Annotated in this window: 446 protein-coding genes, 13 tRNA genes, 3 rRNA genes and 8 pseudogenes (2 of these 470 only partly in view); 204 read left to right on the top strand and 266 right to left on the bottom strand. The window is 60.8% G+C overall.

What is annotated here, in order from left to right:
* From fleQ to D8767_RS09075, 32 genes are all read right to left on the bottom strand, one after another.
* Window positions 1-25 carry the beginning of a transcriptional regulator FleQ gene (fleQ, locus tag D8767_RS09230; RefSeq protein WP_016711795.1) on the bottom strand. Its footprint begins 1,451 nt before the window's first position, so the window shows 25 of its 1,476 coding nt (coding positions 1-25); the start codon lies at window positions 23-25; the stop codon falls past the left edge of the window.
* Between the two features lie 167 nt (window positions 26-192).
* The gene (locus D8767_RS09225) at window positions 193-489 is read right to left on the bottom strand and encodes a hypothetical protein (RefSeq protein WP_016711796.1); all 297 of its coding nucleotides are present in this window, start codon (window positions 487-489) and stop codon (window positions 193-195) included.
* Between the two features lie 14 nt (window positions 490-503).
* Complete coding sequence (gene fliS / locus D8767_RS09220) at window positions 504-899, bottom strand: flagellar export chaperone FliS (RefSeq protein ID WP_016711797.1); 396 nt, start codon at window positions 897-899, stop codon at window positions 504-506.
* Between the two features lie 137 nt (window positions 900-1,036).
* A complete protein-coding gene (gene fliD, locus D8767_RS09215; RefSeq protein WP_016711798.1) occupies window positions 1,037-2,449 on the bottom strand; it encodes a flagellar filament capping protein FliD in 1,413 nt (470 codons plus the stop codon).
* Window positions 2,450-2,530: 81 nt separating this feature from the next.
* Entirely contained in the window at window positions 2,531-2,908 is a 378-nt protein-coding gene (locus D8767_RS09210; RefSeq protein ID WP_016711799.1) for a flagellar protein FlaG, read from the bottom strand.
* Between the two features lie 71 nt (window positions 2,909-2,979).
* Complete coding sequence (locus D8767_RS09205; RefSeq protein WP_012051619.1) at window positions 2,980-3,831, bottom strand: flagellin domain-containing protein; 852 nt, start codon at window positions 3,829-3,831, stop codon at window positions 2,980-2,982.
* 252 nt (window positions 3,832-4,083) lie between these two features.
* The gene (locus D8767_RS09200; RefSeq protein ID WP_016711800.1) at window positions 4,084-5,019 is read right to left on the bottom strand and encodes a ketoacyl-ACP synthase III; all 936 of its coding nucleotides are present in this window, start codon (window positions 5,017-5,019) and stop codon (window positions 4,084-4,086) included.
* Window positions 5,020-5,242: 223 nt separating this feature from the next.
* On the bottom strand, window positions 5,243-6,148 hold the full coding sequence (locus D8767_RS09195) for a class I SAM-dependent methyltransferase (protein ID WP_029380211.1): 906 nt from the start codon (window positions 6,146-6,148) through the stop codon (window positions 5,243-5,245).
* 70 nt (window positions 6,149-6,218) lie between these two features.
* Window positions 6,219-7,172, bottom strand: coding sequence for an NAD(P)-dependent oxidoreductase (locus D8767_RS09190; RefSeq protein ID WP_016711802.1), 954 nt, complete (start codon window positions 7,170-7,172; stop codon window positions 6,219-6,221).
* Window positions 7,172-8,302 (bottom strand): FkbM family methyltransferase, encoded by a 1,131-nt coding sequence (locus D8767_RS09185; protein WP_016711803.1) that lies wholly within the window; start codon window positions 8,300-8,302, stop codon window positions 7,172-7,174. The genes D8767_RS09190 and D8767_RS09185 overlap by 1 nt, the downstream gene beginning before the upstream one ends.
* On the bottom strand, window positions 8,302-10,131 hold the full coding sequence (locus D8767_RS09180; RefSeq protein ID WP_231115638.1) for a thiamine pyrophosphate-binding protein: 1,830 nt from the start codon (window positions 10,129-10,131) through the stop codon (window positions 8,302-8,304). The genes D8767_RS09185 and D8767_RS09180 overlap by 1 nt, the downstream gene beginning before the upstream one ends.
* A gap of 2 nt (window positions 10,132-10,133) precedes the next feature.
* Window positions 10,134-11,243, bottom strand: coding sequence for an N-acetylneuraminate synthase family protein (locus D8767_RS09175; RefSeq protein ID WP_012051613.1), 1,110 nt, complete (start codon window positions 11,241-11,243; stop codon window positions 10,134-10,136).
* Window positions 11,244-11,394: 151 nt separating this feature from the next.
* Window positions 11,395-14,877: a glycosyltransferase gene (locus tag D8767_RS09170; RefSeq protein ID WP_232859887.1), complete on the bottom strand. Its 3,483-nt coding sequence runs from the start codon at window positions 14,875-14,877 to the stop codon at window positions 11,395-11,397.
* A 100-nt stretch (window positions 14,878-14,977) separates the two neighbouring features.
* On the bottom strand, window positions 14,978-16,300 hold the full coding sequence (rfbH, locus tag D8767_RS09165) for a lipopolysaccharide biosynthesis protein RfbH (RefSeq protein ID WP_016711806.1): 1,323 nt from the start codon (window positions 16,298-16,300) through the stop codon (window positions 14,978-14,980).
* On the bottom strand, window positions 16,293-17,369 hold the full coding sequence (gene rfbG / locus D8767_RS09160) for a CDP-glucose 4,6-dehydratase (protein WP_196765146.1): 1,077 nt from the start codon (window positions 17,367-17,369) through the stop codon (window positions 16,293-16,295). Before rfbG ends, rfbH begins: the two co-directional genes overlap by 8 nt.
* Window positions 17,351-18,121 (bottom strand): glucose-1-phosphate cytidylyltransferase, encoded by a 771-nt coding sequence (gene rfbF / locus D8767_RS09155; protein WP_016711808.1) that lies wholly within the window; start codon window positions 18,119-18,121, stop codon window positions 17,351-17,353. The genes rfbG and rfbF overlap by 19 nt, the downstream gene beginning before the upstream one ends.
* Before the next feature lie 247 nt (window positions 18,122-18,368).
* Window positions 18,369-21,086, bottom strand: coding sequence for a glycosyltransferase (locus D8767_RS09150; protein ID WP_016711809.1), 2,718 nt, complete (start codon window positions 21,084-21,086; stop codon window positions 18,369-18,371).
* 52 nt (window positions 21,087-21,138) lie between these two features.
* Entirely contained in the window at window positions 21,139-24,717 is a 3,579-nt protein-coding gene (locus D8767_RS09145; protein WP_016711810.1) for a glycosyltransferase, read from the bottom strand.
* Between the two features lie 139 nt (window positions 24,718-24,856).
* Complete coding sequence (locus D8767_RS09140) at window positions 24,857-26,422, bottom strand: flagellar hook-associated protein 3 (protein WP_016711811.1); 1,566 nt, start codon at window positions 26,420-26,422, stop codon at window positions 24,857-24,859.
* 13 nt (window positions 26,423-26,435) lie between these two features.
* Window positions 26,436-28,466, bottom strand: coding sequence for a flagellar hook-associated protein FlgK (gene flgK / locus D8767_RS09135; protein ID WP_027615309.1), 2,031 nt, complete (start codon window positions 28,464-28,466; stop codon window positions 26,436-26,438).
* A 12-nt stretch (window positions 28,467-28,478) separates the two neighbouring features.
* Entirely contained in the window at window positions 28,479-29,633 is a 1,155-nt protein-coding gene (gene flgJ, locus D8767_RS09130; RefSeq protein WP_016711813.1) for a flagellar assembly peptidoglycan hydrolase FlgJ, read from the bottom strand.
* A gap of 11 nt (window positions 29,634-29,644) precedes the next feature.
* Window positions 29,645-30,754 carry a flagellar basal body P-ring protein FlgI gene (locus D8767_RS09125; RefSeq protein ID WP_027609424.1) on the bottom strand — a complete coding sequence of 370 codons (1,110 nt, stop codon included), beginning with the start codon at window positions 30,752-30,754 and terminating at the stop codon, window positions 29,645-29,647.
* Window positions 30,755-30,766: 12 nt separating this feature from the next.
* Window positions 30,767-31,462 (bottom strand): flagellar basal body L-ring protein FlgH, encoded by a 696-nt coding sequence (gene flgH, locus D8767_RS09120; protein WP_016711815.1) that lies wholly within the window; start codon window positions 31,460-31,462, stop codon window positions 30,767-30,769.
* Window positions 31,463-31,498: 36 nt separating this feature from the next.
* The gene (gene flgG / locus D8767_RS09115) at window positions 31,499-32,284 is read right to left on the bottom strand and encodes a flagellar basal-body rod protein FlgG (RefSeq protein ID WP_012051601.1); all 786 of its coding nucleotides are present in this window, start codon (window positions 32,282-32,284) and stop codon (window positions 31,499-31,501) included.
* Window positions 32,285-32,332: 48 nt separating this feature from the next.
* Complete coding sequence (locus D8767_RS09110) at window positions 32,333-33,073, bottom strand: flagellar basal body rod protein FlgF (RefSeq protein ID WP_027609423.1); 741 nt, start codon at window positions 33,071-33,073, stop codon at window positions 32,333-32,335.
* Window positions 33,074-33,278: 205 nt separating this feature from the next.
* On the bottom strand, window positions 33,279-33,467 hold the full coding sequence (locus D8767_RS09105) for a hypothetical protein (RefSeq protein ID WP_016711817.1): 189 nt from the start codon (window positions 33,465-33,467) through the stop codon (window positions 33,279-33,281).
* A 72-nt stretch (window positions 33,468-33,539) separates the two neighbouring features.
* Window positions 33,540-35,294, bottom strand: a complete 1,755-nt coding sequence (locus D8767_RS09100; RefSeq protein ID WP_016711818.1) for a flagellar hook-basal body complex protein — start codon at window positions 35,292-35,294, stop codon at window positions 33,540-33,542.
* 31 nt (window positions 35,295-35,325) lie between these two features.
* Window positions 35,326-36,030, bottom strand: a complete 705-nt coding sequence (gene flgD, locus D8767_RS09095; RefSeq protein WP_016711819.1) for a flagellar hook assembly protein FlgD — start codon at window positions 36,028-36,030, stop codon at window positions 35,326-35,328.
* A 15-nt stretch (window positions 36,031-36,045) separates the two neighbouring features.
* On the bottom strand, window positions 36,046-36,489 hold the full coding sequence (gene flgC, locus D8767_RS09090; protein ID WP_027609421.1) for a flagellar basal body rod protein FlgC: 444 nt from the start codon (window positions 36,487-36,489) through the stop codon (window positions 36,046-36,048).
* A gap of 2 nt (window positions 36,490-36,491) precedes the next feature.
* On the bottom strand, window positions 36,492-36,902 hold the full coding sequence (gene flgB, locus D8767_RS09085; protein ID WP_016711821.1) for a flagellar basal body rod protein FlgB: 411 nt from the start codon (window positions 36,900-36,902) through the stop codon (window positions 36,492-36,494).
* A 305-nt stretch (window positions 36,903-37,207) separates the two neighbouring features.
* The gene (cheR, locus tag D8767_RS09080; RefSeq protein ID WP_004575768.1) at window positions 37,208-38,035 is read right to left on the bottom strand and encodes a protein-glutamate O-methyltransferase CheR; all 828 of its coding nucleotides are present in this window, start codon (window positions 38,033-38,035) and stop codon (window positions 37,208-37,210) included.
* A gap of 51 nt (window positions 38,036-38,086) precedes the next feature.
* The gene (locus D8767_RS09075; protein WP_010955104.1) at window positions 38,087-39,016 is read right to left on the bottom strand and encodes a chemotaxis protein CheV; all 930 of its coding nucleotides are present in this window, start codon (window positions 39,014-39,016) and stop codon (window positions 38,087-38,089) included.
* 77 nt (window positions 39,017-39,093) lie between these two features.
* On the opposite strand from D8767_RS09075, the gene flgA reads away from it, so the two are divergent.
* From flgA to D8767_RS09055, 4 genes are all read left to right on the top strand, one after another.
* On the top strand, window positions 39,094-39,846 hold the full coding sequence (gene flgA, locus D8767_RS09070) for a flagellar basal body P-ring formation chaperone FlgA (protein WP_016711822.1): 753 nt from the start codon (window positions 39,094-39,096) through the stop codon (window positions 39,844-39,846).
* Between the two features lie 165 nt (window positions 39,847-40,011).
* A complete protein-coding gene (gene flgM / locus D8767_RS09065) occupies window positions 40,012-40,326 on the top strand; it encodes a flagellar biosynthesis anti-sigma factor FlgM (RefSeq protein ID WP_016711823.1) in 315 nt (104 codons plus the stop codon).
* Window positions 40,327-40,375: 49 nt separating this feature from the next.
* Complete coding sequence (locus D8767_RS09060) at window positions 40,376-40,843, top strand: flagella synthesis protein FlgN (RefSeq protein ID WP_016711824.1); 468 nt, start codon at window positions 40,376-40,378, stop codon at window positions 40,841-40,843.
* A gap of 79 nt (window positions 40,844-40,922) precedes the next feature.
* Complete coding sequence (locus tag D8767_RS09055) at window positions 40,923-41,666, top strand: flagellar brake protein (RefSeq protein ID WP_016711825.1); 744 nt, start codon at window positions 40,923-40,925, stop codon at window positions 41,664-41,666.
* 90 nt (window positions 41,667-41,756) lie between these two features.
* Here D8767_RS09055 and D8767_RS09050 read toward each other — a convergent pair whose 3' ends face one another.
* From D8767_RS09050 to bkdR, 3 genes are all read right to left on the bottom strand, one after another.
* A complete protein-coding gene (locus tag D8767_RS09050; RefSeq protein WP_016711826.1) occupies window positions 41,757-43,097 on the bottom strand; it encodes an MFS transporter in 1,341 nt (446 codons plus the stop codon).
* A gap of 128 nt (window positions 43,098-43,225) precedes the next feature.
* Window positions 43,226-44,467 (bottom strand): glutamine synthetase family protein, encoded by a 1,242-nt coding sequence (locus D8767_RS09045; protein ID WP_161775525.1) that lies wholly within the window; start codon window positions 44,465-44,467, stop codon window positions 43,226-43,228.
* Window positions 44,468-44,638: 171 nt separating this feature from the next.
* Window positions 44,639-45,124 (bottom strand): Bkd operon transcriptional regulator BkdR, encoded by a 486-nt coding sequence (gene bkdR / locus D8767_RS09040; RefSeq protein WP_012273540.1) that lies wholly within the window; start codon window positions 45,122-45,124, stop codon window positions 44,639-44,641.
* A gap of 198 nt (window positions 45,125-45,322) precedes the next feature.
* Here bkdR and D8767_RS09035 point away from each other — a divergent pair, with 198 nt between their 5' ends.
* Genes D8767_RS09035 through lpdA form a run of 4 tightly spaced genes read left to right on the top strand, consistent with a single transcriptional unit; the run spans window position 45,323 to window position 50,269 of the window.
* Window positions 45,323-46,555, top strand: a complete 1,233-nt coding sequence (locus D8767_RS09035) for a 3-methyl-2-oxobutanoate dehydrogenase (2-methylpropanoyl-transferring) subunit alpha (protein ID WP_016711828.1) — start codon at window positions 45,323-45,325, stop codon at window positions 46,553-46,555.
* 1 nt (window position 46,556) lies between these two features.
* On the top strand, window positions 46,557-47,615 hold the full coding sequence (locus tag D8767_RS09030) for an alpha-ketoacid dehydrogenase subunit beta (RefSeq protein WP_012273542.1): 1,059 nt from the start codon (window positions 46,557-46,559) through the stop codon (window positions 47,613-47,615).
* Window positions 47,616-48,887: a dihydrolipoamide acetyltransferase family protein gene (locus tag D8767_RS09025; RefSeq protein ID WP_016711829.1), complete on the top strand. Its 1,272-nt coding sequence runs from the start codon at window positions 47,616-47,618 to the stop codon at window positions 48,885-48,887.
* A 2-nt stretch (window positions 48,888-48,889) separates the two neighbouring features.
* Window positions 48,890-50,269 carry a dihydrolipoyl dehydrogenase gene (gene lpdA / locus D8767_RS09020; RefSeq protein WP_016711830.1) on the top strand — a complete coding sequence of 460 codons (1,380 nt, stop codon included), beginning with the start codon at window positions 48,890-48,892 and terminating at the stop codon, window positions 50,267-50,269.
* 81 nt (window positions 50,270-50,350) lie between these two features.
* Here lpdA and D8767_RS09015 read toward each other — a convergent pair whose 3' ends face one another.
* Window positions 50,351-51,349, bottom strand: coding sequence for a sensor domain-containing diguanylate cyclase (locus D8767_RS09015; RefSeq protein ID WP_016711831.1), 999 nt, complete (start codon window positions 51,347-51,349; stop codon window positions 50,351-50,353).
* A gap of 215 nt (window positions 51,350-51,564) precedes the next feature.
* Between D8767_RS09015 and D8767_RS09010 the strand changes: the two genes are divergently transcribed.
* Complete coding sequence (locus tag D8767_RS09010; protein ID WP_016711833.1) at window positions 51,565-52,092, top strand: hypothetical protein; 528 nt, start codon at window positions 51,565-51,567, stop codon at window positions 52,090-52,092.
* Window positions 52,093-52,144: 52 nt separating this feature from the next.
* On the opposite strand, the gene D8767_RS09005 is transcribed toward D8767_RS09010, so the two are convergent.
* Window positions 52,145-53,023, bottom strand: a complete 879-nt coding sequence (locus D8767_RS09005; RefSeq protein WP_016711834.1) for a LysR family transcriptional regulator — start codon at window positions 53,021-53,023, stop codon at window positions 52,145-52,147.
* Window positions 53,024-53,141: 118 nt separating this feature from the next.
* Between D8767_RS09005 and D8767_RS09000 the strand changes: the two genes are divergently transcribed.
* The gene (locus D8767_RS09000; RefSeq protein ID WP_016711835.1) at window positions 53,142-53,876 is read left to right on the top strand and encodes an AzlC family ABC transporter permease; all 735 of its coding nucleotides are present in this window, start codon (window positions 53,142-53,144) and stop codon (window positions 53,874-53,876) included.
* Complete coding sequence (locus tag D8767_RS08995; RefSeq protein WP_016711836.1) at window positions 53,873-54,199, top strand: AzlD domain-containing protein; 327 nt, start codon at window positions 53,873-53,875, stop codon at window positions 54,197-54,199. The genes D8767_RS09000 and D8767_RS08995 overlap by 4 nt, the downstream gene beginning before the upstream one ends.
* 189 nt (window positions 54,200-54,388) lie before the next feature.
* Here D8767_RS08995 and D8767_RS08990 read toward each other — a convergent pair.
* Both D8767_RS08990 and phnN read right to left on the bottom strand, forming a co-directional pair.
* A tRNA-Arg gene (locus tag D8767_RS08990) sits at window positions 54,389-54,465 on the bottom strand.
* A gap of 111 nt (window positions 54,466-54,576) precedes the next feature.
* Window positions 54,577-55,170 carry a phosphonate metabolism protein/1,5-bisphosphokinase (PRPP-forming) PhnN gene (gene phnN, locus D8767_RS08985; protein ID WP_016711837.1) on the bottom strand — a complete coding sequence of 198 codons (594 nt, stop codon included), beginning with the start codon at window positions 55,168-55,170 and terminating at the stop codon, window positions 54,577-54,579.
* A gap of 345 nt (window positions 55,171-55,515) precedes the next feature.
* Here phnN and D8767_RS08980 point away from each other — a divergent pair, with 345 nt between their 5' ends.
* Window positions 55,516-55,842, top strand: coding sequence for an Arc family DNA-binding protein (locus tag D8767_RS08980; protein ID WP_003254499.1), 327 nt, complete (start codon window positions 55,516-55,518; stop codon window positions 55,840-55,842).
* Between the two features lie 132 nt (window positions 55,843-55,974).
* On the opposite strand, the gene mgtE is transcribed toward D8767_RS08980, so the two are convergent.
* The 9 genes from mgtE to alaS form a co-directional block, all read right to left on the bottom strand.
* Window positions 55,975-57,417, bottom strand: a complete 1,443-nt coding sequence (gene mgtE, locus D8767_RS08975; protein WP_016711838.1) for a magnesium transporter — start codon at window positions 57,415-57,417, stop codon at window positions 55,975-55,977.
* 397 nt (window positions 57,418-57,814) lie between these two features.
* Window positions 57,815-57,891 (bottom strand) — tRNA-Arg (locus D8767_RS08970).
* Between the two features lie 73 nt (window positions 57,892-57,964).
* A tRNA-Arg gene (locus tag D8767_RS08965) sits at window positions 57,965-58,041 on the bottom strand.
* 73 nt (window positions 58,042-58,114) lie between these two features.
* Window positions 58,115-58,191: transfer RNA gene (locus D8767_RS08960), tRNA-Arg, on the bottom strand.
* Window positions 58,192-58,264: 73 nt separating this feature from the next.
* Window positions 58,265-58,341 (bottom strand) — tRNA-Arg (locus D8767_RS08955).
* A 106-nt stretch (window positions 58,342-58,447) separates the two neighbouring features.
* A tRNA-Ser gene (locus tag D8767_RS08950) sits at window positions 58,448-58,538 on the bottom strand.
* A 72-nt stretch (window positions 58,539-58,610) separates the two neighbouring features.
* Window positions 58,611-58,799, bottom strand: coding sequence for a carbon storage regulator CsrA (gene csrA / locus D8767_RS08945; protein WP_003254503.1), 189 nt, complete (start codon window positions 58,797-58,799; stop codon window positions 58,611-58,613).
* A 167-nt stretch (window positions 58,800-58,966) separates the two neighbouring features.
* Entirely contained in the window at window positions 58,967-60,202 is a 1,236-nt protein-coding gene (locus D8767_RS08940) for an aspartate kinase (protein WP_016711842.1), read from the bottom strand.
* A gap of 84 nt (window positions 60,203-60,286) precedes the next feature.
* Window positions 60,287-62,911, bottom strand: a complete 2,625-nt coding sequence (gene alaS, locus D8767_RS08935; RefSeq protein WP_025753867.1) for an alanine--tRNA ligase — start codon at window positions 62,909-62,911, stop codon at window positions 60,287-60,289.
* A gap of 282 nt (window positions 62,912-63,193) precedes the next feature.
* Between alaS and D8767_RS08930 the strand changes: the two genes are divergently transcribed.
* Entirely contained in the window at window positions 63,194-63,976 is a 783-nt protein-coding gene (locus tag D8767_RS08930; protein WP_033723940.1) for a hypothetical protein, read from the top strand.
* 6 nt (window positions 63,977-63,982) lie between these two features.
* On the opposite strand, the gene astE is transcribed toward D8767_RS08930, so the two are convergent.
* The 13 genes from astE to acs form a co-directional block, all read right to left on the bottom strand.
* Window positions 63,983-64,990: a succinylglutamate desuccinylase gene (astE, locus tag D8767_RS08925; protein ID WP_016711844.1), complete on the bottom strand. Its 1,008-nt coding sequence runs from the start codon at window positions 64,988-64,990 to the stop codon at window positions 63,983-63,985.
* Between the two features lie 10 nt (window positions 64,991-65,000).
* Window positions 65,001-65,291 carry a topoisomerase II gene (locus D8767_RS08920; RefSeq protein WP_003256592.1) on the bottom strand — a complete coding sequence of 97 codons (291 nt, stop codon included), beginning with the start codon at window positions 65,289-65,291 and terminating at the stop codon, window positions 65,001-65,003.
* 14 nt (window positions 65,292-65,305) lie between these two features.
* Window positions 65,306-66,655, bottom strand: a complete 1,350-nt coding sequence (gene astB, locus D8767_RS08915) for an N-succinylarginine dihydrolase (RefSeq protein ID WP_016711845.1) — start codon at window positions 66,653-66,655, stop codon at window positions 65,306-65,308.
* A gap of 23 nt (window positions 66,656-66,678) precedes the next feature.
* A complete protein-coding gene (astD, locus tag D8767_RS08910) occupies window positions 66,679-68,142 on the bottom strand; it encodes a succinylglutamate-semialdehyde dehydrogenase (RefSeq protein WP_016711846.1) in 1,464 nt (487 codons plus the stop codon).
* On the bottom strand, window positions 68,143-69,171 hold the full coding sequence (gene astA / locus D8767_RS08905; RefSeq protein WP_016711847.1) for an arginine N-succinyltransferase: 1,029 nt from the start codon (window positions 69,169-69,171) through the stop codon (window positions 68,143-68,145).
* Between the two features lie 78 nt (window positions 69,172-69,249).
* A complete protein-coding gene (gene aruF / locus D8767_RS08900; protein WP_016711848.1) occupies window positions 69,250-70,269 on the bottom strand; it encodes an arginine/ornithine succinyltransferase subunit alpha in 1,020 nt (339 codons plus the stop codon).
* A gap of 135 nt (window positions 70,270-70,404) precedes the next feature.
* A complete protein-coding gene (locus tag D8767_RS08895) occupies window positions 70,405-71,625 on the bottom strand; it encodes an aspartate aminotransferase family protein (protein WP_016711849.1) in 1,221 nt (406 codons plus the stop codon).
* Window positions 71,626-72,180: 555 nt separating this feature from the next.
* On the bottom strand, window positions 72,181-73,161 hold the full coding sequence (gene argR / locus D8767_RS08890; RefSeq protein ID WP_016711850.1) for a transcriptional regulator ArgR: 981 nt from the start codon (window positions 73,159-73,161) through the stop codon (window positions 72,181-72,183).
* Between the two features lie 98 nt (window positions 73,162-73,259).
* A complete protein-coding gene (locus tag D8767_RS08885; protein ID WP_016711851.1) occupies window positions 73,260-74,024 on the bottom strand; it encodes an ABC transporter ATP-binding protein in 765 nt (254 codons plus the stop codon).
* Window positions 74,025-74,046: 22 nt separating this feature from the next.
* Window positions 74,047-74,745 carry an ABC transporter permease gene (locus D8767_RS08880; RefSeq protein WP_016711852.1) on the bottom strand — a complete coding sequence of 233 codons (699 nt, stop codon included), beginning with the start codon at window positions 74,743-74,745 and terminating at the stop codon, window positions 74,047-74,049.
* A complete protein-coding gene (locus D8767_RS08875; protein ID WP_003254523.1) occupies window positions 74,742-75,431 on the bottom strand; it encodes an ABC transporter permease in 690 nt (229 codons plus the stop codon). Before D8767_RS08875 ends, D8767_RS08880 begins: the two co-directional genes overlap by 4 nt.
* Window positions 75,432-75,519: 88 nt before the next feature.
* Window positions 75,520-76,305, bottom strand: coding sequence for an ABC transporter substrate-binding protein (locus tag D8767_RS08870; RefSeq protein WP_016711853.1), 786 nt, complete (start codon window positions 76,303-76,305; stop codon window positions 75,520-75,522).
* Window positions 76,306-76,796: 491 nt separating this feature from the next.
* Window positions 76,797-78,758: an acetate--CoA ligase gene (gene acs, locus D8767_RS08865; RefSeq protein WP_016711854.1), complete on the bottom strand. Its 1,962-nt coding sequence runs from the start codon at window positions 78,756-78,758 to the stop codon at window positions 76,797-76,799.
* 398 nt (window positions 78,759-79,156) lie between these two features.
* On the opposite strand from acs, the gene D8767_RS08860 reads away from it, so the two are divergent.
* Window positions 79,157-79,411 carry a DUF2790 domain-containing protein gene (locus tag D8767_RS08860; protein WP_003260110.1) on the top strand — a complete coding sequence of 85 codons (255 nt, stop codon included), beginning with the start codon at window positions 79,157-79,159 and terminating at the stop codon, window positions 79,409-79,411.
* A gap of 53 nt (window positions 79,412-79,464) precedes the next feature.
* Here the strand turns inward: D8767_RS08860 and D8767_RS08855 are convergent, their stop codons facing one another.
* On the bottom strand, window positions 79,465-81,024 hold the full coding sequence (locus tag D8767_RS08855; RefSeq protein WP_016711855.1) for a sigma-54-dependent phenylalanine hydroxylase transcriptional regulator PhhR: 1,560 nt from the start codon (window positions 81,022-81,024) through the stop codon (window positions 79,465-79,467).
* Between the two features lie 255 nt (window positions 81,025-81,279).
* On the opposite strand from D8767_RS08855, the gene phhA reads away from it, so the two are divergent.
* From phhA to D8767_RS08835, 4 genes are all read left to right on the top strand, one after another.
* Window positions 81,280-82,068, top strand: coding sequence for a phenylalanine 4-monooxygenase (gene phhA / locus D8767_RS08845; protein ID WP_016711856.1), 789 nt, complete (start codon window positions 81,280-81,282; stop codon window positions 82,066-82,068).
* A 38-nt stretch (window positions 82,069-82,106) separates the two neighbouring features.
* Entirely contained in the window at window positions 82,107-82,463 is a 357-nt protein-coding gene (locus D8767_RS08840) for a 4a-hydroxytetrahydrobiopterin dehydratase (protein ID WP_003254532.1), read from the top strand.
* A 190-nt stretch (window positions 82,464-82,653) separates the two neighbouring features.
* Window positions 82,654-82,782: a hypothetical protein gene (locus D8767_RS29135; RefSeq protein WP_016488505.1), complete on the top strand. Its 129-nt coding sequence runs from the start codon at window positions 82,654-82,656 to the stop codon at window positions 82,780-82,782.
* Window positions 82,783-82,874: 92 nt separating this feature from the next.
* Entirely contained in the window at window positions 82,875-84,062 is a 1,188-nt protein-coding gene (locus tag D8767_RS08835; protein ID WP_063977406.1) for an MFS transporter, read from the top strand.
* A 39-nt stretch (window positions 84,063-84,101) separates the two neighbouring features.
* On the opposite strand, the gene D8767_RS08830 is transcribed toward D8767_RS08835, so the two are convergent.
* The gene (locus tag D8767_RS08830; protein ID WP_063977405.1) at window positions 84,102-87,122 is read right to left on the bottom strand and encodes an FAD-binding and (Fe-S)-binding domain-containing protein; all 3,021 of its coding nucleotides are present in this window, start codon (window positions 87,120-87,122) and stop codon (window positions 84,102-84,104) included.
* Window positions 87,123-87,274: 152 nt separating this feature from the next.
* Here D8767_RS08830 and D8767_RS08825 point away from each other — a divergent pair, with 152 nt between their 5' ends.
* Complete coding sequence (locus D8767_RS08825) at window positions 87,275-88,159, top strand: LysR substrate-binding domain-containing protein (protein ID WP_016711859.1); 885 nt, start codon at window positions 87,275-87,277, stop codon at window positions 88,157-88,159.
* Between the two features lie 77 nt (window positions 88,160-88,236).
* Here the strand turns inward: D8767_RS08825 and D8767_RS08820 are convergent, their stop codons facing one another.
* From D8767_RS08820 to D8767_RS08795, 6 genes are all read right to left on the bottom strand, one after another.
* Complete coding sequence (locus D8767_RS08820) at window positions 88,237-89,655, bottom strand: amino acid permease (protein ID WP_161775524.1); 1,419 nt, start codon at window positions 89,653-89,655, stop codon at window positions 88,237-88,239.
* Between the two features lie 637 nt (window positions 89,656-90,292).
* Window positions 90,293-91,360, bottom strand: coding sequence for a 23S rRNA pseudouridine(2605) synthase RluB (gene rluB / locus D8767_RS08815; RefSeq protein WP_012273579.1), 1,068 nt, complete (start codon window positions 91,358-91,360; stop codon window positions 90,293-90,295).
* Window positions 91,361-91,525: 165 nt separating this feature from the next.
* Complete coding sequence (gene scpB, locus D8767_RS08810) at window positions 91,526-92,296, bottom strand: SMC-Scp complex subunit ScpB (protein ID WP_016711861.1); 771 nt, start codon at window positions 92,294-92,296, stop codon at window positions 91,526-91,528.
* Window positions 92,283-93,008: a ScpA family protein gene (locus D8767_RS08805; protein WP_161751096.1), complete on the bottom strand. Its 726-nt coding sequence runs from the start codon at window positions 93,006-93,008 to the stop codon at window positions 92,283-92,285. Before D8767_RS08805 ends, scpB begins: the two co-directional genes overlap by 14 nt.
* 125 nt (window positions 93,009-93,133) lie before the next feature.
* Entirely contained in the window at window positions 93,134-93,763 is a 630-nt protein-coding gene (locus D8767_RS08800) for an L-threonylcarbamoyladenylate synthase (protein WP_033723943.1), read from the bottom strand.
* Between the two features lie 13 nt (window positions 93,764-93,776).
* Complete coding sequence (locus D8767_RS08795; RefSeq protein WP_016711864.1) at window positions 93,777-94,637, bottom strand: PHP domain-containing protein; 861 nt, start codon at window positions 94,635-94,637, stop codon at window positions 93,777-93,779.
* Between the two features lie 67 nt (window positions 94,638-94,704).
* Between D8767_RS08795 and D8767_RS08790 the strand changes: the two genes are divergently transcribed.
* The 5 genes from D8767_RS08790 to D8767_RS08770 all read left to right on the top strand — a co-directional run bounded on the left by D8767_RS08790 (window position 94,705) and on the right by D8767_RS08770 (window position 98,337).
* Window positions 94,705-95,298, top strand: a complete 594-nt coding sequence (locus D8767_RS08790; RefSeq protein ID WP_016711865.1) for a septation protein A — start codon at window positions 94,705-94,707, stop codon at window positions 95,296-95,298.
* A gap of 1 nt (window position 95,299) precedes the next feature.
* On the top strand, window positions 95,300-95,599 hold the full coding sequence (locus D8767_RS08785) for a YciI family protein (protein WP_012273585.1): 300 nt from the start codon (window positions 95,300-95,302) through the stop codon (window positions 95,597-95,599).
* A 143-nt stretch (window positions 95,600-95,742) separates the two neighbouring features.
* Complete coding sequence (locus D8767_RS08780; RefSeq protein WP_016711866.1) at window positions 95,743-96,420, top strand: response regulator transcription factor; 678 nt, start codon at window positions 95,743-95,745, stop codon at window positions 96,418-96,420.
* Between the two features lie 101 nt (window positions 96,421-96,521).
* Window positions 96,522-96,938 (top strand): Spy/CpxP family protein refolding chaperone, encoded by a 417-nt coding sequence (locus tag D8767_RS08775; RefSeq protein ID WP_016711867.1) that lies wholly within the window; start codon window positions 96,522-96,524, stop codon window positions 96,936-96,938.
* 58 nt (window positions 96,939-96,996) lie between these two features.
* On the top strand, window positions 96,997-98,337 hold the full coding sequence (locus D8767_RS08770; RefSeq protein WP_122048294.1) for a HAMP domain-containing sensor histidine kinase: 1,341 nt from the start codon (window positions 96,997-96,999) through the stop codon (window positions 98,335-98,337).
* Window positions 98,338-98,422: 85 nt separating this feature from the next.
* Here the strand turns inward: D8767_RS08770 and D8767_RS08765 are convergent, their stop codons facing one another.
* Complete coding sequence (locus D8767_RS08765; protein ID WP_016711869.1) at window positions 98,423-98,980, bottom strand: NAD(P)H nitroreductase; 558 nt, start codon at window positions 98,978-98,980, stop codon at window positions 98,423-98,425.
* A 102-nt stretch (window positions 98,981-99,082) separates the two neighbouring features.
* Here D8767_RS08765 and D8767_RS08760 point away from each other — a divergent pair, with 102 nt between their 5' ends.
* A complete protein-coding gene (locus tag D8767_RS08760) occupies window positions 99,083-100,537 on the top strand; it encodes a TrkH family potassium uptake protein (protein ID WP_016711870.1) in 1,455 nt (484 codons plus the stop codon).
* Here D8767_RS08760 and D8767_RS08755 read toward each other — a convergent pair.
* On the bottom strand, window positions 100,494-101,555 hold the full coding sequence (locus D8767_RS08755) for an AraC family transcriptional regulator (RefSeq protein ID WP_016711871.1): 1,062 nt from the start codon (window positions 101,553-101,555) through the stop codon (window positions 100,494-100,496). The two genes, D8767_RS08760 and D8767_RS08755, sit on opposite strands and share 44 nt — an antisense overlap.
* Window positions 101,556-101,709: 154 nt before the next feature.
* On the opposite strand from D8767_RS08755, the gene D8767_RS08750 reads away from it, so the two are divergent.
* Complete coding sequence (locus D8767_RS08750) at window positions 101,710-102,021, top strand: DUF962 domain-containing protein (protein WP_016711872.1); 312 nt, start codon at window positions 101,710-101,712, stop codon at window positions 102,019-102,021.
* 24 nt (window positions 102,022-102,045) lie between these two features.
* Here the strand turns inward: D8767_RS08750 and D8767_RS08745 are convergent, their stop codons facing one another.
* Complete coding sequence (locus D8767_RS08745; RefSeq protein ID WP_016711873.1) at window positions 102,046-102,858, bottom strand: UDP-2,3-diacylglucosamine diphosphatase; 813 nt, start codon at window positions 102,856-102,858, stop codon at window positions 102,046-102,048.
* A 435-nt stretch (window positions 102,859-103,293) separates the two neighbouring features.
* Here D8767_RS08745 and D8767_RS08740 point away from each other — a divergent pair, with 435 nt between their 5' ends.
* The gene (locus D8767_RS08740; protein ID WP_016711874.1) at window positions 103,294-104,181 is read left to right on the top strand and encodes a DMT family transporter; all 888 of its coding nucleotides are present in this window, start codon (window positions 103,294-103,296) and stop codon (window positions 104,179-104,181) included.
* Here the strand turns inward: D8767_RS08740 and D8767_RS08735 are convergent, their stop codons facing one another.
* Window positions 104,182-104,463, bottom strand: a complete 282-nt coding sequence (locus D8767_RS08735) for a SelT/SelW/SelH family protein (protein ID WP_003259082.1) — start codon at window positions 104,461-104,463, stop codon at window positions 104,182-104,184.
* Window positions 104,464-104,530: 67 nt separating this feature from the next.
* Here D8767_RS08735 and D8767_RS08730 point away from each other — a divergent pair, with 67 nt between their 5' ends.
* A complete protein-coding gene (locus tag D8767_RS08730) occupies window positions 104,531-106,714 on the top strand; it encodes a patatin-like phospholipase family protein (protein ID WP_121757739.1) in 2,184 nt (727 codons plus the stop codon).
* A gap of 32 nt (window positions 106,715-106,746) precedes the next feature.
* On the opposite strand, the gene D8767_RS08725 is transcribed toward D8767_RS08730, so the two are convergent.
* Together D8767_RS08725 and recQ are read right to left on the bottom strand one after the other, a co-directional pair.
* Window positions 106,747-107,184 (bottom strand): MarR family transcriptional regulator, encoded by a 438-nt coding sequence (locus tag D8767_RS08725; protein ID WP_016711876.1) that lies wholly within the window; start codon window positions 107,182-107,184, stop codon window positions 106,747-106,749.
* A gap of 150 nt (window positions 107,185-107,334) precedes the next feature.
* A complete protein-coding gene (gene recQ / locus D8767_RS08720) occupies window positions 107,335-109,482 on the bottom strand; it encodes a DNA helicase RecQ (protein WP_016711877.1) in 2,148 nt (715 codons plus the stop codon).
* Window positions 109,483-109,726: 244 nt separating this feature from the next.
* On the opposite strand from recQ, the gene D8767_RS08710 reads away from it, so the two are divergent.
* The 3 genes from D8767_RS08710 (at window position 109,727) to D8767_RS08700 (ending at window position 112,357) form a co-directional block, all read left to right on the top strand.
* A complete protein-coding gene (locus D8767_RS08710) occupies window positions 109,727-110,314 on the top strand; it encodes a YecA family protein (protein WP_016711878.1) in 588 nt (195 codons plus the stop codon).
* Between the two features lie 7 nt (window positions 110,315-110,321).
* Window positions 110,322-110,687, top strand: coding sequence for a YbaN family protein (locus D8767_RS08705; RefSeq protein ID WP_016711879.1), 366 nt, complete (start codon window positions 110,322-110,324; stop codon window positions 110,685-110,687).
* A 311-nt stretch (window positions 110,688-110,998) separates the two neighbouring features.
* Window positions 110,999-112,357, top strand: coding sequence for a TolC family outer membrane protein (locus D8767_RS08700; RefSeq protein ID WP_016711880.1), 1,359 nt, complete (start codon window positions 110,999-111,001; stop codon window positions 112,355-112,357).
* 41 nt (window positions 112,358-112,398) lie between these two features.
* On the opposite strand, the gene D8767_RS08695 is transcribed toward D8767_RS08700, so the two are convergent.
* The 3 genes from D8767_RS08695 to D8767_RS08685 all read right to left on the bottom strand — a co-directional run bounded on the left by D8767_RS08695 (window position 112,399) and on the right by D8767_RS08685 (window position 115,659).
* Complete coding sequence (locus D8767_RS08695) at window positions 112,399-112,998, bottom strand: tRNA-uridine aminocarboxypropyltransferase (RefSeq protein ID WP_016711881.1); 600 nt, start codon at window positions 112,996-112,998, stop codon at window positions 112,399-112,401.
* A 65-nt stretch (window positions 112,999-113,063) separates the two neighbouring features.
* Window positions 113,064-114,629, bottom strand: coding sequence for a PAS domain-containing methyl-accepting chemotaxis protein (locus tag D8767_RS08690; RefSeq protein WP_016711882.1), 1,566 nt, complete (start codon window positions 114,627-114,629; stop codon window positions 113,064-113,066).
* A gap of 136 nt (window positions 114,630-114,765) precedes the next feature.
* Complete coding sequence (locus D8767_RS08685; protein ID WP_016711883.1) at window positions 114,766-115,659, bottom strand: LysR family transcriptional regulator; 894 nt, start codon at window positions 115,657-115,659, stop codon at window positions 114,766-114,768.
* 226 nt (window positions 115,660-115,885) lie between these two features.
* Between D8767_RS08685 and speB the strand changes: the two genes are divergently transcribed.
* The gene (speB, locus tag D8767_RS08680) at window positions 115,886-116,836 is read left to right on the top strand and encodes an agmatinase (RefSeq protein WP_003254586.1); all 951 of its coding nucleotides are present in this window, start codon (window positions 115,886-115,888) and stop codon (window positions 116,834-116,836) included.
* A 133-nt stretch (window positions 116,837-116,969) separates the two neighbouring features.
* Window positions 116,970-118,349: a sodium:solute symporter gene (locus tag D8767_RS08675; RefSeq protein WP_016711884.1), complete on the top strand. Its 1,380-nt coding sequence runs from the start codon at window positions 116,970-116,972 to the stop codon at window positions 118,347-118,349.
* Window positions 118,350-118,419: 70 nt separating this feature from the next.
* Here the strand turns inward: D8767_RS08675 and D8767_RS29130 are convergent, their stop codons facing one another.
* Window positions 118,420-118,548 carry a PA1414 family protein gene (locus D8767_RS29130; RefSeq protein ID WP_009683677.1) on the bottom strand — a complete coding sequence of 43 codons (129 nt, stop codon included), beginning with the start codon at window positions 118,546-118,548 and terminating at the stop codon, window positions 118,420-118,422.
* Between the two features lie 124 nt (window positions 118,549-118,672).
* Window positions 118,673-119,566, bottom strand: a complete 894-nt coding sequence (locus tag D8767_RS08670) for a LysR family transcriptional regulator (protein WP_016711885.1) — start codon at window positions 119,564-119,566, stop codon at window positions 118,673-118,675.
* A gap of 106 nt (window positions 119,567-119,672) precedes the next feature.
* On the opposite strand from D8767_RS08670, the gene D8767_RS08665 reads away from it, so the two are divergent.
* Window positions 119,673-120,839 carry an MFS transporter gene (locus tag D8767_RS08665; RefSeq protein ID WP_016711886.1) on the top strand — a complete coding sequence of 389 codons (1,167 nt, stop codon included), beginning with the start codon at window positions 119,673-119,675 and terminating at the stop codon, window positions 120,837-120,839.
* Here the strand turns inward: D8767_RS08665 and D8767_RS08660 are convergent.
* Together D8767_RS08660 and D8767_RS08655 are read right to left on the bottom strand one after the other, a co-directional pair.
* On the bottom strand, window positions 120,836-121,762 hold the full coding sequence (locus D8767_RS08660; protein ID WP_016711887.1) for a DMT family transporter: 927 nt from the start codon (window positions 121,760-121,762) through the stop codon (window positions 120,836-120,838). The two genes, D8767_RS08665 and D8767_RS08660, sit on opposite strands and share 4 nt — an antisense overlap.
* A gap of 106 nt (window positions 121,763-121,868) precedes the next feature.
* Complete coding sequence (locus tag D8767_RS08655; protein WP_016711888.1) at window positions 121,869-122,264, bottom strand: hypothetical protein; 396 nt, start codon at window positions 122,262-122,264, stop codon at window positions 121,869-121,871.
* 207 nt (window positions 122,265-122,471) lie between these two features.
* Here D8767_RS08655 and D8767_RS08650 point away from each other — a divergent pair, with 207 nt between their 5' ends.
* Window positions 122,472-122,744 (top strand): hypothetical protein, encoded by a 273-nt coding sequence (locus D8767_RS08650; protein ID WP_016711889.1) that lies wholly within the window; start codon window positions 122,472-122,474, stop codon window positions 122,742-122,744.
* Window positions 122,745-122,807: 63 nt separating this feature from the next.
* Here the strand turns inward: D8767_RS08650 and D8767_RS08645 are convergent, their stop codons facing one another.
* Window positions 122,808-124,169 (bottom strand): DEAD/DEAH box helicase, encoded by a 1,362-nt coding sequence (locus D8767_RS08645; protein WP_016711890.1) that lies wholly within the window; start codon window positions 124,167-124,169, stop codon window positions 122,808-122,810.
* A 103-nt stretch (window positions 124,170-124,272) separates the two neighbouring features.
* On the opposite strand from D8767_RS08645, the gene D8767_RS08640 reads away from it, so the two are divergent.
* Window positions 124,273-125,574: a mechanosensitive ion channel family protein gene (locus tag D8767_RS08640; protein WP_016711891.1), complete on the top strand. Its 1,302-nt coding sequence runs from the start codon at window positions 124,273-124,275 to the stop codon at window positions 125,572-125,574.
* A gap of 44 nt (window positions 125,575-125,618) precedes the next feature.
* On the opposite strand, the gene D8767_RS08635 is transcribed toward D8767_RS08640, so the two are convergent.
* From D8767_RS08635 to D8767_RS08615, 5 genes are all read right to left on the bottom strand, one after another.
* Window positions 125,619-126,995, bottom strand: a complete 1,377-nt coding sequence (locus D8767_RS08635) for a cytosine permease (RefSeq protein WP_050545237.1) — start codon at window positions 126,993-126,995, stop codon at window positions 125,619-125,621.
* Window positions 126,996-127,177: 182 nt separating this feature from the next.
* The gene (locus D8767_RS08630) at window positions 127,178-128,116 is read right to left on the bottom strand and encodes an AEC family transporter (RefSeq protein WP_016711893.1); all 939 of its coding nucleotides are present in this window, start codon (window positions 128,114-128,116) and stop codon (window positions 127,178-127,180) included.
* 1 nt (window position 128,117) lies between these two features.
* Complete coding sequence (locus tag D8767_RS08625) at window positions 128,118-128,993, bottom strand: carboxylate/amino acid/amine transporter (RefSeq protein ID WP_016711894.1); 876 nt, start codon at window positions 128,991-128,993, stop codon at window positions 128,118-128,120.
* A 184-nt stretch (window positions 128,994-129,177) separates the two neighbouring features.
* Entirely contained in the window at window positions 129,178-129,777 is a 600-nt protein-coding gene (locus D8767_RS08620) for an FMN-dependent NADH-azoreductase (protein ID WP_016711895.1), read from the bottom strand.
* Between the two features lie 109 nt (window positions 129,778-129,886).
* Complete coding sequence (locus D8767_RS08615) at window positions 129,887-130,201, bottom strand: hypothetical protein (RefSeq protein ID WP_025753884.1); 315 nt, start codon at window positions 130,199-130,201, stop codon at window positions 129,887-129,889.
* 48 nt (window positions 130,202-130,249) lie between these two features.
* Here D8767_RS08615 and D8767_RS08610 point away from each other — a divergent pair, with 48 nt between their 5' ends.
* From D8767_RS08610 to D8767_RS08595, 4 genes are all read left to right on the top strand, one after another.
* Window positions 130,250-131,173 carry a LysR family transcriptional regulator gene (locus D8767_RS08610; protein WP_016711896.1) on the top strand — a complete coding sequence of 308 codons (924 nt, stop codon included), beginning with the start codon at window positions 130,250-130,252 and terminating at the stop codon, window positions 131,171-131,173.
* Window positions 131,174-131,186: 13 nt separating this feature from the next.
* A complete protein-coding gene (locus D8767_RS08605) occupies window positions 131,187-131,999 on the top strand; it encodes an alpha/beta fold hydrolase (RefSeq protein WP_016711897.1) in 813 nt (270 codons plus the stop codon).
* A complete protein-coding gene (locus D8767_RS08600; protein WP_012273622.1) occupies window positions 131,993-132,550 on the top strand; it encodes a peptidylprolyl isomerase A in 558 nt (185 codons plus the stop codon). Before D8767_RS08605 ends, D8767_RS08600 begins: the two co-directional genes overlap by 7 nt.
* A gap of 63 nt (window positions 132,551-132,613) precedes the next feature.
* Complete coding sequence (locus D8767_RS08595; RefSeq protein ID WP_016711898.1) at window positions 132,614-134,446, top strand: ABC transporter ATP-binding protein; 1,833 nt, start codon at window positions 132,614-132,616, stop codon at window positions 134,444-134,446.
* A 63-nt stretch (window positions 134,447-134,509) separates the two neighbouring features.
* Here D8767_RS08595 and D8767_RS08590 read toward each other — a convergent pair whose 3' ends face one another.
* Complete coding sequence (locus tag D8767_RS08590) at window positions 134,510-135,637, bottom strand: GNAT family N-acetyltransferase (RefSeq protein ID WP_026020483.1); 1,128 nt, start codon at window positions 135,635-135,637, stop codon at window positions 134,510-134,512.
* 262 nt (window positions 135,638-135,899) lie between these two features.
* Here D8767_RS08590 and D8767_RS08585 point away from each other — a divergent pair, with 262 nt between their 5' ends.
* Complete coding sequence (locus D8767_RS08585) at window positions 135,900-137,144, top strand: putative porin (protein ID WP_016711900.1); 1,245 nt, start codon at window positions 135,900-135,902, stop codon at window positions 137,142-137,144.
* 137 nt (window positions 137,145-137,281) lie between these two features.
* On the opposite strand, the gene D8767_RS08580 is transcribed toward D8767_RS08585, so the two are convergent.
* Window positions 137,282-138,403 (bottom strand): beta-ketoacyl-ACP synthase III, encoded by a 1,122-nt coding sequence (locus D8767_RS08580; protein WP_016711901.1) that lies wholly within the window; start codon window positions 138,401-138,403, stop codon window positions 137,282-137,284.
* Window positions 138,404-138,577: 174 nt separating this feature from the next.
* The gene (gene hrpA, locus D8767_RS08575; protein ID WP_016711902.1) at window positions 138,578-142,483 is read right to left on the bottom strand and encodes an ATP-dependent RNA helicase HrpA; all 3,906 of its coding nucleotides are present in this window, start codon (window positions 142,481-142,483) and stop codon (window positions 138,578-138,580) included.
* A 495-nt stretch (window positions 142,484-142,978) separates the two neighbouring features.
* Between hrpA and D8767_RS08565 the strand changes: the two genes are divergently transcribed.
* Window positions 142,979-144,343, top strand: a complete 1,365-nt coding sequence (locus D8767_RS08565; RefSeq protein WP_028700270.1) for a glutamine synthetase family protein — start codon at window positions 142,979-142,981, stop codon at window positions 144,341-144,343.
* A 24-nt stretch (window positions 144,344-144,367) separates the two neighbouring features.
* Complete coding sequence (locus D8767_RS08560) at window positions 144,368-145,675, top strand: FAD-binding oxidoreductase (RefSeq protein ID WP_016711905.1); 1,308 nt, start codon at window positions 144,368-144,370, stop codon at window positions 145,673-145,675.
* A gap of 65 nt (window positions 145,676-145,740) precedes the next feature.
* Here D8767_RS08560 and fadD1 read toward each other — a convergent pair whose 3' ends face one another.
* On the bottom strand, window positions 145,741-147,438 hold the full coding sequence (gene fadD1, locus D8767_RS08555; protein WP_016711906.1) for a long-chain-fatty-acid--CoA ligase FadD1: 1,698 nt from the start codon (window positions 147,436-147,438) through the stop codon (window positions 145,741-145,743).
* Between the two features lie 311 nt (window positions 147,439-147,749).
* Window positions 147,750-149,438, bottom strand: coding sequence for a long-chain-fatty-acid--CoA ligase FadD2 (gene fadD2 / locus D8767_RS08550; RefSeq protein WP_016711907.1), 1,689 nt, complete (start codon window positions 149,436-149,438; stop codon window positions 147,750-147,752).
* 218 nt (window positions 149,439-149,656) lie between these two features.
* On the opposite strand from fadD2, the gene D8767_RS08545 reads away from it, so the two are divergent.
* Window positions 149,657-150,601 carry an alpha/beta hydrolase gene (locus D8767_RS08545; protein WP_016711908.1) on the top strand — a complete coding sequence of 315 codons (945 nt, stop codon included), beginning with the start codon at window positions 149,657-149,659 and terminating at the stop codon, window positions 150,599-150,601.
* 34 nt (window positions 150,602-150,635) lie between these two features.
* Entirely contained in the window at window positions 150,636-151,106 is a 471-nt protein-coding gene (locus tag D8767_RS08540) for a MaoC family dehydratase (RefSeq protein WP_016711909.1), read from the top strand.
* 65 nt (window positions 151,107-151,171) lie between these two features.
* Here D8767_RS08540 and D8767_RS08535 read toward each other — a convergent pair whose 3' ends face one another.
* The 5 genes from D8767_RS08535 to D8767_RS08515 all read right to left on the bottom strand — a co-directional run bounded on the left by D8767_RS08535 (window position 151,172) and on the right by D8767_RS08515 (window position 154,207).
* Window positions 151,172-152,410 carry an RNA polymerase sigma factor gene (locus tag D8767_RS08535; protein ID WP_016711910.1) on the bottom strand — a complete coding sequence of 413 codons (1,239 nt, stop codon included), beginning with the start codon at window positions 152,408-152,410 and terminating at the stop codon, window positions 151,172-151,174.
* On the bottom strand, window positions 152,410-152,895 hold the full coding sequence (locus tag D8767_RS08530; protein WP_016711911.1) for an SRPBCC family protein: 486 nt from the start codon (window positions 152,893-152,895) through the stop codon (window positions 152,410-152,412). The genes D8767_RS08535 and D8767_RS08530 overlap by 1 nt, the downstream gene beginning before the upstream one ends.
* A 21-nt stretch (window positions 152,896-152,916) precedes the next feature.
* Window positions 152,917-153,261: a YciI family protein gene (locus tag D8767_RS08525; RefSeq protein WP_016711912.1), complete on the bottom strand. Its 345-nt coding sequence runs from the start codon at window positions 153,259-153,261 to the stop codon at window positions 152,917-152,919.
* A 44-nt stretch (window positions 153,262-153,305) separates the two neighbouring features.
* A complete protein-coding gene (locus tag D8767_RS08520; RefSeq protein WP_016711913.1) occupies window positions 153,306-153,731 on the bottom strand; it encodes a nuclear transport factor 2 family protein in 426 nt (141 codons plus the stop codon).
* A 218-nt stretch (window positions 153,732-153,949) separates the two neighbouring features.
* Complete coding sequence (locus D8767_RS08515) at window positions 153,950-154,207, bottom strand: DUF2790 domain-containing protein (RefSeq protein ID WP_016711914.1); 258 nt, start codon at window positions 154,205-154,207, stop codon at window positions 153,950-153,952.
* 357 nt (window positions 154,208-154,564) lie between these two features.
* Between D8767_RS08515 and D8767_RS08510 the strand changes: the two genes are divergently transcribed.
* Window positions 154,565-154,891 carry a GNAT family N-acetyltransferase gene (locus D8767_RS08510; protein WP_016711915.1) on the top strand — a complete coding sequence of 109 codons (327 nt, stop codon included), beginning with the start codon at window positions 154,565-154,567 and terminating at the stop codon, window positions 154,889-154,891.
* Here D8767_RS08510 and def read toward each other — a convergent pair.
* From def to D8767_RS08495, 3 genes are all read right to left on the bottom strand, one after another.
* The gene (def, locus tag D8767_RS08505; protein WP_016711916.1) at window positions 154,888-155,424 is read right to left on the bottom strand and encodes a peptide deformylase; all 537 of its coding nucleotides are present in this window, start codon (window positions 155,422-155,424) and stop codon (window positions 154,888-154,890) included. The two genes, D8767_RS08510 and def, sit on opposite strands and share 4 nt — an antisense overlap.
* Window positions 155,421-156,380: a YihY/virulence factor BrkB family protein gene (locus D8767_RS08500; RefSeq protein ID WP_016711917.1), complete on the bottom strand. Its 960-nt coding sequence runs from the start codon at window positions 156,378-156,380 to the stop codon at window positions 155,421-155,423. Before D8767_RS08500 ends, def begins: the two co-directional genes overlap by 4 nt.
* Before the next feature lie 159 nt (window positions 156,381-156,539).
* On the bottom strand, window positions 156,540-156,719 hold the full coding sequence (locus D8767_RS08495; RefSeq protein ID WP_016711918.1) for a CsbD family protein: 180 nt from the start codon (window positions 156,717-156,719) through the stop codon (window positions 156,540-156,542).
* A 244-nt stretch (window positions 156,720-156,963) separates the two neighbouring features.
* Between D8767_RS08495 and D8767_RS08490 the strand changes: the two genes are divergently transcribed.
* Together D8767_RS08490 and D8767_RS08485 are read left to right on the top strand one after the other, a co-directional pair.
* Window positions 156,964-158,436: a nitrous oxide reductase family maturation protein NosD gene (locus tag D8767_RS08490; protein ID WP_016711919.1), complete on the top strand. Its 1,473-nt coding sequence runs from the start codon at window positions 156,964-156,966 to the stop codon at window positions 158,434-158,436.
* Window positions 158,437-158,565: 129 nt separating this feature from the next.
* Entirely contained in the window at window positions 158,566-158,946 is a 381-nt protein-coding gene (locus D8767_RS08485) for a hypothetical protein (protein WP_003254641.1), read from the top strand.
* A gap of 6 nt (window positions 158,947-158,952) precedes the next feature.
* On the opposite strand, the gene D8767_RS08480 is transcribed toward D8767_RS08485, so the two are convergent.
* The gene (locus D8767_RS08480; RefSeq protein ID WP_016711920.1) at window positions 158,953-159,789 is read right to left on the bottom strand and encodes a S1 RNA-binding domain-containing protein; all 837 of its coding nucleotides are present in this window, start codon (window positions 159,787-159,789) and stop codon (window positions 158,953-158,955) included.
* Window positions 159,790-159,918: 129 nt separating this feature from the next.
* On the opposite strand from D8767_RS08480, the gene D8767_RS08475 reads away from it, so the two are divergent.
* The gene (locus D8767_RS08475) at window positions 159,919-160,779 is read left to right on the top strand and encodes a DUF6279 family lipoprotein (protein WP_016711921.1); all 861 of its coding nucleotides are present in this window, start codon (window positions 159,919-159,921) and stop codon (window positions 160,777-160,779) included.
* Window positions 160,780-160,825: 46 nt separating this feature from the next.
* Here the strand turns inward: D8767_RS08475 and aceK are convergent, their stop codons facing one another.
* A complete protein-coding gene (aceK, locus tag D8767_RS08470) occupies window positions 160,826-162,535 on the bottom strand; it encodes a bifunctional isocitrate dehydrogenase kinase/phosphatase (RefSeq protein WP_016711922.1) in 1,710 nt (569 codons plus the stop codon).
* 126 nt (window positions 162,536-162,661) lie between these two features.
* Between aceK and D8767_RS08465 the strand changes: the two genes are divergently transcribed.
* Window positions 162,662-163,537: a DMT family transporter gene (locus D8767_RS08465; protein ID WP_019098513.1), complete on the top strand. Its 876-nt coding sequence runs from the start codon at window positions 162,662-162,664 to the stop codon at window positions 163,535-163,537.
* Window positions 163,538-163,550: 13 nt separating this feature from the next.
* A complete protein-coding gene (locus D8767_RS08460) occupies window positions 163,551-164,009 on the top strand; it encodes a DUF4265 domain-containing protein (protein ID WP_016711924.1) in 459 nt (152 codons plus the stop codon).
* Between the two features lie 3 nt (window positions 164,010-164,012).
* On the opposite strand, the gene D8767_RS08455 is transcribed toward D8767_RS08460, so the two are convergent.
* The 4 genes from D8767_RS08455 to cysK form a co-directional block, all read right to left on the bottom strand.
* Window positions 164,013-164,894, bottom strand: coding sequence for a DMT family transporter (locus D8767_RS08455; RefSeq protein ID WP_016711925.1), 882 nt, complete (start codon window positions 164,892-164,894; stop codon window positions 164,013-164,015).
* Between the two features lie 114 nt (window positions 164,895-165,008).
* Window positions 165,009-165,170 carry a hypothetical protein gene (locus D8767_RS28665; RefSeq protein WP_016711926.1) on the bottom strand — a complete coding sequence of 54 codons (162 nt, stop codon included), beginning with the start codon at window positions 165,168-165,170 and terminating at the stop codon, window positions 165,009-165,011.
* A 115-nt stretch (window positions 165,171-165,285) separates the two neighbouring features.
* Window positions 165,286-166,221, bottom strand: coding sequence for an aspartyl/asparaginyl beta-hydroxylase domain-containing protein (locus D8767_RS08450; protein ID WP_016711927.1), 936 nt, complete (start codon window positions 166,219-166,221; stop codon window positions 165,286-165,288).
* A gap of 173 nt (window positions 166,222-166,394) precedes the next feature.
* Window positions 166,395-167,369, bottom strand: coding sequence for a cysteine synthase A (gene cysK, locus D8767_RS08445; RefSeq protein WP_016711928.1), 975 nt, complete (start codon window positions 167,367-167,369; stop codon window positions 166,395-166,397).
* A 222-nt stretch (window positions 167,370-167,591) separates the two neighbouring features.
* Between cysK and D8767_RS08440 the strand changes: the two genes are divergently transcribed.
* Together D8767_RS08440 and D8767_RS08435 are read left to right on the top strand one after the other, a co-directional pair.
* Window positions 167,592-168,437, top strand: a complete 846-nt coding sequence (locus tag D8767_RS08440; RefSeq protein WP_012273667.1) for a MoxR family ATPase — start codon at window positions 167,592-167,594, stop codon at window positions 168,435-168,437.
* A gap of 13 nt (window positions 168,438-168,450) precedes the next feature.
* Window positions 168,451-169,629 (top strand): VWA domain-containing protein, encoded by a 1,179-nt coding sequence (locus tag D8767_RS08435; protein WP_016711929.1) that lies wholly within the window; start codon window positions 168,451-168,453, stop codon window positions 169,627-169,629.
* Between the two features lie 30 nt (window positions 169,630-169,659).
* Here D8767_RS08435 and D8767_RS08430 read toward each other — a convergent pair whose 3' ends face one another.
* The 4 genes from D8767_RS08430 to D8767_RS08415 are packed head-to-tail and all read right to left on the bottom strand — an operon-like array spanning window position 169,660 to window position 173,332.
* Window positions 169,660-170,577 carry a biotin-dependent carboxyltransferase family protein gene (locus D8767_RS08430; RefSeq protein WP_016711930.1) on the bottom strand — a complete coding sequence of 306 codons (918 nt, stop codon included), beginning with the start codon at window positions 170,575-170,577 and terminating at the stop codon, window positions 169,660-169,662.
* Window positions 170,574-171,260: a 5-oxoprolinase subunit PxpB gene (gene pxpB / locus D8767_RS08425; protein WP_016711931.1), complete on the bottom strand. Its 687-nt coding sequence runs from the start codon at window positions 171,258-171,260 to the stop codon at window positions 170,574-170,576. The genes D8767_RS08430 and pxpB overlap by 4 nt, the downstream gene beginning before the upstream one ends.
* On the bottom strand, window positions 171,257-172,036 hold the full coding sequence (locus D8767_RS08420) for a 5-oxoprolinase subunit PxpA (RefSeq protein WP_016711932.1): 780 nt from the start codon (window positions 172,034-172,036) through the stop codon (window positions 171,257-171,259). Before D8767_RS08420 ends, pxpB begins: the two co-directional genes overlap by 4 nt.
* A gap of 9 nt (window positions 172,037-172,045) precedes the next feature.
* The gene (locus D8767_RS08415; RefSeq protein WP_016711933.1) at window positions 172,046-173,332 is read right to left on the bottom strand and encodes an MFS transporter; all 1,287 of its coding nucleotides are present in this window, start codon (window positions 173,330-173,332) and stop codon (window positions 172,046-172,048) included.
* A gap of 131 nt (window positions 173,333-173,463) precedes the next feature.
* Here D8767_RS08415 and D8767_RS08410 point away from each other — a divergent pair, with 131 nt between their 5' ends.
* Complete coding sequence (locus tag D8767_RS08410; protein ID WP_016711934.1) at window positions 173,464-174,378, top strand: LysR family transcriptional regulator; 915 nt, start codon at window positions 173,464-173,466, stop codon at window positions 174,376-174,378.
* Between the two features lie 45 nt (window positions 174,379-174,423).
* Here the strand turns inward: D8767_RS08410 and D8767_RS08405 are convergent, their stop codons facing one another.
* The 3 genes from D8767_RS08405 to D8767_RS08395 are packed head-to-tail and all read right to left on the bottom strand — an operon-like array spanning window position 174,424 to window position 176,243.
* The gene (locus D8767_RS08405; protein WP_016711935.1) at window positions 174,424-174,945 is read right to left on the bottom strand and encodes a DUF2937 family protein; all 522 of its coding nucleotides are present in this window, start codon (window positions 174,943-174,945) and stop codon (window positions 174,424-174,426) included.
* A 9-nt stretch (window positions 174,946-174,954) separates the two neighbouring features.
* The gene (locus D8767_RS08400) at window positions 174,955-175,728 is read right to left on the bottom strand and encodes a class II glutamine amidotransferase (protein WP_016711936.1); all 774 of its coding nucleotides are present in this window, start codon (window positions 175,726-175,728) and stop codon (window positions 174,955-174,957) included.
* A gap of 17 nt (window positions 175,729-175,745) precedes the next feature.
* Window positions 175,746-176,243: a hypothetical protein gene (locus tag D8767_RS08395; protein ID WP_016711937.1), complete on the bottom strand. Its 498-nt coding sequence runs from the start codon at window positions 176,241-176,243 to the stop codon at window positions 175,746-175,748.
* A gap of 92 nt (window positions 176,244-176,335) precedes the next feature.
* Between D8767_RS08395 and D8767_RS08390 the strand changes: the two genes are divergently transcribed.
* Complete coding sequence (locus D8767_RS08390) at window positions 176,336-178,378, top strand: S9 family peptidase (RefSeq protein WP_016711938.1); 2,043 nt, start codon at window positions 176,336-176,338, stop codon at window positions 178,376-178,378.
* A gap of 102 nt (window positions 178,379-178,480) precedes the next feature.
* Here the strand turns inward: D8767_RS08390 and D8767_RS08385 are convergent, their stop codons facing one another.
* Window positions 178,481-178,759, bottom strand: coding sequence for a hypothetical protein (locus tag D8767_RS08385; protein WP_016711939.1), 279 nt, complete (start codon window positions 178,757-178,759; stop codon window positions 178,481-178,483).
* Window positions 178,760-178,891: 132 nt separating this feature from the next.
* Here D8767_RS08385 and D8767_RS08380 point away from each other — a divergent pair, with 132 nt between their 5' ends.
* The 3 genes from D8767_RS08380 (at window position 178,892) to D8767_RS08370 (ending at window position 180,329) form a co-directional block, all read left to right on the top strand.
* Window positions 178,892-179,263: a YajD family HNH nuclease gene (locus D8767_RS08380; RefSeq protein WP_016711940.1), complete on the top strand. Its 372-nt coding sequence runs from the start codon at window positions 178,892-178,894 to the stop codon at window positions 179,261-179,263.
* A gap of 71 nt (window positions 179,264-179,334) precedes the next feature.
* Window positions 179,335-179,805 carry an RNA methyltransferase gene (locus D8767_RS08375; RefSeq protein ID WP_016711941.1) on the top strand — a complete coding sequence of 157 codons (471 nt, stop codon included), beginning with the start codon at window positions 179,335-179,337 and terminating at the stop codon, window positions 179,803-179,805.
* Window positions 179,806-179,999: 194 nt separating this feature from the next.
* Window positions 180,000-180,329, top strand: coding sequence for a DUF2892 domain-containing protein (locus tag D8767_RS08370; protein WP_016711942.1), 330 nt, complete (start codon window positions 180,000-180,002; stop codon window positions 180,327-180,329).
* A gap of 51 nt (window positions 180,330-180,380) precedes the next feature.
* On the opposite strand, the gene D8767_RS08365 is transcribed toward D8767_RS08370, so the two are convergent.
* Window positions 180,381-181,589, bottom strand: coding sequence for a hypothetical protein (locus tag D8767_RS08365; RefSeq protein ID WP_016711943.1), 1,209 nt, complete (start codon window positions 181,587-181,589; stop codon window positions 180,381-180,383).
* 41 nt (window positions 181,590-181,630) lie between these two features.
* The gene (locus tag D8767_RS08360) at window positions 181,631-182,080 is read right to left on the bottom strand and encodes a YcgN family cysteine cluster protein (protein WP_028700257.1); all 450 of its coding nucleotides are present in this window, start codon (window positions 182,078-182,080) and stop codon (window positions 181,631-181,633) included.
* Between the two features lie 143 nt (window positions 182,081-182,223).
* Here D8767_RS08360 and D8767_RS08355 point away from each other — a divergent pair, with 143 nt between their 5' ends.
* Window positions 182,224-182,817, top strand: a complete 594-nt coding sequence (locus tag D8767_RS08355) for a nitroreductase family protein (RefSeq protein WP_016711945.1) — start codon at window positions 182,224-182,226, stop codon at window positions 182,815-182,817.
* A gap of 68 nt (window positions 182,818-182,885) precedes the next feature.
* Here D8767_RS08355 and D8767_RS08350 read toward each other — a convergent pair whose 3' ends face one another.
* The 4 genes from D8767_RS08350 to D8767_RS08335 form a co-directional block, all read right to left on the bottom strand.
* Window positions 182,886-183,818 (bottom strand): D-2-hydroxyacid dehydrogenase, encoded by a 933-nt coding sequence (locus D8767_RS08350; protein ID WP_063977624.1) that lies wholly within the window; start codon window positions 183,816-183,818, stop codon window positions 182,886-182,888.
* A gap of 2 nt (window positions 183,819-183,820) precedes the next feature.
* On the bottom strand, window positions 183,821-184,114 hold the full coding sequence (locus D8767_RS08345; protein ID WP_016711947.1) for a YcgL domain-containing protein: 294 nt from the start codon (window positions 184,112-184,114) through the stop codon (window positions 183,821-183,823).
* The gene (rnd, locus tag D8767_RS08340) at window positions 184,111-185,244 is read right to left on the bottom strand and encodes a ribonuclease D (RefSeq protein ID WP_016711948.1); all 1,134 of its coding nucleotides are present in this window, start codon (window positions 185,242-185,244) and stop codon (window positions 184,111-184,113) included. The genes D8767_RS08345 and rnd overlap by 4 nt, the downstream gene beginning before the upstream one ends.
* 101 nt (window positions 185,245-185,345) lie before the next feature.
* Entirely contained in the window at window positions 185,346-186,983 is a 1,638-nt protein-coding gene (locus tag D8767_RS08335; RefSeq protein WP_016711949.1) for a phosphoethanolamine transferase, read from the bottom strand.
* Between the two features lie 252 nt (window positions 186,984-187,235).
* Between D8767_RS08335 and D8767_RS08330 the strand changes: the two genes are divergently transcribed.
* Window positions 187,236-187,472, top strand: coding sequence for a YdcH family protein (locus tag D8767_RS08330; protein WP_016711950.1), 237 nt, complete (start codon window positions 187,236-187,238; stop codon window positions 187,470-187,472).
* A gap of 61 nt (window positions 187,473-187,533) precedes the next feature.
* Here the strand turns inward: D8767_RS08330 and D8767_RS08325 are convergent, their stop codons facing one another.
* The gene (locus D8767_RS08325) at window positions 187,534-188,715 is read right to left on the bottom strand and encodes a PLP-dependent aspartate aminotransferase family protein (protein ID WP_063977623.1); all 1,182 of its coding nucleotides are present in this window, start codon (window positions 188,713-188,715) and stop codon (window positions 187,534-187,536) included.
* A 91-nt stretch (window positions 188,716-188,806) separates the two neighbouring features.
* Here D8767_RS08325 and D8767_RS08320 point away from each other — a divergent pair, with 91 nt between their 5' ends.
* Window positions 188,807-189,268, top strand: coding sequence for an Lrp/AsnC family transcriptional regulator (locus tag D8767_RS08320; protein WP_016498365.1), 462 nt, complete (start codon window positions 188,807-188,809; stop codon window positions 189,266-189,268).
* Between the two features lie 56 nt (window positions 189,269-189,324).
* Here D8767_RS08320 and D8767_RS08315 read toward each other — a convergent pair whose 3' ends face one another.
* Window positions 189,325-191,655 carry an FdhF/YdeP family oxidoreductase gene (locus D8767_RS08315; protein WP_016711952.1) on the bottom strand — a complete coding sequence of 777 codons (2,331 nt, stop codon included), beginning with the start codon at window positions 191,653-191,655 and terminating at the stop codon, window positions 189,325-189,327.
* A 234-nt stretch (window positions 191,656-191,889) separates the two neighbouring features.
* Here D8767_RS08315 and moaA point away from each other — a divergent pair, with 234 nt between their 5' ends.
* Complete coding sequence (gene moaA, locus D8767_RS08310; protein WP_016711953.1) at window positions 191,890-192,894, top strand: GTP 3',8-cyclase MoaA; 1,005 nt, start codon at window positions 191,890-191,892, stop codon at window positions 192,892-192,894.
* Between the two features lie 20 nt (window positions 192,895-192,914).
* On the top strand, window positions 192,915-193,814 hold the full coding sequence (locus tag D8767_RS08305) for a bestrophin family protein (RefSeq protein WP_016711954.1): 900 nt from the start codon (window positions 192,915-192,917) through the stop codon (window positions 193,812-193,814).
* A 20-nt stretch (window positions 193,815-193,834) separates the two neighbouring features.
* Here D8767_RS08305 and moaB read toward each other — a convergent pair whose 3' ends face one another.
* Window positions 193,835-194,374: a molybdenum cofactor biosynthesis protein B gene (gene moaB, locus D8767_RS08300; RefSeq protein WP_012273701.1), complete on the bottom strand. Its 540-nt coding sequence runs from the start codon at window positions 194,372-194,374 to the stop codon at window positions 193,835-193,837.
* Between the two features lie 141 nt (window positions 194,375-194,515).
* Here moaB and D8767_RS08295 point away from each other — a divergent pair, with 141 nt between their 5' ends.
* Window positions 194,516-195,403 carry a LysR family transcriptional regulator gene (locus D8767_RS08295; RefSeq protein WP_016711955.1) on the top strand — a complete coding sequence of 296 codons (888 nt, stop codon included), beginning with the start codon at window positions 194,516-194,518 and terminating at the stop codon, window positions 195,401-195,403.
* Window positions 195,404-195,561: 158 nt separating this feature from the next.
* Entirely contained in the window at window positions 195,562-196,458 is an 897-nt protein-coding gene (locus D8767_RS08290; RefSeq protein ID WP_016711956.1) for a DUF6216 family protein, read from the top strand.
* Here the strand turns inward: D8767_RS08290 and D8767_RS08285 are convergent.
* The gene (locus D8767_RS08285; RefSeq protein WP_016711957.1) at window positions 196,421-197,194 is read right to left on the bottom strand and encodes an AraC family transcriptional regulator; all 774 of its coding nucleotides are present in this window, start codon (window positions 197,192-197,194) and stop codon (window positions 196,421-196,423) included. The two genes, D8767_RS08290 and D8767_RS08285, sit on opposite strands and share 38 nt — an antisense overlap.
* Window positions 197,195-197,488: 294 nt before the next feature.
* Between D8767_RS08285 and D8767_RS08280 the strand changes: the two genes are divergently transcribed.
* From D8767_RS08280 to D8767_RS08260, 5 genes are all read left to right on the top strand, one after another.
* Window positions 197,489-199,102 carry an APC family permease gene (locus D8767_RS08280; RefSeq protein ID WP_016711958.1) on the top strand — a complete coding sequence of 538 codons (1,614 nt, stop codon included), beginning with the start codon at window positions 197,489-197,491 and terminating at the stop codon, window positions 199,100-199,102.
* A 23-nt stretch (window positions 199,103-199,125) separates the two neighbouring features.
* Window positions 199,126-200,052, top strand: coding sequence for a 4-hydroxyproline epimerase (locus D8767_RS08275; RefSeq protein WP_016711959.1), 927 nt, complete (start codon window positions 199,126-199,128; stop codon window positions 200,050-200,052).
* Between the two features lie 41 nt (window positions 200,053-200,093).
* Complete coding sequence (locus tag D8767_RS08270) at window positions 200,094-201,041, top strand: dihydrodipicolinate synthase family protein (RefSeq protein WP_016711960.1); 948 nt, start codon at window positions 200,094-200,096, stop codon at window positions 201,039-201,041.
* A gap of 109 nt (window positions 201,042-201,150) precedes the next feature.
* A complete protein-coding gene (locus D8767_RS08265) occupies window positions 201,151-202,728 on the top strand; it encodes an aldehyde dehydrogenase (NADP(+)) (RefSeq protein ID WP_016711961.1) in 1,578 nt (525 codons plus the stop codon).
* Window positions 202,729-202,730: 2 nt separating this feature from the next.
* Window positions 202,731-203,978: an FAD-binding oxidoreductase gene (locus tag D8767_RS08260; protein ID WP_016711962.1), complete on the top strand. Its 1,248-nt coding sequence runs from the start codon at window positions 202,731-202,733 to the stop codon at window positions 203,976-203,978.
* A 33-nt stretch (window positions 203,979-204,011) separates the two neighbouring features.
* On the opposite strand, the gene xenA is transcribed toward D8767_RS08260, so the two are convergent.
* The gene (gene xenA / locus D8767_RS08255) at window positions 204,012-205,103 is read right to left on the bottom strand and encodes a xenobiotic reductase XenA (RefSeq protein WP_016711963.1); all 1,092 of its coding nucleotides are present in this window, start codon (window positions 205,101-205,103) and stop codon (window positions 204,012-204,014) included.
* A gap of 85 nt (window positions 205,104-205,188) precedes the next feature.
* Between xenA and D8767_RS08250 the strand changes: the two genes are divergently transcribed.
* Complete coding sequence (locus tag D8767_RS08250) at window positions 205,189-205,488, top strand: helix-turn-helix transcriptional regulator (protein ID WP_025753907.1); 300 nt, start codon at window positions 205,189-205,191, stop codon at window positions 205,486-205,488.
* Window positions 205,489-205,573: 85 nt separating this feature from the next.
* Here the strand turns inward: D8767_RS08250 and mqo are convergent, their stop codons facing one another.
* Together mqo and D8767_RS08240 are read right to left on the bottom strand one after the other, a co-directional pair.
* Window positions 205,574-207,211, bottom strand: a complete 1,638-nt coding sequence (mqo, locus tag D8767_RS08245; protein ID WP_019098485.1) for a malate dehydrogenase (quinone) — start codon at window positions 207,209-207,211, stop codon at window positions 205,574-205,576.
* A 327-nt stretch (window positions 207,212-207,538) separates the two neighbouring features.
* On the bottom strand, window positions 207,539-207,730 hold the full coding sequence (locus tag D8767_RS08240) for a YhfL family protein (RefSeq protein ID WP_003254720.1): 192 nt from the start codon (window positions 207,728-207,730) through the stop codon (window positions 207,539-207,541).
* A 189-nt stretch (window positions 207,731-207,919) separates the two neighbouring features.
* On the opposite strand from D8767_RS08240, the gene D8767_RS08235 reads away from it, so the two are divergent.
* The gene (locus tag D8767_RS08235) at window positions 207,920-208,537 is read left to right on the top strand and encodes a LysE family transporter (protein ID WP_121757741.1); all 618 of its coding nucleotides are present in this window, start codon (window positions 207,920-207,922) and stop codon (window positions 208,535-208,537) included.
* 78 nt (window positions 208,538-208,615) lie between these two features.
* Here D8767_RS08235 and D8767_RS08230 read toward each other — a convergent pair whose 3' ends face one another.
* Genes D8767_RS08230 through D8767_RS08220 form a run of 3 tightly spaced genes read right to left on the bottom strand, consistent with a single transcriptional unit; the run spans window position 208,616 to window position 212,593 of the window.
* Window positions 208,616-209,824 (bottom strand): hypothetical protein, encoded by a 1,209-nt coding sequence (locus D8767_RS08230; RefSeq protein WP_016711966.1) that lies wholly within the window; start codon window positions 209,822-209,824, stop codon window positions 208,616-208,618.
* Window positions 209,825-209,834: 10 nt separating this feature from the next.
* Window positions 209,835-211,724, bottom strand: coding sequence for a hypothetical protein (locus tag D8767_RS08225; RefSeq protein WP_016711967.1), 1,890 nt, complete (start codon window positions 211,722-211,724; stop codon window positions 209,835-209,837).
* Window positions 211,725-211,732: 8 nt separating this feature from the next.
* The gene (locus D8767_RS08220; RefSeq protein ID WP_016711968.1) at window positions 211,733-212,593 is read right to left on the bottom strand and encodes an SH3 domain-containing protein; all 861 of its coding nucleotides are present in this window, start codon (window positions 212,591-212,593) and stop codon (window positions 211,733-211,735) included.
* A 673-nt stretch (window positions 212,594-213,266) separates the two neighbouring features.
* On the opposite strand from D8767_RS08220, the gene D8767_RS08210 reads away from it, so the two are divergent.
* The 4 genes and pseudogenes from D8767_RS08210 (at window position 213,267) to D8767_RS28660 (ending at window position 214,745) form a co-directional block, all read left to right on the top strand.
* On the top strand, window positions 213,267-213,530 hold the full coding sequence (locus D8767_RS08210; protein ID WP_029380217.1) for a hypothetical protein: 264 nt from the start codon (window positions 213,267-213,269) through the stop codon (window positions 213,528-213,530).
* A 137-nt stretch (window positions 213,531-213,667) separates the two neighbouring features.
* Window positions 213,668-213,940, top strand: a complete 273-nt coding sequence (locus D8767_RS08205) for a DUF3077 domain-containing protein (RefSeq protein WP_016711970.1) — start codon at window positions 213,668-213,670, stop codon at window positions 213,938-213,940.
* A pseudogene (locus D8767_RS08200) lies at window positions 213,937-214,113 on the top strand (putative addiction module antidote protein); the annotation flags it as partial. The gene D8767_RS08205 and the pseudogene D8767_RS08200, both read left to right, overlap by 4 nt.
* Window positions 214,114-214,586: 473 nt before the next feature.
* Entirely contained in the window at window positions 214,587-214,745 is a 159-nt protein-coding gene (locus tag D8767_RS28660; protein ID WP_162998280.1) for a hypothetical protein, read from the top strand.
* 57 nt (window positions 214,746-214,802) lie between these two features.
* Here the strand turns inward: D8767_RS28660 and D8767_RS08195 are convergent, their stop codons facing one another.
* The 48 genes from D8767_RS08195 to D8767_RS07945 all read right to left on the bottom strand — a co-directional run bounded on the left by D8767_RS08195 (window position 214,803) and on the right by D8767_RS07945 (window position 250,920).
* Window positions 214,803-215,063 (bottom strand): hypothetical protein, encoded by a 261-nt coding sequence (locus D8767_RS08195; protein ID WP_121757742.1) that lies wholly within the window; start codon window positions 215,061-215,063, stop codon window positions 214,803-214,805.
* A complete protein-coding gene (locus tag D8767_RS08190) occupies window positions 215,060-215,443 on the bottom strand; it encodes a hypothetical protein (protein ID WP_121757743.1) in 384 nt (127 codons plus the stop codon). Before D8767_RS08190 ends, D8767_RS08195 begins: the two co-directional genes overlap by 4 nt.
* Entirely contained in the window at window positions 215,440-215,886 is a 447-nt protein-coding gene (locus D8767_RS08185; protein WP_121757744.1) for a structural protein P5, read from the bottom strand. The genes D8767_RS08190 and D8767_RS08185 overlap by 4 nt, the downstream gene beginning before the upstream one ends.
* The gene (locus tag D8767_RS08180; protein ID WP_121757745.1) at window positions 215,883-216,101 is read right to left on the bottom strand and encodes a hypothetical protein; all 219 of its coding nucleotides are present in this window, start codon (window positions 216,099-216,101) and stop codon (window positions 215,883-215,885) included. Before D8767_RS08180 ends, D8767_RS08185 begins: the two co-directional genes overlap by 4 nt.
* A 61-nt stretch (window positions 216,102-216,162) precedes the next feature.
* Window positions 216,163-216,747 (bottom strand): tail fiber assembly protein, encoded by a 585-nt coding sequence (locus D8767_RS08175; protein WP_121757746.1) that lies wholly within the window; start codon window positions 216,745-216,747, stop codon window positions 216,163-216,165.
* A gap of 8 nt (window positions 216,748-216,755) precedes the next feature.
* The gene (locus D8767_RS08170) at window positions 216,756-217,241 is read right to left on the bottom strand and encodes a hypothetical protein (protein ID WP_121757747.1); all 486 of its coding nucleotides are present in this window, start codon (window positions 217,239-217,241) and stop codon (window positions 216,756-216,758) included.
* A gap of 9 nt (window positions 217,242-217,250) precedes the next feature.
* On the bottom strand, window positions 217,251-218,306 hold the full coding sequence (locus tag D8767_RS08165; protein WP_121757748.1) for a hypothetical protein: 1,056 nt from the start codon (window positions 218,304-218,306) through the stop codon (window positions 217,251-217,253).
* On the bottom strand, window positions 218,306-223,978 hold the full coding sequence (locus D8767_RS29125) for a DUF1983 domain-containing protein (RefSeq protein ID WP_232859867.1): 5,673 nt from the start codon (window positions 223,976-223,978) through the stop codon (window positions 218,306-218,308). Before D8767_RS29125 ends, D8767_RS08165 begins: the two co-directional genes overlap by 1 nt.
* 55 nt (window positions 223,979-224,033) lie before the next feature.
* On the bottom strand, window positions 224,034-224,630 hold the full coding sequence (locus D8767_RS08150; RefSeq protein ID WP_232859868.1) for a tail assembly protein: 597 nt from the start codon (window positions 224,628-224,630) through the stop codon (window positions 224,034-224,036).
* Window positions 224,630-225,406 (bottom strand): C40 family peptidase, encoded by a 777-nt coding sequence (locus tag D8767_RS08145; protein WP_162998281.1) that lies wholly within the window; start codon window positions 225,404-225,406, stop codon window positions 224,630-224,632. The genes D8767_RS08150 and D8767_RS08145 overlap by 1 nt, the downstream gene beginning before the upstream one ends.
* Window positions 225,403-226,086 carry a phage minor tail protein L gene (locus D8767_RS08140; protein ID WP_100413836.1) on the bottom strand — a complete coding sequence of 228 codons (684 nt, stop codon included), beginning with the start codon at window positions 226,084-226,086 and terminating at the stop codon, window positions 225,403-225,405. The genes D8767_RS08145 and D8767_RS08140 overlap by 4 nt, the downstream gene beginning before the upstream one ends.
* A 7-nt stretch (window positions 226,087-226,093) precedes the next feature.
* The gene (locus tag D8767_RS08135; protein WP_100413835.1) at window positions 226,094-226,432 is read right to left on the bottom strand and encodes a phage tail protein; all 339 of its coding nucleotides are present in this window, start codon (window positions 226,430-226,432) and stop codon (window positions 226,094-226,096) included.
* A complete protein-coding gene (locus tag D8767_RS08130) occupies window positions 226,432-229,623 on the bottom strand; it encodes a tape measure protein (RefSeq protein WP_162998282.1) in 3,192 nt (1,063 codons plus the stop codon). Before D8767_RS08130 ends, D8767_RS08135 begins: the two co-directional genes overlap by 1 nt.
* A 223-nt stretch (window positions 229,624-229,846) precedes the next feature.
* Complete coding sequence (locus tag D8767_RS08125; RefSeq protein WP_121757750.1) at window positions 229,847-230,203, bottom strand: hypothetical protein; 357 nt, start codon at window positions 230,201-230,203, stop codon at window positions 229,847-229,849.
* A 62-nt stretch (window positions 230,204-230,265) separates the two neighbouring features.
* Window positions 230,266-230,571 (bottom strand): DUF4035 domain-containing protein, encoded by a 306-nt coding sequence (locus D8767_RS08120; RefSeq protein WP_202982206.1) that lies wholly within the window; start codon window positions 230,569-230,571, stop codon window positions 230,266-230,268.
* Between the two features lie 14 nt (window positions 230,572-230,585).
* Window positions 230,586-231,053 (bottom strand): phage tail assembly chaperone, encoded by a 468-nt coding sequence (locus tag D8767_RS08115; protein ID WP_100413833.1) that lies wholly within the window; start codon window positions 231,051-231,053, stop codon window positions 230,586-230,588.
* The gene (locus D8767_RS08110) at window positions 231,053-231,523 is read right to left on the bottom strand and encodes a phage tail tube protein (protein WP_100413832.1); all 471 of its coding nucleotides are present in this window, start codon (window positions 231,521-231,523) and stop codon (window positions 231,053-231,055) included. The genes D8767_RS08115 and D8767_RS08110 overlap by 1 nt, the downstream gene beginning before the upstream one ends.
* Window positions 231,524-231,531: 8 nt before the next feature.
* A complete protein-coding gene (locus D8767_RS08105) occupies window positions 231,532-231,879 on the bottom strand; it encodes a DUF3168 domain-containing protein (RefSeq protein ID WP_100413831.1) in 348 nt (115 codons plus the stop codon).
* A gap of 4 nt (window positions 231,880-231,883) precedes the next feature.
* Window positions 231,884-232,354 carry an HK97-gp10 family putative phage morphogenesis protein gene (locus D8767_RS08100; protein ID WP_102059540.1) on the bottom strand — a complete coding sequence of 157 codons (471 nt, stop codon included), beginning with the start codon at window positions 232,352-232,354 and terminating at the stop codon, window positions 231,884-231,886.
* Window positions 232,351-232,671 carry a phage head closure protein gene (locus tag D8767_RS08095; protein ID WP_232859869.1) on the bottom strand — a complete coding sequence of 107 codons (321 nt, stop codon included), beginning with the start codon at window positions 232,669-232,671 and terminating at the stop codon, window positions 232,351-232,353. The genes D8767_RS08100 and D8767_RS08095 overlap by 4 nt, the downstream gene beginning before the upstream one ends.
* Complete coding sequence (locus tag D8767_RS08090) at window positions 232,671-233,147, bottom strand: head-tail connector protein (protein WP_102059539.1); 477 nt, start codon at window positions 233,145-233,147, stop codon at window positions 232,671-232,673. Before D8767_RS08090 ends, D8767_RS08095 begins: the two co-directional genes overlap by 1 nt.
* A 3-nt stretch (window positions 233,148-233,150) precedes the next feature.
* Window positions 233,151-233,540: a hypothetical protein gene (locus D8767_RS08085; protein ID WP_102059538.1), complete on the bottom strand. Its 390-nt coding sequence runs from the start codon at window positions 233,538-233,540 to the stop codon at window positions 233,151-233,153.
* A gap of 42 nt (window positions 233,541-233,582) precedes the next feature.
* Entirely contained in the window at window positions 233,583-234,797 is a 1,215-nt protein-coding gene (locus D8767_RS08080) for a phage major capsid protein (RefSeq protein WP_102059537.1), read from the bottom strand.
* Window positions 234,798-234,811: 14 nt separating this feature from the next.
* Entirely contained in the window at window positions 234,812-235,687 is an 876-nt protein-coding gene (locus D8767_RS08075; RefSeq protein ID WP_102059536.1) for a head maturation protease, ClpP-related, read from the bottom strand.
* A gap of 13 nt (window positions 235,688-235,700) precedes the next feature.
* Window positions 235,701-237,098 (bottom strand): phage portal protein, encoded by a 1,398-nt coding sequence (locus tag D8767_RS08070; RefSeq protein ID WP_232859870.1) that lies wholly within the window; start codon window positions 237,096-237,098, stop codon window positions 235,701-235,703.
* Entirely contained in the window at window positions 237,098-238,795 is a 1,698-nt protein-coding gene (locus D8767_RS08065; protein ID WP_102059534.1) for a terminase large subunit, read from the bottom strand. The genes D8767_RS08070 and D8767_RS08065 overlap by 1 nt, the downstream gene beginning before the upstream one ends.
* A complete protein-coding gene (locus D8767_RS08060; protein ID WP_102059533.1) occupies window positions 238,792-239,265 on the bottom strand; it encodes a terminase small subunit in 474 nt (157 codons plus the stop codon). The genes D8767_RS08065 and D8767_RS08060 overlap by 4 nt, the downstream gene beginning before the upstream one ends.
* A 105-nt stretch (window positions 239,266-239,370) precedes the next feature.
* Entirely contained in the window at window positions 239,371-239,895 is a 525-nt protein-coding gene (locus tag D8767_RS29580) for an HNH endonuclease (protein WP_121757751.1), read from the bottom strand.
* 13 nt (window positions 239,896-239,908) lie between these two features.
* The gene (locus tag D8767_RS08050; protein ID WP_121757752.1) at window positions 239,909-240,241 is read right to left on the bottom strand and encodes an HNH endonuclease; all 333 of its coding nucleotides are present in this window, start codon (window positions 240,239-240,241) and stop codon (window positions 239,909-239,911) included.
* Window positions 240,241-240,606: a hypothetical protein gene (locus D8767_RS29445; RefSeq protein ID WP_269805885.1), complete on the bottom strand. Its 366-nt coding sequence runs from the start codon at window positions 240,604-240,606 to the stop codon at window positions 240,241-240,243. The genes D8767_RS08050 and D8767_RS29445 overlap by 1 nt, the downstream gene beginning before the upstream one ends.
* A gap of 57 nt (window positions 240,607-240,663) precedes the next feature.
* On the bottom strand, window positions 240,664-241,146 hold the full coding sequence (locus D8767_RS08035) for an HNH endonuclease signature motif containing protein (protein ID WP_162998283.1): 483 nt from the start codon (window positions 241,144-241,146) through the stop codon (window positions 240,664-240,666).
* 49 nt (window positions 241,147-241,195) lie between these two features.
* Window positions 241,196-241,408: a hypothetical protein gene (locus D8767_RS08030; RefSeq protein ID WP_121757755.1), complete on the bottom strand. Its 213-nt coding sequence runs from the start codon at window positions 241,406-241,408 to the stop codon at window positions 241,196-241,198.
* Window positions 241,409-241,457: 49 nt separating this feature from the next.
* On the bottom strand, window positions 241,458-241,790 hold the full coding sequence (locus D8767_RS08025; RefSeq protein WP_121757756.1) for a phage holin, lambda family: 333 nt from the start codon (window positions 241,788-241,790) through the stop codon (window positions 241,458-241,460).
* 257 nt (window positions 241,791-242,047) lie between these two features.
* Complete coding sequence (locus D8767_RS08020) at window positions 242,048-242,557, bottom strand: acyloxyacyl hydrolase (protein ID WP_121757757.1); 510 nt, start codon at window positions 242,555-242,557, stop codon at window positions 242,048-242,050.
* 225 nt (window positions 242,558-242,782) lie between these two features.
* Window positions 242,783-243,172, bottom strand: coding sequence for an antiterminator Q family protein (locus D8767_RS08015; RefSeq protein ID WP_054881541.1), 390 nt, complete (start codon window positions 243,170-243,172; stop codon window positions 242,783-242,785).
* Window positions 243,169-243,456 (bottom strand): hypothetical protein, encoded by a 288-nt coding sequence (locus D8767_RS08010; RefSeq protein ID WP_121757758.1) that lies wholly within the window; start codon window positions 243,454-243,456, stop codon window positions 243,169-243,171. Before D8767_RS08010 ends, D8767_RS08015 begins: the two co-directional genes overlap by 4 nt.
* Window positions 243,449-244,783, bottom strand: coding sequence for a site-specific integrase (locus D8767_RS08005; RefSeq protein WP_121757759.1), 1,335 nt, complete (start codon window positions 244,781-244,783; stop codon window positions 243,449-243,451). Before D8767_RS08005 ends, D8767_RS08010 begins: the two co-directional genes overlap by 8 nt.
* Window positions 244,780-245,124 carry a Lar family restriction alleviation protein gene (locus D8767_RS08000; protein WP_121757760.1) on the bottom strand — a complete coding sequence of 115 codons (345 nt, stop codon included), beginning with the start codon at window positions 245,122-245,124 and terminating at the stop codon, window positions 244,780-244,782. Before D8767_RS08000 ends, D8767_RS08005 begins: the two co-directional genes overlap by 4 nt.
* Window positions 245,121-246,503 (bottom strand): DnaB-like helicase C-terminal domain-containing protein, encoded by a 1,383-nt coding sequence (locus tag D8767_RS07995; protein ID WP_121757761.1) that lies wholly within the window; start codon window positions 246,501-246,503, stop codon window positions 245,121-245,123. The genes D8767_RS08000 and D8767_RS07995 overlap by 4 nt, the downstream gene beginning before the upstream one ends.
* The gene (locus tag D8767_RS07990) at window positions 246,500-247,300 is read right to left on the bottom strand and encodes an ATP-binding protein (protein WP_121757762.1); all 801 of its coding nucleotides are present in this window, start codon (window positions 247,298-247,300) and stop codon (window positions 246,500-246,502) included. Before D8767_RS07990 ends, D8767_RS07995 begins: the two co-directional genes overlap by 4 nt.
* Window positions 247,281-248,045 carry a helix-turn-helix domain-containing protein gene (locus tag D8767_RS07980; protein ID WP_177412717.1) on the bottom strand — a complete coding sequence of 255 codons (765 nt, stop codon included), beginning with the start codon at window positions 248,043-248,045 and terminating at the stop codon, window positions 247,281-247,283. The genes D8767_RS07990 and D8767_RS07980 overlap by 20 nt, the downstream gene beginning before the upstream one ends.
* Window positions 248,042-248,269 (bottom strand): hypothetical protein, encoded by a 228-nt coding sequence (locus D8767_RS07975; protein ID WP_121757763.1) that lies wholly within the window; start codon window positions 248,267-248,269, stop codon window positions 248,042-248,044. The genes D8767_RS07980 and D8767_RS07975 overlap by 4 nt, the downstream gene beginning before the upstream one ends.
* Window positions 248,266-248,658, bottom strand: a complete 393-nt coding sequence (locus D8767_RS07970; RefSeq protein ID WP_121757764.1) for a hypothetical protein — start codon at window positions 248,656-248,658, stop codon at window positions 248,266-248,268. Before D8767_RS07970 ends, D8767_RS07975 begins: the two co-directional genes overlap by 4 nt.
* Window positions 248,655-249,422 carry a BRO family protein gene (locus D8767_RS07965; RefSeq protein WP_121757765.1) on the bottom strand — a complete coding sequence of 256 codons (768 nt, stop codon included), beginning with the start codon at window positions 249,420-249,422 and terminating at the stop codon, window positions 248,655-248,657. The genes D8767_RS07970 and D8767_RS07965 overlap by 4 nt, the downstream gene beginning before the upstream one ends.
* Window positions 249,419-249,715: a hypothetical protein gene (locus D8767_RS07960; protein ID WP_121757766.1), complete on the bottom strand. Its 297-nt coding sequence runs from the start codon at window positions 249,713-249,715 to the stop codon at window positions 249,419-249,421. Before D8767_RS07960 ends, D8767_RS07965 begins: the two co-directional genes overlap by 4 nt.
* Window positions 249,712-249,945 carry a hypothetical protein gene (locus tag D8767_RS07955; protein WP_121757767.1) on the bottom strand — a complete coding sequence of 78 codons (234 nt, stop codon included), beginning with the start codon at window positions 249,943-249,945 and terminating at the stop codon, window positions 249,712-249,714. The genes D8767_RS07960 and D8767_RS07955 overlap by 4 nt, the downstream gene beginning before the upstream one ends.
* Before the next feature lie 8 nt (window positions 249,946-249,953).
* The gene (locus tag D8767_RS07950) at window positions 249,954-250,301 is read right to left on the bottom strand and encodes a hypothetical protein (protein ID WP_121757768.1); all 348 of its coding nucleotides are present in this window, start codon (window positions 250,299-250,301) and stop codon (window positions 249,954-249,956) included.
* Window positions 250,302-250,620: 319 nt separating this feature from the next.
* Window positions 250,621-250,920 carry a Cro/CI family transcriptional regulator gene (locus tag D8767_RS07945; RefSeq protein ID WP_121757769.1) on the bottom strand — a complete coding sequence of 100 codons (300 nt, stop codon included), beginning with the start codon at window positions 250,918-250,920 and terminating at the stop codon, window positions 250,621-250,623.
* 91 nt (window positions 250,921-251,011) lie between these two features.
* On the opposite strand from D8767_RS07945, the gene D8767_RS07940 reads away from it, so the two are divergent.
* Window positions 251,012-251,842, top strand: coding sequence for an XRE family transcriptional regulator (locus D8767_RS07940; RefSeq protein ID WP_121757770.1), 831 nt, complete (start codon window positions 251,012-251,014; stop codon window positions 251,840-251,842).
* A 35-nt stretch (window positions 251,843-251,877) separates the two neighbouring features.
* On the opposite strand, the gene D8767_RS07935 is transcribed toward D8767_RS07940, so the two are convergent.
* Complete coding sequence (locus D8767_RS07935) at window positions 251,878-252,195, bottom strand: DUF1654 domain-containing protein (RefSeq protein ID WP_121757771.1); 318 nt, start codon at window positions 252,193-252,195, stop codon at window positions 251,878-251,880.
* A gap of 157 nt (window positions 252,196-252,352) precedes the next feature.
* Here D8767_RS07935 and D8767_RS07930 point away from each other — a divergent pair, with 157 nt between their 5' ends.
* From D8767_RS07930 to D8767_RS07890, 9 genes and pseudogenes are all read left to right on the top strand, one after another.
* Complete coding sequence (locus tag D8767_RS07930) at window positions 252,353-252,733, top strand: LuxR C-terminal-related transcriptional regulator (RefSeq protein ID WP_019438270.1); 381 nt, start codon at window positions 252,353-252,355, stop codon at window positions 252,731-252,733.
* An 83-nt stretch (window positions 252,734-252,816) separates the two neighbouring features.
* Window positions 252,817-253,065: a hypothetical protein gene (locus D8767_RS07925; RefSeq protein WP_121757772.1), complete on the top strand. Its 249-nt coding sequence runs from the start codon at window positions 252,817-252,819 to the stop codon at window positions 253,063-253,065.
* Window positions 253,062-253,895, top strand: a complete 834-nt coding sequence (locus D8767_RS07920; RefSeq protein WP_121757773.1) for an SPFH domain-containing protein — start codon at window positions 253,062-253,064, stop codon at window positions 253,893-253,895. The genes D8767_RS07925 and D8767_RS07920 overlap by 4 nt, the downstream gene beginning before the upstream one ends.
* 52 nt (window positions 253,896-253,947) lie before the next feature.
* A pseudogene (gene csrA, locus D8767_RS29120) lies at window positions 253,948-254,124 on the top strand (carbon storage regulator CsrA); the annotation flags it as partial.
* Between the two features lie 127 nt (window positions 254,125-254,251).
* Complete coding sequence (locus tag D8767_RS07910) at window positions 254,252-254,587, top strand: hypothetical protein (RefSeq protein ID WP_121757775.1); 336 nt, start codon at window positions 254,252-254,254, stop codon at window positions 254,585-254,587.
* Complete coding sequence (locus tag D8767_RS28655; protein WP_162998284.1) at window positions 254,584-254,727, top strand: hypothetical protein; 144 nt, start codon at window positions 254,584-254,586, stop codon at window positions 254,725-254,727. Before D8767_RS07910 ends, D8767_RS28655 begins: the two co-directional genes overlap by 4 nt.
* A 351-nt stretch (window positions 254,728-255,078) precedes the next feature.
* The gene (locus D8767_RS07900) at window positions 255,079-255,636 is read left to right on the top strand and encodes an HNH endonuclease signature motif containing protein (RefSeq protein ID WP_121757777.1); all 558 of its coding nucleotides are present in this window, start codon (window positions 255,079-255,081) and stop codon (window positions 255,634-255,636) included.
* Window positions 255,626-255,868 carry a hypothetical protein gene (locus tag D8767_RS07895; RefSeq protein ID WP_122048293.1) on the top strand — a complete coding sequence of 81 codons (243 nt, stop codon included), beginning with the start codon at window positions 255,626-255,628 and terminating at the stop codon, window positions 255,866-255,868. The genes D8767_RS07900 and D8767_RS07895 overlap by 11 nt, the downstream gene beginning before the upstream one ends.
* A gap of 54 nt (window positions 255,869-255,922) precedes the next feature.
* A complete protein-coding gene (locus D8767_RS07890) occupies window positions 255,923-256,171 on the top strand; it encodes an AlpA family transcriptional regulator (RefSeq protein WP_121757778.1) in 249 nt (82 codons plus the stop codon).
* A 20-nt stretch (window positions 256,172-256,191) separates the two neighbouring features.
* Here D8767_RS07890 and D8767_RS07885 read toward each other — a convergent pair whose 3' ends face one another.
* The 9 genes from D8767_RS07885 to dapA form a co-directional block, all read right to left on the bottom strand.
* Window positions 256,192-256,710: a hypothetical protein gene (locus D8767_RS07885; protein ID WP_162998256.1), complete on the bottom strand. Its 519-nt coding sequence runs from the start codon at window positions 256,708-256,710 to the stop codon at window positions 256,192-256,194.
* A 14-nt stretch (window positions 256,711-256,724) separates the two neighbouring features.
* Window positions 256,725-257,348 (bottom strand): hypothetical protein, encoded by a 624-nt coding sequence (locus D8767_RS07880; protein ID WP_121757780.1) that lies wholly within the window; start codon window positions 257,346-257,348, stop codon window positions 256,725-256,727.
* Window positions 257,341-258,078, bottom strand: a complete 738-nt coding sequence (locus tag D8767_RS07875; RefSeq protein WP_121757781.1) for a hypothetical protein — start codon at window positions 258,076-258,078, stop codon at window positions 257,341-257,343. Before D8767_RS07875 ends, D8767_RS07880 begins: the two co-directional genes overlap by 8 nt.
* Window positions 258,079-258,110: 32 nt before the next feature.
* Entirely contained in the window at window positions 258,111-259,088 is a 978-nt protein-coding gene (locus D8767_RS07870) for a site-specific integrase (RefSeq protein ID WP_162998285.1), read from the bottom strand.
* Between the two features lie 111 nt (window positions 259,089-259,199).
* A tRNA-Ser gene (locus tag D8767_RS07865) sits at window positions 259,200-259,289 on the bottom strand.
* A gap of 90 nt (window positions 259,290-259,379) precedes the next feature.
* A complete protein-coding gene (purC, locus tag D8767_RS07860) occupies window positions 259,380-260,090 on the bottom strand; it encodes a phosphoribosylaminoimidazolesuccinocarboxamide synthase (RefSeq protein WP_016711978.1) in 711 nt (236 codons plus the stop codon).
* A gap of 30 nt (window positions 260,091-260,120) precedes the next feature.
* The gene (locus tag D8767_RS07855; RefSeq protein ID WP_015271459.1) at window positions 260,121-260,879 is read right to left on the bottom strand and encodes an MBL fold metallo-hydrolase; all 759 of its coding nucleotides are present in this window, start codon (window positions 260,877-260,879) and stop codon (window positions 260,121-260,123) included.
* On the bottom strand, window positions 260,880-262,001 hold the full coding sequence (bamC, locus tag D8767_RS07850) for an outer membrane protein assembly factor BamC (RefSeq protein WP_016711979.1): 1,122 nt from the start codon (window positions 261,999-262,001) through the stop codon (window positions 260,880-260,882). It lies immediately after the preceding gene.
* A gap of 15 nt (window positions 262,002-262,016) precedes the next feature.
* Complete coding sequence (gene dapA, locus D8767_RS07845) at window positions 262,017-262,904, bottom strand: 4-hydroxy-tetrahydrodipicolinate synthase (RefSeq protein WP_016711980.1); 888 nt, start codon at window positions 262,902-262,904, stop codon at window positions 262,017-262,019.
* Window positions 262,905-263,163: 259 nt separating this feature from the next.
* On the opposite strand from dapA, the gene D8767_RS07840 reads away from it, so the two are divergent.
* Entirely contained in the window at window positions 263,164-263,724 is a 561-nt protein-coding gene (locus D8767_RS07840) for a glycine cleavage system protein R (protein WP_003254741.1), read from the top strand.
* 10 nt (window positions 263,725-263,734) lie between these two features.
* Window positions 263,735-264,208 (top strand): peroxiredoxin, encoded by a 474-nt coding sequence (locus D8767_RS07835; protein WP_016711981.1) that lies wholly within the window; start codon window positions 263,735-263,737, stop codon window positions 264,206-264,208.
* Between the two features lie 34 nt (window positions 264,209-264,242).
* Here the strand turns inward: D8767_RS07835 and D8767_RS07830 are convergent, their stop codons facing one another.
* Window positions 264,243-265,313, bottom strand: a complete 1,071-nt coding sequence (locus D8767_RS07830; RefSeq protein WP_016711982.1) for an AI-2E family transporter — start codon at window positions 265,311-265,313, stop codon at window positions 264,243-264,245.
* A gap of 20 nt (window positions 265,314-265,333) precedes the next feature.
* The gene (locus tag D8767_RS07825; protein WP_008097503.1) at window positions 265,334-265,573 is read right to left on the bottom strand and encodes a sulfurtransferase TusA family protein; all 240 of its coding nucleotides are present in this window, start codon (window positions 265,571-265,573) and stop codon (window positions 265,334-265,336) included.
* A gap of 121 nt (window positions 265,574-265,694) precedes the next feature.
* Between D8767_RS07825 and D8767_RS07820 the strand changes: the two genes are divergently transcribed.
* Window positions 265,695-267,131, top strand: a complete 1,437-nt coding sequence (locus D8767_RS07820) for a M48 family metalloprotease (RefSeq protein WP_016711983.1) — start codon at window positions 265,695-265,697, stop codon at window positions 267,129-267,131.
* Between the two features lie 46 nt (window positions 267,132-267,177).
* On the opposite strand, the gene nadA is transcribed toward D8767_RS07820, so the two are convergent.
* On the bottom strand, window positions 267,178-268,236 hold the full coding sequence (gene nadA, locus D8767_RS07815; RefSeq protein ID WP_016711984.1) for a quinolinate synthase NadA: 1,059 nt from the start codon (window positions 268,234-268,236) through the stop codon (window positions 267,178-267,180).
* A gap of 215 nt (window positions 268,237-268,451) precedes the next feature.
* A complete protein-coding gene (locus D8767_RS07810; RefSeq protein WP_016711985.1) occupies window positions 268,452-269,960 on the bottom strand; it encodes a YdgA family protein in 1,509 nt (502 codons plus the stop codon).
* 441 nt (window positions 269,961-270,401) lie between these two features.
* On the opposite strand from D8767_RS07810, the gene D8767_RS07805 reads away from it, so the two are divergent.
* The 20 genes and pseudogenes from D8767_RS07805 to D8767_RS07710 all read left to right on the top strand — a co-directional run bounded on the left by D8767_RS07805 (window position 270,402) and on the right by D8767_RS07710 (window position 288,150).
* Window positions 270,402-271,754 carry an APC family permease gene (locus D8767_RS07805; RefSeq protein WP_016711986.1) on the top strand — a complete coding sequence of 451 codons (1,353 nt, stop codon included), beginning with the start codon at window positions 270,402-270,404 and terminating at the stop codon, window positions 271,752-271,754.
* A 66-nt stretch (window positions 271,755-271,820) separates the two neighbouring features.
* Window positions 271,821-273,029, top strand: a pseudogene (locus tag D8767_RS29575) (HAMP domain-containing protein); the annotation flags it as partial.
* 102 nt (window positions 273,030-273,131) lie between these two features.
* Entirely contained in the window at window positions 273,132-273,887 is a 756-nt protein-coding gene (locus tag D8767_RS29570; protein WP_371058798.1) for a methyl-accepting chemotaxis protein, read from the top strand.
* A 91-nt stretch (window positions 273,888-273,978) separates the two neighbouring features.
* Window positions 273,979-274,938: a cation diffusion facilitator family transporter gene (locus D8767_RS07795; protein ID WP_016711988.1), complete on the top strand. Its 960-nt coding sequence runs from the start codon at window positions 273,979-273,981 to the stop codon at window positions 274,936-274,938.
* Between the two features lie 225 nt (window positions 274,939-275,163).
* The gene (locus D8767_RS07790) at window positions 275,164-276,051 is read left to right on the top strand and encodes a ParA family protein (RefSeq protein ID WP_055985452.1); all 888 of its coding nucleotides are present in this window, start codon (window positions 275,164-275,166) and stop codon (window positions 276,049-276,051) included.
* A complete protein-coding gene (locus tag D8767_RS07785) occupies window positions 276,044-276,796 on the top strand; it encodes a hypothetical protein (RefSeq protein WP_023660690.1) in 753 nt (250 codons plus the stop codon). Before D8767_RS07790 ends, D8767_RS07785 begins: the two co-directional genes overlap by 8 nt.
* Window positions 276,793-277,035, top strand: coding sequence for a hypothetical protein (locus tag D8767_RS07780; protein ID WP_023660691.1), 243 nt, complete (start codon window positions 276,793-276,795; stop codon window positions 277,033-277,035). Before D8767_RS07785 ends, D8767_RS07780 begins: the two co-directional genes overlap by 4 nt.
* Window positions 277,035-277,733: a DUF2786 domain-containing protein gene (locus D8767_RS07775; RefSeq protein WP_031324260.1), complete on the top strand. Its 699-nt coding sequence runs from the start codon at window positions 277,035-277,037 to the stop codon at window positions 277,731-277,733. The genes D8767_RS07780 and D8767_RS07775 overlap by 1 nt, the downstream gene beginning before the upstream one ends.
* Entirely contained in the window at window positions 277,730-279,076 is a 1,347-nt protein-coding gene (dnaB, locus tag D8767_RS07770) for a replicative DNA helicase (protein ID WP_023660693.1), read from the top strand. The genes D8767_RS07775 and dnaB overlap by 4 nt, the downstream gene beginning before the upstream one ends.
* 174 nt (window positions 279,077-279,250) lie before the next feature.
* Window positions 279,251-279,778: a hypothetical protein gene (locus D8767_RS07760; RefSeq protein WP_023660694.1), complete on the top strand. Its 528-nt coding sequence runs from the start codon at window positions 279,251-279,253 to the stop codon at window positions 279,776-279,778.
* Entirely contained in the window at window positions 279,771-280,004 is a 234-nt protein-coding gene (locus D8767_RS07755) for a hypothetical protein (RefSeq protein WP_060546216.1), read from the top strand. Before D8767_RS07760 ends, D8767_RS07755 begins: the two co-directional genes overlap by 8 nt.
* Window positions 280,004-281,008 carry a nucleoid-associated protein YejK gene (yejK, locus tag D8767_RS07750; protein ID WP_023660696.1) on the top strand — a complete coding sequence of 335 codons (1,005 nt, stop codon included), beginning with the start codon at window positions 280,004-280,006 and terminating at the stop codon, window positions 281,006-281,008. The genes D8767_RS07755 and yejK overlap by 1 nt, the downstream gene beginning before the upstream one ends.
* Before the next feature lie 10 nt (window positions 281,009-281,018).
* Window positions 281,019-281,363 carry an Arc family DNA-binding protein gene (locus D8767_RS07745; RefSeq protein WP_023660697.1) on the top strand — a complete coding sequence of 115 codons (345 nt, stop codon included), beginning with the start codon at window positions 281,019-281,021 and terminating at the stop codon, window positions 281,361-281,363.
* A gap of 1 nt (window position 281,364) precedes the next feature.
* Window positions 281,365-283,071 carry a ParB family protein gene (locus tag D8767_RS07740; RefSeq protein ID WP_023660698.1) on the top strand — a complete coding sequence of 569 codons (1,707 nt, stop codon included), beginning with the start codon at window positions 281,365-281,367 and terminating at the stop codon, window positions 283,069-283,071.
* 32 nt (window positions 283,072-283,103) lie between these two features.
* Window positions 283,104-283,799 carry a DUF2857 domain-containing protein gene (locus D8767_RS07735; protein WP_023660699.1) on the top strand — a complete coding sequence of 232 codons (696 nt, stop codon included), beginning with the start codon at window positions 283,104-283,106 and terminating at the stop codon, window positions 283,797-283,799.
* A complete protein-coding gene (locus D8767_RS07730; RefSeq protein WP_060546214.1) occupies window positions 283,796-285,097 on the top strand; it encodes an STY4528 family pathogenicity island replication protein in 1,302 nt (433 codons plus the stop codon). The genes D8767_RS07735 and D8767_RS07730 overlap by 4 nt, the downstream gene beginning before the upstream one ends.
* Complete coding sequence (locus D8767_RS07725) at window positions 285,090-285,812, top strand: A24 family peptidase (protein WP_055985449.1); 723 nt, start codon at window positions 285,090-285,092, stop codon at window positions 285,810-285,812. The genes D8767_RS07730 and D8767_RS07725 overlap by 8 nt, the downstream gene beginning before the upstream one ends.
* 549 nt (window positions 285,813-286,361) lie before the next feature.
* On the top strand, window positions 286,362-287,087 hold the full coding sequence (locus D8767_RS07720; RefSeq protein ID WP_023660701.1) for a PFL_4669 family integrating conjugative element protein: 726 nt from the start codon (window positions 286,362-286,364) through the stop codon (window positions 287,085-287,087).
* Entirely contained in the window at window positions 287,084-287,629 is a 546-nt protein-coding gene (locus tag D8767_RS07715; RefSeq protein ID WP_023660702.1) for a DUF3158 family protein, read from the top strand. The genes D8767_RS07720 and D8767_RS07715 overlap by 4 nt, the downstream gene beginning before the upstream one ends.
* 14 nt (window positions 287,630-287,643) lie before the next feature.
* Window positions 287,644-288,150, top strand: a complete 507-nt coding sequence (locus D8767_RS07710) for a single-stranded DNA-binding protein (protein ID WP_023660703.1) — start codon at window positions 287,644-287,646, stop codon at window positions 288,148-288,150.
* 72 nt (window positions 288,151-288,222) lie between these two features.
* Here D8767_RS07710 and pobA read toward each other — a convergent pair whose 3' ends face one another.
* The 10 genes from pobA to fdhA form a co-directional block, all read right to left on the bottom strand.
* Window positions 288,223-289,407, bottom strand: coding sequence for a 4-hydroxybenzoate 3-monooxygenase (gene pobA, locus D8767_RS07705; protein ID WP_003137454.1), 1,185 nt, complete (start codon window positions 289,405-289,407; stop codon window positions 288,223-288,225).
* Window positions 289,408-289,542: 135 nt separating this feature from the next.
* A complete protein-coding gene (locus D8767_RS07700; protein ID WP_019486330.1) occupies window positions 289,543-291,063 on the bottom strand; it encodes an aldehyde dehydrogenase family protein in 1,521 nt (506 codons plus the stop codon).
* A 39-nt stretch (window positions 291,064-291,102) separates the two neighbouring features.
* Complete coding sequence (locus D8767_RS07695; RefSeq protein WP_003137455.1) at window positions 291,103-292,575, bottom strand: aldehyde dehydrogenase family protein; 1,473 nt, start codon at window positions 292,573-292,575, stop codon at window positions 291,103-291,105.
* Window positions 292,575-293,609, bottom strand: a complete 1,035-nt coding sequence (locus D8767_RS07690; RefSeq protein ID WP_023094434.1) for an oxygenase MpaB family protein — start codon at window positions 293,607-293,609, stop codon at window positions 292,575-292,577. The genes D8767_RS07695 and D8767_RS07690 overlap by 1 nt, the downstream gene beginning before the upstream one ends.
* A 47-nt stretch (window positions 293,610-293,656) precedes the next feature.
* Window positions 293,657-294,331 carry an OmpW family protein gene (locus D8767_RS07685; protein WP_019486331.1) on the bottom strand — a complete coding sequence of 225 codons (675 nt, stop codon included), beginning with the start codon at window positions 294,329-294,331 and terminating at the stop codon, window positions 293,657-293,659.
* A gap of 85 nt (window positions 294,332-294,416) precedes the next feature.
* A complete protein-coding gene (locus D8767_RS07680) occupies window positions 294,417-295,490 on the bottom strand; it encodes an aromatic ring-hydroxylating dioxygenase subunit alpha (RefSeq protein ID WP_019486332.1) in 1,074 nt (357 codons plus the stop codon).
* Window positions 295,491-295,526: 36 nt separating this feature from the next.
* The gene (locus D8767_RS07675) at window positions 295,527-296,480 is read right to left on the bottom strand and encodes a PDR/VanB family oxidoreductase (RefSeq protein ID WP_003137458.1); all 954 of its coding nucleotides are present in this window, start codon (window positions 296,478-296,480) and stop codon (window positions 295,527-295,529) included.
* A gap of 381 nt (window positions 296,481-296,861) precedes the next feature.
* Complete coding sequence (locus D8767_RS07670) at window positions 296,862-298,139, bottom strand: OprD family porin (protein WP_023094435.1); 1,278 nt, start codon at window positions 298,137-298,139, stop codon at window positions 296,862-296,864.
* Between the two features lie 36 nt (window positions 298,140-298,175).
* Window positions 298,176-299,507, bottom strand: a complete 1,332-nt coding sequence (locus D8767_RS07665) for an MFS transporter (RefSeq protein ID WP_003137460.1) — start codon at window positions 299,505-299,507, stop codon at window positions 298,176-298,178.
* Between the two features lie 170 nt (window positions 299,508-299,677).
* A complete protein-coding gene (fdhA, locus tag D8767_RS07660; RefSeq protein WP_019486334.1) occupies window positions 299,678-300,874 on the bottom strand; it encodes a formaldehyde dehydrogenase, glutathione-independent in 1,197 nt (398 codons plus the stop codon).
* A 362-nt stretch (window positions 300,875-301,236) separates the two neighbouring features.
* On the opposite strand from fdhA, the gene D8767_RS07655 reads away from it, so the two are divergent.
* The 6 genes from D8767_RS07655 to D8767_RS07630 all read left to right on the top strand — a co-directional run bounded on the left by D8767_RS07655 (window position 301,237) and on the right by D8767_RS07630 (window position 307,561).
* On the top strand, window positions 301,237-301,704 hold the full coding sequence (locus D8767_RS07655) for a MarR family winged helix-turn-helix transcriptional regulator (protein ID WP_019486335.1): 468 nt from the start codon (window positions 301,237-301,239) through the stop codon (window positions 301,702-301,704).
* A gap of 420 nt (window positions 301,705-302,124) precedes the next feature.
* Entirely contained in the window at window positions 302,125-302,511 is a 387-nt protein-coding gene (locus tag D8767_RS07650; RefSeq protein WP_023660704.1) for a hypothetical protein, read from the top strand.
* Window positions 302,512-302,928: 417 nt separating this feature from the next.
* Entirely contained in the window at window positions 302,929-303,126 is a 198-nt protein-coding gene (locus D8767_RS07645; RefSeq protein WP_023660706.1) for a CrpP family ICE-associated protein, read from the top strand.
* Window positions 303,127-303,246: 120 nt separating this feature from the next.
* A complete protein-coding gene (locus tag D8767_RS07640; protein ID WP_023660707.1) occupies window positions 303,247-305,157 on the top strand; it encodes a DNA topoisomerase in 1,911 nt (636 codons plus the stop codon).
* 137 nt (window positions 305,158-305,294) lie between these two features.
* A complete protein-coding gene (locus tag D8767_RS07635) occupies window positions 305,295-305,597 on the top strand; it encodes a hypothetical protein (RefSeq protein ID WP_023660708.1) in 303 nt (100 codons plus the stop codon).
* Window positions 305,594-307,561 carry a DEAD/DEAH box helicase gene (locus D8767_RS07630; protein ID WP_023660709.1) on the top strand — a complete coding sequence of 656 codons (1,968 nt, stop codon included), beginning with the start codon at window positions 305,594-305,596 and terminating at the stop codon, window positions 307,559-307,561. Before D8767_RS07635 ends, D8767_RS07630 begins: the two co-directional genes overlap by 4 nt.
* On the opposite strand, the gene D8767_RS07625 is transcribed toward D8767_RS07630, so the two are convergent.
* On the bottom strand, window positions 307,551-308,225 hold the full coding sequence (locus D8767_RS07625) for a DUF6710 family protein (protein WP_023660710.1): 675 nt from the start codon (window positions 308,223-308,225) through the stop codon (window positions 307,551-307,553). The genes D8767_RS07630 and D8767_RS07625 overlap by 11 nt on opposite strands.
* A gap of 176 nt (window positions 308,226-308,401) precedes the next feature.
* Between D8767_RS07625 and D8767_RS07620 the strand changes: the two genes are divergently transcribed.
* The 21 genes from D8767_RS07620 (at window position 308,402) to D8767_RS07520 (ending at window position 330,070) form a co-directional block, all read left to right on the top strand.
* Window positions 308,402-309,541: a TcpQ domain-containing protein gene (locus tag D8767_RS07620; protein WP_060546224.1), complete on the top strand. Its 1,140-nt coding sequence runs from the start codon at window positions 308,402-308,404 to the stop codon at window positions 309,539-309,541.
* Window positions 309,538-311,358, top strand: a complete 1,821-nt coding sequence (locus tag D8767_RS07615) for a PilN family type IVB pilus formation outer membrane protein (protein WP_060546212.1) — start codon at window positions 309,538-309,540, stop codon at window positions 311,356-311,358. Before D8767_RS07620 ends, D8767_RS07615 begins: the two co-directional genes overlap by 4 nt.
* Window positions 311,359-311,368: 10 nt before the next feature.
* Window positions 311,369-312,697: a type 4b pilus protein PilO2 gene (gene pilO2 / locus D8767_RS07610; RefSeq protein ID WP_031324269.1), complete on the top strand. Its 1,329-nt coding sequence runs from the start codon at window positions 311,369-311,371 to the stop codon at window positions 312,695-312,697.
* Complete coding sequence (gene pilP / locus D8767_RS07605; protein WP_023660714.1) at window positions 312,687-313,244, top strand: type IV pilus biogenesis protein PilP; 558 nt, start codon at window positions 312,687-312,689, stop codon at window positions 313,242-313,244. The genes pilO2 and pilP overlap by 11 nt, the downstream gene beginning before the upstream one ends.
* Window positions 313,245-313,465: 221 nt before the next feature.
* Window positions 313,466-314,809 carry a GspE/PulE family protein gene (locus D8767_RS07600; protein ID WP_225624741.1) on the top strand — a complete coding sequence of 448 codons (1,344 nt, stop codon included), beginning with the start codon at window positions 313,466-313,468 and terminating at the stop codon, window positions 314,807-314,809.
* The gene (locus D8767_RS07595) at window positions 314,802-315,968 is read left to right on the top strand and encodes a type II secretion system F family protein (RefSeq protein ID WP_023660716.1); all 1,167 of its coding nucleotides are present in this window, start codon (window positions 314,802-314,804) and stop codon (window positions 315,966-315,968) included. The genes D8767_RS07600 and D8767_RS07595 overlap by 8 nt, the downstream gene beginning before the upstream one ends.
* Before the next feature lie 23 nt (window positions 315,969-315,991).
* Window positions 315,992-316,507, top strand: a complete 516-nt coding sequence (locus D8767_RS07590; RefSeq protein ID WP_060546210.1) for a type 4 pilus major pilin — start codon at window positions 315,992-315,994, stop codon at window positions 316,505-316,507.
* Window positions 316,508-316,518: 11 nt separating this feature from the next.
* Window positions 316,519-317,460, top strand: a complete 942-nt coding sequence (locus D8767_RS07585; RefSeq protein WP_060546208.1) for an ATPase, T2SS/T4P/T4SS family — start codon at window positions 316,519-316,521, stop codon at window positions 317,458-317,460.
* Complete coding sequence (gene pilV, locus D8767_RS07580) at window positions 317,450-318,736, top strand: shufflon system plasmid conjugative transfer pilus tip adhesin PilV (RefSeq protein WP_060546206.1); 1,287 nt, start codon at window positions 317,450-317,452, stop codon at window positions 318,734-318,736. Before D8767_RS07585 ends, pilV begins: the two co-directional genes overlap by 11 nt.
* Window positions 318,737-318,862: 126 nt before the next feature.
* On the top strand, window positions 318,863-319,516 hold the full coding sequence (locus D8767_RS07575) for a hypothetical protein (RefSeq protein WP_081259040.1): 654 nt from the start codon (window positions 318,863-318,865) through the stop codon (window positions 319,514-319,516).
* A 109-nt stretch (window positions 319,517-319,625) separates the two neighbouring features.
* On the top strand, window positions 319,626-320,066 hold the full coding sequence (pilM, locus tag D8767_RS07570) for a type IV pilus biogenesis protein PilM (protein WP_060546202.1): 441 nt from the start codon (window positions 319,626-319,628) through the stop codon (window positions 320,064-320,066).
* Between the two features lie 1,065 nt (window positions 320,067-321,131).
* Window positions 321,132-321,488 carry a hypothetical protein gene (locus D8767_RS07565; protein ID WP_060546200.1) on the top strand — a complete coding sequence of 119 codons (357 nt, stop codon included), beginning with the start codon at window positions 321,132-321,134 and terminating at the stop codon, window positions 321,486-321,488.
* Window positions 321,489-322,186: 698 nt separating this feature from the next.
* Entirely contained in the window at window positions 322,187-322,732 is a 546-nt protein-coding gene (locus D8767_RS07560; RefSeq protein ID WP_060546198.1) for an STY4534 family ICE replication protein, read from the top strand.
* Window positions 322,733-323,114: 382 nt separating this feature from the next.
* Window positions 323,115-323,465, top strand: coding sequence for a hypothetical protein (locus D8767_RS07555; RefSeq protein ID WP_060546196.1), 351 nt, complete (start codon window positions 323,115-323,117; stop codon window positions 323,463-323,465).
* A 306-nt stretch (window positions 323,466-323,771) separates the two neighbouring features.
* Complete coding sequence (locus tag D8767_RS07550; RefSeq protein WP_081259041.1) at window positions 323,772-324,092, top strand: hypothetical protein; 321 nt, start codon at window positions 323,772-323,774, stop codon at window positions 324,090-324,092.
* Between the two features lie 68 nt (window positions 324,093-324,160).
* A complete protein-coding gene (locus D8767_RS07545; protein ID WP_060546193.1) occupies window positions 324,161-324,571 on the top strand; it encodes a hypothetical protein in 411 nt (136 codons plus the stop codon).
* 62 nt (window positions 324,572-324,633) lie between these two features.
* Window positions 324,634-325,239, top strand: a complete 606-nt coding sequence (locus tag D8767_RS07540) for a DUF3275 family protein (RefSeq protein ID WP_023660732.1) — start codon at window positions 324,634-324,636, stop codon at window positions 325,237-325,239.
* 93 nt (window positions 325,240-325,332) lie between these two features.
* A complete protein-coding gene (locus D8767_RS07535) occupies window positions 325,333-325,587 on the top strand; it encodes a hypothetical protein (protein WP_023660733.1) in 255 nt (84 codons plus the stop codon).
* Window positions 325,588-325,652: 65 nt separating this feature from the next.
* A complete protein-coding gene (locus D8767_RS07530; protein ID WP_232109481.1) occupies window positions 325,653-326,255 on the top strand; it encodes a hypothetical protein in 603 nt (200 codons plus the stop codon).
* Window positions 326,256-326,283: 28 nt separating this feature from the next.
* Window positions 326,284-327,723 carry a DUF6094 domain-containing protein gene (locus tag D8767_RS07525; protein WP_023660735.1) on the top strand — a complete coding sequence of 480 codons (1,440 nt, stop codon included), beginning with the start codon at window positions 326,284-326,286 and terminating at the stop codon, window positions 327,721-327,723.
* Between the two features lie 97 nt (window positions 327,724-327,820).
* Entirely contained in the window at window positions 327,821-330,070 is a 2,250-nt protein-coding gene (locus D8767_RS07520) for a DEAD/DEAH box helicase (RefSeq protein WP_031324274.1), read from the top strand.
* A 322-nt stretch (window positions 330,071-330,392) separates the two neighbouring features.
* Here D8767_RS07520 and D8767_RS29115 read toward each other — a convergent pair whose 3' ends face one another.
* Entirely contained in the window at window positions 330,393-330,848 is a 456-nt protein-coding gene (locus D8767_RS29115) for a glyoxalase superfamily protein (protein WP_023660738.1), read from the bottom strand.
* 254 nt (window positions 330,849-331,102) lie between these two features.
* On the opposite strand from D8767_RS29115, the pseudogene D8767_RS29110 reads away from it, so the two are divergent.
* The 22 genes and pseudogenes from D8767_RS29110 to D8767_RS07400 all read left to right on the top strand — a co-directional run.
* Window positions 331,103-331,327: pseudogene (locus D8767_RS29110) on the top strand (DUF4113 domain-containing protein); the annotation flags it as partial.
* 936 nt (window positions 331,328-332,263) lie between these two features.
* Entirely contained in the window at window positions 332,264-332,962 is a 699-nt protein-coding gene (locus D8767_RS07505; protein WP_031324277.1) for a hypothetical protein, read from the top strand.
* A gap of 10 nt (window positions 332,963-332,972) precedes the next feature.
* Window positions 332,973-333,731: a TIGR03759 family integrating conjugative element protein gene (locus D8767_RS07500; protein WP_055985437.1), complete on the top strand. Its 759-nt coding sequence runs from the start codon at window positions 332,973-332,975 to the stop codon at window positions 333,729-333,731.
* Window positions 333,716-334,276 (top strand): hypothetical protein, encoded by a 561-nt coding sequence (locus tag D8767_RS07495; protein ID WP_060546191.1) that lies wholly within the window; start codon window positions 333,716-333,718, stop codon window positions 334,274-334,276. Before D8767_RS07500 ends, D8767_RS07495 begins: the two co-directional genes overlap by 16 nt.
* A gap of 50 nt (window positions 334,277-334,326) precedes the next feature.
* Window positions 334,327-334,803 carry an integrating conjugative element protein gene (locus D8767_RS07490; RefSeq protein ID WP_031324279.1) on the top strand — a complete coding sequence of 159 codons (477 nt, stop codon included), beginning with the start codon at window positions 334,327-334,329 and terminating at the stop codon, window positions 334,801-334,803.
* A 35-nt stretch (window positions 334,804-334,838) separates the two neighbouring features.
* Window positions 334,839-335,060 (top strand): hypothetical protein, encoded by a 222-nt coding sequence (locus D8767_RS07485; protein ID WP_009402022.1) that lies wholly within the window; start codon window positions 334,839-334,841, stop codon window positions 335,058-335,060.
* Between the two features lies 1 nt (window position 335,061).
* Window positions 335,062-337,278, top strand: coding sequence for a type IV conjugative transfer system coupling protein TraD (traD, locus tag D8767_RS07480; protein ID WP_023660741.1), 2,217 nt, complete (start codon window positions 335,062-335,064; stop codon window positions 337,276-337,278).
* 10 nt (window positions 337,279-337,288) lie between these two features.
* Window positions 337,289-338,038, top strand: coding sequence for a TIGR03747 family integrating conjugative element membrane protein (locus D8767_RS07475; protein ID WP_023660742.1), 750 nt, complete (start codon window positions 337,289-337,291; stop codon window positions 338,036-338,038).
* 11 nt (window positions 338,039-338,049) lie between these two features.
* Window positions 338,050-339,519, top strand: a complete 1,470-nt coding sequence (locus tag D8767_RS07470) for a UvrD-helicase domain-containing protein (protein ID WP_023660743.1) — start codon at window positions 338,050-338,052, stop codon at window positions 339,517-339,519.
* 18 nt (window positions 339,520-339,537) lie between these two features.
* Entirely contained in the window at window positions 339,538-339,861 is a 324-nt protein-coding gene (locus D8767_RS07465) for a hypothetical protein (RefSeq protein WP_023660744.1), read from the top strand.
* A gap of 520 nt (window positions 339,862-340,381) precedes the next feature.
* Complete coding sequence (locus D8767_RS07455; RefSeq protein WP_028690570.1) at window positions 340,382-340,699, top strand: RAQPRD family integrative conjugative element protein; 318 nt, start codon at window positions 340,382-340,384, stop codon at window positions 340,697-340,699.
* Between the two features lie 2 nt (window positions 340,700-340,701).
* Entirely contained in the window at window positions 340,702-340,935 is a 234-nt protein-coding gene (locus D8767_RS07450) for a TIGR03758 family integrating conjugative element protein (protein ID WP_023660746.1), read from the top strand.
* A 60-nt stretch (window positions 340,936-340,995) separates the two neighbouring features.
* A complete protein-coding gene (locus D8767_RS07445) occupies window positions 340,996-341,301 on the top strand; it encodes a TIGR03745 family integrating conjugative element membrane protein (RefSeq protein ID WP_225624753.1) in 306 nt (101 codons plus the stop codon).
* A 13-nt stretch (window positions 341,302-341,314) separates the two neighbouring features.
* Window positions 341,315-341,698, top strand: a complete 384-nt coding sequence (locus D8767_RS07440) for a TIGR03750 family conjugal transfer protein (protein WP_023660748.1) — start codon at window positions 341,315-341,317, stop codon at window positions 341,696-341,698.
* Between the two features lie 8 nt (window positions 341,699-341,706).
* Window positions 341,707-342,357, top strand: coding sequence for a PFL_4703 family integrating conjugative element protein (locus tag D8767_RS07435; protein ID WP_023660749.1), 651 nt, complete (start codon window positions 341,707-341,709; stop codon window positions 342,355-342,357).
* Window positions 342,354-343,247, top strand: a complete 894-nt coding sequence (locus tag D8767_RS07430) for a TIGR03749 family integrating conjugative element protein (RefSeq protein WP_023660750.1) — start codon at window positions 342,354-342,356, stop codon at window positions 343,245-343,247. Before D8767_RS07435 ends, D8767_RS07430 begins: the two co-directional genes overlap by 4 nt.
* Window positions 343,228-344,727: a TIGR03752 family integrating conjugative element protein gene (locus tag D8767_RS07425; protein WP_023660751.1), complete on the top strand. Its 1,500-nt coding sequence runs from the start codon at window positions 343,228-343,230 to the stop codon at window positions 344,725-344,727. The genes D8767_RS07430 and D8767_RS07425 overlap by 20 nt, the downstream gene beginning before the upstream one ends.
* Window positions 344,705-345,154 carry a TIGR03751 family conjugal transfer lipoprotein gene (locus D8767_RS07420; RefSeq protein WP_023660752.1) on the top strand — a complete coding sequence of 150 codons (450 nt, stop codon included), beginning with the start codon at window positions 344,705-344,707 and terminating at the stop codon, window positions 345,152-345,154. Before D8767_RS07425 ends, D8767_RS07420 begins: the two co-directional genes overlap by 23 nt.
* On the top strand, window positions 345,154-348,147 hold the full coding sequence (locus D8767_RS07415; RefSeq protein ID WP_225624740.1) for a conjugative transfer ATPase: 2,994 nt from the start codon (window positions 345,154-345,156) through the stop codon (window positions 348,145-348,147). The genes D8767_RS07420 and D8767_RS07415 overlap by 1 nt, the downstream gene beginning before the upstream one ends.
* Window positions 348,144-348,449, top strand: coding sequence for a hypothetical protein (locus tag D8767_RS07410; RefSeq protein WP_023660753.1), 306 nt, complete (start codon window positions 348,144-348,146; stop codon window positions 348,447-348,449). Before D8767_RS07415 ends, D8767_RS07410 begins: the two co-directional genes overlap by 4 nt.
* Window positions 348,442-349,086 carry a thioredoxin domain-containing protein gene (locus tag D8767_RS07405; protein ID WP_023660754.1) on the top strand — a complete coding sequence of 215 codons (645 nt, stop codon included), beginning with the start codon at window positions 348,442-348,444 and terminating at the stop codon, window positions 349,084-349,086. The genes D8767_RS07410 and D8767_RS07405 overlap by 8 nt, the downstream gene beginning before the upstream one ends.
* Before the next feature lie 8 nt (window positions 349,087-349,094).
* Window positions 349,095-349,415: a hypothetical protein gene (locus D8767_RS07400; RefSeq protein WP_023660755.1), complete on the top strand. Its 321-nt coding sequence runs from the start codon at window positions 349,095-349,097 to the stop codon at window positions 349,413-349,415.
* Between the two features lie 325 nt (window positions 349,416-349,740).
* On the opposite strand, the gene D8767_RS07395 is transcribed toward D8767_RS07400, so the two are convergent.
* Window positions 349,741-349,962, bottom strand: coding sequence for a hypothetical protein (locus D8767_RS07395; RefSeq protein WP_060495291.1), 222 nt, complete (start codon window positions 349,960-349,962; stop codon window positions 349,741-349,743).
* Window positions 349,963-350,508: 546 nt separating this feature from the next.
* Here D8767_RS07395 and D8767_RS07385 point away from each other — a divergent pair.
* The 5 genes from D8767_RS07385 to D8767_RS07365 are packed head-to-tail and all read left to right on the top strand — an operon-like array spanning window position 350,509 to window position 355,141.
* Window positions 350,509-350,928 (top strand): TIGR03757 family integrating conjugative element protein, encoded by a 420-nt coding sequence (locus tag D8767_RS07385; protein ID WP_023662957.1) that lies wholly within the window; start codon window positions 350,509-350,511, stop codon window positions 350,926-350,928.
* On the top strand, window positions 350,928-351,863 hold the full coding sequence (locus D8767_RS07380) for a TIGR03756 family integrating conjugative element protein (RefSeq protein WP_023662956.1): 936 nt from the start codon (window positions 350,928-350,930) through the stop codon (window positions 351,861-351,863). The genes D8767_RS07385 and D8767_RS07380 overlap by 1 nt, the downstream gene beginning before the upstream one ends.
* Before the next feature lie 19 nt (window positions 351,864-351,882).
* Complete coding sequence (locus D8767_RS07375; RefSeq protein ID WP_023662955.1) at window positions 351,883-353,244, top strand: integrating conjugative element protein; 1,362 nt, start codon at window positions 351,883-351,885, stop codon at window positions 353,242-353,244.
* A gap of 2 nt (window positions 353,245-353,246) precedes the next feature.
* Window positions 353,247-353,603, top strand: coding sequence for a hypothetical protein (locus D8767_RS07370; RefSeq protein WP_023662954.1), 357 nt, complete (start codon window positions 353,247-353,249; stop codon window positions 353,601-353,603).
* The gene (locus D8767_RS07365) at window positions 353,600-355,141 is read left to right on the top strand and encodes a conjugal transfer protein TraG N-terminal domain-containing protein (protein ID WP_023662953.1); all 1,542 of its coding nucleotides are present in this window, start codon (window positions 353,600-353,602) and stop codon (window positions 355,139-355,141) included. The genes D8767_RS07370 and D8767_RS07365 overlap by 4 nt, the downstream gene beginning before the upstream one ends.
* Window positions 355,142-355,189: 48 nt before the next feature.
* Here the strand turns inward: D8767_RS07365 and D8767_RS07360 are convergent, their stop codons facing one another.
* Window positions 355,190-355,516: a hypothetical protein gene (locus tag D8767_RS07360; protein WP_023662952.1), complete on the bottom strand. Its 327-nt coding sequence runs from the start codon at window positions 355,514-355,516 to the stop codon at window positions 355,190-355,192.
* Window positions 355,517-355,628: 112 nt separating this feature from the next.
* On the opposite strand from D8767_RS07360, the gene D8767_RS07355 reads away from it, so the two are divergent.
* The 3 genes from D8767_RS07355 to D8767_RS07345 all read left to right on the top strand — a co-directional run bounded on the left by D8767_RS07355 (window position 355,629) and on the right by D8767_RS07345 (window position 356,861).
* Complete coding sequence (locus D8767_RS07355; RefSeq protein WP_009402065.1) at window positions 355,629-355,907, top strand: type II toxin-antitoxin system ParD family antitoxin; 279 nt, start codon at window positions 355,629-355,631, stop codon at window positions 355,905-355,907.
* An 8-nt stretch (window positions 355,908-355,915) separates the two neighbouring features.
* Window positions 355,916-356,269 carry a type II toxin-antitoxin system RelE/ParE family toxin gene (locus D8767_RS07350; RefSeq protein WP_023662951.1) on the top strand — a complete coding sequence of 118 codons (354 nt, stop codon included), beginning with the start codon at window positions 355,916-355,918 and terminating at the stop codon, window positions 356,267-356,269.
* A gap of 118 nt (window positions 356,270-356,387) precedes the next feature.
* Window positions 356,388-356,861 carry a hypothetical protein gene (locus tag D8767_RS07345; protein WP_122048292.1) on the top strand — a complete coding sequence of 158 codons (474 nt, stop codon included), beginning with the start codon at window positions 356,388-356,390 and terminating at the stop codon, window positions 356,859-356,861.
* A gap of 157 nt (window positions 356,862-357,018) precedes the next feature.
* Here D8767_RS07345 and D8767_RS07340 read toward each other — a convergent pair whose 3' ends face one another.
* The 7 genes and pseudogenes from D8767_RS07340 to D8767_RS07310 form a co-directional block, all read right to left on the bottom strand.
* A complete protein-coding gene (locus D8767_RS07340) occupies window positions 357,019-357,888 on the bottom strand; it encodes an HD-GYP domain-containing protein (RefSeq protein ID WP_223198360.1) in 870 nt (289 codons plus the stop codon).
* Window positions 357,889-357,979: 91 nt separating this feature from the next.
* Window positions 357,980-358,282 (bottom strand): DUF3391 domain-containing protein, encoded by a 303-nt coding sequence (locus D8767_RS07335; protein ID WP_254177186.1) that lies wholly within the window; start codon window positions 358,280-358,282, stop codon window positions 357,980-357,982.
* A 156-nt stretch (window positions 358,283-358,438) separates the two neighbouring features.
* The gene (locus tag D8767_RS07330; RefSeq protein ID WP_001054412.1) at window positions 358,439-358,819 is read right to left on the bottom strand and encodes a hypothetical protein; all 381 of its coding nucleotides are present in this window, start codon (window positions 358,817-358,819) and stop codon (window positions 358,439-358,441) included.
* Entirely contained in the window at window positions 358,816-359,142 is a 327-nt protein-coding gene (locus tag D8767_RS07325; RefSeq protein WP_000091614.1) for a hypothetical protein, read from the bottom strand. The genes D8767_RS07330 and D8767_RS07325 overlap by 4 nt, the downstream gene beginning before the upstream one ends.
* Window positions 359,143-359,165: 23 nt before the next feature.
* A complete protein-coding gene (locus D8767_RS07320) occupies window positions 359,166-359,501 on the bottom strand; it encodes a hypothetical protein (RefSeq protein ID WP_000741275.1) in 336 nt (111 codons plus the stop codon).
* 14 nt (window positions 359,502-359,515) lie between these two features.
* On the bottom strand, window positions 359,516-359,851 hold the full coding sequence (locus D8767_RS07315; RefSeq protein ID WP_001172026.1) for a helix-turn-helix domain-containing protein: 336 nt from the start codon (window positions 359,849-359,851) through the stop codon (window positions 359,516-359,518).
* Window positions 359,832-360,210 (bottom strand): annotated as a pseudogene (locus D8767_RS07310) (type II toxin-antitoxin system RelE/ParE family toxin). The gene D8767_RS07315 and the pseudogene D8767_RS07310 overlap by 20 nt, the downstream one beginning before the upstream one ends.
* Window positions 360,211-362,004: 1,794 nt before the next feature.
* On the opposite strand from D8767_RS07310, the gene D8767_RS07305 reads away from it, so the two are divergent.
* The 7 genes and pseudogenes from D8767_RS07305 to xerC all read left to right on the top strand — a co-directional run bounded on the left by D8767_RS07305 (window position 362,005) and on the right by xerC (window position 368,544).
* Window positions 362,005-362,982, top strand: a complete 978-nt coding sequence (locus D8767_RS07305) for an IS5 family transposase (RefSeq protein ID WP_033902000.1) — start codon at window positions 362,005-362,007, stop codon at window positions 362,980-362,982.
* A 199-nt stretch (window positions 362,983-363,181) separates the two neighbouring features.
* A pseudogene (locus D8767_RS29565) lies at window positions 363,182-363,946 on the top strand (PAS domain-containing protein); the annotation flags it as partial.
* Between the two features lie 87 nt (window positions 363,947-364,033).
* Window positions 364,034-364,492, top strand: coding sequence for a methyl-accepting chemotaxis protein (locus D8767_RS29560; protein ID WP_372237803.1), 459 nt, complete (start codon window positions 364,034-364,036; stop codon window positions 364,490-364,492).
* Between the two features lie 20 nt (window positions 364,493-364,512).
* A pseudogene (locus tag D8767_RS07295) lies at window positions 364,513-364,775 on the top strand (Tn3 family transposase); the annotation flags it as partial.
* 33 nt (window positions 364,776-364,808) lie between these two features.
* Window positions 364,809-365,123, top strand: a pseudogene (locus D8767_RS07290) (Tn3 family transposase); the annotation flags it as partial.
* 287 nt (window positions 365,124-365,410) lie between these two features.
* Complete coding sequence (gene mobH / locus D8767_RS07285) at window positions 365,411-367,294, top strand: MobH family relaxase (protein WP_023662950.1); 1,884 nt, start codon at window positions 365,411-365,413, stop codon at window positions 367,292-367,294.
* On the top strand, window positions 367,291-368,544 hold the full coding sequence (gene xerC, locus D8767_RS07280) for a tyrosine recombinase XerC (protein ID WP_023662949.1): 1,254 nt from the start codon (window positions 367,291-367,293) through the stop codon (window positions 368,542-368,544). The genes mobH and xerC overlap by 4 nt, the downstream gene beginning before the upstream one ends.
* A gap of 338 nt (window positions 368,545-368,882) precedes the next feature.
* Here xerC and D8767_RS07275 read toward each other — a convergent pair.
* The 18 genes from D8767_RS07275 to D8767_RS07190 all read right to left on the bottom strand — a co-directional run bounded on the left by D8767_RS07275 (window position 368,883) and on the right by D8767_RS07190 (window position 382,460).
* Window positions 368,883-368,958, bottom strand: a tRNA-Lys gene (locus tag D8767_RS07275).
* A gap of 63 nt (window positions 368,959-369,021) precedes the next feature.
* Window positions 369,022-369,696 (bottom strand): 7-cyano-7-deazaguanine synthase QueC, encoded by a 675-nt coding sequence (gene queC / locus D8767_RS07270; RefSeq protein ID WP_016711989.1) that lies wholly within the window; start codon window positions 369,694-369,696, stop codon window positions 369,022-369,024.
* Window positions 369,697-369,713: 17 nt separating this feature from the next.
* Window positions 369,714-370,361, bottom strand: a complete 648-nt coding sequence (queE, locus tag D8767_RS07265; protein WP_016711990.1) for a 7-carboxy-7-deazaguanine synthase QueE — start codon at window positions 370,359-370,361, stop codon at window positions 369,714-369,716.
* A gap of 168 nt (window positions 370,362-370,529) precedes the next feature.
* Window positions 370,530-371,336 (bottom strand): tol-pal system protein YbgF, encoded by an 807-nt coding sequence (gene ybgF, locus D8767_RS07260; RefSeq protein WP_016711991.1) that lies wholly within the window; start codon window positions 371,334-371,336, stop codon window positions 370,530-370,532.
* A gap of 6 nt (window positions 371,337-371,342) precedes the next feature.
* Window positions 371,343-371,843 (bottom strand): peptidoglycan-associated lipoprotein Pal, encoded by a 501-nt coding sequence (gene pal, locus D8767_RS07255; RefSeq protein WP_003254755.1) that lies wholly within the window; start codon window positions 371,841-371,843, stop codon window positions 371,343-371,345.
* A 54-nt stretch (window positions 371,844-371,897) separates the two neighbouring features.
* Window positions 371,898-373,169, bottom strand: coding sequence for a Tol-Pal system beta propeller repeat protein TolB (gene tolB / locus D8767_RS07250; RefSeq protein WP_019098470.1), 1,272 nt, complete (start codon window positions 373,167-373,169; stop codon window positions 371,898-371,900).
* Window positions 373,170-373,195: 26 nt separating this feature from the next.
* Complete coding sequence (gene tolA, locus D8767_RS07245; protein ID WP_016711993.1) at window positions 373,196-374,314, bottom strand: cell envelope integrity protein TolA; 1,119 nt, start codon at window positions 374,312-374,314, stop codon at window positions 373,196-373,198.
* On the bottom strand, window positions 374,314-374,766 hold the full coding sequence (gene tolR / locus D8767_RS07240) for a protein TolR (protein WP_003254760.1): 453 nt from the start codon (window positions 374,764-374,766) through the stop codon (window positions 374,314-374,316). Before tolR ends, tolA begins: the two co-directional genes overlap by 1 nt.
* Before the next feature lie 14 nt (window positions 374,767-374,780).
* Entirely contained in the window at window positions 374,781-375,476 is a 696-nt protein-coding gene (gene tolQ, locus D8767_RS07235) for a protein TolQ (RefSeq protein WP_010952367.1), read from the bottom strand.
* Window positions 375,477-375,478: 2 nt separating this feature from the next.
* A complete protein-coding gene (gene ybgC / locus D8767_RS07230; RefSeq protein WP_016711994.1) occupies window positions 375,479-375,931 on the bottom strand; it encodes a tol-pal system-associated acyl-CoA thioesterase in 453 nt (150 codons plus the stop codon).
* Between the two features lie 125 nt (window positions 375,932-376,056).
* Complete coding sequence (gene ruvB / locus D8767_RS07225) at window positions 376,057-377,103, bottom strand: Holliday junction branch migration DNA helicase RuvB (protein WP_016711995.1); 1,047 nt, start codon at window positions 377,101-377,103, stop codon at window positions 376,057-376,059.
* A complete protein-coding gene (ruvA, locus tag D8767_RS07220; protein ID WP_016711996.1) occupies window positions 377,100-377,717 on the bottom strand; it encodes a Holliday junction branch migration protein RuvA in 618 nt (205 codons plus the stop codon). The genes ruvB and ruvA overlap by 4 nt, the downstream gene beginning before the upstream one ends.
* Window positions 377,718-377,826: 109 nt before the next feature.
* Complete coding sequence (gene ruvC / locus D8767_RS07215; protein ID WP_003254769.1) at window positions 377,827-378,351, bottom strand: crossover junction endodeoxyribonuclease RuvC; 525 nt, start codon at window positions 378,349-378,351, stop codon at window positions 377,827-377,829.
* Between the two features lie 121 nt (window positions 378,352-378,472).
* Window positions 378,473-379,219 (bottom strand): YebC/PmpR family DNA-binding transcriptional regulator, encoded by a 747-nt coding sequence (locus tag D8767_RS07210; protein ID WP_016711997.1) that lies wholly within the window; start codon window positions 379,217-379,219, stop codon window positions 378,473-378,475.
* A 113-nt stretch (window positions 379,220-379,332) separates the two neighbouring features.
* Entirely contained in the window at window positions 379,333-381,108 is a 1,776-nt protein-coding gene (aspS, locus tag D8767_RS07205; RefSeq protein WP_019098464.1) for an aspartate--tRNA ligase, read from the bottom strand.
* Window positions 381,109-381,201: 93 nt separating this feature from the next.
* On the bottom strand, window positions 381,202-381,423 hold the full coding sequence (locus D8767_RS07200) for an FmdB family zinc ribbon protein (RefSeq protein WP_003254776.1): 222 nt from the start codon (window positions 381,421-381,423) through the stop codon (window positions 381,202-381,204).
* 92 nt (window positions 381,424-381,515) lie between these two features.
* Entirely contained in the window at window positions 381,516-381,845 is a 330-nt protein-coding gene (locus D8767_RS07195) for a ribbon-helix-helix domain-containing protein (RefSeq protein ID WP_016711999.1), read from the bottom strand.
* 141 nt (window positions 381,846-381,986) lie between these two features.
* Window positions 381,987-382,460, bottom strand: coding sequence for a Dps family protein (locus tag D8767_RS07190; protein WP_016712000.1), 474 nt, complete (start codon window positions 382,458-382,460; stop codon window positions 381,987-381,989).
* Window positions 382,461-382,741: 281 nt separating this feature from the next.
* On the opposite strand from D8767_RS07190, the gene D8767_RS29435 reads away from it, so the two are divergent.
* Entirely contained in the window at window positions 382,742-383,335 is a 594-nt protein-coding gene (locus D8767_RS29435; protein WP_016712001.1) for a cold-shock protein, read from the top strand.
* 60 nt (window positions 383,336-383,395) lie between these two features.
* On the opposite strand, the gene D8767_RS07180 is transcribed toward D8767_RS29435, so the two are convergent.
* Entirely contained in the window at window positions 383,396-383,602 is a 207-nt protein-coding gene (locus tag D8767_RS07180; protein WP_016712002.1) for a SlyX family protein, read from the bottom strand.
* Between the two features lies 1 nt (window position 383,603).
* A complete protein-coding gene (locus D8767_RS07175) occupies window positions 383,604-384,023 on the bottom strand; it encodes an HIT domain-containing protein (protein ID WP_028700138.1) in 420 nt (139 codons plus the stop codon).
* Between the two features lie 691 nt (window positions 384,024-384,714).
* Between D8767_RS07175 and D8767_RS07170 the strand changes: the two genes are divergently transcribed.
* From D8767_RS07170 to D8767_RS07160, 3 genes are all read left to right on the top strand, one after another.
* On the top strand, window positions 384,715-385,995 hold the full coding sequence (locus D8767_RS07170; protein WP_016712004.1) for an OprD family porin: 1,281 nt from the start codon (window positions 384,715-384,717) through the stop codon (window positions 385,993-385,995).
* 160 nt (window positions 385,996-386,155) lie between these two features.
* The gene (locus tag D8767_RS07165) at window positions 386,156-387,871 is read left to right on the top strand and encodes a proline--tRNA ligase (RefSeq protein ID WP_016712005.1); all 1,716 of its coding nucleotides are present in this window, start codon (window positions 386,156-386,158) and stop codon (window positions 387,869-387,871) included.
* A gap of 20 nt (window positions 387,872-387,891) precedes the next feature.
* On the top strand, window positions 387,892-388,842 hold the full coding sequence (locus tag D8767_RS07160) for a hypothetical protein (protein ID WP_016712006.1): 951 nt from the start codon (window positions 387,892-387,894) through the stop codon (window positions 388,840-388,842).
* 40 nt (window positions 388,843-388,882) lie between these two features.
* Here D8767_RS07160 and dinB read toward each other — a convergent pair whose 3' ends face one another.
* Window positions 388,883-389,947, bottom strand: a complete 1,065-nt coding sequence (dinB, locus tag D8767_RS07155) for a DNA polymerase IV (RefSeq protein WP_016712007.1) — start codon at window positions 389,945-389,947, stop codon at window positions 388,883-388,885.
* A gap of 214 nt (window positions 389,948-390,161) precedes the next feature.
* On the opposite strand from dinB, the gene D8767_RS07150 reads away from it, so the two are divergent.
* From D8767_RS07150 to D8767_RS07130, 5 genes are all read left to right on the top strand, one after another.
* Window positions 390,162-390,238, top strand: a tRNA-Met gene (locus D8767_RS07150).
* 134 nt (window positions 390,239-390,372) lie between these two features.
* Window positions 390,373-390,449 (top strand) — tRNA-Met (locus D8767_RS07145).
* A gap of 134 nt (window positions 390,450-390,583) precedes the next feature.
* A tRNA-Met gene (locus tag D8767_RS07140) sits at window positions 390,584-390,660 on the top strand.
* A gap of 261 nt (window positions 390,661-390,921) precedes the next feature.
* Complete coding sequence (gene mprF, locus D8767_RS07135; RefSeq protein ID WP_063977408.1) at window positions 390,922-393,564, top strand: bifunctional lysylphosphatidylglycerol flippase/synthetase MprF; 2,643 nt, start codon at window positions 390,922-390,924, stop codon at window positions 393,562-393,564.
* Window positions 393,564-394,856: a virulence factor family protein gene (locus D8767_RS07130; protein ID WP_016712009.1), complete on the top strand. Its 1,293-nt coding sequence runs from the start codon at window positions 393,564-393,566 to the stop codon at window positions 394,854-394,856. Before mprF ends, D8767_RS07130 begins: the two co-directional genes overlap by 1 nt.
* Before the next feature lie 34 nt (window positions 394,857-394,890).
* Here the strand turns inward: D8767_RS07130 and D8767_RS07125 are convergent, their stop codons facing one another.
* Entirely contained in the window at window positions 394,891-396,801 is a 1,911-nt protein-coding gene (locus D8767_RS07125; protein WP_016712010.1) for a potassium transporter Kup, read from the bottom strand.
* A gap of 234 nt (window positions 396,802-397,035) precedes the next feature.
* Between D8767_RS07125 and rimO the strand changes: the two genes are divergently transcribed.
* On the top strand, window positions 397,036-398,367 hold the full coding sequence (rimO, locus tag D8767_RS07115; RefSeq protein WP_016712011.1) for a 30S ribosomal protein S12 methylthiotransferase RimO: 1,332 nt from the start codon (window positions 397,036-397,038) through the stop codon (window positions 398,365-398,367).
* A 57-nt stretch (window positions 398,368-398,424) separates the two neighbouring features.
* Here rimO and D8767_RS07110 read toward each other — a convergent pair whose 3' ends face one another.
* The 4 genes from D8767_RS07110 to D8767_RS07095 are packed head-to-tail and all read right to left on the bottom strand — an operon-like array spanning window position 398,425 to window position 402,368.
* On the bottom strand, window positions 398,425-399,174 hold the full coding sequence (locus tag D8767_RS07110; RefSeq protein ID WP_033723964.1) for a transporter: 750 nt from the start codon (window positions 399,172-399,174) through the stop codon (window positions 398,425-398,427).
* A 54-nt stretch (window positions 399,175-399,228) separates the two neighbouring features.
* Window positions 399,229-400,893 carry a DUF5666 domain-containing protein gene (locus D8767_RS07105; RefSeq protein ID WP_122048290.1) on the bottom strand — a complete coding sequence of 555 codons (1,665 nt, stop codon included), beginning with the start codon at window positions 400,891-400,893 and terminating at the stop codon, window positions 399,229-399,231.
* Complete coding sequence (locus D8767_RS07100; protein WP_016712014.1) at window positions 400,890-401,684, bottom strand: DUF6502 family protein; 795 nt, start codon at window positions 401,682-401,684, stop codon at window positions 400,890-400,892. Before D8767_RS07100 ends, D8767_RS07105 begins: the two co-directional genes overlap by 4 nt.
* Before the next feature lie 57 nt (window positions 401,685-401,741).
* The gene (locus tag D8767_RS07095) at window positions 401,742-402,368 is read right to left on the bottom strand and encodes a hypothetical protein (RefSeq protein ID WP_081259044.1); all 627 of its coding nucleotides are present in this window, start codon (window positions 402,366-402,368) and stop codon (window positions 401,742-401,744) included.
* A 197-nt stretch (window positions 402,369-402,565) separates the two neighbouring features.
* Between D8767_RS07095 and D8767_RS07090 the strand changes: the two genes are divergently transcribed.
* The 4 genes from D8767_RS07090 (at window position 402,566) to tsaA (ending at window position 405,014) form a co-directional block, all read left to right on the top strand.
* A complete protein-coding gene (locus D8767_RS07090; RefSeq protein WP_016712017.1) occupies window positions 402,566-403,018 on the top strand; it encodes a GNAT family N-acetyltransferase in 453 nt (150 codons plus the stop codon).
* Window positions 403,019-403,095: 77 nt separating this feature from the next.
* Window positions 403,096-403,806 carry an rRNA pseudouridine synthase gene (locus tag D8767_RS07085; protein WP_016712018.1) on the top strand — a complete coding sequence of 237 codons (711 nt, stop codon included), beginning with the start codon at window positions 403,096-403,098 and terminating at the stop codon, window positions 403,804-403,806.
* A gap of 47 nt (window positions 403,807-403,853) precedes the next feature.
* Window positions 403,854-404,315, top strand: coding sequence for a DUF1456 family protein (locus D8767_RS07080; RefSeq protein ID WP_016712019.1), 462 nt, complete (start codon window positions 403,854-403,856; stop codon window positions 404,313-404,315).
* Between the two features lie 6 nt (window positions 404,316-404,321).
* Entirely contained in the window at window positions 404,322-405,014 is a 693-nt protein-coding gene (gene tsaA, locus D8767_RS07075) for a tRNA (N6-threonylcarbamoyladenosine(37)-N6)-methyltransferase TrmO (RefSeq protein WP_016712020.1), read from the top strand.
* Window positions 405,015-405,077: 63 nt separating this feature from the next.
* On the opposite strand, the gene D8767_RS07070 is transcribed toward tsaA, so the two are convergent.
* The 4 genes from D8767_RS07070 to D8767_RS07055 form a co-directional block, all read right to left on the bottom strand.
* Window positions 405,078-406,400: a dicarboxylate/amino acid:cation symporter gene (locus tag D8767_RS07070; RefSeq protein WP_016712021.1), complete on the bottom strand. Its 1,323-nt coding sequence runs from the start codon at window positions 406,398-406,400 to the stop codon at window positions 405,078-405,080.
* A gap of 349 nt (window positions 406,401-406,749) precedes the next feature.
* Window positions 406,750-408,096, bottom strand: a complete 1,347-nt coding sequence (locus D8767_RS07065; RefSeq protein ID WP_016712022.1) for an ATP-binding protein — start codon at window positions 408,094-408,096, stop codon at window positions 406,750-406,752.
* On the bottom strand, window positions 408,093-408,770 hold the full coding sequence (locus tag D8767_RS07060) for a response regulator (RefSeq protein ID WP_016712023.1): 678 nt from the start codon (window positions 408,768-408,770) through the stop codon (window positions 408,093-408,095). Before D8767_RS07060 ends, D8767_RS07065 begins: the two co-directional genes overlap by 4 nt.
* An 88-nt stretch (window positions 408,771-408,858) precedes the next feature.
* Window positions 408,859-409,464 (bottom strand): outer membrane beta-barrel protein, encoded by a 606-nt coding sequence (locus D8767_RS07055; RefSeq protein ID WP_016712024.1) that lies wholly within the window; start codon window positions 409,462-409,464, stop codon window positions 408,859-408,861.
* A gap of 129 nt (window positions 409,465-409,593) precedes the next feature.
* Between D8767_RS07055 and D8767_RS07050 the strand changes: the two genes are divergently transcribed.
* Both D8767_RS07050 and D8767_RS07045 read left to right on the top strand, forming a co-directional pair.
* The gene (locus D8767_RS07050; RefSeq protein ID WP_016712025.1) at window positions 409,594-410,385 is read left to right on the top strand and encodes a dienelactone hydrolase family protein; all 792 of its coding nucleotides are present in this window, start codon (window positions 409,594-409,596) and stop codon (window positions 410,383-410,385) included.
* Between the two features lie 54 nt (window positions 410,386-410,439).
* Window positions 410,440-411,141: a 4'-phosphopantetheinyl transferase gene (locus D8767_RS07045; RefSeq protein ID WP_019098120.1), complete on the top strand. Its 702-nt coding sequence runs from the start codon at window positions 410,440-410,442 to the stop codon at window positions 411,139-411,141.
* 3 nt (window positions 411,142-411,144) lie between these two features.
* On the opposite strand, the gene D8767_RS07040 is transcribed toward D8767_RS07045, so the two are convergent.
* Window positions 411,145-412,752, bottom strand: a complete 1,608-nt coding sequence (locus tag D8767_RS07040) for an ATP-binding protein (protein WP_016712027.1) — start codon at window positions 412,750-412,752, stop codon at window positions 411,145-411,147.
* On the bottom strand, window positions 412,749-413,447 hold the full coding sequence (locus D8767_RS07035; RefSeq protein ID WP_016712028.1) for a response regulator transcription factor: 699 nt from the start codon (window positions 413,445-413,447) through the stop codon (window positions 412,749-412,751). The genes D8767_RS07040 and D8767_RS07035 overlap by 4 nt, the downstream gene beginning before the upstream one ends.
* A 748-nt stretch (window positions 413,448-414,195) precedes the next feature.
* Between D8767_RS07035 and D8767_RS07030 the strand changes: the two genes are divergently transcribed.
* From D8767_RS07030 to D8767_RS07025, 3 genes are all read left to right on the top strand, one after another.
* Window positions 414,196-417,075 carry a ribonucleoside-diphosphate reductase subunit alpha gene (locus tag D8767_RS07030; protein ID WP_016712029.1) on the top strand — a complete coding sequence of 960 codons (2,880 nt, stop codon included), beginning with the start codon at window positions 414,196-414,198 and terminating at the stop codon, window positions 417,073-417,075.
* Between the two features lie 139 nt (window positions 417,076-417,214).
* Window positions 417,215-417,346 (top strand): hypothetical protein, encoded by a 132-nt coding sequence (locus D8767_RS29090; protein WP_016712030.1) that lies wholly within the window; start codon window positions 417,215-417,217, stop codon window positions 417,344-417,346.
* A gap of 446 nt (window positions 417,347-417,792) precedes the next feature.
* Window positions 417,793-419,043, top strand: coding sequence for a ribonucleotide-diphosphate reductase subunit beta (locus tag D8767_RS07025; protein ID WP_016712031.1), 1,251 nt, complete (start codon window positions 417,793-417,795; stop codon window positions 419,041-419,043).
* A 113-nt stretch (window positions 419,044-419,156) separates the two neighbouring features.
* On the opposite strand, the gene D8767_RS07020 is transcribed toward D8767_RS07025, so the two are convergent.
* Both D8767_RS07020 and D8767_RS07015 read right to left on the bottom strand, forming a co-directional pair.
* Complete coding sequence (locus D8767_RS07020) at window positions 419,157-419,444, bottom strand: type II toxin-antitoxin system RelE/ParE family toxin (protein ID WP_016712032.1); 288 nt, start codon at window positions 419,442-419,444, stop codon at window positions 419,157-419,159.
* Window positions 419,434-419,673, bottom strand: a complete 240-nt coding sequence (locus tag D8767_RS07015; RefSeq protein ID WP_028700126.1) for a type II toxin-antitoxin system RelB/DinJ family antitoxin — start codon at window positions 419,671-419,673, stop codon at window positions 419,434-419,436. The genes D8767_RS07020 and D8767_RS07015 overlap by 11 nt, the downstream gene beginning before the upstream one ends.
* Before the next feature lie 600 nt (window positions 419,674-420,273).
* Here D8767_RS07015 and D8767_RS07010 point away from each other — a divergent pair.
* The 8 genes from D8767_RS07010 (at window position 420,274) to D8767_RS06975 (ending at window position 428,175) form a co-directional block, all read left to right on the top strand.
* Window positions 420,274-421,512, top strand: a complete 1,239-nt coding sequence (locus tag D8767_RS07010; protein WP_016712034.1) for an OprD family porin — start codon at window positions 420,274-420,276, stop codon at window positions 421,510-421,512.
* A gap of 163 nt (window positions 421,513-421,675) precedes the next feature.
* Window positions 421,676-422,482 carry an NAD(P)-dependent oxidoreductase gene (locus tag D8767_RS07005; RefSeq protein ID WP_122048289.1) on the top strand — a complete coding sequence of 269 codons (807 nt, stop codon included), beginning with the start codon at window positions 421,676-421,678 and terminating at the stop codon, window positions 422,480-422,482.
* A 26-nt stretch (window positions 422,483-422,508) separates the two neighbouring features.
* The gene (locus D8767_RS07000; RefSeq protein ID WP_016712036.1) at window positions 422,509-423,390 is read left to right on the top strand and encodes an SMP-30/gluconolactonase/LRE family protein; all 882 of its coding nucleotides are present in this window, start codon (window positions 422,509-422,511) and stop codon (window positions 423,388-423,390) included.
* 65 nt (window positions 423,391-423,455) lie between these two features.
* Window positions 423,456-424,427 carry a TRAP transporter substrate-binding protein gene (locus D8767_RS06995; protein ID WP_063977227.1) on the top strand — a complete coding sequence of 324 codons (972 nt, stop codon included), beginning with the start codon at window positions 423,456-423,458 and terminating at the stop codon, window positions 424,425-424,427.
* A 66-nt stretch (window positions 424,428-424,493) separates the two neighbouring features.
* A complete protein-coding gene (locus tag D8767_RS06990) occupies window positions 424,494-425,021 on the top strand; it encodes a TRAP transporter small permease (protein WP_016712038.1) in 528 nt (175 codons plus the stop codon).
* The gene (locus tag D8767_RS06985; protein WP_016712039.1) at window positions 425,022-426,302 is read left to right on the top strand and encodes a TRAP transporter large permease; all 1,281 of its coding nucleotides are present in this window, start codon (window positions 425,022-425,024) and stop codon (window positions 426,300-426,302) included.
* Between the two features lie 55 nt (window positions 426,303-426,357).
* Window positions 426,358-427,281 (top strand): EamA family transporter, encoded by a 924-nt coding sequence (locus tag D8767_RS06980; protein WP_016712040.1) that lies wholly within the window; start codon window positions 426,358-426,360, stop codon window positions 427,279-427,281.
* 24 nt (window positions 427,282-427,305) lie between these two features.
* Window positions 427,306-428,175: an aldose 1-epimerase gene (locus tag D8767_RS06975; protein WP_016712041.1), complete on the top strand. Its 870-nt coding sequence runs from the start codon at window positions 427,306-427,308 to the stop codon at window positions 428,173-428,175.
* Between the two features lie 49 nt (window positions 428,176-428,224).
* Here the strand turns inward: D8767_RS06975 and D8767_RS06970 are convergent, their stop codons facing one another.
* The 4 genes from D8767_RS06970 to D8767_RS06955 form a co-directional block, all read right to left on the bottom strand.
* Window positions 428,225-429,520, bottom strand: coding sequence for an MFS transporter (locus tag D8767_RS06970; RefSeq protein ID WP_063977226.1), 1,296 nt, complete (start codon window positions 429,518-429,520; stop codon window positions 428,225-428,227).
* A 157-nt stretch (window positions 429,521-429,677) separates the two neighbouring features.
* Window positions 429,678-430,574: a LysR family transcriptional regulator gene (locus D8767_RS06965; protein ID WP_016712043.1), complete on the bottom strand. Its 897-nt coding sequence runs from the start codon at window positions 430,572-430,574 to the stop codon at window positions 429,678-429,680.
* 84 nt (window positions 430,575-430,658) lie between these two features.
* Window positions 430,659-432,695 carry a pyridoxamine 5'-phosphate oxidase family protein gene (locus tag D8767_RS06960; protein ID WP_016712044.1) on the bottom strand — a complete coding sequence of 679 codons (2,037 nt, stop codon included), beginning with the start codon at window positions 432,693-432,695 and terminating at the stop codon, window positions 430,659-430,661.
* A 27-nt stretch (window positions 432,696-432,722) separates the two neighbouring features.
* Window positions 432,723-433,352 (bottom strand): glutathione S-transferase family protein, encoded by a 630-nt coding sequence (locus D8767_RS06955; RefSeq protein WP_016712045.1) that lies wholly within the window; start codon window positions 433,350-433,352, stop codon window positions 432,723-432,725.
* Window positions 433,353-433,386: 34 nt separating this feature from the next.
* On the opposite strand from D8767_RS06955, the gene D8767_RS06950 reads away from it, so the two are divergent.
* Window positions 433,387-433,578: a hypothetical protein gene (locus tag D8767_RS06950; RefSeq protein ID WP_016712046.1), complete on the top strand. Its 192-nt coding sequence runs from the start codon at window positions 433,387-433,389 to the stop codon at window positions 433,576-433,578.
* A 78-nt stretch (window positions 433,579-433,656) separates the two neighbouring features.
* Here D8767_RS06950 and D8767_RS06945 read toward each other — a convergent pair whose 3' ends face one another.
* The 11 genes from D8767_RS06945 to D8767_RS06895 form a co-directional block, all read right to left on the bottom strand.
* Window positions 433,657-434,208 (bottom strand): UPF0149 family protein, encoded by a 552-nt coding sequence (locus D8767_RS06945; RefSeq protein WP_016712047.1) that lies wholly within the window; start codon window positions 434,206-434,208, stop codon window positions 433,657-433,659.
* Window positions 434,209-434,299: 91 nt separating this feature from the next.
* Entirely contained in the window at window positions 434,300-435,289 is a 990-nt protein-coding gene (locus D8767_RS06940; protein ID WP_016712048.1) for an asparaginase, read from the bottom strand.
* On the bottom strand, window positions 435,286-436,440 hold the full coding sequence (locus D8767_RS06935; protein ID WP_016712049.1) for a hypothetical protein: 1,155 nt from the start codon (window positions 436,438-436,440) through the stop codon (window positions 435,286-435,288). Before D8767_RS06935 ends, D8767_RS06940 begins: the two co-directional genes overlap by 4 nt.
* Before the next feature lie 10 nt (window positions 436,441-436,450).
* On the bottom strand, window positions 436,451-437,347 hold the full coding sequence (locus D8767_RS06930; RefSeq protein ID WP_016712050.1) for a nitrilase family protein: 897 nt from the start codon (window positions 437,345-437,347) through the stop codon (window positions 436,451-436,453).
* A gap of 145 nt (window positions 437,348-437,492) precedes the next feature.
* Complete coding sequence (locus tag D8767_RS06925) at window positions 437,493-439,310, bottom strand: FAD-dependent oxidoreductase (RefSeq protein WP_231115624.1); 1,818 nt, start codon at window positions 439,308-439,310, stop codon at window positions 437,493-437,495.
* Between the two features lie 266 nt (window positions 439,311-439,576).
* Window positions 439,577-441,220: an acetolactate synthase large subunit gene (locus D8767_RS06920; protein ID WP_042131426.1), complete on the bottom strand. Its 1,644-nt coding sequence runs from the start codon at window positions 441,218-441,220 to the stop codon at window positions 439,577-439,579.
* 228 nt (window positions 441,221-441,448) lie between these two features.
* Window positions 441,449-441,564: ribosomal RNA gene (gene rrf / locus D8767_RS06915) — 5S ribosomal RNA — on the bottom strand.
* A gap of 133 nt (window positions 441,565-441,697) precedes the next feature.
* Window positions 441,698-444,590 (bottom strand): 23S ribosomal RNA (locus D8767_RS06910).
* A gap of 243 nt (window positions 444,591-444,833) precedes the next feature.
* A tRNA-Ala gene (locus D8767_RS06905) sits at window positions 444,834-444,909 on the bottom strand.
* A 24-nt stretch (window positions 444,910-444,933) separates the two neighbouring features.
* Window positions 444,934-445,010: transfer RNA gene (locus D8767_RS06900), tRNA-Ile, on the bottom strand.
* 85 nt (window positions 445,011-445,095) lie between these two features.
* Window positions 445,096-446,632 (bottom strand): 16S ribosomal RNA (locus tag D8767_RS06895).
* Together the 16S, 23S and 5S rRNA genes with 2 tRNA genes alongside form the textbook arrangement of a ribosomal RNA operon.
* Before the next feature lie 459 nt (window positions 446,633-447,091).
* Here D8767_RS06895 and D8767_RS06885 point away from each other — a divergent pair.
* On the top strand, window positions 447,092-447,988 hold the full coding sequence (locus D8767_RS06885) for a formate/nitrite transporter family protein (RefSeq protein ID WP_016713813.1): 897 nt from the start codon (window positions 447,092-447,094) through the stop codon (window positions 447,986-447,988).
* A 3-nt stretch (window positions 447,989-447,991) separates the two neighbouring features.
* On the opposite strand, the gene D8767_RS06880 is transcribed toward D8767_RS06885, so the two are convergent.
* Window positions 447,992-449,083, bottom strand: a complete 1,092-nt coding sequence (locus tag D8767_RS06880) for an MBL fold metallo-hydrolase (RefSeq protein ID WP_016713812.1) — start codon at window positions 449,081-449,083, stop codon at window positions 447,992-447,994.
* Between the two features lie 130 nt (window positions 449,084-449,213).
* On the opposite strand from D8767_RS06880, the gene D8767_RS06875 reads away from it, so the two are divergent.
* Both D8767_RS06875 and D8767_RS06870 read left to right on the top strand, forming a co-directional pair.
* Window positions 449,214-450,287 (top strand): diguanylate cyclase, encoded by a 1,074-nt coding sequence (locus D8767_RS06875; RefSeq protein ID WP_029380285.1) that lies wholly within the window; start codon window positions 449,214-449,216, stop codon window positions 450,285-450,287.
* A 51-nt stretch (window positions 450,288-450,338) separates the two neighbouring features.
* A complete protein-coding gene (locus D8767_RS06870) occupies window positions 450,339-452,924 on the top strand; it encodes an EAL domain-containing protein (RefSeq protein ID WP_063977474.1) in 2,586 nt (861 codons plus the stop codon).
* Window positions 452,925-453,011: 87 nt separating this feature from the next.
* Here D8767_RS06870 and D8767_RS06865 read toward each other — a convergent pair whose 3' ends face one another.
* Both D8767_RS06865 and D8767_RS06860 read right to left on the bottom strand, forming a co-directional pair.
* Window positions 453,012-453,338 (bottom strand): DUF2025 family protein, encoded by a 327-nt coding sequence (locus D8767_RS06865; protein WP_016713809.1) that lies wholly within the window; start codon window positions 453,336-453,338, stop codon window positions 453,012-453,014.
* A gap of 150 nt (window positions 453,339-453,488) precedes the next feature.
* On the bottom strand, window positions 453,489-453,642 hold the final stretch of the coding sequence (locus D8767_RS06860) for an HlyD family secretion protein (protein WP_016713808.1). Its footprint extends 716 nt past the window's final position; only the last 154 of its 870 coding nucleotides appear in the window; its start codon lies beyond the right edge, outside the window; its stop codon occupies window positions 453,489-453,491.

The raw sequence follows: 453,642 nt of genomic DNA, 5'->3' as shown, positions 1-453,642 counted from the left end.
GCAGAATCTTGGTTTCACGCCACATGCAATAGCAACTTCCCTAGTCATATCGGCGCCCTGCGGGCGTGCTCGACATCATTCCGACTGAATGGTCAGTGTTCGGACGTCTGAAATTCGAAAACAGCCACTAGTAAAGTCAAAAAACACCGGTCAGTCAAATTAATGGCGCTCGGCTTTTTGCAACATCGGTGGTCAGGTGAACAAATGGTATACCTTTGCCGCGTTCTTCGCCTGACGGATTTTCGTCATTTCATCGACCAAGGATTGACGCTCACCACTTGCAACCTCGATTAGTTGGCGGTACACGGCCAGCAATTGCTCGAGGCTGGCACTGACATCCGCCTCATTGCCTTTGGCTTCGGACACCATGTCGCCAATGCGCAAGCGGCATTCCAGGTCCAGCTCCCCCACCGCTTCCCAGTTGCGTTCGGCCAGCGCCGCCAGCAGCATGTCCCGGGTTTGTTCGATGCGGGCGATTACTTCGCTCATGTCATGCTCCTTTATCAGGAAGCCGACGACTGATCGCCGATTGCGTCCCAACCTTCCTTCACAGTGATCAGCAGGCGCGCGACCTCGTCGATGATGGCCGGGTCACCCTTGAGATTGGCTTCGGTCAGGCGGCGGCTCATGTAGACATACAGGCTATCCAGCTCAGCCAGGTTGTCAGCATGGTTTTCCAGGTCCAGCCCTTCACGCAACCCACCGATGATGTCGATGGCCTTGCCGAGCAGAATACCGCGCTGCGCGATGTCATTACGCGCGATGGCACCTTTGGCCTGGGCCATACGATCAAGACCGCCCTGCATGAGCATCTGTACCAGCCGGTGCGGACTGGCTTCGGACGTCTGCGCCACGCCGTTGACTTTCTGGTATTGACGAAGGGCCAACATCGGGTTCATGGATCTACCTCGTTGCAGCGAAAAGGTTGCTTGTACCTCTGTATCGCCTGAGCGTCAAAAAACTTTAGTGCCAACGCAAAAAGCCCGGAGCGACACGAGGCGCTGCCGGGCTTGTGCGTGGCAAAAGGCGAGAACGATCAGGAGTTCTTGGCCTGCGCGTTGATAGCGTCGAAAACCGATTTGATCTGGTCGGCCTGGGCATTGAGCTTGGCCACAGCGGTGTCCATTGCCACCCACTTCTTGGTCAGCGACTCGGTCAAAGCCTCGGTCCGGCGATCCAGCGCGGTCTGCTGGTCTGCCAGGTTCTTCGCCACCTTATCCAGGTTGCTTTTGCGCGTGGCCAGGCTGCCGTCCGTGGAGTTGTACGGATCGATGGCCTTGTTCATGCGCTCGATCAACCCATTGGAGCCGGTGAACAACTCCTGAACTTCGGAGCCCAGCTTCTTGTCGTTCATCGCCGCGGTGAACTTGGTCGAGTTGAATTCGAGGGTACCATCTTTCGTGGTGTTGATACCCAGCTGGCTCAGGGTCGTCAACTGGTCGCCCGCCCCCACCTCGGACAGCACCTTGCGAATATCGTTGACCAGCGAACGGGTGGTCGGGTCGTTGCTCAACGGGCCGAGCGACAGGTTGTCATCTTCGTCACGCGTGGAGGTTGTGAGCGCAGTAATGGTTTTCTGCAACGTGTTGTAGGCATCGACGAACGACTGAATCGACTTCTTCAGGCCATCATTGTCCTGCGACACCGAGACGTTGGTTGGCACGCCGTCGGTGCCCGACCTGGCGCTGACGCCCGTCAGCTCCAGCGTGATACCACTGATGGCATCGGTGATGGTGTTCTTCTTGCTGGTGACCACCAGGCCGTCGATGGTCAGCTCGGCATCCTGCGCCTTGGCGGTAATGAACCCGGCGCCGGTGTCCGACATCTGCTGAGTACCGTCGATCTCGAGCTCAGGGACACCACTGACCATCAGGTCGGTTTGGGCACCGGTGGTGGTGGAGCTGAACACCAGCCGCGCACCGTCCTTGCCGTTCACGATGTTGGCAGAGATACCCTGAACACCCAGCTCTTTGTTGATCTGGTCGCGCACGGACTGCAACGAGGCGCCATCCTCAACTTCGAGCTCATAGATGTTGCCATTCTGCTCGATGGTCAGCGTACCGCCCGTCACCGTTGCAGCCGCACCGCCGGCAATCGGGGCACTGGCCACTTTCGAGCCGGTCGCCAGCTTGTTGACCACAATGTCGTAGCTGCCTGCCACCGCCGTGTTGCCAGCCGTAACCTTGACCACTGACTCATTGGCCGACTTGGCGGCGTATGCATTGAACGCAGGACTGGTGGAGCTGTTCAGCTTCGCCATGGCGTCCTGAAACGCCGTCAGGGCACTGCGCAGCGAGCCCACACCGGAAATCATCGCGGTATTGTTGCTGGTCTGCCGAGTGATCTGCGCCTTCTTGGCTGCTGTGTCAGCATTAACCAACGCCGCGACCATTTCGGTGATGTTCAGCCCCGTACCTTGACCGATACTGGAAACCAGGGTGCCCGCCATACAGTTATCCCTCTTTGTTGACCGTCAGCACCTGCTCCTGCAAGCCCGACGTGATTCCTGCCTTAGCACATTCTCCGCCGATCAGACCTTGGCGTCGAACAAAATACTGTTTACATCGCTCAGGTTATGCGCAATCCGCAATGCCTCTTCAGAAGGCAATTGGCGGATCAACTCGCCGGTTTCACTGGCGATGACCTTGACGACGATCTTTCCGGATTCTTCGTCCGTGGAGAATTCCAGGTTGCGTCGGGTGGAGCTGAGAAACTTTTCGATTTCCGAAACAGCGTTTTTCACCTTTTCGGCATCATTGCTGTGCTCGGCAGCACTGATGGCATTGGGTACCAGCGTTTCACTGCCGCTACGCGACGCTTGCTCGGCGCGGTCAACCGGTTTTTCGCCAGCCTGTTCAGCGGGGCGGGATGCCGGATAGGACAGATTCAGCTTGACGCTCATGTCCATGTCTACCACCTCATAACGAAAAGGCGGGGAAGCGCCTTAGAATGCACTCCCCCGCCGATCACCATCAGCGATTACTGAAGCAGCTTCAGTACGGCGGATGGCAGTTGGTTGGCCTGGGCCAGAATCGAAGTGGAAGCTTGCTGCAGGGTCTGCTGCTTGGTCAGCTGGGCAGTTTCAGCGGCGAAGTCGGTGTCCTGTACACGGCCACGGGCGGCTTCGGCGTTTTCGTTGATGTTCTGCAGGTTGTTGATGGTGCTGGTCAGACGGTTCTGAACGGCACCCAGGTCGGCACGGGTGCTGTTGATCGCGTTCAGTGCGTCGTCGATGGCGCTCAGGGCGGCGGTGAAGGTGGCTTCGGCAGCGGCGCTGTCGGCACCGGTGATGCTCTGGCCACTCAGGCCGCTCAGCGCGCCAGTGGTGTTCATGGCATCGCTCAGGCTGATGGTGATCTGGTTGTCGCTACCGGTGTTGGAGCCAACCTGGAAGGTCATGTCGCTGGCGCTACCGTCCAGCAGGTTCTTGCCGTTCAGCTGGGTCGAACCGGCGATACGGTCGATCTCTTTGAGCATCGACTGGAATTCTTTATCCAGTGCATCGCGGTCTGCTTCGCTGTTGTTGTCGTTTCGCGACTGAACAGCCAGTTCACGCATACGCTGCAGGATGTTGGTCTGCTCTTGCATCGCGCCTTCAGCAGTCTGGGCGATGGAGATGGCGTCGTTGGCGTTTTTGATCGCCATGGTCTGGCCACGGATCTGCGAAGTCATGCGGGTAGCGATCTGCAGGCCGGCAGCGTCGTCTTTGGCGCTGTTGATTTTCAGGCCGGAGGACAGACGGGTCATCGAGGTGCCCAGTGCATCGGAAGCCCGGTTCAGGTTCTTCTGAACGCCCAGGGAGGTGGTGTTGGTGTTTACAGTCAAAGCCATGACGAATTCCTCGTTGGATTGGGTACTACGGCTTCCGGCCTTGGCAATTCGCCGGAGGTGGCACAGAGAACCTTCGTAATAGTTATCGTCGTCAGGGCGGCTTGCTTTAGCGGAATTTCAAAAAAAATTGCTGGCATCGTGCCAGCCCAATGAAATCAAGGAGTTGACGCCAATTTACAGGCGTCACAGTGATGCAGGATAGAAAGTAAAACGCCGTCAGATGATGACGGCGTTATTGGAGGCGACGAACGGTCAGTCACAACGTTCGATTATGGCCGAGCCCCACGACAAGCCCACCCCGAAGCCACTCAGCGCCACGCGCTTGCAGCTGGAGCCAAGTACGTGCTTTTCCAGCAGCAGCGGTATGCTGGACGACACGGTATTGCCCGTCTCGACCATATCCTTGACGAACTTCTGCTTGTGCTCGCCTTCATCGAAGCGCGACGAAACGGCATCGACGATCGCCGCACTGCCCTGGTGCAGGCAATACAGGTCGATATCCTCGGCCTGGAGTGCGCTGGCTTCAAGCAGCTGCTGCAAGTGCGCCGGCACCTTGACCAAGGCAAAGTTGTAGACCTGGCGACCATTCATGAAGAACTTGCCATCGGTGGTACGCAGATGCTCGGCCCCCGCGCCATCGCTGCCGAACAACGATTTGCCCAATTGCCAGGCAGCGTCCTCGCCCATCCAGGTGGCGGTAGCGGCGTCACCGAACAGCATGGTGGTATTGCGATCTTCCGGGTCGACAATCTTCGAGTAAGGGTCTGCAGTGATCAGCAGGCCATTCTTAAGGCCTGCGGCCTCCATGAAACCTTTCATGGCATACAAGCCATACACATAGCCCGAGCAGCCCAGGGAAATGTCAAAGGCCGCGACGGCTGTGGACAGCCCGAGCTTGTGCTGAACGATCGCCGCAGTGTGTGGCAGCCCTTCGGCATCGCCGTTCTGGGTGACCACGATCACGGCATCGATGGCAGCAGGATCCAGCGACGGGTTGGCGGCAAACAATGCTTGGGCTGCCTCGACACAAAGATCGGATGTTTCCTGGTTGGCATCCTTGCGCGGCAAGAAGGTGGAACCGATCTTGCCGAAAATGAACTCTTGATCCTTGCCGAATTTCGCACCTTGGGCGTAGTTGTCTACACCATTCACAGGTACGTAACTGGCGATGCTTTTAATGCCAATCATTGTGGCTTCCCGGTTGACATGGCGGATAGTGCGGGATCGGGCCTGAAACTGGCCTCGTCAGGCCATCGACGTGGCTGCCCGCTGACTTGATAGATTAAAGATGCACGTTTCGACTGCCAAGTCACGGTTATACGACCAAAGCTGCGAATGCCGCAATGCCGGGGCTGCTTTTGCGTGGCGCTCACGCAGCCGGACGACCTCATACCCACACACAACCCTACGGTCACGCGCCCTCGGAAGGTGCCTTTTTCACAATCGCCTGCAGCAGGTGTACTGCCGAACCCAGCTTGGCATTGCTGGTAAACGCGGTTGACTGAATATCCACGACGGTGAAACCGCCAAGCGCGAACAGATTGGTAAGCGCCGCCACCGAGAAGAAGTTGATATGCTCATGCCAGTGCCGCTTTTGCTCAGCGCAAACCTGATCGTTGCCAACCATCACTGCCTCGTGGGGTAACTCCACGTACAGCAGCGTGTCGTCGTGCATGCAGTCGCGTATCTGCGCAAGTGTGTCCGTTGGATAAGGAACATGCTCCAGCACATGCCGGCACACGATCAGGTCGTAAGTGCGTCCTCGCACTTCTTCCCTGGTCACGCTGCGGGTACCGGGCACGGTGGTTTTTTTGTCGATATCGTAGATATCGGTCGAGTAGCCCTGCCCTTTGAACGGTGTATTGGAGCCATCACCTCCGCCCCAGTCCAGGACCTGCGTGGGCGCAATATGCCGAAGAATGTAAGAACGGGTCAGGCCAAGCAGCTCGCTGGGCGCGCTCAGCGCTTTGTTGCGCTCCCTGAAGCCCGGCTCATAGTGTTCTCGCAAATCTTCATAAGCCTTGCCGTAGTAACCATCATAGAGGCGCTGCATTTCCCGGTCCGAAAACCGGATATCCAGAAACAGGAATTCACACTCCGCGCAATGCAGGGTATTGCACACGCAGTAGGCCGTGCCCTGAGGGATACTGTTCAACCCCCAGCTGGCATCGATGACTGCAGGCGCCCAACCCAGTGCCCGATGCGACACAAACGGCATCAGCACTGCCGGGGACTGAGACAACTGCGCTGATCCACAGCAAACGCATCGGGTGGCAACGCGTTCGCGTGCACAGGCGGGAAACACATCGTTGATCATGAAGTCAGACCTAGCACGTCCAGGTAAAAATGGGAGTATTGCGCCTCGGCCAGCTCAACCGGGCAGCCCTCTAAATTGCCGCATCCCTGATCGACTGCTGCAAACCATGGCGCAGTTGCAACCCGAGTTCCGAGCGCGCCTTGTCGATGCAGGGTACATACCGGTTCCGGAAACTTCCCGGGGTAGCCTGAGCAGCTGCAATGTGCACCGTTTTTTGGGGGGACAGCACGTCACGCACCTGGTGAGCGAGCTCAGCGATTGTCATCGCCTCGTCCGAGCCGACGTTGTAAGCAGTGCCCGCGCGCCCTTGGCGCAGCATCACATCCAGCCAGTGAGCCAGATCACGCTGGTCCATGTAGGACCGCACAGGCGTTCCATCCCCGCTGACGCAAATGGCGGGCGACTCAAGGGCATCGCGGATGAAGTTGCCTATCGCGAAGTGCACATCGCGCGGCAGGTCCCTGCCGACAAACGCGAAACAGCGGGCGATGATCACCTCCAGACCAAACTGGTGCTGGTACAGGATGCACAGATGCTCGGCGCAGCGTTTGGCAACGCTGTAGGCATGGGCAGGCTCCAGCGGGTCGGGCAACCCATGGTAATCCTCGGGGATCTGCTCCAGCCCCTGCGGCTGGGGGCCGTACACACCGCCGGAACTGGTCATCAACAAGCGCGGGATACGCTGCCTGACGGAATAATCCAGCACATGACGGGTACCCTCGACGATCTGGGTATACCGCTGCAATGGGCTGAGCTGAGCCCCGGCTGTCGAGTCGGCTGCCGCATGCAACACATGCGTGAAGCCGCCCGTTTCAGGAAACGACGCAGGCTGCAGAATGTCGCCCTGCTGCAGCCGCAGCCACGCCAGGCCGGAAAACTCAGGATGCCTGGCCAGAAAGGCCACTGGCGCTCGGCTCAATACCGTGACCAACGGCACCTGCAAACCTGCATTGGCGATGCCCAGCCAGTGGCGTAGCAGCGCCTTGCCAAAAAAGCCGGTACCGCCGGTCAATAGCAGGTTCATCAGTTCGGCACTGCGTACAAGACTGACTCGAACGTGTTCGGGCAGTGTTGCCGGATATGGAACCGGTAATCGGAGCAAAACTCGAACAGCAACTCCGGCAGCTCCCACAAATCCTGAGGGTTGTGGTACAGCGACACAATCAGTACCGGGCGGCAACGCCGAATGATCTGTTCAGCACCACGCAACACCTGGGCCTCAGCGCCCTCGACATCCAGCTTGATCAGGTCGACCGGCGCACTTGGCAGCATCTGGTCCAGCGCAACGGCTGCAATCGATACGCCCCCACCTTGCTGGCTGATAGAGCAAGCCTCACCTTGGCCAGCATTGAACGTAAGAATGCTGTAATGCTCAGCGGCCGCCAATGGCAAACAAATTGCGCGGGTATCTTCAGCCCCAATCCGCTGCACCAAGCGGGTGAAATTTTCAGGGTCAGGCTCAAGCAGAAACGCTCGGCTGCAGGAGATTTCGGGCCAGGCAATCAACTCTTCATAGCTGTCACCGTCATAGGCACCACAGTCCACGTAGGTGATATCGCGCCCCTGCAAGGCCGGCAACGTCAGCGCGTTGATGTAACGCTCCTCCTCCGACAGAAAGCTGGCGTACTCAAGGTCAACCCCGAGCCGGAATGCGCACATCCGATAAAGAACCTGCTTGCTTTCGTTATCAGCCAGCTTGTCTGCCACGCGCCCGATACGTTCCATGGCGTCCAGCAGGTAATTACGGCTACTCAGCCAGAACCGCCACCCCAAGGCCGCAGCGAACTGTTCGTACAACTCCCAAGGCATCAATGGCTTGGCGAAGCCTGCCTCGGCAACGATCGACAACAACTCATCGTAAGGCGCATCGCGGTTGAAAATACCGAGTGCAAGTTGCGCTTCGGGCGCCTGGCGGGCCAGCGCCTGCCAGTTCAATACGGGCAACCCCTGGGCCGTATCGATGCGTGGCGATGTCTCTACAAAGCCGGCAACCGCAATACCTTGCTGCTGTGCGGCGGTGGCCAGGCTACGACCGAAGTTCCCGGCGCCGAAGATCCACAACGGCCGCTGTGGATCAATGCGCGCCGGTACCACGTCAGCTGCCCGGTCACGCAGTGCAATGAAGTCTTGGAAGCGATCTATCTTCTCAGCCATTACATACCCCTTTTATCGGTGGTGGGGACGGCACGCAGCGCTGCAGCTTCTGCACGAATCTGCGCCATGGTTTCCGGCTCCAGGAACGGGTGCATGTCATCGAGCTCCGGGGTGACGAAAGCACCGTTGGCATCGACCCGCGACTTGATACGCGGCACGAACTCCTGCCGAGGGTCGACGTGCAGGTCGATCAGCATCGGGCCATCACTTTCCAGAAGTGCATCGAGACGCGCCAGGTCGCCCTGCGTAGCGATGCTCTCGGCGCGCAGGCCATAAGCGCTGGCCACGGCAGTGAAGTCGGGGAAATCCACGCCCGATTCGGGCGTGGCGCCGATCACCCGGCCAAAGAAGTTTTCGTGTGTTTGCCAGATCGAGAGGTAACCGCGATTGTTGAGCACGATTACGATCACATTGACGCCGATGGTCTTGAGCGTTTGCAGTTCCTGAATGTTCATCTGCAGGCTGCCGTCGCCCGCAAAGCAGATCACGCGGCGTGCACCTGCCGCTTTGGCTGCCGTCGCCGCACCAATGGCCGCAGGCAGGTCATAGCCCATCGACGCGGAGCCCGAGTTGCTGAACAGGCGCTGGCCCTTTTGCAAGGCGCCGATCTGGAATGGCAGGATGCAGGCTGACGCATTGCCACATACCACGATGTCATCCGCACGCATCTGCGCAAAAATGCGCTGCACCATCAGGTACGGGTTCAAAGGCCCATCGGCTTTTTGCGTGTGCTCCGCCGATGCCGGATAGGTACGCCCTATGTGCTGGCACCATTGCACCCACGGCGCAAAACTCTGCAGGGTGGCCTTTGCCAGCTCTTGCTCGAAAACATCGAGGAAGTCTGCCAGGTCGGCGGTAACGCCGAAGTCCGGGCGCACGGTGGGCTTGTTCAGTTCGGCGGCGTCGATATCGACCTGAGCCACCCAAGCGTGCTTGGCGAATGCCTGCCAGTTATAACTGGTTTGTCGCACATTCAGACGCGACCCCAGCACCAGCACAAAATCAGCCGCCTGCAAGCAGAAGTTGCCGGCACGGGTCCCGATAGTGCCAGGGCGGCCGGCGAACAGCGGGTGGTCGGACGCGATCAGATCATGGGTCCAGGCGGTCGCCAGGGGGATGCCGTAGCGCTCCACCAGCGCCAGTAGCCGTTGTTCGGTACGTGAAAGGCGTACGCCGGTGCCGCCAAGCACAACTGGGCGGTGCGATTGCAACAGCTTGCCGACGATATCACGGCAGGCGGCGCGCAAATCCTCAGCACGCGGCGGCTGGATCAACGATGACGCCGGGATATCGAGTGGCACTTGGGATTGCTGGATATCCAGTGGAATATCGAGCCAGACAGGCCCGGGGCGACCGCCCACGGCTTCGGCGAATGCCTTGGGCAGCATGACCTCCACATCCTGCTCCGAACGCACGATCTGCGCGTACTTGCACACCGGGCTGGCCATGGCGATGGTCGGCCCCTCCTGGTCACCCAGTTGGCGCAGGCCAGGCACATCCTGGAAAGACACACAGGTCTCGCGCTTGATCTGGCCGGACAGCACGATCATGGGAATGGAGTCGGTGAACGCCCCATGCACCCCGTTGAGCGCGTTGATAGAGCCCGGGCCGGTCGTCAACATCACCACGGCCGGCTTGCCGGTGATGCGCGCATAACCCTCGGCGGCCATGGCACAAGCCTGCTCATGGTGCATGAACGTGCAGCGCAGTTGCTCATGGCCACCCAAGGCCTGGTTGAGGAACATGGCACCGCCGCCGGTGACGGTGAAAACCTGTTCAACCCCTTGCTGAACCAGCCATTGCGCAATTTGCTGAGATACAGTCGCCATCATCACAGTCCTCGGCCCAGGATCAGTTCTTTCAGTGCCGGAGTTTCACTGTAAGGCCCGTCAATGTGGTCGATGGTCAGGCGTTCGTTTGCCTTGATCGGCTGCAGCAGCGTTTCACCGTTCATCACTTCCCGGCAGGACAGCTGCCCTTTGTGCAGCGGGATGGCAAGGTAGAAGTCCTTTTCAAACTCGTCCCGGTTCAGCACGTAGCCTGGCGACAGGTCCCGACGTGCATAGGCACCGCGCACGAGTGCGTTGAGGTATTCGGTTTCCTTGCGCGAAATGATGCGTCGAGTGCCGCTGACACCCCCGCACATTTCCTTGGCCTTGTGGAACGCCTTGTACCAGGTATCGCACTGTTCAGGGAGCGAGCAGTAGTTGGAAACCGGCACCCCTTGGTACTGGATATCAATGTGCCGTTCCCAGGTACGTACACCTTTGCCGTAGGAAATGAGCATGGAAGAGTGCCAGTCGTGGTACTCATGGGTCGACAAGCCAATGACATGCCCAGGGTAACGGTTGCGCAGGTAGTCGATCTGGTCGAGCTGCAGTTCGTCGTCCTCGCTGGGGTACAGCGAAACGCAATGGTTGATGGCCAGCGGGATATCACGCTTTTCGAAGTAGCGGACGATATCGTCCAGGTCTTTTTCCGATGCACCACCTGTGGAAATGATGGTTGGCCGGCGGGTAGACGCGATTTTCTCGATAAGCGGCCAGTCGTTCATGTCGGAACTGGCGATCTTGATGATCGGCATGTCGAATTCGACGCACAGGTCAACCGAGGCTTCGTCGAACGGCGTCGCCATGGGAATGCAGCTCAGGTTGCGGACTTCTTCCACCATGCGGGCAAACTCCGCCTTGGTCAGGCGGGTGTCCTCGGTCTTCTTCACATAGCGAAGGTCTGCAGTCCCTTTGAAGTCAGGATGGATGAACTCGTCGACATCGCGGAACTGCAGCTTGATGGCAGCCTTGACGTTGTTGTAACGCGCAATCGTGCCGTGGTCGCGGACAATTTTCAGGCCGCGCTCCAGCTTGCCCCAATGATTGTTGGCGAGCTCCAGTACGAACAGGTTTTCAAACAGATCTTTGTCACGCTGACTAATGGTTTTCACCGGATACTCCCCTGGTTGCCGTGGGCCAGGTTGATGTGGCGCCAAGGCATGCTGTGTTCTGTTTATGGCTGATGCGGGCATTGCACGCCGCCTTGGGACGTACCTGGCGGCTATTGGAATAGTTGACTCTCTATCGGTGTCTGGTCTGCCCTCAACCTGGCAGCCAGGCGTCAAGCCACTGGCGTGCATAGCCTTCATCCAGCATGTGCCGTGCCAGCACCTGCTCGCGCAACGCTTGCGCGCCCTTTGCACTGGCTGCAGGCTCGGCAAGGTGCGCCTGGATAGCACTGACCCAGTCCCCGGCCGTGTTCCTGACCCTGGTCACGGGCAACCCTTGATAGGGCAATACGTCACTGCACACCACCGGATAACCGCAGGCGGCATATTCCAGAAGCCGCACATTGCTGCGACACGCGTCGAGCCAGCCATCGCCAAGCGGGGCCAACGCCAGATCGAGCCCCAGCGACATGAGTTTCTGCGGGTAGTCATCGTAAGGCACCGGGCCATGTATCTCGCGCAGGTAGGGCCGTAGCGGGGGCGGGCATTCACCAAGGCAGACCCAATCCACATCCGCGTGCAAGGCCTGAACAATCTCCAGCATCAGGCGTTGAACGCTGGTGCCGAACTGATCACCCACCCACCCGATACGAGGGCGGCTACCCGGCTGCCGTTGAGTGGCCAACGCCCCCCAACGCGCCGGGTGCAGACGATCCGGCATGACACGAATATCGGCACAGAAGCCTTGCAGTGCTTCGGCCAATGCAGGGGTTGGCACCACCAGCCGGTCTACAACGCCGGCAGACCACCGCAGCGCACCTGCAAGATCGCCGTCAGCCAGGCCAGGCAAGTCGGCATTCACTTCGCCCACCTTGAATGCGCGGCTGAACCGGGCATTGCGACGCAACGCGTCAATCTGGGCCTCGCTGGCCGGCCGCCGCATCACCCAGCTGTCGGGCTGCAACCGCTCCAGCTCAGCGGGCAAATACGGCCGCAAAGCCAGCCGGACATCCGCCAGGCCGGCGATACTCATGGACAACGCCGGATCGACAACCCGACTGCGAGCAGTGCCGGCAAGTTCGCCCGGCATGCTCAGCAGCACAGGCAACGGGCGCCAGCTCAATGGGTTCCACGACAGGCCCGGGTCAGTCTCAAGCTCAAAACCAGCCCCCTGCAAAGACAGGTTGCGGTTGTAGGCCGGATCGCGGGCGATGACAGGCAGCCATTTGCCATACAACGCGTCCTGTTCGGCTTCGACCGCTTCGGCAGGCACGAGCTCGCCCTGCCCTTCGCACACCAGCACAGCATGCGGCGTCCACACCGTGAGATAACCGGCCTGGCGCGCCTTGAGGCAAAGATCGAGACTGGCACCGGTGCGCTGCGCCAGGCCTTCGTCCATTCCACCCACATCCAGGTAAAGCGCCCGGCGAATCAGCAGACAAGCGCCAGACACGGCACTCACGTTCTGGTCCAGCTCAAGCCGGCGCATGTACCCCTCATCGTGCGGCAACCCGGAAAACGCCGAGTTGCCAGGGCCATTCAAGCCCAGCACCTGCACAGCCTGTTCGACCATGCCATTGGGGTGCATCAACTGCGCGCCGACGATGCCTACTTCCGGGCGTTGCCCGTGATTGAGCAACGCGTCCAGCCAGTCATCGTGCATGATCACGGTATCCTCGTGCAGCAGCACCAGGTACTCGCCCTGCGCATGCCTGGCCGCCAGATTACAGGCAGTGGCATGGTCACGTACCGACGCTTCACTCAGTACGCTGACCCGGTTTTGCTCCCGCGCCACAAGGCCATCCAGCCAGGCACGGGTAGCCGGGCTACTGCTGCGATCGTTAACCAGCAGAATCTCGAAGTGGGGGTAACGGGTCTTTTCAATCAACGCATGCACGCAGCGCTGTACGTGATCGAGACGCCCATTGCATGGCACGACCAACGAAACCAATGGCTGCTCGGCGTGCCCATAATCAATGCGATGAATGCCTGGCCGATGCATGCGCACCTGCGCCTGGGAATAGCCGCGCCGCTGCAAATGGCGCAGCAGCACCGCCTGTTCCTGAGGGCTGTGGACAGGCGCTTCGCTGGGTGATATGCACACGGGTTCGCTGACATGAGCCAGCCCGTCGAGGCCATCGGCATCTTCGATCAAGTGCAACAGCAACGCGAGCTCGGCCGCCCCCGCGCAGGCCAGGTCGAAACCGCCCGCCTCGAGGAATACCTCACGTCGATAGAACCAATGCCGCGCTAGCTGGGCCGGGCTGGCCAGCAGCATGTCGAGATTGAAGTCGGGGCGCAGCAGCGCCTGCCGGGTCCCCTGTGGCGTGGTCACCAGCTCATCGGCATACACCGCACGCACCTGGTCGCCCTCGAGCAACTCCAGCGCGAGCATCAACAACCCGAACGGTGTGAACGTGGTGCCTGCACGCACAAAGCAGAGCCACTGCCCGGTGCCTTGCTGCAAGACCAGTTGGTTAAGCGTGGCAAGCTCACAATCGACCGGCACATGGACGGCGAGCTGCTGGTACATCTGCCCTTGCAGGCTTTGGCGCGTGGCCTCGACCGCAGCTGGCGGGCCGTCTGGGAGGATGACGAAATCGAACGTGGGCAAGTCCATGCGCCTGTCTTCCAGACGCTGGGCGATCAACGCCGCCTGTGCGTCAGTAGGGCGACGGGAGCGCAGCCACTGGGCAACCTGTGCTTCTGGCCCACCTGCAGCCCCCTGCATGGCGTCTGGTTGCAGGTCGGTGCAAGGCATGGCCTGGGTCTGCTCGATGAAACTGGCCAACTGGTCCCAGAACCGGCCCTGCAAGTCAGCATACTTTTGCTGGACGATGGGCAAGCCCGATCTGGCATGCTCGATAGCCTCGGGCGCGTCTTCGAAGGCCAGGCCATGTGTGCCGAATTCGCCAACCCCAAGCGGTGTGCCATCAAAGAAGGGCGACTTGAGTACCACGGCCGGGCAACCACACAACATGGCTTCCAGCGCAGTTGCAGTGGAAGAAAAGCAATAAATACCTTCACTGCGCCGGAACAGCTCGGCCATTTCCTGGGGGGTGGCTGGCCATTCGTTGGTAATGAGCGTGCACCTCGCCGCCAGCTCGGGGTGCTCCTGAAGCGCATGGGTATGGCGCCCAGGGTAGATCAGCCAACCTTTGCGATGGCTGTCATAGGCGTTGTCAAGGTTGTTGAACAGCGATGTATCGATCGGTGGCAGGAACAATATACGCTCAGCCCCAGCGCCCTTGGGCAACAGATGCTCTCCATAGGCAAAGATCATCTCCGAGTCGGCAAACTCCGTATCCCCTGCGATCAACCCCGGTACGTTGAGCAGATAACGCACGACCGACCTTGCCTTGGTCGGGTTGCCTGACACCACTTCCGGGTACACCACGATAGGCTGGCGACCCGCCTGCTCATGCTGTTGCCTCAGCTCATTGGTGAGCAGCGGGGTGTGCCACATCGGGTTGGTCGTGGAGCTGTACAGGTAGGCGTCCTGGCCGCACCGGTTAAGCAAGTGACACAACATGTGCATCACCCGGATACCGGCTGAGTTATGCCGGTAGGCGGGCGCAACGATGTAATACGGGCGCGGCGACGCAACGTGCAATGGCGGATAGTGCTGAGTGCTCACGAGCTGAATCCTGGATGTGGCAAGGACGGGCGTGCGCCGCTGGCTCGGGCGAACAACCTGTGGCCGCGCCCGGCAATTCGTTCACACGCGAAGGCGCTCATCAGCGCAGCCTCCGCACATAGGCTTCGATGCTGCCGGCCACATGCTCGAGGTGGTCTTCGCCAAGCCCGGGCCACAGGCCGACCCAGAAGGTGTCCTTCATGATCTTGTCCGTCACGGCCAGGTCACTGGCTACCCGGTATTGCTGGTCCTTCATGTAGGGCTGTCGGGTAAGGTTGCCAGCGAACAGCAGGCGAGTACCCACCTTCTGCGCATCGAGATGACGCAAAAGGTCCAGACGCTCGACACCACAACCATCACGCAGCGTCAGCGGGAAACCAAACCAGGACGGGGCACTGTTGGGCGTGGCGTGCGGCAGGATCAGTTGGTCCACACACCCGGACAAGCGCTCGCTAAGCCAGGCAAAGTTGCGTTTGCGTGCAGCGATGAAATCATCCACCCGGTCCATCTGCGCCAACGCACAGGCGGCCTGCATGTCGGTGATCTTCAGGTTGTAGCCCAGGTGGGAATAGGTGTACTTGTGGTCGTAACCTTGCGGCAGGTCGCCCAGCTGCCAGCAGAAACGCTTGCTGCAGGTGTTGTCTTCACCTGGCCCGCAATAGCAGTCACGCCCCCAGTCACGGAACGATTCGACGATACGCTTGAGCAGCGGGGAATCGGTGAAAACCGCCCCGCCCTCGCCCATGGTGATATGGTGGGCCGGATAGAAACTGAGCGTACCCAGGTCGCCGAAGCTGCCCACCTGGCGGCCATCATAGGTGGCACCCAGCGCATCGCAGCAGTCCTCGATCAGCCACAAACCGTAGCGGTCGCACAAGTCTCGCACCACGGCCAGGTTGAACGGGTTACCCAGCGTATGGGCCAACATGATCGCCTTTGTCCGCGGGCTGATCGCCGCCTCGATCAAGGCCGGGTCGACGTTATACGTACCCATCTCGATATCGACGAAGACCGGCACGGCACCAAACTGCAGGATCGGGTTGACGGTGGTAGGGAAACCCGCTGCCACGCCAATGACCTCGTCCCCCTTGCGAATGGCTCGATCTCCCAGGCGTGGCGACGTCAAGGCGGAAAACGCCAACAGGTTCGCCGAAGAGCCGGAGTTGGCGGTGAGCACGCCACGCCGCCCCAGATAACGTGCCAGGCGTTTTTCGAATGCCTGGTTGAAGCGCCCGGTGGTCAACCAGCCGTCCAGTACCGCTTCCGTCATGGCCTGTAGTTCGGGTGCACCAATGACTTTGCCAGAGGGCGGAACCGCATGCTGGCCAGGTACAAAACCGGGCGCGGCCAGTTCCAGCTCGGCGTAACGGCCAACGAGCTCGGTAATTTGCTGGCGCAACTGCTGCGCCGTTTGATCAGTCATTGAACTCACCTTCGTGTGCCGCTATTTGCGTGCGGCAGTATTGCTGCATGTCTTGGCCATCGCGCCAGGCGTGATGCCATTCAAGGGTGTGACGCAACGATTGCTTCAACCCCCACTTGGGCCGCCAGCCCATACGTTGACGCGCCCTGGAGGAGTCGAGGGTCAACAAGCCTGCTTCGTGGGGCTGCAAGTTCGGCTCGACCGTCCATCCCGCCTCGCCTGGCCACAACTGCGCCATGGCATGCACCAACTCACCAACGGTTGCCGTCCCGCTACTGTCAGGGCCGAAATTCCAGGCCTCTGCCACGTCCTGGCCACGCTCGATCAACGCCTGGGCCAACAGCAGGTAGCCTTGAAGCGGGTCGAGTACGTGTTGCCACGGGCGCACGGCATCGGGGTAGCGCAAGGTCACCGACTCCCCGGCTTCCCAGGCGCGCAGGATATCGGGCAGCAACCGGTCTGCTGACCAGTCACCGCCACCGATCACGTTGCCCGCACGCGCGGTCGCAAGCGCCACACCGCGCTCGCGCAGGAACGACTCGCGCCACGAGGCGCAAAGCAGCTCGACGCACGCCTTGCTGCTGCTGTAGGGGTCATGACCCCCCAAGGCATCCTGCTCACGGTATGGCCATTGCCACTCGCGGTTCTCGTAGCATTTGTCACTGGTGACCACCAGCACAGCACGCACCGTGTCGCACTGCCGCACGGCTTCAAGCAGGTTGAGCGTGCCGGTAACATTGGTGGCGTACGTTTGTGCCGGGCTGCGATAGGATTCACGCACCAGCGGCTGCGCAGCCAGGTGCAAGACAACCTCTGGGCGAAATGCCGCCACGCTACGCAGCAACCGGTCAGCATCACGAATATCGGCAAACTCGCCAGCCACGCACTCGGCTAGCCGGGCGCTGTCATAAAGCGAAGGCGCGGTATCGGGGGCCAGGGAGTAGCCATATACTTCGGCGCCCATCTCGCGCAGGCAAAGGGCTAGCCAGCCGCCTTTGAAGCCGCTGTGCCCTGTCAGAAAAACCCGACGCCCCGACCAGAAGCTACGGCTCATGACCAAATGCGCCATTGTGCTTCATCGGCCTTCCAGCGCTCCTCCAGGTAACTGCGATCACGCAGCGTGTCCATGGCCTGCCAGAAGCCACGGTGCACGTGGGTCATCAGCTGACCATCCTGCGCCAAGGCACGCATGGGCTCGTATTCCCATGTGGTGACGTCGCCCTCGATGTAGTCGAAGACCCCGGGTTCAAGCACGAAGAAACCGCCATTGATCCAGCCACCATCACCCAGTGGTTTTTCCTGGAAGCCATGCACCTGCTCGCCCCGCACATCCAGCGCGCCGTAACGCCCGGGGGGCTGAACGGCAGTGACCGTGGCCAGCTTGCCATGACGGTTGTGGAAATCGATCAAGGCTGGCAGGTCCACATCGGCAACGCCGTCGCCGTAAGTCAGGCAGAAGGTTTCGTCGCCAACGTAATCGCGTACCCGCTTGAGGCGCCCGCCAGTTGCCGTATTCTCGCCAGTGTCCACCAGCGTGACCCGCCAAGGCTCGGCATGCCGGTTATGGATATGCATCTGGTTTTCCGACATGTCGAAGGTGACATCAGACATGTGCAGAAAATAGTTCGCGAAGTATTCCTTGATCACATAGCCCTTGTAACCGAGGCAAATCACGAAATCGTTGATCCCGTAATGGGAGTAGATTTTCATGATGTGCCAAATGATGGGCTTGCCACCAATTTCGATCATCGGTTTCGGGCGCAGATGCGACTCTTCACTGATACGGGTACCCAGGCCTCCGGCCAGGATGACTGCTTTCATTGTCGACACACCTTGACAGGCTGACGCCCATAGCGGGCTGACAAAATACTGACCAATTCAGTAAGTTGCCGTTATCTAGCAAAAAGATTGCCAATCAGCCTGACCGGGCAAGGTAAATGCGCGTGCAGCGGGAGATACCGCTCAAGTGTGGAGCCGGCCTTGATCGGCCCGGCTCGCGGGTATTGTCGAAACAGGCAGGACAGGGCTGCGATCTCAGCTTGCAGCCCTGTCAATAATCCGCCTCGGCCTACTCGACCTGTTCCAGCCAACCTAATGGCGTCGCTGCCTGCTCGCTGAAGGCCGAGGGCCAGCGTTCGAACAGCACCTGCGCCAACGCATAATCCGCTTCAGGCTGGGCGCTGAGCAGCAGCCTGGCCTGCGGCGTCCAGACCACCAGTTGCCCGGCCTCGATAACGGCCCGGCACAGGTCGATATCGGCACCGTGGACAACCTGCAAGCCCGCGCAATGCTCGAACACCTCCTTGCTCACCATCAGGCAGTCGGCACTGACCGCCTGACAACCGCGCACTGCCAATGGCCACCGGGCTTCAGCACACGCTTGCGGCTTCAGGCCCAGCCAGGGCGAAACCACCTGCGGCCCCTGCAGCAAGGCGTAACCCGCATGCACAAGCGCAGTATCGCCCCCCTCGAGGCAGGCTCCGACCACACCCACTTCTGGACGCTGAGCCTCATTGAGCAGCGCCTCGATCCAGGCCGGGGTAATGACCTGGCTGCGCGCAGACACCAGCACCAGGTAGGCCCCTCGTGCCTGGCTAGCCGCCAGGTTCAGCCAACTGCTGCGCGACTCGCCTGGCTGGCCGACCAGCACATGCACCTTGCCGGCGAACGGCTGCAGCGCCGCAACCTCGTGCTCGGCACACACCACCAGCACTTCGTAGCGCGGGTAACGGGTACGCTGCAGCACGCTACGCAGGCAATCCTGCAGCTGCGCGGCATCGCCTTCACTTGCCACAAGCACGCTTACCAACGGCGTGGACGAATGCCGGTAGTCGATGGACAATCCATCATTCGCCTGTATCTTCACCTGTGCGCGATAACCCAGTTGCGTCAGGTGTCGGCCAACCACCTTGGCAGCTTCCTCATCCAGTGCACTGCCGCCCTGCTCACCGATTACCAGGTATTCGGCCATGTGCGCCAGGCTGCTCAAGCCTTGGGCCTCCACCAGACGCAGCAGCAGGTCGAGCTCCAGCGCCTCACGGCAGGTTTCACTGTAGCCACCCAGATCCAGCACCGCCTGGCGGCGCACCAGCCAATGCCGAGACATCAACCCAGGCTGGCTGCGCAACAGATCGAGGTCTGCACCTGGGCGTTCGACGCTGTGCAAACGCCCTTCACCGTCGCGCTGTACTTCATTGGCGGCGATGGCCTGGCAGGCAGGTGCATCGACAAGCTCCACCGACAGGCGCAACAGGCCTCCGGCAAGCAGCACATCGCCGGCACTCAGCAGCATCAGCCAGGCGCTTGGCAACTGACGCACCGCCTGGTTCAGGTGTGTCACCCAATTGCTGTCACTGACCTGTATGAAATGCAGCGTGTCGCGCGGCGTGGTGATGGCCGGTGGCTTGCCAGCCTTGAGCACCAGCAGCTTGAAGTTGCGTATGCCGCTGGCCAGCAGGCTGTCGAACGTGGCCTGAAGCGCTTGATCGTCGTTTTCCAGGTCGAGAACCACAAAGGCGATCTGCTCGGCCGGGTGCTTGCCCAGGTAGCGGAGAACGCGCTGGCGTCCAGCCTCATCCGGTGTAGCAGCCGAGATGGCCTCGATCACCTGACCCGACGGGGTGCCCTGCAAACGGCACTGTTCATCAATACCCGGGACCTGTTCGAGGCGTGCAAGCCAATCCGTCAGCTCACGGACATGCGCAGCTTCTTCTGCCCTGTCCAGCGTGGACAACAGCCGATGGCAGACTTCGCGATTGAACAGGCTCAACGCCAAGGCCTGCCAGTAGCGGTGGCTCAAGCTTTCTGCGGTATCGTTGGGGTGCTCCTGCAACAAGTCACGCTGCTGCACCCAGATCCCTTCCAGCGCACGTTGCTGCTGCGGGCTGGTCGGCCATGCGTGGCAAAGAAACTCAAGCTCGGTCAACCGCGCAAACAGTGCACCGTTGTAATAGGGCAGCTGTACGTCCTGATGCGGCTCGAACAACCGCTCGGGGTCATCGATCACACTGCGCCAGCTGGATGTGAAGATCAACGACGCCGCACCCAGATCGTAGGTGTTGCGCACAAGCCGGTTGAGGGCCGTGAAGCCTTGTTCGTCACCCCATAGCCGATACAGCCCGGCATCCCACTGGCGCAAGCCGCGTACCAGCTGCGTCAGGCGCTCTTCACGCTCCACCGGGCTGTAGCCGGCGGGCTCATGCTCACTCACCACATCGGTCTGGGCCAGGTGTGCAACCGGCCCTTGCGCCAACACGGCAAGGGACATTGCCACACGCACGGCAGGCGCATCCAGGTTGTCTGGCAACGCCGCCAGCACGGCTTGCAAAGTCGACACACGCATGACGGCACGCCAGGCCTGCTGCCCCGCCTGAGCGTACTGCAACAGCCTGGCTGTAGCGGTTTCGGCAATGGCAGATGCAAATGCCGAGCCTACGCGGTAGTACTCGACCTTGCCACTCCCCGGCCTGTAGCCCAACAACTGGCCTTGCGCAGCCACCACCCCAGGTTGCGCGTGCAGGCACGCCGCTGCAGTATCCAGAGCCGGGGCCAGCACGAAGTCGGTATCCAGCGCCAGCACCACATAAGCCGTGGCAAGCCCTTCCAGGCATTCTGCGAGGGCCTGAGCGAACCCGGCCGAGCTCGACCCAGCCGGCAAGTCAAACGCCACACAGGGTACGCAAGCCTGCTGGTAGTAGTGCTGCGCGCGGGCGCGGCTGTGCGCCTGATGCTCGCCCAGCAAAACAACGGTCACATCATTGCGCGAGCCGATTGCGGTATCGATCATATAGCACCTGTCCAATTGTCAATCAGGCGCGGGCATCGCCCCACGCCAACGTTCAGTCTGCCAACCAGGCGTTGGCCCAATGCTGCAAATGGTGCGGCATCAGCATGTAGTCACGCAGCACTTCCGCGCGCAGGGCATCGCCCTGGCGGTAGCTGGCCTGCGGGTCAGCCAGGTGCATGCGAATCGCATCCAGCCATTGCTCGGCGGTGTTGTCCTTGACCCGGGTACATGGCAGGTAGCCGGCGTAGGCCTTGGTGTCGCTACAGACCACCGGAAAACCACACGCCCCGTACTCCAGCAAGCGCAGGTTGCTCTTGCAGTCGTTGAACAGGTTCTGCTCCAACGGCGCCAGCGCCAGGTCGAGGTTGAGGCTGGCGAGCTTGCGCGGGTAATCAGCCAATTGAACCGCCTTGTGAAACTCTTTCACATAGGGGCGCAAGGGGTCCGGACACATACCGAAGAAGACCCAGTCAACCTCGTTGGCAAGCGCCTTCACAACGTCTTGCAACAGCTCCAGATCACCACGATGGCTCGTACCACCCGCCCACCCGACGCGCGGTCGGATACTGGTCTGACGCTGGCTGAAAAGGCCAGCCCAGAGCGCGGCAGACAACATGTTGGGCACGACGCGGATGTCCTTGTGCATGCTGGATAGCGCATCGGCCAGTGGCTCGGTCGAACACACCAGCCGATCACACTGCCCGATGCCTTGGGCCACCAACTCGGCAAGGTTGCTGGGCAGGTTGCGGGCATGGTCGTTTTTTTTCGGCGGATCGATGATGTAGTCGTCCAGCTCGTAGATCATCCGCGCCTTCGAAAAACGTTTGAACTGCGCCATTTCCCGGATGTTGCCCGGCATGTAACGACACTGCAGGATCATCACATCGGGCTTTTCGCGCTCGAGCTCGATAATACCCGGGGAGACGTGGTTGACCCGCCCCTGGATCCAGCCCGCCCGCTCAAGCTCGGTGAACGGCTGGATAACCCGGTAGTGCCCCACTGCCGTGGTATTGACCGGCAACGCCAGCACGGACGGCATGGCACGGGCAATGAAAGGGTCCCAGCCACTGCGCAGGCCTGGCTCCAGGTTGAAATTGGCGAACTTGAGGCTCAGGTTGTCGTTGTAGGCCGGGTCCCGCGCAATGCGGCTCAGCCAACGGTCGTAAGCAACGTCCCGGTCGGCCCTGGCAAGCTCGTCAGCCAGCTCGGCAGCTTCACCACCCGGCAGCCTCATGACACGAGCAAACGGTGTCCCGACCGACAGGAAACCTTTTTCACGCGCACGCAGGCAGAGGTCAACGTCAAACAAGGCGACCTGGAAGGCCGAGGTATCCAGCCCCTCAAGCTCCTCGAACAGCGCCCGGCGAATGAGCAGGCAGTCCAGGCTCAGTGCGCTCCAGTTCTGTACCAGTTGCTGGCGCCCCATGTAACCTTCGGCTGACAGGATTCTGCCCGGAAACGGGCTACCCGCTGTACCGCCGCCAAGGCCGAGCACCAGGCCGGAAGACACCAGCTCGCCGTTGCTGCCACACAGCGCCGGCCCCACCAGGCCGACCTCGGGACGCTGCGCCTGGCTCATCAAGGTACTGAGCCAACGCGGTTCGAACAGCGCACACTCCGGTGCGAGCAATAGCAAATACTCTCCCTGCGCATGGCGACTGGCCTGGTTGAGCATCGCCGCCCTGCCCTGCGCCTGCACATCGATGACGCGCAACTGGTCACTGCCCAGGCCACGCATCGCCGCCAACCACTCGGTGACAGCCCGCGGCTCGTCGCCATTGGCGATGACCAGCGCTTCGAACGGGCTGTATTCGGTGTACTGGAACAGCGACTCGACGCAACGCCTGAGCGCGTTCAGGTTGGCCCCTGCGGGGATCAGTACCGATACACTTGCCTGCTGCTCATGCCGATAGGTCACACGCGTGACCAAGCTGCCAGCAGTGCCCTCCACCAAGGCATCGACGCCTATACGACGCAGGTGTGCCTCGACCACACGCGCCGCCTCCGCCTGCCCTGCCGGCTCGCTCATCCAGTCCGCGTACCCCGACTGGCAATGTACCAGCATCTGCGCGACGTGCTCTATCACATGCAAGCCATGAGCCTCGACCATTCGCCACAGCAGATCCTGTGGCGCCAGGCTCTCGAACCGGGTATCGAACCCTTCCAGCGCCAGCAGTGCAGTACGCTTGAATGCCAGGGTACGGCCCACATAGGGCACGCTGCGCATCAGGTCGAGGTTGAAGTCCGGCTTGAAAACCGGGTTGCCGGGCGCCAGGGCACCAAAGGTGTCTTCGTCGGTATACAGGCACGTGCTCTCGTCGCGCAGTGCCATGCGCTCGGCCATTACCACCAGCGCATGCGGCCGCAGGCGATCACCGGCACGCAACAGCAGCACCCAGTCGGCGACGTGTGTGCCTGCCAGCCACTGATTGAGTTGAGCGTAGCCACTGCCGCTCAAGGCCAGGTATTGCACGCCTGGCGCGTCAAACCTGTCGAAGCCATCCGGCACCAGCACCAATACCTGGCTGGCGGCATAGGATTGTGCAGCCAGGCAATCCAGGGTGGCGCGCAGTGCGCTTTCATCGCCCTCGCGACAGGTTACGATCGGGACGATGGCGGGCTGTACCGGCCACTGCTCGACCCGCTTTGGCAGCAACCGCAACTGCCCGTCAGACAGGTTGCGGCAAGCCAGCCATTCGGCATAGAGCTCGGTAAAGCTGAGGGCGTTGCTGCCTACCTGCTGCGAGAAATTGGCGACCTGGCCGGCATGGAAGCGGCGGATGTCCAACTCCTCCCAGGCTGAGTCGGCCCCTGGGTCGTAAGCCTCCAGCGGCAGGTAACGCACCCAGCCATTGGCCGGCGCCGACTCGCCGGTGCGCGCCGCCAGCATCTGCTGCAGCCACTCGGTTTCATGCTTGTAGGCCTCGGTCATGCTCGAGTGATGACTGAGCCGGCCTGGGTGAATGCGCTCCACACTCAGTATGCGCTCCAGGCTCGCCAGGTGCCCGCGGCGCAGCAGGCAGGCGTACAAGGCCAGGTCCAACCGTGCGGCGAACCCTTGACCACCCTGTACCAGTTGCGGCAAGTATTCCAGCACCTGAGCACGACGGAACAGCACATGGCTGATGCCACCAAACAGGTTAGGGACGTTCTCGGCGATGCTGGCCAGCAAGTCCGTACCGACAAGCACGGCACTTTGCGGGGCGATCACACTGTTGAGCGCACGGGAAGGCAAGAGGATGTCATCAGCCGACCAGAGCAGACGCTGACCGATCACCATGCTGAGCTGAGGCCATTGCGTCAAAACCTGCGCTTGCCGGCTGATGCAACTGTCGAGCAACAGGTCGTCATCACACAGGAACTTCACCAACTCCCCGTTGGCCTGCTCCAAGCACGCTTGCAGGTTACGTGCAAACCCCAAGCGGACAGGGTTGCGCGTATAGCGCAAAGGCACCGCAGCACCGTTGCCCAGCGCCTGGCAGATAGCCTCGATCTCGCCGCCGGCGCTGTCATCGCAAATGACGACTTCCAGGTTGGGGTAGTCCTGGCCAAGCGCACTGACCAAGGTTGCTTGAAAAAAATCGGCATTGAAGGCAGGAATGGCGATACTGACGAGTGGCTGCTCTGACACGATGACGACCTTGCTGGAGAGGCGGTGCGCTTGGGAATAGGCGGGCGTTCAACCTGGGCGACACAAGGGCAAGCCGGCCGGTCGTTATCAACCCAGGCCGGCGTGCCCGTGCGTCATGACGGGCAAACGCCCGCGAGGATCAGATGTAATTGACCAGCGAGAGACCGGCAATCTTGGCGTAGGCCTGCAACGAGGCCTGCAACATGTTGGATTGCATCTGAAGGCGAATCATCACCTCAGCCGGATCGCTCTCACGAATCGAGCTCTGGGTCTTGGCGTTTTCGCCACTCAGGGCCTCATTGGTTTCCACTTGCACATCGATTGCCTGACCGCGGCCGCCGATCGACGAAATGGAGGAACTGACCTGATTGGTGGCGCTGGCGATGTTGCCAATCGCCGAGTCCAGCGATGCCAGGAAGTTCTGCCTGGCCACGGGGTCGTTGTCGACCGGGGTGGCCAGCGCCGCGCGCAACTGGCTGATGGTATCGAGGACGTTCTGGGTCTGGTGCGTGTCGACCTTGATACCAAAGCTGTCGCCTGCGCTGGGCGTGTCCGAAAGCGTGAACTCGACCCCCATGGCGGTCGCTGTGTTGCCACTGAGCGTGCCCTTGGAAATCGGTTTGCTGTCGGCACTCACGGGGGAGGCATAAAGCTCGAACTCGGTAGCACTGGTGAACTTGAGTACCGCCCCCTCAGGGAACGCAGACTTGTATTTCTCAGCATCGGTGATGGTAGCGCCGGTCACCTGGGCAGACGAGCTGTTGCCCGCACTGCGGGTGCCAGAGATTTCATCCGCCTTGGAGCTCAGGCTGAAGACATGGCCGGCAATGGCCGCGTCGGGGTCGGCGGCGTCGCCGTCCTGGAAGGTGATGTCCAGACGCAGGTCAACACCACGGAAATTGACCGTGGTGTTCTTGCCATTGGGGTCGAAGGTGCCCCCCTGGCTGGCTTCCAGCGTCACGTCCTTGCCGTCGGCATCGGTGATCTTGAACTGGGTGCTGCTGGTGAACTCGATGGTGTACGGCTCGCCGCTGCGGAAGCGGTCGTTGTACGTTGCGCTGCCGCTCACCTGGCCATTGGACAAGTTGATCCGGCCATCGTCGGTGGCCGGCGACACAAGGCTGGTTTCGCTGCGGCTGGTATTGAGCGCTTGCTCGAAGGCATCGTAGCCAGTTTCGTTGGCTGCCAGGGTGAGCATGTCACCCACTTGCAGGTTCAGTTTACCCTGGTCGCCCTGGTAGGTATAAGTGCCATCAGCGTTGCGCACATAAGGCGGTGTATCGCCTTTGGACCCCGAGAACAGGTACGCACCGCTTTCATCCTTGCTGTTCATCAACGAGAACAGCTGGTCCTCCAGCGACGCCAGCTCGGTGGCATTGGCCTTGCGGTCTGCATCGGTGAAACCGGCGTTACCCGAGCTGACGGCCAGCTCGTTGACGCGCTGCAAGATGGTGCCAATCGCATTCAGCGTGCTTTCTGCGGTGCCCAGGGCGTTGCGCACATTGGTGACGTTGCGGGTGTACTGGTCGAGCATGTTCTGTTGCTGCTGCAGTTGCAGCAGACGTGCCGCACCTACCGGATCGTCAGCCCCACGACGTACCCGAATGCCGTCAGAGGCCTCTTGCCGAGTCTTGTCGAGGTTGGAGAAGCTGCGCTGGTAATTGGCGCTGTTGCTGCTGTAGAACTGCGAAGTGGAAATGCGCATGGTCTACGCCTCCTTAAAGAGCATTGATCAAGGTGGTGAAGGTTTCCTGTGCCGCCTTGATAATCTGCGACGACGCGGTGTAGTACTGCTGGAACTTGACCAGGTTGCCGACCTCTTCATCGACCGACACGCCGGAAAGGCTGTTGCGGCTGTCCAGCGCAGAGCTGTGCAGCGCATTGGTGGCATCACTGTCCATTTCCGCCTGGCCAGCTTTTCCGCCAACGTTTGAAACCAGCTTGGCATAGGCATCGGTAAAGCTGATGCCCTTACCGTTGGCCCCGACTTCAACCGTGGATTTGGTCTGGAGGTCGATCACCGACTGGGCGTTGCGGTTGTCGGCCGAGCCAGCCCCCGTCAACGACACGGTGTAGCTGTCGCCGTTCTGTGGCGCGCCGGAAACGCTCATTTCGAAGGTGAAGCTGCTACCGGTCGCATTGCCACTGCCATCGACCATCGGCACCGACAGCTTCAGCTTGTTCTCCTGGCCCGGCACGATGGTGCCGCTGCCGATTTCCGTACCCTTGGCGTCGTACAGCTTGTAAGCCTGGGGCGAAGTGGTTTCGTCACCAAACACCAGCTTGACCGGGGTGGAATTCTTCAGGCCTGCCTGCAACTGCGAACGCTGCGTGGCATCGTAGATATCCAGCTGCGAGGTCAAGGTCGGCTGGGTGATCACCCCGGTGCCCTTGTTGCCAGCACCGTTGGTGGCGGTCAGGGGTGACGCCAGCGCCAGGCGTTTGGGGTCGGTGAGGACCGTCTCGATATTGGCGGCCGCGTTGCGAGTGGGTGTGATCTTGAAGCTGTCGCCAGCGCTCAAACCGCCGCCGTTGAGCGACAAGGTAAAGCCATCGATGACCGGCGGTGGCGTGTCGTTAAGGTCGTAGCTGCCCATTTCAGTGCCTTCCGGCAGCTTGCGCACACTGTAGCCTGTGGCGCTGGTGAAGGTCACCTGGTAGTCGCTGGTAGTCAGTTTGCCGGTGTCCTTGATGCTGACATCCAGGTTGCCGGACCCGATGCTGTTGCCGAGTTTGGCGACGCTGCGCTCACTCATGGCCTTGGCGCTGTTGATGTCACCGAACAGGGTGGCGCCAAAGTTGCCATCCTTGTCGATACCCTGGGCCAACTGGCTATTGATCTGGTCTGCCAACACCAGGGCCACGCGCCCCAGCTCGTTAAGCGCAGGGTCGAGGGTTTCACTACGGTAGCGGATCAACCCACCCAGCTCGCCTCCGGTGGCACTGCTGGTGATGTCCATCTTGGTCGAGCCGCGGTTGAGCACCAGGCTCAAACGGCCCGGGTCGCTCGCCGTAGGCTCCACACCCACCGTCTGGGTGGTGTTGCCCAGCACCAGCGCCTGGCCGTTCTTGAGATAGACATCGTAGGTGCCGTCACGCTCGACCACATCCGTGCCGATCAGCTTGTTCAACTCACGCACCGCACCATCACGCTGGTCCAGCAAGTCGTTGGGCTGACCGGAAACAGCGCCCACCCGGGCGATTTGCTCGTTCAACCCGGCGATGGTCTTGGTCAGGTTGTTGATCTGGTCGGTAATCGCCGTCATGTTGCTGTTGATATTGCTCAGTTGCTGATTCAACTGCGACGACAAGGTATTGAAACGCTTGGCCAGCGACTGGGCGCTGGTCAGCAATAGCTGACGCGACGCGTCTTCGGTTGGCTTGGACGCCGCATCCTGCATGGAGGTGAAAAAGCTCTGCAGCGCAGCCGTAATACCGGTATCGCTACTGGACAGCGAAGTATCCAGCGGCGTGATCTGATCCAGGTACGAGGACGCCTCACTGCTCAGCGAGGTGGTGGTACGCAGCTGGTTCTCGATGAACGCGTTGTACACCCGGCGCACGTCCGCCAACGTAGTGCCCGTGCCAATGAACACCTGGCCGACTTGTTGCCCGCCCTTGGTCTTTTGCACGTTCTGTTGGCGCGAGTAGCTTTCGACATCGGCGTTGGCGATGTTGTTACCGAGGGTGTACATCCCCGACTGCGCGGCACCCAGCCCCGACATACCAATGTTGATCAGACTCGCCATGGTTCCATACCCTTAAAGTTTTGTTGCGGTACCGAGCATTGCGTAGTGCTCGTACGACTTCATCTGTCTTGCGATCTGCGAGATCTTGCTGGCGTAATTCGGGTCGGTGGCATACCCGGCCTTTTGCAACTCTTGCACGAACTGTTCTGGTTTATCGGCGGCCTTCACCGCATCTTGATAGCGTGAATTGTTCTGCAGCAGGCTGACCAGGTCGTGGAAGCTGTCCTGGTAGGAATCGTACGAACGGAACGCCGCCGTCTCCTTGACGAACTGGCCATCACGGTACTCGCTGGTAATCGCCCTCGCCTCGCCGCCGTCCCAGTTGCCAGTGGCCTTGATACCGAAAAGGTTGTGGCTGCTGCTGCCGTCGGTGTTGCGCATGACCGACTTGCCCCACCCGGTTTCCAGTGCGGCCTGGGCCACCAGGTAGCGTGGGTCGATACCAATGCGCTTGGCCGCCTGTTCGGCCATCGGCAGCATGGTGGCGACGAATTCATCGCTGTCGCCAAAGGCTTTGTTCGGCGCCAGCGGCGGCTGGGCCACGGCGCGGCCGACGATGCGCAGGCCGTTGTCCGGCACAGCGAAGGCCTTGGCCACTTGCTGGCCGTCACGGGCAGGCACAGTGGCGGTGTTGGCAGTGGCCGCCGACGGCACGATGCCGGCCAGCAAGCGGTCGGTGAGTTTGCTCGGCAGTGCCAGGCGCCGTGAATTGAGTGCTGCGACGTCGTTGCGGGTCGCGGTCGACTGGGCGGCATGCACCGGCTCGGCCACCTTGTTGCCCCACAACGCAGGGGCATTGCCCTCGGTACGTGCGAACGGGCTGGTGCTGGCCGGGCTGGCCTTGTTCTTCGACAGCTGGCGCACCAGCACATCCTGCAGCCCGATACCGCCACCTTCGCGCGACATGCTCACAGCCAGTTGCTGGTCATACATGTCACGGTACTGCTTCACCGTTTCGGTGTTCATCGGGTTGTCGTCGGCCAGCACGTCGCTGGCCTTGCGCGAGGCCTTGAGCATTTCGCTGATGAACAGCGACTCGAACTCCTGGGCGACCTTGCGCACGTTGGCATCGCTGTCGCGGTCGCCATGCTTGAGCGAGCTCAGGCGATTGAGGTCGGTGTAGGCACCGCTGTCGGCGCTGCCGGAAACCAAGCTTTTGCTGTTCATCCGCGCCGTCCTCAGATCACGATCAGGTCGGCCTGCAAGGCGCCGGCCTGTTTCAGGGCTTCAAGGATCGCCATCAGGTCGCCAGGCGCTGCGCCCACCTGGTTTACCGCGCGGACGATTTCATCCAGCGTGGTGCCCGGCCCGAACTTGAACATGGGCTTGGCTTCCTGCTCGGCATTGACCCGCGAACGCGGCACCACGGCGGTCTGGCCGTTGGAGAACGGCCCGGGCTGGCTTACGATCGGGTCTTCGGTAATGGTCACGGTCAGGCTGCCGTGGGTGACCGCCGCTGGCGACACCTTGACGTTCTGGCCGATGACGATGGTGCCGGTGCGCGAGTTGATGATTACCTTGGCCACGGCCTGGCCCGGGTCGATTTCGAGGTTTTCCAGGATCGACAGGTAATCCACGCGCTGGCTTGGATCCATCGGGGCACTGACGCGCACCGAACCACCGTCCACGGCCTGTGCCACACCAGGGCCGAGCAGGTCGTTGACCTTGTCGACGATACGCTTGGCGGTGGTGAAGTCGGGGCGATTGAGGTTCAGGGTCAGGGTATTACCCTGGTTGAAGCCGCTCGGCACCGCACGCTCGACACTGGCACCACCCGGAATACGGCCGGCCGACGGAACGTTGACGGTGATCTTCGAGCCGTCACGGCCTTCTGCATCAAAGCCGCCGACGACCAGGTTGCCTTGGGCAATGGCGTAGACGTTGCCATCGATACCCTTGAGCGGGGTCATCAGCAGGCTGCCGCCGCGCAGGCTCTTCGAGTTACCGATCGAGGAAACGGTAATGTCCACCACCTGGCCAGGCTTGGCGAACGCCGGCAGGTCGGCATGCACCGACACCGCCGCGACGTTTTTCAGCTGCACGTTGCCGGAGCCGGCCGGCACCTTGATGCCGAACTGCGACAGCATGTTGTTGAAGGTTTGCAGGGTGAATGGCGTCTGGGTGGTCTGGTCACCCGTGCCGTTCAGCCCTACCACCAAGCCGTAACCGATCAACTGGTTGGAACGCACGCCAGAGATGCTGGCAATGTCCTTCAGGCGCTCGGCCTGGGCAGCGAACGCACAGGACAAGAGCAGGGTTGTGGCAATCAGCTGCCTCACGTTGAACATGGTCATCCGTACTCAGAAAGGCCAAAGCGGGCTGATGAAGAAGCGGTCCAGCCACCCGGGCTGGCTGGCATCGGCGAACGAGCCGGTACCGGAATAGGTGATGCGCGCGTCGGCCACACGGGTGGACGGCACGGTGTTGTCAGTGGCGATATCGTCAGCGCGGATCATGCCGGCAATACGCACCAGCTCTTCGCCTGTGTTCAGGGTCAGCCACTTCTCGCCACGCACGGCGATGATGCCGTTGGGCAGCACTTCGGCCACGGTGACGGTGATGGAGCCGGTCAGGGTGTTGCCCTGGGTAGCCTTGCTATCCCCCTTGGTGGTGCGCTCGCCGTTGTAGCCGGCCTCCAGTGACAGATCACCGCCGCCAAACGGGTTGTTGGTGTTTGGCGTAGTGCCGAACAGCGAAGTCAGGCCGATATTGGCGTTGCTGTTTTTCTGGATCTGCGAACCGGCGTTCTTGCTGGCGGACGTGCGCTCGTTGAGCGTGATGGTGATGATGTCACCCACCCGGAACGCCTTGCGGTCGCTGTACAGGTTCTGCTCGAAACCGGCCTGGTAGATCGAACCGTTGTTGGCCGCCGCCGGCAACGGGGTGCGCGGCAGGACCGGCGCATAGTACGGGTCGTTGGGCTTGGGCGTCGGGCCGACGCAACCTGCCAGCAACACCGCCCCCCCCAGGGCGAACACGGACAACAGACGATTCATGATGCATACCTCACGGGTGTAACGAAGCGACAGGGCTTAGAGCTGTTGGGTCACGAACGACAGCATCTGGTCGGCGGTGGAGATGACCTTGGAGTTCATCTCGTAGGCACGCTGGGTGGTGATCATGTTCACCAGCTCTTCCACCGTGCTGACGTTGGAGTTTTCCAGCGTCTGCTGCAGGGTAGTGCCGAAGCCGTTGAGGCCTGGGGTGCCGACCTGCGGCGCACCACTGGCAGCGGTTTCCAGGAACAGGTTGTTACCCATTGCCTGCAGGCCAGCCGGGTTGATGAAGTCGGCGGTCTGAATGTTGCCGATAACCTGCGCAGCCGGGTTGCCGGCGGTGGTGATCGACACGGTGCCGTCCTGGCCGACCGTGAAGGTCTGGGCGTCGTTCGGGACCACGATGGCAGGCTCCAGCGCCAGGCCATCGGCGTTGACGATCTGGCCGTCGGAGTTCAGGTGGAACGTACCGTCGCGGGTGTAGGAGACGGTGCCGTCAGGTTGCAGGATCTGGAAGAAGCCACGGCCATTGACGGCCATGTCCAACGGGTTCTCCGTGGTCTGCAAGCTGCCGGTCTGGAAGTTTTTCTGCGTGCCGACAATGCGCACACCGGTACCGACCTGCAGGCCCGACGGCAGCTCGCTGTCCTGGGTAGACTGCGCACCTGGCTGACGCTTGATCTGGTACAGCAGGTCCTGGAATTCGGCACGATCACGCTTGAAGCCGGTGGTCGAGACGTTGGCCAGGTTGTTGGAGATGACCGTCAGGTTGGTGTCCTGTGCGGACAGGCCGGTTTTAGCGACCCAGAGAGCCGGAAGCATTTAGTGTTCTCCTCGTGCGCCTGATTTACGGCACCCGTTCAAATGTGGTTAGCCGAGTTGCAAAACACGCGCCATGGCTTCATCGCCTTCCTTGGCCGCGTTCATCATCTTGACGTGCAGTTCGAACTGACGGGACAGCGCCAGTACAGAGGTCATTTCCTCGACAGCGTTGACGTTGCTGCCTTGCAGAAAGCCCGATACCACCCGCACGTTGATGTCGGCATCGGCGGGTTGGCCAGACGTGGTGTGAATCAGCCCGTCCTGGCCTTTGGTCAGGCCTTTGGTGTCGGGGTTGACCAGCTTGATGCGGTCGACTTCTGCCATCACCCGTGGGTCTTCACCCATGGAGCGGATGCTGATGGTGCCATCGGAGCCGACTTCGACCTTTTGCTCTGGCGGGATGGCAATAGGGCCGCCGTTGCCGAGCACAGGCATGCCGTTGCCAGCACGCAACACCCCGAGGGCGTCGATGTTCAGGCTACCGGTACGCACATACGCTTCACTGCCATCTGGCGCTTGCACGGCGATGAAACCATTACCGCTCACGGTCACATCCAGGTCGCGGCCGGTTTCCACCATCGGGCCTTCACTGAAATCGGTGCCCGGGCGCTCGGTCATGGCAAAGGCACGCGCCGGAAAGCTGTCACCGAACACCGGCATCGAACGCGCCTGCTCCAGGTCACGCTGAAAACCATTGGTAGAAATGTTGGCCAGGTTGTTGGCATGCGCCTTCTGCGCCAGCGCGTTCTGGCTGGCCCCGGTCATGGCCACATAAAGCATCTTGTCCACAATCATCCTCCGTTGCACTGGCGGCCGGTTGCCGTTCGCCGTTGCTCTACAGGGGCTAAAGCAAGTTCCGAACCAACTTGCCAAAAGCACGAAAAAGCCCATGAATACGGGCAATTGGGAAAGCCCGGGCGGCGACAGCCGCCGGTTATCCGGCGCTGCTTTGCCGCTGGCGGCAAAACGGGTTCATCTACAGGCAACCCCGTGCCTACGGCAGGTCACGGCAACGCGCATTGTTGTAAGGCCCGGCAAAGCGCCTCCAGCCCTCACCTGGCGACCACTGCGAACACACCAGACGCCCATCCACCAGGCTTTCCCATCGCCAGTAAGGCGCTGGCGCCGCCTGCAGCTGACCAAGACAGCAGGCAACCAGCATTGCGACAAACAGCCTTTTCATCACCCCTCCTGCAAAAACGACGAACCCCTTCACGAGAAAGGGGTTCGCCTGTACGCACTCAAACAATCACGATCAAGTCATCTGAATGATGGTCTGCATGACGGTACTTTCGGTCGAAATGGTCTTGGCGTTCGCCTGGTAGTAGCTCTGCGCCTTGATCAGATCAACCAGCTCCTGCGTCAGGTTGACGTTGGAGCCTTCCAGCGAGTTGGACTCGATCGCGCCCAAGGTACCGGTTTTCGGCGAGTCGATACCCGGAATGCCCGAGTTGTAGGTCTCGGTCCAACGGGTACTGCCGATTTGCTGCAGCCCCTGCTCGTTGGCGAAACTCGCCAGCGCTACCTGACCAATGGCGCGCGACTGGCCATTGCTGAAGGAGGCGAACAATACACCCGTCGCGTCGATGCTCAGGTTGGACAGGATGCCCGTGGCATAACCGTCTTGGGACTGAGACATACGCGCCGTTTCAGTGTTGTAGGAGGTGGTGCTGGCCATCGACATTTTCATGCCGGCAGCATCGCCCACCGCACCGTTGGCACTCCAGTTACCCGAAGCATCTTCGGCTGCCGGCACCCAGCCAATCATGCTGAAGGTATTGTTGACGACCGTGAACGAGGTGCCCGCTGGGTGCCCGGTGTTGTCGGCTGTCATCGAGTTGACCGAGCCATCGCTGTTGAATGCGATCGTGCCCACCAGCGGCTCTGTGCTGCCCGGATTGAAAGGGTTGCGCCCGTCAACGAGGGTGTACATGGTCCACTCGTTGGTACCGGTCTTGCGATAGAACTGCTCCATGGTGTGTTCGTTGCCCTGGCTGTCATACACCTTGGTCGGGAACGAGCGGGTATAGGTCGTATCGTCGGAAGGGTCGAACGGCTTGTTCGCCACCAAGGCAGGCGAGGTGACACCCAGCGACTGGTCGGTACCTGCCGCACCACTGGCAACCCAGTCACCATTGGCATCCTGAGTGGCCGGCACCCAGCCGGTCATGGCAAACGCGCCATTGCTGACCGTGAACGAAGCACCACTTGGCACGCCCGTGGTGTCAGCCACCATGGAGCCGATGGTGCCATCACTGTTGTAGTTGATGGTGCCGGCCAGCGGGGTGGTACTGGCCGGGTCGAACGGGTTGCGACCGTCGACCAGCGTGTACATGGTCCATTCGTTGGTGTCGGTCTTGCGGTAGTACTGCTGCACTTCGTGCTGAACACCGTTAGCATCCAGCACGGTACTGGTGCTGGAGCGCTGATAAGTGCTTGGGTCCGCCGGGTCGAATGCAGCCATGGACGGCGGCTTGGTGTTGTCATACACCAGGAAAGGAATCGAGGCCGCCGAGGAGTTCAGATTGATGCCCTGGTCGATCAACGAGGTCGGCTTGGGCTGCAATGCCGACGTATCGATCTTCAGGTCGGTCAGGACGCCTTTCTGGATCTTGCCGGTGGCATCCGCCATGTAACCTTGCAGGCGCAGGCCATCGGAGGTTTCGACGAAGTTGTCCTTGCTTGGCTGGAAGGAGCCCGCCCGGGTGTATACCTTCGAGCCGTTGTCAGACAGCACGAAGAAGCCCTGCCCCTGGATGCCCATGTCCAGCACGTTGCCCGTGGTGTTTACATCACCTTGGGTGAACTGCTGAGAAATGGCCGCCAGCCGCACACCATTGCCCACCTGATTCTTGCCCACACCCAGGCGGTTGGCGCCTGCATACACATCCGCGAACTCGGCGCGCGAGGACTTGAAGCCCGTGGTATTGACGTTGGCGATGTTGTTGCCGGTGACATCCAGCTGCTTGTTGGCTGCGTACAGACCGCTAAGGCCGATATTGAAAGACATGAATTCGCTCCTTTTGCCGCTCTAGCGGGCCTTAGATACCGATGGTTTGCACGTCGGAGAGGGAGACCTTGCCTACACCGGCAAGGTTGAGCACCATTTCGCCCGAGGCACTGAAGCTGACACTGGTGACCTTGGCCGGCAACAGCGTGCTCATTTGCACCGCCTTGCCATCGACTGTGGTGCTTGCAGTGAAGGTGTAAGTGCCCGGGTCCACTTTCTCGCCACTGTTGTTGGTACCGTCCCAGATGAAGTCGGCGTAACCGGCTTTCTGCTCACCCAACTCGATGGTCTTGACCGTGTTGCCGTCCTTGTCCTTGATGGTGATCTTCGCTTCACTGATGGCCTGGGGCACAACGAACTGGGCATTGAAGCTTTCAGCGGTGTCAACCACGGCCTTGTCGTTCTGAACCACCACCGACCGCCCTACCAGCGACGATGCCTGAAGCGCCTGGGACGAAGCCATGGCACTGGTGATGGCGCTGACCGAGTCGTTCAGCGAGGTAATACCTTCCAGGCTGCTGAACTGCGCCAGCTGGGCAACGAACTCGCCGTTATCCTGCGGGTCCAGCGGGTTCTGGTGCTGCATCTGGGTGACAAGCAACTGCAGGAAAGCATCTTTGCCGAGCGAATCGGTGCCAGTCTTGGATGCAGTGTCCGTGGTCTTTTTGGTGCTGGTGCCCACGCCCGACGCCGACAGCACGTCATTGAGGTTCACACCGTTAGTATCGATTGCCATGGTCCGAATTCCTTATCACTGCCCCAGGGTCAGCACTTTCTGCATCATGGTCTTGGCCGTGTTCATCAGTTCGGCATTGGTCTGGAACGCGCGGCTGGCAGAGATCATGTCAGCCATCTCCTCGACCACGTTGACGTTCGGGTAGTAGACGTAGCCGTCCTTGTTCGCCGCCGGGTGGTTCGGCTCGTAACGGGCCTCCAGGGTGCTCTGGTCTTCGACGATGCCTTTTACCTGCACGCCCTGCCCTGCCTCACCCTGGTCTTCGAACAGCGACTGGCTGCTGCCGGCCTGTGCGTCCTGGAAGGTGGTGGCGAACACCGGGTGGCGAGCGCGGTAGGTCTGGTCGATGCTCGAAGACACGGTCTCGGCGTTGGCGATGTTGGACGCCACGGTATTCAGGCGCGTGTTCTGCGCGCTCATACCGCTACCGGCAATGTTGAAAACACTGGAAAGGGACATGGTCATTCTCCCCGCAGGGCGGAAACCAGCCCTTTGAATTTACTGTTGAGCAACGTGAAGCTGGCCTGGAAGCCGATGGCGTTTTCGGTGTAGTTCGATTGCTCGATCTGCGCGTCCACGGTGTTCTGGTCGATCGACGGCTGCAGCGGCGTGCGGTACTTGAGGGTATCGTCAGCGGCGATGGCGAGGCCTTCGGCTTCGATGTGCCGGCTGTTGGTACGGTCCATGGCGAAGCGGCCGCTTTGCTGCTTGCTGGTTTCGGCGGCGAGCACCGAAGAAAAGTCCATGTCACGCGCCTTGTAGTTGGGCGTGTCGGCGTTGGCGATGTTGTTGGCCAGCACTTCAGCGCGCTGGGCGCGGAAGCCCAGTGCCTTTTCGTGAATGCCAAGCGCCTTGTCGAAGCTGATGCTCATGTCGGGGAAACCTTCAGAGGTTGACCGGAATGTCGTTGAGCAAGGTATAGCAAGGGCTGTGCCAACGCGTGAAAAGCCCGGAAACACAGGCTTTCGAGGGACGGTGGTGTCAGGGTGATGCCAGAAAAGCGGCAAAGGCCTTCCGCCTTGGGCGGTGAAAGCGGCAATTGGCGGGTGGCAAAAGCGGCAAATCAAAAAATTGACGTCAGTCTTTCCCCTGTACCGGCCTCTTCGCGGGCGCGCCCGCGAAGAGGCCGGTACAGGCAAACAAAAAGGCCGGCAACTTTCGCTGCCGGCCTTTGTGCTTACTTGGCCTGGTAGATGATCCCCGGGCTGCACTGCACCATCTGGTAATGATCCGGCAACCCGTTCAGGGCTTCCGAGGCGCCGAGGAACAGGTAGCCACCCGGCTTCAGGGTGCTGTGAATGCGCAGCAGGATGTCCTTCTTCACCTGCGCCGAGAAGTAGATCAGCACGTTGCGACAGAACACGATGTCGAACTTGCCCAGGCTGGCATAGCTGTCGAGCAGGTTGAACGAGCGGAACTCGACGCGGCTGCGAATGGCCGGCTTCACCGCCCAGCGTCCTGGCCCCTTGGGGTCGAAGTAGCGCTGCAGGCGCTCCTGCGACAGGCCGCGGGCAATCGCCAGGCTGTCGTACTCACCGGTCTTACAGTTGGTGAGCATGGTGCCTGACAGGTCGGTGGCCACAATCTGCGCCCCCATCTTCAGCTGGCCCAGATTGCTGCGCTCGAACTCGTCGATGGCCATCGAGATGGAATACGGCTCCTGCCCCGACGAACAGGCCGCCGACCACATGCGCAGGCGCTGGCCAGGGTTGTTGCGGATGAACTCGGGAATCACCTTGTTCTTCAACACTTCGAACGGGTAGGTATCGCGAAACCACAGGGTCTCGTTGGTGGTCATGGCATCCACCACCTGCTCGCGCAAACCGCCGCGCGGCTGGGCCTGGATGCGCTGTACCAGCTCGCCCAGACTCTTAATGCCCTGTTGTTCCATCAGCTTGTTGAGACGGCTGGAAACCAGGTACTGCTTATTCTCGCCCAGCAGGATGCCACAGGCTTTCTCCAGGAATACCCGGAACTGTTCGAAATCCAAATTACCCGTAGACACTACTGCCGCCTCTTTTCAATCACTGGTGCCGGGGGCCTGCCCCCGGCTGCTTCAATGCGCTGCCTTGATCCGGTCGACCACCCGCTGGGCCAGGTCGTCCGGCTTGAACTTGGCCAGGAAGTCATCGGCGCCGACCTTCTTGACCATTGCCTGGTTGAACACCCCGGAGAGCGAAGTATGCAGGCAGATGTGCAATTTTTGCATGCGCGGGTCGCTGCGGATCTCCGCCGTTAGCGTATAGCCGTCCATTTCCGGCATTTCAATGTCCGAGATCATCATCAGGAACTCTTCTTCCGGCTTTTTGCCCTCGTCCACCAGCTGACGCAGGTAGTTCAGGGCCTGACGGCCATCATTGAGCGCCACCACCTCCACCCCCACGGTCTGCAGGCAACGGCTGACCTGCTTGCGCGCTACCGACGAATCGTCGACGGTCAGCACCCTCATCAGCACGGCCTTGTCCTGCACTTCGGCGTCGATCACCCCGGCCGATACCGATTCCGACGATGGCGACACTTCGGCCAGCACCTTCTCTACATCGATGATCTCGACCATCCGGTTGTCCACCCGGGTGACCGCCGTCAGGTAGTGGTCACGGCCAGTGCCCTTGGGTGGCGGATGGATCTCTTCCCAGTTCATGTTGACGATGCGCTCCACCGAGTGCACCAGGAAGCCCTGGGTCTTGGTGTTGTACTCAGTGATGATCACGAAGCTGTTGCGCGTGTCTTCCTGCAGCGGCCGCAACCCGGTGGCCATCGACAGGTCGAGAATCGGGATGGTCGCCCCGCGAATGTTGGCAACGCCACGCACCACCGGGTGCGCCTTGGGCAGCAGGGTCAGCGCAGGGCATTGCAGCACTTCCCTGACCTTGAACACGTTGATGCCGTAAAGCTGCTCGCCATTGAGGCGAAACAGCAGCAATTCCAGGCGATTCTGCCCCACCAGCTGCGTGCGCTGGTTGACCGAATCCATAACACCCGCCATGCCAGACTCCTTAATCTTTCAGCCTTTCGTTGCAACTCAGCTAGCGAGTCGGCACGGGCTTTGCTTTTTTGAGCGTCATGCACACGAAAACGACATTTTTCCGACGATTGACGCGCCTGCTGACCGGCTTGCTGGCCACGCTGTGCCTGCTGGCGCCCGGCGTTCGTACGTTAGCGGACGCGTTCACCTTGCCTGAACAACTTATCGGTGTCACCCAAGGGTTTCTTGAATTCACCGTAGAAGATTACCTGGCCACCACCCAGACCGCAGGCCGTTACGAAATCCAGGTCAACCCGCTGGACCCGCGCCTGCGCATGCCGCTGTGCAGCCAGCCACTGGACGCCTCGCTGGAAAGCCCCGCGCAGCCACTGGGACGGGTGACGGTGCGGGTTCGCTGCGACAGCGCAGCCCCGTGGACAGTGTTTGTGCCGGCTACCGTACGGCTGTTCCGCGACGTGGTGGTGGTAACCCGCCCGCTCAAGCGCGACAACACGGTTGGCGAAGGCGACGTGGCCCTGCGCGAGCGCGATGTCGGCACCCTTGGCCAGGGCTTTCTGACTGAACTGGACCAGGCAGTGGGCATGAAGATGCTGCGCCCCACGGTGATCGACCAGGTGCTCACCCCACAACACCTGGAACAGGCCGAAGTGGTCCGCAAGGGTGACCAGGTGGTGATCATTGCCCGCAGCGGCAGCCTGAGCGTGCGCATGCCGGGCGAGGCCCTGAGCAAGGGCGGCCTGAGCGAGCAGATCCGGGTACGCAACCTCAATTCCAAGCGGGTGGTCAAGGCCAGAGTGACCGGCCCCGGCCAGGTCGAGGTCAGTATGTAAGCCAGCCGCCCGATTGCGCTGGCGGTGAGGAACCGCATTTCCTAAACTGTGTCAGAAAACGGGTTACGCGAGCCTGCCGACAGGCGGCGATGCATTTGTGCCTAAAGTTTCTATCGGGTTGGCCGAAAACAAGGCAAGCGTCCAAATACCCAGAGGTTTCTGATCATGGTCATCGACTTCAGTCGTTTGAATAACTCGCCGTCCGTCACGGGCGGTGTGCGCGGCAACTCCGCGTCGGGCAGCGCCGAAAAGCCGGCAGCCAGCCAGGAAGCGGCCAGCGCCACCAGCGCCAGCGGAGAAGCGGTGCACCTCAGCCAAGAGGCCCAGCAGTTGCAGAAGATCAGCGACAAGCTGCGCGACGAGCCCGTGGTCAACAGCGCCCGCGTGGCCCAGTTGAAACAGGCGATCGCCGACGGCAGCTACCAGGTCGATGCTGGCCGGGTCGCCAGCAAACTGCTCGATTTCGAAGCCCAGCGCTGACCGTACGGCGCGCTGACTTCACGGACGCTAGAAAAGCCAAGAGTTAGCCATGCACGACATCACCTTGCTGCAACTGATCGAAGACGACATTGCCCCGATGCAGGAACTGCTCGACCTCCTGCAAAAGGAGTCTGTAGCCCTGCATGGCCGCGATATGGCCCCGCTGGAAAATATTCTGGCCCGCAAGCAGTCATTGATCGTGTTGCTCGAGCAGCAAGGCCTGCGGCGCAACAACCTGCTTACCAGCCTTGGCCTGAGCGCAGACCGCGCCGGTGTGGAGGCGGTGGCGGCACAATCGCCCAACGGTGAGTTGATCCTGCAACAACTCGACGTGATCAGCCAGTTGATGCAAGCCTGCCAACAGCTTAACGAGACCAATGGCCGGATCATCCAGGTGCAGCAACACGTCACCAGCAACCAGATCCGGATCCTCATGGGCGGCGATTCGCCGTCGCTGTACGACAGCCGCGGCAGCACCTCGCCGCTGGCCAAGCCACGGGCCCTCAGCCAAGTGTGATTTTTCTATCAAGGCACGGAACATACTGGCAAAATGCCGTTACTTGCGTGTGTCGCTTTTGCCTGGAGAACGATAAGCCGTGTTCAATGAATCCGATGCCCCGCAACCGCCAAAGGTGCTGAGCACCCCTTTGGAGATTGCGGCCAACTTGCGGCAGCTGCAGGAAAGCCACGACCCCCTCATCATCACCTTCCACGACCGTAGCCAGCGCTTTCAGAGCTATGTGGTGCACGTGGACCGTGAAAGCAACACCCTGGCCCTGGACGAAATGATCCCCCGCGATGGTGAGAAGTTCATCGAGAACGGCGAGCACTTCCGCATCGAAGGTTTCCACGATGGCGTGCGCATCGCCTGGGAATGCAACCACGCGCTGAAGATTACCGAAGTCGACGGCCACCGCTGCTACAGCGGCCCCATGCCAGAAGAGATGACCTACCACCAGCGCCGCAATGCCTTCCGCGCCGCGCTGAAGTTGTCGCAGCTGGTCGATATCATCCTCGACGGCGCCCACCTGAAGGGCAACGGCGCCCTGCGCGGCAAACTGCTGGATATCTCGGCTACCGGCTGCAAACTGCGCTTTGAAGGCAATGTCGAAGACCGCCTGCAACTGGGCCAGGTGTACGAGCGTTTCAAGGCGGGCAACCCGCTGGGCCTGGTGGACACCATGGTCGAACTGCGCCACCTGCACTATGAAGAGCGCATCAACACCACCTTTGCCGGCGTACGCTTCCATAACCTGAGCGGGCAGGCACAGCGCAAGATCGAGAGCTTTGTGTACCAGCTGCAGCGTGAGGCGCGGCGGTTCGACAAGGACGACTACTGATCGTCGGCTAGCTGTTAAGCAAAAACGCCACCTGCTGAGGTGGCGTTTTCATTTGTGCTCTTCCTGCCCCGCGAAGAGGCCGGTACTGGCTTACACCGACTTGCTGGCCTCCTGCGGTTCAGCGGCCTGTGGCTCAGCCCCCTTCTCTTCATCCTCGGTATCTTCAGCCGCTACCGGCGCCTGCATCATGTCCTGTACGGTCTGCTCATCCACCCGTGGGTCCAGCGCTGCCGACAACGGCGAACCGGCCGCCGGCATCGCCACGTGGCCCAGCGGCGCATCCTGAACCTGGTGCAGCCCGGTAACCGCTTTCGGCCGAATGCGCCACACCAGCACCAGGGCGAAGAACACAAAGAACGCATACAGCATCTGTGCGCCCAGCACCTTCATCAGCACGCCCGCCGCCAGTGGCCCGATGCACGCACCCACACCGTAGGTCACCAGCAGCATGGCGGTCAGCGACACCCGCCGCTCGCTTTCCACGTGGTCGTTGGAAAACGCCACCGCCAGCGGGTACAGGCAGAACTGCAGCAACGAAATCAAAAAGCCGATACCGAACAGCAACTCCAGCGGCACACTGGGCAGTATCGCCAAGGGCGCAGCGGCCAACGCCAGGCCTATTGCCACGCTGCGAATCAGCACCGCCCGGTCGTAACGGTCAGACAACCAGCCCAGTGGCCACTGCACCAAAAGGCCAGCGAAAATACAGCTACCCATGAACAGACCGACCTGCTCGGTGGTCATCCCTTGGCTGGAGGCATACAAGGGCGCCAGGCCGTAGAACGAGCCGACGATCAATCCCGAGCCCAATACCGTACTGAGCGATTGCGGCACACGCTTGATGAAGAACTTCGGCTCCATCGGCGCCGGGCGCAAGGGCGCCGGGTGAATGCGCCGGGTCATCGCCACCGGCACCAGGCACAAGGCAAAGCACATCGCCACCAGCATCAGCAGCTCCGGGCCAAGCGCGGGGTGCACCACCAGGATCAGCTGGCCAAGCACCAGCCCCAGGTACGATGCGATCATGTAGCCGCTGAACACCGCGCCACGGTGCTTCACGTCAGCCTGCTCGTTGAGCCAGCTCTCGATGACCATGTATTGGCACATCATGCCCAGGCCCACGATCATGCGCAGCCCGACCCAGGCCGGCAGCCAGCTGGTCAGGCCATGGCCAAGCACTGCCGCACCGACGATGCCGGCGCAGGTGGCATAGGCGCGAATGTGCCCTACCCGGCCGATCAGCCGGTGGCCGACCTTGCCGCCCACCGCCAGGCCAAAATAGTTGGCCGCCATCAACGCGCCCACCCACAGGCTGTCGACGTGGTCGGCCGCCAGGCGCAACGCCAGGTAGGTACTGAGCAGGCCCGAGCCGATCAACATCATCAGCGCGGCGAAATACAACGACTGAAACGGCTTCCATACATTTCGCATACGTCCCGCAATGCTCCCTGGTCAGGTGGCGGTAGGTGCTAGCAGCATAAGGGCAAACGCCGGTCAGTGCAGGCCCCCGACTGCAAAATGGTGCAGCCGGGGCGTGTCCGGTGCAGGTCGTGTCGCGATCAGGCCTGTGCCGCCAGCACCCGGCGCTCCCACGGGGTGATTTCGTCGAAGAAATCGGTCAGCTCCAGGGTCTTGCTGGCGATGTAGCCTTCGATGAACTCACCGCCGAACAGTTCCCGCGCCAGCGCGCTGCGCTTGAGACGCTCCAGCGCCGCATGGAGGGTGCATGGCAAGCTCAAGTGCTCCGGCACTTCGAACTCGCCCTGAATCGCCGGCGAAGGTTGCAGGCGCTGCTCGATGCCATGCAACCCCGCGGCCAGGGAGGCGGCGATGGCCAGGTAGGGGTTGGCGTCGGCGCCGGGCAAGCGGTTTTCCACCCGCCGCGCTACCGGTGCACTGGCCGGGATGCGCAGGCCTGCTGCACGATTGTCCTCGGACCAGCAGGCGTTGTTCGGCGAAGCATAGGGGTGGCACAGCCGCTGGTACGAGTTGACGTTGGGCGCAAACAGCGCAGTGAAGTCGGCCATGCATGCCTGCAGGCCGCCAATGAAATGGTGGAAGGTTTCGGTAGGCTGGCCCTGCTCATCGCTGAACACGTTACGCCCGCTGCCGGTATCGACCAGGCTCTGGTGAATATGCATGGAACTGCCAGGCGTGCGCGCCAGCGGTTTGGCCATGCACACCACGGTCAGCCCGTGCTTGAGTGCCACTTCCTTGAGCAGGTGTTTGAACAGGAAGGTCTGGTCGGCCAGCAGCAGCGGGTCGCCGTGCAGCAGGTTGATCTCGAACTGGCTGACACCCATTTCATGCATGAAGGTGTCGCGCGGCAGGCCGAGCGCGGCCATGCACCGGTACACCTCCTTGAAGAACGGGCGCAGGCCGTTGTTGGAACTGATACTGAACGCCGAGTGGCCAAGCTCACGGCGGCCATCGATGCCTACGGGGGGCTGGAACGGTTGCTGCGGGTCGCTGTTGGGGGCAAAGACAAAGAATTCGAGCTCGGTCGCCACCACTGGGGCCAGGCCCAGCGCCGCATAGCGGGCGATCACGGCCTTGAGCTGGCCACGGGTGGACAGTGCCGAGGGACGACCATCCAGTTCATTGGCGTCGCAAATGGCCAGGGCGCGGCCGTCGTTGCTCCAGGGCAGGCGATGGACCTGGCTGGGTTCGGCGACCAGTGCCAGGTCGCCGTCGTCGCTGCCATAGAACTTCGCCGGCGGGTAACCGCCCATGATGCATTGCAGCAACACCCCGCGTGCCATCTGCAGACGGCGGCCTTCGAGGAAGCCCTCGGCGGTCATCACCTTGCCGCGCGGCACGCCGTTGAGGTCGGGGGTGACGCATTCGATTTCATCGATGCCCTGAAGCTGAGCGGTGCTCATGACGCTTGTCCTTGTTGTTGTGCGCTGACAACAACATAGGCTGGGGGTGTTTAAAATATCAAGCACCCTCTTTAACACCTGTGCTGGCCACTACTCCCGCAAGGTCATGCCATTGGCCGGCAGGGGCAAAGCGGTTTTGTACCGCACCTGCTTCAAGGCAAAACTCGAGCGTATATTCGCCACCCCCGGCAACCGCGTGAGGTAATCGAGAAACCGCTCCAGCGCCTGAATACTCGGCAGCAGTACCCGCAACAGGTAATCCGGGTCGCCCGTCATCAGGTAGCACTCCATCACCTCGGGCCGTTCGGCAATTTCTTCCTCGAAGCGGTGCAGCGACTGCTCTACCTGCTTTTCCAGGCTGACATGGATGAACACATTCACATCCAGCCCCAACGCCTCGGGCGACAACAAGGTCACCTGCTGGCGGATCACCCCCAGCTCTTCCATGGCCCGCACCCGGTTGAAACAGGGCGTGGGCGACAGGTTGACCGAGCGTGCCAGCTCGGCGTTGGTGATGCGGGCGTTTTCCTGCAGGCTGTTGAGAATGCCGATATCGGTACGATCGAGTTTGCGCATGAGACAAAATCACCGGTTTTTTGTGTTTATGCGGAATGTTTATCTGCCCCGCTCGGCAAAGGCAATCAACTTGAGAGAAAAATTCTCCTGCCGGACCACTAAGATGTAGGGGACGCTGACTTACCAGTCACAAGCCGGTACTCAGCGGCGGCCGCTTCAGAGCTCACAAAAACAAATACCCGAGCGAGCGTAAAAAGCATGAACGAGTACGCCCCCCTGCGTTTGCATGTGCCCGAGCCCACCGGCCGGCCAGGCTGCCAGACCGATTTTTCCTACCTGCGCCTGAACGATGCAGGTCAAGCCCGTAAACCCCCTATCGATGTCGACGCTGCCGACACCGCCGACCTGTCCTACAGCCTGGTCCGCGTGCTCGACGAGCAAGGCGACGCCCAAGGCCCGTGGGCCGAAGACATCGACCCACAGATCCTGCGCCAAGGCATGCGCGCCATGCTCAAGACGCGGATTTTCGACAGCCGCATGGTGGTTGCCCAGCGCCAGAAGAAGATGTCCTTCTACATGCAGAGCCTGGGCGAAGAAGCCATCGGCAGCGGCCAGGCGCTGGCGCTTAACCGCACCGACATGTGCTTCCCCACCTACCGTCAGCAAAGCATCCTGATGGCCCGCGACGTGTCGCTGGTGGAGATGATCTGCCAGTTGCTGTCCAACGAACGCGACCCCCTCAAGGGCCGCCAGCTGCCGATCATGTACTCGGTGCGCGAGGCTGGCTTCTTCACCATCAGCGGCAACCTGGCGACCCAGTTCGTGCAGGCCGTCGGCTGGGCCATGGCCTCGGCCATCAAGGGCGATACCAAGATTGCCTCGGCCTGGATCGGTGACGGCGCCACGGCCGAGTCAGACTTCCACACCGCCCTCACCTTTGCCCACGTTTACCGCGCCCCCGTGATCCTCAACGTGGTCAACAACCAGTGGGCCATCTCAACCTTCCAGGCCATCGCCGGTGGCGAGTCGACCACCTTCGCCGGCCGTGGCGTGGGCTGCGGCATCGCTTCGCTGCGGGTGGACGGCAACGACTTCGTCGCCGTTTACGCCGCTTCGCGCTGGGCTGCCGAACGTGCCCGCCGTGGTTTGGGCCCGAGCCTGATCGAGTGGGTCACCTACCGTGCCGGCCCGCACTCGACCTCGGACGACCCGTCCAAGTACCGCCCTGCCGATGACTGGAGCCACTTCCCGCTGGGTGACCCGATCGCCCGCCTGAAGCAGCACCTGATCAAGATCGGCCACTGGTCCGAAGAAGAACACCAGGCCACCACGGCCGAGTTCGAAGCGGCCGTGATTGCTGCGCAAAAAGAAGCCGAGCAGTACGGCACCCTGGCCAACGGTCACATCCCGAGCGCCGCCTCGATGTTCGAGGACGTGTACAAGGAGATGCCCGACCACCTGCGCCGCCAACGCCAGGAACTGGGGGTTTGAGATGAACGACCACAACAACAGCATCAACCCGGAAACCGCCATGGCCACCACTACCATGACCATGATCCAGGCCCTGCGCTCGGCCATGGATGTCATGCTTGAGCGCGACGACAATGTGGTGGTGTACGGCCAGGACGTCGGCTACTTCGGCGGCGTGTTCCGCTGCACCGAAGGCCTGCAGACCAAGTACGGCAAGTCCCGCGTGTTCGACGCGCCCATCTCTGAAAGCGGGATCGTCGGCACCGCCGTGGGCATGGGTGCCTACGGCCTGCGCCCGGTGGTGGAAATCCAGTTCGCTGACTACTTCTACCCGGCCTCCGACCAGATCGTTTCTGAAATGGCCCGCCTGCGCTACCGTTCGGCCGGCGAGTTCATCGCCCCGCTGACCCTGCGCATGCCCTGCGGTGGCGGTATCTATGGCGGCCAGACCCACAGCCAGAGCCCGGAAGCGATGTTCACTCAGGTGTGCGGCCTGCGCACCGTGATGCCATCTAACCCGTACGACGCCAAAGGCCTGCTGATTGCCTCGATCGAATGCGACGACCCGGTGATCTTCCTGGAGCCCAAGCGCCTGTACAACGGCCCGTTCGACGGCCACCATGACCGCCCGGTTACGCCGTGGTCGAAACACCCGCACAGCGCCGTGCCCGATGGCTACTACACCGTGCCACTGGACAAGGCCGCCATCACCCGCCCCGGCAATGACGTGACCGTGCTCACCTATGGCACCACCGTGTACGTGGCCCAGGTGGCCGCCGAAGAAAGTGGCGTGGATGCCGAAGTGATCGACCTGCGCAGCCTGTGGCCGCTAGACCTGGACACCATCGTCGAGTCGGTAAAAAAGACCGGCCGTTGCGTGGTAGTACACGAGGCCACCCGTACCTGTGGCTTTGGCGCAGAACTGGTGTCGCTGGTGCAGGAGCACTGCTTCCACCACCTGGAGGCGCCGATCGAGCGCGTCACCGGTTGGGACACCCCCTACCCTCACGCGCAGGAATGGGCTTACTTCCCAGGGCCTTCGCGGGTAGGTGCGGCATTGAAAAAGGTCATGGAGGTCTGAATGGGCACGCACGTCATCAAGATGCCGGACATTGGCGAAGGCATCGCGCAGGTCGAGTTGGTGGAATGGTTCGTCAAGGTGGGCGACATCATCGCCGAGGACCAGGTAGTAGCCGACGTCATGACCGACAAGGCCACCGTGGAAATCCCGTCGCCGGTCAGCGGCAAGGTGCTGGCCTTAGGTGGCCAGCCAGGTGAAGTGATGGCGGTCGGCAGTGAGCTGATCCGCATCGAAGTGGAAGGCAGCGGCAACCATGTGGATGTGCCGCAAGCCAAGCCGGCCGAAGTGCCTGCGGCACCGGTAGCCGCTAAACCTGAACCACAGAAAGACGTTAAACCGGCGGCGTACCAGGCGTCAGCCAGCCACGAGGCAGCGCCCATCGTGCCGCGCCAGCCGGGCGACAAGCCGCTGGCCTCGCCGGCGGTGCGCAAACGTGCCCTCGATGCCGGCATCGAATTGCGTTATGTACACGGCAGCGGCCCGGCCGGGCGCATCCTGCACGAAGACCTCGACGCGTTCATGAGCAAACCGCAAAGCGCTGCCGGGCAAACCCCCAATGGCTATGCCAGGCGCACCGACAGCGAGCAGGTGCCGGTGATCGGCCTGCGCCGCAAGATCGCCCAGCGCATGCAGGACGCCAAGCGCCGGGTCGCGCACTTCAGCTATGTGGAAGAAATCGACGTCACCGCCCTGGAAGCCCTGCGCCAGCAGCTCAACAGCAAGCATGGCGACAGCCGCGGCAAGCTGACACTGCTGCCGTTCCTGGTGCGCGCCCTGGTCGTGGCGCTGCGTGACTTCCCGCAGATCAACGCCACCTACGATGACGAAGCGCAGATCATCACCCGCCATGGCGCGGTGCATGTGGGCATCGCCACACAAGGTGACAACGGCCTGATGGTACCTGTGCTGCGCCACGCCGAAGCGGGCAGCCTGTGGGCCAATGCCGGTGAGATTTCACGCCTGGCCAACGCTGCGCGCAACAACAAGGCCAGCCGCGAAGAGCTGTCCGGTTCGACCATTACCCTGACCAGCCTCGGCGCCCTGGGCGGCATCGTCAGCACGCCGGTGGTCAACACCCCGGAAGTGGCAATCGTCGGTGTCAACCGCATGGTTGAGCGGCCCGTGGTGATCGACGGCCAGATCGTCGTGCGCAAGATGATGAACCTGTCCAGCTCGTTCGACCACCGCGTGGTCGATGGCATGGACGCCGCCCTGTTCATCCAGGCCGTGCGTGGCCTGCTCGAACAACCCGCCTGCCTGTTCGTGGAGTGAGCATGCAACAGACTATCCAGACAACCCTGTTGATCATCGGCGGCGGCCCTGGCGGCTATGTGGCGGCCATCCGCGCTGGGCAACTGGGCATCCCTACCGTGCTGGTGGAAGGCCAGGCGCTGGGCGGTACCTGCCTGAACATCGGCTGCATTCCGTCCAAGGCGCTGATCCATGTGGCCGAGCAGTTCCACCAGGCCTCGCGCTTTACCGAACCCTCGCCGCTGGGCATCAGCGTGGCTTCGCCACGCCTGGACATCGGCCAGAGCGTGGCCTGGAAAGACGGCATCGTCGACCGCCTCACCACCGGTGTCGCCGGCCTGCTGAAAAAGCACGGGGTGAAGGTGGTGCACGGCTGGGCCAAGGTGCTTGATGGCAAGCAGGTCGAGGTGGATGGCCAGCGCATCCAGTGCGAGCACCTGTTGCTGGCCACGGGCTCCAGCAGTGTCGAACTGCCGATGCTGCCCTTGGGTGGGCCGGTGATTTCCTCAACCGAGGCCCTGGCACCGAAAGCCCTGCCGCAACACCTGGTGGTGGTGGGCGGTGGCTACATCGGCCTGGAGCTGGGCATCGCCTACCGCAAGCTCGGCGCGCAGGTCAGCGTGGTGGAAGCGCGCGAGCGCATCCTGCCGACTTACGACAGCGAACTGACCGCCCCGGTGGCCGAGTCGCTGAAAAAGCTGGGTATCGCCCTGCACCTTGGCCACAGCGTCGAAGGTTACGAAAATGGCTGCCTGCTGGCCAACGATGGCAAGGGCGGACAACTGCGCCTGGAAGCCGACCAGGTGCTGGTAGCCGTGGGCCGCCGCCCACGCACCAAGGGCTTCAACCTGGAATGCCTGGACCTGAAGATGAATGGTGCCGCCATTGCCATCGACGAGCGCTGCCAGACCAGCATGCACAACGTCTGGGCCATCGGCGACGTGGCCGGCGAACCGATGCTGGCGCACCGGGCCATGGCCCAGGGCGAGATGGTGGCCGAGATCATCGCCGGCAAAGCACGCCGCTTCGAACCCGCTGCGATAGCCGCCGTGTGCTTCACCGACCCGGAAGTGGTCGTGGTCGGCAAGACGCCGGAACAGGCCAGTCAGCAAGGCCTGGACTGCATCGTCGCGCAGTTCCCGTTCGCCGCCAACGGGCGGGCCATGAGCCTGGAGTCGAAAAGCGGTTTCGTGCGCGTGGTCGCGCGGCGTGACAACCACCTGATCCTGGGCTGGCAAGCGGTTGGCGTGGCGGTTTCCGAGCTGTCCACGGCGTTTGCCCAGTCGCTGGAGATGGGTGCCTGCCTGGAGGATGTGGCCGGTACCATCCATGCCCACCCGACCCTGGGTGAAGCGGTACAGGAAGCGGCACTGCGTGCCCTGGGCCACGCCCTGCATATCTGACACTGAAGCGGCCGAGGCCGATTTGGCCCGCCGCGCCGAGAGGCGCTGCGGGTCTTTTTTCATTCATGCGGCCAGCACCGGTTACTCTGCAATGGCGTTCTTGCCAGCCCCCTTGGCCCGGTACAGCGCCTTGTCAGCCCGTGCCAGCAGTGCATGCTGGTCCTCCCCTTCCTGCCACTGCACCACGCCATAACTCATGGTCAGTCGGCATTCGCCCACCGGCTCCAGTTGCGCCATCACCTGGCGCAAGCGCCCGGCGACATCCAGCGCCTCGCCCAGCGTGCTCTGCGGCATTACGATAACGAACTCGTCCCCGCCCCAGCGCGCCAACAGGTCCAGTTCGCGCAGGCAGGTCCGCAGGCTGTCGACCATCCGCACCAGCGCTGCATCGCCCCGGGCATGCCCGTAGCGGTCGTTGATCGGTTTGAAATCATCCAGGTCCATGGCGATCAGCGACAACGGCTGGCGGAAACGCTGAGCCCGCTCGCACTCCAGCTGCAAGGCCTTTTCCAACCGATAGCGGTTGGCAATGCGGGTTAACGCATCGCGCTCGGCCAACTCACGGTTCTCGTCCAGTTGCCGCTGCAACTGCTGGTTCACCCGGGACAACTCACGGGTGCGCTCGGCCACTTGCCCTTCCAGCGACTGGTTCTTCTGCTCCAGCTGCGCCACCAGGCGTTTGCCGGCGTCGATGTTGCGGTGCGCACCGAGCATGCGCGCCACCGAACCGTCTTCGTTACGGTCGATGATGTAGCCGCTGTCTTCGATCCACAGGTAGCTGCCATCGTGGCAACGGCAGCGGTATTCGATGAGGTAGCGCTCGTTGCGCTGACTGATGTACGCCTCGAAATGCGCCATTACCCGTGGGTAGTCTTCCGGGTGAATCACGCTTTCCCAGGTCAGTACCGAGTTGGCCATGGAGTGGCTGGCGTAGCCGAGCATCGCGTACCAGCCCGGGTTGCGATAGACGTAGCCGGTGTTGGCATTCCAGTCCCAGATGCCATCGCTGATCAACTCGAACAATGTGTGCAACTGCTGTTCACTGAAGCCAGCGGGGGCCGGCCTGGTTTCCTGATTCATGGACGCTCTCCCTGATGCCCAGCAACTGCGCTCCGGTCAAGGGGCTGCCGACAATGGTGGTTATTGCCGCACGCGGCAAAATCATGCCTGTGACGGGCAAGCATATGCCCGCCAGCGTGCAACCGGAATAGCTCCAACGCCCAATTTCCAGCCGGCATAGCGCTGGCATGGCTTTTGCGCTTAACGCCTACCAACACGATTTCCAAGGAGGAAACATGATAATCGCCCACAACGGCGTCAGCTGGCAGCCCACGCTCCATCAACCACAGCGCACCAACGATGAACAGGCTGTGGCGCAGGCTACGGATTTCCGTACGGCAATCACCACCGCCAGCAAGACAGCCCAGCAGCAAAACCAAGGCAACACGGCGCAGCAGAACGCTGAGGATGCCCGGGAGGAGGCTTTCGCCAAACTCAAGGTGATGCTGCAAAACCTTGGCTCTGGCGTAACCGGGCAGGACAGCACGGAGCAACTGACCACCAGCACTGCCCGGCAAGCGTTTCAGGAGCTGATGTCCAAATCGCACGGCGAGATGATCAAGGAAAAACTGCTCAGCGAAATTGGCCTGACCGAAGCGCAGTACGAAGCCCTGCCGCCAGAGGTGAAGGCCAAGGTCGGCGAGTTGATCGCTCAGCGCTTGCAAGAGGAGATCGAGAACCAGGTCCAGGAGAAAGCACAAGAACAGCTCTCCCAGGCAGACGGCACATCAGATGGCAATGAAGACGCGATAAGCCACGTGTGAGGATTGGCGACGAGGCCTGTCGGGGGCGCCACCCGACAGGCAGCGCCAAGGCTCAAGCCAACTGCAGCAGCGCCTCCTCCACCGCAGCCACCACCTGGTTGCCCTTGGCACCCGGTAATCGCCACGCGGCAATGGTCATGCCCAAAGGCACCGCGCAGTCGATGGGCGCCACCAGTTCGCCGCTGTCCAGATAGCGTTGCACCAGGCTTCTGCGCCCGATCAGCACACCGGCAGCCAGCAACGCCTGCTGCAATGCAATCGAGTACAGGGAAAAACCCGGCCCACGGGCCACGAAATTGTGCCCCGGCATGGCTGCGCCGGCCCACACCGCCCAGTCATTCCAGCCTACGTCAGCAATGCAACGGGCATTGGCAAGGTCCGCAGGGGTGATGATGCTCTCTGCCAAGGCGGGTACGCATACGGGCAACACTTCTTCCGTGGCGATCCTGCGCTGCCAGCGTTCGGGTTTTTCGGTGTAGAACAGGCACAGGTCGAATGGGCTGCGTTTGAGGTTGGGCGGCTCATCCACCGCCGTAACCGAAATCTCGATGGGCGCCAGCAGGCGGGTCAGTTCCGGCAGGCGGGGCCCTATCCACAACTGCGCCAGGGCCGGCGACGTTACAATGTGAACACGCTGCGGCGCAGCCAGCCGCCGTAACGTGCGCGCGGCAGCTTCCACTGCATCGAACGCCTCGGTGAACTGGCTTTTCACGCTCTCACCCAGGGGCGTCAGGCGTACGCCCTTGGCATGGCGCTCGAACAACGCAGCGCCGTATTCGTTTTCCAGCGTCTTGACCAAGGCGGCGATGGCCCCTGGGGTGACCTTGAGTTCGAGGGCGGCACGCGCGAAACCGCCCAGGCGCGCAGACGCCTCGAAGGCACGCAAGGCATTGAGCTGGAGCGAGTGCCGGGTGGGGCTGTCGAGATACACGGTATGAGGCCTATATTTTTTAGGCCTACTATTTCAGAAATCTGACGTTGTGGCCAACTGTCAGGCGCATTAACGTGAGGGTGTCCATGCACCCTCCGAACAGCTTCAAGGAACTCCCATGCAGTCCCCAAGCGCGACCCAAGCATTCAAGCAGGGCGCACAAAGCGTTCTGCCGTTGACCTCCGGCATTGTGCCTTTTGGCCTGATCACTGGGGTTACGGCAATCGGCATGGGCCTGTCACCCGCCGACGCCATTGGCATGACCTTGCTGTTCTACTCCGGCTCTGCGCAAATGGTGGTGATGCAATTGATGCAAAACGCCGCCCTGCCAGTGACGATGGTGGTCACCGCACTGGTGATCAACCTGCGTTTTCTGATGTACAGCGCCAGCCTGGCCCCACACCTGGGCCACCTCCCGCGCCGTCACAAATGGCCAATGGCGTTCATGCTGTCGGATCAGTCCTTCGCCCTGTGCACACTGAAAATGGGCACAGGCGGACTAGGCCAGCATGCCTACCCCTATTACGCCGGCACGGCGATCACCATGTGGTTCGGCTGGAACCTCTCGGTACTGGCGGGCATGTACCTGGGCGCAGGCATTCCGGAAGACTGGTCACTGGGTTTTGCCATACCGTTGTCTTTTCTGGCCTTGCTGATACCCGGCATTCGCAATACCGCCATGCTCGGCGCCGCGCTGACCGGTGGCGTGCTTGCGGTGCTGGCCGTTGACCTGCCCTACAACCTTGGCCTGCTGACCGGTGCCGTCGGCGGAATCATCGCCGGGCTGGCCATCGAGAGTCGGCAAAAACAACACGCCGTACCTGAAGCCCATACAGAGCAGAAAGCATCATGAGCGAAACGACCCAGTGGATAACCTTCGTGCTGATTGGCCTGGGCACCTTCGCCATCCGGCTGTCGTTCATCGAACTGCACACGGTGTTGCGCATCCCGCCTCTGTTTCGCCGCGCATTGGCCTATGTGCCGGCCAGTGTACTGGCTGCGCTGGTGTTGCCGGCCGTGGTCTTCCCTGACCGGCATGCCGGGTTCGACTGGACGAACCCGCAGATACCCGCGGCGGTCCTGGCTGCGTTGGTAGCCTGGCGCACACGCAGCACGATGCTGACGCTGGTTGTGGGCATGGGGGTGTTGTGGGCGTTGAAGCACTGGGGGCTTTAGGAGAAAGTGTCAGCCGTGCGACATGAAGCGCAACAGTCCTTAGGAAAAATCAGCAGGATGTTGTGCATAGAAATCGTTTGAGGTCCTTGGCCTTATTGTCCATGGTGGCAGCCTGGTAGCTATTTGCCACGCGTGGACGCAGGCGCACGACAGTGCCTGCTTAGGGGAACGTTGTCGGCAAACAGGAAATGGCGTCCCAGGCAGGAATTGAACCTGCAACCTTCCCCTTAGGAGGGGGATGCTCTATCCAATTGAGCTACTGAGACGCAAGCACCGGCAGCGAGCGCTGCACAGCGGGACGGCCAGCATGTTAACCAGCATGCTGGCGTTTGTCATGCCTCTACCTGGCTTTTTCGCGTAATCCTTTTCTGGCACTGCTACACCGGCGGCAGCACACCTTCATCGCGAAGCAACCCGAACAGGGCCGCGACCGCTGCCTCCAGGCTTGTCGAGTTGTCCAGCACATGCACCGAAGGATCGGACAACACCTGCAAACGAGCACTGCGCGCCAACCGCTGTTCAACCTCCTCGACGCTTTCGCGGCCCCGGGCTAGCAAGCGCTGGCGCAGCACCTCCGGCCTGACCTCGACCAGCACTGCCAACATGTCCGGGTAACGCTGACGCGCTTCGGGCAGGTAAGCCCGCGAGCCATTCACCAGCACCGCCTTGCCCGCCGCCAACCACTCATCCACCTGCCGAGGAATGCCATACCCCAGGCCATTGGCCCACCAGCACATGGCAAATGCCCCCTGCTCACGCAGGGTTTCAAACTGTTCCGCCGTAACCCCTTGGGCAGCTTCGCCCTTGGCTTCGGCCGAGCGGGTAATGACCCGACGGGCAACCTCTACCCCGGCGGCCGCCAGCCGCTCACGCGAAGCGTCGATCAGGGAATCTTTTCCCGAACCTGACGGTCCTACCAGAAATATCAGCCGGCCTGTCCCTGATCGGCGGTCGCTTGCGTCATGTTGCATAGCCACTATGCTCTATGGAGGTAAACCGGCGCATTCTAGGGGTTTTCCTGTCCTTTTGCTGTGTTTTACCAGTTTTTGACGGCAAAAGACTGACGGTCAGGCAAGCCGGAGCATGTAAAACTTTTCAAACCAGTGCTCATTTCTGATAATTGGTACTGGCATAAAGCCTCTATCCGGCCCACTATTTGTCACAGAATTGACGCCAAGGAAACGGCGACCATGAGGCAAGATGAGCATCCATTTTTCACTGACGGTTGAACATTTTGTCGTCGCCACGGTCGTATTTCCACCCCGTGCGGCCAATTTGAGAACCGCTTCCCCTGAACCAAACTCCGGTCAATTTATATGCGCCCAATGAAACAGGCTATTTATTCGAGCCGCACCGCTGACAAGTTCGTCGTCCGCCTGCCAGACGGAATGCGTGAGCGCATTGCCGAGGTAGCGCGCAACCATCACCGCAGCATGAACTCCGAAATCATCGCGCGCCTGGAGCAGAGCCTTATCCAGGAAGGTGCGTTGGGTGACGAGCTGAGCATGCGCCTGGACAGCCCTGAGCTGTCCTTGCATGAGCGCGAGTTGCTGCAGCGCTTCCGCCAACTGTCCCACCGCCAGCAGAATGCCTTGGTCGCCCTCATCGCTCACGATGTGGAAATGGCCGCCGACGCCTCCTGAGGCCTGCAAGCGAGCACAAAAAAGCCAGCGTAAGCTGGCTTTTTTTATGGGGCTATCTGAAGCAAACGCAGCCCTTTTCAGGAGCGGCCTTTCGTGGCACAAGGCCGCTCCTGCAAAGGATTGTGTATGGGCTTAGAGAAGGAACAATGTGGCCAGGCCAAGGAAGATGAAGAAGCCGCCACTGTCGGTCACGGCAGTGATCATCACACTCGCCCCCATCGCCGGGTCGCGCCCCAAGCGGGCCAACGTCATCGGGATGAGCACACCCATCAGCGCCGCCAGTAACAGGTTCAAGGTCATCGCTGCAGTCATCACCACGCCCAGCGACCAGCTGCCGTATAACCAGAAAGCCACGGCACCAATCACTCCGCCCCACACCAGGCCGTTGATCAGCGACACCGCCAGTTCTTTTCGCATCAGGCGGCTGGTATTGCCCGGCGATACCTGGTCCAGGGCCATGGCGCGGACAATCATGGTGATGGTCTGGTTACCCGAGTTGCCACCAATACCCGCAACAATCGGCATCAACGCAGCCAACGCCACCAGCTTCTCGATCGAACCCTCGAACACCCCGATCACTCGCGAAGCGAGGAACGCGGTAATCAGATTGATCGCCAGCCACGCCCAGCGGTTGCGGAACGAGCGCCAGACCGAGGCGAAGATGTCTTCCTCTTCACGCAGACCCGCCATGTTGAGGACTTCGCTCTCGCTCTCTTCACGGATCAGGTCGACCATCTCGTCAATGGTCAAACGGCCGATCAGGCGCTCGCCCTTGTCTACGACAGGTGCCGATACCAGGTCGTAACGCTCGAAAGCCTGCGCCGCATCATAGGCATCTTCCTCGGGCTGGAAGGATACCGGGTCGGTCGCCATGACCTCCGCCACCTTCTTCTCCGGGTCGTTGACCAGCAGGCGCTTGATAGGCAACACACCCTTGAGGATGCCGTCGTAATCGACCACGAACAGTTTGTCGGTGTGGTTGGGCAGCTCTTTCAGGCGGCGCAGGTAGCGCAGCACCACTTCCAGGCTGACGTCTTCGCGGATGGTGACCATCTCGAAGTCCATCAGCGCACCGACCTGCTCCTCGTCGTAGCTCAGCGCCGAACGCACACGTTCGCGTTGCTGGGCATCGAGGGTTTCCATCAGCTCATGGATAACGTCGCGCGGTAGCTCTGGGGCCAGGTCGGCCAGCTCGTCGGCGTCCATTTCCTTGGCGGCGGCCAGCAGCTCGTGATCGTCCATGTCAGCGATCAGCGATTGACGAACCGAGTCGGATACTTCCAGCAGGATGTCGCCATCGCGGTCCGAGCGCACCAGCTGCCAGACCGTCAGGCGGTCTTCCAGGGGCAAGGCTTCGAGGATATAGGCGATGTCGGCGGGGTGCAGGTCATCGAGCTTACGCTGCAGCTCGACGAGGTTCTGGCGGTGGACGAGGTTTTCCACCAGGTCGTTGTGCGCGCCTTCCTGGCGGTGAGTCAGGTCTTCGACCACACGCTGGCGCTGCAGCAGTTCGACCACCTGAGCCAGGCGATCCTGCAGGCTCTCTTGCGCTTTTTTTACTTCTACTTCAGTCATAGGCGAGCTCCACTCCCAGCAGCGGAGCACGCCGGGGGAATCAATCGGTCAGATCTTTCTGTATGAATCGTGTTAGCGAGTAACTACTGGGTAAGTCCATGGTGGTTTTCCACAAGCCCCGGCGGGGCTGACGGGCGCAATCATACACTGCTAAAGCTGTCAGATCGCTTAAATTTTTGGCCAGAACAATCGTTTGCGTGATAAAGCTAGGACAACGCTCGAAGCTATCAGTGCGACGGTTGTTGTGGATGGGAAAGCACATTTGTTTTGGTTGCCGCACGGCGGCGCCAAGCTACACCACAATCATTACAGAAGAGCGTAGATCGACATCACCAACAATTCATTGGCGCAGAAAAACAAAAAGCCCGCTCAAATGAGCGGGCTTCTTGATGGGGTATGGCGGACTCAGCAGGATTCGAACCTGCGACCGCTCGGTTCGTAGCCGAGTACTCTATCCAGCTGAGCTATGAGTCCGTGGTGGTAGTTTTAGACCAGGTTACCACTGGTTGACTGAAACAGCTTTGCAAGCAGAGCCACTTCAAGAAAGTGGCGGACTCAGCAGGATTCGAACCTGCGACCGCTCGGTTCGTAGCCGAGTACTCTATCCAGCTGAGCTATGAGTCCGTGGTGGTAGTTTTAGACCAGGTTACCACTGGTTGACTGAAACAGCTTTGCAAGCAGAGCCACTTCAAGAAAGTGGCGGACTCAGCAGGATTCGAACCTGCGACCGCTCGGTTCGTAGCCGAGTACTCTATCCAGCTGAGCTATGAGTCCGTGGTGGTAGTTTTAGACCAGGTTACCACTGGTTGACTGAAACAGCTTTGCAAGCAGAGCCACTTCAAGAAAGTGGCGGACTCAGCAGGATTCGAACCTGCGACCGCTCGGTTCGTAGCCGAGTACTCTATCCAGCTGAGCTATGAGTCCGTGTCTTGCCGCGCATTATAGGTCGCTGAAACATTTTTGCAAGAACGTTTTCGTTTAAAATCAACGACTTAGCGTTCTTACTGTTTACAGCGCCCTACGCAAATAATGGCGGTGAAGGGGGGATTCGAACCCCCGATACCCTTATGAGGTATACTCCCTTAGCAGGGGAGCGCCTTCGGCCACTCGGCCACCTCACCGCAACACGAGGCGAATATTAAAGAACCTCTTTCACCTTTGCAACCCTTTTTTTGAAAAAAACTTCAAAAAAATTAAAGGCTTGGCTCTTCATCCTTCTCCTTCTTGATCCGCAGGTAGATTTCCTCGCGGTGAACAGCCACTTCTTTCGGGGCGCTGACGCCAATACGCACCTGGTTGCCTTTGACGCCAAGCACCGTCACGGTGATCTCGCCGTCTCCAATGATCAGGCTCTCGGCGCACCGACGAGTCAGAATCAACATAGCTTTCTCCTTACGCAAAACATTCAGGGGTAACAGTCTTGGGTATCAGGGCCAGTCGTGGACGACGACGGGACCCCGGTTACGCGCCACACAGGGCAGGACAGGGCCTGCGTGGCGAGCAGAAACGCGAAGGGCGCGGCACCAGCCGCGCCCTTCCAGGCAGCGCCTTACTCGCCCTGTCGGGCAGGAGCGTCGAGCTCGAACGCGGTGTGCAGCGCGCGTACGGCCAGCTCCAGGTACTTCTCTTCGATCACTACCGAGACCTTGATCTCGGAGGTGGAGATCATCTGGATGTTGATGCTCTCCTTGGCCAGGGCTTCAAACATGCGGCTGGCCACACCGGCGTGCGAACGCATGCCGACGCCAACGATCGAGACCTTGGCGATCTTGGTGTCGCCGATCACTTCACGGGCACCGATTTCGCGAGCAGTGTTTTCCAGCACGCTTTGCGCCTTCTCGTACTCGTTGCGGTGTACGGTGAAGGTGAAGTCGGTGGTGTTATCGTGGGCAACGTTCTGCACGATCATGTCCACTTCGATGTTCGAAGCGCTGATCGGGCCGAGGATCTTGAAGGCCACGCCCGGGGTGTCCGGCACGCCGCGAATGGTCAGCTTGGCTTCATCACGGTTGAAGGCGATACCGGAAATGATCGGCTGTTCCATGGATTCCTCTTCATCAATGGTAATGAGGGTACCCGGACCCTCCTTGAAGCTGTGCAGCACGCGCAGCGGGACGTTGTACTTGCCGGCGAACTCCACCGAACGGATCTGCAGCACCTTGGAACCGAGGCTGGCCATTTCCAGCATCTCTTCGAAGGTGATCTTCTCCAGGCGCTGGGCCTGCGGCACGACGCGTGGGTCGGTGGTGTAGACGCCATCGACGTCGGTGTAGATCTGGCACTCGTCCGCCTTCAGCGCTGCCGCCAGGGCCACGCCGGTGGTGTCGGAGCCGCCACGGCCCAGGGTGGTGATGTTGCCGTGCTCGTCCACACCCTGGAAGCCCGCCACCACGACCACGCGGCCTTCCTTGAGGTCGGCGCGAATCTTCTGGTCGTCGATCTGCAGGATGCGCGCCTTGTTGTGCGCGCTATCGGTAAGGATGCGCACCTGGTTGCCGGTGTAGGACACCGCTGGCACACCACGCTTGATCAAGGCCATGGTCAGCAGGGCGATGGTGACCTGCTCACCGGTCGACACGATCACGTCCAGTTCACGCGGAACTGGCTGATCAGTGATCTGCTTGGCCAGGTCGATCAGGCGATTGGTTTCACCGCTCATGGCCGACAATACAACCACCAGGTCGTCGCCCGCTTCACGGTGTTTCTTGACCTTTTCGGCTACCTGCTCGATCCGCTCGATGGAACCGACAGAGGTGCCGCCAAATTTCTGTACGATCAACGCCATTTCAATGGTGCCTCAGCCCATACAGGGCCCCAAAAAACAATCCAACATGAAGAGGCCGGCGACTAGACCGCCGGCGCCTTCATCTCAAAGTCCCTGCTCTGCGAATGGCACGGCCAGCGCCAGGGCCTGGTCCAGTGCAGCGACATCGACGCCACCACCCTGGGCCATGTCCGGACGGCCACCGCCCTTGCCACCCACCGCCGCAGCGGCTTGTTTCATCAGATCGCCAGCCTTGAGTTGGCTGGAGAGGTCCTTGGTTACGCCGGCCACCAGCACAACCTTGCCCTCATGCTCGCTGCCCAGCAGGATCACTGCGTGGCCGAGCTTGTTCTTCAGCTGATCGACCAGGGCCAGCAGGGCCTTGCCGTCCTGCCCATCCAGGCGGGCAGCAAGCACCTTGGCGCCCTTGACCTCAACGGCCGCGTTGGAGAGATCGTCCCCGGCGGCGCTGGCGGCCTTGGCCTGCAGCTGCTCCAGCTGCTTCTCCAGCTGGCGGTTGCGCTCAAGCACAGCCGACAGCTTGTCGATCAGGTTGTCGCGGTTACCTTTCACCAGTTGCGCGGCTTCCTTGACCTGCTCTTCGGCAGCGTTCAGGTAGGCCAGCGCTGCTGCGCCGGTAACGGCTTCGATACGGCGTACGCCAGAGGCCACGCCGCCTTCGCTGATGATCTTGAACAGACTGATGTCACCGGTGCGCTTGGCATGGATACCGCCGCACAGCTCCACCGAGAAATCACCGCCCATGCTCAGTACACGCACGGTGTCGCCGTACTTCTCACCGAACAGCGCCATGGCGCCTTTGGCCTTGGCGGTTTCGATGTCGGTCAGCTCGGTTTCTACCGGGGTGTTCTTGCGCACTTCGCGGTTGACAATGTCTTCCAGGGCCTTGATCTGCTCCGGTTTTACCGCCTCGAAGTGGCTGAAGTCGAAACGCAGGCGCTGGCTGTCGACCAGCGAGCCCTTCTGCTGTACGTGCTCGCCCAGCACCTGGCGCAGCGCTTCGTGCAGCAGGTGGGTGGCGGAGTGGTTCAGCGAGGTGGCGTGCTGCACGTCGGCATCGACCTTGGCCTCGACCGGCGAGCCGATTACCAGCGCACCGCTGGCGACCACGCCGTGGTGCAGGAAGGCACCACCAGTCTTGGTGGTGTCGCGCACGTCGAAGCGCGCAGCGCCAGCCTGCAGGAAGCCGGTGTCACCCACCTGGCCACCGGATTCGGCGTAGAACGGCGTACGGTCGAGCACAACCACGCCCTGCTCGCCTTCACCCAATTGGTCGACGGACTGGCCGTCCTTGTACAAGGCGATGATCTTGCCCTGGCCTTCAGTGGCGTCGTAGCCGAGGAACTCGGTGGCACTGTCGACCTTGACCAGGCTGTTGTAGTCCATGCCGAAGGCGCTGGCGGAACGGGCGCGCTCACGCTGGGCGTCCATTTCGCGCTCGAAGCCGGCTTCGTCGATGGTCAGCTCGCGCTCACGGGCGATGTCGGCGGTCAGGTCCATCGGGAAGCCGTAGGTGTCGTACAACTTGAACACCACGTCACCCGGTACCACGTCGCCTTTGAGCTGGGCCAGGTCTTGCTCAAGAATGCGCAAGCCCTGCTCCAGGGTCTTGGCAAACTGCTCTTCCTCGGCCTTGAGCACGCGCTCGATGTGCGCCTGCTGGCTTTTCAGCTCTGGGAAGGCCTCGCCCATTTCGGCGGCCAGTGCGGCGACGATCTGGTAGAAGAAGCTGCCCTTGGCGCCCAGCTTGTTACCGTGACGGCAGGCGCGGCGAATGATGCGGCGCAGCACATAGCCACGGCCTTCGTTGGACGGCAGCACGCCGTCGGCGATCAGGAAGCCGCACGAACGGATATGGTCGGCCACCACTTTCAGCGAGGCCTGGCCGTCGTTGCTGCAACCGATGGCCTTGGCAGCCGCCGCCAGCAGGTTCTGGAACAGGTCGATCTCGTAGTTCGAGTGCACGTGCTGCAGCACGGCGCTGACACGTTCCAGGCCCATGCCGGTGTCTACCGACGGCGCTGGCAGCGGGTGCAGGACGCCGTCGGCGGTGCGGTTGAACTGCATGAAAACGTTGTTCCAGATCTCGATGTAACGGTCGCCGTCTTCTTCTGGCGAGCCGGGTGGGCCGCCCCAGATGTCTGCGCCGTGGTCGTAGAAGATCTCGGTGCATGGGCCGCACGGGCCAGTGTCACCCATGGTCCAGAAGTTGTCGGAAGCGTACGGGGCACCTTTGTTGTCGCCGATACGCACCATGCGCTCTTCCGGCACACCGACTTCCTTGGTCCAGATGTCGTAGGCTTCGTCGTCAGTGGCGTAGACGGTGACCCAGAGCTTTTCCTTGGGCAGGTTCAGCCATTTGTCCGAGGTCAGGAAGGTCCAGGCGAAGGTGATGGCATCGCGCTTGAAATAGTCGCCGAAGCTGAAGTTGCCCAGCATTTCGAAGAAGGTGTGGTGACGCGCGGTGTAACCAACGTTTTCCAGGTCGTTGTGCTTACCACCAGCGCGCACGCACTTCTGGCTGCTGACAGCACGGGTGTAGGCGCGCTTCTCCGCACCGAGGAAGCAGTCCTTGAACTGGTTCATGCCGGCATTGGTGAACAGCAGGGTCGGGTCGTTGTTCGGAATCAGCGAACTGGAGGCGACTCGGGTATGGCCCTGCTCTTCGAAGAAGCGAAGGAAGGCTTCACGGATTTCTGCGCTTTTCATAGGTTCTTCCACGGATACGGCGGCGTCGGGGTGACGAAACGACGGCAAAGGGCGCCATTATATCCAGCCTGATGCCTGGGTGTAGTGTGTTTATACGATATAAACCGTCAATCGGAGCATGAAATGCGCTTAATGTCGATGTCATTCGCCCGACGACAACGACTAGGCGCTGATCGGCAGGTATCAGGGCGCCAGGCGCAAGAGATGAACCGTGCGTCAATTATGTACCAACTGCCTCGCAGCGCTCTCGACACACTGATCTCCCACCTCAGGAGATACATCATGACCAACCCGACTCCAAGTGTGCTCCTCAATGGCCGTAGCACAGCGTGCAGCGGTCTATGCTATGTCGAGCTGAACGAAGGCACGACGCCCTATCGGCAGGATCAGGACATTTACCCGTTGCTTGAGACCCCAGAGGTAGAGATTCAACGGCGACTCACAGACGCGAAGAATGACTTCGAACCAGTGGCCAGCCGTGATGAGATCGTCATCTGGTCCAAAACCGACAACATCCGGGTGAGCGAAGTCCGCTGCATTCGCATCGAGATTGCCGGCCAACCCTACCTGATCGAGCCAAGCTCGGACCAGCAAGAACTGGTACTGCAGTTTGCAGGCAAGCAGGCGCCAACCGGTATTGACGCGCACTTTAGCGGCTCGCTACGCCTGGACACCGAAGCGACTCAGGACAAAACCCTGATCGACACACAAATACCCAACCTTTCGATCTACGGAACGCCACAGTTCCAGTTTCGCGTGCTCGCGCAACTTGCCCTGCTGGCTGGGCAGCCCGCGCTGAGAGAGCTACTGCAATCTGCTCGCAAAGGCGACCCACAAGGTGAGCGGTTGATCCTGATGCAGCTGTATGCCGGGAATAATGCTGTGCATGGCCAGGGTTGGGACCCCAGGACAGGTGTAGAGGGGGCTACAGCCATCACCAGCATACTGTACGACCCCTATGCCCATGGAGAGGATGCCGTCACCGCACTGTTCACGGTACTGTACAGTGCTCTTGTCGATCTCAGTGTTGGTGATCCGACCGGGGAAGTGGCATTTCCAGACTGAGCAGCGTCAGGACAGGCGCGCGCCAGAATCCGGTACGATGAGAATCCCGGCCCGAAGCCCATTCTTCACCTTCGGGTTCGGGAAGATGATACGCGCCCCCTCCTCCTCTACCACCCAGCGCGTCTCGGCCAGGTCTTCGGCCAGCAGGTAACCCTTGCTCAGCTCGGAGAAATTCTCGATGTCCGCGGGCAGGTGCAGGTGGAAGCTGTCGCTGTGCTTGATGATCTCGCGAGACACGCTAAACAGTTGCAGGCCATCCAGCGAACCCTCGCCCTCTGGCTCGGTCGCCTCGATGATGCGGACCAGCCGCTCTTCCAGCTTGTCGAGGTTGACTTGCTCGTTCTGACCGAACGGGCGAGCCTTGCCAAGCTCAAGGGTGAAGGCTTCAGCATCCAGCTGTTCATAGGTGAAGGCACTGAAGGTGATGGAGGATTTGCTCTGCAACAGCACCGCCTCCATGCCCGCTGCCGCCAAGCGCGCCAACTCACGACGGGAATGCTTGCGCCCCTCTTTATAAGGGTACAAGGCGAATTGCTCGATCTTCGAACCGCGAATGGCGGTATGCAGGTCGTAATGCAGGCGGCTACGCCCCGGCTTGCTGAAGAACACCCGGGCGAACTGTTCCAGTTCGGCGGCACGCAATGCCTCGAAACCACTGGAAAGCTCATGGCGGCCGTTGAACAGCCGGTTGATGTCCTGCTCGATGAAGCGCTCGCCCTTGCGGATGGCCGCCGGGTTGCCGAACAGGAACAGTAACCGTGCCCTGGGCTTGATCTTGCCATTGGCCACGCCGTGCAGCAGCCGCTCGAGCAATTCGATCGGCGCCGTTTCGTTGCCATGGATGCCGGCGGACAACAGCAAGTCCAGCCCACAGTCCTCGTTCTCGGCAGGGCGCACTTCCAGCGCGCCCTCCCCCAGCCAGCGCAAACGCGCGCCCTTGGGTGTCACTTGGGTCTTCTCGGCCGGTTCGTGATCGGTGAGGGTCAGCTCAAGCAATTTGCCAAGGGCGAGCATAGGGGCTTCCTTAGTGGTGGTGGCCGCAGTCGGGGCCATGGACGTGATCGTCGTCTTCGCCAACCTCAGCCGGCTCCATTTCCAGCTGCAGGCTGACCAAATTGGTGGCCATCGGGCGCAGCAGCAGGTTGGCATACTCGGTGTCGTCTTCCTCGACGTCCACACCGATCAGCAGCTGGCCACGGCCGTCCTGCTGAATCCACACTTCCTTGCCTTGCCAGACCACGGCAAAACGGGTGCAGGAGGTTTCCAGCTGGGTGCCGTCTTCATCTTCGAGGATCAGGCGCAGGGCGTCGGTCATTGCAAAGTCTCTCTTCAAGGTTGTCGTTGGAACGGGTACACCGAACCCAACTTCAGGATCTGGGTCAATTCGTCCAGTGCCGTACGGCATTCCACCAGCAGTTGTGGGTCGGCCAGGTCCGCGTCGCTCAAGCGATCGCGATAATGCTTGTCGACCCACCCCACCAAGGTGTCGTACAGCGGGGCGGTCATGATAACGCCTTGGTTGACCGCTGCCAGTTCCGATTCCTTCAACGCCACACGCAAACGCAGGCAAGCCGGGCCACCACCGTTCTGCATGCTCTGCTTGAGGTCGAACACCTTGACCTCCTTCACCGGGCCGCCCTGACTGGTCAGCTGGCCCAGGTAGGCCCAGACCCGCTCGTTGTTGCGGCACTCTTCCGGCACCACCAGCAGCATGGAGCCGTCGTCGCGGCTGAGCAGCTGGCTATTGAACAGGTAGGAACGCACCGCATCCTCAACCGTCACCGCCGCCCGTGGCACACAGATAGCCTGGAAGTTGCCACCCTTGCTGGCCAGTTTAGCTCGCAGCTGGCCAAGCACCGTGTCGGTCTCCAGGAAGGCGTCCTCGTGGTAAAACAGCACCTCGCCGTTGCCCACCGAAATCACATCGTTGTGGAACACGCCCTGGTCGATCACCGCAGGGTTCTGTTGAGCGTAGACCACACCATCATCACTCAGCCCATGCAGCCGGGCCACGGCCTGCGAGGCCTCCAGGGTTTGCCGGGCCGGGTACTTCTGCGGCGCTGGGTAGCGGCTGTCGAAGGCACTGCGGCCGTAAACGAAGAACTCCACGCCCGCCTCGCCATAGGCACGGCAGAAGCGCGTGTGGTTGGCCGCGCCCTCGTCACCGAACTGTGCCACGGCAGGCAATGCTGCGTGGTGAGCAAAGTGTTTCTCGTTGTTGAACATGGCGCCCAGCACACGGCTGGTGGTCGGGTGCTCGATGCTGCGGTGGTACTTGCAGTTCAGGTTGGCAGCGGTGAAATGTACGCGGCCATCCGCGGTGTCGGCACTGGGGCTGACCGTGGCCGCGTTGGCCACCCACATGCTCGACGCCGAGCAACTGGCCACCAGCAGCGGCATCGCTTCTTTAGCCGCACGCCGGATCACTTCGGCATCGCTGCCGCTGAAGCCCAGGCGGCGCAGGGCGGCCACATCCGGGCGCTCCTGCGGCGCCAGCACGCCTTGCTTGAAGCCCAGGTCGGCCAGGGCCTTCATTTTCGCCAGGCCCTGGCGTGCGGCTTCGCGCGGGCTGGAACCCTGCTGGCTGTTGCTTTGCGAAGCCACGTTGCCGTAGGACAGGCCGCCATAGTTGTGGGTAGGCCCCACCAGGCCATCAAAATTCACTTCATAGGATTTCATCGGCTAGGCTCCGTGACCTGTTGTTATAGGGTGACGCCCGGCGTCAACGTCGCCGGCAAGGCAAGGCTGGCGGTCTCCAGCGAAGCCACGGGGTAAGCGCAATAGTCAGCCGCGTAATAGGCACTGGCGCGGTGGTTGCCACTGGCCCCCACACCACCGAACGGCGCGCTGCTGGCGGCACCGGTCAGTTGCTTGTTCCAGTTGACGATGCCGGCACGGCTGCGCAGCCAGAAGTACTGGTAGCGGGCGCGGGAGTCGGACAACAACCCGGCGGCCAGGCCGTACTGGGTGTTGTTGGCTTCATCGATGGCCGCATCGAAGTCGGCATAACGGATGACTTGCAGCAGTGGGCCGAAGAACTCTTCGTCCGGTCGCCCGGCCACGCCAGTGACATCGACGATGCCCGGGGTCAGCAGCGCGGCATCGGCCTGCGGCTGGGTCATTTCCAGCAGCTTCACGCCGCCTTTGGCAACCAGCTCGGCCTGGGCCGCCATCAGCGCCTGCGCCGCTTGCAGCGAGATCACCGAGCCCATGAACGGCGCCGGTTGCTCATCGAACGCACCTACCGTAATGGTTTTGCATACCTCGACCAGGCGCGCGATCAGCGCATCACCCCAGGCACCTTGCGGCACCAGCAGGCGCCGGGCACAGGTGCAGCGCTGGCCGGCAGAAATGAACGCCGACTGGATAATGGTGTACACCGCCGCGTCTATGTCCTTGACCTCGTCCACCACCAGCGGGTTGTTGCCCCCCATTTCCAGTGCCAGGATCTTGTCCGGGCGACCGGCGAACTGCTGGTGCAGTAGGTTGCCGGTGCGGCTGGAACCGGTGAAGAACAAACCATCGATACCCGGGTTCGCAGCCAGCGCCACACCGGTTTCGCGTGCGCCCTGCACCAGGTTCAGCACACCCGCCGGCAACCCAGCGGCGATCCAGCAATTGACGGTCAGCTCGGCCACCTTTGGGGTCAGCTCACTGGGCTTGAACACCACGCAATTGCCTGCCAACAACGCCGGCACAATGTGGCCGTTAGGCAAGTGACCGGGGAAGTTGTATGGGCCGAAGACTGCCACCACGCCGTGGGGCTTGTGCCGCAACACCGCCGTGGCATCGGCCAGCGGGCCGCTCTTTTCGCCGGTGCGCTCGCGGTAGCTTTGCACCGAAATCGCCACTTTGTTGATCATGCTGGTGACTTCGGTTGCCGATTCCCACAGCGGCTTGCCGGTTTCCTCGCCGATGCACTGAGCCATGGCTTCGGCGTGCGCTTTCAATTGCGCCGCGAACTTCTCCAGCACATCGATGCGCGCTTCCAGGCTCAATTGCGCCCAGGCCGGGAAAGCCTGGCGCGCGGCCCGCACGGCAGCGTCCACCTGGCTGGCATCGGCGCCCTGCCCTTGCCAGATCACGGCCTGGGTCACCGGGTTCAGCGACTGCAGGGTTTCGCCCTGGCCGGCCTGCCACTTGCCAGCGATGAAATGCGTGGTCATTTATTGGGCCTCCCGGCTAGCCGACAGCGGCACCGCACGCACATTGTCGCCGGCGCCCATGCGCAGGCGCTTGGCGGTCAGCGGGTCGACCACCAGGGTGCCGGCGGCCAATCGCGCAGGTGCAGCCGTGATACGGCAGTCGTCGCGCTTGCGGTTATGGATGATGTAAGGGGTGGCGTCATCGCCCGGCGTGCCGACCGCCAGCACCAGGGTCTGGCTCTCGCGCACGGCGCGGATCTTGGCGGTGTCGCATTCGATGGCCGGGCCAGCATCGAAGATATCGACGTAGCCCTGGTAGTTGAAGCCTTCCTGCTTGAGCATGGCCAGCGCCGGCTCGGTGTCCTTGTGCACACGGCCGATCACATTGCGCGCGGCCTCTGACAGGAAGCAGGTGTACAGCGGGAACTTGGGCATCAGCTCGGCGATGAACGACTTGTTGCCCACGCCAGTGAGGTAGTCAGCCTGGCTGAACTCCATCTTGAAGAAGTGCCGGCCCAGGCTTTCCCAGAACGGCGAACGCCCCTGCTCGTCCGACATGCCGCGCATCTCGGCAATGATTTTCTTGCCGAACAGCTCGGGGAACTCGGCAATGAACAGCATGCGCGCGCGCGACAGCAGGCGGCCATTCAGCCCGGAGCGGTAGTCGCTGCGCAGGAACAGCGAGCACAGCTCGGAGTTGCCGGTCAGGTCGTTGGCCAGAAACAGGGTGGGGATTTCGCGGTAGATCTTCAGCTCCTGCGAGGCACTGACGGTCAGGCCGACCCGGTAGTTGTACCAAGGCTCGCGCAGGCCGACGGCACCGGCAATGGCACTGATGCCCACCACCAGGCCTTCGTCGTTTTCCAGCACGAACAGGTAGTCGGTGTCGCCACGCTCGGCCTCGCCACGGAAGCTTTTTTCCGCCCAGCCAACGCGATGCCTCAGGCGCTCTTCGTTGGCCGGCAGCGTGGTCAGCCCGGTGGTACCGGTGCTGCGTGCCAATTCGATCAACGCAGGCAAATCGCTGCTGCGTACAGGACGAACGATCATGCTATCTCCTTGTGCGACGGCATCGGCCGGCGCGAAACTCTGCTAACGCATCAATCCCGAAACGTCTGTCACCAGACCTCAGACCGCCACCAGGCGCACGCTGGCGCCCTCACCCACACCCAGTGCATCGGCTGCCGCCACGCTCAGGCTTACCGGTTTGCCGGGTACCCAGTCCAGGTCCAGCAGCACCGCGCGGTAGTCCTGGAGCTGGCCGTTGCACACCAGGTACGGGCGCCCGCCCTTGGCTGGCGCTTCTTCGATTTTCACCGGCACTACCCGGCTCTGAGCGATCGAGCGAATGCCCGAAGTACGCGCATGCAAGGTCGGGCCGCCGTCGAAGATGTCGATGTAGTGCTCGGTCTCGAAGCCTTCGCGCATGAGGATGTCGAAGGTGATCTGCGCGCGCGGGTGCACCTGGCCCATGGCTTCCTGCGCTTCATCAGGCAGCAGCGGCACATAGATCGGGTAGTGCGGCATCAGTTCGGCGAGGAAGGTGCGGCTTTTAAGGCCACACAGGCGCTCGGCGTCGGCATAGTTGAGGTCAAAGAAATTGCGGCCGATGGCATCCCAGAAAGGCGATTCGCCCTGCTCGTCGCTGAAACCGACGATTTCGGTCACGACCGAGTCGGCGAAACGCTCCGGGTGCGAAGCCATGAACAGCAGGCGACCGCGCGAGTTGAGCTCGGCCCAGCCACTGTTCACCAGCTCTGGCAATACATAGAAGCTGGTCAGCAGGCTGTTGCCGGTCAGGTCATGACACAGCGACAGCACGTGAATCTTGTTGTGAATCTTCAGCTCGCGGGAGGCATGCACGAAAGTCTCGTTGCGAAAGCTGTAGAACGGCTCGGAGTAGCCCGCCGACGCCACAATGGCCGAGCAGCCAGCCAGCTTGCCGGTTTCGCTGTCTTCGAGCACGAAGAAGTAGCTTTCTTCACCGTTGAAGCTGACCTCGGCGGCGAAGGAAGTCTCGGAAGCGGCGATCTTGTCGCCCAGGCGAGCAGCGTCGTCCGGCAGCGAGGTGACACCAATGGGGCTGTCTGCAGCCATGCGCTGCACTTCGTTCAGATCAGCCATTTGCGCGGGGCGCATCACCAGCATGGTGTCACTCCTTTGGAATACGGGCCGCTTACGGCGGCACGGAAAAACGGCAGGTGCACAGGCACCTGCACTGGAATCGGGTATCGCCGGCCCGACTCAGCCAGGGCTGGGGCCGGCGAAGTGGCCGCAGGCGGATCAGCCTTTGGTCAGCGTGGCCACGGCGCGCTCGAAGCGCTCCAGGCCTTCATCGATGTCGGCGTCTTCAACCACCAGGCTTGGCGCAAAGCGAACCACGTCCGGGCCGGCCTGCAGCACCATCACGCCTTCTTTTTCGGCAGCGTTGAGTACGTCCTTGGCCTTGCCTTGCCAGGCTGCGGTCAGCACGCAGCCCAGCAGCAGGCCAACGCCACGTACCTGGCTGAACAGGTTGTACTTCTGGCCAATCTGCTCCAGACGGGTCTTGAAGCGCTCATGCTTGGCCTTGATGCCGGCCAGGGTTTCCGGGGTATTGACCACATCCAGCACGGCACAGGCAACGGCGCAGCCCAGCGGGTTGCCGCCATAGGTGGTGCCGTGGGTGCCGACAGCCAGGTGTTTGGCCAGCTCGGTGGTGGTCAGCATGGCGCCGATCGGGAAGCCGCCGCCCAGGCTCTTGGCGCTGGTCAGGATGTCTGGCGTCACGCCGTAGTGCTGGTAGGCATACAGCGAACCGGTACGGCCCACGCCGGTTTGCACTTCGTCGAAGATCAGCAGGGCGTTGTGCTCGTCGCACAGCTTGCGCGCGCCTTCCAGGTAGGCCTTGTCGGCCGGCACCACGCCGCTCTCGCCCTGGATCGGCTCGATCACCACGGCGCAGGTCTTGTCGGAAATCTGTGCCTTCAGCGCTTCCAGGTCGTTGTAGGGCACGTGGCTGATGCCGGTGATCTTCGGGCCGAAGCCATCGGAGTACTTCGGCTGGCCACCGACGCTGACGGTAAACAAAGTGCGGCCGTGGAAGCTGTTCACGGTGGCGATGATTTCGTGTTTTTCCGGGCCGAAGCGGTCATGTGCAACGCGACGGGCCAGCTTGAAAGCAGCCTCGTTGGATTCGGCGCCGGAGTTGCAGAAGAACGCCCGGTCGGCAAAGGTAGCATCCACCAGTTTGTGGGCCAGGCGCAGGGCCGGCTCGTTGGTGAACACGTTGGATACGTGCCAGAGGGTATTGGCCTGCTCGGTCAGGGCCTTGACCAGCGCCGGGTGGCAATGGCCCAGGGCGTTTACCGCGATGCCACCGGCAAAGTCGATCAGCTCGCGACCCGACTGGTCCCAGACGCGGGAACCCTCGCCTCGCACAGGAATGAAGGCCGCCGGAGAATAGTTGGGGACCATGACCTGGTCGAAATCGGCACGTTGCACCGGGGCTTGCTCAACGGACATCTGAGTCTCCTGAAGAGGAACGCTGGCCTGGAAGTGGCGAGCGATGGGGGGATTGTAAGGACTGATCCGCGCCTGTCCTTGCGGCCAAGCGACAACTTGTTACAGCGCAAAACCCAGTTTTGACAAGGTTTTCGGCAATGCGACAAACACTGTCGCAATCGCGCAGTGTACGGGAGAGAGGGGGCTGGGTGAACGGGTGTTCACAAGGGATTGAGTGGGTGTGGGTGTATGTCGATATTAGGGTAGTGCCTGGAAGATCGAGCGCCGCCCGCGCGGCGCTTCGCGGGGCAAGCCCGCTCCCACATTTGTTGCAACGTGGCCACGCCTGTGGAAGAGGCGTTGCCGGCCTTGGCGCAAGGTTTGAGACAAGTGGGGCTGCAGCAATGCCAACTCAGAAATCCAGCCAGCCGAACAAGGCGGACAACCATGGCCTGTCAGGTTCGGCACGTTGCAACAAATGTGGGAGCGGGCTTGCCCCGCGAAGCGCCGCGCGGGCGGCGCTCGATTTCAGCACCATCATCAAACCCAAGGCATACACCCGAACCCACCCAAATATCAGCCCTTTTCGGCCGGCGCCGAGCTCAGCTCGAACGGGCTGCTGCTACGCCGCTGGTTACGGTCTTCCCGTGGCGTCGCGCCAAAGAAGTTGCGGTAGGCGCTGGAAAAATGCGGCCCCGAGGAGAAACCACAGGACAGCCCGATCTGGATGATCGACTTGCTGGTCTGCATCAGCATCTGCCGCGCCTTGTTAAGCCGCAGCTCTAGATAATACTGGCTCGGCACGCGGTTCAGGTACTGCTTGAAGATGCGCTCCAGCTGCCGGCGCGACACACACACATGCTGGGCAATCTCATCGGTGGTCAGCGGCTCTTCGATGTTGGCTTCCATCAACAGCACCGCCTGGGTCAGCTTGGGGTGACTGGAGCCCAGGCGGTTCTGCAGCGGAATGCGCTGGCGCTCACCACCCTCGCGGATGCGCTCTACCACCAACTCTTCCGAAACAGCCCCCGCCAGCTCCGCCCCATGATCGCGGGCCAGCACGGCCAGCAGCAGGTCGGTTACAGCCATGCCGCCACAGGCCGTCAGGCGGTCGCGGTCCCAGTCGAACAGGTGACTGGTGGCAATGACCTTGGGGAAGCGCTCGGCAAAATCATCCTGCCAGCGCCAGTGCACGGCAGCACGATAACCGTCGAGCAAGCCCAGCATCGCCAAAGGATAAACACCGGCTGACAGGCCACCGATCATGCAACCGCTGCGCGCCTGCTGCTTGAGAGCAGCCGACAAGGCTGCCCCTACTGCCGCAGGCGGCTCGTCAGCAACCAGAAACAGCTTGTGGCACCCCTCCAGGCGGCCAGTCCACGGGTCGCCCGGCAGGCGCCAGCCCCCCTCTTGCGCCGGCTCCGCCTGCAGGAAGGCCATTTCGTAGACCACATCCGGGTGTACCCGCTGCGCCACCAGCAACACTTCCTCGGCCAGCGCCAGGGTCAAGGGCCTGGTGCTAGGCCAGATGAGAAAACCGATTCGCTGGGTGGTCATAGGGTACGGTCCGAAACCTGAGGTCGTTCGAGTCTGTGCGCCGGGTCAGGCTGCGCTCGCCGCGCAGCATGCCCTATTCTGGTGCAAAAATGCAGCTTTTACTTCAGGCTGCCGGAGAGGAACTGCTTCAGGCGCTCCGACTGCGGGTTGGCCAGCACTTCACGCGGGCAGCCGGTTTCTTCCACCAGGCCTTTGTGCAGGAACACCAACTGGTTGGACACCTCACGGGCAAAGCCCATTTCGTGGGTCACCACCACCATGGTGCGGCCTTCCTGGGCCAGCGCCTGCATCACCTTGAGCACATCGCCCACCAGTTCAGGGTCCAGTGCCGAGGTCGGCTCGTCGAACAGCATAACCTCCGGCTCCATGGCCAGCGCGCGGGCAATTGCCACACGCTGTTGCTCGCCACCCGACATATGCCCGGGGAAGGCGTCCTTGCGGTGGGCAACACCGACCTTGGCCAGGTAATGCTCGGCCTTCTCCAGCGCCTCCTTCTTGTTCACACCCAACACATGCACCGGCGCTTCGATGATGTTTTCCAGTGCGGTCATGTGCGACCACAGGTTGAAGTGCTGGAACACCATCGACAGGCGCGAGCGCATGCGCTGCAACTGACGCGGGTCGGCAGCCTTCAGCGCGCCATCCTTGCCGGCCACCAGCTTGAGCTCTTCGTTGTTGAGCAGGATCTTGCCCGCGTGCGGCTGCTCCAGCAGGTTGATGCAGCGCAGGAAGGTCGACTTGCCCGAACCACTGGAGCCGATGATGCTGATGACGTCGCCGGCCTTGGCCGCCAGCGACACGCCCTTGAGCACTTCGTGGCTGCCGTAGCGCTTGTGCAGGTCTTGGACTTCGAGTTTGTACATGCTGTCGATTCTCACAGAGCGGTCAGTGCTTGCGCGGCGCCAGGTAGCCGAGCCAGCGGCGTTCGGCCATCTTGAACAGGCGCACCAGGATGAAGGTCAGGCACAGGTAGAACACGCCCGCCGTGATGTAGGCCTCGAAAGGCAGGTAGTACTGGGCGTTGACCGTGCGTGCGGCACCGGTGATGTCGATCAGGGTAACGATCGACGCCAGGCTGGTGGTTTGCAGCATCATGATCACTTCGTTGCTGTATTGCGGCAGCGCCCGGCGCAGGGCCGAGGGCAGCAGGATGCGCCGGTACATTTTCATGCGCGACATGCCCATGGCCTTGGCCGCCTCGATCTCGCCATGCGGCGTGGCCTTGAGGCTGCCGGCAATGATTTCGGCGGTGTAGGCGCTGGTGTTGATGCCGAACGCCAGGCACGCGCAGAAGGTGGCGCTGGACAGCAGCGGCCAGAGGAAGCTCTCGCGCACCGCCTCGAACTGCGCCAGGCCGTAGTAGATCAGGAACAGCTGCACCAGCATGGGTGTGCCGCGGATCACGTAGGTGTACAGCCACGCAGTCAGGTTGATCGCCGGCTGTTTCGACACGCGCATCAGGCCGAGCGGGATGGCCGCCAGCAGCCCGAAGAACAGCGAAATCGCCAACAGCTTGAGGGTGGTCAGCAGGCCGCCGAAGTACATCGGCAATGCCTCCCAGACGACGTTGTAGTCGAAGATCATAGTTCAGCCACCTTGACGCCCACCGAGTAGCGGCGCTCCAGATACTTCAGGGCCAGCAGCGAGACGCTGGTCAGCACCAGGTACAGTGCCGCCACCGCCAGGAAGAAGGTGAAAGGCTCGCGGGTGGCATCGGCCGCCTGCTTGGCCTTGAACATCATGTCCTGCAGGCCGACGACCGAGATCAGTGCGGTGGCCTTGGTGAGTACCAGCCAGTTGTTGGTGAAGCCCGGGATCGCCAGGCGAATCATTTGCGGCACCTGGATGCGGAAGAACACCTGGCGCGGGCTCATGCCATACGCCACGCCCGCCTCGGCCTGGCCCTTGGGAATACCCAGGAAGGCACCGCGGAAGGTTTCCGACAGGTAGGCGCCAAAGATGAAGCCCAGGGTACCGATACCGGCAATCAGCGGGTTCAGGTCAATGTAGTCTTCGTAGCCGAGCAGCGGTGCCACCCGGTTGATGATGTCTTGCCCGCCGTAGAAGATCAGCAGGATCAGGACCAGGTCCGGAATACCACGGATCACCGTGGAATACAGGTCGCCCAGCCAGGCCAGCCAGCGCACCGGCGACAAGCGCAGCGCCACACCGATCAGGCCGAGCACGATGGCCAGGGCCATCGACGACAGGGCGAGCTGAAGCGTCAGCCACGCCCCGTCGAGGATGACTGCCCCGTAGCCTTTCAACATGATGAGGTCCTCGACCTAAAGAATGAAAAATGGTGCAAACCTCAGAGCCTCTGCTGTTTGCACCATTGCACAGGTGAAACCCGACGTCTTAGTTCGAGTCTGGACCGTAGATGTCGAAGTTGAAGTACTTCTTCTCGATTTCTTTGTACTTGCCGTTGGCACGGATGGCATCGATGGCCGCGTTGATGCGGTCGACGTTGGCCTTGTCCCCTTTGCGCACAGCAATACCGATACCGTCACCGAAGTACTTGGCGTCGGTGAAGGACGGGCCTACGAAGGCGAAGCCTTTACCCGCGTCGGTCTTGAGGAAGCCGTCTTCCAGCAGGGTGGCGTCGGCCACGGTGCCGTCCAGGCGGCCGGCGGCCACATCCAGGTAGATTTCGTTCTGAGTGCCGTAAGGCACCACGGTGGCACCTTTGGCGCCCAGCACTTCCTTGGCGAAGCGGTCATGGATCGAGCCGCGCTGCACGCCGATCTTCTTGCCTTTCAGCTCATCCAGGCTTTCGCTGACAGCGGTGCCTTCCTTCATCACCAGGCGCGCCGGGGTGAGGTAGTAGCGCTTGGTGAAGTCGACCGACTTCTTGCGGTCCTCGGTGATCGACATGGACGACAGGATGGCGTCGATCTTGCGCACTTTCAGCGCCGGGATCAGGCCGTCGAACTCCTGCTCGACCCAGGTGCACTTGGCTTTCATCTCTTCGCACAGGGCGTTGCCGATGTCGTAGTCGAAACCGGCGATGCTGCCATCGGGCTGCTTGAAGGCGAAGGGTGGGTAGGCGGCTTCAATGCCGATTTTCAGCGGTTTTTCATCGGCCTGCGACACCAGGGAAAATACGGAGAGCGCCAGGGCGCCAAGCAGTGCGAGCTTCTTCATCAGGTAACTCCATCGGTACGGGGCAATACAAGGCAGGTAACGGCTGCCCGATATGCGAATGGGTACAACGCGAGCCGCGCAGGGTTCGACCAAGGTCGCAGACCACGAGCGAGTGAGTGGCATTTTAGCGACAGCCCGGTAGTCGATATTTCTTCAAAGCGACAACTACTTACAGAAGCGCCTGAAACCGCTGCGGGCGATGTTGACGACCAGCGCAAAATATGCGAAGGCACAAGAAATAGAACCAATAGACCTAGCAATTCCTGGGCCTATTATTGGCAAAGCCTTGTACTACGGCAAGTGTAGCGTGCCGCGTTGTACAAAATGGCTGGAGGAGCGCACCGAAACAGGTCCGTGTTGTTTCCTCGCGCCCCGAACGTGTGCAAGGTGGGTGACAGAACAGTTACCGATGAATGTCGGGTAACAGTAAAGCAAAAACCCCGCCCGGTTGCCCGGGCGGGGTTTTCTGTTCACACGGCCCTGCTTCGCTATCAGGCCGAGGCCAGGTTCATGGCCTTGTGGGTATCGATCAGGTGTTGCACCACGCCCGGGTCGGCCAGGGTCGAGATATCGCCCAACGCATCGTACTCACCGGTGGCAATCTTGCGCAGGATACGGCGCATGATCTTGCCCGAACGGGTTTTCGGCAGCCCCGGTGCCCACTGGATCACATCCGGCGAGGCGATCGGGCCGATTTCCTTGCGCACCCAGTTCTTCAGCTCCAGGCGCAGCTGCTCGCTGGCCTCAATACCGGCATTGAGGGTGACATACACATAGATGCCCTGCCCTTTGATGTCGTGCGGCACGCCAACCACTGCAGCCTCGGCCACCTTCGCGTGGGCCACCATGGCACTTTCGATCTCGGCGGTACCCATGCGGTGCCCGGATACGTTGAGCACGTCATCCACACGGCCCGTGATCCAGTAATAGCCATCCTCGTCACGGCGCGCACCGTCACCGGTGAAGTACATGCCACGGAAGGTCTTGAAGTAGGTGTCGACGAAACGATCGTGGTCGCCGAACAGCGAACGCGACTGGCCCGGCCAGGAGTCGAGGATCACCAGGTTGCCCTCGGCAGCACCGTCGATCAGGTTACCCAGGTTGTCCACCAGCGCTGGCACCACGCCGAAGAACGGACGGGTAGCCGACCCCGGCTTCAGGCCGGTAGCACCCGGCAGCGGGCTGATCAGAATGCCACCGGTCTCGGTCTGCCACCAGGTATCGACGATCGGGCAACGCTCCTTGCCCACGGTCTTGTAGTACCAGTTCCAGGCTTCGGGGTTGATCGGCTCGCCCACCGAGCCGAGCAGGCGCAGACTGGAGCCGTCGGCACCTTCAACAGCTGCCTGCCCTTCGGCCATCATCGCGCGGATGGCAGTGGGCGCGGTGTAGAGGATGTTGACCTTGTGCTTGTCGACGATCTTCGACACGCGGGTGATGTCAGGATAGTTCGGCACCCCCTCGAACAGCAGGGTAGTGGCGCCGTTGGCCAGCGGGCCGTACACGATGTAGCTGTGGCCGGTGACCCAGCCCACGTCAGCAGTGCACCAGTACACTTCACCCGGGCGGTAGTCGAATACCCGCTCATGGGTCAGTGCGGCATACACCAGGTAACCGCCGGTGGTGTGCAGCACACCTTTCGGCTTGCCGGTAGAACCGGAGGTGTAGAGGATGAACAGCGCTTCCTCGGCCCCCATTTCTTTCGGCGCGCAATGGCTGGAGGCCACTTTCATCAAGTCTTCGTACCAGATGTCGCGGTGCTGGTGCCAGGCAATGTCGCCACCGGTGCGCTTGCACACGATGATTTTCTGCACGCTGTTGGTTTCAGGGTTGGTCAGCGCCAGGTCGACGTTGGCCTTGAGCGGGGTGCGGCGGCCGCCACGCAGGCCCTCGTCGGCAGTGATCACCACCTTGGACTTGCAATCGATGATACGGCCAGCCAGCGCCTCGGGCGAGAAACCACCGAACACCACCGAGTGGATCGCACCGATGCGGGCGCAGGCCAGCATGGCGACCACGGCTTCGGGGATCATCGGCATGTAGATGGTGACCACATCACCCCGGTGCACGTCCTGGCCACGCAGGGCGTTGGCGAACTTGCACACCTGCTCGTGCAGTTCGCGGTAGGTGATGTTGCGGTGTTCGGAAGGGTCGTCGCCTTCCCAGATGATGGCCAGCTGGTCGCCGCGCTCTTCAAGGTGGCGGTCCAGGCAGTTGGAGGAAACGTTCAGAGTGCCGTCGGCGAACCATTTGATATCGACGTGATGGTCGTCGAAGGAGGTCTGCTTGACCTTGGTGAACGGCTTGATCCAGTCGATCCGCTGGGCCTGCTCGCGCCAGAAGCCGTCCGGGTTGATCACCGATTGCTGGTACATGGCCTTGTAGGTGGCCTCGTCGGTCAGGGTAGTGGCCGCAACCTCGGGACGAACGGGATACAGTGGAGCCGCACTCATCTGTGTTACCTCGGTGTAATAGTTGTTTTTGTATGGAACCGTTTGTAACTGTATCAGAGCGACAAAAGCCATTCGACGTTGGTAGTAATTTGGTACGCCCGTTCCGCCAAAGTGCTCTAGCATGCGGATTACAGCCCTGACCACGAAAAAACGGGGTGCCTTACCAGAGGATTGTTACAGATTCTGTCAAAACACTTTATCAAAAGACCCACTGTTTCGGCCTTGGCCACAACCCTAAAATTCACCTCGCCAGCAACGGCAAGGCGATTAACAACTGGTAACAGCCCCCACGAAGGCAAACGTTAATCTCCCTCTAATCCCGATAGTTAAAACTAGCAGTACTCGCGGCGCCATAAGCGCCGCGTGCCCCCTCACGACCTTAGACAGGTAAATAGAAAATGAAAGCTTTACTGGTATTGGTACTTGGCAGTCTTTGCGGCGCGGCAATGGCCGGCGAAGCCAAAGATGCCGAGCAGATTCCGGTTGAACAGTACAGTTACTCGCAGCACCTGGACATTGCCCGCGTCATCTCCATGAGCGAAGTGCCCAATGTGTGCGAAGTCGTGCCAGCCCGCATGACCTACGAAGACTCCAAGGGCCAGAAGCACATTCTCGAATACCGCGTGATGGGGAACGGCTGCTCTAACGGCTGATACCTTCTGAATCAGGGGCCCTACGGGCCCCTTTCACCTTTTGCAAAGCCCAATTAATCGGCAGACTTGCCAAGCGAATAATCCCTTAACTTGTTTGCGATGGTTGTATGCGAAACGCCCAGCCTTTTCCCTAAAGCCCGGCTACTCGGAAACGCCCCCATCAAACTTTCCAGCACCGCTTTTTCAAAGCGCCCGACAATCTGCGAAAGATCGCCCTCCAGCGAAAACTCACCCAACGGTTGCCGCGCGCCATAATCCGGCAAACGTATATGCTCGCTTTTAACCACGCCGCCTTCGCATAAAGAAACCGCCTGGAACAATACGTTTTCCAACTGCCTTACATTGCCCGGCCAATGGTATTGCCCAAGTTTGTCCATCGCGGCCGGCGCCAGGCGCGGCATGGCACAGCCGATTTGTCGGCTGGCCTGGTCGAGAAAGTGCTGCACCAGCCCTTCCAGGCCATCCATGCATTCGCGCAAAGGCGGAATGTGCAGCGACAACACGTTCAGGCGGTGATAAAGGTCCTGACGAAACTCGCCGCGCGCGCACAACTCGGACAAATCCACCTGGGTCGCGCAGATCACCCGCACATCCAGGTACACCTCTTCATCGCTGCCTACCCGACGGAAACAGCCGTCCTGCAAAAAGCGCAGCAACTTCACTTGCAGGCGCGGGCTCATCTCCCCTACCCCGTCAAGGAAGAGCGTGCCGCCTGCTGTCAGTTCCAGCAGCCCCAGCTTGCCCTCTGCCCGCGCACCTTCGAATGCCCCGGGGCCGTAACCGAACAGCTCGGTTTCGGCCATCGACTCGGGCAAGCCGGCGCAATTGAGCGCCATCAGCGGCGACTGCCCACGGGGGCTGGCCAGGTGGCAGGCGCGCGCCAGCAGCTCCTTGCCGGTGCCGGTCTCACCCTCGATCAGCAGCGGCGCATCCAGCGGCGCCATGCGGCGGGCCTCGCGCACCACGGCAGCCATCACCCGCGAGCTTTGGAAGATGCTGTCGAAGCCTCGCAATTCCTGCTTGCGCACGTTGTAGATGCGTTCGCCAATGCGGTCGGCACGGTGCAGGGTGAGCACGGCGCCAGCCAACGCCTCGCTGTCGTCGTGTTCGGACTGCAGCGGTGCGATATCCGCCAGGAACACATCACCTTTGACCTTGATACGCAGGCCATTGATGCGCGACTTGTTGGCCCGCACCAACTCCGGCAGATCGAAGTCTTCCACATAGCGCGCCAGCGGCATGCCCGGCACCTCATCCACGCGCACCCCCAGCAACTGCGCTGCCGTGCGGTTGGCGGCGACGATGCTTCCGCCCATGTCGATCGACAGCACCGGGAAGTCCAGCGCCCCGAGCAAGGCATTCAGCTCCATGTGCCGGCGTTCGCTGGGCATCAGGCCCACGCGCTTGACGCCAAATACCCCGGCAATCGCCTCGAATTTCGGTCGCAAGGCCTGGAACTGCAGGTTGATCAGGTTCGGGCAGTGCAGGTAGATGGCATTGCCATGGTCACCGCCCACCTCGCCGCGAAGGACGTTGATGCCGTACTCCACCAGCAGGTTGAGGATGTCGCGCAGGATGCCAATGCGGTTCTGGCAGTGCACTTTGATACGCATGAGGGCTCTCGAAGCGCCAATGTTTTTCAACATCGCGCGGAAAAGTCGTAAAGATAAGCTGACAAAAACTGCGCAACCATCAGCCGTATGCCCCGAATTTTCCGACACCCGGGCCATTTTGTAAAATTATCGTTACGAAATCCGCTTCACCCGCTGGCGCGGCAGCGGCTTGCACCCGTGCAAAACGGCCAGTGAAGGGATATTCCTTAGGCATGTCCTGCACATAACAAGAAAAGCCCTCACCAGGAGAGCCTCATGAAACAGACGCACTACGTGGCACGTGAGCCCGATGCGCATGGTTTTATCGATTACCCGCAGCAAGAGCATGCGGTATGGAACACCCTGATCACCCGTCAGCTGAAAGTGATCGAAGGCCGCGCGTGCCAGGAATACCTGGACGGCATCGACCAGCTCAAGCTGCCCCACGACCGTATCCCGCAACTGGGCGAGATCAACAAGGTGCTGGGTGCCACCACCGGCTGGCAGGTTGCCCGGGTTCCGGCGCTGATTCCCTTCCAGACCTTCTTCGAATTACTGGCCAGCAAACGCTTCCCGGTCGCCACGTTCATCCGCACCCCGCAAGAGCTGGACTACCTGCAAGAGCCCGATATCTTCCACGAGATTTTCGGCCACTGCCCGCTGCTGACCAACCCATGGTTCGCCGAATTCACCCACACCTACGGCAAGCTCGGCCTGGCGGCAACCAAGGAACAACGCGTGTACCTGGCGCGCCTGTACTGGATGACCATCGAGTTTGGCCTGATGGAAACCGCCCAGGGCCGCAAGATCTATGGCGGCGGCATCCTCTCGTCACCGAAAGAGACCGTCTACAGTCTGTCTGGCGAGCCTGAACACCAGGCCTTCGACCCGATCGAAGCCATGCGTACCCCGTACCGTATCGACATCCTGCAGCCGCTGTATTTCGTGCTCCCCAACATGAAGTGCCTGTTCGACCTGGCCCACGAAGACATCATGGGCATGGTCCACAAGGCCATGCAGCTGGGCCTGCACGCACCGAAGTTTCCACCCAAGGTCGCTGCCTGAGCGACCCTGCCGATAACAACTCGAACCGGAAAACACCCATGAATGCCTTGAACCAAGCCCATTGCGAAGCCTGCCGCGCTGACGCTCCAAAAGTCACCGACGAAGAGCTGGCCGAGCTGATTCGCGAAATCCCGGACTGGAACATCGAAGTACGTGACGGCCACATGGAGCTGGAGCGCGTCTTCCTGTTCAAGAACTTCAAGCACGCCCTGGCGTTCACCAACGCCGTAGGCGAAATCGCCGAGGCCGAAGGCCACCACCCTGGGCTGCTGACCGAGTGGGGCAAAGTTACCGTGACCTGGTGGAGCCACTCGATCAAGGGCCTGCACCGCAACGACTTCATCATGTGCGCCCGCACCGACAAGGTGGCGGAAACGGCCGAAGGCCGGAAGTGATCGCTGAAAAACGGGGCCGCAATCGGCCCCGTTTTTTTATGAATAATGTGCGCTGTTCGCCCGCAAAACCGACAAACGAGCGGTAAAAAAACCAAACTGTCATCCAGACTTGTGTATCCTGCCCCAGCTTTGCGAAGCTTCAACCGCGCCTGGCGCAGACTTTTCACTCACACTTGCGAGGAACGACGAGATGCACGAAATCCCGAATCTTCCCTTCCCAAGCCTGAACCCAGAAGAGCCATCCGTGACCGTTCACGCCGAACCGGCAGCTGCCGTCGAGCAGGATGGTGACGATCAATCCAGCGCTGACCAGGAATAAATCGCGCAACCTCCAACAGTGTGAAAACGGCTGACCTGCGGGCTACCCCCGTCATCACGTTTTCACACTGTCCAGAACCCTCGCAGGCCCCCATGCCCGAATCACCGCGCCCCCTTGCGGTCACACTGCAAGTCGTCTCCATCGTCCTTTTCACCTTCATTGGCTACCTCAACATCGGCATCCCGCTGGCCGTGTTGCCCGGCTATGTGCACAACGACCTGGGGTTCAGCGCCGTGGTCGCGGGCCTTGTGATCAGCGTGCAGTACCTCGCCACGCTGCTCAGCCGCCCCTCCGCCAGCCGCATCATCGACAACCACGGCAGCAAGAAGGCGGTCATGTACGGCCTTGTAGGCTGCGGGCTTAGCGGGGTGTTCATGCTGGCCTGCGCCTTCCTCACCCACCAGCCCTGGCTGAGCCTGGCCTGTCTGCTGGTCGGGCGGCTAGCACTGGGCAGCGCCGAAAGCCTGGTAGGTGCGGGCGCGATTGGCTGGGGCATCGGTCGGGTGGGCGCTGAAAACACCGCCAAGGTCATCTCCTGGAACGGCATCGCCAGCTATGGCGCACTGGCCGTCGGTGCACCGCTGGGCGTGCTGATGGTCAAGAGCCTGGGGCTGTGGAGCATGGGCGTCAGCATTATCCTGCTGTGCATCCTCGGCCTGCTGCTGGCCTGGCCGAAACAGGCCGCCCCTATCGTCAGTGGCGTACGCCTGCCGTTCCTGCGCGTGCTGGGCAAGGTGTTCCCGCACGGTTCGGGACTGGCCCTGGGCTCGATCGGCTTTGGCACCATCGCCACGTTCATCACCTTGTACTACGCCAGCCGCGGCTGGGCCAATGCCGCGCTGACCTTGAGCCTGTTCGGCGCCAGCTTCATCAGTGCGCGGCTGCTGTTTGGCAACCTGATCAACCGCATTGGCGGGTTCCGGGTGGCGATTGCCTGCCTGTCGGTGGAAACACTGGGGTTGTTGATGCTATGGCTGGCGCCCAGCGCCGAGTTGGCCTTGGCAGGGGCAGCGCTTAGCGGGTTTGGCTTCTCGCTGGTGTTCCCGGCGCTGGGTGTGGAGGCGGTGAATCAGGTGTCGGCGGCCAACCGCGGGGCGGCTGTGGGGGCGTATTCGCTGTTCATTGACTTGTCGCTGGGGGTGACCGGGCCACTGGTGGGCGCGGTGGCGGCGGGGTTCGGGTTTGCTTCGATGTTTCTGTTTGCGGCGGGTGCGGCGGGTTGTGGGCTGGTGTTGAGCCTGTATCTGTACAGGCAGGTGCGGCGGCATCGAGATCATTGAAAGCCGGGGGCTGCCTGGCAGCCCCCGAAGCCCTGAACGTTAACGCTGGGCGTACTGCAACACCACTTCAAGCGGGTGGCGCATCTTGCGCTCGGTCATGCGCTTGACCTGGCTGCGGCACGAGTAACCGGTCGCCAGCGGCTCTCCTTCCTTGTCCAGCTTGGTTGCCCAGCTTTGCTCGAAGATGGTCCGCGAAGTCTCCTGGTTACGCGCCTCGTGGCCGTAGGTCCCCGACATACCGCAGCAACCCGTCGCCTCGGTCACCAGCTTCAGGCCCAGGCGGGCAAACACCTGCTCCCACTGTTTGGTACTGGCCGGCACGTTGGTCTTCTCGGTGCAGTGCGCCATCAGCCGGAAGTTGCCCGGTGCGGTCGGCGCCTGCTCGGGCAGCACGTCCATCAGCCATTCCTGCGGCAACAGCACCTTCGGGCAACCGTCCAGCCCCGGCACTTTCTGGTACTCCTGGCGGTACACCAGGGTCATCGCCGGGTCCAGCCCCACCAGAGGCACACCGCAGTCGGCCAGGGCCTTGAGCTGGGTAGCGTTACGGATCGCCGCCTTGGCGAACGCCCCCAGGAAGCCCTGTACATGCAAAGGCTTGCCGTTGGCACTGTAAGGCGCCAGGAATACCCGGTGGCCCAGGCGGTGGGCCAGGTCGATGAAGGCTGACAGCAGCGGGGTCTCGAAATAGCGGGTGAAGGCGTCCTGCACCAGCACGATGCTGCGCTCGCGCTGGGCCGGGGTCAGTTCACGCAGGGCCGGCACACTGGCCACGCCGACACGGCAACGGGTCAGCGTGGCCTGGAAGTTGAAGCGGCTGATCAACGGGCTGTCGACCATGCCAATGTTGTCGGCCAGCAGCTTGCTGACCCACTTAGAGCCCATGACCGCGTTGTACAGGCCCGGTGCGTGGGCCAGGTACGGGATGGTGAATTCCAGCGAGCCGATCAGGTAGTCACGCAGCGGGCGCTGATAGCGGCCGTGGTACAGCTCGAGGAAGCGCGAACGGAAGTCCGGCACGTTGACTTTGATCGGGCACTGCCCGGCGCACGACTTGCACGCCAGGCAGCCGGCCATGGCGTCGTACACTTCGTGGGAGAAGTCTTCCTGCCCCTGGCTGCGCGCGCGGTTGTTGCGCAGGCGTGCCGGGAGGCCCTTGAGCCACGACACCTTGTTGCGGGCTGCGGCCAACACGTCGATGTTCGCTTCGCCTTGCAGGCGCAGCCACTCGCGCATCAGCGAGGCGCGGCCCTTGGGCGAATGCTGGCGCTCACGGGTGGCCTTCCACGACGGGCACATGGCGTCGTTGGGGTCGTAGTTGTAGCAGGCGCCGTTGCCGTTGCAGTGCACGGCACTGGGGAAGTCCTGCCACACGCGCTCGTCGATGGTGCGGTCGAGGTCGCCGCGCAGGGTTACGCCATCGACCGGTGTCAGGCCCTCGGCACTGCCCAGCGGTGTGCAGATCTTGCCGGGGTTGAGCTGGTTGTGCGGGTCGAAGGCACCTTTCAGGCGCTGCAGCGCCGGATACAGCTCACCAAAGTACTCCGGCACGTATTCCGAACGCAGGCCTTTGCCGTGCTCGCCCCACAGCAGGCCGCCATAGCTTTTGGTCAGCGCGGCCACGGCGTCGGAGATCGGCTTCACCAGCGCGGCCTGGGCCGGGTCCTTCATGTCCAGCGCCGGGCGCACGTGCAGCACACCAGCATCGACGTGGCCGAACATGCCGTAGGCCAGGCCGTAACCGTCCAGCAGGGCGCGGAAGTCGGCGATGTAGTCGGCCAGTTGCTCTGGCGGTACCGCCGTGTCTTCCACGAACGGCTGCGGGCGCACCTCGCCCTCGACGTTACCCAGCAAGCCCACCGAACGCTTGCGCATCACGTAGACGCGGGTCACCGCCTCGGCGCCTTCAGCCAGCGTATGCCCCAGGCGCTCGACACTGGTATCCGCCTGCAAGTGCTCGACGAAGGCTTGCACCCGGGCGTTGACCTCAGCCGGCTCATCGCCGCAGAACTCCACCAGGTTGATACCCAGGGTCGGGCGGTCGGGGTCGGCCGGGAAGTACTCGGCAACGCTGTGCCAAACGATGTCCTTCATCGCCAGCATCAGCACCTTGGAGTCGACGGTCTCGATCGACAGCGGCTTGTGCGCCATCAGCGCATTGGCATCACGCAGGGCATCCATGAAGCTGGTGTAGCGCACGTTCACCAGTACCGCATATTTGGGTATCGGCAGCACGTTGAGCTTGGCTTCCACCACATAGCCCAGCGAGCCCTCGGCACCACACAGCACGCTGTTGAGGTTGAAGCGGCCCTGCTCATCGCGCAGGTGCGCCAGGTCATAACCGGTCAGGCAGCGGTTCAGCTTGGGAAAAGTGGTTTCGATCAGTTCAGCCTGGGTTTCCTGGATCTCCCGGGCCATGCGGTACACCTCGCCAACCCGGCCAGGTGCGGCACAGGCCTGTGCCAGCGCGGCATCGTCGATTGGCAGGCTGTGCAGGCGTTCGCCGCCGAGCAGCACGCTGTGCAGCTCCAGCACATGGTCGCGGGTTTTGCCGTAGGTGCAGCTGCCTTGGCCACTGGCGTCGGTGTTGATCATGCCGCCGACAGTGGCACGGTTGGAGGTGGACAGCTCAGGGGCGAAGAACAGCCCGTGCGGCTTGAGCGCGGCATTGAGCTGGTCCTTGACCGTACCGGCCTGCACCCGCACCCAACGTTCCTCGACGTTGATTTCGAGGATCTTGTTCATATGGCGCGATAGGTCGACGACGATGCCGTCGGTCAGCGACTGGCCATTGGTGCCGGTGCCACCGCCGCGCGGGGTCAGCTTGACGTTCTGGAAACGCGCCTCGCCCATCAGTGTGGCAACCCGCGCCACATCGTCGGCATCCAGCGGGAACACTGCGGCCTGGGGCAAGCGCTGGTAAATCGAGTTGTCGGTGGCCAACACCGTGCGGGTGCCGTAGTCGGCACTGATCTGGCCACGGAAGCCGCTGTTGCGCAGGGCTTCGAGGAATTCGGGGTAGTTGGCGCTCGGTGCAACGGTCGGCAGCTGGGCGATCATCGAAGGATGGCCTCTTGATATTGGCTAATTCACGGGATTCCTGTCGCTCCGGCATGGGTTGATGCATGCAGGGATGACGTATACGCCAATGTTCCTGTAGTTTCGCTTCAGGAGCAAACGGATAATCCTGCCGCTATCAATGACTTTTATGAATGAATTACCGCCACCTGACACCGTCCATGTCGCTGCTGCTGGCCTTCGAGGCCGCCGCCCGCCATGAAAGCTACACCCGCGCCGCCGCCGAACTGTCGCTGACGCAAAGCGCGGTCAGCCGCCAGGTGCAGGCGCTGGAACAGCAACTGGGCCTCACCTTGTTCCGCCGCGAAGGCCGCCAGGTACAGCTGACGGATGTGGGTCGCCTTTACCAACGCGAGCTCAGCGAGGCGCTGGGGCGCATCCGCAGTGCCACCTTGCAGGCGCTGGCGTACCAGTCGGGGGTCGGCACCTTGCGCCTGGCTACCCTGCCAACGTTCGGCTCGAAATGGCTGCTGCCAAGGCTGCATGCATTCTACAGCGCCCACCCGGGCATGCTGGTGCACATCCATTCACGTATCGAAGCCATCAACTTCGACACCAGCGAAATCGACGCCGCCATCGGTGTGGCCAGCCACGACCTGCCGGGGCTGATCTGCCATCGCCTGCATGCCGAGGAACTGGTGGTGATCCTGCCACCGGAGGCCGGGGCCGACAGCCAGGGCTGGAGCCCGGCACGGATCAGTGAAGAGGTGCTGTTGAATGTGGCCAACAACCCGCATGCCTGGGGCGAGTGGTTCTCGCACCATGGCCTGCCGCACCGGGCAATGCGCCTGGGGCCGAGCTTCGAGCTGACCTCGCACCTGATCCAGGCGGTGCGGGCCGGGATTGGTATCGGGCTGGTGCCGCGCATTCTGGTGGAAGAGGAATTGGCCAAGGGTGAGCTGCACAGCCCAGGCGTGGCGTTTGCCAGCCAGCGTAGTTATTACCTGATCTACCCGCCCAGGAATGAGGCCTTGCCGTCGTTGCGGGCATTCAGGGGCTGGTTGCTGGAGCAGATCTGATGTGTTGCCTGCACAGGCAACAAAAAACCCGAAGCCAGTCACCTGACTTCGGGTTTTTGCATACGGCCTTGAGTTGCTTACTTGGCCACGTGACCCACAGCCCCACCGGCATTCACCCGGCGGCGCGGCTTGACCATGTAGACCACAAACATCCCGAACAACCAAACCGGCATGACATACACCGAAACCTGAATACCTGGAATCATCAGCATGATGCCGAGGATCAGCACCACGAAGGCCAGCACCACGTAGTTACCGTAGGGGTACCACAGCGCCTTGAACAGCGGCTTCTGGCCGGTACGGTCCAGGTGCTGGCGGAACTTCAGGTGCGAATAGCTGATCATCGCCCAGTTGATCACCAGGGTAGCCACCACCAGCGACATCAGCAGCTCCAGGGCATTCTGCGGCATCAGGTAGTTAAGCAGTACGGCCACGAAGGTAACGGCAGCCGACACCAGGATCGAACGCACAGGCACGCCACGTTTGTCGACCTTGGCCAGCGACGCCGGGGCATCGCCCTGCTCGGCCATGCCCAGCAGCATGCGCGCATTGCAGTAGGTACCGCTGTTGTAAACCGACAGTGCGGCTGTCAGGACCACGAAGTTCAGCAAGTGGGCAGCAACGTCACTGCCCAGCAGCGAGAACACTTGCACGAACGGGCTGCTGCCATAGCTGCCACCCGAGGCATCGATGCTGGCGACCAGGTTGTCCCATGGCGTCAACGACAGCAATACCACCAAGGCGCCCACGTAGAAGATCAGGATGCGCCAGATGACCTGGTTGATCGCTTTGGGGATCACGGTCTTCGGCTTGTCGGCTTCGGCAGCGGTGAAACCGAGCATTTCCAGGCCACCGAAGGAGAACATGATGAACGCCAGGGCCATCACCAGCCCGCTGACACCATTCGGGAAGAAGCCGCCGTGGGACCACAGGTTGGCGATGGTCGCATCCGGCCCGCCGCTGCCGCTGGTGAGCAGGTAGGCACCCAGGCCAATCATGCTGACGATGGCCACGACCTTGATGATGGCGAACCAGAATTCGGCTTCACCGAAGAACTTCACGTTCATCAGGTTGATGGCGTTGATCAACACGAAGAACGCCGCCGCAGTGACCCAGGTCGGGATCTCCGGCCACCAGTAGTGGACATACTTGCCAACCGCCGAAAGCTCCGACATGCCCACCAGGATGTACAGCACCCAGCAGTTCCAACCCGACAGGAAGCCGGCGAAGCCGCCCCAGTAGGTGTGTGCAAAGTGGCTGAACGAGCCGGCCACCGGCTCTTCGACAATCATCTCGCCAAGCTGGCGCATGATCATGAAGGCGATGAAGCCGCAGATGGCGTAGCCAAGGATCATCGACGGGCCGGCGGATTTCATCACGCCTGCCGAGCCGAGGAACAGGCCGGTACCAATTGCACCACCCAGGGCGATCAACTGGATATGGCGGTTCTTCAGGCCCCGCTTGAGCTCGCCTGAATGCATGTTTTGTCCACTCATGAACGAAGTCACCTGCATTGTTTTTATCTGTGACGGAATCGGACCCACCGCGCTCGTGGCGCAGCGGAATGGGCAAGGTGGTTACCTTGGGTTTCTTGACCTCAGGTGCCGCCGAAGCGGGTCAACCCGGCGTGATCAAGAGTGCGCGGTACGCAAAAGGGTCACAGGTAAAACGCGGCGCACTGTATACCCCTGCAAGCGCGCAGGCGTCAACGCGTTGCGCTCTTCCATCCGGAAATAACGCAGCGATCCTGTGGTATGGGCCTTCAAAGGCGGAGTGATCGGCGTACATGGCGCCTCCATTTGTTGTTTTGTCAGCCAGGCTCTGTGGACGGGCTCTTGCACACGGCAATGGCGGCTATAACACCGTGGGGACGGGGGTTTGGGCAAGGGAGGGCAAGGTGGAGGTAGCGGGTTTGGCACATCGGTGTCGGCAAGGTTTGTTTACACGATTGGGTTAAATCTGGAATCAGGGCTGAAACCGGCCACATTTGTATAAATTTCTTTACAAGCCGGTTAAAGAACTTGCCAGTCGTCAGAAAAATTCTTTTTGTTCAATATCTTGCCGTGCCCGCAATACATCGCAGGCATAAAAAAACCAGCCCGAAGGCTGGTTTCTCATCACCACGCAGGCCGATCAGCCACGCGGTTTACCGCGACCACGGCCTGCCGGCTTGTCACCTTCAGGCTTGGCCGGACGCTTGCGCATTTCGCTCGGGCGCTCGGCCACCGTGCTGCCGCGGGTGTTTTTACGCGGAGCCTCTTCACGCGGCTGACGCGCCGGGCGTTCACCGGTAGCGGCACCTTCGTGGGCCGGGCGCAGGTTGCGCACGCGCTCGCCACGGCCCAGCGGGCGGGTCGACTTGCGCTGCAGGCGCTCCATCTTGTCCTTGGCCTTGAGCTTCATGGCGGGCAGCGCAACCGGCTGCAGGCCCACTTCGGCGGCCAGGATGTCGATTTCGCCCTGGGTCATTTCACGCCAGCGGCCCATCGGCAGGTCGGAATTGAGGAACACCGGGCCGAAACGCACGCGCTTCAGGCGGCTGACCACCATGCCCTGGGATTCCCACAGGCGACGCACCTCACGGTTACGGCCTTCCATCACCACACAGTGGTACCAGTGGTTGAAGCCTTCACCACCCGGTGCCTTCTGGATGTCGGTGAACTTGGCCGGGCCGTCTTCCAGCATCACACCGGCTTTCAGGCGCTCGATCATCTCGTCATCGACTTCACCGCGCACACGCACCGCATACTCACGGTCCATCTCGTAGGACGGGTGCATCAGACGGTTGGCCAGTTCACCGTCGGTGGTGAACAGCAGCAGGCCAGTGGTGTTGATGTCGAGGCGGCCGATGTTGATCCAGCGGCCTTCTTTTGGCCGTGGCAGGCGGTCGAACACGGTGGGGCGGCCTTCCGGGTCGTCACGGGTGCAGATTTCGCCATCGGGCTTGTTGTACATGATCACCCGGCGAGTGGCCTCGGCGGCCTCCTCACGCTTGATCAGCTTGCCGTCTACGGCAATGGCGTCGTGCAGGTCGACGCGCTGGCCAAGGGTGGCCTCGACGCCGTTCACCTTGATGCGGCCCTGGCTGATCCAGGCTTCGACGTCACGGCGCGAACCCACGCCAATGCGTGCCAGCACTTTTTGCAGCTTTTCGCCGGATGGCGGGGTGATTTCGGTATCTTGCAGGTCTTGCTCACTCATCTGGGCACCTCCCGGTGTAGGAATGAAAACAGGTTTTTTGGCGACGAGTGCGCCAAAAGGCCGCGCATCATACGCGGTTCCGGGGAGGAACGCACTGGAGGGTAGAGGGTTTTGTGGGCTTTGGCTGGGGTTTCTGCCTAACGGTGGTGTATGGGCAACAGCAGATCAGGGCTGTAACTTGCCCTCTTCTTCCACCGAAGCCTCTGGTTCTTCCTCGCGCAAATCATCAAAGTCGGTCTTCAACCCTTCTTCCATGGCATCCAGCTCCACCAGCAAGCTACGGAAGCTGGTTTCCTCCTTCGGCTCAACACCCTCTTCTTCCTCCCCAAGGCTGGCATCTGCCAACGCCTGCAGGTGCGCCGGCACTGGCGCATCGTCCGGGTCGAGCACCGGCTCCGGCTCCATCTCGCGCAGCTCGGCCAAGGCCGGCAGCTCATCCAGGCTCTTGAGGTTGAAGTGGTCAAGAAACGCCTTGGTGGTGGCAAACATCGCCGGCCGCCCCGGCACTTCGCGGTAGCCGACCACGCGAATCCACTCGCGCTCCATCATGGTCTTGATGATGTTGCTGTTCACCGCCACGCCCCGCACGTCCTCGATCTCGCCACGGGTGATGGGCTGGCGGTAGGCAATCAGCGCCAGGGTTTCGAGCAGCGCACGTGAATAGCGTTGCGGGCGCTCTTCCCACAGGCGCCCGACCCAGGGCGCATAGTCCTCGCGGATTTGCAGGCGGTAGCCGCTGGCCACTTCCTTGAGCTCGAACGCTCGGCCATTGCACGACTTGCCCAGCACGTCCAGGGCCTGCTTGAACACCTTGGGTTCTGGGCGCTCGGCCTCTTCGAACAGCTCGTACAGGCGCTCCAGAGACTGCGGTTTGCCCGACGCCAGCAAGAAAGCTTCGATCAGCGACGCCAGGTCGCGGGGGTCATTCAGGTTCATCAGGTTCTTCAACAAGCGCCGGGCGGAGCCGCACGTGAATGGCGGCGAAAGGTTCATTCTGCACCAGTTCGATCAGCGATTCCTTCACCAGCTCGAGAATCGCCATGAAGGTGACCACCACGCCCAGCTTGCCCTCTTCGGCGGCAAACAACTCGACGAACGGCACAAAAGCACCGCCCTTGAGGCGCTCCAGCACCTGGCTCATGCGCTCGCGGGTAGACAGCGTTTCACGGGTGATCTGGTGGCTTTCGAACAGGTCGTTGCGGCGCATCACCTCGGCCATGGACACCAGCAACTCTTCCAGGCTGACTTGCGGCAACAGCTTGCGCACCTTGGCCTGCGGCGCCTCCAGGCGTGGCACCACCACATCGCGGCCTACCCGTGGCAATTCATCGATGCCTTCGGCGGCGGCCTTGAAACGCTCGTACTCCTGCAGGCGGCGGATCAGTTCGGCGCGTGGGTCGCCCTCCTCTTCCTCGACATCGGCCGAACGCGGCAGCAGCATGCGCGACTTGATCTCGGCGAGCATGGCGGCCATCACCAGGTACTCGGCGGCCAGTTCAAGGCGCACGCTTTTCATCAGCTCCACGTAGCCCATGTACTGGCGGGTGATTTCCGCCACCGGGATGTCGAGAATGTCGATGTTCTGCTTGCGGATCAGGTACAGAAGCAGGTCCAACGGGCCTTCAAAGGCCTCGAGGATGACTTCCAGCGCGTCCGGCGGGATGTACAGGTCCAGCGGCAGCTCGGTCAGGGCTTCGCCGTAGACCAGGGCCAACTGCAACTGCCGAGGCGCTTCGGCCTGTTCGGCCGGTGCCTCGGGCGTTTCCACCTGGCTCACGCGTTGACCAGGAACGGCGTGGGGTCGCCGCAGCCTTCGCGGATCAGCGCAGGCTCATCGCCTGTGAGGTCAATGATGGTCGACGCCTTGAGGTCGCCATAACCGCCATCGATGATCAGGTCGACATGGTGCTCCAGGCTCTGCCGGATCTCGTAGGGGTCGGTCATCGGCTCTGTCTCGGGCGGCAAGATCAGGCTCACGCTCATCAACGGCTCGCCCAGCTCTGCTAGCAGAGCCAGCACGATCGGGTTGGATGGCACGCGCAATCCAATGGTCCGCCGCTTCTCGTGCATCAGCAGCCGCGGTACTTCGCGGGTGGCATTGAGAATGAAGGTGTAAGGCCCGGGAACGTGCGCCTTGAGCAGGCGGAACGTAGAAGTATCGATCTTGGCAAACAGCCCCATTTGCGACAGGTCGCAGCACAACAGGGTGAAGTTGTGTTGCTTGTCCAGCTTGCGCAAGGTGCGCACACGCTCAATTGCGCCCTTGTCACCCATCTGGCAACCCAGCGCATAGGCCGAGTCGGTCGGATACACCACCACGCCACCCTTGCGGATGATCTCAACGGCCTGTTTTATCAGGCGCGCCTGCGGGTTCTCCGGATGAATCTGGAAAAATTGGCTCACGTAGTCGTCCTGTTCATAGCGCCAAAGGCTGTTCATGGCTGAATCGACGCCACAGAGGTGGCAAGTCCTCGGGCAAAGGCCGATAGGCACCGATCTCGCCCCAGGTGCCGGGGCCGTGGAAGTCACTGCCAGCGCTTGCCAGCAGGCCGAACTCACGGGTAAGGATGGACAGGGTGCCCACCTGCTCGGCCGGCATCATTCCGTTGACCACCTCAAGTGCCTGCCCGCCTGCCTGAATATAGTCGGCAATCAGCCGTCTGCGCTTGCTGCGGGTCAGATCGTAATGCATGGGGTGCGCCAGGCTCACCCACGCTTTGGACTGGCGCAGGGTGGCGACAGTTTCGTCCAGGGTCGGCCAGTGCTGCTTGACGTCGCCCAGCTTGCCGGCGCCCAGCCACTTGCGAAACGCTTCGCCACGGTCCTTGACGTGCCCGGCGCGCACCAGGTACTCGGCAAAATGCGGGCGCGCCGGGGCGTTGCCGCTGTCGCCCAGCTCGTGCTGCACGGCACGGGCGCCTTCGAGGGTGCCAGGCATGCCCTTGGCGGCCAGCCGTTTGTCGATTTCTTCGGCGCGCAGCCAGCGGCCACGGTGCAACGCTTCGATTGCCGCCAGCAAAGGCGGCGCGTCGAGCGGGAAGTCATAGCCCAGCACATGGATGGTCGCACCACCCCAGGTGCACGACAGCTCGACGCCGCTCACCCAGCGCATGCCCCGCTCGGTGCAGGCCTGGCGTGCTTCGGGCAGGCCTTCGATGGTGTCATGGTCGGTCAGTGCCAGCGTTTGCACCCCGTGCTCATGGGCCCGGGCAACCAGTACCGAGGGCGACAGGGCGCCGTCGGAGGCCGTGCTGTGACAGTGCAGATCAACATTCATGGAGGAGCGCTTTCGCTGGAATCGATGTTTGTTATTATGCCGTCACATCCCGATTCTGGCTGCCATTGTGAAACAATTCATCGATTTCATCCCGCTGCTGCTGTTCTTCATCGTCTACAAGCTGGACCCGCGCCCCCTGGAAGTCGCCGGCCACAGCTTCGAATTCGGCGGCATCTACAGCGCCACGGCTATGCTGATCATCAGCTCGCTGGTGGTGTATGGCGCGCTGTTCCTGCGCCAGCGCAAGCTTGAAAAGGGCCAGTGGCTGACCCTGGTGGCCTGCCTGGTGTTCGGCGGCCTGACCCTGACGTTCCACAGCGAAACCTTCCTGAAGTGGAAGGCGCCGGTGGTGAACTGGCTGTTCGCCCTGGGCTTTGCCGGCAGCCACTTCATCGGTGACCGGGTGCTTATCAAGCGCATCATGGGCCACGCGCTGACCTTGCCCGATGCCATCTGGGCGCGCCTGAACGTGGCGTGGATTGCCTTCTTCCTGTTCTGCGGCGCGGCCAACCTGTTCGTCGCCTTCACCTTCCAGGACTTCTGGGTGGACTTCAAGGTGTTCGGCAGCCTGGGCATGACCGTGATCTTCCTGGTGGCGCAAGGCGTGTACCTGTCGCGCCACCTGCACGACGACCCTTCTACCTCCAAACCCAAGGATTGACATGCTCTACGCCATCATCGCCAGCGACGTCGCAAACTCCCTGGAAAAACGCCTGGCTGCCCGCCCGGCGCATATCGAACGCCTGCAGCAGCTCAAAGCCGAAGGCCGCGTGGTGCTGGCCGGCCCGCACCCGGCCATCGACAGCAACGACCCGGGCGAAGCGGGTTTCAGCGGTAGCCTGATCGTTGCCGAGTTCGAGTCCCTGGCTGCGGCGCAGGCTTGGGCAGATGCCGATCCTTACATTGCTGCGGGCGTTTACGACAAAGTCGTGGTCAAGCCATTCAAGCAAGTACTGCCGTGATCCAAGACCGTGTCGCCTGCTTCGCGGTCTCGCCCGCGAAGCAGGCGACGCGGTAGAGGCAGTTACACAGTTGCCATCAGTCTGCGGTATCTTTGCCACTGGCGGGCCGAATAGCCGCCGTCAATGGTTGAAATGAGTGAGTCATGAGCGAGCTGTTACTGATTGATGATGACCAGGAGCTGTGCGAGCTGCTCAGCAGCTGGCTGACCCAGGAAGGGTTCACCGTACGTGCCTGCCACGATGGCCAGAGCGCACGCCAGGCCCTGGCCGAACACGCCCCGGCGGCCGTGGTGCTGGATGTCATGCTGCCCGACGGCAGCGGCCTGGAACTGCTCAAGCAGTTGCGCAGCGAACATACCGAACTGCCGGTATTGATGCTCTCCGCCCGTGGCGAGCCGCTGGACCGCATCCTTGGCCTCGAACTGGGTGCCGACGACTACCTGGCCAAACCCTGCGACCCACGTGAACTCACCGCCCGCCTGCGCGCCGTACTGCGCCGCAGCCACCCCACCGCCACCACCAGCCAGGTGGAGCTGGGCGACCTGGTGTACAGCCCTGCCCGTGGCGTGGCCAGTATCGATGGCCGCGAAATGACCCTGACCCTGTCCGAAAGCCGCATTCTCGAAGCGCTGCTGCGCCAGCCCGGCGAGCCGCTGGACAAGCAGGAACTGGCGCAGATCGGCCTGGGCCGCAAGCTGACCCTGTACGACCGCAGCCTGGACATGCATGTCAGCAACCTGCGCAAGAAGATTGGCCCCCACGCCGATGGCCGGCCACGCATCGTGGCGTTGCGCAGCCGTGGCTATTACTACTGCCTCTGAGCATCTTTACCGAGCCTTTACCATCTCCTGACTGCGCTTGACGGTGATCTCCCTAGACTGTGCTCATCCGGTAACCACCGGCCTATGAAAGGAGAGACACCATGCGCAAGACCCTTATCGCCCTGATGTTCGCCGCCGCCCTGCCGACCGTGGCCATGGCCATGCCTGACGGCGGCCCACGTCACGACGGCCCGCATCATCGCGGTGATGCGCCTTTCCATCAGCTGGACCTGAGCCGCGAGCAGCGCCAGCAGATCGGCAAGCTGATGGGCGAGCAGATGCAACAGCGCCGCGACATCACCGAGCGCTACCTGTCCAAGCTGCCGGCCGCCGACCAGAAAGCCATGAAGGACGAGCTGAAAGCCAGCCGCGACAAGACCGACAGCGCCGTGCGCAACCTGCTCAAGCCTGAGCAGCAAAAGCAGTTCGACGAACTGCAAAAGGAACGCGCCGCCAAGAAAGCCGAGTGGCAGGAGTTCCAGGCCTGGAAAGCTGAAAAAGGCACCAAGGCTCAGTAAGCTGTCTGCCCAATGCCCGGCCCGCATCACTGCGGGCCGGGCTTTTCCCGTTTAGGAGGTGCACTTGCGTTCACTGTTCTGGCGCATCCTGGCCAGTTTCTGGCTGGCCATTACCCTGGTCGCAGGCCTGTCGATCCTGTTGGGCCACATGCTCAACCAGGACGCCTGGATCCTCAGCCGTCACCCGGGCCTGAATACCTTGGCCAGCAAGTGGGCCAAGCATTACGAGCAAGAAGGCCTGGATTCGGCACAGCACTTCCTGGAACGGCGTAAAGACCGCTACAAGATCGACGTGCAAGTGCTCGACGACAGTGGCGAAGCCGTGGTGCCCGGTACCTTCCCGCGCCGTGCAGCGGCCTTCGAAGCGCGCCAGCACAATGACCAGCGGCGCCTGCCGTGGCGCAGACTGACCGAGGAATACACCAGCCCCGACACCGGCGAAACCTACCTGCTGATCTACCGCATTCCCCACCCGGCACTGGATGCCTGGCACCGCGAAAGCCTAATGTGGCCGCTCAGTGCTCTGGGCATCGCCCTGGTTGTGCTAACGTTGTTCAGCCTGCTGGTGACCCTGTCCATTACCCGCCCGCTCAGCCGCCTGCGCAGCGCGGTGCATGACCTGGGGCAGACCACCTACCAGCAGAACAGCCTGGCGCGGCTGGCAGCGCGGCGCGACGAGTTCGGTGTGCTGGCCAAGGACTTCAACAAGATGGGCGCGCGCCTGCAAAGCACCATCGGCAGCCAGCGCCAGTTGCTGCGCGATGTGTCCCACGAGTTGCGTTCCCCATTGGCCCGACTGCGTATTGCCCTGGCGCTGGCCGAGCGCGCCGGGCCCGAGCAGCGGGAAACCCTGTGGCCACGCCTGACCCGCGAGTGCGACCGCCTGGAAGACCTGATCAGCGAAATTCTGGCCCTGGCCCGGGTGGATGCCGAGCAGGCCCATGCCGAACCGGTCGACCTCAACGCCCTGCTGGGCAGCGTGCGTAAGGATGCCCTGCTCAGCGCGCCCGACCAGGATGTGCGCCTCGAGGCGCAGCCTGGGTTGACCTTGCAAGGTTGGCCGACGCTGATCGAGCGGGCCGTGGACAACCTGCTGCGCAATGCCTTGCGCTTCAATCCGGTCGGGCAGCCGGTAGAACTGAGTGCAGTGCGTGAGCAGGACCGCATAGTGATAAGCGTGCGTGACCATGGACCGGGGGCTGCAGCGGAACACCTGGCGCAGCTGGGCGAACCCTTCTTCCGCGCGCCGGGGCAGGAAGCGCCGGGGCATGGGCTGGGGCTGGCGATTGCACGCAAGGCGGCGGAGCGCCATGGCGGCAGCCTGTTGCTGGACAATCATCCACAGGGTGGATTTGTGGCCAGGCTGGAGTTGCCTGCGGCTGAGGCTGCTGGCAGTTGAGGTGATGTAAAGGCCACCGGCCTCTTCGCGGGCACGCCCGCGAAGAGGCCGGTGGCCCTGATACGACAATCAGCCCAAAACGGCGTTACTCGCCCCAGACGCTGACGAAATCAGCCGTTTCCAGAATCGGCGCCGTACGCGGCTCGGTCAGCGGCGTGCCGACATACAGGTACCCGATCAACTCCTCGTTCTCGGCCAACCCCAACCCCTTGTGCACATGGGCATCGAACGCCATGTCCCCGGTTCGCCACACCGCGCCGATACCCTGCGCATGCGCGGCAATCAGAATGCCATGCGCCGCACAGCCCGCCGCCAGGCGCTGTTCGGACTTCGGCACCTTGAAGTGATCCTGCAGCTTGGCCACCACCACAATCAGCAGCGGCGCCCGCAACGGCATGGCGCGGGCCTTGTCCAGCGCGGCCTGGCTGGCGTCGCCCTTGCTCTGCACGGCTTCGGCAAACAGCTCGCCCAGCTTCTCACGGCCCTGGCCTTCGATGGTCAGAAAGCGCCAGGGGCGCAGCTGGCCGTGGTCCGGGGCGCGCAAGGCGGCCTGGAACAGCGCCTCGCGCTGGGCAGCGTTCGGCGCCGGGTCGGTCAGGCGTGGCACGGAAACACGGTTGAGCAATGCGTCGAGAGCCTCCATCGGCTACCCTCCTGGCAGTTGAATGTGCAGCCATTCTAGCGTTTACATCACCAGACCCATAGGTAGAATGGCGCCCTTCCGAATCGAGTCAGAGCAGATCACATGGCGTTGCCGACCTTAAGGATCATTGGTTTCATCATCGGCATCTTCCTGATTACCCTCGCCGTCAGCATGGCCGTGCCCATGGCGACCCTGGTAATTTTCGAACGCACCGGTGACATGCCGTCGTTCCTCTGGTCGAGCCTGATCACCTTCATCGCCGGGCTGGCCCTGGTGGTGCAGGGGCGCCCCGAACATGTGCACCTGCGCCCACGCGACATGTACCTGCTGACGGTCAGCAGCTGGCTGGTGGTGTGCGTGTTCGCCGCCCTGCCGTTCCTGCTGACCCAGCACATCAGCTACACCGACGCCTTCTTCGAAAGCATGTCGGGCATCACCGCTACCGGCGCCACCGTGCTCAGCGGGCTCGACACCATGTCACCCGGCATTCTCATGTGGCGCTCGATGCTGCACTGGCTTGGCGGTATCGGCTTCATCGCCATGGCGGTGGCGATCCTGCCGCTGCTGCGCATCGGTGGCATGCGCCTGTTCCAGACCGAGTCGTCCGACCGCTCGGAAAAGGTCATGCCGCGCTCGCACATGGTCGCCAAGTCGATCGTGGGGGTGTACGTCGGCTTCTCGATCCTTGGCTCGCTGGCCTTCTGGTGGGCAGGCATGAGCCCGTTCGATGCGATCAACCACGCCATGTCGGCGATCTCTACCGGCGGTTTCTCCACCTCTGACCAGTCGCTGGCGAAATGGGACATCCCGGCCGTGCATTGGGTGGCGGTTGTGGTGATGATCATGGGCAGCCTGCCGTTCACCCTGTATGTGGCCACCCTGCGCGGCAACCGCAAGGCGCTGATCCGCGACCAGCAGGTGCAGGGCTTGCTGGGCATGCTGGTGGTTACCTGGATAGTGCTGGGCACCTGGTACTGGTACAGCACCAACCTGCACTGGCTCGACGCCTTGCGCCATGTGGCGCTGAACGTGACCTCGGTGGTCACTACCACCGGCTTCGCCCTGGGCGACTACAGCCTGTGGGGCAACTTCTCGCTGATGCTGTTCTTTTACCTGGGTTTCGTGGGCGGCTGCTCCGGCTCGACGGCGGGCGGTATCAAGATTTTCCGCTTCCAGGTGGCCTACATCCTACTCAAGGCCAGCCTTAACCAACTGATCCACCCGCGCGCGGTGATCAAGCAGAAATACAACGGCCACCGCCTCGATGAAGACATCGTGCGTTCGATCCTGACGTTTTCGTTCTTCTTCGCCATCACCATCTGCGTCATGGCCCTGCTGCTGTCGTTGCTGGGCGTGGACTGGATGACCGCGTTGACCGGTGCCGCCGGTACGGTTTCGGGTGTGGGCCCCGGGCTGGGCGAAGTGATCGGCCCGTCGGGCAACTACGCCACGCTGCCGGACGCAGCCAAGTGGATTCTGGCGGCCGGCATGCTGCTCGGCCGACTCGAAATCATTACGGTGCTGGTGCTGTGTATGCCGGCGTTCTGGCGTCACTGACCGCTTCGGCCTCAGCGCCCATACGGGCACGGTACTCACTCGGCGTGGCATCGAACCAGCGGCGGAATGCCCGGTAGAAGTTGCTGGGGTCGGCAAAGCCCAGCAGGTACGCGACCTCCAGCAGGGTCATGCCCGGCTGGGCCAGGTACTGCTCGGCCAATTCGCGGCGGGTGTCGTCGAGCAAGGCCTGGAAGCTGGTGCCCTCCTCCTGCAGCCGCCGCTGCAAGGTACGTTGCGACAGGTGCAGGGCCTGCGCCAGGGTCTCGCGCTTGGGCTCGCCCTGCGGCAGGATGCGGCACAGCACCTGGCGCACGCGGTGGGTAACCCGGCTTTCGGAAAAACGGGCCAGATACTCCCCGGCAAAACGGTCATGCAACACCGCCATGGCCTCGTTGGCGGTTGGCAACGGCGCCTCCATGTCGGCCCGCTCGAACACCAGTGCATCGTGCGGCGCACCAAACACCAGCGGCGAATGAAACGCCACCTTGTACGGTTCGATATTCTTCGGCTGAGGCCCCTGCACCAGCACCCGCCTCGGCTGCACCGGGCGGCCGCTGAGCCATTTGCACAGTGCCAGCGCGCAAGCCAGCGAGGCCTCGGCGCTGTGCCGCGTGGGCGGCAGGTGGTCGCCATGTACGGTCAGGATCAGGGAATAACCTTCAGGGCCAAGCACGAAGCTCAGGTCCGAGCTTTCGGCGATGATGCGCTGGTAACGCACCAGGCGCTCGAAGCCTTCGGCCAGCGTGCGGCTGGACATCAACGCATAGCCCACCACATGGAACGACGCCGGGCGTACCACACGCGCCATGTTCAAGCCGATGGCCTCATTACCCGAAAGCTCCACCGCCAGCTGCCAGAGCCGGGTCATGGAGTCCTGCGGGAAGCGGGCGTCAGGGTCGTCGAGGGCCGCGAAGTCCAGCCCCAGCTGCTTGAACATGGCCTGGCAGTCCAGCCCTTCCAGTTCGAGTGCCTTCACAATCCCTGATGCCCAGCTGGCTGACGTGGTTCTTTCGCTCATGACAGGCTTCTTTCTACCGACCGCTCCTGCGGTGAACCCCAAGGATATTCAATTGGCGCCTATTGTCACTGGTAGGCCCCGCCAATCACTCTAGACTCGAATCAGGCTCCACGCCGTGCATCTTGTCCAGAAGTATTAATCCCGGAGCACTGCCATGAACCGCACAGCGCAGTTTCGCAGTTTTGCCGAGTTCTATCCGTACTACCTGGGGGAACACAGCAACCCCACCTGCCGCCGCCTGCACTTTGTCGGCACCAGCCTGGTGATTGCCTTGCTGGCCTATACCATTGGCAGTGGCAAGTGGTTGCTGTTGTTGGCCGTGCCACTGTTCGGCTACGGCTTTGCCTGGGTCGGGCATTTCTTTTTCGAAAAGAACCGACCGGCAACCTTTACCTATCCGCTTTACAGCCTGATAGGGGATTTCGTGATGTTCAGGGATATCCTGCTGGGCAAAATCAGCCTGTAAGCAACTGGGCTGCATAGCAGCCCTCTATGCCGGTTCTCGCATCGCCGCGGCTACCTGCGCTTCCCGTGCCTGGGCATCCGCCAGGCGGTACAGCTCGATGCTGCCATCCCAATGCTCGATCAGCGCCGTGCATGACTCCACCCAATCGCCGCAATTGAGGTACTCCACCTCTCCTACCTTGCGGATTTCAGCGTGATGAATATGCCCACACACCACACCGTGAAAACCACGTCGGGTGCATTCGTGGGCAATGGCATCCTCGAAATCGCTGATAAAGTTCACCGCGCCTTTTACCTTGTGCTTGAGGTACGCCGACAGCGACCAGTAGCCATAGCCGTACCGCGCACGCCAGTGATTGAGCCAGCGGTTAAGCACCAAGGTGAACTCGTAGGCGCGGTCACCGAGGAACGCCAGCCAGCGGTGGTAACGGGTAATCACGTCGAACTGGTCGCCATGAATCACCAGCAGCCGGCGACCATCAGCGGTCAGGTGCTCGGCCTCGTCCACCAGCTGGATATTGCCCAGTATCAGCTTGGAGTAACGGCGCAGGAATTCATCATGATTGCCGGTGACATAGATCACCTCGGTACCGCGCTTGCTCATGGTCAGCAGCCGGCGGATCACGTTGGTGTGAGCTTGTGGCCAGTAGATGCCGCCGCGCAGCTTCCAGCCATCAATGATATCGCCGACCAGGTACACCCGGTCGGCCTGGTAGCCCTTGAGGAACTGCGACAGGTGTTCGGCCTGGCAGTCACGAGTGCCCAAGTGCACGTCGGAGATCCACAGGGTGCGCACACGTTGCTTGCGCGAGGGGCGGGACAGTTCGGCATGGGTCATGGGCAGGCTCCGGCGCAGTTTGCTGGAGACTGGCAGGCGTGCGTGACAGCGCCGTGGCAAAACGGTGACGAGTGATGGTGTGCAGCGAATGAGGCACAATGGCTGAATGTGGCGAGCGTTATCGCCTCGGCATGTCGAGCGCCTGCGAGATCGAGCGCCGCCCGCGCGGCGCATCGCGAGCTGGCGCTCGCTCCTACGTTTGTTTCGGGCCGATTATTCCTGCGGGATTTACGCGCGAACGCTTTGCCGCATGGCTCGATATCGCGTCGTACAATCAAGGCGGTCGCGCGCGCCTGTCACAGGCGTTACTGGCCGGAAACGAACGTAGGAGCGAGCGCCAGCTCGCGATGCGCCGCGCGGGCGGCGCTCGATCTCGCAGGCGCTGAAATGCCGGAGCGTGCGCAGAGCAAATAAAGATCTTGAGCAAGGATCACCATGAACCACCGCACCGCCCTCGGCGCCCTGCACATTGGCGCGCTGTTCTTCGGCCTGACCGGCGTCTTCGGCAAACTGGCCGCCAGCGCCAGCCCGGCAATCATCGTGTTCGGCCGCGCCGCCTTCGCCGTGCTTGCCCTGGCCCTGTTCGCCAGCCTCGCCGGCCCGGGCTGGCAACGCCTGAGCAGTCAGGACATCCGCCGCCTGCTGCTCGGTGGTGTGCTGCTGGCCGGCCATTGGGTCAGCTTCTTCATCGCCGTCAAAGTCGGCGGCGTGGCCATCGCCACCCTCGGCTTCGCCAGTTTCCCGGCCTTTACCGTCATCCTCGAAGGCCTGCTGTTCCGCGAACGCATCCGCCGCAACGAGGCCGTGCTGGTACTGCTGGTCAGCATAGGCCTGGTCCTGGTCACACCGGCCTTCGATCTGGCCAGCGAAGCCACAGGCGGCCTGCTCTGGGCACTGCTTTCCGGGTTGCTGTTCTCGCTGCTGTCACTCACCAACCGCGCCGGCTCCGGGCGCTTGCCTGCGGTTCAGGCTGCGCTGTGGCAAAACCTGGTGGTGGGCCTGTGCCTGCTGCCCTTCGCAGCACCGGGCCTGGCAGACGTGGCAGCCATGGACTGGCTGTGGATCGCCCTGCTCGGCATCTTCTGCACCGGCGTGGCGCACAGCCTGTTCGTGGCCAGCCTGGCGGTAATCAAGGCGCGTACCGCTGCCGTGGTGTTCGGCATGGAACCGGTCTACGGCATTGCCGTGGCCTGGGTCGTGTTCGCCGAAACCCCCACGCTGCGCATGCTACTGGGCGGCGCGCTGATCATCTTCGCCATCGTGCTGTCCAGCCGCCTGGCCGCCGAGCAGCCGCCCAAGCAGCCACTGCCCGAAGGTGCGTGATCAGCGGTCGTTATGGCCAAGGTCACGCTGAGGGTCGATCTGGTCACGTACCCGCTGCTTCAGCACCTTGGCCTCGGGGAAGCCGCCGTCGGCCTTGCGCTCCCAGATCTGCACACCATTGCAGGTGATGCGGAAGATACCGCCAGTGCCTGGCTCCAGGGCTACCCGGCCAAGGTCGTCGGCGAAGGTGCTGAGCAGTTCCTGGGCCAGCCAGGCGGCACGCAGCAGCCATTGGCACTGGGTGCAATAAGTGATGACGATTTCCGGCTTGCTGTCGGCCATGGTGGCGCATCTCCAGGTAAGGGGCCGCTTATACTAGCGGTCTTTAGCCCACGGTTTGAGACTCACGATGCGCCGTTTGCTGTTCTGCTTTCTGCTCACCCTCACCAGCCTCACGGCAATTGCCGCCGAACCGGCCAGGCCCAAGGTCGGGCTGGTGTTGTCTGGTGGCGCGGCCCGTGGCCTGGCCCATATCGGCGTGCTCAAGGCCTTGGAAGAACAAGGCGTGCGCATTGACGCCATCGCCGGCACCAGCATGGGGGCTGTGGTCGGCGGGTTGTACGCCTCGGGATACAGCGTCGAAGAGCTGGAAAAGCTCGCCACCACACTGGACTGGCAACAGGCCCTGTCCGATGCCCCACCGCGCAAGGATGTGCCGTTCCGGCGCAAGCAGGATGACCGTGATTTCCTCGTCAAACAGAAGCTCAGCTTTCGCGACGACGGCAGCCTGGGCCTGCCGCTGGGGGTCATTCAGGGCCAGAACCTCGCGCTGCTGCTGGAGAGCAAGCTGGCGCACACCGCCGACACACGCGACTTCGACAAGCTGCCCATCCCCTTCCGCGCCGTGGCCACCGACATTGCCAGTGGCGAAAAAGTGGTGTTCCGTCGCGGCCACCTGCCCCAGGTAATCCGTGCCAGCATGTCGATCCCCGCCGTGTTCGCCCCGGTCGAACTGGAGGGTTGCCTGCTGGTGGACGGCGGCATGGTCGACAACATCCCGCTGGACGTGGCCCGGGAAATGGGCGTGGACCTGGCCATCGTGGTCGACATCGGCACCCCGCTGCGTGACCGCAAGCAACTGGCCACGGTGGTCGACGTGCTCAACCAGTCGATCACCCTGATGACCCGGCGCAACTCGGAAGAACAGCTGGCCAGCCTGCACCGCGACGACATCCTCATCCAGCCTTCGCTGACCGCGTTTGGTGTAACCGACTTCGGCCGCGCCCGGGACATGATCGACGCTGGCTACCGCGCCACCCGCCTGCTCGACTCGCGCCTTGCCAGCCTGCGCCAGCCCGAAGACAGCAGCCTGGCCGTGGCCCGCTCGCCGCGTCAGCGTACACCGGTGATTACCGCGATCCGGATCGAGAACGACTCCAAGGTCAGCGACGATGTGATCCGCTCGTACATTCGCCAGCCGATCGATGCCCCGCTGGAACTGGACCGCCTGCAGACCGACATGGGCACGCTGTACGGCCTGGACTACTTCGACCGGGTGCAGTACCGCGTGGTGCACAAGGGCGACGACAACACGCTGGTGATCAATGCCCGCGGCCGACGCGGCGGTACCGACTACCTGCGCCTGGGCCTGAACCTGTCGGACGACCTGCGTGGCGACAGCGCCTTCAACCTGGGTGCCAGCTACCGGGTCAACGGCATCAACAGCCTGGGTGCCGAATGGCTGACCCGTGGCCAGATCGGAGACCAGCAAGAGCTGTACAGTGAGTTCTACCAGCCGCTGGACGTGGGCTCACGCTACTTCATCGCACCGTACCTGGACTTCGGCTCGCAGAACATCGAAGCCACCCTGGACAACGACCCCATCGCCGAGTACCGCCTGGAGCGCTACGGTTTTGGCCTGAATGTTGGCCGGCAGATCGGCACCAACGGCGAAGTGCGCCTGGGCGTAGGCAAGGCGTGGGGCGAGGCCGAGGTGCGCATTGGCGACCAGGACCTGCCCAAAGTCAGCTTCAACGAAGGCTTCTACGAGCTGAAGTACTCGTTCGACACCCTCGACAACGTGTACTTCCCCCACAGCGGCGAGGACATAGGCCTGACCCTGCGCAAGTACGACAAGTCGCTGGACTCGGACCAGGATTATCGGCAGTGGTTGTTCAACCTGGACAAGGCCATCAGCAGCGGGCCGAACACCTTCGTGCTGGGCGGGCGCTACGGGCGCACGCTGGATGACGCCGAAGTGGTGACGTCAAGCTTCGTGATCGGTGGCGCACGGCAGCTGTCAGGGTTCCGCCAGGACTCGGTGTCGGGGCAGAACGTGAGCCTGATGCGCATGGTCTACTACCGTCGGCTGACGCCACGGGCCTACGTGCCGCTGGACTTCCCGCTGTACATTGGCGGGTCGCTGGAACGTGGGCGGGCGTGGAACAACGACAATGAGTTCGACAGCGGGTACATCAATGCGGCGAGTATCTTCCTGGGGCTGGAGACGCCGCTGGGGCCGCTGAACTTCAGTTATGGCACCAACAGTGCGCATGAACAGGCGGTTTACCTGAACCTTGGGCATACCTTCTGAACAATGGGGCCGCTTTGCGGCCCCAAGGGCCCTCAGGATTTCTCGAGGTTGGCCAGAATCTTCGCATGCACCCGCATGCACACCTGCAAGTCCGCCTCATCCACCCCGGTAAACAGCTCCACCCGCAGTTGATTGGCAATGGTCTCGATCTGGTCGATCAGTGGCTTGGCCGGCGGGCACAGTACAATCTTCTTCGCCCGCCGGTCCTCCAGCACCGCCTGCCGACGTACCAGCCCTTGCGCCTCCAGGCTGTCGAGCAGGCGCGCCAGGGTCGGGCCTTCAACGCCCACGCTCTGGGCCAGCTCACGCTGGGTCGGGGCCTCTTCGAAACGGGCCAGGTGCAGCAACACCAGCCAGCGCGCCTGGGACAGGTTGAGCCCGGCCAGGCGGCGATCCAGTTCGGCACGCCAACCCCGGGACATCTGGGCCAGCTGCATGCCAAAGCGGTGTTGGTTGTCGGTCAGGGGCATAAGGAACTCATTGAATAGATCTAATTATTAGGCAGCTAACCATGGCCGGCGCCACGAGGCAAGGCTCGGGTACGCGGGCGTGTACGATAATCGTCAAAAAGCATGACAAAGGTCAGCAGATGGCGCTTCTGCCTTCGATTCTGCCGCCGTTTACAGCTCGAACTCCGCCGCCAACGCTGCACGCACGCAATACAGCACGCCCTCCGGCACCCGAGCGCCGAACAACGGCGCAATGGCCGACACCGCTGGCAGCTCGCCTTCGCCATCCAGGAAGGCGTCCTGCACTTCCATCAGCAGGTCTTCCGGCAGGTCGAGGGCCTGGTCCAGGCTCAGCTCCTGGCGGCCCAGTGCCTCGGCCAGCAGGCTATACACGTTCTTCTCGCTGCAGTTGAGCTGCCCGGCGATCTGCGCCGGCGTCATGCCGGCGCGCGCCAGGCTAACCAACTCGTGGCGCAGGTCGAGCACCACTTTCGGCGCCTCGTCGGTGCCGCCACTGTTGTTCAGCACTTCGAGGAATGCCTGGCCATAGCGCTCCAGCTTGCGCGCACCCACGCCGCTGACCTGGGCCATGTCACTGAGGCTGACTGGCTGGCTGCGCAGCATTTCCAGCAACGTCGAGTCGGGGAAGATGACATAGGGTGGCACGCTGTGCTCCTCCGCCAGCTTGCGCCGCAAGGTACGCAGCGCTTCCCAGAGCTCGCGCTCTTCGGCACGCACCAGCTGGCTGGCCGGGCTGCCGCCGCTGGAGGACGAAGCCTTGGCCGTGGTCTGCGGCTTGAGGTCGCGGCGCAATTGCAGGGTGACCTCGCCACGCAGCAGCGGCCGGCAGCTGTCGGACAAGCGCAAGCCGCCATAGCCCTCCAGGTCGATATCGACCAGGCCCCGCGCCACCAGCTGGCGGAACAGCGAACGCCACTCGACCTCGGCCAGGCCCTTGCCAACGCCGAAAACCGACAGCTTCTCGTGGCCGAAATTGCGTACCTTCTCGGTGTCCTTGCCCAGCAACACATCGACCAGGTGGCCGACACCGTAGCGCTGGCCTGTGCGGAACACCGCCGACAGGGCCTGGCGGGCCGGCTCTGTGGCGTCCCAGGTCTGGATCTTGTCGACACAGTTGTCGCAATGCCCACAGGGCTGTTCGAGGGTTTCATCGAAGTAGGCCAACAGAGACTGGCGGCGGCAGCGGGTTTCCTCGCACAGCGCCAGCATGGCATCGAGCTTGTGCTGCTCGATGCGTTTGTGGCGCTCGTCACCCTCGGAGTTCTGCAGCATCTGCTTGAGCATCACCATGTCCTGCAGGCCGTAGGCCATCCAGGCATCGGAGGGCAGGCCGTCACGGCCGGCACGACCGGTTTCCTGGTAATAGGCCTCAAGCGACTTGGGCAGGTCGAGGTGGGCAACGAAGCGCACGTTGGGCTTGTCGATGCCCATGCCAAACGCAATGGTGGCGACCATGATCAGCCCCTCCTCGTTGAGGAAGCGGTGCTGGTTAGCCGCGCGCGTCTCGGCAGCCAGGCCAGCGTGGTACGGCAATGCCGGGAAGCCTTGGTCACAGAGGAAGGCGGCGGTTTCGTCGACCTTCTTGCGCGACAGGCAGTAGACGATGCCTGCGTTGCCGCGGCGCTCGCCCAGGAAGGCCATCAGCTGCTTGCGCGGCGCTTCCTTGGGCACGATGCGGTAGAAAATGTTGGGCCGGTCGAAGCTCGACAGGAAGCGTTCGGCGCCTTGCAGGTGCAGGCGCTGGACGATTTCCTCGCGGGTTCGCATGTCGGCGGTGGCGGTGAGCGCAATACGCGGCACATGCGGGAACAGCTCGGCCAACTGGCCCAGTTGCAGGTATTCGGGGCGGAAGTCGTGGCCCCATTGCGAGACGCAGTGGGCTTCGTCAATGGCAAACAGCGAAATGTCCAGGTCGCGCAGGAAGTCGAGCATGCGCGGCTGCACCAGGCGCTCCGGCGCCAGGTACAGCATCTTCACTTCGCCACGGCGCAGGCGCCCGGCCAGGTCACGCTGCTGCTCAGGTGTCAGCGTGGAGTTCAACGCAGCCGCCGACACGCCCAGCTCGTCAAGGGTGGCAACCTGGTCATCCATCAACGCTATCAGTGGCGAAACCACCACCGTCAGGCCGGGGCGCAGCAGCCCCGGTACCTGGAAGCACAACGACTTGCCGCCGCCGGTGGGCATCAGCACCAAGGCATCGCCGCCGTTGGCCACGCATTCGATGATTGCTGCCTGGCGCCCTCGGAAACTGTCGTAGCCGAAGATGTCCTTGAGAACGCGCTGAGCCTGTTCGAGCATGTGCAACTCCAAATCGCCGTACCATCCTGGAAACAGGCTGGACGAAAAACCCGCCCCGCACACGCCAAAAGCGTAAGCGGTTTTTGCCAGGCGACCGGTAAACCCTGCCCCTGGATGAAAAACCGCGGAGTATACCGCAGCACCGCACCGCGCAGGGCACCACGGTGATAGACGTTCCCTTTGCCCCGCTGCCGCTGCAAGGTGCTAGAATTCGTTATCGTTTATTCCCCAAGGTAGCCCTGTAATGTCCTTCGCCGAGCAACTGACCCGCCTGCAAGCCTTCCTCGACGCCGACGAGCTGCACGAAGAAGCGCTGGACTATGTCGCCGCACACGGCTACCTCACCGCCCTGTCGATCAACGCCGAGGATGTACCGGAGCGCGAGTGGATCGACGCCCTGTTCGCCGAAGAGCCGCACTACAGCAGCGATGCACAGCGCACTGAAATCGAGGCGACGCTGGTTGCCCTCAAGGCGCACATCGCCCGCCAGCTGGCCAGCGACGACGAATTCGAACTGCCGTGCGACCTGGACCTGACCGACGAGCCGGACGATTCCGACCTGCGCGGCTGGTGCATCGGCTTCATGGAAGGCGTGTTCCTGCGTGAAGAAGCCTGGTTCGAGAACGCCGAAGAAGAAGTGAGCGAGATGCTGCTGCCGATCATGGTCGGCTCGGGCCTGTTCGACGAACAGCCAGAGTTCGCCGACATCGCCAGCAACGCCAGCCTGCAGGACGACATGATCGTACAGATCCCCGAAGCGCTGACCGCGCTGTTCCTGCTGTTGCACGCCCCTGACGAAAAACCGGCGCTGCTCAAACCACGCCACCACTAATCTGCCTGTGCGCTACCTGCTGCTGGCCATCGGCTGGCTCAGCGTTGCGCTGGGGGTGTTGGGGATTTTCCTGCCGGTACTGCCCACCACCCCCTTCCTCCTATTGGCGGCAGCCTGCTTTGCCCGCAGCTCGCCACGCTTTCACCACTGGCTGGTCAACCACCCCAAGCTCGGGCCGTGGATTCGCGACTACCTCAGTGGTGAAGGCATTCCCCTCAAGGGCAAGGTCTACGCTATCGGCATGATGTGGGCCAGCATTGGTCTATCGTGCTATCTGGTTCCCCTCTTCTGGGCGCGCACATTCATGCTGACAAGCGCCGTGTTGGTCAGCCTGTATATCCTCAGACAGAAAACCCTGCACAAGCCAAAGTGACATTTTTTTGTCGCCAAATATCACTTTCGCCTAACGGATATTCCCTTTATCCAGAATAATTCTGGAACCTCGCGAAAGCCTTGCAGGCACTGGCTTTGAAAGCGTTACGCGCATTCGCCATCAGCACTTATTGGTATCTTTTTTAGACAATATGGGTATTATATGGCAATTTGATATGAATAAATCTTCTTACTTATTGCATTGAATGTACTTAGCTGTGTTGTTAAAAACCTGCAACACTATACGCGACAACATTATCGTCATTTTTTTGGCGAGCAGCAGGATCAATTCCAGGATCAGGGAGATGTACCATGCGCGTTTTGAACCCCATCACCAGTGCTTTACTGTTGGCCCTGGCGAGTGCCAACGTACAGGCGATGTCGATCACCGAGGCCGTCCAGAGCGCCGTGGACTACCACCCACAAGTCAGCTCCAACCGCAACAGCAAGCTGTCGGCCGATGAGGACGTGAAATTTGCGCGTGGTGGCTACTACCCTTCCGTGGATTTGGTCGCTGGCTATGGCCGCCAGCGTTCGGACAACACCACTACCCGTGCCGAGGGTAACCACAACAAGGAAACCCTCAACTACACCCAGTCCGAGCTGCGCCTGCGGCAGATGATCTTCGACGGCTTCAACACCTCGAATGAAGTGGGCCGTACCGAGGCAGTCTCCACCTCCCGTGCCTACTACACCCAGGCCGTTGCTCAGGATGTCGCCTTGCGTGCCGTGGAGGTGTACCTGGAAGTGCTCAAGCGCCGCGAGCTGGTAACCCTGGCCAAGAACAACCTGCAAGCTCACCTGCGCGTCAACGACCAGATCAGCCTGCGTAACGAGCGCGGCGTTGGCAGCACCGCCGACCTCGACCAGTCCCGCGCACGTCGCGCCCTGGCAGAAAACAATTTGGACACCGCCGAAGTCGACCTGGCCGATGCCGAGGCCAACTTCTTCAGCGTGATCGGCCGCATGCCGGACGAACTGGAAAGCCCGCAGACCATCAAGGCCGAGGTGCCTGAAACCCTCGACGGCGCGCGCGACAGCATGCGTCAGAACAACCCCTACATCAAATCTGCCCAGGCTGACGTCAACGCGGCCGAGCAGCAGTACGAAGTGGGCAAGTCGACTTTCTACCCGCGCTTCGACGCCATTCTGGCAACCGGTGCCAACAACAACACCGGCGGCGAGAAAGGCCACAACAACAACGACTGGCAGGCCGGTGTAGAGATGAACTACAACCTGTTCCGCGGTGGCAGTGACAAGGCCCGCCTGCAGTCTGACGCGCACAAGATCAACCAGGCCCTGGACATCCGCAACAACGCCCTGCGTGAGCTGACCGAAAACCTGAGCCTGGCATGGAACGCCATGAACAACGCCAGCAAGCAGCTGCCGACCGCGCGTGAATATGCCGAGACCACCAAGCGCGTGCGTGCTGCCTACCAGGACCAGTTCGGCCTGGGCCAGCGTACCCTGCTGGACGTGCTGGACAGTGAAAACGAACTGTACAACGCCGACCGCCGCTACACCGAAGTGCGTTATACCGAGGAGTTCTCGCGCTACCGCGTGCTGGCGACCATGGGTGAGTTGCTGAGCAAGCAACACATCTCGCTGCCGCCAGAGGCATTGGCTACCACTGAAGTACGCACCGAGGCGCGCCTGCCCGAGATGCGTTGATTGGATTTGAGATTCGGGGGCCGCTTTGCGGCCCCCAGCCCTCACTCGGTGCCATGGTTACGCTCAAACGTCTCCATCCCCATCGCCTTGATCTGCCCTTCGATCAACGCCTCGAACGGCGCCAGCAGTGCATCGAAGCAGGAAGGCTGCTCCAGCGTATTCAATGCCCCCACCACCGCCTCGATAGTCGACAATGCCCCCGCTTCCGGCGCCTTGCGCAGCCGGTAACGTGAAGGCGTGACGGCCCCCAAGGTGACTCTCGGCAACCCCTCCAGCAACGGATTCATGTACAAAAGCTTGCGCGCCTTGCGCCAGGTGCCGTCGGGCACGATCAGCAGCAAGGGTTTGTCTTCGGCTTCGCTATACGCCGCGAGCACCTGGGCGTCGTCACCCGGGAATAGCAGAGCCGGCCGGTAACCGGGCGTCGCCAACAGTTCACTCACGTCCTCGAACACCTCTCCAATCCGCAACTCGGCATTGTTCAAGCCAAGGGCCGCGAGGCGCGCGGTGTTCAGGGCATGGGCCGTTTCACTGGGGTGCTGCAGCAGGATGACGCGGGTGCGGCTGTCGAGCGCGGGGATCAGTGGGCAGAGGCAATGGTCGAGCGGGCGCTGGCAGCGCTCGCAGCGGGGTCTGGGCATGGGGTTCTCCTTGGCGCAGACAGTTTGCCACAGAACCGGGGCCCGCTTGGCGGGCCCCACTTCGCTTAACGATTGAACCGCTCCGCCAGGCTATGCAGGTACTCCGCCATGCGCTCCAGATCCTGGCTGATTTCAGCCCCCTGCCGTGCCTGCCCAGCACTCTGGTCGCACAGCTGGGCAATCCTCACGATCTGCTGGTTGATGTCCTCGGCCACATGGCTCTGCTGCTCCGACGCCGTCGCCATCTGCTGGCTCATGCCGGTGATACGGCTGACTGCCTGGGCTATCCCGCTCAACGCAGCCTGCACGGCCTCGACACTGTGCACGCTGTCTCGCGAGATCTGCTCGCCCCGGTTGGCGGTGCTCACCGCCCGCTCTGCACCTGCGCGCAGCGAGGCGATGATGTGGTGGATCTCATCGGTGGAAGCACGGGTGCGCTGGGCCAGCGAACGCACCTCATCGGCGACCACGGCAAAACCACGGCCTTGCTCGCCGGCGCGCGCCGCCTCGATGGCCGCATTGAGCGCCAGCAGATTGGTCTGCTCGGCAATCGAGGTAATGACATCGACCACACTGCCGATCGACTGGGTCTGCTCGGCCAAGGCATTGACTGCCAGGCCGATGTCATTGACCGCATCGCTCATGCTGCCCATGGCCTTGAGGCTCTGCAGCGCCAGTTCGCTACCCTGCTGCGCCAACTGGTCGGCATCTCCCGCCGCATGAGCCGTACTTTGCACGTTGTGGGTGACTTGCTGGATGGTCGCTGCCATCTGCGCGATGGCCGTGGCCGATTGGTCGGTTTCACTGCGCTGGCGGTCGAGCATCTGCGCCTGGGCGTCAGACAAATCGGACGACTGCGCCGCCCTCGACTTCACCCCTACCCCGGCGTCCACCAGCCGAGTGAGAGCCGTTTGCAAGCGTGCTTCCTCGCTGATGATGGCGAGGTCAAGCTGGCCTTGCAGGCCCGGGTTGTCGCTGTAGGTCAGTGCCACCAGCGGGCTGGTGAAGGCCTTGGGGTGCTCGGCCAGCGTGCGGCGGATGGCCTGGTTCTGCCGGTGCTCGACCAGGTACCAGGCCAGCAGGAGGCTGGCCATCAGCACCCCGAGCGCGGCATAGGGCGGCAACCACAGGTAACCGGCTGCCGACAACAGGCCTGCGCCAATCAACGGCCAGCCATGGCCCAGCCCATGCCCCAACCGCGCCGCCCATGGTACGGCAGCCCTGCCGCCCCGCAGGCGGGCATACAGCGCCTCGGCACGGCGGATCTGCTCGCGCGTGGGTACCGAGCGCACCGACTCGTAGCCACTGATGCGGCCCTGCTCGTAGATCGCCGTGACATAGGCGCTGACCCAGTAATAGTCCCCGTTCTTGGCCCGGTTCTTGACCACGCCCATCCACGGTTTGCCCTGCTTGATGGTCTCCCACATATGCCCGAATACCGCCGGCGGCATATCCGGGTGGCGCACCAGGTTGTGGGGTTGGCCGACCAGCTCGTCGTACGTGAAACCGCTGATCGCCACGAAGGCGTCGTTGCAGTAGGTGATGCAGCTGTTCAGGTCCGTGGTGGAAATCAGGCGTTGATCGCTGGAAAAGGTTCTTTCGTGCTCAGTGACGGGCAAATTCATGCGCATCTTGGGCGATCCTTGCAGGATGAAATGAGGAAAAATCATCAGCGCAAGTTGATATGTAGCAGAGCGCTATCAGGTTAGCGGTTTGCTTTTGCCGGAATTTAGCGCCTCCCGACGGAATGCATGAGCACCTTGCTTCTCAGCCCACATTGAGCTGGCTTTTCAGCAGGTCGCGGAAGGTCTGGATCAGGGGTTCACGGCTACGCCCGCGACGGATGATCAGCGAAAACGGGGCCTGGTAACCAAACGTCGACGGCGACAGCACACGCAAGTCGCCCTTGTCGACCCAGGCCTGGGCGTAATGTTCGGGCAAATAGCCGATATAGGCCCCGGACAGAATCAGGATCAGCTGCGCCTCCATACTCTCCACCGTCGCCGCGCTGTGCTTGAAACCATGCCGGGCCAACTCGGCCTGGCTCCAGTAGCCACGCCCGACCATGCGTTGCTGCGTCACCACCGGCTCAGGGATACGCCGCTCGGTATACAGCGGGTGACGGCTGCTGCAGTACAACCAGTGCTGCTCACGGTACAACGGCTGGTATAGCAGGCCGCTCATGCGCGAGGAGAATGCGCCAATGGCCAGGTCCAGGCGGTTGTCCTGTACACCCAGTTGCAGCTCGTAGGGGCTGGACACCGACAGGTGCAGGTGCACCGCCGGGTGCTCCTGGCTATAGGCGCCAATGGCTTCGGCCAGCGGCAAGGCCCGGTCACCGACCGTGGAGTCGATCACCCCAAGGTTGAGGGTGCCGCGCAGTTCACCCTTGAGGGCAGCGGCATACTGCTCGAAGCCGTCCAGCTCGGCCAACAGGCGCAGGGTTTCCTGGTGGAACAGTTCGCCTTTGCTGGTGAGGCTGAAGCCGCCCCGGCCACGGTGACACAGCACGATACCCAAGGCCCCCTCCAACTGGCTCATGTAAGTGCTGATGGCCGAGGTTGAAAGGTTCAGCTCGCGCTGGGCGTTGGCAAAGCCCTGGTGGCGCACCACGCTGATAAAGATGCGCAGCAGTTTCAGGTCGGGCAAGGTCGAGGCCATGGTGCAACGGTTCCGCAGGGTTATTTGCGCGCAGTCTAACCATTCTGCCCGCCTTTAGTTCAGAAATTCCTGAACTAAGTTTTTGTCGGTAGCGATTCTTCCCCGCCACTACCTTCAGCAGACTTGGCCGAAATGTCCCTGCCCGCCGGCAAAACCACACTTGAAATGGCGCGCGGCGGCACAGGTTCGAACAAACAGAACAATCGACCGACTGATGAGGCCCACCGTGGACAAGACTCTCCACCAACCACTGGGCGGCAACGAAATGCCGCGTTTCGGCGGCATCGCCACCATGCTCCGTCTTCCCCACCTGCAGAGCGCCGAAGGCCTGGATGCCGCCTTCATTGGCGTGCCGCTGGACATCGGCACCTCGCTGCGCTCCGGCACCCGCTTCGGCCCACGGCAGATTCGCGCCGAGTCGGTGATGATCCGCCCGTACAACATGGCCACCGGTGCTGCACCGTTCGACTCGCTGTCGGTGGCCGACATCGGCGACGTAGCGATCAACACCTTCAACCTGCTGGACGCCGTGCGCATCATCGAAGAAGCGTATGACGAGATCGTCGAGCACAATGTCATCCCGATGACCCTGGGTGGCGACCACACCATCACCCTGCCGATCCTGCGCGCACTGCACAAGAAGCACGGCAAGATCGGCCTGGTGCACATCGATGCCCACGCCGACGTCAACGACCACATGTTCGGCGAGAAGATCGCCCACGGCACCACCTTCCGCCGCGCTGTGGAAGAAGGCCTGCTCGATTGCGACCGCGTGGTGCAGATCGGCCTGCGCGCTCAGGGCTATACCGCTGACGACTTCAACTGGAGCCGCCGCCAGGGTTTCCGTGTGGTGCAGGCCGAAGAGTGCTGGCACAAGTCGCTGGAGCCACTGATGGCCGAAGTGCGGGAAAAAGTCGGCGGCGGCCCGGTTTACCTGTCGTTCGACATCGACGGCATCGACCCGGCCTGGGCACCTGGCACCGGCACCCCGGAAATCGGCGGCTTGACCACCATCCAGGCGATGGAGATCATTCGCGGCTGCCACGGCCTGGACCTGATCGGCTGTGACCTTGTCGAAGTCTCCCCGCCTTACGACACCACCGGCAACACCTCGCTGCTCGGTGCCAACCTGCTGTTCGAAATGCTCTGCGTGCTACCGGGCGTAGTGCGTCGCTAATACCGCTACACCCCGGCAGGAGCCATGAGGGAGGGCCACTGAGGCCCGCCAACAACACGACAAGACCGCCGGGCGCCGTGCAACCGCCCGCGTGGTCGATCTCGCCATAATAAAGATAATCGGGAGACCCCCAATGGCCTTGGACATCATTGTTGTAATGATCTATACCGCCGGCATGCTCGGGCTTGGCTGGTATGGCATGCGGCGCGCGAAAACCCACGAAGACTACCTGGTAGCCGGGCGCAACCTCGGCCCTGTCCTGTACATGGGCACCATGGCCACGACCGTGCTGGGTGGTGCTTCTACCGTTGGCACCGTACGCCTGGGCTACGTCCACGGCATTTCCGGTTTCTGGCTATGTGCAGCCTTGGGCCTGGGCATCATCGCCATCAACCTGTTCCTCGCCAAACCGTTGCTGCGCCTGCGCATCTTCACCGTGACTCAGGTGCTGGAGCAGCGCTACAACCCGACCGCTCGCCAGGCCAGCGCCGTGATCATGCTGGCTTACGCGCTGATGATCGGCGTGACCTCCACCCTGGCCATGGCCACCGTACTGCAAGTGCTGCTGGACCTGCCATTCTGGGCCTCGCTGATGCTCGGCGGCGGTGTAGTGGTGCTGTACTCCACCATTGGCGGCATGTGGTCGCTGACCCTGACCGACATCGTGCAGTTCGTGATCAAAACCGTCGGCCTGATGTTCATCCTGCTGCCAGTGTGCCTGTACAAGGCCGGTGGCTGGGACACCCTGGTGGCCAAGCTGCCGGCGGCCAGCTTCCAGCTGACCACCATTGGCTGGGACACCATCATCACCTACTTCCTGATCTACTTCTTCGGCATCCTCATCGGCCAGGACATCTGGCAGCGGGTGTTCACCGCTCGTGACGAGAAAGTCTGCCAGCGTGCCGGTACCACCGCTGGTGTGTACTGCGTGCTGTACGGCCTGGCCTGCGCCGCGATCGGCATGGCTGCACATGTGCTGATGCCCGACCTGGCCAACCCGAACAATGCGTTCGCCGAAATGATCAAGACCACCCTGCCCGATGGCATCCGTGGCCTGCTGATGGCGGCAGCGCTGGCAGCCATGATGTCCACCGCCAGTGCCGGCCTGCTGGCGGCCTCGACTACCGTGACCGAAGACCTGCTGCCCAAGCTGCGTGGCGGCAAGCAGTCGAGCCTTGGCGTCAGCCGCCTGTTCACCCTGCTCACCGGCCTGGTGGTACTGGGTATCGCGCTGATGGTGAACGACGTGATCAACGCACTGACCCTGGCCTACAACCTGCTGGTCGGCGGCATGCTGATCCCGCTGATCGGGGCGATCTTCTGGAAGCGGGCGACCACCGCCGGCGCCATTGCCAGCATGTCGCTGGGCTTTGCCACCGCGCTGCTGTTCATGTTCAAGGACGGGCTGGAGGCCAATACGCCGATCTACTACAGCCTGGCTGTTGGCCTGGTGAGCTTTGTGGTGGTTAGCCTGATGTCCCGTAAACCCGTCGGTGCAGTGAATCTGGCCTGACAGGCAATAAACAATCAGCAGACACAAAAAGGCCGCTGCACCTACTCAGGTGCAGCGGCCTTTGTTTTTGTCAGCGACGACGCGGCTGACGCTTGCGCTGCTCTTCATCAGTCGGGATCGGCACCGGCTGCAAGGGCGGTGGAATCAGCCCCAAGGCAACCGCCAGGTCGTGGAGCCAGTTGGACAGTGGTTTATTCATAATGCCCCCTTGACGGGTCAGCCTCACGGCAAATCAATCCTGCGATGTTTCATACAGATCATAGCCCGATGTCCTGTATTACGCATGCTTCTGATCTTACAGATAAGGGCCATTTTGACGCGGATCAAGCCGTAACGGCGCATTCCGACGACTGGTTAATCGTTTCGCTTTGTTGCAGGTCGATCCATGCCTGCAAATTGGCACCGCGCATACCCTGACGCCACATCAGCCAGGTGACCGCCTGATCGAACGGTGCTTGCAGACGGTGCACCCTTACCCGGTCGCGCCCAGGCAAGCTGTCGAGCATCGACTGGGCCATCATCGCCACGCCTGCGCCGGCAATCACGCAGGCCAGCATGCTCTGGTAAGACTCGATCTCCATGACCCGGCCCATAGGGGTATGCGCATGGGCATACCAGGCCTCCAGGCGCATGCGGTACGAGCAGCCCTGGCGGAACGTGAACACGGCCTTCCCTGCCACATCCTTGGCGGTATGCACTGCCGGGTGCTCCGGGCTGGTGATCAGCACCAGATGCTCGTCACACAACGGCACACCATCCAGCCCGGCCAGGTTCAGCGGCCCATCCACCAGGGCAGCATCCAGGCGGTGGCTTAGCAAGCCTTCCAGCAACTCGCCGCTAGGGGCAGCGCGCACCTGCAGGTTCACCGCCGGGTAGGCCTGGTGATAGCGCGCCAGCAACGCCGGCAAATGGGTTGCCGCCGTGCTGTACATGGTCCCCAGCACAAAATCCCCGGCCGGTTGGCCGCCCCGCACGGCAGCCAGCGCCTCATCGCGCAAGGCCGACATGCGGTGTGCGTAGTCCAGCAGCACCTTGCCCGCCGGCGATAGCTGCAGGCGCTGACGTTCACGCAGGAACAGCTCGACGCCCAATTGCTCTTCCAGTTGGCGCAGGCGCGTCGACAGGTTTGACGGCACTCGATGCAGACGCTCTGCGGCACGGGTGACCGAGCCTTCCTCGGCAACGGCCTGGAAGATACGGAGCTGGCTGAATTCCACGGCATTCTCCAAAACAGAACAACTTGATCATCATTATTCAATTTTATTGAAAAAGGAACCGCCCTAACCTGCCGGCTATCGCTTACATCCGTGCAGGAGACTTGTCATGTCGCCACTTATCCAACTGCTGGCCAGCGCCGTGGCGCTGATGATGGCCATGGGCATCGGCCGTTTCGCCCTCACGCCACAATTGCCGCAACTGATCACCGAAGGCCAGTTCGACCTGGCGGTTGCCGGGCTGGTCGCGGCAGCCAACTACCTGGGCTATTTCATTGGCGCGGTAGATGCCATGTTCACCCGCTCACCCGGCCAGGTGCGACTGCGCCTGCAGGGAGGGCTGTGGCTGTGCGTGCTGCTGACCCTGGCCTCATGGGCCGCTGATGGGTTGTGGAGCCACCTGCTGCTGCGCTTTGGTACCGGCGTGGCCAGTGCCTGGGTGCTGGTGATGATCACCAGCCTCAGCCAGCAAGTGGCCAATGCACACAACCGCCAGCGCCAAGGCGCCCTGGTGTTCGCCGGGCCAGGCCTGGGCATTGCCATGACCGGGCTGCTGGCCTTGGTGTCGCATGTGCTGGGGCTGGGCTCGGCAGCCCTGTGGCTGATCTATGCCCTGGCTGCGCTGATGATGTTGCTGGCCGTGCGGCCATGGCTGCCACGCGCCCTGCAAGTGGCGCCAGCCCCGTCGCCAGTGCGCCAAGGCCCGACCCGCAGCGTGGGCATTGGCCGCCTGGGGCTGGTGTATGCGCTGTACGGCGTGGGTTACATCCTGCCGGCCACCTTCCTGTCGCAAATGGCCAGCCAACAGTTCCGGGGGCAGTGGCAGGCCGACCTGTTCTGGCCGGCGTTTGGCCTGGCGGCGGCCTTGGGCGTGCTGCTGGTAAGCCTGCGCCGTGGCGGCCGCACCTCAACCTGGCTGACCGCCACGCTGTGGCTGCAAGGGGTCGGCGTGCTGGCCTGCCTGTTGGGCGGGGGCATCGGACTGGCGCTGGGCGTGGTGCTGTGTGGCGGGCCGTTCCTGGCCTGCATGCAACTGGTGATGCAACGCTCGCGAGAGCTGGCACCCCATGCCACGCAACGCAATGCCGGGCTATTGACCGCATGCTTTGCCCTGGGGCAGCTGAGTGGCCCGCTGCTGGCAGCACTCAGCATCCAGTACAGCGGCGGGCTGCAGCCGGCGCTGATGGCGGCGGCAGGTGGGTTGGTGGTGGCCGGGGGGCTGGTGCGGTTGGCACGCAGCGAGCGGGCCGGCGGCGCCTGCCCGGCAAACCTTTAACCTACATACCGCCGTAACTGCTTCTTCACCCAAGACTCGGCACTTACCAGAATCACCCCGAGCAGCACCATCAACGCGCCAATCACAAAGTTGACGCTCAGCGGCTCATCCAGCAGCAGTACACCAAAGGTCACCCCGAACAGCGGGGTGATGAACGAAAACACAGCGAGGTTTGATGCCAGGTACTTGCGCAGCAACCAGAACCAGGTCAGGTAGCTGACGAACGACACCACAATCCCCTGGAACAGCACACTGCCCATGGCCAATGGCGTCAGCGACACGGCCCCGATCTGCCCACTGAGCAAGGCGATCAGCAACAGCCCGGCAAAACCCACCGCCAGCTGATAGAACAGGGTCAAGGTCGCCGGCGCCTCCGACAGCCGTGAGCAGCGCACCACCACCGTGGTCGCGCCCCAGGCCAGGCCGGCGATTACACCGAAGGCATCACCCAGCAGCATGCGGCCATCCATCTCCTCGAACGACATGCCACCGGCAAACGCCATGGCAATGCCACCAAATGCCAGCAAAATCCCCAGCCACTGCAACAGCCTCAGGCGCTCGCTGGGTAACCGGAAATGCAAGCCCAACGCGGTAAACACCGGTGCGGTATAGAGGAACACCGACATGTGCGCGGCCGACGTCAGCTTCAGCCCCTCGGCAATGAACAGGAATTCAAGGCCGAACAACCCACCCGCCACCACCCCGGCGCGCCATGTACTGCCGACCTGTTCCCAGCCACCGCGCCAGCACAACATCAGGCCTACCAGAACGGCAGCGATACCATTGCGCAGGGCCGCTTGCATCACCGGGGCGATATCCACGGCGGCGGTTTTGATCAGCACCTGCTGGCAACCCCAGATCAGGCACAGCCCCAGCATCACCTGGAAAGCGAAGGCGTCAGGGTTCTTGCGGACCGCGCTCATGGGCGGGCCTCTGGGATGATCGTCGGCATGGGCAAGGGCTCGGCAGTATTCAGAAGTTACCGATTATCGGGTTTGCGTGCCCACCCTTGCCAGCCTCAAAACGACCTCAAGCAATCTGCGCCTTCGCTGACACCTGTTCGAAGGTGGCTTCATCCAGCGCATCCGCCTGCTCGTCCAGCACCTGACGCGGGTGCTCGAAGCCGGGGATGCTGCTATCGATCAGGCTCATCAGGCGCAAACCGCGCTCGGTCAACACAAAGTTTTCGCCATTGCCGCCCTCTTCTTCAGGCCGGCTTGCGATGAAGCCACGCTTGAACAGCAGCTTCTCGTACTCACAGGCCAGGGTTTTAAGCAGGTCCAGGTCTCCCACCGGCTCACCTTTGGCAGCCAGCGCTGCGGCGTGCTGCTCGGCATAGGGGCGTGGGGTAAAGCTGTGACCAGCGCCGTTCTGCACCTCGTGCAACAAGCGCTCGATCAGGTCCCAGTCGTAGGGGATGCTCATGGTGATGGGCTCCAGCTGTGGACGGAAGGGGTACACAGGTTGGGACCGGAGAGTGAGTGGTGACGTTCCGGAAAGTTAAATGAGAGCCACGATATGAGTGCCCCACCTCGCTGGATGACTAACCGTTATCGCCATCGGTCGCAATCGCTGAACTTGCCCGCGCCTTTTGCCCTCCACCGCGCATAACCACCGCTGGAGGTAAAAAGGATGAAACCGCTGCTGCCCCTTACTTGCGCCATCGCCCTGACCTGCGCCCTGCCCGCCTGGGCCTGCACACCGGAAGAAGCAACGCAAAAACGTGAAGAGTTGGCCGGGCTGGTTCCCCAGTTGACCGAGCAGAACCCGCAGAAGGCAAAGGAGATCAATGACGAGCTTCAGGGGATGGACCTGGAGACGGCGAGCAAGGACTTGCCCGACAAGTGTCAGCTGATTGACCAGCGGATCAAGGAGTTGAAAACGGCGGAGAAGAAGGCTGAGTAGTTGGCGCCTGTGCTGGCCTCTTCGCGGGCAAGCCCGCGAAGAGGCCAACACCGCTACTGAATGTTACTCAGTAGCCGGCTTGCGCTTTTTCAGTGGCGCCAGGCCATCAGCGCTGGCCAGCGGTGCATTTGGCCTCGGTTTGGCGGTCGGCTTGCGCTTGGCGGCAGCTTTCTTATCGCCGCCCTTCTTGTCTACCTTCTTCTTCTTGGCCCCAACAGCCTTGCCCGACGCCTTGACCTTCTTCGGCCCGCTGTAAGTACCCTTCACTTCCTTGATCACCCGGCGCTCGAACTGCTGCTTGAGGTAGCGCTCGATGCTCGACATCAGGTTCCAGTCATTGTGGGTGATCAGCGAGATTGCCAGGCCTTCGCCACCGGCGCGGCCGGTACGGCCCACACGGTGCACGTACTCGTCACCGCTGCGTGGCATGTCGAAGTTGATCACCAGGTCCAGGCCGTCGATGTCCAGGCCGCGGGCTGCGACGTCGGTGGCCACGAGCACCTTGGAGCTGCCTTGCTTGAAGCGCTCGATGGCCAGCTTGCGGTCCTTCTGGTCCTTTTCGCCGTGCAGCACGAATGCCTTCACGTCCTTGGCCACCAGGTGGCCGTAGATACGGTCGGCCAGGGCGCGGGTGTTGGTGAAGATGATCGCCTTGTCGAAGGTTTCGTTGGCCAGCAGCCACTGCACGATGGCTTCTTTGTGCTGGTCGTGGTCGGCGGTGATGATTTGCTGGCGGGTGCCTTCGGCCAGCTGCGACACGCTGTTGAGCATCAAGTGCTCAGGGTCTTTCAGCACCTTGCCGATGATATCGCGCAGGGCCGCGCCACCGGTGGTGGCCGAGAACAGCAGGGTTTGCTCGCGGTTCTCGCACTCCTTGCACAGGCGCTCCATGTCTTCGGCGAAGCCCATGTCGAGCATGCGGTCGGCCTCGTCGAGGATCAGCACCTGCACGTGGGACAGGTCCAGGTTACCGGCATTGAGCTGCTCCAGCAGGCGGCCCGGGGTGCCGATCAGCACGTCCGGCACCTTGCGCAGCATGGCGGCCTGTTCCTTGAAGTCTTCACCGCCGGTGACCAGGCCCGCCTTGATGTAGGTGAACTGCGAGAACAGCTGCACTTGCTTGAGGGTCTGCTGGGCCAGCTCGCGGGTCGGCAGCAGGATCAGCGAGCGGATCTCTACCCGTCCACCTTTCAGGTCGACCAGGCGGTTCAGCAGCGGCAGCACGAAGGCTGCCGTTTTACCGCTGCCGGTCTGCGCGGTCACGCGCAGGTCACGCCCTTGCAGGGCCAGGGGGATGGCCGCGGCCTGCACCGGGGTTGGCTCGACAAATTTAAGCTCGGCCACGGCTTTAAGCAGGCGTTCATGCAGGGCGAATTGGGAGAACACGGAGGTAACCTCGGGCAAGTGCGGGAAATTCAGTTGCATAGGGTAACGTTTTCTGCCGGCTTAGCCGAATTTCTTTTGGCAACTTTGCCGCCATCCGCGCTCTAATGGCACTTCGTTTCGCAACAAGACTGTACGCAAGCCCATGGATATCCAACGAATCTGGCGTGACTCCCTCGACCTGTGGGGCACCCTCGACCAACACCCTATGCTGCACGCGGCCATTGGCCTGGCGGTGCTGCTGCTGATTTCCCTGGTCATCGGCCGGCTGGCACGCTTCCTGGTACTGCACAGCGCCCGCCTGCTGGCACGCCAACCGGCGCTGAAGTGGTTGGACGACCTGCGCCACAACAAGGTGTTCCATCGCCTGGCACAAACCACACCGTCGCTGGTGCTGCAGTTTGGCCTGAAGCTGGTGCCAGAGCTGTCCGACACCGCCCAGCACTTCCTCGGCAATGTCGCCCTGGCCTTCACGCTGCTGTTCATGACCCTGGCGCTGTCGTGCCTGCTGGATGCCCTGCTCGACATCTACGCCCGCACCGAACACGCCCGCACCCGCTCGATCAAGGGCTACGTGCAGTTGGCCAAGATGATGCTGTGGATTTTCGCCGCCATCGTCATCATCGCCACCCTGATCGACCGCTCGCCGCTGTTGCTGCTGTCTGGCCTGGGTGCCATGTCGGCGGTGCTGCTGTTGGTGTACAAGGACACCCTGCTGTCGTTCGTCGCCAGCGTGCAGCTGACCAGCAACGACATGCTGCATGTGGGCGACTGGATCGAAATGCCGCAGGTGGGTGCCGATGGCGATGTGGTGGACATCACCCTTCACACCGTCAAGGTACAGAACTTCGACAAGACCATCGTCTCCATCCCCACCTGGCGCCTGATGAGCGAGTCGTTCCGCAACTACCGCGGCATGCAGCAGTCCGGTGGCCGGCGGATCAAGCGCAGCTTGTTCATTGATGCCGCTGGGGTACGCTTCCTCACCCGCGAAGAGGAACAGCGCCTGAGCCAGGTGCAGCTGCTGGGCGACTACCTGGCCGGCAAGCGCCAGGAGCTGCAAAACTGGAACGAGGCCCTGGGGCCGGTGGCGGAGCTGGCGGCCAACCGCCGCAAACTGACCAACATCGGCACCTTCCGCGCCTTTGCCCTGGCCTACCTTAAGAACCACCCCAACGTGCACCCGAACATGACCTGCATGGTGCGACAGATGCAGACCACCGCCGAGGGTGTGCCGCTGGAGATCTACTGCTTCACCACCACCACGGTATGGGCAGACTACGAACGCATCCAGGGGGATATTTTCGACTATCTGCTGGCCGTGTTGCCGGAGTTCGGCTTGGGCCTTTATCAGCAGCCAAGTGGCAATGACATGCGGGCCGGGTTGGCGGGGCGCACAACGCCGGAATCGGCGCCGCGCCGCCTGGAAGCGATGAGCGAGGCTTGAATCACAGGGGCTGCATTGCAGCCCTTTCGCTTTTCAAGGCAGCCCTAGGGCGCACATTCCAGGGTTGTCGAAAGCGGCTTGCTTTCGCGCCCGTGGACCATGCAGTACAGCGCGCCGGCCAGGATCAAGCCCATGGCCCAACTGATGTCCACACCCAGCCATTCGGCCACGAAACCCGTGTAGAACGACAGTTTCATGAACGGGATGGTGCCGATGATCGACACGGCGTACACCGCCAGGCTTCGACGATTGAAACGTCCGTAGCGCCCCTTGGCGTCATACAGCGCTCCCACATCATAGTGACCCCGGCACACCCAGTAGTAGTCCACCAGGTTGATCGCGCTCCAAGGGATAAGCAGGTACAACTGGCCGATCAGGATGTCGGCAAAGAATGTGTCGAAGTTGTACTGGGTGGCGATGGCGATCACCGTTGCCGCTGCGGTCAGGCAGGCCATTACCATGGCTTTGGCAGTTGAGGTCACGTGAGCGATCGTCTTGAACGCACCGAAGATCGTGACTGACGACATGTACGCGCTGTACAGGCACAGGACGTTGTACTGGATCACCCCCAGTGCGATCACTGCCAGCGCCAACGGCGCCAACGGGCCAAACAACGCGGCAATGGCCGTTGCAGGGTCATGCCCCAGTGCGGCGGGTAGTTCCACGGCCACCAGCGCACCCAATGCCATCATGGCGAAGGAGCCCAGCGCACAACCGCAATAGGTAGCCCAGAACGTGGCGCGAGGGTTGACGTTGGCCGGGAGGTACCGCGAGTAGTCGGCCACATAGGGGCCATAGCCCAGCGTCCAGGAGGCAGACTGGGCAACGATCAGGTTGAAGGCGGCGAACGAAAAGCCTGTGCTCACCGCCGTTGTGCTTTCGAGGCCGCCCTGGTGCAGCAGGATCAGCACCAGGGCGCCAGCAAAAACCAGGGTGGACAGCAGGCTCATCCAAGCCCCCAGGCGGTGGATGAGTTCGTAGCCGATAAAGCCAATGATAAAGGTCAGTACGCCCACCACCACAATGGCTTGGCCATCGCTCATGGGCATCAGCGCCTGCAGCGCTTCACGCATCAGCACGCCGCTTGCGGCGAGGAACAAGACGGCAGCCGTGACCATCACCAGCAACGGGATCGCCGCGCCGTGAACACCGAATTGGGCCCGGCTCTGGATCATCTGTGGCACGCCAAGGTGAGGGCCCTGGGCAGAGTGCGCCGCCATGAACACGGTGCCGATCAGGTTGCCGACCAGCAGGCCCAACAATGTCCAGCCAAAACTTAGCCCCGACGCGGCTCCGAGGGTGCCGACCATCAGTGCGGTTATCTGGAAGTTGGAGCTGAACCAGATGGTGAACAGTCGTTTAGGCGTGCCATAACGCTCAGCGTGTGGGACAAATTCGATACTTCGCGTTTCTAGCTTCACGCCGGTCTCCCGATTCATTTTCATGATTATCGGGTAGGCACCGGCGTGATTTGGGCTCAGTAACGAACGCGTCATAGCTGGTTGCGCCATGGCATGCTCGATAACGTCAGGGCCGATGAGCGGCCCCGCACCGACAGGAAAACGCATTGTTTGTAGGCGCGAGTTTACTCGCAAAGAGGCCTTCAGCTACCCGCATACCCCAGCAGATACAACAGCCCGGTCAAGGTCACCAGCGAAGCCACGGTCGATAACAGGATCGTCCGCGATATCAGCCCCGCCTCGCGGTTGTAATACTCCGCCAGCATGAACGGCCCGGTCCCTGTCGGCAGTGCCGCCAACAGCACCGCCGAAGCCGCCCACATGCTCGGCAGGCTGAACACCTTGTACGCCAGCACCCAGGTCAGCGCCGGCTGCCCTACCAGCTTCAACCCCACCAACGGCCACGGACTGGCCTGTGCGCCGGTACGCTTTTCCGCCAGGAACGCGCCCAGCGATATCAAGGCGCACGGCGTGGTAGCCAACGCCAGCATGTCGAGAAAGTGCATCACCGGCTCGGCCAGCCCCAACCCGGTCATGGCCCAGCCAGCACCCGCCAGCGGCGAAATCACCAGCGGGTTCTTCGCCAGCGCCTTGCCCACCACCACGATGGCGCGGCCAATATGCCGCTCTTCCTGCAAACCGATCTCGATCAGTGTCAGCGAAATGGCGAACACCAGGCACACAACGATCAACGACGAGATCAGGGCCGGCTGCAAGCCTGCCTGACCGAACAGCAACAGACACAAGGGGATGCCGATATAGCCGGTATTGGCATAGCCCGCACTGAGTCCGTCGATGCTCGATGCCACCAGGCCATGGCCGCTGTACAGCCGCCACGCCAGCGTGACCACGAACATGGCCAAGGCACCCGCACCAAAGGCCACGATGAACCCAGGATGCCAGATCTCACTCCAGGTGGCGGTGGCGGTGACCTTGAACAGCAACGCCGGCAGGCACAGCCAGACCACCATCTTATTGATTTCGGCGGCGGCCTTGTCGCCGAGTTTGTTGGTCTTGCGGCACAAGTAGCCAACCAGGATCAAAGCGAAGATCGGCGCAACAATGACGAAAATGGTGTGCATGTCAGGCTTTGCCGACCAGCGGAGACTGCGCGCGCGCCCCCAGACGGCTCAACCACACCGACGCCAGGATGATTCCGCCGCCGATGAACAGCCGCCCCAGCGGCTCGTGCTGGTTCCAGATCAACAGGTTCAGCAGCAGCCCTACCGGTACATGCAGGTTGTTCATCACCGCCAACGTACCGCCAGACACCAGGCACGCGCCCTTGTTCCACCAGTACAGGCCCAGCGCCGTCGGGCACAGGCCCAGGAACAGGAGCACCAGCCATTGCACATCGGTGCTCGGCAGGTGCTGGGCGTTGCCGAACAGCAGGAAGGCCGGCAACACCACCAGCAAGGCGCCCAGGTAGAAGTAGCCAAAGCGCGCATAATGTGGCAGGTCGCTGGGGTGGCGCGCGACCAGGTGGCGGTACAGCACCTGGCCAGCGGCATAGGTGAAGTTGGCCAGTTGCAGCAGCAGGAAGCCGATGAAGAACTCGCCGCTGATGCTGTCGAAGCGGATCACCGCCGCACCGCCCACGGCAACCAGCGCGGCCAGCAGCGCCCACGGGTTGAAACGCCGGTTCATGGCGTCTTCGATCAGCGTCACATGCAGTGGCGTGAGGATGGTGAACAGCAGCACTTCCGGCACGGTCAGCACGCGGAAGCTTAGGTACAGGCAGACGTAGGTGATGCCGTACTGCAGCGCGCCGATCAACAGCATCGAGCGCATGAAGCGCGGCTCGACCTGGCGCCAGCGGGTCAATGGCAGGAACACCAGGCCTGCCAGCACCACCCGTGCGAGCACAGCAAAATAGCTGTCGACGTGCCCGGCCAGGTACTCGCCGATCAGGCTGAAGGAAAACGCCTGGATCAGCGCGACGATTATCAGGTAGCCCATGGTTGTCTCTCGTGAATCAAGGCCGCGACCTTAGCGGGTTGCGGCAAATGAGTTCAACCATGAGGAATGTAAGGGCTGAACCGGCCCCCACAGAAGCCCAGGCATAAAAAAGCCCGGCCATTGGCCGGGCAGGTACACCCAAAGGAGCAACAAACAGGTGTCAGGGTTGGGAATTCGTTGAACCTCAGGCCACGGCCGCCAGTTTGGCCTTGGCCTGGTTGACGCCCTTCTCATGGAACTCGCCGCTCATGTTCAGGCCTTCGGCATGGATGAAATCGACATCGTGAATACCGATGAAGGCCATCACCTGACGCAGGTACGGTTCCTGGTGGTCGCTGCTGGCACCGGCGTGAATGCCGCCACGGGCAGTCAGTACGATGACGCGCTTGCCGGTCAGCAGGCCCTGCGGGCCGGTCGGGGTGTACTTGAAGGTGATGCCGGCGCGCAGTACATGATCCAGCCAGGCCTTGAGGGTGCTGGGGATGGTGAAGTTGTACATCGGCGCGGCCATTACCAGCACATCAGCCGCCAGCACTTCATCGGTCAATTCGTTGGAACGGGCCAGGGCCTCCAGTTCGGCGGCACTGCGCTGCTCTTCGGGCTTCATCCAGCCACCCAGCAGGTTGGCATCCAGGTGCGGCACCGGGTTCACCGCCAGGTCGCGCACCGTGATCTGATCGGCCGGGTGAGCGGCCTGCCATTGCTGGATGAAATCACGGGTCAGCTGACGGGAAACGGAATCCTGCTGGCGGGCGCTGCTTTCGATGATCAGTACGCGGGACATGGGGTGCCTCCATCGGCAAAAAGGGTTGAGATTCGATGGAGGTGAGATTAAGGCTTGACCTATCGATAAAAAAGCGTAAAAAGTGGGTTCAATCAATCGATTAATCAGTTCATTCCGCGCTACAGCTCAAGGCGATACGCAGTTTGATGATCTGCCGGTTGAACTTGGCGGTGACATCGACGCTTTTACCGGCCGGTACATTCACCCGGCGAACTCTGGGTGCTTCAGGGCCATTGCGGAAGGTCACCTTGCAGGCCGCCGGTACCTGCCCATAGTTGTTGAGGGTAATGGCGCCAATGTCGTAGGCCGTGTCATAGGCGGTGTAGTCAAGCTTTACCCCGGTCAGTTCCTTCTCCACATCGATGGGATAGGCCATGGCCCCTAGGGGCAGGCACATCAGTATTGCCGCACAACATTTCTTCATGGGCCGCTCTCCTTGAAAGAGGGCAGCTTAGGACAACAGGAGCGAAAGATGAAAGCGCCGCGCGTAACCCTTGACCAGTGGCGAACCCTGCAAGCAGTGGTCGATCACGGCGGGTTTGCCCAGGCCGCCGAGGCACTGCATCGCTCGCAGTCCTCGGTCAGCTACACCGTGGCCCGCATGCAAGAGCAACTGGGCGTGCCACTGCTGCGTATCGACGGCCGCAAGGCGGTGCTTACCGACGCTGGCAACGTGCTACTACGCCGCTCGCGCCATCTGGTGAAGCAGGCCAGCCAGCTCGAGGACCTCGCCCACCACATGGAACAAGGCTGGGAAGCCGAAGTACGCCTGGTGGTCGATGCCGCCTACCCCAGCGCCCGCCTGGTACGTGCCCTGGCAGCGTTCATGCCGCAAAGCCGTGGCTGCCGGGTGCGCCTGCGTGAAGAAGTGCTGTCTGGCGTGGAAGAAGTCATGCATGAAGGCATCGCCGACCTGGCCATCAGCAGCTACAGCATCGGTGGCTACCTGGGCGCCGAACTGAGTGCAGTGGAGTTCGTCGCCGTCGCCCACCCTGAGCACAGCCTGCACCGCCTGGGCCGCGAGCTGACCTTCCAGGACCTGGAAAGCCAGTTGCAGGTGGTAATCCGCGACTCCGGCCGCGCTCAGCCGCGCGATGTCGGCTGGCTGGGTGCAGAGCAGCGCTGGACCGTCGGCAGCCTGGGCACCGCCGCTACCTTCGTCAGCAGCGGCTTGGGCTTTGCCTGGCTGCCCCGGCACATGATCGAGCGTGAGCTGCGCGAAGGCGTGCTCAAGCCGTTGCCGCTGGATCAGGGTGGCAGCCGCCATCCACTGTTCTACCTTTATTCGAGCAAAGAGAAGACCCTGGGCCCGGCCACGCAGATTCTCATCGACCTGCTGCGCAACTTCGACACCGCGCCACTGGACGTGCCCTTCGCAGCCCCCCCACAAGCTTGAGAGGACCGCGCCCATGGCCTATTTCGAACACGAAGGATGCACACTGCATTACGAGGAATATGGCCAGGGCGAACCACTGGTACTGCTGCACGGTCTGGGCTCCAGTTGCCAGGACTGGGAGCTGCAGGTGCCGGCGCTCAGCCGCCACTACCGGGTGATCCTCATGGACATTCGCGGCCACGGCCGCTCCGACAAACCCCGCGACGGCTACCAGATCGCGACCTTCAGTGCCGACCTGCTCGCCCTGCTCGAACACCTGCACACCGGCCCCGTGCACTTCGTCGGCCTGTCCATGGGCGGCATGGTCGGCTTCCAGTTTGCCGTCGACCACCCGCAATGGCTGCGCAGCCTGTGCATTGTCAACAGCGCCCCCGAGGTCAAGCGCCGCACCCGCAGTGACTGGATATGGTGGCTAAAGCGCTGGGGCCTGGCGCGGCTGCTCAGTGTCGAAACCGTCGGCAAGGGCCTGGCTGAACGCCTGTTCCCCAAACCTCATCAAGCCGAACTGCGACAGAAGATGGCCCAACGCTGGGCGCGTAACGACAAGCGCGCCTACCTCAAGAGCTTCGACGCCATCGTCGACTGGGGCGTGCAGGAACGCATCGGGCAGGTCCACTGTCCTACCCTGATCATTGCCGCCGACCACGATTACACCCCGATACAACTGAAAGAGCGCTATGTCGCGCTGATGCCCAACGCCAGGCTGGTCGTCGTCGACGATTCCCGGCACGCTACGCCCCTCGATCAACCCGAGGTCTTCAACCAGACCCTGCTGCAGTTCCTCGCAGCCGCTTCCACCTCTCAAGGATCTTTGAGCCCATGCTGAAAAAACTCCTGCTCACCGCCTGCTCGGTCGCCTTCGCTACCAGCGTCATGGCCTCCGACAAGACCCCGCACGTTCTGCTGGACACCAGCTTCGGCCAGGTCGAAATCGAGCTGAACGCCGAGAAGGCGCCGGTCAGTACCAAGAATTTCCTGCAGTACGTTGACAGCGGCTTCTACAACAACACCATTTTCCACCGTGTGATCCCGGGGTTCATGGTCCAGGGCGGTGGTTTCACTGACCAGATGGTGCAAAAAAACACCAACGACCCAATCAAGAACGAAGCCAGCAACGGCCTGCTGAACACCCGCGGCACCCTGTCGATGGCGCGCACCTCGGACCCGAACTCGGCCACCAGCCAGTTCTTCATCAATGTGGCCGACAACGACTTCCTCAACCCGGGGCGTGACCGTGGCTATGCCGTGTTCGGCAAGGTGACCAAAGGCATGGAGGTGGTCGACCAGATCGTCAACTCGCCGACCACCATCAAGAAAGGCATGCGTGATGTACCGGCCGATCCGGTCTACATCAAGTCGGCCAAACGCATCGACTGACCGCAGGCTTCACAGGGACGTGAAACCGCCTGAGGGCAGGATGGAACAGGAGTGTCGTTACCCATGCTGTACCGCCGTTTCGAACAACTGATCGATATTTTCCGCGAAGCACCCAGTGAATCGCCGCCGACCACCGTGTGGCCGTTCTACCTGTATTACCTGCGCCAGGTATGGCCCAGTTTTCTTGCCCTGCTGGTGGTCGGCCTGTTCGCCTCGCTGATCGAGGTGGCCATGTTCAGCTACCTCAGCCGCATCATCGACCTTGCCCAGGGCACGCCCAATGCCAACTTCTTCAGCGAACACAGTGGCGAGCTGATCTGGATGCTGGTGGTGATCCTGCTGTTGCGGCCGGTGTTCTTCGGCCTGCATGACCTGCTGGTGCACCAGACCATCAACCCCGGCATGACCAGCCTGATCCGCTGGCAAAACCACACCTACGTGCTCAAGCAGAGCCTGAACTTCTTCCAGAGCGACTTTGCCGGGCGCATCGCCCAGCGCATCATGCAGACCGGCAACTCGCTGCGCGACTCCGCCGTGCAGGCGGTGGACGCGCTATGGCATGTGCTGATCTACGCCATTACCTCGCTGGTGCTGTTCGCCGAGGCCGACTGGCGCCTGATGCTGCCGCTGCTGGTATGGATCGTCGGCTACATCGCCGCGCTCTTCTACTTCGTGCCAAGGGTGAAGGAGCGTTCAGTGATCTCTTCCGACGCCCGTTCCAAGCTCATGGGGCGTATCGTCGATGGCTACACCAACATCGCCACCCTGAAGCTGTTCGCCCACACCGACTACGAGCAGCAGTACGCGCGCGAAGCGATCAGCGAACAGACAGAAAAAACCCAACTGGCAGCGCGCGTGGTCACCAGCATGGACGTGGTCATCACCAGCCTCAACGGCCTGCTGGTGGTCACCACCACGGGCCTGGCGCTGTGGCTGTGGAGCCAGTCGCTGATTACCGTCGGCGCCATTGCCCTGGCCACCGGTCTGGTGATCCGCATCGTCAACATGTCGGGCTGGATCATGTGGGTGGTCAACGGCATTTTCGAGAACATCGGCATGGTCCAGGACGGCCTGCAGACCATTGCCCAGCCGGTCACCGTCACCGACCAGCCCAATGCGCCGGCGCTGAAGGTGAGCCGTGGCGCGGTGCGGTTCGATGACGTGGACTTCCACTACGGCAAGGCTGCCAACGTGATCGAAGGGCTCGACCTGAACATCCGCCCAGGCGAAAAAATCGGTTTGATCGGCCCGTCCGGCGCGGGCAAGTCGACCCTGGTCAACCTGCTGCTGCGGCTGTACGACGTGCAGGGCGGGCGTATCCTTATCGATGGCCAGGACATTGCCGAGGTGAGCCAGGCCAGCCTGCGCGCACAAATCGGCATGATCACCCAGGACACGTCGCTGCTGCACCGCTCGATCCGCGACAACCTGCTGTATGGCCGCCCCGGCGCCAGTGAGGCGGAGTTGCTCGACGCCGTGCGCCGCGCCCGCGCCGACGAGTTTATCCCGCAGCTGTCAGACGCACAGGGGCGCACCGGCTTCGATGCCCATGTGGGTGAACGTGGGGTGAAACTGTCGGGTGGCCAGCGCCAGCGCATCGCCATTGCTCGGGTTCTATTGAAGAATGCGCCGATCCTGATCATGGACGAAGCCACTTCGGCGCTGGACTCGGAGGTGGAAGCAGCCATTCAGGAAAGCCTGGAAACGCTGATGCAGGGCAAGACGGTGATCGCGATCGCCCACCGGTTGTCCACCATTGCGCGGATGGACCGGCTGGTGGTGCTGGACAAGGGACGGATTGTCGAGAGTGGCAGCCACAGTGAGCTGCTGGAACAGCAGGGGTTGTATGCCCGATTGTGGCATCACCAGACCGGGGGGTTTGTCGGGGTGGACTGAAACCTGTGCTGGTCTCTTCGCGGGTGAACCCGCGAAGAGACCAGCACAGGCAATACAAATGGATCAGTCCCGACGATAAGGCAACATCCCCCTCGCCTCCTCGGCATACCCCCTCACCCCTTCCCGCTCCTGCACCAGAAAATCCTCCACCGCCCGCCGCAACCCGGGGTGCAGCAGGTAATGCCACGACCGCGTCAACACCGGCTCGAACCCGCGTATCAGCTTGTGCTCCCCCTGCGCCCCGGCATCGAAACGCTGGTAGCCCTCGGCAATGGCAAAGTCCATCCCCTGATAGAAACACGTTTCGAAATGCAGCCGGTCGAACTCATCCAGGCAGCCCCAGTAACGGCCAAACAGGCTGTCGCCCCCCACCAGGCTCAGCGCCATCGCCACATCGCGCCCCCCCTGACGCGCCATTACCACCCGCACAGCCTCGGGCATGCGTTCGGCCAGCAGGCTGAAAAACGCGCGAGTCAGATAAGGCGCCCGGCGGCGTACGGCATAGGTGTTGGCGTAACAGAGGAAGACGAAATCCCACTGGGCTTCATCCAGTTCATCGCCTCGGTACCAGCGAAAATCAATGCCCTGCCCCGCCACCTGCTCACGCTCCTTGCGCATCTGCTTGCGCTTGCGCGAACTCAGGCTGTCGAGAAAGTCCTGGAAATCTCGATACCCCCGATTTTGCCAATGGAACTGGCAACCCAAGCGCTCCATCCAGCCCGGCTGGGCTGCCAGTTGTTCGTCCAGCGCCGAGTCGGTGAAATTGATGTGCGCTCCGGATAGCCCACCCTTGGCCAAATACTCAGGCAGGGCCTGCAACATCATCAAACCGTCAGCCGGATCGGCCGCAAAAAGGCGTGGGCCGCTCACAGGGCTGAACGGCACGGCTCCCAACAGCTTGGGATAGTAGGCAATGCCGGCCCGCTCACAGGCATCGGCCCAGCCATGGTCGAACACATACTCGCCATAGGAGTGCCACTTGCGGTACGCCGGCATCAGCGCCCGCACCTGCCCCTCACGCTCCAGGACCAAGTGCTCGGCAGCCCAGCCAGTGTTTCGCTGGACGCTGCCACTGTCTTCCATTGCACTGAGAAAGGCATGGCGCAGGAACGGCTGACCCGCTGGCACCAGGGCATCCCAGGTGGCCGCCGGAAGATCATGCAAGTTGGCAAGGCTGTACAGGCTGGTCACGGTTTCGGCTCGCTGTGAGAAGGCCTTCAGTATCCCCAAGGAAGGCCCGGCACTCAAATGACGAACGCCGGGCTGATCCTTTTATTCTCAATTACTTAACCTCAGTGCCACTAATTAGACATTAATCTGTCATTGGCCCCCGCAATACTTGCGCCTGTTTTCCGGAACCTCAGAACCTGTCTAGTCAGGCCCTTTCCGAAGACATGCCAACGCAGGGGCAGGCGCTTGAGCCTCCCCCATTTTTTTCAGTAGGGAGAACCTTATGCGTCTTGTTTCTACACTTACCGGAGTGAGCCTCACCGGCATGATGCTGGCTCTGAGCGCCCCGGCCAGTGCTGCTGTCGACGCCAAGCTGCTCGAAATGCTCCGCGCCAACGGCTCGATCAATCAGGCGCAGTACAACGAACTGCAGGGCGACCTGGCAAAAGAAACCAAGGAAAGGGCCGACCAGAAAGCTCAGTCTGAACGGATGAGCAACTTCGAACAGAAAGTGGCATGGGCCGCCAAGACCCAGATCAAGGGTGATGTGCGCCTGCGTTACGAAGACGTCAACGTCGACAACCCGATCTCCCGCAGCGGCAACCAGGACCGTGAGCGTGTACGTGCCCGTGTCGGCTTCTACAGCGAGATCAACCCGCAGGTTGACGCCGGCGTGCGTGTGGCCACCGGCAGCAGCGCCGATGCCCGTTCGACCAACCAGAGCCTGGACAACTACTTCGAGAAGAAATCGCTGTGGGTCGACCTGGCCTACCTCGACTGGCACCCGACTGCCGTGCCCAACCTGCACCTGATTGGCGGCAAGATGATGCAGCCATGGGTGAGCATGGGCGACATCATCTGGGACAGCGACATCAACCCGGAAGGCGTGGCAGCTACCTACAAGACCAACCTCGGCCCGGCCGAAGTGTTCGGCAGCATCGGCCACTACAACCTGAAGGACAACGTCGACGGCGACGGCGTGCAGTTCAAGCACGACGCGCAGCTGTACGCGGCCCAGCTGGGTACCAAGTTCAACGCGGCTGACACCGTCAAGGTTACCGTTGGCGGCAGCGTATACGGCTACGACAACGACAAGGCCTCGGCTGCTCTGCGCTCGCTGGGCAACACCACCGACGAGTTCAACCTGGTTGAAGGCTTCGGTCAGGTCGATTTCACCGGTTTCGCCATTCCACTGTCGGCTTACGGCCAGTTCGTCAAGAACACCGAAAGCACCGATGGCAAGGACAAGGCCTGGCTGGCTGGTTTGAAGAGCAAGATCGGTGCCTGGAGCCTGGACTACAACTACCGCGACGTGCAGCGTAACGGTGTAGTGAGCCTGTTCACCGACTCCGACTTCGGTAACGGCTTTACCGGTTCCCGTGGCCACAAGTTCAAAGTGGGCTACGAAATCGACAAGAACTTCGCCCTGGGCGCGGCCTACATGATGGCCAAGACCGACTACTCCAACCTGCCGAACAGCGATGCGGATGTAGACACGCTGCAGGTGGACCTGGAAGCCAAGTTCTAAGCGACACCCTCTTCTGCTTCACCTGAAGCGGGAAATGCCGACCCCATCCGGCGTTTCCCGCTTTTTTTGCCTGTGAGAAATGCACCGGCCTCTTCGCGGGCGAGCCCGCGAAGAGGCCGGTACAGGCTGACTAAGGATCAGCGCTTGCGCAGAATCACGCTACCAATCGAATACCCCGCACCAAACGAGCTCAATACGCCCAACGAACCCTTGGCCAGGTCATCCTGATACAGGTGGAAGGCAATCACCGACCCCGCCGAACTGGTATTGGCATAGCGGTCCAGAATCACCGGTGCATCTTCCTCGGCCACCTCACGCCCCAGCAACTTCTTGACGATCAGGTGGTTCATGCTGAGGTTGGCCTGGTGCAGCCAGAAACGCTTCACATCGCTCGGTTGCAGGCCATTTCCCTGCAGGTGCTCACCGATCAGCTCGGCCACCTTCGGGCACACCTCACGGAACACCTTGCGGCCTTCCTGGATGAACAGCTTGTCTGCGGCGCCCTCGCCCTCTTCCGCTGCCCGGTTGAGGAAGCCGAAGTTGTTGCGGATGTTGTTGGAGAACTCGGTCCACAGCTTGGTGCTGACGATGTCGAACTGGTGCGCCGAGGTGGCCTTGTCGGCACGCTCGAGCAACACCGCAGTGGCGGCATCACCGAAAATGAAATGGCTGTCGCGGTCACGGAAGTTCAGGTGCCCGGTGCACACCTCGGGGTTGACCATCAGCACCGCGCGCGCCTGGCCCAGGGCCACGCTGTTGGCAGCGGTCTGGATGCCGAAGGTGGCCGACGAGCAGGCCACGTTCATGTCGAAGGCAAAGCCCTGGATGCCCAGCGCCTGTTGCACTTCGATGGCGATGGCCGGGTACGGGCGCTGCAGGTTGGAGCAGGCGACGATCACGCCATCGACATCGGCAGCCGTGCGGCCGGCGCGCTCCAGGGCCTGGCGGGCAGCGGCCACGGCCATTTCGCAGAGCACCGAGGGCTCGTCATTGGAACGCTCGGGCAGGCGTGGTTTCATGCGCTGCGGGTCGAGGATGCCGGCCTTGTCCATCACGAAGCGGCTCTTGATGCCCGAGGCCTTTTCGATAAAGGCCGCATCGGACAGCGGCGCTGCTTCAACTTCGCCGCGCTCGATGGCAGCGGCGTTGTCCTGGTTGAACTGCTGCGACCAGGCGTTGAAGGAAGCCACCAGTTCTTCGTTGGAAATGCTCTGGGCCGGGGTGTACAGGCCGGTGCCGCTGATCACGACGTTATGCACGGTCGTTCCTCTGGTCAAAGGCCATCGCCACGGGGCGCTGGCTGGGAATAGGAGAATTTAGTGGCACTTTAGTACCAAATCAGGGGCGTACGTTACCCCTGTGGGAGCGGGCTCACCCGCGAAGGGCCGCAACGCGGCCCCAAACTCCCTGAAGTTTGCCACAAATTGGGCAGGTTAGCCTTCCACCTGGCTCCACTGTTTGCTCAATCTTTTGTCGGAAATCGGCACCTTGGTGCCCAACTGCTGGGCAAACAGCGACACCCGGTATTCCTCCAGCCACCAGCGGTACAACGTCAGTTGCTCATCGCGCTTGCCTTCCTGGGCATGCTTGTCGGCACGGGCCTTGTACTGTGCCCACAAGTTGGCCAGCTCACCGCTCCATACCCGGTCCTTCTGCACCTGCGAACCCAGCTTCTCCAGGCGCAATTCCACCGCCTTGAGGTAACGCGGCAGCTCCTTGAACCAAACCCCGGGCGTTTCACGCACAAAGCCCGGGTACACAAGGTTGCCCAGCTGTTGCTTGATGTCGTTCAGCGCCACCGCCTGGCTCAGGTCGATCTTGCCCTTGAAGCGCTTCTGCAGCCCATGCCACAGTTTCAGCACCTCCAGCGTCTGGCGCGCCAACCGCTCGGCATGCTCGGCCCAGCTGCCGCGCTTGCGCTCAGCCAGCCCGGCCAAGGCCGCACCATCACGCGGCAACGGCTGTTCGCCTTCAAGGATGCAGCTGTCCAGGCTGGCCAGCAGGATGTCCTCGACCAGTGCCTCGACCCTGCCCATTTCACGGTACAGCAGGCCAAGCTCGGTCAGGCCCGGCAGCTTGCCGCGCAGGTACTTGGCCGGCTCGGCCAGTTGCTGCAACAACAGGCGCTGCAGGGCACGGCGGTGCTGGAACTCGGCTTCGGCCTGGGTCGAGAAGCGCCCTTCGCGCACGCTACCGCCCTCTTCCACCAACGCCGGGTACACGGTCATCGACAGGCCGGCAATCTTCTGTTGGGCGGTCTGCTTCACTTCGCTGAAAGCCTTCGCCTGCACCGGCTGCTCGCTCTTTTCAGTGCGCGGCACCGCCAGGGCAGCCTGGCTGGCGGCAGCAAAGCGCGCGGTCAGCTCGGCCAGGTCGCGGCCTTCGCCAAGGAACTTGCCCTGGCCGTCGACCACTTCGATGTTCATGCGCAGGTGGCCTTCGACCAGCTGGACCGACTCGTCCCAGGCTTCGTCGGACACCCGCGCACCGGTCATGCGCAGCAGCTCCTGGCCCAAGGCCTGCGGCAGTGCGCCCTGACCGAAGGTCATACGCGCCAGCGAAGCCTTGACGAAGTCCGGCACCGGCACGAAGTTCTTGCGCAAGGCCTTGGGCAGGTTGCGTATCAGCGCCACGCACTTGGCCTCCAGCAAGCCTGGCACCAGCCATTCCAGGCGCTCGCCGGGCAGGCTTGGCAGCAACGGTGCCGGCACCCGCACGGTCACGCCGTCACGCGGGTGGCCGGGTTCGAAGTGATAGCTCAGCGGCAGGCGCAGCTCGCCGACCTGCATGCTGTCAGGGTACTGCGCGGCAGTGACTTCGCTAGCCTCACGGGCCAGCACGTCTTCCTCACGCATGATCAGCAGGTTGGCATCCTTCTGGCTGCCCATGCGGTACCAGCTGTCGAAGGTCGCGGTCTGGTGGATTTCCGCCGGCAGGCGCGCTTCGTAGAAGGCGTACAGCGTTTCTTCGTCAGCCAGAATGTCGCGCCGGCGGGCCTTGGCCTCCAGCTCGTCGAGTTCTTCGAGCAGGCGTTTGTTGGCCGCCAGGCACTTGGCCCGCGACTGTATTTCGCCACCCACCAGGCCCTCGCGTATGAACAGCTCACGCGAAGTGACCGGGTCGATCGGGCCAAAGTGCACAGGGCGGCGGCCGACCAGAATAAGGCCGTACAGGGTGATCTGCTCATAGGCCACCACTTGACCGCGCTTCTTCTCCCAGTGCGGTTCGAAGTGGTTTTTCTTGACCAGGTGGCCAGCCAGCGGCTCGATCCAGTCCGGCTCGATCTTGGCGACCATGCGCGCATACAGCTTGGTGGTCTCGACCAGTTCGGCGGCCATGACCCACTGCGGTCGCTTGCGCCCCAGGCCCGAAGACGGGTGCACCCAGAAGCGCCGTTGACGCGCCCCCTGGTAGTCGCCCTCTTCGGTCTTCTGGCCGATCTGGCTGAGCAGGCCACTGAGGATGGCCTTGTGCATCTTCTGGTAGTCGGACGGTTCTTTGTTCACCGTCAACTGCAGGTCACGGCAGATCAGCGCCAGCTGGCGGTGGGCATCGCGCCACTCGCGCAGGCGCAAGTAGTTCAGGAAATGCTTGCGGCACCAGTTGCGCAGCGGGTTGGCCGTCAGCGCCTGGCGCTGCTCTTCAAAACCGCGCCACAGGTTGACCAGCGCGGCGAAGTCGGAGTCCACGTCCTTCCATTGCGCATGGGCCTGATCAGCCGCCTGCTGACGCTCTGGCGGGCGCTCGCGTGGGTCCTGCACCGACAGTGCGCTGGTAACGATCAGCACTTCCTGCAGGCTGCCCAATCGGGCGCCTTCGAGTAGCATGCGGCCCAGTCGTGGGTCGATGGGCAGGCGGGCCAGTTGGCGGCCAATCGGCGTCAACTGGTTTTCGCGGTTGACCGCCGACAGTTCCTGCAGCAGGTTGAAACCATCGCTGATGGCCTTGCCATCCGGCGGCTCGATGAACGGGAACGCATCGATCGCGCCCAGGCGCAGGTGCAACATCTGCAGGATCACCGCCGCCAGGTTGGTGCGCAGAATCTCCGGGTCGGTAAACGCCGGCCGGCTGTTGAAGTCCTCTTCGCTGTACAGACGTACGCAAATGCCCGGCTCGACCCGGCCGCAACGGCCTTTACGCTGGTTGGCGCTGGCTTGGGACACCGCTTCGATGGGCAGGCGCTGCACTTTGGCGCGGTAGCTGTAGCGGCTGATGCGTGCGGTGCCGGTGTCGATCACGTAGCGGATGCCCGGCACGGTGAGCGAGGTTTCGGCCACGTTGGTGGCCAGCACCACGCGGCGCCCGGTGTGCGGCTGGAAGATGCGCTGTTGCTCGGCCGGCGACAGGCGTGCATACAGCGGCAGGATCTCGGTGTGACGCAACTGCGCCTTGCGCAGGATTTCAGCGGCATCGCGGATTTCCCGCTCGCCGGGCAGGAAGATCAGCACATCGCCCGGGCCTTTGCCTTCGCTGCGTTCGTGGTGCGCCAGCTCATCCAGAGTGGCGAGGATGGCCTGGTCGACGGTGAGGTCGTCCTCGATCTGGTTGCCTTCTTCATCCTGCTCGCTGGTGAGCGGGCGGTACCAGGTTTCCACCGGGAATGTGCGCCCGGACACCTCGATGATCGGCGCGCCATCGAAGTGTTTGGAAAAGCGTTCCAGGTCGATGGTGGCCGACGTGATGATCAGTTTCAGGTCCGGCCGGCGATGCAGCAGTGTCTTCAGGTAGCCAAGCAGGAAGTCGATGTTCAGGCTGCGTTCGTGGGCTTCGTCGACGATGATCGTGTCGTAGCGCTCAAGAAAGCGGTCGTGCTGGGTTTCGGCCAGCAGGATGCCATCGGTCATCAGTTTGACCAGGGTATTGGCATCGCTTTGGTCTTCGAAACGTACCTGGTAGCCGACCAGCCCGCCCAGCGGCGTGCCCAGTTCTTCGGCAACCCGCGCCGCCACGCTGCGCGCGGCGATCCGGCGTGGCTGGGTGTGGGCGATCAGGCCATGGCTGCCACGGCCCAGTTCCAGGCAAATCTTCGGCAGCTGGGTGGTCTTGCCCGAACCGGTTTCACCGGCGATCACCAGCACCTGGTTTTCGGCCAGGGCCTTTTTGATTTCGTCACGCTTGGCGGCGATCGGCAGGTTGTCGTCGTAGCGCACGGTCGGCACGCTTTGCTGACGTGCAGTGACCTGGGCGCAGGAGGCCTGGACCTTTTCCACCCACTGCGAAAGCTTCGCCTCGTCGGGGCGCTTGCGCAGTTCGTGCAGTTGCCGGCGCAGACGATGGCGGTCTGCAATCATGGCGTGGTCGAGGTTTTGCAGCAGTTTGTCGATGGCGTGGTCAGTCATGGGGCTTTTTAATGATGCAGGTGGCCCTGCTTTTTCATGATCGGCATTCGAAGGATGCGCGATTGTCGCAGATTTGGGCCTACTTTGCTGTCATGGTAGGAGAGCAGCCTTGTGCCGCAGCCCTTCGCGGCACAAGGCCGCTCCTACAGGGATCGTATAGCGGCTGAAAGTTTAGCAAGGGTATATGTAAAGGTTGCCATTCACTGCTTTAATCAACCTTACGCCGCATGTGAGTATCAAAAGCATGACTCCCGTCCAGCCCATCGCCCCACCGTCGTCCCGCCCTTCGTTACCGAAGGCACGGAGCCGTGCCGGGGAAAATCCGCTGGTGCACATCATCCTCGCCTTCTGGGCCTTGTGGCACTGCCGCCACGCACGCCCACCGGACTGCTCGCTCACGCCTTTGTGACCAAACCCGGCCATCGTCTGGCCGTTTGACTCAACTGGACCGCGCGTTTTGCGCGAACGTCCTGTGCGCTTGTGAGCGAATACATCATGCACTTTGCACCTGTAGAGCAGGCTACCCGTTTCCTGGCCGACAACCCCGATATCGAGTTGTTCGAGCTGTTCATCCTCGACGCCAACGGCGTACCACGCGGCAAGCTGCTGCACCGTGATGAACTGCTGGCCGTGTACCAAACCGGCCGGCCGCTGCCCAGCACCATCCTTGGCCTGACCCTGAACGGTGACGACGTGGAAAATTCGGGCCTGGTGTGGGACGTGGGCGACATCGACTGCCGCGCCTACCCACTCGAAGGCAGCCTGGTGCGCCTGCCCTGGCGCCGGGTGCCGACCGCCGCCGTGCAGGTCAGCATGCATCCGAGCGAAGGCCTACCAGCCAGCATCGCCGACCCGCGCCATGTGCTGCTGCGCACCATCGACGCCCTGAAAGCCGACGGCTACCACCCCGTAATGGCCTGCGAGCTGGAGTTCTACCTGCTCGACCAGCAACGCGATGCACAGGGCCGCCCGCAACCGGCGCTGGACAATGACGGTGGCCGCCCACGCACCACCCAGGTCTATGGCCTGCGCGAGCTGGAACAGATCGAACCCTTCCTCGCCGACCTGTACGCCGCCTGCAAGGCGCAGGGCATTCCGGCGCGCACTGCGATTTCCGAGTACGCCCCCGGCCAGGTGGAAATCACCCTCGAACACGGCGACGCCCTGCAGGCAATGGATCAGGCCGTGCGTTACAAGCGCCTGGTAAAGGGCGTGGCCCATGCCCACGGCATGCAGGCCTGCTTCATGGCCAAGCCGTTTGCCAACCTGGCCGGCACCGGCATGCACATGCACCTGAGCCTGGCCGACAGCGCGGGCAACAACCTGTTCGCCAGCGAAGACAAGGCCGGCACCCCGCTGCTGCGCCAGGCCGTGGCGGGCATGCTGCGCCACCTGCGCGACTCGCTGCTGCTGTTTTGCCCCAATGCCAACTCGTTCCGTCGCTTCCAGGCCAACAGCTATGCGCCGCTGGCCCCGACCTGGGGCGTGGACAACCGCACCGTGAGCCTGCGCGTGCCCGGCGGCCCGGCCAACAGCCGGCATGTAGAGCATCGCATTTGCGGCGCCGACGCCAACCCTTACCTGGCTGCCGCAGCGATCCTCGCCGCCAGCCATCGCGGCATCCGCGAACAGCTGGACCCAGGCGCACCGGTGGAAGGCAACGGCTATGCCCAGGCCACCGAGCACTTGCCCACCGACTGGCTGACCGCCCTCGATGCCCTGCAGCATTCCCATTGGGCTCGCGAAGCCTTGGGCGACGACTTCCTTGGCGTGTACCTGAAGGTAAAGCGTGCCGAGTACCGCCAGTTCATGGCCGAAGTCAGCGAGCAGGACTGGCGTTGGTACCTGCACCAGGCCTGAGCCCCTACCTAACAAGGAACACCCATGAACGCAGCATTGAACAAAGGCCCGGCGCAGCGTGCGCCGTCCTATTACACCGCCTCCCTCAACGACCACACCGAGTACCCGCAACTCAAGGGCACGGTGCAGGTGGATGTGGCCATCATCGGCGGCGGCTTTACCGGCGTGGCCACTGCGGTGGAGCTGGCCGAGCGTGGCCTGAAAGTGGCCATCGTCGAAACCAACCGCATCGGCTGGGGCGCCAGCGGGCGCAATGGCGGCCAGGTCACCGGCAGCCTATCGGGTGATGAGGCCATGCGCTCGCAGATGCGCAACCACCTGGGTGCCGAAGTCGACGACTTCATCTGGCACTTGCGCTGGCGTGGTCATCAGGTGATTGAGCAGCGCGTGGCGCGCTATGGCATCGACTGCGACCTCAAGCGCGGCCACCTGCATGCGGCAATGAAACCTTCGCACATGGACGAACTGCGTGCCTTCGAGGCCGAGGCCCACCGCCGTGGCATGGGCGAGCAGGTGCAATTGCTGGACCGTGCGGCAGTGGCCGAGCACCTGCAAAGCCCGCTGTACCTGGGCGCACTGAAAAACCTGCGCAACCTGCACCTGCACCCGCTCAACCTGTGCCTGGGTGAAGCCCGTGCGGCCCACAGCCTGGGTGCACTGATCTTCGAGAACTCCGAGGTGCTGGACATCGTTCACGGCCCGCGCCCGGCAGTGGTCACTGCCCATGGCCGGGTCGAAGCGCGCCAGGTAATGCTGGCCGGCGATGTGTATCACAAGCTGGAAAAGCGCCAGCTCAAGGGCAAGATCTTCCCGGCCATGGGCGGCATCGTCACCACCGCGCCGCTGGGTGAGCTGGCCGAGCAGATCAACCCGCAGGACCTGGCGGTATACGACTGTCGCTTCGTGCTCGACTACTACCGCCTGACCGCCGACAAACGCCTGCTGTTTGGTGGCGGCGCCAATTACTCGGGCAAGGACTCACGCGACATCGAAGGCGAGCTGCGCCCGTGCATCGAACGCACCTTCCCGGCGCTCAAGGGCGTGCCGATCGAGTTCCAATGGAGCTGTGCCATGGGCATCGTGGTCAACCGCATTCCGCAGTTGGGCAAGCTGTCGGACAACGTATGGTATTGCCAGGGTTACTCGGGGCATGGCATTGCCACCAGCCACATCATGGGCGAGATCATGGCCGAGGCATTGACCGGGACGCTGGAGAAGTTCGACACCTTCGCGCAATGCAAGCATGTGCGGGTGCCGATGGGGGACTTGCTGGGGAACCCGCTGCTGGCGGCGGGGATGTGGTACTACCAGATGCTTGAAAAGCTGCGCTGATTTCACTGGCCTCTTCGCGGGTAAACCCGCGAAGAGGCCAGTAAGGCCAGCATAGATTCAGAAGGTCAGGCGATCTTCTTCAGGCCCTGCTTCTTCAGCTCTTCATCACGCAACTCGCGACGCAGGATCTTGCCCACGTTGGTAGTTGGCAACGAATCACGGAATTCGATCATGCGCGGCACCTTGTAGCCGGTAACGTTGGCACGCATGTGCTCCATCACCTGCTCCTTGGTCAGGGTCATGCCCGGCTTGACCACGATGAACACCTTGATCACCTCACCCGACTTCTCGTCCGGCACACCAATGGCCGCGCACTGCAACACACCCGGCAAGGCCGCCAGCACATCTTCCAACTCGTTGGGGTACACGTTGAAGCCCGAGACCAGGATCATGTCCTTCTTGCGGTCGACGATGCGCATGTAGCCGTCCGCCTGGATCAGGGCGATGTCACCGGTCTTCAGCCAGCCTTCGCTGTCCAGAATTTCGGCGGTGGCGTCTTCGCGCTGCCAGTAGCCCTTCATCACCTGCGGGCCCTTGACGCACAGCTCGCCCACTTCGCCCAACGGCAGCTCGTTGCCGGCGTCGTCGATGATCTTGCACAGGGTCGAAGGCACCGGAATACCGATGGTACCCACCTGGTTGGCCTCTGCCGGGTTCACTGCCGCCACCGGGCTGGTTTCGGTCATGCCGTAACCTTCGCAGATGGCGCAGCCGGTAACGGCCTTCCAGCGTTCGGCCACGCTCAGTTGCAAAGCCATGCCGCCAGACAGGGTGATTTTCAGCGCCGAAAAGTCCAGGGCGCGGAACGCCTCGTTGTTGCACAGGGCAACGAACAAGGTGTTGAGGCCGACAAAGCCGCTGAACTTCCACTTGCCCAGTTCCTTGACCATGGCCGGCAGGTCACGCGGGTTGCTGATCAGCACGTTGTGGTTGCCGATCAGCATCATCGCCATGCAATGGAAGGTAAAGGCATAGATGTGGTACAGCGGCAGCGGCGTGATAAGGATTTCGCAGCCTTCGTGCAGGTTGGAGCCCATCAGCGCCCGGCACTGCAGCATGTTGGCCACCAGGTTGCGGTGGGTGAGCATTGCCCCCTTCGCCACGCCCGTGGTGCCGCCGGTGTACTGCAGCACCGCCACGTCGTTGGCCTGCGGGTTGGCCTCGGTTACCGGCTGGCCCTTGCCCAATGCCAACGCGTCGTTGAAGCGTATGGCACGCGGCAGGTTGTAGGCCGGTACCATCTTCTTCACGTACTTGATCACGCTGTTGATCAGCAAGCGCTTGAGCGGCGGCAGCAGGTCGGCCACTTCGGTGACGATAACGTGCTTGACCTGGGTCTTGGGCACCACCTTTTCAGCCAGGTGGGCCATGTTGGCCAGACACACCAGGGCCTTGGCGCCGGAGTCGTTGAACTGGTGTTCCATCTCCCGCACGGTGTACAGCGGGTTGGTGTTGACCACGATCAGCCCGGCACGCATGGCACCGAATACCGCGACCGGGTATTGCAGGACATTGGGCAGTTGCACGGCAATGCGGTCACCCGGCTTGAGGTCGGTATGCTGCTGCAGCCAGGCCGCAAACGCCCCCGACAGCGCATACAACTCGCCATAAGTGATAGTCTTGCCCAGGTTGCTAAAGGCCGGTTTGTCGGCAAAGCGTTGGCAGGATTGCTTGAGTACTGCCTGGATATTGGGGAATTCGTCAGGATTGATTTCCGCCGTAATCCCGGCTGGGTACTTATCCTTCCAAAAATGTTCGATCATGGAAGCCCACTCCTTCAGCAACAGCGAAGTTCGATTGGCGCGTCGATGCGCTTATTATTGATATGAGACGGCGGTTCGTTGCAAACCGGATCGTCTGAAAGCGGGCCGAGAGTAACAGCTTTGCCTGGGGTCGCCTAGAGGCCAAAATAGGCCTTGCAGTCACAAAAATGACTCAATGAACAATACAAGTCATTTTTAGAGTTTTTAACCAAAATGTCGCGGATGGCTTGAGTTTTGTAAGGTTTCGCAGATCGAGCGCCGCCCGCGCGGCGCTCGATCTCAACAACACCACTAAGCCAAAGCCATACCCATCAAGCGATATCCCGCAGTTCCCGCCGCAAGATCTTGCCCACAGGCGTCATCGGCAACGACTCGCGCAGCACAATGTGCTTGGGCACCTTGTAGCCGGTAAAGTTGGCCTTGCAGTAGGCCTTGAGCTCATCCACGCTCAGCCCCCCCTCACGCGGCACTACGAACAGCTTCACCGCCTCGCCGGAACGCTCGTCCGGCACACCGATGGCTGCACAGTTGGCGACCTTGGGGTGGCCCATCACCACATCCTCGATCTCGTTGGGGTAAACATTGAAGCCCGAGACGATGATCATGTCTTTCTTGCGGTCGACGATGCGAGTGAAACCGTCCGGGTCGATCACCGCAATATCGCCGGTCTTGAACCAGCCGTCCGCATCCAGGGCCTGGGCCGTGGCCTCGGGCTGCTGCCAGTAGCCCTTCATCACCTGCGGGCCCTTGATGCACAACTCGCCCCGCTCGCCCAGCGGCATCTCGTTGCCGTCATCGTCGATCACCTTGAACGCGGTACCCGCCACCGGGATGCCCACCGTACCCAGTCGGGCAAGCTTGCCATAGGGGTTGGTGCTGGCCACCGGCGAGGTTTCGGTCAGGCCGTAGCCCTCGACGATGCGACACCCCGTAAGCGCTTCCCAGCGCTCGGCAGTGGCCTTGACCAGCGCCGTGCCGCCGGAGTTGGTGACCTTCAGCGCCGAGAAGTCCAGCTGACGGAAGCCCGGGTGATCCATCAGCGCAACAAACAGGGTATTCAGCCCCAGCAGCGCGGAGAAACGCCACTTGCCCAGCTCCTTGATGAAGCCCGGGATGTCCCGTGGGTTGGTGATCAGCACGTTGTGGTTACCGGTGACCATCATGCACATGCAGTTCGCGGTAAAGGCATAGATGTGGTAGAGCGGCAGCGGCGCGATCATCACCTCCTGCCCGTCCTTGAGCAGCTTCTGCCCGTCGGGGCCATGCTGCGAGAAGCAGGCCAGCACCTGCAGCATGTTGGCCACCAGGTTGCCGTGGGTGAGCATCGCGCCTTTGGCAAGGCCAGTGGTACCGCCGGTGTATTGCAGCACGGCGATGTCGTCCAGGCTCAGCGGCACCGGTTTGTGCGACAGCTCGCGCCCTTGGCGCAGCGCCTGTTTGAACGATACCGCCTGGGGCAAGTGATAGGCCGGCACCATCTTCTTCACTTTGTCGACCACCGTGTTGATCAGCCAGCCTTTGGCGGTGGGCAGCAGGTCGCCCATCTTCGCCTCGATCAGGTATTCGATGCCGGTATCGGGCAACACCTCCTGCACACGCTTGCCGAACATGTTCAGGTACACCAGTGCGCGCGCGCCGCTGTCCTTGAACTGGTGGCGCATTTCGCGCTCGGTGTACAGCGGGTTGGTGTTGACCACGATCAGGCCGGCGCGCATGGCGCCGAAGACGGCGATGGGGTATTGCAGCACGTTGGGCATCTGCACCGCGATGCGGTCGCCCGGTTTGAGGTCGGTGTGCTGCTGCAACCAGCCGGCGAAGGCGGCTGAATGGCGCTCCAGCTCGGCGTAGGTCAGGGTCACGCCCAGGTTGCTGAACGCCGGGCGGTCGGCAAAGCGCTTGCAGGAGCGCTCGAACACCTCGACGACCGAGGCGTAGGCATTGATGTCGATGGTGGAAGGCACGCCCGCCGGGCGCTTGTCATTCCAGAAGTCGGCTTGCATTTATTATTGTTCCTCTGCCTGGACCTGCACTGCGTCCTTTAGTCCATTACCTGATCGCCAGCCGGCGAAAAGGCGTTGATCCGACGTTAACAGGTAAGTCCAAGGTGGCATATACGCCAAGTGCCGCCATTAACATTGTGAATCTTATTTGTGCCCTTCCTGCAATCCGGCCGGTTGTGCATACACTGTTCGGGTACCTGTGCGCACAAGGACCCGCCATGCCTAACGACGCCTTCTGGCTACCCGCCAGCGAGCACTGCAGCCTGTACGTGCACCAATGGCTGCCGGCCAAACCGGTGAAAGCCGTGGTGCTGCTGGCCCATGGCATGGCCGAGCATGCCGGGCGCTACCAACGCCTTGGGCAGGCCCTGAGCGAGGCGGGCTTTGCCCTGTTCGCGGCCGACCAGCGCGGCCACGGGCGCACTGCCGAGCAGGGCAGCCTCGGCCTGTTCGCCCGCCATCATGGCTGGAATGCCGTGGTCAACGACCTCGGCCGGGTGGCCCAGCACATCGGTCAGCAATACCCGTGCACGCCGCTGTTCCTGTTCGGCCACAGCATGGGCAGCTACATCGCCCAGGCCTACCTGCTGCACCACAGTGCCAGCCTGCACGGGGCTATCCTGAGTGGCTCCAACTACCAGCCGGCAACGCTTTACCGGGTGGCCCGGCAGATTGCCCGGCTGGAAGCCTGGCGTCAGGGGCCGTTGGGCAAAAGTGCATTGATCGAGTGGTTGTCGTTCGGCTCGTTCAACAAGGCTTTCAAGCCCAACCGCACCGCATTCGACTGGCTCAGCCGCGACCCGGCCGAAGTCGACCTGTACGTCAACGACCCGTTGTGCGGCTTTCGTTGCAGCAACCAGCTGTGGCTCGACCTGTTACAAGGCTTGGCGCAGATCAGCCAGCCGAGTAACCTCGCGCAGATCGATCCGAACCTACCCATGCTGGTGATCGGTGGTGAATGTGATCCGGTCAGTGCCGGCAAGCGTCTCACCCATCTGGCCGACGCCCTGCGCGCGACCGGCAATCGACATGTACAGCTGCGCGTCTATCCTCAAGCGCGGCATGAAGTACTCAACGAAACCAACCGTGACGAGGTCACCGCCGATATCCTCGGCTGGCTTGAACAGGCGCTGGCCCTTGGCCGCCCCGTGCGCAGTGAATGATAGCCACCCTCGCCTAACGCTTAAGGAAGCACCGATGTCCCAGGTCACCAACACGCCTTACGAAGCCCTCGAAGTCGGCCAGAAGGCCGAGTACAAGAAGTCCGTTGAAGAACGCGACATCCAGCTGTTCGCCGCGATGTCCGGTGACCACAACCCGGTTCACCTGGATGCCGAGTTCGCCGCCAAGAGCATGTTCCGCGAACGTATTGCACACGGCATGTTCAGCGGCGCGCTGATCAGTGCAGCAGTGGCCTGCACCCTGCCAGGCCCTGGCACCATCTACCTGGGCCAGCAAATGAGCTTCCAGAAGCCGGTGAAAATTGGCGATACCCTGACCGTGCGCCTGGAAATCCTCGAGAAGCTGCCGAAGTTCAAGGTGCGTATCGCCACCAATGTGTACAACCAAAACGATGAGCTGGTGGTCGAGGGTGAGGCCGAGATCCTGGCACCGCGCAAGCAGCAGACCGTCGAGCTGGTGTCGCCGCCGAATTTTGTGGCTAGCTGAAGATCGATATAGCCAGTACCGGCCTCTTCGCGGGCGTGCCCACGAAGAGGCCGGCACAGAAAACATCATTCAATGGCCTGAAGCCGCCGCTCAATGTGCCTGCGCTCCGGCTCCTGCCGGGTCAGCGCCAGCGCCTGCCGCCAAGCCGCACGGGCCTCCTCGACCTGCCCCAGTTGATAGTGCAACTCCGCCCGAGCCACATGCGCCAGGTGATAGTCCAGCAGCTCCCCTCGCGCCATAATCCCCTCGACCACCTGCAAGCCAACCTCCGGTCCATCCCTCTTGGCCACTGCCACCGCCCGGTTCAGCTCCACCACGGCTGAAGGCCAATGCCGCTGCAACACGTCATAAAGCCCGACAATCTCCGCCCAGTCCGTCTCCGCTGCCGTCGATGCTTCGGCATGCACCGCGGCAATCGCCGCCTGCACCGTATAGGCGCCGAACGCCCGGCTTTGCAGCGCCTGGCGCACCAGCTCGCAGCCTTCCTCAATGCGTTGCCGGTCCCACAGGCTGCGGTCTTGCTGCTCCAACACCACCAGGTTGCCCTGGGCATCGGTTCGCGCCTGCTGCCGGGACGCCTGCAGCAGCATCAAGGCCAGCAGGCCAACCGCCTCCGGGTCGGGCAGTAACTGCACCAGCAACCGCGCCAGGCGGATCGCTTCATCGCTTAGGTCCTGCTGCAGCAGCGCCTCGCCCGATGACGCCGAATAGCCTTCGTTGAACACCAGGTAGATAACCCGCAAAACGCTCTCCAGCCGTTCGGGCAGTTCGTTCAATTCCGGTACCTGGTACGGGATGCCTGCATCGCGAATCTTGGCCTTGGCGCGGACAATGCGCTGGGCGATGGTGGCCGGGCTTTGCAGGAAGGCGTGGGCAATCTGTTCAGTGGTCAGGTCGCAGACTTCGCGCAGGGTCAGCGGTACCTGGGCATCGGCGGACAATGCCGGGTGGCAGCAGGTGAAGATCAGGCGCAGGCGGTCATCGGCCAGCAACTCTTCTTCGCTGGGGTCCTGTGCCTGGGCGTCGAGCAGCATGCTCAGGTCGGCCTGGGAGCGGTCGAAACGGGCGCGTCGGCGCAGCGCATCAATGGCCTTGAAGCGCCCGGTGGAAACCAGCCACGCCCTTGGGTTTTCGGGTATGCCGTCGCGCTGCCAACGCTCGACAGCGATGAAGAAGGCATCATGCATGGCCTCCTCGGCCAGGTCGAAATCACCCAGCAAGCGGATCAACGTTGCCAAAATGCGCCGCGACTCCCGCCGGTACACCGCCTCGACTTCGGTACGCACTTGCGCCAGTGCCGCCATCAGTCGGGCATCCGCTGGGTCACCACCTCCACCAGGCGGTCCAGGCTTTCTCCCCAGCCCTGGTGAAAGCCCATTTCCTCATGGGCCCGGCAGTCGGCGGCATTCCAGTGCCAGGCGCGGGCGGTGTAGCGGGTTTTGCCTTGCTCCTCGTCAAAGCTGATCACGGCGGTCATGAAGGCCTTGTTCGAGGGCACCCAGCCGGGGCCGAAGGCATCGGTGAACACCAGCCGCCGTGGTGCGGCAATTTCCAGAAACACACCCTGGTTCGGGTACTCGCTGCCATCCGGCGCGCGCATCAGGGTGCGGAACAGGCCGCCGGCCCACAACTGCATCTCGCACTCCGGTGTGGTCATGCCGTGCGGCCCCCACCACTGCATCAGCCACTGGGGTTCGGTCCAGGCGCGGAACACCTTGGCCGGGGGTGCGTCGATCAAGCGGCTGATGGACAACTCATGTTGGGCAGGTGCAGGTTGGGCAAGGCTCATTGTTGTTGTGCTCCTTGGCTGTCAGGGTTGCAGTTGGCGCACGGGCCTTACCTCGACGCTACCGACCCGTGCGGCAGGAATACCCTTGGCGATGTTCAGCGCCTCGTTCAAGTCGCGGGCCTCGACCAGGTAAAAACCCGCCAGTTGCTCTTTGGTTTCGGCGAACGGGCCGTCGGTCAGGCTCATGTGCCCGTTGCGCACCCGTACCGTGGTGGCGGTCTGCACAGGCTTGAGCGCCTCGGCCGCCAGCATTCGCCCGGAGCCCTGGATGGCTTCGGCATACGCCATGCATTCGGCGTCTTCCGGGCTGTCGGGCAGGCTGTGCAGCAGCCCCTCGTCACAATAGACCAGGCACAGGTATTTCATGGTCGCCTCCAGGGCATTGGCAAAGTGCGTTTGGCGATAACGGCTCAGGGCTTGAGATCGAACAGGGCTTTCTGGGTTTCCATGTCGAACGGCGCCGACCAGTGCTCATGGATCACCTGCCACTGGCCATTCTGACGACGATAGCCCACGGTGGCACGCATGAAGCCGCACTGGCTTTCGTCATCGCCCGGGCCGCAGCGGTTCAGCCAGTGGGCCAGGGCCAGGTCGCCAGCGGCGTGTACGGTGAGTTCGGCCAGTTCGAAGACCATGGGGCCGGTGCACATGCCCATGCACATTTCCCAGTGCGCGGTGTAGGCAGCCTTGCCCTTGAATTGCAGGGCCTGGATGGCATCGAAGGCGACAATGTCATCGGCATAGGGGGCGGTGATGTTGGGGATGTCGCGATCGCGCACGGCCTGCATCCAGCGCTCGATCAGTTGGCGGATCTCGGTTTCGGCTACGGTGCTCATCGGGGGTTCCTCCGACAGGTCATGGGGGCACGGTGGTGCTTTCACCTATGGTCGAATGGAGAACGGAGGAATCGACAGGCCTTGGAAATTATTCTCTCGAGCAGTGGCTTTATAGCCTGTAGGAGCGGGCTTCCCCGCGATCCATCTACCGATGGTGGATGGCACCGGCTGCGCCGGTGTTCGCGGCTAAAGCCGCTCCTACAGGGATCGCTTCAGCTTCAACCTTGCTGACAACCCTCACCCATGGCCCGGTACTGAATGGTATGCACCTGGCCTTGGTGGTCTTCATAGGTCATGGTGGCAGGTACCACTTCGCAGACATTGGGGATGGTCGACAAGTTGATCACCCGTTTGATGTCCAGGTTCATGGAATAGTCATACTGCTGGGCCACAGGCTGACTGGAGACGGGGGTGGCCTCATCGGCGAGGGCGAACGAGGACATACCGACCAATGCAAGAATCAGTAATGGTTTCATGTGGGTTTGCCTTTTAAGCATTCAAGCTGATCGATTGACTTCTATTGCCGTGAACGGCACGGAGAAGTTGCCATCTACGGTGAAGATGGCACGAAGTACCGATCCCGCTTCGTACTGCCAGGGGGGATGTGTAAAAGTTTACTCCCGCATGGCAGTAGTTGAACCCCGTAGTCGGATATTCACCCTTGCCGGATTTGCAACAATCTGCGTCAAATTAGCCTCAAAACATCCAGCCAGAGCCTCTGGCCAGCTTTCAGGGCAGGACTCGCCATTTCATTAACATATCTTCACTGCTCGACGCTTTCGGACACAGAACGCCGGCTACTGGACCATTTTTACCGTCAGCACGGCTCGCGCATGCGTGCTGCGAGCGATGCGCAGCTGTGGGTGGCGAGGGCGCCGGGCATCATTGCAGGCTTGAGCCTGAGCCCCGTAGGCGATGGTTATTGGCTGACCGGGTTGTTCGTCGACCCGCAACAGCGCAACAAGGGGGTGGCCGGACGCTTGATCGACGCGGCGCTGGAGCAGGCCAATGGCCCAACCTGGCTGTTCTGCCACCCGGACCTGGCGCCCTTCTATCAGCGCCTGGGTTTCCACATGGCCGGGCAACTGCCCGAAAGCCTGGCAAGCCGCCTGCTGCGCTACCAGCGCAGCAAACGCCTGGTAGCGCTGGAGCGGGCTTAGTCGTCGCTGACGTCGAGCCCCGGGAACAGCACCTCGGTGTAACCGAACTTGGCGAAGTCCTGAATGCGCGATGGGTACAAACGGCCGATCAGGTGATCGCACTCGTGCTGCACCACCCGTGCATGGAAGCCGTCGGCAAAGCGGTTGATCGGGTTGCCCTGGGGGTCGACCCCTTCGTAGCAGATGTGCTTGAAGCGCGGCACCACGCCACGCAGGCCAGGCACCGACAGGCAGCCTTCCCAGCCGTCCTCGACCTCGGTGGAGGTCGGTGTGATGACCGGGTTGAGCAAAATGGTCTGCGGCACCGCTTCGGCATCGGGGTAACGTTCGCTGCGCTCGAAGCCGAAGATCACCAACTGCAGGTCGACGCCAATCTGCGGCGCGGCCAGGCCGACCCCGCCCACATGGCGCATGGTTTCGAACATGTCGTCGATCAGTTGCTGCAGTTCGGCCGTGCCGAACAGGTGCTCGGGCACGGGCGGGGCGATGCGTAGCAGGCGTTCATCACCCATTTTAAGAATGTCGCGGATCATCTGGTGTTCGGCTCGACAGTATTGGACGCATTCGGGTTGGGGTGCTCGTGGCCCAGCACCGTCAAGGTTTCCTTGGGCTTTTCGCCGTTGAAATCTTTTTCGCCCGGGTTCTTGCCTTCGGCTGACATGTGCTCGATCACCGCATTCATTTCGGCGCCCAGCAGCAATACGGCAGCCGAGATATAGAAATACAGCAACAGCACGATGATTGCACCAATGCTGCCGTACATGGCGTTGTAGTCGGCAAAGGTTTTCACGTAGTAGGCAAAGCCCAGCGAGGCCACGATCCACACCACCACCGCCAGCACCGAGCCGGGTGTGATGAAGCGAAACTTCTGCTTAACGTCGGGCATCACGTAGTAGATCACCGCAACGGCCACCATCATCAGGATGATGATCGCCGGCCAGCGCAGGATGGTCCACAGCGTTACGATGAACTCCTGCATGCCTACCTGTGAGGCAATCCACTCCATCACTTGCGGCCCCAGCACCATCAGCGCCGCCGCTACCAGTAGCATGCCGGCCAAGCCTACGGTGTAGATGATGGAAAGGGGTATGCGCTTCCATACCGGTCGCCCTTCGGGCACGTCGTAGGCGGCGTTCATGGCGCTCATCATCAGGCGCACGCCCGCCGACGCGGTCCACAGGGCAATCACGATACCCACCGACAGCAGCCCGCCCTTGGACTGCTGGAGTTGGTCGATTACCGGGTTTACCTGCTCCAGTGCCTGGGGCGGCAGCACCAGCTCGGTTTGCAGGCGCAGCCAGGAGAAGAAGTCTGGCAGGTGCAGGAAACCAATCAGGGCAATCAGGAACAGCAAGAAGGGGAACAGCGAAAACAACGCCTGGTAAGCCAGCGCGGAGGCATAGGTGGACATCTCATCGTCGAGGAATTCCTTGACGGTGCGTACCAGCACGCGGTGCAGGGGCAGACCGCGCAGGTCGGGGAAAATCATAGCGTCTCCTTTCGCCGCTTGATTCATCAATACAACGGGTAAGTCTAATAGACCCTGCGGTTGCTGTGCTGCTCCCCGCCATGCTTGAAGAATTTGCTTACACAGGTCCGGCCTCTTCGGGGGCTTGCCCGCGAAGAGGCCGGGTCAGACTGCCTCGAATCAAGGCTTCTTCACCGCATCCTTCACATTGCCCTTGATCTGCTGCGCCTCGCCCTTCAGTTCCTGCGCCTTGCCCTCGGCCCGCAGCTTGTCGTTGTCGGTCACCTTGCCGACGCCCTGTTTGATGTTGCCAACCGCTTCGTTGGCCAGGCCTTTCGCTTTGTCTTTAGTACCGCTCATGGCAAAACTCCTGCAATGGGAGACACGTAAACCGTGCCGACAGTTGGTGGACCCAACGCCCTCGCCAGGAGTTTCAACGGATTTGTAACCCTTGGGCCGAGCGGTAAAACTGCGGGCGAATACCGCACCGAATCGCCCCAGCGCCCGCGCGATGCCATCAGCCCTGCCCTAGAATCCCCCGCAAACGTCCGCCCAAAGCAGGCTGGCACTTCATAAAAACAATGTTTTCCGGATACCCGCACCCATGCGTCTGATGCCTGCGCTGGTGGCCTTGCTGCCACTGCTCCCCTTGCCCCCACTGGCCGCCGCACCGGCTAACCCTGAAACCCTGCGTGTCGAGCATTACGCCGACGATGGCCAACCCGGCTCGCTGCGCTGGGCCATCGAAACCAGCAACCAGAACCCTGGCCATTACCGCATCGACATTGCGGCAGTGGGCAAGCCGCCCTACGTCATCCGCCCCAATAGCCCACTGCCAGAAATCAAAGGCCCGGTGCGCATCACTGGCCTGCCCTGGGCACGCGATGGCCAATACATCGCCATCGACGGTTCGGCTTACATCAAGGACCAAGGCGTGCGCACCTGCCCCGGCGCCCTGCCCGGCCAGTTCGGCACCAACGTGCGCACCACCACCCACCCCGGGCTGGTGCTGCGCGATACCCAAGGCGTGCATTTGAGCGGCCTGGAAGTGCGCAACTTCTGCATCGGCATCCTGGTCAACCGCGCCAGCGGCAACGTGATCGAAGACAACCGCATCGTCGCCAACAAGGGCGGCGCGGGCATCATGCTGACCGGTGATGACGGTGCCGGTAACCCTACCGCCACCACCACGAACAACAACAAGGTGCTGCGCAACCAGCTGATCGACAATGGCGACGGCCTGGAGCTGACCCGTGGCGCGGCGTTCAACCTGGTGGCCGACAACCTGTTCCGCTCCACCGCTGCCAACCCGGAGCCCTCGCAAGGCATCGAGATTCTGCTGGGCAACGACAACAGCGTGGTGCGCAACCGCTTCGAGAACTACTCCGACGGCCTGCAGATCAACTGGGGCAAGCGCAATTACCTGGCAGCCAATACCTTCAGCGGCAACTCGATCGGGGTCAGCGTGACCGGCGAGGGCAACATCCTCGACGGCAACCTGATCCACGGTAACCGCATCGGCGTGGCCCTGCGCCCGGAGCCGGACACGACCGCCACGCGCCTGAGCGCCAACCGCATCTGGGGTAACAGCCAGGATATCCGCCGCTGCGAGGCGGGCGGCTCCTGCGTGCCTGACCAACGCACGGGCGCCATCGTGTTTGGCGTCCCGGCGCAGGCGCATGCGCTGTATGTGGGTTCGCGCGGGGTGGGGGCCGATTTGCCCAAGCAGGACCAGGCGATCATCTGTGATGCCAAGGGCGAGCCCAAGCCTTGCCAGCCGCTGCCTAACCACAACCAACAGGCGCCCCGGCTGATGGAGCTGGAAGGCAATGTATTGCGCGGCGAGGTGCAGGGACCGGTGTCGAGCCTGTTGCGTGTGGAGTTCTTTGGTAATGCCCAAGCCGATGGCACCGAGGCAGAGCAGTACCTTGGGGACGCGCTGGTGAACAGTGACGAGCAGGGGCAGGCGCGGTTTGCCCAGGTGCTGGAGAACATCGGCGGGTTGCGCAGCTTTACTGCAACCGTGACCACTGCTGATGGGGCTACTTCCGAGTTGAGCGTGCCGGTTCGGCGGTAATGCTACTGGCCTCTTCGCGGGTAAACCCGCGAAGAGACCGGCACAGGCACCGCAAATCACAAACCTTGCCCCGCCCCGTGCCACCCCTCACAATGCAGGCCTTCATAGCGTCAACCCGCAGGAACCTGCATGAAACTCGACAAACCCGCCGCCATCGCCCGGCGCAACGAAGCATTGGCCCGGCCGGTGCTGACCAGCAGCAATACCCTGTTCGCCATCCTGGACAACAAACGCAACCTGTGGTGGTTCGAAGTGCCCGTGGCGCTCCTGGGCAAGGGCCAGGCCGACTGGGTCAACCTGCTGTTGCACACGCCAGAAAGCGATGAGCTGCAGCACCTGAAGGTGCCCACCAACTTCCTCAAGGCTCACCTGGAGCAGATGGAAGTGCGCAAGCCCGGCAAGCGCCGCTCGACCATCAGCCTGGCCCTCAGCGCTGACCGCGACTCGCTGCTGCGCGACACCCGTCCGGGTGGCGAGCAACTGGACTTCCGCAACTTCGTACAGGCGTAAGGGCAGTCAGACCTTTTCGATACGGTCGTCATGGATGACGATCAGGCCCTGCTTGAACAACCCGCCAATGGCCTTCTTGAAGTTGCCTTTGCTGACGTTGAACAGCTTGCTGATCAGCGCCGGGTCGCTCTTGTCGCACACGCCCAACACCCCACCTTCAGCCTCCAGGCGTGCCATGATCTGTTCTTGCAGGCTGTCGGACAGGGCCGCGCCCACTGGCTGCAGGCTGAGGGCGATCTTGCCGTCGTGGCGCACTTCCTTGATGAAGCCCTTCTCGTGCATACCCGAACGCAGGAACTTGAACACCTCGTTCTTGTGAATCAGGCCCCAGTGACGGTTGTTGATGATGGCCTTGAAGCCCATCGGCGTTTCACCGGCTACCAGCAGCTCGACCGGTTGCCCGACCTTGTAGTCAGCCGGGGTGACGTCGAGGTAGCGGTCCAGGCGTGAAGTAGCGGTGATGCGGCGGGTGCGCTTGTCGAGGTAGACGTGCACCACGCAGTAGTCGCCGATCTTCAGCGGCCGTGCCTCTTCCGAGTACGGCATCAGCAGGTCCTTGGACAGGCCCCAATCCAGGAAAATGCCGGCACCGTTGATGTCCTTGACCTTGAGGCTGGCGAATTCGCCGACCTGCACCTTGGGCTTTTCGGTGGTGGCGATCAGCTGGTCTTCGCTGTCCAGGTAGATGAACACGTTCAGCCAGTCATCCACCTCGGTTTCGGCGTTTTTCGGGATGTAGCGCCCGGGCAGCAGGATCTCGCCGTCGGCACCGCCGTCCAGGTACAGGCCGAAGTCCACGTGCTTCACGATTTGCAAACTGTTGTAACGCCCAAGCAGAGCCATTTCTGATGATCCTCAAGACAAGGGGGCTATTCTACACCTGAAGCCATCACACCGTCCGACCGCTGATGCAGTGATCCGTCCGTGCTCCTTGGCGTCTAAGGTCTGGCCCGATTCGGGAAGGAACAGCACATGCCTGCACGCCTGTCCAAAGCCCTGTTTGTCGCTATCGGCTTCGCCCTGGCCCTGGCCGCCTGCAGCCGTATCGACCTGGCTTACCGCAACCTTGATCGTCTGGTGCCGTGGTCGTTGGGCGATTACCTGGACATGAACCGCGAGCAGAAGGCCATGCTCGACGACCGCTTGCGCGAGCACCTGGCCTGGCATTGCAAGACCCAACTGCCCGGTTACCTCGACTGGCTGGACCGGGTACGCGGCATGGTCGCTGACGACCAGGTGACCGACCAGGCCCTGCAGCAACGTACCCAGGAGGCCCGCGAGGCGATTGGCCGGGTGGCAGAAGAAATCACCCCGTCGGCCACTGAACTGTTGCGTGGCATGAGCGACACCCAAGTGGCGGAAATGCGTGATGCCTTTCGCGACGACATCAGCGAACGGCAAAAGCAGTATGTGGATACACCGCTGGCCAAACAGATCGCCCGCCGTACCGAGCGCATGGAAAAACGCCTGACGCCATGGCTGGGGGAACTGACGCCAGTGCAGAAACAGCGGGTGCAAGCCTGGTCGCAGGCGCTGGGTGACCAGAACCGCGAATGGATCGCCAACCGCGCCCACTGGCAGCAGCAATTGCTGCTGGCGATGAACCAGCGCAATGACGCGAGTTTCGAGCCGCGGCTGGCGACGTTGCTGCAGCGCAAGGAGAGTTTGTGGACGCCGGCGTATCGTGCGGCGTTTCAGAATACCGAACGACAGGCCCGGAGTTTACTGGTGGACCTGGTGCAGCAAAGCACGCCGCAACAGCGGCGGTTTTTGCAGGATAGGTTGGGCAAGGTGCGAACGGATTTCAGTGACTTGAAGTGTTTGAGGGGATAATTGTGCTCAACAGGCCTGGCCTCTTCGCGGGCCTGCAAAAACAGGTTTACCGAGCCTTGCGCCGATAAGGAAACACATCAATCACCTTCCCTTCCCTGATCGCCGCCTGCAACCCCTTCCAGTAATCCGCGTCATACAACTCCCCATGCAAGCGGCTGAACAACCGCCGCTGGCCGATGTCGGCAAACAGGAACGGCGGAAACTCTTCGGGAAACACATCATGCGGGCCGATCGAGTACCACGGTTCGCCCGACATTTCGTCTTCCGGGTAACGCGGCGGCGGGATATGGCGGAAATTCACTTCGGTCAAAAAGCTGATTTCGTCATAGTCGTAGAACACCACCCGGCCATGACGCGTCACCCCAAAGTTCTTCAGCAACATGTCACCCGGGAAGATGTTCGCCGCCGCCAACTGCTTGATGGCCAAGCCATAGTCTTCCAGCGCCTCATGCACCTGGCCTTCGCTGGCATGCTCAAGGTACAGGTTCAGCGGCGTCATGCGCCGCTCGGTCCAGCAGTGGCGGATCAGCACCGTGTCACCCTCCAGCGCCACGGTCGATGGCGCCACCTCCAGCAGTTCGGCCAGGCACTCTGGCTCGAATTTGTCACGCGGGAAGCGAAAGTCTGCAAACTCCTGGGTATCGGCCAAACGCCCGACACGGTCGACACTTTTCACCAGCCGGTACTTGTCGATTACCGTGGCGCGGTCAACGGTTTTCGAGGGCGAAAAACGGTCCTTGATGATCTTGAACACCGTATTGAAGCCCGGCAGGGTAAACACGCTCATGACCATGCCACGCACACCGGGTGCCATGACGAAGCGGTCCTCGCTGCTGGCCAGGTGGTTGATCAACGCCCGGTAGAACTCCGACTTGCCGTGTTTATAGAAACCGATTGAGGTGTACAGCTCGGCAATGTGCTTGCCGGGCAAGATGCGCTTGAGGAAGTTGACGAACTCGGCCGGCACAGGCACATCGACCATGAAGTACGAGCGGGTGAAGGAAAAGATGATCGACACCTCGGCCTCGTCGGTAATCAGCGCATCGGCCTCTACGCCATGCCCTTCGCGGTGCAACAGCGGGATCACCAGTGGCCACTGCTCGTCGCTGTTGTAAAGCCGACCGACCAAGTAGGCCCCCTTGTTGCGGTACAACACCGGTGAAAACAGCTCCACCGCCAGCGTCGGGTCCTTGCAGACCCAGTCCGGCAGGCATTCGCGCAGTTGCTCCTCAAGGCGTGACAGGTCGCTTTCAAGGTCGCCATAGACGAATGCGTAGTCGGCGAAGATCGCCCGCAACAGGCCCTTGAGGCTGCCATCGGGGCAATAGGTACGGGTTTGCGCAGCGCGCTGATGGCTGCGGATCGACGGCCGGGTGGTGTGGATGAACATGCAGCCGTCGCTGATCTGGTCATGGCTGAACAGGCTGCAGAACAGCGAGTTGTACCAGGTTTCCGACAGTTCATCGTCAAGGCGCGGGTCGATCAGGCCTATGTAGGCACTTTTCACCAAGGGCCACTGGCCGACCTCCAGCAGCACCTCGTCATCGAACGCATCCCGCAACCAGCCGTTGACCTCGCCGACCTTCTGCTCATACAAGTTGATCCGTGCGGCGGCGGCGCGCTGGCACGCTTGCCAGCGCGCCTGTTCGAAACGCTCACGGGCACCGAGGGTGATGCGGCGAAAATGCTCGCGATAGTCGTCAAAGCCATCGAGGATCATCCGGGCGATCTCGCCGGCAGGCCAGTGCTGGGTCATGCGGGACACCTCGGTGCGGGGTGAGATAGACAGCTTAGCCGCACAGGATTACACCGCAAGAAAGCACAAGAATCTCCCCGCCCCCTCGCGTAAACTCGCGCCCCTGCCCTGCCTCCGGAGACCGTTGTGAGCCCCATCGCCCTAGCCCGCCTGCTAACCCTTGCCGCCGTCTGGGGAGCGAGTTTCCTGTTCATGCGCATCATCGCCCCCGAGTTGGGCACGGTGCCGACCGCGTTCTTCCGTGTGTCCATCGCTTGCCTGGGCCTGGTCGCCATCGTCGCCGCCGCCCGCGTACGCTGGGATTTCCAGGGCAAGCTCGGCGCCTGCCTGGTGCTGGGCATGATCAACTCCGGCATCCCCGCCACCTTCTATTCCGTAGCGGCCCAGGTATTGCCGGCTGGCTATTCGGCCATTTTCAACGCTACCACGCCGCTGATGGGCGTACTGATCGGCGTGCTGTTCTTCCGCGAACCCATGACCCTGCCCAAGCTCTGCGGCATTTTCCTGGGCCTGTTCGGGGTCGGCATCCTCAGCGGCGCTGGCCCGGTGGCACTGGACATGGCCTTGGTGCAAGGCGCCCTCGCCTGCCTGGCGGCCACCACCTGCTACGGCTTTGCCGGGTTCCTCGCCCGCCGCTGGGTCAGTGGTCTGGACAGCCGCCTGTCAGCACTGGGCAGCATGCTCGGTGCCACCCTCATGTTGAGCCCGCTGTTCGGCTGGAGCGCACTCACCCAACCGCCCGCCAGCTGGGGGGGCTGGCAGGTTTGGCTGTCGCTGCTGGGCCTGGGCCTGCTGTGCACTGCATTCGCCTACATCCTGTACTTCCGCCTGCTGGAAGAAATCGGCCCGGTAAAAGCCAGCACCGTAACCTTCCTGATCCCGGCATTCGGCGTATTGTGGGGGGCGTGGTTGCTGGACGAGCCGCTGTCGATGGCACACCTGTACGGCGGCTTGCTGATTGGCGTGGCACTGTGGCTGGTGCTGCGCCCGGCGCGCAGTTGAAGCGGGGTACACGATGAACAGCGCGTACAAGAAAGTCCTGTTCCGCCTGGAACAGGACGAGACCGGCTACCCACCGGCCTCGGTCGAGGGCCTGTGGGCAAAAGCCGTGGAAGGTGGCTATGCCGTCGACAATATTCCCTTCCACGTTTACGGCATCGCCCCGGGCGACGTGATCGGCACCCGTGAAGACGCCGGCGAGACCTGGTTCGCCGAACTGCGCCAGCGCAGCGGCAGCTCGGTGTTTCGGGTGGTGGTCAAACCGCCGGAAACCCTGGACCAGGTACGCGCAGCCTTGCAGGACTTCGGCTGCAACTGCGAAACCGAGCAGGCCGTGAAGATGCTGGCTGTCGAGGTGCCATCGCAGCGGTCGCTCGATACCCTGCTCTACTACCTGCTCACCCAGCGCGAAGCCGGCCTGCTGGACTTCGAGGAAGGCGTGCTGCGCCACACCATCCCCGAAGAGTTCCGCTAAGGCTTACGCCTCGGCCAACCGGGCAGCGGGTTTGCGAAACACGAACAGCAGGCCCACCACGATCAGCCCCATGCCCAGCAGGCTGAGCGGTGCCAGGCGGTTACCGAAGATCAGGAAGTCCATCACTGCGGTCACTGCCGGCACCAGGTAGAACAGGCTGGTGACATTGACCAGGTTACCCTTGGCGATCAGCCGGTACAGCAGCAGGGTCGCCAGCAACGAGACCACCAGGCCCATCCACAGCAGCGCGCCGATGAAGCCGCCGGTCCACTCGACCTGCAGCGGTTGCAAAGGCGCGAACAGCGCACACATGGCAAAACCGGCCAGGTACTGCAGCGGCAGCGTGCCCATGGGGTTGTCGGTGATGCGCTTCTGCAGGATCGAACCCAAGGTCATGCTGGCCAGCGCCAGCAGGGCGAACAGCATCCCCGCCAGCGACACGCCGCCCAGGTTGATGCCCTGGTAGACCACCATGATCAAGCCAGCCAGGCCCAGCCCCAGTCCGAACAGACGGCTCCAGGAACGTTGCCGCTCCATCAGCACCACGGTAAGGATGGGTTGAACCCCCATCACCGTGGCCATGACGCCCGGGGTGACATGGGTATTGAGCGCCAGCAAATAGAAGATCTGGTAGGCGCCGAGCAGCACACACCCGGTGCCCAGGGCACGCAGAATGGCCCCACGGCTACGCGGCCAGCGCAGCCCCAGCAACGGGCCGATCAACAGCAGGCCCGTCAGCGCCAGCGCCGAGCGCAACAGCAGGAAGGCAAACGGGCTGGCATGCGCCAGGCCCAGCTTGGAGACGATCGCCCCGCTGCTCCACAGCAGGACGAACAGGCTGGTAGTGGCCGCCGAGGCCACGGAAGTTTTGGAAAAGACAGACATGTATGCACCTGTATTCGGGCAAATAAGCCGAACGGTGGGCGTAGACTTCAGCAGGGGAAGTAGCCGACCGTGTTCAGTAGGTTGCGTGTGCGAAAGGGTTCGGCCAGAAGCCGATCAGCCCAGCACGACCACGCAAGGAGGCGGTGCTACGCCGCCTACAACGCCACTGACAGGTGGTGGGTAGTGACTGATCATGGCCGGCTGCTGGCTGCCACGCACGACCATGCCCGCGACTGGCGCGATGGCAAAGCTTGCGGTGAAAGGGCTGGCTGGCATGTTCAGGTCTTCAGGGAAGATATGTGTTTCGGAATATAACGGTGAATGCTGGATTGGGCAACAACCTGAGCCGGCCAATTCGCGGCTAAACCCGCAAAAAGGCCGGCCCTGCCGGTCAGAACAACCAACGATAAAGCAAATAGGCCACCAACACCGCCAGCACCGGCCGCAGCACGCGGTAGGCCTTGGGGTTGGCACGCTTGAACTGCTTCACATGGCCACTGATCTTGTTGCTGAAGCGCTTGCTCCAGGCATACGCCTGGTTGATCCCGCCCACCCGCTCGTCATCGGTATTCTGCGGCGCGGTGGCGCGACCGAGGAAGGCACTGACCTGGCGGTTGATGCGGGTCATCAGCGGGCTGCTCAACGGGCGTTCGATGTCGCAGAACAGAATGACGCGGGTCACGTCGGTCTCGTTCTTGACCCAGTGCACGTAGGTTTCGTCGAACATCACGTCCTCGCCATCACGCCAGGCATACGCTTGTCCATCGACGTAAATACGGCAGGCATCGGAGTTGGGCGTGGACAGGCCCAGGTGGTAGCGCAGGGACCCTGCGAACGGGTCACGGTGCGGGTTCAGGTGGCTGCCGCCAGGCAGCAGGGCAAACATCGCACCCTTGACGTTGGGGATGCTGCTGACCAGCTCGACGGTGCGCGGGCACAGCGTTTCGGCCGAAGGCAGAGGTTTGTCGTACCACTTCAGGTAAAAACGCTTCCAGCCTTTCTTGAAGAACGAGCCGAAACCGGCGTCATTGTCCTTCTCGGCAGCGCGGATGTAGCCCTCGTCGAACAGGCGCATGGCCTCTTCGCGGATTTCCTGCCAGTTGTCTTTCAACACGTCCAGTTCAGGGAAGCGCTGACGTTCCAGGTAGGGCTTGGACGGCACGCCGGAGAACAGGTACATCAAGGCGTTGTACGGGGCGAACAGCGCCGAATGGTTGACGAACTGGCGCAACACCGGCAGGCGGGCCTTGCCGCGCAGGTGCACGAACAGCACGCTGCCGAAAAACACCAGCAAGACACCCGCCTTGGCTGCAAAGGAAAAGGTCATGCTTTCACTCCTTGGGGAAGAGCCAGGGCTGCGCGTCCTGCTCTCCTGAAAATCATCCTGCCATCATAAACCGATCCCGCCGAGGTAAAAACAACCCGGGCGGGATCGCATTCATGAAGATTTTGCAATAAACCAGGCCGCCGATTGTTGCGCCGGGTCAGCGGCGAGGCCGATTACTGCTGGTTTTCCTGCTCGCTGAACATGTCGCTGAACAACATGCTCGACAGGTAACGCTCGCCCGAATCCGGCAGTATTACGACGATGGTCTTACCTTGCATTTCCGGTTTTTCGGCCAGGCGCACGGCGGCAGCCATGGCTGCGCCACAGGAAATACCGCAGAGGATGCCCTCTTCCTGCATTAGGCGGATGGCCATGGCCTTGGACTCTTCATCGGTTACCGTTTCCACCAGGTCGACGATGGACAGGTCGAGGTTTTTTGGCACGAAACCGGCGCCGATGCCCTGGATCTTGTGCGGGCTGGGCTTGAGTTCTTCGCCGGCCAGGGTTTGGGTAATCAGCGGCGACGAAGCGGGCTCAACGGCCACCGACAGAATGGCCTTGCCCTGGGTGTGCTTGATGTAGCGCGATACACCGGTAATGGTGCCACCGGTGCCCACACCCGCCACCAGTACGTCGACTGCGCCGTCGGTGTCGTTCCAGATTTCCGGGCCGGTGGTTTTTTCATGGATGGCCGGGTTGGCCGGGTTTTCGAACTGGCCCGGCAGGAAGTACTGGGCCGGGTCGGACGCGACGATTTCGTTGGCCTTCTCGATGGCGCCTTTCATGCCCTTGGCCGGGTCGGTCAGTACCAGTTCGGCGCCCAGTGCCTTGAGTACCTTGCGGCGCTCCAGGCTCATGGAAGCGGGCATGGTCAGCTTCAGTTTGTAACCACGGGCAGCGGCGACGAAGGCCAGGCCGATACCGGTGTTGCCCGAGGTGGGCTCGACGATGGTCATGCCCGGTTTGAGCTTGCCGCTGCTCTCGGCGTCCCAGACCATGTTCGCACCAATGCGGCACTTGACCGAGTAGCCCGGGTTGCGCCCTTCGATCTTGGCCAGGATGGTCACGCCGCGCGGGGCGATGCGGTTGATCTGCACCAGCGGCGTGTTACCGATGGAATGGGCGTTGTCTGCAAAGATACGGCTCATGGCAGGGGTCCTTGGCATGAAAAAGAGCAGGGAAAGACCTCAAGGGTAAGCCTGCCCCCGAGGCCCGTAAAGCCTGCAGATGTGACGGGGCATTCAGAGACTGAATACCCGGTCTGCGTTTGCAGCTGCCTGACCCCGCGTTATAGTCGGTAACAACTTACAAACAGGTGTTGCCTGTACCGGCCAAGAGGCCAATACAGGCTTACAACAGAGGACAACCCCATGAAGTTCGAAGGCACCCGCGACTACGTCGCCACAGACGACCTGAAACTGGCGGTGAACGCGGCCATCACCCTCGAACGCCCGCTGCTGGTCAAGGGCGAGCCCGGCACCGGCAAGACCATGCTCGCCGAGCAGCTGGCTGCCTCGTTCGGCGCGCGCCTGATCACCTGGCACATCAAGTCCACCACCAAGGCCCATCAGGGGTTGTACGAGTACGACGCGGTAAGCCGCCTGCGTGACTCGCAACTGGGTGTGGACAAGGTGCACGATGTGCGCAACTACCTGAAAAAGGGCAAGCTGTGGGAGGCCTTCGAGGCCGAAGAACGGGTCATCCTGCTGATCGACGAAATCGACAAGGCCGACATTGAGTTCCCCAACGACCTGCTGCAAGAGCTGGACAAGATGGAGTTCTACGTCTACGAAATCGACGAGACCATCAAGGCCAAGCAGCGCCCGATCATCATCATCACCTCCAACAACGAAAAGGAGCTGCCGGACGCCTTCCTGCGCCGCTGCTTCTTCCACTACATCGCCTTCCCTGACCGCACTACCCTGCAGCAGATCGTCGACGTGCACTATCCGAACATCAGCCAGTCGCTGGTCAGCGAGGCGCTGGATGTGTTCTTCGATGTGCGCAAGGTACCTGGCCTGAAGAAAAAGCCGTCCACCTCCGAGCTGGTCGACTGGCTGAAGCTGCTGATGGCCGACAACATCGGTGAAGCGGTGCTGCGCGAGCGCGACCCGACCAAGGCCATCCCACCCTTGGCCGGTGCACTGGTAAAGAACGAGCAGGACGTGCAACTGCTGGAGCGCCTGGCCTTCATGAGCCGGCGCGGCAACCGCTGACAGGAGCCGGGCCATGCTGCTCAACCTGTTCAATGAAATGCGCGCGGCCAAGGTGCCGGTGTCGGTACGCGAGTTGCTGGACCTGCACCAGGCCCTGGAAAAGCGCGTGGTGTTCGCCGACATGGACGAATTCTACTACCTCGCCCGCGCCATTCTGGTGAAAGACGAACGCCATTTCGACAAGTTCGACCGGGCGTTTGCCGCCTATTTCAAGGGCCTTGAAAACCTCGACCGGCACATCGAGGCACTGATCCCCGAAGACTGGCTGCGCAAGGAATTCGAGCGCTCGCTCACTGACGAAGAGCGTGCACAGATCCAGTCCCTTGGCGGCCTGGACAAGCTGATCGAAGAATTCAAGAAGCGCCTTGAGGAGCAGAAGGAGCGCCACGCCGGTGGCAACAAGTGGATCGGCACTGGCGGTACCAGCCCGTTCGGCTCAGGCGGCTTCAACCCCGAGGGTATCCGCGTGGGCGAAGCCGGCAAGCGCCAGGGCAAGGCAGTGAAAGTGTGGGACCAGCGCGAGTACAAGAACCTGGACGACCAGGTGGAACTGGGCACGCGCAACATCAAGCTGGCCCTGCGCCGGCTGCGCAAGTTCGCCCGTGAGGGGGCTGCCGAAGAGCTGGACATCGACGGCACCATCGACCACACCGCGCGTGATGCCGGGTTGCTGAACATCCAGATGCGCCCTGAGCGGCGCAACACGGTGAAGCTGCTGTTGCTGTTCGACATCGGCGGCTCGATGGACGCGCACATCAAGGTGTGCGAAGAGCTGTTTTCGGCGTGCAAGACCGAGTTCAAGCACCTGGAGTACTACTACTTCCACAATTTCGTGTACGAGTCGGTATGGAAGAACAACCTGCGCCGCACCTCGGAGCGGTATTCCACCTTCGACCTGCTGCACAAGTATGGCGACGACTACAAGGTGGTGTTCGTGGGTGACGCGGCCATGGCGCCCTACGAAATCACCCAGCCGGGGGGTAGCGTGGAGCACTGGAACGAAGAGGCCGGGTATGTGTGGATGCTGCGCTTCATGGAGAAGTTCAGGAAGATCATCTGGATCAACCCGTATCCGAAGCAGGCCTGGGACTACACCGCTTCGACCCATCTGGTGCGGGATTTGATCGAAGACAAGATGTATCCGCTGACCTTGCAGGGGTTGGAGGAAGGGATGCGGTACCTGTCCAAGTGAGTATGGGGCCGCTTTGCGGCCCCATAGATCTCAAAGCCAACGCACTCCAAAAGCCTGCTGCTCTCGCCACGCCTCATCCTGCACCACCGCCCTGAACCGCACCACTGCCCCCGGCATGCACTGCGCCAGTTGCGCCAACGCCAGCGGCGTCAACGCCCCCAGCCTCGGATAACCACCAATGGTCTGCCGGTCATTGAGCAGCACGATCGGCTGCCCATCTGGCGGCACCTGCACGGCCCCCAGCGGTATGCCTTCGGAAATCATCGGCGCGCCCTGATAGACCAGCTGCGGCCCCAGCAGGCGGATGCCCATGCGGTCGGCCCGGCTGTCCAGCGCCCAGTCACTGTTGAACGCCTCGAACAGGCTGATACCACTGAAGTCGCCGATCTGCGCGCCCATGACCAAATCGAGCACAGGCTTTTGTGCGTACTGCGGCCGCAACGCATGCGGCACCTCGCGCAGGGTTGCATCGCTACCGGTGAACGCTAATGCCTGGCCTTTAACCAGCGCAGCCCCTTGGCCATCAATGCCACCCAGCTCTTCACGTACCACCGTGGCACAACTGCCCAGCACATCTTCGCCCAGGAACCCGCCCGGTGCAGCCAGATAAGCCCGAACGCCCTGCTTAGGCTGCTTCAGGGTCAAGCGCTGCCCCTTGGCCAGGGCAAAGCAGCGCCAGGGGGCCAAAGGCTGATCATCAACCCGCGCATCCAGATCGGCACCGGCCAAGGCCAGCACACACGCCTGTTCGGCCACCACGCAGAACCCACCCAGCGCTACCTCGACCACCGGCGCCCCCAACGGGTTGCCGAGCAGCCAGTTGGCCCAGTGCATCGCCACCCAGTCCAGCGCACCGCCCTGGGTTACGCCCAAGTGGCGCACGCCAAAGCGCCCCGCGTCCTGCAACTGGCACAACGGCGTACTGGCCTCGATCTTCAACTGCTTCATCCCTGCGCCTCCACATCACCACCCAAGGCCAGGAATTCGCTGCGCGAAACCGGCACGAAGCGCACCCGGTCACCGGGTTGCAACAGGCTGTAGCCCTCGCGATCCCGGTCGAACAGGCGCACCGGAGTACGGCCAATCAGGTTCCAGCCGCCCGGCGATACCGCCGGATACGCTGCCGTCTGCCGCTCGGCAATGCCCACGCTACCCGCCGCCACGCGCTGGCGCGGGGTGCTCAGGCGCGGGCTGGCCAGGCGCCCGTCCACCAGGCCCATGAAACCGAAACCGGGAGCGAAGCCCAAAGCGAATACCGGATAGTCGCGCTCGCTGTGCAAGCGGATGACATCGGCTTCACTCAAGCCGCTGCGGGCCGCCAGAACGGGCAGTTCAGGACCGACGCTGGCGTCATACCAGACTGGAATCTCATGACGCCGACCGCCGCTGCCGGTGTCTGGCTGCAAACCGTCCAGCGCCTGGAAGATCAGCGCCCTCGCCTCACCCGGCGGCAAGTCGAACTGCACCATCAGGGTTGTATAGGACGGCACCAGGTCCAGCAAGTGCTTACCGAACGCGGCGCTCAGGCGCTGACTGGCGGCGAGCATCCAGGGCATGTTCGCCTCGTCGATACGATCGAACAGGCGCACCATCAGGCTGTCGATGGCCACCGTTTCGATGCGCGGCTTCATCGTGCCTCCATGGCATCAAGGGCCTGGCGTATCTGCCGCACCGCTGCCACCGAACTGTCGTTGTCGCCATGCACGCAGAGGGTGCTGGCGTGCAGGCGCAGGGCACTGCCATCGTCCGCCACCAGAGTGTCGCCCCGAGCCAGACGCACGGCCTGTTCAACGACCAGTGCCGGGTCGTGATGCACCGCCCCAGGCAGGCGCCGCGACACCAGGTGGCCACTGGCGGTGTAGGCGCGGTCGGCGAACGCTTCGAACCACAGCGGCACGCCGACTTCATCGCCCAGAGCCTGGGCAGCACGGTTGTCGGCAGTGGCCATGAGCATCAGCGGCAGGTTGCTGTCGTAGGCTGCCACGGCCTCCAGCACGGTGCGCAGCTTGAGCGGGTCGGCCATCATGTCGTTGTACAGCGCGCCATGGGGTTTCACATAGGCCACGCGGCCCCCCAGCACTTTGCAGATCCCCTCCAACGCACCGATCTGGTAGTGCAGCAGGTCGCGGATTTCTTCCGGGCTGCAAGCCATGGAGCGGCGGCCAAAGCCGACCAGGTCCGGGTAAGCGGGGTGCGCGCCGATGGTCACCCCATGCTCCAGCGCCAGGGCCACGGTGCGGCGCATGATGCTGGGGTCACCCGCGTGGTAGCCACAGGCGATGTTGGCGCAATCGATGTAGGGCATCACCTCGGCGTCCAGGCCCATGCGCCAGCTGCCGAAGCTCTCGCCCATGTCGCAATTGAGTAGCAGGCGTTCCACCACGCGGTCTCCCTTGTTGTTGTCCATAGCCCTACCTTACCGCGCCTTGAGCTGTTTGCCGCGGGTTTCCGGCAGGCTCAAGGCGGCCACGATGACAATCCCGTAGGACACAGCAGAGAACACACCGATACCCAAGCCCAGCGGCACATTTTGGCCAAGCATGCCGATCAGCAACGGGAACAGTGCCGCAACGACCTTGCCGATGTTGTAGCAAAAGCCCTGCCCCGAACCGCGAATGCGCGTAGGGAACAGTTCGGTGAGGAACGCCCCCATACCGCTGAAGATGCCCGAAGCGAAGAAGCCCAGCGGGAAGCCCAGCCACAGCATCACGCCATCGCTGACCGGCATCTGCGTGTACAGCAGCACGATGACGAACGAGCCCACGGCGAACAGGATGAAGTTCTTCTTGCGCCCCAGCAGGTCGGACAGGTAAGCGCTGACCACATAGCCCACGTAGGAACCGACGATCACCATGGCCAGGTAGCCACCCGTGCCCAGCACGCTCAGGCCGCGCTCGTTCTTGAGGAAGGTCGGCAGCCACGAAGTGATGGCGTAGTAGCCGCCCAGTGCGCCGGTGGTCAGCAAGGACGCACGTACAGTGGTCCAGAGCATGCCCGGGGCGAAGATTTCGTAGAAGTGCGAAGGTGCCTCGGCGTTTTCCACCGCCTTGGCCTCGCGGTACACCTCAGGGTCCTTGACCAGGCGACGGACGAAGATCACGAAGACAGCGGGTACCAGCCCCAGCAGGAACAGCGCACGCCAGGCCTGCTCTGGCGGCAGCCAGGAGAACAGCAGCGCGTAGAGAATCGCCGTAAGGCCCCAGCCGATGGCCCAGCCGGATTGCACCATGCCCACCGCCTTGCCACGGTCCTGGGCGCGGATCACCTCGCCGATCAGCACCGCGCCGGCGGTCCATTCACCGCCGAAGCCAAAGCCCATCAGGGTGCGGGCGATCAGCAGTTGTTCGTAGTTCTGGGCGAAGCCGCACAGGAAGGTGAAGAAGGCGAACCACAGCACCGTCAATTGCAGGGTGCGCACCCGGCCGATGCGGTCGGAGAGGATGCCGGCGACCCAGCCGCCTACGGCGGAAGCGATCAGCGTGCTGGTGTGGATCAACCCGGCTTCGGTGGTGGTGATACCCCACAGCATGATCAGCGTAGGGATGACGAAGCTGAGCATCTGCGTGTCCATGCCGTCCAGGCCATAGCCGATCTTGCAGCTCCAGAACGTGCGCCGCTGCTGTTTGTCGATATCGCGGTACCAGGCGAAAGGCCCGGACGAAGATGGGGAACTGACCTGCTGCTGCACGCCGGTGGGGTTCATGGATGCCTCGGCTTGTTGGTATTGTTTTATGGGCGACATAAAAGCGTCGCGGCCTGGGCACCATTGTTCAGAGGCCACGCCGCCTGCGTCCAACGAGAAAAACCGCCGGTCTGGAACAAGAAAAACTGATCATGAACCTTCGCTTCCTCGAAACCTTCGTCTGGGTCGCCCGGCTCAAAAGCTTCCGCCTGACCGCAGAAAAGCTGTTCACCACTCAAGCCTCGGTGTCCAGCCGCATTGCCGCGCTGGAAGCAGACCTTGGCGTGAAGCTGTTGCTGCGCGACTCACGCGGGGTCAGCCTGACGCCGGAAGGCGGCAAAGTGCTGGAATACGCCGAACGCATGCTGGAAACCGCCAAGGCCATGAAACAGTCGCTGGACAGCGACCGGGCCAAGGTTGGGCGCATTCGTATCGGGGTGATGGACACCGTGATCCACACCTGGATGAGCGCACTGGTAGCGGAGCTGACCGAGCGCTACCCACAGGTGGAAATCGAACTGGTGGCCGACACTGCGCTGAACCTGCGCGAGCAGCTGCAGAAGGGTTTTCTCGACGTGATCCTGCAGACCGACCTGCTGCGCGAGCAGTCGATCCGCAGCCTGGACCTGGCGCGTTACCCGATGGGCTGGGTAGTGGCCGCAGGCTCGCACCAGCACCGCGACTACGCATCGCTGGCCGAACTTGGGCGCGAGCGGATCATTACGTTTTCGAAGAATTCACGGCCACACCAAGAGGTGCTGAGCTTGCTGCAAGCTGCGGGGGCTGAGGCACCGCGGCTGAACTGCGTGAACTCGGTGGCGGCGATTACCCGGTTGTTGCGCGATGGTTTTGGTATTGGCGCGTTGCCGCCAGCGTTGGTGGATGCCGAGTTGGGCCGGGGTGAGTTGGTGTTGCTGGAAGGGCTACAGCCCCCGCCCAGCCTGGAGCTGGTGGTGGCCTGGCAGACCGGGGTGGCGCTGGTGGATGAAGTGGTCGGGGTTTGCCGGCAGGTACTGGAGCTGTATGCCCGAGATGTGGGTGGGCAGCGGATTGTGCTAGCTTCGTAGCTGTTCGCCGTTAGGTTTTCCTCGCCTGTGAGATCGAGGCGAACGTCAGCGCCAGCTCTCTTTCACCGCGCCACGCCGCCCGCCCAGGATCACCCAGCCAATCCCCAGCAACAGGCTCTCAACCACAAAGGCCAGCACAAACCCGGCCCCGACACCCCAGCCGACCGCCTCGGGGACCAACAGAATCTGGTAGCTGTAGCCATTCAGCGTTTCTTCCCGCAACTGCGGATCAGCCTGCATCAGCACATGCCAGGTACGCTGCGCCCACGGCCCTTGCAGCGCTTGCCATTCGTTTTCCAGCAGTTCGTTGCGGATCATCAGGCTTTCGATGCTGTTGGCATCACTGTTGAACACCGGGTCGTCACTGCTGCGGTAATGCTGCAGCAGCGCCTGCAAGTCGCCCTTGAAAAAACGCTCGGCCGTTTGCCGGAAGCCATCCAGCGCCTCGCGCGATTCGAACAGGTGCGCCTCGACCCGCTGGCTGTAGTCCTTGACCAGCCCCGGGACCTGAATACCGGCCAGCAGGCCGAAGGTGAACAGCAGCAACCGCAGGTAACTTCTGAACATGCAGCGTCCTTAGCTCTGGCCGTGCGCCACGCACTCGCCGTGCCGCCACAGGGCCCACTGACCCGGCTCGTAGCGCTGCCAGGTCTCATTTTCGGTCAGGGCCTCGGTCGCGATCACTGTGACCACGTCGTTGGGGGTGGTTTCGGTATGGAAATCGACGATCAGGTCGACATCCTTCAACCGCGCGGCACCAAAAGGCGCACGTCGGGTAATGTGTACCAGCTTGGTCGAGCAGAAGCAGAACAGCCAGTCGCCATCACTGAGCATGCAGTTGAACACGCCCTGGCCACGGTAGCCGGCACAGGCTTCGACCAGCACCGGCAGCAGCTGTTCCACCGGCACCGGCTCGGGGAACGCACTGCGGATGCGGTTGAGCAGGTCGCAGAAGGCCGCTTCGCTGTCGGTGTCGCCGACCGGCCGGTAGAAACTGGCCAGGCCTTTGAAGTCGCCCAGCTGGCCGTTGTGCGCGAAGCACCAGTTGCGGCCCCACATTTCCCGCACGAACGGGTGGGTGTTGGACAAGCACACCCGGCCGACGTTGGCCTGGCGGATATGGCCGATCACCACCTCGCTCTTGATCGGGTAGCGCTGCACCAGGTTGGCCACCTCCGATTCGCTGCTAGCTGCCGGGTCCTGGAACAGGCGCAGACCACGGCCTTCGTAAAAGCCGATGCCCCAGCCGTCACGGTGCGGGCCAGTACGCCCGCCGCGCTGCATCAGACCGGTGAAGCTGAAAACGATATCGGTAGGGACGTTGGCACTCATGCCCAGCAGTTCGCACATAGGCGTGTCTCCTGCGCTTACAGACGGGGCTCGACCCGGCCATTGCCGCGCGGTGCGGCAGGGCGTGGGTCGTCGCGGTAACGGTCACCGCGATCGGCAGCCAAGGGCGCTTGGGCGGAGAGCTGGTCATCTTCGGTCGCCTGGCGCTGGGCAGCAGCCTCGGCTTGCGCACGGCGCTCGCGGGCGCGCTTTTCCAGTGGCCAGCGCAGCAACACGAAGAGGAAATACAGGCCGAAGGCGATCATGCCGTACATGGCGAAGTCGGAAACCGCACGCCAGGCGTTGTTGCCGACCTTGAACGCGACATCCAGGGCCGTGATGGCGATGGCCGGGGCGAAGCTGTCCTTGACCGGGTCGACCACGGTCGGGGTCAGCAACAGCACCGCCAGCACCACCCGCAGCGGTTCGCGCAGCCAGCGCCACATCCAGCCGGTGAGCTTGAAGCCCACCAGCAGGCAGCCCAAAGCGGCCACAGCGTACAGGCCCCAGGCGAAGGTGTAGTCGTTCTCGGTCATGGTGTTCGTGCAAGCCAGGCAAAGAGACGCCTATGATAAACACTTTTCCGGGCGCAGACAGTGTTTGCCTGTCCCTAGCCAAGAGATCACCAATGCCCAACAAGCCCCAGCCGCCCATCGCCCACGCCGACAACACCAGCGACCCGTACGCCTGGCTGCAACAGCGCGACACCCCCGAGGTGCTCGCCTACCTGCAAGCCGAAAACGCCTACCAGGAAGCCTGCCTGGCTGACCAGGCCCCCTTGCGCGAGCAACTGTTCGAAGAAATCAAGGGCCGCATCCAGGAAACCGACCTGTCGCTGCCGTCTCCCTGGGGCCCTTACCTCTATTACACCCGCACCACCGCTGGCGACGAATACCCACGCCATTACCGCTGCCCTCGTCCGGCCGACGACGCCAATACGGTCGATGAAAGCCAGGAGCAACTGCTGCTCGACCCCAACGCCTTGGCCAAGGGTGGTTTCCTGTCGCTGGGCGCCTTCAACGTCAGCCCCGACCACCGCCTGCTGGCCTACAGCCTCGACACCAGCGGCGACGAAATCTACACCCTGTACGTCAAAGACCTGGCCAACGGCAACGTCACTGCCCTGCCCTTCGACGACTGCGACGGCAGCCTGACCTGGGCCAACGACAGCCAGACGCTGTTCTTCGCCGAACTGGATGACACCCACCGGCCATGGCGCCTGCGCCGCCACACCCTGGGCAACGACGGTGCCCAGACCGTGTTCGAAGAGCCCGACGGGCGCTTTTTCCTGCACTGCTACCGCACCAGCTCCGAGCGCCAGTTGGTGCTGCTGCTGAACAGCAAAACCACCAGCGAAGCCTGGGTACTGGACGCCGAAACTCCACAGGCGCCGTTTACCTGCCTGGCCCCGCGTGTCGAAGGCCACGAGTACTTCCCCGACCACGGTCAGCTCGATGGCGAATGGCGCTGGTTTATCCGCACCAACCAGGACGGCATCAACTTTGCCCTGTACCACGCACCGGCCAAACCCGTACCAAGCCGTCAGCAATGGCAGGTGCTGGTGGCACACCGCGACACGATCATGCTCGAAGGCCTCAGCCTGAACGCCAGCGCCCTGACCCTGAGCCTGCGCGAAGGCGGCCTGCCGATCATCGAAGTACGCCCGCAGGCTCTGCCGGCCTATCGCGTCGAACTCCCAGACGCGGCCTACAGCCTGTACGTGCAGGACAGCCTGGAGTTCGCCAGCACCCGCGTACGCCTGCGCTACGAGGCACTCAACCGCCCAGCCCAGGTGCGCCAGCTGGAGCTGGCCACAGGCGCCCAGGCCGTGCTCAAGCAAACCCCTGTACTGGGTGCGTTCAATGCCGATGACTATGTGAGTGAGCGCCTGTGGGCAAGCGCAGCAGACGGCACCCGGGTGCCGATCAGCCTGGTGCGTCGCCGCCAGGACCTGGGCAAGACCGTGCCACTCTACTTGTACGGTTACGGTGCCTACGGCGAAAGCCTCGACCCGTGGTTCTCCCATGCGCGTCTGAGCCTGCTGGAGCGCGGCGTGGCCTTTGCGATCGCCCATGTGCGTGGCGGCGGTGAACTGGGTGAGGCCTGGTACCGCGCCGGCAAGCAGGAGCACAAACACAACACCTTCAGCGACTTCATCGCCTGTGCGGAGCATCTGATCGCCGAGGGCGTGACCACTTCTGACCGCCTGGCCATCAGTGGCGGCAGTGCCGGTGGCCTGCTGATGGGCGCGGTGCTCAACCTGCGCCCCGAGCTGTTCCGCTGTGCAATTGCCGAAGTGCCGTTCGTCGACGTGCTCAATACCATGCTCGACCCCGAGCTGCCGCTGACCGTGACCGAGTACGACGAATGGGGCAACCCTGAAGAGCCCGAGGTGTATGAGCGGATCAAGGCGTATGCGCCGTATGAGAACGTGAAAGCCCAGGCCTACCCGGCGATGCTGGTGGTGGCGGGTTACAACGACAGCCGCGTGCAGTACTGGGAAGCGGCCAAATGGGTGGCGCGGTTGCGTACCCGCAAGACCGACAGCAACCTGCTGCTGCTCAAGACCGAGATGGGTGCTGGCCATGGGGGCATGAGCGGCCGGTACCAGGGGCTCAAGGATGTGGCGCTGGAATATGCGTTCGTGTTTGGCGAGCTGGGTATGGTGTGAGGTTTGGAGGGTTCGCCGATAGGTTTTCTGCGCCTGTGAAACCGAGCGCCGCCCGCGCGGCGCTCGATCTCACAGGCGCCAAAAAACTAAAGCCGTATAGCCCTAATCATCCTGCACCGCCGGCTTCGGCGGCTCCTGCCGTAGCCCCGGCAATGGCTGGTCCTTCGGTGGCCCCGGCACCGGCATGGGCGGCAACAGCGGCGCCCCCGGCTGGCTGTCATAGGCCTTGGGCGGCGTACTCGGGGTTATCTGCGGATATGGCGTGGGCGTCGGCGTACCCGGTGCACCAGGCACAGGCGTCGTCAACCGGGGTGGCGTGCTTGCCGCTTCGGCCAGCGGCAAGCCAGCCAACAACAACACGGTGAGGATCGCGTGAACCATCAGCAACCTCCTGTCGGGAACCTTCCTACAGGCTACGCCTAAATCAAAGCTTTCGCCTGTCCGCCCGCCCTGCAAGCGCGCTAGACTCAATGACATAACCGTCATTTGCCTGATCAGAACAAAGGAAACACCATGAGCTCCACCTCTTCCGCCGCCGCCACCGCGCGCCTCGACCGCATCCTGGCCGATGCCAAGCGTGACAAGGAAATGGGCTACCGCGACAAGGCCCTGAGAATGTACCCGCACGTGTGCGGCCGCTGCGCCCGCGAGTTCTCTGGCAAGCGCCTGAGCGAGCTGACCGTGCACCACCGCGACCACAACCACGACAACAACCCGCAGGACGGCTCCAACTGGGAACTGCTGTGCCTGTACTGCCACGACAACGAGCACTCGCGCTACACCGACCAGCAGTACTTCAGCGAAGGCTCCACCAGCACCCCGAGCATCGCCAAGGCCACCCACAACCCGTTCGCCGGGCTGGCGGGCATGTTGAAGAAAGACTGACCATCGATTCGCCCCCCGCTGCTACCGGGCAGCCCGTATAATCGCGCTTTTTTCGCGAAGGGCCCCGGTACGTGGCAAACAAACGATACAGCTGCATCGGCCTGTTCAACCCTAAGTCGCCAGAAAACGTCGGCTCGGTGATGCGCGCGGCGGGCTGCTACGGCGTCAATTCGGTGTTCTACACCGGCAAACGCTACGAACGCGCGCGTGACTTCGTCACCGACACCAAGCGCGTGCATTACGACATTCCCCTGATCGGCATCGACGACCTGCAACGCATCATCCCGCTGGGCTGCACACCGGTGGCGGTGGAGCTGGTGGAGGGTGCGCGGCCATTGCCCGAATACACCCACCCGGACCGCGCCATCTACATCTTCGGGCCAGAGGACGGCTCGTTGAGCGAGGATGTGCGGGGCTGGTGTGAAGAGACCATCTACATACCGACCGAAGGTTGCATGAACCTTGCGGCGACGGTGAATGTGGTGTTGTACGACCGCATGGCCAAGGGGCTGAATACCCGCTCGGGGCCGAAGTTCAAGTAATAAAAAGGCCGCCACTGCAATAGCAGGGCGGCCAGGTGCCGAACTCCGTCAGAACAGCACCGGTCTTGCTCTTCTGGATCGAAACCCAGCGTGGATGAGCCTTCTGCACGACACGGGATGTCGCCGGGCGCACCGACTGAACCCTGGCGAGGGTAAAAGGGTCAGCTGCTTACACTTCACAAGGAGGCATTGCCATGCTCGATATCCATAACGCGAAGCACAATGTCCATGGCCTGGAACGGGTCGGCTCGCTGGCCGGTGGCGCGTTGATGTTCAGCAAGGGGCTGCGCCATGGCGGCCTGATTGGTTTGCTGCAAATGGTGGTGGGAGGCGTTGCGGTGGCACGCGGGGTCAGCGGGCATTGCTCCACCAAGGCGTGGTGGCAGCGGCATCGCCAGGAATATCACCGGTTGCGTTCGGACATAGAACGCAGCGCGGCGGAGCTGGAAGCGTTGAAGGCCAGTGCCAAGGCGGCGACCAGAGGGGTGTCGGTGACTGGGCAGGATCCGTTGGCTGGACGTTGATTTCTGTACTGCCTGTACCCGCGAAGAGGCCGGTACAGGCGATAGAGATATCTAGCGCAACGACTTGCTCTGCAACACCTCGGACTCGCGCCCCAGCACGTTCTCGCTGATTTGCACGAAGTCTTCGGTACTCACGCTGGGCAGACGCATCAACCCGCGTACTACATCGTCCAGCGAACGCTTGGCCTGGGTATGGATACGGATTTCCTTGTCCAGTGCCTGCAACAGCATCACCCCACGTGCCACCTGGGCAGGGCTGGCGCGTTCACCCTTGAGCCGGGTTACCTTGGCGCCCTGTTTGCTCAGGCGTGCCTGCCAGGCCTGGTAACGGTCATCGCTCACCCCGCCCGAACGGCGCAGCAACTCGCTGGCGTAGTAGTCGGTCAGGCTTTCCACCAGCCAGTCACTGCCGTCACGCCCATGGATCTGCGCAAACAACTGAACCACTTCGCGCAGCAACGGGCTGCTGCCGTTCTCGCTTACCATCGGCCGGGCGCTGTGCAGGTACAGCGAACCCTGTGCCGCCATTGCACCACGCCACATGCCGTCACGGGCACCGACCAGCAGCAGCTTCGGCGGATTGCGCGGGAACACCGCCTGCAACTGCGGCCATACGAACGTCAGCAGGGTCAGGCTGTCCATACGCCGCATACCCTGCCCCACCGGTGCGGCCACGGTGACCTCGGTATCGCCCAGGCGAGCACGGCGGCTGCCCAGGTCGCCGGCCAGCATCCAGCCAGTGGGGCGGTCGAACAGGCGCGAAACGTTGTCGATGCGGAACTTGTCCTTGCCGATGCGCGGCCAGGAGGTCTCGATACTCTTCCAGCCCTCGGGCAGGTCGAACGCCAGGCGTGCCACCAGCTCGGTGCCATCCTGCTGATCAAGGCGCGCGGGCGGCACCAGCTGGTCACCGAGGAACAACGCCCAGTGCGGGGTAACACGCGAAGAATAGGCACCGCTGGCGAGCTTCTGGTCCAACTGCACGCGGTAGCTGAGACTGGTCTTGCCGGCCGCCGGCTGCCACACACCGCGCTGCCCCTGCAGTTGCCATTGGCCATCGGCCTGGAAGCCGCTGTAGGCCCCGGCCTTGCCCAGGTCGAAGTCCAGGCTGCGCACGGCGCTGCCTTCGGCCAATGTGAGGCGGACTTCAGCCTGGCCACTGGCAGGCAACAAACGCACCTGGTAGTCGAGGTCGACCTTTTTCGCCCAGGCCGGCGAACTGGCCATCAGGCCCAACAACAGCAACAGCTGGCAACGCATACAGAAACTCCTTGTTTCCCCGTGGCAGCGGGCCGCTCCGGTCAGCTGGCGCGGAAGATCAGGTGGTCTTCCCAGTCGTCTTCGTGCACATCGTGTTCACTGAGCATACGCCCCGACTGGGAAATGCGCTGTTCATGGACTTGCTGGCGGTCGCCGCAGACCAGGTGGTGCCAGGCGGGCAAGTCCTTGCCCTCGCTGACCAAGCGGTAACCGCAGGTACTTGGCAGCCACTTGAATTGGTCGGCCTTGCCCGGAGTGAGCTGGATGCAGTCCGGCACGTGGGCGAAGCGGTTGGGATAGTCGCTGCACTGGCAGGTGTGCAGGTCCAGCAGCTTGCAGGCGATGCGCGTGTAATAGACGCTGTTGTCGTCCTCGTCCTCAAGCTTTTGCAGGCAGCACAGGCCGCAGCCGTCGCACAGCGACTCCCACTCTGGCGGGCTGAGTTGTTCGAGGGTCTTGCGCCGCCAGAACGGCGCGTTTTCAGCGATCATCACACGGTTTCCTGCATTCATCGTTGGGCCACGGCGCGCGGCGGCGCCAGTCTAGAGCCTGACCTTGCGCAAAGCCAGACCGCTTGTCAGTCGCGACGGGACTCAGTAGCGTGCGGGTTTCCCGTCCTTTTGCAGGAGCTGTCATGAGCGCCAACCCTCGCATTGCCGATTACGCCATCAACGAGCAGTTCATCAACCGCTGGTCGCCGCGTGCTTTCACCGCCGAGCCGATCAGCGAAGAGACCCTGCTGAGCTTCCTGGAAGCCGCCCGTTGGGCTCCGTCGGCGTACAACTCGCAGCCTTGGCGCTTCCTGTATGCCCGCCGCGACACGCCAAACTGGGAGCGTTACCTGAACCTGCTGGTGCCGTTCAACCGCAGCTGGGCACAACAGGCCTCGGCACTGGTGCTGATCATTTCCAAGACCACCTTCGCCGCCCCGGGCGCCACGGAGGAAAAGCCGGCCCTGTGGCATACCTTCGACACCGGTTCCGCCTGGGGACACCTGGCCCTGCAGGCCAGCATCAGCGGCTGGCACACCCATGGCATGGCCGGCTTCGACCAGGACCTGGCGCGTCAGGAGCTGAAGGTTCCTGAAGGTTATGTGCTGCATGCCATGGTGGCGATCGGCAAACTGGGTGACAAGGCCAGCCTGGATGAGGCGTTGCAGGCACGTGAAGTGCCGAGCCCGCGCAAACCATTGAGCGAGCTGGCTGCCGAGGGTGATTTCAGCCTGTAAGCCCTGTGATGGCCTTACTGGCCTTTTCGCGAGCATGCCCGCGAAAAGGCCAGTACAGGCACTACAAATCAATAGCCCCGGGCAAAATCCACTTCACCCCGCAACCCCTGCCCCGCTTCATACGCCTGCATATTCTCGACAAACAGCCGCACCATCGCCGCCGGCGAGGTGGGTGCCGAGCTGTGTCCGGTCAGCAGCAAGCCCCAGGCGGTCCAGAACGGGTGCTGTTTAGGCAGTGGTTCCTGGCGGCACACATCGATCACCGCACCGGCCAGATGCCCTTCCTTCAGCGCCTCGACCAGGTCCGCATCCACCACCGCCGCGCCTCGCCCGGCATTGATGAACAGCGTGCTCGGCTGGAAGCACTTGAACAGCGCCGCGTCATACAGGTCATGGGTCGCCGGGGTATCCGGCAACAGGTTGAGCACGTAGTCGACCTGGCCAACCATGCGCGGCAAGTCGGCCAGTGCCGCCACCTCGACGAACGGTGCCTGCTCCCGGGCACTGCTGGCAACCCCATACAACACCACACCAAACGGCTGCAGGAACTCGGCTACGCGCTGGCCAATATCGCCGGTGCCCACGATCAGCACCTTGCGCCCTTCCAGCGTACGTCCTGGGCGAGCGTCCCAGCGCCGCTCCACCTGGCTGACCAGGCGCGACAGCACCTCGCGTTCGTGGCCGAGCATGTAGGTAAGCATGTACTCGGCCATCACCTGGCCGAAGATGCCTACTGCGCGGGTCAGCCGATAGTCACGCGGCAAGCCATCGGCCAGCAACGGCGTGATACCCGCCCAGGTCGACTGCATCCAGTCCGGTTTGTGGCCTTGGCGCAGCAAGCTCGCCAGCAGGTCCGGCTGGCCCAGCCACACCTTGCACTGTGGTGCCTGGCGGGCCAGTTCGGCGGAATCACCGCTGGTCAGTACTTCCACATCAGGCGCGCCTTCACGCAAAAGCGCGGCGTAACGAGCATGATCATGCTCAGCAATCAGTACGCGCATGGTCAGACCGGGTCGTTTCGGCGCAGCAGCTCTTCAGGCAGGTGCTCGATGTACTCGTCTTCCGCTGGCGGCATCTGCAGGTGGTAGCCCTGGTTGTCGAGGTTCTCCAGCACCTTGGCGATGTCCTCGCGGGCCAGCTTGCGCTCCGGGGTGAGCACCAGGTCGAAGGCATGCACAGGGGTGCCGAAGAATGGCAGCAGGCCTTCCGGCACGCGCTCCAGGCCCTCGGCCTTGAGCACATACAGGTACATTTCGTTCTTGCGGGGGCTCTTGTAGATCGAGCAAATGCGTTTCATCGGGTCTCTCCGGCACCTGCAAGGCTGTCCAGCAGGGCCTGGCCCATACGCTCACGGCGCCAGCCGCGCAGCGAATCGGGCAGTTGATAAGGGCCATTGGGGTAGCCACTCTTGAGCAGCGCTTCCAGGGCTTTTTTGCGCAGCATCAGCTCGGGGGCGATCCCCAGGCGCTCGCCTTCGGCCTGGCCGATGGCACGCAGCTGCTTGAGGATGCCGGCGGCCTCAATCGGCAGCGGCTCGGGCAAAGGCGCGGGCCACTGCTCGGCAGGCAGGCTGGCGGCGCGCTGGATCAGCTTGATCAGGCACTCACCGTCCTGACGAATGGTGCGCGGGTGCATCTCGTCGATCTTGGCCAGCGCCGACAGGTTGTTCGGCTGGCTCTTGGCCATGGGCCACAGCGAGTGCTCCTTGAGGATGCGGTTGCGCGGCACATCGCGGCTACGGGCTTCACGCTCGCGCCAGGCGCACAGCTCTCGCAACACCGCCAGTTGCTGGGGGGCCAGCTTCCAGGCGAGCTTGACGTCGCGGTACAGGGTCTCGGGCTCGACCTCACGGCGCAACGCAGCCACCAGCTCGGCGCCGTCTTCCAGCACCCAGGCGTACTTGTCGTCGCTCAGGCGCGGGCGCAAGACGGTGAACAGCTCGGCCAGGTGCACGGCATCTTCGGCGGCATAGCTGACCTGAGTGTCGGAGAGCGGGCGCTGCAGCCAGTCGGAGCGGGTTTCGCCCTTGGGCAGCTCGATACCCAGCACCTCCTGCACCAGGCGCGAATAGCCCATGGAGAAGCCCAGGTTCAGGTAGCCAGCTGCCAACTGGGTGTCGAACAGCGGCTGCGGCAGCTTGCCGGTCAGGCGCAACAGCACTTCGAGGTCTTCGCTGCAGGCGTGCAGCACCTTGACCACACCGCTGTCTTCGAGCAAATCGGCCAAGGGTTGCCAGTTACCGATCAGCAACGGGTCGATCAGGTAGGCCCGCTGGCCGTCGCCGATCTGGATCAGCCCGGCTTTCGGGTAGAAAGTGTCAACCCGCATGAATTCGGTGTCGACAGCGACAAAAGGCAGTTGGTGCCAGTCGCGGCAGTGTTCGGCCAGGCTCAGGTCGTCACGGATCCAGTGAATTTCGATGGCCACAAGGCTCTCCCACTAACATTGGCGCGCAGTATATACGGCGCGGGCACTGCTGGTGAAACCCGGGCCATCCTTGATATCGATAAGTGGTGGTATTGTGTGGGTCAGCGTTTAGCCGCCAACCACGGACGGCAGCTGGCAAACATGTCCAGCGACTGCTGATACACCTCGGTGCGCACCTGCAACAGGCCGAGCATGGAGTGGAAAAGGTTGTCCTGCGACAGCGGCGCGTCGTTGAGCTTGGCCAGGCAGTCGGTGTCGATGCCGAAATCCTCTTTGTAGCTGTCGGAGAACCAGGTCAGCAATGGCACGTGCTTCTGCTGTTCCGGGGCGATGGCGTAAGGCGTGCCGTGCAGGAACAGGTTGTACTCACCCAGCGACTCGCCATGGTCGGACAGGTAAATCATCGCGGTGTCGACCTTGTCCTGTTTGCTGCGCAGGGTGTCGATCAGCGACGCCAGTACCTTGTCGGTGTAGGCCAGGGTGTTGTCGTAACCGTTGATGATGTCCTGCTCGCTGCACTGGTTCAGCGCGTTGCTCTGGCACACCGGCGTGAAGCGCTCACTGTCACTTGGGTAGCGCTTGAAATATTCCGGGCCGTGGCTGCCCATCTGGTGCAGCACCAGCACCGTGTCCTTGTCGAGGTTGTCGATCAGCGCGTCCAGCCCTTGCAGCAGGATCTGGTCATGGCATTCGCCATTGGCGCACAGCTGCGGGTCGTTGAGGTTGCTGACATCGATGAACTGCACACGGTCGCAGGTACCTTTGCAGCCCGACTGGTTGTCGCGCCACTGCACGGCCAGGCCGGCCCGCTGGAGGATATCCAGCAGCCCTTCGCGGTTCTTGGCCACGCGGGCATCGTATTCCTTGCGGGTCATACCCGAGAACATGCACGGCACCGAGACAGCCGTTTCCGTACCGCACGAATGCACATCGGAAAACGCCACCAGGCCCTGCTCCTTGGCTAGGTTCGGGGTGGTATTGCGGTCGTAGCCCAACACGCCAAAGTGGTCGGCCCGCGCACTTTCACCCACCACCAGCACGGTCAACGACTTGCGCTCATGCTTCTGCCAGGCGACATCACGCTTGGCATCTTCGCCATAGTGCTGGAAAGGACGCGATGCCGTACCGACGCGTTCGCTGACGTAGCCAATGGAAGCACCGACGATATTGCTGGGGGTCAACATCAGGCGCAATTCGTGGTGGTTGCGAAACAGCGAGGACAACCCTTGATAGTTGACCAGCGCCACCGAGCCCAGGGCTACCACGCAGGCGCCACTGACTACCAGCTTGCCCAGCAGCTCGCGGTGCCAGGGACGGTAGGCAATGGGCGCCTTCCACAACAGCACCGAAGGCACCACGCCCAAGCCCAGAATATACAAGCCAAACTTCAGCGAAAGCAGGTCGCGTACTTCGGTTACGTTGGTTTCTGCAATGTTGCGGAACATACCCGCATCTATAAGTACGCCGTATTGATTCATGAAGTAAGCCACACCCGCGCCACTCATGAACAACACGATAAGTATCGGCTTCAATACATACCGGAAGGCAAACAACGTGAGGATGAGATTGAAAGCGAACAACATCAGCACGGCAAACGCCAGGCTCAACCACAGCCCGGACAGGCCGGCAGGCACCACCTCTTGCAGGTGCTCCCAGAGGAACATGTTCAAGCCAATCAGCAGGTAAAGGCTGGCCAGCAGCGTGACCCATTCAGTCCGCAGGGATTTGAAGTTGAGCATTAGCGTTCGCAATCAAGAGTGATTATCAACCCCCAGGCCGGCTGGCACCGTGGGAAAGTTGGGCGAACTCTAGAAAGCGCGTCATCAATTTTTTGTGAAAAAGTTGGTAACAATTTCGTGAGGGCGCGCCTTTCGGTGATTAACGGCGCTTCATTCAGCTGCCATTCAGGCAGGCCGACATCACCGGCCTGCGCAAAGGCGGCTATCCTCAAAGGTCAGGACCTTATTGACAACCCTGACAGAGGTGAAGAAATGCCAGTTCCGCATGATCTGCTCGCTGACCTGCACGTTACCGCTGATGCATTCCAGGCGCTCATTGACAAGGACCAGACGCTGCACTCACTGCACAAGGAATACAACGCCAAGGACAAGGAGGTGGTCGCCGCCGAAGGCAACGGCACCAACGACGACACCGTCAACCGCCTGCGCAAGGAACGGTTGCTGATCAAGGACAAGATCGAACGGATCATTCATCCGCCGAAATCCTGATGGAAATGTATTGAATTCACTGGCCCCTTCGCGGGTTAACCCGCGAAGAGGCCAGCAACCCTTACACAGCTGCCGAAGCTTTCAAGGCGCCATCCAGATCCTCGATCAGATCACGGTAATCCTCGATCCCCATCGAAAGCCGCAGCAGGTTTTCGCTGATCCCCATCACCCCTTTCTGCTCCGGGCTCAGCGAGCAGTGCGACATGGTCCACGAGTGGTTGATCATGCTCTCCACCCCACCCAGCGAGTCGGCCAGCACAAAGATCTGCAACGCTTCCACCAAGCGGTTGAGCGCGGCGCGGTCGCCCTTGACCTTCATGGCCACCACCGCCCCGCCACTGCGCATCTGGCGTTTGCACAATTCGTGTTGCGAGTGGCTTTCCAGCCCCGGGTAATACACCTGCTCGATCTGCGGATGGTTTTCGAGGAAGCGCGCCACCTGCAGGGCATTGCCACACTGGCGCTCCATGCGCACATCCAGGGTTTTCAGGCCACGCAGGGCCAAGTAGCAGTCGAACGGCCCCTGCACCGCGCCAATTGCCATGCTGATGCGGCGAAGGCGCGCCAGCAGTGCATCGTTGGCCGCCACCACCACACCACCGGTGAGGTCGGAGTGGCCACCGATGTACTTGCTGGCCGAGTGCATCACCAGGTCTACGCCCAAGGTGATCGGGCGCTGGTTCCACGGCGAGCAGAAGGTATTGTCGATGCAGGTGAGGATGCCCCGGGCCTTGGCCAGGTCGCACACGGCCTTGATGTCGACCAGGTGCAGCAGCGGGTTGGTCGGCGATTCGATCCAGATCAGCTGGGTTTCCGGCTTGATGGCGGCAGCCACGGCCTCCAGGTCGTTGAGGTCGACATAGGTGGTGGTCAGGCCCGAGGTGCGGCTGCGGTAGTCTTCCAGAATACGGAAAGTGCCGCCGTACACGCCGTTCATCACCACGACATGGGCATCCTTGGGTAGCAGCTCCAGCACCGTCGCTGTAGCGTTCACGCCCGAGGCACAGGCAACCGCGCCCACGCCCTCTTCCAGCGCGGCGACACAGGTTTCGTAGGCATGTCGGGTGGGGTTGCCAACGCGGCTGTAGGAGTATTCCGGTTTGTCGTCCAGGCTACGTTTGGTGAACGAGCTGGCGGTGACGATGGCTGGGAAAATGGCGTTTTCAGCGACGCTGAACTGCTCGCCGGCGTGAATGGTACGGGTGGCGAAATTGCGCGGCTTGTCGGACATGGTCAGGCCCATTGGCAGAGTTAAGGCTGCAACTATCGCACAACCCAAATGTTCTGGCCTTGGGGTAATCTGTGAAAAATTTTCTTCACGGCCCGCGCGCGATATGGACAGTTTCGACCAGCACATTCTTACCCTGCTTCAGCGCGATGCCTCGATATCGCTCAAGGACCTGGCCGAGGCCGTCAACCTGTCCACCACGCCCTGCTGGAAGCGGGTCAAGCGCCTGGAAGAAGAAGGCTACATTCTTGGCCGCGTCGCCCTGCTCGACCCCGAACGGCTTGGCCTGGGGCTGACGGTGTTCGTCCAGCTCAAGACCCAGCGCCACGACAGCGCCTGGCTTGAGCAGTTTGCCGCGACCGTGACCGGGTTCGAAGAAGTGATGGAGTTCTATCGCATGTCCGGCGACTGGGATTACATGCTGCGGGTAGTGGTGGGGGATATTGCGGCGTATGACCGGTTCTACAAAAAGCTGATTACCCGTACCGATGGGCTGTCGAACATTACGTCCAGTTTTGCCATGGAGCAGATGAAGTACACCACAGCGTACCCGGTGCATCGATCCTGAATCGGTGCTGGATTCTTCGCGGGCAAGCCCGCGAAGAGGCCGGTACAGGTAACCAATCAGTCTACAGCCAACACCGCCGCAATCCGGTTCCCCGCCTTGGCTTTCTCAACCTTGATCGCCACAAACTTCGATGTCGGCGTATAAGTCCCCACGCCATAACTCTCCAGCGGCACCAGCGGATTGGTCTCTGGGTAATACGCCGCCGCCTGCCCTTCAGGCACGTCATACGCCACCAGGCGGAACCCCGACACCCGCCGCTCGACGCCATCCTCCCACAGCGACACCAGGTCCACATGCTCACCCGGCTCGAAGCCCAGGCGGCGAATATCGGCCTCGTTCACGAACACCACTTCCCGCAGGCCGAACACGCCGCGGTAGCGGTCGTCCAGGCCATACAGCGTGGTGTTGTACTGGTCGTGCGAACGCAGGGTCTGCAGGATCAGGTCGGGCTTGTCACCCCGCGCCAGCACCTTGGCGTTGATCAACTCCTCCGGCAGCGCGTGGGGCATGAACCGTGCCTTGCCCGTGGCCGTGCGGAAGCTGCGATCGGCGGCATTGTTACCCAGGTGGAAACCGCCCGGGCTATGCAGGCGTTCGTTGAAGCCAGTGAAACCAGGGATCACGTCGGCAATCATGTCACGAATGCGGTTGTAATCAGCCACCGCATACTCCCAGTCGATCGGCTGATTGCCCAGCGTGGCCTTGGCCATGCCGGCGATGATCCACGGCTCCGAGCGCATGTGCGGTGAACGCGGGCGCAACTGGCCGTTAGAGATGTGCACCATGCTGAAGGTGTCTTCCACGGTCACGCCTTGCGGCCCTTCGGCCTGCAGGTCGATTTCGGTCCGGCCCAGGCAGGGCAGGATCAACGCATCGCGGCCAGTCACCAGGTGCGAGCGGTTGAGCTTGGTGGAAATCTGCACGGTCAACGCGCAGTTCTGCAGCGCCGCGTGGGTGCGCGGGGTGTCCGGGGTGGCTTGGGCAAAGTTGCCGCCCAGGGCGACGAACACCTTGGCCCGCCCCTCTTCCATGGCCTTGATCGCCAGCACCGCGTTGTGCCCATGGGCACGCGGCACACGGAACTGGAAGCGTTTTTCGATGGCATCGAGCAGCGCCGGTTTGGGCTTTTCGTCGATGCCCATGGTGCGGTCGCCCTGCACGTTACTGTGGCCACGTACCGGCGACAGGCCAGCGCCGGGTTTGCCGACGTTGCCGCGCAGCAACTGCAGGTTGACGATTTCCTGCACGGTAGGCACCGAATGGCGGTGCTGGGTGACGCCCATGGCCCAGCACATGATCACCCGCTCTGCCTTGCGGTACATGCGGGCCGCCAGCTCGATCTCGGCCAAGGTCAAGCCCGACTGCTTGACGATATGCGCCCAGGAGGTGGCGTCCACTGCCGCCAGGTAGTCATCGACGCCACTGGTGTGCTCGGCGATGAAGGCATGGTCGAACACCGCCGGCTCACCGTTGGCCTGGGCTTCGCGCTCCCACTGCAACAGGAATTTGGCAATGCCACGCATGGCCGCCATGTCACCGCCCAAGGCCGGGCGGAAGTAGGCGCTGGAAGTCGGTTCGGAGCCGTTGCTGAGCATTTCGAACGGGTGCTGCGGGTGCTGGAAGCGCTCCAGGCCACGCTCTTTCAGCGGGTTGAAGCACACCACCTGAGCCCCGCGCTTGACCGCCTCACGCAGCGGTTCGAGCATGCGCGGGTGGTTGGTGCCTGGGTTCTGACCGATGACGAAGATCGCATCGGCCAGCTCCAGGTCGTGAAACACGACAGTGCCTTTGCCCACCCCGAGGGTTTCCGACATGCCTGCACCGCTGGCTTCGTGGCACATGTTCGAGCAATCGGGGAAGTTGTTGGTGCCGTAGGCGCGCACGAACAGCTGGTAGAGGAACGCCGCCTCGTTGCTGGCCCGGCCCGACGTGTAGAACTCGGCCTCGTCTGGCGACTGCAGCGCACGCAGGTGTCTGGCGACCAGCTCGAAGGCCTCCTGCCAGGTGGTTTCGACATAGTGGTCGGTGGCAGCGTCGTAGCGCATCGGGTGCGTGAGGCGGCCCTGGTATTCGAGCCAGTAGTCAGTCTGGTCCTTCAGCGCGCTGACGCTGTATTTGGCGAAGAAAGCCGGGTCAACCGAGCGGCCGGTGGCTTCCCAGTTGACCGCCTTGGCGCCGTTTTCGCAGAACTTGACCATGTCGCTTTCCGGCGACTCCCCCCAGGCACAGCCGGGGCAGTCGAAGCCGCCGTTCTGGTTGGTCTTGAGCATGGCCCGCAGGTTCTTGAAGGCATTTTCGCTGCCCAGCCAGCTTTTGGTCACGCTCTTGAGCGCTCCCCAGCCGGCGGCTGCGCCTTTGTAGTCCCTGATGTGTTCGTCCTGGCTCATGCGATGAATCCTCACGCTTCGATGCTTTTATTCAGCCTATTGAGCGTGGGGGTGGGGCGTCCAATCGAAAGATCTTACGGCGTGATAAGCGGTTTCGATCATGGGGTGGAAGCTTTGAAGCATCGGGCCTGCAGCCGTGATAGAAACCATCGATCAACCAGTCGGGCAAAGCAATTTGACGGCCCTGCGGCCAGGCTATAGCTTGGTGTGAACCCACCCCATTCGAGCGCGAACGTGGAACAGAACAGCCGGGCCCTGATCGACGGCTTCAACCGGAAAATCGACTACCTGCGGATGTCGGTCACCGACCGCTGTGACTTCCGTTGCGTGTACTGCATGGCCGAAGACATGCAGTTTTTGCCGCGCCAGCAGATCCTCAGCCTCGAAGAATTGTTCCAGGTGGCCGAGCGCTTCGTCGCCCTGGGCACCCGCAAAATCCGCCTGACCGGCGGCGAGCCGCTGGTACGTCAGGGCATCGTCGAGCTGTGCGGGCGGATTGCCGCCCTGCCCGGCTTGCGCGAACTGTGCATGACCAGCAACGGCTCGCAACTCGGGCGCCTGGCACAGCCACTGTTCGACGCCGGGCTGTCGCGCCTGAACATCAGCCTTGACAGCCTGGATACCGAACGCTTCAAGCAGCTGACCCGTACCGGCGACCTGCACCAGGTCATCGCCGGTATCGACGCCGCACGCCAGGCCGGCTTCAAACGCATCAAACTCAACTGTGTAGTACTCAAAGGCCGCAACGACCACGAACTGGTCGACCTGGTACGCTTTGCCATCGATCGCGAGCTGGACATCACCTTCATCGAAGAAATGCCGCTGGGGGTAATCAGCGAACACGAGCGCGGCGAGTCGTTCTGCTCCAGCGACGAAGTACGCGAGCGCCTGGCAGAACAGTTCACCCTGGTGGAGTCCACCGAATCATCACAGGGCCCTGCCCGCTACTGGCGCCTGGCCGAAGCCGCCAACACCCGGGTCGGTTTCATCTCGCCGCACAGCCACAACTTTTGCGCCACCTGCAACCGCGTGCGCCTGACAGTCGAAGGCCGCCTGTTGTTGTGCCTGGGCAACGAACACTCGGTAGACCTGAAGCACGTGCTGCGTGCTCACCCCGGCAACCGCGAGCGCCTGGAAAAGGCCATCCGCGACTCGCTGCACCTCAAGCCCTACCGCCATCACTTCGAAGTGGGTGGCGATGTGCAGATCCTGCGCTTCATGAACATGACCGGCGGCTGAACCGCCGTCTCTGGATTTCCATGATTGTCCACCCAACCCCCGATGTACTGCGTGTGCTGTTCACCCTCAAGGGGTCGATCGTCAAGCGCATCGCCCTGCGCTGCCTGATGGTGACCCTGCTGGCCGCGCTGATCGTGCTGGTCGAGCGCCATTTCCCCGCGTTTTTCTACCCGGTCAGTGCCACGCCGTTTACGTTGCTGGGCCTGTCGCTGTCGATCTTCATGAGCTTTCGCAACAACGCCTGCTACGACCGCTGGTGGGAGGGCCGTAAGGCCTGGGGCAAGCTGATTATCGAAACCCGCTCGTTCGTGCGCGAAAGCGTGGTGATTGCTGACGAGGCACTGCGCGCAGAGCTGCTGCGCAGCCTGTGTGGCTATGCCCATGCGCTGAATGCCCGCCTGCGTAATGAGGACGACCTGGCGGCCGCCCGGCCCTGGCTGGCCCGGCCAGAGGCGATCAGCTCGCATAACGTGTGCGACGGCATCCTGCGCGACATCGGCCAGCATTGCTCGCAGCTGGCGGAACAACAGCACATCAGCGATTGGCGCTACAGCCTGCTGGAACAGCGGCTGGTAGGCCTGACCGAGGTGCAGGCCACCTGTGAGCGGATCAAGTTCACACCGTTGCCGTTCCCCTACACGCTGTTGCTGCACCGCACCATCTACATCTTCTGCCTGCTGCTGCCGTTTGCCCTGGCCGAGCCGCTGGGCTGGCTGGCACCGCTGTTCACCACCATCGTGGGATACACGTTCTTCGGGCTGGATGCGATTGGCAACGAACTGGAGGACCCGTTCGGACGGGATGAGAACGACCTGCCAACCGATGCCATGGTGCGGACGGTGGAGCGGGATGTGCTGGCGGGTTTGGGCGAGACGCAGTTGCCACCGGCGTTGTTGCCGGTGGGGCATGTGTTGAGCTGATAGCCGTCACAGGAGAAAACTCACCCCCGGCTGGCACAGGCCTCGATCGGCAGCAGGTGTTTGACGAAATTGCACGGCCGGTGCCGGGCATCCAGCTGCTCCGCCAGAATTCCTTCCCACGCCGTACGGCAGGCGCCGGTGGAACCCGGCAAGCAGCACACCAACGTGCGGTTGGACAACCCGGCCAACGCTCGGCTCTGCACGGTAGAACTGCCGATATCCAGAATCGACAGCGCCCGGAACAGCTCGCCAAAGCCATCAATGCGCTTGTCCAGCAGGCACTCGACCGCCTCCGGTGTGCTGTCACGCCCGGTAAAGCCGGTACCGCCGGTAATCAGCACCACCTGCACCTGCTCGTCGGCAATCCAGGTGGCGACCTGGGCGCGGATCTTGTACAGGTCGTCCTTGAGCAACGCTCGCGCCACCAGCCGGTGGCCGATCTCGACCGACCGGCTGGCCAGCAGCTCGCCGGAGGTATCGTTGTCGTAGGTACGGGTGTCGCTGACGGTCAGCACGGCGATGTTGAGCGGTACGAAGACCGCATCGGGTTGGACGCGCACAGTAAAAGCTCCTTGAATGGCCTTGTCGCCACGCTAGAGGCGTGGCTCGGGGGCGTCCAATCGTTATGGCTTACCGGCCGATCAATGACATCTATCGCAGACGTGGGTTATGGTCTGCACAACCATACGCCAGGCACTTTCATGGACATCAAGCAGCTCAAGTTCCTCATCGCCCTCGACCAGACCCGCCACTTCGGCCAGGCGGCGGCGCTGTGCCATATCACTCAGCCGACGCTGTCCATGCGCCTGCGCAACCTGGAGGACGAGCTGGACCTGGTGCTAGTCAAACGCGGCCAGCGCTTCGAAGGCTTCACCGAGGCCGGCGAGCGTATTCTGGCCTGGGCCCGCACCCTGCTCGCCGCCCACGACGGCCTGCAGGCCGAGGCCGCCAGTTGCCGGGGCCAGGTGGTCGGCAGCCTGCGACTGGGCACAGTGCCGCTGGCCAGCTTCAACCCCATGCACCTGCTGCTGCCGCTGCGCGAAAAATACCCCGAACTGCACTTCCAGCTCAGTTCGCTGAGCTCGGAGCAAGTCATCGACGGACTGAGCCGCAACCAGCTCGACCTGGGTATCTGCTACCTGGACCAGGTCAACACCAGCTTCTTCGAAGTACTGGAACTGGGCACCACTACCATGGGCCTGCTGCATGACACCCGGCACTTCCAGTTTGACAGCGACACCCTGCGCTGGGACGCGCTCAGCGACATACCGCTGGGCCTGTTGAGCAAGGGTATGCACTACCGACAGTCGCTGGACCTGAGCTTGCGCAGCCGTGGCCTGGAACCGCATGCGGTACTGGAAAGCGACTCGACTTTCCAGCTGATACAGGCCATCAACACCGGCATGTGCTGCGCGATCATGCCGTTGGACTGCGGCCTCGAAGACCTCAGCGAGCACCTGCGCATTCTGCCGGTGGCCGACGCTGCCATCCACAGCCCGGTCGGCCTGTTGCTGCGCCGCAGCGAGCCGCGCTCGGCGATTGCCGAGCAGTGCTTTGCCGAGGCACGTGGACTATTTGCCAACGGCTGAATATGAGGCCACGCAGTCAATCAAGAAATTCCCTACAACCAACTCGGAAGTTTCACTAGCGACATGTCAGCTTAAGCGCTTTTATTATTGCCGCCTTATCGGACGCGCTGGCCTGAAGCATAAGCACAAGGCCCGCTTAAATCGTTAAAGGAGCTGACATGACGAATTCCACCAATCTGGCCTCATCGTTCTGGAGCGTAGAAACGCTCGCCCCCCTCGGCGGGGTCGGCACGCTTATATTGATTGGGTTGCTGCTGTGGTTCATCTACAGGCGAGCCGGTTCGCTCTACTTTCTTCGCGACCTTATCTGGCGTAGTTTCGGTGGCACCACCGAATTCGACAGTCACTCGCAGTTGAATACCCTGCGCAGGGAATTACGAGAAATTGAGTTCTTCCGCTATGAATTCAATATCCCGGCCAACAACCTGCATGAGGCCTGCCTTGCCCACCGGTGGATCGTAGATAACGGCTTTGCACCCGGCGACCTGAGCCGCAACCGCGCCTATATCGACTGGAGTGATTTCGACGAGCCCAAGTTTGCTACAGCGCGATTCTCCCGAGGTCGCTTCAAAGGGTTCCTTGCCCTGTTGATTGTACTTTTCGCGCTAATTACCCCGCTGCCGGTGGCAAACCAGTCGGAGTATTTGATGGTATCGCTGAAAAATGACCCGGCGTCACCTGCCTTCTACCTGTCGCAACAGGACATCAAGTTTGAAATGTGGTTTCCGGATGAAAAGCTCACGCTGGACCAGTGCCGGTCTTCGGAAAGCCTGGCGCCTTTTACACGCTACATGCCGGAAGAAAAACTCGACACCATCTGCTCGTTCTTCATGGCCCCCGACTACGCAGCGCAAGTTGAAAAAGGTGTGAAGGGCCAGCGTGCTCTGCTGACAGGTTTAGCCGCAATACTGTTCCTCGGCCTACTGCTGACCGTACTGAAGCTGTCGCGGATGGAACGTGCACAAAAGCTCTATAAGGTCTGGCAAGCAAGAGTCGCTTCACCTGAGGCCACTACGGCTACGGCACCGTCGCCTGCCGATACTGCCTCGGCGTGAAACCCGTCAGTTGCTTGAACTGGCGGCTGAAGGCGCTGTGGTCGGTGTAGCCACAGCGCATCGCCACGTCAGTGATCGGCAGGTCCGAATGCAGCAGGCGGTGGGCGTGCTCCAGGCGCGCCTTGTGGATCATCTGTCGGGGCGTGAGGTGAAATACCCGCTTGCAGTAGCGCTCCAGCTGAGCCACGGAAATGCCAGCGATGCGGGTCAGCTCGCCCATGCTGATCGGCTGGTGAAAGTGCTGGCGGATATGCTCGTCCACCGCGGCCAGGCGCTGGTAGGCAGGGTGAGTGTCGGCGGCTGATTGCAGGTCGACCGAAATGCCCACCAAGCCGATGATCTCGCCCGCCTGGTTGTACAGCGGGCGCTTGTGGGTCAGGCACCAGCCGGGCTCGCGGCTGCCGTACAGGTGCAGCTCCAGCTGGTCGTCCAGCACCAGGCCTTCCTTGAGTACGCGGCGGTCCTGCTCGGTGTAGCCGGGGCCAAGCTGTGCCGGGAAGACTTCAGCGCTGGTCTTGCCGAGCAACGGCTGCAAGCGCTTGAGGCCGCAACGCTGGACCAGGGTGTTGTTGGCCAGCACGTAGCGGGCGGCCGGGTCTTTGATGAAGATGGCGGCGTTGGGGATGACGTCGAGGATCGGCAATAGCAGGGAAACGCTGGCCAGCAGGGCCTCAAGGCTCGCGGGGCGGTGCAAGTCGAGAGACTGGTACAGGGTTGCCAAGGGATTGTCGGTCATCTTCGGTTCTCTGCTGGCTGTGCCCGCGAAGAGGCCAGCACTACCAACACATCTCTACAGCCCTTATTCGCTAAGGCCTACAGCCTATCCAGCACCCCACCCTCGCCGCCAGCATTTTTTGCAACTGTGCCGATTTCGTCATCCCCCTTGCAGAAAACCATCAAGAACCGCCGCCCCGACCGGTTCACTCTATGCCCCACGCAAGCCGCCCAAGTCCTACAAGAGCGCGGCCCAAAAAGCCGCATCTCGTGACATCAGACCTGCCTATCCAATAACCAACAAAAAGGCGAACCCATGTCAGGCAAATTCAAGAAACAGTTATCACTGCTGGACCTCACCTTCATCGGCCTGGGGGCCATTTTCGGCTCTGGCTGGCTGTTCGCCGCCAGCCATGTCTCGGCCATCGCCGGCCCGGCTGGCATCCTGTCCTGGTTCCTCGGCGGGTTCGCCGTGCTGCTGCTGGGCATCGTCTACTGCGAACTGGGCGCCGCCCTGCCCCGCGCCGGTGGCGTGGTGCGCTACCCGGTTTACTCGCACGGCCCGCTGCTGGGCTACCTGATGGGTTTCATCACCCTGATCGCCTTTTCCAGCCTGATCGCCATCGAAGTGGTCGCCTCGCGCCAGTACGCCGCCGCCTGGTTTCCCGGGCTGACCAAAACCGGTTCAAGCGACCCGACCGTGCTTGGCTGGCTCGTGCAGTTCGCGCTGCTGGGGCTGTTCTTCTTCCTCAATTACCGCAGCGTGAAAACCTTCGCCAAGGCCAACAACCTGGTCAGCGTATTCAAGTTCATCGTGCCGCTGCTGGTGATTGGCGTACTGTTCACCTTCTTCAAGCCAGAAAACTTCGAGGTCCACGGTTTTGCCCCGTTCGGCCTGTCCGGGGTGGAAATGGCCGTGTCGGCGGGCGGCATCATCTTCGCCTACCTGGGCCTGACGCCGATCATTTCGGTAGCCAGCGAGGTGAAGAACCCGCAGCGCACTATCCCGATTGCGCTGATGCTTTCGGTGCTGCTGTCCACCGCCATCTACGCCCTGCTGCAACTGGCCTTCCTCGGCAGCGTACCGACCGAAATGCTCACCAACGGCTGGGCTGCGGTCACCAAGGAACTGGCCCTGCCCTACCGTGACATCGCCCTTGCCCTGGGTGTGGGCTGGCTGGCCTACCTGGTGGTGGCCGACGCGGTGATCTCGCCCAGCGGCTGCGGCAACATCTACATGAACGCCACCCCGCGCGTGATCTATGGCTGGGCGCAGACCGGCACCTTCTTCAAGTACTTCACCCGCATCGATGCAGAGTCCGGCATCCCGCGTCCGGCGCTATGGCTGACGTTTGCCCTGTCGGTGTTCTGGACCCTGCCGTTCCCGTCGTGGGAAGCGCTGATCAACGTGGTATCCGCTGCCCTGGTACTGAGCTACGCCGTGGCCCCGGTCACCGTCGCCGCCCTGCGCCGCAATGCGCCAGACATGCCGCGCCCGTTCCGGGTCAAGGGTATGGGCGTGCTCGGCCCGCTGTCGTTCATCATCGCCGCGCTGATCGTGTACTGGTCCGGCTGGAATACCGTGTCGTGGCTACTGGCCCTGCAAATCGTGATGTTCGCGCTGTACCTGCTGTGCGGTCGCTTCGTGCCCACCCAGCACCTGTCGCTGGCCCAGCAAGTGCGCTCGTCGGCATGGCTGATCGGCTTCTACGCAGTAACCATCCTGCTGTCGTGGCTGGGCAGCTTCGGCGGCCTGGGGGTCATCGGCCACCCGCTCGACACCGCAGTCGTGGCGGCTTGTGCCCTGGGCATCTACTACTGGGGAGCGGCCACTGGCGTGCCTGCACACCTGGTGCGCCTGGAAGGCGAGGACGAAAGCGAAACCACCGCTGACACCTATGCCGGCCGCCCTGCCGCCGTCGCCTCCTGATCTTTTACGCAAGGGACAAGCCCATGAAACAGATTCACGTCATCGACTCCCACACTGGCGGCGAACCGACCCGCCTGGTGATGAAGGGCTTCCCGCAACTGCATGGCCGCAGCATGGCCGAACAGCGCGACGAACTGCGCGAGCTGCACGACCACTGGCGCCGTGCCTGCCTGCTGGAGCCTCGCGGCAACGATGTGCTGGTGGGCGCGCTGTACTGCCCACCGGTGTCTGCCGACGCCACGTGCGGGGTGATCTTCTTCAACAATGCCGGCTACCTGAACATGTGCGGTCACGGCACCATCGGCCTGGTCGCCTCGTTGCAGCACCTGGGCCTGATCGCGCCCGGCGTGCACAAGATAGACACCCCGGTCGGCCAAGTCAGCGCCACCCTGCATGAAGATGGCGCCATCACCGTCGCCAATGTGCCCTCTTACCGCTATCGCCAGCAGGTGGCGGTGGATGTGCCCGGGCACGGCGTCGTGCATGGCGACATTGCCTGGGGCGGCAACTGGTTCTTCCTGGTTTCCGAACACGGCCAGCGCATAGAGCTGGGCAACCGGGAAGCGCTCACCGAGTACACCTGGGCCATGCTCAAGGCCCTCGAAGCCCAGGGCATCACGGGTGAAAACGGCGCCCCCATCGACCACGTTGAGTTGTTCGCCAACGACGCCAACGCCGACAGCCGCAACTTCGTGATGTGCCCTGGCAAGGCCTACGACCGCTCGCCCTGCGGCACCGGCACCAGCGCCAAGCTGGCCTGCCTGGCCGCCGACGGCAAGCTTGCCGAAGGCCAGACCTGGGTGCAGGCCAGCATCACCGGCAGCCAGTTCCACGGCCGCTACGAGCGCGACGGCGAACACATTCGCCCGTTCATCACCGGCCGCGCCTACATGACCGCCGACAGCACCCTGCTGATCGACGAACAAGACCCGTTCGCCTGGGGTATCTGACCCCGGCTTTTTCCGACTGAACAATGCGAGGAGTGACAACAATGACTGACAACATCTTCACCGGCACCATGCCCGCCTTGATGACCCCATGCACCGCAGACCGCAAGCCGGACTTCGACGCTCTGGTGCGCAAGGGCCGCGAACTGATCGAGGCCGGCATGAGCGCCGTGGTGTACTGCGGCTCGATGGGTGACTGGCCGCTGCTGACCGAAGCCGAGCGCCAGGAAGGTGTGGCGCGCCTGGTGGCCGCAGGCATTCCCACCATCGTCGGCACGGGTGCGGTGAACACCCGCGAAGCGGTTTCCCACGCGGCCCATGCTGCCAAGGTCGGTGCCGCCGGCCTTATGGTCATCCCCCGCGTGCTTAGCCGGGGTGCCTCGTTGATCGCCCAGAAGCACCACTTCTCGGCCATTCTCGCCGCCGCGCCCAAGCTGCCAGCAGTGATCTACAACAGCCCCTACTACGGCTTCGCCACCCGTGCCGACCTGTTCTTCGAACTGCGCCGCGAATTCTCCAACCTGATCGGCTTCAAGGAGTTCGGCGGTGGCGCCGACCTGCGCTACGCCGCCGAGCACATCACCTCCAAGGATGACGATGTGACCCTGATGGTCGGCGTGGATACCCAGGTGGTGCATGGTTTCGTCAACTGCAACGCCACCGGTGCCATCACCGGCATCGGCAACGCCCTGCCGCGTGAAGTGCTGCACTTGGTGAGCCTGAGCAAGCAGGCGGCCAAGGGCGATGCGAAGGCCCGTCGCCTGGCGCGTGAGCTGGAAGCGGCACTGGCGGTGCTGTCGTCGTTCGATGAGGGTTGCGACCTGGTGCTGTACTACAAGCACCTGATGGTGCTGAACGGTGACCGCGAGTACAGCCTGCACTTCAACGAGACCGACGTGCTGACCGATGCCCAGCGCAACTATGCCGAGCAGCAGTACGCGCTGTTCCGCAGCTGGTATGCCAGCTGGTCGGCTGAGCAAAACGTCGCCTGACTTTGCGACCTGCGCGGACTCTTGTAAGAGCGGCCTTGTGTCGCGAAAGGGCGCTCCTACAGGGGCTGCGGTTTCCCTTGATACCCGTATTTGACTCCAAGGAGGCTACATGCCCCTCACAGGCAACCTGCTGATCGGCCAGACGCCGGTAACTGGCAGCCGCGAAGCCATCCACGCCATCAACCCGGCTACCGGGCAAACGCTGGAACCGGCCTACCTCGGCGGCACCGGCGAACACGTGGCCCAGGCCTGCGCCCTGGCCTGGGCGGCGTTCGATGCCTACCGCGAAACCTCGCTCGAACAACGGGCACAATTTCTCGAAACCATCGCCGCGCAGATCGAAGCCCTCGGCGATGCCCTGATCGACCGCGCCGTGGCCGAAACAGGCCTGCCCAAAGCGCGCATCCAGGGGGAACGGGGCCGCACCTGCACCCAGTTGCGCACTTTTGCCCGGGTGGTGCGGGCTGGTGAATGGCTGGATGTACGGGTCGACAATGCCCAGCCCGAACGCCAGCCCCTGCCCCGCGCCGACCTGCGTCAGCGCCAGGTGGCCCTGGGGCCGGTGGCCGTGTTCGGCGCCAGCAATTTTCCGCTGGCATTTTCGGTAGCCGGTGGCGACACCGCGTCGGCATTGGCCGCTGGCTGCCCGGTGGTGGTCAAGGCCCACAGCGCCCACCCTGGCACCAGCGAACTGGTCGGCCAGGCCGTGGCGCAAGCGGTGAAGCTGTGCGGTTTGCCGGCCGGCGTGTTCTCGCTGTTGTACGGCTCTGGCCGAGAAGTGGGCATCGCCTTGGTCAGCGACCCGCGTATCAAGGCAGTAGGTTTTACCGGCTCGCGTAGCGGTGGTGTCGCACTGTGCCAAGCCGCTCAGGCACGCCCGGAGCCGATCCCGGTGTACGCCGAAATGAGCTCGATCAACCCGGTATTCCTCTTCGAGGCCGCTTTGCAGGCCCGCGCCGAAGCCCTGGCGCAAGGCTTCGTCGCCTCGTTGACCCAAGGTGCTGGCCAGTTCTGCACCAACCCCGGCCTGGTGATCGCCCGACAAGGGCCCGCGTTGCAGCGCTTCATCGCTGCCGCCAGCGAACACGTACAACAGGCCGCCGCGCAGACCATGCTCACCCCGGTCATCTTCAGTGCTTACCAGGCCGGTGTCGGTGCCCTGGCGGAAAACGCCAATGCCAAGGCGGCAGCCAGTGGTCAGGCCGGGCAAGGCCCCAACCAATGCCAGGCACAGTTGTTCGTGACCCAGGCCGAAGCCTTCCTGGCAGACCCGGCGTTACAGGCCGAAGTGTTCGGTGCTGCGTCGTTGGTCGTGGCCTGCGTGAGCGATGAACAGGTACGCCAGGTGGCCGAGCAACTGGAAGGCCAGCTGACCGCTACGTTGCAACTGGACGATGCCGACATCACCAGCGCCCGCGCCCTGCTGCCGACCCTTGAACGCAAGGCCGGGCGCATTCTGGTCAATGGCTGGCCGACCGGCGTTGAGGTGTGCGATGCGATGGTCCACGGCGGACCGTTCCCGGCCACCTCCGATGCCCGCACCACCTCGGTGGGCACGGCGGCGATCCTGCGCTTCCTGCGTCCGGTGTGCTACCAGGACTTCCCCGAGGCCTTGCTGCCGTCGGCGTTGCAGCACGGCAACCCGCTGCAACTGCGGCGCCTGCTTGACGGTAAACGGGAAGGCTGAACATGCTCGAAACCGCTGAAACTGATATCGCGGTGGTTGGCGCCGGCATTGTCGGCGTCGCTTGCGCCCTGCAACTGGCCCGTCAGGGCCGCCGAGTGCTGCTGGTCGACCGTCAGGCGCCCGGCCAGGGGGCATCCTATGGCAATGCCGGGCACCTGGCGACCGAGCAGGTGTTCCCGATCGCCGACCTGTCGATCCTCAAGCGCTTGCCGCGCATGCTGCTGGACCCGATGGGCCCGTTGCGCCTGGACTGGAAGTACCTGCCCAAGGCCATGCCGTGGTTCACTCGCCTGCTGCTCAACCTGCGCCCAGCGCCGTTCCAGCGCAGCGTGGCCGGCATCCGCACACTGAACGAAGGCAGCCTGGGTGCCTGGCGGCGATTACTGGGCTCGATCGGGCGCAGCGAGCTGTTCCAGGAAGATGGCTCACTGCTGGTGTTCGAGAAGCCTGAATCACGCCAGGCCCTGGAGGCCTTGCGCGCACGCATGCAACAGCAGGCGGTGCCGGTGGACTTCTGGTCGGCTGAGGCCGTACGCGAAGCGGCACCGCAGTTGAACCCGTCATTGCTGGGCGGTCTGTTCTTTCCCAAGACCGGCCATTTCATCGATCCGTACAGGGTGGTGTGCGAGCTGTTCGAAGCGGCCAAAGCCAGTGGCGTACGGTTTGCCCAGGCGCAGGTCGAGGGTGGCCGGTTGCACAGCGGCGGGGCCACCCTGGTCAGCGACCATGGCACGTTCAATACCCGTCAGGTGCTGATCAGCTGTGGTGCGCACTCAGCGAAACTGACCGCCGTACTGACGGGCAAGCGGGTGCCGCTGGACACGGAGCGCGGTTACCACCTGATGCTGCCGGGCGAGCATCAGCGCCTGCCGTTTGCGGTCACGTCGCTGGAACGCAAGTTCATCATGACGCCCATGGCCGACGGCTTGCGCCTGGCCGGCACGGTGGAGTTCGCCGGGCTGGAGGCACCGCCGAGCATGCAGCGCGCCTGGCAGTTGCACCATTTGAGCAAGGGGTTGTTTCGGCAAGACTTGAGTGCCGAAGGGGCAACGCCGTGGATGGGCTTCAGGCCTTCGTTGCCAGACTCGTTGCCGGTGATCGACAGGGTGTGTGATGGGCGGGTGCTGCTGGCGTTTGGGCATCAGCATTTGGGGCTGACCCAGGCAGCGGTGACGGCGGAGTGGGTGGGGCGGTTGGCTGAGCAGGCCAGTGGGCCTGAGATGGGGGCCTACCGGTTGGATCGGTTTTAGATTCGGGGGCTGCTGCGCAGCCCCCGGCATCACTCAGCGATAGCGCTCAAGCCAGTGCGCATACGGCGCCGGCAAGGTCCAGGAGGCTTTCTCCACGCCCAGCTCCTTGGCCGCAAAGTACGCCCAGTGCGGATCAGCCAAATGCGCGCGCCCTACCGACACCAGGTCCAGCTGGTTGGCCTGCAACGCGGCTTCAGCCAGTTGCGGCGTACCAAAGCCCCACGCCGAGGTCACCGGCAGCTTCGCCTCACGGCGCACGCGTTCGGCGATCGGCCCCATGAACGCCGGGCCCCACGGAATGTTGGTCTCAGGGATGGTGAAACCGACGCTCACGCTCAGCAGGTCCAGGCCACCGGCCTTGAAGCGGCGCGCCAACTCGATCGACTCTTCCAGGGTCTGCTCATCGCGGCCATCGTACTCCAGCACACCAAAACGCGCGGTCAGCGGCAGGTTCTCCGGCCACACTTCACGCACTGCAGCCAGGGTTTCCAGCAGGAAACGGCTGCGGTTGTCGAAGCTGCCGCCGTAGGCGTCGGTTCGCTTGTTGGAGTGCTCGGAGAAGAAGCTCTGGCCCAGATAGCCGTGGGCAAAGTGCAGTTCGATCCACTCGAAGCCGGCGTCACGCGCACGGCGTGCGGCATCGACGAAGTCCTGCTTGACCCGGGCGATGTCGTCCAGGGTCATTGCGCGCGGCACGTTTGGCAGGTGCGCGCCAAAGGCAATGGCGGACGGGGCGATGGTCTCCCAGCCACGCGCGTCATCAGCACCAATGTGGTCGTCACCCTCCCACGGGCGGTTGGCGCTGGCCTTGCGGCCGGCGTGCGCAATCTGGATGCCCGGCACCGAACCGGCCGCCTTGATGGCCTGCACCACCGGCACGAAAGCCTGGGCGTGGGCATCGCTCCAGATTCCGGCGCAACCAGGGGTGATGCGCCCTTCCGGTGCCACCGCCGTGGCTTCGACCACCAGCAGGCCGGCACCGCCACGGGCCATGCTGGCGTAATGCACCTGGTGCCAGTCGTTGATCAGGCCATCCTCGGCCATGTACTGGCACATGGGCGGAATGGCGATGCGGTTGCGCAGGGTGACGTCTTTGAGGGTGTAGGGTTCGAACAGTGCGGACATGGGAAACTCCGGGCTCATCTGAATACTGTTGTTCGATCATAATCGAACTATGGCAATTAATGAAACCCCCGTTATCATGTGAGCCATGCGAGCCTACAAACACCCCACCGCTGAAGACCTGATCCTCGAACGCCTGCTCTATGCGCTGAGCGACCCCGTGCGCCTGGAAATCGTCCGACACCTGGCCGGTGTCACCGAAGCCAGCTGCGGCGAGCTGGATGGCGGCCGGCCGAAGTCGAGCATGTCCCATCACTTCCGCGTCCTGCGTGATGCGGGGCTGGTGCATACCCGCAATGTGGGGACGACCCACATGAACTCGCTGCGCAGCGAAATGCTGGGTGAGCGGTTTCCTGGGTTGCTGGAGTGCATTCTTCGGCAGAGCTGATTTTCCTGTACCCGCGAAAGGGCCCGAACAGGCAATAAAAAAGCCACGAGGTTTCCCCCGTGGCTTCTTTCACAACAATGGCCGATTACAGCGCCATGTCGTTCGCAGGCTTGCTCTCAACCGGCTCGCTCGGCGCGCCGTTGAAGTCAACGCTGGCATCGATCACCGGCGGTTTCTCCAGCTGCAGCACTTCAGCGGTGTAGTTCCACTCTTTCTGGGTGGCCGCTGCCGAATCGTTCAGCTTGGTGCCGTAGCTTGGCACGATTTCCTTGATCTTGGCCTGCCACTCAGGGGTAGCGACCTTCTCCTTGAACACGGTTTCCAGCACGTTCAGCATGATCGGTGCAGCCGTCGAGGCGCCTGGCGATGCACCCAGCAGGCCAGCAATGGTGCGGTCTTGCGACGCCACCACTTCAGTGCCCAGCTTCAGCACGCCGCCTTTCTCGGCATCACGCTTGATGATTTGCACACGCTGGCCGGCCTGCCACAGGCGCCAGTCTTCCTTCTTGGCGTTCGGGAAGTAGGTGCGCAGGGCTTCGAAGCGGTCATCATCCGACAGCATCAGCTGGCCAGCGAGGTACTCGACCAGCGGGTACTGCTCGATACCCACCTTGGTCATTGGCCACACGTTGTGGGTGGTGGTGCTGCTCAGCAGGTCCAGGTACGAGCCGTTCTTCAGGAACTTGGTCGAGAAGGTGGCGAACGGGCCAAACAGGATCACGCGCTTGCCGTCCAGCACGCGGGTGTCCAGGTGCGGTACCGACATGGGTGGTGCGCCAGTCGAGGCGATGCCGTAGGCCTTGGCCATGTGCTGCATGGCAACGGTCGGGTTCTCGGTCACCAGGAACGAGCCGCCCACCGGGAAGCCTGCGTATTCCTTGGCTTCAGGAATGCCCGACTTCTGCAGCAGCTTCAGTGCGCCGCCACCAGCACCGATGAACAGGAACTTGGCGTCGGTGGCCGATTCGGTACCGTCCTTCAGGTTCTTGTACTCGACGTGCCAGGAGCCGTCCTTGTTGCGGGTGATGTCCTGCACTTCGGTGGACAGCTTCAGGTCGAAGCCTTTCTGGGTTTGCAGGTGGCCAACGAACTGGCGGGTGATCTCGCCGAAGTTCACGTCGGTGCCGATCGGCGTCCAGGTCACGGCCAGCTTCTGGTTCGGGTCGCGGCCCTCCATCATCAGCGGGACCCACTTGGCGATCTGCGCGTGGTCCTCGGAGTACTGCATCGGGCGGAACAGCGGGCTGGCCTGCAGCGCGTCGTAGCGCTTCTTCAGGAACTTGATGTTGTCATCGCCCCACACGAAGCTCATGTGCGGGGTGGTGTTGATGAACGAGTGCGGGTTCTTCAACACGCCCTGGCGTACCTGCCACGACCAGAACTGACGGGAAATCTGGAAGGCTTCGTTGATTTCGATGGCCTTGGCGATGTTGACGTTGCCGTCTTTGTCTTCCGGGGTGTAGTTCAGCTCGGCCAGCGCGGAATGGCCGGTACCGGCGTTGTTCCAGCCGTTGGAGCTTTCTTCGGCCACGCCGTCCAGGCGCTCGACCATTTCCATCGACCAGCTTGGCTCCAGCTCATGCAGCCACACGGCCAGGGTGGAGCTCATGATGCCGCCGCCGACCAGCAGCACGTCTACTTTCTTGGTTTCTGCGGCGTGCGCTTGCATGAAGCTTGCAGCGACAGCCAGACCCAGCAAGGTCTTGCCAGCTTTCTTGAACATTGATCAATTCCAGTCAGGAGAACAGAGGGCGGGCCTGTGGCTGGCCCAGGTAAAGCGTGTTCTTCAGCGCAGGCTTGTTGTTGATCATTGTTCAGCAGCTAGAGAACCAGAAAACGACTCGGCCTTTTGTCGAATTGACCGACAACGCTGAATCGTTTTTCTGATTGTATATGAAATGCCAGCACAAACAAATTGCCCGCCCCGGCGTCAAGACGACGGGTTGCCCCAGTGGCAGATTGTCACGCCAAAAACAAAAACCCCCGGCCATCTACATGACCGGGGGCCTTGGATCACGCCGCAAGCGTCGCGATCAGGGTACCGCCAAGATTACTGCTGCTGAGGCAGTTTATCGATCGGGCCGCAGCCACCGATGATCTTGGAGATGGAAACCGAAGGGTGGAACAGGTAGTCGTAGGTGCAGTTTTTCGGCTGGTTGTAAACCTGGCCAGTGCAACCCGACAGCAGGGCAACACCCGAAACTACAGCAACGGCTACGGTGGCCTTGAACAGCTTTTTCATTACAAAGTCCTTTAAATGAATCATCTTCGACCATCGTCTGATGGCGGCGGGATGATACAGAAAACAGGCATTGGATCCAAGTCGTGCTTGGCAATGATGGATTGCGAATGTGCAACAACAGGTTGTAAAGCACGCTGTTGGCGACGATAGTCATGACTCTGCCTTTGCACTGCTCTACAGGAGTTCACCATGCTCGGCGTCACCGACTACGGCGCATTCGTCATCGCCTTCATCATTCTTCTGGCCATCCCGGGCCCGGGCAATTTTGCCCTGATCACTGCCACCGGCAAGGGCGGCATCAAGGCAGGCCTGGCCGCGACCTGTGGGGTGATCGTCGGTGACCAAGTCCTGTTGTGGCTAGCGGTAGCTGGCGTCGCCACCTTGCTGGCCACCTACCCTGCGGCCTTCCACATCGTGCAATCGGCCGGCGCCGCGTACCTCGCCTACCTGGGCCTGCGCATGCTGTTGAGCAAACCGGGTGACGCGCCGCGCACCAGCCGCATGGACAACGGCCAATACCTGCGCCAGACCATGCTGATCACCCTGCTCAACCCCAAGGCGATCATGTTCTACATGGCGTTCTTCCCATTATTCATCGACCCGGTGAAGCATCAGGGGTTGGTGACGTTCGGCTTCATGGCGGCAACGGTGGCGGTGATCACGTTCCTGTACGGGTTGATCGCCGTGGTGCTGACCCACCGGCTGGCCGAACGCATGCGCGCCAACCCGCGCATTACCAATATGTTCGAGCGGCTGGCGGGGGCTTGCCTGGTAGGGTTCGGCATCAAGCTGGCGGCGATGCGCTGAAACCTCTGACTCGCAGAATTGAAAAAGCCCCCGGCAACTCATCGTTGCCGGGGGCTTTGTTTATCAGCGATCAACCGGTCAATTGGTTTCCAGCTCATACGCCTTGCTCACGAACAACGCCGCAAACAGGCTCTTGCCTTCCTTGAAGGTGTACTGCTCTTCAAACTTGCCATCCTCGACCAGCTTCTGCCCGATGGCACACTCCGAGTCGCTGTGGTTCTTGCCCTTGGCACCAAAATCACTGCTCCACGTAGACAACCCGACCTGTTCACAGAAGGCGGCGAACTTCGCCTTCGGTACATTCTGCTGGTAGTCGCTGTAAGCCTCTTTCAGCGGTTTGAAGCCGCTGTAGCTCACGCTGTAGTTCTCCACCTTGGCCTTGCGTGCAAAACCACTCACCGCCTCGGCCAGTACAGCCTGACCGGTGTACGTGCTGTAGGCCCCGATCAGCATGGCGCTCAACGCACTCTTGAGCTGGGTTTCGACATCGTCGAGCTCCGGCAGCGACTGGAACTCGGCCTTGCGCACGATCTCACCCACCTTGGAGCCATCGTTACGGTGGGTCACGACGAACGCCATCGAGCCCTCGCCGTCACTGGAGCGCTTGAGGGTGAAGTCCACGTCTACCGTGGTGCCGAATTCCCCCGTGCTACTGACCAAAAACGCGCCGGTCATTGGCTGACGCACAACCATGTTACTACCCCAGTCGAAGTTCGACTGGGTGGCCCGGCCATTGGCGGCCAGTTCGGCACGCGGCTGGATCTCGTCGCTGACATCAGACACCAGCACCACTTCAGCGCCCTTGCTGGCAACGAAAGGGTTGCCCATCTGCATCCCAAGCAGCTGGATGTGGATCGTGCCGTCCTTGCTGTCACCCTCGTGCGCCAGCTTCAGCGCATCGGCCTTCAGGTAGACGCCTGCAACATTGCCGCTGGCGTTGAGTTGGTACTTGGCCCAACCGGCCAGGCCTTCCTCCGCCGAGCTACCGCGAACCGACTCCATCAGGCCCGACAGGCCACGCATGAATTGCTGGGCACCGTTGGTCTGCGCGGCCGCCACGCGGATCTCGGGGTCGGCGACAGTCAGGTTGCCAGAGAACGCCGAGTAGGAAATATCACCTTCAGACAGCACGTCCTCAAGGAAGTAGCGCTCCTTGAAGTCGTCGTAGTAGGCCATCGCAGCCTTCTTGCCCGAGCTGGACAGCATCGCGTAGCCACCGCCGAGCACCAGCACCGCTGCGGCCACACCGCCAATCAGCAGCTGCTTCTTGTTCATCTGTTTGATCATGGTTTTTGCCTCACTGGACCATGGCGGAAGCGTTGTTCCAGTCGTTCACGTACTTTTGGGAGACCTCGGGGGTCCAGCTGAAATCGATACCGGCGTTAGGGAATTCCTTGGCCAGCACGGCGCCGAACGACACGAGATCGGCACACTTGTCCTGCTTGCACGCCTGGGGCTCGCCCGCGTTATAGGCACGGTAAGTGGGCACGGCGCGGCCATCGTCCAGCGGGTAGTACGGCGTGGCGTTGGCCACTTGGGCCACGTACCAGCCTTCGCTGTATTCCTCGTCCGCCACCAGGCGGCCCTTGCTCGGGAAGTCGATGGCGTAGAAGTCGCCCTGCTTGCCGGTGACGTGGACCATCATCGGCGCCACGCGGGCCGAGGTTGCCGGGTTTTGCTGTTCCAGCGGCGAAGCGAAACGCACTTTGATGCCGGCCATTTGTGCCAGGGCTTCGGTTTCGCGCCCTTTGAACTCGCTCATGCCGTCTTGCAACTGCTGGTAACGCTCCAGTACGCGGGTGTGGACGCTGGCCAGTTCCTGTTGACGCCGGCGCGCCTCACGCACCCGCTGCTCCTCACGCTGAACGGCCCAGTTCACGCCATCGCGCACATCGAAGAACAGGCCTTGGCGATTGATGCCGATGCGGTTGCGGGTGATTTTCTGCGCGTCGTTGCCCCACATGTTGTTCGTGATCGCCGAAATGTCTTTGACGATGAGCAGGTTGGCCACGTCGGTGGTGGTCGGCGAGGTGGTCTTGATCAGGTCAAAGATTTCCAGCGCAGCTTCCTTGTACTTGGCTGCGTCCAGGGCGAACGACTCGTCCGGGGTTACTGCCACGTAGTAAGGGTCGCTGCCGAACGGACGGAGCACGCCGTAGCTGCCACGGGTGAAGGCCAGGTACACCTTCATCTGCCGGCTAGGGATCTCGCCCACCAGGAATGCGGCCTGGCCAGCGTCTGCCGTGAGGTAGGAAACGGCCTTGTCCTTGACCGCAGGCTCGAAGACCTTGTTGAAGATCAAGCCGCTCGGGTGAACGTATACGCGGCTCCAGTTATCCCCACGGTAAGTGCCCACGGCCTTCCAGCTGATTTTTTCGAAGTTGCCTTCGCCAAAACCGGACGCCGGGCACGGCATGGCCGGGGTGGTGCCGAACGACAGGGTGTCACCGTTGCTGATGATCTCGCGGCTGAGTACCCATTTGCAGCCGGAACCGTCCGTTACCTGCATCAGGTTGCGGTTCTCCAGGACCACGGCGCGACCGAAGTCCGAGGTGGGGGCTGCGGCTACTGCGGCGGCAGGGGCTGCGACGGGCGGAGCGGCAGGCGATGCGGCCGGGGTTTCGGCTGCCGGTGCTGGTGCGGGCTCTGCGGCAACGGCTGGAGCTGGCACTGCAGCAGGGGCTGCTTCTACTTTCGCAGGTGTCGATTCGACTACCGCAGGAGCTGGCTCAGGCGCTGAGGCTGGGGTTGGGGCTGGAGCAACGGCAGCCGGGGCTTCTGCCGGTGCAGGTGCCGGGGCTGGCGCAGCCGGAGCGGGTGCCGGGGCAGCAGCGACGGCGGCAGGCGCGGCGGCCAGGGTCACCAGGCCCAGGTTGCTGGCATTGCCCGAACCGCTGGCGTAGAGGTTGCCTTTGGCGTCCACGGCTTTCCAGCTCACCTTGGCGGTCGAGCAGTCCTTGGCGAACACGAACGGCAGCTTGGTCAGCAAGCCCGATAGCAGCTCCTGGTTGTCCCAGGCCGGACGGGTGATGGTCAGCTCGACCTCGGGTTTGCACCAGGTGGTGGCGTCCCCAGGTACTTCGACCTTGATGTTTTCTTTCTTCGAGAAGGCCAGCTCATGGGCGAACGCCTGCGGTACCAGACCACAAGCGCCGATCACAGCCAGCGCGAGCGCATGCTTTTTCATGGAGTTCCTCAGATCAGTTCCCAGGTGCCGTTGGCTTGTTTGCAGAAGGTGTTCTGCTCTTGCTCGGTCTTGCCGCTTTGCGACTTCAGGTTGACCGTGACCGGGCGGCAGGCCGCTTCGGCAGCGACGGTTTCGGTCGGCAGCGACTGCACCGAGTCCAGGTCGAAGCCTTGGGTTTCCTTGCTGGCGGCTACGTCCAGTTCGTCCAGGTTCACTGCCGGCGTTACGCGCTTGGCAACTGCCTGCGCCTTCGGTTCGACGTAGTTCTTGTGCACATAGCCAACAGTCACGCCCTTGCGGCCGACCAGGATCCAGTCACCCGTGGAGCCGACGGCGGTGAACTCGGTGTGGTTCTTCAGGCTGCCAACCTTTTCACCGTTCTGGTTAGGCGCCGCGCGCACGTTCAGGTTGTCGCTGATGGTCACATAGGGTTCGTTGATCAGCTTCATCGACGGCACTGCCTGGATCTTCGGCGCGCGCTTGACCTCAACCTTCTTGGTCTGGGTGTATTCCTTGCCCGGCACGATCTGCGCGGTAGCGCCCGAGTGGTCGGATGTCCAGGTCACTGGCTGGGCGCTGGCGGTGGTCTGCTGTTGGCTCAACACTTCCTGGGTGCGCAGCGCCAGGGCCTGCTGGTCCTTCTCATCCAGCATGTGGCCGATGCGGTTGCCCACGTAGGCACCGATGCCACCTGCAATCAGGGCCGCGGCGATCTTGCCGTTGCCGCTGCCCATGGTCGAGCCGATGGCCACACCGGCCAGGCCACCGATCACGGTGCCCGCTTGCTCTTTGCTGATCCCGAGCTGTGCACAGGCCGTGGTAGAGGCGATGGCAACCGCCAAGAGGGACGCGACGAATTTCTTACGCAAGTGGAGCACTCCATTTTCGGTGGGGCGCACAGCCGCATACCACAGCCAGGGCCTGGCGGCAGCATTCGACGTTGTGCGGGGATTTCAGAGAGGGTGCAGCACTGGCTGCAGACGACAATTCAGCCGTCCAGCGAAGGGCGTAGAGGGAGACCAGTACGGCGCGAAGCATCCAACGAATCCATGTCAGAAAAAGGTCATCGCCCAGCGCGCGTAGTCATTACGGCGTTTGGTCTGGGCGTGAGTGGCGTATTAGAGGAGCGCATTGTAGCGCAAGGTGCCAATGGCAGTTCAAGACAAAATGTTGCGAAGGAACTGCTCTACAACAGGCCTACTTCGCAGGCCATCGCCGGCAAGCGGCCCCTGCCCTACAACAAAAGCTCGGAAATATCCCCTTCCTTGTAGGCCGTTTCCCAAACATACTGCCAAACCGCTTAAGCGCTTGCGACGGATTATGTCGCGCTCTAGTCTCGGCTTTGTCGTTGCAAAATCAACGACCGGCTTTGACAGGCCGACGATTTCCCGCACACGTGCGCTGTTTATGGCGGCTGTATGTGGGGCACCCTCGTGGTGCGCCGAGTTGCTCCGGGATCCTCGGTCTGTCAACCCATGTACAGCTGCCACCCTCTTGTTTGACAGCAAGCTTGCGGCAGCTCCAATGATCCTGGAGATGTATATGCGCAAGATGGTCCCCGATCCACCCTACTCCCTCGATTCCACCCAGGCATTGCAAGACACCCTGGTCCAGTCCTCAGAGTACGTACTCTGCGCCCTGTCCGTGGCCCGCCAATCCGTGCAGCTCAAGCCCACTGCCCACAGTTCGATCGTGATGCAGGCCGTGATCCATGAAATGGAGGCGGTACAGGGGCTGGTCGAGTCGGCATTGATGCAATTGCAGATGCGGCCGCATTTGCCTAGCGAGCCGTACACCTTGCACTAGCAGGCCCGGCCTCTTCGCGGGCTCGCCCGCTCCCACAGGGTATTCACTGCCCTCAAGCACTGCACAGAACCTGTGGGAGCGGGCATGCCCGCGAAGAGGCCAGCCCAGACAACCAGGATTTCAGGGAGTAAAAAACAATGCCCACCGACAACACCAAAGAACCCACCACAGTCGGCAAAACCTGCTTCTACCAAGGCGAAAACAGCACCCACCCGCTGTTCCGCATCGAACCCGGCATCCCCTGCCAGGACGCCCGCGAGCAAGCATCCGAACTGATGGGCTACGTCCGCGACCTGATCATCACCGGCCTGATGGACGGCGACCAGAAACTGATCTGGGCTTCGCATTACCTCAGCGCAATGGCCAAGGCGCTGCTGGATGATGCTGAATTGGGGATGATGAAGAAATGAGCGACGATATGCCGATTCTCGATCTGGATTTGAGCAACACGAAACGCTTCGAAGCATCTCGTTTTCTCGATAGCCCCGAGACGGTCAGTGCATTCCTGCAGGAAGCCTTGAAGACCAACGATGCTCAGGTTCTGAAGCACGCGCTGGGAGAAGCAACAAAGGCAACACGCGTGAAGTAGCAGATCATTTTCCTGCCCCAGAACGAAAAAGCCCCGCAGACCTATATCTGCGGGGCCTCTCGATGTATGGCGGAGAGATAAGGATTTGAACCATAGGTACTGTTGCCAGTACAACGGATTTCGAATCCGTTTTCGATCTCATATTTTTTTAGCGATTTTTGTAAAACCCAATAAAATCAACCACTTCAACACAGCACGACACAGCAGGACTCCACACCATTGGGGGTATCAATTCCCCCATAATTCCCCCAGAGCCAGCCAGGCAAAACGCCACTAGACGGCACCACGTATCTTGGGCATGATGCGCCACATCTCGACGCCCTCGGCATTCACCGGCGGCGCCCTTGAACCGGTTGGGTGCCGTGCCCTGTGTCTGGTAAACACAAAGATAGCGGCGCAGTCTGAGCCAGCCACCTCCCTACCAACCGCTGTAAGGGACTGGGGTGGCAGTTCTGGGAGGAAATACGATGAGTATTGCCGATCTGAACGGTTCAGAGGCTCTCGCCCAGCGCATTTATGCGTTCGGTGCAGCAGCAGCGGCACTCTGTGCTGCTGGTGTCGGTCCAGTAACCGCTACAGTACTGGTGCTCTGTGCTAGCTTCGTGCTGGCCAAAGTAAGAGCCTAAGGCTGGAGCCACACCCCCTGCTGGCGGGCAGGGGGCGGCTCATCTTACCGCGCTCCATCAACGACAGCTATCGGCTGCCGCTTCCAGCTCCCTCTCGTACCCGATCCTCTGCCTCCTCTCAGCTAGGAGCGCCCGGACCTTCACTTCCAAGCTATCACTCTTGCGCAGGCCGGCGGCGGCCCATGGCGGTACCGCAACCTCCGGCGCCAGACACGGCACCTGCACCGGCACCTCGATGCGCACGTACTGCACCTGCGGTTCAACCCGGCCGCCGCACCCAGCCAGCGCCAGCGCGCATACGATCAACGGCATCCTCATAAACCAAGCTCCTTGTCGATGATTGAGGTGGCGGCAGCACACTGGTCGCCACCGGTGCGCTCCTGCTGCAAGCGGTTCGCTGCTGCGTAGTCGAGGTCTGCACTGGCCTTGGCTTCGCCCACTGCCTTCTCAGCGCCGGCCTGTCGCTCATTGGCAGCAAGTGCCAAGTCACCCAGCGCCTTGCCCTGCTCTGCTGCCAGCCCGCTGAGGTTGTCCCGGGCAGCAACACAGGTCGCCGCCTGCTTATTGGCCTGATCCAGCAGCGGCCGGTAATGGCCGGACGTCAGCCAGGTGCCGCCGACACCGCCCGCACCTAATAGCAGCACTGCCCCCATCAGTACGGCGACCAAGCGGCCGCCCTCCACGGGTAGCGGCATCATGCCAAGGCCCGCCGGATACCCTCATCGATCACTCCGGCCTTGTAGGGGTTGCCGCCGTTCTCGTGAACGATGATGCCGACCACGGCCTCGCGCAGCACCTGCGGCTTGGAGATGTCGATGGAGTCGCGCACGCCAACCCCGAGGCGCTTGGCAATGGCCTGCGCGTAGGCCAGGGTGTTGTTCTCGCTGGACGGCGCCCAGCGGCTGATGAATTCCAGCGGGGTGTCGATGCCTGGGCGACCAACCCCGGGCATACCATCCTTGCCCCGGTAGTTCAGCAGCAGCTTGCCCAAGGCCCGGATGCCATTCTCCGCTTGGTCGAAGCGCGCAAAGCGTGGCTTGGCAACGCCCTCCTCCAGGCCGAGCTGGCCCTGCCAGGCATTACGCGGGTTGAAATCGATATTGCCGGGGTTGTTGTTGCGGATGCCGCGGGGAGTAGTCATTCAGTGACCTCCTGTACTGGTTGACCTTCAACTTCCTCCACGGACACGGTGACCTTGGCGGAGTAACGCTTGATTACCTGGGCGGTGCGCACGATCGCAGCTGGCTGCTCCTCCAGCAGTTTGCGGGCTGCGGCATCCGCCACCTGCTCGGTCGCGTACTCGTTCTGGTGGATCGGGTCAAAGTTGTTGCTGCTGTTGATGACGATGAAAGGCATGTGTTTTCCCCAGGCAAAAAAAGACCGCCGGGTGGCGGTTGAGTTTGGGTGTACCGTTGAATCAGGCCGGCAGTTCCGGCCAATCAATTTCACTTGGCCAGCCGGCCTGCTCTGGCACTCGGTTAAGCAGAACGCGGAACCGTTGCCAATCCGTGAGCTTTTCCGCCTCCGCCTCGCTGGCCATCCCCAGGGCCACAGCATCGGTCAATGGCACCACGGCCTGATCAGCCTCGCTGCGGAGCTGCGCAATGGTGGCAAGCGCCAGCGCCTCAGCCTGCCGGGCCCGCGTCTGCATTAGGCTCCAGTCAATCTGAGCGAAGCCAAGGGTCGGGAAATGTTCCTCGGCTGCCTTGCCGGGCAGAGCGACACGCCCGTCGGGAACATCCACCAGGTCGCGGGGGAAGCGCTCGGCCTCGGTCGACTCAGGACTGTTCGGCAGGAAAAGAGTCAGCACCACCTGTCCGCCAACACGCTGGATGGGCCCGGCTACCCATGCCGAGCCTATAGCGTTGGCCGGCAGCGAAGCCCCCTCCACCAGGCTGGCTAGGTCAATCGTCAAGCCGTTGATGTTCAGCTGCTCGCCGTTTTTCCAAACAGCAAGCTGCCGCGGCGGGTGCATTTCCTGAGGGGCAAGTTTGATGATCATGAGCAGTCCTATTTCCAAAAGCCGGTGGCAGTGAGCGTTACAACGTTCTGCGCGCGGGTCAGACTGGAAATGAAAAGGCCTTGGGTGGGCGTCCCCCAAAACGTTGGAGAAGAGTTGTCATAACCCGCAATAGGCGTGTTCGAAGCAGATACGCCAACGTTGGTGCCAGCCAAGAAGGCGAAGGGCCAATTCACAGTTCTCAGAACGTTTGCGCTGTACCCGGTGAACGTCGCCAGGCAGATGAGTAAGCCGCTGTTGAACTGGAAGTAGTAGCCGTTGGCATTGGAGCCGGCCCGCATCAGCGCGCCGGCTGCGGGGTCACCGATGATAGGGGCTGCTGCGGCGATACCAGCCGGAATGGCCCCGTTTGCGGGCGCACCCAACGCGGTGTAGAGCTCGTTGAAGTTGTTGATAGCCTTCAACCAGGCGCTACGGCGGTCATCCCCGCCCGCGCCGCTGGGAGCGGTGCCGAGATTGATGGTTTGTTTTGCCATAGTGATTCCTTAAAACGGCTTCATTGGCCTAGAGGCGAACAGCGTTCGTCCGTTGGCTGTGAGCGGGTTGATCCCCGATCCGTTGTCGCAATACATCTGCAACACAGATCGGTTTCCAGGCAGAAAGCCGCCAAAATTGGCGCGGAATGGTTGTGATGTTTGTCCAATGTTGGTTATAGAAAACAATGCATTCGCCAGAACATAATCTTGGTAACTACCGGTCCAAGGCATTTGATTGCTGGGCGCATACCACGAGCCCCCTGTCAGAGGGTCACCCGCCACAACAAAGGAGTTGGACGCAGGCTGGCCATTGAGCAGCGCCAGGTTAGCGGTGGTGACAAATGTCCGGTTACCTGCAGCGTCCCGGACCGAGGCTCCGTATTGCTCCGGGGCTGCATCCGGCACCATGTAACTCGCGCAGAACCAGTTGATCATCATCGGATAAAGGGCAGCCTCTCCATGCCCGCTTTGGTTGTTCCAGGCTTTCAGCCTGAATCCGGTCCAGTTACCCGGGCTACCTTTCACCGAAAAGTTACCGACCATCATGTAGTCATCGGCATTCAGAAAGATCATGGGTCTTTCATACGTGGTGATCGGCGCAGCAAAGTTCACATCTGCCCATTGAATCTGGTTCCGGCTACCAGGTCCTTGGAAGCCAATGTTGAACCTGCCGTTGTAACGAACCGTTAGCACCTGGTTGATTGAATCGATCTGCGTTCGGATGTTGTTGTTCGAAGCGCGGATGCCATAAGAACCGGGAGCAGCGAACGGCTCGCCACCCATCGACAGAATCATCACCTGCCAGGTCTGGGTGTAGGGTTGCCGCAGTTGCAGTTGCCCCGTGGAGTACCATGCTTGAGGACTGCTTGTGTTTTCTCCCCCGTCATACAGCGCATCGACCACCACAAATGACTGGGCCTGAATCTCAGGAATCGTGATGTACTGATCGAACGCGCCATTGCCAGCGACCTGCATCATTTTCAACGAGCGCACGGAGGTGATCGTTGTGTCCAGCGTAATGGCCCCGGCCGCATCCCTCGTCCGGAGCCCATACAAATCAGCCATCAGGTAAGCCTCCCCACTGCCGTACGCTCGATGCCATTGGCGTCGTAGACGTACAGGCCGCCGTTATTGAGCAGCGTCGAACCGTTGGCATCCTGCCCCCTTAGCGTGAACGTACCCGCTGCAAAGTTGATCTCCAGCAGCGGCAGGCCCTGGGCGTTCAGCGCAGCAGACCGAATGGTCATACCGGCCACAATCTGCTGGATGAACGCGGTATTAATCACCGCCTGGTTGATGAAGACCTGTCCGCCTTCGACCACGAACGGCAGGATCGTCTGGCCATTCAAGCTGTCGATAATCGCCAGCCGCTGAGCCATCAGCAGGATTTCGCCCTCCTCCCCATTACTGCCGATCGCGATGCCCGAGACGACCTTGCGCCCGCCCTGGTTGGTCTCGACCTTCAGCGTGGTTTGAGCCGACACCCTGCCATTTATGTCAGCCATGACCTCGCTGACCTGCTGGACCGACGCATTGGTCTGGCCCATCTGCGCCTGAACCGTCTCGACCTGCCGTCCGATGGCAATACCGTCCTCGATCCGGGCCGACTGTTCCGTCCACACACCCACCAGCCCACCCGTTGCACCGGCTAGGCCGGTGCTGTCCCCTTCCATTTCCGGGTTCACCTGGACATACAGCCCATCCAGGCGACTGGCCTGCGCAGCTATCGCCGTGCCCTGCTGCTTCACAACCGTGTCCATCTGGCTGATCGCTGTAGCCTGACCGCCGACTGCTCGAGCGCTGGGCCCGGCAACAAACGGCGACGGGGTGTTGCTCTCCCCGATTCGTTTTTCGATCATCACCGAATCGATAACCAACGTCAGATCGGCCACGCCTGTGCGGTTCGGATACAGCGTGATAGCCGCACGAGTGCTGTCGGTGATCGTGATCGGCAGGGTGATTCTGGTCCTGGTCGTAGTGTACGGAACATCCCCTGAAATCCGTCCTGTGCCATCAAACAGCGAAGCCCGCATAGATCCTGCCGCGCTGCCTCGTACGTACATCGATACCAAGTAAACGCCTGGCTCAATCCTTACGTTATAGCCGGCTGCATTGTTGGTCGGACTGAGCATCAGGAAATGCCCTGCAGTGGGAATGCCGCCCACCTGATAGCCAAAGCCGGAGTCAGCCTCAGGAACTGCTACGCCAGCCTTCGTCACAACGGAAGAAGAGATCAGCGCCGGCAGCGTGGTCGAGGTTAACCAACTGTATTCGTCACTCAACAGGTTGGCCCCGCTCCCGCCAATGCTGCCGACACTGCTCTGGAGCTGGGTGAGCGCCTGGCCCTGACTGGTCAGTGTGTTGCCTTGCTGGGTTACGCTCGCGCCGATCGTACTGATTGCGTCCGCGTTGGCAGTATCAGCAGCCGTGACCCGGCGCGCCACGATGTTGCACCATAGCGAGCGTCCGGTGCCGTCTGCTGGCTCCGTGCGGGTTACAAACCTGGCCGACACTGCTCCTGCCGGCGCAGTGATGCGACCTGCGTAGGATTTGAACCCTGTCGCCGAAGCTACCACCGAGAAAGCGTTGAAATAGCCCAGGTTGGTTCCTGCTTTGTCGAAGAACTGCATCTGCAACCGGGTGGTTTGACCAGACGTCATGTAGCTCGGCCAGATATCGGCCGACAGATCGAACTGCTCGCCTCCTGCGGTCAGCACGTTTGCCGCTATCCCGCAAAAGCTGTTCGTATAGAACGAAACGCCCTTGCCGGCTGAGGGATGCGCCGAGATGTTGGTGATCCGGGCATCACCGCTCCAAGGATCTACCAGGCCGTCCTCGAAACTGCCCCGCAGGATCAGGTTGTCTGGTTGCTGGCCGATGGAGGCCTTGATCTGAGTGATCGAGGTGCCTTGGGCGGTCAGCGTGTTGCCTTGGTTGGTGACGGTGGTTTGCAACGCCTGCAGGGCAGAGGCGTCAGCTTTGGAAGCAACTTGAGCGAGCGCGCTAGCGGCAGCAGCCGCGGCATCGGTGGCCACCTTGTCGGTAACCGCAACCCAGGCGGATCCGGTCCAGCGCTTCGGCGTGTTCGCCGCCCCCGTGGTATCAATCCACAGGTTCTGCGCCAGGCGCTTGTCCGTTGCCGGCTCGGTGCTACTGTAGATCACCTCCCCTTTGCCGCCGGCCTTGTCGGATGCCGCCTGGGCAGCCTGCTGCGCAGCCGTCACATTACCGTTTGTGGTCTGCAAGCTGCTGCTCAGGCCCAGGATGGCCGAGGCATTCGCCTCATCACCACTGATCCGGGCGGTACGCTCATCCACAACCGAGGCCACGGACGCCGATGGCGCGATTTGGCCCAGGGCGATCCAGTCGATCTCGAACACATCACCCGCCACCGAGCTGAGCCACAGGTAAAACCTGGTGATCGTGCTGTCCGACCAGTCGGACCCGCCGGCAGTCAGCTGCGACATGTCCCACTCCAACACCATGCTCTGACCGACCGCTAGGCCCGGGTCCGGGATGACTTTCCGGTACGACGTGCTCGAGGCATGGTTTGCTGTCACGTAAGTGATCTGCCCGTTCCAGCCGGTACCGGCTCGGCGAGTGATCCTGCAGCGAACGCGGTCATGATCGCGCCCGTTGATCGACACAACTGGGCTGTTGAGGTAGGCGCTGATGTCAGTGTTGGTGACGATCAAACGCCCGTTCTCCACAGCCAGGCTGCAGCGGGTGCCCGACCAGCCTTCTACGGTCGAAGCGAAGCTGTAGTTCAGGGCAGTATCGAACCCTCCAGACTCGGCCCGGATCGTTGCAATCTGCGAAGCCAGGGCCGCGTCCGCGTTGGTTCGCGCCGTGGTCTCGTTGCTGATTGCCGACGAGTTGGCCGCGCTGCTGGCCGCCACAGTGTCGATCCGCTGCCCCAGAGCCGTGTCCGCATTGGTGCGCGCTGTGATCTCCGACTGGATGGCAGCAGCGTTACCACCTACTGAGGCAGTGACAGTATCAATGCGCTGGCCCAGGGCGGCATCGGCCGATTGGCGAGTCTGCGCCTCGCTGGTGATGGCAGTGCCGCGCGCCTGGGCCTCGGCCAGCAGGCCTTGAGCACGCGCCGCCGCCTCTGCGTCGATCGCCTGGGTGCGCGCCGTAGCTTCGGCTGCCAATCGCTGCGCCACAGAACCGTCCAGCGTTGGCGGGCCCGAGATCAGTCCGATCTCTTGCCTCAGCGCGGGATACAGAGCGCCATTGGTGATCTTGTCCTTGAAGTACTCCTCGTATTCCGATTGGTCGCTGCTGGATTGGCCGTTCACCCCGACACCAGTTGGATACCATGGACCGACATTCCCGCTCCGATCCACCAGGCGCGCCCAGTAGAAGAAGGAAACGCCCGCGGCAAGGCCGTGGATTTCGTGTTCAGCCTGCGGATAGGTGAAATCGCCGAGTTTGGTGGCGTCGTTGCGACTGGTCGTCGCGCTCCGCCAGATCTCGGTCCGCTCGGTGTCTTCGGCGCCAGCCGGGAAGCCCCAACGCAGGCGAGTCCCGTATACCAGTGGTGTCGTGGTGAGGAATGCAACTGCAGGCGGTAGACCTTCTTTGCCCTTCAAATCGACCAGGGCGCTCATGGCGAAGACAGACGACACGTCCATCACGCTGACAGCACTCACTCTTGCCTGGTAAACCCCGGAATAGATCCCTTCGACCTCGGCGCCCAGCGTGCCTGTGCGCGGCAGGCGCAGCCAGCTGCCGTTATCCTTCCTCCACTCTACGTCGTACGCAACAGCGCCCTTCACCGCCGGCCAGGAAATCCGCATCGTGGTAACCGCAATGCCCTGCGAGACAACGCTGCGCGAGGTGATTGCGACGCTCTCTGGCGGCTCAATGACACCAGGTGGCAAGACGGTAATCGGTTGAGGGTCAACTCGCGCTCCGTGGTCAATTGCATCGAACTTGTCTGGCTCGTGTTGCACGCCGGTGATTTCCCACTGGTGCATACCTTTCGGCTCAATGGTGTTCACCCGGAAGCGCATGACGCCAAGGTCAGCGCTCTCAATCGACCAAGCGCTTTCAGGCTCTGGCAGTTCCGAGTAGTCCGCCATGACGGTGACTTGGCGCCCGGCGACCGATTTCACGATCCGTCCTTCTGCCTTCCCGCTAGGCAGGTTAACTATGAGTCGGTCCTCTGGTTGCACCTGAGCGTCGAAGTCAAGCGTGATGACCCGCGCAGTGGCGGCGGAGATACGCCCGCCGTTGGCCCGTCCAGACAGCAGCTCATCCGCGACGCCGATGATTTGGCCTGGCTCGATGTTCCGACCTTCCATGCCGGTGGTGAACCTGACGGTCCACGTCTCGTACTGTTCGGACTTCAAGGCCCATATGCCGTGCCGAATCGCTTCGCCTTCAACGGTGCAAGCGAACCGCGCCACGTCAAGCATGCGGTGACCCAGGACGCCAATCATGTCGTCGTTGGTGACGGCCGTGGGCTCGGTTTTGAACTCGTTGGCGGGGTTGTCCCAGCTGATCTTGGCTCGCGTATGACGGTCGGGAAGCGCGATTGCGCCATATTCGAACTCGCCGACAATGTTCGAACGAGTGAACACGTAGCCGTCGTCATTTCCCGGAATATCGGCGATCACGGTGACCTTCGAGCCGTTCCAGCAGCTGCTACCGCGGAAAACGCTGGCCAGGTCGGACAGCAAGGCATAGCCCTCAACTTGGTCCTGGATGTAGACGTTGGTGGTCATGCGTGGCTGCATGCCGCCCTTCCCGTCCGGCACCATTACGTCGCAGTAACGGCCGATCTCATACAGAGACCAACGGTCCACCATGTCAGCCGTGATTCGGCGGCCAAGGCCGTACCGGCGGTGCAGCAGCAGGTCGTACCAGACCCAGGCCGGATTGTTCGAATACGCCAGCTTGAACGTGCCGTCCCAGCTGCCGGTATAGGTGCGTGTGACCGGGTCGTAGTTGTTCGGCACCTTGATAATGCGGCCACGGCAAAGAAGGCTGAATTTTGGGATGTTGGAAAATTGGGAAGCATCGAATTGCAACGCAGCCAGGGCGAGATTTGGGTAGCGCAGCTTGGCGTCGATAACCTCCGTGAGCGCCTTCACCCGCATGACATCGGCGAAATTGCTGTCGTTGCGGTTTGGAGTCAGCCGGCGCACCCGCAGCACGGCGGTATTGAAGCCCTGGGGCAGATCGACGCGGTGGCTGCGCTCGTATTCGGTCGTGCCCTTGTCGTCGAGGGTGGCAGACAGTACGGTGTTGAAAGCGCCTCCGTCGACGGAAAGCTCGATGGCGTAATCGATGCGGTAGCCGACCTGGTCACCGTTGGTCTTCACCTCCCAGATCTGCGGCCACGAAAGACGCACCCGGACAGCGGACAGATCACGGTTGGTGATCGCCCGCGTCCATGCCACGTCCGATCGCAACTCAACCGGCAAGCCAGCCGATTGTTCGTATTCGGCGGCAGGAAAGCCCGCGATGTGCTCTTGATCAACCGAGCCCGAGCGAAACTCCCAGGTGGTCCCGGGAAACGCTTCGGAGCCGTCCGGAGCGATCAAGGGCGTGCCATCCAGCTTGAATGAACGCGCATCGTCGGCCGGCCCGGCAATCTCACCTTCACTGATGATGTAGAGCATCTTGGCGGTGGCGATCGACAACGCGCTATCGGGCGCCTTGTATGGCTGCCGGGGTTTGCTCTCGCCACCCTTTGCTCCGCCAATCTTCAGTGCTGAACCCATGCTTTCCTCCGAGCAATAAAAAACCGCCCGGAGGCGGTTCGTTCAAACAACTCAATCAAGTCTGGTCTTCGGCATAGATACCGGCCGAGGCCAGGGCTCCACCTACGTCGCGCTCGCCGTAAAGCAGAGGCTTGCATCGTCCTTGAGCCGTGGTAGTCACTGCGCCCCCAAATGCATAGGACGACTTGTTGCCGTCGCCCTCATCGCCCAGCAAGCCCGCTGTCGACGGAGCCATGTTCATGGCCACCCCACCCAGCATCAAGCCGGCGCCGATTGCGGCCAGCCAATACTGCTGTGTGATCGCGCCGATGACGATCAGCGCAGCGCCAGCAATTGTTGCGAACAGTCCGCCAGACTTGCTGCCGACTACGATGGGAGCGATACGGATGTCATCGGTGCGGTTCGAGCGCATCTCAAGCTCGTTTTCCGCGACGTTATGCTTACCGCGGAACACAGCGAACTCCAGGCCGCGCTCGTGCCCTAAGCGCAGAAACCGCCGGAAGCCCGGTACCATCACACACAGCGCGTGGATCGCTTCGCTGCAGGAAGCAACCGCCAGGTGGTGAATCCGACCGAAGCGGGCACCCAGCACACCATAGAGCCGGACTGATACGACGGCCGGCAAAGCCGGGGCGCCTACTTGCATGGACATCAGGTTTCCTCCGGTGCTCGTTGGTGGCGAAGAATCATCACGGTGCGCTCAGCCCACATTCCGCCATAAACGTCGCGGGAAGATTTCTTGCCGTAGCGGTGGTGCAGGAATGTCCCGGGCGCGGCATGTAGGCCGGGCACGCTCGAAAGTAAGCCATCACCCAGGTAGACGCCGGCATGGTTAGGGGCTGCCGGCATGCTGCCCCCTTGAGCGGCGATCTGCATGACGACCAGGTCGCCCTTGCGCAAATCGCCTACCCTGTAGAACCCAGCCTCCTCGCAATACCGCTCGTAGAGGCTTTCGCCATCGTTCCACCAGCCGTCGCGCCGCGGGAAGTTCGGCAGATCGATGCCCCATTCCCGGGCGTACCAGTCGCGTACCAGGGCATAGCAATCGAGGATGCCGTGGTGAAACTCACGCTCCAGTAGTGGTGCCTCATAGCCCTCAGGCTTGATAGTTGCGGTATCGCCGCCAGGCCAACCCAGGATGAACCATGGCACGCCGTGCAGCTCGCAACTGACGCGATCGGCCATGCTTGGGGTTGCCAGTGCGTTCGGGTGGCTGTGCACGATCTCGACGACTTCGCCCCGGTCCTCGGCGGCGCACTGGTCCTCTGGGTTGATGATGAAGTGCTCGCTGGGCGTCTGGGCATCATTTCGGCATGGCACATAGACGCGCCTTCCGTTCTCGCGGATAACAACACCGCAACACTCGCGCGGGAATTCGGCCTCAGCGTGTGCCTGGACCTTTTTCAGCAAAGTCTTGTTCATGGTCATACCAGGCCAGCGCCAGGGACGCCGCCAAAAGGCAGTGGATTATTTTCGCCGAAGCGCTTCTTGCAATCGCTCAACCGGCCACCGCATCGATCAAGCGCTGGATCGTCCACCGGGTTGCCGTCAGCATCGAACATCGCCGAGCCGGTGTAGTTGCAGTCGGGCCCGCGGTACTCGCCCCACAGGCACCACTCACAACGATTCATGATCAGCCCGCCCGGCAGCATCTGTCCTTTCACCGAGGTAGGCGGAGCAAGGCCAAACACAATCTCCTGCCGGCCGATACTGGTGGGCACGTTGATATAGGAAATGTTCAGACGCTCCTGATCCCCTGCGTTCGGGTTTCCTCCGGGGAAGTTGGCCGCATCCAGATACCTGGCGTAAGTCTCGCGGACAGTTACCTTGATGCCCACCAGGTGCTGAAACTGGACACACAGAGCGGTGATGACGCCGTCCAGGTTCCCAAGCTTGAGCATCGGAGTGCTGGTGTTGCCCTCGGTGCCGCGCCCGAAGCCACCGACCTCAAACGGCCGAGGCTGGTAGATCTGTCCCTTCCAAAAGATGGGGCCGTTCAATTGGTGCGCGTGGTAGCGCAGAATGCCCATGCCCCGGGCTTCGCCATCCAGTTCCAAGAGCTGGATCAGGTCGCCGGGCTCAAGCTTCTGGTCATCAGCAGTGATCATGCGCACCTCATGGACTGAATACCTGTTGGAAAGTCGTGCTCAGGGTATAACGGCCCTTGCCGTGGCTTGCCGTTTGCCACCCTCCGGTGGTGATGTACCGCCCTTGCTCCTGCATAGGCGGCTTCCACAGGAAGCTGACAGCCCCCTTGTGGCGGGAAAAAAATGCCAGGATCGGCGCCAGGTAGGCTTCGGTGCCGGTAAATGAGACCTGGTACGACCCGGCCAGGTTGTTGATGCCAACCGAAAGCCGCTGGCTGTATCCGTTGTTGTACTGAGACGTCAGCACATTGGGCTGCACGTCGCCGCTAGAACCCACGCGCGGCGACCAGGTGAAGACTTCCGGCATTACCCATTCCTCCGATTGCTTGGATCGAGCAGACCGTTTTGCCCTTTCTCCTGGATGATCACGCCTCGCGCTACCTTGGGCATTTCCTCGCGGACAGTATTGAGCAGCGCCTGGCCCATAGCCTCGTAACCATCGGGCGCAGATACCGATCCACCAGATCCATCGCCTTTGATGTGGATGTTGATTTGGGGGGCAGCGGCGCCACCCCCAATCACGCCAGATGGCGAAAAGGACGCCAGCGCCGGCGATACTGAGCTACCGACGTATCCGCCGCTGGCAAAACCAGGCTTGCCGGTTCGGTTCAAACCGATCAGGTAATCCTTCATCCCTGGCTGGTCGACGACCTCCTTTCGAATCACCACCTCGCCGCCGTGCACCACCCCCTTGGGCTCAAACTTGCCGCCCGGGCCGGTGTACCCACCCTCCGAAAACCCTGCCAGAGACATACCGGCCACCATGCCGGCGTTCGCGTAGCCCGCAGCCAGCAGCGCGGCCCCCACTGGAATACCGCCGAGCACAGTCAACTCGGCAGGCGCTTTCGCTGCAGCGATCTGCGCGTTCATGATGATGGAGGCGACAGCGAAGGCCTTCTGAGCGATGAACAGAGCCTTGTAAGCCCCAGACTGCTCGCCAGCGATCTTGCCGACCATATCCGCTGCCTGCCCCGAGAGTTCGCTGAAGGTGCTGACGACAGCGACCTTGTACGAGTCCTGAATGGCAGACAGGCGCTCGTTGTTGGTCCTAGTGATGTCGGCAACTCGGTCCAAGTATTGCTGCTCGGCCGCCAGCCGCTGCTCGTTGGTGCTTTGCTGGTCCGCAAGGATCTGGTCACGCAGTTCGGCCTGGAGTGATAGCTGTTTATCGTGCCATTTCTTCAGCGCCGCTTCGGCCTCGGCGATCTTGATCAGTTCACCAGAAGCACCGGCAACCGACGCGTCGAGCCCGCCATACTCAGGCGCCTGGGTAATCGTCGCTTTCGAAATGGCGTCGGCGCCCGCACGGTACTGGTCGGAATTGAGCGTGCCGGCGCGGTTGGCCGTCTCCAGCACCTTCATCCGCTCGCGGGTAGTCGCTAGCAGTGCCTGCTCCTGCGACTGCAAGCTGCTCATGAGCGCGTCGTATTCTTTGCGAGCATTCAACGCATCCAGCTCTATCGCCTTGCCCTCCAGGCGCAGCTTGTTCTGCTGGCTCAACTGCGACAACTCGCCGTTGGCCAGGTCGTAACGAAGGCGACCTAACTCAGTCGTCTCGCCGTAAAGCGCAACCTGTTGAGTGAGGTTGGCCAGGGTCTGCTTGTAGGCGTCGTTCAGACGCTCGGCTTGTCGCTGGATATCCTCGGAGGCTTTTTTGGCCCGCTGCTGTGCCTCCTCGGATGCTTTGGCCGCCGCCTCCGAACCTTGAATGGCAGTAGCGAGGATTCGCCAGCCCTCAGCTGTACCCGGGTCAACCCCTTCGCGCTCGATCCGCCGGTTGATTTCGCCCAGAAGATCGCCGCCGTCGCGAACAGATTGCAGGCGCTCCACCAGGTTCTTGGTGTAACTGTTCCAGCCGTCGACCGTCTTCTGATCCGGGCCGGGCATGTTCTTCAACCCAGCGTTTGCGCCAGCCGCAGCAGCGGCAACGTCATCCAGCCGACCGCGCAGCATGTTGGCCACATCACCGTAATCGCCCGAGGCCTTGATTGCCTCCCCATACGCAGCCGCGGAGGCGTTGATGGCCTTCGTCATCTCCTCGTTCGGGCGGATGGCAGCGACAAGCTGCTGGGTGGCTGAATCAATGTCCTGGCCACCGGCAATACGTCGATTGAACTGAGCGACAGCGTGGTCGCGCTGGAATGGGTTTGCCCCGTAGGTGTCGCCCCATTTGTCATTGGCCTGGGACGACGCGCGAATCTCCCGCAGCGCCTTCTGTGCCGCCACCTGGGCGTCAGCTTGCTGCTGCAGGACGCCGTCCAGCTTGTAGCGAGCCTGCTCTTTGCCGAGCTCTGCAAACTCCTTGCGGAGCTCTTCAACCGGACGCTTGAGGTCGACGGTGGCCTTCCTGGCCTTCTCGCTGTTGTCACTAAACAGCAGGTAACTCGCCGCGACGGCGCCGATGGTCAGGCCAAGCCCGGGGAGCCCCCCCAGGGCAGCGAAGAGGCCTCTGCCTGCGCGAGCAGCAAGCGAGGTTGCAGAATTGTTTGCCGCTTGGGCGGCCGTTTGCGCGGCGGCCGCTTGAGCGTCCGCTAGACGTGCGATCCTAAGCCGACTAAGTGCAGCCGCATGAGCATCGGTGAACCTGGTAGCGGCAACCTGCGCCTCCGCCGCAATCGTCTCTGCAGCAGCGCGACGTACTGCCATCGAAGCAGCGTCAAGCTGAGCCGCGGTACGCCCAATTTCTGCGGATTGAGCGCTGCGAATTGCAGTTATTTGATCCCAGAGATCCTTGGTGAAGTCGAGAATCTTCCTACCGCCGTATGCTGCTCCAAGAGTGAGCGCCGAGGCGGCTAGAACGTCCATGTTCTCAGCAACTAACGTAATAGCTGCCGCTAAAACTTTCGTACTACCGGTTGTGCCATCCAACCCGCCAGCCCACGCCTGGAAGGAGTTGTTGACTGTTGTTATGGCCCCGCCAACCGAGCCAGGAAGATCCTTGAACTCTCCCTGAAGCGCACCTAGCTGGCTGATCAGAGCAGGGACGACTTTATCAATCGTAAGCAGACCTTGATCTGCCATCGCCTTCAAATCTTTCCGAGCAACCCCCATCCCAGTTGCCAGCGCTCGTATCACTCGATCGCCGTTTTCGTTGACCGAGTTGAATTCCTCGCCTCTCAGCACTCCCTGGCCAAGTGCTTGAGAAAACTGGGTAATCACAGAGGAGGATTCTGCGGCGCCTGCTCCAGATAGCTGCAGGCCAAGCGCTAAGGCTTCTGTTACGCCGAGCACGTCGCTTGAGGAATAGCCGAACTCGCGCATGGATGCGGAAGATCTGCTGAACAGGTTTGCGTTGTCGGCAAAGGCGGTACCAGTTCTTTGGCTGACCTCAAACAAGGCTTTCTGGCTTACAGTAAAGTCTTCGGTACTTGTGGATGCCTGCTTAAGCCTTGCGTTAACCTGGTTCCAACTGTCTGCCTGGTGGATCAAATTTCCGACTGCAAGCGCCCCTGCCATCGCACTTGCATAGCCACCGACAGACGATGTCAGGGACTGCATGGCCGTACTTTGTGCGCGAACCGCAGCTTCTTGAGACCTCCAAGAACTGACTGATTCCCGATTTCCTGACGTTATGGTCCGCAGATAGCTCTGTCCCATTCGCCCGGCCTTGGCCATCTCGCGCTGATAAGCGCTGGTCTCAGCGGACACACTAACGATCAGAGAGCGAAGAGTTTGCCCTGCCATGCCTTTCTCCAGACATTAAAAAGCCCGCCGAAGCGGGCTATTTGGTTCTTTCACTTTGTACAATCTCGTTGTCCTCATCGATGTAATATCTCCATCGATTCCGACAATCTGCATACACGACGATTTTATCTGGCGCTCGGCTCAGCTTCTCCGAAAGTCCAACGTACTCCACCTGGTCGCATCGAGTTTGTTTACCGGCCTTAAACAAAGCAGATCGCTCAACGCTCTTGATTCGTTCAATGCCAGAGTCGCCCCACAGCTGATAAGTTCGTGGGTAGCTTTCTCGCGTGTAGATAGAAAGAACAGACTCGTCAACAACAACCTCAGAGTCAGGCCTCTCAGAATTTCCACAGCCGTAGATTGCCAGCGGTAAAATAAACAGTAGTCGCTTCATGCTTCCTCCTTGGAAACCGGGGAATCTACCATGATGCACCATGACGAAAAAAACTCACCGCTCTAGCTTTCTACTGCTTTCGTCATCAGGAAGGCCTTGAACAGCTCTTCCCCTTCCTCCGGGGCCTGCTCAAAAGCTGGCTTTTCCGTCTTCCATTGAGGAAGCAGGTCCATCGGAGTCACCTTGGCGCCCTGGGCCTGCAGTGTCGAAGCAGCAACGATCGCAGCCTGGATGTCACCGCGCGCGTCACTCAGCGGCGACTCCTCGTTGTAGGCCTGCCAGAGGAACAGCTCCTCGGCGCTCATGCACTGCTTGAGATCCTGCAGAGTCATGCCCAGCCGGAGGGCCAGAGTCAGCATAAAGGCCAACTCTGGCTCCTCCGTTAGCCGTTTCCCGCCGCGTCAACCGGGTCCTGGGCGCCAGCGCCTGCCTCGACACCACTCAGCTCGAACGCCTTGCCCACCAGCCGGTCGTGAACAGGGCTGAAGGCCTTGGCCACGACCGGCACATCCTCATCTCCAAAAATGCGGGAGTGGGATTCGTCCAGCAGGGTGCGCGCCAGCACGAAGGCGTACAGCGGCGAGGAATCGATATCGACCAGGCGGGCAGCCGGGTTTTCGTCGGCACTCTCATCTGGCGCCTCACTGAGTCCGGCAGCGGCACGCGCCGCAGCCACTGCTGCCGCAGCACGGCGCCGGTACTCAGCCCAGTCGCCAGCGCTCAACGCCATCACCACGACCTTCGCGCCATCCCATTCCGGTACCTCAAGCGATTCATGCTTGAAGTTCCGGATCGGGTCGAGCGCCATCGCTCGCAGGCCCTGTGCGCCTGCAGTCTTTGCGCGGGCCATTACGGGGTCACCGGCGGGACGGTGAAGGTGACTCTGCCGGTGATGCGCACGTTGAAGGTACCGTTAACGGTGCCGTTGGGCGCGGCATCCCAGGTGAACTGGGTGACCAGGCCGAGGAACGTCGAGGACGTACCATCCTTGAACACCGACTTGAATGCCCGCGGCTCGCCGTCGTCGCGCGCGGTGCGCAGCACGGTCTGAGCTTCGTCATCCGCTTTCCAGTTGCCGGACATGCTGAAGGTACCGTTGTCGGCCAGACCAACAGTGAACTCCTTGGCCTCGCTGGCCAGGGTGGTTACCTCAATTTCGTCCGACTGGCCGCCCTGGAACTGAGGCTGCTTGATCGTTACCGACAGGTCGGCGTACTCCAGGCCGTCGGCGGCCGGGTCTAGCGTGGTGGTCTTGGAAACGCTGAGCTGGGTACCCTGCGTTTTCACGAACTTGGCTTTGGTTGGGTTCTGCGCGGCCATGGGGCCTCCTATGGTTGCAGGGTGTACTCCCAGCTCACGCTGAAGAGTTTGGTGTCATCTTCGAATTCGTCCGGCAGGCGATCGGCGCCGCCAGTGGTGAAATCTTCGCCGTCTATGGTCATGGCACTGAATGCTTCACCGGCCAGTGTCAGCGCCTGCAAATAGCTTTCACCCCATGCGGCGAGCTGAATGGTTAAGTCACTGGAGCCGTCCCAACCGGCCAGGGTGAATCCGGTGGAGCCACTGACCGTTTGGATCACCAGGCGCGGCTGAGCCGCCCCCTCAGGGGCAACGCCGAAAAACACGCGGCCATCGACAAGAGGCGACAGCCTGTCGATCAGGGATTTCTCGATCATGGGATTACCGCGCGGTGGCGTTGTCGATGCCTTCGGCCAGCTTGTCACTCACGGCCGCTTCGATTTCCGGCAGGCTCCCGTCCCAGGCCGGCCGAATGAACGGATGGGCCTGCATCTTGGAGGTGCCAAATTCCAGGAACTTCCAGTAGAACGGTGCCTCCCATTCCGTCGCGGAGGTCCGGCCCTTCTTACCGCGGCGCTTGAGGGCCTTGGACTGCTTGCCGTTGGGCTTCTTCACGCGCAAGCCAGCTGTGGCGCCGCCAGGCGTCTCGGACTGCTTCAGGCGCACAGCTGTGATGTTCTTCTTGAGCTTGCCAGTACGAACCGGCGTCGTGGCACGAGCTTTGTCCCTGGCAACTCGGGCGCCAGCCATTACGGCATCACGCACGATCTTGTTGCCCGTGGCTTTAGCCAAGCGCTCGAAGTCGGCCTGTAAATCACCCAGGCCGACGACAGTCAATGATCCATTGCTCATGTTGGCTTCACCGTTTTGCACATGAGTTTGAGCATGTCCCGCTGGTTGGTGGGCAGCGGGGCAATGATCTCGTAGGTAACCTCTTGGTGAACCAGGTGCTGTCCGGCTATCACGTCCTTGCGGTACCGAATGTTTATCTCAGCACTGACCGTGACCTGCATCTGTGACGCAGCCTCGTACATGCGCCCCGATGGGATGTTGATTTCCGCCCAGATCATGCCTAAGTCGCCCCACACCTTTGAGGGCTGACCCAGGGCGTCCTTGCCATCTATGAAGCCGCGGCGCATACAGCGATGTCGCATCGGTCCGGCACGCATCAGACACCCATCCGGATGCGATACGGCATCAACAAGTGCTGCGAGGCCAGCGGCAGCTCGGCAGCGATGGTTCCTGTCACCACCTCCTCGCGATTGGCGAACAGATGGCCCAGCTTCAGCAGGCAGGCAGCCTGGATCGCAGGGTTGAGCACCATGCCGTAGGCGATGGCGTCCGCCTGGTCGTATGCGTCGGCCAGGGCCTGGCGTGCGTGCTCAAGCAGGCGGCAGCGCAGGGCGTGGTCTTGCTCCGCCTCAGCAACCTCTGTCGCCGCAGCATTCGCGCTCTTGGCCGCCTGCAGCGCGCCGTGCACACCTGTGCGGGCGGCGTCGAGCGCGACCTGATCCAGGTAAAAGCGGCGATTCAGGAACTTCATTGCCGCCTCCTCGGCCGCATCAAGCTGGGCTTGCACAAGATCCAAGTCTTCAGAGTCAGCCCGCAGATGATTCATGGCCGCATCAAGTGCGATCACCGGCATGGGTTACTCCTCGGCCTGAGCTGTCTCGCCGCCAGCGATCAGTCGCTCGGCTTCAGCGGTGGCTTCTTCCTGGTTTCCGGAGAAATCGCCAACCTGGTTGCCTTCAGCGTCCACCACAACGTACTTGCCTGCGCCCTTGTGCTTCGGCTTGAAGGCGGCGACTGGCTGAGTAATCGGCAAGGTGACGGCGCCCAAGCTGCCGGTGGTCAGCACGCCCGAGCCAACTGCGTCGTCCTGCGAGATGGTCAACACCACCTCGCTTTCCGAGTCGTCCAGTTCGGCATAGCCCTTCTGGATCAACTGGCGCCCGTGCTGCTCGATGGTCTCGAAGGGCGTGCCCTCCACCAGCGTTTGGCCACCCAGGTACAGAGGTTTCAGGGTTTTCAGCTTCATGAATGCCTCCAGGGCCGCATCTTGTGCGGCCCTCACATTGGATTACGGAGTGACCGGGGCGGCGAACTCGCCGAAAATGAACGCTTCCGGACGCTTGACCGCCAGCGCGGCGCGCTCTTCACAGCGGATCGAGATCAGGTTCTTCTCGAAGTCGTCAGCGTTTTCGGTCGAAATCACCACGTTGGCGTCTTCACGGTCGAACAGCTGAGCGCCAGTCTGGAATGCGCCGGTCAGGAACTTGCCCAGGAAGGCGGCGACCTCGGTGGCCACCACTGGCAACCCCCACAGCACGGGGCCAGCCAGACCCAGCGGGTTGGCGAGGATGTAGCGACCCAGCGTGTCCTTGGTCAGTTCGATCTTGGCCCAGTCCATGAAGTGCAGGACATGACCGGAAGCCGGCAAACGCGCCAGCTGGGCTTGCAACATCGCCAGGCGGAGATCATCGATGCCCGACCGATTCTCCACCTCGAATGCAGGGACATATTTCGAGGCCTGGGGGACGATGCCGTGCAGGTGCACGCCAGTGCCGTCACCGAACAGGATCTCCTGCTCCTCGACGTACTTGAGGCCATAGCGCATTTCGACGTCGATGGTCGAACCCAGCTGGGCAAAGTCGTCCAAGATTTGCTTGGAGGCCTTGAACATGTGGGCAATGGTTGAAACTGCGGTGAGCTTCGAAGCAAATTCGATGCCCGAGTACGGCTTGGGGGTGCCCTCGGCCACGACCTTGGCGGCGTTGGTGAAACCGGTCTGCTGCACCCAGAAGATCGCCGGGGCGGTGGTTCGGCCCGGGGCGATCAGGTCGCGGATGAACAGGCGCTGCTTCGGCGCGGCGTCGATACCGGGCAACCGCTGAGGCTCGACGATGCCGGCGGGAACATCGGTGGACAGCAGGGCGGCGCTGACCGGAATGTTGACGCGCTTGCCGCCCTCGATGCTGGCCGCGAACTGTTTGAGCGCTTCGCTCTTGATCACCACGCCCCCGAGGCTGTCCTGGGTCTGCGGGGTGCCAGCCGAAGGCAGGCGCGCGAACTCCTGTTCGAGCTCGCCCAGCTGGGCTTTCAGCTGCTTCTCGGCTTCGGTCAGGCTGTTGAACTTGGTCGCCAGCTCGTCGACGGCGTTCTTGGTTTCTTCGGAAAGGCTGCCGGCCTTCTTCGCCTCGGCCAGTGCGTTCTCGGCCTGCTTGCTGAAATCGCTGGTGGCCTGCTTCAGCTCGGCGGAAACCTGCTTCAACAGGTCAGCGGTATTGTCTGCCATGGAATCTTCTCCGGTTACTTGAGGGCTGCTGCCGAGAACCGCGACATCGCGGCTTGTAGATCGGCAAAGTGGATGGCCAGATCGGCCTGGTTGTCGGCAGCGCTGCGCGTACCGGAGGGGGCAGCGCCAGGCGTACCCCCTTTGAGTTCTTGAATCAGGGACCGCCGCTCGGAGCGGGGCATGCCCTGTTTGGCCAGGATTGTGTCGAGGCGTCGCGCCGCGACCTGCTGCGACGCAATGGCTTGCGGGTCTTCCTGGGCCGCATCCGATGGGAGCAAGCCGTCAGCGAAACCAGCATCGACCGCCGCACTGCCACCCATCCAGGTCTCAACGTCCATCAGGGCGCGCATCGCTGCGGCTTCATCGCCCGTCCTTACCGAGTAGATGTCGGCCAGGGTCGCGTCGATCTGGTCGAGGAAGTCTGCGACTTCGGTGAAGTCGTTCCGGTCCCCAGCGGCGATAGTCCAAGCGTTGTGGATCATCATGAAGCCGGCTCGGGCGATCTGGATTTCGTCACCGGCCATGGCGATGAACGACGCGGCCGAGGCAGCCAGGCCAAGCACCTGAACGGTTACCTTGCCCTTGTGCTCGCGCAGCAGGTTGTAGATCGCCAGGCCCTCGAAGACATCGCCGCCTGGGCTGTTGATCTTCACGGTGATGTCTTTGTCGCCGATGCTGCGAAGTGCGGCACTGACGCGCTTGGCGGTGACGCCTTCGCCGGTCCACCAGTCCATGCCGATCGGGTCGTACATGGTGATGGTGGTGGAGTCGTCACCAGCTGCCGCCTTGATCGCTGGATTCCAGCGCTCCATGGCCTTGGGCAGTAGGTCGGATTCGACGCGCGCGTGCGGCCGCACCGCCGGCGCCGCCGGTAGTGTCTTGAGAGTCATGGGTTACTCCAGGTCAGGCCGCTTTGAGCAGCGGCATCGATATCAGCGCGTGGGCCATCATTGGGCCGTCCGGGTTTCCTGCTTCCAGAGCTTGAGACGCCAGATCGACGGCCTTGTTGATGGCCTCTCGGTCGTCGTTGTTCCGCGCCGAGACCAGCCGAAGCATGAACGCCGAGGCCGCCGGCGAGACGCCTGCGCTCGGCTTCCCGAGCTGGTCCAATGGCACCAGTGCGGATTGCACCGTGTACGTGTCGCCGCCCGGGATCGGTGGCAGGTTCTCCAGCCGACGAACCTCGTTGCGGGACATCCAACCGTTTTGCAGCGCCGTGTTGTACCAGGCCCCGCGGCCGGCGCTGTCCGCTCGCAGCAGACCTTCCACCGCGAACTCCGCAAAGTAGTCGTCGGCATCGGCCTCGCCGATCAGGCAGCGAGTGATCTCCTGCTCGATGTTGACCAGTAGCGGCCGCAGGCTGTTGGTGAGGAAGTGCAGGTTTTGCGCCTCAACCGATGCAGCCCAGCTGGACTGCTTGTCCATGTGGCCGACCATGAAGGGTGGCACGCGGAACCAACGGCACATTTCCTCGATCCCGAAAGACCTGGATTCCAGCATCTGCGCGGCCTCAGGGTTCATTGTGATGCCCTGGTACTTGAAGCCGGCCTCCGCCACCATGATCTTGCCGGCGTTCTTCGAACCCATGAACGCCTGCATGCTGGCCCGAAGCTGCTCGCGCTGCTGCGGCGTGATCTTGGTGTCGCTGCTCAGGATGCCGGACGCCTGCATGCCCTGTGCGAACACTTTCGCCGCTGCTTCCTCGATCGCCATCGCTGAGCCGAAGATCTCGCGCCCGGTGGTGACCGGCAGCATCCCGCACACCCCGTCCAGGCCAAAGCCGCGGATGTGCATCAGGTTCTTCTCGGGAATGTCGCGGTCCACGCCATCCTCGTTGTAGGTGTACTTCAGGCGCCCGTTGTCCTGCCGCTTCACCCTCATGGACTGGGGCAGAAGCGGCACCAGGGCGATGATCCGGCTGCCGATCATCTTCTTCTCGACGAACGCATTGCCTCGCAGGCAGATGCTTGCCACCACCAGCAGCATGAAGCGCTGTGGGGTCATCTCGGCGTTCGGGATGCGGCAAAGCACACGAAACAGCGGATGGTCTTTAGCGACCTCGCGTGATCCGTCGGGAAGGCGCCGGTAAAGCTTGAGCGGCAGCGTGGAGACGGATTCGGACAGCAGTCTCACGCAAGCCCACACCGTGGACAGCTGCATGGCCTTGTCGACCGATACGTGCTTTCCAGATGCGGAGCTGCCGAACCACTCTTGCCAAAATGCCCCGTCCTTTAGGCCAATGGGAACCCCGAGCCAGTTTTGCAGCGCAGCCTTCACCCGGCCCGGTTTCTTGTCGGCCATCAAATTCCTACCATGATCGGGTTATCAAAGAAGCCCTGGAGATCACCAGAGCCTTCCGGGTTCAGCGCCATCAGCGAAACAGCATCGAATGTCGACATCAGCGGGTCGATCTTCGCCGAGCCGCTGGCCTGCTTGGTGATGGTGATGGCATTGCCTTGCGGGACGACACGGGCATTACCGACGCACCAGTTCATCAGCGCGCTGCCGCAGTGGACCAGCTCGCCCCCGGCCACTTTGCGCTCGGTCGTCTTGATCGCGCCGTTGAGCTTCCAGCCCTGCGAGATGGCCACGATCTGTTCCATGGTGATCCCGCGCTCTTGGGTGGTGAGCTCGTCGACGATGTCGCCGATACCGGCAGAGTCCACACCGATTGCCAGCTTCTCCGGCAGCAGGCCGCGGTCCCTGATGTCGCAGATGATGTCGGCTACCTGCTGGACATCATCTCCTGGTCGATCAACGACGGTCAGATCGCCCGCCTTCTCGAAGTCCCTCAGCGCGCTGGCGATATCCTTCCGCCGTTCGAACACGATGTTGTGCGCCCAGGCGTGCGCCCAGTGGAGCCATTGGCGAGTGAAGGGCTCGCGACCGAGCACGGTCAGGCCGAGCAAGTCGTCAAGGCCGCCGCCGTCGATCCCCACCGTAACCACTTCAGAGCGCTGCAGCAGACTCTCCAGAGTCAGGCCAGCCTCGGCTCCCGCTTCCCAATGATCAGCGCCCGCCCAGCGGTCCGACCGCAGGTCCAGCCCGATTTCGACGTTGAGGTGTTTTGCCAAGAAACCGCGAATTGCCCCCTCGCCCTCTGCCTGCGCCTCCTGATACTTCTGCTCGATCACCTCCTGATCGACAGAAAGCCCCCAGTTGGGGTTGGTCACATGGGCGTTTGCCAGGTCACGATGCTCGTTCCGCTCGATCATCTCTTTCGGGAACTCGTAGATCACCGGCAGGAAGCGCCGGTCCTCGATCTCCCCGTCACGCACTTTGCGCGCGTAGTCCAGCTTGGCCTTGAAGGCGCCGGCCGGCGGCTCATCAGACTGGGTGGTGCAGTAGAAAACGAACCCCTCTGGGCGTGACGCCAGGCCGCCGGTGGCCTCGACCAGCATCTTCGCCGACTTGGCCTGCTTACCGAACTCCCAGAGCTCGTCGATGAACACACCAGTCGCTTTCTTGCCAGTGACAGTGGCCGAGTCGGCCGCCACCACCTTCAGGTTTGCCTTGTTCAGGTTGTCGGTGACGATCCGGTTGTATTCCTGCACATGGAACCTGGCCTGCAGGTCTTCGTCCGCATCGATCATGTCTCGGATCGGTTTGAAGGCATTGTCAGCCGCTTCCTTCGTCGGCGCCAAGATCAGGAACTCGCCAGAGGGCCGGGTGTTCAGGATCAGGGCCGTGAGCATGATGCCCGCGGCGATCGTCGACTTGCCGTTCTTCTTGCTGACCATCAGGAAGTAGTTGGTGATCAGCCTGCGGCCGGCGTCGGCGTCATACGCGCCGAAGAGCGCGGCCACAACGTCGAGCACCCAGCTGCGGCAGGTATCCCCCATCAGGGGGCTGCCGTCGGCATCAACCATTCGAAGGTTGCAGAACACGTCGAGAGCATCTTCTGCCTGCTCGGGGAAGATGGGCTCCACCGGCACGAGTGCCTGGCCACGGACGATCCTGCTCTCCCAATCTGGGCACGCGGTTGTCCACTTCTTCATTTGACGGCCTTCAAGTGGCGCTCACGCAGCCCGAAGCGGTTGCCGCTGGCTCCCACCTTCGCCGCTTCTTCGAGCTTCTGTTCCTTTTTGCCCATGCCGGACTTCTTGCCGTGAAAGTACGGGAGCGCCGACTGGGCGGCATTGCGCCGATCAAAGATCTTGGCCTGGGGATCGTTCATCAGCGCCAGCAGCCAAACGAGCGGATCGTCGGTGTTGGGCAGGTCGACCAGGTCGCCCGACTCTTCACCCGGCGGGTCGGCCTCGAAGGCCTCTCGCTCTGGCGCAGGCTTAACATTTCGGGGCGCCTTTAACTTTTCCAGGGCTGCAACAACGTCAGGGTCTTTGGCGAGTCGAGAACCTGCTGCCGAAGCGCTGCCCGCCGCGTATCCTGCGGCCTCTGCCGCTTCGCGATTCGAGGCACCAGCAGCCTTGGACTCGACAAAACGGCGCTTTTTCGATGTTAACGCCATTAACAAAAACCTCTGAAACGGGAAAAAAATTCACGCGTGCGGGGACGGGTGGTCTGGAAGCGAAAAGCTCCGAACTCTGAGGGCACCCCTCCCTCTTGCTGCACGTCACTGGCGTGCTTCCATCGCAGAATTCAGCGGCAGGCAACTCCAGGCCCTTCCGCTGACGAGATGAGGGATGTAATCGCGGCACACCCCAAACTCACGAGCCAGGTCTGCACTTCGCTCACCAGATCCATGCCGGCGCCTGATCTCGATCACTTGCTTGTCTGTTAGCTTCCTGCGCCTTGATCGCATGCCAGGCCCAAGCGTCCCGTGCCTGATGGCGTCAGCCGTGTTCTCGAGCCTCGTGCCCCACGCCAGGTTGCCAGGGCGGTTGTCCAGTGAGTTTCCATTCAGATGCCTGGCTTCATGTGCAGCGGACGGTGGTAGCCCGCCATACGCCTTGAGTACTAGCCGGTGAACCTCAAAGCGATGGCGCTGCCTCTTGCCACCAACCTTGACGCCCAGCGTCACAACCTTGTAACCACCCCGCACCCTGGACTTGATAAGCCTTTCTTCGCCCGACCTTACAGACACAACTTCCCCGTCCTCGGTGGCGAAGTAGCCATCAAGGTCCGGTATGGGTTGCATTGTCTTTCCTGGGTTAGAAGCCCTGGGCTTCCTCTTTCTGTTTGGTCGAACTGTGGCAATGGGTGCACAGCGACACCCACTGGCTGCGGTCCCAGAAGATCTTCATGTCGCCGCGATGTGGAGTGCTGTGGTCAACGACAGTCGCCGCAGTGATACGCCCCTCACGCTGGCAGTACACACACAAGGGGTGCGCCTCGAGCCAGCTGGCCCGTGCCACTTGCCACTTGTACCCATAGCCGCGCTGGGCGGCTGTCCCCTTGGCCGTCCGCCATGAGTCGGGGTTGACCGTAGCCAGCCTTGATGGCTGGGCCTGCATGCTTGGCTTGAGAGAGGTGAGCCTGGCCATCACTGACCACCTTGAATGGGAGCGCCGCTCAGGTAGTTCAGCTGCGGCGTATCGTCATCCTGTGTTTGGTCATAAGCCAGCGCTTCGATCAGCGCCAGGTTCTGGGTTGCGATCTGCTCGAGCAGGGCGGTCTGCTTCTGCTGCTCGGCCAGCACGTCGCTGAAGCTAGGTTGCAGCTGAGCTGTGATGCCCGCTTCAAGCACAATCAGCTCACAGTTCAGTCGATCCGCCGTTCCCGCCAAGTGCTGAGTCAGTCGCTCCCGCACCTCGGCTTTGATCGGGAACGGAACGTTGATCACCAGAAGGTCGCCCTTCTTCGGGTTCAGCTTCTGGATTTGTTCGGAATAGGCTTGCTGCTCGCTCATACGCCACCTTTGTCCATTTCAGCGCCCACTCACGATGTCTCTTGCAGGTGGGGCAAGTCATTGAGAGGCCTCCGCAGAAAAAGGGTGATGGCGCCGCTTCGCTTCAAGGTAAGCGACCTCTGCCATCTCTTTATCTTTGAACCGACCTATGTTGATTCGCTTACCCTGAGCGCTCAGTTGAGCCCTCCAAGTCTGCGTCTGCTTATCCCAGGTAATCCCTCGAACGCCGCTGGCGCCAGGCCGACGCTTGCGCATGTTCTGTAGGTTTTCATGACGCCTCAGCGCACGCAGGTTAGAGAGCCGATTGTCATCCCTCTCGCCATTGATGTGATCAATGTCATGCGCAGGCCATACCCCATGAGTAAGTGCCCAGGCGACTCGATGCGCGTAAAGATTCACGCCATCCAATCGAAGCTTGAGATAGCCGTTTGGGCTCTTCGCGCCTTCGATCCTTCCCATGGCTCGCACTGAAAGACTTCTGATCACCCCTGAATCCGCGTCATACGTGAATTCTTCTCTCAGCCTGTCGATCGCAATCACTGCTCGACCTCCATCCATTCGCACCGGGCGGCGCATCCACTACGGGCCATCACATGCCACGCCGAGTCAGGCCGTAGACCTCCAGCGCGCCGGCAATCTGCTCGCCTTCCGTACGATTGATGGTACGAACCACCTCGACGCAAGCGGCAGTGTTGGCTTCCATCTTGATCGTGATGGATGTGATCTTCGATGGGTCAAGGCCTAGCACCTGGCAAACCGTTTGGCCAAGCTCCTGGCCAAGGATCAGGGGTTTCTTTTCCATGATGATTCCTCGCGCCACAAAACGGCGCACGTTGAATTTGTGGCGCGGATTACTCTGGCTTGCGACTTGGCAACCTGATGTCGGTCACTCGATCAGCAATGGCACGGACCTTCTCGACGCCAAGCAGGCCAACCCATCCACCAACGAAGGCAGCCATGCTCTGCGGTAAGCCGAAGAACTCGAAGCCGCTGATGATCGTCAGGGTCAGGCCGCCGCATATGGCGCCCTCCACCAGCATCTGCCGGCGAGTGCCGCCACCGTAAGTGATGCGCAGCACAGCCATGGCGCAGGAGAGCCCGGCCGCATACAACAGGGGCGAATGCTGGCTCAACCACGCAAGGGCAACCGCCCAGGTGTCTGGTTTGTCTGGCATGTTGGACATCCGGGTTCCTCCCTTGCGGGAAGCAGAAAAAGAAAAGGCCCGCCGTTATGGCGAGCCCTTGGAATGGGTGCGGAGGGCCGGTGCTTCCCGGCTTAACGGTCTGGATCGCTGGGTCACGTACCCCAGACTCTCATCGCGTAGCCGATCAGGGAGCGCACGGCTTTGATCGACGCCACTACCGACTTAGCCCAGCTGCCTGAGCGTGTCATCCGCATAAAAAAGCCCGCACAGGGCGGGCAAAGAGGGATCGTGCTTTTTTAAATCTGGTAGCTGTAGAACAGCGAGTACGACTCGATACCGTCGTTGGGCTGCTTAATGCCAGCGTTGGAGTAGTGAATCGCTCGGATGCCAACCTTCTGCGTCTCGCCGATCTTCAAGCCCGCACCGATGCGGTCTTCGAAGTTGAAGGCCGAACCAAAGTCCTGGTCACCTGCGGACGTACCAGAGAAGACCGCCAGGCCGATGCCAGCCTCAACGAATGGCTTCACGTTACCGCTGCCGAACTCGTAAACGAAAACTGGCGCAAAGGACAGCGAGTGAGCGCCACCGGAAGCATCTCCTGCTTCCCAATAGGTATACCCAGCATCCCAGTAACCGGTTAGACGGCCAGTACTGGATTCAAACCAGCTTTTGTCCCAGTTAAAGCCAATGCCGACGCGCGCTGTAAGACCACCTTGGCCTGTCGCGCCAAGCGCTCCGGATAGCTCAGCCGCTCCGGCGGACGCAGCGAAAAGGGAAAGCGCCACAACGGCGAGAACGTTTTTCATACGCACGGTCTTCCATGTTATTGAGTAGCAACCTATCAGAATCATAGCGCTATCAAATCGTTCCCTCATACAAGAAAAATGCTTTTTCTGGAGGGCTACCTGAATCGAAGCCCCTCAAAAACACAAAACCCCGACACGATGGCCGGGGTTTGTCTGTGTCGCGTAACGTTGCAAGCTGGACACGCTGCTATGAAAACAGGTGTTTATCCGCCCGCATAGAACTTTTTACGCAGCCTCTCGAATTTCTTCAAGGGCGCAGTCGATCCATGCAACGCCAGCCTTGATGATCTCCCGGGCCTTGCGCTCAGACATGCCCGCCTCCCGACCGACCCTCATTGCCGGATGCTTGTAGCCGTAGTATGCCCACACGAAGTCACCCATCTGCTGGTTACGCTTCACCAGCTTGGCCACGGCGCGGTCAACCACCAAGGCCAGATCGTCTGTGATCACATGCTGTCGTGCGCCGCCCACGGATGGGACGTTGTCCCGCATGAGCGCGTAGAGTGGCGAGACATAGCGCGGCACTCCCATCTCACACATACGCCAGAACCCCCACTGCTCGAGCATGTACTCTGTATCGCCCAGCGCCTTGTCCACGTAGGTTCGTTTCTTCATGCAGCCCTCCGGGGCGTTGGGTCAGTGTCCAGGCCAAACAGTTCGCGCAGCAGCTTGTCAGCGTGTTTGTTCTTGGCGTTGCCTTCGGTGATCCAGCCCTTGGCGAATTGTTCGAAGCCCACATTGGCGCGCGCGGCGTGCCAGTCAGCCACGATGTCCATCAGGGCTGCCGAAGCGATCCGGCCGTTGTTCTGCTCCAGCAGCATGCGATTGCCCACCTTGAGGAACTTGCACTCCACGGCGGTCATGCTTTTGCGCGGCAGTGCCGCAGTTACCTTACTCATTCCCGTCTCCCGGCTTGGAATCTTGATCGTGCATCCTCCCTTGGGATGGATGCTGTGAGGTGCTGCAACCCGCGCCGTTAGTGGCGTCATCAGCTACAGGCCCGGTTTTCTGTCCCGGCAATGTCTCGGTGTGAATGGCGGCGAATCCCTGCCCGTCGAGGTGCTTGTGCCAGGCCTCCAGCGCCTGACGTTTCAGCCCTTCGGCCGTGGTGTGGATGTAGGTGGCGTCGAGATCCTTCATGGCGTGGTTCAGCAGTAGCTCGCCCACCATGTAGTCCACGCCGAGGTCGGTCCACGCGGTGCGGGCCACCTTGCGCAGGTCGTGGCTCGACCACTCCCCCTTGGCCAGATCGGTGAACAAGGTGTTGGCCTTGCTCGGGCTCAGCGGAGCACCGTGGCTGCCCGGGAACAGCAGCAGGCCGGTGTAACCTTGGGCAGCCTGAAGGCGCTGGTACCGGCGCAGTAGTGCACAGGCCTGGGTGGTCAGCGGCAGCGTGTGCTCGGCCTTCGTCTTCGTGTCACCCGCCGGAATGAACCAGCGCCCCGCTTCAAGGTTGATGTTGCGCCAGCGCGCCAGCCGGGTCTCGCCCAGGCGCGAACCGTGGCACAGCATCATCAAAGCCAGCATGCAGCCCGCCGGCTCCACCTCGAAGCGCTCGGCCACTACCACCAGCAGGACCGGCACATCATCCCCACGCAGTCGCGCCGGTCGCGGCCTGATCCGGGTCCGCACGAAGTCGGTGAACTTCAATGAGGCCATGGGGTTGGCGGGCAGCATGTCCAGACGCAGGGCCTGGCGGAACGCGACAGAAAGCACGCCGTAGACCGAACGCACGAAGGACAGGGCATAGCGCTCCTGCAGCGGCCACATCAGGCGCTGGTCGATCGCCTGCTTATTGGTCTCGGCCAGCAGCAGGTCGCCCAGGCGCGGCACCAGGTGGCGATCCAGCGCCGACTTGGCACTGGCCTTGCGCTTGGCGGACAGGCCTCGATCACGGTTCATCCGGTCGCGGTACCACGCCAGCACGTCGCCCACCGTGGTCCAGCTAGTGGTGGTGGACTTGGCGTCGGCATCGGCGGCACGGCGGGCCAGGATCGCCGGCAGCGTGGCGAGCATGGTCTTGGTGTTGATCCCCGGGTAATCGCCAGCCTTGCCCCAACGCCCGCGCACTACGACGTGCCAGGCGCCACGGGAGCGATCAACCGTCGAGAACCGGAACCGCAGCTCGCGGTGACGGGTATCGCGCAGCTGGAAGACCTGGCCAGCAGCGTGCCGGCGTATCTCCGCATCACTGAGGGTGACGGTGAGGGTCTTGGTGTCGCTCATGCGTCCCTCCTCGGCCACAGGTTCAGGCCTTTCTGATCGCCAGCGTCGTAGCAGGCGCGGGCCTTCGCGTGGCGGTTGTTCCAGCTCTCCACGGCGATCCGCATTACATCCACCACCTGCAGGTCGTACAGGTGCTCGAACGTGCCCAGGGTCAGCGTGTCGATGTTCGGCCCCTGTGCGCCGCAGTCGTGGCACCAGACGTGCGCCGAAACCATCGGGAACTCGTCAGAGGGGTCGAAGGTGTGACCCTCGGAGATTTCGGTACCGGCTTCATCCTTGGCGGTGATGCAGGGCGGCCCTTCGCAGAATGGGCAGGGCGCCATCTTGATTGGCTCAGTCACAGGCCAGCCCCCTTGTAGCGCTGGGCGTAGCTGCCACGCCCAGCCTCGACCTCATCATCACTGGGCAGTGATCCGGCGTAGGTTGCGAACCGGCCATACTGCCCTTCCTGCTGAACGATGCAGCTGCCAACCCGCGCATGGCGACACTTGGTCATCAGGATCTCGGTGAGGCCGTTCTGGCCCTCCTCCGTATCCATGTCCCGGTGCACCATCAGGATGCAGCTGGCGTCGGCCTCGATCTCACCGGAGTCGCGAAGGTCGCTGGATTGGGGCTTCTTGCCGGGGCGCTTGGTCGAGTCACGGTTCAGCTGGGCTAGTTCAATGACCGGGATAGCCATTTCCTTGGCCAGCTGCAGCAGGGCCTTGCTGATCTTTCCCACCTCCTCGGAACGAGATCGGCCGCCACGCTCGCTGCGCACCAGGGTCAAGTAGTCGACCACGATGCCGGCCAGTCCGTGCTCGCGCTGGCACTGCCGAGCCGTGGCGCGAATGGTGGACGGCGTCTGCACCGGGTCGTCACAGACGAATAGCGGGGCTTCCAGGGCCAATCCTACGGCGCCGCTCATCCTGGCCCAGTCGTCTTCGCGCATCTGGGCTGGGTTGTCCAGCTTGTGCAGCGCCACCCCTCCCAGCGAGGCGATAGCGCGCAGCCCCAGCTCTTCGCCAGGCATTTCGATGGAGAACACCAGCCACGGCTTCCGCTCCTTGACGGCGTTGTGCTGGGCGATCTGCAAGGCCAAGGTGGTCTTGCCACTGCCCGGCAGGCCGGCGATTACGGTCACCTTCTTCGGGCGAAGCCCCTGGGCCAGCTCATCCAACTTTTCGAGCCCCGTCGATGGCCACTTCGGCGCCACGCCTCGGTGCTTCTCGTCCACCAGGTCGGCGGCGTCTCCCATCCATTGGTCCAGGCGCTTGTAACCCTTTGCCTCCCCATCAAGGTTGCGCAGGTCTGCCATGGCCTGCTGAGCTGCAGCAATTACTTCGCCGGTAGGTGCGCCGGCCTGCACCATTTCCTGCGCGCCGCCCGCCACGTCCAAAATTCGGCGGATCACGCCCCACTCCTTGACGTGCTTGGCATAGGCCTTCCAGTTGGCCAGCGAAGGCACCTTGCTGGCCAACTCAGCGGCATAGGCCAGAACGTTGCCGCCACCCGGGAGCAGGCGTTGAACCGCCCCCAAGGTCACCGGATCGATGGGCATGGCTTGCTCGCGGCACTCGAGCATGGCTTCGAACAGGGCCGCATTGTCGGCGTGATAGAAGTCGGCTGAGGTCATCTGGCCGAGCATGTCCTCGACCAGGCCCACATTCTGCTGCAGCGAAGCGTGAATCACCGCGCCGAGCACCCCGTGTTCAGCCTCGTCGCTGTAGAGAGCCCTCATGCCGCAGCCCTCTTCGATTCCCAAGTGAACCCGACTTGCTGGCCGCCGTTCTGGCGCAGGCGGTCAAGGGCACGATCGCCGATGTAGGATTTGAGGCCGTCAGCGCTCAAGTTGCTGATCACCACAGTCGGGAGCACCGCCTGATACCGGCGATCAATGATGCTGTGCAACAGGCCCAGCTCATACTCGCTGCCCTTTTGAGCGCCGACTTCGTCGATCACCAGCAGGTTCAAGCTGCCAAGGTGCAGCACCACGTCGCGGTCGGTATAGCCGGAGTTCGGCACCATCGAGGCACGGGCAATGCCGATGATGTCGCCCGCCGGGATGATCAGAGCCTCAGCGTGATCTGCCACCGCAGTACGGACAATCGCGCTAGCCAGATGCGTCTTCCCGCAACCGACATTGCCGGTCAGCAGCAGGGAGCGGCCAACCCGGAAGTTGGCCGGGAACTGCTCGGCATAGGCCTGGCACTTCGCCAGAGCCCTGTGCTGCGGCTCCGTCTCGGCGCGGTAGCTGTCGAAGGTGGCGCCAGCAAAGCGCGGGGTGATCCCGGCAGCGATCAGCGCTTCGCTGGCTTTCTCAGCCTTGTGCTGGGCATTTGCCAGGGCGCGCTCTGCCGAGTCGCGGGGGCTGGTATGCAGGGCCTCCCAAGCGCAGCGCTTGCAGCCACGCGCCAGCATCGAGCCGTCCAGCTGCTCGACTTCGGTCATGTCGACATCGCCGTGGGTTGGGCATTGACCGGCAAAGATGCGCTTGGCCGGGGTGCGGTGGAAAAGATCAGAAATTTGCACGGCCATCGTGGCTCTCCTGGTACATGTCGGGTGTGTGTTGCGGCAGGTCGTTGAACGACCCGGGGCGGGCTGCGCCAGCGGCGGGTTGCAGAACGTCGTGCCAGCGCTCGCCGTTCAACCAGGTGGCGGCGTTCGGGATGTACTGGCCACCTTCCTTGGCCCAGTCGCGGGAAGCGCAGTGGTTGGCCAGGGCGGCGATCATGACGGCCTGCAGCTCGGCGCCAGGGCTGAGCTTGTTCCAGGCCTTGAGGGCGTCCTTGCGGCTTTTCTTCTTCGGGTACAGCTTCCAGAACTGGTCAAATGCAGCGTCCACTTCCGCACCAGAAGCACGTAAGTCTTTAACCCTCTTTGTATTACTCATAGGTGTATTACTCCCCTGCGTGTTTTCCGAAGGGGGTTCATCGCCTTTTCCGAAGGGGTTCACAGCGTTTTCCGAAGGGGTCTTCGGTTTATCGAAGGGGTTGGTAAGGCGGATTCGGCGCTCGATGACACGCTTGCCTTCGCGGATTTGCTCAACCTTGATCAAGCCGCGCTCAGCCAGTCCGCTGATGATCTCGGAAACCCGAGATACCGACAGTCCGAAGAACGCTGCGAAGTGCGCGTTAGTGGCGTAACAGCCGCGCACGTCATCCTCGAGGCTGCTGATCTCCACCAGCATCACCTTCTCGTTTGTCGACAACGAGTGATCCAGCCAGAGAGAGGCCGGAATCCATACGCCCTGAAACTTGCGCGGGATACGCTCCTGGCTCACAGGTCAAGCTCCTTTGTGACACGGCGCACGAAGGCGTCGTAGCTCTCGGCCATCTCGAAGCCGCTGTCTTCCATCGCCTGCCGTCCAGCCTTGGCCAGTTCGTAGATCGTCCAGCGCTCGCGCTCTGGAAAGCCTTTGAACTGGGTGTAGGTTGGCCAGGGGCCGTTGATGATCGTTGCGCTACTACGCTGCGCTGGGGCCTGGCTTAGGATGGTAGTGGTCATTGCAGCGTCTCCCCGATTGCGTTGATGCGCCGAACCGGGAGCGCCGGCCGGCTGCTTGCCGGCGGCATGTCGTAGACGCTGGCATCCGGACCAAGCAGCATCCTGATCGCCGTCTCCATGCGACGCTTGGCGGCGTTCTTGGCCTGCCGCGCACGGCAGTACAGGTCGTACGAGTCGGCCGTGTAGGCGATCACCGGCGCATAAGCGGGGTTTCCCGGATCAATGCGCCGCCGCTTGGGGTCAGGTTCCCCTGTCGCCTGAAAGAACGCGGTGTACTCACCGTTCAGGCGATCACGAAGCCGCCGCATATGGGCCTGAGCCTGGTAGAAGTCCACCGCGCGCTCGGCCACCAGCTTCGTCAGCTGGGCCTTGGTCAGGTTCTTCTTCATTGGCTCACCTTCCCGGTCAGCCGGAACCGGCCGTTGAAGTAGGGGTGGCTGGCCTGGGTGGTGTTGACCATCTCGCACTCATCGACGAAGCGCTTGAACGCCGCAGTGACAAGGCTCTTCGTCCAGACCAGGTACTGCGAGCCCTTGGCGTCTTCGTGACCATTACGGACCATGCCGGCAGAGTTGGGCTGATGCGGCCACTCCTTCAGCACGTAGTCGACAACGGCGCCCGACAAGCCATGACGCGCCAGCATCGCGGCCTTGATGCCGGTGAGCGACAGGCAGTTCTGCGGGCAGTGATCCCAAACCATTGTCTGGCTGAGGTCGGCAACCTGCCGCTCAACACGATCGAGGGCGACCTGTTGCTGGGACTGACGGCGCTCCAGGTCAACCATTACCTGAGCATGCGCGAGAGCCTGCTCAGCAGGTGTCAACTGCCTCTGGTAGCTACCTGTCTTTCGGATTGACGGGATGACTTCGCCAGCCACCCAGATCTGCAGAGGAAGTGCGCCAGGCTTGTCGGATCTACCCAAGAAGAAGTAGAGGCCCTGCTCGCTCAGCACGGCCATCTGTTGGCTGCCGGAGGGGGTCACAACGGATGTGACCCCCCTCCACAGTTCGGGTACGTGCTCAATGCGACTGGTGCCGTTCCAAACGTACCCCAGCTGCTCGGCAACGTCCTTCGCTACAAACCATGGCTCGCCAAGAGCATCGGTAACTACGCGAACCGGTGCTCCTTTAAAGCTGAAGGGGACCAGGTTCATGCCGCACCTCCCACATCCTTCGCTTCATGGAAGGCAGCCGCGTTGCGGTGAGGCCACATAAAGTTTCGCGTGTCGAAAACGACGCGCTCGAACAGGCGCTCAAGTTCGCCGGCAACTGGATTGTCGAATCCGCCGAGCGAGGGCACGACATGCGCCCAGTACAAGGCTTTGATCAACTTGAATGATTCGCGGGCTTCGTTGAAACGCGCGATATCCGCTGCGGTGAGGGTCACGTCGTGGACGATCTCACCATGCAAGCCATCTGGCTGCCACACCGGGACAATATGGTTCATTGGGGGATCTCCAAGTCCGTAGCCATCTGACAAAACTCACGGTGAGCCGCCCAGGCGATTACTCGCATAGAACGGATGATGCCGTCCTCGCCACGTTCGCCGATCATTGCTGGGTGTTCGCCTGGGTCGGCGTCCTTGAAGCCGCCGTTGTGCTCAAGCACCTCGGCGAGGATCGCCAGCAGCTCAAGCCCCTCCTCTACGCGCTTGGCGGGGGAGGAAAACTTGGTCATGGGATGGCTCATTCCGACACCCCCGCGCCACGAACTGGAGATGCAAGGTTTTGTGGCGCGAAGTCTTCGGCCTGCTCGACAGATCCAACCCCGGAGTCGATCAGCGCTCTCGCTTGGCCAACCAATGCGCGGATCGCAAAAGCCAAGTTACAGCTTGCATTGACCTGGACGAGCTGGCCGAGCAGGTCTTCTGCTGCGCTCAGATTGGCACTTGCAAAGTTGAACGCCTCAGAGCAGCTGATCCCAGGCACCGTCGAGAAGAAGAACTCATCGCCGTTCTGGTTGAACTTTGTCGCTATGGTCACGAGCAGGCCCGCTTGCGTTGGCGGTGCCTCGGTGGTATTTTTCGGGTGCATCTCGTCCTCCTACAGAACGAAGATTCAAAAAGTCCCTGCCAGAGGACTGGTTAAGAAGCCCGGCCTGCGAAGCCGGGTTTTCTGCTTTCTGGGCTAAGCCAAATGCAGAAACTGGTGGTGCCGCTCGGTTAAGGCGGCTTTGCGGTGTCTGTGCTAGTCATTGAAATTCCCCCCTGCCCTCCAAGCTCTCACAGAAAAAGTCGGAATCAAGGCCTGGCGACTGACTTGGCTTGAAATCAATTTTGCCCTGCCTTTCCGCGCTATGAATTTCTTGCCCATGACAGCTTTCCCAGAGGTATCGATATGGCATGAGGGGCACTCATAGGGAGGCCAGCACGGCACTGGATGGATTAACAGCAGATTCGTTGGTCTGCGCTTGATGGCTCTTGGCTGGTACCTTTTGATCCAAGGTCGGGAGCGATTCCGCCAGCGAGGGACGAATGCTTGAAGCGGCGAAACGCCCATGAGTTTTGGCCTGAATGATCAAAGCCATATCAGCAGAACAGCCATGGACGCCGCGTACCCAGCCGCTGACTGTGCCTTGCGTCACGCCGAGCGCTTTCGCTGTTGCCACCTGGCCGCCAAAAAACTTGACCAGGTCATTGAAGATTTCATTCATGGGCTTAACGCCGAATAGAGGTATGCCTTTACTGTATTTTAGAGGCATACCTTTTTGCAAGGAAAAAGGCTAACCATTAGATTGGTGCGTTATGGAACTCAAAGATCGACTCAAACACGCCCGCCGCCTGAAAGGGCTTACCCAGACCGAGCTGGCCGAAAGGGCTGGCATCGCGCAAGCCTCAATCTCGGAAATCGAGAGAGGGCTCTCCCGATCCAGTAGCCACCTGGTGAAGATCGCCCAGATCTGCGGGGTTGATGCGCTATGGCTAGCTGAGGGAGTGGGTAGCATCCCCGCACCTACCGAGGATGGCTCCGCTCTCGTCGGAGAGGAGATACAGAAGCTCTCGGCTGCTGACATGGTCAGGCAGATGCTAGAGAAAACTGGGGCGGGCCTGTCGGAAGATGCGCGCAATCGGCTGCTCCGAGCTGCTGAAGAGACCGATTCACACCCTGGCGACGGCTCTGCAAAGGCGGGGGGCGCTCGCGGCTCCACCGGCGATATGATTCGGATTGCACACTATGACGTGCGAGGAGCAATGGGTGGCGGCCAAGTCACACACGACTACCCGGAAATGCTCAGAGACGTTCGCGTTAGCTTGAGCCACCTGCGGGAACTGGGGCTTGACTTCAAAGAGCCGCATCACCTGAAGCTCGTCACTGGATGGGGTCAATCAATGGCTCCAACCATCAAGGATCGCGATCCGTTGATTGTCGACGTGACTGTTCGCGAGTTCATCGGCGATGGAGTGTATTTCATATCCTGGTGTGGTCATGAGTACATCAAGCGCCTCCAGGTTGCTGATGAAGAACACTTTGAGATGATCTCCGACAACCCGAAACATAAGGACCGGATGATCCGTAAGGAAGAGACCTACATCCAGGCAAAGGTCCTATACGTCTGGAATGGCAACCTTCTGTAGCGCGCCGAGCCAGAGCCCAGCGCGCAAATTCGCTCTTAAAACGGGGCGGCGACCTCTTCCTCGACTTCAGCTCCCTCCATCGCCAAGGTGGAGGTCTGCTCTTCATCAGCCTCCCACTGAAGCGTCACGCTTCCATCATCGCTAAACGTCATTTCTATCCCTGGGGTTTCGGAAATCATGCTCATGACCTCCTCCCAATTCTGATCACTATCAGTATCAAGCTGGTGAATTGTGACCCACCTCTGGGTCTGAGCTATCGGGTGGTTGATCATCGAAGAAACCCTCAAGACCAAGCGCTCCATGCCTGTCATCTCCGTGCGCTGCTCTGCCACTTGTTTTTTTTGCCTGGCCACAACCTTCTCCTGATTACTGTATATCCATACAGCAAAGGGTACTCAACCGATACTATCGGAGGGAAGTGCTGCGAAAAAATAAAGGTATACCTGTTGACAGCAGAATAAAGGGAAACCATTATTTGCCTCATCAACTTACTCGCACGGAGCGAAGCACATGAACGCACTGACTTTCGGTAACTGGACTGGCAGCCTTGGGCTGGGACTGGCGGAGCGTGAGCTCCAGTGCGTAATGGCTGTGGCATGCGGACTGACCAGCAAAGAAGCCGCTCGTGAGCTAGGTGTAGCCAAGGACACCATCGACAAACGTTTGCTTGCAGCCAGCACCAAGCTCGGTGTGATCAAGCGCGCACAACTCGTGGCAGAAGCAATGCGAAGAGGCCTGATATCTCCGATGGTGATGACTATCTGCGCGGTGTTGGTTGGACATTCCGTATCCAGTACTGACGAATTCACCCGCGTGCGCCGTCAAGGCGAACGAAAAATTGAAACCCGCATAACAACCCGGCGCGCTGAGTGCGCCTTGGCGGTGGCGTGACGCTGCCAGCCTGACCTGATCCAACCCTGAATTTTGCGAAAGCCAACAAACGCGGCGGGCCTTCGCTCGCCCTGGAGAAAGTGATGAAGCACCCCTCAATCAAAACGCTGGACCTGCTGATCAACCTGACCTGCGCCTTTCTGTACCTGGTCATTTCGCTGGCCGTACTGCGCTTCATCGCACCGGCCCTGATCAGCAGCGAGTCGGACGGCCTAGTGATCATCGGTTTGACGCTGGTCGTCATCTGGCTGATCGCGTCCATCACCCTCGCCTACCACCTTTTCAACAAGCGCCGTGCTCCTGCGGCAATCACCAAAGAGGAAGACCAATGAAGCGTTTACTCGCTGCTGTATCGCTGTGTGCTCTCGCCGTCCTGGGCGGGTGCTCGAAGGTTCCGGCCGGCAATGTCGGGGTCATCGTCAACCTGTACGGCTCGGAGAAAGGCGTTGAGCTCAAGGAAGTCGGTACCGGCAAGTACTGGGTCGGCATCAACGAAGAGCTGTACCTGTTCCCGACGTTCACCCAGACCGAAACCTGGACCGGCGCCGAAACCATCACGTTCCAGACCGTCGAGGGCATGAAGGTTGGCGGTGATGTGGGCATCACCTATGCCGTCGCGCCGGACAAGGTCACCACCCTGTTCCAGAAGTACCGCGCCGGCATCGACGAGATCACCAACAAATTCCTGCGCAACATGGTCCGTGACGCCTTCAACGACGTGGCTTCGAAGCTGCCGGTGGAAAGCGTGTACGGGCAAGGCAAGGCTGACCTGCTGCTGGCTGTCGAGCAGCGCGTCCGCGCTCAGGTGGCGCCGATCGGCATCAACCTCGAGCGTATCTACTACGCCTCCGACCTCGCCCTGCCACCGCAGGTAACCGCCAGCCTGAATGCCAAGATCCAGGCTACACAGATGGCCGAACAGCGCCGCAATGAGGTTGCTCAGGCCAAGGCTGAGGCCGACAAGGAACGAGCGCGAGCCCAGGGTGAGGCAGACGCCAAGCTGCTGATCGCCCAGGCCGACGCCAAGGCAATCGAGGTCCGCGCCCAAGCCCTGCGTGCCAACCCGGATGTGGTGACCCTGAACGCGGTGGAAAAGTGGGACGGGAAGCTACCGACCTACACCGGCGGCCAGGCACCCCTCCCCTTCATCGGCGTCAAGTAAGGCCATTGGGGTGGTGATAGGCACCACCCCTAACCCACACAAGGAGTACCACATGCTGATCCTCACCCGTCGCGTAGGCGAAGCCATCAAGATCGCCGACGACATCACCGTAGTTGTGCTGGCAGTCAAAGGTAGCCAGGTTCGCCTTGGCATCGAAGCTCCGCAAGGTGTAGCCGTAGACCGCAAGGAAATTGCCGAGCGCAAAGCAGCAGGCCTACCCAAGCCACAGGCGCCAGCATCGAGTGCCGCGCTTCCCGAGCCTGAACCGCTCTATGGGAATCGCACCGAGGCCGAATGGCGCCAGCTCCTGCAGGATGAAGCCGAGGAACAAGCCGCACGCGGAACGGAGAGCGGCCATGAAGCAGCCTGAACGCATCACGCTTGTGCTGCGGGCCAGCGAAGCCGCGCCACTCTCGAGCATCCTGCCTTTCACCAAGCTGGGTGATCTGGTCTCAGCAGGTCGCGGCTTGGCAGTAATCGCCGGATTCAGCGAAGGCGACCTGCAGGCCAGGCTGGCTGAGTGCGAGGCCCAACTGCAGGTGGCTGATGTATTGCTGCGGGAGGCAATCGCATACGTCAACGACGAACTGGTCAACGTCGAGTATCGCGACATACTCCTCGCCCGGATCGACAGGCTACTTGATCGTGACCAGGCGCAGCAGGCCGAAAAGCCTCGGGAGCAGGAGCCATGAGCCAGGCCTGCCTGCTCTTACTGCTGTGGGACGCTCTGCAGCAGCGCGAAACGACCTTCGGGCAGGTCCTTGACCTGTCCGCTGCCTGCGGCCTGGACGGGCGACGAGTTCTGGCCGACCACTTCCGGGGGCACTCATGAGCAAGCGGGATATCAGCCAGGCGGCGAAGGAAATACTCGAATCGATGGGGCTCAAGCGGGGTCGCGGGCGGGCCAACTCGGTCGTATCAAGGTCAGCCGCAAAGGTCTCGACGGCTAATGTTGTAGAACCTACCCGCAAGCTCTCCTGCTCGGCGCAGCCTCCGGCCGGCCCCATCAACCGCTTCATGTACTTGGAAGCAAGGAACTGGGCGATTGACTTGGTCGCCTCACTGCGTGGCTCTCCGGTAGACCTGGTGGTTGAGCGATTGGCCGGCGCTACCGAAGGCCGGCCAGGGAGCTATGTGGCCGGAATCCAATCGGTGATCAGAGAGCTACAGACCGGAGCGGGCCATGACTAGGCGCGGGCCAGTCAAGCGTTGGACCGAGGCAGAGGATGATCTCCTTCGCCTTCTCTACCCCAACAAGACCAACAAGGAGCTTTGCCTGCTGCTGCCTGGGCGGACAAAGACAGCCATCACCTTGCGGGCAGCCCTGTTTGGGCTGGTTAAGACCGATGCCCACAGATCGGAAACGCATCGACGAATCCTGCTTGCCAGGCTGGAGGCCAAAGGGGGTCAGATTTGCCAGGATCCAAGACCGGTTGGAGCCACACACCGCAAGGGCCGGTACACGCTGATCAAGGTAGCGCAGCCCGACGTGTGGAAACCGCTTCATATCTACACCTGGGAGCAAGCCAACGGCCCTGTACCAGAGGGGATGCTCGTGGCAGCCAAAGACGGCAATGTGCAGAACACGAACCTGGCCAACCTATGCCTGCGCACGCGTGCCGAGCACCAGTTGCGCAATAACCATCACTACAAAGGCTTGCCGGAGGAGATCGTTGACATTCTCCACCTGCAAAACGAACTGAAAAAAGAGATCAAGAGGAAGACCAGGAATGAAAAATAAGCTCAGCGACCTTCGCGACCACCTGTTCGCCCAGCTCGAAGCGGTGCGTGAGGCCAATGACGACAACTTGGCCAAGGAGGTTCAGCGCGCCCAGTCGGTATCGGATATCAGCCGCGTACTGATTGAAAGCGCAAAGGTTGAGATCGACTTCTTCCGCCACATTGGCGGCGAACACTCAGCCAGCTCGTTCATTGAGTCAAAGCCTGCGCTGCCGCCAGCAAAACGGACCTGACGTGACAGATCAGCGTGACAACCAGAATCTGACGTGTCAGGTCGGGAGGAAGGAATGAGCGAAGAGACCGAGGTACTGACGGTTGAGGGCTTGGCTAAGCTGCTGGGCCGCACCGAAGCGTCGATCAGGGAGGGGATTCGCCGTGGCGTGCCTTGGTTGCCCAAGAGTTTCAAGATGGGCAACCGGCACTGCTGGCTGAAGGAGGACGTGCGCAAGTTCTTGCGCGAATTTCGGGATGGGGAGCACCAGAAGTCGAAACCTGGCAGGAAAAGGAAACAGCCTCGCTCGCTACACGCGGCGTAATCACGCTCTCAATAACGTTTTTACTGCTTGACAGCTCCACAGGTTGGGCATGGCTCGCTAGGCGGCGGCGGTCGAAGTTTCTTTTTAATGCCATCACTTAAACGGTTGAAGTCAAGATGCTTTTCTTCGATCGCACTCAAAAGAAGAGTCCGTAGCTTGCCGAGAGTATAACGGGTGGTGCCCCCCGACCTGATCTTATCAGCCAAAACATCTGCAACCAAAGCCAGTTCTTTGATTGTGAGATTGGCGAGATCTCTATGGGTATGTGCGAATTTTTCACAGGCCGTATTACCTGGTGTCTCGACGATTGTTATTTCCAATCCCTGAAAGACAGCCTCGGGAATCACCACCACATCCATTTTGTCCAGATTGTCATTAGCAGCCGCAAGCGCAAGGATCGCACTACTAATTTCGGTTTCAGAATCTACTCGCCAGAACGATAAGGTATTACCATTCGTCTTCATGCAATTGGTGATAGCATCTGCGTTAACAGCTCCATTTCCATCAACCTCCCACTTTGAGCGTGAGATCTTACGCACGAAATACGACATCCTTATCCCCCAATTACATCTTCGATAATTTCATTTTTGTACTCCTCTAGCCAAGCCGGCTGGATCGAAAAGTCCTTAAGCTTCGCAACTAGAACCGGATCTTCCCAGTACTCATACGCCCTTAAGGCGTACTCCTTAACTTCAACAGAACCATGCGAAAGGGCAGCTAACGCAATCAATTCGTTAGCTGGACTAAGAGCTTCCTTGTCCAGATGTGCAACCACAGAAAGCACGCCTACCAGACGATTTACATGAGAAGTGTTAGCGAGAAAAAACTTGCCGATAGAGGTCTGCACCAAAAATGGGTTCGTGGCTAGCCATTGCTCAACATAATATTCTGTAGAAGATTTTACCCCAGGCTCGAATCGATCTGAATCGAGTCGCTCCATAAACCCCTTCTCAAATTTAGCCCGCGCCTCTTCGTCCAACACCTGTGGTTTCGCAGAGCCGGTTTGAGGTGACTCGATTATCCTGATGTTCCGAGTAACATTAGGATCATAGAATGACGAATTGGCATGCGTGAAGCTGAAGTTAAACGCAGCCAAGCTAGTCTGAGAGGTTATCGAAAAAGGGTCCCCAATTCCGATGGCAGTTGATATATCGGTGACCGAAGGCCTGTTAGCCATAAGCGATCTCCCGAACATTCTTCAGCACTGTATGCTGAAGTTCTAAGCTATTATCAATAAAACCTGAAATAAGCGCCGCATCCATGGTGAATGATGCTTTTTCCATTGGCATATTTACATCCATTGTCACATGGATCGTAGTAAATTCCTTCTGCCCGCTCTGATCCCCCATTTGAATATCGCTCCGGGCGAAATTGGTTATCAGATTTACTGGCGAGGCAATTCCCTCCATTACCACTGGAGAAACCAAACGAATCGACCACTCTTTAGGCGTCAAATTTCCAGTCGGATTAAAGTCTGCATTCAGCATAAGTTTTTTGACTTTTTCTAAGCTAGCATCATCTAAAGGCTTGAGAAAAGTTTCCGTCACATAACCTGCGCGCCGCACATTCAAGCTAAATACAGAAATTATTTTATCAATAATTTTTTTGCTTTCATCGCCAAAATCTCGCAGCGACAAACCTGCAGCATTGCTGCCGGGAAACGGGTTACAAAAGACATCCATCCGATTGGAAAGAATATTTACTACAATCCCGTTACGTATAGACTGAAATCCAAGCCGCGCCTCTACCTTACTAGTTTGACCATTAAACTCCTGAAGAGGAGTTGGCATAAACCCTAGTGTAAAGAAGTTCTCAATGCACTTTTTTAGCGTCTCTTCATCTGGGGTCACATGAGAAAAATCACCGAAAAGCGCCACTTGATATTTCAATTTTGTCTCAGCTGACACGACCCGCTCCTTATGTGTGTGGGTGGACGATCTTACGCTAGCTTATCTGCTAAATCATAGGGATTCAGATGAGTGTAGCGTTTTAACATCGTGAGAGTCTTGTGGCCCGTGATACTCGCGACCTCCATCATGGTGAAGCCGCGCTCAAAGAAACGACTGGTCGCCTCATGGCGAAGGTCGTGAAGGCGTAGACCTTCAATCCCAGCGGCCACGCAGGCCCTGGGGAAATAGTTGCTGATCGTGTTGAGGGCCAGGTTGAAGTACCGGCCGCCACCGATCGGCGTGGGCAACCCCTCCAGCAGGGCTATCGCCCGGGAGGACAGCGGCACCGCGCGCCTATCGCCGTTCTTGGTGTCTTCCAAGTAAGCCACTTTGCCGCGCACCTGGTCGCGGCGCAGCATCAGCAACTCAGAACGGCGCATCGCGGTCTCCACCGCCAGCTCAATGAATACCGGTAACTGGGCGTTCATCTGGCCGGCCGCCTTGTACAGCGCGGCGAGCTCCGCCGGCGTCGGGCGACGATCCCTCTCCTTGCTGCCCTTGGGCATCCGGATAGCCCGGCACGGGTTGGTCAGCCCTTCAATGCCCCATTCCTTGGTGGCCACCGTATAAAGGTGGCTGATCACTGCCAGGTTGAGGCGGACTGTCGCGGTCGATTTACCTTCCTTGAGCTCAGCATCGCGGTACGTGGCCATGTCGCTCGAGCGGATCGCAGCGAGGCCCTTGCTGGCCAGCTTGTGCTCTTTCCACTTCTTGATGCGGACCTGCTCCTGCTTGGCGCCCTTCTTGGTGGAAGTGACCTCCGACAGGTAGCGGTCCAAGGCCTCAGCGAGCGTGGTGCTCTCGGCCTCGCGCATGTCGACGAAGCGCGCACGCGACATATCACCTTCGATCTCGGCGGCCCATCGCTGGGCTTCTGCCTTGGTGTCAAAGGTGGCGGAAAGGGTTGGATATCCTTTGCGGCGGATCTGGGCGCGCCAAGCGTCCCCGCGCTTCTCGTAGTAGGCCATGGGGGGAAATGATAGCGAACGCTTGGGGGAAATACACGCTCCCCCATTCCCCCAAAATTCCCCCAAATGAAAAAGGCCCCGAGGGCTATACAGCGCTCGGGGCCTTTAATATGGCGGAGAGATAGGGATTTGAACCCTAGGTACTGTTGCCAGTACAACGGATTTCGAATCCGTCCCGTTCGACCACTCCGGCATCTCTCCAATGCCGCGCATCTTACCAGCGTTTTTTGAAAACGCAAATCTTTTTTCAAAAAAATCGCGTGGTATCAGGCGCTTGCGTGAACGCGCCGCTTACAGCGGCACGCCCAGGCGCTTGGCAACTTCTTCGTAGGCTTCGATCACGTCGCCCAGGCCCTGGCGGAAGCGGTCCTTGTCCATCTTCTTGCGGGTTTCTTTGTCCCACAGGCGGCAACCGTCCGGGCTGAACTCGTCGCCCAGCACGATCTGGCCGTGGAATACGCCGAACTCCAGCTTGAAGTCGACCAGCAGCAGGCCGGCGTCATCGAACAGCTTGCTCAGCACTTCGTTGACTTTCAGCGACAGCTTTTTCATTTCCACCAGCTGCTCGGCGGTGCCCCAGCCGAACGCGACAACGTGGGATTCGTTGATGAAGGGGTCGCCCTTCTCATCGTTCTTCAGGAACAGCTCGAAGGTGGACGGCTCCAGCTTGATGCCCTCCTCCACGCCCAGGCGCTTGACCAGGCTGCCGGCGGCGTAGTTACGCACTACGCATTCGACCGGGATCATGTCCAGCTTCTTCACCAGGCACTCGTTGTCGCCCAGCAGCTTGTCGAACTGGGTCGGCACGCCGGCTTCTTCCAGCTTCTGCATGATGAAGGCGTTGAACTTGTTGTTCACCATGCCTTTGCGGTCGAGTTGTTCGATGCGCTTGCCGTCGAACGCCGAAGTGTCGTTACGGAACAGCAGGATCAAGCGGTCGGGGTCGTCGGTCTTGTAAACCGATTTGGCCTTGCCGCGGTAGAGTTCGTCGCGTTTTTCCATGATTGGGCTCCGCTTGCTTGAGGTGTTGGGCTAGGCGATTTCGCGCCAGTCGAGCCCGTGTTCCTGATTCGCCACCTGGAGCCAGTCCGGGTCACACCCAAGGGTGTCGACGAAGCACTGGCGGGCCAAGTGTGGCAGGTTGTTCTTGCTGCTGAGGTGGGCCAGCACCAGGTGTTGCAGGTTGCTCCAGCCCAACTCGTGCACCAGGCGCGCAGCCTGGTGATTGTTCAAATGCCCTTGCATGCCCCCTACCCGCTGCTTCAAGAAGGCCGGGTAGTGACCGCGTGCCAGCAGGTCACGGCAGTGGTTAGCCTCGATCAGCAATGCATCCAGGCCCTGGTAACGCTCCAGCAACAGCGCGTCATAAGAGCCCAGGTCGGTCAGCATGCCGAAGCGCCGCTGGCCATCGCTGACCACGTATTGCAACGGCTCGTAGGCATCGTGCTCGACCCGCGCGGCGGTCACTTCCAGGCTGCCGATACGCAGGCTTTGGCCACAAGCGAGAAAACCGGCCACCTCCACCGGTTTGCGCATGCCGCGCAACGTGCCTTGGCTGAGGTAGACCGGTACATTGTAGCGCCGCGACAGCAAGCCCACCCCATGCACGTGGTCGGCATGTTCGTGGGTCACCAGCACCGCACTGAGCTGAGCCGCCGATACACCGAGCAGCGCCAGGCGCCGCTCGGTTTCGCGCAGGGAAAAGCCGCAATCGACCAGGATGAACGTGTCACCACTGGCGATCAGCGTGCCGTTCCCTTGGCTGCCGCTTCCGAGTACCGCGAAGCGCACTTAGCCCAGGTGGTCCTGAATGGCGCTCAGCACGCGGCGGGCGACATCGGCCGGGGCCACGGTGTTGATGTTTTTCTCGACCGTGACCTGCACGCTATCACCCACCTTGCTCAGGCGAACCTGGTAGCGCTCGGCACGGGCTTCACGCTCTTCCTTGGTCGGCTCGCTGCCGAACATCCGGCCGAAGAAGCCAGGCTGGTTCTGCTTGTCGTCCGGTTTTTCCGACAGGTTGATGTAGTACAGGCCCAGGCTACGGTTGATGTCTTCAACACGCCACTCGCCACCCTGCTCCAGGGCACGGCCTACGCCAGACCAGGCACGGTCCAGGTCGGAACCCAGGTACAGCACCGGGTTGCCGCTGCCGTCTTCGCTCAGGCTGACGCGGCTTGGCGCGTCGAAATCGCGCGCGGCCAGCAGTGACACCGAACCGCCTTTTTCGGCGCTGCGGTTCATGCTGGCGAGCATTTCGTCGACCAGCAGGGCATCGGCCCCCGTGTTGCTGGAGGTGGACGGGAAGTCAGGCTCGGCGGTGCTGCCGGCCGGGCGCTCGACGCTGACAACGTACACCTCGGAGGTGTTGCGCTGCACGCCAGGCTCCATGCGCACACGTACACGCACTTCGCTGTCACCGCTGCTGGCGGTGCTCGCCAGGCGCTGGCCAAGCGATGCCGACAACTCGTCGAAACGCTGCCAGGTGGTGTTGAATTCACCAGTCTGCGGGCGCTCTTCAGCGATGCGGAAGCCGTTGTCCTCGAAGAACTGGCGAGCCACCGGCCACACTTCGGCTGGCGAGTGCTGGGCCAGCACCCAACGGCTGCTGCCACTGCGTTGCAGGCTGTAGTCGGTAACCTGGGCGGCACCGCCGGTCAGGGGTTGCGGGCGCGGCACTTCGAACTCGCCCGTGACGTGATCATCGGCGACGTTACGCGGAATAGGCAGCAGCGGGTCAAGGCGTTTGACGTTGCTGGCGTCCGGCGGCAGCTGCATCGGCGCAGTCGGGTGCGCCTGCAGGTAGTCGCTGCCGCGGTCGCGGAAATAGCCATCCTCGCCCCACAGCCAGCCACACCCACTGGTGCTGGAGATAATCAGGGCAAGGGCGGAAAGACCAGCCAGTCGCTTCATGCGGTGTACTTCCTCTTAAACCAGTACGCCGGACTGGCGCAAGGCAGTACGGACTTTTTCGTGGCAGCCTTCGCTCAGCCAGGTCAGTGGCAGGCGAATGCCCTTTTGCATCAGGCCCATTTCGACGAGCGCCCACTTCACCGGGATCGGGTTGGCTTCGCAGAACAGGTCTTTGTGCAGCGGCATGAGTTTTTCGTTGATCGCGCGGGCCTTCTCGGCATTGCCCTCAAGGGCGGCCTCGCACAGATCGGCCATTTCGCGCGGGGCGACGTTGGCGGTAACAGAGATGTTGCCCTTGCCGCCCATCAGGATCAGCTCGACGGCAGTCGGGTCATCGCCGGACAGGACGATGAAGTCCTTGCTGACGCCATCAAGGATGGCCTTGGCGCGGACCAGGTCGCCGGTGGCTTCCTTGATGCCGATGATGTTCGGCACGGCCGACAAGCGGATCACGGTCTCGGCCTGCATGTCGCAGGAGGTGCGGCCGGGTACGTTGTAGAGGATCTGCGGAATGTCGACGGCTTCGGCAATGTGCTTGAAGTGCTGGTACAGGCCTTCTTGCGTCGGCTTGTTGTAGTACGGCACTACCAGCAGGCAGGCATCGGCACCGGCGCTCTTGGCGTTCTGGGTCAGGTGCACGGCTTCGGCAGTGGCGTTGGCACCGGTACCGGCAATGACCGGAACGCGGCGGCTGCTGCGCTTGACGCGCTCGACCACGTGCTTGATGACCAGGATGTGTTCTTCGACATCCAGCGTGGCGGACTCACCCGTGGTGCCGACAGCGACGATCGCATGGGTGCCGTTTTCCAGGTGGAAGTCTACAAGTTTGTCGAGGCTGCCCCAGTCCACACGCCCTTGTGCATCCATGGGTGTGACCAATGCCACCATACTGCCCGCAATCATGTAACTGCTCCTGCCGGAAAAAGAGAGCCGTAATGGTACTGGGGGCATCGGCCTTGCACAAGCGAAGCAGGCAGGCGGAGCATTCCCCTCAGCGCCTTATTTCGCTACCCTTGATCCTTTGATCGGTGCAGCGCGGCCCGCCGGGCCGTCGACCTTGCTCCCCGCCAGCGTCCACGACCTCGCATGCGAGCCCCGGGCCCTGCCGACAGGAGGCTTTCGCCCGTCCTGTACCGACCGCTCATCGCTTTAGGAATGCTGCATGTCCACCCCCACCGTCCGCGAACAATTCCTTGTCATCAGTGCCTTGGGCCCGAACCCCATGGAACTGGCCAACGTCCTCAGCCGCGCCGCTTTCGAAAACCGCTGCGCGGTAGTCACCTCGCGCCTGAGCCGCCACGGCGAGACCAGCGCCCTGGTGCTGCAAGTGGGCGGCAGCTGGGACGCCCTGGCGCGCCTGGAGTCCACCCTGCCGGGCCTGGGCAAAAAACATGGCCTGACCCTGGACGTGGTGCGCAGCGCCGACCAGGAAGTGCGCCCGCAGGCCCTGCCGTACGTGGCCTACGTCAGCGCCGCCTACCGCCCGGACATCATCAACGAGCTGTGCCAGTTCTTCCTCGACCACCGCGTCGAGCTGGAAGCCATGACCTGCGACACCTACCTGGCTCCGCAAACCGGCAGCAGCATGCTCAACGCCCAGTTCACCGTGATTCTGCCGGCCGGTACGCAAATCAGCTGGTTGCGTGACCAGTTCCTGGACTTTGCCGATGCCCTGAACCTGGATGCGCTGATCGAACCTTGGCGCCCACAGAACCCCATGTAAGGAAACCACCATGGCTGTAGCACTCGACCAACCTGTTGCGGACTTTCAGGCCCAGGCCACCAGCGGGCAAACCGTCAGCCTGGCCGAACTCAAGGGCCAGCAAGTGGTGGTGTACTTCTACCCGAAGGACAGCACGCCGGGCTGCACCACCGAAGGCCAGGGGTTCCGCGACCAGCATGACGCCTTTGCCGCCGCCAACACCGTGGTGTTCGGCGTGTCGCGCGATGGCATCAAGTCGCACGAGAACTTCAAGGCCAAGCAAGGCTTCCCGTTCGAGCTGATCAGCGACAAGGACGAAGCCCTGTGCCAGCTGTTCGACGTGATCAAGCTGAAGAAGCTGTACGGCAAGGAATACATGGGCGTTGACCGCAGCACCTTCCTGATCGACAAGAAGGGTGTACTGCGCCAGGAATGGCGTGGGGTGAAGGTGCCAGGGCACGTGGATGCCGTATTGGCAGCAGCCCAAGCGCTGAACAAGGCTTGAGATCGTTTGGGGCCGCAAAGCGGCCCCAATCAGATCAAAGCATCGGTGAAACGCTAGGCTCCTGCCGCGGCCAGGCATCCAGCACGGCCTTGATCAGGGTCGCCAGCGGGATGGCGAAGAAAATCCCCCAGAACCCCCACAACCCGCCAAACAGCAGTACCGCGCAAATGATCGCCACCGGGTGCAGGCTCACCGCCTCGGAGAACAGCAACGGCACCAGCACGTTGCCATCCAGCGCCTGGATGATCGCGTACACCGTCATCAGGTAGATGAACTGGTCGCCCCAGCCCCACTGGAACAGCGCAATCAGCGTCACCGGCACCGTCACCACCACCGCCCCCACGTAGGGCACTACCACCGACAGCCCCACCAGCAGCGCCAGCAGTGCGGCGTAGTTGAGCCCCAGGCTGATGAAGGCGATGTAGGTGGCAATGCCACAAATTAGAATTTCGATGCCCTTGCCACGGATGTAGTTGGCGATCTGCCGGTTCATCTCGCTGCCCACCCGGTTCAGCAGGGTGCGCTGGCGCGGCAGATAGCCACTCACCCAGCGCCCGATCAGTTCGCGGTCCTTGAGGAAGAAGAACACCAGGATCGGCACCAGCACCAGGTAGATCATGGCATTGACCAGCAACGGCAGGCTCGACAGCGAGAAGGTCAGCGCCCACTGGCCAAACTTGCCGATTTCGCCACGTACCGACTCGATGGCATGCAGCACCTGCTCGTCCGACACCAGGTGCGGGTAGCGCTCGGGCAGCAGCAAAAGCAGCGACTGCCACTTACCGAGCATGCCCGGCAGCTCGTTGAACAGGGTAATAAGCTGGTGCCACAGCAGCGGCACCAGCACCAGCATGAACAGCGCCAGCGCACCCATGAACAGGGCGAACACCAACATTACCGCCAGCCGCGTCGGTACCCGCACACGCTCCAGGGCGTTGACCAGGCCCTGCATCAAGAACGCCAGCACCATACCCGCCAGCACGGGCGCGAGCATGCCGCCCAAGGTAAGAACGGCCGTGAAAGCCAGAAACAGAAGGACCGCCAGCACCACTGCTTCTTCATCGGAGAAGTAGCGATGCATCCAGTCGCGAAGCACTTTGAACATTGACGATCCTTGGTAAAGACTCAGGCCTTGCGCAGCCAGTAAGTGTAGGTGCCGGCCTCGGCCGTTTCACGCAGCAGGGTATGACCGGCCAACTGGGCGAAAGTGCGGAAGTCACGCTGCGACCCGGCATCCGTGGCGATCACCTTGAGTACCGCGCCACTGGCAAGGCGATTGAGCTCCATCTTGGCTTTGAGCAGCGGCAAAGGGCAATTCAGCCCGCTGGCGTCCAGTTCGGCATCGCAGGTCAGGGTGTCACTCATCGCAGGGTCTCCAAAGGCGTTGCCAGACTGCTTGCTGACAGGGTCGGCTAGGATAGCGCCACTGGTCGCCAACGTGTGAGCCCGCTACAGTAGGTATCTTTGACCGACGCGAGCTTCATGCATGAATCTACTGCGCCCTACCCTGCTGACGCTGGCCTGCCTGATGGCCCTTCCCGGCCATGCTGACGACCTGCCATCACTGGGTGACGCCAGTTCCGCGATCGTTTCGCCGCAACAGGAGCACCAGCTGGGCCGCGCCTGGCTAAGCCTGCTGCGTGGCCAGGTCAACCAGCTGAACGACCCACAGCTCAAGGACTATGTCGAAACCAGCGTGTACAAACTGGCCGAAACCAGCCAGCTGCAGGACCGGCGCCTGGAATTCATCCTGATCGACAGCCGCGAGCTGAACGCCTTTGCCGCCCCGGGTGGCATTGTCGGGGTCAACGGCGGGCTGTTCCTCAACGCCCAGACCGAAGGCGAGTACGCCTCGGTACTGGCGCACGAACTGGCGCACTTGTCGCAGCGCCACTTCGCCCGAGGCGTCGAGGCGCAGCAGCGCATGCAGCTGCCGATGATGGCGGCGTTGCTGGCCGGTATCGTGCTGGCCGCCGGTGGCGCCGGCGATGCGGGCATCGGCATGATTGCCGGTACCCAGGCGGCGGCGATCCAGGAACAGCGCCGGTTCTCACGCCAGAACGAACAGGAAGCCGACCGTATCGGTATCCAGAACCTGGAAAAGGCTGGCTACGACCCGCGCAACATGCCGACCATGTTTGAGCGCCTGGCACGCCAGTATCGCTATGACGCCAAGCCACCTGAATTCCTGCTGACCCACCCTGTGACCGAATCCCGTATCGCCGATACCCGCAACCGGGCCGACCAGGCGCCCAAGGGCGGCATTGAAGACAGCATGCGCTACCAGCTGATTCGCGCCCGGGTGGCGCTGACCTACGAAGGCACACCAGGGCTTGCCGCCAAGCGCTTCCGTGCCCAGCTGGACGAAGACCCGAAACTGGACGCCGCGCGTTACGGCCTGGCCTTGGCTCAGATCAAAGGCGGGCAGCTGAACGAAGCGCGTGAAATGCTCAAGCCGCTACTGGCCAAGGCACCCAACGACATCACCTACAACCTGGCGCAGATCGACCTGGACATCACCAACAACCGCCTGGCCGACGCCCAGCAGCGGGCCGAACGGATGCAGGGGCTGTATCCGGGCAACTACCCGCTGAAACAGGTCCGCGCCGATTTGCTGGTGAAGCAGAACAAGCCTGCCGAAGCGGAGAAGGTGCTCAACGAACTGGTCAAGAGCCGGCCGGATGACCCGGACGTGTGGTATGACATGGCTGAAGTGCGGGGCTTGTCGGGCAATACCATTGGCCTGCACCGCGCACGGGCCGAGTACTTCACCCTGGTGGGGGACTTTGACCAGGCGATCCAGCAATTGGATTACGCCAAGCGCCGGTCGGGCAGCAACTTCCCGCTGGCCTCGCAGATTGACCAGCGCCAGCGCGAGATCATGGAGCAGCAGCGCATGGTGCGGGAAATGATGGGGCGCTGAGGGCCATTCGCGGGCTCGCCCGCGAAGAAGACGACGCGGTCTGTCGTCAGGCGTTACCGGACAGTTTCAGCCTTGCAGCCTGGGTAAAGTCCAGCATCCGGTTCAGCGGCTTGATCGCCTTGGGCACCAGCGCCGGGTCGACGAAAATCTCATCACCGCCATTACGCAAGCAGTGCAGCACACGCTCCAGGGTATTCATCGCCATCCACGGGCAGTGCGCGCAGCTGCGGCATGCCGCGCCATTGCCGGCAGTAGGCGCTTCGACGAATTCCTTGTCAGGGCACAGCTGCTGCATCTTGTAGAAGATGCCGCGATCGGTGGCGACGATGAAGGTCTTGTTCGGCAGGGTCTGCGCTGCCTTGATCAGCTGGCTGGTAGAACCCACTGCGTCGGCCAGTTCGATGACCGCTTCCGGCGACTCAGGGTGTACCAGGATCGCTGCGTCCGGGTACAGTGCCTTCATGTCGGCCAGCTGGCGCGATTTGAATTCTTCGTGAACGATGCAGGCACCGTCCCACAGCAGCATGTCGGCACCGGTCTGCTTCTGAATGTAACGGCCCAGGTGCTGGTCCGGCCCCCAGATGATGGTCTCGCCGTTATCCATCAGGCTTTCGACGATTTCCAGCGCGCAGCTTGAGGTCACTACCCAGTCGGCACGGGCCTTTACAGCAGCGGACGTATTGGCGTAAACCACCACGGTGCGTTCAGGGTGCTGGTCGCAGAACGCAGAAAACTCTTCGACCGGGCAACCCAGGTCGAGCGAGCAGGTCGCCTCCAGGGTCGGCATCAGCACGCGCTTTTCCGGGGTGAGGATTTTTGCCGTTTCGCCCATGAAACGCACGCCAGCCACGATCACGGTCTCGGCCGGATGGTTCTTGCCGAAGCGGGCCATTTCCAGCGAGTCGGACACGCAGCCGCCGGTTTCTTCAGCCAGCGCCTGGATGACCGGGTCGCAGTAATAGTGGGCAACCAGCACTGCGTTCTGGGCCTTGAGCTCGGCAGCGATGGCCGCACGGTATTCGGCCTCCTGCTCGGCTGTCAGCGGGTTGGGCTGCTTGGCGTCGAGGTGGGCCTGAACCAACAGGCGTTCGGAAATCTGGGTCATGATCGCTGGACCTGCAGGCGCTCGTGCGCGTCAAATCGAGTGTATCACCCGGCCCTGACAGATCGGCTAAGGGCGCCGGACGGCATACTGCCCGCCACGGCCCTCTGCGGGCACGGATTATTATCGGAGGCCGAAGGCTACAGACAATCCAGCGATTACTAAAGTGGTTTTTGTGTTGCCTGTGCCGGCGACAGGGCCAGCACAGGCAGAACCAATCAACCCTGCGGCGACAACGCGGCCAGGTGCGCCGCCATCAGCATGGCGAACTCTTCCACGGTCATTTTCCTGCCGTTGAAGTCAACCATGCCATCGGCATAGTGCAGGCTGCTCACCACATCATTACCTTCGACAGTCGCCATGCCACTCTGCAGCGCCATCATGCCAACCATCTCCCCAGCCTGGCTGGACTGCATGGCAATCGCCTGAGCGTCAGTCTGACCATCCAGCAGCGCCTGCAAGGTCGCCAGGTCACCCATCATCGGCTTGGACAACGACAGCTTGCTCTTCACCTCGGTGATCATCTGCTTGCTCAACTGGTCCGGCGGCAGGTCGAAGCTGGACGGGGCGGCAAAGTCCATCGACAGGTTGAAGCGGCTCTCGCCATTGGCGGTCTTGAACGACAGATTTTCAATCGCCACCTTGGGCCTGGCGGCGAGCAGCTTCTGCAGATCACCCTGGAAACGGGCCTTCTCGGCGTCGTCCATCTGGATTTGCGGCACCGGCTGGCCGGCGGCGGCGGCGGCCTCGAACTCCGCCAGATGCGCTTGGTACCACTTCGACAATGCCTGCAGCGCCGGTGCATTGACCGAAGTAATGCTCACCGCCATCTGTGCCTTACCCACTGCACGGCCATCCCAGGTGATGTCGCCAACCTTGTACTCCACGCGACCGCCCACGGTATCCGGACCATCAATGGTTTGCAGGGCATTTTGCTCGAAGCCCTTGATCAGCATTACCTGCTGTTTGGGCCCCAGGGTGACCTTGGTTTCAGCCAGCGCCAGGTCGGCATTACCGACATAGATGGCGTCGTGCTCGGTGGCTGCCAGGTTACCGCCAAGCTTCAGGCCTTTGAGCTCGAACGTGGCAGGCGGCTGGTCGTCATGAACCAGTTTCATCACGAAGCGATCGGCCTGGCCTTGGAATTTGGATGCCTTGCCTTCCTTGTCGCCACTGACCTCCAGCTGCATGCCCGAGAAGTCGAGGCTATTGCCGTCCGCTTCGTCGAACTTGACCGGCGCCAGCCGAACCTGGCTGACCACATTACCGCCGTAGCCCAAGCTGGTTTGGGCGCTGACCGGCGCCTGCTCACCCGCTGCGGCAAACCACGGTGCGGTGGCTTCGTCCTTTTGCAAACTACTGTTGCTGACCGCCAGCACCGGAATCAGCTTGAACGCCTTGACCCGTGACCAGGGGAGCGGGCCGTGCTCGATCTGGTCGGTCACGCCCACGTCGAAACTCAACACCTCGCCGTCACCCACGTTGATGTCGCGTGCTTTCAGGCGGTACTGGGCGGTACTGCTGAAGAAATGCTGCTCCAGCGACACCCGCTCGATGCTCATGCTGCCACCGGTGGTCACCAGGGCTTTCTTCAGCTCGGCGTTGCTGCGGGCAAGGGCATTGTCCAGCTCGGCCGGCAGCTGCTTGCCGGTGTACCAGGCGCCAGCGGTGGTTGCGACGGCAATGGCGATAGCCAGGCCGGAAAGGATGCCAACTGATTTCTTCATGAATAGAACCGAATGCTGTCCGTAAGGGCTTGTTGGGCGACCAAAGGCCACGCAGCGAAGATTACCACTGCAACAGGTGACACAGGCGGGTGCGGATCGAGAAATGGCATTTTTGGGAAGCGTCTGACACCCAGCCCATGGACGATGCCCAATCGTTAATTTTTACGAACATTAAAATTGATCATAACCGCAAAAAACCGCGCAAAAACCGAACAAAACAGCCTCTAAATCGATAAATGTTTCAATCTAGTAACATCTTGTCATGTTTAACTTGACACCCACCTACCCATCGTTTTTTATTTTCACCACTTTGCGCGTCCCCCGCGCCTTCCGCCGCTCCAACATAAAAGGTGAACAACATGGAGCCCACCCGCTCGCCCTTGCCGCATGCGCAATACACCGTGCCCGCCGTTTACGCCCAGCAGCAGGAGCCATGCCAGCATGCAGCATGACCACAGCGCTACCGGCAACGGCCAACTTCGCAAAACCCTGCGTCTCTGGCATGTGATCATCATCGGCCTAGCCTACCTGACGCCGATGACCGTGTTCGACACCTTCGGCATTGTCAGCGGGATTACCGCCGGCCACGTACCCAGCGCCTACATCCTGGCGCTGGCCGGCATCCTGTTCACCGCCGTGAGCTACGGCACCCTGGTAAAGCGCTTCCCGCAGTCGGGCTCGGCCTACACCTACACCCAACGCGCCATCAACCCGCATGTAGGCTTTCTGGTCGGCTGGTCGTCGCTGCTGGATTACCTGCTGCTGCCGATGGTCAACGCGTTGCTGGCCAAGCTTTACCTCTCGGCCATGTTCCCGGAAGTACCCGAGTGGATGTGGGTGGCCGGCTTCGTCACCCTGATCAGCCTGATCAACATGCGCAGCGTGAACCTGGTGGCGCACTTCAACCTGTTGTTCGTGGGCGTACAGGTAGCGATCATCGCGGTGTTCATCTACCTGTGCGTGCGCGGCCTGGACCACGGAGAAGGGCTGGGTACCGCCTGGAGCCTGGTCCCCTTCGGCGACAGCCAGACCCAGTTCAGCGCTCTGGCCGCTGGCGCGACCATCCTGTGCTTCTCGTTCCTGGGCTTTGACGCGGTTACTTGCCTGTCCGAGGAAACCCGCGACCCGAGCAAGACTATCCCACGTGCCATTTTCCTCACTGCGCTGATCGGCGGCGTGGTGTTCATCACCGTGTCGTACTTCATCCAGGCTTATTTCCCGACCATGGCACGCTTCCACGACCATGAAGCGGCCCTGCCGGAAATCGCCCTGTACGTGGGTGGCAAACTGTTCCAGTCGATTTTCATCGCCTGTACCGTGATCAACACCATCGCCTCTGGCCTGGCCTCGCAAACCAGCGTGTCGCGCCTGCTGTACGTGATGGGCCGCGACAACGTGATCCCGGCCAGCGTCTTCGCCCGCCTGCATTCACGCTACAAGACACCCGTGCTGAACATTGCGGTAGTGGGGCTGATTTCGCTGTCGGCAATCTTCTTCGACCTGGTGACCGCCACCTCGATCATCAACTTCGGCGCCTTGGTCGCGTTCAGCTTCGTCAACCTGTCGGTGATCAACCACTGCTACCTGCGCGAAGGCAACCGCAAAGGCCTGACCAACCAGCTGAAATACCTGGTACTGCCGACCGTCGGCTTCTGCATCATCGTCTCGCTGTGGCTGGACCTGAATGCGCATTCGCTGATGTTTGGCGGCATCTGGGCTGCGCTCGGGCTGATCTACCTGGGCTGGCTGACCAAAGCCTTCCGGTCGGCACCGCCCAACTACGTCGCCGAATGACCCACGCTGCCAACAACGCCCGCGCTCGACCGCGGGCGTTGTACTTGCTCGAAAAGGAAAGCCCTCATGCCGCTGCGTCGCCTCTCCATCCAATGGAAGATCACCCTGCTCGCCGGCTTGTGCCTGCTGGCCATCGTCGCCTTGCTGGTGGCCACATCGCTGACCCAGGCACAACGCAGTGCCGCGCTGGTCAACCAGGCCAACACCGCCATGCTCGACAGCAGCGCCCGCCAGCGCCTGCAGGCCCATGCCGAAACCCAGGCCCTTCGTATCCAGCGCTACTTCATGGACGCTTACCAGTACGGCAATGGCTTTGCCCGCCTGGTACAAGTCCTGAAAGCCCGTGGCGGCAGTGACCTGCGCGCCGAGCTGACCCGCCAGGCGCGTGCCAGCCTGGCCGGCAACCCGGACGTGATCGGCCTGTACCTCGTGTTCCAGCCCAACGCGCTGGATCAGCAGGACAGCCAGTTCGTCGGCCAGGATGCCGCAGGCAGCAACGACAGCGGGCGCTTCTCGCTGTATTGGTCGCAGCCCAGCCCCGGCGCACTGGAACGTGAGGCCATGCCGGAATCGATGCTCGGCGATGCCAGCATCGGCAACAACGGCGCGGCGAAGAACCGCTGGCTGACCTGCCCGCAGGACACCGCCAAAACGTGCATGCTCGAGCCGTATCTGGACGACGTCAACGGCCGCCAAGTGCTGATGACCAGCATCGCCCTGCCGCTGCTGGAGCACGGCAAGGTGATCGGCGTCGTGGGCCTGGACATTGGCCTTGCCAACCTCCAGCAACTGAGCGTGGAAGGCCGCCGCGAACTGTTCGATGGCCAGGGCCAGGTGAGTATCGCCAGCGCTGCCGGCCTGCTGGCAGGCAACAGCCGCGACGACAGCGCGCTCGGCCAGCCCATGGACAAGGCGGTAGCCGACGGCCTGCTGCGCGTGGCCCACCCCTTCACGCCAATCCCTGACGCAGCCCCGTGGCAGGTTTTGCTGGAGCTGCCGGAAAGCGTGCTGCAGGCACCCGCCGTGGCCCTCAATCAACGCCTGGACGCACACAACCAAAGCGCCAACCTCACCAGCCTGCTGATCGGCCTTGGTGCGGCGGTGGTGGGTTTGCTGCTGGTATGGCTGACCGCACGCGGCGTTACCCGGCCTATCCTGGCCGTGGCTGCGCGCCTGAAAGACATCGCCAGCGGCGAAGGCGACCTGACCCGCCGCCTGGAATACGCCCGCGACGACGAACTGGGCCAGCTCACGGGGTGGTTCAACCGCTTCCTCGACAAGCTGCAGCCGATCATCGCCCAGGTCAAAGGCTCACTGCAGGAGGCCCGCAGCACCGCCGACCAGTCAGCCGCCATCGCCAGCCAGACCAGCAACGGCATGCAACAGCAGCACCGCGAAATCGAGCAGGTGGCCACGGCTGCCAACGAGATGAGCGCCACCGCCCTGGATGTCGCCCACAACGCCTCGCAGGCGGCTCAGGCCGCGCGCGCCGCCGACCAGGCCAGCCGCGAAGGCCTGCAGCTGATCGACAGCACCCGCCAGGGCATCGACCGCCTGGCTGCCGGCATGGACACCGCCATGGACGAGGCACGTGCCCTGCAAGACCGCAGCGGGCAGATCGGTACGGTGCTGGAAGTGATCCGCACCATCGCCGAGCAGACCAACCTGCTGGCGCTGAATGCCGCCATCGAAGCGGCCCGTGCTGGCGAGGCCGGGCGCGGTTTTGCCGTGGTCGCCGATGAAGTACGCGGGCTGGCCCAGCGCACGCAGGTGTCGGTGGAGGAGATTCGCCAGGTCATCGAAGGCTTGCAGCAAGGCACCCAGGATGTCGTGGGCGCCATGCACGAGGGCCAGCGCCAGGCACAGGACAGCGCAACGCGCATGGAACAGGCGCTACCGGCACTGCAGCGCATTGGCGAAGCGGTGACCGTGATCAGCGACATGAACCTGCAGATTGCCTCGGCCGCGGAAGAACAGAGCGCGGTGGCTGAGGAAGTGAACCGCAACGTAGCCGGCATTCGGGATGTGACCGAGTCGCTGGCGGGCCAGGCCGACGAATCGGCCCGCATCAGCCAGGCACTGAACCGGCTGGCCAATCAACAACAGGCGCTGATGGAGCAATTCCGCGTCTAGCCTGTAAGGGCCAATGCGCCTTCTTCGCGGGCTTGCCCGCGAAGAGGCCCCTGCAGACACCACAGCATTATCGTTTTCCAGAGCACAATTCATGCATACCGCAACCCGATCCACCTTTTTCGACATCACCAGCGAACAGGGCCTGTTACGCACCTCGATTGCCGTCACCCTGTTCATCGCCAGCATTGGTATCGCTTTCGGCGTGGCCTCCGGCTCCTACTCCATCGTCTTCGACGGCGTCTATTCGCTGGTCGACGCCAGCATGAGTGGCCTGTCGCTTGTTGTGGTCAAACTGATCACTTCGCACACCACCAGCGTGCAGATGTCACGCAAGCTGCGCGAGCGCTTCACCATGGGTTTCTGGCACCTGGAACCCATGGTGCTGGCACTGAACGGCATTCTGCTCAGCGGCGTGGCCATCTACGCGCTGATCAACGCCGTCAGCAGCCTGCTGCAAGGCGGCCGTCACCTCGAATTCGGCATTGCCATGATCTATGCGGTGCTGACCGTGATCACCTGCGTGACCATCGCCGTGGTCGAAGCCCGCGCCAACCGCAAGCTGAAATCAGACTTCGTGCGCATGGACGTCAAGGGCTGGGTGATGTCGGCCAGCATCACCGCCGCGCTGCTGATTGCGTTCTGCTTTGGTTACGCGGTGCAGGGCACGTCGCTGGAGTGGGTATCACCGTACATCGACCCGGCCGTGCTGGCGCTGGTGTGCCTGGTAATCGTGCCGTTGCCGATGTCGGTGGTGCGTCAGGCGCTGTCAGAAATATTTCTGGTCACCCCTGGCGACCTCAAGCTGCATGTGGATGAAGTGGCCAAGGCCTTCGTTGCCCGCCACGGGCTGCAGTCATACCGCGCCTATGTGGCCAAGGTCGGGCGCTCGCGGGAGATCGAGCTGTACTTCATCGTGCCAAAGGCCATGGCGGCGAAGACCATCGATGAATGGGACGCATGGCGCAACGAGATTGGTGATGCCGTCGGTGGCGAAGGGCCTGACCGCTGGCTGACGGTGGTGTTCACCGGGGATCCGGAGTGGGCTGAGTAAGCTGGGAGCGCATGACGCGCTGAGGACGAAAAAGCCCGCGACCGTTGCCGGTAGCGGGCTTTGACGTATTGAGTATGGTGGGTCGTGTAGGATTCGAACCTACGACCAATTGGTTAAAAGACAATTGGGATCTAGGCCGAAATTTCCACCTAGGGAGGGGTTTTAAGCACCATTCCAGCGCCTAGCTAAGCAGCCTCTAATGAAATCCACATTAGAGGCATGGCAATGACACATCCGAAGAAAGCAAGACGAGCAGGTAAGGTTTCCACCAAAGGCGGCACCGGTAAATCCACTGGATCCACCAATCTGGGGGCATTCACTGCAGACGCCGGGCTGCGCACCCTCCTCATCGATCTGGACCCCGTCCAGCCTTCCGCATCCTCCTATTTCCCCCTGGAGTACACCGCCCCGGGCGGCATTTTCGAGCTGCTGTCGTACAACGAGACCGACCCGGCCAAGATCATCTCCCGCACGTCGATCAAGAATCTCGACGTCATCATCTCGAACGACGCCAACAACCAGCTCAACAACCTCATACTGCAGGCGCCTGATGGCAGACTGCGACTAGCCAACCTGATGTCGGCTTTCGATGCCAATTACGACCTCATCCTCTTTGATACCCAGGGCGCCCGCTCTGCGATGTTGGAGATGGTCGTTCTTGCATCCGACATCATCCTCTCCCCCCTCCCCCCGAACATGTTGGCCGCGCGCGAATTCAGCCGTGGGACCATCCATATGATGGATGGCTTGCGCAGTTACGCACGCCTCGGCCTCACCATTCCCCACATCAACATCATCATCAACGGCCTGGATGAAACTGCTGACGCACGCGAGATCCACCGTACCGTCCGTGAAATTTTCGACGGGAACCCTGACTACACCGTCCTGCAATCGATCATCCCAGATGCCGTCATCTTCAAGAAAGCCGCGAGCCAAGGCGTGCCAGCGCATCGGCTTGAATATCGTCAACCGTCGAACCGTAAGTCGCCGTCGGCGCTGAACGTCATCCGCAACCTGGCTATCGAGGCGTTCCCAGAATGGAAAGACCGCTTCGAGGCAATGACCGAAGAGCGTGTTGCCGAGATCGCCAAGGAGGCCCGCCGCGATGAGTAAGCACGCGATAACCGAGGCTGCCGGGATCACGGCCGATGAAGTCCTCAGGATTGGGAAACTCTACAGCTCCAATGAGTTACGCGGCATCCAGAAAAAGCTGACATCCGCGTCTGGAGACCTGCACAAGCTAGCCAACGGTTGGAAGATGGGTGCCGGCTTGCTCGGATCGCTCGGTGACCTTCTGAGCATTGAACAGCGCGATCTACTGCGTAGTGCCGCACAACTCGTTGATTCGATCGGTCACAACGTGACCCATGCGAAGGAAAAGCGCGTTCGTTCCGAGAAAGAAACGAAACGCCGGCAAGATGCGCGTGATGCTCAGTCGAAACAGCTGGTAGCCCGTACGTTCCCCTTGCCTACCGAAACTCACGAAGAACTGCTGGAGACGATCAAAGCCGCACTCATTCTGAATCGTGCACGGCAGTTAAACACCTCCTACAACCCTTCTGAATTCAACGTTTACATCAGAAACGAGCTGAAGACACCTGCTCGGCTCCATGGGCATTCAGTGGAGCAACACCGAGCAGGTAATGTCAGATCACTCCGCTACTTCATGATCAGCGACCTGACCAGCCACCTTGCTTATGACGATGGTTCATCGGTTGAGGAACGCCTGCGGCTCCTGCAGGAGAAAGTGGCCGAAGCTGTAGGCTTGGCTGCCTTGACAGCAGACGAACGCGAGACCCTTCGCCTCTGGCAAGAGGCCTTGGTGCCTGCAGCGGACAGGCAGGAGGGCCAAGCATGAGCTTTGCCCTCATATCTCAATTCGCGGGCTCGCTTTGCCTGTATCTCATGAACTGCTCTGTGGCACTGGCCACTGCCTATGGCTTGGGCTCGATCTTCAAAGCCCCCCATGTCGAGCTCGCGTTGCAGGGAGCGGTCTACTCAGCCTATGCGCTCTGTGTCTTCGGCGTACTGAACTCCCTGGCCTTGATCGCATCCGCGCTGCGCAGCCGACCTCGCCGCGCCGGGGAGAGTTCATGATGGACAAGCAGAAGATCCTCGACAAGGTCACCAAGCTGATGTCCTTGGCCAATAGTCCGGGGGCAAACACGAACGAGGCCGCAACCGCATTGCGCCAGGCCCGCTCGCTCATGGCCAAGTACAACATCGAGTCCGACGAACTTCGAGCCAGCCAGGTTCTAGAAACAAGCGTCCCCACTGGCACTCGCCGCTCCCCCGCTGATTGGCTGCACTCCCTGGCCGCAACGTGCGCAGCCGCTTTCGACTGCAGCCACCTCTCCTACTACCACCCATTGAAAGGGTACTGCTTCAAGTTCCTGGGCAAGGGTATCGGCCCGGATCTGGCTGCTTATGCCTACAGCAGCCTCGTCCTGCAACTGCAGAAAGCACGTCGCGAGCATGTCTCGCAGCAGAAACGGTGTCAGCTGAAGACCAAACGACGTCGCGGCCAACTCTTTGCTGAGGGCTGGATCGGGGCAGTGGCCTACAAAGTTCGAGAATTCGCTGGTGACCTAGCCCCAGATATCCAGGCTGATATCAGTGCCTACTTGACCTTACATCACCCTGAGTTGAAGCGCTTCGACATCACGCCAAGCGAAGCCAAGGGCCACGATCGTAGCTCGCTGTACGAAGGAATTAAGCAGGGTCAGCGTGCTCAGCTCCACCGGGGAGTAGGCCGCAGTGAACAGCCAGGAATTGCCCAGGGAGGTGCCAGATGACCGATCTGATCCTTTCCCCTCCTCATTCCGTCGAGGCTGAACAAGGCGTTCTGGGCGGGCTGATGCTGGACAACGAAGCCTGGGATCTGGTCGGTGATCTACTGCAGGCCGACGACTTTTTTCTATCCCAACACAGGCTGATCTTCACTGCCATCCAGGAGCTGTCAGAGAAAAACAGCCCATTCGATATAGTGACGATTTTTGAGGCGATGGCCATCCCTGAGGAGGTTGGAGGCCTCTCCTACCTGGCAGAGCTGGCCAAGAACACTCCGTCTGTAGCGAATATCCGGTCGTATGCTGAGATCGTGCGCAACCGCGCCCATCTCCGCCGCATCATGTCCCTGTGTTTTCAGGGGACTCGGGACGCTGCTGAACTCGCCGCTGACGCGGCTGAGGTCCAGGACACGCTAGAGCAGAAGCTGTTTAAGCTGGGCGAAGGTCGTGTGGTTAGCGAATTCACCGACATGAATGAGGCATTGCTCTCTGTCGTCGACAAGATCGACGCCAATTTCAATGGCCATGTGACCGTGACCGGTGTGCCGACCGGGATCACCGATCTTGACGAGATGACCCGTGGTTTGCAGCCAGCCGATCTGATCATCGTAGGCGCGCGCCCCTCCATGGGCAAAACCTCGTTCTGCTTGAGCACCGTCGATGCTGCGCTGACCAATTCGCCTGACAAGATCGTGCTGGTTTTCAGCATGGAGATGCCTACCGAGGCCCTGATTTATCGAATGCTGGCCATTCTGGGCCACATCGATCTGAGCAGGCTACTTTCGGGTCAGCTGCAGGATGAGGACTGGCCCAAACTATCAGCCGCCGTCCATCGCATGAACGCCTATGGCAACCGACTGGTCATCGATGACAGCGCGAACCTGACCCCTGCCGCTATGCGAGCCAAGGTTCGACGTGCTAGCCGGCGTTTCGGGAAGCCTTGCTTGATCATGGCGGACTACCTGCAGCTCATGCGGAGTCCTGGTCAAGAAAACAGGGTCAACGAAATCAGCGAAATATCCCGATCACTGAAGGGGATCGCCAAGGAATTCAACTGCCCGTTCATGGCCCTCTCCCAGCTCAATCGGGACCTCGAGCGCCGTCCCAATAAGCGCCCTGTGAATGCTGATCTACGGGACAGCGGGGCTATCGAGCAGGACGCGGACCTCATCCTCTTTGTCTATCGGGACGAGGTGTACAACGAGGACACCGAACTCAAAGGCGTTGCCGAACTGATCATTGGTAAACACCGCAATGGCCCCGTCGGCTATGTCCGGGCTGCCTTCATCGCCAACCAAACCCGATTCGCAAACCTCACTGCCGATCATTGGCAAGGAGCTGCCGCATGACGTCCATGCAACCCCATCCGATTACGCATGCCTGCCATAGCTGTGGCCGGCACTTCGCACTGCATCAAGTACGGCAGGTGCATCCCGCCGAGCACACCCCTGAAGGTGAGGCAGAGGTCCTGGTATGCCCGGTCTGCGGCAGCTACGACCTCAATCCTCTTTCGGAGGTGCCCAATGCAAGTTGAGCAGATCTACCCTTCGATCCCTGCGATCGCAAACACCGACCAGTCGGCCTTGGCCTTTGCGCACCACTCTGGCGTCAACGCGGTTTGGCTGGATGCTCTCGGCCAGGTTATCTCACGGCTCACCCAGTTCGGTGAAACCACGGTGCCTGTTGAGCTGAATGAGGCTATGCAAGAGCTTGCCCGGCTGCAGTACATCGAGCTGGAAAGCCATGATGCTGGAACGCTGGCAGCGACCCTTCTTGGCCAACCAGCCCTGCTGACCAACTATTTCTGGTCCGTATGGGTACCAAGACATCTCCTGAGCTGCGGTCTGAAGGTGGCAGTAACCCCCTATCTGACCAGCTCCGATGACGAGGCTCATCATTGCACCGTGGTCTTCCGCATTCCTGGATCGCGCGAAACAGCACGTGAGTTCCTCACCGACCTGGCCACTCAATACCCCGGCTGCACTCCGGAAATCGTGGCCATCCAAGCCGGTGATGCGCTTTGCCAGAAGGAGGCCGGATCCAATGCGTAACCTCCTTCGCGGCGCGCACGACAGTGTTCGCCGGCTTGCCGAATTCGCCCTCTCCGAAGGCTGGACTCTCTCCCGCTCCAACAGCGGGCATCTGAAATTCAGCAAGTCCGGCTTTACACCGATCTTCACGTATTGCACGCCCAGCGACCGCCGTACCGAGCGCAATACTCGAGCGCTGCTCCGCCGTGCCGAGGCCCAAAACAACATGTCCCGGGGGATTCAATAATGCCAATCCGACATGCAATCGTTCACCAGCTCGATAAGCAGCCCGACGGCAACCCGGCCGTACTTCACGCTCGTGACACAGAGCTACCGGCTACGGATGCCGTCGAGAACCTCCAGGCCGACCTGAACGACAGCTACAACGCCAAGCAAGGCAAAGCGTGGGGCTTCTTCCATGGGGAGTCGGGTGCGTACCCATTCAGCGGTTGGCTGAAACAGTACCTGGAGGAGCAGCAAGACTTCACCAGCTTCAGCCGTGTGTCTGTCGAACACCTGCAGAAATTGATTGAAGAGGTCAACCTGTCTACCGGCGGCCACGTGCTCTTCAGCCATTACCAACAAGGCCTGACTGAATACCTGATGATCGCTGTCCTCCAGCAGGTCGAAACCGTCGGCCTCGACGGTGATCTTAATGTTGTCGCCTCTCGCTACCTGGACACCAGCAACTTCTCCTGCGCGGCCCGGATCAACCTGAGCGAGTGGCGCAACAACCCAAACTCGAAGCAGTACATTTCTTTCGTTAAAGGCAAAAACGGCAGGAAGAGTTCGGACTACTTCCGCGACTTCATCGGGTGCCAAGAAGGCGTCGACGGGCCAGGTGAAACCCGCACGCTTCTCAAAGCATTCACCGATTACGTCGAGAAAGAAGATCTCCCAGAAGAAAGCGCCCGGGAGAAAACCCACGCGCTGCTCGACTATGCCACCACCCAAACGAAGCTGGGGCAGCCCCTCTCTCTTCAAGAGCTGTCCCAGACCCTCGATGAAGACCGCCCTCAGGCGTTTTATGACCACATCCGCAATAGCGACTACGGCCTATCCCCGGAGATCCCGGCCGATAAGCGCACTCTCAACCAGTTCCGCCGTTTCACCGGCCGCGCCGAAGGTCTGTCGATCAGCTTTGAGGCGCACCTACTCGGTTCCAACGTCACCTACGACGCCGACACCGGCTCGCTGACGATCAAGAACCTGCCCACTCAGCTCACCGACCAACTCAAGCGCCGCCAGTAAGGAGAACACCATGAACGCAACCAATTCCCGCACCGCTGACAAATTTGTGGTTCGCCTGCCTGATGGCATGCGTGAACGTGTCGCTCAAGTCGCCCGCGACAACCATCGCTCTATGAACAGCGAGATTATTGAGCGTCTTGAGCAATCGCTGCTCAATGACCAACACAATACTGCTCAGGTCCAGGCCGGTTCAGCAGACGACAATCTCAAGTCAGAGCTGGTTCGCGCTTACAAGATCATCGATCGCCTGCTGCAAAACGCCGTTCCTACACAGGCCGACATCCAGGAGGTGTTGCACCTGGTCCGCAAGCAAACTCCACTGGGTCTGTCCCACATTGCTGCGGTAGGAGCTTGATATGGCCGCTACAGACCTCAAAGCCAAGCTCCTGGCTCCAGGCTTCAGCCCTACAGGCTCCACCGCCGCCATGAGCGACCCTATCGCTGATACCCCACTCGTGCTGAGCATCGACGAGGTCCTCCCTTGGGAGGACAACCCTCGTACCACCCGTAACCCTCGGTACGATGAACTCAAGGAGTCGATACGCAACCGCGGCCTCGACACCCCCCCGCCTGTAACTCGCCGGCCAGGGGAAGAGAAGTACCGTATTCGCAACGGTGGCAATACTCGCATCTCGATCTTGAAGGAGCTGTTCCAAGAGACCAACGACCCGCTGTACCAGCGCCTCCACGTGCTGTTCCGCCCTTGGGACCAAGCCCGCGGTGAGATCATCATGCTCACCGGCCACTTAGCTGAGGATCTCAAGGGTGAACTCAAGTTCATCGAGCGCGCCGTGGGTGTGGGGAACGCAAAAGCGCTGTATGAATCCGAGAGTGGGGAGGTGATTGGGATTCGAGAACTCTCTCGCCGTCTGACGAAGGACGGATACCCAATCTCTCCTTCTCATATCAGCAGGATGCTAGACACGGTTCAGCACCTGCTCCCTGCCGTACCTGCTCTCCTCTACAATGGTCTCGGCAAGCCACAGATCGAGAAAATACTGTCGTTAAGGAAGTCAGCACTGGCCTGCTGGGACAAGCACTACAGCAATGAAGGCGTCGACTTCGAGATGTTGTTCCAGGACGTCCTTGCCCAGTTCGAAGGCGAGGCAGAAGAGTTCCTGTTCCAGCGTTTCCAGGACGAGCTCATCGGCACGATGAAAAAATCGCTGCTGTTGGGCTATGAGGACATCTTGCTGGAGATCACTCAACAGCAGGACAAGCTTCGTCGCTCGACGCCGGTGGTTGAATTGCCGATCACCAGTTCGACGTCCACTCCACCCGCGCCTGCGCCAGGCACTGGGGCAGGCCCTACCCTTCCGCCATCGCAACAACCATCTGAAGGTACTGGTCGCTCGCAGCGGTCTCCGCATACACCACCCCAGCCAGCAGCCCCAGCGCCGGGAGCCTTGCTCACACCAGAGGAGCAGCAGGAGCGAGTTGCAGGGCACATTGCGTCCCCAGCGAATCTCAGCCAGCGAGTGATCGAGACCAAAGCGAAGGTTGCCGCCCTCAGTGGGGAAACCCTACCCGATTTCAACGCGAACTGTCTGGTCGCCATTCCCGTACAGGCCGGGGGACTGCACCCCATCACAGACCTTTGGTACATCGAGCGGCAGATTGACCAAGCTGCAGAATTGCGCAACCAGGTAGCCCAGCTGGCAGTTGAGATTCTCGAGTCCGTCAACGGCCCAGGCGATATCCAGGCAATCGATGGCGGGATCGGTTTCAAATACAAACAGCCCGACACCGATGTCGAAATCACTGCAACAGCTCAACATACCGTGACGCTGCTTCAGTCATTGAGCGGAGCCATGGCTATCGCTCTGAAAATGCTGAACGAGCAACCAGATCCTGCCAGCGCATTAGGTGAGTTTGAATTTGCAGCCGGGTTAGGACAACTGCTGCTGGGCCAGCCCTTGAGTACTGAACAGTCTCCAGGAGACGACGGCCGTTTGAGCGACGGCGCGCTGGTCAAACTGTTCCGCATCATTCGACTGGCTCGCCGGTTGATCGACTTGGAAATCGAAGAGTTCAAACGGTCCTCGGAAGCCCAGGGCATCTGAACACTCGATGAGATGAATGGGAGGGAGTCTCAATGTCCAAGTCAACACTTAACGAAGCAGTTCTGTCGCAGCTTCTTGACCTGATGCGCAATGGCCAACTCCAGCGCTGTGTGGAGATGGGGGTTGAACCCGAGGTGCTGGGCCAGATCCAGCATCCAACAGTACTCAGCCTGCTCCGCAACACACCGGTCAGTTGGGTCAACGTGTCTATCAACAGCTCGATGATCCTCAAGCTTCTGACCGGGGCTGCTCGCTCAGAAGAGGAAACCCGCCTTATTGAGCGGGCAATCCGCTTGGGTGCCACTACAAGCTTGCTCAACAAGTTCTTCGGGCTCACACCTCAGGAGATCGCCCTTCAGCGTACCGTCATTGGGGTTCGAGCCCCGCGCGGACGTTGGCCCGAGCTTTCCGAGGATCAAGATCATCATATTTGGCACCGCTGGACCAAGTTGATGGGTGAAAACCGAGTGGAGCTCGAGGACAGCCTGGCCATGCTCGACGTTGCCATGCTGGTTGCAGAAGAACTGAGCACAGATGGCTTAACGCTTGCGCAGATCTGGTCTCGTATCACTCAGTGGATCGAACAAGGCCTGTATCCCAGCAGCAAGGAAAAGTCCCGAGTATCTGAACGTCGACAACTCACTCTGCTGGACGAGGGTGGCATACGCCGTGTCGAGGACTGCTGCCCCGCCTCCGCTCACTTTGGAGAAGGCGAACATAGAAAATGAAGCTCGCACGGTTCCCGATTTCCACGCTCCTAGATTCGGCCTCGGGGCAACTCGAGGCCCATGTACAGAAGAAGAGAGCTGAGGACACCGCCCCTACTGCTGCACCTGCTACCCCCTACTCCGGGATCATATTCAGCGGTAATCCGCATGAAACGGTCCCGCGTAAGCTCCTGCTCGACAATCGGCTCACCCCCTTGGAACGTAATTGTTGGCAAGTATTCCGATTACTTGTCAACGAAGATGGCATCACTGCCTTCCCCACCTATGACCAGCTACGGCCATACTTGGGCATGAACCCAGGGAAACATGCCTCTCGAGAAACCGTGGCAAAGGCCCTCACCGTGCTCCGTCTAACTCGTTGGTTGAGCTTGGGTAGGACCGTCCGCAATGAGATCAACGGACAGGTTCAGGGGAATGTCTATCTGCTCCACGACGAGCCAGTAACACCGGCAGAGGCCCTGGAGTTCGACAAGGACTACATGACCTTGCTGATGCAATCCATGGAGCATCAGAACAAAGCGATCAAGGACATCGCAGCGATCACCTGGCGCGAATTCACCAGCGATCCCGACGTGGGCCGACGCCTTCCCTCGCGCATTGACACGATTAGCGATCGGCTGAATGCCCAGACTTGGGCTGTAGAGACCAAGCATAACGCGCTGCCCGCACCTGAGTTCGGAATCCGAACTCAGCAAGATTTAGCCCCGGAAGGACTGAGTTCGGAATCCGAACTCAGTGAGAACTCAGCGAAACAGGGAGATCTTCCCCTCAGTTCGGAATCCGAACTCAGCCTAAAACCGCTGAGTACACCCTCAGTTCGGAATCCGAACTCTGACAGTACGTATACAAATACAGACAAGTCTGTATCTAAAAGCTTTGTACAACCGCGCGAGAGTGCAGGTGTGAATTGCTTGCTTGCCCTGGATCTTCTCAAGCCAGAGGACCGTGTGAAAGCACGAGAGATTATGGGACCTGTACCGGAGCATGTCCGAGAGGCGGTGATCAACCAGTGGAAACATCGATGCACAACTGGGAGCGTGGCCAAGCCACTTGCATACCTGACGACCCTTGCTGGCAAGGCCATCCGGGGCGACTTCAACGCTGAGTGGAATCCTTCAGCGCCCGCCGCAACTCCGACGCCAACGCCTCCACCGGCACGGACGGTTGCACGCCCTGCCCAGTCCCCCGCCCAAAAGCCGGCACCGACAGCAACCTCGATGCAGACAGCGAACTCCGCCCTGACTTCGCTCCAAGCCCTGCTTGACCCACGTCGCCGCGAGGAGTCCACCGATGAGTGAGTGGATGGGGCTTGAGATCACCCTAGGGCTTGGCTCCATCGTTTTGGGCATGCTGGCCGGTCGCCTCAGTACTTGGGTTGCCTGCTGGTTGCCTGCTTTCCTCGAGCAACAATGGCAGCGGGATGCTCGGGAACTACTCGGGCTGGATCTCGATAATCCTTGCGAGCTTCAAACGACCGGATCTCCGGTGCGTGGAACCTGGGCCGCGCAAATCGGCTGCGCTGTCTTGTCGTTAGTGGTGACGGTGCATTATGGGCCAACCATGCAGGCATTCTTTGCCCTGGTGTTCACTTGGTGTCTTCTGGCTTTGAGCTTGATCGACAGTGAACACCATATGCTGCCGGATGCGCTGGTAATACCCATCCTCTGGATCGGTCTCGCACTCAACTCCTTTGGAGTTTTCACGACACTGCACGAGGCACTTTGGGGCTGTGCCATGGGCTATTTGAGCCTTTGGTCAGTTTTCCACCTGGTCAAATTCATTACCGGCATAGAAAGCCTGGGCGCTGGCGACTTCAAGATGCTGGCCCTAATTGGGGCATGGACTGGCTGGCAGGCACTTCCCTGGACAGCAGGTTGTACCCTAGTACTTGCAGCCCTGGCATGTGGATACCTCAAGCTGCAAAAAGCTCTGTCCAGCACCTCAAGAATTCCTTTGGGTCCGTTCCTGGCGATGGCTGGCTGGGCAGGCATGCTGCTGCCACATCAATGGTAGGGCGTGTTGCCACTGGCAACACCATCCACCGATGCCGCCCATCTGAGCGGTGCTCCCGCGGGAAAACAGCCCGCCACTCATCGGCCCGAACAACTTCTCCACTGTTGCCACTGGCAACACTACGCACAGCCAACCAGACACACGGTCTTCACCCGCGTCGACAGTGACCGGCTGTTGCCACTGGCAACACTATGCACAGTCCAACCAACACACGGTCTTCACCGGGGGGCGACGGTGGCCGACTGTTGCCACTGGCAACACCAAGCAGCGCCGACTGCCAGGCGGTCTTCACCGGCGCCGACGGCTTACCCACTGTTGCCACTGGCAACACTACGCACAGCCCAACCAACACACGGTCTTCTCCCGGGGGCGACGGTGACCGGCTGTTGCCACTGGCAACACCTCATAGTGGTGCAGGCCACATCTCCAAGGCACCGTTAAACCAATGACAAATCCAGCACACCGGGTTCTTCATTTATTACTGCGCCACAAACGGCCCGACAGCAGCATGGACATCGTTCACCCACCTTATATAAGGAAACCATGTCCATGGCTGACAACTATCAGCTCAACATCGGCTCCCTCAGGAGCCAGGTCCAGCTGACTCTCCACACTCACCATGCCGCCCGAATCTGGCTGGGTCGCCAGAAGACCGACGACAAACACAGCATTCTTGGGCTGGCTGGCTTCTGCCTCAAGATCAACCAGATCGATCGCGCCGCAGCGCAAGACGACCCGTACTCCGACTGGTGGATGATCAGGATCGAGGAGAAAATCCAGGAGGTAGATGATGCCCTCAAGGCCATCGACAGCCGCCTTGATGGAGTGATGGCCCAACTCCCCAAAGCACTCGAAATCGGCGAGAACCTCTCCATCCAGCCGCTGAAGCTGCCGCTCTTCATCTCCAACCCGCTGGGCTTCAAGGGCGTCCATCTACTGACTCAGTACGACGAAGTCGTCCGCCGCATCCTGCTGGCTCAGCACGTCGCCATGATCGGTCGCCGCGATGGCGAGATCTGGATCGATGAAGGTGCTCACCTGCTGCGCAGTCTTTTTGGGCTGGCCCAGCTCCATCGCTTCTCCGGCGCATCGCGTGACGACTTCGCCGCCAACAATGCCCGGGCTGAAAACGCGCGCGAAATGTACAAGCGCTACGGCGATATCCCCCAGGACATCCTGGAAGGCACCCGCCGCTCGAACTTCGCCCCGCCCATCCGCCGTGGCTCCGCAGGCCCGGTCGAGGATGTGGATGACGAATTCGAAGGCGAGGCATGACGCTCATGCGATCGGACACCCGACCAATGGAGGCACTGCAACAGAGTGCCTTCAAACCGCTGCAACAGGGTGCCTATCAGGGGCTGCAACAGAGTGCCTCACTAAAAGGCCTTTTAAAGCCCTTTAAAGGTAAGGGGGAGCTGGTCCAGTTGGCGGAGCAGTGCGCATCGCTGGAGGCGGGGCTGCGCACCCTTACCCAGGAAGTACTGGCCCAGGTTCGCCAACATCCATTCGCTCTGCTGCCCGTCAGGCTCATCGAGCAAAACACAGCAGCTGGCACAACCTTTCTTCGCTGGCAAAGCGTGCAAGAGCGGCGCATGGGTGTCGGCGTATGGGCTCAGATGGTTCACGCCCCCAAAACACCAATCCACTTGCTGCAGGACCTGTTTGCCCTGGAGCAACACCGAATCACCCTGAACATGCAGATCAGCCTCATCCACTCCATCGGCAAACAGGCCGCCGAATGCGCAGAAAAGATGGGGCAGGCCGAAGCCGAATATCAGGCTCGACTGCAGCAGGTCATGAACCCACCTCAACACTGAACGGGAGATACACCATGGGTACACCAGTAGTTTGGGAAGGCAACGTTGGTAACGCCGCTGAGCACCGGTCGTTTGCCAACGGCAACAAAGATCCGCGGCACATGCTGCGACTCAATGTGATGTTCGACAACTCGATCCCTGACGGCCAGGGTGGCTACAAGGATCGGGGTGGCTTCTGGGCCAACGTCGAATGGTGGCATCAGGATGCCGAGCGGTTTGCGGCTCTGTTTCAGAAGGGCATGCGCGTGGTGGTGATTGGTCGCGCGATCATGGATAGCTGGACGGATAAACAGAGCGGCGAGGAGGTGTCTGCACTCAAGGTCGAGGCCAGCCGGATCTCGATTCTTCCACACCGAGTCGAACACGTATCTCTGTCTGGCGGCGGTCAGCGTCCGACCAATCAACCGCAGGGTCAGCCACGCGGTCAAGCCGTCGGCGGCCAGGCTCAAAACGTTCCTCAGCCGACCCCCGAAGACATGCGCCACTACAGCGACAGCTTTGACGACGACATTCCCCTGTGAAACCCAGCTTTTTCAGAACTGTAAATACTAGAAGCGAAGCCATTGATTTGGCTTCGCTAACAAGGACTTATCTTAATTAATAACTTCGTAGGGAAGCCCTACGTAGTTTTCAGCGATCGTCTTCAGCCCTGCCTCGGACTCGACAAAGTAGTCCAGTTCGGTCTGAACCATTCGCTGCGTGAACTCGTCAGTGCCCGGAAATTTATGCAGCATCGACGTCAGCCACCAGGAGAAGCGCTCCGCTTTCCAGATACGCTTGAGGCACACCTCGGAGTAACGCTCTATCAAATCCTTGCGTCCCTCCATAACGGCCTTCACGAGGATTGAGTACAGAGTGCTCACATCGCTGGCCGCCAAGTTGAGTCCTTTCGCCCCGGTGGGTGGAACAATGTGCGCCGCGTCACCGACCAAGAAGAGGTTCCCGTACTGCATTGGCTCAACGACAAAGCTACGCAGGGGCGCGATGCTCTTTTCGATGGAGGGACCTGTGATCAGTTTGGCAGCCGTTTCGCTGGGAAGCCGGCTCTTTAGCTCATCCCAGAAGCGCTCATCGGACCAGTTTTCGACTTTCTCTTCCGAACCAACTTGAACGTAGTAGCGTGTGCGAGTGGGTGATCGCATGCTGCACAAGGCAAATCCACGTTCATGCTTGGCGTAAATCAGCTCATCGTTCACTGGAGGCGTATCTGCCAACACGCCTAGCCAACCGAACGGATAGACACGTTCGAATTCTTTGAGCACACCCTCTGGAATGGATTTACGGGAGATGCCGTGATAACCGTCACATCCAGCCACGTACGCGCAGTCAAGGCGTACGTTCTCACCGTTATAGGTAAACGTCACATAGGGTGAGTCGGATTTCAGTTCGTGAAGCTCAACGTCCGGCACGGAGTAAAGCGTGGTGGCACCGCTCTTGAGCCGAGCCGCCATGAGGTCTCTTGTTACTTCTGTTTGGCCGTAGATCGTGACGGTCTTACCGCCGGTTAACGCTTTCAGGTCGACATGGACGCGCTTGTTGTTGAATGCCAACTCGAAGCCGTCATGAACAAGGCCCTCACGCTCCATTCGCTCTGCCACGCCAGCTTCGCGGAGAAGGTCCACCATTCCTTGCTCAAGAACCCCGGCACGAATTCGGCCCAATACATAGTCAGGGCTTTGTCTTTCGATAATGACGTTGTCGATGCCAGCTTTATGAAGTAGTTGACCCAGCAAAAGCCCCGAGGGGCCCGCGCCGATGATCGCGACAGTAGTTTTCATAATGACCTCAATTTACTCTCAGGCATTTCACACGCGCAGCCGGGTGCTTGCTACGCGACTGGTAACTAAGATTTAGAACGTATGAACGGGAGGTGGCGGGCTCAGGTATTGAGCTGACCGCTACCCCTGTTGTGTTTAGAAGAAGCCCAAAGGGTTGATGTCGTAGCTGATCAGCAAGTTTTTGGTCTGCTGATAATGGTCGAGCATCATTTTGTGGGTTTCACGACCTACACCAGACTTTTTGTAGCCGCCGAATGCCGCGTGTGCGGGATAGAGGTGGTAGCAATTGGTCCATACTCGGCCAGCCTTGATAGCACGACCCATTCTGTACGCACGGTTGATGTCGCGCGTCCACAGGCCGGCGCCGAGGCCAAATTCGGTGTCATTCGCGATGGCCAACGCTTCAGCTTCATCTTTGAAGGTGGTCACCCCAACTACAGGTCCGAAGATCTCCTCCTGGAAGACTCGCATTTTATTGTGACCCTTGAGCAGCGTAGGCTGTATGTAGTACCCGCTGGAGAGATCACCATCCAAGGCTTCGGAGGCGCCACCTGCGAGTAGTTCGGCCCCTTCCTCTTGAGCAATGTCCAGGTAGCTCAGGATTTTTTCAAACTGCTGTTGCGACGCCTGAGCACCTACCATGGTTTCAGTGTCCAGAGGGTTGCCACGCTTGATGGCCTTCATCTTCCTCTGTACTGCGTCCATGAAGGGCTCGAAAATCGATTCCTGAACGAGAGCTCGTGAAGGACAGGTGCATACCTCCCCTTGGTTGAAGAAAGCCAGGACCAGCCCTTCAGCAGCTTTTTCGATGAACTCTGGCTCTGCCGCCATGATGTCTTCAAAGAAAATGTTCGGGCTTTTCCCACCCAGCTCAACAGTGCTCGGGATGATGCTCGCCGCAGCGCATTTCATGATGTGAGAGCCGACCGGCGTTGAACCGGTGAACGCGATTTTGGCTATTCGCGTGCTCGTAGCCAGTGCTTCACCAGCTTCGCGGCCAAAGCCTTGAACAATGTTAAGGACGCCCGGCGGCAACAGATCACCAATTAGCTCGATAAACACGGTGATCGAAAGAGGGGTCTGCTCCGCAGGCTTGAGGACGATGGTGTTGCCTGCAGCCAATGCCGGAGCGAGTTTCCACGCAGCCATCAGCAGCGGGAAATTCCAGGGAATGATTTGGGCAACCACACCCAGCGGTTCATGAAAATGGTAGGCCGCAGTGTGTTCATTGATCTCAGCTGCTCCGCCCTCCTGGGCACGGATGCAGCCTGCAAAGTATCGGAAGTGATCTGCAGCCAGTGGGACATCAGCATTAAGGGTTTCACGTACCGCCTTACCGTTGTCCCACGTTTCACTCACTGCGAGAATCTCAAGATTGGCCTCGATCCGATCCGCGATTTTCAACAGGATTCGCGCACGATCCTGAACTGAAGTTTTCCCCCAGACATCGGCTGCCGCGTGCGCTGCATCCAGCGCTTTTTCTACATCGTCAGCCCCCGATCGCGGAAACTCGGCAATCACTGCACCGTTAACTGGAGACGAATTGGTGAAGTATTGGCCTGCGAGAGGTGGGACAAATTCGCCGTTGATGTAGTTGCCGTAGCGCTCTTTGAACGAAACGACGGAGCCAGGTTGTCCAGGATTGACGTAAATCATGTTGAAAATCTCTTTTTGGTTAAGACGCAGCCTGCGCTGTCAGAACGGGTAAGGGCGTGGCTTCACCTGAATCGATACCCACTGGGTGGTGGTAAATTCTTCAATCGCCCAGTCACCGTTGAAGCGGCCGAGCCCTGAATTCTTTTCCCCGCCGAACGGAATATTTGGAGCGTCGGCGACTGGGATATCGTTCACATGAGCCATTCCAGAGTGAATACGGCGAGCGAATTGCGCGCCACGCTCCAGGTCTTGGCAGAACACGGCGGCCGATAGTCCGTAGCAGGTGTCGTTGGCGAGAGCGAGGGCATGTTCAGCGTCGCGGGCACGCATGATCCCTGCAATCGGCCCGAAGATTTCGTCGTATGCCAATTCCATCGAGGGCTGCACTTCAGTGAACACGTGCGGAGCGAATACCAAACCAGAAGATTCACCGGCATAAGCCAGGTGCGCACCCTCGGCTTTTGCCTGCTCCACTTTCTTTTGCAGGCCTCCAAACTGTTTGCGGTTGATCACCGGTCCTACAGCGGTCTTCGGATCAGCAGGATCACCCAGTGCCAAACCACGCACACGCTGAATGAACAGCTCGACGAAGCGGTCGTACACAGCGTCCTCGACGATGAAGCGGTTTACCGCCATGCAGATTTGACCCTGGTGAAGGAACTTGCCTACAACAGCTGCATGTGAGGCTTGTTCAAGATCGGCATCAGCCAACACAACGAAGGGGTTGTTACCACCAAGCTCAAGGGCGACGTGCTTGAGGTATTTTCCACTGCCCACCTGTTTAGCGATGTTCTGGCCTACCGGTGTAGACCCTGTGAAGGAGATCAAACCCGGGACTTTGTGCTGGACAAACGGATCACCGATTTCAGCTCCAGCGCCGACCACGACACTCAGAACGCCAGGTGGAAGTCCAGCTTCTTCAAAGATGCGGGCCAGTAGCAGACCGCCTGTTACGGGAGTGTCGCTTGCTGGTTTAATAACCACAGCGTTGCCGAGTGCCAATGCGGGCGCTACAGAGCGTTGGGTCAAATGCAGAGGGAAGTTCCAAGGGCTGATGACGCCCACCACTCCAAGCGGTCTGCGGTAGATACGGCTTTCCTTGTCAGGTATGTCCGTCTCTACAATGCGCCCGTGAACGCGGTTGGGGAATGATGCAGCCTCAAGGGTGATGGCTTTCGCCGCCATCCATTCAAACTCCGCCTTGACCACGGTACTGCCTGATTCTTTCACCAGCCAGCTGACCACCTCGTCGTGGCGCTCGTCGAGAATTTGTGCTGCGCGCAGCAGAACGGCGGAGCGTGCAGAAGGCCCCAACGATGCCCAGGCCAGCTGAGCTATTTCAGCAACCAGGTAGGCCTCATCCAGATCAGCCTTGGTGGCCATCGGGATCTCAATGAGGGGGGACTCGGTGAACGGGTTCAGTACGGTCAGCGCACGATCCGAACTACCGGCGCGGCTGACACCACCGATCGGTTGAAGGTGCAACTGGCTGTAATGCTCTGGCTTGCTCATCAGTTAGTCCTCAAGTCGGAATTGTTGGCTTCCCCGTTCGCTTTGCCAGCGTGGAAAGGGCAACCAGATGAATCGGCGGACGGTATGGAGGGTTGGCTAGTCGCTCCAGGGAAAGGACATTTCACCTCGGCTGTAGGCGGATCAATGTGTTGGCCTGGGCGTACCGGTTTCCTGCGCGCCTTTTCTGGAGTTGATAATTTCGGGTCGGGGAAGACACGCTCCTGAAGCGTTAAGCCGAACCACAGGCCCTTTCGCATCACCCACTTCATGATCGGGTTAGGTTTCCCGGACTGCATCAAGCCGTTGATGGTGGGAAGCTGGAACGAGAGATAGAGTTGACGGCCAATCCACCCTAATGGGCCTGGGAAGTAGGCATCCACGAATTGCTTGATGATGGCCTCGGTCAGCACTCGCCCGGATTCAACCTGTTCCCATGGCTGGGCTTCGTAATCCTCGATGTACTGCAGCATGGCCTCGAAGCTTTCCGGATACTCAGTGACTAAACCGTCTTCACTCCAGAATTGCCGGCAGATAGCGGCCCAGTAGCGCTGCGAAGCGATTTGCTGATTTTTGGTAAAACCCGGAAGACCGACGCTCAGGCGCAAGCGGTGCAGGTTGGCCCCGATCCAGGCTGTGGTATAGATCACATCGCGAGCCGGGAATGTACCAGGGGAACGCTTGGCAAGTGCTGCATGCCCGCGATTCACATGCGCCAATGAAGCTTGCATCCTCGGATCATCCGGCCCGTATTCGAACCAGGTCCAAAAATGCTGCAAGGTGTCGTCGGTACGCTTCTGCGGTTTTTTGATGGCTTTTTCTGTCGTTACTCCCATCACGACGCTGCCCGCCGGCGGTTGGGTAAAAGCAGGGATGCCCAGCGTGTAAACCAGGTTCATCACAAAGTCGTTCACATAGTACGTTGTGGACAGCCGCCAGATTTCGGCAAAGTCCTTTTCAGGGTCCAGCCGCTCTATTTCCCTGGCTATCCATTTGTATCCGCGGTTGTCGCTAACCGCTGCGTTGGTGCCTTGCATGATGTCCTCCATGACGCGGAAAAAGCTCCGCGTCTATAGCAGGTGACTTAGAATTTGAAGACCAAGCCCGTCTGGAAGACCAGCGGGTCGAGAGTGACTTCAGCCTTTGCGGGCGCGCCACCGAGGTTGCCCTTCGCATCGGTCTCCAAATACAGCTTCTTCACGTCCAGGAAGACGCCGTAGCCCTCGCCAAACCAGTATTCGGCACCGGCTTGGAAGTACGGACCCCAGGTATCGTCGATTTCCAGATCCTGGACAGCACCGTCCTCAGAGCTGAATATTTTCAGGTAGCTCAGGCCAGCGCCCAGATACGGGCGGAAGGCGCCTTTCTCGTTGAACTGGTACTGCAACGAAATACCGGCGGGCCCGTATTTCGCTTTACCCAACGTCCCTAGTCCGTCAGCTGTGCCCTTACCAGTCAGCTTAGTCTTCGGAGGGTTGCCCAACGTCAACGCGACAGACCAGTTCGGCGCGAAGCGGTAGCCCAACTCACCGATGAGTGCAGCGTTATTCTTCATGTCGGCACCGGCACCTGGAATGGTGTTGCCGAATGCCTTCAATGTGACGTCCTCGTCGAACTGAATGTAGCCAGGGCCGATTCGCAGCCACCAGTTAGATTCATCTGCAGCGTGTGCCATTGAACCGTAGGCAGTTAACACCGAAGCGCAGAGTGTCGCGGCCGTTCTCTTAAACGACAGGCTGTAACGGGACAGATTACTCATGTGTACCTCTTATTTTTATTTAGCACGCAAGGACGTCGGCTCCACGGCAATGCTTAGGGCATGACCGGGGAATACATCAATAAAGCTATTGGAGCTTGAGCTGGTCGATGATTCGTCGAGCGCGGTTCGCTCCAACATCAACATGAATATCGATCATGGGTTTTTCACCGAAGCGACGCATGTTCTGGTACTGCGCTTCAATGACTTCTTTGTCTTCATCGAAGGTCAGGACTGTTTGTTCAATCACTTTGGCCTTGATGAGCTCAGGATCACTCACTGGGTTAGTTGCCATCGTCCAGAAATAATGGCTTGTGGTATCCGTCTCTGGCGTTACTCCGTGGAAGCCACGCATATGGAACCCGCCACGCTCCGGATCATCCATCGAGTCAGTTCCGACATCGACCGCGCCGGTCCAGATTCGGAGATGCGATACATGAAATTCAATTTCCTGCCAACGATCGACATTGCCCTTGAAAGGGAAAGCGGCAGTGTAAGTGGGCGGTGGGACTGAGTCAGGCATGTAGCGTACAACCCGGACCATGTCACCTTCACTTTCAACCTTCATCTCGGCGTTCATGTGAATCCGCGCATTCCCGCCAATAGTTTTCAAGTGCACATAACCCAGATGGCTCAGGTCCATCAGGTTGTCGTGAATGAGCTGATACGGCGCGTCGTAGTGGTAGACGGAACCATCAAAAACATACTTTCCGCTACTGTGGACCTCGTATGCTGGTGGCTCGCAATCAGGCTCGGATGCTGCGTCAGCTCCAAACCAGATCCACACGATCTGATCACGCTCACGCACATGGTAAGCGGGTACTTTTGCCTTACTTGGGATCTTGTCCTGGCCAGGGATCTCAACGCATTTGCCGGCTTGGTTGAACAGCAAACCGTGATACCCACAGCGAACCCCGGCTTCTTCCAACGTCCCGTTAGACAGAGGCAGCGCTCGATGACAGCAGCGGTCTTCCAAGGCAGCGACTTGGCCATCGCCCATGCGGAACAGGACAACAGGCTTGTTGAGCAATGTACGCCCTACAGGTTTGTCCTTGAGCTCCCAGCTCAGCGCAGCGACATACCACTGGTTTAGTGGAAAGGCTGTGGCTTTAGGCGTTGGCGCAACCTCATAGGCGAGTTGTTCAGCAGCAGAAGTGCTCATGGCATCCTCCATCGATCAGGTTTTTATTATCGGAACTCACAAATCGAGAACCAGGCGTGGCGATTTCGAGCGGGAGCAGCAAGGTGTAAATTGGTCGTTAGCGGCATGCTCAGCTGCGGTCATGAACTGATCACGATGATCGGGGGTACCCTTCAGAACTCGTGTGATACAAGAGCCACAGACACCTTGTTCACAAGAACTGGGGATTTCGATGCCACAGTCGTCAAGCACCTCGAACACGGTGCGGTCAGCAGGGATTTGGATCACTTGCCCTGATTTCGCAAGTTCAACTTCGAATGGTTGGTCGCCCTCGTGGCTCACTGGGGCGGCGGCGAAGAACTCCCTGTGAACCTGAGACTCCGGCCAGCGGTGTTCCGCAGCGGTTTCCAAGATGTAATTCATAAAACCACCGGGACCGCACACATAGAGGTGCGAGCCGGGTTGCGGAAGCCCAAGCAAATCATGGGCGCTGATCCGCTGTTCCTCGGCACCACTGTCGTCGTGCAGATAGACACGATCCTTGAAGTCAGAGGCTTTGAGATAATCGACGAACGCCGCCCGATCGGAGGTCCTGTAGCAGTAGTGAAGCTCGAAATTAGCTCCCCGCTCATGCAGCGCATGTGCCATTGCCAGGATCGGCGTGATGCCAATACCACCAGCAAATAGCAAATGCTTGTCGCCGCCATCATCAAGCGGGAAAAGATTTCGCGGTTCACTAATTGAAATAAGCCCACCTACATCGATTTCGCTATGCATCGAAATCGACCCGCCGCGTGAAGCTGGATCTTTCAAAACACCGATGACGTAGCGGTGACGCTCAGCTGGGGAGTTGCACAGTGAGTATTGGCGAACAATGCCATTTGGCATATGGACATCGATATGAGCACCTGCGCTAAACGCAGGAAGCTCTTCAGTGCCGACCGCCCGTAATTCAAAGCTGAGAATATCGGTCGCTTCAACTTTCTTTCGGAAAACCTGAACTTTCAACATGACTTCTCCCTCCACTCAAAAAGTGGCCTACAAATTTTTTACGCGCATGCAACTATGAGTGGATAGGAACTCAGTCGCGTCGAGAGTTTGGAGAGATCATGCTAGGAGGGGACAGGCAGGCATAATTAAGGCGGGTCATGGTGGCACCTTACTCGGTTATTTTTGTATGGAGGTGGTCTGCATCGAGGCGACCATCACTTTGCACTTCGGCTGAGCTTAGAATCACTTGAATTGGTTGCGGTGTCAACCAATTCCAGTGATCATTTTCTTCTCAGCTGAGGCAGTCATATAGCTGTAACCTCTGAGCGGCCTCATCGTAAGAACATAATTTTCCATCAAAATCAGTATGTTAGGCTCATGAAGCTTTGCTGTTGGTTCCGTTCACCAGACCTTCAGGGTGTAGTCGAGGTTGATTCGGGTCTCGTTGTCACTGCGGAACGTGGCGGTTGGTTCGTGATCGTTTCGGTAGAAAGCATGCCGTAATCGAATCGCCAAGCCCGCTGCTGGGCCCGACTGCACAACGTATGCAAGCTCAAGGTCCTTGCTGGATTCCGTGAGATTGCTGCCCCCGAGCTTTGGGAGATCTATATTCGTACCGCGCATGTAGCGCGCCATGGCAGTCAGTCCAGGAATGCCCAACGCCACAAAGTTGAAGTCATAGCGAGCAACCGCCGTGCGCTCTTTCGGGTTGACGAAATCTGAGCTCATCGCACCATCGCTGAGAACAGCAGGTTCGCCACCCGCTATGTACGCCATGGCGGTGTCCCCGGTTTGGTACATATAGCCCATGCCTAGCGAGTGCCCTCCCACTTGGTAGGTAAGCATGAGGCCTGCGTTGAGGTTATCGACATTGCCCGCTTCAGCCCTGCCATTGTCACGGCTATCGAATACCCGGAAATCGCTTTTCAGCTTGCCTGGACCTAGCGGCAGGTAATGAATTGCGCCGGCAAAATCCTGCTCGTAAATGTCCTCAAGTCGAGCATGGTAGTAGCGCAGGGTCAGAGCATCCGACCATTTGTAGTCCCCACCGATGAAATCGAATCGCTCAGAGCTAGCTCCTGGGCGGAATCGACCGTTGGGTGATGCAATTGCGATGGGTTGATTGTCTGTCGAGTCGCGCAGGTTGATTCGAGTCATACGGCCAGCGTGCAGACTCAGTTGACTGATGTCCTGGGAAGTAAGGTATGCCCCCAAGAACGACTGTGGGAGAAGTCGAGCTGGGCTCGCGGTGATGACCGGAAGGCTCGGAAAATGCGTGCCCACAGCCAGTTTTGTCTCCGAGACTTTCGCCTTCAAAGCCACGCCCATCTCTGAATATTCGTCTCGCGCTTCGCGATCTTGTGGGTCGTAGGCGAGCAACTGCGTGCCTGTTCTGTCCGGCGATGAGTCAAGCTTTACGCCGATCATGCCAGTCAGATCCAGGCCAAATCCGACTGGACCCTCCGTGAAACCTGAGTTTGCTCGAAGGATGAAGCCTTGGGCCCACTCGCGAGCAGCTGATTGAGGAGATTCACCCTTGTAATCACGGTCAAGGTAAAAATTCCGAGCAGTCACTGTCACACTTGCTCCGTCAGTTAAATCGGCCATTGCCGGATTCGAGGCAATAGCTCCCGCGATGCCCAAGCTAAAGAGCCATGGGCATTTGATTTGGTCGGACATGTTCGAGCCCTTTTTTGTAGTTTTTGTTGGCGTTGATTAGGTACTTGAAAGAGCAGCTTGGGAGCGCCGCTGGGTTTTCATTAATCCAATGACGATGGCAGCCAGGACGAATGACAAGGCGAAGAACATGTACAGTTCGGAGGGTTGCCACTGTGCATCTATTAACCGCCCGGCCACCAGTGGAGACAGGATTGCGCCACTACGTCCGATCCCTATCCCCCACCCCAACCCTGTCACTCTCTGAGAGGGATCGTAGATAGAGGGAGTCAGTGAGTAGAGACCCGCGACGCAGCCGTTGACGAACACGCCAATCGCAACCACTACAGCAAAGGCAACATGTAGGTTTGCCGTTGACCTTACGAACACAGCCATCAGTAGCGCGTTGATTATCAGATAGCCCATCAACACCCGTGACAACCGAATGCGGGCAGCGAGCAGGCCGACCAGCGAGGTTCCAATGATCCCGCCGACGTTCAGCAGAACGCCACCTGTTATTCCTTGTTGATTGGACAATCCAGCAGCTACCAGCAAGCGGGGGGTCCAGCTCATCACAAAGTAAAACCCGAACATCACTAAGAAGAAGGCTGCCCACACTAGCAAGGTGGAGCGCAGTAGGCTTGGGGAGAAGAGCTCAATGAAAGAGCGTTTCATCGATGGATTGTGGGACCGCTGGAAAGCTGGGAGTTCGTGAAGCGGGGAAATATGAATTCGATCAAGCAAGGTGTTGATATGATCAAGCGCCTTTCTAGGCTGCCTCGAAATCAGAAATGCCAACGACTCCGGCAGCCACAAAGCAAGCACGGGCAGGGTCACGAGAGTTGCAATTCCGCCGTAGAAGAATACTGATCGCCATCCTGTCTCTGGGATGATTTGCGCCGCGAATATGCCACCGACGGTTGCCCCCAAAGCGTAAGCAGTGGTCTGCAAGCTGATAGCCATGCTGCGCCATTTCTTGTTCGCGTACTCGCCTGCGATCACATAGCTGCTGGCGAGGATCCCCCCAATTCCCAGGCCAGTAACCAACCGAAGTGCACCCAGCATTTCAGGTGAAGTTGCCCACGAAGACAGCAACATTCCGAAACCGGCAATCGCCACACAAACGAGGATCAGCGGGCGTCGACCATACCGGTCTGCCCACGGCGCAATGAAAAGGGAACCGACCGCCATACCGACCAGGCCGGCGCTCAAGAGGTAACCCAGCTGGGTCCCCGTTAGCCCCCAATCTGCCGAAACGGACGCTGCAGTGAACGCCATTACCAGAACGTCGAACCCGTCCAACATGTTGATGAGAAAGCAGAGCGAGATCACGCCCCACTGAAAACTGACCATGGGTTTCTCATCCATCAACTTCCCGATGGAATTATCCATGAGAGATTCCCCCGTTAGGCTGAGTCACGAGGAAGGCTGATCTTTGGGCAGCCGAAGGCGCGGGATTTTCCCGGTTTTGTACTAAGAGCATGGCGATTTACCTTCTTGTTTTCTTTATTGGTAGCAACGCAAGAGGTGAGACAGGGCGATTGCCCCGTCTCGGTAGATGTTCAGGCGCTAAACGTCTTGTGCGGATCGATTACAAACTTCTTGGGTACTCCTGCATCGAACTCGCCGTAGCCTTCAGGCGCCTGGTCCAGGCTAATTACCTGAACACCGACCACGTCGGCGATGTTGATGCGATCCCACATGATGGCCTGCATCAACTGGCGGTTGTACTTCATGGTTGGAGTCTGGCCAGTGTGGAAGCTGTGCGACTTCGCCCAGCCCAAACCGAAGCGGATGCTCAGTGCACCGATCTTGGCGGCAGCATCGACCGCGCCTGGGTCTTCAGTCACGTACAACCCTGGGATACCGATGTTGCCGGCAACGCGAGTCACCTGCATCAGCGAGTTCAGCACAGTAGCCGGCGCTTCGTGCTTGGCACCTTCGTGGCCATGTCCACGAGCCTCAAAGCCAACGGCGTCGACCGCGCAGTCCACTTCCGGCTCCCCAAGAATATCGACGATCTGCTCGTGCAGCGGGGTGTCCTTGGACAGGTCGACCACCTCGAAGCCCTGGGCTTTGGCATGGGCCAAGCGGGCCGGGTTAAGGTCGCCGACGATCACGCAGGCAGCCCCCAGCAGGCGGGCCGAGGCAGCGGCAGCAAGGCCGACCGGGCCGGCGCCCGCGACGTAGACGGTGCTGCCTGGGCCTACGCCAGCAGTCACAGCGCCGTGGTAGCCGGTAGGCAGAATGTCGGACAGGCAGGTCAGGTCACGGATCTTTTCCATGGCCTTGTCGCGTTCGGGCAGTTTCAGCAGGTTGAAGTCGGCGTATGGCACCAGCACGTACTCGGCCTGGCCACCGGTCCAGTCGCCCATGTCGACGTAGCCGTAGGCACCACCAGCGCGAGCCGGGTTGACGGTAAGGCACACACCTGTATGCATCTCTTTGCAGGAGCGGCAGCGGCCGCAGGCGACGTTGAACGGTACCGACACCAGGTCGCCGATCTGCATGCGCTCGACGTCGCTCCCTTTCTCGACGATCTCACCGGTAATTTCGTGGCCCAGGACCAGGCCGACCTGGGCAGTGGTGCGGCCCCTGACCATGTGCTGGTCAGAGCCACAGATGTTGGTGGAGACCACCTTGAGAATCACGCCGTGCTCGATCTTCTTGCCGCGTGGGTCCTGCATTTTGGGATAGTCGATTTTTTGAACCTCGACCTTTCCTGCTCCCAAGTACACAACACCTCTGTTTCCGGACATACAACCTCCTCTACATGCGCGCAGAATTGCGCGGCTTAAACGCTCCCTGTCCCTTGATATTCCGCCGACTAGGCCGAGATGAAGGCGCAGCTTGGCCGTCCGCATCGAAGCGGCTTTTTCAAGAGGAAGGGGAATCTAGGCTGCCGAGAGCTTCAAATGATGCGAAGCGTAGGCTGACTATAGGAATCGGAAAGGGCGGCAAATGTGACGTCAATCATGACTTACCCCTGGTAATTTTTTTTGTGAGGTTTCTTTCGCCATGGCATGCTGCCGAAGGCCAAGATTGAGGTTATCCTTACCGCATTTGGTTGCGGTGTCAACTAATCGCCATGAATGAAAACGTTCTCAAGGATTGCGCAGTTATGCCTGAATCGACGCATCTCAATTTGTCGCGTTACGTCCCTGGCCTGCTGACTTTCCTGGCCAATAAGCTGGCGACGGGTGCATCCCACTGTTATCGCAAGCATTTTGGGATTGGCGTGGTGGAGTGGCGCATGCTTTCCATGCTTGCGGTTGAAAATCACATCACAGCTAATCGCATCAGCCAAGTTATCGGGCTGGATAAGAGCGCGGTTAGCCGGTCGTTACAGTCGCTAGAAAAAGCAGGTTACGTCTGCTCTGAGGTCGACACTGAAGATGCACGGCGATACACCGTGAGTCTTACGGAAAGTGGCCAGGAACTCCACAATCGCGTTCTAGTCGTCGCGCTTGAGCGTGAGAGAAGGTTGCTAAGTGACCTCTCGGCGGATGAGGTGGATGTGCTGGTAAATCTGCTTGGTCGTTTGCACGCTAAGGTTAGCTACGTCAATGAATTTGACCCGGAATGCTGAATTATATCTCCAAGTCGCTACGAGCTTACCTGGTGGACAGCCAGTCCCCAGGGTGGGGCTAAGGAGCAACCTGCTGCACCAGGGAAATGTAAACAACCCTTGCCTAAAATCATGTGAAGTTAACGGATTTCTGAATGCGATCACGATCACGATTCCTAACATCCTGACCTAAAATGATTTTTTGTCATTGTTGACAGTTTTTTGTATGTACAACCGTTCTAGCCCCCCCTTAATTTGGCGCGCCACATCGCGAAGCTCCTGGTGACAAGGACGTCACTTCGAGTTTCCCCTCCCTTCGATGGGGCATCTCCACGGCATTCTAGCCACAGCCTGGCAGGCGATTTTTCAGGCGCCTCTCGTGAAGTCACTGGGGGCAAGGACGGATCGTCGCCACCTCATTCCGCTTCGAGGTATCGCCCCATGCACCACGACTACCCGGAATATCCATCCGTCAAAGCGACTGTAGACGCCTCGCGCTACATGGATGCGGTTCGAGCTCTCAATGGCGTCCGCCAGATCTTTTGCGACGGCGAATCCATCATGCTGCCGGAGGCCGAAGTGGAGGCCATCGAAATGCTTCGCCTCCGGTTCAATGCCACCTTTGAGTATGGGCAGGGCGAGGAGTATGAGTTTGCGACCAAGGCCTGGAATGCAGGAGTGAAAGCTGAGCTCCTTCGACTTGGGCAGGCAGTTTGCGACATCACAGGTCAACACGCTGAGGTGATGGTTCGTGCCGCACTGGATGACCCCAGCGCGACGCTGCTGGCATGGTCGGCACTCTACCGCTCAAGCATGATTCCCCACTAGCTGTGGTACACGGGCATTGGCGTGACAGCTATTTTCAGGCGCGCCACTCGTGAAGTTTCCGGAGACAAGGACGGATCGTCGCAGCCCCGTCCTCTGGACCTGCCGTCTGGTGCCTCGCATTTCTGGCGACAAGGACCTTCTGTTGCGGCCGCAGCTCGTGAAGCTCCTACGACGAGGACGCGAACTCGTAGCCCAAGGGGCGCTGCAAGCAGCGCTTGCCCAGGTCAGGGGCACATTTGAAATGACAGCGCTGGCAAATTACCATTTCCTGAAGGCATCTCCGCTCTACGGCTGCTAACTTGTATCGAAGTGAGGCACAGGGTCGTAAAAAACGCCCTTGTCGGGGAGTTGCTGGTGGCCAGGTCGTTTGAGGCGTGACTCGCCCGGCGTGAACAGGGCGTTGATGAGGAACAATCGATGCAGAACGAAGATGCCCAGGAGCGAAAAGCGGACAGGCGCCAGTTCAATAACCCCCATCCTGCGGTGGAGGCTGCAGGGGTTGAAGCCGCCGAGAAAGGGCTGCCCATATATGCCTGCCCCTACAAGCACCCTGCCATGCTGGCCTCCTGGCTGAAAGGGTACAAGCGCGCCCAGCAGCTCACCCTCAATTTTTGACCCTTCCTCCGTGGGCCTGAGCCGTACCGAATTCCCTCTCTTCCAGTTGACCATTTCACGTTGTGCCGTCCCCGGTCGGCGGCAAGAGTGCTCCCTGATTTATCTGTGCAGGGGCACCCTATGAAACTCATGATCATCGAGGCACCGGGCAAGCTGAAGAAGCTTGGGCCCATGATGAAAAAGATCCGCCCTGGCGAGCACTGGGTGGTGGTGGCATCTGGTGGCCATATCCGTGATCTCCCCCAATCGGGTCAGGACGACACGATGATCACAACCGGCGTCTTGAAAACCCTTCGCCCGGTCTACGAGATCCTGCCCAAGAGTGCCCGCAACGTCAGCACCATTCGCAAAGCGCTCAAGGACGCCACGGAGGTGTACATCGCCACCGACCCGGACCGGGAGGGAGAAAGTATCGCCTGGCACATACAGCAGGCGCTGGGGATCCGCGAGTACAAGCGAGTCACGTTCAATGAGATCACCCAAGCCAGAGTACGGGAGGGCCTGGCCAATGCACGGAGAATCGATGGGCAACTCGTTGCCTCACAAGAGTGCCGGCGAGTGCTGGACCGCCTGGTGGGCTACCTGGTCACGCAGGAGCTTCGCAGAGTCCTGGGCCAACCTACCTCCGCTGGTCGAGTTCAGTCACCTGCCCTCTACCTGGTGGTGTTGCGCGAGCGTGAAATCAGGAACTTCAAGGTGGTCCACCACTTCGGGGTAGAGCTGACCTTCAAGGACGAAACCACCGGTATGGACTGGACTGCCGTATGGCAACCGATCCCCGACTTCGCGAGCAAAGAAAACCCCTATATTCAGGACGGCACACTCGCGGCAAGGGTTGCCGCAACGCGCGCGGTAATTGTCGAGTCATGTGAAGACGGCAAGAAGCGGCGCCCGCCACCCCCACCGTTCATTTCATCCACCCTGCAGCAGGCGGCCAGCGTAGCGCTGAAATGGGACCCGGACAAAACCATGCAGGTCGCGCAGCGCCTGTACGAGCAGGGCGTGATCACCTATCACCGGACGGATAACCCCAACTTGGCCGATGAAGCCATGCCAGATATCCAGGCAGTGGCTCGCAGGCAAGGCCTCGACGTTGTTGACGAGCGCCGGACGTTCAAGGCTGCGGATAGCGCCCAGGAAGGTCACCCCGCAATTGCGCCAACCGCGTGGGAGGATGAAGTCGCAGGCGAGTCTGCTGAAGAGCAAGCGCTGTACAAGCTCATCCGGATCAGGGCGCTGGCCAGCCAGCTCGCAGACGCCATCTACGACGTGCGCATAGCCAAACTGCTGGCCAGGGGGCCGGATCAGAGGCCTCTGCGCTTCGCCGCGACTGGCAGCACTGTCGCCTATCTCGGCTGGATGAAGCTTTTGCAGAAGGACGAGACGGATGAAGAGTCGACCGACATCCCCAAGAATCCGGTGCCGGTGCTCGAACCCAAACAGATCCTCAGCGTGCTTCAGGGTGAGGTGCTCAACCAGAAGACGAAGGCGCCGGCACGCTTCACCAAGGCAAGCCTGATCAAGGAGCTAGAGCGACTTGGGATAGGACGCCCCAGCACGTTTGCATCGATCATCAAGAACATCACCGGAAAAGGCCTGGTCGTTGAGGAGAAGCGCAAATTGGTCCCAGGCCCGTTGGGGGTGAGCACCATCGACCAGTTGGAGGGCCGCTTCAGCTTCGTCGAACTGGCGTTCACCAGCACGCTGGAGAAGGACCTGGACCGAATCGCACGCGGGGAGGAGCAGTACGGGTCGGTGGTCGCCAAGTTCTTTCAGCATCTCCAGTCGGAGCTCGCAGCCCTCCGCCAGGCGCCCACAGTGGCGATGAAGGCGCGTTCGCCTGAAGCTTCATCAGGCACCCAGGGCGGCCATTCCTGCGGCAAGTGCGGGATGCCACTGGCGCGCCGCCAGAAGCGCGGTGATGGGGGTTACGACTTCTGGGGATGCACCGGGTACAAGGTGAACAACTGCCGTGTGAGCTACCCCTCGGTGAGCGGCAAGCCGGATATGTCCAAGCCCAGGGGCATGTAGCCGAAATGCTTCGGGGGCGGTAATCCATTTCTCCTGTAGCCGCTCTCCCCCAGCTGCCAATCTGCTCGCTCTTACGGGTGCGGGCAGGCGCACCTTGAATGATGACGTGTTGACTACTCATCCTCCCGGAGGTGCTTGTGGCTCGTTCCAAGAAAGTCATTGATCGGCTGAAGGCCGAGCAGGCGAACAATCCGAAGATCCCCCATTATGAGTCCCGGCCAGGTGAGTCATGCTGGCCGCTACAACCTGACGACATCAAGACCGCCGGGTACTGGAAGCAGGAACGCAGACGTGTGCCGAAGGGCGCAGAACCAGCTGCGTATGTAATCAGTGGCCAGGGAGGATCACTCCACGGCTCAGTGCTCTTAACCCGTTGGGTCGCGGCCTACCACCTCGACCAAACGGTGCCGATGAAGCCCAAGAGCGCGGACGCCAATTGAAACGACCACGCCTCCTCAACAGCCAGCCAGTGTTGCTCGAAGCCGCCGTGTTCGACGGCTACGACATGGGCATCCTCATGCCCTACATTGAGGGCGCAAACAAGGTCATGTTCGCACGTAGCGGGTTCTTCATTCGCCGCGGCGATCACCCGCTCTGCCGTTATTGGCGCGTGCCCAAGGCCAAGTTCATCGACGAGCTGGACCTGGTGTACCACCAGCTGATCGAGCTGGCCGGTGGCAAGGTCACTGAATCATGGCAGGCATTCCGCCAGAAGATCGAGAGCGCACTGGCCAACCCACGCCGAGACGCTTTCATCTCCGGAATGCTGCTGCGAATTGCTCCGCTAGCCGACGGCGGTGTGCTGCTGTCCGGAGATTATCATCCTGGAGTCGTTGCAGTGGCCCGCCGGATGCGGGGAGTGTTCCTGGGCAAATCCAGCTCGTGGCGAGTCAACGCCACCGCCGAGATCCTGCGCAGCAACCTGGTTCTGGAGCTCGGTCTTGTAGAGGATCAGTTCGAGATCCTGGACGTTGTACAGGAGCTCCTGGGCGATGGCTCTGTTACTCCAGCAGCAGACATTCCGCGCATCAGCCTGGGCGGTGCTCCTCAGGAACCCTCGACAGCCGCCAGCGGTGAGGAGAGCTCCAACGACATCTACCTCGCTGCCGTCTCGCCGATCGAACGCACCAAATTCTCAGATGCCATGATCGCCCAGGCCCTGGTCGGCTATTCCCTGCTCGATCACCAGCCTGCTGGCATCGCTCACCTGCTCCAGCGCACCAGCGCACTGCTGGCTGATGATATGGGCCTCGGCAAGACGCGCCAGGCCATCATCGCGGCGCATATCAGTGCAGCCGGTCGCCCGATCCTGGTGGTGACCCTTTCCTCGTTGCTGATCAACTGGCAGCGCGAAATCTTGGCGGTCTACCCCGACGCGACAGTCGCTGTGCAGAAGCACGACCCGCTGGTCCAATGGATGCTGATCAACTACGAGCGTCTCGGCGATTACGTGCTGCTGGCTGAGCATTACCACGTTCTAGTGGTCGACGAGGCGCACCAGCTGAAGGAGCCCACTGCCGAGCGTACACGCCATGGCTTCGATATCGCAGCCAAGGTGCCGAATCGCTATCTGCTGACAGGCACGCCTGTCCTCAATCGTGAGACGGAGCTGCACACCCTGCTACGTCTATCGGGGCACCCGGTCGGCCAGTTGCCCCTCAGCGATTTCTGCGAACGCTTCGCCGGCAGCCCAGAGTTCCGGCAAAACCTCCGGGCAGAACTGGGCGACTGGATGCTTCGCCGGCGCAAAGACGTTCTGCCCGGGCTCAAGGGTAAGCACCGCCAGTTGCTGCCCGTGGCGATGGGGGTGGAGGAGCGGAAGAAGTACGACAGCATTCGCCTCGAGGACAGGCCCATCTTTGCCAGGCTCGGCGCGCTTCGCCATTACCTGGAACAGGTGAAGGTCAGAGTCGCTATGGACCTGCTGGGCGAGCTGGACCCCGAAGACAAGGTCATCCTGTTCTGCGAGTTCAAACCCACCGTCGCGCGCCTCAAGGAGCTGTGCGATGCAGCCGGTATCGGGAACGTCACCCTGGTCGGCAGTGACTCACTCACCAAGCGCCAGAGGGCGATCGACAAGTTCCAGGGCGACCCCGACTGCCGGGCTTTCATCTGCACCACACAAGCCGCCGGTACCGGCAACAACCTCACGGCCGCCAACTATGTCTTCTTCCTGGGCCTGCCCTGGACACCCGGACAACAGGATCAGGCCGAGGACCGGGCGTACCGGAATGGTCAGCTCAGGACGGTGATCGTGAAGATCCCCCTCGTGGAGAACAGCATCGATCAGCAGCTCTGGCAGATGCTCTTAGCGAAGCGCCAAGTCAGCTTGGAGCTTATCGAGCCGGAAGAGCAGCAGGACGCCTTGGCCAAGGCTATGCTCGCCGCGACCATCAGCCAGTAGATCCGCGTGGGAGATCGACCAGCAAGCGTGCGATCTCCCAGGCCCATCCAAACTCAACGTAGATTGGTGAACCATATTTGTCGCCGGTCTTCCGACAGACCCAGCATTCGCCATCAAAACGCACTCCCCTGATGATCTCGGTAACGTCATAAACATCATCGGGTACGAGCACCCCTTCCCCGCCCAGAATGCCTTGGGCGATCGAATGGTTACCACCGTTGACCCAAGCTATGTTCAACGGCTGCATCAGGGTCACGCTATGGTTTGGATCCTGCACGAACGCGCCGAGCTCACGTCCCTCCCCGATCATGCCGAGGCTATTGAGTATGCTGCTTTCCGACCACAGAGTAGGGATTACCATGTCACTGGCCAACCGGATACTTGAGCTCTGATCCACTGGCCGACGGCAATTCTTCAGCAGAAATGCAGCCCAAGTGCCGTTCTCGGCGTGCCCATCCCACAGCCCACCAAGTGAGCTCATCCAGTGCAGCGACTGAGGGCCCGCATGCCGAGGTCGAAGCAGTGCGTCCCGTAAGTGGATGGCCTGAACGGGCCTGAGCACAATTTTTATGAGGTCTTCCAGGCCGCGCCGATTGTGTTCAGCGCTGAGAGTGTTCGCCCAGTCCATCAGGTGTTCGAAAGCGGCAATTCGACTGTCGAGCATTATCACCTCCGTTGATCTTTTCCAGTCCGAGGTCAGGCCAACCTCGGCGCCCCAAGCGGCTACTCACTTGCGTTCCATCAAGCGCGCCGGAAATTCTAACTCTGTGTGATATTGATTTCCTGCTGCATGAGAATCTGCTGGCTGTCACCGTGCCCTCAATGACTACAGGGGGCCTCATGATCAGGCAGTTGACCACTCTCTCGCTCGCCGCACTCGTTGCTGGTTGTGCGATTCAGAAGGCTGAGCAGCCGCCGAAGCCGGCGTTCGATAGCAGCCGTAATCCCGAATGGCTGTCTCCGGACATCTACCCGAACGGAGCAAGTCCGGAGAAGGAACCGGTCGTTCGGTATGGCCGCTACACCTTGGTGAGCACCCAACCCGACGCGAGCCAGCGCGACCTGATGGCACAGATCATCGACGTGACCATCCCATCGAGCATGAACCCCAGCGTTCGGGACGCCATGCTCTACGTGGTCGACCGGTCAGGTTACGCCCTCTGCCCGCCCAGCTCGCAGCACGTCAACATCCTGTACACCCGACCTCTGCCAGCAGCCCAGTACAAGCTCGGCCCAATGACTCTGCGAAACACCCTGCAGGTCCTCGCGGGCCCGGCCTGGCAGGTGAAAGTCGATGAGGTGAACCGTCAGGTGTGCTTCGTGCTGCGCCCCGGTTACCAATTGCCAACCCCATCGACGCCGGCAGTCCAGCTCTACGCCAACAAAACGCAGTCTCCTGCCACCAGTTCCTCCGTCACAACTTCGACGCCAGGCGTTGTCGTCGCCGCTGTACCTGCTCCTACCCCCATCACCACGATCACTCCCACTGTCGCAGTCCCAGCGCCAGTGCCCCCCGTGCTCCCCCCAGTGGCACCCGCCAAGGATGGCTCTATCACAGCTGCGACGGTAACCACCTCGGCTAAACCTTCGACGCCTGCGTCCCCTGCACCGACAGTGCCGAACAAACAGACAGCATCCAAGCCAACGGTTGCCGTCCCCAGTACGGCAGTGGCGGCCTCGGCCATCGAGGTCAAACCCGCTCCACCATCTCGGCCGCTGTCCCAGATATGGACGGCCGAAGTTGGATCAACCCTGCGCGATAGCGTTGAGGAATGGGCCAAGAAAGCCCGGTGGCGCGTGATCTGGGCCCAGGAAGACCTCAACTATCCGATCGAGGCACCGCTGCACTTTGAAGGCTCGTTCCAGGAAGCCATCAAGCAGTTGTTCCCGCTCTACGACAATGCCCCGCGATCCTTCGTCGTCGACGGTAGCGAAGGCTCCCAGAGCGTCTTGTACGTCGCTGAGAGGAAAAGGAAATGAACAAGTTTGCTTGGGCCCGCTGGGCATTGACCCCGTTCGCGTTGGCGATGTTGAGCAGCTGCGCGCTGCAGCGTGTGAACGAGTCATTTGATCGCTCGGAATACGAAGGGCGAACCGCAGGGCAATACAGCAAGTACCTCCAGAATCAGCAGCCTCAACAGGCGCGTGAAACCGTGGTGTTTAGCAACAAGCCGTGGGTGTCGACGCAGCCGCTGGTGAGCAAGCGTGGGCTGCCCTTCGCGCTCGATGCCGACATCGCGTATCGCCCGGCAGGGGCTGTCTCGATTTCGCAGCTGGCCCAGTACATCACCAAGGAAACAGGCCTGCCGGTAATCGTGGCACCTGATGCAATCAACCCGGCAATTCTGTCGTCTGGGAAGTCGGACAAAACGGCCCAGCCAAAGCCTCCTGTAGCAAACCCCGATAGCTTGGCCGGCCTCCTGCCAAGCTCAGTGATGGGTGGCTATGGTGATACGAGCACCTTCGACCTCGGCATTGGCTCCAGCAGCTTGATTTCGGGCCTCAAGTACTCAGGGAAAGTATCCGGTCTGCTCAACCAGGCGACCTCTCAGCTCGGCCTGTCCTGGCACTTTGACCAGGAACTACGAGGCGTGCGGATCACCTACTTTGACACGCGCACCTTCGATGTGTGGACCTTCGGCGATGTCCTGGAAATCGAGAGTACGGTGAAGTCCGGCCTGCTGACCTCGACAGGCAGCGGAGATACCGGCTCGTCCAGCTCTTCGGGCGCCACAGGGGAGTCTGGGAGCAACCAGAGCACCAAGTCGACCTATAAGACATCGTTGATGACCGACATCGAGAACGATGTGCGGGCAATGCTAAGCGTACAACCGCCCGGGCGCCTGTCGCTTTCCCGCTCCACCGGTTCGCTCACCGTCAGCGATCGCCCTGACGTACTGAACCGTATCGCGGCCTACCTCAAGGACACCAATCGCAGTATCACGCGGCAGGTACTTTTCAACGTCAAGGTCTATGAGGTGAACTTTACCGACAGCGATCAGACAGCCATCAACTGGAGCGCCGTCTACAAGTCGATATCAGGCAAATGGGGCTTTGGACTCAGCAACACCGTTGCCGGCATTAGCTCAGAGGCAATCTCTGCAACCGGTAGCATTCTGGACACGTCCAGCTCGCCGTGGGCTGGCTCGAAAGCCGTCCTCCAAGCTCTGTCGGAGCAAGGCCGGGTGTCGGAGGTCCGCTCGCCTTCGGTCACTACACTCAACTTGCAACCCGCGCCCATCCAGATCGGTAACGTTCAGAGCTACGTCGCCTCGAGCTCGACCACCACCACTGCCTCGGTAGGTTCAAGCACTGCCCTGACGCCGGCAACCATCACCAGTGGCTTCAACATGATGCTGCTGCCGAAGCTCCTGGACAAAGAAAACATGCTGCTGATGATCACGCTGAGCATCAGCAGCAAGCCCACCTTCAAGGACTTCGAAAGCAATGAATCGAAGATCCAGACCACAGACTATGACACCAAGAACGTTGCCCCCAAGGTACGCCTGCGGAGCGGTGAAACACTCGTCCTGACCGGGTTCGATGAGAACAGTGAAAACGCCGACAAGAGTGGTGTAGGGAGTGCAAGCTTCTTTGGCCTGGGCGGCGGTCGCAAGCGCGCTACCACCCACAGTTCCCTGGTCGTTCTGGTAACGCCGATCGTTCTACCCGACAGCCTGTCCAGCAGCTGGAGCATTCCTTACCCCCTCAGCAGCCATCAGTTCAGCTTGAACGGAACCGCTCCTGCCTCCCGCACCCACTGCAGGCCGCCACTCAGCGTCTGCCAGGTTCTTTGAGATGCCGACAATGAGCACTGAAACTCAGTCGCCACGCATCTCTCGGGTGCAGATTCTGCACCACCGAGGCCGAGCGTTCGTCACCGGATTGCGATGGCACCCGCTGGGCAGCGTGACTGGCCACATGAAGGAAGCTCGCCAGTTCGGTAAGGAGAACAAGCTCGATATCGTCACGATTCGACGTAACCCGCGAATTATCCAGGCCGGCTTCGTTGCTCGTACCGATGGTGTGACCAAAGGGATGTACTCCCTGGCCTCGACCCTGGCAGGCCAGCTCGGTGAGTCCTGGATCGCCGCGTGGCGAGTGAGCCCGGACGAGGATCGATACGCGCTTGTCGCTGTTTACAAGGGCGGCATCATCCCTGGCTGTGACGTCATTGGCTCGGAAGTCGAAATCCGCCGGCGAGTGGCGCAACAGCGCAGCCGCGGGATTGAGTTTGAAGAGTGGTATTTGCCCACCGAATTCGACATGGGGGGCAAACCACTCGATGTCGATGAGCTGCTCCAGCCGTCGAAGCTCAAGCGCGAGTATCGACTACGCCCATTGGTGTTCGGGCTATCCAGAGCAGAGCTGTCCCAGCTAGCAATCGCAGGCATCGTTGTTACAGCAGGGCTGATCGGTTGGTCGCAGTGGAGCGCCTACCAGGACCAGGTTGAGCTGGAGAAACGCTTGGCGGCCGAGCAGAAGCGGCTCGAAGAACTCGCCAGGCTGGAGCGGGAGAGTGGCAGCACTCAGCCTGCACAAGCCTTGGAGCACCCTTGGGCAAAACGTCCCTCAGTCGGAGACTTTGTGGACGGTTGCAGCAAGGTCATTTACTGGCTGCCCCCCAGCATCGATGGCTGGCTTTATGCCGACGCTGTGTGCGACGGCTCCCAGGTTCTGACCACCTACAACCGCACAGGCAACAGCACGGCAGCTGACCTCATATCCGCCACGAACGGCGTCTTTTCGGGTCCCCCTGCATTCTTCAACCAGGGTAATTCCGCGACGCTGCCTTACGCGATATCTCTGCCTGCAGCAGGTGACGAGCCACTGCTGAACGTAGCCGAAGCAACTGCCAATTTGACGTCGTCGCTTCATCGTTTTTCTCAAGAACCGACGCTCACTGAAGTGCCTGTTGCTGTTCCCCAAGAGCCCGCCCTGCCAGGACAACCCGCTCCTCCACCGCCTCCGCCCCCTGAGTGGAGGCAGTTTGAATTGAAGTACAGCACGGGTGTGCTACCGCACGACTCGCTCACGGACGCACCCGTCCAGGGGCTGAGGCTGCGCGAAATCAAGGCTGAGTATCAGGCCAACCATTTGATGTGGACTGTGACAGGTGATCTGTATGCGAAATAACGCCGTGGGCCTCTTGATCGTCGCGGCGTTCGCTACGAATGCCTTTGCGACCCCTTCGGAATTGTCTGGCATCAGCATTGGCGAACTGGGGAAGGTACAGAGCGAGACGATTCTGTTGAAGGCGAAGGCCGAACGAGCCAAGGCCGAGCGAGAAATGAAGGGCGAACCCACGCCATCGGTCCAACCGGTAAGCACTGGGATGAGTAATCCCTTCCCTGCGCCTCAGCCTATGCAGTACCTGCCCTCTGAAAGCAAAGCAGCCGCCAAGTCAGACCTCCCAGTGGTCAAGGCCGTCACGGGTTCAGCTCGCAGGATGCAGGCGACCCTGCTCTACAGCAGCGGTATCGAGGTTGATGCCCTGATTGGCCGCGAGCTGCCTGGTGGCTACCGCGTTGCTCAGATCACCCTGGACGGCGTAACGCTCGAGCGTAAGGGCAAGCGATTCCCGTTGGGGTTTTCTGACCAGGCCCCATCGGTAGCCATCCAGCCCCCTGCGCTCACCCAGCCAGCCAACGCCTTGCCCGGCATGTTCCAAACCAAGCCCTGAGGTAGCGCCCAGTGACCGTCCTTACAGCTCCAAACCCTGCCGATAGTCTGTCGGCAGATGCCGGCACAGCAGCTCTGTTCTCCCCTGCCTGTACCGTCTTGACGGCCCCAGGGGGCAGATTCGAGGTAAAGCCCGAGTTGCGTCTTTACTGCGCGCTAACCGAAGACGGCACACTTCATGTGTCGACCCAGCACCAGACTGATCCTTGGGTGATGGCTTTCATGGATCAGCTCGACCACGCAGGGTTCGACTACACGATCTCGACGTGCTCGATGACAGACATCAAGGCGCTTTACCAAACCTCCGCCCAGGCCGGCGTGGGTCTCGCGCAAGTCGATACCGACCGTCAGGCCCATGCCCTGCAGATACTGGGTGATGCCCATCGACGCGGGGCCAGTGACGTACACATCGTTGTTGGCCACGACATTTCCAAGATCTTCTACCGCCTACATGGACTGCTCTGGGAGGCACGCCAGGAGTCAAGCCTGGTCGGTCTGGAGCTGTGTTCAGCGCTCTACAACAGCATGTGTGACGTCACCAAAGATCACTACCAACCGCAGATCGCGCAAGACGCGCGCGTTGGTCGGGAATTCGTGCAACAGCTTGGGTTGTTCGGTGCCAGGGTAGCTACGCGCCCTCTCGTGGACGGTCCGCTGATGGTCATGCGGCTTCTTTACGACGATCAAAAAAAGATGACGCTCGAACACTTGGGCTTCTTGCCGGCGCAAATCGAACAGTTCGCGCGCCTTCGGAGTCTGCCGTATGGGGTGAACTTGATCACCGGTCCGACTGGCTCCGGAAAGTCAAAATCGCTGCAGGTGAACCTGAACTTACTCCACGACGAGACGCAGGGTACGAAGCACCTTCTGACTCTCGAGGATCCACCCGAGTATCCGCTAAAAGCCAATCAATCCCCATTGAGTAGCGGTGAGACTTGGAATCACGGCATCAAAAACTCAGTCCGCCTGGATCCTGACATTTTGATGTACGGAGAACTGCGGGACGTTGAGTCGGCCCAGGCCGCTTACAGCGGAGGGATGACAGGTCACCAGGTTTGGTCGACGTTGCACACGAATAACGCTGTCGCTTCCCTTCAGCGCCTGATCGACATGGGGGTACCCAAGTACCTGGTGACGGATCCTGCCCTCACCACCGGCATCATCAACCAGTCCCTGCTTCCAGTTCTCTGCCCTTCATGTCGCGTTCCATTGTCTAGGAACCTCGGGACGATCACTCCCGGCCTACTTTCTCGCCTTGAAAAACTGAGGATCGTCGACCAGGTCAATCTGCGCGGCGAAGGCTGCTCATGCTGTAGAAATCTCGGTGTCGTCGATCGAACCGTAGTAGGTGAGGTGTTGCTCACCGACATGCAGTTCATGGGTGTCTTCTCAGAGAGAGGTGCCAGCGCTGCGCGTAGGCATTGGGTTAAGGAGATGGGGGGCATTACCAAGATCGCTCATGCCATTACAAAGATCGAAATGGGAAGTATCGATCCTCGGCACGCAGAGACCATTATTGGTCCGCTCGATTTTGACCGCCAGTTAGTCGAGCTCTCCCATGTTTGATGCGCTCCAAGACTTCCGAGCTGGTTTGAAAGAGGCGTCCCGAGGTTGGGTCGAGACCTTCTATGCCAAGCAATTCGGGAAGAAGGAGCGCGTCCAATTCTACGAGAGCCTCATGGGCGTGCTCGAGGACGGGATCCCGATCGAGGTTGCTCTGGAGACGGTTGAAAAAGCCTTCAGCAACAACGGCAAGGAGCTGCATCCGGTATCGATAATCTGCGGCGAGATCGCAATGACAGTACGTGGGGGGAAGTCCCTGGCGCACTCCTGCAGGGCTCACGTTCCTTACGATGAAGCGTCACTGATCGAGACGGGAGAAGAAACCGGGAACCTGGTGCAGGCGTTTCGTGATTGCGTGCGGATCATCGAGATCCGCCAGCGCATTGGCCGGCTGGTCCGATCAGTAGTTGCGCTTCCATCGCTGACCTGGAGCCTGATGTGGGCGCTCTTGTATGTGATCGCCCTATGGATGGTCCCTTCAATGACAAGGCGATCGGACCCAGAATCCTGGACAGGTATTCCGGCGCTGCTTTACCACCTGTCCAACCTCGTCACCCATTACGGTTTGGCAATACTGATCGGCCTGCTGGCGGTGATCGCCATTGCTGTAACCACGCTACCCGTATTTTGCGGGCTCAAGATCAAACCTGACAGCCCGACCTGGCAGGTACAGGTGAGCAGGGTTCTGCAAGTCGCGCGCCTTCGCGTTGAGTCGTTCCCACCTTGGTCTCTGTACAAGGTTCTGCACGGCTCAATTTTCCTGTTGAACATGTCGGTGATGTTGCGCACCGGCATCAACCAGCTGGATGCCTTAGCCATCCTCAACAGGAGCGCTCCACCTTGGCTCAGCGAAAGGCTCGACGCGATTCACTACGGCGTGAGCTCAGGCAAAAACTTCGGCGAAGCGCTGAAGCTCGCCGGACACCAATTTCCCGATGCGATGGCCATCCACTATCTGGAGGTCCTGGCGACCCGCAAGGGATTCGCGGAGTCCATGGAGCGCTTTGCCAATCGCTGGCTAGAGCAAACCCTTCTTCGCGTTGATGCGACTTCCAAATTCCTGATCGCCATGTCCTCGGTGTGCATGGGCGTCCTGATGATCCTCGTGGTCATCGGGATCTTCCAGATGGCCGGAAGCGTAATGGACTCAACCAGCTTTTAAACAGTAACCAAGGAGTAACAAGCATGGTAACTCGTGCAAAACGTACACAAGCCGGCTTCCTGTCGATTGACGGTGTTTTCTGGCTGATGCTGATCGCGGTTGCGATCGGTTTCATCGTCTGGATGAGCTGGAGAATGATCGGCAACTCCGATGTCGCTATCGAACAAAGCAACATCAGCACCCTGATCGCGAACACCAAAAAACTTAAAGGCTCCACTGGCTACGGGACGTCCGGGCAAAGCCTGGTAACGTCCCTGATCAACATCGAAGGCACTGGCTCGATGGGGATTTCCGGCACCACGCTGGTGAACCAGTGGAATGGTGCCGTGACGGTCGTCAGTAACGGTATGACCTTCACTATCTCCGAAGCCAGCGTTCCGAAAAGCGCCTGCATCACCTTGGCAACCAAGGTGGCCAAAGACAAGCAGACCACTACCTCAATCAATGGCGGCGCGGCGACCACGGGTGAAGTACTGGCAACTGCAGCAACCACCAGTTGCTCGAACGATGCCAACACCATGACCTGGACCACCTACTGAAGGAGGTTGGTGTGAGCGCCATCTCCGAAGCCAACTTCGTCGACCTCTACCTTGGCGACGGTTTCGCGGACGTGAAGGGGCTGCCTGGGCAGCCCACTCGTGTCCCCGCCCCTCAAGAATGGGGAGTCGAAATTGATCAACTGCGTGAGCGCTGCCAAGAGCACTTCAACAAAACTCAAGAGCCCGAGTTCTCGCTGATTTTCGACGGTGCCGTTTACCGGGTTACCCAGCTCCAAGATCTCCACGCACAATCGCTCTTCGTACTGAGCAGGTCCGTGGTTCAGATTCTCCCGCTTGATGATCTCGGCCTGCCTGATGAACTCCATCGGAGCCTATTCGACCCCGGCATACGAGGGCTGATATTCATCTGCGGTGAGATGGGTTCCGGCAAGACCTCAAGTGCAGCCTCGATGGTTGCGGCACGGCTCGAGAAGCTTGGGGGAATGGGGCTGACCGTTGAGGATCCCCCCGAGCCTCTGCTGCATGGCGAGCATGGGCTTGGACGCTGCATACAGATCCCAGTCTCCCGTCGCCAGGGTGGATACGAGGAGGCGTTGATTCGAGCGCTGAGAACGCGGGCGGAGATTCTGATGGTGGGCGAAGTGCGCGACACACCAACAGCCGCCCAGGTAGTCCAGGCCTCGATCAATGGTCATTTCATCATCTGCACCGGGCATGCCGGCAGCGCCACCAAAGGCATCGAGCGATTGGCCTCGCTGGCACAGCCACTGATCCCCAATGCGAAAGACCTGCTGGCTCAAGGACTCATTGCCGTCATTCACCAGGTCCTGATCCGCGATGCATCTGGCTTCAAGCGGCTGAAACTTCAATGCCTGTCTCTGGTTGGATTGGACGCCTCTGGTATCCGCGAAAAGATCCGTGCCGGCCAGTTGCAGATGCTCGAGCAAGACATCGCCAACCAATCCTCCAGGAGCCTCTGGAATGATCAATAAACGTAAACAGGCGGGGATGCTCGGCCTCGACGCCATCATGGCATTGCTCGTGCTCTCTGTGCTCATTTCCCTGGGCTCCGTATGGATCATCAAGCAGATGGACTCTCAGGATTTCAGGATCGCTGCAGACAAGCAGAGGGCGGTCGCTGACGCGGTCAGCAAGTATCTCAAAGACAACTTCAGTACTGTTCTGGCGAGCGCAACAGCTACGAATCCGGTGCAGATCACAGTGCCGATGCTTCGGAACACGAACTTCCTACCGGCCGGGTTCACTGACACCAATGGGTTTGGCCAGACGATCGTCGGACTGGCTCGCAAGCCGAATGCCAACCAGTTGGAAGCAATCGTCCTCACTACCGGCGGCCAGGCCATATCGGAGCTAGGCATTCGAACAATTGCAGAAAACCTCGGCGGCCCGGGCGGCTTCATTTCTTCGAGCAATACCAATGTGATTCAAGGCGTCCGTGGTGGCTGGCAAGTGGCCCTGAGCAACTACGCCATCAACCCCGGCGCCGGCCATACCGCAAGCGCCCTGTTCCTGATGGACGGCCAGCTCGCTAATGACTATCTGTATCGCAACGCGGTGCCGGGCCGCCCCGAGCTGAATAGCATGAACACCGACCTCAGCATCGGGGGACACAATATCAACAACGCAGCTGCCATCAATGCGTTTGGCGATGTGACAACCAGTGCCGACGTCAATGCTCGGAACGTGACGGCGACTAATACCGTGACTGCAGCTACCGCCAACATCACCGGGGAGACCTATACAGGCGGCTGGTTCAGGTCGCGTGGTGATACTGGCTGGTACAACGAAAAATGGGGCGGAGGCATCTACCAGTCCGATCCAGACTGGGTGCGCATCTACAACAACAAAGGTCTCGCTACGGGCGGGGCCGTTGTCGCTGGACAGGTCCAGTCCTACGGCAGCATCAGCGCGTCTGGGCGACTTACGACGGGGGAGTATCTCTCGATCGGCGGCCAGGCTGCTGAGGGTGCTGCCTGCAGCGATAACAGCCTGATTGCCAAGAACGCTACCGGCCAAACACTCTCCTGCCAGTCAGGGGTATGGCGCTCTGCGTCCAGCACAGCCCCCAAGTGCGCGGCCTACACCATTCCCGGGTACGCCGCGAACGATGTCACCACATATGCCTGCCCCGCTGGCTACACCAAGATCGGATGGGACACCTACGGCCAGGGTTGGCGCTCGAGCACGACGCCCGGAATCATCATTGGCTCCAACGATTACTCGACCATTTTCTGCTGCCAGTTCTGACCCAGCCCCATCGTGCTGCGGCTTAACCCGCACGATGGCAAATAATGGCTTTATGACATCGCAACTTACAGGTATCATTAGCCACGGTCAGAAAAAGCTCCAACAAACACTTATAAGGATTTAGTGGTGACCAGAATTCACTTTGATGTAGATGCAGTTTACTGTATCTCTTTAGATAGCCGAAATGATCGCCGCCAGCTTTTCAGAGAAAGTATTGGCAAGGTGCTCGACAACAATGTAATTTTCCATGTTGTTCAAAAACACCATGACCCCAAACAGGGGTGCTACGAGTCTCATCAGCAGTTGGCTCGCCTTGCATTGGACCAAGGGCTAGAGCGGATTCTAGTGTTTGAAGATGATGTGAAACCCTATCAACTAAAAGCGTCACAAATTCGGTGGACCAATCGGTTTATGCGTGGTCACCGCTTTGAGGCCTTGCATTTAGGATACTCTATGGGGCGTACTTGGCTAACATGGTTCCCATTCATCGCTCGCGGCCGCGTCGTGGCGCTGCATGCATACGTGCTTTCGCGAGAAGGATGCCAGATCCTTGCTAGTACTCCATATGATGGAACGCCTGTCGACGTCGTTTTCAAAAAGCGTATTCGCCAACATTGCGCTTTCCCTATGATGTTTCGCCAACACGCAGCCTCCATAACCGGCAGTGACTTGGAGCAAATAGTCAAAAACGAGGATGAATGGTGGGAACGCAACTGGCAAAAACATTGGCGCTCCCCGCTCAAAAATCTGTGGAGAACTTTCTTCCGCTTGAACTTTTAGTTGCCCTCAACCATGCAAAGAACCAAACGCCAGACCACCCCTGCCTGACGCCGCCTTACATACCAGCAGTAATTAGGCCATTCCCTTCAACACCCTAAGAGGCGCGACGATGTCTTTCAACTGGATAGTTGTAACCATACTTCTGGTTGTTGTAGGGATGGTGAGTCTGCAAGAGGAACAGTCTTTGCAGCTTTCAGAGTACGCCACAGTTGACTCCGTCAGCCGAAGCTTTCTCGTATACCGTACTGCTGCAGCGAACTTTGCCATTGCGAACCCGTCTTACGCTGGTACAGCCCCTGATTCGGTCTTGTCACTGCCAAGCTGGTTTTCTAAACCACCAGGCTTAGCTGCCTATATCGTGGCGGGGCAAAGCTATACCTATTTCACCGGGAATGCGCCTATGGGGCTACCGGCAGCACTTGTCGAAAGAACCCAGTCGATTGCCATCGGAATCAACCGTACCGGACGGTTATACTCACCGATTGGCGGGGTGACGGAGCTCACGATCCCCTCGCCTGTGCCAGAGGGCGCGATAGTAGCTTTCAACTGAAGAAGTCGGCCGCAGGCGCATATCGACTTGCATCTGTACAGAGCCGACAACATAATGCCATCAGCAACGGTTCAACCCCGCTGGCTACTGACGGTCATCAGTAGCGCCCAGGTGCTGTGGTTCGCCTCAACACCAAACCGTAAGCACGCTATAGCTCCGGGAAGGGCGTGCGGATCTGGTTGAAAACTCTCCCTGTGCCTCCCTGCTCTCTCTAGTCGCGCAGCCGTCTAACTCGTGATGATCGAGTCCACAGGCACATAGAGTTTCAAGAGGTTCGGTGCTTCTTTGATCCAAGGGCCACATTGGTAATGTGGCCCCTTCTCTTTTCTTCCCTTTGGGTAGCCTGATGTACTTAGCGTAGGTTCATCAGGCTACCCAATGGGTTCCCTCCCCCTGCCGGTGGCCCGCCGGCGATAAGCCGGGCTCCTTTTGTGCGCGGATGCGTGCCTCATGTTTGCTGGCCGAAGCCACGAGAATGGCCAGGTGATGAGAATCGAGACGATCAATGCCCAGGGATCGACGATTCCGACACAGGTGGCTCCTTTAACATTTTTTCAAACACGGCTGGATCGCCTTTCGAGGACCGATTCAGCCGGCTTTCTCCCTCCCCCTCGCCTGTCCATCTCCCTTCCGCTTGACACAACCCCTCCCCCGCTCCGATTATTAAGTCGTGATCTGCTGACGTCGTCAGCAAACATGCCCCATGCAGCTCGGATCTGTAATGCTGCAGCACGTCATTCGTGTGGTCCCTCCCAAGGTCGTTCAGCTTCTGGTAGCACGACCGATCGACATTTGTCGATAGAAGCTCCTTCCGCAAACTCAGCTGGGAATCCTTCCCTGCTGGGCAAAGTGTTTATCTGCAATTCTCTAAGCAGGAAACACTCATGACCCAACTTTCTGATCTCGATTGTGACGAAGGCCCGCCTGTTTACTAGGGCAGAGCCTAAGAGGTCGACTGAAAGCGCCTCTCGATTAACCAGTGCTCCAAACGTCGTAAACCCAACGGGGAAATCACTCCCCCTGGGGTCAGTGTTTCTCCGCATTCCAAACCGCAGGAGAATCATCATGACCGCAGTTTCCGTATCATCGACCAGCTTCCGTCTTGGCTACGCGCTCGGCACCCTCTACCGAGAGTTCGTGCGCTCCATGAAACGGACAACTCCAGCTGTCCCAACCCAGGCCCAGCCTGTTGCTCATCTCGCGAGCATAACGCCCACCCGAAACGACTGGGATGAGCTCAGCCGCATTCCCACTCTCGCACGCCGCGGCGTTGATCTAAACCAGTGGTTCGACGCCAACACTAAACCAATACCCAAACCTGCCAAGCGCCGCCCCCGCCAGCGTAAACAGGCTGAGCGCAAGGCTCTAGAGCTGCGTATGGGGCCGCTCGACGAGCTCATAGCTCCAGTAGCAGCCATTTAACCCTTCTCCCTCCTCCCCCGTGCCAGGCACCCCACCTGGCAAGGTGAGGGCCTGGCGATATAAGGAACGCCATGGCATCAAAAAAACGCGCAGCTGTAGCAGACGACCTACGCAAGATCGGGACGACAGCCGTCGCCGCCGCCCTTGTAGGCATCTTCCTCAGCACTAGCCGTCTCCTGACTGCTTTCGCCCTCGTGGTAGGTGTTGTAATCTGGATCACAGGCATCTACCTCACCCCGGAGGAATGACAATGAACCAAACCACATTCGGCATCCTCATGTTCACAGCCCTTCTGATTATCTGCATCAGCGTGGCCGTGTGGGCTGACTGGCCTAACGTTAAACGCCGTTGTCAGAAAATCCTTCGAGCACATTGATCTTCGATTTCCCTCCTTCACCCTCCTCTTGGAGGGTTTTTTCTTTCAGGGCTTGACAATAGGCTCCGCCGTTTCCATCCTTGTGGTCGTGAGCTGCTGACGTTGTCAGCAACCCAAGCCCGAGCAGTCATGATCTGAAAGACTGCTACATCCATTGCGGTGTTGATCTCCCCAAAATCGCCAAGCTTCCGGAAGCGCGATTGATCAATCATTCGATTGATGGAAGCCTACCCAACTTGCTACATCCCAACCCACGCGGGGAATATTTCCCCTTATGGGTGAAGTGTTTCTCCGCTTTCGCTATTGAAACTGGAGAACCACCATGAGCAATCAATCCAACGAAGCTAAATTCTTCGATCTTCATACCACTGGCATCGGCTACCTCAACCGCATCCGTGAAGTCAGCCCCCGCAAGGGCAAACCCTTCACCTGTGTCACCGTTGCAGCATTGCACGGTGCTACTGACAAAGCCGAGTACTCTTACATCGACTGCAACGTTGTCGGCGCCGAGGCTGAATCCCTCGTCAAACGCTGCCAGCAGGCCGTTGAAGCCCAAAAAAAGGTGCTCGTATCCTTCCGGATCGGTGACATCTGGGCTGATGCATTTACCTATGAAAGAGGCGAGAAGAAGGGGCAGGCCGGCGCAAGTCTCAAGGGTCGCTTGCTCTTCATTAGCTGGATCAAGGTCGACGGCAAGCTGGTTTACGAGGCCAAACCGAAGACTACTGACACCACAGCAGACGACCATGGTCACGCTGCTGCAAAGCAACCTGTCGAACAGGAACTACCTGTAGCCGAACAGTTTGCCAATGAACAGCTGCCTGACTTCGGACCGGAGTCTCAACGACCAGCCAATGAAGCTGCATAACCTATTTCAAGGCGCCCAAAGGGCGCCTTTACTTTTGGAACCATCCATGACCCAGCACAAGCCCCTTTTCCTAACTATCGTCGCTATCGCTGTTTGCATAACGATTGTTGTACAAACATTCAGAGCTACTGAACAGCACAAAGCTGACGAGCAAGCCCTTGCTCAAGCTTGCGCAAAACCTGCTCCAGACCATTTTCGTAAGCCAGCGCACTGTTTCATTCGAACTGATGAATCAACAGTATATGGTCCACGAATTTAACATTCGAGTTTTCACACAGAAACCTACCTCTCATGTAAAGCCGCCCTTAGGTCGGCCTAGCACTTCAAACCTAATCGGGTACATCACCCGAACGGGCTGGTGACCCCTCACCGGAGAATCACCATGTCCCAAGCTACCCAAGTCTTCAACGACATCATGTTCATCACCAATCCTTTCGAGAAACATGTTGCCGGAGCCTTCATCCGTGTTGACGTACTCGAACGGCGATTCGCTGACTTAATCAAGGCGAGTTCGGACCTTGCTCTGGAACGATTTGGCCAACTCCACGTACTTTACGAGATTAGCCTGCTCAGTACGCTACGCAATGCATACGCAGCACTGACCTTTCCTCACAACAAGTTGTGGGAGCGTGAAGCAGCACGACAAGGCTTCAAGCTCAATATGGAGAACTATCTTGCAGCACAGGAAACTGCTGCTGTCCTCCGGAAAGAGATCGACGAGGGTTTATTCTGACCCATCCTGTTCCACCTGTCCTCCACCCCGAAGGGTATCCCTTCGGGTGGACCTTAAGTGCAAAAAACGGGCGACCCGTGGCCTCTGCCGACAGCCCGGCCAACGAATTCTGTTTTGGTTCACTGTCGTTGACAGTGCCTCCCGGAGCCAGGGTTTAAGGCTCCAGCGCGTTGCGCCAACCCACCCAAGATCGCCTAGCACTCGGTAGCGCGATCGCATCACACAGTGATGGAGTGCCTTCAACCATACTTACCTGCGGGGAACTCATCCTCGCGGTTGAGGCCTCGCTCATCCTGGAGACCTCTGATGTCCATACCCTCCGCCTCGTCCGAGGCGTACCTAACCCTTCCGGTTGTCCTGGACAACGCTGCGTGGATGCGTGCGGTCTATCTCGAAAACCCTGACCGGGTAGCCGAAATGAGCCAACGCCTCGCCACCGTCGTACAAACGGCGTGGCAAGAACTCAAGCAGCAACCTCAGGCCACTGCTCTGTCCTTCGGCGTATATACGAAGCGCCACACCGGGCGCGACCGTGACTGGGTCGCTCTCATGCTGCAGATCGTGACTCCCAAGGACGAGCCATCCTACATCCAGATCCAGCTGCAGCCCGCTGCAGACCCCGCCTGACACAGCCAGTTAATCACCCAGAGGGGTCACCCTCTGGGGTGGCTTCCTCTCTACCAGGAGCACGCCACATGGCACAATCACCCAACCCCTTCAACATCGCTGCCGGCGATCACCCTGTACCTCATCCCTGCTTCAGCCAAGCGTTCGAGATCGCATCTGCACACTTGCCCGAGGAGGACTGGGAGGAGCTTCAGGCACTCGTTGAAACTGCTGATACAGCTCTGCTTCAGTTCGAGTGCTTCACCCTGCCCGACAGTGACGCCATCGGCTTCAAACTTCTCAGTACGCCCTGGACCGACCAACACCTGGGACAGTACTGGGGGTACGAACTGTCGACACTTCAAGCTCTGCAAGCCACCGAGGGCTTCAGTGAGGAGACCATCCGAGTACTCACTCTTGCCGCTCAGGCTGAAGTGAGGTTCCTGGTCATCGACCCCAACAGCAACGTTCTCGACGGTCTGCCGCTGTTCGACTGCTGACCACCTTCCACCCTCGCGGGGAACGCCCGCTGGGAGTTCCCCATGCTTTACGGGGAGCGCGCATGATCTCAATCACCGGCCAGTTGGCCATCCGCACCATCTCCGGCCGACTCGGGCTATTCAACGTCGGCCGCCTCAGTACCTCGATCGGTGAGTTCACCATCAAGGATGCTCTTCTGGATCAGTACCAGGAGGGTAAATACCGAGGTGATTTCGCGATCAAGCAGATTCGCCCATCGTATTACTCACACGGCGGTCGACTCGTTGTTGAGATCAGGGCTGAACTCGAGGGCATGACCCTGGAGGATGTCACAGGTCTCAGTCGCGAAGACGAAGAACACCTGCCAACCAACGTCCCTGACCCTCTTGAAGAGGACGGGCCACCACCCACACCGATACCGCCACGTCGGACTCCAAGTACGCCGGCGCGACAGCCCCAAACTGATGCCTTCGCCTCGGATGAGCCCTTCGGGATGAGTCCATCGGAGCCACCGAGCACGAACGACATCGATGCCGAGCTATTTGGCACGGTTTGGCCATTGAGCGAAACCGTGAGGCTCGACACCACCGTAGACCGACAACGGCTGCGCGCCCAGTGCACGCGGCTGGACCAGCTCGGTTTTACCATGGACTTCAAAACTCAAACCTGGACCAGGGCTTCGCCTTAACCCCCCCCTGCCAGACCACTGCCGCAGTCAACCTGAACCACACACCCTGAGGGGCCTCCTCGGGGGCTCCATTTATCTACCTGGAGCACCACCATGAACGCCATGTTCAGCCACTTGAGCAAACAAACCCTCGCCAACATTGAGGACCAGCTGTCCAACAACGAGGTGTCGACTGACGAGGAACTCGTCGACTTCTTCATCGAAGAGTTGGACCTCACACTGGACCAGGCTGAGGCTGCTATACGTCTCCGCGACCAGTACCGGATCCAAATATTCCTCGAGGGTCACGGCCCGCTGCACCAACAAGACAGTGTGGCTTTCGATCCGCTCACCAGGACCTTCAATTAACCACCAGACCACCCCGGGGGGCGTTTCCGCCCTCTGGGACGGACGCCTCCACAATGGAGGCCATCATGCACCCATCCCCCTTGTTTCAGATCGAGGAATGCCCGGACCTGTACGTCGACGCCTGTGTGTGCGACGAACAACGCAACTTGGTGTTCATGTCGGCCTGGGGTCGTGACACCGCACTACAGGAGTTTCTGGCCAGGCTCACACTTGGCCGGGAAGAGAATGGCCTTGAGCAGTTTCACATTCTCGTCGACGGGCGGAGCATTCCCGTCTTCCCCAACCAGGACCTGCTGGAAAAGCGCACCACACGGCAATTCCGCGGGACGTTGTTCGGCAGCATGTTGCACCTCTGGCTGTTCGATCGACGCGCCTCTGTTCCCGACCAAGCCAATCACTTCGCTTTCGCCCTCCTGGAGCGAAATGAAGCTCCACACCATCGACTCTGGCCGCTGGTAATCGAGACCTGCCCACTCCCCCTTCTCTCCCACTGGCGCGAGCCCGTGATTGAGGTACTCACCCAGCACCAGATGCTGATCGCCCTCCCTGGAGCGATCGGCAATGTCTGCGCCTGGCGACTCGCCATGAAGCTCGAGGTGCTCGAGCCTACTCTCGGAGAGCTGATTCGCCAGGGCGTACTCACCACTGAAGCTCAGGCACCTGCCTGAGCTCATCCACCAACTCAAAGGACACTCTATGGCCCTCATGTTTCCGCGCCTGGCGCGCAACTTTGCCCGCAACGGCTACTACCCCACCGATGAAATCACTCTTGAACGCACGCTGCAGGCACTCACTCCCGCCACTTCGGGCAGGATGAGGATCTGCGACCCCTGTGCCGGCGAGGGTGTCGCCCTTGCTGAAGCGGCTCATCTCTTAGGCCGCGACCAGGTCCAAGCGTTCGCCGTCGAGTACGATCTCGAACGCGCGGATCACGCGCGTGGCCTGCTCGACCGGGTGCTGCACAGCGACCTCTTCGACACCTTGATCAGCCGCCAGTCGTTCGGCTTGCTCTGGCTCAACCCACCCTACGGTGACCTGGTCGCGGATCACTCCGGTGCATCCCAGTACCAAGGCAACGGCCGCCGGCGCTTGGAGAAAGCCTTTTATCAACGCTGCCTCCCGCTTCTGCAGTACGGCGGCGTCATGGTGCTCATCGTTCCTCACTACGTGCTGGACGACGAGTTCACAGGATGGCTGAGCAACCACTTCGCCGAACTGCGCGTATACGGTGCTGCAGACCCCACCTTCAAACAGGTGGTGATCTTCGGCATTCGCGTACGCCGGCAAGACCTGGCTCGGGCCACCACCAACCAGGTGAGGTCCCGCCTGCAGGCGATCGGCGCTGGGCAGCAACTGGCCGAGGAGATCCCTGCCACCTGGCCATGGGAGCCGTACCTCATTCCGTCAGTTGCCAGCGAGCTGGAGCACTTCTACCGCATTACCCTGGAGCCGGAGCAATTCGCCTCCGAGATTCTGCGGCTGCGAGGCCTCTGGCCCGACTTCAACTTGCATTTCGGTCAGGCCGGCCTTCAACCCCGAGCCCCTGTCCGCGAGCTTTCTCGCTGGCACCTCGCCCTGGCCCTGGCCGCCGGCGCAATCTCCGGTGTTGTACGTTCGAAGTCGGGGCGCGTCTTGGTCGTGAAGGGTGATACCTACAAGGACAAGGTGCGCAAGACAGAATTCACCGAGGACGAGAAAGGCAACGTCTCAGAAGTCAGGATCCTCACCGACCGGTTCATTCCGATCATCCGCGCCTGGGAAATGACACCTTCCTCGGTGAACTACGGCAAGGTGCTGATCATCAGTTCCTCACCGGCGAGCAACGACGAAGCGCCTGCAACCGATCAGTCAGTTGCAACGCCGCTGTTCAACCCGGGGCAGATCATGATGACCGCCGCTGTCAGCCATCTGGTCGAAACCGGGCAGCTCAACCCTACTCCCGCGCTGAAACGCCATCTTGCTGGCGACTGGGGTGAGCTATGCGATGACGATCGGGCCTCCAATCAGCTTGCGCTTACCCACGGAGACCGTTTGTTCTCAGGCTACGACATCGACGCGGGCGACGAGTCCAGGCTCTGGATCATCACCGAAGCCGACCGCAGCTCCACCACCCTGCTGCTTCCCAGCGACTACTGACCCACGCCGCAACGGCGACAACCCCACACCGACCCACAGGGTATGCCCATACCCGCTGGGGTTTGTGCATGCCCTGCTTTCCCTGCAGGAGATGCACATGAACGCACTGACCCAAGCAGCCGCCTCGGCCAACTCCCCACTGAATATCAACCTGACGGCTTTCATCGACGAATTTGGCGATGAGCTACTGGAGTCGCTCAACCGCTCCAACCCTCCGGTTTATACCGGCAGCATTAACGAACAGCGCCAGGCCGTGATGGCAAGTCTCAAGCGCACGCCATTCGTGGCGCAAGCTGAGGTTGTCCAAGCCATCACGGCGCTTCTGCTCGATCGCAACGAGCAAGCTGCGATCATCAACGCCGAGATGGGTACCGGGAAGACGATGATGGCCATCGCAGTCGCTGCCGTGCTCCACGCGGCAGGCTACCGTCGAACCCTCGTCATCTCACCACCCCACCTTGTCTACAAGTGGCGGCGCGAGATCCTGGAGACCACACCAGGCGCCCGCGTCTGGGTGCTCAACGGCCCGGACACGTTGGTCAAACTGCTTAAGCTGCGTGACCAGGCGGGGCAAACCTATGACGGCCGGCCGGAGTTCTTCATCCTCGGCCGCGTCAGGATGCGGATGGGTTTCCACTGGCGACTCGCCTGCTGGAAGCGGCGCACTGCAGGTGGCCAGCGGCTGGCGGCATGTCCAGATTGCGGCCAGGTCCTCGAGGACCTGGAAGGCAACCTGGTCACCGTGGAAGAGTTCGAGCGCGGTGATCGCCGTCGCAACTGCAGTGCCTGCAACGCTGCCCTCTGGACGCTTATGCGCCCAGGCAAAGCTGATGGTGGGGACCGACGCTCGACAATCCTGAAGTCGATGTGCCGGATACCAACGATCGGCCCGGTCCGGGCGGAACGGCTGCTGAACGACTTCGGCGAGGACTTCCTGGCCTCGATGCTGGTCGACAACGTCTCAGAGTTCATCAACTTGATGGACGCGAAAGGCAACTTCGTCTTCAGCGACCGTCAGGCCAAGCGCATGGAGCGGGCGATGGCCAACATCGAGTTTGGATTCGGCGAAGGCGGATACCAGCCGACAGAGTTCATCAAGCGCTACCTACCCGATGGTTTCTTCGACCTGCTGGTTGTCGACGAAGGGCATGAATACAAGAACAGCGGTTCGGCCCAGGGCCAGGCCATGGGGGTGTTGGCCGCGAAGGCGCGTAAAACCGTGCTTCTCACCGGGACCTTGATGGGCGGCTACGCCGACGACCTGTTCTACCTCCTGTTCCGCATTCTCACCCAGCGCATGATCGAGGACGGCTACCGACCCAACGCACGCGGCAGTATGGCTCCTGCAGCCATGTCGTTCATGCGCGATCACGGAGTCCTCAAGGACATCTACACCGAGCGCGATGGCGATTCGCACAAGACTGCCAAGGGCAAGAAGCTGTCGGTACGCACCGTGAAGGCCCCAGGCTTCGGCCCTAAAGGCATCCACCGGTTCGTGCTGCCATTCACCGTGTTCCTGAAGCTCAAGGATATCGGTGGCAACGTGCTGCCCAGCTACCAGGAGGAGTTCATCGACGTGCCCATGGCGCCGGAGCAGGCCTCGGCCTACCAGCGCTTGGCGGCCACGTTGACCGCTGAGCTCCGCCAGGCCCTGGCCCGGAGAGACACCACTCTTCTGGGAGTGGTGCTCAACGTGCTACTGGCCTGGCCGGACTGCTGCTTCCGATCGGAGATGGTCAAACATCCGCGCACTCGAGACACGCTGGCCTTTGTGCCGGCGCTCTTCGGCGACCATGAACTGATGCCCAAGGAGCAGGCGCTGCTGAACCTTTGCCTCGAGGAGAAAGCGAAAGGCCGCAAGGTCCTTGCATATACCGTCTACAGCGGGACGCGCGACACCACGTCCAGGCTGAAGAAGGTCCTCGAGCAGGCAGGCCTTCGCGTTGCGGTACTGCGGGCCACGGTTGAAACGGCTCGGCGCGAGGACTGGATCCTCGACCAGGTTGACCGTGGTGTCGACGTGCTGCTCACCAACCCGGAGCTGGTTAAGACCGGGCTGGACCTGCTGGACTTCCCAACCATCGCGTTCCTGCAGACCGGGTACAACGTGTACACCCTACAGCAGGCCGCGCGGCGGTCGTGGAGGATCGGGCAGAAACACCCGGTCCGCGTAGTGTTCTTCGGCTACGCCGGCAGCTCGCAGATCACCTGCCTGCAGTTGATGGCCAAGAAGATCGCAGTGGCCCAGAGCACTTCGGGCGATGTGCCGGAATCCGGACTCGACTCGTTAAACCAAGATGGAGATTCGGTAGAGATGGCTCTCGCACGACAACTGATTGCTGCATAACTTAAGGCCACCTTCAGGTGGCCTCTTTTAATCTAGTTCCCTCAAACCTTCTTGTAGCTGCTAAATGGTGGCAGCTGGACCTTCTGACCGGACGCCGGATCAATCCATACAGGCTCCATATATCCCTCAAAACCTTTAAAGAGAAGGACAATGACCTGTCCATCTGGGAGCGCGAACTGATATTTGTTACCTTCTGTGAAGCTTGCCATGAAAGACCCTTATAATAATTGGTGAAGGTTTTAGTATGAGGAAGAACACTCAGCCCCCGCTAATTAGAGGCCACGCATGCCTTTACTTCCGCTTCAAAACACTTAGATAGCATCTAATCTTCTGCGTTCGCAGCCACAAAGGCGGGCGCGATGATCATACGGTCCAGAGGCTTATCATGTCTCCACTCCTTACCCGCCCCCTCGATCCAGCCCTTCAACATGGCAGCCGTAATCGGCGCGGGCCCTCGCATCGCATGCATGATCACAGCAGCACAGTGATGGTAGCCGCGCCTGTAAGTGCCTTCCCTCTGCACTTCGGCTGGCCCAAGGTCTGCACCAGGCTGCATGCCTCCATTCAAAATGGCTTCTAATGACAAATTAAGATGTTGGGGATCTTTCAGGAGCGCGGAATGTTCTTTTTCGGCCGCTGAAGCCGTGTTCCAATCTCGATGTCCATGCATGACAGCAACCGCTTCGAGAACCTGGCTATGGCTGAGAGGAACGTTATTTGCTGCTAGGTGGGTGCGCAGGCGCTTGGCCTGTGACTTCAGCGCTTCAATCTTGGTCATGATGTGTTCTCAATATACCGGCTCGCATCGCGTGTCGGACCCTCCTTTGCGACCTGCCGGTGAGAATCACCATTAGGGGGTAAAACCTTGCTTTCACCATGCCAATTCGGCGGAGGGGGCAGGCAGCAAGTGGCCCGGTCCTAAGCCTATTTCAGCCACAATTGATTATCAAGTCTTATAACGGGCTAAGGCTTATCCCTCTACTTCGGCGGAGAGCGAGGGCTGGGCTTGGGCATTACCGCGATATCTCCTTGCTACGGCAACCGGGTGAGTTCACTGACGATCTCTTCGCGGCAACGCAACCAGTTGCCTGCGATCGCCTGATGTCGGTAATGGATGGCATAAACCAGCGGTACGGCAAAGGCACACTGAGATCTGCCAACGTTCCAAGAAGCCCTGAGTGGGGTATGCGTCGGGAACTGCTGAGTCAGTCGTTTACGACCCGGTTAGATCAGCTATGGCGGGTTTACTGCAGATGAGGGTGGCGCGCCAGGCATTGGCCATGCTCTGTCTTAATGCAAAAAGCCCCGCCCTGGCGAACCAGAACGGGGCTTCCCCATTAATTAGAACCAGTCTTCATAATGGTCCCGCAGGAACTCGTACAGCTTGAAAGCTCTGTAACCATTCCAAACGAGGTCCCACAAACGTCCAAATTTAGACATTTCGGCCTCCTAAGTAGGTAAGGCCGAACCTCCAGCGCTTTTTCCAGAACACATAGCGCCTTCGAGTTACCGTTGATGGTCCCTGTGAGGTGGCCGGTTGAGAACCCCCGGATGGTCATCTGGCGCGGGTTCCTACGCCGCGTCTGGGGGATGAAACTGTTGCGTAACTGGCCACCTGCTTCGGGCAACGTGAGTGCAGGCAGCGCCATAATAGCTGCAAATCTGGCATTGTGCGATCATGGGCGGAAGCAGTCAGCTTTCAGCCAAGCCGAAAAGCGGATCGGTTTTCAGGCCACCGAAAACGGTCGGTACGTTCGTCGCATGCCAAAACGCAATCCCAATCGGACCACCACCATTTGCAAATCGTAATTTACGAACGTAAACTGAACGCACGTTGATGGTCCCTGTGAGGACTCGCAATTCAGCCCCCTAATCTGGATTGCACAAAAACCGCCTTCCCTAAAGGCGGTTTTTTTTTGCCTGCTGGAAAGTGAATCCAGTGTAACCCCCAGATGGCTGGTTCTAAACATTCGTGGCAATCGTTCACTGGCCGTCAGCCGAGAAAACCGTTTGTCCAGCACGCTCGTCCTGAGCGACCTGGGCTGCAAAGGTGGGTTTGCAGTCGCGGCGCTCGCCAGCAGATGGCGGGCCCTTTGGCATCGATCAATAAATTCCACACGGTCGGGCTAAGTATTTTCTGCTGAAACAGCATCATGGATGCGCGAGGGTGTACTCGGCTTCGAGAGGACACCCATGAAACTGCCGATCCGAAAATATCTGCCCATCGCCGCAGGACTGCTCATCCTGGGCGGCATCATCGCGTTCCAGCAATACCAGCTGTCGACCCTGTCTCGCGCTGTGAACGGAGCAGCAGAGAAAATTTCCATCGACGCACTCCAGAGCAGGGTGAGCGCGATCGACGATCGTCTCGACACTGTGTCAGGCAAACCCCTGGTCACGATGGAAGACTTCCGTGTTAGCCAGCAAACACTCTCGAGCCGGATCGATGCTGTGCAAGCCACGGCAAAGCAGGCCCACGAAGCTGCAGTTGAAGCCACTCGCTCATCCGCGACTGCGGGCGATCTCCTGGTACTGAAAGCCGACCTTGAGTCACTTGACGGCAAAGTGCAGAAAATGAGCAGGCCACAGGCCCAGGCAACTGCACCAGCTCCTAAAGCCTCCACTTCCAAACCGAAGGCGAAGCCCGCACCGGTTAAAGCCACGCCCATCCCGCAAGAGCCTCCACCATTTCAGATGGTCGGTCTCGAATACCGGGGCGGCGAGCGCTTTCTATCTGTTGCCCCCACCGGTAGCACGCGACTGAGCCAGATCTACCTGCTTCGGCCAGGCGAAGTGGTCAGTGGCAGCACCTGGCGACTCAAGGCTGTAGATGAACGAACTGCAACCTTCGACGCCGGCGGCACAACCCGAACCCTGAGCATCCAGCCATGAGAAAAGCATCATGAATCTACCAATCGTTCGAGCCATCGCCTGCGCCTGCGCATTTACTGCTGCGGGCATTGAGGCCGCGCCGCTTCCTTCCGCTGTAGGAGGAGGCGCCCCCAGTGTTCAACAGCTCACCAGCGAAAGCATCCTGTCGCAGGACAAGCTTCATGATAAAGCAGCGCAGGAGTGGGGCCTGACCTCCAAGGAATACGAGCGATATCAAGAAGTGATGCAAGGGCCTCGGGGGGTGTATTCGCCGGGGCTTGACCCGCTCACTGCACTCGGAATCGAAGCTCGATCGGATAGTGAGCGGCGCCGGTTTGCCGAGCTCCAGGTTCAGGCAGAGCGTCAACGAGTCGACAGGGAGCTCGCCTACCAGCGAGCCTACGATGAGGCGTACCAGCGTCTGTTCCCGGGCATCAATGCCATTGAGATTTCGGCCTCCCCTTCGACCCGGGCCGGGTCCGGGAGCGGCCCAGCTCTGGAAGGTAACGGGCGAATGGCACTCTTCGTCAAAGACGACTGCCTGCCCTGCATCGACCAGGTCAAACGCCTGCAGGCGTCCCAGACACCGTTTGACCTCTATTTCGTCGGCAGCCAGAACGACGATGAACGAATTCGCCGCTGGGCAATCCTCGCGGGTGTTGACCCGTCCAGTGTTAAAAGCCGACTGATCACACTCAATCATGACCAGGGCCGTTGGATTCGCCTCGGTCTCGGCGGCTCGCTGCCAGCGGCCGTGACGCAGGTGAACGGATCATGGCGCCGTCAATGAGTTGGTGGCAGCTCTGCCTGCTGCCGGTGCTACTGTTCGCCGGCAATGCGTGGGGCGTGGAAGATCCGCCACCAGCTTACAAGGCGATCGCCATCAGGCACGGGGTTCCACCGGTCGTGCTCTATTCAGTGGCGCTGCAGGAGAGCGGCACCCGCCTTCGGGGTCAGCTTGTGCCCTGGCCGTGGACGTTGAATGTCGCGGGCACCGGCTATCGCTTCGCCACCCGCGCAGATGCTTGCCGAGCGCTGTTGGTCGCAATTGCGACCGCTGGGCCCGCTCGAGTCGACGTGGGACTGGGGCAAACCAATATTCGCTCGAACGGGCATCGCTACAGCTTTCCCTGCGAAGGCCTGGACCCCTACAAGAACTTGGCGTTGACCGCCCAGATCCTGGCTGAGCAAAAGGCCAAGGGCGGAACCTGGATCGATGCTGCCGGGCGGTATCACCGCCCGGCCGGCGGCGCGCCGGCGGCAAAGTACCGAGGCTACTTCGCGAAACATCTCAGCCGGGTCACCGGCATCAATTTCGAGGTACGGACCCCATGACATATCCCCACGCCTGGCGGTCACACGTCTTGCAAGCCCTAGCCTTCGCGATGGTGACCAGCCTGGCCCTACCCACCAATGCTGACCAGCAAGCGGTGCTCACAGTAGTAGAGGACCGCGGCGGAGCATCCGCATTGCTCTACTACCAGGACATTGAGCCCGAGCCTGCGCACGCTCCCCCAGTTGTGACTGGTGTCAGGGCTGGAGGGGCTTTCCCGGTGTTGACTCCAGAACTGAGCCCGGGCCCAGTACAGGGACGGGTCATCAATGCAGCTGGTCTGCAGCCGATGTTCATCGTCGGGGATGATCCAATGTCGCAGGCCTGGCTCAAGCAGAAACTGCCGGCACTTCAAGGCCTGCAGGCAGTGGGACTCGCCGTGAATGTTGGCAACGCGGCACGACTGCAAGAGATCCGCCGCTGGGCTCCCGGGTTGCAAGTGATGCCCGTTCCTGCCAGCGATATTGCTGGTCGCTTGGGGCTGCAGCACTACCCGGTGCTGATCACAGCCACAACCCTTCAGCAGTGAGACCCGGTATGCGCCCAACACGACCTGTATCGCCGGTGTTCACGCTGATCATCAGCCATCCCCTGCACCGACCCGGCCGCGAGCAAATGATCGAGCAGGTCCGCCACGTGAGCGAGCTCTACGGTGCGCGCTTAACCGGGATCTCCGAGTTCAACGAACACGCATTCGCCCAGCGCCTGGCCGAACGGCTGACTCCGGACCAGGTCGAGGCAGCACGCGCTGAAGCCGACGCCCTGACCTACACCTCGAGGACGTGAGATGGCGACATATACCCTTGAATCTCTGCTCCGCCCCCCGGTAGAACTATTCACCACTGCCGTCTGCTATGTAGCGGCTGCACTCTGCATTGGCGCACCCTGGGCTTTTGCCCTGACACCGCTGTTCGGGATTGTCGCCGCCCTGGGCTTTATCTACCTGGGCACCATTCGGCTCCTGCAGGCGCGGAGGGTCCTACGCTACCAGGCGAATTTACGGCGGCTTCCCCACTACACCATGACCAGCGCTGAAATGCCGATCAGCAATGAGCGCCTGTTCATCGGTCGTGGATTCCGGTGGACACAGAAGCACACGCAACGCCTGGCCGACACCTACCTTCCCCAGTTCGCGGCCTACGTCGAGCCGACGAACCTCTATATACGTGCGCGCTGGCTGGAAGAACGTCTGGAGTTCGCCCCCTTTCCACTGAAGCTCATCACCAAGGTCACTGGCTGGGACTCCAACTGGAACCCCGCCAGGCCGCTGCCACCCGTGGGTGGCCTGCCCAGGCTGCATGGAATCGAGCCTGATGAGCAGAACGTTAGCCTGCCTCTCGGTGAGCGCGTGGGCCACACATTGGTGCTGGGAACCACACGGGTAGGCAAGACTCGCCTGGCTGAGGTCTTCATCACGCAGGACATTCGCCGAACGCATCGACGCGGGCCGCGAGTCCGTATGGGGCGCCGGAGCCAAACTTCCCATCGCTGGAGCCGGCGCCGGCGTGCAGACGCACAGGCCGACCACGAGGTTGTGATCGTCTTCGACCCGAAAGGTGATGCGGATCTGCTCAAGCGCATGTACATCGAATGCAAGCGCGCCGGACGCCTCGACGAGTTTTATGTGTTCCACCTGGGCTGGCCGGACATTTCCGCGCGCTACAACGCCATCGGCCGCTTTGGTCGGATCAGCGAGGTCGCCACCCGTATCGCTGGCCAGCTCTCCGGCGAGGGCAACTCTGCTGCGTTCCGGGAGTTCGCCTGGCGATTCGTCAACATCATCGCGCAGTCGTTGGTCGCCCTCGGCCGCCGTCCTGACTACGAACAGATCCGCCGGCACGTCATCAACATCGACGAGCTATTCATCGAATACGCCCAGAAGTACTTCGCAGAACATGATCCGAAGGCCTGGCAAGCCATCGTTGAAGTTGAAGGCAAGATCGATCGGAAGAACCTGTCATTCGCCATGAAGGACCGTCCGCTGCGCGTCGTGGCGATCGACATGTACTTGACCCAGAAACGCATCAACGACTCCGTCATGGATGGCCTGCGAAGTGCCGTGCGCTACGACAAGACCTACTTCGACAAAATCGTCGCATCCCTGCTGCCGCTCCTGGAGAAACTCACCACTGGTCGTATCGCTGAGCTACTCGCGCCCGACTACCTGGATCTCGCTGACCAGCGACCGATTTTCGACTGGATGCAAGTGATTCGGAAACGCGCGGTCGTATACATCGGCCTCGATGCGCTGTCCGACACTGAGGTCGCTGCGGCGGTGGGCAACTCGATGTTCAGCGACCTGGTCTCCGTCGCCGGCCACATTTACAAGCATGGCATCGATGATGGTCTGCCGGGCCATATGGCCGGTGGCAAGGTTCGCATCAACCTCCACGCTGACGAGTTCAACGAACTGATCGGGGACGAGTTCATCCCCATGGTGAACAAAGCCGGCGGCGCGGGCATGCAGGTCACCGCCTACACCCAGACCATGAGCGACATCGAGGCGAAGATTGGCTCGAAAGCCAAGGCCGGCCAGGTGATCGGTAACTTCAACAACCTGTTCATGTTGCGCGTCCGTGAAACCGCAACCGCCGAGCTGCTGACCAACCAGCTGCCCAAGGTGCAGATTTACAACAGCACCCCGGCGAGCAGTGCGAACGACTCGGTCAACGGGAAAACAGCATTCACCTCGAGCTCACATGACCAAGTGCAACTGGCGAGCGTGCCGATGATTGAGCCCGCCCACGTGGTCGGGCTTCCCAAGGGGCAGGCCTTCGCGCTCATTGAGGGTGGAAACCTCTGGAAGGTCCGCATGCCGCTTCCCGCGAACGACCCCGACGAGGTCATGCCCGGCAATCTGCAGGACCTGGCCGCAGGCATGCGACGTTCGGCGGCGTCCTCAAGCGACTGGTGGGAAGCCCCGGGCTATCAGGAACTGAAATCTGCGTTACCCGAAGACCTGGTTGAAGATTTCCGTCAGGTGGCCACCGATGACGCAGCTTGAGGTGTAGGCCATGGCAGACGACGTTTCAAAGAAGGCCGAACAGCAGCAGGAGCGACAGGAATCGCTGTTCAGCAAGATCTTCTGGTTCCCGTTCAACTTTCTCGGAGTGATGTTCGGCTCGCTGCTCGTCGCCATCTTGGTCGACTGGGTATGCCTGTACTTCTTCTGGCCAGAAGCTGGATGGCGACACGGTCAGCAAATGCTGGTCAGCGAGGTCAGCTGGTTATCCAAAGGCTTGGTCCACAGTGCCATCGTCCAAGAGCCGGGACGCACTGCGACATGGCTGGTCACCGAAGCTTATGACTGGCTGATCGTGAAGACCGGGATGCTCAGCTGGGTCCAGGGTATGGAGTCGATAGCCCACGCCGGGCCCCGCAACGAGATGGACATGCGCTACTGGGCCGCGCAAAGCGTCACAACGGTCCAGAACTATGTGCTTGCCGCTCTCTTCACCGTTCTGGTGTTTTGCGTCCGCTTGGTCGTGCTGCTGATGACCATACCGCTGTTCGCCATGGCGGCACTGACGGGTCTGGTCGACGGCCTGGTGCGCCGAGATCTGCGCAAATTCGGCGCTGGCCGCGAATCCAGTTACCTCTATCACAAGGCCCGCGCAACGATCATGCCGTTGGCTATTTTCCCCTGGACCTTCTACTTGGCACTCCCGATCAGCATCAGTCCCATGCTGGTACTGCTCCCCTGCGCCGCCCTGCTCGGTGTGTCCGTGAGCATCACGGCCGCGAGCTTCAAGAAGTATTTGTGAGGAAGAGCACGATGCAATGGACCCACGAACAGTCGCCGATCATCCAGTCGGAGGCTCCGAAACTCCTCATCCAGGCCGGCGCCGGCAGTGGAAAGACCACCACGCTGGTGGGATACGCTCAACATCACTCCCGACTGCGGATTCTCTATCTCTGCTACAACAAGTCGGTGGAGATCGCCGCACGGGGACGCTTCCCGCGCAACGTGGTGAACAAAACCGCACACGGCCTGGCCTACGCCGTCTATGGCACACAGTTCAGCCATAAGCAGACCAACAACTTGCGACTGACCGACATCGCCCGAGCGATCGATACGCAGGACTGGGAGTTGGTTAGAGACGTGCTGACCACCCTCAACAACTACATGGCCAGCGCCGACGATCTTATCGAACGCTGCCACTTTCCGCGGTTCCGTGACCGGCCGATGCTTACGTCCGCCCAGGAGCGCTACCTGAAGCAAGCGCTCGCAGCAGCGATGGGCATCTGGAAGCGAATGACTGACCTGCAGGACACAGCGGTGCAGATCACTCATGACGGTTACCTGAAGCTGTACCAGTTGAGCAAACCCGATCTGAGCCAGCGCTTCGACTGTGTTCTGCTCGATGAGGGGCAGGACGTAAACCCCGTGATCGCAGACATTGTGCGCATTCAGAACATTCGCAAGGTGGCAGTGGGTGATCGTCATCAGCAGATCTATCGCTTTCGAGGCGCGGAAGATGCTCTCAACGCCAGCTGGATGGCCGGGGCTGAGAAGCACTACCTGACCCAGAGCTTCAGGTTTGGGCCGGCAGTCGCCCATGTCGCCAACATCATCCTGTCCTACAAGGGAGAAACCAGGAAGCTGCAGGGACTGGGCGAGAAGACATTGGTGAAGAAAGCGCTGCCGGCTGGACTGCCGCACAGGACGTACATTCATCGAACCGTCATTGGGGTGATTGAAAACGCTCTGTGCCTGGTCACCGAGAAGCCCAAGATCTACTGGGTTGGCGGCATCGACAGCTACTCAGTGCGCGACCTCGAGGACCTGTTCTATTTCAGTCGACAGCAGCGCGACCTGGTCCAGAACAAAAAACTGCTCCGTGACTACCGGGACTATGCCCAGTACGTAGAAATCGCCGAGGTGAGCCAGGACAGCGAGATGATCCGCTCGATCAAGATCATCAACATGTATCCGGATCTGCCCCAGCGAATCTTGGCTCTACGCTCATGCACGGTGGATAAGGAGCTTGACGCAACTATTACGTTGACCTCTGCCCACAAGTCGAAAGGCCTGGAGTGGGATTTTGTCGGGCTCTTCGACGACTTCACGTCAGACCCGCTCTCACCGGATATCGATCCAGGCCGACGAGATGATGAGCTGAACCTTCTGTATGTGGCCGTCACCCGAGCGATGAAGATCTTGGCGATCAACAGTCTGGTGCTGTCCATTATGGAACGCTACGTCGACGCGCTCGCCCCCGGGGCACGTCAAGCGCGCGGCTGATTAAGTAAAGGAGGAACCATGAGCAAGAAATTCGAACACCGCGCTGAGTTTGTCGCTATCCCATTCAAGAACACGACTAGCGGCGCATGGATCTTCAAGAGCACTGAGCAGACGTTGGAACCCGATGTTGTGTCTCTCTTGTCCGAAGACGAGCCGCTGCAGACGAAGATGCTCGAGCTCGGCGCCGATGGCTGGGAACTCGTCAGCACGCAGCCAGTGTGCCGAGGGGAGATCAAGATGGGCAATCAAAATGCCCAGGCCTGGTCCTACGGATTTCCCATGCCGGTCGGATATCTGCTCTTTTTCAAGCGCGAGGCCGGGAACAGCGAGTTACCAGCCTGACCCATCCGTTGCCTAGCCTTCATGATCGTAACCAGGGAGAAGGGCCAACATGGCATTGGCTCTTCTGACCATCTCGATCAACTCGGACGAGCTAACTGCCCGACTGTGCTGCAACATCTCAGCGGCCAGGACCGCTTTATCGTAGCAACCCTCATCTCGGAAATGCACACCGAGAAAGTCCGAGACCCAAGTATCAAACGCCGGCGAATAAGTTTTTTGCTGCGGCATACGACTCCCCACAGATCAGTATTCCAGTACACCAACTCCCTGGCTTGACTCCGGCTCATCGTAATCGATGCAGTGGGCTCAGGCCGAACTGGGCTGATCAACTGCCTTATCGAGACAGGTTAATTGTACGGTTTCAAACCCTGATTGGCCTCGAGAAAAAATTCTACGGCCCCCAGATAAGTATTTCTTGAGGCGCCCCCCCACCTGGTCTCGGCATTCTGACATCCACAGTCAGTCGTCCCAGAGCCCAGCCGTGAACAAGCCATCCCTCCTCCTTGTATCTCCTCGCCGAATCCTGCTTGGCGCGCTGATCAGCGTCAGCGGCGGCTTTTCACTAATACCAAGCGCTCAGGCGGCCGGTGCATCAGAACAGGCCAACATCGAGGTGATGATCCGCCAGCTGAACGCGCTGGAGGACTCAGCGCGCCGCAGCGCCACGATCGCCAGCGAACCTGGCCAGCGCTACTACTTCGACTATGAACGTCTGGCCGGCGATATCCAGCGCGTTCGCCAGGGCCTGCAAGAGTACCTGACCCCAAGTCGCGCACAGCCGCGGGATCCGGCAGAGCTGGCGGGAAAATACACCCTCACCGGCGGGCGGATGCCATGAGCATGAGCGGCACTCAAGTCGCAGCTTTCAACGCTGCCAGCGGCATCACACCGCAGGCCAGCACCGTGCTGTTCGTAGGCACCGTCATCGCACTGTCGACCCTTTGGGGTGCCTGGGCGCTGTACAGCATCTACCGGGGCTGGGCGACCCAGAACATCGACAGAAACATTGCAGCCGCGTCGACCGTCAAGGTCATCGTCCTCCTGCTGATCCTATCCACACTCGTTCTCAGCTAGCCAAGGAGCTAACCGATGTCTATCCGCACCATCACCAAGTCACTCACCGGCGCCGCCGCAATGATCATGGGTCTGCACCCAGTCATTGCCGCTGCCGCCTTACCAGGAGCACAAGCCCCCACACGCGGCGAGGGAACGAGCTGGCTGCAAACCATCCAGAACTACGGTTACGACGGTTTCATGCTTATCGGGCTGTTTCTGCTCGGAGGCATGATGGTGGGGGTCGCCTCCCATGCCTACGGCGTTTACCACGATATCCATGAGGGCAAGAAAAAGTGGCGAGACCTGGGGCTCACCGCCGTTGTCGGGATCTGTCTGATCGGCGTTGGCATCTTCATGGTCACCAAAGCTACCGGCGTCCTCTAACTGGTGATGCGACATGGCTGAGACCACTTACCTGAAGGATGGAACGCTCGACTTCCTCCCCCACAACCTGAATAGGCAGCCCATCGTCATGGGCGGCCTCACTGCTGATGAAATGTGGGGAACGGTCGGTGTTTGTGGGGGGGTCGGAGTGATTCTGGGCATCCCTGTGTCGTTCTTGTTCGGCAACCCAGCTCTTTTCATCGCTTGCGCTCTTGTAGGTGGAGCTCTGGGCTTGACCGTGGCAAGCCGAATCCTCCGGAAGATGAAGCGCGGCCGGCCGGACACATGGTTTTACCGCCAGCTCCAGTTCTATAAGGCTCAACACCTCCCCTTCCTCGGTGGCCCCCAGTTGGTCACCCGGAAGGGTGCGTGGACATGCCGTCGTACAGGAAAGTAGGGATCTTCATGAGTTTTCGAAAACGAGTGGATGCTCAGCAGGCACACATCCTTAGCTTGCGAATCGCGGTCATTGTGCTGGGCGCAGTCAGTCTTTTTGCGTTCTACGGCTGGCACAAAGCCCCCGAAGACCTGACCGTGCATGTGCCGCCGGACCTCCGCTCCGGCAGCACTCGCAAATGGTGGGAAGTGCCGCCTGAGAACGTGTACGCCTTCGGGTTCTATATCTTCCAGCAGATGCAGCGCTGGGAGAAGAATGGGGACGACGACTACCAGGACAACATCGAACGCCTGGCCTCCTACGTTACCCCTGGTTGCAAGGAATACTTGAAGAAAGACTACGAGATGCGCCGTAACGCCGGTGAGCTGCGTCGCCGTGAGCGGAACGTCTCAGAAATCCCGGGTCACGGGCTGACCGACCCTGGCGTGCTGCGCGTAGAAGAAATCGGGATCAACGATTGGACAGTCAACCTGGATCTGCTCGCTGACGAGTCGGTGAACGGGGAGCGGGTCAAGCGCGCCATGACCCGCTACCCATTGTCCATTGTCCGTGCCGACGTCAACCCAGAGAAAAATCCATTCGGGTTGATGTGGAACTGCTACGCATCCAACCCACAACGCATCGAGGTCGATCTGCAAGCCACCGGGGTGAAGCCATGAATCTGCGCGCCTGGCTTCTTGCTCTGGGCCTCTTCGCAGTTGCCGATGTGAAAGCGGTAGAGCTACTGCAGTGGGACCGTATCCCCATGGCAATCCCGCTGATTGTAGGGCAAGAGCGCATTGTGTTCGTCGACCAAAACGTGCGCGTTGGGATGCCTCCCCAGCTTGTCGGCATGCTGCGCATCCAGAGCACCGGTGGCGCGGTCTACCTCTTGGCCAGCCAAGAAATTCCACCGACTCGGCTCCAGCTGCAGAACGTGGCCACCGGCGAGATCATGCTGGTGGATATTGCCGCAACACCGGCGGCAGAGGGCCAAGCCAAGCTCGAGCCCGCCAAGATCGTCGCCGGTGCGGCCCCTTCCACCTACTACGGCGATACCACCTCAGCACGAACTTCGACAAAGCGATCCGCGACGTCGGAGGAAGAAGAGGATGTTCCACCGCCCCCCCGCCATGAGACTCCAGCGCCGGTGGCCCTGACCCGCTATGCGGCACAAATGCTGTACGCCCCACTTCGCACCGTTGAGCCTGTCGCCGGCATCAGCCAGGTGCGTGTTGACCGGGCCCTGGATCTGAGCACTTTGTTGCCGGTATTGCCCGTGGAGGCATCAATCCTGGGGGCTTGGCGCCTCGACAACAGTTACGTCACTGCGGTCAAGCTGAGGAACCTGAGCGCCCAGCAGCTGACGATGAATGCCACAGAGCTGATGGGTAACTTCACCACAGCGACATTCCAGCACCCGTACCTTGGGGCTCGCGGAAACGCCAGCGATACCACCACGCTTTACCTGGTCACCCAGAGCAAAGGGCTGAAAGAGGCTCTGCTGCCGTCCTCGGTCAGCCAAATTGATCCGAAAGCAGGAGGGCGCCGTGGGCAGTCTGAAAAGTAATCCACTCCTCAAGTACCTGCTCATTCCGGTGCTGATCGTCGTGCTCATCATCCTGTTCAAGGGCGGGAGTAAAAAAGAAGAGGTGAAGGCTCCTGAAGATGAGCCGATCATCATCGGCGGCGACACCGCGCGCAAGCTAGGGGTGGACGGGGATACCCCGGCCGACACTCTCCGCACAGTGGTCGCTGAAAGTCGGGAGGTGAAAGACCAGATCGCGAAGGTGCTGACCGACAACAAAGAACTCAAGGACCAGAACGCAGAGCTCCAGCTCCGGCTTTCGCGCATAGATCAGAATGTCGACAGCAAGCTGAATGATGCGAAGGGCGAGCTGCAGGAGCAGGTTAAAAACCAGAGCCTGGGCCTACTGGACCAGTTCCAGCGTCAGTTGGATAACCTGTCGCAGAACCCCAATGCCGCTGGGCAAGACCTGCCTATCGGGCTTGGCGTGCAACCTGGTGACGGCGCAGGCTTCGACAAGGGTACGAAGTCCAATGGCCTCGTGTGGGTCGAGCCGACCGACGCCACTGCAGTGGACGCCAGCGGTAAGCCACTTCAGCCCGGCTCCCCCCAGGCAGCCAGCGGCTTCAATTTTCCCACCAGCTTTGGCAGCACCCTGGACAAAGGCCAGACCGTTCTCAACGCAACGGCGCAGAACGTCGGTGCTGAGATGTCTCCCCAGGATGCCCGCAAGCAAGTGCGCAAAGCCTATACCCTGCCTCAGAACTCGACCCTGATGGGGTCGGTAGCCATGTCGGCGCTCATTGGCCGCGTCCCGATCGATGGAACAGTCAATGACCCCTTCCCATTTAAGGTTTTGATCGGTCCGGACAACCTAACCGCCAACGGCATTGATCTCCCTGACGTCGTCGGCGCCGTCGCCAGTGGGACCGCATCGGGCGACTGGACATTGTCCTGCGTGCGCGGACAAGTACGGAGCCTGACCTTCGTGTTCGCCGACGGCACGGTTCGATCGTTCCCTGCCCCGGCCGAGGAAGCAAATGGCAGCCAGAACAACAATCAGAACAGCAGCAACGGGAATGGGCAGCCTGCGATCCAGGGCGGGCTCGGCTGGATTAGCGATTCCTACGGCATCCCCTGCATCTCGGGCGACCGCCGATCAAACGCTAAGGAGTATTTGACCAACCAATCCCTGGTGACGGCCGCGGGCGCCGGCATCGCCAAACTGTTGAAGGCCGATGAGCAAAATAGCTCAACATCCTTCAGCAGCGGAGGAACGTCATTCGGGACCACGGGCTCCTCGGGGAACTCAGCCATGGGCGCGATTCTCACCGGCGGCGTCAGCGACATCCGCTCCTGGATGAACAAGCTCTACGGCGAAGCCTTCGCCGCCGTGTACGTCCAGCCCGGGGCGAAGGTCGCCGTCCACTTGGACCAGCAGCTCGCCATCGACTACGAGATCAAAGGCCGCAAGGTCGATTACAACTCCGGAGCCAACCATGTATCTGCAAACTTGGACTAAGCCCCACCTGCAGGCCGGGGCCTGGCTCGTGCTCACCCTCCTTCTAGGCGGATGCACGACTGACAAAGACGAGCTGCTCCCCCACGGGGAAGCCAACATGATGGACGTGTGGCAACACGGAACGTCTGGAGGAAGCTCTGGCAGCTCCAACAGCAGAATGCTGCTGGATGCTCGCCAGGAACTTCGCCGGCCGCTTGATGAGGCGCAGGTGGTTCGCCAACAGACAGGTGCTGACGCCTTCACTCGCACGCCCCAGAACGAGATTTACAGCCAGTTCAAGCGCCTGCCGAATCCTGACCTGGTGATGTACGTGTTCCCGCACCTGGCTGGTACGGATCCGGTTCCAGTCCCGGGTTACACCACGGTGTTCCCGATGTATCAACGCGTGCAGTACGCCATGCCAGGCGAGCGTACGGAGGAGTACTGATGCAGTTCATCAGCAAATTGCTGGGCAAAGGCTCTGCAATGCCCATCGAGCCCGTGCTCGGCCAGACAGCGACCGAACACGAGCCAATCGACGACCGTCCCACAACGGTTAGTACAGCCATCAACGAGGAGCACCGCCTAGCTGCGAATGACCGGTACATCGCCCGCCTGGAGTCGATGGGCATCCCTTCCCCTATCGACTGGCAAAACCCTAAACGTCGGCCGGCTACGAAAGCTGACGTGTCGCGCATGTACGAGGTCAACCCGTCGTTCGTGGACATGCTGCCATGGGCCGAATATCTGCCCGAGGAAGAAGCCATGCTCCTCGAGGATGGCATTTCCAGGGCGGCGTTTTTCGAGTTGGTCCCGATTGGGACCGAGGGGCGCTCCGACGACTGGCTTCAACAAGCTCGCGATGCGTTGCAAGGCGTCCTACAAGACAGTTTTGACGAGCTGGAGAGCTCGCACTGGGTCGTTCAGCTTTACGCCCAGGACGAGACGGACTGGGGTGACTACCTGCAGAAACTCCAGGCCTACGTTCAGCCCCGGGCTGACAACACAGACTTCACCAGGTTATATCTCGCGCTGTTCCGCCACCACCTTGAATCCATCTCCAAGCCCGGTGGGCTGTTCGTCGACACGGCCGTCAGCAACCTTCCGTGGCGTGGGCAGACCCGGAAAGTCCGCCTGGTGGTGTACCGCCGGGTAAAGAAACAGGACCTCGTGGTTCGCGGTCAGGAGCCTGCCGCATACCTCAAAGCAATCTGCGATCGCCTCAAGGGATCCCTGGCCAACGCCGGCGTTACAACCAAACGCATGGATGGCCACGCTATCAAGCGCTGGCTCGTGGGTTGGTTCAATCCACACCCAGATCATCTGGGCACGACCGATAGCGATATCCGTCGATTCTACGACACGGTCTGCCAACCACCACGCGAGCTCGACGAGGGTGAACTGCCGGTGGCCAGCGGTACCGACTTTTCGGAGAATTTGTTCTTCCGAGAACCGCGCTCGGATGTCGACAGCGGCCTTTGGTCGTTCGACGGCATGCCGCACCGAGTTGTGATCCTCGATCGCCTGAAAAATGCCCCCCTTACCGGGCACCTGACCGGTGAGACCAAGCAGTCAGACTCATTGAACTCGCTGTTCGACCGCCTGCCTGAGGATACCGTGCTGTGTATCACCATGGTGCCGACCCCGCAGGATCTGCTGGAAGGGCATCTTGAACAACTCTCCAGGAAGGCCATCGGCGACACCCAGGCATCCAGCCACACCCGGGATGACGTTCAAACGGCACGGTCCATCCTCGGGCGTAAGCACAAGCTCTACAGGGGCAGTGTTGCTTTCTTCCTGCGTGGGCAGGATAAGGACGTGCTCGGGGAGCGCACGACCAGCTTGTGCAACATCCTGCTCGGCGCCGGCATGCAGCCAGTCCAGCCACAGGACGAGGTAGCGCCCCTGAACAGCTACCTACGGTGGTTACCCTGCAATTTCGACCCGAATGAAAACCGCGCTCTGGACTGGTACACCCAGCTGATGTTCACCCAGCACATCGCGAACCTGGCGCCGGTATGGGGGCGTTCCACTGGCACAGGCAACCCAGGTTTCACGCTCTCCAACAGGGGGGGAGCGGCGCTGACCTTCGACCCGTTGAACAAGCTCGATCGCCAGATGAACGCGCACCTGTTCTTGTTTGGTCCCACCGGCGCGGGTAAGTCCGCAACAGCCAACTACCTGATCATGCAAGCCATCGCACTGTACCGCCCAAGGTTCTTCATCATCGAGGCCGGCAACAGCTTCGGCCTGCTGGGGGATTTCGCCAAGCGGCTCGGTTTGACCGTCAACCGAGTGCGGCTCGCCCCAGGCAGCGGCGTGAGCCTTGCCCCGTTCGTAGACGCGGTGCAACTCGTCAAAAACAAGGACCAGGTCAAGGTCCTGAATGCGGCGGACGTGGATGCTTCCGATCAACACCTCGCCGACGCCCTGGCGGGGCTCGAGGACGACCAGCGGGATATCTTGGGCGAACTTGAGATCACTGCCCGACTGATGATCACAGGCGGCGAGTCCAAGGAAGATGCTCGGCTCACTCGGGCTGACCGCAGTGCTATCCGCCAGTGCATCCTCAACGCGGCCGAGCTGTGTGTCAGCAAGAACCGGCCAGTGCTCACTGAAGATATCAGCGCAGCACTCCAAGCGATGGCCAGCAACGACAAGCTCCCTGAAAGCCGGCGCAACCGACTCATGGAGATGGCCGAAGCCATGGGGATGTTCACCATGGGTACGGAAGCCGAGATGTTCAACCGTCCTGGTACCGCCTGGCCGGAAGCTGACATCACGATCGTAGACTTGGCTACTTACGCGCGTGAGGGCTATCAGGCCCAGATGGCCATCGCCTATATCTCACTGCTGAACACCATCAACAACATCGCAGAGCGTGACCAGTTCAAAGGTCGACCACTGATTGCCTTCACCGACGAAGGCCACATTCCATTGAAGGTCCCACTGCTCTCCCCGTACTCGGTCAAGATCACCAAGATGTGGCGAAAACTGGGTGCCTGGTACTGGATGGCGACCCAAAACGTCGACGACATCCCCCCAGAAGCATCGGCGCTGCTGAACATGATCGAGTGGTGGATCTGCCTGAACATGCCACCAGACGAGGTGGAGAAGATCGCGCGCTTCCGTGAACTCACGCCGGCACAGAAGACGATGATGCTCTCGGCAAGGAAGGAGAACGGCAAATTCACCGAGGGCATCGTCCTGGCCAAGCGGATCGAGATGCTGTTCCGGGTAGTGCCGCCCAGCTTATGCCTCGCCTTGGCCATGACCGAGCCAGAAGAAAAGCGGCAACGTTATGAAACCATGCAAGCGCTCGGCTGCGATGAATTACATGCCGCGCTGCAGGTGGCAGCAGACCTGGACCGCAAGCGCGGTATCACCCCTTTCCCCATCACCTTTCCCGAACAAAAGAAGGCCGTGGAGCGCGTGGCATGAGAGTCATGAATACCCTGACCCAGAACATCATTGATAACCTGACCCAGCTGCTCAAAGACCCCGGGCACGACACACTCCAGTCGCTGTCGGTTTGCGCACCAGTGCTCATTGACGAGCTGCAACAGATCAAAAATAACGCCCTCGATCGTCGCGACATCATTCCCCTGGTTCAGTCCGTGTTGGATGAGTGGCTGAAGCAGCATCCTCAACCGGAGGGGGCAATCCAGGATCTCCAAGTTGCGTTGCAGAATCTCGGCCGGCCTGGAGCCAATCCTGGTGAGTTAGGGGGGAAGCATGCCTAAGCTTAGGCTCAACCTCATCTTGTTTATTGTCATGGTGATCGCAGGCGTAGGTGTCTGCTGGCAGCTCGCGACGAGTTCGAATACCAGAAGCCCCGATGAGACCTGGTACTTCGGCCCCACGAATGCCAGGTGGGTAATCACTGAGTATGCAGACCTCGAATGCCCTTATTGCAGGGCATACACCCCGCAACTGAAGCACTGGGTGAGCGGGCAAGAGAACGTGAAGCTCGCGTGGCACCATTTCCCCCTCGATATCCATGGAGTTGCCGCACAATCGGAGGCGCGACTCGTTCAATGCGCAGGGTACTTAGGGGGGGCAGCGGTATTCTGGCAGGCGATCGAACTGGTTCTGCTGCGCACACGGGGTGATGGACAAGGACTCGCAGGGGAACTGGAGGTGCCCGGTGTGTCCACCGAGGCTCTTTCCAGTTGCGCTAGAGCAAACATGGACATCCGTGGGGTTGTAGACAAACAACTGGCTGTGGCCAAGAGCCGCGGCATTGCCGCTACCCCTACGATCGAGGTCACCGACAGTTTGACGGGGCACAGCATGCGCCTGGAGGGCCCCGTGGACAGCGCCGCGCTGTTGTCGGTCATCGATGCCCTCGCCGCCCAGGCCCCACTGCGCAAGGACTAGGCCAGGTAATGACCAAACTCACGGTATTGCGCAACGACAACAATGAAGAAGAAAGCAACCTGCCAAGCAGGTTCTTTCCCAGCGCAGGCTCTGGCCATGGATGGTTTCAGCTTGAGCCGGCTGGGGAAGAGTCACCCTCACACTCTGAGCTAAGCTGGGCTCTCCAGGAGTGGAATGACGACTGCGTCCTCATGGAGTACGACGCTGCCACAGGCAAAGGACGCTTCGTGATCGTCGACTGGTATGCGCCGGCGCCGGGGACCGTGCTCGAGCTGAACCTGCAGCGCGAAATGACTTTTGAGGAGCAGGATCCAGACGACGCGGAATGATTCTACTAGTTCACATTTTAGAGATCGCCCAACATCCGGAGGGAACGGATATCCCTTCACCCAGTCACACGCAGGGATGATGTCGAGGTGAGGTGGATGATGAAACTACAAGGATTCGCAAGCCGACACAGCTACTTGAGCGTCCAACTTGAAAAGCTCTACCAGCAGCTGTCCGGCCCTCCCGATATCGTGGGCTTTTCGGCGTCAGTCACGCAACTCAACGACGACATTTGCGAATTGCAGCGGGATGTCATGGAATCAGTAATACTCCGTTCCAGATCACCGGCTCCGGGGACCAGGTCTTCACCGACCGATTGACCCCAACTCACTCAGGCTCTCGGCGATCAAGAGGATCTCGAGGAGGTGTGACGGTCAGGGTGAAACTCCCGGTGAGGCTTTGTCGCAGCTCCTGAGGCATCCAGTAGGCAAACTGCACTAGCCACGCGCCATCCTTCAGCCGATGGGTTTCCTGGCGAAACTCTTCAACAGATGCTTCATCTATGCCGAGAAGGGCCGCCACTTCTGGGTTGGTGGGTATGCGGTCCATCACTAACCTGCCTCCCTGCGCCTTACCAATGTTGCAAAATACTCCAGCGCAATTGAACTGACACCAACCGTCTATCGGTCGGAGAGCTTGCCCGTTGTCATCCAGGAATAAGCGCGCTGAAGCGCCCATGTCATTGCCGTAGTCATCGTCTGATCTTTGCAGTCCAAATAGCCCTCCTCGAGCAGCAACTCACCATCTTGGGCATAAATCCCGAGAAATAGCTGAGTCTGGTTCGCCTTTGAGACCCTTACCTGGATGTTAATGAGGGAGCCATCCGCCATCCTCTCATCGAAGTTTCTGAAGTGCAGATCTGGATCTGCCCACTCCCAGAAAATTTGACCTCTGTTGCGCATGTCCCGTCCCAGGGTAAGTGACAATCCAGGCAGTATGAGCCATATCCACAAGCCTGCCACGGCAAAAACGCTCCGTCTGCTCCACCCGACCTAACTCCCCGATAAATCCAAGCACCCTCAGATATCTATTTCCTACTGCGCCTGGTGGGCCGATCCGTTTTCCTGTATCGGTCCCCACTTCAGGTGCAGTCCCATGTTCAATCCCCTCCCGCCCTCATGGCGAGCAGTCCCCTTGCTCGTTGTCGCGTTGGCCACCGGCACCGCCCATGCCGAGATCTGGGCCATAACAGACTCAGCGCACCCACTGACTTCCGTACCAGCAGATGTGCGTGTCATCAAGCTCGATGACCAACAGCGCATCGAGGAGCAGTTGTCCCGAGAGCTGCCACCTAACCCTCACCAGGCCGCTCTCGCCGCACGACGGCTGATGAGCACTCCGGCAGGGGCCGCACTGATGCAACAGCTGGCCACCGCCCAGCAGGGAAATGCTGATGCCTGGAGTGTCGGTGTTTCGAAGGTGCCGGCGGTGGTCGTCGATCGCCGGTATGTGGTGTACGGCCAACCCGACGTGGCAACAGCCATGCAGACCATCAACCGTGCAAGGGGGCAATGATGAGGCGAATATCCAGACTGACCCTGACCGGTCTTCTTACAGCATCACTCCCGCTCTCAGCATCAGCGGCCATCAGTTCAGCGGCGATTATCGCCTCCACCAGTTCGCCTACCTGCCTTGAGTACAAAGTGGTCGGCATCTGCTACTGGCTGCTCTGCACCCCTGTTGGCTGCACGGTCAAAACCTCCACCAAAGTCCGGCATTACATCCCGGACGCGGTGGTATCTGCCTACGCCAATACCGGGGAAAACCCTTGGACAGAGGTGAGCCCGATGGGAGCGCCGAATGCGGCAGCGCAAGCCGGTAATGATGGAACAACCAACCACAACGCCGAGAACAACATCGCCAAGTTCAAGGAGGCAGACGTTATTGGCCATCCTGGGGCTGCGGTGTTCAGCCGGTTCGCCAGTTCCTTTGGCTATTCCTGCCACGGCGCGACCACGCCTTACGTTCCATACATGCTCAGCACGCTGGACACCCTTGCATGGCGGTACGGAGTACCCGAGTCCGTTTACCCGGAGGCCCTGATTCCGGGCATGCGTGAAGTCGGCGGCCTTCTATCGGCAGACATGTGGGGAAGCGTTTACCCACGCAGCGGCTTCATCCACCAGGTCGACGATTTTAAAGCCGGTGCTGTCATCGCCCAGCGCGCCGGCGACGTCACCACCCGTGTCGGTCAACCCCACGTGTACCTGCCAATGCGCGGTCTTGCAGAACCAGGCTACTGGCCTGCCGGCGAGCTGAAAGAAGGCGATGCCACCACAGGAAAGTGGCAGCAACTCACGCCAACCATGAGCCCCACCTGCGCCGTATTCCCCTCCCCCGGCCCTAATGCCGACGCTGTCGACGAAGCCTATGCGTGGGCCCTGTGGCGGCCCTACTCATGCTGCCAGCGTAAGGGCCAAACCTTCCTGGGAAGCACTGACTTCCAATGAGATATGACTGGAGAGTTCAATGAATAAATTATCCATCGCGATCATTCTCGCAGCTGGCATGACCAGCACCTGGTGCATGGCCGAGGCCGCCGACCCGATCAAGGTCGAATCCCAGGGCAGCGTGATCGGAGACGACGTGCTCTACAGCATCGGTGGTGGCAGTGCTGTCCAGATGGGCAGCGCTGGCCAGATGGAGAGCATCACCGTCGGTGCCGGCTGGCAGAACAACCTGGTCTGCGGAAACATGGACCTCAGCAACACGCTGCAGAACCAGCTGAACGGCGCAACGCAGGGTTTCCAACAGATCATGGGCAGCGTCATCCAGAACGCTACCGGCGCAGTCACGTCACTGCCGGCGATGATCCTGCAGCGGGCCAATCCCGCCCTCTATAACCTGCTGACGAACGGAATCCTGCAGGCGCGCCTCGACTACGACCGATCGAAGGGAACCTGCAGGGCGATGGCCGAACGCATGGCCGACATCGCGGGTGGTCAGATGGGGTGGGGCAAGGTTGCAGAGGGGCAAAAGATGGGGCAAGCCCTGGCATCCAGCAACGACGCCGTAGCAGTGGTCGACAAGGTCGAGGAAGCGCCTGGAACCAACGGCGTGACCTGGGTAGGCGGAAAGCAGGCCGGCGGCAACGGTCAGCAGCCTATCAAAGTGGTCGGGGACGTCGCGAAGGCAGGCTATAACCTTCTCAACAACCGCGCAGCTCAGGATACCTCGAGCATTCCGCAGGCCAGCTGCTCCAATGGACTGGTATGCGGCAGTTGGGAATCACCAGCCGAAGCCGCCCAGTTCGCAAACCGGGTCCTGGGTGAGCAGCAGATCCAAACCTGTGAAGGCTGCGCCACCACCTCGACTCCGGGAGTGGGCCTGACGCCGCTGATCCAGGAAACATACGACAAGAAGCTCGCGGCGCTGCAGGAGCTCTTGAAGCCGGGAACACAGATCACCTCCGAGAAGCTGCGTGAGGCCAGCAGCGACTCACTGCCCATCACCCGCGGCGTCGTAACCGCACTTCGTGACGAGCGTGACCAAGCTGTACTTACGTCCCGCCTTGCCTCGGAGGTGGCACTTGCAGACGTTCTGGAGAAAGCGCTTCTGATGCAACGCATGCTGATTACAGGCAGCAGGGAGCCGAATGTGAGCATGAACAAGATTGCCGTAGAAGCGACCCTCGGCCAGGTGGACAACCTCCAATTGCTAATCACGAATCTGAAGACCGAGCTCGATATGCGACAGCAGCTCGCGAACAACTCTCCGATGAAAATCATCGAACGCGGCAAGGCACGCTCCGAAAGTTCTCGCTCGATTTACAACGCGGCGCCTGAACAGGATCGCATGATTCAGCTGCAGAAGCCTGCCGGCAAGGAGTGACCATGTCCGAAGATGTCGAGAAAAAAGTCCACCCCCTGAAAGTCCTGCTCGGGGGCGTAGCTTTGAGCGTAGTGATGCTGCTGCTGAGCGTGTTGCTCGGCATCATCGCGGTCAATCACCTGGGTGTTTTCGACACTTGGCTGAAGTGGCGTGAGGGCAATTACCTGCCACTGCTGCTATGGCGACTTGCCCTCTACGGCAGCATCGTCATCGCCTGGTTGAAGCTCAAGGCGCGACTGCCCGGAACGGGGGATGGCCAACCATCTAAAGGCGCTCAGCGGGTCGAGTTCTTGGTGCTCCTGCTGTTCGTGATAATCGAAATCTCGAAGGCGCCAATCACCTGGTCGGAGGTGCTATGACGCTCTATACAAACGACTACCTGGAGTATTACCTCACCCTGGTAGGGTGGATCATCAACAACGGGATCTGGGACATGATCTCCGACACGGGGCTGTTTGCCCTGCCCTTCATCATCATCGTCGCCCGTGAGTGGATCAAGGTACGAGGAGAAGGTGCCGACGAAGGCAACAAAGGTGTGCTGTCCCTGGCTCGCATTGAAACCCAGCTGTACGTCGGATACGTGGTCGTTTCACTGTGTGCTGTGCCAGCCATCTCCGTGGGGTTTGACACTCTGCAGTTCGATCAGGCGCGAGGGAAGCAGTGCCAAGTGCTGACGCCGGCGCCCTCGGAGACAGGCTGGAACACCACCTTCAGCTCGTTGGCCGGCAAGAGCGCGAAGGTGCCGGTGTGGTGGGCGCTCGTTCACGCGCTGTCCAAGGGTTTGAATAGCGGTGCTGTTGCAGCCATCCCTTGCGGTACGGATCTCAGGCAAATGCGCATGGAGGTCGACGCGATGAGGATCGGCAACCCCCTGCTCGCGCAGGAGGTGGCAGACTTCACCCACGATTGCTTCGGTCCTTCCCGCGCGCGCCTGTTCATGCGTCAGCCCGACATTGGGTCGATCGCCAAAGACCAGAAGGCCCTGCAGGACCTGAACTGGATCGGGTCCCACTACTTGCTGAATACAGCTGGTTACTACGACACGGACTACTCCAGAACACCACGTACATCCTGGCCGTATGACACGAAACGAGATGATGGCATGCCTCAGGTGACCGGGGGCGGTGGGTACCCCACCTGCAAGCAGTGGTGGTCAGATGGGAGCATCGGCCTACGGGACCGACTGAAAGCCCAGGTCGACCCAAGTCTGCTGAACCAGTTCCTCGGATGGGCAAAGTGGCTGTCCCAGGAGGAAGTAACCGACTCGATGATTCGCCAGCTCGTGTCGCCATCCAGCCAGGTCAACGGCGACGTCTACACCGACTATGGCGGACAGATCGACGGAACCGTCTGGAATGGCCTTGCTCGTGCAGGGGGTACACTGGGGGTCGCCGTAGGCTCGCTGGCCTTCTTCCCGGCTATGGACATGGTGCGTCAAGCATTACCGATGGTAGTGGCCTTCCTCAAGATGGCCATGGTTATCTGCATTCCACTGGTACTGATAATCGGAGCGTATCAACTGAAGGTTGCCATGACCATGTCAGTAACAATGTTCGCCTTAATATTTGTAGATTTCTGGTTTCAACTGGCAAGATGGGTCGACAGCACTATCATCGACGTTTTATATGGCTCGGGCTCGCCGCACTTATCCTTTGATCCAGTGATGGGCTTGAACACCACGACTCAAGACGCGATTCTGAACTTCGTCATGGGTTCGATGTTTATCATTCTCCCAACCTTTTGGGTTCTAGCTCTTGGCTGGGCAGGAGTGCAAACAGGTACAATTCTTAGCGGACTGTCAGAAGGAACTGGAGCAGTGCAAAGGGCAGGTCAAAAAGCAGGCAATCTGGTTGAGGGCGGAGTAAAGTCGGTTGCTGGAGGAGCCTCAAAGAGCTGAGCGCATCATGGTGATACTGGCTTGATACAGCAAGTACTGAGCCAGTATCTATTTAACTGACCTACCATAAGAATCAAGCGGTCTTTCAAAAACATCCCGACCGTATGGTGCCTCTTCATCCTCAGAAAACAGCTCAACCTTTCCGAGGTCAACTTTGGAAAGTGCGTACAGACCGAGAGTCAGAGAAAAGACTGTCAGTAGCACCGACATAACCCAGCTGATCGAGTTGGCTAAAATGAGCGCAATAACCGTTGCTAGGAATACCCGTTTAACCCAACGGACTGTCGGATTGATGTCATGCATGAAGAAACGCGCCACGCTCCCCAGAGCCCGGCCCAAGCGGAAGGCAATCGATCGTTTGGCGGCTGTGGTCATGTTCCATCTCCTTGCTCTGTGAGAGCACCTTGCCATCAGATATACGACACCTTTGGCATTTCCGCAAGAGGTATGGCATAAAACGCCATCACCACTCATCAGGTTCACATCCATGGCCACCCACAATGTCGTCGTTCCAAAGCCGATGGAGCAGTCCATTGATGATTTAGTCAACACTGGTCGGTACCAGAACTTCAGCGAAGTCGTGCGTGCAGGCATCCGGATGCTGCTTGAGCATGAAGCAGCTGAGGCAGCCAGGCTCGAAGCACTGCGGAACGCAACATCAGTAGGCATCATGCAGGTCGAAGCAGGCCAGTACGATGAAATCGATCCGTCCAATCTGGCAGCCTACCTGGACAATCTTGGAAGACTAGCGGGCGATAAAGCATGAGTAGGGTCATGGTTCGCATGTCACCCCAGGCATGCATCGACATCGCCGATACGCTTCGCTTCACTGAGGTGAGGCTCGGTCAGTCCGTCAGGAATCGGTATCAAGACTTGCTGCAGGAGACGCTCCTCGCCCTAGCTGAACAGCCGACGCCGGCAGACAGCAAAATGCGTGATGAGCTTTCCCCGGGCCTTCGCAGCCTGCATCTGTCATTCAACGTGCTGCAGATGACTGACGGCCGTGTGATTAGACCTCGACATATCGTGTTTTACCGAACTGGGACAGATCAAATCGTTGAGATACTACGAGTCCTCCACGATGCTATGGAGGTCGCGCAGAATTTGAAACACCTGCATCAGCAGTAAAGGGTAAATGGCTCAGAAGCAAATGGGCTTGAATGGATAATGGAATGGATCACAAGGGTAAAAGCCCTACCCGAAAGGGCGGACGTAGTCCGACAAAAGGAAACGCTAGGAGCTTAATATGCAAGCAACTTGGTGGGAAAAAACAGTCGAGTACGGTTTCATCCTTAGACTCAACGCAGCCGGTCGATTAGATTTCGCAGCGCCGATTGCAGGCCGTCATGAGCGTTCATCAGGCGATGGAATTTTCGGAAAAGATAAAAAACTGGTACTTGTAGAGTTCAAGAGAGACAAATCAGAGATCGCAGCAGAGAAAACAATCTTCACAGACTACGACGTAGCTGCAAATCAGTTGAACCACTACAACCATCATTGGATTGTATATGGAGGCCTAACCAATGAGCAAAAATTAGGACTCGGGAACCAGAAATATTTTGACCCGAATGCTCGGTCCGCCGACCTGGCTGATATTCTTTCCATGGGCATAACTCACCCTGAGTTTATGAACTACCTTGAACAACTACAATATTACAGGAGTGCAGATGGGCGCGGCGGAGGTGGTCACGTCTCACCCGAAAGCATGTTGGGGATGTAAGCCGGAACCCCAGAAATTTCCGTCACCCTAGTTGGGTGGGCTCAACACTCGTGTCACCAGCTACCTTCTGGAGAATCGAGCTCGGCCATCCCTCCCTGGACGGGCATCGCTCGACGATGTTCAACGGCTCCCTCACGGGGCCGTCGTTTTGTGGGGGCTATTCCATCCACAAGTCGTCGAGGTTCTTGAAGTTCCAGAGCGTCGGGTCTTCGGGGCCAGTGATACTGTCCTTGCAACTCGTGGCCGCCAGGTCGATGGTCTGCATCGGGATCGGCTCTCTCGAGCGTAGCGAGAAGAACACGCGAACCTTGGGAGTCAGCAGTGATTCCATTCCCGGCTCAACGACAACGGCCAGACGCTGAGAGGACAGGCGAACCAAGGAGCCGACGGGGTAGATGCCCACGGCCTTGACGAAGGCGTGGAAGATGCGTTTGTCGAAATGGCCCTCCCACTTGGCCATCTGCCGCATCGCCGCGGACGGGTCCCACGGCTTTTTGTAGGCTCGCTCCGACGTCACGGCATCATAGACGTCGCAGATTGCGCCCATGCGGGCCAGGAGTGAAATGGCGTCACCGGCCAAGCGATCCGGGTAGCCGGTTCCGTCGATCTTCTCGTGATGGTGCAGGGCAATGTCCACCACCCCGGGCTCGGCCCCGCCTGCGCGCAGCATCTTTGCGCCCTCCACAGGGTGGCGCTTCATGATGGCGAACTCGGCATCGGTGAGCTTGCCTGGTTTGTTAAGCACTTCCAGCGGCATCGCGGCCTTGCCTAGGTCGTGCATCAGTCCGCCGATGCCAGCCAGGCGCGTTTGCTCCTCGTCTAGATCGAGATGCCGGGCCAGCGATAGCATCAGGGCGCAGACGGCAACCGAGTGCAGGTAGGTGTAATCGTCGTGCGTTTTGATGCGTGCGACGCTGATGAGGGCATGAGGTTGGCGCAGCACCGAGGCAGCGATTTCTCCGACCAGCGGCAACGTCGTGCTTGGGTCGACGGCCTTGCCAAGCCGGGCTTCCTGGAACATGTCCATGACTTGGGACTTGGCCGCAAGACAGAGTTTCCGTGCATAACACATTTCGCTCTCCATTGAGGTTGCGCCGTCACTTTTCTTGCTTAGTGGACTAGACGGCAGAGATTGCTCCTCCGACAATTCTCTGGGCTCTGGGCTCTGGGCTCTGGGCTCTGGGCTCTGGGCTCTGGGCTCTGGGCTCTGGGCTCTCTGGGCTCTCTGGGCTCTCTGGGCTCTCTGGGCTCTCTGGGCTCTCTGGGCTCTCTGGGTCGACTTGGCTTTTGGCCAAGTCGACCCAGACCTCCCCGACGCCACATTCTCGAATGGCAGAGAGATCCTGAGGCTCGGTCAGCAGGAAGCTGCCGCGCCAGAATGGGTGTCGAACCCAAGAGCCGGCGAGCTTGTGGATGTACATGCCGAGACGAAGCTCGGATACGGGAATGCGTTTTACCAACTTATTTTCCTTTCTGAGTTGGGTGGTTAGGCGTGCGCCGAGGCTGGCACCCAGCGGTAGAGCGGAGGTAAGGTCACGCCAAGATTCTTGGATCAGCCGGAACCGCCGAAATTTCCGTCAGCCGATCAACATGGCTTTGTCTCGCGCTCGGTCGATGCGTTCCTGCATCGCCTGCATGACTTCTTCGTGGGTGTACGACTTGGCGTTGGGGTCGTCGGCCTCTCGGAGAGCTTCCTCGACCTCGCGGGTCATCCGCGCATATTCTTCCGGCCACAGCGCTTGCTCCATGCGCAGCGACGCCTGCCCAAGCAGGTGCAGCAGGCCGAACAGCCGCATGTCATTGGTGGCGACGACGTGCTCTCGAATCCGCTCCTGGATCACCTCGCAGGCCCGATGCGCCTCTGGCGTCGCCGTGCCCTCGTAGCCGGCTGGGAGTTCTGCTTCTTCAGCGATTCGCGCCCAAGCGATAGCCAGCGCCTCGATGGTGGACAGGTTCATTTGCTCATCCACTTGCGCAGCAGACGCTTTTTCAGGGAGGCGCGCTCTTGCGGATTGCGTCCCTTGTGGTTGGCAATGCGATCCGCCGTGGCGGCCTGGCGCTTGATGGGCCAGTAGGAGCGGCCATCCTTACCCATCGACCAGACGTTGCTGACCTGGTTTTCCAGTAGAGGCAGATGGGCGCATAGAGCTTCCGGCGACGCGCTGGCCAGCGCGGTGCGCTCGTGGGTTCGCCAGCGCTGATGCCAGAGTTTCTTGTCCTCGCGCTCGCTACGGCAGGTCGTGTGCCCAACGATGGGCGTTTTGCGGCGGCTGCGGCTCATGATGTGGTTGTCTCCAAGAACATTCAGGACAGGCTTTCTGGGTAGAGCGCCGTCAACCGGGACAGGGTTTCTTGCACTTGTTCCAGCGAGGTCATCAGATGATCAACCTGATCCTGAAGATCCACGGCGAGATCAAATAGCTCAGCCACTCGGCTGCGTGATCCCTCGTTGAACGCGGCCATTGCCAGTTGATGCAGCTTCAACAGGTCGGTGCGCAGTTGCGGAGGTGCGCCGTCTGCGCTGTCATTCAAATCGCCGCGCAGCACGTCCACGGCATCGACTGCACGCAGCAGTGCCGTGGTATCGAAATTCTCGGGAGTCAGTTCGTCCCATTCGTCGTCGGTGATGCGGGCTGCCATCAGGAGGGCTCCGATTAAGCGGTTGCGAGCGTTAGATGCCCGATCGGCTCGGCTGCTGGCCGTACCTTGATTTCGATGTCGTAGCCGAGGCGATTCAGACAATCCATCAGCTTGCGTTCGGATAGATTGGTGAAGTCGCCGCGCATCATGCCCGACACCTTCGGTTGCGGGATGCCCATGCGTTTGGCCGCCGCTTGTTGAGTCAGCCCAAGGGCGCGCATGGCCCTCCTGATCTCGACCACCAGGCCGGTCTTGATCTTGAGCTTTTCAGCGTCAGGCAGTCCAAGGTCGGCAAAGACGTTGCCCGAGCTGCGCTGAACCTCGACGCCTTCAATGATTCGTTTTTGCATTTCGTAGCTCCTGTGCCAATACCTCGGCCACCTTCAGCCGAGCGCGGATGATGTCCATGTCGGCCTTTGGCGTGGCGATTCCGCTCTTGCTCTTCTTCTGGAAGCAGTGCAGGACGAACACCGCTTCCGCAAACTTGACCGTGTATACCGCTCGATAGGTGCCGCCGGCATCGTCTTCGACGACCTCCAGCACGCCGGCACCACCGAACCCCTTGAGCACCTTTGCTGCGTCATCCTGATCGCCTATCTGCGCCAACGAGAGCGCGTAACCGAAACGGCGACGCACGTCGGACGTGCAACGCCATCAAATCCTTGTGGCTGCTCGCGATCCATTCGAGCGGTTTTTCTTTGTTTGTCATGACGGAATTTTATACCTGTTCAGGTAATGATGTAAACGCGGCAACCTCAAGGAGGTGTCGTAAAACATTAGCGTACGATTTTTTCCGAATTCTGCGGGCACCCCTAAACCATGTTTTGTCGCGTATTCCCTCCCAGGCTGTGGATAGCCCGTCTATTAGGAACCGAGTTCCGTCTATTAGGAACCGAGTTCCGTCTATTAGGAACCGAGTTCCGTCTATTAGGAACCGGCCACATCCGTAAGACCTTGATTTCAAAAGATAAAAAGCCGTTTTTTCCTCCTAAATCTTTTAAATCTTTTAAATCTTCTTAAAACCTCTCAGCCTGTGGGCAACTCGCAGCCCTGCAAGCAACATACAAGCCGCCGTTAGCGCCCTATGGGCGCGCCTACCCTTCGGTCGCTTCGCTCCCTTCGCCCCGCCGCTTCGCGTCGGCCTGTCGCGGCCTGCGCCCGCTCAAAAATGCCTGGCCTACGGCCAGCAACGTTTACCAAGGGCGCGGCAAGCCGCGCCGGCGTCAACCCAACCACCTCGAACTGAACCAAACCTATGCGCCGCCTGAAGGCTCGCTAAGGGTTGGACAGTATGGATCGAGGCGATCCGACCGCCTGTACTCATCCTGGACGACTGCCGCCGCCTGCAAGTCCGTAAGGGTTGAACGCCAAAGAGGGGGCGGGAGCGCTGCAACCGGAGCAGCGTCAGAGCCTCCAGAATCGCCCACACAACGCGGAAGCTGTCAGTCAGGGGGCAAGCCTACCTTAGCACCAGAAACGCGCCCAGGGGGCCGCAGGGGGCCGCAGGGGGCCGATTTTGGGGACGATAGAGAAATCGGGTAGGAGGCGGGGTCGCCCCCGCCGTCCTCCCACACCACCGTACATACGGTTCCGTATACGGCGGTTCCTGCCTACTGACAGACTGCGTCAGCGAGCTTGGTTCCGTTGATGTGTCGCCTGTGGTAACTAAGCGCCCAGACCGGCCCTCGGAGTTTCCGACTCCTACCTCCTGATGGTCTCGACCGCCGCTGTTCACGACGTTTCTGCCTTACGCTCCAACAGAGAGCACACCTGACTATCCACTCATGACAGGTTCAGCCCTTCATCGCTCCGGTTCCGAGCAACTACTACGGCCTCTGCTGACTTCTGTTCGCCCATCCCGCCACCTCTCGGTGCCGGTAGCACGTGGCAGGCCAAACAGATCTCCCAGGGTAATTCGCGCGCCCTTCCTGCTTATGCCTGTCGGATTTACGTCGTAGCGTTCCGTGCAAGTATCGGGCTTTGGCAATCGTTGCTACCTCACCCCGCTACGCCGCCTCTATCCGCTTCCTATACGTCAGACCAGCATTTTGCCTCGGGCTTCCTTCAGATTCGCGGTCACCCGCGACACCCTTGCCTTCAGCTAACACTTCCCCTTGCCGGGTGTGTAGAGGACTTTCACCTCCAAATCGTCCGACTCACCACCACAGTGAGCCGAACAGCGCCAGTCACGGCACTACGCGCCATGCCTGGCGCACAACGGAAAAAATCGTACGTTAAGCGTACGGCCTGTCAGGTTGAGGCCCTAGAGGTTGCCGGCGAGGCGTCAGAAAATGCTGGAATCGGCCCTATCCTGACGCGGCCCAAGGTTCCGGCCTGACGCCTAGTTAGGGCATAGCTCAATATGACACATGGCTGCAAATCGCTAATTTTCCAACTATAAAGAGCTATGCTCTCAAGAAGCGGTTGCGCTAAGGAAACTCTGAAAAAGACTTCCAAATCTGGTGAGATACGGCTGTCCCACGAACTGAACGGTTGAGCCCCGATGAAGCAAATGTCTTTCGCTGATGCCGAGTACGCAGGCAAACGTAAGCAGACCCGCCGTGAGCGTTTCCTGATTGAGATGGATCAGGTCGTGCCCTGGAAAGGCCTGATTGCGTTGATCGAGCCGCATTATCCGAAGGGTGAAGGCGGTCGTCCGGCGTATCCGTTGATGGCCATGCTGCGGGTTCATCTGATGCAAAACTGGTTCGGCTACAGCGATCCGGCGATGGAAGAGTCCCTCTACGAAACCACGATTCTGCGCCAGTTTGCCGGGCTGCATTTGGATCGGATTCCGGATGAAACCACGATCCTCAACTTCCGCCGGCTGTTGGAAAAACATGAGCTGGCCGGTGGGATTTTGCAGGTCATCAACGGCTATTTGGGCGACCGAGGTTTGCTGCTGCGTCAGGGAACTGTGGTCGATGCGACGATCATTCATGCGCCCAGTTCGACCAAGAACAAGGACGGTAAACGCGACCCCGAAATGCACCAGACAAAGAAAGGAAATCAGTACTATTTCGGGATGAAATCGCACATCGGTGTCGATGTTGAATCCGGTCTGGTACATAGCGTGGTGGGCACGGCGGCGAATGTGGCGGACGTGACTCAGGTCGATCAGTTGCTGCATGGCGAGGAAACTTACGTCTCTGGCGATGCCGGTTACACCGGCGTGGAGAAGCGTGCGGAGCATCAACATCGCCAGATGATCTGGTCGATCGCAGCGCGCCCCAGCAGCTATAAGAAGCATGCAAAAAAGAGCCTGATCGGTCGCATGCGCCGCAAAATCGAATACGCGAAAGCTCAAGTCCGGGCCAAGGTTGAGCATCCATTCAGGGTGATCAAGCGCCAGTTTGGTTATACGAAAGTCCGCTTCCGAGGCTTGGTGAAAAACACCGCGCAGCAGACCACACTGTTTGCCTTATCGAACCTGTGGATGATGCGAAAACGACTGTTGAATGCAGGCGAGGTGCGCCTGTGATGTGGACAATGAGCCCTGAAAAGGTGCTATTCCGCAAAAAACAGTGAACTGACAGGAGGAAAGGTCTGATTTTCGATTAAGTCGGTGTTTTTTGAACCTCAGACAGCGAGGCCGTTAAAAACGGCTGCTTACTTCAGACCTTCCCTAACCGATACAGTATAAATTGGGCCCCAAGTATTATTTTATTTGCACAAAGGTAATGATTATGTTTTTCAATAAAAACAAACAACTGCTGGACACAGAAAATAAGCTCTCAGAACTACAGCGGCAGCTTGATTCAATAAGTCGAAATGTCGCGGAAATCAGATTCAGGCCAGACGGGAGCGTAATCTATGCGAGCAATATCTTTCTAGAGATGCTTGGTTACAAACTCGAAGAAATAGCAGGGCAGCACCACAGAATTTTCTGCGAAAAGAATTATGCTAACACAGCTGATTATTCGCGCTTCTGGCAGAAATTGGCTGACGGCCATCTTCAATCAGGTTTATTTAGGCGGCTGCGCAAAGACGGTAACTTAGTATTGATTGAGGCTACTTATATTCCAGTTCAAAATCAAGATGGAAAAGTTATTGAAATCATTAAGATTGGCTCAGATGTCACTCAGAGAGAAAACGAGTTACTCTCACTAAGAGCCGTCCATGCAGCCATCTCCCGCTCGATGGCGGAGATCGAGTTCACACCTAACGGTGACATCCTGCATGCAAATGAGAATTTCCTCCGTGCTATGGGTTATCGCCTCAGCGATATCAAGGGTCGACACCACCGAATGTTCTGTTTCGATAATTTTTATCAAGAAAATCCAAATTTTTGGCAGAGTTTAAAGGGAGGAACTTTTTTAAGCGGGCAATTTGAGCGCAAGACCGCATCGGGAGAGACCATCTATCTTGAGGCCACCTACAACCCCGTCATTGATGAAGCCGGCCAGGTTGTGAAAGTGTTAAAATTTGCCACCGACGTCAGCTCGCAGAAGCATAAGGCTGATGAAATCCGTCAGGCCGCAGAGCTTTCCTTCACCACCGCCGAGGAGACATCTCAAATTTCCGTGCGGGGCATGGAGTCCCTTGCTAGTTCAATTGAACTATCTCAGGGTACATTTAATTTAATAAACGGTGCGGTTATTTCGATTACACAGCTAAATGCTCAGGCTAAAGATATCGAGAAAATTGTTACCATCATCCAAGGCGTGGCAGAACAAACTAACTTACTAGCACTTAACGCCGCAATTGAAGCTGCCCGAGCGGGTGAAATGGGCCGAGGCTTTGCTGTAGTAGCCGACGAGGTTCGTCAGTTGGCAGCTCGAACTAGCAGTGCCACCGTGAAAATCCAGAATGTGGTAACTGCTAACGGAAAGCTTACTCAGCAACTGAATATAGATATGAACAGCATCGCTAGAAGCGCCGAAGAAAACAACGATCAGATCGCAACTGTAACAACTATTATGCGTGAAATCAGTGACGGTGCAGACCATGTTGCCCGTACCGTATCGACGTTGTTCAAAGACAATAGCTAGTGTCCAGTTTTAGGCAAAATCAGGATCGGAACTTCGAGCCGCAGCGCTACAGAGCCAGAAGCCCAAACTTGGTGACGGCCATCGTGCTATGGAACACGATGTATCTGGAGTGCATCACTTGGGGCTGGTCGAGGCTGGCAAGTCGGTGGGCGGCGAGCTGCTGCAATACCTATTGCCGCTGGGCTGGGAGCACATCAACCTGACTGGCGATTACGTCTGGCGGCAGAGCCGCAGGCTGGAGATCGGGAAGTTCAGGCCGCTACGATTGCCCGGAAAACCTTAGCGTACGATTTTTTCCGAATTCTGCGGGCTCCCCTATCACCAGCTACGCTCGACCATCGCCCAAGTCGGTGGGAAGAAGGAATTGACCGGCCGCACCGACATCGAAATCGAGATCAGCAACCAGTGCGCCAGGCTGATCGGCAACGCGATCATCTTCTACAACTCGGCGATCCTGTCCCTGCTGCTGACGAAGTACGAGGCAGCTGGCAATGCCAAGGCGCTGGCGTTGATCACGCAGATGTCGCCAGCGGCCTGGCGGCACATCCTGCTGAACGGGCATTACACCTTCCAGACTGACGGCAAGTTCATCGACCTGGATGCGCTCGTGGCGGGACTGGAGCTGGGCTGACGGAAATTTCTGGGATTCCGGCGTACAACCCCATGTTAACGGTTCTAGGTGTTTCGCCGTCGGGAAAACTTGTTGGTAGCCTCAGCCTTGAACAATATAAGCATGAACTGAAACCTGCTCCACCTGCTCCACGTAACCCCCCTAACTCAAGTCCATCATTGAGGCCACGCGGCATGTAGTGATGGCGCATTGCCACGAATTCTAGAACCTCTCAGATACCCTTTTCCGTTGATGCCATCTTGGCATTAGGAGAAAAGCCCGCTCCATGCACACCCATGGAGCACCCTATGCACCTCCTATCATGGTTAGGCCGCCGTTCGGCCAAACCAACGCCAGAAGCCTCACCGCATGGCTTCCATCTGCCGGCGAAGGCTACTGCTCTGCTGCAGAGCCCCCTCCGCCAGCAGCTCCTGGAGAATATCTGGCGTCGGGCTTCGCTCTCACGAGCTCAGTTCAACACCCTCTACCTCAAGCCGCTCGAGCGCTACGCAGAGCTGGTGCAGCTGCTCCCTGCTTCTGAAAACCATCACCATGCCCACCTTGGGGGCCTCCTAGACCATGGCCTGGAGATCATGGCTTACGCCCTCAAGATCCGTCAGACGCACCTTCTGCCGATCGGAGCGCCACCGGAATCGCAGTCGGCCCAAGCTGAGGCATGGACCGCAGCCGCAGCGTACGGCGCGTTGCTGCACGACTTGGGAAAGATCGCTGTTGACCTCCGCGTGGAGCTCGAGGATGGCCGAGCGTGGCACCCGTGGCATGGACCGATCAGCCGTCCCTACCGGTTCAAGTACGTCAAAGGCAGGGAGTACCAGCTACACGGTGCTGCTTCAGCCCTAGTGTATATGCAGGTCCTGGACAGCGGGATTCTCGACTGGCTCAGTGGTTTTCCTGAACTATGGAGGCAGCTGATCTACCTCCTCGCAGGTCAATACGAGCACGCCGGCATCCTCGGCGAAATTGTGGTCCAAGCAGACAAAGCTTCCGTTGCCCAGCAACTGGGAGGAAATCCAGAGCGCGCGCTGACAGCCCCCAAACAATCACTGCAGCGGCAACTCGCCGACGGCCTGCGTTTCCTGGTGCGGGAGAAACTCAAGCTCAATCACCAGGACGGACCTGCAGATGGCTGGCTGACACAGGATGCGCTTTGGCTGGTGAGTAAGCCTGCAGCAGATCAACTCCGGGCATACATGCTGACCCAGGGTATTGAGGGAGTGCCAACCTCCAATGCCCCGTTCTTCAACATGCTGCAGGACCAGGCAATCATCCAGACCAACGCGCAGGATAAAGCGATCTGGAAAGCCACCATCGATAATGGCCGCGGCTGGAAGAATAGCTTCACCTTCTTGAAGATCTCGCCGGCACTCGTATGGCCCAATCCAGACGATCGCCCTCCCCAGTACGCCGGCACCCTCACCCTGGAGCAGGAACCGGAAGTAGTCACGCAGCCGAGTACGAGTGAAGAAACAGTTTGCGCGGTACCGGAACAACCCATCGACACCAGTGACGACACACCTCAACCGCCGGCGCGGCCCCGAGCGCTGGTACAGCCAGCTCCAAGCCAAGGAATCCAATCATCTGAGCGTGAAGAACTACTGTCACTGTATAGTAATATCACTGCGCCATCAGAAGAGCTAAGTGCTAGCCAAGGCTCAGCAGCCGCCTCCCCTCCCCATCAAGGACTAGAGGAGGTAGGGCGGGCTGACGATTCTCTAGCAGCCATAGCAAGGAATGCTGCACAAAAAGATGTAACCACAATGCCTACGAGTAGTTCGTTGGGAGGGGCTTTCATCGCTTGGGTAAAAGCAGGTGCCGCCTCCCATAAATTGATCATCAATGACACCAAGGCCCTGATTCACACCGTCGACGACACAGCAATGCTCGTCACCCCAGGGATCTTCAAGCGATATGTGCTGGAGCACCCGGAGCTTGAGAAGATCGTCGGTAAACCTGGGACAGCGGCCTGGCAGCATGTTCAACGCGCCTTTGAGAAAGAGAAGAGCCACCAGAAGACCAGCAAGCAGCTGAACATTTGGACCTACGATGTAATAGGTCCAAGGAAGACCACGCAGTTGAGGGGCTACCTGCTTCTTGACCCGAAGCTGATATTCCCCGAGCAGCCCATGAATAACCCAAGCTTGAGACGGGTGACGGAAGGGGCCGCCGAATGACGCCCGAGAATCTGCTCCGGGAATACCTAGTCGATCACGACCTCCGGCCGGCCAGTGCGAAAATCTACGGCGCGGCAATGAAGAAGCTGGAAAAGAACTTCGGCAAAGCTGTCGATGTGGAGTCTATCGATCGACGTGGCGTTCTCGCGTTGAGGAACAAGCTGATTGACGGAGGTCTATCGAAGCGCAGCTGGAACACCTACTCCAATCACCTCCGAACCATATGGGGGTATGGCATCGAGTACGGGATTCTTCCCAACACCGATGTGAACCCATTCAAGAAGACGACGGTAATTGCACCGAAGCGGCCGAGCAAAATCATTGACGGCGAGGCGATCCTCCGTGCGCGGCGCTGGCTCAGAAGCCTGGCTGACCAAGAGGAATCGACTGGCAGCCGTGCCAGGATCACGCCAGGGTGGTTCTGGCTCGCTACGTTCGAAATCTTCTACTACACGGGCATCCGGTTGAACGCACTACTGTGCATTCGGCTTCGGGATGTCGACTGGGACCGCCAACTCATCCTAGTACGAGGCGAAACAGAGAAGACCCACCGGGAGTTCCGGATCCCGATTATGGATGGTCTTGCGCCTCATATGCGTCGGTTGTTGGATGAAGCCGCTCGAGCTGGCTTCGCCGCCGAAGACCAACTCTTCAACGTCAATCGCTTCTCCCGCTATTACAAGCGGCATGAAATGAACTCCGACCAAGTCGAGGCGATGTACAAGAAGCTGATCGTCAAGCTCGGGGTTCGGATGACTCCGCACCGGTTCAGGCACACGCTTGCAACCGATCTGATGAAGCAGCCAGAAAGAAACATCCACCTCACCAAGAACCTGCTGAACCATTCCAACATCGCCACCACGATGAGCTACATCGAGGCCGACTATGACCACATGCGAGACGTGTTGCACGAGCGGAGCATGCAGCAGGGAGCATTACGTCTTGTACGGCGGGTGGATGACAGTGCTGCACCAAACTCGCGACTAGGTGAAGGCGAACAACGCATAGAGCCTGGTCGACGAAGAGCGATCGAACAAGATCATCAAGGAGGTGGCGACCCTGCACCAGGACATCTGCTGATTGAGTTCAAGCAGATCTGTGCCAGTGCTTTGCTACCGCCCGAAGATCTCTTTCAACCCAGCCTTCTATTCAGCCTGATGGCATCGACGACAGGGTCTACACCCTTTGCTCGATCTCATTCGGCTGACGCAGGCACGGTCTACAACGCACGCGCCTCCCCGAAGCTATGAGTCGACGAATGGCAATCAGCCACTACATCGACAGCTGATCAAGGGCAGATAGGACAGAACTGTCCCAGGTCTCTGGTGCTAGGAAACTGGCGCCATGCCTTTGGCTGCGCGGGTTTTGGGGGCCACTCGAGGCGAGTTTTCGCAGTGCTGAGTAGCACGCGAATCCGCTAAGTCATTGAGTTTTTTGGGCCAGAGACGAAAAAGCCCGCCATAAGCGGCGGGCTATTCCATATTGACATCACGCCGAAGCGAGCCTAAGGTTCGCTCCAGACGGCTGCAAGACTAGAAACTGGCTGGCAAGCCCCCCTTCCTAGTACATCACGAACCGCTGTGAATAGTGGTGGGTCGTGTAGGATTCGAACCTACGACCAATTGGTTAAAAGCCAACTGCTCTACCAACTGAGCTAACGACCCGTTGGATGGCGCGTATAATACTGATTTCTAACGGGAAATCAACACTCCATCAAAGGATTTTTGTCAAACATACCGTGTCGGGTCTTCGACACCGGCTGCCTTGAAGCCATCTGCACGCAGGCGGCAGCTGTCACATTTACCACAGGCACGGCCTTCATCGTCGGCCTGATAGCAGGAAACAGTCAAACTGTAGTCCACACCGCGGGCGATACCAGCCTGCACGATCTGCGCCTTGCTCATGTTCTGCAGCGGCGCCTGAATGCGGAAGCCCTGCCCCTCTACGCCCGCCTTGGTCGCCAGGTTGGCCATACGCTCGAAGGCCTCGACGAACTCGGGGCGGCAATCCGGGTAGCCGGAGTAATCCACGGCATTGACGCCGATAAAGATATCCCGCGCCTCCAGCACTTCCGCCCAACCCAACGCCAGTGACAGAAACACGGTGTTGCGGGCCGGCACGTAGGTGACCGGGATACCTTCACTGGGGGCTTCCGGCACGTCAATGCTGCTGTCGGTCAACGCCGAACCACCAATACCGTCGAGGTTAAGGCCAATCACCTTGTGCTCGACCGCACCCAGGTCGCGGGCCACGCGTGCGGCTGCGTTCAGCTCGGCACGGTGGCGCTGGCCGTAGTCGAAGCTCATGGTGTAGCAGCTATAGCCTTCTGCTTTGGCCATGGCGACCACGGTGGCGGAGTCCAGGCCGCCGGACAACAGGATTACTGCGCGCTTTTCTGTCATATGTACTTGCTCCTCAATCAACGTCCGGGTTCGTCGTTCCACAGCAGCTTGTGCAACTGCAACTGGAAGCGTACAGGCAGGTTGTCCGCGACGATCCAGTCTGCCAGGTCGCTGGCATTCACCTGATGGTGGCTCGGCGAGAACAACACCTCGCCGGCACGCTCGGCCAGGTTGTACTGGATCAGCTTGGACACCGCCCAGTCGTAGTCCTCTCGGGAACAGATAACGAACTTGACTTGGTCATTGCGGGTCAGCAGCTCGATGTTCTCGTAGCGGTTACGGTGCGACTCCTCAGAACCCGGGGTCTTCAGGTCGACTACGCGGCTAACGCGCGTGTCAGTGCCAGCGATATCCAGCGCGCCGCTGGTTTCCAGCGACACCTCGTAACCGGCGTCACACAGGCGCTGCAGCAACGGCAAGGCATTCGGCTGGGCCAATGGCTCGCCGCCGGTGACACAGACATAACGTGGCTTGAAGCTGGCAACCTGCTCAAGGATTGAATCGAGGGTGCGAATGGTGCCGCCGGTGAAGGCATAGGCACTGTCGCAGTATTGGCAGCGCAGGGGGCAACCGGTGAGGCGCACGAAAACCGTGGGCAGCCCAGCCGTTCGCGTTTCACCCTGCAAAGAGTAAAAGACTTCGGTAATGCGTAGTGTGTCTTGCATGCTCGCCACGGGCGTGACAGCTAAACAGGCTGTCCGCCTCCGTCAGGCACTGTCGCGGACTCGACATAGCGTTATCCGCAGCAGCGTGTTTACGAAAAAAGGGCAATGATTCTAACGAAAAAACCCGCGACTGGCGCGGGTTTCTTTCGAAAGGTACAGCTACAGCGCTTAGAGCTTCTGCAGGTCACGCTGAGCCAGTTGCGCGGCGGAGGTGCCGGGGTACTGGGTGATGACCTGCTGCAGGATGCCCTTGACCTTGTCGGTGTGGCCCATGCGACGCTCGACATCGGCCAGCTTATAGAGCGAATCCGGCACTTTGCTGTGTTTCGGGTACTTCTGGCTGACCTGGGCAAAGGCTTGGCTGGCACCCTGCAGGTCGCCCTTGGCCAGGTTCACTTCACCCAACCAGTACTGGGCATTGCCGGCGTACTGGCTGTTGGGGTACTTGCGCAGGAAGGCATTGAACGCCTGGCTGGCCTTGTCGAAGTCTTTCTGCTTGATCAGGTCGAAAGCGGCATCGTAGTAGAGCTTTTCTTTCGCCGGATCACCGGGCTCGCTACTGGCGGCCGGTTGTTGCGCAGCAGCACCTGCTGCTGCATCGGGGGCGGCATTGGAAGCACCACCACCGGAGGAATTGTCAGGGGTTGCGGCAGGCGCAGCGCCACTGTTGATGCGACGGTCCAGGTCCTGGTATCGCTCCAGGTTTTCCTGCTTCATGCGCGACACATCGTTTTGCAGCTCTTCGATGATGCCTTGCTGGCGGGAAAGCTGATCCTGCATCTGTTGCAGCTGCATGAACAGCTGGCCCTGTGCAGAGGCAGGGGCCGAAGCCCCCGACCCGGCATAGGCGCCGCTCGTGCCATAACCCGCAGGCGGATAAGCGCCTGCGTTGTCATCTACTACAGGGACCTCAGCCCAGGCCGCGAGCGGCAGGCTGAGTGCGAGGACGGTTACTACACGGCGGCACATACGCATAAGAACTTACTTACGCAGTTCTACGCGACGGTTCTGAGCCCAGGACTGCTCGTCGTTGCCGGTGGCAACTGGACGCTCTTCGCCGTAGGAAACCAGTTCCAGCTGAGCAGGGGAAACGCCCTGCAGAACCAGGTAGCGCTGAACGGCTTTCGCACGACGCTCACCCAGAGCCATGTTGTACTCGCGGGTGCCGCGCTCGTCGGTGTTGCCTTCCAGAACAACGCGGTTGCCGTTGGCTTTCAGGTCCTTGGCGTGAACGTCCAGAGCGCGCATGGCTTCTGGCTTCAGGTCCGAGCTGTCGTATTCGAAGTAGAAGGTGGTGATTGCGCGCAGGGCAGCTTCTTCGCTCAGGGAGCCGTCAACTGCGCCAGTGTTGGCACCGTAGCCAGCGTTCGGATCTACAGCAGCGCCTTCGCCTGCGTTGTCACCGCCCTTCGAGGAGCAACCTACAGCTACGGCCATGGCCAGAGCCAGCGCAGCAAATTTACCAAACTTCAGCATTTCCATCGTGAAACTCCTAATGAAACCCCAGTGTGTTAAGCAAAACGTATTACGCCGCAATCAGTTCAGGTAAGGGGACCAGGACGGTTCTCTGACTTCGCCTTGAGCGGTAGGAAGTGGGAGCCTCACGCGGCCATTAAGCGACACGAGCATCAAGACTCCCCGGCCCTGCTGGCGGGTGGCGTAGATTAGCATGGTGCCGTTAGGCGCAACAGTGGGAGACTCATCAAGACTTGTTTCAGACAGAATCTTTACACTTCCGCGCTGCAAGTCCTGTGCCGCCACTTTAAAGTTGGTAAAGCCCTGTTGGCGATGGATCATCACCAAGGTTTTTTCGTCCGCCGAAAGTTTCGGGTTGGCGTTGTAGTTACCCACGAAGGTTACACGCTCGGCACCACCACCACCGACCGACTGTTTGTAGATCTGCGGTTTGCCGCCACGGTCGGAAGTAAAGTAAAGCGTGTTGCCATCTTTACCCCAGAATGGTTCGGTATTGATACCCGGGCCTGCGGTAACACGGCTGATCTGGCGCGATGCCACGTTCATCACGTAGATGTCCGGGTTGCCGTCTTTCGACAATACGAACGCCAGGCGCGAACCGTCCGGCGACCAGGCTGGCGCACCGTTCAGGCCTTCGAAGTTGGTCACCTGCTCGCGGCGGCCGGTATCGATGTTCTGGATGAAGATGCGCGGGCGCTTCTGCTCGAACGACACATAGGCGATACGCTTGCCATCCGGCGCAAAGCGCGGCGACAGGATCGGCTCACGCGATTGCAGCAGGGTAACTGCACGCGCACCGTCGTAGTCCGAACGCTGCAGGGTGTAGCGGGTGTTGTTAGTGGAGAAGCGCTCGGCCGTCACGTACAGCATGCGGGTGGAGAACGCACCCTTGATGCCGGTGAGTTTCTCGAACGACTGGTCCGCAATGTAGTGCGCCATGTCGCGCAACTGGTCGGTGCTACCCGCGACGCTGCCGGTCAGCACTTGCTGCTCGGTAGCGACGTTGAACAGCGCGTACTGCACCTGCAGACGACCGCCTGCCGGCACGATGCTGCCCACCATCACGTACTGTGCACCCAGCGCTTTCCAGTCGCGGAAGATCACTTCGCTGGCCTGCGACGGCTGGCTGATCATGTTCTGCCGCGGAATTGGCGAGTAGTAGCCAGAGTTGCGCAGGTCGTTGCCGATGATATCGGCAATGTCTTCTGGCAACACGCTGCCGCCCTGCAGACCGAACGGCACCACCGCGATCGGGGTTGCCCGGTCGCTGCCGCTGGTGACCAGGATGTTCTTTTCCTCTGCCACAGCCATGCCTGCCACGCAGCACAGCATGACCAGCAGTCCTCTAAGACGTTTAATCACAACGCTAGATCCTCAGGTGTAAATGTCATCTTGAACGAACGATATTGGTTGAAATCGCTCGGCTTCATACCCTGCATCTCGGTCAAACGACCAATGTTCTTCACCGCAGCCACCGCCGAACTGTCGTACGGGCCGTCACCACTGGAACGGGCCACGCTGACACTGGTGATGGTACCGTCCGGCAACATGTTGATCTGCAGGACCACCGTCATGCCCTTGCGCGCGGAAGGCGGACGCGCCCAGCCTTCGGCCGCGCGCATGCGGATCAGGTCGTCGAAGTCGCCGGCCACCTGGTCACCCTGCTCGTCGGCCAGCGCTTGCTGCCGCTCGGTGGTGTCGGACAACAGCTCGGCCAGGGCCTGCGCTTTCTTGTCTTCTGCCGCCTTGCGGGCCGCTTCCTGTGCCTTTTTCTTCTGGGCGTCTGCAGCGGCCTTTTTCTTGGCCTCTTCAGCTGCCTTCTTCTTCGCGTCCTCGGCCGCCGCTTTCTTCTTGGCGTCCTCGGCTGCTTTCTTCTTGGCCTCTTCGGCTGCCTTTTTCTTGGCGTCCTCGGCGGCTTGTTTCTTCGCCTCTTCAGCGGCCTCTTTCTTGGCCTCTTCTTCGGCTTTTTTCTTGGCTTCTTCCTCGGCCTTCTTCTTGGCGATGTCGGCCTGCTGCTTCTCGGCGGCCTTCTTCGCCTCGTCGGCCTTCTTGGCTTCGGCGGCTTTCTTGGCCTCGGCAGCCTTGGCGGCTTCAGCGGCCTTGGCAGCGTCCTCGGCTTTTTTCGCCTCGGCGGCTTCGCGGGCCTCTTCGGCCTTTTGAGCAGCGTCGGCTTTCTTTTGTTCCGCGGCCTTCACGGCCTCCTGCTCGACCTTCTTCTGCTCCAGCTGCTCGACCTCGGTCTGGCGCGAAGCCGTTTTCTTCGCTTCCCCGGCAATCTTCTGATTGGTCTGGGTAGTCGCCTGGCTCTTGGACTTGAGCTGGTACAGGGTAGCCTGAACAATCGGCTTGGATGGCGGCAGCTCAGGCGTCATGGCAAAACTGACGAACAGCAGGGCGAACACCAACACATGCAGGCCGATGGCCCAGACACTGGGCCAGAAGTAGCTTTCCGAGGCGGATGGCTCTCGCTGTTGCATCAGGGCGCCTCGGTAATCAGGCCAACGTTACCGACACCGGCCTTCTGCAACCCGCCCATGGCACCCATGACCGCGCCATAGTCGACAGCCTTGTCGCCACGAATGAACACTTGGGTCTGCTTACCCTGGTCACGGCCGGCAGCAATGATCTTGGTCACGGCGTCGGTCATGGCGGGCAAGGTCATGGCCTTGTCCATCTGCTTGTCGGTATCGACTTCGCTGCCGAGGTTCCAGTAATAGGTTTTATCGGCCTTGATGGAGATGGTGAGGATCTGGACGTTGTTGTCCTGCGGCAAGGCTTCGCTGGAAACCTTGGGCAAGTCGACCTTCACGCCCTGGTTGAGCATGGGCGCAGTCACCATGAAGATGACCAGCAGCACCAGCATCACGTCGATGTAGGGCACCACGTTCATCTCGGCGACGGGCTTGCGTTTGTGGCGAACTCGGGCCATGGGTTTCTACCTGATTACTCTTCGCTGGTGTGCACTTTGCGGTGCAGGATCGCCTGGAACTCGTCGGCGAAGGTGTAGTAACGACCGATCAGCACTTCACTACGCGCAGCGAAACGGTTGTAGGCGATGACCGCCGGGATTGCCGCGAACAGGCCGATGGCGGTGGCGATCAGCGCTTCGGCGATACCCGGGGCAACGGTGGCCAGGGTGGCCTGCTGGGCGCTGGCCAGGCCACGGAAGGAGTTCATGATGCCCCATACGGTACCGAACAGGCCAATGTACGGGCTGGTCGAACCGACGGTGGCCAGGAATGGCAGGCTCTGCTCGAGTTTTTCTTCCTCGCGCGAAATGGCCACGCGCATGGCACGGCCAACGCCTTCCATGACCGCATCCGGGTCAACGCCCGGCTGCTGGCGCAGGCGCGAGAACTCCTTGAAGCCGGCACGGAACACCTGCTCTACACCGGAGTCCGGGTCTGGGTTGCTGCCTGCCTGGCGGTACAGCTTGGACAGGTCGATGCCCGACCAGAAGCGCTCCTCGAAGGCATCCAGCGCACGACGACCGGCGCGCAGCATGGTGCTGCGCTGGAAGATCATGATCCATGAAGTGACCGAGGCGGCCACCAGGGTCAGCATTACCAGCTGTACCACCACGCTGGCATTGCTGACCAGACTCCACATGGAGGTATGGTCGACGACGTTAGCTTCCACGCTTATTCTCCTGCATTCGATTGATTACCCGAGCCGTCCGCCGCAAAGGCGTCGCGCAGCTGGGGCGGTATGGCTCGGGGTTTGAAAGTGTCGGCGCGCACGGCGGCCACCAGGAACTGCCCTTCGCAAAGCAGCGTTTCATCCTTTTCCCGCCAGACCTGCTGCACGAAACGCAGGCTGGCGCGATTGAGTTCAAGTACTTGCGCGGTTACCCGCAATTCGTCATCCAGCCGCGCCGGCGCGTGATAGCGCGCTTCGCTGGAATGGACCACGAACAGCAGGTTGTCTTCGGCCAGTTGCGACTGGGAAAAGCCCAGGTGCCGCAGGCGTTCGGTGCGCGCGCGCTCCATGAATTTCAGGTAGTTGACGTAATACACCACGCCGCCCGCATCGGTATCTTCGTAATAGACGCGACAACGGTGTGCGAACGGTTCGAGCTGATTTTGCGCGCGCATACTCTAGTGCTTACTCCTCAGCTTGCCAATCCGCTGTGGCAACTGTTTTTTCTTCATTAATGTCTTATTGCCAGCGCACCCTGGGCATGCCAGCGGTAGGACCACGAAAAGTCGCATTCGATCTGTCATTCATCACCTGGTTCTGAAAAATCACCGCCCTCCCCCAAGCGCCCTGGAATATTCAGGCCAAAGTGCAGATAGGCATGCCGGGTAACCACGCGGCCGCGCGGCGTGCGCATGATATAGCCCTGCTGGATCAGGTACGGTTCGAGCACATCCTCGATGGTATGGCGCTCTTCGCTGATCGCCGCCGCCAGGTTGTCCACGCCTACCGGGCCACCATCGAACTTCTCGATCATGGTCAACAGCAGGCGGCGGTCGGAATGGTCGAAACCGCGCTCGTCGACGTCCAGCAGGTTCAGCGCCATGTCGGCCACGGCCTTGGTGATCTGGCCCTTGCCGCGCACCTCGGCGTAGTCGCGCACGCGGCGCAACAGGCGGTTGGCGATACGAGGCGTGCCACGGGCACGGCGGGCAATCTCGTAAGCCCCCTGGTCCTCGATGACCAGGCCAAGGATGTTGGCCGAACGGCTGACGATGGTGGCCAGGTCCTTGTCGCTGTAGAACTCCAGGCGCTGGACGATGCCGAAGCGGTCCCGCAGCGGGTTGGTGAGCATGCCGGCACGGGTGGTGGCACCCACCAGGGTGAACGGTGGCAGGTCGAGCTTGATCGAACGGGCGGCCGGGCCTTCGCCGATCATGATGTCGAGCTGGAAGTCCTCCATGGCGGGGTACAGCACCTCCTCGACAACCGGTGACAACCGGTGGATCTCGTCGATGAACAGCACGTCGTGCGGTTCGAGGTTGGTCAGCATGGCCGCCAGGTCACCTGGACGCTCAAGGATCGGGCCCGAGGTGCTTTTGACCGAAACGCCCATTTCCTGGGCGATGATGTTGGCCAACGTGGTCTTGCCCAACCCGGGCGGCCCGAAGATCAGCGTGTGGTCGAGCGACTCGTTGCGCCCACGGGCGGCCTGGATGAACAGGGCCATCTGCTCGCGCACGACCGGCTGGCCGATGTAATCGTCCAGGCGCAGCGGACGAATCGCCCGGTCCTGGACTTCTTCACGGTCGCGGCCACTGGCGGCGATCAGGCGGTCGGCTTCGATCACTTGGTAATCATCCCTTTCAGGCTGCGGCGGATCAGTTCTTCACTGCTCAGGCCGGCCTTGTCCTTGATCGCGGCGATTGCCTTGCTGGCTTCCTGCGGCTTGTAGCCCAGCGAGACCAGTGCGCTGACCGCATCGGCCTCGGCAGTGGACTCGCTGGCGACCGGCAACGGCCCATCCGACACCAGGGTGAACATGGCGGGCGAGGTTTCCCAAGCCTTGAAGCGGTCTTTGAGCTCGACCAGCAAGCGTTCGGCGGTTTTTTTGCCGACACCAGGCACGCGCACCAAGGCCGAAGTATCCTGGGCTTGCACGCAACGCACCAGTTCGTCGACTTCCAGGCCGGACATCAGCGCCAATGCCAGCTTCGGGCCCACGCCGTTGAGACGGATGAGTTCCCGGAACAGCTCGCGCTCGCGCTTTTCGGCAAAGCCGTATAGCAAGTGAGCATCTTCGCGCACCACCAAATGAGTGTGCACGGTGACGCTTTCGCCCACCTTGGGCAGACGGTACAGCGTGGTCATGGGAACTTCCAGTTCGTACCCCACGCCGTTGACGTCGATAATCAGGTGCGGCGGCTGTTTTTCCGCCAAGGTGCCGCGCAAACGTCCAATCACGTTCCGATCCTTCCTCTCGGGGAGCCGGTCAAAGACCGCTCAACCCTATCAGCAAATGCAGCGGGTGAACGCATCACCCGAACAAAATGTGTATCAGCGCATGAAGCGCCTACAGACGCAAGCGCCCGCCACGTCGCCGTGCCGTGCTCAGGCCGTGCGGCACCAGGCTCGAACGGGTATGGGCATGGCACAAGGCGATGGCCAGCGCGTCGGAGGCGTCGATCTGCGGCTTTTGCGTCAATTTCAGCAGGTGCATGACCATCATCATCACCTGTTCCTTGTTGGCTCCACCGGTGCCGGCTACGGCCTGCTTGACCTGGGTGGCGCTGTACTCGGCGATTTCCAGGCCGGCTTCGGCGGCCGCGACGATCGCCGCACCGCGGGCCTGGCCGAGCTTTAGCGCCGAGTCGGCGTTACGGGCCATGAACACCCGCTCAATGCCCATGGTCACCGGGCCGTGCTGGGCAATGATTTCACTGACACCACGAAAAACGATCTGCAGCCGCTCGTGCAACTCGCCGCTGCCGGTGCGGATACAGCCCGACGCCACGTACTCGCAACCACGGGCGGTCTGGCGTACCACACCATAGCCGGTGATGCGTGAGCCGGGGTCGATACCAAGAATCAGAGTCATAGTGCCTGTTTGTTCAAAATGTACGGCCCTTTCGCGGGCAAGCCCGCTCCCACAAAGACCGCACGGCCCCTGTGGGAGCGGGCTTGCCCGCGAATAGGCCATCAAGGCCAACGAAAGAACCTTAGCCGAGGTTTTCCATGATCTCATCGGAAATCTGGGCATTGGAGTAGACGTTCTGCACGTCATCCAGGTCTTCGAGCATGTCAATCAGCTTGAGCACCTTTTCGGCACCCTCCTGGTCGAGCTCGGCGCTGGTGGTCGGCTGCATGACGATTTCTGCGTCAGCGGCCTTGAAACCCGCCTCTTCCAGGGCGTTGCGCACGGCGTAGAAGCTGTTGAACGAGGTGAACACGTCGAACGAGCCGTCGTCGTTGGCCACAACGTCGTCGGCATCAGCCTCCATCGCTGCTTCCATCAACGCGTCTTCGTCCACGCCCGGCGCAAAGCTGATCTGGCCTTTGCGCTCGAACAGGTAGGCCACCGAACCGTCGGTACCCAGGTTGCCACCACACTTGGTGAAGGCATGACGCACGGCGGCGGCAGTACGGTTGCGGTTGTCGGTCATGGCTTCGACCATGATCGCCACGCCGCCCGGACCGTAACCTTCATAGCTGAGCTCTTCGACGTTATCGCTTTCGTTGGTGCCGGCACCCCGAGCCACGGCGCGATCGATGATGTCGCGGCTCATGTTGGCGCCCAGCGCCTTGTCCAGCGCCAGACGCAGGCGCGGGTTCGATGCCGGGTCAGCACCGCCTTGCTTGGCCGCAACGGTCAGTTCGCGGATCCACTTGGTGAAGATCTTGCCTCTCTTGGCATCCTGGCGCTCTTTGCGGTGCTTGATGTTCGCCCACTTGGAATGACCAGCCATAACGACTCCGAATCCTTTGTTTCACAAACAGCCCCGCCCCTGTACGGGGCGGGACGGAAAAATACCTGCGCCGAAACGCAAAGGCGCATCCATATGGATGCGCCCGGGACTGCTTACTCGACCTTGGTCTGCTCGCGCAGTCGAATGTGCAGCTCGCGCAGGGCCTTGGCGTCGACCATGCCAGGGGCCTGGGTCATGACGCATGCAGCGCTCTGGGTTTTCGGGAAGGCGATCACTTCACGGATCGACTGGGCGCCGGTCATCAGCATGACCAAACGGTCCAGGCCGAAGGCCAGGCCACCGTGAGGCGGAGCGCCGAACTTCAGGGCGTCGAGCAGGAAGCCGAACTTCTCTTCCTGTTCTTCTGCCTCGATACCCAGCAGACGGAATACCGCCTGTTGCATCTCTTTGCGGTGAATACGGATCGAACCGCCACCCAGTTCGGTACCGTTCAGGACCATGTCGTAAGCACGGGACAGAGCTGTGGCAGGGTTGGCCTCGAGCTCTTCCGGGGTGCACTTCGGCGCGGTGAACGGGTGGTGCAGCGCGGTGAAGCTGCCGTCTTCGTTTTCTTCGAACATCGGGAAGTCGACGACCCACATCGGCGCCCACTCGCAGGTCAGCAGCTCGAAGTCGTGACCCAGGCGGATACGCAGCGCGCCCAGGGCTTCGCTGACCACCTTGAACTTGTCGGCACCGAAGAACACGATGTCGCCGTCTACGGCACCGACGCGGTCGAGGATGGTGTTGAGGTTGGCCTCAGGGATGTTCTTGACGATCGGCGACTGCAGGCCCTCGACGCCCTTGGCGCGCTCGTTGACCTTGATGTAGGCCAGGCCCTTGGCACCGTAGATGCCGACGAACTTGGTGTACTCGTCGATCTTGCTGCGCGGCATGCTGGCACCGCCAGGCAGGCGCAGGGCGGTCACACGGCACTTAGGATCGTTGGCCGGGCCGGCGAACACTTTGAAGTCGACGTCTTTCAGCTGGTCGGCAACGTCGACCAGTTCCAGCGGGTTACGCAGGTCTGGCTTGTCGGAGCCGTAGCGGCGCATGGCTTCTTCGAAGGTCATGTGCGGGAATTCGCCGAACTCCAGGTCCAGCACTTCCTTGAATAGCTTGCGGATCATGCTTTCGGTCAGGCCCATGATCTCGCTTTCATCGAGGAAGCTGGTCTCGATGTCGATCTGGGTGAATTCCGGCTGACGGTCGGCACGCAGGTCTTCGTCACGGAAGCACTTGGCGATCTGGTAGTAGCGGTCGAAGCCGGCCACCATCAGCAGCTGCTTGAACAGCTGGGGCGACTGCGGCAGGGCGAAGAAGCTACCTGCGTGGGTACGGCTTGGCACCAGGTAGTCACGCGCACCTTCCGGCGTGGCACGGGTGAGGATCGGGGTTTCGACGTCGAGGAAGCCGTTTTCGTCGAGGAAGCGGCGGATGCTGCTGGTGATGCGCGAACGCAGGCGCAGCTTGTCGGCCATTTCCGGGCGACGCAGGTCGATGAAACGGTAGCGCAGGCGGGTTTCCTCGCCAACGTCGGAGTACTCGTTCAGCGGGAACGGCGGGGTTTCCGCTTCGTTGAGCACGTTCAGCTGGTAGCCAAGGATCTCGATGGCGCCGGAGGCCATGTTGGCGTTCACCGCACCGTCTGGGCGCTTGCGCACCTTGCCGGTGATCTGCACGACGTATTCGCTGCGCACGCGGTCGGCGGCGGCGAAGGTTTCGGCGCGATCCGGGTCGAACACGACCTGGGCCATGCCTTCGCGGTCACGGATGTCGAGGAAGATCACCCCGCCGTGGTCGCGGCGACGATGGACCCAGCCGCAAAGGGTGACTTCCTGGCCGTCCAGGCTCTCGTTCAGTTGGCCGCAATAATGGCTGCGCATCATGATGGTGGTTTCGCTTCTCGTGATTCGTGTATTCGGTGGAGGCCTTGGCCGCCCGGAGGGCTAATACTGCAAGACCCGGTCACAGCATTCAACTCAGTCGGCCTTGTCGCCGCCTGCCAGATTCTTTTTTGCCCCGGTCTTGAAGTCGGTTTCGTACCAACCATTACCGCTCAGGCGGAAGCCTGGCACCGACAGCAGCTTTTTCAGCGCTGGGGCCTGACAGGCCGGGCAATCGGTCAGCGGCGCGGCGCTGATCTTCTGCAGCACTTCCATGCGGTGCTCGCAGGATGCACATTGATAGTCATAAAGGGGCATGGGTGTCTCTCGTCAACCACAACGCTGGCTGCCGGGGCAGCAAAAAGCGGGATTATATATGGTTAACAGGCACTGCGCAGCCCGCCCGGCGATCAGCGCACACTTGGCGGGTTTTGCAGCCAGGCGACGCAGATGACCCGGATCAGCCCACTGAAGTTACGCACCCCACCCTGGCGCAAGTGCACTTCGCGGTCCACGTAGGACAACACCGCACTGACCGAACAGCGGTTCGCAGCGGCAATACGCTCCAGGATGCCCCAGTAGACGGCCTCCAGACGCAAGCAGGTGGAAAACCCGTTCAACCGCACCGAACGCGACACCGGCTGGATCTGCAACATGTCGAAATCCGCCTTGAACGGATCCATGCACTGCTTTGCCGGCCAGCTCCCCTGCCCAGCCATACGCTTGCTCACTTGCATCATGCGCCACACTTCCTCGTCACAGGTACCAGGTGGCGTATGAAGCGCTGATGAGCGGGCTTAAAGCAGTGGCAAAATCTTCCTGCTCAACAGCCAGACCCCGGCCGGGCGTACCGACCAGGGTTTGTTACTGCACGATGGCCTTTACTTGCCGTCGAGCATTACCCGCAGCATCCAGGCCGTTTTTTCGTGCACCTGCATGCGCTGGGTCAGCAAGTCGGCGGTAGGTTCGTCGCTGACCTTGTCCACCACCGGGAAAATGCTGCGCGCCGTGCGCACCACGGCCTCCTGCCCCTGCACCAGCTGGCGGATCATCTCGTCCGCCGGGGGTACACCTTCCTCCTCCTTGATAGACGAGTGCCGCGCATAGAATGCATACGAGCCCGGCGCCGGGAAGCCCAAGGCCCGGATACGCTCGGCGATGGAGTCGACCGCCAGCGCCAGCTCGTTGTACTGCTCTTCGAACATCAGGTGCAGGGTACGGAACGACGGGCCGGTGACGTTCCAGTGAAAGTTATGGGTTTTCAGATACAGCACGTAAGTATCCGACAACAGGCGGGATAGCCCATCGACGATGGACTTGCGATCTTCTTCGCTGATACCGATATCGATTGCCATGAAGCTCCCCTTTCCATAAGGCTTGAGACTCAAGCGGACGTGGACCACTGTAGCAACACTTCCCCCCTGCCGCATGTGACATGGCGCAACACATTGCCCGCCGGGCGGCCTGCGGTTTGAGTAGCCTACGGCTTTACTGTTAAATAGGCACCGTGCCACCCGTGCGGACTGTCATTGCCGGGTGCATAGGCTGGCCTGCCACGTGTTCGCGCTCTACACCTCATGCGCACCGTGCTGCCCGCTCTTCCTGTGATCGGCCTTATCAACTGTGAGCCAACCCCATGTTCAAGATCGTCCATCTGGTGACGGGCGTGGCAGCCTTGCTGCTATCGCTCATACCCAGCCTGAAAACCGACGCGACACCCTTCCTGCAACAACCTGACGCGGTCTACCTGGCACTGCTCGGCCTGCTCAACCTGGTCCTGGCCCCGGTCGTGCCCCTGTACTACCGCGGTGCGCGGCAGCAGTTGCAGCACCTTGCCTGCGCCCTGCTGGTGGTGGCGGTGGTGCTGCAAACCCTGACATTGCTGGCCCGCCCGGAAATGGGCAACCTCGCGGCACTGGTCTGCGCGGCACTGGCAGTGGCCCTGCACCTGGCCGTGGGTTTTGCCCGCAGCCCGCGCAGGGCACGCAACAGCCAGCATGCCGCTCAGGATGCCGGCAACCGCGATACCGGCACCGTCAAGTGGTTCAACACGTCGAAAGGCTTTGGCTTCATTTCCCGCGATTCGGGTGATGACATCTTCGTGCACTTTCGCGCCATTCGCGGCGAAGGTCATCGCATTCTGGTCGAAGGCCAGCGCGTTGAGTTCTCGGTGATGCACCGCGACAAGGGCCTGCAGGCCGAAGATGTGGTTGCGGTAACCCGCCGCTGATTGCCGCTTCATCCATAGGCATATTTACCGGCATGCCGGTGAATATGCCTCTGCGAAGCATCAATAATGAGGCGGTGGCGCCTCCTCCCCTTCGCTGCCGTACTGGCCGACCATCTCTTCATAACGCTTGATCAGTTCGGCCATCTGCGATTGCAGCCGCTCGATCACCCGCGCCTGCTCGACCACCACGTCATTCAACGCCTGGATAGTGTCATCCTGGAACGCCTGGCGGGTTTCCAGTTCAACAATACGTAACTCCAGCGACATCTCAGGCCTCCTGATAACCAGCAAGTTGCAGCCCACGCAGGCGCTGGCGAATGGCATTCAACTGATCGTCGCTGTAGGCCACCGCCGGGCACTTGCCCCACACCGGTGCCGGCCAGGCAGCATCGTCACGCTGGCGCACAATCACGTGCATATGCAGCTGGCTGACCACGTTGCCCAGGGTGGCCACGTTCATCTTGTCGGCGCTGTAGCTGGCTTTCAGCGCCTCAGCCAACAGGGTTGTTTCCTGCCACAACTGCTGCTGGTCCGCCGCTTCCAGCTCGAACAGTTCGCTGATGCCGGCGCGCTTGGGCACCAGGATGAACCATGGGTAGTTGGCATCCTTGCTCAGCAGCAACTGGCACAGTGCAAACTCCCCCAGCACCAGGGAATCCTGCTGCAAACGCGAATCGAGGACGAACACGGCATATCTCCTTCAGGCAAAACCAACCCGCTTCAAGCGGAAATCAGGCCTGCAAGGATACCTTGCACACTCCCGGTAACACAGCGCTACTTTTCGCACCAAAATGAGGCCTTCTGTCCACGCTCTCCACACCTGTCACCCCACAAACGACTCTGGATGAACAAATTGCGGTAACACATTGACTTTAATGGCAGCTTTTTAAATTTTAATGATTCTCGACTCCAACATGTGCGCGAGCCGGCTTCACCCCGTATTTACGGGACTTTCCGACCCTCGGTAGCAGGTTTTGTGAAAATTTCATGAAGTGTTGCGAATTTTGAGCACGCTTGTTGCATTCCCTTCCCGCCAAGTCGGCACGACATCTGCAATGGCAGGTGAACGCGACAAATAACAACAGCGGCATTGGTTACCAGGGAGTTCCCCTAACCGGAACCGGTGGTTACAGGTTTGTTACGGTGACAGGAACAGCGCTGGCGTTGTACGGCCCTTAAACCGGGGCGTGATTTGCGACATGGAAATACCTAAAAGCGACGGGGTGAAAAAGTTCCGAAAAGAGTGCTTATAGCCATATCGCCAACAACAGTCAGCGTGCTATACATTTTCGCCGACATAACAAGAAAGAGCTGCTCCATATAACTAAAACACATGGATGCAGCGGTACTCTTCCTAAAAACCAAAGGAGCAAATCACGATGCGCGTGATGAAGTGGAGCATGATCGCCCTGGCCGTTGCGGCAGGGACCTCGCAGTTGGCAATGGCCTCGGCACAAGACGAGTCCAAAGGTTTCCTCGAAGACAGCAAGCTGAACGTAAAAACCCGCATGCTGTACTTCAGCCGTGACTTCCGTAACAACGACAGCGGCAAGAGCCGCGTCGAAGAAACCGGCCTGGGCTTCCTGGGTACTTTCGAGTCGGGCTTCACCCAAGGCACCGTGGGCTTCGGCGTTGACGCCATCGGCATGCTGGGCCTGAAACTGGACAGCGGCAAAGGCCGCGCCGGTACCGGCCTGTTCCCGACCGGTTCCGACGGCCGTTCGCAAGATGATTACTCCGAAGGCGGCGGTGCAGTAAAACTGCGCGTCTCCAATACCGTGCTGAAGTTCGGCGACCAGTTCACCGCCCTGCCAGTATTCGCCACCGACGACAGCCGACTGCTGCCAGAAGTTGCTGAAGGCGGCCTGATCACCAGCAACGAAATCGATGGCCTGACCCTGCACGCCGGTCACTTCACTGCCCTGAACGCGCAGGCCCAGACCTACCACGACAGCCTGCGCCTGACCGAGGCCAACGTCTTCGGTGGCACCTATGCCATCAACGAAAACCTCAGCTCCAGCGTCTACTACTCGCGCGTCGAAGATCACTTCCGCAAGTGGTACGGCAACATCAACTGGGCGCTGCCGATCAGCGACAAGCAAGGCCTGGTGTTCGACTTCAACATCTATGACACCAAGTCCATCGGCGACAACCTGACCGGCGCCTTCGTCAGCAAGGCTGACGGCAGCAACGAACTGGACAACATCGCAGCCAGCCTCTCGGCCGCCTACAACATTGGCGCCCACACCTTCACCCTGGCTTACCAGAAAGTCAGCGGCGACGGCGACTACGCCTACGGCGTCGACGGTGGCGGCACCATCTTCCTGGCCAACTCCGTTGCCCGCTCCGACTTCAACGCCGAAGACGAGAAGTCCTGGCAGGCTCGCTACGACCTGAACTTCGCCGAATACGGCGTACCCGGCCTGACCTTCATGACCCGCTATGTGCGCGGTTCCGGTGCCACGACCGAAAGCACCAACAACGGTAAGGAATGGGAACGCGACGTAGACGTCAAGTACGTGCTGCAAAGCGGCCCGGCCAAAGACCTGAGCTTGCGCGTACGTCAGGCCACCTACCGTTCCGCCGACGGCGTTTACTACGGTTCGAGCTCGATCGACGAGCTGCGCCTGATCGTGGAGTACCCGCTGAGCATCCTGTAAGCCTGGCTTGCAGTGCCCCGCACCTGAAAAAGCCCGGCGATCACGCCGGGCTTTTTCTTGGCTGACAAGCGTCACGCCCTGGGGCATCCTGTACGCCTTCGTTTCCCCCCCGTACAATGCGGGGCTATTTCAACGTCTTAGGCAATCGACACGGCTAACCATGCGCACCAGTCAATATTTGCTCGCCACCCAGAAAGAAACCCCTGCCGACGCAGTGGTCATCAGCCATCAGCTCATGCTGCGTGCCGGCATGATCCGCAAACTGGCCTCCGGCCTGTACACCTGGCTGCCGATGGGCCTGCGGGTAATGCGCAAGGTCGAAGCCGTGGTACGCGAGGAAATGAACGCCGCCGGCGCCCTGGAAGTGCTGATGCCAAGCATTCAGCCCGCCGAGCTGTGGCAGGAGTCCGGCCGTTGGGAACAGTACGGCCCAGAGCTGCTGCGCCTGAAGGATCGCCACCAGCGTGATTTCTGCGTTGGCCCGACCCACGAAGAAGTCATCACCGACCTGGCCCGTAACGAGCTGTCCAGCTATAAACAGCTGCCGCTCAACCTGTACCAGATCCAGACCAAATTCCGTGACGAGATCCGCCCGCGCTTCGGCCTGATGCGTGGCCGCGAGTTCATCATGAAGGACGCCTACTCGTTCCATGCCGACCAGGCTTCCCTGCAGGAAACCTACGACCGCATGCACCAGGCGTACAGCAACGTGTTCACCCGCCTGGGCCTGGACTTCCGCCCAGTGCAGGCCGACACCGGCTCGATCGGTGGCAGCTATTCGCACGAATTCCACGTACTGGCCGAGTCCGGCGAAGACGACGTGATCTTCAGCGACAGCTCCGACTACGCCGCCAACATCGAGAAGGCCGAGGCCATCCCGCGTGAAACCGTGCGCCCTGCCCCTACCGAGGAGCTGCGCCTGGTCGACACGCCAAACGCCAAAACCATCGCCCAGCTGGTGGAAAACTACGGCCTGGCCATCGAGAAAACCGTCAAGACCCTGATCGTGCGCGGCGCCGAAGAAGGCAAGCTGATTGCCCTGGTCGTTCGTGGCGACCACGAGCTGAACGAAATCAAGGCCACCAAGCTGGAACAGGTTGCCGACCCACTGGTCATGGCCACCGAAGCCGAACTGCGCGACGCCATCGGCGCCGGTGCCGGCTCGCTCGGCCCGCTGAACCTGCCGCTGGAATGCATCATCGACCGTTCGGTTGCCCTGATGAGCGACTTCGGCATCGGCGCCAACATCGACGACAAGCATTACTTCGGCGTGAACTGGGAGCGTGACCTGCCAGTCCCTCAGGTGGCCGACCTGCGCAATGTGGTCGAAGGCGACCCAAGCCCGGACGGCCAGGGTACCCTGGTGATCAAGCGCGGCATCGAAGTGGGCCACATCTTCCAGCTGGGCACCAAGTACAGCGAAGCGCTTAAGTGCCAGGTACTGGGCGAGAACGGCAAGCCGGTAACCCTGTCCATGGGCTGCTACGGCATCGGCGTGTCCCGCGTGGTCGCCGCTGCCATCGAGCAGAGCTATGACGACAAAGGCATCATCTGGAACGACGCCCTGGCCCCGTTCCAGATCGCCCTGGTACCGCTGCGCTACGAAACCGATGTGGTCCGCGAGGCAACCGACAAGCTGTATGCCGAACTGACCGCCGCCGGCTTTGAAGTGCTGCTGGACGACCGCGACAAGAAAACCAGCCCAGGCATCAAGTTTGCCGACATGGAGCTGATCGGCATCCCGCACCGCATCGTCGTCAGCGATCGCGGCCTGGCCGAAGGCAACCTTGAGTACAAGCACCGCACCGAGCAAGACGCCCAGGCGTTGCCGCTCAATGAAGTGCTGAGCTTCCTGCAGGCCCGCGTTCGCCGCTGATAACCAATGCACGAGTGATCATGTTCAAGCGAAGTACCTTTACCCTGGGGGGCGCCGCACTGTGCGGCGCCCTGCTCGTCAGCGGCTGCGCCAACCAGATGTCCCAGCGCAGCGACCATGAGGAGCGCGTCGAGCGCAAATTGCTCGAGCACACCCTGCAGATCGATGTCGGCGAGCCGAAGGTGATGGAGCTTCCGCAACGACGTGTGCGTGTGCATGAGCAGAAGCGCTTCGAAGTCACCGAGTTCGAAGTTACCCGTCGTTACGACCGCTACACGCCGTACCAGCCCTGGCGCGAGATCTACGAGATCCCGCTGGGTGCAGTGGCCGTGGTGGCGGGCGTCGGGGCCAACGTGGTCAACGTCTTCGCCTTGGGCAACCTGCCGGAAAGCATCACTCATGACTGGCTCAGCTACGGCGTGGATGGGCTCAACCCGTTCATGAACGTGCCGTCCAACGGCCGCGCCCAGCAGAACCTGGCCGGGATCAGCGAGGTGCAGAAAGGCAAGCGCGAGGAATCGACCAGCGTGCCCTGGAGCGAACGCCTGGTCGAGGTCAAGGCTGGCAAGATGACCCACGAACTGACTACCGACAGGAACGGCGTGCTACGCCTGAACCTGCTCGACAGCCCGTTCTCGGAGCAGAACCTCAACCACATCGGCACCCTGCACCTGCAGGTACTCGACGAGGACAACGCGGTGCGTGGCGATGCCAGCCTGCTGGTCAGCGCCACCCTGCGCAACAAGCTGCTCGAAGCCCATGAGCTGATCTTCGACGACCTCGAAGATGACGATGTCGGCCAATGGGTCCACCGGGTCAAGCGCCTGTCCGAGCTGGGCCTTGAAGAAGAAGCCAGTGAAATGGAACAAAGCCTGATCGAGCTGACCCGCAACGATCCGGAGCTGCAGCAGGAGTTTCTACAGTCGCTGACCAAGGCCACTGGCCGGTTGGTGGCTGACCCTGGACTGTAGGAGCGAGCCTGCTCGCGATGGGCCGCATATGCGGCCCTTTTTATTCAGGAACAAACAATTCCAACTGCTCATGCGCCCCGCGCAAATCGCGCAACCTCACCCCCACCCCAAGCAAGCGTACCGGTTTGCCTCCACGGGCGAACGCCTGCCCCAGCAACTGTCGATAGCTTTCCAGGTCCCTGCCCGCCCCGGCCTGCTCCAGGGTTGTCTGGCTGAAGTCGTGGAACTTGACCTTGACGAAGGGTTTGTCCGGCCGGTAACTGCTGTCCATGCGGGCGATGCGTTCATTCAGGCTTTCCAGCAGCTCAGGCAGCCGCGCCAGGCAGCTGGCCAGGTCTGGAAGGTCGGTGTCGTAGGTGTTTTCCACACTCACCGACTGTCGACGGCTGTCGTTGTGCACCCCACGTTCGTCGATCCCCCGCGCAAGCCCCCACAAGCGCTCGCCAAAACTGCCAAACTCGCGCACCAGCGCCAGGCGCGACCATTCGCGCAGTTCCAGACAGGTTTCAATACCCAGCCGTGCCAGTTTGTCTGCCGTCACCTTGCCCACCCCGTGCAACCTGGCCACCGGCAAGCCAGCCACGAACGCCTCCACTTCACCCGGGGTAATCACGAACAGGCCATTGGGCTTGCGCCAGTCGCTGGCAATCTTGGCCAGGAACTTGTTCGGCGCCACCCCCGCCGATACGGTGATATGCAAGGTACGGGCGACCCGCCGGCGAATATCCTCGGCAATACGCGTGGCGCTGCCCGAGTACCACTGGCTATCGCTCACGTCCAGATAGGCTTCGTCCAGCGACAACGGCTCGATCAACTCGGTGTAGTCGCGGAAAATGCTATGGATTTCGCGCGAGGCCTCCCGGTAAGCCTCGAAGCGCGGCTTGACGATCAGCAAGTCGGGGCACAGTTTAAGTGCATGGCGCGACGACATGGCCGAGCGCACACCATAGGCACGCGCCTCATAATTACAGGTGGCGATCACCCCACGGTGGTCGGGTGAACCTCCGACCGCCATGGGGCGCCCGGCCAGACGCGGGTCGTCACGCATCTCGATTGCAGCGTAGAAGCAATCGCAGTCGACGTGGATGATCTTGCGTAAGGACATGGATGGCCGTCAGCACTGTAAATTCATACAGATAGTATCGCATGCACCCTGCCCTGAAACAGCTACCCGCGCCAGCATTCGACAATTGGCCTGAAAGCCGCGCCGCGCCTGAGCTGCATCTTGCCGACGAGTGCTAAGGGTTTGAACAAAAAAGGTTTTTCCTGAATATTTGCTTGACAGCAGGAAGTAAATCCGTAGAATTCGATCTCACAGGCGCGGGATGGAGCAGCCTGGTAGCTCGTCGGGCTCATAACCCGAAGGTCGTCGGTTCAAATCCGGCTCCCGCAACCAGATTCAAGAAAAGGCCACTGTAAACACAGTGGCCTTTTTCTTTGCTCGCTGAAAAACACGGCGAATAAAAACCCGTCAAACCGAAGCAGAATGCTTGACATTCAATTGGCAGACTGTAGAATGCGCACCTCTGACGCGGGATGGAGCAGCCTGGTAGCTCGTCGGGCTCATAACCCGAAGGTCGTCGGTTCAAATCCGGCTCCCGCAACCAGATTCAAGAAAAGGCCACTGTAAACACAGTGGCCTTTTTCTTTGCTCGCTGAAAAACACGGCGAATAAAAACCCGTCAAACCGAAGCAGAATGCTTGACATTCAATTGGCAGACTGTAGAATGCGCACCTCTGACGCGGGATGGAGCAGCCTGGTAGCTCGTCGGGCTCATAACCCGAAGGTCGTCGGTTCAAATCCGGCTCCCGCAACCATATTCGTCAGAACAAACCCCGCCTGTTTAACAGCAGCGCGGGGTTTGTTGTTTCTACTCCCTGCATTTCATCGCTTCATTTTCCCCGCCCCTCCAGCCATATCCCGCAGGCTTGAGGCATCGTGCCCCGGATGAACTATCTTTAACCCTGCAAGGCCGCTGAAAGCGCCTGAGGCCGGAGTAATATTGGATACGTTTTCCTAAGGGACTTTCACTTGGCCGCACCTTCCCTCCACCTCGCGCAGCATGCCCGGGGCAACTCATGACTTCCCATAACCCCGAACCTCCTGTGCCGCTCGCCTCGGCACTGCCCGGTGCCGTGCAACGCCTACCCTTGCTCGAACGCCTGAGCCGCTACCGCCAGCCCATCGGCCTGGCAGTGACCTTGGTGCTGTTCACTATGGCTTTGATTGCCTGCCGCCACCTGCTGAGCGAGCTGGATATCTATGCCTTGCACGACGCCATGCTCAGTGTGCCGACCCAGTCGTTGCTGGGCGCCTTTGTGGCGACGGTGGCGGGCTTCGTGATCCTGCTGGGTTACGAGTGGTCGGCCAGCCGCTATGCCGGGGTGAAGTTGCCAGTGCACAGCCTGGTGCTGGGCGGCTTCAGCGCCTTTGCCATTGGCAATGCCATCGGGCTGTCGATGCTGTCAGGCGGATCGGTGCGCTACCGGCTCTATGCACGCCAAGGGCTGGGGGCTGGCGAAGTCGCTCGCATGACGGTGTTTGCCAGCTTGTCGCTGGGTAGCGCGCTGCCTCCCCTGGCAGCCTTGGCGACCTTGAGCGACCTGCCGGCAGCCTCGGCTGCACTCGGGTTGGCGCCGGGCCTGCTGGCAGGCATCGCCACCGCCGTGCTGGTGGCATCCGCCCTGCTGGTGTTCGGCTTGTACCGCCGGCGCCTGGCCGAGCAACCGCTGGCGAACAACCTGCTGGTACAGGTGGGCCGCCGCACGCTACGCCTGCCAGGCACACGGCTGGCCGCCCTGCAACTGCTGATCACCGCGCTGGATGTGGCAGCCGCCGCCACTGTCCTGTATCTGCTGCTGCCCGAAGCACCACCTTTCGGGGCATTCGTGCTGGTGTACCTGCTGGCGTTGGCCGCTGGCGTACTCAGCCATGTGCCGGGCGGCGTCGGGGTGTTCGAAGCGATTCTGCTGGCAGCCTTTGCCGACCAGCTCGGTGCTGCACCGCTGGCGGCCGCCCTGCTGCTGTACCGGCTGATCTACGTGGTACTGCCATTGCTGCTGGCCTGTGTACTGTTGCTGGCCAACGAAGCCCGGCGCCTGCTGTTCGCCCAGCAGGCCATCAAGGTAGCTTCCGGGCTGGCCGCACCGATTTTGTCGATTCTGGTATTCCTGTCCGGCGTGGTGCTGCTGTTCTCGGGCGCCACACCCGAAATCGACACGCGCCTGGAACACATGGGCTTCCTGGTGCCGCACCGGCTTATCGATGCCTCGCACTTCGGCGCCAGCCTGATCGGCGTGCTGTGCCTGCTGCTGGCCCAGGGCCTGCGTCGGCGCCTATCCGCCGCCTGGTTGCTGACTACCGTGCTGTTGTTGGTGGGCGCCCTGCTGTCGCTGCTCAAGGGGTTTGACTGGGAAGAGGCGTGCCTGCTGACCTTCACCGCGACCCTGCTTGCCCTGTTCCGTCGCTCGTTCTACCGCCCCAGCCGCCTGCTGGAGTTGCCCTTCTCGCCGGTGTTCCTGGTGGCCAGTGCCTGCGCAGTCGGCGCTTCGGTCTGGCTGCTGCTGTTCGCCTACCAGGATGTGCCCTACAGCCATCAGCTGTGGTGGCAGTTCACTCTCGATGCCGATGCCCCACGCGGCCTGCGTGCCACCATGGGCAGCGCCTTGCTGCTGGCCGCCGTGGCGCTGACCTGGCTGCTGCGCACCGCCCCTCCTGTGATCCACCTGCCCGATGAAGCGGAACTGCAGCGCGCCAACCGTATCTTGCTGGCTTCCGACCAACCCGACGGCGGCCTGGCCCTGACGGGCGACAAAGCGTTGCTGTTCCACCCGCGTGACAATGCCTTCCTCATGTACGCGCGGCGTGGCCGCAGCCTAGTGGCCCTGTACGACCCCATCGGCCCGGCCCAGGAGCGCGCCGAGATGATCTGGCAGTTCCGCGACCTGTGCGACCTGCACCACGCTCGCCCGGTGTTCTACCAGGTACGTGCCGAGAACCTGCCGTTCTACATGGATATTGGCCTGACAGCGCTGAAGCTGGGTGAGGAAGCCCGTGTCGACCTGCGCCGCTTCGATCTGGAAGCCAAGGGCAAGGAGATGAAAGACCTGCGCTACACCTGGAATCGCGGTGGTCGCGACGGCCTGAGCCTGGAAATCCATGAACCCGGCCACGCCCCGCTGGCAGAGCTGAAGGAAATTTCCGACGCCTGGCTCGGCGGCAAGAACGTGCGTGAGAAAGGCTTTTCGTTGGGGCGCTTCAGCTCGGACTACCTGCAACACTTCCGCATCGCGCTGATTCGCTTCCAGGGCCGCCCGGTAGCCTTCGCCAACCTGCTGGAAACCCATGGCAACGAACTGGCAAGCCTCGACCTGATGCGTGCGCACCCCGAAGCCCCCAAGCTGACCATGGAGTTCATGATGATCGGCTTGATCCTGCACTACAAAAGCCATGACTACGCCCGCTTCAGCCTTGGCATGGTGCCGCTTTCCGGCCTGCAACCGCGGCGAGGTGCGCCCTTGACCCAGCGCCTGGGTTCACTGGTGTTCCGCCGGGGCGAGCAGTTGTACAACTTCCAGGGGCTTCGCCGCTTCAAGGACAAATTCCAACCGGACTGGGAACCCCGCTACATGGCCGTGCCGGCCGGGCTCGACCCGCTGGTAGCACTGGCCGACACCGCCGCCCTGATTGCAGGCGGCCTGACTGGATTGGTGAAACGTTGATGACCCGACGCTATTGGCTGTACCTGCTGGTTCCCCTGCTGCTGGCCGCCCTGGGTGGCGCGCTGGCGTTCTGGCTGTGGACGCGCCCGGCCCCCGAGGCGCGCCTGGAGCAATTGAGCATCAATGACACCCACATCACCCGGGTGACCCCTGGCGTACACCCGAAGGCCCGGGTAGCCATTGGTGTGCCACAGGACCAAGCATTGACCGACAAGCAACTGCTGGACCTGAGCCAGGCCGGCGAAGCCCAGCTGGTGCAGGTGGTGCTGCCGCCGAACGACTGTAGCAAACAGCAACAGGCCATGGACCAAGCCCTGGCAGAACTGTCGGAAAAGCCGACGCTGGTCGCCGGTATAGGCCCTGGTGCCGCCCAGGCCTGGCGTTGGCTAGCCAACCAGAGCAATGACAAGGCGCGGGCCATTTCAGTGGACTTCAGCCTGGAGCAACCCGGCTGCCAGGCCCCGCTGCCCAAGGCGGCACCTCATGGCCACTGGAACGTCGCCTGGAACGACAACCCGGATGACGCCAGCGCCGCTTTCGTACGTGACCAGGCGAACGCCGAAACCAGCATCAGCGACTACGACATTCACCTGCCACAAGTGCTCAAGGCCCAGCTGACCCAGGCCCTGGTTGGCCGTGACGGCAACGCCCTGGCTATTCCGGTGGTCGAGGTCCCGGCCGGGCAGACCACCGACACGGTCACCCTGTTCCTCTCCGGTGATGGTGGCTGGCGCGACCTGGACCGTGATGTGGCCGGCGAAATGGCCAAGCTGGGCTACCCGGTGGTAGGCATCGACACGCTGCGCTACTACTGGCAGCACAAGACCCCGGAGCAAAGCGCCGCCGATCTGTCCGAGCTGATGCAACATTACCGGCAGAAGTGGGGCACCAAGCGCTTCGTGCTGACAGGTTATTCGTTCGGTGCCGATGTGCTGCCAGCCATCTATAACCGCCTGCCGGCAGAGGACCAACAGCGTATCGATGCCGTAATGCTGCTGGCGTTTGCCCGCAGTGGCAGCTTCGAGATCGAGGTCGAGGGCTGGTTGGGCAAAGAAGGCCAGGAAGCACCGACCGGGCCTGAAATGGCCAGGCTGCCGGCGTCCAAGGTGGTGTGCGTGTATGGTGTGGAAGAGACCGATGAGAGCGGTTGCACCGAGAAGACCGCTGTGGGTGAACGCCTGAAGCTGCCTGGCGGGCACCACTTCGACGAGAACTACCCGGCGCTGGCCAAGCGCTTGATTGGTGAGATCGAGACGCGCCAAGGCAAATCGAGCGTCGCCGAACAGAACTGACAATGACTGGGGCCGCTTTGCGGCCCCTTGGCAATCAGATCTCGACCTGGGTCCCCAGCTCGATCACCCGGTTCAGCGGCAGGTTGAAGAAGCGCAAGTTGCCGTTGGCATTCTTCAGCAGGAAGGCGAACAGGTTACCCCGCCAGCGCGACATCCCCTCCAGCCGTGAAGCAATCACCGTCTCGCGGCTGAGGAAGTAGGTGGTGCGCATCGGGGTGAAATCCAGGTCGTCCAGGTGGCACAGTTTCAATGCCGCCGGCACGTCCGGTTCGTCCATGAAGCCAAAGTGCAGCAGCACACGGAAGAACCCATCACCGTATGCCTCCACCTCGAAGCGCTCGTGCTCCGGCACACGCGGCCGGTCTTCACTGACGACCGTCAGCAGCACCACCTGGCTGTGCAGCACCTGGTTGTGCAGCATGTTGTGCAACAGCGCATGGGGCACTGCGTCGGCCCGTGCGGTGAGGAATACCGCCGTGCCTTCGACACGATGTGGCGGCTGAATACGGATACTGCTGATGAACAGCTGCAGCGGTAGCGCGCCTTCGTCGATGCGTTCGACCAGAATCTGCTTGCCGCGCTTCCAGGTGCTCATCAGCAAGTACAGCACACCACCCGCCAACACCGGGAAGGCACCGCCCTGAACAATTTTCGGCACGTTGGCGGCGAAGAACAGCCCGTCGACGAACAGGAAACCCACCAGAATCGGCACCGCCAGCACAGGGGGCCATTTCCACAGCAGCAACATGACGGCCGACACCAGAATAGTGGTCATCAGCATGGTGCCGGTCACCGCCACACCGTAGGCCGCCGCCAGGGCGCCGGACGACTCGAAACCGATCACCAGCATCACCACACCGACCATCAGCGACCAGTTCACCGCCCCAATGTAGATCTGCCCCTGCTCGTCGCTGGAGGTGTGCTGGATCTGCATGCGTGGAATGTAGCCCAGCTGGATGGCCTGGCGGGTCAGGGAGAACGCCCCCGAGATTACCGCTTGCGAGGCGATCACCGTGGCCATGGTCGCCAACCCGACCAACGGCAGCAACGCCCAGCCTGGCGCCAGCAGGTAGAACGGGTTGCGGGCTGCGTCCGGGTTTTGTAGCAATAGCGCACCCTGGCCGAAATAGTTCAGCACCAGCGCGGGCAGCACCAGGATGAACCAGGCCCGGGCGATCGGCTTGCGGCCAAAGTGGCCCATGTCAGCGTACAGCGCCTCGGCGCCGGTCAACGCCAGCACCACTGCGCCGAGAATGGCCACGCCCATGCCGGGGTGCACCACGAAGAAATTGATCGCCCAACCCGGGTTGAAGGCCTTCAGCACTTCCGGGCTCTGCGAGATGCCATGCACGCCCAGTGCGCCCAGCACCACGAACCAGGTGACCATGATCGGGCCGAACAGCTTGCCGATCTTCTCGGTACCGTGCTTCTGCACCAGGAACAATGCCACCAGCACCACCAGCGAAATCGGCACCACCCAGTGGTCAATACCGTCAAACGCCAGGCCCATGCCCTCCACCGCCGACAGCACCGACACCGCCGGAGTGATCATGCTGTCGCCATAGAACAGCGAAGCGCCGATCAGGCCGCAGATCACCATCAGTGTGCGCAACCGCGGATAGGCCGCCGTGGCACGCCGCGCCAGCGCGGTCAGCGCCATGGTGCCGCCCTCCCCCTGGTTGTCGGCGCGCAGGATGAACATCACGTACTTGAACGACACCACCCACAACAGCGACCACAGGATCAGCGACAGGATCCCCAGCACGCCATCATGGTTGACCGGCACCCCGTAACCGCCGGTGAAGACTTCCTTCAGGGTGTACAACGGGCTGGTGCCGATATCGCCATAAACCACCCCGACCGCCGCCACAAGCAGGCCTAGCGACCGCGCCGTGCCCTGCTTCCCCTCGTGCCCGCCCTCGGCGTGACTGCTTGCCTGAACCATCGACCACTCCCGCAGACGGCCATCACGGCCTTTAATATTCACTCTAGCGCCGGCCCCTGAAGGCACCTTCGCGCAACGGCGCGAAGCATAGCGCAGCGTTCGTCGTATTTCTGCTGGTCAAGCGACGTTACGCTCGCTAGAATTGCGCACTTTTTGATCAGAGGCGCCCAAAGCGCCCGTCAAGATCGCCCCCGATTCCGGCCGGGCGACCTGCATTCAATACCGAGGTTAGTCATGTCCACCACGCCCGCCACCCCCAAGGTAGGTTTCGTAAGCCTGGGTTGCCCTAAAGCCCTGGTCGATTCCGAGCGCATCCTGACCCAGCTGCGCATGGAAGGCTATGAAGTCGTGCCCACCTACGAGGACGCCGACGTGGTGGTGGTCAACACCTGCGGCTTCATCGACAGCGCCAAGGCCGAGTCGTTGGAAGTGATCGGCGAAGCGATCAAGGAAAACGGCAAGGTCATCGTCACCGGCTGCATGGGTGTTGAAGAAGGCAGCATCCGTGATGTGCACCCGAGCGTGCTGTCGGTCACCGGCCCGCAGCAGTACGAGCAGGTGGTCAACGCCGTTCACGAAGTGGTACCGCCACGCCAGGACCACAACCCGCTGATCGACCTGGTGCCACCTCAGGGCGTCAAGCTGACCCCGCGCCACTACGCGTACCTGAAAATTTCCGAAGGCTGTAACCACAGCTGCAGCTTCTGCATCATCCCGTCGATGCGCGGCAAGCTGGTCAGCCGCCCGGTGGGTGAAGTGCTGAGCGAGGCCGAGCGCCTGGTCAAGGCCGGGGTGAAGGAGATCCTGGTGATTTCCCAGGACACCAGCGCCTATGGCGTCGACGTCAAGTACAAGACCGACTTCTGGAACGGCCGCCCGGTCAAGACCCGCATGCTCGAATTGTGCGAAGCACTGAGCAGCCTGGGCGCCTGGGTACGCCTGCACTACGTGTACCCGTACCCGAACGTCGACGACGTGATCCCACTGATGGCCGCCGGCAAGATCCTGCCGTACCTGGACATCCCGTTCCAGCACGCCAGCCCGAAAGTGCTCAAGTCGATGAAGCGCCCGGCCTTCGAAGACCGCACCCTGGCGCGCATCAAGAACTGGCGCGAACAGTGCCCCGAGCTGGTGATCCGCTCCACCTTCATCGTCGGCTTCCCGGGCGAAACCGAGGAAGACTTCCAGTACCTGCTGGACTGGCTGACCGAAGCCCAGCTGGACCGCGTGGGCTGCTTCCAGTACTCGCCGGTAGAAGGCGCACCGGCCAACGACCTGGGCCTGGAAGAAGTGCCGGACGACGTCAAGCAGGACCGCTGGGACCGCTTCATGGCCCACCAGCAGGCCATCAGCGCCGCCCGCCTGCAACTGCGCATCGGCAAGGAAATCGATGTGCTGATCGACGAAGTCGAGGAGCAAGGTTCGGTTGGCCGCAGCTTCTTCGACGCCCCGGAAATCGACGGCAGCGTGTTCATCGACGGCGATCATGGCTTCAAGCCAGGCGACAAAGTGCGCTGCCGTGTGGTGGATGCCGACGAATACGACATGTGGGCCGAGCCTATCTAAAGCGGCTGAAACACTGAAAAGCCCCTGCCCCGGTAGCCCGGCGCAGGGGCTTTTTTGTCAGAACGTGTGAAACAGCATCAGCCCCCCCTCTGCATCCGGGCTGGCATCCGAAAAGCCTTTGACCGCATACAGTTGCACTTTCCATTGCGGGTTGAGCTTGTGGGTCAAGAACAGGGTCAGTTCCTTGATCTGCGACCCTGTCGAGACCACTTTCTGCCGCCAATCGTACGAAGCGCCCGCTGACGTGCCAGTAGCCACAGGTATGGCGAAGCCGAGGCTGACAAATACCGGGTCGTCGAAGTCGCTGTCGGGCGGGTCGCCGAACCTCTTCCAGCCCAATGTCGCGAAGCCGGTGACCGGGCCAAAGCCCTTGGTGATGTCGACCTGGGCGGTGTAGTCGTATTCGCCGGTACCCAGGCACTGGTCTTCATCGGCGGTGGGGAATTTGACCTTGCCGATCAGGTCCAGCATCAGGCCGCCGTCGCTGCCATCGAGCAGGGCGTACCCGGCGCTGGCAACCGTGTCACCCAGCCCGCTCTCCACATCCCGGCAACCGCCGGGCAAGGGGTCACCATTCGGGCCGACTTCCGGGTTGGTGATCCGTAACCAGGGCACGGTGACCTTGTAGGTCATGGGGCCGGTTTCATACTTGCCGACCACAGGCACGTACCAGATTTCCGACGTGGTGCCCGTGCCATAGTCGCCGCTTGAATAGTCCATGCCGACGGCCGCGCTGAAGGTGTCAGCCAAGGTTGATTCGCTGGCGCATGACAGCAGGCAGGCGAGAAGCGGGAGGGTCGGTCTCATCGGCACCTCGGAATCCCGTCGGGAAGTGTGAGCGGACATACCCAGCCTAGTTGCCTAACGCCCGGAACGCTCCGGATGCTCGACTTTTTCGGCGGTATCTATCTTCTCCGGCTTTTCGACTTTCTCGACTTTTTCAACCTTCTCGACCTTTTCAGGCTTTTCGACTTTCTCTACTTTTTCGACCCTCTCTACCTTCTCGACTTTTTCAACCTTCTCCACCTTTTCAGGCTTCTCGACTTTCTCCACCTTTTCGACTTTCTCTACTTTTTCGACCTTCTCTACTTTTTCGACCTTCTCAACCTTCTCGGCCTTTTCTACCTTTTCGACTTCGACCCGCTCTACCCGGTCAGAACGGCCGCTGTTGCTGCTTTCAGGCTGCTCCACCGTTTCGACATGTTCTGTCTTGCCAGACTTGTCCACGCTGTCTGACTTGCCATGCCCGCTGGCGTCCTCAATGCCGCTGCCACCGCTGCGATCCTCACGGCCTTCGTTGCCAACAGCGGTCGCTTCGCGTGTGCCATGACCACTGTTGCCGGAACTGCCGGAATCACTGCTGCCGTGCTCGCTGCCATGCCCCGAATGGCCTCTGTCCGGGTTGTCGACGCGGTCACCCTGGACCTCCACACGCGTTGCCCGCAGTTCGTGAGCGCCATTGAGTACACCACTCACCCGCACACGCTGATCGAGCGCCAACGCCGCCGGCTTGCCAACGTTCACGGTGCCCTGCCCCAGCGTCACATTGATGCCTGCGACCACCAGTTGCCGAGCCTGCGCGCGCTGCACCAGCCCTTCGACCACCGCCTGCTGCACACGGCCAGCAAACGGCAGGCTCGGGTCAGGGCGGGTTTGCGCCACTTCCAGCTGACGCCCGGTCCACTGGCCGCGCACCAGCACTTCCCGTGCCGGGGCTACGCGGGTACCCAGTTGCAGCCCTTGAAGGCTACCAGGGTGATCAATCGCCCCAATGGCACTGGCCTCTCGCAGCCCCGGCGCCCGTTCGATACGGGTCGCCACCACTTCGCCCTTGGCATCACGCAAGCCGCTGACCCGGACCGGCTCGCCCGGGCGCAGCCCTTGCGCCACCCGCGCGCCTGCGGCAAGACGCACCGGTTGCCCCATCACCCGCAGCGGGGCCGTGGCGCTGGGGAGCGCCGTCAGCGGCCCTTCGTAGGCGTTGAGGATCGAGATACGCCCAGCCTGCAGGCCGCGCTGGGTGGCAACGGCCTCCACCGCCACAACCTGCCCGATGGCCAGGTGAGCACTGCTGGCCGGTGCACCGTTCTGACTCACCGGTACGTCCTTGCCATAATGGACTTCCATACCATTGACGCAGATCGAGGCAAACCCGGTGATGGTGCCGACAATGCCGGTACCACCGGTACCGCCCGGGCGCAGGATTGGCGCACCGGTACCGCCAACACCACCACTGCTGTGATCGAAGTAGGTGCCGTCCACACCCTCGGCCACTGCACCCGTACCGCCTGTGCCACCGGGGCGCTGCGGATGCGGTGCGCCAGTGCCGCCAACGCCGCCGTTTTCACTGCGCACACCGGTGGCGCCCGTTCCCCCTGGAAACTTCATGCCTGCGGCACCGGCCATACCCACTTCATCACGGCTGACACACACCGGCGCTGCGGCCACCTCGGCAGGCGCCATCAGGTTCAACCCGAAAACCAGGGCGAGCGTGATGGCACTGAGGCAGCGCACAAGAGCAGTCATGGGCCGGGTGTCTTCGACAAATCGGGTTGGGTAGCTTCAGTGTAGAAATAAAGCCCTACGGTGATGCGCTGACGTTGCTCGACAGTGGGCTCATCAGCACCCTCCAGCTCTGCTGCAAGCTGGCTGAAAGCAAGCAGTGTCTGCATGCCATCCCTGGAGACCGCTTCACGCACGTGTTCGACGCTGGCCAGGCTCAAGGCATCGTAGTGAACGCTGCGCTCAAAGAACGGCTGGCCTTCGCCACTGAGGTTATGCACCGCTGCACAAGCATGGTCATGCAGGTTGTGGCCAAAGTAGGCGGCTTTTTCATCGAAACCCGTCTGCGGCACGAATGCCTGGGCCTCCAGGTGCACACAATCCTGCTCATCGAGCCGGACGATGCCAAGGCGCAACCACTCATCCAGCACAACCCGGCCACGGATATCGGTGCTGACCTTGGCCACCAGGGCATCGAATGAACAGTCGCCGCCGACACTGGCCAAACGCGGCAGCGCCAGCGCCTGGCCAGGTGCCGAGCAGAACGGCGGGCTGGTGGTCCATACATTGACCAGCTGAGCACCCAGGGTGATGTTTGCCGGCAAGGCTGCGAGCGCCGTGCCGGCTTCACTACGAATCCGCCGGACATCCTTGCGGTGCACGCCTGTGAGCAGGCTGATACGGCTGTCGGTGGGCGGGGTGCCGTCCAGGCGAAAATCGCGGTGGGCTACGTCGACGAACACGTCCTTGAGCAGGTCGGCGAACATCGTATAAGTCACCCCCTTGCGCAACATCAAGCGCACCAGCGGACGCATGACACGCCGCAGTGCGCTTAACAGCGAAGGGGGAGAAGTTGGGCTGATCAACGCCTGTCAGCTCCTGCTGTTGTCATCACCCGGTTCGCCACCCACATGGTTGCCGCGATCGTCACCAGGTTCACCCCCCACGTGATTGCCGTGATCATCGCCAGGCTCGCCGCCGACATGATTACCATGATCATCCCCGGGCTCACCGCCAACATGGTTGCCATGATCGTCACCCGCTTCAGCATGGTTGCTGCTGCGACCAGCGTTTGAATTACCGTCGTGGCCGCTGCCACTGTTGCCGGCATGGCCGCCACCGTCTCCGCCACTGCCATGGCCACCACCGCCACTTCCGCTGCCACCACCGTGGCCGCCACCACCACTTCCACCGCCGTGGCCTCCGCCTCCGCCACCACTCCCGCCGTGGCCTCCGCCGCCACCGCCACTTCCACCACCACCGTGACCGCCGCCTCCACCACCACCGTGACCACCACCACCGTGACCGCCGCCACCGTGACCGCCGCCTCCCCCGCCGCCGTGACCACCACCACCACCACCACCACCACCACCACCATCTTTGGCATAGGCGCTGGAGCCGTGAGAAATCGTGTCAGGGATCAAAACAATGGATGTCGAAAGCACGCCAGCTACGGCAACCGCCAGTAAGGCCTTCTTGAACAGCAGGTGGATTTGCATAGTCCGTCTCCAGGTCGTCGCCACGAGAACGCCAAATCAGTAAAAGTCTTGTTGTCAGCTTTAGCTCTTCTTCGCGTGGGATTTTTTCCCACGCTTAATTAATAGACCTCTACCCCCCGCCGTTCAAGCGCTACACAGACAAGCCGACCGGTGGTTGGGCTGCTATGTTTTCCCTATCGCCATGGAGGACCACCGGCATGCCTGCGCCACTGACGTTGCAAACGCCGCGCTTGAGCGACTACAGCGAGCTGGTACAGGTGTGGGAGGACTCGGTACGCGCCACCCATCACTTCCTGCCAGAGGGCTACATCCTGCTGCTGCGCGACCACGTGTTGCGCCGCTACCTGGATGCGGTGATGCTGGTCTGCTGCAAGGACCGGCAACGTATCTGTGGCTTCGCCGGGGTCGCCAACGGGCGCGTGGACATGCTCTTCGTCGCACCAGACTACCGTGGCCAAGGAGTTGGCAAGCGCCTGCTGCACTATGCGATCGACGAACTGAACGCCGAACGCCTGGACGTCAACGAACAGAACCCGCAAGCCTTGGGCTTCTACCTGCACGAAGGCTTCGAAGTGTTCGGCCGTTCGGAAACCGACGGCCTGGACCAGCCCTACCCGCTGCTGCACATGCGCCTGCGCAAAACGGCGTAAATGACACAGATTCCCAGCCCTTCAGTCGCGCAGGCAGGTACAATGCGGGTCTTTCCCTGCCTTTGCGAATTACCCTCATGTCTGAACCCGTCCGCCTGTCCAAACGCCTTATCGAGCAGCTTGGTTGCTCCCGTCGCGAGGCCGAGTTGTATATCGAAGGCGGCTGGGTGACGGTCGATGGCGCGGTCGTCGAGCAGCCGCAGTTCAAGGTTGAGCAACAGCGCGTCGAGCTGTTACCGGGCGCCCGCGCCGAAACGCTGGAACCGGTGACCCTGCTGATGAACCAACCCGCCGGTATCGACAGTGAAACTGCCCGCGCCAGCATAAACATGGGCAACCTCAGCGAGTCTCACCGCGAAGGCGTGCGCGCCCTGCACGGGCATTTTGCCCGGCAGGACTGCGTGGCGCCGCTGGAGCGCGGCGCCACCGGCCTGCAGGTATTCACCCAGGACTGGCGGGTAACGCGCAAGATCAACGCCGACCTGCGCCGCCTGGAGCAGGAGTTCATCGTCGAAGTGCGCGGCGAAACCACGCCCCAGGCGCTGGAACGCCTGGCGCGCGGGGCCACACGCAATGATCGCGAACTGCCTAAGACCAAAGCCAGCTGGCAAAACGAGACCCACCTGCGCATGGTGCTGAAAAACCCGCAGCCCGGGCAAATCGCCGAGCTGTGCGCCTACCTGCGCCTGGAGCTGGTAAGCATGCGCCGTATTCGCCTGGGTGGCGTATCGATGGGCAAACTGCCGCTAGGCCAATGGCGCTACCTGGCCACTACCGAACGTTTCTAAGCACTACGCCACGCACACGCGTGGCACCTGAACAGGATTCTGCAGCAATGAACCACAACGATGTCCTGCGCAGCCTGCGCTACATGCTCAAGGTGAACGACGCCAAGATGGCCGAGATCATCGGGCTTTCCGGTCTCGAAGTGCATCCTCTGGTGCTGGCCACCTACCTGAAGAAAGAAGAAGAGGAAGGTTTCGTACGTTGCCCTGAACGGGTGATGGCGCACTTCCTCGATGGCCTGGTGATTCACCGCCGTGGCAAGGATGACAGCCGCCCACCGCAGTCGGTCGAGCTGCCGGTGACCAACAACCTCATCCTCAAGAAGCTGCGGGTGGCCTTCGAGCTCAAGGAAGACGACCTGCACGCGATCCTCAAGTCGGTCAACTTCCCGGTCAGCAAGCCGGAGCTCAGCGCGCTGTTCCGCAAGGCCGGCCACGAAAACTACCGCCCGTGCGGTGACCAGCTGCTGCGCAACTTCCTCAAGGGCCTGACCCTGCGCGTGCGCGGCTGAGTGGCCATGCAGCACACGGTTGCCCCGGTCGGTATAGTGCGCTCCTGCTTCAAGGAGAAATTCGCCATCCCACGCCAGCCGCAGCTGGCGCCCGCGGCGCGCGGCGTGCTCGAACTGCTGCCGCCGTTCGACCAGGGTGATGCGGTCGAAGGCCTGGAGCAGGTCAGCCATGTCTGGCTGCTGTTCCTGTTCCACCAGGCCCTGGAAGACAAACCCCGCCTGAAAGTGCGGCCACCGCGCCTGGGCGGCAACAAGAGCATGGGCGTGTTCGCCACCCGCGCCACCCACAGGCCCAACGGCATCGGCCAGTCAGTGGTGCGTCTGGAGGGGGTAGAGCCTGGCCGCCTGTTGCTGTCCGGGATCGACCTGCTCGATGGCACACCGGTACTGGACATCAAACCCTATGTGCCCTACGCCGACAGCATCGCGGGCGCCAGCAACCAGATGGCCAGTGAAGCACCTGCTGCGATTGCCGTGCAGTGGGGTGAAAACGCCCTGCCCCAGGCTCGCGAGCATGCACTACGCCTGGCTGAGCCACTGGTAGAGCTGATCGAGCAATGCCTGGCCCAGGACCCGCGACCGGCCTATCAGATACCACCGGCCGAGCGGGTGTATGGGGTGAAGTTCTGGGATGTGCAAGTGAGGTGGCATTACCCGCAGCCGGAGGTGATCCGGGTGCTGGAAGTGGTGCTGGCCTGAACGCGGCACGAACATGAAAAAGGCGACCTCAAGGGTCGCCTTTTTCATTTAACCATCCCGCGATTAGCGAGCCGGGCCTTCGGCCACGCCCAGGTCATCGGTAGGACGGGTATCGATCAGCGGAGCACCACCGGAAGCCAGCTCCGAAGCGAGCTTGTCGTTGTCCATTTCCTTGACCCACTTGGCAACCACCACGGTAGCAACGGCGTTACCTACCAGGTTGGTCAGGGCGCGGGCTTCAGACATGAAGCGGTCGATGCCGAGGATCAGCGCCAGGCCGGCAACTGGCAAGTGGCCAACAGCCGACAGGGTGGCGGCCAGCACGATGAAGCCCGAACCGGTAACGCCGGCAGCACCTTTGGAGGCTACCAGCAGCACCAGCAGCAGGGTGATCTGGTGAGTGATGTCCATGGTGGTGTCGGTGGCCTGGGCGATGAACACCGCGGCCATGGTCAGGTAGATCGAGGTGCCATCCAGGTTGAACGAGTAACCGGTCGGGATCACCAGGCCGACAACCGACTTCTTGGCACCCAGGCGCTCCATCTTGGCCAGCATGCGTGGCAGTGCCGATTCCGACGAGGAAGTACCCAGCACGATCAGCAGCTCTTCACGGATGTAGCGGATCAGCTTGAGCACGCTGAAGCCGTGGGCGCGGCAGATACCGCCCAGCACCACCAGCACGAACAGCAGGCAGGTGATGTAGAAGCAGGCCATCAGGTAGCCCAGTTGCACCAGTGAGCCAACGCCGTACTGGCCAATGGTGAAGGCCATGGCGCCGAAGGCACCGATCGGGGCCAGCTTCATGATCATGTTGATGATGTTGAACATGACATGGGCAAAGCGGTCGATCATGTCCAGCACTGGCTTGCCATAGCTGCCCAGGCGGTGCAAGGCGAAGCCGAACAGCACCGAGAACATCAGCACTTGCAGGATGTCGCCGTTGGCGAAGGCGCCGACCACGGTGTTGGGGATGACGTTGAGCAGGAAGCCGACGGTGGTCTGCTGCGCGCCGGCGGCGGCGTAGGCAGCCACGCTGCTGGCGTTCAGGGTACTGACGTCGATGTGCATGCCAGCGCCTGGCTTGACCACGTTGACGACGACGAGGCCGATGATCAGGGCGATGGTGGAGACGATTTCAAAGTACAGCAGCGCGTAGCCGCCGGTCTTGCCGACCGACTTCATGCTCTGCATGCCGGCGATGCCGCTGACCACGGTGCAGAAGATGATCGGGGCGATGACCATCTTGATCAGTTTGACGAAGCCGTCACCCAAAGGTTTGAGGGCGACGCCCGTTTCCGGGTAGTAGTGGCCGAGCAGAATGCCGATGGTGATGGCGACCAACACCTGGACATACAGGGATTTGTACAGCGGCTGACGTGTCGTCATGGCTCATTTTCCTCAAGTGTGCCGGCCCACCCTTCCCAGGGTGATGGGGCACCTGAATCGCTAACCCTCCTGCACCCGGAGGGATTTGTCGTTGTGTTCGAGCTGCCTGGGCAGGCCTCTGAAGGGATCAATAGCAAGGGTGGTGCCAAAATGCCCATGAAGGGTGCAAAGGCCGTATTTGCTAGGGATAAATGCCCAACGACGGGGCGATTTGCCTGAGGAAGGCTGGCGGATTTCCGCCCAGTGGCGGGATTTGTACAGGGGGCATGGCGGGAATCCGCCCGATGCGGTTTGCCTGTGCCGGCCTCTTCGCGGGTTTACCCGCGAAAGGGCCGGCAAAGCAAGCGAATCAATCGAGGTTGAAGGTGATCCTGAACGCCGCCCCGCCCAAGGGCGAATCCCCAAGGCTCAGCTCGGCGTCATAGCTGTCGACAATGTCCTTGACCACCGCCAGCCCGATACCCTGCCCCGGGTGCTGGCTGTCCAGCCGCTCCCCCCGCTCCAGGATGCGCTCACGCTGGTCGGCCGGCACCCCCGGCCCATCGTCCTCGATACACAAGGTCAACTGCCCGGGCGCCTGCTCCAGGCTTACCCGCACTTGGCCCAGGCTCAGCCGGTAGGCGTTTTCCAGCAGGTTGCCGAGCATCTCCAGCAAGGCGCCCTGCTCCATCGGCACCTGCGCCGCATCAGGCACCTCCAGGGCCACGTTCACCTGTTTGTCCCGGTAAACCTTGGCCAGCGTGCTGCACAAACTGTCGAGCAACGGCAGCAGCCTCACGCTGTGGCGCACCAGGCCGCTCTTGCGCAGGCTGGCGCGTTGCAGCTGGTAGTCGATCTGCTGGCTCATGCGCTCGATCTGGCTTTGCAGCACCCGTGCCTGCTCACGCTCGCCGCTGCGCTGCTGCAGGCTCTCGCCCACACCTTGCAACACCGCCAGCGGCGTCTTCAGACTGTGGGCCAGGTCATCCAGCGAATCGCGATAGCGTGTGCGTTGCTCGCGCTCACTGCGTAGCAGGCGGTTGAGCGAACGGGTCAAGCGCAGCAACTCGCGAGGGTGCTCGCCGCTCAGGCCGTCGCGTGCGCCCGATTCCACCTCATCCAGCTCGTGGCTGAGCCGCCGCAACGAGCGCAGCCCCCAGGTCAAGCCTGCCCATAACAGCACCATCAATGCTAGCAAGGCAGCACCAAAACCTAGGTAGAGCTTTTCTCGCAGGCCATTGAGGGTGGCCTTGTATTCGCTCACCGGCTGCAGGGCGACAATGCTGTAAGCGGCGCTTTGGCCGCCCAGCAGCTTGATCTCGACGTCATAAACGAAGAATTCTTCGCCATCGGACTGGTGAATGCGGGCAAACTCGTTACCCCGCCCGTCGTAGCGCGGGCTGTAATTGATGTGCCGGTCGGCAGTGGCCCGCGACTGCCAGACCAGGTTGCCGTCGCGGTCGAAGATGTAGCCCAGCAGGCCGGTATACGGCAGGTTGTAACGCTCGTCCGGCAGCAGCGTCGGCATCTGCAGTTGGCCATGCTCGATGCGCGCGGCGGAAATCAGTGTGGTCACATCCGAGGCCAACCGCTGCTCGATCGACTCCTGCAGGGCCAGGCTGAAGGCTTTCTGCAAGGCCGGCAATAACGCCAGCATGAACAGCAGCGCCAGCACGGCGGCGGCCAACATCAGGCGTACCCGCAGGGAGCGGATCATCGGCAGCGCTCGGTGAACAGATAGCCCAGGCCGCGCACGGTGTCGATGGGTTTGAAGCCGTGCTCGCCCTCAAGCTTGCGGCGCAGGCGGCCGACCAGCACCTCGATGACATTGGGGTCGCGCTCCTCGTCCCCCGGGTACAGCTGCTCCATCAGGCGCTCCTTAGCCACTACCTGCTGATGATGGCGCATGAGGTATTCGAGAATGCGGTACTCGTAGGCCGTCAGCGCCAGTGGGTGTTCGTCGAGGGTGGCCTGTTTGCGGTTGAGGTCGAGCACCAGGGGGCCGGCGGCGATGGTCGACTGGGTGAAACCACTGGAGCGGCGCAGCAGGGCATTCAGGCGAGCCTCCAGCTCTTCGAACTGGAACGGCTTGACCAGGTAGTCGTCTGCACCGGCCGCCAGGCCCTCGACCTTGTCCTGCCAGTTGCCACGGGCGGTGAGGATGAGGATGGGGAAGGTCTTGTCCTGGCTGCGCAGGCGCGTGATCAGCTCCAGGCCACTGATGCCGGGCAGGCCCAGGTCGATGATGGCCAGGTCAAAGTGGTATTGCCCGGCCTGGTACAGGGCCTCTTCGGCGTCGGCGACGGCCTCGACCACATGGCCGCTTTCGCCCAGTCGGGTGTAGAGGTGATGGCGAAGCAGGGCTTCGTCCTCGACCACCAGCAGTTTCATGTGCAGCTCCTTGATTTATATTGCCTGTGCCGGCCTCTTCGCGGCTAAAGCCGCGAAGAGGCCGGCACAGGATAACGCGGCTCGCCCGTCAGAACTTGTAGCTTGCAGCCAGGTAGGTCTGCGCACTGCTGGTCAGGCGCAGGGTGCCGTCCTTCGGCCCGCCACGCTCGCCCACTTCGGTCGCGGCATTGGTGCGCAGGTAACGGTAGCCCAGTTCGACCGAGGCTTTGTCGGTGATGTCCTGGATCACACCCGCCTGCAGGCCATAGGCATAACCGTAGTCGGTATCGCGGCTGGCACCTGGCGAGTCCTGGGTCAGCTTGGTCACGCCCAGGCTGCCACCGCCAAACAGCTTAGTGGTATCACCCACCGGCAGGAACAGATCGTAGCTGCCCAGCAGGTTTTCCTGACGCAGCTTGAGGCCGCTGTGGTCGCCCGAGACATTGTCGTAGGTCATGTAGTAACGGCCTTGGTCATTGATCTTGCCCAGACGCACGCCCCAGGTGTCGTCTTTGCCGATGATGCCATCGGCGTTGAGGTGGTCGGTGTTGCGCTGCAGCAGGCCGGACTTGCGAACCTTGTCGCTGGTCTGGCCGTAGGTCAGGCTGGCGAAGTTGTCGTCGGCGGCCTGGGCGGTGGTGATGCCAGCGGCGCAGACGGCCATGGCGGCAAGCAGGGTGTTGAAGGTTTTCATGGCTGGATACTCCAGTTGGGTGCGCTGTTTCGGTCTGGAAGCTAGAGTAAACAGGGCACCCTGAACCGCGACTGAACCCTGGCTGAACACCGGCTGAACGAACTGTCTGCAAGACAAGGAGTAGTAACCATGCGTGCCCTGCTGGCCCTGACCCTGATGTGCAGCGCCGCCTTAGCCCAAGCGGCGGTACAAACCCGTGAAATCCCTTACCAGGACGCCGATGGCAACCGCCTGGTCGGCTATTACGCCTACGACGACGCCATCGAGGGCAAGCGCCCCGGCATTGTCGTGGTGCATGAATGGTGGGGGCTGAACGATTACGCCAAGCGCCGCGCCCGCGACCTGGCCGCATTGGGCTACAACGCGCTGGCCATCGACATGTATGGCGACGGTAAGCACACCGAACACCCGCAGGACGCCCAGGCGTTCATGGCTGCCGCCATGAAGGACCCGGCAGCGGCGGCAGCACGCTTCGACGCCGGCCTTGAACTGTTGAAGCTGCAACCGAATACCAACAAGCATCAACTGGGCGCTGTCGGTTACTGCTTCGGCGGCAAGGTGGTGCTCGATGCCGCGCGCCGGGGCGAGAAGCTGGACGGCGTGGTGAGCTTCCATGGCGCACTGGCCACCCAGACACCGGCAAAACCGGGCGTGGTGCGGGCCGATATCCTGGTCGAGCACGGGGCGGCAGACAGCATGGTCACCCAGCAGCAGGTGGATGCGTTCAAGGCAGAAATGGAGGCGGCCAAGGTCAACTATGAATTCGTCAGTATTGAAGGCGCCAAGCACGGGTTTACCAACCCGGATGCCGACCGGTTGAGCCATGGCGAGCATGGCGGGCCGGACATTGGCTATAACAAGGCGGCGGATGAAAGCTCTTGGGCGGATATGCAGGCGTTCTTCAAGAAAGTGTTCAAGTAAAGATTGCCGGGGGCCGCTTTGCGGCCCATTGCCGGGGCAGGCACAATATGCCCCATGAACACACTCCCCGCCTGTTGCGCCCCGCTCCAGCACCACTGGCCCTTGCCCCGCCCACTCCCCGGCGCATTGCTGGTCAGTTGCGCCTTTGACCCCGCCCTCCTGGCCGCCGATGACTTCCAGCGTGCCGGCATCGTGCCCAGTGCCAGCCTGCAACGCTCGGTGGCCAAGCGCCAGGCCGAGTACCTTGCCGGCCGCGTATGCGCCCGTGCTGCACTGCAACGCCTGGATGGCCGCAATTACGTGCCTGGCACCCACGAGGACCGCTCACCGATCTGGCCGGCAGGTATCCTCGGTTCGATCACCCATGGCAAAGGCTGGGCCGCCGCCGTGGTCGCGGCCCAGGGCAGTTGCCAAGGCCTGGGGCTGGATCAGGAATCCCTGCTGGATGACGAGCGCGCCGAACGGCTGATGGGCGAAATCCTTACCCCGTCCGAACTGGAACGCCTGGACCGTCGCCAGCTCGGCCTGACGGTCACCCTGACCTTCTCGCTGAAAGAAAGCCTGTTCAAGACCCTCTACCCGCTCACTCGCCAGCGCTTCTATTTCGAGCACGCCGAAGTGCTGGAATGGTCCGCCGATGGCCTGGCGCGCCTGCGCCTGCTCACCGACCTGTCGCCACAATGGCAGCACGGCGCAGAGCTGCAGGGCCAGTTCAGCCTGCAGGACGGCCACCTGCTCAGCCTGGTCAGCGCCTGACCTTTACAGAGGGGCCTGCTGGCGCGGCCAGTTCAGGCTGAAGCAGGCGCCGCCCAGCGCCTCGCTGCGCCCCACCGTGGCCCGGCCTGCGTGCCAGTAGATGATCCGCCGCACGATCGACAGGCCCAGGCCATGCCCACCCGAGGCCCGTGTACGGCTGTCGTCGAGGCGGGTGAACGGGGTGAAAATACGGTCCCAGAAGCCCTCTGGGATACCTGGGCCGTCATCTTCCACATCAATGCGGCAGCGTTGGTGCCCCAGCTGGTAGCTCAGGCGCACTTCGCGCTCGGCATGGCGCATGGCATTGCCGACCAGGTTCTGCAAGGCCCGGTGCAGGTAACGCGGCTCGGCCTCGACCCAGGCGCCGTCGGCATCCGCGCCCTGGCAGTCGCCACGCACCACCCGCACCTCGGCACGCAGTGGTGCCAGCTCTTCGATCACGCGGTCGAGCAAGGCGTCCAGGTCTACCCGCTGGAACTTCAAGGCCGGCGCGCCCTGCTCCAGGCGGGCATAGGTCAGCATCTCGTCAACCAGCTTGTCGAGGTCCTGGATATCCCCGTCCATGCCCGCCAGGTGCTTGGCCCGCGCCTGTTCGGTGGTGGCGCTTTCAATCATCTCCAGGCCAAAACGCAGGCGCGCAACCGGCGTGCGCAGCTCGTGGGACACCGCCCGCACCAGCTCACGCTGCATGGTCAGCGAGCGCTGCAAGTGCTCGGCCATGCCGTTGAAGGCAGCGGCCAGGCGCCCGACCGAGTCGGCGTCACCGGCGGGCACGCGGGTGTCCAGGCTGCCTTGGGCAATGCGTGTGGCGGCAACCTCCAGGCCCGACACACGGCGCTCCAGCTGGCGCACCAGCAGGTAGACCACCAGGCCGATCAGGCACAGGCCAAGGAAGGCGATCAATATCAGCAACTGCGGCGGATACGGGTTGAGCTGGTACAACGGGCCGATTTCCAGCACCCAGGGCGAGCCTGATAGCCCCGCAAATACCCGGATAGAGTCACCATCCCTGCCCAGCGCCATCACGGTGTCGCCCTCCTCGACCCGGCGCCGCTGGTCATCGTCCAGGCTTACCCGCTCGATGCGCTGCAGGGCGACACCAAAGCCGAAGCCTTTTTCCTGCTTGATCTGAGCCAGCCGCTGCTGCTGTTCGGTGATCGGGTAACGCACCAGCTCATCGGCCAGCAGGTACAGGGTGGCCCGCGCCAGCTGTTCGCTGATCTGTTTGATCTGCGCGACCAGCATCAGGTCCTCTTGGCCGACCTTGCGTAGCACTTGTGCCGCATGCGGGCCAGTCTTTTCGACCACCACCAAGCCACGGTACAGCCGCGCCCGCTGGCCTCCGTCGAGGGTGCGCGCAGTCATGGGCTGCAACGCCAGCGGCACACCCAGCAGGCGTTCCCAGATCAGCAGCGAGCGTTTGCGTTCGGTGTCATTCTGCTGTGCGAGGTTGTCGGCCATCAGGCTGAATGTGCCCTGGGCCAGGCCTTCGCGGTGCTGGGCGGCGCGCACTTCGTTGACCAGATGCAGGCTGAGTATGCCAAGCAGGGCCACCAGCACCAGCACAGCCAGCATGCCGCCGTAGATACGCAGGAAGATCGAATTGTTCATGGCGCCTCGCCGACAAACAGGTAACCCTTGCTGCGCAGGGTCTTGATCAAGCGAGGCTGGAGTGGATCATCGCCGATCTTGGGGCGAATTTTTGAAATGCGGATGTCGATGGAACGGTCCTGGCCGTCGTAGCCCACGCCGCGCAGCGCGGTGAAGATCTGCTCGCGGGTCAGCACCCGGCCGGCGTTGCTGGCCAGCAGCCAGAGCAAATCGAACTCGGCGCCGGTCAGGTCGACCAGCTGTTCACCCAGGCGCGCCTCGCGCAGGCGGTTGTCGATACGCAGCGCGCCGAAGGCCAGCGCCTGGCGCTTGTTGTCCGCGGTTTCGCTGCGACGCAGCAGGGCCTGGATTCGCGCCAGCAGCAGGCGTGGGCGCACCGGTTTGCAGACGTAGTCGTCGGCCCCCAGGTCGAGGCCCTGGACCTGGTCGAGTTCGTCGCTGCGGGCAGTGAGCATCAGGATCGGGCCCGGGTACTGGCTGCGTACACGGCGGCAGATGCTCAGGCCGTCCTCGCCGGGCAGCATCAGGTCGAGGATGACCAGGTCGGGCTGGCCGTCGACGATGCGCCGTGCTGCCCGGGCGCCATCGCCCTCGACGCTGACCTCGTAGCCATTGGCCTGCAAGTACTCGGCGGTGAGCTCGGCCAGGCGTTGGTCGTCTTCGACAATGAGGATGCGGGGGGTGGGATGGTCCATGGCTTAGGCCTTCGCTTGTTGTTTTTCTTCTGCCTGTGCCCGCGAAGAGGCCGGCACAGGCAACATACCCCTTTAACCAAAAGGCAACATCTGCCTCGGATACTACGTCCCGCCCCCGGCACTGCCAAGCCACTCACAGCCCCCTCGACTGAACCGTTTTTTGTGATAGGGTTCGCGCCCGAAAAAAACTGCCCCGGGGCACCAAGGCGCAGAAAAATACTGCAAACCACTTGGCACAAGGCCTACAGCGAATACCCACCATTCACACACAAAGTACGCACAAGTTATCCACAGGCGCTCGCCTTGCAAAGGCCCCAATACCGCATTATCTTGTATCCCGATCGCAGCGAACCACTAGATGTTGGGGTTCGTGCAAAATCACACACAAAAGTCAACCCGCAAAATCGAGCGATTTTCCGGGCTGAACTTCAAGTGATTTCAGCAGCCAAACCGCTCCTGCGGAGGCGACCGAGGCAAGCCCTTCCAGGGCCTTGTTCGGGTATGGGTGTTGCAGGCCAGGCCTGACACCCATCAGCAACAGATTTTGGGCTCAGGCCCAGAACCTTTGACTTCGGCCAGGGAGCGGCGAGCTATTGCCCTTATTCCTGAGTCTGTCCCGAAGTCGGTACGCCCGCGCGGGCGGATGCGCATGCATTGCGCATCCCCGCCGGGGCATCGAGCAAGTGGACGGAACGGTGGGCGCCCCAAAGGCGCCTGAACACTATAGAAACTGTGGAGACACCCACCCATGCAAACCGACACAACTCGCGAGAACCCGCAAGCCAAGGTGCCGCAAGCTGCCGATTCCAACCAGGATCTGGCCGCCACCGCCCCTGGCCAACTGCGCGTGATCAAGCGCAACGGCACTGTCGTCCCTTATACCGACGACAAGATCACCGTGGCCATCACCAAGGCGTTCCTCGCAGTTGAAGGCGGCACCGCTGCCGCTTCGTCGCGCATCCACGACACCGTCGCGCGCCTGACCGAGCAGGTTACCGCCACGTTCAAACGTCGCATGCCATCGGGTGGCACCATCCACATCGAAGAAATCCAGGACCAGGTCGAACTGGCCCTGATGCGCGCCGGCGAGCAGAAAGTCGCCCGTGACTACGTGATCTACCGCGACCAGCGTGCCAAAGAGCGTGCCACCCGCGCCAACACCGATGCCGTGGTCGAGCCGCACCCGTCCATCCGCATCACCCTGGCCGACGGCAGCCTGGCGCCGCTCGACATGGCCCGCCTGAACACCATCATCAGCGAAGCCTGCGAAGGCCTGGCCGAAGTCGATGGCGACCTGATCCAGCGCGAAACCCTGAAGAACCTGTACGACGGCGTGGCCATCAAGGACGTCAACACCGCCCTGGTAATGACCGCCCGTACCCTGGTAGAGCGCGAGCCGAACTACTCGTTCGTCACCGCCCGCCTGCTGATGGACACCCTGCGCGCTGAAGGCCTGGGCTTCCTGAATGTAGCCGACAGCGCCACCCACCACGAAATGGCCGACCTGTACGCCAAGGCTCTGCCGGCCTATGTCGCCAAAGGTATCGAGTTCGAGCTGCTGAACCCTGCCCTGGCTGACTTCGACCTGGAAAAACTGGGCAAGGCGATCAACCACGAGCGCGACCAGCAGTTCACCTACCTGGGCCTGCAGACCCTGTACGACCGCTACTTCATCCACAAGGATGGCGTACGCTTCGAGCTGCCGCAGGTGTTCTTCATGCGTGTGGCCATGGGCCTGGCGCTGGAAGAAAAAGACAAGGAAGCCCGCGCGATCGAGTTCTACAACCTGTTGTCGTCCTTCGACTACATGGCCTCGACCCCGACCCTGTTCAACGCCGGCACCCTGCGCCCGCAGCTGTCCAGCTGCTACCTGACCACCGTGCCGGACGACCTGTCGGGCATCTACCACGCGATCCACGACAACGCCATGCTGTCGAAATTCGCCGGTGGCCTGGGCAACGACTGGACCCCTGTTCGCGCACTGGGCTCCTACATCAAGGGCACCAACGGCAAGTCCCAGGGCGTTGTACCGTTCCTGAAAGTGGTCAACGACACCGCCGTTGCCGTGAACCAGGGTGGCAAGCGCAAGGGCGCCGTGTGTGCCTACCTGGAAACCTGGCACCTGGACATCGAAGAATTCATCGAGCTGCGTAAAAACACCGGTGATGACCGCCGTCGTACCCACGACATGAACACCGCCAACTGGATCCCTGACCTGTTCATGAAGCGCGTCTTCGATGACGGCAAGTGGACCCTGTTCTCGCCTTCGGAAGTGCCAGACCTGCACGACCTGACCGGCAAGGCCTTCGAAGAGCGCTACGAGTACTACGAAGCCCTGACCGAGTACAACAAGATCAAGGTGTTCAAGACCATTCAGGCCAAAGACCTGTGGCGCAAGATGCTGTCGATGCTGTTCGAGACCGGCCACCCGTGGCTGACCTTCAAGGACCCGTGCAACCTGCGTTCGCCGCAGCAGCACGTGGGCGTGGTCCACAGCTCGAACCTGTGCACCGAGATCACCCTGAACACCAACAAGGACGAGATCGCAGTCTGCAACCTGGGCTCGATCAACCTGCCGAACCACATCGTCGACGGCAAGCTGGACACCGCCAAGCTGCAACGCACCGTTAACACCGCCGTGCGCATGCTCGACAACGTGATCGACATCAACTACTACTCGGTGCCGCAAGCGCGTAACTCGAACCTCAAGCACCGCCCTGTCGGCCTGGGCATCATGGGCTTCCAGGACGCTCTGTACCTGCAGCACATCGCCTACGGTTCCGATGCTGCGGTCGAGTTCGCCGACAAGTCGATGGAAGCGGTCAGCTACTTCGCCATCCAGGCTTCTTGCGACCTGGCCGATGAGCGCGGTGCGTACGAGACGTTCCAGGGCTCGCTGTGGTCCAAGGGCATCCTGCCGCTGGATTCGCAACAGATCCTGATCGAGGCCCGTGGCCAGAAGTACATCGACGTCGATTTGAACGAGACCCTGGACTGGGCTCCGGTACGTGCCCGCGTACAAAAAGGTATTCGTAACTCGAACATCATGGCCATCGCGCCAACCGCGACCATCGCCAACATCACTGGCGTTTCGCAGTCGATCGAGCCGACCTACCAGAACCTGTACGTGAAATCGAACCTGTCGGGCGAGTTCACCGTGATCAACCCGTACCTGGTCCGCGACCTGAAAGCCCGTGGCCTGTGGGACTCGGTCATGATCAACGACCTGAAGTACTACGACGGTTCGGTGCAGCAGATCGAGCGTATCCCGCAAGAGCTGAAAGACCTCTACGCCACTGCGTTCGAAGTGGAAACCAAGTGGATTGTCGATGCTGCCTCGCGTCGCCAGAAGTGGATCGACCAGGCTCAGTCGCTGAACCTGTACATCGCTGGCGCTTCGGGCAAGAAGCTGGACGTGACCTACCGCATGGCCTGGTACCGTGGCCTGAAAACCACCTACTACCTCCGTGCCCTGGCCGCGACCAGCACCGAGAAGTCGACCATCAACACCGGCAAGCTCAACGCCGTTTCCAGCGGTGGCGACAGCGCCCCGGTCCAGGCAGCCGGCCCTGCACCAGTGCCGAAGGCCTGCGCGATCGACGAGCCTGACTGCGAAGCCTGCCAGTAAGGCCTGGATGCCGCGCGGGGTGCCCAAGGGTGCCCCGCGCGGCATTTTTGTATCTGCGTCACTGAGAAGCCCTGCCCTTTTCCCGCTGCGTATACGGCTCGGTAAAAGGACTGGACCTCTCTAAAAAGGACGCAAGCCCATGGCGCGGAAAAAAGTGGTAACTCGCAAGATTGGCCGTAACGCAGAAACCGGCCGCTTCACTTCGGTCGAAGCAGCACGCAAGCAGCCCAAGACGCACATTGTCGAAACGCTGCATACCCACCGCAGCTAATGTTGCCGGGCCTCATCGCCGGCAAGCCCGCGCTGAGGCCCGTTTGGCTAACACACCCTTTGACAAAAACACCATATGATGTGCCTACAAATTTAAACTGGCACAACATATAGGTTGGCGCTACACTCTCCCCCCGTAGACGAACACAGCCATCTCGTGAACGGACGCACGCAAAACCGGTCGAAAAAGTTACCCTCGCCGGCAACACACGCGCCCCGATCGAAGGTGAATTCCGGTATACTTTGCGCCCTCTGAAAAGAGCACCATTCAATTGTCCTGGCCCCTCCCCGAGGCCTGGCCAGGTACAAGCCAGAACACATTTAGATGTTAACGAGAGTCAGCCTCTCCAAGCTGTCCATTCGCCGCTACCGGCCGTGCGTCAGGCATCACACTCTTAAAATCCAACCGGTTGCCCCAGGGCGACCCTCAAGCAGGAGCCAATCACCATGCTGAGCTGGGACGAATTCGACAAGGAAGACGGCGAAGTAGCCGCCAAAGGCAACACCCCTGCGCAGGCCGCTGCCGCCGCCACCCTCGACAAGCTCGACAGCGCCGGTGGTGCCGCCGCCCTGGAAGCCCGTGTAGCCACCGCGTCTGACTCCGAAGCGGTCAAACGTGCCAAGGCCGCCCTCGACGCCCTCGACATCGCCGAAGGCCTGGCCGAGCTGGAAGGTTCCTCTGCCCGCGTTGCGGTAGACGAAAAGCGCATGATCAACTGCCGCGCCGACCTGAACCAGCTGGTACCGTTCAAGTACGACTGGGCCTGGCAGAAGTACCTGGACGGCTGCGCCAACCACTGGATGCCGCAAGAGGTCAACATGACCGCCGACATCGCCCTGTGGAAGAGCCAGGACGGCCTGACCGAAGACGAGCGCCGCATCGTCATGCGCAACCTGGGCTTCTTCTCCACCGCCGACTCGCTGGTTGCCAACAACCTGGCCCTGGCCGTGTACCGCCTGATCACCAACCCGGAGTGCCGCCAGTACATCCTGCGCCAGGCCTTCGAAGAGGCGATCCACACCCACGCCTACCAGTACTGCATCGAGTCGCTGGGCATGGATGAAGGCGAGATCTTCAACATGTACCACGAGATCCCGTCGGTCGCGAAAAAAGCCGCCTGGGGCCTGAAGTACACCCGCGCCATCTCCGACCCGGAATTCAACACCGGCACCGTCGAAACCGACAAAGAGCTGCTGCGCAACCTGATCGCCTACTACTGCGTACTGGAAGGCATCTTCTTCTACTGCGGCTTCACCCAGATCCTGTCCATGGGCCGCCGCAACAAGATGACCGGCGTTGCCGAGCAGTTCCAGTACATCCTGCGTGACGAGTCGATGCACCTGAACTTCGGTATCGACGTGATCAACCAGATCAAGATCGAGAACCCACACCTGTGGGACGCGGCGATGAAGGAAGAAGCGACCCAGATGATCCTGCAAGGGACCCAGCTGGAGATCGAATACGCCCGCGACACCATGCCACGCGGCGTACTGGGCATGAACGCGGCGATGATGGAGGACTACCTCAAGTTCATTGCTAACCGTCGTCTGACCCAGATTGGTTTGAAAGAAGAGTATCCGGGGACTACCAACCCGTTCCCATGGATGAGCGAGATCATGGACTTGAAGAAGGAGAAGAACTTCTTTGAGACGCGGGTGATTGAGTATCAGACGGGTGGGGCGTTGAGCTGGGACTGATTGTCCGGGCTGAGTATCGAGAAGGCTGCCGATTGGCAGCCTTTTTTATTGGCCAACATTTGAGCGGTGTGTGCCCTGCGATTTCAGCATAGGGAATGCCCAATCCCTGAGGTCTATTCAAGCCGCTCAGCAGCCTTTTTGTAAGCTTGGTCCCGTTCACGGCGATCAACAGCAACGACAAAAACCACGATCTCTTGGCCAATGACCTGATAGACCAGCCTGTACCCACTGCTGCGAAGCTTGATTTTGTAGCAATCTGGCAGCGAGTGAAGGCGGTTTGCCTCGACTCGAGGATTGAGCAAGACCTCTGCCAGTTTCTTCTTGAACTGCTCACGCACTGTATCGCCCAGCTTCTTCCACTCTTTCAATGCGCGGCAATCGAAGTCGAGGCTATAGGTCATCCAGCTGAACCCTCACGCGCTGCGGGGAAGCAAGCCTCTCTTGTACAGTGGCAATGAGGTCTTCATCTTCCTCGGTCATCAGGACCGGCCGGAAGGGTAGCTTGCCCCGCTCAGCTACATATTGCAGGGCTTGGCGCATGAGTTCGGAGGGGGTTACACCAAGACGCTCAAGCTCTTTGTAGGCGCGAGCTTTGAGATCGTCGTCGACGCGGATATTGATGGAAGCCATGACCTGGCCCTCACGTAAAGACATTTGTCATTACATTGCACTGATATCGTGGATTCTGCAATGGCGGTTTGTCTGTTGGCAGAAATTCACTTCTGAGCAGCTAGCGCGATTGCTGCAGGAGTGGCCCGGTGTCGCGGAAGGGCTGCGTAGGGCCTTAAACCCTACCACCTGCGCCATTGCCGGGGTCGCGCCCGCTGTTGGAATAGTGCCAGGGACTACCTTAGTCGTAGTATGTCTCTAGAGGGCTCTCGGTAGAGCTTCTGCAGCCAGAATTTTGCCACCTTACCCCTAAATTGCTCAGCCATCAGCCGTTGACAGCCCACCTCCCCTTTGCTAATAATCGCCCACAGTTGTACGACAACACATAACAAAAACAACAATCAGTGGACGAACTCATGTCGACACCCATCCCGCGACACCCACGTCTGTTGCACACCCCTCTTCCCCCGGCCTGCCTGCGTACAACCGCCAGTACCTAGCACCCGGTTACCGCGCATTCACCCCTGGCCCTGACCGGCCCGTTATTTACCCGCCCCTGCCGCAGGCCGCTTGTGCGTGCCCGGTGGACGGGCTGCCACACCCTTCGGGAGCACAACAATAATGAAAATCTGCCAAACCCTGCCCTTCGCCCTGCTTGGCGCCGGGGTCATCGCCGGCCTGCCGGGCACCAGCCTGGCTGCGGGTTTTGTCGAAGACAGCAAGGCCACCCTCGGGCTGCGCAACTTCTACATCAACCGTAACTTCACCAACCCCAGCAACCCGCAAAGCAAGGCCGAGGAATGGACGCAAAGCTTCATTCTCGATGCCCGTTCGGGGTTCACCGAAGGGCCGGTCGGGTTCGGGGTGGATGTGCTGGGGTTGTGGTCGGTCAAGCTCGACGGCGGCGGCGGCACCTATGGCACGGCGTTGCTACCGCGCCACGACGATGGCAAGCCGGCGGATGACTACGGACGTTTGGCAGTCGCCGGCAAGGCGCGTATCTCCAAGACCGAACTGAAGATTGGCGAGTGGATGCCGGTGCTGCCGATTCTGCGTTCGGACGACGGGCGCTCGCTGCCACAGACATTCCGTGGCGGGCAAATCACCTCCAACGAGATTGCCGGGCTGACCCTGTACGGCGGCCAGTTCCGCGGCAACAGCCCGCGCAACGACGCCAGCATGGAGGACATGAGCTACGGCGGTGGCGTGTCGGACCGCTTCAACTTCGTCGGTGGCGAATACAAGTTCAACCAGGACCGTACGCTGGTGGGGCTGTGGAATGCGGTGCTGAAGGATGTGTACCAGCAGCAGTACCTGCAACTAAGCCACAGCCAGCCGGTGGGCGACTGGACCCTGGGCGCCAACCTGGGCTACTTCCATGGCGATGAGGATGGCACCGAACGTGCCGGACAACTGGACAACAAGACCTATTCAGGGATGTTCTCGGCCAAGTACGGCGGCAACACCTTCTGGGTGGGTCTGCAGAAAGTCGATGGTGATACCTGGATGCGGGTCAATGGCACCAGCGGCGGGACCTTGGCCAACGACAGCTACAACTCCAGTTTTGACAATGCCAACGAGCGCTCGTGGCAGGTGAGGCATGACTTCAACTTCGTCACGGTCGGGGTGCCGGGGTTGACCTTGATGAACCGGTATATCAGCGGGCGTGATGTGCATACCGGGTCGGTCACCGATGGCAAGGAGTGGGTGCGCGAGACGGAGCTGGCGTATGTGATTCAGAGCGGGGCGTTCAAGGATTTGAGTGTGAAGTGGCGTAACTCGTCGATTCGGCGGGATTACAGCAATAACGAGTTTGATGAGAACCGGTTGATCTTCAACTATCCGCTATCGCTGCTCTGATCAAGACCTGCGGCTGGATGGCACGGGCTTCGTCCGTGTTCGCGGGTTTACCGCGAAGAGGCCGGCAAAAGAGACGCAGGCCTCATTGACAACACCCGAACCCACCGCCAATAATCACCGAAGTCATACGACAACCTACAACAATCAACAACAAGAGCCGGCCATGACCCCTACTCCCCTCAATCGCCTGCTGCTCACCGGAGCCGCAGGCGGCCTGGGCAAGGTCCTTCGCGAACGCCTGCAAGGCTACGCCGAAGTCCTGCGCCTTTCCGACATCAGCCCCATGGCACCTGCTGCAGGCCCGCATGAAGAAGTGATCACCTGCGACCTCGCCGACAAGGCGGCGGTACATGCCCTGGTCGAAGGCGTTGACGCCATCATCCACTTCGGCGGCGTGTCCACCGAGCATTCCTTCGAAGACATCCTCGGCCCCAACATCTGCGGCGTATTCCATGTCTATGAGGCGGCACGCAAGCATGGGGTGAAGCGCATCATCTTCGCCAGCTCCAACCACACCATCGGTTTCTATCGCCAGGATGAGCGCATCGACGCCCACGCCCCGCGCCGCCCCGACAGCTACTACGGGCTGTCCAAGTGCTACGGCGAAGATGTGGCCAGTTTCTACTTCGACCGCTACGGCATCGAGACCGTCAGCATCCGTATTGGCTCGTCGTTCCCGCAACCCCAAAACCCACGCATGCTCTGCACCTGGCTGAGCTATGACGACCTGATGCAACTGATCGAGCGCGGGCTGTTCACGCCAAACGTTGGCCACACCATCGTCTACGGCGTCTCCGACAACCGCACCGTGTGGTGGGACAACCGCCATGCCGAGCACCTGGGCTATGTGCCCAAGGACAGCTCCGAAGCCTTCCGCGCCGCCGTCGAAGCCCAGCCGGCGCCCGCCGCCGATGACCCGAGCATGGTCTACCAGGGCGGCGCCTTAGCCGTGGCCGGCCCGTTCAACTGACCCCACGCACGCCAGGAGGCACGGCCATGAACTGCGAACTGATCGTCGACGCCCGCAACGGCACTGGCGAAAGCCCCGTGTGGCACGCCGCTGAACAGGCCCTGTACTGGGTCGACATTCCCGCTCGCCAACTGCACCGCTGGCAGGCGGCCGATGGCAAGCACCAGGTCTGGCAGGGCGACGAGATGCTGGCCTGCATCGCCCGCAGCAGCCAAGGCTGGGTTGCCGGCATGGAAAGCGGCATCTTCCAGCTTCAGGCCAAGGCCGACGGCAGCCTGGACAGCCGGCTGCTCAGCAGCGTGGCACATGCCCAGGCAGGCATGCGTTTCAACGATGGCCGCTGTGATCGCCAGGGGCGCTTCTGGGCCGGCACCATGCTGCTGGACATGCAGCAAGGTGCCCACGTGGGCGCGCTGTACCGGCATGACGGCGAAGACCATCTGCACCTGCAGCAGGACGGCATGATCGTGCCCAACGGCCTGGCTTTCAGCCCCGACGGCACACGCATGTACCTCTCCGACTCGCACCCCAACGTGCAGAAAGTCTGGGCCTTCGACTACGACACCGACAGCGGCACGCCACATAACAAGCGGCTGTTCGTCGACATGCGCGGCTACCCCGGCCGCCCCGACGGCGCGGCTATCGACCAGGACGGCTGCTACTGGATTTGCGGCAACGATGCCGGGCAGATCCACCGTTTCACCCCCGATGGCCGCCTGGACCGCTCACTCAACGTACCGGTGAAAAAGCCGGCGATGTGCGCCTTCGGCGGCGCCAACCTGGACACCCTTTACGTCACCTCGATCCGCCCTGCGGGCATCGACCTCAGCGACCAGCCGCTGGCTGGCGGGGTGTTTGCCCTCAACCCTGGCACCAAAGGCCTGGAGGAGCCTGCCTACCGGGGCTGAAGGCCCCTTGCCGTACCCACACTTGCACGCCCGAAACCAGATAATAAAAACCACGGAGTTTCATCATGACGTTCAAACGCAAGCTGCTTCTTGCCGTACTCCCCTTCGCCTTCAGCGTGGCCATGCCCGCCTCGGCACTGGACATCAAGTTCGCCGAAATCCACCCGGCCGGCTATCCCACCGTGGTGGCCGAGCAGAACATGGGCAAAAAACTTGAAGCAGCCAGCAATGGCGATATCACCTTCAAGATGTTCGCCGGCGGCGTGCTGGGCTCGGAAAAGGAAGTGATCGAACAGGCGCAGATCGGTGCCGTACAAATGACCCGCGTCAGCCTGGGAATCGTCGGCCCGGTAGTGCCGGATGTAAACGTGTTCAACATGCCGTTCGTGTTCCGCGACCATGAGCACATGCGCAAGATCATCGACGGAGACATCGGCCAGGAGATCCTCGACAAGATCACCAACTCCGACTTCAACCTGGTGGCCCTGGCCTGGATGGATGGCGGCTCGCGCAGCATCTACACCAAGAAGCCCGTACGCAGCCTTGAAGACCTCAAGGGCATGAAGATTCGCGTTCAGGGCAACCCGCTGTTCATCGACATGATGAACGCCATGGGCGGCAACGGCATCGCCATGGACACCGGGGAAATCTTCAGCGCCCTGCAAACCGGCGTGATCGATGGCGCCGAGAACAACCCGCCGACCCTGCTCGAACACAACCACTACCAGAACGCCAAGTACTACACCCTGACCGGCCACCTGATCCTGCCGGAGCCGGTGGTGATGTCCAAGACCACCTGGAACAAGCTCACCCCCGAACAGCAGGTGCTGGTGAAGAAGGTCGCGCGTGAGGCGCAGATGGAAGAGCGCGCGCTGTGGGACGCCAAGTCCGCCGCGAGTGAAGAGAAGCTGAAGGCCGCCGGTGTCGAGTTCATCACCGTCGACAAGAAGCCGTTCTACGACGCCACCGCCTCGGTGCGTGAAAAATACGGCGCGCAGTACGCCGACCTGATGAAGCGCATCGACGCCGTCCAGTAACAGCGGCCCCTTTCTGAACGACCTCGGCAGCGCGGCGCCCGTCGCCCTGCCGCTTTGGTGATGCCCATGAAAAACCTTGTCCTGCGTGTGAACGACACGCTGTACCGCAGCTGCATCTGGGTCGCCGGCCTGTCGATCCTGGCGATGTCGCTGATCATCCCTTGGGGCATATTCGCCCGCTACGTGCTCGGCACTGGCGCCAGCTGGCCGGAGCCGGTGGCCATCCTGCTGATGGTGGTGTTCACCTTCGTCGGTGCCGCCGCCAGCTACCGCGCCGGGGCGCACATGGCGGTGGCAATGATTACCGATCGCCTGCCACCGCTGCAGCGCCAGCTGGTCGCGCTGCTGGTGCAGGTGCTGATGATTCTGGTGTGCGTATTCATGACCTACTACGGCACCAAGTTGTGCATCACCACCTGGAACCAGTTTCTGGCGTCGCTGCCGGGTGTACGGGTGGGCATGACGTATGCGCCGATCCCGGTGGGGGGCGTGCTGACCTTGGTCTTCGTGCTGGAAAAACTTCTGCTCGGCGACCAGAGCCATCGCAAGGTGGTGCGTTTCGACCACGTAGAAGAAAGCGAAGGAGTGGCGTAAATGGATGCGTTCATTCTGTTGGGCAGTTTCGTTGCGCTCATCCTGCTGGGCATGCCGGTGGCCTATGCACTGGGCCTGTCGGCGTTGATCGGTGCCTGGTGGATCGACATCCCGCTGCAGGCGATGATGATCCAGGTGGCCAGTGGGGTTAACAAGTTCTCGCTACTGGCCATTCCGTTCTTCGTGCTGGCCGGTGCGATCATGGCCGAAGGCGGTATGTCACGCCGGCTGGTGGCCTTTGCCGGGGTGCTGGTGGGCTTCGTGCGTGGCGGGCTGTCGCTGGTCAACATCATGGCTTCGACCTTCTTCGGCGCGATTTCGGGCTCGTCGGTGGCCGACACGGCCTCGGTGGGCTCGGTGCTGATCCCGGAGATGGAGCGCAAGGGCTATCCGCGCGAGTTCTCCACCGCCGTGACCGTCAGCGGCTCGGTGCAGGCGCTACTGACCCCACCCAGCCACAACTCGGTCCTGTACTCGCTGGCCGCTGGCGGCTCGGTGTCGATCGCCTCGCTGTTCATGGCCGGGGTGATGCCGGGGCTGCTGCTTAGCGCGGTCATGATGGGCCTGTGCCTGCTGTTCGCGAAAAAGCGCAACTACCCCAAGGGCGAAGTGATCCCGCTGCGCCAGGCGCTGAAAATTGCCGGTGAGGCGCTGTGGGGCCTGATGGCCATGGTGATCATCCTGGGCGGCATCCTGTCGGGCGTGTTCACCGCGACCGAATCGGCAGCCGTGGCGGTGGTGTGGTCGTTCTTCGTGACCATGTTCATCTACCGCGACTACAAGTGGCGCGACCTGCCCAAGCTGATGCACCGCACGGTTCGCACCATCTCCATCGTGATGATCCTGATCGGCTTTGCCGCCAGCTTCGGCTACGTGATGACGCTGATGCAGATCCCGTCGAAGATCACCACGGCGTTCCTGACCCTGTCGGACAACCGCTACGTGATCCTGATGTGCATCAACTTCATGTTGCTGCTGCTGGGCACGGTGATGGACATGGCGCCGCTGATCCTGATCCTCACACCGATCCTGCTGCCGGTCATCACCGGTATCGGCGTGGACCCGGTGCACTTCGGCATGATCATGCTGGTGAACTTAGGGATAGGCTTGATCACCCCGCCGGTGGGGGCGGTGCTGTTCGTGGGCTCGGCCATCGGCAAGGTGAGCATCGAGTCGACGGTGAAGGCGCTGCTGCCGTTCTACCTGGCGCTGTTCCTGGTGCTGATGGCGGTGACCTACATTCCGGCCATTTCCCTTTGGCTGCCTAGCGTGGTGCTTTAACTGAAACCGGGGCCGCCTTGCGGTCCCGGGTTCTCTCTGCAAATGGACCCTGCACATGGCTGTTCCCTCCTCTGCTGCCCCCTTGTTCCCACGCAAACTGGCCATCGCGTTGCTGGCCCTGCTGGCCTGTTCATTCGCCGGCAACCACATCGCCGCTCGCATCGCCTTCGATGACGGCACTGGCGTGCTGCTGGCGATTCTCTGTCGCTCAGGCATCACCTTGCTGGTACTCGCCTGCCTGTTGCTGTGGCAACGCCAGGCGATAGGCCTGCCTGCGGGCACCCGGCACTGGCAGTTGCTGCTAGGCCTACTGATCGCCACACAGAGCCTGTGCCTGTACTCGGCAGTGGCGCGCATCCCGGTGGCCCTGGCGCTGCTGGTGGGTAACACCTTCCCGATGTTGCTGGCATTGCTTACCTGGGCGCTAGGTGGCGCGCGACCTAGCAGCCGCACGGTGCTGTTCATGGGCCTGATTCTGTGCGGTCTGGTACTGGCGCTGGATGTGCCGGCTCGCCTGGCCGACAGTGGCGCAGCCAACCCGCACTGGGCGCTGGGCGTCAGCCTGGCCTTTGGTGCCGCCTGTGCGTTTGCCTGCGCCTTGTGGATCACCGACCACAAACTGGCTGCCGTACGCGGGCCAGTGCGCAGCCTGCTGACCTTGCTGATCGTGTTTTCCAGCATGCTGGTTGCAGGCGCAAGCGGTGTGATGCCGTCGGGCTTGTCACTGCCCGGCAGCAGCGGTGGCTGGGTCGCCTTGGGCAGCCTGGTGGTGCTGTACGGCCTGGCCTTCACCTTGCTGTTTGTGTGTGTGCCAAGGTTGAACATGGCGCAGAACGCACCGGTGATGAATGTCGAACCCATCGCGACACTGCTGCTGGGCTGGGCGTTGCTCGATCAGCACCTGAGTACCCCGCAACTGATCGGCGCCGCCGTGGTGGTGTGCGGCATCGTGCTGCTGACCTACCGTCGGGCCCGTTGATTGTTCATTTGAAAGGAGCCTTGAATGGCTGTGACCGAGCTGCACCTGCAAGACAACCTGACCCGCCTGAGCCTGGCCCCGGAACTGGGCGCCAGCCTGGTCAACTGGGAAGTGAAGGCAACCGGGCAGCCGTTGCTACGCCATTCAGACGCGGCCGCGCTGGCCACCGGTACCCCACGACGGCTGGCCTGTTACCCGCTGGCGCCGTGGTCCAATCGCATTTCCGAGGGTGGCTTTTCCCGGCCCGAAGGCTGGCAGGCACTGGCGCCCAATACCACGCACGACGCTTACCCGATTCATGGCAGCGCCTGGCAACAACCCTGGCAGGTGGAGCACCACAGCGAGCGGCGCGTACGCCTGACGCTGCACAGTGAAGTGCCGTTCGCCTACCAGGCTACGTTGGATGTGCATTTGCACGAGGGGTGCCTGAACCTGGACCTGCATGTCACGCATCTGGATGAGCAGGCTAACTGGTATGGGTTGGGGTTGCATCCCTACTTCCCGCGGTATCCCGATACCAAGCTGCATGCAGCAGCGCGCAAGGTATGGCTGGCCGAGGCGGGTCGATTGCCTTCGTATGAGGCAGAGATACCAGAGCGTTGGCGTTTTAAAACCCTGGGAGGCTTGCCTGACACGGTCGTGGATCACGCGTTCAATGGCTGGCCGGGGGACTGTGTGATTGAACAGCCCGGTGCCGGATATCGCTTGGCGTGCAGTGCCAGTGGGGCTGAGCATTTCTTGCTGTTTTGTCCGCAGGGACAAGGCTTTTTCTGCTTTGAACCGGTTACTCACCCGGTCAATGCGCATCACCTGCCGGGGCGGCCGGGGCTGAGGTTGTTGCAGCGTGGGGAGGCTATGAGCCTGGGGTTCAGGATGCAATATCAAGCGCTGTAATCGTGTCGCCTGGAATTGGGGCTGCAAAGCAGCCCCAAAATCTCAAGCCCTACGCAACTGCCTCAACGGGTGTCGCCATCGGCTTTTCAGCCGAGGTACCCCGTACCTCTCGCGCCACCTTCCACACCAACACCGCCGCCACAATATCGAACGCGGCCAGCACCACGAACAACGGGCTGTAGCCAATCTGCGTGACCAGCACGCCGAACACCAAAGTAAACGCCGCCGCCCCCAGATACCCGCACATGCCGCCCATACCGGTCGCCGTGGCCACCTGGTCCTTGCTGAACGAGTCGGAAGTGATCGCGTACAGCGCCCCCGACAGCGTCTGGTGGGCAAACCCGCCAATGCACAGCAACAGGATCGCCGTGTACGGGCTTTCCACCAGGCCAATGCAGGCCGGGCCGATCATGCAGCTGGCGCCGAACACCAGCACCATCTTGCGCGAGGTGAACAGCGACACCTTGAAGTAACGGTGGAACAGCGGGCTGAGATACCCGCCCAGCACACAGCCAATGTCCGCCGCCAGGAACGGCAGCCAGGCGAACATCGCCACTTCCTTGATGTTCATGTGCCGCTCGGTCATCAGGTACAGCGGAATCCAGGCATTGAAGGTTTGCCAGGCTGGCTCCGACAGGATCCGCGCTGACGCGATGGCGTAGAAGTTGCGGGCCTTGAAGATACGCTTCCACGCGCCCTTCTCGCGGGTGTCCTGCTTGAAGTGCGCTTCCTGCCCAGCCAGGATGTATTCGCGCTCCTCGTCACTCAGGCGTTTCTGGTCGCGCGGATGCTTGTACAGCAGCATCCACAACAGGGTCCAGACAATGCCCGAAACGCCAACGATCACGAACGCCAACTGCCAGCCACTGTGCAGGATCGCCCACACCACCAGCGGCGGCGCCAGCAAGGCGCCGAGCGACGAGCCGATGTTGAACCAGCCAATCGCCACAGATCGCTCCTTGGCCGGGAACCACTCGGTGGTGGCCTTGACCCCGGCCGGCAAGCCGGCGGCTTCGGTCATGCCCAGCAACCCACGCATGAACGCCATGCTCTGCCAGCCGGTGGCCAGGGCCGCGCCGGCACAGGCCATTGACCAGGCCATGGCGAACACGGCAAAGCCCAGCTTGGTGCCGATGAAGTCGATGAACCAGCCGGCAATGGGCTGCATGAGGGCATAGCACACCTGCCAGGCAGCGACGATCTTGGCGTATTGCTCGGTACTGATGGAGAGGTCGGTCATCAAGGTGGGGGCAGCCACCGAGAGGGTGTTGCGGGCGAGGTAGTTGACGACGAGCCCAGCCGTGACAAGGCTGACCATCCACCAACGGATGCCTTTCATCTTCATGGTTCACCTGAATTTCTTGTTTTTAGAGTGGCGAGCGTTTGGCGCAAACGCCGGCAGGGCTATTTGCGACAAATTGTTTCAGGCGAAAGAGTGCCACGTCATAGGTCATCGTACAACAATTATTATTTGGAGCAATTCCGAACGATGTTGTACGATCTCAATCAAGTTGTTGTGCTCGCAGTGCCTGCGCCAGCATGTCGATGAATGCCCTGACCTTGGCCGAGCCATATTTGCTCTCCCGGTGCAGCACATGAATTGGCCAGGGCGCCTCTTCGTACTCGGCCAGAATCACCTGCAGTTGCCCGTTGGCCAGTTCATCGGCCACTTGGTACGACAACAACCGGGCAATACCCAGCCCGCCACTGGCAGCCGCGATGGCCCCGTCGTTGCTGGTGACCGTCAGCCTCGGCTTCATGCGTACCATGGTCGGCTCTTCTGTCACCCCAAAGCGCCAGCCGGCACGGGGCGACAGGTTGGTGGTGCCGATTACCGCATGTTCGGTCAGGTCCGAGGGATGTTTCGGCACGCCATGTCGCGCCAGGTAATCGGGGGATGCGCACAACATGCGCCGCACCCTGCCGACCCGCAACGCCTTCAACCCCGAGTCGGGCAACGGGCCGATGCGCACCGCAACATCCATACCCTCCTCGACCATGTTCACCACGCGGTCCAGGAAGTAGGCAGACACATCGACCTCAGGGTACTGCTGCAGGTAGCGGACGATGCACGGCATGACGAACTTCTTGCCGAACAGGATCGGCGCGGTAACCGCCAGGTCGCCCTTGGGGGTGGCGTTGATGCCCGCAGCGGCGGCGTTGGCCTCGTTGATGCTAGCGAGGATATGCCGGGTGTCTTCCAGGTAGCGGCCTCCCGCTTCGGTCAGGCGTACGCTGCGGGTAGTGCGCAGCAGCAGTTTTACCCCAAGCTGGTCTTCCAGGGCGCTGACGGCGCGAGTGACGGCGGCCGGGGAAATATCCAGCCGCCGGGCAGCAGCGGCGAAGCTTTCCAGCTCACCTACGGCGACGAACACCTTCATCAGGTGGATCTGGTCCATGCGGGCTCCTGAGGACATGAGGTGCCGGGATTATTATTCATCTGGTCATTTTGTGCTGCCCGCGAAGAGGGCGGGACTGGTTTGTCAGATGTCCAGCACCAACGCCTGTAACCCCTCCTCCACCTGCGCCGGCACCGCACAACAGATCAACACAGACCCCGCCTCCGGCAGCTCTGCCGGTGGATTCGGATAATGCACCTGGCCACTCACAAGCTTGGTCTTGCAGGTACCACACGAGCCACCCCGACAACTGAACTCCGGCGCCAGCCCGCGCGCCTCGGCCAGCTCCAGCAAGGTACCGCTACCGGGTGCCCAGCGCGCTTCCTTGGCTGACGCCGCAAAGTACACCGGTACTGGCTCGCTGGCGGCGGGCGGCTGTTGCACGGTAGGCTGGTCGGCGTCCGTGTGCCGCCGCAACGTCGACGGCCCAAAGGCTTCTGCGTGAATCCGCGCATCCGGCACATGCACGCCCCGCAGCCCTTCATACAGGTCCTGGGTAAAGCTGCCTGGCCCACACAGGTAGAAATCGTAGTCGTCCAGCGCCAGCGTGGCCTTGACCTGCTCGATGCCCAGACGCCCGGCAAACTCGTAATCTCGTCCAAGCAGCGCATGTTCTTCCGGCTGGCTCAGGGCGCGATGGATGTGCAGCAGGCCTCCCGCCTGTTGCCGCAAGCTCCCCAGCTCCTGCCCGAACGGCAGGTCGGTCAGGCTACGCGCGCCATGGAACAAGTGGATATGCCGCGTCTGAGCCTTGCTCAACTGCTCACGCAGCATGGCCAGTAATGGCGTGATACCCACCCCCGCGCCAATCAGCACCAGCGGCCGCGTGCTCTGCACGTCCAGCGTGAAACTGCCCATGGGTGGACGCACGTTAAGCACATCGCCGGGCGCGATGCGCTCATGCAAATGCCGGGAAACCGGGCCCTGGGCTTTGACGCTAATGCGCAAATAGCCGTCGGAAGGTGCACTGGACAAGCTGTAGGTGCGAATCAGCGGCGCTTCACCGTCGCGCTGTACCTGCACCGGAACATGTTGCCCGGGTGCAAACACTACAGCGCCATCGCTGGGCGGCTGAAGGTAGAACGAACGGATATCGCGGCTCTCCTGCTCCACTCGCAGCACGCGCCAGGCTTGCCATTGGCGCTGTTGCCGACGTTGCTGCAAACGCGCATCGGCCTCGGCCCAAATGCCGGTCATCAGGCTGGTCGGTGCGTACTCCTTGAAGGCCCAGCGCAGGGACACCGCAGCCGGCCGCCACACCACCTGCTCGACCTCCAGCGTCCACAACCGCTCTGCACCTTCGAAAGCCTGGATGGCCGGGCTTTCCAGCAGCACCTCGGCACGGCCACACACCTGCAGTACGTTGCCGTTGCTGAAGTCGATGAACAGCAAACCTGCCTTCGGGTTAACCAACACGTTGCCCAAGGTGTTGAAGTGCAGGTTACCGGCGTAGTCGGGAATGGTCAGCGTGTTGCCTTCGACCTTGACGAACCCTGGCCGACCGCCACGGTGGGAAACATCCACCGAGCGCTGGCCGCCTTCATGCTCGACATAGCTGGCGACGAAGAATGTGTCAGCAGACTGGATCATGCTGACGGTCGTGGCATTCAGTGTTGTGGCATCGACGCGCCCTTGGGCCGGTTCGGTGACGCGGGTGTAGTCGCGCAGCTGGATGTACTGCGGGCAGTTGCCGAACGACTGGTCAACCGTCACCTGCAATTGCCCTGCAGCAGCCTGGCGGATCTGCCCGTTGAGGCGGTTGCGCCGGCGGGTGTGCAGTTCGATGCCCAGCAGGCCGATTGCCTGCCCGGCGACCAGCCCCGGGGTGGCTGGGTCATCTGCCGGTAACCTGGTGTCAATCGTCAATTGGCGTGGGTCGGGCGAGCTGACGAAACCTTCCGGCCCTTCCAGCAGCGTCGCCCAGGGCCGCCCCTGAGCGTCAACGCTGGCCGCCACCATGAACGGCAACTGGTGATAGAACGTGCGGTGCTGGTCGGGCATGTAGTCACGAATGACCTTTTGCCCGAACGCCTCCATGCGCTCTGCTACACCGACCTTTTCCTGCAGGGTTTTCTCGCCCGCATGCCAGGGCGAGGGGCGTTGGTCCGGCGTCTGTTGCATGGCGGCGTTCCTCCCGAGGACGCGGTGTCAGGCGCTGGTCTGCAGCCCGATCACGGTACGTGGCATGGGCACGAAGCCCGGCAATGACTCGATCCGTGCCAGCCAGCTACGCACATTGGCATAGGGCTCCAGCGACACATTGCCTTCCGGTGCGTGAGCGATATATGAGTAGTTGGCGATGTCGGCGATAGTGGCTGTGTTGCCAGCCAGGAAGGGCGACTTGGCCAGCTCGGCATCGATCACCTTGAGCAGCGTGTGGGCGCGGGTAATCACTTCGTCGGTGTTGAACGCAGCACCGAACACGGTCACCAGGCGGGCGGCGGCGGGGCCGAAGGCCAGCGGGCCTGCAGCGACCGACAGCCAGCGTTGAACGCGGGCGGCAGCGGCTGGCTCTTCGGGCAGCCAGGTGCCGTTGTCATATTTTTTGGCGAGGTAGACGAGGATGGCATTGGAGTCTGCGATCACCGTGCCGTTGTCATCGATGACCGGTACTTGGCCGAACGGGTTAAGGGCCAGGAAGTCCGGTTGCTTGTGCGCCCCTTTGGCTAGGTCGACGAACACCAGCTCGGTGGGCAGGTTGAGCAGAGACAGCATCAGTTCAATGCGATGGGCGTGGCCAGACTTCGGGAAGTTGTAAAGCTTGATCGGGTTCGACATGGGCTTGGCTCCTGGTCAGCACCGGAGTGGGCTGATGGAGCACATGCTGCACCTGATCGGCGCAGAGCAGAATCCGTGTGATGAGGAAACCATAATTTCGCTGTGCGAAATAATTCGCCAGATCGGTCGTGCCAAACACCAATTGCCACGCCAGCGCGACGCCGCATACCCGAGCAGCCTGGCTGCCACACTGTCGGGGTTCGAGATCCGCCCCAAGCACCTCTGAGCCAACTGTGTGCTGGATCTGCTGGTCTCTTCGCGGTTTACCTGCGAAGAGGCCAGCAGCCTTATTGCATACTCCGAATCAGTGCAGCTTGTTGAAATACCGGTACAGCCCCCGCGCGGCCTCGACCACCTGTGGCACGCACGCCTGGATATCGGCTTCGCTCATCTGGTCCAACAACTCGAAGTTGTCCTCCAGCCCATGCAGCGAAATAGCCTTGAGCAGTTGATCCTGCTCCGGCGGCAACGCCTCCCAACCGGCAACCTGGGTACCGCGCATGTAACCGAAGCACCACTCTTCCATGACGATCACATTGCCTTGCTCACCTTCGTTTTCTTCGAATAGCGGCTCGAAGTGGTCGACGTCATCACCCAGCTCTTCTGCCACCTGGTTGGCATAGCGCAGCATCAACGCGGTGTACGCTTCTTCGTGCGCAGGCTTCTTGAACTTCGGCACCTTGCCACCGGCTACCGCAGGCAGCCATTGCTCGGGGTAGACGGTGACCGGCGAGCTGGCGAGCGCGGTGAAAAAACCATTGAGTTCGGCCAGGTTCAGCACCGAGTAGTCGTTGCCGTAAGTGATCAGCAGGTCTTCGAGGCGGGCGAGTTCTTTTTCGCTGAGAGCGGGGAGCATGGGCGTACATCCTGAGAAGCAAAAGTGTGTGCACCCTAGCACAGCAACGCTTGAAGGGTTGCCCGTGCGTGCCACAGCACGGGCAGATTTTTCAGGAGGGCAGCCAACCCGGCAACTCATGCTGCCGGTCGGTGCCAATCAGCAGCCACAGCAAGATGCGGCACTTGCGCGGGCAGAGCTGCCCGGCCATGTGTACGCCTTTTTTCTGCAAGTCGATCTCGGAGCCGGAAAACCCGTAGGTTGCCCCGGCTGTAGGTCCCTTACCTGTGCGAGTGGCGACAATGACTGGCATGGTTGGCGTCATGTGCTCCAGAACATCAGACCAACTGCCGGAAACATGGCCAGCGCCAAAGCCGGCGATGACCAACCCGTCGTAACCCAATGTGGGCACAGCCTGCAGCAATGCCGTATCAGCGTCCAGGCACGCCTCGAGTAGGGCAACACGCTGGTCAGTACGTCCCGGTAACGGCAGCACTTCCCGCCTGTATGGTGGATGGCGATACGTAGCGACGCCCTCTACAACTTCGCCCAGAGGACCAAAGCCAGGCGACTCGAATGCCGCCATCGCCAGGCTGGCCGTCTTGCGAACCCTTGCCGCGCAATGAACCTGATCATTCATCACCACCAGTACACCACGCCCACTGCTGCCTTGTGCCAATGCAACCTGTGCCGCAGCCAGCAGGTTGGCCGGGCCATCGTTGCCCGGCTGGCTGGCCGAGCGCATGGCACCGGTCATCACCAATGGCGCATCGAATGGCCAGAGCAGGTCAAGGAAATAGGCCGTTTCCTCAAGGCTGTCGGTGCCTTGGGTCAATATCACAGCCCGGGCACCGCGCTCGACCTCGCAGCGAGCCCAGGCCAGCACATCCAGCAGCGCCCTGAAGCTGAGCGATGCACTGGGAACCAGGCACAATGACGTTACGTTTAACTGCGCCATCTCGCGCAACTGTGGGACCTGAAGCAGTTGCTGCTCACAATCCAGAGTGGGCGTTACACCACACCCAACCGCCGCAGCCTGCATACTGACCGTCCCCCCCAAACTGGCGATCGACAGCCTGGGCAGGCCCGAATGCTCAATCATGCTTCTCCCCCCACAAGTAACCCGATCAGCGGTACGATTCCCAACGTGCTGACGGCCATCGACACTACGTTACCGATGTAGCCATGCACATAGGTCGGCAACCGCTGAGTGATCGCCACTGCCAGCGGCGGAGCCACCAGCGCACCCAGCACTGCACTGGCCACGACTACTTGCCAACTGCCTCCATGCGCCAGCACTGCGGCCGGCACGATCGAGACAATCGGAATGTAGGTAGGGTACCACCCACGGGCTTGCCACTGGCCGCGCCAGAATACGACCCCGACCAAAGACGCCAAGGCCTGCCCAGCCACTATGTGCATCACCAACATTGAACCGTATGCGGGGGCCGCCGGGGCCAACAGGTAAGCCAGTAACACGCCCAGTAGTAGACCGAGGCTGGCCAGTTCATTGCCAAAGAATGGCGCTTCGCTGAAGTCGGCCAGCACACGCCGCAAGGTCCAGACCACACCGTAGTCTGGTTGGCTGGCCACAGGTTTCGCAACGTCGGGTTCGTGGCTTTGACGTACCCATGACGGGAAGCGCTTGCACAGCAGGAAAGCGACGACACTTGCCACGGCCATACCACTCACGTTGCCGATGACCACAGGCAACTGCAAGGGATAGCACAGGTAGTTGACCATCAGCAGACTCGCCGGGGTTACCAGTAGTGACCCCAGTAGCGCGCCTGCTATCGTCACTCGCCAGCCCGCACCAAACAGCAGCACCATGGCTGCCGGCAGTGACACAAAGGCCACAAACGTTGGTTGCCAGGTGCCACCGGCCAAGGTCCATCCCCATAAGGCGTGGCTAAGTAAAAGGCCCAGTAGCGAGCTGGTGAATACCCATGGCCATAGTCCGCTTCCATAGCAGATGGCAAAACCCTGCCAGCGATACCCGCGAAGATGGGCCCAATGTGCCAGGCAAGCGCCTAGCAGCAAGCCCAGCGCAGGCAACTCATGCTTGTAGAAAGTCACCTCGCTGATATCGCCCACTATCCAGCGCAAACGGCTCAGCGGTTGGTCCAGTGTCGCCGCCAGTTGCCCGTAGTCTGGCCATTGGCCTGTCGCAAGGCTGGCTACCAGCAGCATTAACAGGCAGGTAAAGATCAACACAGGGGAACGCTGCCGATTGGGCAGCAGTAATGGCTTCATCTGTGGATCCTCAGCGTGGCATAGGCGCATGCAGGCGGTAGCCAAGCGCAGCATCGTAGAGATCGGTTCGGCGATCACGCTGCAGGTCGTTGAGGCTGTTCCAGATCGGCGCTGAACGCGCGCTGCTGAGGTCGACATCGGCATACAGAATGCTTTCCTCCTCCGCACTAGCCACCTCACCAATGGGCCAGCCATTGGTTCCGGCAATCAACGAACAACCGAGAAAGCGCCCCCCTCGCTCACTGCCGATACGGTTTGCGGCGGCGATGTAGACATTGTTTACGTGCGCGGCCGTCATGGTCAGGTACGACGCCATGCAACGCCCTGCGTCATCAAACAGCGGTGGCGGTGTCCACACCCAGTTGTTCAAGCTGCATATGATGTCTGCGCCTTGCGCTGCCATCAGCCGCGGCACTTCAGGGAACCAGATGTCCCAGCAGATCAGCAGGCCGATACGCCCGATTGGCGTCTCGAATACAGGAAAACCGAGATCTCCAGGGGTGAACCAGAGCTTTTCCTGGTTCCACAGGTGGGCCTTGCGATAGTGCCCAAGCAAGCCGTCGGGGCCGAACAATGCGGCGCTGTCGTAAAGCTTCAAGCCATCACGCTCGGCAAATCCTGCTGCCAGGTACACCTGATACTCCCTGGCGAAATCAGCCCAGGCATTCAGGCTGCGGCCTGCCTGCAGCGTTTCGGCATGGGCATAGGCCTCGGCACGGGAGTGAAAGGTATAACCGGTGTTGGCCAGCTCGGGCAGCACGATCAGATTGGCACCTTCACGCGCCGCACGCCGGGCCAGTGCCAGGCCTCTGCTCAGGTTGCCATCGCAGTACTCTAGCCCGACCTGTGGGTCGTACTGGATGACAGCGATACGGACAGGGCTGACGGGGGGGCAATGTTCAGACATGGCGACTTCCTTTTTGTGGTTGTTCTGGAAGGTCGCCAGTAGAGCGGGGTTGCGCTTGGGAGGGACAGTCGGGCAGGTCCTATGGGGGCGAAGGAGAAGCGAGTAAGTGCAGTAGGACGAATCTCACAAAGTCACCCAGACGCCGCTATTTCCCAAGTTGATAATGCGGATAGTGTTCAAGGGTGAAGCCCCCATTGAACGTTGCGGATGTGTTGTTGCAAAGATTGATGACTACATCGAGCGCGGTGCGTAAACACGGCTCGGTCCAGCCGGCGTCAACAGAGAAGGACTCTCCAGCCAGGTATAACCCCGAGCTGGCACTGTAATCGCGGTTGTATTTCATCAGGCCGACCGCGTCGTAGTAGGTACCTGCGCGATACAGCTTCGCGCAGCCGAGCGCATTTTTGTCCGTCGCCCAGCGCTGTATGCGAATGTTTCGGGTATCGATGTAGGGCGATATAGGTTCAGCCACATTGCTGCAGCTCAGGAGGATCCGGTCGAGTTCCTCGACACACTTGTTGGCCAGTTCTTCATCAGTGAATGCTGCTAGCTTGGTTGCATCGTCTTCCCAGGTGTAGCTGAGCAGAATGCAGTCATCGGGGTAACGATCGTTGTACCGATAGGCGTAGACGTCGTGGACAAAGCTATCGGTGACAAGGATCTGGGGTAACGCTGACTTACGGTCCAGATAACTCTTCTTCAGTGGCGCATAGACTTTGCAGCTGGTTTCCCAATGAGCGTGCTTCCACGCGTCCACAATCGACTGCGGCAGTATCTGACGGCTGAAACCGTCGAGGCGCATGTTGGTCTCGATCAACCAGGAAGGGGTGGTCAAGATCACACTGTCGAAGTCATCGTATTGGAGGCTTTGATACGCAGGATCACTGCAGTGCCAGCAATATCCGACCCGGATACGACCCGCTTCAAGCTTTCGCAAGGAACGGACCGAGGTGTCCGTCAACAGCCCGTCATATTGTTGAAGGAGATGATCATAAAGCGAAGTGCCGTTCATCCCTGCATCGAGAAACAACAGGCTTTCATCCATCGCCGCTAGACCGATGTAGGCGGGCCCTTTGAACATCAGCCCTCTACTATCAGGAACATTACTTGCTTCCAGATACGGCGCAGCATAAGGCACTCCATCCTGATCAACACGGCCATGCACCAGTTGCAAATGACTGCTGAAGCCAAAGATTGCAGTACGCAGGGGGTACAGGCAGCAGACGTCGTAAAACGCACCCCAGCTACCATCACCAATGCCGATTGAATAGAAAATGGCCGACTCTTCACTGCTCATGCCCAACCCGCCAAAATCACCAGGGTTTGCGGGATTCCACGCAGTGAGCATGGGCAAATGCACCAGATCCCTGAATGACAACAGGTGATAGCGCTCGACTACAGCCTGCCACGTCGACGCCCAACATTGCGTGCCATATACCATGGCGATGCGCTCGGCAAACTGCCTGGCGAAGCGATGCCATTTTTCATAGACCTTTTGCAGCGTTGCTGTAGGTGGAGGAGTATTCCCTTCTGGATTACGCCAAACCAGCAACTCCGGTTTCCCCTCTTCCTCTAGTTGCCCATCACGAAGATAGATACCGGTTGTGTTCACCCAAGGTGTCCCAGGGTTCGGGAAATCGGAAAGCTTTAACTTGAACAGCTTCGCGTAGTAGGCCATAAGCGAGCACCCATCTTTAGGCGATTCGCCTGTCCTGTTGAACAAAGGCATACGCATGGCCCCCATCTCGAATGGCGTTGAAAGCTGCTTGTAATTGCCATCTTTATTCACCACTGTCAGGTGGCGACCGCCCACGCGCTGAGACTGCTCAATCAAGGTGATGCGGGTAAAACCACAGCGCAACAATTCCCGAGCAGCAGTTAGCCCTGTTACGCCAGCACCAACAATACAGATCCGATGCTCCGGGCGGGCAGCACGTGCAACACCTCCCTGTTGTTCAACCAGACGACGGTAGTCGAAGCAGAGGTCTGGAGGATTCGGAAAACGCGCGGCCCACGGCTACACGGGCAAGGCTGGCTCAATGGCCAGATCAGCAGGGTGGTTATGGCTGGAACCGATGGTCATGTAATCGTACTCTCCATGAATTGAAGAGCCTGAGCATGATCGACTTGAGATATTTGAAGTGTTGGTTATGTGCCACCAACCAACACCCACAGAATCGTGAGAGACCTGTGGGTGCCAGCGTGCAGTCCCGATGAGGGCGTTAGGCCTTACACCGCCAGCGCCCGCTCACGCAGCTCGCTGTTGAGGATTCGGTCGTTCTCGCTGTAATCGACCGGGCAGTCGATCACATGTACGCCTGGGGTCTTGATGCAGTGCTCCAGCAGCGGCAGCAGGCCTTCGGCGCTTTCCACGCGGTGGCCGTTGGCACCATAGGCTTCGGCGTACTTGACGAAGTCCGGGTTGCCGTAGTCCAGGCCGAAATCGGTGAAGCCCATGTTGGCCTGCTTCCAGCGGATCATGCCGTAGCCGTCATCACGCAGGATCACCACGGTGATGTGCATGCCCAGACGGACTGCAGTTTCCAGCTCCTGGCTGTTCATCATGAAGCCGCCGTCGCCACATACCGAAATCACCGGGCGGTCCGGGTGCACCAGGTGCGCCGCCATGGCCGATGGCAAGCCGGCGCCCATGGTCGCCAGGGCGTTGTCCAGCAGCACGGTGTTTGGCTTGTGCGCCTTGTAGTTACGGGCAAACCAGATCTTGTAGATGCCGTTGTCCAAGGCAACGATGCCTTCGGACGGCAACACGCGACGGATGTCGGCAACCAGGCGCTGCGGGTAGACCGGGAAGCGGTCGTCGTCGGCGCCTTCGGCGATTTGCGCTTCGTTGGCTTCACGGATGGCCATCAGGCGAGTGAAGTCCCAGTGCGAGGTCTCGGTGAGGGCTTCGCTGATCTGCCACACGGCGTTGGCGATATCGCCGATCACTTCGACCTGCGGGAAGTACACGGCATCGACTTCGGCGGAGCGGAAGTTGATGTGGATGACTTCGGTGCCACCACGGACCATGAAGAATGGCGGCTTCTCGATCACGTCGTGGCCGATGTTGACGATCAGGTCGGCGGCCTCGACGGCGCGGTGCACGAAGTCACCGGACGACAAGGCGGCGTTGCCCAGGAAGCGCGGGTGGCGCTCGTCGACCACACCTTTACCCAGTTGAGTGGTGATGAACGGGATGCCAGTCTTGTCGATCAGTTGCTTGAGGACCTTGGCGGTCATCTTGCGGTTGGCGCCGGCACCGATCACCAGGATCGGGTTACGGGCGTTATGCAGTTTCTGCACGGCGGCTTCGATGGCCACATGCTCGGCCAGCGGGCGGCGGTGCAGGCTGCGCGGGATCGGCAGTGCATCGGTCTGCTCGGCGGCGATGTCTTCCGGCAGCTCCAGGTGTACCGCACCCGGCTTTTCTTCTTCGGCCAGGCGGAAGGCTTCGCGCATGCGCGACGGGATGTTGTCTGCCGAGGCGAACTGGTGGGTGTACTTGGTGATGGGGTCCATCATGCCGCACACGTCGATGATCTGGAAGCGGCCCTGCTTGGACTTCTTGATCGGCTTCTGGCCGGTGATCATCATCATCGGCATGCCGCCCAGGTAGGCGTAGGCGCTGGCAGTAACCAGGTTGGTGGCGCCAGGGCCAAGGGTCGACAGGCTGACGCCGGTCTTGCCGGTCAGACGGCCATAGGTGGCAGCCATAAAGCCTGCAGACTGCTCGTGACGGGTCAGTACCAGCTTGATCTTCGACTTGCGCAGGGATTCGAGCAGGTCGAGGTTTTCTTCACCGGGAATGCCGAATACATATTCGACACCTTCGTTTTCCAGGCATTGCACTACAACATCGGCGGCCTTGGCCATCTTGCTTGCTACCTCAAGTGATGGGACGGTGGAAGTCCAGAAATGCGCAGCAAGGTACGCTGGCATCGCCAGGCTCAGGGGCAGGAGTGCCCTGAACCAAAGTCTTGACGTAGGGTGGGCGAGGGAAAGTCACGTTGATGTGACAGCAATGTTGTCGCAGCCTTGAATTTTTGCCTAGAAAGACAAAACCCCTACCTGCATGCGCAGATAGGGGTTTTGCGAAATGAATCTTGACGATGACCTACTCTCACATGGGGAAACCCCACACTACCATCGGCGATGCATCGTTTCACTACTGAGTTCGGGATGGGATCAGGTGGTTCCAATGCTCTATGGTCGTCAAGAAATTCTGTTGCCAGAATGTTCGTGAACACTCTTGGCCAATTCGGATATGCGATATTTGTGATGTTGCGAACTTTCGGGTCTTTCGTCTTCACCACCACAATTCGGCTTACGCGCAAATTGCTTGGGTGTTATATGGTCAAGCCTCACGGGCAATTAGTATTGGTTAGCTCAACGCCTCACAGCGCTTACACACCCAACCTATCAACGTCGTAGTCTTCGACGGCCCTTTAGGGGATTCAAGATCCCAGTGAGATCTCATCTTGAGGCAAGTTTCCCGCTTAGATGCTTTCAGCGGTTATCTCTTCCGAACATAGCTACCCGGCAATGCCACTGGCGTGACAACCGGAACACCAGAGGTTCGTCCACTCCGGTCCTCTCGTACTAGGAGCAGCCCCTCTCAAATCTCAAACGTCCACGGCAGATAGGGACCGAACTGTCTCACGACGTTCTAAACCCAGCTCGCGTACCACTTTAAATGGCGAACAGCCATACCCTTGGGACCGGCTTCAGCCCCAGGATGTGATGAGCCGACATCGAGGTGCCAAACACCGCCGTCGATATGAACTCTTGGGCGGTATCAGCCTGTTATCCCCGGAGTACCTTTTATCCGTTGAGCGATGGCCCTTCCATACAGAACCACCGGATCACTAAGACCTACTTTCGTACCTGCTCGACGTGTTTGTCTCGCAGTCAAGCGCGCTTTTGCCTTTATACTCTACGACCGATTTCCGACCGGTCTGAGCGCACCTTCGTACTCCTCCGTTACTCTTTGGGAGGAGACCGCCCCAGTCAAACTACCCACCATACACTGTCCTCGATCCGGATAACGGACCTGAGTTAGAACCTCAAAGTTGCCAGGGTGGTATTTCAAGGATGGCTCCATGAGAACTGGCGTCCCCACTTCAAAGCCTCCCACCTATCCTACACAAGCAAATTCAAAGTCCAGTGCAAAGCTATAGTAAAGGTTCACGGGGTCTTTCCGTCTAGCCGCGGATACACTGCATCTTCACAGCGATTTCAATTTCACTGAGTCTCGGGTGGAGACAGCGCCGCCATCGTTACGCCATTCGTGCAGGTCGGAACTTACCCGACAAGGAATTTCGCTACCTTAGGACCGTTATAGTTACGGCCGCCGTTTACCGGGGCTTCGATCAAGAGCTTCGCTTGCGCTAACCCCATCAATTAACCTTCCGGCACCGGGCAGGCGTCACACCCTATACGTCCACTTTCGTGTTTGCAGAGTGCTGTGTTTTTAATAAACAGTCGCAGCGGCCTGGTATCTTCGACCGGCATGAGCTTACGGAGCAAGTCCTTCACCCTCGCCGGCGCACCTTCTCCCGAAGTTACGGTGCCATTTTGCCTAGTTCCTTCACCCGAGTTCTCTCAAGCGCCTTGGTATTCTCTACCTAACCACCTGTGTCGGTTTGGGGTACGGTTCCCAGTTATCTGAAGCTTAGGAGCTTTTCTTGGAAGCATGGTATCAACCACTTCGTCGCCTAAAGGCAACTCGTCATCAGCTCTCGGCCTTGAAATCCCGGATTTGCCTAAGATTTCAGCCTACCACCTTAAACCTGGACAACCAACGCCAGGCTGGCCTAACCTTCTCCGTCCCTCCATCGCAATAACTGGAAGTACAGGAATATTAACCTGTTTTCCATCGACTACGCTTTTCAGCCTCGCCTTAGGGACCGACTAACCCTGCGTCGATTAACGTTGCGCAGGAAACCTTGGTCTTTCGGCGTGCGAGTTTTTCACTCGCATTGTCGTTACTCATGTCAGCATTCGCACTTCTGATACCTCCAGCAAGCTTCTCAACTCACCTTCACAGGCTTACAGAACGCTCCTCTACCGCATCATCATAAGATGATACCCGTAGCTTCGGTGCATGGTTTGAGCCCCGTTACATCTTCCGCGCAGGCCGACTCGACTAGTGAGCTATTACGCTTTCTTTAAAGGGTGGCTGCTTCTAAGCCAACCTCCTAGCTGTCTAAGCCTTCCCACATCGTTTCCCACTTAACCATGACTTTGGGACCTTAGCTGACGGTCTGGGTTGTTTCCCTTTTCACGACGGACGTTAGCACCCGCCGTGTGTCTCCCATGCTCGGCACTTGTAGGTATTCGGAGTTTGCATCGGTTTGGTAAGTCGGGATGACCCCCTAGCCGAAACAGTGCTCTACCCCCTACAGTGATACATGAGGCGCTACCTAAATAGCTTTCGAGGAGAACCAGCTATCTCCGAGCTTGATTAGCCTTTCACTCCGATCCACAGGTCATCCGCTAACTTTTCAACGGTAGTCGGTTCGGTCCTCCAGTCAGTGTTACCTAACCTTCAACCTGCCCATGGATAGATCGCCCGGTTTCGGGTCTATACCCAGCGACTAAACGCCCTATTAAGACTCGCTTTCGCTACGCCTCCCCTATTCGGTTAAGCTCGCCACTGAATATAAGTCGCTGACCCATTATACAAAAGGTACGCAGTCACCTAACAAAGTAGGCTCCCACTGCTTGTACGCATACGGTTTCAGGTTCTATTTCACTCCCCTCTCCGGGGTTCTTTTCGCCTTTCCCTCACGGTACTGGTTCACTATCGGTCAGTCAGTAGTATTTAGCCTTGGAGGATGGTCCCCCCATATTCAGACAAAGTTTCTCGTGCTCCGTCCTACTCGATTTCATTGACAAGAGATTTTCGTGTACGGGGCTATCACCCACTATGGCCGCACTTTCCAGAGCGTTCCACTAATCTCAAATCAACTTAAGGGCTGGTCCCCGTTCGCTCGCCACTACTAAGGGAATCTCGGTTGATTTCTTTTCCTCAGGGTACTTAGATGTTTCAGTTCCCCTGGTTCGCCTCTTGCACCTATGTATTCAGTACAAGATACTCAGCTTATGCTGAGTGGGTTCCCCCATTCAGAGATCTCTGGATCACAGTCTGTTTGCCGACTCCCCAAAGCTTATCGCAGGCTACCACGTCTTTCATCGCCTCTGACTGCCAAGGCATCCACCGTATGCGCTTCTTCACTTGACCATATAACCCCAAGCAATCTGGTTATACTGTGAAGACGACATTCGCCGAAAATTCGCATTTCGCTCATTGCTGAGCAGAACTCACAAATTTTACCTTAGCCTGATTTCCAGCAGTGAAACTGGTCATCAGTCTATATCTATCACATATCCGAATTTTTAAAGAACGATCTGACAAAAGTCAGAAATCAACATTCAAATTGAATGCTCATTTCTAAGTTCTGACAATGAACTGTTACTGCGTAAGTGGTGGAGCCAAGCGGGATCGAACCGCTGACCTCCTGCGTGCAAGGCAGGCGCTCTCCCAGCTGAGCTATGGCCCCGTATTCTACGGCTTAACCATGTAATGGTAGGTCTGGGCAGATTTGAACTGCCGACCTCACCCTTATCAGGGGTGCGCTCTAACCAACTGAGCTACAGACCTATAACAGGGTTGCGTTACAGCATCGTCTTTTACAATGAATCAAGCAATTCGTGTGGGAGCTCATCAGCAGGCTGATGTCGTCGATTAAGGAGGTGATCCAGCCGCAGGTTCCCCTACGGCTACCTTGTTACGACTTCACCCCAGTCATGAATCACACCGTGGTAACCGTCCTCCCGAAGGTTAGACTAGCTACTTCTGGTGCAACCCACTCCCATGGTGTGACGGGCGGTGTGTACAAGGCCCGGGAACGTATTCACCGCGACATTCTGATTCGCGATTACTAGCGATTCCGACTTCACGCAGTCGAGTTGCAGACTGCGATCCGGACTACGATCGGTTTTGTGAGATTAGCTCCACCTCGCGGCTTGGCAACCCTCTGTACCGACCATTGTAGCACGTGTGTAGCCCAGGCCGTAAGGGCCATGATGACTTGACGTCATCCCCACCTTCCTCCGGTTTGTCACCGGCAGTCTCCTTAGAGTGCCCACCATTACGTGCTGGTAACTAAGGACAAGGGTTGCGCTCGTTACGGGACTTAACCCAACATCTCACGACACGAGCTGACGACAGCCATGCAGCACCTGTGTCAGAGTTCCCGAAGGCACCAATCCATCTCTGGAAAGTTCTCTGCATGTCAAGGCCTGGTAAGGTTCTTCGCGTTGCTTCGAATTAAACCACATGCTCCACCGCTTGTGCGGGCCCCCGTCAATTCATTTGAGTTTTAACCTTGCGGCCGTACTCCCCAGGCGGTCAACTTAATGCGTTAGCTGCGCCACTAAAATCTCAAGGATTCCAACGGCTAGTTGACATCGTTTACGGCGTGGACTACCAGGGTATCTAATCCTGTTTGCTCCCCACGCTTTCGCACCTCAGTGTCAGTATCAGTCCAGGTGGTCGCCTTCGCCACTGGTGTTCCTTCCTATATCTACGCATTTCACCGCTACACAGGAAATTCCACCACCCTCTACCGTACTCTAGCTCGCCAGTTTTGGATGCAGTTCCCAGGTTGAGCCCGGGGCTTTCACATCCAACTTAACGAACCACCTACGCGCGCTTTACGCCCAGTAATTCCGATTAACGCTTGCACCCTCTGTATTACCGCGGCTGCTGGCACAGAGTTAGCCGGTGCTTATTCTGTCGGTAACGTCAAAACAGCAAGGTATTAACTTACTGCCCTTCCTCCCAACTTAAAGTGCTTTACAATCCGAAGACCTTCTTCACACACGCGGCATGGCTGGATCAGGCTTTCGCCCATTGTCCAATATTCCCCACTGCTGCCTCCCGTAGGAGTCTGGACCGTGTCTCAGTTCCAGTGTGACTGATCATCCTCTCAGACCAGTTACGGATCGTCGCCTTGGTGAGCCATTACCCCACCAACTAGCTAATCCGACCTAGGCTCATCTGATAGCGCAAGGCCCGAAGGTCCCCTGCTTTCTCCCGTAGGACGTATGCGGTATTAGCGTTCCTTTCGAAACGTTGTCCCCCACTACCAGGCAGATTCCTAGGCATTACTCACCCGTCCGCCGCTGAATCAAGGAGCAAGCTCCCGTCATCCGCTCGACTTGCATGTGTTAGGCCTGCCGCCAGCGTTCAATCTGAGCCATGATCAAACTCTTCAGTTCAATACTGCTTGGGTTTTTAAGAAACCCTAAACTTGGCTCAGCAATCTCAAATGACTATGTGATTTCTCGCATGGCCACTTGTGATGCTGATAATCTTTTTGACTATCAGTCCGTACTCACAAGCACCCACACGAATTGCTTGATTCGATTTGTTAAAGAGCGTTTGGTTAAGAGCTTTTCGTCTCAACCGAGGCGCGCATTCTACGCTTTCCTCACCTGCTGTCAAGCGTTTATTTTGAAGTTTTTTACTACCGCTTTCTTTCGAAAGCTAACAACTTCAAACACTTACCGCTTGCCCCGAAGCGTTCATCGCTGCGAGGAGGCGAATAATACGCGCTTTGAAATCAGAGTCAACACCTTGATCTGAAAAAACTTTCCGCGCGTGTTTTACCCCCCACCTGGCAACTAATGAAAGCGCCACGGATCTGTAGAGAACCCCCCCCACGGAGCGTAGCGGCCATGAGCGATGCGCAAAGCGAGAAAACCCCGGGCCTGTCTGCAGATGAAGAACAGGAGGTCAGCCACAACCAGCCGCCGCGGGCGGCAGTGCTGCACGAGATGATCCGCTACCAAGGCGATCAGGAACTGGAACGTACCCTCGCCGCGTTGTGGTGGTCGGCACTGGCCGCCGGCCTGTCCATGGGACTGTCGCTGATGGCCATGGGGCTGTTCTACGCACGCCTGCCGGAAGGAGAGAGTGCCCAGGTGGTCGCCAGCATCGGCTACAGCGCCGGCTTCCTCGCCGTGATCCTGGCACGCCAGCAACTGTTTACCGAAAACACCCTCACCGCCGTGCTGCCCGTAATGACCACCCCCACCCTGGCCAACTTCGGTCGCCTGCTGCGCCTGTGGGGCGTGGTGTTGCTCGGCAACCTAGCCGGCACCCTGCTAGTGGCTTGGGTCATGCTGGAGCTGCCGATATTCGACAGCAAGACGGACGTGGCTTTTCTGGAGGTTGGCCGCAAGGTCATGAAGAACGACCTGAGCCAGATGTTCGCCAAAGGCATCGTGTCGGGCTGGATGATCGCGACCATGGTCTGGATGATCCCGTCCATGGAGCACGCCAAGGTCTGGATCATCCTGATGATCACCTACCTGATGGCCCTCGGCGATTTCACCCATATAGTAGTGGGCTCCGTCGAGGTGTCCTATCTGGTGTGGGCCGGCGATGAAACCTGGCGCAGCTTTTGGCTGGAATTCGCCTTGCCGACCCTGACCGGCAACATTATTGGTGGCAGTTTCATTTTTGCCCTGATCAGCCATGCCCAGGTACGCAGCGACAGTGGCAAGCCACCCTCGCAACTGCTGAAAGACGACCAAGCCCCGTGCCGGCGCAGCGAGGATGACCACAACTGAATCTCAGCGTGCCGCCATCGTGCGCTCTTTGGCGTGGCCCCGCTGACGCACAGGCCGTGGCTGCCACCAGTTCTGCCCGGCATGCGGTGAGTCAAGACTGACCCGTTCGCCCATCTGCGGCGTGCTCAAGCGCACCTGGGCCTGGTTGGCCAGCGTCAGTATGCGTTCAAAAGGCTCCTGCCAGCCGTGGGTAGACAGGTCGAACGTACCGTTGTGAATTGGCAGCATCCAGCGCCCGCGCAAATCCAGGTGGGCCTGCAGGCTCTGCTCCGGCTGCATGTGTACGTTGGGCCAGGCGACGTTGTAGGCGCCGGTTTCGATCAAGGTCAGGTCGAACGGCCCGAAACGCTCGCCTATCTGCTTGAAACCGTCGAAGTACCCGGTATCGCCACTGAAGAACACCCGCACATCGTCATCGATGATCACCCAGGACGCCCACAGCGTCCGATTGCTGTCCAGCAGCCCGCGCCCGGAAAAGTGCTGTGCCGGGGTGGCGACAAAGCGCACGCCCTCCACCTCGCTTTCTTGCCACCAGTCCAGTTGGCGCACCTTCGCCGGAGCCACGCCCCAGCTCATAAGTAGGTCGCCCACGCCCAGTGGGGCCAGGAATACCCCGGTGCGTGGCGCCAAATGGCGAATCGCCTGCTCGTCGAGGTGGTCGAAATGATCGTGCGACAGTACAACCGCGGCCAGTGGCGGCAACTGGTCCAGCGCCAGCGGTGGCGCATGGAAGCGCAGCGGCCCCGCCCACTGCACCGGCGAGGCGCGCTCGGCGAACACCGGGTCGGTGATAAAGAAGCGCCCGCGCAGCTTGAGCAATACTGTGGAATGGCCCAGGCGCCACATGCTGTGATCAGGGGCGTCGAGCACCTGCTCGCGGGTCATGGGCTGGAGGCTGATCGGGGTAGCCGGCCGGGTTTGCGGGGGCTTGCGCAGGAACAGGTACTTGAGCCCGATGCGCAGCTTTTTCAGCACCCCATCCTGCGGCAACGATGCCTGGTTGTGAAAACGCCCATCCCGCTGTGGCGCCGGCTCGCCGGCAGCGTTGGCCAAAGGGACCATCAGCAACACTCCGAGCAACAGGAAAGCCTTCATGTTACCCCACAGTGATCAGATCAACCGTGAATTGGCTTGTAAGGTCATTTTTCGCCGCTGAAACACTGTTCAACAATATTCATGCGAGTTATGCGATAAACGGTACCCCGGAAGAATAGCGATGTACACGATGGACAACCGCAGCGGGAAAGGCCTTTCATTCGTCAAGCGCATCTACCTGCCGCGCGTCATTGGCCTGGGCATCGGTCTGTTCAGCGTCATGGCGGCCATTGCGCCGCTGTCTCCCCCCACCTGGGCATGGCTGCTGGTGCTGTGCAACGGGTTGCTGTGGCCGCACATGGCCTACCTGTGGGCAAGCCGCTCGGCGATGCCCTACCAGGCAGAACAGCGCAACCTGCTGCTGGACTCGCTAATGGGCGGGTTCTGGACTGCCGCCATGCATTTCAACCCGCTCCCCAGCGTGACGGTACTTTCCATGATGACCATGAACAACGTCGCAGCCGGCGGCAAGCGCATGGTCTTTCGTGGGCTGCAGGCCCAGTTGGCAGGCATGCTTGCCTCCATCCTGCTGCTCGGCCCCGGCCTGCAGCTGACCGCTACCCCTCTGCAGGTGTACGCCTGCCTGCCGATGCTGACGCTGTACCCGCTGTCCCTGGGCTGGGTGTGCTACCAGCTGGCGATCAAACTGGCTGACCACAAGCGCCGGCTGAGCGCCCTGAGCCTCACCGACAGCCTGACCGGGCTGCTCAACCATGGCGCGTGGAAAGACCTGCTAATGCTGAAATTCCAGGCCTGTAAACAACAGCAGGGGCACGCGGTCATCGCCCTGATCGACATCGACCATTTCAAGACCATCAACGATACCTTCGGCCACGTGGTCGGCGACTATGTGCTGCGCCAGCTGAGCGCCGAGCTGCGCCGTAATCTGCGCGAAGGCGACCAGGCCGGGCGTTATGGCGGCGACGAGTTTTGTGTGATGCTGCCGGACACCAGTGAAGCCCAGGCTTGCCAGGCCATGGAGCGCCTGCGCGAGCAGGTCGCCAACTACCGCAACCCTCAGTTGCCGCACCTGCGCATCAGCCTGAGCATCGGCCTGTCACCCTTCGAAGCTACCCTGGAGTCACCCGAGCACTGGCTCGACCAGGCAGACAAGGCGCTTTACACCGCCAAGCACGCCGGCCGCAACCAGGTCAATTTTGCCCGCAGCGAGGCTTCTACGCTCAAGCTGGCCTATCCTGATTGAACCTCCTTCCTGACTGCCTGGCGGGAGGCTGCTTGAAGGAGCCGCTCACGCATGGCCAGGAATGCCAAACTCCACCCCGCCAGCCCCACACCGCGCTTTCAGGTGCGCCGCCTGATTGCCGGTTTCAGTGCAGTTTTCGGCCTGGCCTGCCTGGTTACGCTGGGCGCACTGTTCAACATCGCCGCCACCCTTGATCACCAGGAGCGTCAGCGTAGCGCCTTCCATGCGAACCAGGCCCTGGAGCAGCGACTCATCGCCTCGCGCCAGTTCTTGTCCAGCTATGCCGTGTGGGATGCTGCCTTCGAACACCTGGCGGGCCAGGTAGACTGGAAATGGGCCTACGAAGACAAGAACGTGGGCGAGTCGCTGTACAGCGCCAGCGGCTACGAAGGGGTGTTCGTTGTAGAGGACAGCCGCACCACCTACGCGTTATTCAAGGGACAGCCCAGCCAGGCAGGCGCTGACACTTATATAGACGCGCCCCTGCAGCCGATCATCGACCAGGCCCGCGCCGCGGCCGTACCACGGGAACAGACCTCCCGTTACGTGCTGTTCAACGGCTGGCCGGCCGTGCTGACTGCCGCCGCTGTTCGACCGGATCGCGATGTCACCGACAGTGAGGTACGCCAGGCCCCGGTGATGCTGTTCATCGACCAACTAACCGAAGACAAGCTGACACGGCTGGGCACCGGCGCCGGCCTTACCGGCATGCATGTGGACAAGGACAACAGGGGCGAGCATGGCCACTTGCGCATCGAACTGGGCGATACCGGCTACCACCTGGCCTGGAACAGCCCGCTGCCGGGGCGCCAGCTGCTGTGGGCCGTCTTGCCGCCACTGGTAGGCGCGCTGCTGATGCTTGGCATGATCATGCTGTACCTGTTTCGCCTCACCCTGCGCAGCTCGCGGGCAATCGGCCTTACACTCACTCACCTGCAACAGAGCAACCAGGCGCTGGAAGCCAGCGAGCAGCGATTTCGCGCGGTGGCCGAATCGGCATCCGACTGGATCTGGGAAACCGACAGGCAACAACGCCTCACCTACCTGTCGCAACGCTTTGCCAACGTCACCGGCTACCCAGTGGACGACTGGCTGGGCCAACCGCTCAACCAGTTGCTTGCCTGCGATACCACCCCGCTCTCACCTTGGCTGGACGCCCTGACCAGCGTCGACCCACAACAGTTGGCCAATTTGCGCTGTACCTACCGCGACCAGAATGGCCAGAACCGCTACTGCAGGATTTCGGCCCGCGCCATCTGGTATGACGACAAGCCCAGCGGTTTTCGCGGCACCGCCAGCGACATCACCGACGAAGTCGACGCCCACGCGCGCATTCAGCACTTGTCGTTGCACGACCCACTGACCGGCCTGGCCAACCGCAACAAGCTCGCCAGGCACCTGGAGCAAGCCCTGCTGCGTGGCACCGACTCGCCACCTTTGAGCCTGCTGCTGCTGGACCTCGACAACTTCAAACCGATCAACGACTCACTCGGCCATGCTGCAGGGGATGCCGTGCTGCAAGAGGTGGCGACGCGTCTGCGCGATACCACCCGCGACGGTGACCTGGTAGCGCGTCTGGGCGGCGACGAGTTCATCCTGGTGCTAAGCGGCATGGACAACCGCAACGAAATCGACCGTTTCTGCGCGCGCCTTATCAGCCTGCTGCAACAACCCATCACCTTCGACAACCAACCTTTGCATGTCGGTGCCAGTATTGGCGTCGCCCAAACCCGCACCCAGGGTTTCGATGCGGGCGAATTGATCCGCTGCGCCGACATTGCCCTGTACCAGGCCAAAGCCGATGGCAAGAATACCTGGCGTTACTTCGCTGCCGAGATGAACCAGCAGATCCAGTACCGCCGCCAGTTGGAAAACGACCTGCGCCGGGCCCTGCGCAATCAGGAGTTCGAACTGCATTATCAGCCGCGCTACCGCCTCAGCGACCGACGCATCGTAGCGGTCGAAGCCCTGCTGCGCTGGCAGCACCCGCAGGAAGGGTTGCTGGGGCCAGACACTTTCATCCCGCTGGCCGAGCAAAGCGACATCATCGTCGCGCTGGGCCGCTGGGTGCTGCGCGAGGCTTGCCGCACAGCCCATGACTGGCCAGCCGACATTCTGGTTTCGGTGAATCTGTCGCCCGCGCAGTTCCTGCGCAGTGACGTGGTAGCCGATGTGCGTGAAATCCTGCTGGAAACCGCCTTCCCGGCCCAGCGCCTGGAGCTGGAAATTACCGAGAACGTGATGCTCAACGACATCGAAGGCGCGCTGGGCACCATGCTCTCGCTCAAGGAGCTGGGCGTGCGCCTGAACATGGATGATTTCGGCACGGGTTACTCATCGCTGGGCTACCTGCGTACCTACCCGTTCGACAGCATCAAGATAGACAAGCGCTTCATCAGTGGCCTGAACAACAACAACGGCAGCGACCGTGCGGTGGTTCAGGCCATCATCAACCTGGGCGAAGCGATGGGGTTGACGGTGACTGCCGAAGGCGTCGAAAGTGAACAGCAGCTCAAAGCATTGGAAAACGACCGTTGTCACGAAGTACAGGGCTATTTCATGAGCCGACCGCTGGACAGCGCCGGGCTGGAGGCGTTGTTGCACCAAACATCCCAAAGCAGCAAACAATCTCTGTAGGCGCGGGTTTACCCGCGAACAACGGCAACGCCGGTGCCATGCACCGCGTTGGATTCTTCGTGGGCAAGTCAGCTCCTGCAGGGGGCATCAGGGCTGTTGCAGGCTGCGCTCGGCCACGATCTCTGGCAGGTCCTGGCGGCGCAGGTAAGCACGCAGCGGCTCACCAATATTCAAGCGGTCATCCACATGCTGCTCCAGCAACAGCGCCAGCCGCTCACGGCACAACGCCATGCGCTGCCCTTGCTCAGGCCGCCAGACAAACTCGTTGCACGGGGTAATGCTGTCGTCGGCCACGTCCATGCCGAACGAATCCTCGGAAAAACGCACAATATGGACACCGCGCTTGCCATGAAAACCGACAAAGCCCTTGAGCTGGTCGGCAGCGTTGCAGATGTCCTGGGAAGTGATGGCCATGACGTAACCTCGCAATGATATCGGAAGATACGCACGCCTGGCGGGGGATGGGTCGCCTCTACCGGGCAACTCGCAAGCCGCAGCCTAACGCAGGTGCGCACGAACGCGCCATGGTTTTCAGCGCTCACCGCTCAGGGTGTAGTGCTGGAGCTACTGCCGATCCCGGTCCTCATGCACCTGCACACTGGCCGTCATCCCCGCACTCAGGGTCACCCCTTCCGGCACCTGGTCCAGGCGAATCCTTACCGGTATGCGCTGGGCCAGACGCACCCAGTTGAAGGTAGGTTCCACTTCCGGCAGCAAT

The organism is Pseudomonas sp. LTGT-11-2Z (assembly GCF_003691445.1).
In the GTDB taxonomy this organism is placed as follows: Bacteria; Pseudomonadota; Gammaproteobacteria; order Pseudomonadales; family Pseudomonadaceae; genus Aquipseudomonas; species Aquipseudomonas monteilii.
This window is presented reverse-complemented; position numbering and strand designations above follow the sequence as displayed.

Bases quoted from the DNA above. Each gene is read 5' to 3' on its own strand.
- D8767_RS09225 (WP_016711796.1), bottom strand. From the start codon at position 489: ATGAGCGAAGTAATCGCCCGCATCGAACAAACCCGGGACATGCTGCTG.
- fliS (WP_016711797.1), bottom strand. From the start codon at position 899: ATGAACCCGATGTTGGCCCTTCGTCAATACCAGAAAGTCAACGGCGTG.
- fliD (WP_016711798.1), bottom strand. From the start codon at position 2,449: ATGGCGGGCACCCTGGTTTCCAGTATCGGTCAAGGTACGGGGCTGAAC.
- D8767_RS09210 (WP_016711799.1), bottom strand. From the start codon at position 2,908: ATGGACATGAGCGTCAAGCTGAATCTGTCCTATCCGGCATCCCGCCCC.
- D8767_RS09205 (WP_012051619.1), bottom strand. From the start codon at position 3,831: ATGGCTTTGACTGTAAACACCAACACCACCTCCCTGGGCGTTCAGAAG.
- D8767_RS09200 (WP_016711800.1), bottom strand. From the start codon at position 5,019: ATGATTGGCATTAAAAGCATCGCCAGTTACGTACCTGTGAATGGTGTA.
- D8767_RS09195 (WP_029380211.1), bottom strand. From the start codon at position 6,148: ATGATCAACGATGTGTTTCCCGCCTGTGCACGCGAACGCGTTGCCACC.
- D8767_RS09190 (WP_016711802.1), bottom strand. From the start codon at position 7,172: ATGAACCTGCTATTGACCGGCGGTACCGGCTTTTTTGGCAAGGCGCTG.
- D8767_RS09185 (WP_016711803.1), bottom strand. From the start codon at position 8,302: ATGGCTGAGAAGATAGATCGCTTCCAAGACTTCATTGCACTGCGTGAC.
- D8767_RS09180 (WP_231115638.1), bottom strand. From the start codon at position 10,131: ATGGCGACTGTATCTCAGCAAATTGCGCAATGGCTGGTTCAGCAAGGG.
- rfbH (WP_016711806.1), bottom strand. From the start codon at position 16,300: ATGACTGATCAAACGGCGCAGCAGTTGCGCCAGCAAATTACCGAGCTC.
- rfbG (WP_196765146.1), bottom strand. From the start codon at position 17,369: ATGGCGCATTTGGTCATGAGCCGTAGCTTCTGGTCGGGGCGTCGGGTT.
- rfbF (WP_016711808.1), bottom strand. From the start codon at position 18,121: ATGAAAGCAGTCATCCTGGCCGGAGGCCTGGGTACCCGTATCAGTGAA.
- D8767_RS09150 (WP_016711809.1), bottom strand. From the start codon at position 21,086: ATGATCGATACCGCAATCGGCTCGCGCAATGATGTGACCGTTGTTTTG.
- D8767_RS09140 (WP_016711811.1), bottom strand. From the start codon at position 26,422: ATGCGCATTTCCACTTCGCAGTTCTACAGCAGCAACAGCGCCAATTAC.
- flgK (WP_027615309.1), bottom strand. From the start codon at position 28,466: ATGGCGAGTCTGATCAACATTGGTATGTCGGGGCTGGGTGCCGCGCAG.
- flgJ (WP_016711813.1), bottom strand. From the start codon at position 29,633: ATGAACAGCAAAAGCTTGGTTTCCGGCAGCGCCGACAGCGGTGCCTAC.
- D8767_RS09125 (WP_027609424.1), bottom strand. From the start codon at position 30,754: ATGTTCAACGTGAGGCAGCTGATTGCCACAACCCTGCTCTTGTCCTGT.
- flgH (WP_016711815.1), bottom strand. From the start codon at position 31,462: ATGAATCGTCTGTTGTCCGTGTTCGCCCTGGGGGGGGCGGTGTTGCTG.
- flgG (WP_012051601.1), bottom strand. From the start codon at position 32,284: ATGCTTCCGGCTCTCTGGGTCGCTAAAACCGGCCTGTCCGCACAGGAC.
- D8767_RS09105 (WP_016711817.1), bottom strand. From the start codon at position 33,467: ATGAAAAGGCTGTTTGTCGCAATGCTGGTTGCCTGCTGTCTTGGTCAG.
- D8767_RS09100 (WP_016711818.1), bottom strand. From the start codon at position 35,294: ATGTCTTTCAATATCGGCCTTAGCGGTCTGTACGCAGCCAACAAGCAG.
- flgD (WP_016711819.1), bottom strand. From the start codon at position 36,030: ATGGCAATCGATACTAACGGTGTGAACCTCAATGACGTGCTGTCGGCG.
- flgC (WP_027609421.1), bottom strand. From the start codon at position 36,489: ATGTCCCTTTCCAGTGTTTTCAACATTGCCGGTAGCGGTATGAGCGCG.
- flgB (WP_016711821.1), bottom strand. From the start codon at position 36,902: ATGAGCATCAGCTTCGACAAGGCGCTTGGCATTCACGAAAAGGCACTG.
- D8767_RS09075 (WP_010955104.1), bottom strand. From the start codon at position 39,016: ATGGCGGGTGTTATGGATTCGGTCAACCAGCGCACGCAGCTGGTGGGG.
- flgA (WP_016711822.1), top strand. From the start codon at position 39,094: ATGCACACGAAAACGACATTTTTCCGACGATTGACGCGCCTGCTGACC.
- flgM (WP_016711823.1), top strand. From the start codon at position 40,012: ATGGTCATCGACTTCAGTCGTTTGAATAACTCGCCGTCCGTCACGGGC.
- D8767_RS09060 (WP_016711824.1), top strand. From the start codon at position 40,376: ATGCACGACATCACCTTGCTGCAACTGATCGAAGACGACATTGCCCCG.
- D8767_RS09050 (WP_016711826.1), bottom strand. From the start codon at position 43,097: ATGCGAAATGTATGGAAGCCGTTTCAGTCGTTGTATTTCGCCGCGCTG.
- D8767_RS09045 (WP_161775525.1), bottom strand. From the start codon at position 44,467: ATGACCGCCGAGGGCTTCCTCGAAGGCCGCCGTCTGCAGATGGCACGC.
- bkdR (WP_012273540.1), bottom strand. From the start codon at position 45,124: ATGCGCAAACTCGATCGTACCGATATCGGCATTCTCAACAGCCTGCAG.
- D8767_RS09035 (WP_016711828.1), top strand. From the start codon at position 45,323: ATGAACGAGTACGCCCCCCTGCGTTTGCATGTGCCCGAGCCCACCGGC.
- D8767_RS09030 (WP_012273542.1), top strand. From the start codon at position 46,557: ATGAACGACCACAACAACAGCATCAACCCGGAAACCGCCATGGCCACC.
- D8767_RS09025 (WP_016711829.1), top strand. From the start codon at position 47,616: ATGGGCACGCACGTCATCAAGATGCCGGACATTGGCGAAGGCATCGCG.
- lpdA (WP_016711830.1), top strand. From the start codon at position 48,890: ATGCAACAGACTATCCAGACAACCCTGTTGATCATCGGCGGCGGCCCT.
- D8767_RS09015 (WP_016711831.1), bottom strand. From the start codon at position 51,349: ATGAATCAGGAAACCAGGCCGGCCCCCGCTGGCTTCAGTGAACAGCAG.
- D8767_RS09010 (WP_016711833.1), top strand. From the start codon at position 51,565: ATGATAATCGCCCACAACGGCGTCAGCTGGCAGCCCACGCTCCATCAA.
- D8767_RS09000 (WP_016711835.1), top strand. From the start codon at position 53,142: ATGCAGTCCCCAAGCGCGACCCAAGCATTCAAGCAGGGCGCACAAAGC.
- D8767_RS08995 (WP_016711836.1), top strand. From the start codon at position 53,873: ATGAGCGAAACGACCCAGTGGATAACCTTCGTGCTGATTGGCCTGGGC.
- phnN (WP_016711837.1), bottom strand. From the start codon at position 55,170: ATGCAACATGACGCAAGCGACCGCCGATCAGGGACAGGCCGGCTGATA.
- D8767_RS08980 (WP_003254499.1), top strand. From the start codon at position 55,516: ATGCGCCCAATGAAACAGGCTATTTATTCGAGCCGCACCGCTGACAAG.
- mgtE (WP_016711838.1), bottom strand. From the start codon at position 57,417: ATGACTGAAGTAGAAGTAAAAAAAGCGCAAGAGAGCCTGCAGGATCGC.
- csrA (WP_003254503.1), bottom strand. From the start codon at position 58,799: ATGTTGATTCTGACTCGTCGGTGCGCCGAGAGCCTGATCATTGGAGAC.
- D8767_RS08940 (WP_016711842.1), bottom strand. From the start codon at position 60,202: ATGGCGTTGATCGTACAGAAATTTGGCGGCACCTCTGTCGGTTCCATC.
- alaS (WP_025753867.1), bottom strand. From the start codon at position 62,911: ATGAAAAGCGCAGAAATCCGTGAAGCCTTCCTTCGCTTCTTCGAAGAG.
- D8767_RS08930 (WP_033723940.1), top strand. From the start codon at position 63,194: ATGACCAACCCGACTCCAAGTGTGCTCCTCAATGGCCGTAGCACAGCG.
- astE (WP_016711844.1), bottom strand. From the start codon at position 64,990: ATGCTCGCCCTTGGCAAATTGCTTGAGCTGACCCTCACCGATCACGAA.
- D8767_RS08920 (WP_003256592.1), bottom strand. From the start codon at position 65,291: ATGACCGACGCCCTGCGCCTGATCCTCGAAGATGAAGACGGCACCCAG.
- astB (WP_016711845.1), bottom strand. From the start codon at position 66,655: ATGAAATCCTATGAAGTGAATTTTGATGGCCTGGTGGGGCCTACCCAC.
- astD (WP_016711846.1), bottom strand. From the start codon at position 68,142: ATGACCACGCATTTCATCGCTGGCAAGTGGCAGGCCGGCCAGGGCGAA.
- astA (WP_016711847.1), bottom strand. From the start codon at position 69,171: ATGATCGTTCGTCCTGTACGCAGCAGCGATTTGCCTGCGTTGATCGAA.
- aruF (WP_016711848.1), bottom strand. From the start codon at position 70,269: ATGCTGGTGATGCGCCCCGCGCAAATGGCTGATCTGAACGAAGTGCAG.
- D8767_RS08895 (WP_016711849.1), bottom strand. From the start codon at position 71,625: ATGTCCGTTGAGCAAGCCCCGGTGCAACGTGCCGATTTCGACCAGGTC.
- argR (WP_016711850.1), bottom strand. From the start codon at position 73,161: ATGACCACCCAGCGAATCGGTTTTCTCATCTGGCCTAGCACCAGGCCC.
- D8767_RS08885 (WP_016711851.1), bottom strand. From the start codon at position 74,024: ATGTACAAACTCGAAGTCCAAGACCTGCACAAGCGCTACGGCAGCCAC.
- D8767_RS08880 (WP_016711852.1), bottom strand. From the start codon at position 74,745: ATGATCTTCGACTACAACGTCGTCTGGGAGGCATTGCCGATGTACTTC.
- D8767_RS08875 (WP_003254523.1), bottom strand. From the start codon at position 75,431: ATGTTGAAAGGCTACGGGGCAGTCATCCTCGACGGGGCGTGGCTGACG.
- D8767_RS08870 (WP_016711853.1), bottom strand. From the start codon at position 76,305: ATGAAGAAGCTCGCACTGCTTGGCGCCCTGGCGCTCTCCGTATTTTCC.
- acs (WP_016711854.1), bottom strand. From the start codon at position 78,758: ATGAGTGCGGCTCCACTGTATCCCGTTCGTCCCGAGGTTGCGGCCACT.
- D8767_RS08860 (WP_003260110.1), top strand. From the start codon at position 79,157: ATGAAAGCTTTACTGGTATTGGTACTTGGCAGTCTTTGCGGCGCGGCA.
- D8767_RS08855 (WP_016711855.1), bottom strand. From the start codon at position 81,024: ATGCGTATCAAAGTGCACTGCCAGAACCGCATTGGCATCCTGCGCGAC.
- phhA (WP_016711856.1), top strand. From the start codon at position 81,280: ATGAAACAGACGCACTACGTGGCACGTGAGCCCGATGCGCATGGTTTT.
- D8767_RS08840 (WP_003254532.1), top strand. From the start codon at position 82,107: ATGAATGCCTTGAACCAAGCCCATTGCGAAGCCTGCCGCGCTGACGCT.
- D8767_RS29135 (WP_016488505.1), top strand. From the start codon at position 82,654: ATGCACGAAATCCCGAATCTTCCCTTCCCAAGCCTGAACCCAGAAGAG.
- D8767_RS08835 (WP_063977406.1), top strand. From the start codon at position 82,875: ATGCCCGAATCACCGCGCCCCCTTGCGGTCACACTGCAAGTCGTCTCC.
- D8767_RS08830 (WP_063977405.1), bottom strand. From the start codon at position 87,122: ATGATCGCCCAGCTGCCGACCGTTGCACCGAGCGCCAACTACCCCGAA.
- D8767_RS08825 (WP_016711859.1), top strand. From the start codon at position 87,275: ATGAATTACCGCCACCTGACACCGTCCATGTCGCTGCTGCTGGCCTTC.
- D8767_RS08820 (WP_161775524.1), bottom strand. From the start codon at position 89,655: ATGAGTGGACAAAACATGCATTCAGGCGAGCTCAAGCGGGGCCTGAAG.
- rluB (WP_012273579.1), bottom strand. From the start codon at position 91,360: ATGAGTGAGCAAGACCTGCAAGATACCGAAATCACCCCGCCATCCGGC.
- scpB (WP_016711861.1), bottom strand. From the start codon at position 92,296: ATGAACCTGAATGACCCCCGCGACCTGGCGTCGCTGATCGAAGCTTTC.
- D8767_RS08795 (WP_016711864.1), bottom strand. From the start codon at position 94,637: ATGAATGTTGATCTGCACTGTCACAGCACGGCCTCCGACGGCGCCCTG.
- D8767_RS08785 (WP_012273585.1), top strand. From the start codon at position 95,300: ATGCTCTACGCCATCATCGCCAGCGACGTCGCAAACTCCCTGGAAAAA.
- D8767_RS08780 (WP_016711866.1), top strand. From the start codon at position 95,743: ATGAGCGAGCTGTTACTGATTGATGATGACCAGGAGCTGTGCGAGCTG.
- D8767_RS08775 (WP_016711867.1), top strand. From the start codon at position 96,522: ATGCGCAAGACCCTTATCGCCCTGATGTTCGCCGCCGCCCTGCCGACC.
- D8767_RS08765 (WP_016711869.1), bottom strand. From the start codon at position 98,980: ATGGAGGCTCTCGACGCATTGCTCAACCGTGTTTCCGTGCCACGCCTG.
- D8767_RS08760 (WP_016711870.1), top strand. From the start codon at position 99,083: ATGGCGTTGCCGACCTTAAGGATCATTGGTTTCATCATCGGCATCTTC.
- D8767_RS08755 (WP_016711871.1), bottom strand. From the start codon at position 101,555: ATGAGCGAAAGAACCACGTCAGCCAGCTGGGCATCAGGGATTGTGAAG.
- D8767_RS08750 (WP_016711872.1), top strand. From the start codon at position 101,710: ATGAACCGCACAGCGCAGTTTCGCAGTTTTGCCGAGTTCTATCCGTAC.
- D8767_RS08745 (WP_016711873.1), bottom strand. From the start codon at position 102,858: ATGACCCATGCCGAACTGTCCCGCCCCTCGCGCAAGCAACGTGTGCGC.
- D8767_RS08740 (WP_016711874.1), top strand. From the start codon at position 103,294: ATGAACCACCGCACCGCCCTCGGCGCCCTGCACATTGGCGCGCTGTTC.
- D8767_RS08735 (WP_003259082.1), bottom strand. From the start codon at position 104,463: ATGGCCGACAGCAAGCCGGAAATCGTCATCACTTATTGCACCCAGTGC.
- D8767_RS08730 (WP_121757739.1), top strand. From the start codon at position 104,531: ATGCGCCGTTTGCTGTTCTGCTTTCTGCTCACCCTCACCAGCCTCACG.
- D8767_RS08725 (WP_016711876.1), bottom strand. From the start codon at position 107,184: ATGCCCCTGACCGACAACCAACACCGCTTTGGCATGCAGCTGGCCCAG.
- recQ (WP_016711877.1), bottom strand. From the start codon at position 109,482: ATGCTCGAACAGGCTCAGCGCGTTCTCAAGGACATCTTCGGCTACGAC.
- D8767_RS08710 (WP_016711878.1), top strand. From the start codon at position 109,727: ATGTCCTTCGCCGAGCAACTGACCCGCCTGCAAGCCTTCCTCGACGCC.
- D8767_RS08700 (WP_016711880.1), top strand. From the start codon at position 110,999: ATGCGCGTTTTGAACCCCATCACCAGTGCTTTACTGTTGGCCCTGGCG.
- D8767_RS08695 (WP_016711881.1), bottom strand. From the start codon at position 112,998: ATGCCCAGACCCCGCTGCGAGCGCTGCCAGCGCCCGCTCGACCATTGC.
- D8767_RS08690 (WP_016711882.1), bottom strand. From the start codon at position 114,629: ATGCGCATGAATTTGCCCGTCACTGAGCACGAAAGAACCTTTTCCAGC.
- D8767_RS08685 (WP_016711883.1), bottom strand. From the start codon at position 115,659: ATGGCCTCGACCTTGCCCGACCTGAAACTGCTGCGCATCTTTATCAGC.
- D8767_RS08675 (WP_016711884.1), top strand. From the start codon at position 116,970: ATGGCCTTGGACATCATTGTTGTAATGATCTATACCGCCGGCATGCTC.
- D8767_RS29130 (WP_009683677.1), bottom strand. From the start codon at position 118,548: ATGAATAAACCACTGTCCAACTGGCTCCACGACCTGGCGGTTGCCTTG.
- D8767_RS08665 (WP_016711886.1), top strand. From the start codon at position 119,673: ATGTCGCCACTTATCCAACTGCTGGCCAGCGCCGTGGCGCTGATGATG.
- D8767_RS08660 (WP_016711887.1), bottom strand. From the start codon at position 121,762: ATGAGCGCGGTCCGCAAGAACCCTGACGCCTTCGCTTTCCAGGTGATG.
- D8767_RS08655 (WP_016711888.1), bottom strand. From the start codon at position 122,264: ATGAGCATCCCCTACGACTGGGACCTGATCGAGCGCTTGTTGCACGAG.
- D8767_RS08650 (WP_016711889.1), top strand. From the start codon at position 122,472: ATGAAACCGCTGCTGCCCCTTACTTGCGCCATCGCCCTGACCTGCGCC.
- D8767_RS08645 (WP_016711890.1), bottom strand. From the start codon at position 124,169: ATGCAACTGAATTTCCCGCACTTGCCCGAGGTTACCTCCGTGTTCTCC.
- D8767_RS08640 (WP_016711891.1), top strand. From the start codon at position 124,273: ATGGATATCCAACGAATCTGGCGTGACTCCCTCGACCTGTGGGGCACC.
- D8767_RS08630 (WP_016711893.1), bottom strand. From the start codon at position 128,116: ATGCACACCATTTTCGTCATTGTTGCGCCGATCTTCGCTTTGATCCTG.
- D8767_RS08625 (WP_016711894.1), bottom strand. From the start codon at position 128,993: ATGGGCTACCTGATAATCGTCGCGCTGATCCAGGCGTTTTCCTTCAGC.
- D8767_RS08620 (WP_016711895.1), bottom strand. From the start codon at position 129,777: ATGTCCCGCGTACTGATCATCGAAAGCAGCGCCCGCCAGCAGGATTCC.
- D8767_RS08615 (WP_025753884.1), bottom strand. From the start codon at position 130,201: ATGAAGAAATGTTGTGCGGCAATACTGATGTGCCTGCCCCTAGGGGCC.
- D8767_RS08610 (WP_016711896.1), top strand. From the start codon at position 130,250: ATGAAAGCGCCGCGCGTAACCCTTGACCAGTGGCGAACCCTGCAAGCA.
- D8767_RS08605 (WP_016711897.1), top strand. From the start codon at position 131,187: ATGGCCTATTTCGAACACGAAGGATGCACACTGCATTACGAGGAATAT.
- D8767_RS08600 (WP_012273622.1), top strand. From the start codon at position 131,993: ATGCTGAAAAAACTCCTGCTCACCGCCTGCTCGGTCGCCTTCGCTACC.
- D8767_RS08595 (WP_016711898.1), top strand. From the start codon at position 132,614: ATGCTGTACCGCCGTTTCGAACAACTGATCGATATTTTCCGCGAAGCA.
- D8767_RS08585 (WP_016711900.1), top strand. From the start codon at position 135,900: ATGCGTCTTGTTTCTACACTTACCGGAGTGAGCCTCACCGGCATGATG.
- hrpA (WP_016711902.1), bottom strand. From the start codon at position 142,483: ATGACTGACCACGCCATCGACAAACTGCTGCAAAACCTCGACCACGCC.
- D8767_RS08565 (WP_028700270.1), top strand. From the start codon at position 142,979: ATGCACTTTGCACCTGTAGAGCAGGCTACCCGTTTCCTGGCCGACAAC.
- D8767_RS08560 (WP_016711905.1), top strand. From the start codon at position 144,368: ATGAACGCAGCATTGAACAAAGGCCCGGCGCAGCGTGCGCCGTCCTAT.
- fadD1 (WP_016711906.1), bottom strand. From the start codon at position 147,438: ATGATCGAACATTTTTGGAAGGATAAGTACCCAGCCGGGATTACGGCG.
- fadD2 (WP_016711907.1), bottom strand. From the start codon at position 149,438: ATGCAAGCCGACTTCTGGAATGACAAGCGCCCGGCGGGCGTGCCTTCC.
- D8767_RS08545 (WP_016711908.1), top strand. From the start codon at position 149,657: ATGCCTAACGACGCCTTCTGGCTACCCGCCAGCGAGCACTGCAGCCTG.
- D8767_RS08540 (WP_016711909.1), top strand. From the start codon at position 150,636: ATGTCCCAGGTCACCAACACGCCTTACGAAGCCCTCGAAGTCGGCCAG.
- D8767_RS08535 (WP_016711910.1), bottom strand. From the start codon at position 152,410: ATGGCGGCACTGGCGCAAGTGCGTACCGAAGTCGAGGCGGTGTACCGG.
- D8767_RS08530 (WP_016711911.1), bottom strand. From the start codon at position 152,895: ATGAGCCTTGCCCAACCTGCACCTGCCCAACATGAGTTGTCCATCAGC.
- D8767_RS08525 (WP_016711912.1), bottom strand. From the start codon at position 153,261: ATGAAATACCTGTGCCTGGTCTATTGTGACGAGGGGCTGCTGCACAGC.
- D8767_RS08520 (WP_016711913.1), bottom strand. From the start codon at position 153,731: ATGAGCACCGTAGCCGAAACCGAGATCCGCCAACTGATCGAGCGCTGG.
- D8767_RS08515 (WP_016711914.1), bottom strand. From the start codon at position 154,207: ATGAAACCATTACTGATTCTTGCATTGGTCGGTATGTCCTCGTTCGCC.
- D8767_RS08510 (WP_016711915.1), top strand. From the start codon at position 154,565: ATGCGTGCTGCGAGCGATGCGCAGCTGTGGGTGGCGAGGGCGCCGGGC.
- def (WP_016711916.1), bottom strand. From the start codon at position 155,424: ATGATCCGCGACATTCTTAAAATGGGTGATGAACGCCTGCTACGCATC.
- D8767_RS08500 (WP_016711917.1), bottom strand. From the start codon at position 156,380: ATGATTTTCCCCGACCTGCGCGGTCTGCCCCTGCACCGCGTGCTGGTA.
- D8767_RS08495 (WP_016711918.1), bottom strand. From the start codon at position 156,719: ATGAGCGGTACTAAAGACAAAGCGAAAGGCCTGGCCAACGAAGCGGTT.
- D8767_RS08490 (WP_016711919.1), top strand. From the start codon at position 156,964: ATGCGTCTGATGCCTGCGCTGGTGGCCTTGCTGCCACTGCTCCCCTTG.
- D8767_RS08485 (WP_003254641.1), top strand. From the start codon at position 158,566: ATGAAACTCGACAAACCCGCCGCCATCGCCCGGCGCAACGAAGCATTG.
- D8767_RS08480 (WP_016711920.1), bottom strand. From the start codon at position 159,789: ATGGCTCTGCTTGGGCGTTACAACAGTTTGCAAATCGTGAAGCACGTG.
- D8767_RS08475 (WP_016711921.1), top strand. From the start codon at position 159,919: ATGCCTGCACGCCTGTCCAAAGCCCTGTTTGTCGCTATCGGCTTCGCC.
- aceK (WP_016711922.1), bottom strand. From the start codon at position 162,535: ATGACCCAGCACTGGCCTGCCGGCGAGATCGCCCGGATGATCCTCGAT.
- D8767_RS08460 (WP_016711924.1), top strand. From the start codon at position 163,551: ATGAACAGCGCGTACAAGAAAGTCCTGTTCCGCCTGGAACAGGACGAG.
- D8767_RS08455 (WP_016711925.1), bottom strand. From the start codon at position 164,894: ATGTCTGTCTTTTCCAAAACTTCCGTGGCCTCGGCGGCCACTACCAGC.
- D8767_RS28665 (WP_016711926.1), bottom strand. From the start codon at position 165,170: ATGCCAGCCAGCCCTTTCACCGCAAGCTTTGCCATCGCGCCAGTCGCG.
- D8767_RS08450 (WP_016711927.1), bottom strand. From the start codon at position 166,221: ATGACCTTTTCCTTTGCAGCCAAGGCGGGTGTCTTGCTGGTGTTTTTC.
- cysK (WP_016711928.1), bottom strand. From the start codon at position 167,369: ATGAGCCGTATCTTTGCAGACAACGCCCATTCCATCGGTAACACGCCG.
- D8767_RS08440 (WP_012273667.1), top strand. From the start codon at position 167,592: ATGAAGTTCGAAGGCACCCGCGACTACGTCGCCACAGACGACCTGAAA.
- D8767_RS08435 (WP_016711929.1), top strand. From the start codon at position 168,451: ATGCTGCTCAACCTGTTCAATGAAATGCGCGCGGCCAAGGTGCCGGTG.
- D8767_RS08430 (WP_016711930.1), bottom strand. From the start codon at position 170,577: ATGAAGCAGTTGAAGATCGAGGCCAGTACGCCGTTGTGCCAGTTGCAG.
- pxpB (WP_016711931.1), bottom strand. From the start codon at position 171,260: ATGAAGCCGCGCATCGAAACGGTGGCCATCGACAGCCTGATGGTGCGC.
- D8767_RS08420 (WP_016711932.1), bottom strand. From the start codon at position 172,036: ATGGACAACAACAAGGGAGACCGCGTGGTGGAACGCCTGCTACTCAAT.
- D8767_RS08415 (WP_016711933.1), bottom strand. From the start codon at position 173,332: ATGAACCCCACCGGCGTGCAGCAGCAGGTCAGTTCCCCATCTTCGTCC.
- D8767_RS08410 (WP_016711934.1), top strand. From the start codon at position 173,464: ATGAACCTTCGCTTCCTCGAAACCTTCGTCTGGGTCGCCCGGCTCAAA.
- D8767_RS08405 (WP_016711935.1), bottom strand. From the start codon at position 174,945: ATGTTCAGAAGTTACCTGCGGTTGCTGCTGTTCACCTTCGGCCTGCTG.
- D8767_RS08400 (WP_016711936.1), bottom strand. From the start codon at position 175,728: ATGTGCGAACTGCTGGGCATGAGTGCCAACGTCCCTACCGATATCGTT.
- D8767_RS08395 (WP_016711937.1), bottom strand. From the start codon at position 176,243: ATGACCGAGAACGACTACACCTTCGCCTGGGGCCTGTACGCTGTGGCC.
- D8767_RS08390 (WP_016711938.1), top strand. From the start codon at position 176,336: ATGCCCAACAAGCCCCAGCCGCCCATCGCCCACGCCGACAACACCAGC.
- D8767_RS08385 (WP_016711939.1), bottom strand. From the start codon at position 178,759: ATGGTTCACGCGATCCTCACCGTGTTGTTGTTGGCTGGCTTGCCGCTG.
- D8767_RS08380 (WP_016711940.1), top strand. From the start codon at position 178,892: ATGAGCTCCACCTCTTCCGCCGCCGCCACCGCGCGCCTCGACCGCATC.
- D8767_RS08370 (WP_016711942.1), top strand. From the start codon at position 180,000: ATGCTCGATATCCATAACGCGAAGCACAATGTCCATGGCCTGGAACGG.
- D8767_RS08365 (WP_016711943.1), bottom strand. From the start codon at position 181,589: ATGCGTTGCCAGCTGTTGCTGTTGTTGGGCCTGATGGCCAGTTCGCCG.
- D8767_RS08360 (WP_028700257.1), bottom strand. From the start codon at position 182,080: ATGATCGCTGAAAACGCGCCGTTCTGGCGGCGCAAGACCCTCGAACAA.
- D8767_RS08355 (WP_016711945.1), top strand. From the start codon at position 182,224: ATGAGCGCCAACCCTCGCATTGCCGATTACGCCATCAACGAGCAGTTC.
- D8767_RS08350 (WP_063977624.1), bottom strand. From the start codon at position 183,818: ATGCGCGTACTGATTGCTGAGCATGATCATGCTCGTTACGCCGCGCTT.
- D8767_RS08345 (WP_016711947.1), bottom strand. From the start codon at position 184,114: ATGAAACGCATTTGCTCGATCTACAAGAGCCCCCGCAAGAACGAAATG.
- D8767_RS08335 (WP_016711949.1), bottom strand. From the start codon at position 186,983: ATGCTCAACTTCAAATCCCTGCGGACTGAATGGGTCACGCTGCTGGCC.
- D8767_RS08330 (WP_016711950.1), top strand. From the start codon at position 187,236: ATGCCAGTTCCGCATGATCTGCTCGCTGACCTGCACGTTACCGCTGAT.
- D8767_RS08325 (WP_063977623.1), bottom strand. From the start codon at position 188,715: ATGGGCCTGACCATGTCCGACAAGCCGCGCAATTTCGCCACCCGTACC.
- D8767_RS08320 (WP_016498365.1), top strand. From the start codon at position 188,807: ATGGACAGTTTCGACCAGCACATTCTTACCCTGCTTCAGCGCGATGCC.
- D8767_RS08315 (WP_016711952.1), bottom strand. From the start codon at position 191,655: ATGAGCCAGGACGAACACATCAGGGACTACAAAGGCGCAGCCGCCGGC.
- D8767_RS08305 (WP_016711954.1), top strand. From the start codon at position 192,915: ATGATTGTCCACCCAACCCCCGATGTACTGCGTGTGCTGTTCACCCTC.
- D8767_RS08295 (WP_016711955.1), top strand. From the start codon at position 194,516: ATGGACATCAAGCAGCTCAAGTTCCTCATCGCCCTCGACCAGACCCGC.
- D8767_RS08290 (WP_016711956.1), top strand. From the start codon at position 195,562: ATGACGAATTCCACCAATCTGGCCTCATCGTTCTGGAGCGTAGAAACG.
- D8767_RS08285 (WP_016711957.1), bottom strand. From the start codon at position 197,194: ATGACCGACAATCCCTTGGCAACCCTGTACCAGTCTCTCGACTTGCAC.
- D8767_RS08280 (WP_016711958.1), top strand. From the start codon at position 197,489: ATGTCAGGCAAATTCAAGAAACAGTTATCACTGCTGGACCTCACCTTC.
- D8767_RS08275 (WP_016711959.1), top strand. From the start codon at position 199,126: ATGAAACAGATTCACGTCATCGACTCCCACACTGGCGGCGAACCGACC.
- D8767_RS08270 (WP_016711960.1), top strand. From the start codon at position 200,094: ATGACTGACAACATCTTCACCGGCACCATGCCCGCCTTGATGACCCCA.
- D8767_RS08265 (WP_016711961.1), top strand. From the start codon at position 201,151: ATGCCCCTCACAGGCAACCTGCTGATCGGCCAGACGCCGGTAACTGGC.
- D8767_RS08260 (WP_016711962.1), top strand. From the start codon at position 202,731: ATGCTCGAAACCGCTGAAACTGATATCGCGGTGGTTGGCGCCGGCATT.
- xenA (WP_016711963.1), bottom strand. From the start codon at position 205,103: ATGTCCGCACTGTTCGAACCCTACACCCTCAAAGACGTCACCCTGCGC.
- D8767_RS08250 (WP_025753907.1), top strand. From the start codon at position 205,189: ATGCGAGCCTACAAACACCCCACCGCTGAAGACCTGATCCTCGAACGC.
- mqo (WP_019098485.1), bottom strand. From the start codon at position 207,211: ATGTTCAAGAAAGCTGGCAAGACCTTGCTGGGTCTGGCTGTCGCTGCA.
- D8767_RS08240 (WP_003254720.1), bottom strand. From the start codon at position 207,730: ATGAAAAAGCTGTTCAAGGCCACCGTAGCCGTTGCTGTAGTTTCGGGT.
- D8767_RS08235 (WP_121757741.1), top strand. From the start codon at position 207,920: ATGCTCGGCGTCACCGACTACGGCGCATTCGTCATCGCCTTCATCATT.
- D8767_RS08230 (WP_016711966.1), bottom strand. From the start codon at position 209,824: ATGATCAAACAGATGAACAAGAAGCAGCTGCTGATTGGCGGTGTGGCC.
- D8767_RS08225 (WP_016711967.1), bottom strand. From the start codon at position 211,724: ATGAAAAAGCATGCGCTCGCGCTGGCTGTGATCGGCGCTTGTGGTCTG.
- D8767_RS08210 (WP_029380217.1), top strand. From the start codon at position 213,267: ATGCGCAAGATGGTCCCCGATCCACCCTACTCCCTCGATTCCACCCAG.
- D8767_RS08205 (WP_016711970.1), top strand. From the start codon at position 213,668: ATGCCCACCGACAACACCAAAGAACCCACCACAGTCGGCAAAACCTGC.
- D8767_RS28660 (WP_162998280.1), top strand. From the start codon at position 214,587: ATGAGTATTGCCGATCTGAACGGTTCAGAGGCTCTCGCCCAGCGCATT.
- D8767_RS08195 (WP_121757742.1), bottom strand. From the start codon at position 215,063: ATGAGGATGCCGTTGATCGTATGCGCGCTGGCGCTGGCTGGGTGCGGC.
- D8767_RS08190 (WP_121757743.1), bottom strand. From the start codon at position 215,443: ATGATGCCGCTACCCGTGGAGGGCGGCCGCTTGGTCGCCGTACTGATG.
- D8767_RS08185 (WP_121757744.1), bottom strand. From the start codon at position 215,886: ATGACTACTCCCCGCGGCATCCGCAACAACAACCCCGGCAATATCGAT.
- D8767_RS08180 (WP_121757745.1), bottom strand. From the start codon at position 216,101: ATGCCTTTCATCGTCATCAACAGCAGCAACAACTTTGACCCGATCCAC.
- D8767_RS08175 (WP_121757746.1), bottom strand. From the start codon at position 216,747: ATGATCATCAAACTTGCCCCTCAGGAAATGCACCCGCCGCGGCAGCTT.
- D8767_RS08170 (WP_121757747.1), bottom strand. From the start codon at position 217,241: ATGGCAAAACAAACCATCAATCTCGGCACCGCTCCCAGCGGCGCGGGC.
- D8767_RS08165 (WP_121757748.1), bottom strand. From the start codon at position 218,306: ATGGCTGATTTGTATGGGCTCCGGACGAGGGATGCGGCCGGGGCCATT.
- D8767_RS29125 (WP_232859867.1), bottom strand. From the start codon at position 223,978: ATGGGTTCAGCACTGAAGATTGGCGGAGCAAAGGGTGGCGAGAGCAAA.
- D8767_RS08150 (WP_232859868.1), bottom strand. From the start codon at position 224,630: ATGTCCATGCAAGTAGGCGCCCCGGCTTTGCCGGCCGTCGTATCAGTC.
- D8767_RS08145 (WP_162998281.1), bottom strand. From the start codon at position 225,406: ATGACCATGAACAAGACTTTGCTGAAAAAGGTCCAGGCACACGCTGAG.
- D8767_RS08140 (WP_100413836.1), bottom strand. From the start codon at position 226,086: ATGATCACTGCTGATGACCAGAAGCTTGAGCCCGGCGACCTGATCCAG.
- D8767_RS08135 (WP_100413835.1), bottom strand. From the start codon at position 226,432: ATGCCGGAAGTCTTCACCTGGTCGCCGCGCGTGGGTTCTAGCGGCGAC.
- D8767_RS08130 (WP_162998282.1), bottom strand. From the start codon at position 229,623: ATGCAGTCCCTGACATCGTCTGTCGGTGGCTATGCAAGTGCGATGGCA.
- D8767_RS08125 (WP_121757750.1), bottom strand. From the start codon at position 230,203: ATGAAGCGACTACTGTTTATTTTACCGCTGGCAATCTACGGCTGTGGA.
- D8767_RS08115 (WP_100413833.1), bottom strand. From the start codon at position 231,053: ATGGCCCGCGCAAAGACTGCAGGCGCACAGGGCCTGCGAGCGATGGCG.
- D8767_RS08110 (WP_100413832.1), bottom strand. From the start codon at position 231,523: ATGGCCGCGCAGAACCCAACCAAAGCCAAGTTCGTGAAAACGCAGGGT.
- D8767_RS08105 (WP_100413831.1), bottom strand. From the start codon at position 231,879: ATGATCGAGAAATCCCTGATCGACAGGCTGTCGCCTCTTGTCGATGGC.
- D8767_RS08100 (WP_102059540.1), bottom strand. From the start codon at position 232,354: ATGAGCAATGGATCATTGACTGTCGTCGGCCTGGGTGATTTACAGGCC.
- D8767_RS08095 (WP_232859869.1), bottom strand. From the start codon at position 232,671: ATGCGTGCCGGACCGATGCGACATCGCTGTATGCGCCGCGGCTTCATA.
- D8767_RS08090 (WP_102059539.1), bottom strand. From the start codon at position 233,147: ATGCCGGTGATCGCACTTGATGCGGCCATGAATCATCTGCGGGCTGAC.
- D8767_RS08085 (WP_102059538.1), bottom strand. From the start codon at position 233,540: ATGAAGCTGAAAACCCTGAAACCTCTGTACCTGGGTGGCCAAACGCTG.
- D8767_RS08080 (WP_102059537.1), bottom strand. From the start codon at position 234,797: ATGGCAGACAATACCGCTGACCTGTTGAAGCAGGTTTCCGCCGAGCTG.
- D8767_RS08075 (WP_102059536.1), bottom strand. From the start codon at position 235,687: ATGACTCTCAAGACACTACCGGCGGCGCCGGCGGTGCGGCCGCACGCG.
- D8767_RS08070 (WP_232859870.1), bottom strand. From the start codon at position 237,098: ATGGCCGACAAGAAACCGGGCCGGGTGAAGGCTGCGCTGCAAAACTGG.
- D8767_RS08065 (WP_102059534.1), bottom strand. From the start codon at position 238,795: ATGAAGAAGTGGACAACCGCGTGCCCAGATTGGGAGAGCAGGATCGTC.
- D8767_RS08060 (WP_102059533.1), bottom strand. From the start codon at position 239,265: ATGGCGTTAACATCGAAAAAGCGCCGTTTTGTCGAGTCCAAGGCTGCT.
- D8767_RS29580 (WP_121757751.1), bottom strand. From the start codon at position 239,895: ATGCAACCCATACCGGACCTTGATGGCTACTTCGCCACCGAGGACGGG.
- D8767_RS08050 (WP_121757752.1), bottom strand. From the start codon at position 240,241: ATGGCCAGGCTCACCTCTCTCAAGCCAAGCATGCAGGCCCAGCCATCA.
- D8767_RS29445 (WP_269805885.1), bottom strand. From the start codon at position 240,606: ATGAGCGAGCAGCAAGCCTATTCCGAACAAATCCAGAAGCTGAACCCG.
- D8767_RS08030 (WP_121757755.1), bottom strand. From the start codon at position 241,408: ATGGAAAAGAAACCCCTGATCCTTGGCCAGGAGCTTGGCCAAACGGTT.
- D8767_RS08025 (WP_121757756.1), bottom strand. From the start codon at position 241,790: ATGTCCAACATGCCAGACAAACCAGACACCTGGGCGGTTGCCCTTGCG.
- D8767_RS08020 (WP_121757757.1), bottom strand. From the start codon at position 242,557: ATGAAAAACGTTCTCGCCGTTGTGGCGCTTTCCCTTTTCGCTGCGTCC.
- D8767_RS08015 (WP_054881541.1), bottom strand. From the start codon at position 243,172: ATGAAGAAACGAACCTACGTGGACAAGGCGCTGGGCGATACAGAGTAC.
- D8767_RS08010 (WP_121757758.1), bottom strand. From the start codon at position 243,456: ATGAGTAAGGTAACTGCGGCACTGCCGCGCAAAAGCATGACCGCCGTG.
- D8767_RS08005 (WP_121757759.1), bottom strand. From the start codon at position 244,783: ATGAGCGACACCAAGACCCTCACCGTCACCCTCAGTGATGCGGAGATA.
- D8767_RS07995 (WP_121757761.1), bottom strand. From the start codon at position 246,503: ATGAGGGCTCTCTACAGCGACGAGGCTGAACACGGGGTGCTCGGCGCG.
- D8767_RS07990 (WP_121757762.1), bottom strand. From the start codon at position 247,300: ATGGCCGTGCAAATTTCTGATCTTTTCCACCGCACCCCGGCCAAGCGC.
- D8767_RS07975 (WP_121757763.1), bottom strand. From the start codon at position 248,269: ATGACCACTACCATCCTAAGCCAGGCCCCAGCGCAGCGTAGTAGCGCA.
- D8767_RS07970 (WP_121757764.1), bottom strand. From the start codon at position 248,658: ATGAAGAAGAACCTGACCAAGGCCCAGCTGACGAAGCTGGTGGCCGAG.
- D8767_RS07965 (WP_121757765.1), bottom strand. From the start codon at position 249,422: ATGAACCTGGTCCCCTTCAGCTTTAAAGGAGCACCGGTTCGCGTAGTT.
- D8767_RS07960 (WP_121757766.1), bottom strand. From the start codon at position 249,715: ATGAACCATATTGTCCCGGTGTGGCAGCCAGATGGCTTGCATGGTGAG.
- D8767_RS07955 (WP_121757767.1), bottom strand. From the start codon at position 249,945: ATGACCAAGTTTTCCTCCCCCGCCAAGCGCGTAGAGGAGGGGCTTGAG.
- D8767_RS07950 (WP_121757768.1), bottom strand. From the start codon at position 250,301: ATGCACCCGAAAAATACCACCGAGGCACCGCCAACGCAAGCGGGCCTG.
- D8767_RS07945 (WP_121757769.1), bottom strand. From the start codon at position 250,920: ATGAATGAAATCTTCAATGACCTGGTCAAGTTTTTTGGCGGCCAGGTG.
- D8767_RS07940 (WP_121757770.1), top strand. From the start codon at position 251,012: ATGGAACTCAAAGATCGACTCAAACACGCCCGCCGCCTGAAAGGGCTT.
- D8767_RS07930 (WP_019438270.1), top strand. From the start codon at position 252,353: ATGAACGCACTGACTTTCGGTAACTGGACTGGCAGCCTTGGGCTGGGA.
- D8767_RS07925 (WP_121757772.1), top strand. From the start codon at position 252,817: ATGAAGCACCCCTCAATCAAAACGCTGGACCTGCTGATCAACCTGACC.
- D8767_RS07920 (WP_121757773.1), top strand. From the start codon at position 253,062: ATGAAGCGTTTACTCGCTGCTGTATCGCTGTGTGCTCTCGCCGTCCTG.
- D8767_RS07910 (WP_121757775.1), top strand. From the start codon at position 254,252: ATGAAGCAGCCTGAACGCATCACGCTTGTGCTGCGGGCCAGCGAAGCC.
- D8767_RS28655 (WP_162998284.1), top strand. From the start codon at position 254,584: ATGAGCCAGGCCTGCCTGCTCTTACTGCTGTGGGACGCTCTGCAGCAG.
- D8767_RS07900 (WP_121757777.1), top strand. From the start codon at position 255,079: ATGACTAGGCGCGGGCCAGTCAAGCGTTGGACCGAGGCAGAGGATGAT.
- D8767_RS07895 (WP_122048293.1), top strand. From the start codon at position 255,626: ATGAAAAATAAGCTCAGCGACCTTCGCGACCACCTGTTCGCCCAGCTC.
- D8767_RS07890 (WP_121757778.1), top strand. From the start codon at position 255,923: ATGAGCGAAGAGACCGAGGTACTGACGGTTGAGGGCTTGGCTAAGCTG.
- D8767_RS07880 (WP_121757780.1), bottom strand. From the start codon at position 257,348: ATGGCTAACAGGCCTTCGGTCACCGATATATCAACTGCCATCGGAATT.
- D8767_RS07870 (WP_162998285.1), bottom strand. From the start codon at position 259,088: ATGGCCTACTACGAGAAGCGCGGGGACGCTTGGCGCGCCCAGATCCGC.
- purC (WP_016711978.1), bottom strand. From the start codon at position 260,090: ATGGAAAAACGCGACGAACTCTACCGCGGCAAGGCCAAATCGGTTTAC.
- bamC (WP_016711979.1), bottom strand. From the start codon at position 262,001: ATGAAGCGACTGGCTGGTCTTTCCGCCCTTGCCCTGATTATCTCCAGC.
- dapA (WP_016711980.1), bottom strand. From the start codon at position 262,904: ATGATTGCGGGCAGTATGGTGGCATTGGTCACACCCATGGATGCACAA.
- D8767_RS07840 (WP_003254741.1), top strand. From the start codon at position 263,164: ATGTCCACCCCCACCGTCCGCGAACAATTCCTTGTCATCAGTGCCTTG.
- D8767_RS07835 (WP_016711981.1), top strand. From the start codon at position 263,735: ATGGCTGTAGCACTCGACCAACCTGTTGCGGACTTTCAGGCCCAGGCC.
- D8767_RS07830 (WP_016711982.1), bottom strand. From the start codon at position 265,313: ATGTTCAAAGTGCTTCGCGACTGGATGCATCGCTACTTCTCCGATGAA.
- D8767_RS07825 (WP_008097503.1), bottom strand. From the start codon at position 265,573: ATGAGTGACACCCTGACCTGCGATGCCGAACTGGACGCCAGCGGGCTG.
- D8767_RS07820 (WP_016711983.1), top strand. From the start codon at position 265,695: ATGAATCTACTGCGCCCTACCCTGCTGACGCTGGCCTGCCTGATGGCC.
- nadA (WP_016711984.1), bottom strand. From the start codon at position 268,236: ATGACCCAGATTTCCGAACGCCTGTTGGTTCAGGCCCACCTCGACGCC.
- D8767_RS07810 (WP_016711985.1), bottom strand. From the start codon at position 269,960: ATGAAGAAATCAGTTGGCATCCTTTCCGGCCTGGCTATCGCCATTGCC.
- D8767_RS07805 (WP_016711986.1), top strand. From the start codon at position 270,402: ATGCAGCATGACCACAGCGCTACCGGCAACGGCCAACTTCGCAAAACC.
- D8767_RS29570 (WP_371058798.1), top strand. From the start codon at position 273,132: ATGCAACAGCAGCACCGCGAAATCGAGCAGGTGGCCACGGCTGCCAAC.
- D8767_RS07795 (WP_016711988.1), top strand. From the start codon at position 273,979: ATGCATACCGCAACCCGATCCACCTTTTTCGACATCACCAGCGAACAG.
- D8767_RS07790 (WP_055985452.1), top strand. From the start codon at position 275,164: ATGACACATCCGAAGAAAGCAAGACGAGCAGGTAAGGTTTCCACCAAA.
- D8767_RS07785 (WP_023660690.1), top strand. From the start codon at position 276,044: ATGAGTAAGCACGCGATAACCGAGGCTGCCGGGATCACGGCCGATGAA.
- D8767_RS07780 (WP_023660691.1), top strand. From the start codon at position 276,793: ATGAGCTTTGCCCTCATATCTCAATTCGCGGGCTCGCTTTGCCTGTAT.
- D8767_RS07775 (WP_031324260.1), top strand. From the start codon at position 277,035: ATGGACAAGCAGAAGATCCTCGACAAGGTCACCAAGCTGATGTCCTTG.
- dnaB (WP_023660693.1), top strand. From the start codon at position 277,730: ATGACCGATCTGATCCTTTCCCCTCCTCATTCCGTCGAGGCTGAACAA.
- D8767_RS07760 (WP_023660694.1), top strand. From the start codon at position 279,251: ATGCAAGTTGAGCAGATCTACCCTTCGATCCCTGCGATCGCAAACACC.
- D8767_RS07755 (WP_060546216.1), top strand. From the start codon at position 279,771: ATGCGTAACCTCCTTCGCGGCGCGCACGACAGTGTTCGCCGGCTTGCC.
- yejK (WP_023660696.1), top strand. From the start codon at position 280,004: ATGCCAATCCGACATGCAATCGTTCACCAGCTCGATAAGCAGCCCGAC.
- D8767_RS07745 (WP_023660697.1), top strand. From the start codon at position 281,019: ATGAACGCAACCAATTCCCGCACCGCTGACAAATTTGTGGTTCGCCTG.
- D8767_RS07740 (WP_023660698.1), top strand. From the start codon at position 281,365: ATGGCCGCTACAGACCTCAAAGCCAAGCTCCTGGCTCCAGGCTTCAGC.
- D8767_RS07735 (WP_023660699.1), top strand. From the start codon at position 283,104: ATGTCCAAGTCAACACTTAACGAAGCAGTTCTGTCGCAGCTTCTTGAC.
- D8767_RS07730 (WP_060546214.1), top strand. From the start codon at position 283,796: ATGAAGCTCGCACGGTTCCCGATTTCCACGCTCCTAGATTCGGCCTCG.
- D8767_RS07725 (WP_055985449.1), top strand. From the start codon at position 285,090: ATGAGTGAGTGGATGGGGCTTGAGATCACCCTAGGGCTTGGCTCCATC.
- D8767_RS07720 (WP_023660701.1), top strand. From the start codon at position 286,362: ATGGCTGACAACTATCAGCTCAACATCGGCTCCCTCAGGAGCCAGGTC.
- D8767_RS07715 (WP_023660702.1), top strand. From the start codon at position 287,084: ATGACGCTCATGCGATCGGACACCCGACCAATGGAGGCACTGCAACAG.
- D8767_RS07710 (WP_023660703.1), top strand. From the start codon at position 287,644: ATGGGTACACCAGTAGTTTGGGAAGGCAACGTTGGTAACGCCGCTGAG.
- pobA (WP_003137454.1), bottom strand. From the start codon at position 289,407: ATGAAAACTACTGTCGCGATCATCGGCGCGGGCCCCTCGGGGCTTTTG.
- D8767_RS07700 (WP_019486330.1), bottom strand. From the start codon at position 291,063: ATGATTTACGTCAATCCTGGACAACCTGGCTCCGTCGTTTCGTTCAAA.
- D8767_RS07695 (WP_003137455.1), bottom strand. From the start codon at position 292,575: ATGAGCAAGCCAGAGCATTACAGCCAGTTGCACCTTCAACCGATCGGT.
- D8767_RS07690 (WP_023094434.1), bottom strand. From the start codon at position 293,609: ATGCAAGGCACCAACGCAGCGGTTAGCGACAACCGCGGATACAAATGG.
- D8767_RS07685 (WP_019486331.1), bottom strand. From the start codon at position 294,331: ATGAGTAATCTGTCCCGTTACAGCCTGTCGTTTAAGAGAACGGCCGCG.
- D8767_RS07680 (WP_019486332.1), bottom strand. From the start codon at position 295,490: ATGAGCACTTCTGCTGCTGAACAACTCGCCTATGAGGTTGCGCCAACG.
- D8767_RS07675 (WP_003137458.1), bottom strand. From the start codon at position 296,480: ATGTTGAAAGTTCAGGTTTTCCGAAAGAAAGTTGAAGCGACCGATATT.
- D8767_RS07670 (WP_023094435.1), bottom strand. From the start codon at position 298,139: ATGTCCGACCAAATCAAATGCCCATGGCTCTTTAGCTTGGGCATCGCG.
- D8767_RS07665 (WP_003137460.1), bottom strand. From the start codon at position 299,507: ATGGATAATTCCATCGGGAAGTTGATGGATGAGAAACCCATGGTCAGT.
- fdhA (WP_019486334.1), bottom strand. From the start codon at position 300,874: ATGTCCGGAAACAGAGGTGTTGTGTACTTGGGAGCAGGAAAGGTCGAG.
- D8767_RS07655 (WP_019486335.1), top strand. From the start codon at position 301,237: ATGCCTGAATCGACGCATCTCAATTTGTCGCGTTACGTCCCTGGCCTG.
- D8767_RS07650 (WP_023660704.1), top strand. From the start codon at position 302,125: ATGCACCACGACTACCCGGAATATCCATCCGTCAAAGCGACTGTAGAC.
- D8767_RS07645 (WP_023660706.1), top strand. From the start codon at position 302,929: ATGCAGAACGAAGATGCCCAGGAGCGAAAAGCGGACAGGCGCCAGTTC.
- D8767_RS07640 (WP_023660707.1), top strand. From the start codon at position 303,247: ATGAAACTCATGATCATCGAGGCACCGGGCAAGCTGAAGAAGCTTGGG.
- D8767_RS07625 (WP_023660710.1), bottom strand. From the start codon at position 308,225: ATGCTCGACAGTCGAATTGCCGCTTTCGAACACCTGATGGACTGGGCG.
- D8767_RS07620 (WP_060546224.1), top strand. From the start codon at position 308,402: ATGATCAGGCAGTTGACCACTCTCTCGCTCGCCGCACTCGTTGCTGGT.
- D8767_RS07615 (WP_060546212.1), top strand. From the start codon at position 309,538: ATGAACAAGTTTGCTTGGGCCCGCTGGGCATTGACCCCGTTCGCGTTG.
- pilO2 (WP_031324269.1), top strand. From the start codon at position 311,369: ATGAGCACTGAAACTCAGTCGCCACGCATCTCTCGGGTGCAGATTCTG.
- pilP (WP_023660714.1), top strand. From the start codon at position 312,687: ATGCGAAATAACGCCGTGGGCCTCTTGATCGTCGCGGCGTTCGCTACG.
- D8767_RS07600 (WP_225624741.1), top strand. From the start codon at position 313,466: ATGGATCAGCTCGACCACGCAGGGTTCGACTACACGATCTCGACGTGC.
- D8767_RS07595 (WP_023660716.1), top strand. From the start codon at position 314,802: ATGTTTGATGCGCTCCAAGACTTCCGAGCTGGTTTGAAAGAGGCGTCC.
- D8767_RS07590 (WP_060546210.1), top strand. From the start codon at position 315,992: ATGGTAACTCGTGCAAAACGTACACAAGCCGGCTTCCTGTCGATTGAC.
- pilV (WP_060546206.1), top strand. From the start codon at position 317,450: ATGATCAATAAACGTAAACAGGCGGGGATGCTCGGCCTCGACGCCATC.
- pilM (WP_060546202.1), top strand. From the start codon at position 319,626: ATGTCTTTCAACTGGATAGTTGTAACCATACTTCTGGTTGTTGTAGGG.
- D8767_RS07565 (WP_060546200.1), top strand. From the start codon at position 321,132: ATGACCGCAGTTTCCGTATCATCGACCAGCTTCCGTCTTGGCTACGCG.
- D8767_RS07560 (WP_060546198.1), top strand. From the start codon at position 322,187: ATGAGCAATCAATCCAACGAAGCTAAATTCTTCGATCTTCATACCACT.
- D8767_RS07555 (WP_060546196.1), top strand. From the start codon at position 323,115: ATGTCCCAAGCTACCCAAGTCTTCAACGACATCATGTTCATCACCAAT.
- D8767_RS07550 (WP_081259041.1), top strand. From the start codon at position 323,772: ATGTCCATACCCTCCGCCTCGTCCGAGGCGTACCTAACCCTTCCGGTT.
- D8767_RS07545 (WP_060546193.1), top strand. From the start codon at position 324,161: ATGGCACAATCACCCAACCCCTTCAACATCGCTGCCGGCGATCACCCT.
- D8767_RS07540 (WP_023660732.1), top strand. From the start codon at position 324,634: ATGATCTCAATCACCGGCCAGTTGGCCATCCGCACCATCTCCGGCCGA.
- D8767_RS07535 (WP_023660733.1), top strand. From the start codon at position 325,333: ATGAACGCCATGTTCAGCCACTTGAGCAAACAAACCCTCGCCAACATT.
- D8767_RS07530 (WP_232109481.1), top strand. From the start codon at position 325,653: ATGCACCCATCCCCCTTGTTTCAGATCGAGGAATGCCCGGACCTGTAC.
- D8767_RS07525 (WP_023660735.1), top strand. From the start codon at position 326,284: ATGGCCCTCATGTTTCCGCGCCTGGCGCGCAACTTTGCCCGCAACGGC.
- D8767_RS07520 (WP_031324274.1), top strand. From the start codon at position 327,821: ATGAACGCACTGACCCAAGCAGCCGCCTCGGCCAACTCCCCACTGAAT.
- D8767_RS29115 (WP_023660738.1), bottom strand. From the start codon at position 330,848: ATGACCAAGATTGAAGCGCTGAAGTCACAGGCCAAGCGCCTGCGCACC.
- D8767_RS07505 (WP_031324277.1), top strand. From the start codon at position 332,264: ATGAAACTGCCGATCCGAAAATATCTGCCCATCGCCGCAGGACTGCTC.
- D8767_RS07500 (WP_055985437.1), top strand. From the start codon at position 332,973: ATGAATCTACCAATCGTTCGAGCCATCGCCTGCGCCTGCGCATTTACT.
- D8767_RS07495 (WP_060546191.1), top strand. From the start codon at position 333,716: ATGGCGCCGTCAATGAGTTGGTGGCAGCTCTGCCTGCTGCCGGTGCTA.
- D8767_RS07490 (WP_031324279.1), top strand. From the start codon at position 334,327: ATGGTGACCAGCCTGGCCCTACCCACCAATGCTGACCAGCAAGCGGTG.
- traD (WP_023660741.1), top strand. From the start codon at position 335,062: ATGGCGACATATACCCTTGAATCTCTGCTCCGCCCCCCGGTAGAACTA.
- D8767_RS07475 (WP_023660742.1), top strand. From the start codon at position 337,289: ATGGCAGACGACGTTTCAAAGAAGGCCGAACAGCAGCAGGAGCGACAG.
- D8767_RS07470 (WP_023660743.1), top strand. From the start codon at position 338,050: ATGCAATGGACCCACGAACAGTCGCCGATCATCCAGTCGGAGGCTCCG.
- D8767_RS07465 (WP_023660744.1), top strand. From the start codon at position 339,538: ATGAGCAAGAAATTCGAACACCGCGCTGAGTTTGTCGCTATCCCATTC.
- D8767_RS07450 (WP_023660746.1), top strand. From the start codon at position 340,702: ATGAGCGGCACTCAAGTCGCAGCTTTCAACGCTGCCAGCGGCATCACA.
- D8767_RS07445 (WP_225624753.1), top strand. From the start codon at position 340,996: ATGATCATGGGTCTGCACCCAGTCATTGCCGCTGCCGCCTTACCAGGA.
- D8767_RS07440 (WP_023660748.1), top strand. From the start codon at position 341,315: ATGGCTGAGACCACTTACCTGAAGGATGGAACGCTCGACTTCCTCCCC.
- D8767_RS07435 (WP_023660749.1), top strand. From the start codon at position 341,707: ATGAGTTTTCGAAAACGAGTGGATGCTCAGCAGGCACACATCCTTAGC.
- D8767_RS07430 (WP_023660750.1), top strand. From the start codon at position 342,354: ATGAATCTGCGCGCCTGGCTTCTTGCTCTGGGCCTCTTCGCAGTTGCC.
- D8767_RS07420 (WP_023660752.1), top strand. From the start codon at position 344,705: ATGTATCTGCAAACTTGGACTAAGCCCCACCTGCAGGCCGGGGCCTGG.
- D8767_RS07415 (WP_225624740.1), top strand. From the start codon at position 345,154: ATGCAGTTCATCAGCAAATTGCTGGGCAAAGGCTCTGCAATGCCCATC.
- D8767_RS07410 (WP_023660753.1), top strand. From the start codon at position 348,144: ATGAGAGTCATGAATACCCTGACCCAGAACATCATTGATAACCTGACC.
- D8767_RS07405 (WP_023660754.1), top strand. From the start codon at position 348,442: ATGCCTAAGCTTAGGCTCAACCTCATCTTGTTTATTGTCATGGTGATC.
- D8767_RS07400 (WP_023660755.1), top strand. From the start codon at position 349,095: ATGACCAAACTCACGGTATTGCGCAACGACAACAATGAAGAAGAAAGC.
- D8767_RS07395 (WP_060495291.1), bottom strand. From the start codon at position 349,962: ATGGACCGCATACCCACCAACCCAGAAGTGGCGGCCCTTCTCGGCATA.
- D8767_RS07385 (WP_023662957.1), top strand. From the start codon at position 350,509: ATGTTCAATCCCCTCCCGCCCTCATGGCGAGCAGTCCCCTTGCTCGTT.
- D8767_RS07380 (WP_023662956.1), top strand. From the start codon at position 350,928: ATGAGGCGAATATCCAGACTGACCCTGACCGGTCTTCTTACAGCATCA.
- D8767_RS07375 (WP_023662955.1), top strand. From the start codon at position 351,883: ATGAATAAATTATCCATCGCGATCATTCTCGCAGCTGGCATGACCAGC.
- D8767_RS07370 (WP_023662954.1), top strand. From the start codon at position 353,247: ATGTCCGAAGATGTCGAGAAAAAAGTCCACCCCCTGAAAGTCCTGCTC.
- D8767_RS07365 (WP_023662953.1), top strand. From the start codon at position 353,600: ATGACGCTCTATACAAACGACTACCTGGAGTATTACCTCACCCTGGTA.
- D8767_RS07360 (WP_023662952.1), bottom strand. From the start codon at position 355,516: ATGACCACAGCCGCCAAACGATCGATTGCCTTCCGCTTGGGCCGGGCT.
- D8767_RS07355 (WP_009402065.1), top strand. From the start codon at position 355,629: ATGGCCACCCACAATGTCGTCGTTCCAAAGCCGATGGAGCAGTCCATT.
- D8767_RS07350 (WP_023662951.1), top strand. From the start codon at position 355,916: ATGGTTCGCATGTCACCCCAGGCATGCATCGACATCGCCGATACGCTT.
- D8767_RS07345 (WP_122048292.1), top strand. From the start codon at position 356,388: ATGCAAGCAACTTGGTGGGAAAAAACAGTCGAGTACGGTTTCATCCTT.
- D8767_RS07340 (WP_223198360.1), bottom strand. From the start codon at position 357,888: ATGGACATGTTCCAGGAAGCCCGGCTTGGCAAGGCCGTCGACCCAAGC.
- D8767_RS07335 (WP_254177186.1), bottom strand. From the start codon at position 358,282: ATGTACATCCACAAGCTCGCCGGCTCTTGGGTTCGACACCCATTCTGG.
- D8767_RS07330 (WP_001054412.1), bottom strand. From the start codon at position 358,819: ATGAACCTGTCCACCATCGAGGCGCTGGCTATCGCTTGGGCGCGAATC.
- D8767_RS07325 (WP_000091614.1), bottom strand. From the start codon at position 359,142: ATGAGCCGCAGCCGCCGCAAAACGCCCATCGTTGGGCACACGACCTGC.
- D8767_RS07320 (WP_000741275.1), bottom strand. From the start codon at position 359,501: ATGGCAGCCCGCATCACCGACGACGAATGGGACGAACTGACTCCCGAG.
- D8767_RS07315 (WP_001172026.1), bottom strand. From the start codon at position 359,851: ATGCAAAAACGAATCATTGAAGGCGTCGAGGTTCAGCGCAGCTCGGGC.
- D8767_RS07305 (WP_033902000.1), top strand. From the start codon at position 362,005: ATGAAGCAAATGTCTTTCGCTGATGCCGAGTACGCAGGCAAACGTAAG.
- D8767_RS29560 (WP_372237803.1), top strand. From the start codon at position 364,034: ATGGAGTCCCTTGCTAGTTCAATTGAACTATCTCAGGGTACATTTAAT.
- mobH (WP_023662950.1), top strand. From the start codon at position 365,411: ATGCACCTCCTATCATGGTTAGGCCGCCGTTCGGCCAAACCAACGCCA.
- xerC (WP_023662949.1), top strand. From the start codon at position 367,291: ATGACGCCCGAGAATCTGCTCCGGGAATACCTAGTCGATCACGACCTC.
- queC (WP_016711989.1), bottom strand. From the start codon at position 369,696: ATGACAGAAAAGCGCGCAGTAATCCTGTTGTCCGGCGGCCTGGACTCC.
- queE (WP_016711990.1), bottom strand. From the start codon at position 370,361: ATGCAAGACACACTACGCATTACCGAAGTCTTTTACTCTTTGCAGGGT.
- ybgF (WP_016711991.1), bottom strand. From the start codon at position 371,336: ATGCGTATGTGCCGCCGTGTAGTAACCGTCCTCGCACTCAGCCTGCCG.
- pal (WP_003254755.1), bottom strand. From the start codon at position 371,843: ATGGAAATGCTGAAGTTTGGTAAATTTGCTGCGCTGGCTCTGGCCATG.
- tolB (WP_019098470.1), bottom strand. From the start codon at position 373,169: ATGCTGTGCTGCGTGGCAGGCATGGCTGTGGCAGAGGAAAAGAACATC.
- tolA (WP_016711993.1), bottom strand. From the start codon at position 374,314: ATGCAACAGCGAGAGCCATCCGCCTCGGAAAGCTACTTCTGGCCCAGT.
- tolR (WP_003254760.1), bottom strand. From the start codon at position 374,766: ATGGCCCGAGTTCGCCACAAACGCAAGCCCGTCGCCGAGATGAACGTG.
- ybgC (WP_016711994.1), bottom strand. From the start codon at position 375,931: ATGCGCGCGCAAAATCAGCTCGAACCGTTCGCACACCGTTGTCGCGTC.
- ruvC (WP_003254769.1), bottom strand. From the start codon at position 378,351: ATGACTCTGATTCTTGGTATCGACCCCGGCTCACGCATCACCGGCTAT.
- D8767_RS07210 (WP_016711997.1), bottom strand. From the start codon at position 379,219: ATGGCTGGTCATTCCAAGTGGGCGAACATCAAGCACCGCAAAGAGCGC.
- aspS (WP_019098464.1), bottom strand. From the start codon at position 381,108: ATGATGCGCAGCCATTATTGCGGCCAACTGAACGAGAGCCTGGACGGC.
- D8767_RS07200 (WP_003254776.1), bottom strand. From the start codon at position 381,423: ATGCCCCTTTATGACTATCAATGTGCATCCTGCGAGCACCGCATGGAA.
- D8767_RS07195 (WP_016711999.1), bottom strand. From the start codon at position 381,845: ATGATGCAAGTGAGCAAGCGTATGGCTGGGCAGGGGAGCTGGCCGGCA.
- D8767_RS07190 (WP_016712000.1), bottom strand. From the start codon at position 382,460: ATGGCAATCGATATCGGTATCAGCGAAGAAGATCGCAAGTCCATCGTC.
- D8767_RS29435 (WP_016712001.1), top strand. From the start codon at position 382,742: ATGTTCAAGATCGTCCATCTGGTGACGGGCGTGGCAGCCTTGCTGCTA.
- D8767_RS07180 (WP_016712002.1), bottom strand. From the start codon at position 383,602: ATGTCGCTGGAGTTACGTATTGTTGAACTGGAAACCCGCCAGGCGTTC.
- D8767_RS07170 (WP_016712004.1), top strand. From the start codon at position 384,715: ATGCGCGTGATGAAGTGGAGCATGATCGCCCTGGCCGTTGCGGCAGGG.
- D8767_RS07165 (WP_016712005.1), top strand. From the start codon at position 386,156: ATGCGCACCAGTCAATATTTGCTCGCCACCCAGAAAGAAACCCCTGCC.
- D8767_RS07160 (WP_016712006.1), top strand. From the start codon at position 387,892: ATGTTCAAGCGAAGTACCTTTACCCTGGGGGGCGCCGCACTGTGCGGC.
- dinB (WP_016712007.1), bottom strand. From the start codon at position 389,947: ATGTCCTTACGCAAGATCATCCACGTCGACTGCGATTGCTTCTACGCT.
- mprF (WP_063977408.1), top strand. From the start codon at position 390,922: ATGACTTCCCATAACCCCGAACCTCCTGTGCCGCTCGCCTCGGCACTG.
- D8767_RS07130 (WP_016712009.1), top strand. From the start codon at position 393,564: ATGACCCGACGCTATTGGCTGTACCTGCTGGTTCCCCTGCTGCTGGCC.
- D8767_RS07125 (WP_016712010.1), bottom strand. From the start codon at position 396,801: ATGGTTCAGGCAAGCAGTCACGCCGAGGGCGGGCACGAGGGGAAGCAG.
- rimO (WP_016712011.1), top strand. From the start codon at position 397,036: ATGTCCACCACGCCCGCCACCCCCAAGGTAGGTTTCGTAAGCCTGGGT.
- D8767_RS07110 (WP_033723964.1), bottom strand. From the start codon at position 399,174: ATGAGACCGACCCTCCCGCTTCTCGCCTGCCTGCTGTCATGCGCCAGC.
- D8767_RS07105 (WP_122048290.1), bottom strand. From the start codon at position 400,893: ATGACTGCTCTTGTGCGCTGCCTCAGTGCCATCACGCTCGCCCTGGTT.
- D8767_RS07100 (WP_016712014.1), bottom strand. From the start codon at position 401,684: ATGCGTCCGCTGGTGCGCTTGATGTTGCGCAAGGGGGTGACTTATACG.
- D8767_RS07095 (WP_081259044.1), bottom strand. From the start codon at position 402,368: ATGCAAATCCACCTGCTGTTCAAGAAGGCCTTACTGGCGGTTGCCGTA.
- D8767_RS07090 (WP_016712017.1), top strand. From the start codon at position 402,566: ATGCCTGCGCCACTGACGTTGCAAACGCCGCGCTTGAGCGACTACAGC.
- D8767_RS07085 (WP_016712018.1), top strand. From the start codon at position 403,096: ATGTCTGAACCCGTCCGCCTGTCCAAACGCCTTATCGAGCAGCTTGGT.
- D8767_RS07080 (WP_016712019.1), top strand. From the start codon at position 403,854: ATGAACCACAACGATGTCCTGCGCAGCCTGCGCTACATGCTCAAGGTG.
- tsaA (WP_016712020.1), top strand. From the start codon at position 404,322: ATGCAGCACACGGTTGCCCCGGTCGGTATAGTGCGCTCCTGCTTCAAG.
- D8767_RS07070 (WP_016712021.1), bottom strand. From the start codon at position 406,400: ATGACGACACGTCAGCCGCTGTACAAATCCCTGTATGTCCAGGTGTTG.
- D8767_RS07065 (WP_016712022.1), bottom strand. From the start codon at position 408,096: ATGATCCGCTCCCTGCGGGTACGCCTGATGTTGGCCGCCGCCGTGCTG.
- D8767_RS07060 (WP_016712023.1), bottom strand. From the start codon at position 408,770: ATGAAACTGCTGGTGGTCGAGGACGAAGCCCTGCTTCGCCATCACCTC.
- D8767_RS07055 (WP_016712024.1), bottom strand. From the start codon at position 409,464: ATGAAAACCTTCAACACCCTGCTTGCCGCCATGGCCGTCTGCGCCGCT.
- D8767_RS07050 (WP_016712025.1), top strand. From the start codon at position 409,594: ATGCGTGCCCTGCTGGCCCTGACCCTGATGTGCAGCGCCGCCTTAGCC.
- D8767_RS07045 (WP_019098120.1), top strand. From the start codon at position 410,440: ATGAACACACTCCCCGCCTGTTGCGCCCCGCTCCAGCACCACTGGCCC.
- D8767_RS07040 (WP_016712027.1), bottom strand. From the start codon at position 412,752: ATGAACAATTCGATCTTCCTGCGTATCTACGGCGGCATGCTGGCTGTG.
- D8767_RS07035 (WP_016712028.1), bottom strand. From the start codon at position 413,447: ATGGACCATCCCACCCCCCGCATCCTCATTGTCGAAGACGACCAACGC.
- D8767_RS07030 (WP_016712029.1), top strand. From the start codon at position 414,196: ATGCAAACCGACACAACTCGCGAGAACCCGCAAGCCAAGGTGCCGCAA.
- D8767_RS29090 (WP_016712030.1), top strand. From the start codon at position 417,215: ATGGCGCGGAAAAAAGTGGTAACTCGCAAGATTGGCCGTAACGCAGAA.
- D8767_RS07025 (WP_016712031.1), top strand. From the start codon at position 417,793: ATGCTGAGCTGGGACGAATTCGACAAGGAAGACGGCGAAGTAGCCGCC.
- D8767_RS07020 (WP_016712032.1), bottom strand. From the start codon at position 419,444: ATGACCTATAGCCTCGACTTCGATTGCCGCGCATTGAAAGAGTGGAAG.
- D8767_RS07015 (WP_028700126.1), bottom strand. From the start codon at position 419,673: ATGGCTTCCATCAATATCCGCGTCGACGACGATCTCAAAGCTCGCGCC.
- D8767_RS07010 (WP_016712034.1), top strand. From the start codon at position 420,274: ATGAAAATCTGCCAAACCCTGCCCTTCGCCCTGCTTGGCGCCGGGGTC.
- D8767_RS07005 (WP_122048289.1), top strand. From the start codon at position 421,676: ATGACCCCTACTCCCCTCAATCGCCTGCTGCTCACCGGAGCCGCAGGC.
- D8767_RS07000 (WP_016712036.1), top strand. From the start codon at position 422,509: ATGAACTGCGAACTGATCGTCGACGCCCGCAACGGCACTGGCGAAAGC.
- D8767_RS06995 (WP_063977227.1), top strand. From the start codon at position 423,456: ATGACGTTCAAACGCAAGCTGCTTCTTGCCGTACTCCCCTTCGCCTTC.
- D8767_RS06990 (WP_016712038.1), top strand. From the start codon at position 424,494: ATGAAAAACCTTGTCCTGCGTGTGAACGACACGCTGTACCGCAGCTGC.
- D8767_RS06985 (WP_016712039.1), top strand. From the start codon at position 425,022: ATGGATGCGTTCATTCTGTTGGGCAGTTTCGTTGCGCTCATCCTGCTG.
- D8767_RS06980 (WP_016712040.1), top strand. From the start codon at position 426,358: ATGGCTGTTCCCTCCTCTGCTGCCCCCTTGTTCCCACGCAAACTGGCC.
- D8767_RS06975 (WP_016712041.1), top strand. From the start codon at position 427,306: ATGGCTGTGACCGAGCTGCACCTGCAAGACAACCTGACCCGCCTGAGC.
- D8767_RS06970 (WP_063977226.1), bottom strand. From the start codon at position 429,520: ATGAAGATGAAAGGCATCCGTTGGTGGATGGTCAGCCTTGTCACGGCT.
- D8767_RS06965 (WP_016712043.1), bottom strand. From the start codon at position 430,574: ATGGACCAGATCCACCTGATGAAGGTGTTCGTCGCCGTAGGTGAGCTG.
- D8767_RS06960 (WP_016712044.1), bottom strand. From the start codon at position 432,695: ATGCAACAGACGCCGGACCAACGCCCCTCGCCCTGGCATGCGGGCGAG.
- D8767_RS06955 (WP_016712045.1), bottom strand. From the start codon at position 433,352: ATGTCGAACCCGATCAAGCTTTACAACTTCCCGAAGTCTGGCCACGCC.
- D8767_RS06950 (WP_016712046.1), top strand. From the start codon at position 433,387: ATGGAGCACATGCTGCACCTGATCGGCGCAGAGCAGAATCCGTGTGAT.
- D8767_RS06945 (WP_016712047.1), bottom strand. From the start codon at position 434,208: ATGCTCCCCGCTCTCAGCGAAAAAGAACTCGCCCGCCTCGAAGACCTG.
- D8767_RS06940 (WP_016712048.1), bottom strand. From the start codon at position 435,289: ATGATTGAGCATTCGGGCCTGCCCAGGCTGTCGATCGCCAGTTTGGGG.
- D8767_RS06935 (WP_016712049.1), bottom strand. From the start codon at position 436,440: ATGAAGCCATTACTGCTGCCCAATCGGCAGCGTTCCCCTGTGTTGATC.
- D8767_RS06930 (WP_016712050.1), bottom strand. From the start codon at position 437,347: ATGTCTGAACATTGCCCCCCCGTCAGCCCTGTCCGTATCGCTGTCATC.
- D8767_RS06920 (WP_042131426.1), bottom strand. From the start codon at position 441,220: ATGGCCAAGGCCGCCGATGTTGTAGTGCAATGCCTGGAAAACGAAGGT.
- D8767_RS06885 (WP_016713813.1), top strand. From the start codon at position 447,092: ATGAGCGATGCGCAAAGCGAGAAAACCCCGGGCCTGTCTGCAGATGAA.
- D8767_RS06880 (WP_016713812.1), bottom strand. From the start codon at position 449,083: ATGAAGGCTTTCCTGTTGCTCGGAGTGTTGCTGATGGTCCCTTTGGCC.
- D8767_RS06875 (WP_029380285.1), top strand. From the start codon at position 449,214: ATGGACAACCGCAGCGGGAAAGGCCTTTCATTCGTCAAGCGCATCTAC.
- D8767_RS06870 (WP_063977474.1), top strand. From the start codon at position 450,339: ATGGCCAGGAATGCCAAACTCCACCCCGCCAGCCCCACACCGCGCTTT.
- D8767_RS06865 (WP_016713809.1), bottom strand. From the start codon at position 453,338: ATGGCCATCACTTCCCAGGACATCTGCAACGCTGCCGACCAGCTCAAG.